Source organism: Neisseria macacae ATCC 33926 (assembly GCF_022749495.1).
GTDB classification, from domain to species: Bacteria; Pseudomonadota; Gammaproteobacteria; order Burkholderiales; family Neisseriaceae; genus Neisseria; species Neisseria macacae.
Map to the genome: position 1 here is coordinate 172,765 of NZ_CP094241.1, position 461,373 is coordinate 634,137.

402 protein-coding genes, 15 tRNA genes, 6 rRNA genes, 1 other RNA gene, 12 pseudogenes and 2 riboswitches (1 of these 438 only partly in view) are annotated in these 461,373 nt (G+C 51.1%); of the genes and pseudogenes, 261 read left to right on the forward strand and 175 right to left on the reverse strand.

The features are described 5' to 3' along the window. A protein-coding gene (gene proB, locus MON40_RS00840; RefSeq protein WP_003779949.1) for a glutamate 5-kinase crosses the window boundary here: on the reverse strand, positions 1-78 show its 5' end (the start). It extends 1,047 nt beyond the left edge of the window; only the first 78 of its 1,125 coding nucleotides appear in the window; it begins with the start codon at positions 76-78; the stop codon falls past the left edge of the window. A gap of 257 nt (positions 79-335) precedes the next feature. Here proB and MON40_RS00845 point away from each other — a divergent pair, with 257 nt between their 5' ends. Further along, positions 336-686, forward strand: a complete 351-nt coding sequence (locus MON40_RS00845; protein ID WP_003756620.1) for a helix-turn-helix domain-containing protein — start codon at positions 336-338, stop codon at positions 684-686. Then, positions 590-1,486, forward strand: coding sequence for an IS3 family transposase (locus MON40_RS00850; protein WP_242925846.1), 897 nt, complete (start codon positions 590-592; stop codon positions 1,484-1,486). Before MON40_RS00845 ends, MON40_RS00850 begins: the two co-directional genes overlap by 97 nt. Before the next feature lie 337 nt (positions 1,487-1,823). Here the strand turns inward: MON40_RS00850 and MON40_RS00855 are convergent, their stop codons facing one another. Beyond that, positions 1,824-2,414 (reverse strand): NAD(P)H-dependent oxidoreductase, encoded by a 591-nt coding sequence (locus tag MON40_RS00855; protein WP_003779953.1) that lies wholly within the window; start codon positions 2,412-2,414, stop codon positions 1,824-1,826. Between the two features lie 102 nt (positions 2,415-2,516). Here MON40_RS00855 and MON40_RS00860 point away from each other — a divergent pair, with 102 nt between their 5' ends. Beyond that, a complete protein-coding gene (locus tag MON40_RS00860) occupies positions 2,517-3,401 on the forward strand; it encodes a LysR family transcriptional regulator (RefSeq protein WP_003779955.1) in 885 nt (294 codons plus the stop codon). 108 nt (positions 3,402-3,509) lie between these two features. On the opposite strand, the gene miaB is transcribed toward MON40_RS00860, so the two are convergent. Next, on the reverse strand, positions 3,510-4,838 hold the full coding sequence (gene miaB, locus MON40_RS00865; RefSeq protein WP_003743791.1) for a tRNA (N6-isopentenyl adenosine(37)-C2)-methylthiotransferase MiaB: 1,329 nt from the start codon (positions 4,836-4,838) through the stop codon (positions 3,510-3,512). A 46-nt stretch (positions 4,839-4,884) separates the two neighbouring features. On the opposite strand from miaB, the gene MON40_RS00870 reads away from it, so the two are divergent. Continuing rightward, positions 4,885-5,025: a hypothetical protein gene (locus MON40_RS00870; protein WP_167317440.1), complete on the forward strand. Its 141-nt coding sequence runs from the start codon at positions 4,885-4,887 to the stop codon at positions 5,023-5,025. A gap of 17 nt (positions 5,026-5,042) precedes the next feature. Here MON40_RS00870 and MON40_RS00875 read toward each other — a convergent pair whose 3' ends face one another. Beyond that, positions 5,043-5,450, reverse strand: coding sequence for a hypothetical protein (locus MON40_RS00875; protein WP_003779957.1), 408 nt, complete (start codon positions 5,448-5,450; stop codon positions 5,043-5,045). A gap of 212 nt (positions 5,451-5,662) precedes the next feature. Here MON40_RS00875 and hemL point away from each other — a divergent pair, with 212 nt between their 5' ends. Next, a complete protein-coding gene (gene hemL / locus MON40_RS00880; RefSeq protein WP_039863245.1) occupies positions 5,663-6,961 on the forward strand; it encodes a glutamate-1-semialdehyde 2,1-aminomutase in 1,299 nt (432 codons plus the stop codon). A 229-nt stretch (positions 6,962-7,190) separates the two neighbouring features. Here the strand turns inward: hemL and waaA are convergent, their stop codons facing one another. Together waaA and MON40_RS00890 are read right to left on the reverse strand one after the other, a co-directional pair. Next, the gene (waaA, locus tag MON40_RS00885; protein WP_003779961.1) at positions 7,191-8,468 is read right to left on the reverse strand and encodes a lipid IV(A) 3-deoxy-D-manno-octulosonic acid transferase; all 1,278 of its coding nucleotides are present in this window, start codon (positions 8,466-8,468) and stop codon (positions 7,191-7,193) included. A gap of 232 nt (positions 8,469-8,700) precedes the next feature. After that, positions 8,701-9,915, reverse strand: coding sequence for an MFS transporter (locus MON40_RS00890; RefSeq protein ID WP_003779963.1), 1,215 nt, complete (start codon positions 9,913-9,915; stop codon positions 8,701-8,703). Between the two features lie 99 nt (positions 9,916-10,014). Between MON40_RS00890 and MON40_RS00895 the strand changes: the two genes are divergently transcribed. Both MON40_RS00895 and MON40_RS00900 read left to right on the forward strand, forming a co-directional pair. After that, complete coding sequence (locus tag MON40_RS00895) at positions 10,015-10,227, forward strand: hypothetical protein (protein WP_003779966.1); 213 nt, start codon at positions 10,015-10,017, stop codon at positions 10,225-10,227. A 141-nt stretch (positions 10,228-10,368) separates the two neighbouring features. Beyond that, positions 10,369-11,124: a class I SAM-dependent methyltransferase gene (locus MON40_RS00900; protein ID WP_003779967.1), complete on the forward strand. Its 756-nt coding sequence runs from the start codon at positions 10,369-10,371 to the stop codon at positions 11,122-11,124. Between the two features lie 169 nt (positions 11,125-11,293). Here the strand turns inward: MON40_RS00900 and MON40_RS00910 are convergent, their stop codons facing one another. From MON40_RS00910 to MON40_RS00925, 4 genes are all read right to left on the reverse strand, one after another. Further along, the gene (locus MON40_RS00910; protein WP_003779968.1) at positions 11,294-12,733 is read right to left on the reverse strand and encodes a surface lipoprotein assembly modifier; all 1,440 of its coding nucleotides are present in this window, start codon (positions 12,731-12,733) and stop codon (positions 11,294-11,296) included. 107 nt (positions 12,734-12,840) lie between these two features. Continuing rightward, entirely contained in the window at positions 12,841-13,581 is a 741-nt protein-coding gene (locus tag MON40_RS00915; RefSeq protein ID WP_003758881.1) for a Slam-dependent surface lipoprotein, read from the reverse strand. Positions 13,582-14,054: 473 nt separating this feature from the next. After that, complete coding sequence (locus MON40_RS00920) at positions 14,055-15,050, reverse strand: peptidylprolyl isomerase (RefSeq protein ID WP_003779969.1); 996 nt, start codon at positions 15,048-15,050, stop codon at positions 14,055-14,057. Then, positions 15,047-17,455: an LPS-assembly protein LptD gene (locus tag MON40_RS00925; RefSeq protein WP_003779970.1), complete on the reverse strand. Its 2,409-nt coding sequence runs from the start codon at positions 17,453-17,455 to the stop codon at positions 15,047-15,049. Before MON40_RS00925 ends, MON40_RS00920 begins: the two co-directional genes overlap by 4 nt. Before the next feature lie 69 nt (positions 17,456-17,524). On the opposite strand from MON40_RS00925, the gene amgK reads away from it, so the two are divergent. The 3 genes from amgK (at position 17,525) to MON40_RS00940 (ending at position 19,937) form a co-directional block, all read left to right on the forward strand. Further along, the gene (amgK, locus tag MON40_RS00930) at positions 17,525-18,529 is read left to right on the forward strand and encodes an N-acetylmuramate/N-acetylglucosamine kinase AmgK (protein WP_003779972.1); all 1,005 of its coding nucleotides are present in this window, start codon (positions 17,525-17,527) and stop codon (positions 18,527-18,529) included. 257 nt (positions 18,530-18,786) lie between these two features. Next, complete coding sequence (locus MON40_RS00935; protein WP_003745394.1) at positions 18,787-19,137, forward strand: helix-turn-helix domain-containing protein; 351 nt, start codon at positions 18,787-18,789, stop codon at positions 19,135-19,137. Next, positions 19,041-19,937, forward strand: coding sequence for an IS3 family transposase (locus MON40_RS00940; RefSeq protein ID WP_242925959.1), 897 nt, complete (start codon positions 19,041-19,043; stop codon positions 19,935-19,937). The genes MON40_RS00935 and MON40_RS00940 overlap by 97 nt, the downstream gene beginning before the upstream one ends. Before the next feature lie 88 nt (positions 19,938-20,025). Here the strand turns inward: MON40_RS00940 and pyrI are convergent, their stop codons facing one another. The 3 genes from pyrI to MON40_RS00955 form a co-directional block, all read right to left on the reverse strand. Continuing rightward, the gene (gene pyrI, locus MON40_RS00945; RefSeq protein ID WP_003758869.1) at positions 20,026-20,484 is read right to left on the reverse strand and encodes an aspartate carbamoyltransferase regulatory subunit; all 459 of its coding nucleotides are present in this window, start codon (positions 20,482-20,484) and stop codon (positions 20,026-20,028) included. Positions 20,485-20,493: 9 nt separating this feature from the next. After that, positions 20,494-21,414 (reverse strand): aspartate carbamoyltransferase, encoded by a 921-nt coding sequence (gene pyrB / locus MON40_RS00950; protein ID WP_003780394.1) that lies wholly within the window; start codon positions 21,412-21,414, stop codon positions 20,494-20,496. 241 nt (positions 21,415-21,655) lie between these two features. Beyond that, positions 21,656-22,039 carry a hypothetical protein gene (locus tag MON40_RS00955; protein WP_003780396.1) on the reverse strand — a complete coding sequence of 128 codons (384 nt, stop codon included), beginning with the start codon at positions 22,037-22,039 and terminating at the stop codon, positions 21,656-21,658. Between the two features lie 464 nt (positions 22,040-22,503). On the opposite strand from MON40_RS00955, the gene MON40_RS00960 reads away from it, so the two are divergent. The 3 genes from MON40_RS00960 to MON40_RS00970 all read left to right on the forward strand — a co-directional run bounded on the left by MON40_RS00960 (position 22,504) and on the right by MON40_RS00970 (position 25,724). Next, positions 22,504-23,511: an IS5 family transposase gene (locus MON40_RS00960; protein WP_242925842.1), complete on the forward strand. Its 1,008-nt coding sequence runs from the start codon at positions 22,504-22,506 to the stop codon at positions 23,509-23,511. Positions 23,512-23,790: 279 nt separating this feature from the next. Next, on the forward strand, positions 23,791-24,561 hold the full coding sequence (locus tag MON40_RS00965) for a DUF6796 family protein (RefSeq protein WP_003779977.1): 771 nt from the start codon (positions 23,791-23,793) through the stop codon (positions 24,559-24,561). A 326-nt stretch (positions 24,562-24,887) separates the two neighbouring features. After that, positions 24,888-25,724 carry a GNAT family N-acetyltransferase gene (locus tag MON40_RS00970; protein WP_003768500.1) on the forward strand — a complete coding sequence of 279 codons (837 nt, stop codon included), beginning with the start codon at positions 24,888-24,890 and terminating at the stop codon, positions 25,722-25,724. Positions 25,725-25,825: 101 nt separating this feature from the next. Here MON40_RS00970 and MON40_RS00975 read toward each other — a convergent pair whose 3' ends face one another. From MON40_RS00975 to MON40_RS01010, 9 genes and pseudogenes are all read right to left on the reverse strand, one after another. Then, entirely contained in the window at positions 25,826-26,281 is a 456-nt protein-coding gene (locus MON40_RS00975; RefSeq protein WP_242925960.1) for a hypothetical protein, read from the reverse strand. Between the two features lie 42 nt (positions 26,282-26,323). Next, entirely contained in the window at positions 26,324-26,911 is a 588-nt protein-coding gene (locus tag MON40_RS00980; RefSeq protein ID WP_242925961.1) for a hypothetical protein, read from the reverse strand. Between the two features lie 12 nt (positions 26,912-26,923). After that, positions 26,924-27,001 (reverse strand): annotated as a pseudogene (locus tag MON40_RS13440) (hypothetical protein); the annotation flags it as partial. Between the two features lie 5 nt (positions 27,002-27,006). Next, positions 27,007-27,303 carry a DUF6402 family protein gene (locus MON40_RS00985; RefSeq protein WP_147611995.1) on the reverse strand — a complete coding sequence of 99 codons (297 nt, stop codon included), beginning with the start codon at positions 27,301-27,303 and terminating at the stop codon, positions 27,007-27,009. A gap of 62 nt (positions 27,304-27,365) precedes the next feature. Further along, a complete protein-coding gene (locus MON40_RS00990; protein WP_009312651.1) occupies positions 27,366-27,719 on the reverse strand; it encodes a hypothetical protein in 354 nt (117 codons plus the stop codon). A gap of 23 nt (positions 27,720-27,742) precedes the next feature. Beyond that, a complete protein-coding gene (locus MON40_RS00995; protein ID WP_242925962.1) occupies positions 27,743-27,889 on the reverse strand; it encodes a hypothetical protein in 147 nt (48 codons plus the stop codon). A 131-nt stretch (positions 27,890-28,020) separates the two neighbouring features. Then, complete coding sequence (locus tag MON40_RS01000) at positions 28,021-28,455, reverse strand: hypothetical protein (RefSeq protein ID WP_242925963.1); 435 nt, start codon at positions 28,453-28,455, stop codon at positions 28,021-28,023. A 108-nt stretch (positions 28,456-28,563) separates the two neighbouring features. Continuing rightward, positions 28,564-29,163 (reverse strand): hypothetical protein, encoded by a 600-nt coding sequence (locus MON40_RS01005; RefSeq protein WP_182096160.1) that lies wholly within the window; start codon positions 29,161-29,163, stop codon positions 28,564-28,566. A 105-nt stretch (positions 29,164-29,268) separates the two neighbouring features. Then, the gene (locus MON40_RS01010; protein WP_003780491.1) at positions 29,269-29,763 is read right to left on the reverse strand and encodes a hypothetical protein; all 495 of its coding nucleotides are present in this window, start codon (positions 29,761-29,763) and stop codon (positions 29,269-29,271) included. 225 nt (positions 29,764-29,988) lie between these two features. Between MON40_RS01010 and MON40_RS01015 the strand changes: the two genes are divergently transcribed. Then, positions 29,989-30,129, forward strand: coding sequence for a hypothetical protein (locus MON40_RS01015; RefSeq protein WP_155814849.1), 141 nt, complete (start codon positions 29,989-29,991; stop codon positions 30,127-30,129). A 309-nt stretch (positions 30,130-30,438) separates the two neighbouring features. Here MON40_RS01015 and MON40_RS01020 read toward each other — a convergent pair whose 3' ends face one another. From MON40_RS01020 to MON40_RS01040, 5 genes are all read right to left on the reverse strand, one after another. Continuing rightward, a complete protein-coding gene (locus MON40_RS01020; protein WP_003779984.1) occupies positions 30,439-32,043 on the reverse strand; it encodes an ABC transporter ATP-binding protein in 1,605 nt (534 codons plus the stop codon). Between the two features lie 22 nt (positions 32,044-32,065). Continuing rightward, positions 32,066-32,974, reverse strand: coding sequence for an oligopeptide ABC transporter permease OppC (gene oppC / locus MON40_RS01025; RefSeq protein ID WP_003779985.1), 909 nt, complete (start codon positions 32,972-32,974; stop codon positions 32,066-32,068). A 72-nt stretch (positions 32,975-33,046) separates the two neighbouring features. After that, a complete protein-coding gene (oppB, locus tag MON40_RS01030; protein WP_003779986.1) occupies positions 33,047-33,967 on the reverse strand; it encodes an oligopeptide ABC transporter permease OppB in 921 nt (306 codons plus the stop codon). Positions 33,968-34,379: 412 nt separating this feature from the next. Then, positions 34,380-36,176 (reverse strand): aminopeptidase P family protein, encoded by a 1,797-nt coding sequence (locus tag MON40_RS01035; RefSeq protein WP_003779988.1) that lies wholly within the window; start codon positions 36,174-36,176, stop codon positions 34,380-34,382. A gap of 103 nt (positions 36,177-36,279) precedes the next feature. Continuing rightward, positions 36,280-37,905, reverse strand: coding sequence for a peptide ABC transporter substrate-binding protein (locus tag MON40_RS01040; RefSeq protein ID WP_003779989.1), 1,626 nt, complete (start codon positions 37,903-37,905; stop codon positions 36,280-36,282). A gap of 315 nt (positions 37,906-38,220) precedes the next feature. On the opposite strand from MON40_RS01040, the gene MON40_RS01045 reads away from it, so the two are divergent. Continuing rightward, positions 38,221-39,204: a porin gene (locus MON40_RS01045; protein ID WP_003779990.1), complete on the forward strand. Its 984-nt coding sequence runs from the start codon at positions 38,221-38,223 to the stop codon at positions 39,202-39,204. A 293-nt stretch (positions 39,205-39,497) separates the two neighbouring features. Here MON40_RS01045 and MON40_RS01050 read toward each other — a convergent pair whose 3' ends face one another. Further along, complete coding sequence (locus MON40_RS01050; protein WP_003779991.1) at positions 39,498-41,150, reverse strand: ArnT family glycosyltransferase; 1,653 nt, start codon at positions 41,148-41,150, stop codon at positions 39,498-39,500. A gap of 238 nt (positions 41,151-41,388) precedes the next feature. On the opposite strand from MON40_RS01050, the gene MON40_RS01055 reads away from it, so the two are divergent. Continuing rightward, the gene (locus tag MON40_RS01055) at positions 41,389-42,567 is read left to right on the forward strand and encodes a phosphoglycerate kinase (protein WP_003779993.1); all 1,179 of its coding nucleotides are present in this window, start codon (positions 41,389-41,391) and stop codon (positions 42,565-42,567) included. A gap of 103 nt (positions 42,568-42,670) precedes the next feature. On the opposite strand, the gene ruvA is transcribed toward MON40_RS01055, so the two are convergent. From ruvA to MON40_RS01070, 3 genes are all read right to left on the reverse strand, one after another. After that, positions 42,671-43,255: a Holliday junction branch migration protein RuvA gene (gene ruvA / locus MON40_RS01060; protein ID WP_003779996.1), complete on the reverse strand. Its 585-nt coding sequence runs from the start codon at positions 43,253-43,255 to the stop codon at positions 42,671-42,673. Positions 43,256-43,437: 182 nt separating this feature from the next. Beyond that, positions 43,438-43,513: transfer RNA gene (locus tag MON40_RS01065), tRNA-Lys, on the reverse strand. 127 nt (positions 43,514-43,640) lie between these two features. Further along, positions 43,641-45,347, reverse strand: coding sequence for a molecular chaperone HscC (locus MON40_RS01070; protein WP_003779997.1), 1,707 nt, complete (start codon positions 45,345-45,347; stop codon positions 43,641-43,643). Positions 45,348-45,820: 473 nt separating this feature from the next. Here MON40_RS01070 and zupT point away from each other — a divergent pair, with 473 nt between their 5' ends. The 3 genes from zupT (at position 45,821) to MON40_RS01085 (ending at position 47,895) form a co-directional block, all read left to right on the forward strand. Next, the gene (zupT, locus tag MON40_RS01075; RefSeq protein ID WP_003779999.1) at positions 45,821-46,630 is read left to right on the forward strand and encodes a zinc transporter ZupT; all 810 of its coding nucleotides are present in this window, start codon (positions 45,821-45,823) and stop codon (positions 46,628-46,630) included. Positions 46,631-46,934: 304 nt separating this feature from the next. Beyond that, the gene (locus MON40_RS01080) at positions 46,935-47,219 is read left to right on the forward strand and encodes a TM2 domain-containing protein (RefSeq protein ID WP_003780000.1); all 285 of its coding nucleotides are present in this window, start codon (positions 46,935-46,937) and stop codon (positions 47,217-47,219) included. A gap of 391 nt (positions 47,220-47,610) precedes the next feature. Beyond that, on the forward strand, positions 47,611-47,895 hold the full coding sequence (locus tag MON40_RS01085) for a TM2 domain-containing protein (RefSeq protein ID WP_003758795.1): 285 nt from the start codon (positions 47,611-47,613) through the stop codon (positions 47,893-47,895). Between the two features lie 150 nt (positions 47,896-48,045). Here MON40_RS01085 and MON40_RS01090 read toward each other — a convergent pair whose 3' ends face one another. Beyond that, complete coding sequence (locus tag MON40_RS01090; protein WP_003758793.1) at positions 48,046-49,359, reverse strand: NCS2 family permease; 1,314 nt, start codon at positions 49,357-49,359, stop codon at positions 48,046-48,048. A 142-nt stretch (positions 49,360-49,501) separates the two neighbouring features. After that, positions 49,502-49,684, reverse strand: coding sequence for a hypothetical protein (locus tag MON40_RS01095; RefSeq protein ID WP_003758790.1), 183 nt, complete (start codon positions 49,682-49,684; stop codon positions 49,502-49,504). On the opposite strand from MON40_RS01095, the gene MON40_RS01100 reads away from it, so the two are divergent. From MON40_RS01100 to MON40_RS01185, 18 genes are all read left to right on the forward strand, one after another. Next, on the forward strand, positions 49,683-50,615 hold the full coding sequence (locus tag MON40_RS01100) for an AEC family transporter (RefSeq protein ID WP_003780006.1): 933 nt from the start codon (positions 49,683-49,685) through the stop codon (positions 50,613-50,615). The two genes, MON40_RS01095 and MON40_RS01100, sit on opposite strands and share 2 nt — an antisense overlap. Further along, positions 50,564-52,657 (forward strand): PEP/pyruvate-binding domain-containing protein, encoded by a 2,094-nt coding sequence (locus tag MON40_RS01105; RefSeq protein WP_242925964.1) that lies wholly within the window; start codon positions 50,564-50,566, stop codon positions 52,655-52,657. Before MON40_RS01100 ends, MON40_RS01105 begins: the two co-directional genes overlap by 52 nt. A 76-nt stretch (positions 52,658-52,733) precedes the next feature. Further along, on the forward strand, positions 52,734-53,426 hold the full coding sequence (locus tag MON40_RS01110) for an SMI1/KNR4 family protein (RefSeq protein ID WP_003780009.1): 693 nt from the start codon (positions 52,734-52,736) through the stop codon (positions 53,424-53,426). 192 nt (positions 53,427-53,618) lie between these two features. Further along, positions 53,619-54,170 (forward strand): hypothetical protein, encoded by a 552-nt coding sequence (locus MON40_RS01115; protein WP_003780011.1) that lies wholly within the window; start codon positions 53,619-53,621, stop codon positions 54,168-54,170. Between the two features lie 172 nt (positions 54,171-54,342). Then, positions 54,343-56,982, forward strand: coding sequence for a type VI secretion system Vgr family protein (locus tag MON40_RS01120; protein ID WP_242925965.1), 2,640 nt, complete (start codon positions 54,343-54,345; stop codon positions 56,980-56,982). A gap of 70 nt (positions 56,983-57,052) precedes the next feature. After that, entirely contained in the window at positions 57,053-59,365 is a 2,313-nt protein-coding gene (locus tag MON40_RS01125) for a hypothetical protein (protein WP_003780016.1), read from the forward strand. A gap of 19 nt (positions 59,366-59,384) precedes the next feature. After that, complete coding sequence (locus MON40_RS01130) at positions 59,385-60,125, forward strand: hypothetical protein (protein WP_003780018.1); 741 nt, start codon at positions 59,385-59,387, stop codon at positions 60,123-60,125. Between the two features lie 148 nt (positions 60,126-60,273). After that, complete coding sequence (locus tag MON40_RS01135; RefSeq protein WP_147611996.1) at positions 60,274-60,597, forward strand: hypothetical protein; 324 nt, start codon at positions 60,274-60,276, stop codon at positions 60,595-60,597. Then, positions 60,575-61,096, forward strand: coding sequence for a hypothetical protein (locus MON40_RS01140; RefSeq protein ID WP_242925966.1), 522 nt, complete (start codon positions 60,575-60,577; stop codon positions 61,094-61,096). The genes MON40_RS01135 and MON40_RS01140 overlap by 23 nt, the downstream gene beginning before the upstream one ends. A gap of 200 nt (positions 61,097-61,296) precedes the next feature. Continuing rightward, a complete protein-coding gene (locus tag MON40_RS01145; RefSeq protein WP_003780030.1) occupies positions 61,297-62,826 on the forward strand; it encodes an ABC transporter permease in 1,530 nt (509 codons plus the stop codon). 268 nt (positions 62,827-63,094) lie between these two features. Further along, entirely contained in the window at positions 63,095-65,404 is a 2,310-nt protein-coding gene (gene parC / locus MON40_RS01150) for a DNA topoisomerase IV subunit A (protein ID WP_003780032.1), read from the forward strand. A gap of 164 nt (positions 65,405-65,568) precedes the next feature. After that, positions 65,569-67,158: a sensor histidine kinase gene (locus MON40_RS01155; protein WP_003765319.1), complete on the forward strand. Its 1,590-nt coding sequence runs from the start codon at positions 65,569-65,571 to the stop codon at positions 67,156-67,158. After that, the gene (locus MON40_RS01160; RefSeq protein ID WP_003780033.1) at positions 67,151-68,755 is read left to right on the forward strand and encodes a sigma-54-dependent transcriptional regulator; all 1,605 of its coding nucleotides are present in this window, start codon (positions 67,151-67,153) and stop codon (positions 68,753-68,755) included. The genes MON40_RS01155 and MON40_RS01160 overlap by 8 nt, the downstream gene beginning before the upstream one ends. A gap of 577 nt (positions 68,756-69,332) precedes the next feature. Next, positions 69,333-69,983 carry a cell division ATP-binding protein FtsE gene (ftsE, locus tag MON40_RS01165; RefSeq protein ID WP_003765335.1) on the forward strand — a complete coding sequence of 217 codons (651 nt, stop codon included), beginning with the start codon at positions 69,333-69,335 and terminating at the stop codon, positions 69,981-69,983. Beyond that, positions 69,980-70,897, forward strand: a complete 918-nt coding sequence (gene ftsX / locus MON40_RS01170) for a permease-like cell division protein FtsX (protein ID WP_003780037.1) — start codon at positions 69,980-69,982, stop codon at positions 70,895-70,897. Before ftsE ends, ftsX begins: the two co-directional genes overlap by 4 nt. Before the next feature lie 139 nt (positions 70,898-71,036). After that, positions 71,037-71,537 carry a hypothetical protein gene (locus MON40_RS01175; protein ID WP_242925967.1) on the forward strand — a complete coding sequence of 167 codons (501 nt, stop codon included), beginning with the start codon at positions 71,037-71,039 and terminating at the stop codon, positions 71,535-71,537. A 282-nt stretch (positions 71,538-71,819) separates the two neighbouring features. Next, on the forward strand, positions 71,820-72,359 hold the full coding sequence (locus MON40_RS01180; protein WP_242925968.1) for a hypothetical protein: 540 nt from the start codon (positions 71,820-71,822) through the stop codon (positions 72,357-72,359). Between the two features lie 248 nt (positions 72,360-72,607). Continuing rightward, positions 72,608-72,684 (forward strand) — tRNA-Met (locus MON40_RS01185). A gap of 261 nt (positions 72,685-72,945) precedes the next feature. On the opposite strand, the gene MON40_RS01190 is transcribed toward MON40_RS01185, so the two are convergent. From MON40_RS01190 to ppc, 4 genes are all read right to left on the reverse strand, one after another. Continuing rightward, positions 72,946-74,292 (reverse strand): chloride channel protein, encoded by a 1,347-nt coding sequence (locus tag MON40_RS01190; protein WP_003780045.1) that lies wholly within the window; start codon positions 74,290-74,292, stop codon positions 72,946-72,948. 37 nt (positions 74,293-74,329) lie between these two features. Then, positions 74,330-74,710 (reverse strand): hypothetical protein, encoded by a 381-nt coding sequence (locus MON40_RS01195; protein ID WP_003780046.1) that lies wholly within the window; start codon positions 74,708-74,710, stop codon positions 74,330-74,332. Between the two features lie 91 nt (positions 74,711-74,801). Continuing rightward, positions 74,802-75,170: a hypothetical protein gene (locus tag MON40_RS01200; protein ID WP_003780050.1), complete on the reverse strand. Its 369-nt coding sequence runs from the start codon at positions 75,168-75,170 to the stop codon at positions 74,802-74,804. 426 nt (positions 75,171-75,596) lie between these two features. Further along, the gene (gene ppc / locus MON40_RS01205; protein ID WP_003780052.1) at positions 75,597-78,299 is read right to left on the reverse strand and encodes a phosphoenolpyruvate carboxylase; all 2,703 of its coding nucleotides are present in this window, start codon (positions 78,297-78,299) and stop codon (positions 75,597-75,599) included. Between the two features lie 262 nt (positions 78,300-78,561). Here ppc and MON40_RS01210 point away from each other — a divergent pair, with 262 nt between their 5' ends. The 4 genes and pseudogenes from MON40_RS01210 to MON40_RS01220 all read left to right on the forward strand — a co-directional run bounded on the left by MON40_RS01210 (position 78,562) and on the right by MON40_RS01220 (position 80,912). After that, the gene (locus MON40_RS01210) at positions 78,562-79,038 is read left to right on the forward strand and encodes a cyclic pyranopterin monophosphate synthase MoaC (RefSeq protein WP_003780054.1); all 477 of its coding nucleotides are present in this window, start codon (positions 78,562-78,564) and stop codon (positions 79,036-79,038) included. Between the two features lie 70 nt (positions 79,039-79,108). Beyond that, a pseudogene (locus MON40_RS13445) lies at positions 79,109-79,290 on the forward strand (hypothetical protein); the annotation flags it as partial. A 55-nt stretch (positions 79,291-79,345) separates the two neighbouring features. Continuing rightward, positions 79,346-80,101 carry a HesA/MoeB/ThiF family protein gene (locus tag MON40_RS01215; RefSeq protein ID WP_003780058.1) on the forward strand — a complete coding sequence of 252 codons (756 nt, stop codon included), beginning with the start codon at positions 79,346-79,348 and terminating at the stop codon, positions 80,099-80,101. Positions 80,102-80,273: 172 nt separating this feature from the next. Then, on the forward strand, positions 80,274-80,912 hold the full coding sequence (locus tag MON40_RS01220; RefSeq protein WP_003780060.1) for a YcxB family protein: 639 nt from the start codon (positions 80,274-80,276) through the stop codon (positions 80,910-80,912). Positions 80,913-80,994: 82 nt separating this feature from the next. Here the strand turns inward: MON40_RS01220 and MON40_RS01225 are convergent, their stop codons facing one another. From MON40_RS01225 to MON40_RS01255, 7 genes are all read right to left on the reverse strand, one after another. Further along, complete coding sequence (locus MON40_RS01225) at positions 80,995-83,832, reverse strand: valine--tRNA ligase (protein ID WP_242925969.1); 2,838 nt, start codon at positions 83,830-83,832, stop codon at positions 80,995-80,997. Between the two features lie 135 nt (positions 83,833-83,967). Next, positions 83,968-84,261 carry a helix-turn-helix domain-containing protein gene (locus MON40_RS01230; protein ID WP_003744960.1) on the reverse strand — a complete coding sequence of 98 codons (294 nt, stop codon included), beginning with the start codon at positions 84,259-84,261 and terminating at the stop codon, positions 83,968-83,970. A 545-nt stretch (positions 84,262-84,806) separates the two neighbouring features. Further along, on the reverse strand, positions 84,807-85,586 hold the full coding sequence (map, locus tag MON40_RS01235) for a type I methionyl aminopeptidase (protein ID WP_003780066.1): 780 nt from the start codon (positions 85,584-85,586) through the stop codon (positions 84,807-84,809). Positions 85,587-85,763: 177 nt separating this feature from the next. Beyond that, positions 85,764-86,384 carry a hypothetical protein gene (locus MON40_RS01240; RefSeq protein ID WP_003780070.1) on the reverse strand — a complete coding sequence of 207 codons (621 nt, stop codon included), beginning with the start codon at positions 86,382-86,384 and terminating at the stop codon, positions 85,764-85,766. Between the two features lie 100 nt (positions 86,385-86,484). Continuing rightward, positions 86,485-87,096, reverse strand: a complete 612-nt coding sequence (locus tag MON40_RS01245) for a BON domain-containing protein (protein ID WP_003760455.1) — start codon at positions 87,094-87,096, stop codon at positions 86,485-86,487. A 72-nt stretch (positions 87,097-87,168) separates the two neighbouring features. Continuing rightward, on the reverse strand, positions 87,169-87,762 hold the full coding sequence (locus MON40_RS01250; protein WP_003780073.1) for a phosphoheptose isomerase: 594 nt from the start codon (positions 87,760-87,762) through the stop codon (positions 87,169-87,171). A gap of 4 nt (positions 87,763-87,766) precedes the next feature. Then, complete coding sequence (locus tag MON40_RS01255; RefSeq protein WP_003760451.1) at positions 87,767-88,114, reverse strand: YraN family protein; 348 nt, start codon at positions 88,112-88,114, stop codon at positions 87,767-87,769. Between the two features lie 55 nt (positions 88,115-88,169). Here MON40_RS01255 and rsmI point away from each other — a divergent pair, with 55 nt between their 5' ends. The 10 genes from rsmI (at position 88,170) to MON40_RS01305 (ending at position 96,376) form a co-directional block, all read left to right on the forward strand. Beyond that, positions 88,170-89,057 (forward strand): 16S rRNA (cytidine(1402)-2'-O)-methyltransferase, encoded by an 888-nt coding sequence (gene rsmI, locus MON40_RS01260; RefSeq protein ID WP_003780075.1) that lies wholly within the window; start codon positions 88,170-88,172, stop codon positions 89,055-89,057. A gap of 411 nt (positions 89,058-89,468) precedes the next feature. Continuing rightward, positions 89,469-89,822, forward strand: coding sequence for an ATP synthase subunit I (locus MON40_RS01265; RefSeq protein ID WP_039863268.1), 354 nt, complete (start codon positions 89,469-89,471; stop codon positions 89,820-89,822). Beyond that, positions 89,812-90,681, forward strand: a complete 870-nt coding sequence (gene atpB, locus MON40_RS01270) for a F0F1 ATP synthase subunit A (protein ID WP_003780077.1) — start codon at positions 89,812-89,814, stop codon at positions 90,679-90,681. Before MON40_RS01265 ends, atpB begins: the two co-directional genes overlap by 11 nt. A 51-nt stretch (positions 90,682-90,732) precedes the next feature. Then, positions 90,733-90,966, forward strand: a complete 234-nt coding sequence (gene atpE / locus MON40_RS01275; protein WP_003760443.1) for a F0F1 ATP synthase subunit C — start codon at positions 90,733-90,735, stop codon at positions 90,964-90,966. 71 nt (positions 90,967-91,037) lie between these two features. Then, positions 91,038-91,508, forward strand: a complete 471-nt coding sequence (locus MON40_RS01280; RefSeq protein ID WP_003760441.1) for a F0F1 ATP synthase subunit B — start codon at positions 91,038-91,040, stop codon at positions 91,506-91,508. A gap of 4 nt (positions 91,509-91,512) precedes the next feature. Continuing rightward, positions 91,513-92,046, forward strand: a complete 534-nt coding sequence (locus tag MON40_RS01285) for a F0F1 ATP synthase subunit delta (protein ID WP_242925970.1) — start codon at positions 91,513-91,515, stop codon at positions 92,044-92,046. Positions 92,047-92,056: 10 nt separating this feature from the next. Then, on the forward strand, positions 92,057-93,604 hold the full coding sequence (atpA, locus tag MON40_RS01290) for a F0F1 ATP synthase subunit alpha (protein WP_003760437.1): 1,548 nt from the start codon (positions 92,057-92,059) through the stop codon (positions 93,602-93,604). Positions 93,605-93,628: 24 nt separating this feature from the next. Then, on the forward strand, positions 93,629-94,504 hold the full coding sequence (gene atpG / locus MON40_RS01295; RefSeq protein WP_003780079.1) for a F0F1 ATP synthase subunit gamma: 876 nt from the start codon (positions 93,629-93,631) through the stop codon (positions 94,502-94,504). Positions 94,505-94,542: 38 nt separating this feature from the next. Then, the gene (gene atpD, locus MON40_RS01300) at positions 94,543-95,940 is read left to right on the forward strand and encodes a F0F1 ATP synthase subunit beta (RefSeq protein WP_003760432.1); all 1,398 of its coding nucleotides are present in this window, start codon (positions 94,543-94,545) and stop codon (positions 95,938-95,940) included. 10 nt (positions 95,941-95,950) lie between these two features. Continuing rightward, entirely contained in the window at positions 95,951-96,376 is a 426-nt protein-coding gene (locus MON40_RS01305; RefSeq protein WP_003741652.1) for a F0F1 ATP synthase subunit epsilon, read from the forward strand. Between the two features lie 222 nt (positions 96,377-96,598). Here MON40_RS01305 and MON40_RS01310 read toward each other — a convergent pair whose 3' ends face one another. Together MON40_RS01310 and MON40_RS01315 are read right to left on the reverse strand one after the other, a co-directional pair. Beyond that, complete coding sequence (locus MON40_RS01310; RefSeq protein WP_242925971.1) at positions 96,599-96,799, reverse strand: hypothetical protein; 201 nt, start codon at positions 96,797-96,799, stop codon at positions 96,599-96,601. An 82-nt stretch (positions 96,800-96,881) separates the two neighbouring features. Then, positions 96,882-97,916: a T6SS immunity protein Tli4 family protein gene (locus MON40_RS01315; protein WP_003780082.1), complete on the reverse strand. Its 1,035-nt coding sequence runs from the start codon at positions 97,914-97,916 to the stop codon at positions 96,882-96,884. A 417-nt stretch (positions 97,917-98,333) separates the two neighbouring features. On the opposite strand from MON40_RS01315, the pseudogene MON40_RS01320 reads away from it, so the two are divergent. Further along, positions 98,334-98,402, forward strand: a pseudogene (locus MON40_RS01320) (transposase); the annotation flags it as partial. 155 nt (positions 98,403-98,557) lie between these two features. Further along, positions 98,558-99,970 (forward strand): PepSY-associated TM helix domain-containing protein, encoded by a 1,413-nt coding sequence (locus MON40_RS01325; RefSeq protein ID WP_003780083.1) that lies wholly within the window; start codon positions 98,558-98,560, stop codon positions 99,968-99,970. A 321-nt stretch (positions 99,971-100,291) separates the two neighbouring features. On the opposite strand, the gene MON40_RS01330 is transcribed toward MON40_RS01325, so the two are convergent. Both MON40_RS01330 and glyQ read right to left on the reverse strand, forming a co-directional pair. Continuing rightward, positions 100,292-101,098, reverse strand: coding sequence for an RsiV family protein (locus MON40_RS01330; RefSeq protein WP_003780085.1), 807 nt, complete (start codon positions 101,096-101,098; stop codon positions 100,292-100,294). 11 nt (positions 101,099-101,109) lie between these two features. After that, positions 101,110-102,012, reverse strand: coding sequence for a glycine--tRNA ligase subunit alpha (glyQ, locus tag MON40_RS01335; protein WP_003780086.1), 903 nt, complete (start codon positions 102,010-102,012; stop codon positions 101,110-101,112). 188 nt (positions 102,013-102,200) lie between these two features. Here glyQ and MON40_RS01340 point away from each other — a divergent pair, with 188 nt between their 5' ends. Further along, complete coding sequence (locus MON40_RS01340; protein WP_003744040.1) at positions 102,201-102,995, forward strand: 3'-5' exonuclease; 795 nt, start codon at positions 102,201-102,203, stop codon at positions 102,993-102,995. A 376-nt stretch (positions 102,996-103,371) separates the two neighbouring features. Here the strand turns inward: MON40_RS01340 and MON40_RS01345 are convergent, their stop codons facing one another. Beyond that, positions 103,372-104,364 carry a L,D-transpeptidase gene (locus MON40_RS01345; protein WP_003780089.1) on the reverse strand — a complete coding sequence of 331 codons (993 nt, stop codon included), beginning with the start codon at positions 104,362-104,364 and terminating at the stop codon, positions 103,372-103,374. A gap of 165 nt (positions 104,365-104,529) precedes the next feature. Between MON40_RS01345 and rlmD the strand changes: the two genes are divergently transcribed. From rlmD to cysS, 13 genes are all read left to right on the forward strand, one after another. Continuing rightward, positions 104,530-105,861, forward strand: coding sequence for a 23S rRNA (uracil(1939)-C(5))-methyltransferase RlmD (gene rlmD / locus MON40_RS01350; protein WP_003780090.1), 1,332 nt, complete (start codon positions 104,530-104,532; stop codon positions 105,859-105,861). A gap of 157 nt (positions 105,862-106,018) precedes the next feature. Next, positions 106,019-107,476 carry a hypothetical protein gene (locus tag MON40_RS01355; RefSeq protein ID WP_003780091.1) on the forward strand — a complete coding sequence of 486 codons (1,458 nt, stop codon included), beginning with the start codon at positions 106,019-106,021 and terminating at the stop codon, positions 107,474-107,476. Positions 107,477-107,496: 20 nt separating this feature from the next. Then, complete coding sequence (locus MON40_RS01360; RefSeq protein WP_039863269.1) at positions 107,497-108,597, forward strand: alpha-glucan phosphorylase; 1,101 nt, start codon at positions 107,497-107,499, stop codon at positions 108,595-108,597. Between the two features lie 12 nt (positions 108,598-108,609). Further along, the gene (locus tag MON40_RS01365) at positions 108,610-109,146 is read left to right on the forward strand and encodes a GTP-binding protein (protein WP_003760398.1); all 537 of its coding nucleotides are present in this window, start codon (positions 108,610-108,612) and stop codon (positions 109,144-109,146) included. A 1-nt stretch (position 109,147) separates the two neighbouring features. Continuing rightward, complete coding sequence (locus MON40_RS01370) at positions 109,148-109,801, forward strand: hypothetical protein (protein WP_009313121.1); 654 nt, start codon at positions 109,148-109,150, stop codon at positions 109,799-109,801. A 30-nt stretch (positions 109,802-109,831) separates the two neighbouring features. After that, positions 109,832-110,191 carry a roadblock/LC7 domain-containing protein gene (locus MON40_RS01375; protein WP_003760395.1) on the forward strand — a complete coding sequence of 120 codons (360 nt, stop codon included), beginning with the start codon at positions 109,832-109,834 and terminating at the stop codon, positions 110,189-110,191. An 86-nt stretch (positions 110,192-110,277) separates the two neighbouring features. After that, positions 110,278-110,353, forward strand: a tRNA-Asn gene (locus MON40_RS01380). Between the two features lie 474 nt (positions 110,354-110,827). After that, positions 110,828-111,526: a thiol:disulfide interchange protein DsbA/DsbL gene (locus MON40_RS01385; protein WP_003780094.1), complete on the forward strand. Its 699-nt coding sequence runs from the start codon at positions 110,828-110,830 to the stop codon at positions 111,524-111,526. A gap of 193 nt (positions 111,527-111,719) precedes the next feature. Then, positions 111,720-112,874, forward strand: coding sequence for a GTPase ObgE (obgE, locus tag MON40_RS01390; RefSeq protein ID WP_039863259.1), 1,155 nt, complete (start codon positions 111,720-111,722; stop codon positions 112,872-112,874). A gap of 79 nt (positions 112,875-112,953) precedes the next feature. Next, positions 112,954-113,142, forward strand: a complete 189-nt coding sequence (locus MON40_RS01395; RefSeq protein WP_003763141.1) for a hypothetical protein — start codon at positions 112,954-112,956, stop codon at positions 113,140-113,142. Beyond that, entirely contained in the window at positions 113,123-113,737 is a 615-nt protein-coding gene (locus MON40_RS01400; RefSeq protein WP_003780098.1) for an ATPase, read from the forward strand. The genes MON40_RS01395 and MON40_RS01400 overlap by 20 nt, the downstream gene beginning before the upstream one ends. Before the next feature lie 98 nt (positions 113,738-113,835). Further along, positions 113,836-114,279: an SRA domain-containing endonuclease gene (locus MON40_RS01405; protein ID WP_003780099.1), complete on the forward strand. Its 444-nt coding sequence runs from the start codon at positions 113,836-113,838 to the stop codon at positions 114,277-114,279. 32 nt (positions 114,280-114,311) lie between these two features. After that, complete coding sequence (gene cysS / locus MON40_RS01410; protein WP_003780103.1) at positions 114,312-115,733, forward strand: cysteine--tRNA ligase; 1,422 nt, start codon at positions 114,312-114,314, stop codon at positions 115,731-115,733. 83 nt (positions 115,734-115,816) lie between these two features. Here the strand turns inward: cysS and MON40_RS01415 are convergent, their stop codons facing one another. Further along, entirely contained in the window at positions 115,817-116,350 is a 534-nt protein-coding gene (locus MON40_RS01415; protein WP_003780106.1) for an acyltransferase, read from the reverse strand. A gap of 434 nt (positions 116,351-116,784) precedes the next feature. Here MON40_RS01415 and rpmE point away from each other — a divergent pair, with 434 nt between their 5' ends. Then, complete coding sequence (rpmE, locus tag MON40_RS01420) at positions 116,785-117,000, forward strand: 50S ribosomal protein L31 (RefSeq protein ID WP_003760375.1); 216 nt, start codon at positions 116,785-116,787, stop codon at positions 116,998-117,000. 403 nt (positions 117,001-117,403) lie between these two features. Next, the gene (locus MON40_RS01425) at positions 117,404-120,043 is read left to right on the forward strand and encodes a YadA C-terminal domain-containing protein (RefSeq protein WP_242925972.1); all 2,640 of its coding nucleotides are present in this window, start codon (positions 117,404-117,406) and stop codon (positions 120,041-120,043) included. Between the two features lie 190 nt (positions 120,044-120,233). On the opposite strand, the gene ffh is transcribed toward MON40_RS01425, so the two are convergent. Further along, a complete protein-coding gene (gene ffh, locus MON40_RS01430; protein WP_003780112.1) occupies positions 120,234-121,604 on the reverse strand; it encodes a signal recognition particle protein in 1,371 nt (456 codons plus the stop codon). A gap of 116 nt (positions 121,605-121,720) precedes the next feature. Here ffh and MON40_RS01435 point away from each other — a divergent pair, with 116 nt between their 5' ends. The 7 genes from MON40_RS01435 to MON40_RS01465 all read left to right on the forward strand — a co-directional run bounded on the left by MON40_RS01435 (position 121,721) and on the right by MON40_RS01465 (position 128,963). Continuing rightward, a complete protein-coding gene (locus MON40_RS01435; RefSeq protein WP_039863271.1) occupies positions 121,721-122,527 on the forward strand; it encodes a cytochrome C assembly family protein in 807 nt (268 codons plus the stop codon). A 466-nt stretch (positions 122,528-122,993) separates the two neighbouring features. After that, positions 122,994-124,534: ribosomal RNA gene (locus tag MON40_RS01440) — 16S ribosomal RNA — on the forward strand. 101 nt (positions 124,535-124,635) lie between these two features. Then, positions 124,636-124,712: transfer RNA gene (locus MON40_RS01445), tRNA-Ile, on the forward strand. A 5-nt stretch (positions 124,713-124,717) separates the two neighbouring features. Beyond that, positions 124,718-124,793: transfer RNA gene (locus tag MON40_RS01450), tRNA-Ala, on the forward strand. A gap of 430 nt (positions 124,794-125,223) precedes the next feature. After that, positions 125,224-128,115: ribosomal RNA gene (locus MON40_RS01455) — 23S ribosomal RNA — on the forward strand. A 93-nt stretch (positions 128,116-128,208) separates the two neighbouring features. Beyond that, positions 128,209-128,322, forward strand: a 5S ribosomal RNA gene (rrf, locus tag MON40_RS01460). Together the 16S, 23S and 5S rRNA genes with 2 tRNA genes alongside form the textbook arrangement of a ribosomal RNA operon. 350 nt (positions 128,323-128,672) lie before the next feature. Further along, the gene (locus MON40_RS01465) at positions 128,673-128,963 is read left to right on the forward strand and encodes a ComEA family DNA-binding protein (RefSeq protein WP_009313167.1); all 291 of its coding nucleotides are present in this window, start codon (positions 128,673-128,675) and stop codon (positions 128,961-128,963) included. Positions 128,964-129,293: 330 nt separating this feature from the next. On the opposite strand, the gene hslO is transcribed toward MON40_RS01465, so the two are convergent. Further along, positions 129,294-130,199, reverse strand: a complete 906-nt coding sequence (gene hslO, locus MON40_RS01470; protein ID WP_003779708.1) for an Hsp33 family molecular chaperone HslO — start codon at positions 130,197-130,199, stop codon at positions 129,294-129,296. 113 nt (positions 130,200-130,312) lie between these two features. Here hslO and recC point away from each other — a divergent pair, with 113 nt between their 5' ends. Both recC and MON40_RS01480 read left to right on the forward strand, forming a co-directional pair. Next, positions 130,313-133,519 carry an exodeoxyribonuclease V subunit gamma gene (gene recC, locus MON40_RS01475; RefSeq protein ID WP_003779709.1) on the forward strand — a complete coding sequence of 1,069 codons (3,207 nt, stop codon included), beginning with the start codon at positions 130,313-130,315 and terminating at the stop codon, positions 133,517-133,519. A 69-nt stretch (positions 133,520-133,588) separates the two neighbouring features. Continuing rightward, positions 133,589-133,954 (forward strand): hypothetical protein, encoded by a 366-nt coding sequence (locus MON40_RS01480; protein ID WP_242925973.1) that lies wholly within the window; start codon positions 133,589-133,591, stop codon positions 133,952-133,954. A gap of 82 nt (positions 133,955-134,036) precedes the next feature. On the opposite strand, the gene pdxA is transcribed toward MON40_RS01480, so the two are convergent. Both pdxA and MON40_RS01490 read right to left on the reverse strand, forming a co-directional pair. After that, positions 134,037-135,035 (reverse strand): 4-hydroxythreonine-4-phosphate dehydrogenase PdxA, encoded by a 999-nt coding sequence (gene pdxA, locus MON40_RS01485; RefSeq protein WP_003779711.1) that lies wholly within the window; start codon positions 135,033-135,035, stop codon positions 134,037-134,039. A 97-nt stretch (positions 135,036-135,132) separates the two neighbouring features. Then, on the reverse strand, positions 135,133-136,908 hold the full coding sequence (locus tag MON40_RS01490) for a J domain-containing protein (RefSeq protein WP_003779712.1): 1,776 nt from the start codon (positions 136,906-136,908) through the stop codon (positions 135,133-135,135). A 358-nt stretch (positions 136,909-137,266) separates the two neighbouring features. On the opposite strand from MON40_RS01490, the gene MON40_RS13345 reads away from it, so the two are divergent. Further along, the gene (locus MON40_RS13345) at positions 137,267-137,398 is read left to right on the forward strand and encodes a hypothetical protein (RefSeq protein WP_276308314.1); all 132 of its coding nucleotides are present in this window, start codon (positions 137,267-137,269) and stop codon (positions 137,396-137,398) included. Between the two features lie 17 nt (positions 137,399-137,415). Here the strand turns inward: MON40_RS13345 and MON40_RS01495 are convergent, their stop codons facing one another. Further along, entirely contained in the window at positions 137,416-137,709 is a 294-nt protein-coding gene (locus MON40_RS01495) for a response regulator FrzS (RefSeq protein WP_242925974.1), read from the reverse strand. Between the two features lie 230 nt (positions 137,710-137,939). Between MON40_RS01495 and MON40_RS01500 the strand changes: the two genes are divergently transcribed. The 4 genes and pseudogenes from MON40_RS01500 (at position 137,940) to MON40_RS01515 (ending at position 142,247) form a co-directional block, all read left to right on the forward strand. Continuing rightward, complete coding sequence (locus MON40_RS01500) at positions 137,940-138,710, forward strand: ParA family protein (protein WP_003741993.1); 771 nt, start codon at positions 137,940-137,942, stop codon at positions 138,708-138,710. Between the two features lie 336 nt (positions 138,711-139,046). Beyond that, positions 139,047-140,266 (forward strand): annotated as a pseudogene (gene gltS / locus MON40_RS01505) (sodium/glutamate symporter). A gap of 127 nt (positions 140,267-140,393) precedes the next feature. Further along, positions 140,394-141,410: a lysozyme inhibitor LprI family protein gene (locus MON40_RS01510; protein ID WP_003761924.1), complete on the forward strand. Its 1,017-nt coding sequence runs from the start codon at positions 140,394-140,396 to the stop codon at positions 141,408-141,410. Between the two features lie 180 nt (positions 141,411-141,590). Beyond that, positions 141,591-142,247: a hypothetical protein gene (locus MON40_RS01515; protein ID WP_003779720.1), complete on the forward strand. Its 657-nt coding sequence runs from the start codon at positions 141,591-141,593 to the stop codon at positions 142,245-142,247. 266 nt (positions 142,248-142,513) lie between these two features. On the opposite strand, the gene fba is transcribed toward MON40_RS01515, so the two are convergent. Then, positions 142,514-143,578: a class II fructose-bisphosphate aldolase gene (gene fba, locus MON40_RS01520; protein WP_003761919.1), complete on the reverse strand. Its 1,065-nt coding sequence runs from the start codon at positions 143,576-143,578 to the stop codon at positions 142,514-142,516. A 211-nt stretch (positions 143,579-143,789) separates the two neighbouring features. On the opposite strand from fba, the gene MON40_RS01525 reads away from it, so the two are divergent. Together MON40_RS01525 and xerC are read left to right on the forward strand one after the other, a co-directional pair. Beyond that, positions 143,790-144,218, forward strand: a complete 429-nt coding sequence (locus tag MON40_RS01525) for an acyl-CoA thioesterase (protein ID WP_003779723.1) — start codon at positions 143,790-143,792, stop codon at positions 144,216-144,218. Positions 144,219-144,220: 2 nt separating this feature from the next. Further along, complete coding sequence (xerC, locus tag MON40_RS01530; protein WP_003779724.1) at positions 144,221-145,120, forward strand: tyrosine recombinase XerC; 900 nt, start codon at positions 144,221-144,223, stop codon at positions 145,118-145,120. Between the two features lie 103 nt (positions 145,121-145,223). Here the strand turns inward: xerC and MON40_RS01535 are convergent, their stop codons facing one another. The 3 genes from MON40_RS01535 to MON40_RS01545 form a co-directional block, all read right to left on the reverse strand. Continuing rightward, entirely contained in the window at positions 145,224-146,153 is a 930-nt protein-coding gene (locus MON40_RS01535; RefSeq protein ID WP_003779725.1) for a helix-turn-helix transcriptional regulator, read from the reverse strand. A gap of 227 nt (positions 146,154-146,380) precedes the next feature. After that, positions 146,381-147,037: an NAD(P)-dependent oxidoreductase gene (locus MON40_RS01540; protein ID WP_003779727.1), complete on the reverse strand. Its 657-nt coding sequence runs from the start codon at positions 147,035-147,037 to the stop codon at positions 146,381-146,383. A 164-nt stretch (positions 147,038-147,201) separates the two neighbouring features. After that, positions 147,202-148,194, reverse strand: coding sequence for a DUF7021 domain-containing protein (locus MON40_RS01545; RefSeq protein ID WP_003779730.1), 993 nt, complete (start codon positions 148,192-148,194; stop codon positions 147,202-147,204). Positions 148,195-148,380: 186 nt separating this feature from the next. Between MON40_RS01545 and MON40_RS01550 the strand changes: the two genes are divergently transcribed. The 3 genes from MON40_RS01550 (at position 148,381) to MON40_RS01560 (ending at position 150,518) form a co-directional block, all read left to right on the forward strand. After that, entirely contained in the window at positions 148,381-149,271 is an 891-nt protein-coding gene (locus MON40_RS01550; protein WP_039863225.1) for a LysR family transcriptional regulator, read from the forward strand. Next, a complete protein-coding gene (locus tag MON40_RS01555; protein ID WP_003779732.1) occupies positions 149,268-149,546 on the forward strand; it encodes a GIY-YIG nuclease family protein in 279 nt (92 codons plus the stop codon). Before MON40_RS01550 ends, MON40_RS01555 begins: the two co-directional genes overlap by 4 nt. Positions 149,547-149,687: 141 nt before the next feature. Further along, complete coding sequence (locus tag MON40_RS01560; RefSeq protein ID WP_003779733.1) at positions 149,688-150,518, forward strand: hypothetical protein; 831 nt, start codon at positions 149,688-149,690, stop codon at positions 150,516-150,518. A 13-nt stretch (positions 150,519-150,531) separates the two neighbouring features. Here the strand turns inward: MON40_RS01560 and MON40_RS01565 are convergent, their stop codons facing one another. From MON40_RS01565 to MON40_RS01600, 8 genes are all read right to left on the reverse strand, one after another. Next, positions 150,532-150,753 (reverse strand): hypothetical protein, encoded by a 222-nt coding sequence (locus MON40_RS01565; protein WP_003779735.1) that lies wholly within the window; start codon positions 150,751-150,753, stop codon positions 150,532-150,534. 289 nt (positions 150,754-151,042) lie between these two features. After that, positions 151,043-151,885 carry an MlaA family lipoprotein gene (locus MON40_RS01570; RefSeq protein WP_003779737.1) on the reverse strand — a complete coding sequence of 281 codons (843 nt, stop codon included), beginning with the start codon at positions 151,883-151,885 and terminating at the stop codon, positions 151,043-151,045. Next, entirely contained in the window at positions 151,882-152,160 is a 279-nt protein-coding gene (locus tag MON40_RS01575; RefSeq protein ID WP_003779739.1) for an STAS domain-containing protein, read from the reverse strand. Before MON40_RS01575 ends, MON40_RS01570 begins: the two co-directional genes overlap by 4 nt. A gap of 98 nt (positions 152,161-152,258) precedes the next feature. Next, positions 152,259-152,849 carry an MlaC/ttg2D family ABC transporter substrate-binding protein gene (locus MON40_RS01580; protein ID WP_003779741.1) on the reverse strand — a complete coding sequence of 197 codons (591 nt, stop codon included), beginning with the start codon at positions 152,847-152,849 and terminating at the stop codon, positions 152,259-152,261. Between the two features lie 36 nt (positions 152,850-152,885). Next, on the reverse strand, positions 152,886-153,383 hold the full coding sequence (gene mlaD / locus MON40_RS01585) for an outer membrane lipid asymmetry maintenance protein MlaD (RefSeq protein ID WP_003760568.1): 498 nt from the start codon (positions 153,381-153,383) through the stop codon (positions 152,886-152,888). A gap of 50 nt (positions 153,384-153,433) precedes the next feature. Next, the gene (gene mlaE / locus MON40_RS01590; protein ID WP_003760565.1) at positions 153,434-154,210 is read right to left on the reverse strand and encodes a lipid asymmetry maintenance ABC transporter permease subunit MlaE; all 777 of its coding nucleotides are present in this window, start codon (positions 154,208-154,210) and stop codon (positions 153,434-153,436) included. A 138-nt stretch (positions 154,211-154,348) separates the two neighbouring features. After that, on the reverse strand, positions 154,349-155,149 hold the full coding sequence (locus MON40_RS01595) for an ABC transporter ATP-binding protein (RefSeq protein WP_003779745.1): 801 nt from the start codon (positions 155,147-155,149) through the stop codon (positions 154,349-154,351). 413 nt (positions 155,150-155,562) lie between these two features. Continuing rightward, complete coding sequence (locus MON40_RS01600) at positions 155,563-156,018, reverse strand: four-helix bundle copper-binding protein (RefSeq protein ID WP_003779748.1); 456 nt, start codon at positions 156,016-156,018, stop codon at positions 155,563-155,565. 554 nt (positions 156,019-156,572) lie between these two features. On the opposite strand from MON40_RS01600, the gene MON40_RS01605 reads away from it, so the two are divergent. Then, positions 156,573-157,259 (forward strand): Bax inhibitor-1 family protein, encoded by a 687-nt coding sequence (locus tag MON40_RS01605; RefSeq protein ID WP_003760551.1) that lies wholly within the window; start codon positions 156,573-156,575, stop codon positions 157,257-157,259. Positions 157,260-157,977: 718 nt separating this feature from the next. On the opposite strand, the gene MON40_RS01610 is transcribed toward MON40_RS01605, so the two are convergent. After that, complete coding sequence (locus MON40_RS01610) at positions 157,978-159,258, reverse strand: LysM peptidoglycan-binding domain-containing protein (protein ID WP_003779750.1); 1,281 nt, start codon at positions 159,256-159,258, stop codon at positions 157,978-157,980. A gap of 279 nt (positions 159,259-159,537) precedes the next feature. Here MON40_RS01610 and def point away from each other — a divergent pair, with 279 nt between their 5' ends. The 3 genes from def to MON40_RS01625 all read left to right on the forward strand — a co-directional run bounded on the left by def (position 159,538) and on the right by MON40_RS01625 (position 161,921). Beyond that, positions 159,538-160,041, forward strand: coding sequence for a peptide deformylase (def, locus tag MON40_RS01615; protein ID WP_029609881.1), 504 nt, complete (start codon positions 159,538-159,540; stop codon positions 160,039-160,041). 297 nt (positions 160,042-160,338) lie between these two features. Further along, positions 160,339-161,265 (forward strand): methionyl-tRNA formyltransferase, encoded by a 927-nt coding sequence (gene fmt / locus MON40_RS01620; RefSeq protein ID WP_003779756.1) that lies wholly within the window; start codon positions 160,339-160,341, stop codon positions 161,263-161,265. 134 nt (positions 161,266-161,399) lie between these two features. Further along, complete coding sequence (locus tag MON40_RS01625) at positions 161,400-161,921, forward strand: O-acetyl-ADP-ribose deacetylase (protein WP_003779757.1); 522 nt, start codon at positions 161,400-161,402, stop codon at positions 161,919-161,921. Between the two features lie 131 nt (positions 161,922-162,052). Here the strand turns inward: MON40_RS01625 and MON40_RS01630 are convergent, their stop codons facing one another. After that, positions 162,053-162,337: a PepSY domain-containing protein gene (locus tag MON40_RS01630; RefSeq protein ID WP_003779759.1), complete on the reverse strand. Its 285-nt coding sequence runs from the start codon at positions 162,335-162,337 to the stop codon at positions 162,053-162,055. A gap of 172 nt (positions 162,338-162,509) precedes the next feature. Here MON40_RS01630 and rsmB point away from each other — a divergent pair, with 172 nt between their 5' ends. The 8 genes and pseudogenes from rsmB to topA all read left to right on the forward strand — a co-directional run bounded on the left by rsmB (position 162,510) and on the right by topA (position 172,202). Next, the gene (gene rsmB / locus MON40_RS01635; RefSeq protein ID WP_003779760.1) at positions 162,510-163,769 is read left to right on the forward strand and encodes a 16S rRNA (cytosine(967)-C(5))-methyltransferase RsmB; all 1,260 of its coding nucleotides are present in this window, start codon (positions 162,510-162,512) and stop codon (positions 163,767-163,769) included. Continuing rightward, the gene (locus MON40_RS01640; RefSeq protein WP_003779762.1) at positions 163,735-164,328 is read left to right on the forward strand and encodes a DUF4390 domain-containing protein; all 594 of its coding nucleotides are present in this window, start codon (positions 163,735-163,737) and stop codon (positions 164,326-164,328) included. Before rsmB ends, MON40_RS01640 begins: the two co-directional genes overlap by 35 nt. 3 nt (positions 164,329-164,331) lie before the next feature. Continuing rightward, positions 164,332-166,455, forward strand: a complete 2,124-nt coding sequence (locus MON40_RS01645) for a sensor histidine kinase (protein WP_003760528.1) — start codon at positions 164,332-164,334, stop codon at positions 166,453-166,455. Continuing rightward, on the forward strand, positions 166,448-167,731 hold the full coding sequence (locus MON40_RS01650) for a sigma-54-dependent transcriptional regulator (protein ID WP_003763191.1): 1,284 nt from the start codon (positions 166,448-166,450) through the stop codon (positions 167,729-167,731). The genes MON40_RS01645 and MON40_RS01650 overlap by 8 nt, the downstream gene beginning before the upstream one ends. A 377-nt stretch (positions 167,732-168,108) precedes the next feature. Continuing rightward, positions 168,109-169,039, forward strand: a pseudogene (dprA, locus tag MON40_RS01655) (DNA-processing protein DprA); the annotation flags it as partial. 134 nt (positions 169,040-169,173) lie between these two features. Continuing rightward, positions 169,174-169,329, forward strand: a pseudogene (locus MON40_RS13450) (DprA-like winged helix domain-containing protein); the annotation flags it as partial. A 26-nt stretch (positions 169,330-169,355) separates the two neighbouring features. After that, complete coding sequence (locus tag MON40_RS01660; RefSeq protein ID WP_003742632.1) at positions 169,356-169,811, forward strand: Smg family protein; 456 nt, start codon at positions 169,356-169,358, stop codon at positions 169,809-169,811. Between the two features lie 84 nt (positions 169,812-169,895). Then, the gene (gene topA, locus MON40_RS01665; protein WP_009312695.1) at positions 169,896-172,202 is read left to right on the forward strand and encodes a type I DNA topoisomerase; all 2,307 of its coding nucleotides are present in this window, start codon (positions 169,896-169,898) and stop codon (positions 172,200-172,202) included. 75 nt (positions 172,203-172,277) lie between these two features. Here topA and MON40_RS01670 read toward each other — a convergent pair whose 3' ends face one another. Beyond that, on the reverse strand, positions 172,278-172,499 hold the full coding sequence (locus MON40_RS01670; RefSeq protein ID WP_003760517.1) for a hypothetical protein: 222 nt from the start codon (positions 172,497-172,499) through the stop codon (positions 172,278-172,280). Between the two features lie 270 nt (positions 172,500-172,769). Here MON40_RS01670 and rsmD point away from each other — a divergent pair, with 270 nt between their 5' ends. From rsmD to rpsJ, 20 genes are all read left to right on the forward strand, one after another. Then, entirely contained in the window at positions 172,770-173,336 is a 567-nt protein-coding gene (rsmD, locus tag MON40_RS01675) for a 16S rRNA (guanine(966)-N(2))-methyltransferase RsmD (RefSeq protein ID WP_003779766.1), read from the forward strand. A gap of 121 nt (positions 173,337-173,457) precedes the next feature. Further along, positions 173,458-173,709, forward strand: a complete 252-nt coding sequence (locus tag MON40_RS01680) for a YfhL family 4Fe-4S dicluster ferredoxin (RefSeq protein ID WP_003679513.1) — start codon at positions 173,458-173,460, stop codon at positions 173,707-173,709. A gap of 99 nt (positions 173,710-173,808) precedes the next feature. Next, positions 173,809-173,892, forward strand: a tRNA-Tyr gene (locus tag MON40_RS01685). A gap of 36 nt (positions 173,893-173,928) precedes the next feature. Continuing rightward, positions 173,929-174,002, forward strand: a tRNA-Gly gene (locus tag MON40_RS01690). A gap of 11 nt (positions 174,003-174,013) precedes the next feature. After that, a tRNA-Thr gene (locus MON40_RS01695) sits at positions 174,014-174,088 on the forward strand. Positions 174,089-174,128: 40 nt separating this feature from the next. Then, positions 174,129-175,313, forward strand: a complete 1,185-nt coding sequence (tuf, locus tag MON40_RS01700) for an elongation factor Tu (RefSeq protein ID WP_003742643.1) — start codon at positions 174,129-174,131, stop codon at positions 175,311-175,313. 6 nt (positions 175,314-175,319) lie between these two features. Next, positions 175,320-175,395 (forward strand) — tRNA-Trp (locus tag MON40_RS01705). Positions 175,396-175,514: 119 nt separating this feature from the next. Beyond that, positions 175,515-175,787 (forward strand): preprotein translocase subunit SecE, encoded by a 273-nt coding sequence (gene secE, locus MON40_RS01710; RefSeq protein WP_003779769.1) that lies wholly within the window; start codon positions 175,515-175,517, stop codon positions 175,785-175,787. A 2-nt stretch (positions 175,788-175,789) separates the two neighbouring features. Then, positions 175,790-176,323: a transcription termination/antitermination protein NusG gene (nusG, locus tag MON40_RS01715; protein WP_003760509.1), complete on the forward strand. Its 534-nt coding sequence runs from the start codon at positions 175,790-175,792 to the stop codon at positions 176,321-176,323. 106 nt (positions 176,324-176,429) lie between these two features. Further along, positions 176,430-176,864 (forward strand): 50S ribosomal protein L11, encoded by a 435-nt coding sequence (gene rplK / locus MON40_RS01720; protein WP_002220151.1) that lies wholly within the window; start codon positions 176,430-176,432, stop codon positions 176,862-176,864. Next, positions 176,864-177,559, forward strand: coding sequence for a 50S ribosomal protein L1 (rplA, locus tag MON40_RS01725; RefSeq protein WP_003742647.1), 696 nt, complete (start codon positions 176,864-176,866; stop codon positions 177,557-177,559). Before rplK ends, rplA begins: the two co-directional genes overlap by 1 nt. A 227-nt stretch (positions 177,560-177,786) precedes the next feature. Further along, positions 177,787-178,287, forward strand: coding sequence for a 50S ribosomal protein L10 (gene rplJ, locus MON40_RS01730; RefSeq protein ID WP_003779772.1), 501 nt, complete (start codon positions 177,787-177,789; stop codon positions 178,285-178,287). 58 nt (positions 178,288-178,345) lie between these two features. Then, positions 178,346-178,717 (forward strand): 50S ribosomal protein L7/L12, encoded by a 372-nt coding sequence (gene rplL, locus MON40_RS01735; protein ID WP_003677916.1) that lies wholly within the window; start codon positions 178,346-178,348, stop codon positions 178,715-178,717. A 188-nt stretch (positions 178,718-178,905) separates the two neighbouring features. Continuing rightward, positions 178,906-183,084, forward strand: a complete 4,179-nt coding sequence (gene rpoB / locus MON40_RS01740; protein WP_003779773.1) for a DNA-directed RNA polymerase subunit beta — start codon at positions 178,906-178,908, stop codon at positions 183,082-183,084. Between the two features lie 165 nt (positions 183,085-183,249). After that, complete coding sequence (rpoC, locus tag MON40_RS01745; RefSeq protein WP_003760500.1) at positions 183,250-187,425, forward strand: DNA-directed RNA polymerase subunit beta'; 4,176 nt, start codon at positions 183,250-183,252, stop codon at positions 187,423-187,425. Between the two features lie 507 nt (positions 187,426-187,932). Further along, complete coding sequence (gene rpsL / locus MON40_RS01750; protein WP_002218431.1) at positions 187,933-188,304, forward strand: 30S ribosomal protein S12; 372 nt, start codon at positions 187,933-187,935, stop codon at positions 188,302-188,304. Between the two features lie 117 nt (positions 188,305-188,421). Then, entirely contained in the window at positions 188,422-188,892 is a 471-nt protein-coding gene (rpsG, locus tag MON40_RS01755; protein WP_003745196.1) for a 30S ribosomal protein S7, read from the forward strand. 18 nt (positions 188,893-188,910) lie between these two features. Beyond that, on the forward strand, positions 188,911-191,016 hold the full coding sequence (gene fusA / locus MON40_RS01760; RefSeq protein ID WP_003760496.1) for an elongation factor G: 2,106 nt from the start codon (positions 188,911-188,913) through the stop codon (positions 191,014-191,016). 88 nt (positions 191,017-191,104) lie between these two features. Then, the gene (gene tuf / locus MON40_RS01765) at positions 191,105-192,289 is read left to right on the forward strand and encodes an elongation factor Tu (protein WP_003742643.1); all 1,185 of its coding nucleotides are present in this window, start codon (positions 191,105-191,107) and stop codon (positions 192,287-192,289) included. Positions 192,290-192,306: 17 nt separating this feature from the next. Beyond that, positions 192,307-192,618, forward strand: a complete 312-nt coding sequence (gene rpsJ / locus MON40_RS01770; protein WP_002642322.1) for a 30S ribosomal protein S10 — start codon at positions 192,307-192,309, stop codon at positions 192,616-192,618. 946 nt (positions 192,619-193,564) lie between these two features. On the opposite strand, the gene MON40_RS01775 is transcribed toward rpsJ, so the two are convergent. The 3 genes from MON40_RS01775 to truC form a co-directional block, all read right to left on the reverse strand. Continuing rightward, complete coding sequence (locus tag MON40_RS01775) at positions 193,565-193,840, reverse strand: oxidative damage protection protein (RefSeq protein ID WP_003762149.1); 276 nt, start codon at positions 193,838-193,840, stop codon at positions 193,565-193,567. Between the two features lie 81 nt (positions 193,841-193,921). Continuing rightward, entirely contained in the window at positions 193,922-195,157 is a 1,236-nt protein-coding gene (locus tag MON40_RS01780; RefSeq protein ID WP_003779781.1) for a type VI immunity family protein, read from the reverse strand. Between the two features lie 446 nt (positions 195,158-195,603). Continuing rightward, positions 195,604-196,311 (reverse strand): tRNA pseudouridine(65) synthase TruC, encoded by a 708-nt coding sequence (truC, locus tag MON40_RS01785; RefSeq protein WP_039863234.1) that lies wholly within the window; start codon positions 196,309-196,311, stop codon positions 195,604-195,606. A 185-nt stretch (positions 196,312-196,496) separates the two neighbouring features. Here truC and MON40_RS01790 point away from each other — a divergent pair, with 185 nt between their 5' ends. The 4 genes from MON40_RS01790 (at position 196,497) to MON40_RS01805 (ending at position 199,555) form a co-directional block, all read left to right on the forward strand. Then, a complete protein-coding gene (locus MON40_RS01790; protein WP_039404238.1) occupies positions 196,497-197,225 on the forward strand; it encodes an LOG family protein in 729 nt (242 codons plus the stop codon). A 208-nt stretch (positions 197,226-197,433) separates the two neighbouring features. Next, positions 197,434-198,300 (forward strand): ribosome small subunit-dependent GTPase A, encoded by an 867-nt coding sequence (rsgA, locus tag MON40_RS01795; RefSeq protein WP_003779787.1) that lies wholly within the window; start codon positions 197,434-197,436, stop codon positions 198,298-198,300. 104 nt (positions 198,301-198,404) lie between these two features. After that, the gene (locus MON40_RS01800) at positions 198,405-198,755 is read left to right on the forward strand and encodes a helix-turn-helix domain-containing protein (RefSeq protein ID WP_003756620.1); all 351 of its coding nucleotides are present in this window, start codon (positions 198,405-198,407) and stop codon (positions 198,753-198,755) included. Further along, positions 198,659-199,555, forward strand: a complete 897-nt coding sequence (locus MON40_RS01805; protein ID WP_242925846.1) for an IS3 family transposase — start codon at positions 198,659-198,661, stop codon at positions 199,553-199,555. The genes MON40_RS01800 and MON40_RS01805 overlap by 97 nt, the downstream gene beginning before the upstream one ends. A 793-nt stretch (positions 199,556-200,348) precedes the next feature. On the opposite strand, the gene MON40_RS01810 is transcribed toward MON40_RS01805, so the two are convergent. From MON40_RS01810 to tsaB, 5 genes are all read right to left on the reverse strand, one after another. Continuing rightward, positions 200,349-201,017, reverse strand: coding sequence for an HAD-IA family hydrolase (locus MON40_RS01810; RefSeq protein ID WP_003779790.1), 669 nt, complete (start codon positions 201,015-201,017; stop codon positions 200,349-200,351). 239 nt (positions 201,018-201,256) lie between these two features. Beyond that, complete coding sequence (locus tag MON40_RS01815) at positions 201,257-201,751, reverse strand: hypothetical protein (RefSeq protein WP_003763765.1); 495 nt, start codon at positions 201,749-201,751, stop codon at positions 201,257-201,259. Between the two features lie 60 nt (positions 201,752-201,811). Continuing rightward, positions 201,812-202,606: a uracil-DNA glycosylase family protein gene (locus tag MON40_RS01820; protein WP_003779791.1), complete on the reverse strand. Its 795-nt coding sequence runs from the start codon at positions 202,604-202,606 to the stop codon at positions 201,812-201,814. After that, on the reverse strand, positions 202,600-203,043 hold the full coding sequence (gene rimI / locus MON40_RS01825) for a ribosomal protein S18-alanine N-acetyltransferase (protein WP_003779794.1): 444 nt from the start codon (positions 203,041-203,043) through the stop codon (positions 202,600-202,602). Before rimI ends, MON40_RS01820 begins: the two co-directional genes overlap by 7 nt. Then, positions 203,040-203,717, reverse strand: a complete 678-nt coding sequence (tsaB, locus tag MON40_RS01830; RefSeq protein ID WP_003779795.1) for a tRNA (adenosine(37)-N6)-threonylcarbamoyltransferase complex dimerization subunit type 1 TsaB — start codon at positions 203,715-203,717, stop codon at positions 203,040-203,042. The genes rimI and tsaB overlap by 4 nt, the downstream gene beginning before the upstream one ends. A gap of 286 nt (positions 203,718-204,003) precedes the next feature. Between tsaB and MON40_RS01835 the strand changes: the two genes are divergently transcribed. The 16 genes from MON40_RS01835 (at position 204,004) to acnD (ending at position 226,835) form a co-directional block, all read left to right on the forward strand. Continuing rightward, positions 204,004-204,570 carry an NADPH-dependent FMN reductase gene (locus MON40_RS01835; RefSeq protein ID WP_003779797.1) on the forward strand — a complete coding sequence of 189 codons (567 nt, stop codon included), beginning with the start codon at positions 204,004-204,006 and terminating at the stop codon, positions 204,568-204,570. A 307-nt stretch (positions 204,571-204,877) separates the two neighbouring features. Beyond that, positions 204,878-205,417: a DUF3304 domain-containing protein gene (locus tag MON40_RS01840; RefSeq protein ID WP_242925975.1), complete on the forward strand. Its 540-nt coding sequence runs from the start codon at positions 204,878-204,880 to the stop codon at positions 205,415-205,417. 153 nt (positions 205,418-205,570) lie between these two features. Then, positions 205,571-205,933, forward strand: a complete 363-nt coding sequence (locus tag MON40_RS01845) for a hypothetical protein (protein ID WP_003779804.1) — start codon at positions 205,571-205,573, stop codon at positions 205,931-205,933. Between the two features lie 357 nt (positions 205,934-206,290). Continuing rightward, positions 206,291-206,509 (forward strand): RHS repeat domain-containing protein, encoded by a 219-nt coding sequence (locus tag MON40_RS01850; protein WP_003779806.1) that lies wholly within the window; start codon positions 206,291-206,293, stop codon positions 206,507-206,509. 179 nt (positions 206,510-206,688) lie between these two features. Further along, positions 206,689-207,231 carry a hypothetical protein gene (locus MON40_RS01855; protein ID WP_242925976.1) on the forward strand — a complete coding sequence of 181 codons (543 nt, stop codon included), beginning with the start codon at positions 206,689-206,691 and terminating at the stop codon, positions 207,229-207,231. Positions 207,232-207,386: 155 nt separating this feature from the next. Next, positions 207,387-207,764 carry a hypothetical protein gene (locus MON40_RS01860; RefSeq protein ID WP_003780560.1) on the forward strand — a complete coding sequence of 126 codons (378 nt, stop codon included), beginning with the start codon at positions 207,387-207,389 and terminating at the stop codon, positions 207,762-207,764. Between the two features lie 194 nt (positions 207,765-207,958). Continuing rightward, entirely contained in the window at positions 207,959-210,778 is a 2,820-nt protein-coding gene (locus MON40_RS01865; protein ID WP_242925977.1) for a type VI secretion system Vgr family protein, read from the forward strand. A 10-nt stretch (positions 210,779-210,788) separates the two neighbouring features. Beyond that, positions 210,789-215,387, forward strand: a complete 4,599-nt coding sequence (locus tag MON40_RS01870) for an RHS repeat-associated core domain-containing protein (RefSeq protein ID WP_003779810.1) — start codon at positions 210,789-210,791, stop codon at positions 215,385-215,387. Positions 215,388-215,408: 21 nt separating this feature from the next. Next, on the forward strand, positions 215,409-215,942 hold the full coding sequence (locus MON40_RS01875) for an SMI1/KNR4 family protein (RefSeq protein ID WP_147611991.1): 534 nt from the start codon (positions 215,409-215,411) through the stop codon (positions 215,940-215,942). Positions 215,943-215,995: 53 nt separating this feature from the next. Next, positions 215,996-216,694, forward strand: a complete 699-nt coding sequence (locus MON40_RS01880) for an RHS repeat-associated core domain-containing protein (protein WP_003779812.1) — start codon at positions 215,996-215,998, stop codon at positions 216,692-216,694. 128 nt (positions 216,695-216,822) lie between these two features. After that, the gene (locus MON40_RS01885) at positions 216,823-217,620 is read left to right on the forward strand and encodes a hypothetical protein (RefSeq protein WP_242925978.1); all 798 of its coding nucleotides are present in this window, start codon (positions 216,823-216,825) and stop codon (positions 217,618-217,620) included. A 240-nt stretch (positions 217,621-217,860) separates the two neighbouring features. Continuing rightward, entirely contained in the window at positions 217,861-219,315 is a 1,455-nt protein-coding gene (gene mgtE / locus MON40_RS01890; protein WP_003779814.1) for a magnesium transporter, read from the forward strand. A 1,460-nt stretch (positions 219,316-220,775) separates the two neighbouring features. Then, positions 220,776-221,651, forward strand: coding sequence for a methylisocitrate lyase (prpB, locus tag MON40_RS01895; RefSeq protein WP_003779818.1), 876 nt, complete (start codon positions 220,776-220,778; stop codon positions 221,649-221,651). Between the two features lie 80 nt (positions 221,652-221,731). Beyond that, positions 221,732-222,886 carry a bifunctional 2-methylcitrate synthase/citrate synthase gene (prpC, locus tag MON40_RS01900; protein ID WP_039409160.1) on the forward strand — a complete coding sequence of 385 codons (1,155 nt, stop codon included), beginning with the start codon at positions 221,732-221,734 and terminating at the stop codon, positions 222,884-222,886. 335 nt (positions 222,887-223,221) lie between these two features. After that, positions 223,222-224,133, forward strand: coding sequence for a DMT family transporter (locus MON40_RS01905; protein ID WP_003764988.1), 912 nt, complete (start codon positions 223,222-223,224; stop codon positions 224,131-224,133). 92 nt (positions 224,134-224,225) lie between these two features. After that, positions 224,226-226,835, forward strand: coding sequence for a Fe/S-dependent 2-methylisocitrate dehydratase AcnD (gene acnD / locus MON40_RS01910; protein ID WP_003779822.1), 2,610 nt, complete (start codon positions 224,226-224,228; stop codon positions 226,833-226,835). A gap of 280 nt (positions 226,836-227,115) precedes the next feature. Here acnD and MON40_RS01915 read toward each other — a convergent pair whose 3' ends face one another. Next, on the reverse strand, positions 227,116-227,664 hold the full coding sequence (locus tag MON40_RS01915; RefSeq protein ID WP_039863229.1) for an REP-associated tyrosine transposase: 549 nt from the start codon (positions 227,662-227,664) through the stop codon (positions 227,116-227,118). 195 nt (positions 227,665-227,859) lie between these two features. Here MON40_RS01915 and prpF point away from each other — a divergent pair, with 195 nt between their 5' ends. Further along, entirely contained in the window at positions 227,860-229,029 is a 1,170-nt protein-coding gene (prpF, locus tag MON40_RS01920; protein WP_003779825.1) for a 2-methylaconitate cis-trans isomerase PrpF, read from the forward strand. Positions 229,030-229,155: 126 nt separating this feature from the next. Continuing rightward, positions 229,156-230,367 (forward strand): acetate kinase, encoded by a 1,212-nt coding sequence (locus tag MON40_RS01925; protein WP_003779826.1) that lies wholly within the window; start codon positions 229,156-229,158, stop codon positions 230,365-230,367. Positions 230,368-230,721: 354 nt separating this feature from the next. On the opposite strand, the gene MON40_RS01930 is transcribed toward MON40_RS01925, so the two are convergent. From MON40_RS01930 to MON40_RS01935, 3 genes and pseudogenes are all read right to left on the reverse strand, one after another. After that, positions 230,722-232,197 (reverse strand): surface lipoprotein assembly modifier, encoded by a 1,476-nt coding sequence (locus MON40_RS01930; protein WP_003779827.1) that lies wholly within the window; start codon positions 232,195-232,197, stop codon positions 230,722-230,724. A gap of 276 nt (positions 232,198-232,473) precedes the next feature. Then, positions 232,474-232,536 (reverse strand): annotated as a pseudogene (locus MON40_RS13455) (transposase); the annotation flags it as partial. A 77-nt stretch (positions 232,537-232,613) separates the two neighbouring features. Further along, complete coding sequence (locus MON40_RS01935) at positions 232,614-233,987, reverse strand: Slam-dependent surface lipoprotein (protein WP_242925979.1); 1,374 nt, start codon at positions 233,985-233,987, stop codon at positions 232,614-232,616. A gap of 359 nt (positions 233,988-234,346) precedes the next feature. Between MON40_RS01935 and MON40_RS01940 the strand changes: the two genes are divergently transcribed. Beyond that, positions 234,347-235,194, forward strand: a protein-coding gene (locus MON40_RS01940; protein ID WP_242925980.1) for an IS630 family transposase whose coding sequence is annotated in 2 segments (ribosomal slippage) — positions 234,347-234,662 and positions 234,662-235,194 — 849 coding nt in all. Because the reading frame shifts where the segments join, the coding sequence is not laid out codon by codon here. Between the two features lie 193 nt (positions 235,195-235,387). Here MON40_RS01940 and aspS read toward each other — a convergent pair. From aspS to rpsT, 5 genes are all read right to left on the reverse strand, one after another. Continuing rightward, positions 235,388-237,196: an aspartate--tRNA ligase gene (aspS, locus tag MON40_RS01945; RefSeq protein ID WP_003779830.1), complete on the reverse strand. Its 1,809-nt coding sequence runs from the start codon at positions 237,194-237,196 to the stop codon at positions 235,388-235,390. Positions 237,197-237,259: 63 nt separating this feature from the next. Then, on the reverse strand, positions 237,260-237,718 hold the full coding sequence (locus MON40_RS01950; protein WP_003761553.1) for an Ivy family c-type lysozyme inhibitor: 459 nt from the start codon (positions 237,716-237,718) through the stop codon (positions 237,260-237,262). Positions 237,719-237,901: 183 nt separating this feature from the next. After that, on the reverse strand, positions 237,902-238,582 hold the full coding sequence (locus MON40_RS01955) for a DUF502 domain-containing protein (RefSeq protein WP_039863231.1): 681 nt from the start codon (positions 238,580-238,582) through the stop codon (positions 237,902-237,904). Between the two features lie 158 nt (positions 238,583-238,740). Beyond that, positions 238,741-239,961: a phospholipase A gene (locus MON40_RS01960; protein ID WP_003779832.1), complete on the reverse strand. Its 1,221-nt coding sequence runs from the start codon at positions 239,959-239,961 to the stop codon at positions 238,741-238,743. Between the two features lie 240 nt (positions 239,962-240,201). Beyond that, the gene (rpsT, locus tag MON40_RS01965; protein WP_002212556.1) at positions 240,202-240,465 is read right to left on the reverse strand and encodes a 30S ribosomal protein S20; all 264 of its coding nucleotides are present in this window, start codon (positions 240,463-240,465) and stop codon (positions 240,202-240,204) included. Between the two features lie 303 nt (positions 240,466-240,768). Between rpsT and MON40_RS01970 the strand changes: the two genes are divergently transcribed. Beyond that, entirely contained in the window at positions 240,769-241,911 is a 1,143-nt protein-coding gene (locus MON40_RS01970; protein ID WP_003779835.1) for an extracellular solute-binding protein, read from the forward strand. 412 nt (positions 241,912-242,323) lie between these two features. On the opposite strand, the gene MON40_RS01980 is transcribed toward MON40_RS01970, so the two are convergent. From MON40_RS01980 to MON40_RS01990, 3 genes are all read right to left on the reverse strand, one after another. Beyond that, positions 242,324-242,398 (reverse strand) — tRNA-Glu (locus tag MON40_RS01980). Positions 242,399-242,411: 13 nt separating this feature from the next. Further along, a tRNA-Arg gene (locus MON40_RS01985) sits at positions 242,412-242,488 on the reverse strand. A 131-nt stretch (positions 242,489-242,619) separates the two neighbouring features. Next, complete coding sequence (locus MON40_RS01990) at positions 242,620-243,972, reverse strand: deoxyguanosinetriphosphate triphosphohydrolase (protein WP_003769256.1); 1,353 nt, start codon at positions 243,970-243,972, stop codon at positions 242,620-242,622. 183 nt (positions 243,973-244,155) lie between these two features. Here MON40_RS01990 and rsmA point away from each other — a divergent pair, with 183 nt between their 5' ends. The 32 genes and pseudogenes from rsmA (at position 244,156) to ftsZ (ending at position 276,295) form a co-directional block, all read left to right on the forward strand. Beyond that, positions 244,156-244,935, forward strand: a complete 780-nt coding sequence (rsmA, locus tag MON40_RS01995; protein WP_003779840.1) for a 16S rRNA (adenine(1518)-N(6)/adenine(1519)-N(6))-dimethyltransferase RsmA — start codon at positions 244,156-244,158, stop codon at positions 244,933-244,935. Between the two features lie 17 nt (positions 244,936-244,952). After that, positions 244,953-245,681, forward strand: a complete 729-nt coding sequence (locus tag MON40_RS02000) for an amino acid ABC transporter ATP-binding protein (RefSeq protein ID WP_003779842.1) — start codon at positions 244,953-244,955, stop codon at positions 245,679-245,681. 95 nt (positions 245,682-245,776) lie between these two features. Next, positions 245,777-246,268 carry a MepB family protein gene (locus tag MON40_RS02005; protein ID WP_070603316.1) on the forward strand — a complete coding sequence of 164 codons (492 nt, stop codon included), beginning with the start codon at positions 245,777-245,779 and terminating at the stop codon, positions 246,266-246,268. Then, positions 246,255-246,614 (forward strand): hypothetical protein, encoded by a 360-nt coding sequence (locus tag MON40_RS02010; RefSeq protein WP_003761526.1) that lies wholly within the window; start codon positions 246,255-246,257, stop codon positions 246,612-246,614. Before MON40_RS02005 ends, MON40_RS02010 begins: the two co-directional genes overlap by 14 nt. 4 nt (positions 246,615-246,618) lie before the next feature. Further along, positions 246,619-247,053: a protein YgfX gene (locus MON40_RS02015; RefSeq protein WP_003779850.1), complete on the forward strand. Its 435-nt coding sequence runs from the start codon at positions 246,619-246,621 to the stop codon at positions 247,051-247,053. A 134-nt stretch (positions 247,054-247,187) separates the two neighbouring features. Continuing rightward, the gene (folC, locus tag MON40_RS02020; protein ID WP_242925981.1) at positions 247,188-248,462 is read left to right on the forward strand and encodes a bifunctional tetrahydrofolate synthase/dihydrofolate synthase; all 1,275 of its coding nucleotides are present in this window, start codon (positions 247,188-247,190) and stop codon (positions 248,460-248,462) included. A 12-nt stretch (positions 248,463-248,474) separates the two neighbouring features. Then, entirely contained in the window at positions 248,475-249,695 is a 1,221-nt protein-coding gene (locus MON40_RS02025; RefSeq protein ID WP_003779857.1) for an SPOR domain-containing protein, read from the forward strand. Further along, complete coding sequence (locus MON40_RS02030; protein ID WP_003779858.1) at positions 249,688-250,194, forward strand: CvpA family protein; 507 nt, start codon at positions 249,688-249,690, stop codon at positions 250,192-250,194. Before MON40_RS02025 ends, MON40_RS02030 begins: the two co-directional genes overlap by 8 nt. A 346-nt stretch (positions 250,195-250,540) precedes the next feature. Next, complete coding sequence (gene purF, locus MON40_RS02035; RefSeq protein WP_003769279.1) at positions 250,541-252,085, forward strand: amidophosphoribosyltransferase; 1,545 nt, start codon at positions 250,541-250,543, stop codon at positions 252,083-252,085. Between the two features lie 64 nt (positions 252,086-252,149). Continuing rightward, positions 252,150-252,212, forward strand: a pseudogene (locus tag MON40_RS13460) (transposase); the annotation flags it as partial. Positions 252,213-252,326: 114 nt separating this feature from the next. Continuing rightward, positions 252,327-252,818 carry a transcription elongation factor GreB gene (greB, locus tag MON40_RS02040; protein ID WP_003779860.1) on the forward strand — a complete coding sequence of 164 codons (492 nt, stop codon included), beginning with the start codon at positions 252,327-252,329 and terminating at the stop codon, positions 252,816-252,818. A gap of 294 nt (positions 252,819-253,112) precedes the next feature. Continuing rightward, a complete protein-coding gene (locus tag MON40_RS02045; protein ID WP_003779864.1) occupies positions 253,113-253,904 on the forward strand; it encodes a formate/nitrite transporter family protein in 792 nt (263 codons plus the stop codon). Between the two features lie 233 nt (positions 253,905-254,137). Further along, entirely contained in the window at positions 254,138-255,142 is a 1,005-nt protein-coding gene (dusA, locus tag MON40_RS02055) for a tRNA dihydrouridine(20/20a) synthase DusA (protein ID WP_147611992.1), read from the forward strand. 336 nt (positions 255,143-255,478) lie between these two features. After that, positions 255,479-255,967: a group II truncated hemoglobin gene (locus MON40_RS02060; RefSeq protein WP_003779868.1), complete on the forward strand. Its 489-nt coding sequence runs from the start codon at positions 255,479-255,481 to the stop codon at positions 255,965-255,967. A gap of 254 nt (positions 255,968-256,221) precedes the next feature. Then, complete coding sequence (locus MON40_RS02065; protein ID WP_242925982.1) at positions 256,222-257,457, forward strand: SEL1-like repeat protein; 1,236 nt, start codon at positions 256,222-256,224, stop codon at positions 257,455-257,457. A 70-nt stretch (positions 257,458-257,527) separates the two neighbouring features. Continuing rightward, positions 257,528-258,574: a tetratricopeptide repeat protein gene (locus MON40_RS02070; RefSeq protein WP_003779875.1), complete on the forward strand. Its 1,047-nt coding sequence runs from the start codon at positions 257,528-257,530 to the stop codon at positions 258,572-258,574. Positions 258,575-258,644: 70 nt separating this feature from the next. Further along, positions 258,645-259,448 (forward strand): tetratricopeptide repeat protein, encoded by an 804-nt coding sequence (locus tag MON40_RS02075; RefSeq protein WP_003779877.1) that lies wholly within the window; start codon positions 258,645-258,647, stop codon positions 259,446-259,448. An 83-nt stretch (positions 259,449-259,531) separates the two neighbouring features. Then, positions 259,532-260,335 (forward strand): tetratricopeptide repeat protein, encoded by an 804-nt coding sequence (locus MON40_RS02080; protein WP_003779879.1) that lies wholly within the window; start codon positions 259,532-259,534, stop codon positions 260,333-260,335. Positions 260,336-260,418: 83 nt separating this feature from the next. After that, positions 260,419-261,234 carry a tetratricopeptide repeat protein gene (locus MON40_RS02085; RefSeq protein WP_003767349.1) on the forward strand — a complete coding sequence of 272 codons (816 nt, stop codon included), beginning with the start codon at positions 260,419-260,421 and terminating at the stop codon, positions 261,232-261,234. Positions 261,235-261,306: 72 nt separating this feature from the next. After that, entirely contained in the window at positions 261,307-261,906 is a 600-nt protein-coding gene (locus MON40_RS02090; RefSeq protein WP_003767328.1) for a tetratricopeptide repeat protein, read from the forward strand. Between the two features lie 45 nt (positions 261,907-261,951). Further along, entirely contained in the window at positions 261,952-263,289 is a 1,338-nt protein-coding gene (murD, locus tag MON40_RS02095) for a UDP-N-acetylmuramoyl-L-alanine--D-glutamate ligase (RefSeq protein WP_003779883.1), read from the forward strand. Between the two features lie 13 nt (positions 263,290-263,302). Beyond that, positions 263,303-263,887 carry a L,D-transpeptidase family protein gene (locus MON40_RS02100; protein ID WP_003779884.1) on the forward strand — a complete coding sequence of 195 codons (585 nt, stop codon included), beginning with the start codon at positions 263,303-263,305 and terminating at the stop codon, positions 263,885-263,887. 203 nt (positions 263,888-264,090) lie between these two features. After that, positions 264,091-265,587 (forward strand): amidase, encoded by a 1,497-nt coding sequence (locus MON40_RS02105; protein WP_003779885.1) that lies wholly within the window; start codon positions 264,091-264,093, stop codon positions 265,585-265,587. Between the two features lie 321 nt (positions 265,588-265,908). Next, positions 265,909-267,171 carry an FtsW/RodA/SpoVE family cell cycle protein gene (locus MON40_RS02110; RefSeq protein WP_009312758.1) on the forward strand — a complete coding sequence of 421 codons (1,263 nt, stop codon included), beginning with the start codon at positions 265,909-265,911 and terminating at the stop codon, positions 267,169-267,171. 3 nt (positions 267,172-267,174) lie between these two features. Further along, positions 267,175-268,242, forward strand: coding sequence for an undecaprenyldiphospho-muramoylpentapeptide beta-N-acetylglucosaminyltransferase (gene murG, locus MON40_RS02115; protein WP_003779887.1), 1,068 nt, complete (start codon positions 267,175-267,177; stop codon positions 268,240-268,242). A gap of 134 nt (positions 268,243-268,376) precedes the next feature. Next, positions 268,377-269,204, forward strand: coding sequence for a class I SAM-dependent methyltransferase (locus MON40_RS02120; protein WP_003779888.1), 828 nt, complete (start codon positions 268,377-268,379; stop codon positions 269,202-269,204). A 165-nt stretch (positions 269,205-269,369) separates the two neighbouring features. After that, positions 269,370-270,080: a DUF6348 family protein gene (locus MON40_RS02125; protein WP_003757241.1), complete on the forward strand. Its 711-nt coding sequence runs from the start codon at positions 269,370-269,372 to the stop codon at positions 270,078-270,080. Between the two features lie 287 nt (positions 270,081-270,367). Then, positions 270,368-271,777: a UDP-N-acetylmuramate--L-alanine ligase gene (murC, locus tag MON40_RS02130; protein WP_003764619.1), complete on the forward strand. Its 1,410-nt coding sequence runs from the start codon at positions 270,368-270,370 to the stop codon at positions 271,775-271,777. A gap of 149 nt (positions 271,778-271,926) precedes the next feature. Then, entirely contained in the window at positions 271,927-272,841 is a 915-nt protein-coding gene (locus MON40_RS02135; protein WP_003757235.1) for a D-alanine--D-alanine ligase, read from the forward strand. Next, complete coding sequence (locus tag MON40_RS02140) at positions 272,831-273,556, forward strand: cell division protein FtsQ/DivIB (protein ID WP_003779890.1); 726 nt, start codon at positions 272,831-272,833, stop codon at positions 273,554-273,556. Before MON40_RS02135 ends, MON40_RS02140 begins: the two co-directional genes overlap by 11 nt. Positions 273,557-273,636: 80 nt before the next feature. Continuing rightward, positions 273,637-274,881 (forward strand): cell division protein FtsA, encoded by a 1,245-nt coding sequence (gene ftsA, locus MON40_RS02145; RefSeq protein WP_003779891.1) that lies wholly within the window; start codon positions 273,637-273,639, stop codon positions 274,879-274,881. A gap of 223 nt (positions 274,882-275,104) precedes the next feature. Next, positions 275,105-276,295 (forward strand): cell division protein FtsZ, encoded by a 1,191-nt coding sequence (gene ftsZ / locus MON40_RS02150; RefSeq protein WP_003757229.1) that lies wholly within the window; start codon positions 275,105-275,107, stop codon positions 276,293-276,295. Between the two features lie 564 nt (positions 276,296-276,859). On the opposite strand, the gene ubiG is transcribed toward ftsZ, so the two are convergent. Beyond that, the gene (ubiG, locus tag MON40_RS02155; protein ID WP_003779893.1) at positions 276,860-277,579 is read right to left on the reverse strand and encodes a bifunctional 2-polyprenyl-6-hydroxyphenol methylase/3-demethylubiquinol 3-O-methyltransferase UbiG; all 720 of its coding nucleotides are present in this window, start codon (positions 277,577-277,579) and stop codon (positions 276,860-276,862) included. 251 nt (positions 277,580-277,830) lie between these two features. Between ubiG and MON40_RS02160 the strand changes: the two genes are divergently transcribed. From MON40_RS02160 to MON40_RS02180, 4 genes are all read left to right on the forward strand, one after another. Next, positions 277,831-278,760, forward strand: coding sequence for a hypothetical protein (locus MON40_RS02160; RefSeq protein WP_003779899.1), 930 nt, complete (start codon positions 277,831-277,833; stop codon positions 278,758-278,760). A gap of 1,065 nt (positions 278,761-279,825) precedes the next feature. Then, on the forward strand, positions 279,826-293,418 hold the full coding sequence (locus MON40_RS02170) for a YadA-like family protein (protein WP_242925983.1): 13,593 nt from the start codon (positions 279,826-279,828) through the stop codon (positions 293,416-293,418). A gap of 412 nt (positions 293,419-293,830) precedes the next feature. Then, positions 293,831-294,181, forward strand: a complete 351-nt coding sequence (locus tag MON40_RS02175; RefSeq protein ID WP_003756620.1) for a helix-turn-helix domain-containing protein — start codon at positions 293,831-293,833, stop codon at positions 294,179-294,181. Further along, positions 294,085-294,981: an IS3 family transposase gene (locus MON40_RS02180; RefSeq protein ID WP_242925846.1), complete on the forward strand. Its 897-nt coding sequence runs from the start codon at positions 294,085-294,087 to the stop codon at positions 294,979-294,981. Before MON40_RS02175 ends, MON40_RS02180 begins: the two co-directional genes overlap by 97 nt. 73 nt (positions 294,982-295,054) lie before the next feature. On the opposite strand, the gene MON40_RS02185 is transcribed toward MON40_RS02180, so the two are convergent. Next, a complete protein-coding gene (locus MON40_RS02185; RefSeq protein ID WP_003780303.1) occupies positions 295,055-296,311 on the reverse strand; it encodes an AmpG family muropeptide MFS transporter in 1,257 nt (418 codons plus the stop codon). A gap of 350 nt (positions 296,312-296,661) precedes the next feature. Here MON40_RS02185 and MON40_RS02190 point away from each other — a divergent pair, with 350 nt between their 5' ends. After that, positions 296,662-297,612 (forward strand): bile acid:sodium symporter family protein, encoded by a 951-nt coding sequence (locus MON40_RS02190; protein ID WP_003780301.1) that lies wholly within the window; start codon positions 296,662-296,664, stop codon positions 297,610-297,612. Positions 297,613-297,709: 97 nt separating this feature from the next. On the opposite strand, the gene dapB is transcribed toward MON40_RS02190, so the two are convergent. Both dapB and MON40_RS02200 read right to left on the reverse strand, forming a co-directional pair. After that, complete coding sequence (gene dapB / locus MON40_RS02195; RefSeq protein ID WP_003780299.1) at positions 297,710-298,519, reverse strand: 4-hydroxy-tetrahydrodipicolinate reductase; 810 nt, start codon at positions 298,517-298,519, stop codon at positions 297,710-297,712. Positions 298,520-298,535: 16 nt separating this feature from the next. Then, positions 298,536-298,919 carry an outer membrane protein assembly factor BamE gene (locus tag MON40_RS02200; RefSeq protein ID WP_003780297.1) on the reverse strand — a complete coding sequence of 128 codons (384 nt, stop codon included), beginning with the start codon at positions 298,917-298,919 and terminating at the stop codon, positions 298,536-298,538. 158 nt (positions 298,920-299,077) lie between these two features. Here MON40_RS02200 and fur point away from each other — a divergent pair, with 158 nt between their 5' ends. Together fur and aat are read left to right on the forward strand one after the other, a co-directional pair. After that, on the forward strand, positions 299,078-299,575 hold the full coding sequence (gene fur, locus MON40_RS02205; protein WP_003766333.1) for a ferric iron uptake transcriptional regulator: 498 nt from the start codon (positions 299,078-299,080) through the stop codon (positions 299,573-299,575). Between the two features lie 192 nt (positions 299,576-299,767). After that, entirely contained in the window at positions 299,768-300,493 is a 726-nt protein-coding gene (gene aat, locus MON40_RS02210) for a leucyl/phenylalanyl-tRNA--protein transferase (RefSeq protein ID WP_003780294.1), read from the forward strand. Positions 300,494-300,685: 192 nt separating this feature from the next. Here aat and xth read toward each other — a convergent pair whose 3' ends face one another. Beyond that, positions 300,686-301,456 (reverse strand): exodeoxyribonuclease III, encoded by a 771-nt coding sequence (gene xth, locus MON40_RS02220; protein WP_003780292.1) that lies wholly within the window; start codon positions 301,454-301,456, stop codon positions 300,686-300,688. A gap of 188 nt (positions 301,457-301,644) precedes the next feature. Next, complete coding sequence (locus tag MON40_RS02225) at positions 301,645-301,926, reverse strand: ArsR/SmtB family transcription factor (RefSeq protein ID WP_003766347.1); 282 nt, start codon at positions 301,924-301,926, stop codon at positions 301,645-301,647. A gap of 797 nt (positions 301,927-302,723) precedes the next feature. On the opposite strand from MON40_RS02225, the gene MON40_RS02230 reads away from it, so the two are divergent. After that, a complete protein-coding gene (locus MON40_RS02230) occupies positions 302,724-303,344 on the forward strand; it encodes a nuclease-related domain-containing protein (protein ID WP_003780289.1) in 621 nt (206 codons plus the stop codon). Positions 303,345-303,472: 128 nt separating this feature from the next. Here MON40_RS02230 and queA read toward each other — a convergent pair whose 3' ends face one another. Next, on the reverse strand, positions 303,473-304,504 hold the full coding sequence (queA, locus tag MON40_RS02235; protein WP_003780287.1) for a tRNA preQ1(34) S-adenosylmethionine ribosyltransferase-isomerase QueA: 1,032 nt from the start codon (positions 304,502-304,504) through the stop codon (positions 303,473-303,475). A 375-nt stretch (positions 304,505-304,879) separates the two neighbouring features. Here queA and accB point away from each other — a divergent pair, with 375 nt between their 5' ends. The 4 genes from accB to prmA all read left to right on the forward strand — a co-directional run bounded on the left by accB (position 304,880) and on the right by prmA (position 308,414). Then, entirely contained in the window at positions 304,880-305,341 is a 462-nt protein-coding gene (accB, locus tag MON40_RS02240) for an acetyl-CoA carboxylase biotin carboxyl carrier protein (protein ID WP_003757188.1), read from the forward strand. A gap of 70 nt (positions 305,342-305,411) precedes the next feature. Beyond that, positions 305,412-305,603, forward strand: coding sequence for a YqaE/Pmp3 family membrane protein (locus MON40_RS02245; protein ID WP_003780281.1), 192 nt, complete (start codon positions 305,412-305,414; stop codon positions 305,601-305,603). 35 nt (positions 305,604-305,638) lie between these two features. Beyond that, positions 305,639-307,000 (forward strand): acetyl-CoA carboxylase biotin carboxylase subunit, encoded by a 1,362-nt coding sequence (gene accC / locus MON40_RS02250; protein ID WP_003780279.1) that lies wholly within the window; start codon positions 305,639-305,641, stop codon positions 306,998-307,000. A gap of 526 nt (positions 307,001-307,526) precedes the next feature. After that, a complete protein-coding gene (prmA, locus tag MON40_RS02255) occupies positions 307,527-308,414 on the forward strand; it encodes a 50S ribosomal protein L11 methyltransferase (RefSeq protein WP_003780270.1) in 888 nt (295 codons plus the stop codon). A 76-nt stretch (positions 308,415-308,490) separates the two neighbouring features. On the opposite strand, the gene MON40_RS02260 is transcribed toward prmA, so the two are convergent. Continuing rightward, positions 308,491-308,832 (reverse strand): hypothetical protein, encoded by a 342-nt coding sequence (locus MON40_RS02260; protein ID WP_039863296.1) that lies wholly within the window; start codon positions 308,830-308,832, stop codon positions 308,491-308,493. Between the two features lie 159 nt (positions 308,833-308,991). Here MON40_RS02260 and MON40_RS02265 point away from each other — a divergent pair, with 159 nt between their 5' ends. Beyond that, on the forward strand, positions 308,992-309,291 hold the full coding sequence (locus MON40_RS02265) for a membrane protein (RefSeq protein WP_003766302.1): 300 nt from the start codon (positions 308,992-308,994) through the stop codon (positions 309,289-309,291). Positions 309,292-309,474: 183 nt separating this feature from the next. Here the strand turns inward: MON40_RS02265 and MON40_RS02270 are convergent, their stop codons facing one another. From MON40_RS02270 to MON40_RS02280, 3 genes are all read right to left on the reverse strand, one after another. Next, entirely contained in the window at positions 309,475-311,748 is a 2,274-nt protein-coding gene (locus tag MON40_RS02270; RefSeq protein WP_003780263.1) for a Tex family protein, read from the reverse strand. 113 nt (positions 311,749-311,861) lie between these two features. Continuing rightward, positions 311,862-312,383 carry a hypothetical protein gene (locus MON40_RS02275; protein WP_003780261.1) on the reverse strand — a complete coding sequence of 174 codons (522 nt, stop codon included), beginning with the start codon at positions 312,381-312,383 and terminating at the stop codon, positions 311,862-311,864. A gap of 155 nt (positions 312,384-312,538) precedes the next feature. Beyond that, a complete protein-coding gene (locus MON40_RS02280) occupies positions 312,539-313,243 on the reverse strand; it encodes an SMI1/KNR4 family protein (protein WP_003780258.1) in 705 nt (234 codons plus the stop codon). Positions 313,244-313,372: 129 nt separating this feature from the next. Between MON40_RS02280 and recG the strand changes: the two genes are divergently transcribed. Then, positions 313,373-315,415, forward strand: coding sequence for an ATP-dependent DNA helicase RecG (recG, locus tag MON40_RS02285; protein WP_147612000.1), 2,043 nt, complete (start codon positions 313,373-313,375; stop codon positions 315,413-315,415). A gap of 307 nt (positions 315,416-315,722) precedes the next feature. On the opposite strand, the gene MON40_RS02290 is transcribed toward recG, so the two are convergent. After that, the gene (locus MON40_RS02290; protein ID WP_003780255.1) at positions 315,723-317,138 is read right to left on the reverse strand and encodes a DEAD/DEAH box helicase; all 1,416 of its coding nucleotides are present in this window, start codon (positions 317,136-317,138) and stop codon (positions 315,723-315,725) included. 459 nt (positions 317,139-317,597) lie between these two features. On the opposite strand from MON40_RS02290, the gene MON40_RS02295 reads away from it, so the two are divergent. Then, the gene (locus MON40_RS02295; protein WP_003757173.1) at positions 317,598-317,846 is read left to right on the forward strand and encodes a hypothetical protein; all 249 of its coding nucleotides are present in this window, start codon (positions 317,598-317,600) and stop codon (positions 317,844-317,846) included. Positions 317,847-318,031: 185 nt separating this feature from the next. Here MON40_RS02295 and MON40_RS02300 read toward each other — a convergent pair whose 3' ends face one another. The 3 genes from MON40_RS02300 to MON40_RS02310 form a co-directional block, all read right to left on the reverse strand. After that, positions 318,032-318,673 (reverse strand): GrxB family glutaredoxin, encoded by a 642-nt coding sequence (locus MON40_RS02300; RefSeq protein ID WP_050797974.1) that lies wholly within the window; start codon positions 318,671-318,673, stop codon positions 318,032-318,034. A gap of 106 nt (positions 318,674-318,779) precedes the next feature. After that, on the reverse strand, positions 318,780-319,241 hold the full coding sequence (locus tag MON40_RS02305) for a hypothetical protein (RefSeq protein WP_003780247.1): 462 nt from the start codon (positions 319,239-319,241) through the stop codon (positions 318,780-318,782). Positions 319,242-319,255: 14 nt separating this feature from the next. After that, a complete protein-coding gene (locus MON40_RS02310) occupies positions 319,256-320,035 on the reverse strand; it encodes a hypothetical protein (RefSeq protein WP_147611999.1) in 780 nt (259 codons plus the stop codon). Positions 320,036-320,256: 221 nt separating this feature from the next. On the opposite strand from MON40_RS02310, the gene MON40_RS02315 reads away from it, so the two are divergent. After that, positions 320,257-322,470 (forward strand): RelA/SpoT family protein, encoded by a 2,214-nt coding sequence (locus tag MON40_RS02315; protein WP_242925984.1) that lies wholly within the window; start codon positions 320,257-320,259, stop codon positions 322,468-322,470. A 277-nt stretch (positions 322,471-322,747) separates the two neighbouring features. Here the strand turns inward: MON40_RS02315 and nqrM are convergent, their stop codons facing one another. Both nqrM and MON40_RS02325 read right to left on the reverse strand, forming a co-directional pair. Then, positions 322,748-322,969, reverse strand: a complete 222-nt coding sequence (gene nqrM / locus MON40_RS02320; RefSeq protein WP_003757168.1) for a (Na+)-NQR maturation NqrM — start codon at positions 322,967-322,969, stop codon at positions 322,748-322,750. Between the two features lie 39 nt (positions 322,970-323,008). Continuing rightward, a complete protein-coding gene (locus MON40_RS02325) occupies positions 323,009-324,058 on the reverse strand; it encodes an FAD:protein FMN transferase (protein WP_039863302.1) in 1,050 nt (349 codons plus the stop codon). Positions 324,059-324,150: 92 nt separating this feature from the next. Beyond that, positions 324,151-324,260: riboswitch (SAM-I-IV-variant riboswitch) on the forward strand. A gap of 191 nt (positions 324,261-324,451) precedes the next feature. Here MON40_RS02325 and metK point away from each other — a divergent pair. The 7 genes from metK to MON40_RS02360 all read left to right on the forward strand — a co-directional run bounded on the left by metK (position 324,452) and on the right by MON40_RS02360 (position 332,136). After that, positions 324,452-325,621 carry a methionine adenosyltransferase gene (gene metK / locus MON40_RS02330; RefSeq protein WP_039863293.1) on the forward strand — a complete coding sequence of 390 codons (1,170 nt, stop codon included), beginning with the start codon at positions 324,452-324,454 and terminating at the stop codon, positions 325,619-325,621. A gap of 177 nt (positions 325,622-325,798) precedes the next feature. Further along, positions 325,799-326,863 carry a DUF1176 domain-containing protein gene (locus tag MON40_RS02335; RefSeq protein ID WP_039863292.1) on the forward strand — a complete coding sequence of 355 codons (1,065 nt, stop codon included), beginning with the start codon at positions 325,799-325,801 and terminating at the stop codon, positions 326,861-326,863. 199 nt (positions 326,864-327,062) lie between these two features. Further along, the gene (locus tag MON40_RS02340; protein ID WP_003780238.1) at positions 327,063-327,383 is read left to right on the forward strand and encodes an accessory factor UbiK family protein; all 321 of its coding nucleotides are present in this window, start codon (positions 327,063-327,065) and stop codon (positions 327,381-327,383) included. A gap of 13 nt (positions 327,384-327,396) precedes the next feature. Beyond that, positions 327,397-328,893 (forward strand): YifB family Mg chelatase-like AAA ATPase, encoded by a 1,497-nt coding sequence (locus MON40_RS02345; RefSeq protein WP_003780235.1) that lies wholly within the window; start codon positions 327,397-327,399, stop codon positions 328,891-328,893. Between the two features lie 457 nt (positions 328,894-329,350). Further along, entirely contained in the window at positions 329,351-330,445 is a 1,095-nt protein-coding gene (locus MON40_RS02350) for an SPOR domain-containing protein (RefSeq protein WP_003780231.1), read from the forward strand. A 10-nt stretch (positions 330,446-330,455) separates the two neighbouring features. Next, positions 330,456-331,100 carry a thiol:disulfide interchange protein DsbA/DsbL gene (locus tag MON40_RS02355; protein ID WP_003780229.1) on the forward strand — a complete coding sequence of 215 codons (645 nt, stop codon included), beginning with the start codon at positions 330,456-330,458 and terminating at the stop codon, positions 331,098-331,100. 211 nt (positions 331,101-331,311) lie between these two features. Next, positions 331,312-332,136, forward strand: coding sequence for an undecaprenyl-diphosphate phosphatase (locus MON40_RS02360; RefSeq protein ID WP_003780226.1), 825 nt, complete (start codon positions 331,312-331,314; stop codon positions 332,134-332,136). A gap of 253 nt (positions 332,137-332,389) precedes the next feature. Here the strand turns inward: MON40_RS02360 and MON40_RS02365 are convergent, their stop codons facing one another. Both MON40_RS02365 and MON40_RS02370 read right to left on the reverse strand, forming a co-directional pair. Next, complete coding sequence (locus tag MON40_RS02365; protein ID WP_003780223.1) at positions 332,390-332,737, reverse strand: hypothetical protein; 348 nt, start codon at positions 332,735-332,737, stop codon at positions 332,390-332,392. Between the two features lie 6 nt (positions 332,738-332,743). After that, the gene (locus MON40_RS02370; protein ID WP_003763364.1) at positions 332,744-332,935 is read right to left on the reverse strand and encodes a zinc-finger domain-containing protein; all 192 of its coding nucleotides are present in this window, start codon (positions 332,933-332,935) and stop codon (positions 332,744-332,746) included. A gap of 164 nt (positions 332,936-333,099) precedes the next feature. On the opposite strand from MON40_RS02370, the gene MON40_RS02375 reads away from it, so the two are divergent. Further along, positions 333,100-333,594, forward strand: a complete 495-nt coding sequence (locus MON40_RS02375) for a DMP19 family protein (RefSeq protein WP_039863291.1) — start codon at positions 333,100-333,102, stop codon at positions 333,592-333,594. 106 nt (positions 333,595-333,700) lie between these two features. Here MON40_RS02375 and ileS read toward each other — a convergent pair whose 3' ends face one another. From ileS to MON40_RS02405, 6 genes are all read right to left on the reverse strand, one after another. Continuing rightward, positions 333,701-336,493, reverse strand: coding sequence for an isoleucine--tRNA ligase (gene ileS, locus MON40_RS02380; protein ID WP_003780219.1), 2,793 nt, complete (start codon positions 336,491-336,493; stop codon positions 333,701-333,703). Positions 336,494-336,720: 227 nt separating this feature from the next. After that, complete coding sequence (locus MON40_RS02385) at positions 336,721-337,239, reverse strand: gluconokinase, GntK/IdnK-type (RefSeq protein ID WP_003780217.1); 519 nt, start codon at positions 337,237-337,239, stop codon at positions 336,721-336,723. 79 nt (positions 337,240-337,318) lie between these two features. Then, entirely contained in the window at positions 337,319-338,704 is a 1,386-nt protein-coding gene (locus MON40_RS02390) for a GntP family permease (RefSeq protein ID WP_003780216.1), read from the reverse strand. A 312-nt stretch (positions 338,705-339,016) separates the two neighbouring features. Next, positions 339,017-341,053, reverse strand: coding sequence for a M3 family metallopeptidase (locus tag MON40_RS02395; protein WP_003780214.1), 2,037 nt, complete (start codon positions 341,051-341,053; stop codon positions 339,017-339,019). 244 nt (positions 341,054-341,297) lie between these two features. Beyond that, positions 341,298-342,164 (reverse strand): hypothetical protein, encoded by an 867-nt coding sequence (locus MON40_RS02400; protein WP_003757139.1) that lies wholly within the window; start codon positions 342,162-342,164, stop codon positions 341,298-341,300. Between the two features lie 32 nt (positions 342,165-342,196). Continuing rightward, a complete protein-coding gene (locus tag MON40_RS02405) occupies positions 342,197-343,048 on the reverse strand; it encodes a mechanosensitive ion channel family protein (RefSeq protein ID WP_003757138.1) in 852 nt (283 codons plus the stop codon). A 303-nt stretch (positions 343,049-343,351) separates the two neighbouring features. On the opposite strand from MON40_RS02405, the gene MON40_RS02410 reads away from it, so the two are divergent. Next, entirely contained in the window at positions 343,352-343,687 is a 336-nt protein-coding gene (locus tag MON40_RS02410) for a hypothetical protein (RefSeq protein ID WP_003757137.1), read from the forward strand. 202 nt (positions 343,688-343,889) lie between these two features. On the opposite strand, the gene yacG is transcribed toward MON40_RS02410, so the two are convergent. The 20 genes and pseudogenes from yacG to MON40_RS02510 form a co-directional block, all read right to left on the reverse strand. Beyond that, complete coding sequence (gene yacG, locus MON40_RS02415; protein WP_003763805.1) at positions 343,890-344,075, reverse strand: DNA gyrase inhibitor YacG; 186 nt, start codon at positions 344,073-344,075, stop codon at positions 343,890-343,892. A gap of 54 nt (positions 344,076-344,129) precedes the next feature. Then, positions 344,130-344,759, reverse strand: a complete 630-nt coding sequence (gene coaE, locus MON40_RS02420) for a dephospho-CoA kinase (protein ID WP_003780213.1) — start codon at positions 344,757-344,759, stop codon at positions 344,130-344,132. A 1-nt stretch (position 344,760) separates the two neighbouring features. Continuing rightward, a complete protein-coding gene (locus tag MON40_RS02425) occupies positions 344,761-345,624 on the reverse strand; it encodes a prepilin peptidase (RefSeq protein ID WP_003780212.1) in 864 nt (287 codons plus the stop codon). Position 345,625: 1 nt separating this feature from the next. After that, entirely contained in the window at positions 345,626-346,867 is a 1,242-nt protein-coding gene (locus MON40_RS02430) for a type II secretion system F family protein (protein WP_039863289.1), read from the reverse strand. Between the two features lie 71 nt (positions 346,868-346,938). Beyond that, positions 346,939-348,618: a type IV-A pilus assembly ATPase PilB gene (gene pilB, locus MON40_RS02435; RefSeq protein WP_003757129.1), complete on the reverse strand. Its 1,680-nt coding sequence runs from the start codon at positions 348,616-348,618 to the stop codon at positions 346,939-346,941. 524 nt (positions 348,619-349,142) lie between these two features. Further along, positions 349,143-349,616: an outer membrane protein assembly factor BamE gene (locus MON40_RS02440; protein WP_003757128.1), complete on the reverse strand. Its 474-nt coding sequence runs from the start codon at positions 349,614-349,616 to the stop codon at positions 349,143-349,145. Between the two features lie 64 nt (positions 349,617-349,680). Beyond that, entirely contained in the window at positions 349,681-350,940 is a 1,260-nt protein-coding gene (locus MON40_RS02445) for a YadA family autotransporter adhesin (RefSeq protein ID WP_003780206.1), read from the reverse strand. A gap of 728 nt (positions 350,941-351,668) precedes the next feature. Beyond that, positions 351,669-352,748: an iron-sulfur cluster carrier protein ApbC gene (gene apbC / locus MON40_RS02450; protein ID WP_003780202.1), complete on the reverse strand. Its 1,080-nt coding sequence runs from the start codon at positions 352,746-352,748 to the stop codon at positions 351,669-351,671. A 311-nt stretch (positions 352,749-353,059) separates the two neighbouring features. Further along, positions 353,060-353,758: an N-acetylmuramate alpha-1-phosphate uridylyltransferase MurU gene (murU, locus tag MON40_RS02455; protein WP_242925985.1), complete on the reverse strand. Its 699-nt coding sequence runs from the start codon at positions 353,756-353,758 to the stop codon at positions 353,060-353,062. A 334-nt stretch (positions 353,759-354,092) separates the two neighbouring features. Further along, positions 354,093-354,593 carry a 4-hydroxyphenylacetate 3-monooxygenase, reductase component gene (hpaC, locus tag MON40_RS02460; protein ID WP_003780192.1) on the reverse strand — a complete coding sequence of 167 codons (501 nt, stop codon included), beginning with the start codon at positions 354,591-354,593 and terminating at the stop codon, positions 354,093-354,095. 10 nt (positions 354,594-354,603) lie between these two features. Next, on the reverse strand, positions 354,604-355,041 hold the full coding sequence (gene hpaR / locus MON40_RS02465) for a homoprotocatechuate degradation operon regulator HpaR (RefSeq protein ID WP_003757119.1): 438 nt from the start codon (positions 355,039-355,041) through the stop codon (positions 354,604-354,606). Positions 355,042-355,376: 335 nt separating this feature from the next. Beyond that, a pseudogene (locus MON40_RS02470) lies at positions 355,377-355,493 on the reverse strand (iron ABC transporter); the annotation flags it as partial. 87 nt (positions 355,494-355,580) lie between these two features. After that, a complete protein-coding gene (locus MON40_RS02475) occupies positions 355,581-355,778 on the reverse strand; it encodes a DUF1737 domain-containing protein (protein WP_003767583.1) in 198 nt (65 codons plus the stop codon). 223 nt (positions 355,779-356,001) lie between these two features. Beyond that, positions 356,002-356,409, reverse strand: a pseudogene (locus tag MON40_RS02480) (ABC transporter substrate-binding protein); the annotation flags it as partial. 13 nt (positions 356,410-356,422) lie between these two features. Further along, positions 356,423-356,929 carry a protein disulfide oxidoreductase gene (locus MON40_RS02485; protein ID WP_003767580.1) on the reverse strand — a complete coding sequence of 169 codons (507 nt, stop codon included), beginning with the start codon at positions 356,927-356,929 and terminating at the stop codon, positions 356,423-356,425. 183 nt (positions 356,930-357,112) lie between these two features. Then, the gene (locus MON40_RS02490; RefSeq protein ID WP_003757105.1) at positions 357,113-357,361 is read right to left on the reverse strand and encodes a GlsB/YeaQ/YmgE family stress response membrane protein; all 249 of its coding nucleotides are present in this window, start codon (positions 357,359-357,361) and stop codon (positions 357,113-357,115) included. A gap of 316 nt (positions 357,362-357,677) precedes the next feature. Further along, complete coding sequence (locus tag MON40_RS02495) at positions 357,678-358,118, reverse strand: hypothetical protein (RefSeq protein WP_003780183.1); 441 nt, start codon at positions 358,116-358,118, stop codon at positions 357,678-357,680. A gap of 443 nt (positions 358,119-358,561) precedes the next feature. After that, positions 358,562-358,876, reverse strand: coding sequence for a ribosome hibernation-promoting factor, HPF/YfiA family (gene hpf, locus MON40_RS02500; RefSeq protein ID WP_003757098.1), 315 nt, complete (start codon positions 358,874-358,876; stop codon positions 358,562-358,564). 66 nt (positions 358,877-358,942) lie between these two features. Continuing rightward, positions 358,943-360,295: an RNA polymerase factor sigma-54 gene (gene rpoN, locus MON40_RS02505; protein WP_003780181.1), complete on the reverse strand. Its 1,353-nt coding sequence runs from the start codon at positions 360,293-360,295 to the stop codon at positions 358,943-358,945. 558 nt (positions 360,296-360,853) lie between these two features. After that, complete coding sequence (locus MON40_RS02510) at positions 360,854-362,038, reverse strand: cytochrome-c peroxidase (RefSeq protein WP_039863287.1); 1,185 nt, start codon at positions 362,036-362,038, stop codon at positions 360,854-360,856. 328 nt (positions 362,039-362,366) lie between these two features. Here MON40_RS02510 and MON40_RS02515 point away from each other — a divergent pair, with 328 nt between their 5' ends. The 8 genes from MON40_RS02515 to uvrD all read left to right on the forward strand — a co-directional run bounded on the left by MON40_RS02515 (position 362,367) and on the right by uvrD (position 369,201). Continuing rightward, positions 362,367-363,356, forward strand: coding sequence for an NAD(P)H-dependent glycerol-3-phosphate dehydrogenase (locus tag MON40_RS02515; RefSeq protein WP_003757087.1), 990 nt, complete (start codon positions 362,367-362,369; stop codon positions 363,354-363,356). A 141-nt stretch (positions 363,357-363,497) separates the two neighbouring features. Beyond that, entirely contained in the window at positions 363,498-363,821 is a 324-nt protein-coding gene (locus tag MON40_RS02520; protein WP_003766760.1) for a bZIP transcription factor domain protein, read from the forward strand. A 9-nt stretch (positions 363,822-363,830) separates the two neighbouring features. After that, the gene (locus MON40_RS02525; RefSeq protein ID WP_003744050.1) at positions 363,831-364,133 is read left to right on the forward strand and encodes a cell division protein ZapA; all 303 of its coding nucleotides are present in this window, start codon (positions 363,831-363,833) and stop codon (positions 364,131-364,133) included. Positions 364,134-364,140: 7 nt separating this feature from the next. Continuing rightward, positions 364,141-364,320: non-coding RNA, 6S RNA (gene ssrS, locus MON40_RS02530), on the forward strand. A 259-nt stretch (positions 364,321-364,579) separates the two neighbouring features. Continuing rightward, complete coding sequence (gene rplM / locus MON40_RS02535; protein ID WP_003744049.1) at positions 364,580-365,011, forward strand: 50S ribosomal protein L13; 432 nt, start codon at positions 364,580-364,582, stop codon at positions 365,009-365,011. 9 nt (positions 365,012-365,020) lie between these two features. Further along, a complete protein-coding gene (gene rpsI / locus MON40_RS02540; protein ID WP_003744048.1) occupies positions 365,021-365,413 on the forward strand; it encodes a 30S ribosomal protein S9 in 393 nt (130 codons plus the stop codon). 300 nt (positions 365,414-365,713) lie between these two features. Continuing rightward, positions 365,714-366,604, forward strand: a complete 891-nt coding sequence (gene rarD, locus MON40_RS02545) for an EamA family transporter RarD (RefSeq protein ID WP_039863301.1) — start codon at positions 365,714-365,716, stop codon at positions 366,602-366,604. 389 nt (positions 366,605-366,993) lie between these two features. After that, positions 366,994-369,201 carry a DNA helicase II gene (gene uvrD / locus MON40_RS02550; protein WP_003780170.1) on the forward strand — a complete coding sequence of 736 codons (2,208 nt, stop codon included), beginning with the start codon at positions 366,994-366,996 and terminating at the stop codon, positions 369,199-369,201. Positions 369,202-369,569: 368 nt separating this feature from the next. On the opposite strand, the gene MON40_RS02555 is transcribed toward uvrD, so the two are convergent. From MON40_RS02555 to tal, 4 genes are all read right to left on the reverse strand, one after another. Further along, positions 369,570-370,064 carry an REP-associated tyrosine transposase gene (locus tag MON40_RS02555; RefSeq protein ID WP_003780167.1) on the reverse strand — a complete coding sequence of 165 codons (495 nt, stop codon included), beginning with the start codon at positions 370,062-370,064 and terminating at the stop codon, positions 369,570-369,572. A 193-nt stretch (positions 370,065-370,257) separates the two neighbouring features. Beyond that, positions 370,258-370,698, reverse strand: a complete 441-nt coding sequence (locus tag MON40_RS02560; protein WP_039863283.1) for a pilin — start codon at positions 370,696-370,698, stop codon at positions 370,258-370,260. Between the two features lie 120 nt (positions 370,699-370,818). Beyond that, positions 370,819-371,280 (reverse strand): pilin, encoded by a 462-nt coding sequence (locus MON40_RS02565; protein ID WP_003780165.1) that lies wholly within the window; start codon positions 371,278-371,280, stop codon positions 370,819-370,821. A gap of 876 nt (positions 371,281-372,156) precedes the next feature. Then, positions 372,157-373,212, reverse strand: coding sequence for a transaldolase (gene tal, locus MON40_RS02570; RefSeq protein ID WP_003780164.1), 1,056 nt, complete (start codon positions 373,210-373,212; stop codon positions 372,157-372,159). Positions 373,213-373,287: 75 nt separating this feature from the next. Here tal and MON40_RS13465 point away from each other — a divergent pair. The 6 genes and pseudogenes from MON40_RS13465 to lptB all read left to right on the forward strand — a co-directional run. Next, positions 373,288-373,395: pseudogene (locus MON40_RS13465) on the forward strand (IS5/IS1182 family transposase); the annotation flags it as partial. 57 nt (positions 373,396-373,452) lie between these two features. After that, positions 373,453-374,427: a KpsF/GutQ family sugar-phosphate isomerase gene (locus MON40_RS02575; protein WP_003780163.1), complete on the forward strand. Its 975-nt coding sequence runs from the start codon at positions 373,453-373,455 to the stop codon at positions 374,425-374,427. 77 nt (positions 374,428-374,504) lie between these two features. Beyond that, complete coding sequence (locus tag MON40_RS02580) at positions 374,505-375,041, forward strand: KdsC family phosphatase (protein WP_003780162.1); 537 nt, start codon at positions 374,505-374,507, stop codon at positions 375,039-375,041. Beyond that, positions 375,038-375,619 (forward strand): LPS export ABC transporter periplasmic protein LptC, encoded by a 582-nt coding sequence (gene lptC, locus MON40_RS02585; RefSeq protein WP_003780161.1) that lies wholly within the window; start codon positions 375,038-375,040, stop codon positions 375,617-375,619. Before MON40_RS02580 ends, lptC begins: the two co-directional genes overlap by 4 nt. Next, positions 375,600-376,130, forward strand: coding sequence for a lipopolysaccharide transport periplasmic protein LptA (gene lptA, locus MON40_RS02590; protein ID WP_003766057.1), 531 nt, complete (start codon positions 375,600-375,602; stop codon positions 376,128-376,130). The genes lptC and lptA overlap by 20 nt, the downstream gene beginning before the upstream one ends. A 93-nt stretch (positions 376,131-376,223) precedes the next feature. Continuing rightward, a complete protein-coding gene (lptB, locus tag MON40_RS02595; RefSeq protein ID WP_003766063.1) occupies positions 376,224-376,958 on the forward strand; it encodes an LPS export ABC transporter ATP-binding protein in 735 nt (244 codons plus the stop codon). Between the two features lie 187 nt (positions 376,959-377,145). Here lptB and MON40_RS02600 read toward each other — a convergent pair whose 3' ends face one another. From MON40_RS02600 to rplU, 6 genes are all read right to left on the reverse strand, one after another. Next, complete coding sequence (locus tag MON40_RS02600; RefSeq protein WP_242925986.1) at positions 377,146-377,916, reverse strand: hypothetical protein; 771 nt, start codon at positions 377,914-377,916, stop codon at positions 377,146-377,148. Positions 377,917-378,360: 444 nt separating this feature from the next. Further along, positions 378,361-378,894, reverse strand: a complete 534-nt coding sequence (locus MON40_RS02605) for an SMI1/KNR4 family protein (protein WP_003780155.1) — start codon at positions 378,892-378,894, stop codon at positions 378,361-378,363. 313 nt (positions 378,895-379,207) lie between these two features. After that, a complete protein-coding gene (gene glnE, locus MON40_RS02610) occupies positions 379,208-381,898 on the reverse strand; it encodes a bifunctional [glutamate--ammonia ligase]-adenylyl-L-tyrosine phosphorylase/[glutamate--ammonia-ligase] adenylyltransferase (RefSeq protein ID WP_003780152.1) in 2,691 nt (896 codons plus the stop codon). Between the two features lie 352 nt (positions 381,899-382,250). After that, positions 382,251-383,435, reverse strand: coding sequence for a 5-demethoxyubiquinol-8 5-hydroxylase UbiM (ubiM, locus tag MON40_RS02615; RefSeq protein ID WP_003757044.1), 1,185 nt, complete (start codon positions 383,433-383,435; stop codon positions 382,251-382,253). Positions 383,436-384,085: 650 nt separating this feature from the next. Beyond that, positions 384,086-384,358, reverse strand: coding sequence for a 50S ribosomal protein L27 (gene rpmA, locus MON40_RS02620; RefSeq protein ID WP_002212328.1), 273 nt, complete (start codon positions 384,356-384,358; stop codon positions 384,086-384,088). Positions 384,359-384,383: 25 nt separating this feature from the next. Beyond that, the gene (rplU, locus tag MON40_RS02625) at positions 384,384-384,692 is read right to left on the reverse strand and encodes a 50S ribosomal protein L21 (RefSeq protein WP_003763980.1); all 309 of its coding nucleotides are present in this window, start codon (positions 384,690-384,692) and stop codon (positions 384,384-384,386) included. A gap of 262 nt (positions 384,693-384,954) precedes the next feature. Here rplU and MON40_RS02630 point away from each other — a divergent pair, with 262 nt between their 5' ends. From MON40_RS02630 to MON40_RS02640, 3 genes are all read left to right on the forward strand, one after another. Next, positions 384,955-385,929, forward strand: a complete 975-nt coding sequence (locus MON40_RS02630; protein ID WP_003780144.1) for a polyprenyl synthetase family protein — start codon at positions 384,955-384,957, stop codon at positions 385,927-385,929. A 5-nt stretch (positions 385,930-385,934) separates the two neighbouring features. After that, positions 385,935-386,381, forward strand: coding sequence for a DUF441 domain-containing protein (locus tag MON40_RS02635; protein ID WP_003780142.1), 447 nt, complete (start codon positions 385,935-385,937; stop codon positions 386,379-386,381). Between the two features lie 4 nt (positions 386,382-386,385). Then, positions 386,386-386,460 (forward strand) — tRNA-Arg (locus tag MON40_RS02640). A gap of 88 nt (positions 386,461-386,548) precedes the next feature. Here MON40_RS02640 and MON40_RS02645 read toward each other — a convergent pair. Further along, positions 386,549-387,232 (reverse strand): 7-cyano-7-deazaguanine/7-aminomethyl-7-deazaguanine transporter, encoded by a 684-nt coding sequence (locus MON40_RS02645; RefSeq protein ID WP_003780140.1) that lies wholly within the window; start codon positions 387,230-387,232, stop codon positions 386,549-386,551. A 76-nt stretch (positions 387,233-387,308) separates the two neighbouring features. After that, positions 387,309-387,782 carry a preQ(1) synthase gene (gene queF, locus MON40_RS02650; RefSeq protein WP_003780138.1) on the reverse strand — a complete coding sequence of 158 codons (474 nt, stop codon included), beginning with the start codon at positions 387,780-387,782 and terminating at the stop codon, positions 387,309-387,311. A gap of 4 nt (positions 387,783-387,786) precedes the next feature. Next, positions 387,787-387,831: riboswitch (PreQ1 riboswitch) on the reverse strand. A 754-nt stretch (positions 387,832-388,585) separates the two neighbouring features. Between queF and MON40_RS02655 the strand changes: the two genes are divergently transcribed. The 4 genes from MON40_RS02655 (at position 388,586) to MON40_RS02670 (ending at position 393,834) form a co-directional block, all read left to right on the forward strand. Beyond that, the gene (locus MON40_RS02655) at positions 388,586-389,080 is read left to right on the forward strand and encodes a MarR family transcriptional regulator (RefSeq protein ID WP_003757030.1); all 495 of its coding nucleotides are present in this window, start codon (positions 388,586-388,588) and stop codon (positions 389,078-389,080) included. A 52-nt stretch (positions 389,081-389,132) separates the two neighbouring features. Continuing rightward, positions 389,133-390,533, forward strand: a complete 1,401-nt coding sequence (locus MON40_RS02660; protein ID WP_003780134.1) for an efflux transporter outer membrane subunit — start codon at positions 389,133-389,135, stop codon at positions 390,531-390,533. Positions 390,534-390,881: 348 nt separating this feature from the next. Further along, a complete protein-coding gene (locus tag MON40_RS02665) occupies positions 390,882-392,072 on the forward strand; it encodes an HlyD/EmrA/EmrK family protein (protein ID WP_003757026.1) in 1,191 nt (396 codons plus the stop codon). Positions 392,073-392,307: 235 nt separating this feature from the next. Then, positions 392,308-393,834, forward strand: coding sequence for a DHA2 family efflux MFS transporter permease subunit (locus MON40_RS02670; protein ID WP_003763839.1), 1,527 nt, complete (start codon positions 392,308-392,310; stop codon positions 393,832-393,834). A gap of 75 nt (positions 393,835-393,909) precedes the next feature. Here the strand turns inward: MON40_RS02670 and coaBC are convergent, their stop codons facing one another. After that, positions 393,910-395,103: a bifunctional phosphopantothenoylcysteine decarboxylase/phosphopantothenate--cysteine ligase CoaBC gene (coaBC, locus tag MON40_RS02675; protein WP_242925987.1), complete on the reverse strand. Its 1,194-nt coding sequence runs from the start codon at positions 395,101-395,103 to the stop codon at positions 393,910-393,912. A 565-nt stretch (positions 395,104-395,668) separates the two neighbouring features. Here coaBC and MON40_RS02680 point away from each other — a divergent pair. The 10 genes from MON40_RS02680 to MON40_RS02725 all read left to right on the forward strand — a co-directional run bounded on the left by MON40_RS02680 (position 395,669) and on the right by MON40_RS02725 (position 405,268). Then, a 16S ribosomal RNA gene (locus tag MON40_RS02680) occupies positions 395,669-397,209 on the forward strand. A 101-nt stretch (positions 397,210-397,310) separates the two neighbouring features. After that, positions 397,311-397,387: transfer RNA gene (locus MON40_RS02685), tRNA-Ile, on the forward strand. A 5-nt stretch (positions 397,388-397,392) separates the two neighbouring features. Further along, positions 397,393-397,468, forward strand: a tRNA-Ala gene (locus MON40_RS02690). 430 nt (positions 397,469-397,898) lie between these two features. Then, a 23S ribosomal RNA gene (locus tag MON40_RS02695) occupies positions 397,899-400,790 on the forward strand. Between the two features lie 93 nt (positions 400,791-400,883). Continuing rightward, positions 400,884-400,997: ribosomal RNA gene (gene rrf, locus MON40_RS02700) — 5S ribosomal RNA — on the forward strand. A gap of 350 nt (positions 400,998-401,347) precedes the next feature. Beyond that, positions 401,348-401,638 (forward strand): ComEA family DNA-binding protein, encoded by a 291-nt coding sequence (locus tag MON40_RS02705; protein WP_009313167.1) that lies wholly within the window; start codon positions 401,348-401,350, stop codon positions 401,636-401,638. Positions 401,639-402,147: 509 nt separating this feature from the next. Next, on the forward strand, positions 402,148-403,125 hold the full coding sequence (locus MON40_RS02710) for a DNA polymerase III subunit delta' (protein ID WP_003776880.1): 978 nt from the start codon (positions 402,148-402,150) through the stop codon (positions 403,123-403,125). A gap of 19 nt (positions 403,126-403,144) precedes the next feature. Continuing rightward, on the forward strand, positions 403,145-403,501 hold the full coding sequence (locus tag MON40_RS02715; protein WP_003760734.1) for a PilZ domain-containing protein: 357 nt from the start codon (positions 403,145-403,147) through the stop codon (positions 403,499-403,501). 4 nt (positions 403,502-403,505) lie between these two features. Continuing rightward, on the forward strand, positions 403,506-404,282 hold the full coding sequence (locus MON40_RS02720) for a TatD family hydrolase (protein WP_003776882.1): 777 nt from the start codon (positions 403,506-403,508) through the stop codon (positions 404,280-404,282). Between the two features lie 320 nt (positions 404,283-404,602). Next, the gene (locus MON40_RS02725) at positions 404,603-405,268 is read left to right on the forward strand and encodes a sulfite exporter TauE/SafE family protein (protein ID WP_003776886.1); all 666 of its coding nucleotides are present in this window, start codon (positions 404,603-404,605) and stop codon (positions 405,266-405,268) included. Between the two features lie 279 nt (positions 405,269-405,547). Here MON40_RS02725 and dxs read toward each other — a convergent pair whose 3' ends face one another. Beyond that, the gene (gene dxs / locus MON40_RS02730; protein ID WP_003776888.1) at positions 405,548-407,461 is read right to left on the reverse strand and encodes a 1-deoxy-D-xylulose-5-phosphate synthase; all 1,914 of its coding nucleotides are present in this window, start codon (positions 407,459-407,461) and stop codon (positions 405,548-405,550) included. 211 nt (positions 407,462-407,672) lie between these two features. Between dxs and gmk the strand changes: the two genes are divergently transcribed. From gmk to MON40_RS02755, 5 genes are all read left to right on the forward strand, one after another. Beyond that, complete coding sequence (gmk, locus tag MON40_RS02735; RefSeq protein ID WP_039862844.1) at positions 407,673-408,290, forward strand: guanylate kinase; 618 nt, start codon at positions 407,673-407,675, stop codon at positions 408,288-408,290. Between the two features lie 59 nt (positions 408,291-408,349). Further along, positions 408,350-408,556, forward strand: coding sequence for a DNA-directed RNA polymerase subunit omega (rpoZ, locus tag MON40_RS02740; protein ID WP_003740638.1), 207 nt, complete (start codon positions 408,350-408,352; stop codon positions 408,554-408,556). Between the two features lie 110 nt (positions 408,557-408,666). Then, positions 408,667-410,823, forward strand: coding sequence for a RelA/SpoT family protein (locus MON40_RS02745; RefSeq protein ID WP_242925988.1), 2,157 nt, complete (start codon positions 408,667-408,669; stop codon positions 410,821-410,823). Between the two features lie 378 nt (positions 410,824-411,201). Continuing rightward, positions 411,202-411,414: a 30S ribosomal protein S21 gene (gene rpsU, locus MON40_RS02750; RefSeq protein WP_002214819.1), complete on the forward strand. Its 213-nt coding sequence runs from the start codon at positions 411,202-411,204 to the stop codon at positions 411,412-411,414. A 168-nt stretch (positions 411,415-411,582) separates the two neighbouring features. Continuing rightward, positions 411,583-412,029, forward strand: coding sequence for a GatB/YqeY domain-containing protein (locus MON40_RS02755; RefSeq protein ID WP_003744883.1), 447 nt, complete (start codon positions 411,583-411,585; stop codon positions 412,027-412,029). 95 nt (positions 412,030-412,124) lie between these two features. On the opposite strand, the gene MON40_RS02760 is transcribed toward MON40_RS02755, so the two are convergent. Genes MON40_RS02760 through MON40_RS02770 form a run of 3 tightly spaced genes read right to left on the reverse strand, consistent with a single transcriptional unit; the run spans position 412,125 to position 413,946 of the window. Beyond that, positions 412,125-413,447 carry an MFS transporter gene (locus MON40_RS02760; protein ID WP_003776895.1) on the reverse strand — a complete coding sequence of 441 codons (1,323 nt, stop codon included), beginning with the start codon at positions 413,445-413,447 and terminating at the stop codon, positions 412,125-412,127. Beyond that, complete coding sequence (ccoS, locus tag MON40_RS02765) at positions 413,444-413,641, reverse strand: cbb3-type cytochrome oxidase assembly protein CcoS (protein WP_003744897.1); 198 nt, start codon at positions 413,639-413,641, stop codon at positions 413,444-413,446. The genes MON40_RS02760 and ccoS overlap by 4 nt, the downstream gene beginning before the upstream one ends. Next, positions 413,641-413,946, reverse strand: a complete 306-nt coding sequence (locus MON40_RS02770) for an HLGFF motif protein (RefSeq protein ID WP_019270221.1) — start codon at positions 413,944-413,946, stop codon at positions 413,641-413,643. Before MON40_RS02770 ends, ccoS begins: the two co-directional genes overlap by 1 nt. A gap of 521 nt (positions 413,947-414,467) precedes the next feature. Between MON40_RS02770 and MON40_RS02775 the strand changes: the two genes are divergently transcribed. After that, positions 414,468-415,664, forward strand: a complete 1,197-nt coding sequence (locus MON40_RS02775) for an acetate kinase (RefSeq protein ID WP_003776902.1) — start codon at positions 414,468-414,470, stop codon at positions 415,662-415,664. 252 nt (positions 415,665-415,916) lie between these two features. Here the strand turns inward: MON40_RS02775 and MON40_RS02780 are convergent, their stop codons facing one another. Beyond that, a complete protein-coding gene (locus MON40_RS02780; protein ID WP_003776906.1) occupies positions 415,917-416,945 on the reverse strand; it encodes a T6SS immunity protein Tli4 family protein in 1,029 nt (342 codons plus the stop codon). A 202-nt stretch (positions 416,946-417,147) separates the two neighbouring features. On the opposite strand from MON40_RS02780, the gene MON40_RS02785 reads away from it, so the two are divergent. Both MON40_RS02785 and MON40_RS02790 read left to right on the forward strand, forming a co-directional pair. Beyond that, a complete protein-coding gene (locus MON40_RS02785) occupies positions 417,148-417,891 on the forward strand; it encodes a pseudouridine synthase (RefSeq protein WP_003776907.1) in 744 nt (247 codons plus the stop codon). Between the two features lie 75 nt (positions 417,892-417,966). Next, positions 417,967-418,425, forward strand: coding sequence for a methyltransferase family protein (locus tag MON40_RS02790; protein WP_039862777.1), 459 nt, complete (start codon positions 417,967-417,969; stop codon positions 418,423-418,425). A 175-nt stretch (positions 418,426-418,600) separates the two neighbouring features. Here the strand turns inward: MON40_RS02790 and adhP are convergent, their stop codons facing one another. Next, on the reverse strand, positions 418,601-419,644 hold the full coding sequence (gene adhP / locus MON40_RS02795; protein WP_003764565.1) for an alcohol dehydrogenase AdhP: 1,044 nt from the start codon (positions 419,642-419,644) through the stop codon (positions 418,601-418,603). Between the two features lie 433 nt (positions 419,645-420,077). Between adhP and MON40_RS02800 the strand changes: the two genes are divergently transcribed. Further along, positions 420,078-421,553 carry an aldehyde dehydrogenase family protein gene (locus tag MON40_RS02800; protein WP_003776913.1) on the forward strand — a complete coding sequence of 492 codons (1,476 nt, stop codon included), beginning with the start codon at positions 420,078-420,080 and terminating at the stop codon, positions 421,551-421,553. 222 nt (positions 421,554-421,775) lie between these two features. Here the strand turns inward: MON40_RS02800 and MON40_RS02805 are convergent, their stop codons facing one another. From MON40_RS02805 to secA, 3 genes are all read right to left on the reverse strand, one after another. Then, positions 421,776-422,585, reverse strand: a complete 810-nt coding sequence (locus MON40_RS02805; RefSeq protein ID WP_003767644.1) for a sulfite exporter TauE/SafE family protein — start codon at positions 422,583-422,585, stop codon at positions 421,776-421,778. 4 nt (positions 422,586-422,589) lie between these two features. Beyond that, positions 422,590-423,354 (reverse strand): CDP-diacylglycerol--serine O-phosphatidyltransferase, encoded by a 765-nt coding sequence (pssA, locus tag MON40_RS02810; RefSeq protein WP_003776916.1) that lies wholly within the window; start codon positions 423,352-423,354, stop codon positions 422,590-422,592. 175 nt (positions 423,355-423,529) lie between these two features. Further along, on the reverse strand, positions 423,530-426,283 hold the full coding sequence (gene secA, locus MON40_RS02815; RefSeq protein WP_003776917.1) for a preprotein translocase subunit SecA: 2,754 nt from the start codon (positions 426,281-426,283) through the stop codon (positions 423,530-423,532). 157 nt (positions 426,284-426,440) lie between these two features. Between secA and MON40_RS02820 the strand changes: the two genes are divergently transcribed. The 6 genes from MON40_RS02820 to MON40_RS02845 all read left to right on the forward strand — a co-directional run bounded on the left by MON40_RS02820 (position 426,441) and on the right by MON40_RS02845 (position 431,890). Continuing rightward, positions 426,441-426,863 carry a DciA family protein gene (locus tag MON40_RS02820; protein ID WP_003776918.1) on the forward strand — a complete coding sequence of 141 codons (423 nt, stop codon included), beginning with the start codon at positions 426,441-426,443 and terminating at the stop codon, positions 426,861-426,863. A gap of 293 nt (positions 426,864-427,156) precedes the next feature. Next, entirely contained in the window at positions 427,157-427,744 is a 588-nt protein-coding gene (gene azu / locus MON40_RS02825) for an azurin (protein ID WP_003776920.1), read from the forward strand. Between the two features lie 93 nt (positions 427,745-427,837). Continuing rightward, positions 427,838-428,347 carry a hemerythrin domain-containing protein gene (locus tag MON40_RS02830; protein ID WP_003776921.1) on the forward strand — a complete coding sequence of 170 codons (510 nt, stop codon included), beginning with the start codon at positions 427,838-427,840 and terminating at the stop codon, positions 428,345-428,347. A 120-nt stretch (positions 428,348-428,467) separates the two neighbouring features. After that, entirely contained in the window at positions 428,468-429,088 is a 621-nt protein-coding gene (locus tag MON40_RS02835; RefSeq protein ID WP_003776923.1) for an HI_0552 family protein, read from the forward strand. 112 nt (positions 429,089-429,200) lie between these two features. Continuing rightward, entirely contained in the window at positions 429,201-430,346 is a 1,146-nt protein-coding gene (gene dapE / locus MON40_RS02840) for a succinyl-diaminopimelate desuccinylase (protein WP_039862845.1), read from the forward strand. Positions 430,347-431,074: 728 nt separating this feature from the next. Then, on the forward strand, positions 431,075-431,890 hold the full coding sequence (locus MON40_RS02845) for a helix-turn-helix transcriptional regulator (RefSeq protein WP_174263543.1): 816 nt from the start codon (positions 431,075-431,077) through the stop codon (positions 431,888-431,890). Here MON40_RS02845 and MON40_RS02850 read toward each other — a convergent pair. Further along, a complete protein-coding gene (locus MON40_RS02850; protein ID WP_009173847.1) occupies positions 431,868-432,425 on the reverse strand; it encodes a YbhB/YbcL family Raf kinase inhibitor-like protein in 558 nt (185 codons plus the stop codon). The genes MON40_RS02845 and MON40_RS02850 overlap by 23 nt on opposite strands. 254 nt (positions 432,426-432,679) lie before the next feature. Here MON40_RS02850 and MON40_RS02855 point away from each other — a divergent pair, with 254 nt between their 5' ends. The 4 genes from MON40_RS02855 to MON40_RS02870 all read left to right on the forward strand — a co-directional run bounded on the left by MON40_RS02855 (position 432,680) and on the right by MON40_RS02870 (position 436,462). Further along, a complete protein-coding gene (locus MON40_RS02855; RefSeq protein ID WP_003776929.1) occupies positions 432,680-433,489 on the forward strand; it encodes a methylated-DNA--[protein]-cysteine S-methyltransferase in 810 nt (269 codons plus the stop codon). A gap of 115 nt (positions 433,490-433,604) precedes the next feature. Continuing rightward, entirely contained in the window at positions 433,605-434,600 is a 996-nt protein-coding gene (gene argF, locus MON40_RS02860; RefSeq protein WP_039862782.1) for an ornithine carbamoyltransferase, read from the forward strand. Between the two features lie 252 nt (positions 434,601-434,852). Next, positions 434,853-435,992 (forward strand): THUMP domain-containing class I SAM-dependent RNA methyltransferase, encoded by a 1,140-nt coding sequence (locus MON40_RS02865; protein ID WP_003776934.1) that lies wholly within the window; start codon positions 434,853-434,855, stop codon positions 435,990-435,992. Positions 435,993-436,222: 230 nt separating this feature from the next. Beyond that, positions 436,223-436,462 carry a putative hemolysin gene (locus tag MON40_RS02870; RefSeq protein ID WP_003776939.1) on the forward strand — a complete coding sequence of 80 codons (240 nt, stop codon included), beginning with the start codon at positions 436,223-436,225 and terminating at the stop codon, positions 436,460-436,462. 221 nt (positions 436,463-436,683) lie between these two features. Here the strand turns inward: MON40_RS02870 and serS are convergent, their stop codons facing one another. The 4 genes from serS to MON40_RS02890 form a co-directional block, all read right to left on the reverse strand. After that, positions 436,684-437,979 carry a serine--tRNA ligase gene (gene serS, locus MON40_RS02875; RefSeq protein WP_039862783.1) on the reverse strand — a complete coding sequence of 432 codons (1,296 nt, stop codon included), beginning with the start codon at positions 437,977-437,979 and terminating at the stop codon, positions 436,684-436,686. A gap of 238 nt (positions 437,980-438,217) precedes the next feature. Continuing rightward, on the reverse strand, positions 438,218-438,784 hold the full coding sequence (dcd, locus tag MON40_RS02880; protein WP_003741335.1) for a dCTP deaminase: 567 nt from the start codon (positions 438,782-438,784) through the stop codon (positions 438,218-438,220). A 71-nt stretch (positions 438,785-438,855) separates the two neighbouring features. Then, positions 438,856-439,272: an MORN repeat-containing protein gene (locus MON40_RS02885; RefSeq protein ID WP_003776943.1), complete on the reverse strand. Its 417-nt coding sequence runs from the start codon at positions 439,270-439,272 to the stop codon at positions 438,856-438,858. Positions 439,273-439,335: 63 nt separating this feature from the next. Beyond that, positions 439,336-440,235, reverse strand: a complete 900-nt coding sequence (locus MON40_RS02890) for a recombination-associated protein RdgC (RefSeq protein WP_003776947.1) — start codon at positions 440,233-440,235, stop codon at positions 439,336-439,338. Positions 440,236-440,390: 155 nt separating this feature from the next. Between MON40_RS02890 and MON40_RS02895 the strand changes: the two genes are divergently transcribed. Next, positions 440,391-440,466, forward strand: a tRNA-Glu gene (locus MON40_RS02895). A 210-nt stretch (positions 440,467-440,676) separates the two neighbouring features. On the opposite strand, the gene MON40_RS02900 is transcribed toward MON40_RS02895, so the two are convergent. The 5 genes and pseudogenes from MON40_RS02900 to MON40_RS02920 form a co-directional block, all read right to left on the reverse strand. Beyond that, positions 440,677-441,084: a hypothetical protein gene (locus tag MON40_RS02900; RefSeq protein WP_242925989.1), complete on the reverse strand. Its 408-nt coding sequence runs from the start codon at positions 441,082-441,084 to the stop codon at positions 440,677-440,679. A 449-nt stretch (positions 441,085-441,533) separates the two neighbouring features. Further along, a complete protein-coding gene (locus MON40_RS02905; protein ID WP_003776952.1) occupies positions 441,534-442,457 on the reverse strand; it encodes an Imm52 family immunity protein in 924 nt (307 codons plus the stop codon). 72 nt (positions 442,458-442,529) lie between these two features. Continuing rightward, a complete protein-coding gene (locus MON40_RS02910; RefSeq protein WP_003757921.1) occupies positions 442,530-442,934 on the reverse strand; it encodes a hypothetical protein in 405 nt (134 codons plus the stop codon). 68 nt (positions 442,935-443,002) lie between these two features. Then, positions 443,003-443,226: pseudogene (locus MON40_RS13475) on the reverse strand (hypothetical protein); the annotation flags it as partial. A gap of 169 nt (positions 443,227-443,395) precedes the next feature. Further along, positions 443,396-444,094, reverse strand: coding sequence for a murein hydrolase activator EnvC family protein (locus tag MON40_RS02920; RefSeq protein WP_003776960.1), 699 nt, complete (start codon positions 444,092-444,094; stop codon positions 443,396-443,398). A 249-nt stretch (positions 444,095-444,343) separates the two neighbouring features. On the opposite strand from MON40_RS02920, the gene MON40_RS02925 reads away from it, so the two are divergent. The 3 genes from MON40_RS02925 (at position 444,344) to MON40_RS02935 (ending at position 447,633) form a co-directional block, all read left to right on the forward strand. Continuing rightward, positions 444,344-444,706 carry a DUF2069 domain-containing protein gene (locus tag MON40_RS02925; protein ID WP_003768527.1) on the forward strand — a complete coding sequence of 121 codons (363 nt, stop codon included), beginning with the start codon at positions 444,344-444,346 and terminating at the stop codon, positions 444,704-444,706. Continuing rightward, on the forward strand, positions 444,706-446,538 hold the full coding sequence (locus MON40_RS02930; protein ID WP_003776966.1) for a PglL family O-oligosaccharyltransferase: 1,833 nt from the start codon (positions 444,706-444,708) through the stop codon (positions 446,536-446,538). The genes MON40_RS02925 and MON40_RS02930 overlap by 1 nt, the downstream gene beginning before the upstream one ends. Before the next feature lie 247 nt (positions 446,539-446,785). Then, positions 446,786-447,633 (forward strand): IS630 family transposase gene (locus MON40_RS02935; RefSeq protein WP_242925990.1). Its coding sequence is split into 2 segments (ribosomal slippage): positions 446,786-447,101 and positions 447,101-447,633, totalling 849 coding nucleotides; the frame shifts between segments, so codons are not numbered across the junction. On the opposite strand, the gene MON40_RS02940 is transcribed toward MON40_RS02935, so the two are convergent. The 3 genes from MON40_RS02940 to MON40_RS02950 all read right to left on the reverse strand — a co-directional run bounded on the left by MON40_RS02940 (position 447,626) and on the right by MON40_RS02950 (position 450,362). Further along, positions 447,626-448,852 (reverse strand): multidrug effflux MFS transporter, encoded by a 1,227-nt coding sequence (locus tag MON40_RS02940; RefSeq protein ID WP_242925991.1) that lies wholly within the window; start codon positions 448,850-448,852, stop codon positions 447,626-447,628. The genes MON40_RS02935 and MON40_RS02940 overlap by 8 nt on opposite strands. A gap of 342 nt (positions 448,853-449,194) precedes the next feature. Then, positions 449,195-450,037: a basic amino acid ABC transporter substrate-binding protein gene (locus MON40_RS02945; protein ID WP_003776971.1), complete on the reverse strand. Its 843-nt coding sequence runs from the start codon at positions 450,035-450,037 to the stop codon at positions 449,195-449,197. 73 nt (positions 450,038-450,110) lie between these two features. Next, on the reverse strand, positions 450,111-450,362 hold the full coding sequence (locus MON40_RS02950; protein WP_003768589.1) for an NGO1151 family protein: 252 nt from the start codon (positions 450,360-450,362) through the stop codon (positions 450,111-450,113). A gap of 102 nt (positions 450,363-450,464) precedes the next feature. On the opposite strand from MON40_RS02950, the gene MON40_RS02955 reads away from it, so the two are divergent. From MON40_RS02955 to imm47, 5 genes are all read left to right on the forward strand, one after another. Continuing rightward, the gene (locus MON40_RS02955; RefSeq protein ID WP_003776972.1) at positions 450,465-451,277 is read left to right on the forward strand and encodes a hypothetical protein; all 813 of its coding nucleotides are present in this window, start codon (positions 450,465-450,467) and stop codon (positions 451,275-451,277) included. A 105-nt stretch (positions 451,278-451,382) separates the two neighbouring features. After that, positions 451,383-451,973, forward strand: coding sequence for a DUF3465 domain-containing protein (locus MON40_RS02960; protein WP_003776973.1), 591 nt, complete (start codon positions 451,383-451,385; stop codon positions 451,971-451,973). A 429-nt stretch (positions 451,974-452,402) separates the two neighbouring features. Beyond that, a complete protein-coding gene (metZ, locus tag MON40_RS02965) occupies positions 452,403-453,572 on the forward strand; it encodes an O-succinylhomoserine sulfhydrylase (protein ID WP_003776974.1) in 1,170 nt (389 codons plus the stop codon). 117 nt (positions 453,573-453,689) lie between these two features. After that, entirely contained in the window at positions 453,690-453,893 is a 204-nt protein-coding gene (locus MON40_RS02970; protein WP_003768561.1) for a DUF2788 domain-containing protein, read from the forward strand. A 110-nt stretch (positions 453,894-454,003) separates the two neighbouring features. After that, positions 454,004-454,804: an Imm47 family immunity protein gene (gene imm47 / locus MON40_RS02975; protein ID WP_003776977.1), complete on the forward strand. Its 801-nt coding sequence runs from the start codon at positions 454,004-454,006 to the stop codon at positions 454,802-454,804. A 176-nt stretch (positions 454,805-454,980) separates the two neighbouring features. On the opposite strand, the gene pgi is transcribed toward imm47, so the two are convergent. Further along, positions 454,981-456,624 carry a glucose-6-phosphate isomerase gene (gene pgi, locus MON40_RS02980; RefSeq protein ID WP_003776981.1) on the reverse strand — a complete coding sequence of 548 codons (1,644 nt, stop codon included), beginning with the start codon at positions 456,622-456,624 and terminating at the stop codon, positions 454,981-454,983. Positions 456,625-456,748: 124 nt separating this feature from the next. On the opposite strand from pgi, the gene MON40_RS13480 reads away from it, so the two are divergent. Then, positions 456,749-456,922, forward strand: a complete 174-nt coding sequence (locus MON40_RS13480; RefSeq protein ID WP_167317430.1) for a hypothetical protein — start codon at positions 456,749-456,751, stop codon at positions 456,920-456,922. Between the two features lie 24 nt (positions 456,923-456,946). Here MON40_RS13480 and hexR read toward each other — a convergent pair whose 3' ends face one another. The 4 genes from hexR to zwf form a co-directional block, all read right to left on the reverse strand. After that, positions 456,947-457,795, reverse strand: a complete 849-nt coding sequence (gene hexR, locus MON40_RS02990; protein ID WP_003776986.1) for a DNA-binding transcriptional regulator HexR — start codon at positions 457,793-457,795, stop codon at positions 456,947-456,949. 49 nt (positions 457,796-457,844) lie between these two features. After that, positions 457,845-458,846 carry a glucokinase gene (locus tag MON40_RS02995; protein WP_003776988.1) on the reverse strand — a complete coding sequence of 334 codons (1,002 nt, stop codon included), beginning with the start codon at positions 458,844-458,846 and terminating at the stop codon, positions 457,845-457,847. Continuing rightward, complete coding sequence (pgl, locus tag MON40_RS03000) at positions 458,827-459,522, reverse strand: 6-phosphogluconolactonase (protein ID WP_003776989.1); 696 nt, start codon at positions 459,520-459,522, stop codon at positions 458,827-458,829. Before pgl ends, MON40_RS02995 begins: the two co-directional genes overlap by 20 nt. A gap of 216 nt (positions 459,523-459,738) precedes the next feature. Continuing rightward, entirely contained in the window at positions 459,739-461,184 is a 1,446-nt protein-coding gene (gene zwf, locus MON40_RS03005; protein ID WP_003776991.1) for a glucose-6-phosphate dehydrogenase, read from the reverse strand. Positions 461,185-461,373: the final 189 nt, after the last annotated feature.

The window sequence follows — 461,373 nt, forward strand, 5'->3', positions numbered from 1 at the left end:
TTTGCCGCCCGCGGTAACGAGGCTGGAGCCGACTTTGACGACGAGGGTGCGGATGTTGGAGAGGTTTTGCAGGGACATGGTTTTTCTCGCTGGGGATATGGGGCGGCTTCGGACGGGTTGTTAAACGTAAAAAGGTCGTCTGAAAGCGCGAAAACTGATTTTCAGACGACCCCTATGGGGCTGTCAATACGCGGTATCGTGAAATTGCTAAAAGACAGACGGGATTCGGTGAGCCGACTGTTGATGCCAATACGATACAAAAAGGTCGTCTGAAAACTGAACTGCACCCCAAAAGTTGGACACATCCCCTCCAACTCACAAGGTGCAGTTTTTTTATGAGCAAATATACATTACACTTCAAATACCAAGCCGTACTCCACTACCTGCATATACGCAGCCAACAACGTACCGCAGACCACTACGGCATTTCCCGAACCCACCTGAGACGATGGATACGCGCCTATCAAGAAGGCGGTATCGGCGCACTCGAACATCCCCAATCCAAAACCATGCCCCAACACCGCAAAAACCCCTTCATCGCAGATAAACCCGACCAAGAAAAAACACAGGCAGAGCTTATTGAAGAACTGTGCTATATGCGCGCAGAGGTCGCCTACCTAAAGGAGTTAAAAGCCCTCAGCCAAAAGCAGACCGCAAAGGACAAAGCCAAACCGTCCAAACACTGAGGGCGCAACACCCGCTCAAATACCTGCTGCACATCGCAAACCTGCCCAAAAGCAGCTTTTACTACCATCACCAAGACCGACCCGATCCCGAAGCAGCCGACAAAGCCCTCCTTGTCGAAACCTACCGGCGGCATAAAGGACGCTACGGACAAAGGCGCATTGCCGCAGCATTGGGTTGGAACCGCAAAAAAGTGGCGCGGTTGATGAAGCAGATGGAACTGAAAGCCCTCATACGGGCGAAAAAAGCCTACCGCCATCCCGCCATGGGCGAAATATCGGAACACCTCCTCAAACGCCGGTTCAAAGCCCGAAAGCCCAACGAAAAATGGCTGACCGACGTTACCGAACTCAAAGGGAAGGACGGCAAACTGTACCTCTCGCCAATCTTGGACTTGTTCAACCGCGAGATCGTCGCCTACGCCATGAGCCGCAGAGCCGACAGCGAAATGGTGAAGGAAATGCTCGAAAAAGCCGCCCCCCGTCTGACTGCTAAAGGAACGATGCTGCATTCGGACCAAGGCGTGCTGTACCGTACGTCGGGATATAGGGAATTGCTTGCGGAGTATTCCATGGTTCAAAGCATGTCGCGAAAGGCGAACTGTTGGGACAATGCGCCGATGGAAAGCTTCTTTGCGGTGTTAAAGACGGAGTGTTTCTATAACGCAGGTGAATTGACGGTAGATGAATTGATGAAGCAGATAGATGACTATATGGATTACTACAACCGGGAGCGTTGCAGTTTGAAATTGAAAAAGCTGAGTCCTGTCGCATACAGAACCCAGCTTGCACAGAGCGCCTGAATAGGCTTTTATGAGTGTCCAAGATTTGGGGGCCAGTTCAAACCACGATACGGGTTTTCAGACGACCTTTGATTTATTTGGCGTACACGAATATCAAATATAGTGGGTTAACTTTAAATCAGGACAAGGCGACGAAGCCGCAGACAGTACAGATAGTACGGAACCGATTCACTTGGTGCTTCAGCACCTTAGAGAATCGTTCTCTTTGAGCTAAGGCGAGGCAACGCCGTACTGGTTTAAAGTTAATCCACTATACTCTGCGTATAGCCAGCCTACCTACATCGATACGGCGGATAGCAGATACCGTATCGGCAACCAGTCGGGCCGGCCATCTCAACTATGCTTTACCGAACACCTTCTCCAAATGCGCCCGATAATCCGCCAAATACCGCTCCACCTGCGGATTCTTGATCACATCGTTGCAGATGAACGAGGGCAGGCGCGTGGTGCCGAGGAATTCGTTGGCCTTGTGGAAATGCAGGTACACGCCGTCCACGCCCGCGCCCTCAAAGAAATCGCCTTCGCGGGTAAACGCTTCAATCGGCGCGTTCCAAGTGGATGAAATCATGTGTTTTTTGCCATGCAGCAAGCCGCCCGTGCCGTAGCCTTCCGTCGGGTTTGCACGGTGGCGGCCGTCGTTGGCCACCAGCTTGTTTTCGCCCACGCCTGCGGTAAACACTTCATCGATATATTTTTTCACCGTCCACGGCTCGCCCATCCACCAGCCGGGCATCTGCCAGATGACCGCGTCCATCCACAGCCATTTTTCCACCTCGGCATCTTTGTCGTAGCCTGCTTCAATCACGGTTTCCTTCACCGCATGGCCGAGTGCGGTCAGCGTGTCGCGCGCGGTTTGGTGCAATGTGTGGTTCAGGCGGCCGGCGGAATGGCCGAAATGTTGGCCGCCGTCAATTAACAGAATATTCATGTTGGTCCCTCAAATATTTGCGTTGAAAAAGCATTATTGTACCCCGATGCTTTATAATGAAAACAGCAATAATTGCAAAACACTTTTCTAGGAAAAGCAACAATGAAAACCCATTCGGACGAACTGGCCGTGTTCGTGCAGGTGGTGGAAAGCGGCAGTTTCAGCCGCGCGGCAGAACGGCTCGGGCTGGCCAACTCCGCCGTCAGCCGTACCGTGAAGCGGCTGGAAGACAAACTCTCCGCCAACCTGCTCAACCGCACCACGCGCCAACTGCGGCTCACCGAAGAAGGCTGCCGCTTTTTCGAGCGCGCGCGGCAGATACTGCACGACATCGAAGCCGCCGAAGCCGAAATCCTCTCCGCAGGCGGCGCGCCGCAGGGCGTGCTTCGGGTGGATTCCGCCACGCCCACGCTGCTGCACCTCGTCGCTCCGCTGGTACGCCCGTTCTGCGAACGCTATCCGCAGGTGTCGCTGCTGCTCACTTCGTCCGAAGGCTACATCGACCTCATCGAGCGGCGCGTGGACATCGCCATCCGCGCAGGCAGCCTGCACGACTCTGCCTTGCGCGCCCGCCATCTGTTTGACAGTCGTCTGAAACTCGTTGCCGCGCCCGATTATCTCGCCCGTCATGGCACACCCCAAACCGTCGCCGACCTGTCGCGGCACACCCTTATCGGCTTCTCCGAGCCCAAAACCCTGAACAACTGGCCGTTTGCCGACACCGGCCACACGCCTTACGCCGCCGTGCTGCAACTGTCCGCCAACAGCGGCGAAACCATCCGTCGCCTGTGCCTGGAAGGCAACGGCATCACCTGTCTGTCGGATTTCACCGTCGCCGCCGATATCGCAGCGGGACACCTGCACGAACTCCTGCCCGACCGCGCCTTGAACGAAGCCAAACCGTTTTACGCCGTCTATTACGGCGACAATGCCGTCAGCCCGAAAATCCGGGCTTTTGTGGATTTTTTGGTAGAACAAGTCAATTAAAGTACGTTTTTAAACACTAAGTCTTTCCGAACTTGCCCAAGATACAAAAAGGTCGTCTGAAAACCAAGATACAGGTTTTCAGACGACCTTTGCTATGGCGGAACGGCTTTACGCTTCGACCGGTTTGCCGCGCAGGGAGAAGGTGTAGGCTTCGGTGATTTCCAAATCGATCATTTGGTTGATCATATCGGGCGTGCCGGTGAAGTTGACCACGCGGTTGTTGGCGGTACGGGCTTGGAGCTGGTCGGGGTCTTTTTTGGAGATGCCTTCGACCAGACAGCGTTGTACGGTACCTATCATGGTTTGGTTGATGCGGGCGGTTTCGGCTTCGATGACTTCGTTCAGGGCTTCGAGGCGGCGCACTTTTTCGGCGTGCGGGGTGTCGTCCGGCAGGTTGGCGGCAGGTGTGCCGGGGCGTGGGCTGTAAATGAAGACGAAGCTCAAATCGAAAGCGATGTCTTTGACCAGCTTCAGGGTCTGCTCGAACTCGCGCTCGGTTTCGCCGGGGAAGCCGACGATGAAGTCGCTGCTCAGGCACAAGTCGGGGCGGATGGCGCGCAGTTTGCGGATGATGGATTTGTATTCCAAGGCGGTGTAGCCGCGTTTCATCGCGCTCAATACGCGGTCGGAACCGCTTTGAATCGGCAGGTGCAGGTGCGACACCAGCTTGGGCAGGTCGCGGTAGCACTCGATAATCGAGTCGGTAAACTCGCGCGGGTGGCTGGTGGTGAAGCGCATACGCTCGATGCCGGGGATTTCGTGGACGATGCGCAGCAGGGTGGCGAAGTCGCAGATTTCGCCGTCTTCCATTTCGCCGCGATAGGCGTTGACGTTTTGTCCTAAGAGGTTGATTTCTTTAACGCCTTGTTGGGCGAGGTTGGCGATTTCGGTCAAAACGTCGTTCAACGGGCGGGAGAACTCTTCGCCGCGGGTGTAGGGGACGACGCAGAACGAGCAGTATTTGGAACAGCCTTCCATGATGGACACGAATGCTGCGCCGCCTTCGACGCGGGCGGGCGGCAGGTGGTCGAATTTTTCGATTTCGGGGAAGGAAATATCGACTTGCGACAGGCCGCTGGTTTCTTTATCCACAATCATTTTGGGCAGGCGGTGCAGCGTTTGCGGGCCGAAAACGACGTCCACATAAGGCGCGCGTTTGATGATGTTTTCGCCTTCTTGGGAGGCGACGCAGCCGGCAACGCCGATGATGAGGTCGGGATTTTTTTCTTTGAGCGGGCGCACGCGGCCTAAGTCGGAGAACACTTTTTCCTGCGCTTTTTCGCGCACGGAGCAGGTGTTGAAGAGGATGATGTCGGCTTCGTCGGCTTCGGTCACTTGTTCGATGCCGCCGTTTTCTTCGGCGAGTACGGCAAGCATTTTTTCGCTGTCGTATTCGTTCATTTGGCAGCCGAAGGTGCGGATAAATACTTTTTTCATGGTTTGTGTCTTTCTCAGGTAGCCCGTAATTGCGGGGCTGATTGTTATGGAAATCTCGGTTTCAGACGACCTTGGGGAGAGCGTGGGTAGGTCGTCTGAAACACTGATTCGTCAGGGCGCAAAAATGCGCGGTTGCGCTGCTGCGGCTGCAACAGCCAACCACGCGGTGTGTGTTTGGGTCGTCTGAAACGGGCAGGCGGCGGCTTATTGCGCGTCTTGCTTAATCTCGTCGCGGACTTCTTTTTGCGTGGTAAAACGGGAGGCTTCGTCGTCGGTCAAAACCCACACTTCGCGCACGAGGGCGTTGGTGTCGTTGTGTTTGAAGGCGATGGTTTTGCCGGTTTTGCTCGCCAGCCGCCCCATCGGGATGAAGCGGTCGTTTTCGTCGTGGATTTTGGTGAAACGGGTAATCTGCAGCTTGGCGGAATTGCCGTCGGCAAGGCCCAGCGTCAAGAGGCGCGTCCATGAGAAGCCGCCACGGCTCACTTTCAGATAAGGCAGTTCGACCTGTTTCAAAACCGCCGCGTCCATATCGCTCGGCAGCTTGCGCTGGGCGGCGTAGGAGACGGTGGAAACCAAAAGGGCAAGCATTAAAATGAATCCGCGTAACATGATGTTTTCTTTATGGTATAAATGGGTGCGGATTATAGCACAAACGCTTCAAATATGAACAGAGTGATTGTTTTTACAGAACAATTTTCATTTTCAGATACGGCGTTGCGCCGTGGCGGTTTGGGCTTTCGGGGTCGTCTGAAACGGCTGGCGCGGGCAATCTGATGATAAAATACCGCTTATTTTTCAGACGACCTCAGAAAGAACCCGCTATGAACCGTAACGAAATCCTGTTTGACCGCGCCAAAGCCATCATCCCCGGCGGCGTGAATTCCCCCGTCCGCGCATTCGGCAGCGTCGGCGGCGTGCCGCGCTTCATCAAAAAAGCCGAAGGCGCGTATGTTTGGGACGAAAACGGCACGCGCTACACCGATTACGTCGGTTCGTGGGGGCCTGCGATTGTCGGACATGCGCACCCCGAAGTCATCGAAGCCGTGCGCGAAGCCGCGTTGGGCGGTTTGTCGTTCGGCGCGCCCACCGAAGGCGAAATCGTCATCGCCGAAGAAATCGCCAAAATCATGCCGTCCGTCGAACGGCTGCGCCTCGTCAGCTCCGGCACCGAAGCGACCATGACCGCCATCCGCCTCGCACGCGGCTTTACCGGACGCGACAAAATCATCAAGTTCGAAGGCTGCTACCACGGCCATTCCGACAGCCTGCTGGTCAAAGCCGGCAGCGGCCTGCTCACCTTCGGCAACCCGTCTTCCGCAGGCGTTCCTGCCGACTTTACCAAACACACCTTAGTCCTCGAATACAACAACATTACCCAGCTTGAAGAAGCGTTCGCCCGCAACGGCGACGAAATCGCCTGCGTCATCCTCGAACCCTTCGTCGGCAATATGAACCTGGTCCGCCCGACCGAAGCCTTCGTGAAAGCCCTGCGCGAATTGACCGAAAAACACGGCGCCGTGTTGATTTACGACGAAGTGATGACCGGCTTCCGCGTCGCGCTCGGCGGCGCGCAGTCGCTGCACGGCATCACGCCCGACCTGACCACGATGGGCAAAGTCATCGGCGGCGGTATGCCGCTGGCGGCGTTCGGCGGACGCAAAGACATCATGGAATGTATTTCCCCGCTGGGCGGCGTGTATCAGGCAGGCACATTGTCGGGCAACCCGATTGCCGTCGCCGCCGGCTTGAAAACGCTTGAAATCATCCAGCGCGAAGGCTTCTACGAAAACCTGACCGCCCTGACCCGCCGCCTCGCCGACGGGCTTGCCGCCGCCGCCAAAGCGCACGGCATCGAGTTTACCGCCGACAGCGTGGGCGGTATGTTCGGCCTGTATTTCGCCGCCCATGCCCCGCAAAACTACGGCGACATGGCGCGTTCCAATATCGACGCCTTCAAACGCTTCTTCCACGGTATGCTCGACCGCAACACCGCCTTCGGCCCGTCCGCCTACGAAGCAGGCTTCGTCTCCGCCGCGCACACGCCCGAGCTGATTGACGAAACCATCGCCACCGCGCATCAAGTGTTCGCGGAAATGGCGAAATATAGTGGATTAAAATAAAAATGAGACAAGGCGGCAACGCCCGCCGTGTACGGTTAGTACATAAGGACGTTGGCAACGCCGTATCATTGCAATTTTAATCCACTATAAGGCGGAATGGCTTGCCGTCAGGGCAGTGCGGGCGACGCCGCCTGATTCGCAGCAATCCGTCCACAAGACAAAAAGGTCGTCTGAAAACCTAAATTCGGGTTTTCAGACGACCTTTCGTTTGGGGAAGGCAGGTTTGTCCTTACGCCTCTTTGCGCGTCAGATGGCGCACAGACGCGGCGATTTCGTCCGCCATCCGACGGCTGGCGCCTTGATGGCCGGCGACAAAGCGTGCCGCCTGTTGGGCGAAATGGCTGCGTTCGTTCGGGTTTTCCAAACAGGCTGAGACGAAGGTACGCCATTCGTCCGCATTCTGCACCTGCACCGCCGCTTGGGCTTCCAGCGCGCTGCGGCAGGCGGCGGCAAAGTTGTAGGTGGAAAAGCCGAACACGGTCGGAATGCCGCAGGCTATCGGCTCGATGATGTTTTGACAGCCGCTGTCCACGAGGCTGCCGCCGACAAAGGCGACATCCGAACTGAGGTAGTAGGCAAAGAGTTCGCCCATGCTGTCGCCCACCCAGACTTGGGTTTGTCGGGAAACCGGCAGGTTGTCGCTGCGTTTTTGAACGGTATAACCCAATGCCTGCGCCGTTTCAAAGGTCGTCTGAAAACGCTCCGGATGGCGCGGAACGACGACCAGCAAGGCATCGCCGGTATATTTTTTCCATGCTTCGAGCAAGAGCGCCGCTTCGTCTTGCTCTTTGTAAAAGCGGGTGCTGGCGCAGACGGCGACGGGGCGCGTGCCTATGCGTTCGCGGAAGGCCGCCGCCAGCGCGCGCATCCGTTCGGGCGGGGAAATATCGTATTTGGTGTTGCCGCAGACATGGACGTTGGACGCGCCGATCAAGTGCAGCCGCTCCGCGTCTTCGGCGGTTTGCGCGAAACAGCCGCTTAAGGTTTGCAGCGCAGGCTCGAACAGGTTGCGGATTTTCAAATAGCCGCGCTGCGATTTTTCAGACAGGCGGGCGTTGGCGAGAAACAGGGGGACGTGCGCGTCGGCGCAGGCGTGCATGAGGTTGGGCCAGATTTCCGTTTCCATCAGTACGCCGAACAGTGGGCGGTGTTCCTTCAGGAATTGGGCGACCCATTCGGGTTTGTCGTAAGGCAGGTAACGGCATTGCGCGTCGGGGAACAGTTCTTTCGCGGCGGCGCGTCCGGTCGGCGTCATTTGGGTCATGAGCAGCGGCGCGTCGGGGAAATGGCGGCGCAGCGCCTCCACCAAGGGCTGCGCGGCACGGGTTTCGCCAACCGATACGGCATGCACCCAAATCGGACGCTGCACAGGCCGGTCAAACGGTTCGCCGAAACGCTCGCCCCAATGGTAGAGATAGGCAGGCGATTTGACGGCGCGCTTTTTGAGATAGTGGCGGATAAGCGGCGGCGCGATGCGCCATAATTGCGTGTAAAACCAACGATTCATGTATTCCACTCGAAAACGGTACGGACGGGAAGGCGGACGGTGCGGATTCTAGGCGGTTGACGGTTTCAAGCTGCCTGTCGCCGAACCTCCGGTTTCCCGGACCTATTCTAGCCGATTTTGCCGCTTCGCCCACGCCTCTTTTGAGCTGACTTGATGTAACGGCGAAAAAAAGGTCGTCTGAAAACCCGAAATCCGATTTTCAGACGACCTGTCTTGGTTGCGTCGCAGCGGTTTACGCCGGTTTCTTTTCGCGTATCGGCAGGTTCAGCAAAGCCGCCGTCCCCGCCAACACCGCGTCGGCATACCACATCCAGCCGTAATCGTTAAACCGGTAAATCACGATGCCGCCGATATACGAGCCTAAAAAGCCGCCGATTTGGTGGCTCAACATCGTCAGCCCGAACAGCGTCGCCAGATAGCGCGTGCCGAACAGCTTGCCCGTAATCGCAGCGGTCGGGGCGACGGTGGCGAGCCAAGTGAAACCGAGCGCGGCGGCGAAAATGTAGAAATTGACGTCGGTTCTCGGAGCGGCAAGGTATATCAGCACCATCGCCACACGCGAGGCGTAGAGTCCGAACAAAACGTATTTGCCTAAAAACCGCCCCGTACACCAGCCCGAAAAAATGCAGCCCGCGATGTTCGCCAAACCGATAATCGCAATCGAAGTCGAAGCGACCGAAGCGGGCAGGCCGCAGAGCGCGATTTCGTTGGGCAGGTGGGTTACCAAAAACGCAATGTGGAAACCGCAGGTAAAAAAGCCCAAGTGCAGCAGGATGTAGCTTCGATCTTTAAACGCCGCTTTGACCGCCTGCCCCAGCGTTTGCCCGTTTTCAGACGACGTATGGTGCGTGGCGACAGCGTTTTTGCCGCCCGCCAGCCACCACGAAATCGGCAGGATTAAAAGCGCAATCCCGCCCCAAACATAAAACGTCCCCGTCCAGCCGACGGCGGGCAACACCAGCAAACCCTGCACCAGCGGCGCAAACAGAAACTGCCCCGCCGAACCGCCTGCGTTGACCAGACCCGAAGCCAAACCGCGTTTGTGCGGCGGCACTTTTGCCGCGACCTGCCCCATGATGATGGAGAAACCACCCGCGCCCGTTCCGAATGCAAAAAGCAGCCCGATTGCCAGCATCAGCCCCCAATAAGTCGGCATCTGCGGCACCATCAGGCAGGCACAGACCAACAGCAATGCGCCGCCGCCCAAAACCTTAAACGCGCCGAAGCGGTCGGCAAGCGCGCCGGAAAGCGGCTGGGACACGCCCCACATCAACTGGAAAACGGCAATAATCAGGCTGAACTCTTGGATACTCAGCTCGGTAGAGTCGACGACGGGGCGGACAAACAGTCCCATAGTCATGCGCATACCGATGGTAATCAGCAGGATGGCGGCGGCAGCGGCGGTCACCAGCCAAAGGTTGGGGGATTTTTGCTGTGTGTGGGTCATGGTTATTGTTTGTTTCTATTGGAAAATGCCGTTCAATCAAACGGCAGAATGACGGATTTTAACAAACGGGCTGACGCAGGCTAAATAACTCCTGATACTTTGGATATAGCCAAAACCTCTATCCGCGCTGCATTGACCGTTCCCCTTTATCCGCAAGGCAGGACATGGAACGCGGACGGAAATTCAGCGCGTAAAGAACGGCAAAGGTCGTCTGAAAACCCGAAATCCGATTTTCAGACGACCTTTGTCCCAAGAACGGATAAAATCCGTATTGATGAAGCCATATCGGCTTCAAGCGGATTCCCGATATAGTGGATTAAAATTGCAATAATACGGCATTACCAACGCCCTTATGTACTACCCGTACACGGCGGGCGTTGCCGCCTTGTCTCATTTTTATTTTAATCCACTATATAATCCGCCCTTTTCAGACGACCCCGACCCGCAACCGCCATGACGCCCATTTATCTCGACGACACCGCCACCGAACACGCCCGCCGTTTGGCGCGGCAATTTCAGCTTCCGATTTTGTCCGACCTGCCCGACAGCGGCGAATACCTGCTTGCCGATGCGGAGGGCGTCAGCTTGTGCCGCGCGGGGGAGAAGGGGCGCGTCCGCGTTGATTTCGGCGGCGGTGCAGCCCAATACCGGCGCACCAAAGGCGGCGGCGAGCTGATTGCCAAAGCGGTCAACCACACAACCAAACCGACCGTCTGGGATGGTACCGGCGGACTCGGGCGCGACAGTTTCGTCCTCGCCTCGCTTGGTTTGAACGTCCACACTTTCGAGCAGCATCCCGCCGTTGCCTGCCTGCTTGCCGACGGCCTCGAACGCGCGCTGCAAGAGCCTGAAATTCAAGACATCGCCCGCCGCATGACTTTCCATTATGGCAACGCCGTCGAGTTGATGCGCGAACTCGCCGCCCAATCGCGCCCCGACATCGTGTACCTCGACCCCATGTACCCCGAACGCCAAAAATCCGCCGCCGTCAAAAAAGAAATGGCGTATTTCCACAGCGTCGTCGGTGCCGCCCAAGAAGAAGCCGAGCTGCTTGCCGCCGCCCGCGCTGTCGCCAAAAAGCGCGTCGTCGTCAAACGCCCGCGCCTCGGCGAGTTTCTCAACGGCGAAAAACCCGCCTACCAATACACGGGCAAAAGCACCCGCTTTGATGTGTACTTGCCTGATTATCCGGTTAAAGACGGGGAATAATTTATAGTGGATTAACTTTAAACCAGTACGGCGTTACCTCGCCTTGCCGTACTATCTGTACTGTCTGCGGCTTCGTCGCCTTGTCCTGATTTAAATTTAATCCACTATAAAACGCAAAGGTCGTCTGAAAACTGATTTTCAGACGACCTTTGCGTTTCTGCGTCCTGCGTTAGAACGATTTGACCAGCGACAGACCGACTTCGTTTTGCTTATAGCTGTACAGCCAGTCGGTGTTGCCGTGGACGCGGCGGTGTTTGTAGCTGAGGACGGGCTTCATGCCGGCGAATTTCCAGCGGTCCGCGCCTATGCTGAGGCGGTAGGTCTGTTCTTTGTCGCGGCGGCGTTGTTCGAGTACGGCGTTTTCTTCGCGGTGGCTGCGGATGCCGAAGGTGGCGGAGGCGGAGGCGTCGAAACCGGCTTCAAACATTTTTGCCGCGCCCAGCCGTGCGGAGATGAGGCGGTAGCTGTCCACCGGCTCTTTGGCTTTGCGCTGCTGCCAGTCTATGCCGCCGTAGAGCATGAGGTCGTTGCGCGGGAAGTAGGACAGGGTGTTGTAAACGGAGAAGAGGCTGCCGTCGAGCAGGCGGGTTTTGTCGGAATAGGAGAGGTGTTTCCACTCGGCTTCGGTGTTCCACGTCCAACTGCCTTTGTCGAGGTTCCACTCGCTGCGCACGCCGTAGGCGCGGTTGAGGGTTTTGCCGCCGCTGCCGTTCCATTCGACGAGCGGGGCGAGGGCGAAGGTGTGGCGGTGGTTTTCAAACTGGTAGCCTGCGCTGAGGTTGAGCGTGTGTTCGTTGAAGTCTTTATGGTCGTGGTAGAAACGTCCGTAGCCGAGCGCGCGGGCGGCGATGCCGTGGTGTCCTTTAATCTGCCAGCGGCGGACGGCGGCGGCTTCGTATTTGATGCCGTTGGCGGAAATGGGTTGGTCGCCTGAAAATTCTTCCCAGCATTCGCCGTCGATTTCGGTTTTACACCACACTTTGCCGCTGGCTTCGTTGATGTTGCTGTTGTAGACGGCGCCGACGGAAAGGCTGCCCTGCCAGCTTTGGCGTTGGTTTAGAGAGTCGCGAAAATGGCCGATGTTTTCTTTGACGGCTTCGGGCAGGTCTTCGTTTTGCAGGCGCATAAATTCGGAAGTGGCTTCGCGGTTCAGACGACCTTCAAAGAGCAGGCGGGCGTAATCGAGCCGTCCGCGCGTGAAGTCGGGATGGCGTTGCAGCAGGGTTTCGTAGTCTTGTTTGGCGGCTTTCCATCTGCCTTCGCCGCGGGCGAGCGAGGCGCGGGCAAAGAGGGCGATGTCGGGGTCGTATTCGGTTTGCTGGGTATAACGCTCAAGCAGCGGGCGCACGGTTTGCCAGTCGCTGCGGTTGACGGCGTTAAACAGGGCTTCGCCTTGGTCGGCTTCGGGGTCGGTTTCGGCTGTCTGCCCGATGTGTTCGGCGGGAATGTCGAGGCGGTATTCGCGCACTTTTTGTTCCTGTTCCTGCATGGTTTGGCGGGTGTCCTGCCACAGACGTTGCGCGGTACGGTCGTCTGAAAAGTCAGAACGGGGCGCGGCAAGGACGGGGGCGGCAAGAAACAGGATAAGGCAGGCAGACGGTTTGTACATGGTGTCGGCTTTCCGGTCGGCGGTTTCAGACGACCTTGAGAAGGTTGGCGGGCTGGTGTTTAAAAAAGCCTGCGTGAAGCAGGCTTTATTTTACTTAACTACGGATTTTAGCGTTTCACACCGCCGAATGCCGTATCCAAGTTGCGGTCGGTTTTAAATTTGGCAACACCGGCCAGCGCGCTTGCGTTGTGACCGAAGAAGTGGCCTTCGGTTTTACCAAAGTGGCCGTTGGCGCGGGCGTAGCCTTCAAACGATGCGCTGGACGGTTTGATGCGGGAATGGATGTCCATCTGTACAGCGTTGTTTTTCATAGAACCTGCCAAGACGCGTTGACCGAAGTCTGCGCGCAAAGTACCGACCATCGGGTTGTTGCCGGTGTAGTTGTTGATACCTTTGACGGCGTAGTTGGCTACACCGGATACCGGCATAGAGGTGGCGCGTTTGTCGCCTGAGTAGAAAACACCGCGGTTGGTGCCTTTGGCGTATTCTTTACCGACCCACTCGCCGTAGTACACTTCAGAGCCGCCGCTCTTGATGGTGTTGAACGCATAGCGGCCGAGGTTTTGACGGGTGTATGCGTCGTTGACCTGTACGGTTTTCACGCCGTTGCGGTCTACATTGCCAGGCATGCGGTTGACGTTGGTGTAGTGTACGCCTGAACGGTAGGCAGCGTGTTTCATCACTTTTTCGCCTTCGGCTTCAGAGGCGGGTTTGCCCCATTTTTTGCCGTATTTGTGGTTTTGGTAACCGTAATCAAATGGATTGTAGGCATTGTTGGCAGCAAATACGCCTGCGCTGAACAAAACGGCTAAAACAGCAGCGGTGGTTTTTTGCAGATTCAGTTTCATGATACGCTCCTTAGGGGAAAAACGATGGTGGGAAAAATGATGTTCCGTCCGTGTCAGTGTGAGCAGACTATCGTTATGTGAGGAGACTTGTTTTTCTTTTTTCTGAACATCATTCTAGAGGGGGAGTGTTAGAGGAGAATTAGCGGATGTTTTAGGGAGTGTCTTAATGAGATAAGAATATTTATTTTTGGTTAAGATGTATATTGGGTTAACTTTAAACCAGTACGGCGTTGCCTCACTTTGCTACTATCTGTACTGTCTGCGGCTTCGTCGCCTTGTCCTGATTTAGTTAATCCACTATATTTGGAATCGGCGCGGACGGAATGATGCTGTCCGCCAAATTGTCCGTGGTTACGTTGTTTTGTCCCAATGGATATTCGATTTGCGATTAGGTTGGTGTGTCAGAGGGAAGTTGTCCTCAAACAAAAAAAGGTCGTCTGAAAAGTTTCAGACGACCTTTTTTCAACAACATCTTAGCGGATGTTGACGTACGCGCCCGAGTGCAGGTCGCGCAGCAGGTTTGCTGTGGCTTGTTGGGCTTTTTGTCCGGACATGTATTGGCGTACGGCGTTGCGTTGGCGCTCTTCGGGCGTACCGGCGTCACGGACGTCGTTCAGCTTGATGATGTGCCAGCCGAATTGCGTGCGTACGGGCGGGCTGACTTGGCCGGGTTTGAGCTTGTGGACGGCTTCTTCAAACGGCGCGACCATCATGCCGTCGGCGAACCAACCCAAATCACCGCCGCTGTTCGCGCTGCCGTCTTGCGAATATTGGCGCGCCAAACCGGCGAAATCCGCACCGCTGCGGGCTTGTGCATAGATTTTGCGGATGGTGCTTTCCGCGCCTGCCGCCGCGTTGTCGTTGTCGGCTTTAATCAGGATGTGCTGCGCGCTGTATTGGCGCATCGGTTCGCCTTCGGGCAGGGCGACACCTTGTTGGCGCGCTCGCTCGATGAAGCTGTTGACTTCTGCATCGCTGACGCGGCTGTTTTGCATCACGGCCTGCTGGCGCACTTTTTCCATAATGATGGTGTCGGCGATTTCGCGGCGGGTCTGTGCGGACGGATTTTTCAGCGACGGCGTTTGGGCGATGACGGCATCGATTTCGGCATCGGTCGCTTGAATGTTGCGGCGTTTGCCCGCTTGAACAATCAGGGATTGGTTGACCAGTTGCGCCAGGACCTGCTGGTGGAGTTCGTCTTCGCTGATTTGCGTGCCTTTAGGAAGGTGTTGGCGCGCTTCGGCAATGGCATGTGCCAGCTGGCGTTGGGTAATGACTTCGTTGTCGGCAATGGCGGCGATGCCGTCGGAAAGGCGTACGGCGCCCGAATCGGCAGGCGTGGCTGCCGCTGCCTGTTTTGCCGCTTTCTGCGTTTTGACCGGCTTGCCTTTGGATGCGGCTTTGGGCGCGGCGTGTGCGTTCAATGCCAGACCGAGTGCGGCGGCAAGAATCAGGGGTTTGACGTTCATGGGGTAACTACCTCGTTGGTTTTGCTGTAGCCGGGAATGGCCAAGCGCAGTTTTTCAAATGGGTTGTTGCCGAGATTGCTCAGGTCTTTGAGTTGGAGATTGAAGAATACGGCGTTTTTGCGGCTGTTTTCGCCGGTCACGTAGCGTTGTCCGACGAGGCTTGCGCTCCAGCAGCCGCAATCGCTTTTGTATTCCGCGCCAACCAAGATTTCAAGCGGTTTCTTGGCTTGGATTTCGTAGTTGTAACGTGCGACGGCGTAAAGGTTTTTACGGATGGGCCATTGCGCCGCCAAATCGATTTGGCGGATTTTATCGTAGAAATAGTTGCCGTCCGATTGTAGGTAAATGCGTTCGTTGCGGCCGTATTTGTAACGCGCGCTCAATACTTTGCCCGGCTCGGGATTGTAGCGGACGGTCGCGGCGTAGCTTTCGGCGCGGCTTTCGTTTTGGTTGTAGTGGATATCGAAGCCGGCATGGATGCTGTCGCTCAGTTTGCCGTGCGCGAAGCCGACCCAGTCGGATTGGCTGCGTTCATAACGGCCGACGCTGCCGTCCAGCAATACGTTGTCGTTTTTGAAATAAAACTTCTGTCCGATGCCGGCACGGAACAGCTCGGCACCGTTGTTCGGATTGAGGAATCGGGTTTGCGCGGCGGCGGTCAGGCTGTTGGCGGAGTTGATGCGATCGTTGCCGACGTACAGGTTTTCACGGAAAAGCTGGTTGTAAGAGAAGCTGTTTTCCGAGGTGTCGAAATTGGGTAAGTCGTTTTGGGACTTGGTCGGGATGTAGTTGTAGAACAGGCGCGGTTCGAGGGTTTGCAGATAGGCTTTGCCGAACACATTGGCGTTGCGCTCGAAGGTCATGCCGGTATCGACGTTGAATATCGGCAATACGCGGCTGACGCGGCGGCTGGATTGGTTGCCGAACGAGCCTAAGTCGTAATAAGTCGCGTGTACGCCGATTTTCGGACGGATATAGCCCCATTGGTTGTTGAAATCCCAACGGACGCTCGGATACAGCACGGTACGGCTGCCGTCTTGTTTGCTGTCGTGTACGAAACGGGTGAACTGGCTGAATACGTTGATATTCGCCTTGCCTATGGTTTTCTGCCAACGTCCGGTCAGGCGCGGCATGATGGCGTAGGGTTCGTCTTTGTAACCGTTTTGGTTGGCAAGGGTTTGGTATTTTTGTACGTTCAGCGCGCCGTCAAAAGAGCCGCCCCAGATATTGTCGCCGTAGTTCAGCCACAGTTGGCGGTTGAGGTTGACGTTGCTGGCAATGTCCTCGCGTCCGTAGAAGTCGCGGTAGTAATTGTCGTCTGAAACCTGATTGAAGCTGATGCCGCCGCTGAGTTTGTCGGTCAGTTGGTGGTTGTGGTCAAACTTGATTTGATAGCGGTTGTTTTCATGGCGTTTTTTATCGTGCGGCATCCAATCGCCGTCAATGACGCCGTTAAATTTCGGCTCGAGATAGCGGACCTGTCCGCCAAGTTGCACGCCGCGCGAACTGATGATGCCGGGGCGGAAGGTGGCGTCCAAGTTGGGGGCGAGGTTGAAATAATAGGGAAGGGCGAGTTCCAAACCGTCCGAACCGGTTGACAAGGTCGGCACCAACAGACCGCTCTTGCGATGGCCGTTGAGCGGGAAATCCGCCCAAGGCGTATAAAGTACGGGAACGCCGCCGAACACCAGCGACGCGTCTTTTGCCACGCCTATGCCCGTTTCCTGATCGGTTTCGATGCTTTTCGCTTTGATGAACCAACTCGCATCGCCGGGCGAGCAGGTATTGAATTTGGTATTGATGAGCTTGTACAGCCCTTTGCCTTTCATTTCCGCCTTTTCGCTGACGCTTTGGAGGCGGCGGCCGTCTTTTTCGGCATCGACGCGGACGTATTCGCTCGAGCCGGTATTGTCTTTCAGGTTGTACACCAAAGTATCGCCGCTGACGGTCGAACCGTCTTGATATAGCGTAAAGCGGTCGCCCGCCCTGACGGTATCGCTGGTTTGGTCGTAATCCGCCCAATCGGCGTTCAACACTTCCTGATTGCGCTCGATGATGACATCGCCTTCGGCGCGGACGGCGACTTTAGACTGTCCGGCAACCTTGTCCGCAATCACGCGGGTGTAATCCTGCGGCAGGGGGTCTTCGCCGCTGCGTTTGATTTCAGGCTGCTTGTTTGCTTCGGAAGCCTGATGCTGGCAAAACAGGCAGGTATCGCCCAAGGACAATTTGTCCTGATCGGCAGGACGACGGTTTTCCCCGCTTTGAACCGCAGGCGGGGTGGCCCTTGCCGGCTCGTAATCGGCAGGTTGCGGCAAAGATGCATTTTGCGCATATGCCCCTCCCGCACCGAAGCCGACGCTTAACGCCAAAACCAATGGTTTGAGTGAAAATAAACGAGCCAAAATCGCCCCTTAAATCGGTTTGCCAGTTAGAATAGCAGTTATTTTAACCTGAAAATCCGCGACACCGCTATGCAACGACAAACCGAATTACAAAATTGGCTGCACGCCGTCTATCCCGAACAAAACTTCGAATTGAGCTTCGCCGCCGCCGATGCCGACTTCCGACGCTACTTCCGCGCTGCTTTTGCCGACGGCAAGACCGTCATCTGCATGGACGCGCCGCCCGATAAAATGAGCGTCGCTCCTTACCTAAAAGTGCAAAAACTTTTCAATATGCTTAACGTTCCCCAAGTATTGCATGTGGACGAAGCGCAGGGATTTATGGTGCTCAACGACTTGGGCAGCACCACTTTCCTGACCGCCATGCAGCAAGAGCAAGGCACGGAGGCACACAAAGTCCTGCTGCTTGAAGCCATAGACGAACTGGTCGAGTTGCAAAAAGCCAGCCGCGCGAGCGAATTGCCCAATTACGACCGCGACATCATGCTGCGCGAAATCAACCTTTTCCCCGAATGGTTCGTTGCCAAAGAACTCGGACGCGAACTCAACTTCAAACAACGCCAGCTTTGGCAGCAAACCATAGACACCCTGCTGCCGCCGCTGCTTGCCCAGCCGCAGGTGTACGTCCACCGAGACTTCATCGTCCGCAACCTCATGCTCACCACCGGCCGACCCGGCGTACTCGATTTCCAAGACGCACTCTACGGCCCGATTTCCTACGACTTGGTTTCCCTCCTGCGCGATGCCTTCATCGAATGGGAAGAAGAATTCGTCTTGGATTTGGTTATCCGTTACTGGGAAAAAGCCCGCGCCGCCGGATTGCCCGTACCCGCCGCGTTTGACGAGTTTTACCGCTGGTTTGAATGGATGGGCGTACAGCGTCATCTGAAAGTCGCCGGCATCTTCGCCCGCCTGTACTACCGCGACGGCAAAGACAAATACCGCCCCGAAATCCCGCGCTTCCTCAACTACCTGCGCCGCACCTCCCGCCGCTACACCGAGCTTGCACCGCTTTACGCGCTGTTGGTCGAACTGGTCGGCGATGATGAATTGGAAACAGGGTTTACGTTTTAAAAGGCAGATGGCTTTGTGCCATTCTTGATGATGAAAGAGGTCGTCTGAAAATCCTGAAATGGGGTTTCAGACGACCTCTTTAAGTCTGCTCTCGTCTGTTGAGGATGTTGAGGATAGGATTTTGGATACATGGCATGAGAGTTCGCGTAGCTCATTTCTTTTTCACTATAAAAAGGTCGTCTGAAAACCTGATTTCAAGTTTGAACTGCACCCCAAAAGTTGGACATCCCCTCCAACTCACAAAGTGCAGTTTTTTTATGAGCAAATATACATTACACTTCAAATACCAAGCCGTACTCCACTACCTGCACATACGCAGCCAACAGCGTACCGCAGATCATTACGGCATCTCCCGAACCCACCTGCGACGATGGATACGCGCCTATCAAGAAGGCGGCATCGGCGCACTCGAACATCCCCAATCCAAAACCATGACCGACCACCGCAAAAACCCCTTCATCGTCGACAAACCCGACCACGAAAAAACACAGGCAGAGCTTATTGAAGAACTGTGCTATATGCGCGCAAAGGTTGCCTATCTAAAGGAGTTAAAAGCCCTCAGCCAAAAGCGGACCGCAAAGGACAAAGCCAAACCGTCCAAACACTGAGGGCGCAACACCCGCTCAAATACCTGCTGCACATCGCAAACCTGCCCCAAAGCAGCTTTTACTACCATCACCAAGACCGCCCCGACCCCGACGCAGCCGACAAAGCCCTTATCGCCGAAATCTACGAACGGCATAAAGGACGCTACGGGCAAAGGCGCATTGCCGCAGCATTGGATTGGAACCGCAAAAAAGTGGCGCGGCTGATGAAGCAGATGGAACTGAAAGCCCTCATACGGGCGAAAAAAGCCTACCGCCATCCCGCCATGGGCGAAATATCGGAACACCTCCTCAAACGCCGGTTCAAAGCCCGAAAGCCCAACGAAAAATGGCTGACCGACGTTACCGAACTCAAAGGGAAGGACGGCAAACTGTACCTCTCGCCAATCTTGGACTTGTTCAACCGCGAGATCGTCGCCTACGCCATGAGCCGCAGAGCCGACAGCGAAATGGTGAAGGAAATGCTCGAAAAAGCCGCCCCCCGTCTGACTGCTAAAGGAACGATGCTTCATTCGGACCAAGGTGTGCTGTACCGTACGGCGGGGTATAGGGAATTGCTTGCGGAGTATTCCATGGTTCAAAGCATGTCGCGAAAGGCGAACTGTTGGGACAATGCGCCGATGGAAAGCTTCTTTGCGGTGTTAAAGACGGAGTGTTTCTATAACGCAGGTGAATTGACGGTAGATGAATTGATGAAGCAGATAGATGACTATATGGATTACTACAACCGGGAGCGTTGCAGTTTGAAATTGAAAAAGCTGAGTCCTGTCGCATACAGAACCCAGCTTGCACAGAGCGCCTGAATAGGCTTTTATGAGTGTCCAAGATTTGGGGGCCAGTTCAGTTTTCAGACGACCTTTTGCATTCATGCCGGTCCAGCCTTAGCAAAAACTAAGCCTCCGCCACGGAATCGCGGCTGAAGGTTTTTTCGCAGTAGTGGCATTTGAGCTTGGTCTGCCCGCTTTGTTTGCGAACGTAGAAGCGGCTTTTCACCGGCTCGCCGTGGCTGGCACAGTTGGTGTTCGGGCAGCGGAACACTTCGGCGATTTCGTCGGGCAGGGTAAGCCGGCGTTTGTTGATGACTTTGAAGTGGTCGATGGTGTTGACGACGGCTTCGGGGGCGAAGAGGGCGAGGCGGTTGGCGGCGTTGTCGTCCAGCCAGACGCCGGTGATTTTGATGATGTCTTTGCTGCCTTGGGTTTTGCTGGGCAGGTTGAAGCCGACGGTGACGGCGCTGCCGTAGTGCAGTAGTTTGAATTGGCGCAGGATAATCAGGCCTTTGCCGGCGGGGATGTGGTCGATGACGGTGCCTTTTTCGATGGCTTCGACGCTGAGTTTTGGGGTTTCCATATTTGCTCCTTATACTTCTTCGTTCAACACCAGCGATAAAATCGCCATGCGGGCGTAAACGCCGTTGGTCGCCTGCTCGAAATAGTAGGCGTGCGGCGTGGCATCGACGTCGGGGTGGATTTCGTCAACGCGCGGCAGGGGGTGCAGCACGCGCAGGTTGGGGCGTGCGTTGGCGAGCATGGCGGCGTTGAGGTTGAATTTGCCTTGGATTTTGGCGAACTCTTGTTCGTCGAAGCGTTCGCGTTGGACACGGGTCATGTACAGGATGTCCGCCCATTCGACGGCGGTTTCGAGGTCGGGCAGGATTTGGTAGCGGCAGCCTGCGGCTTCGAGTTCTTCGGTGATGTATTCGGGCATGGCGAGGCTGGGCGGGGAGACGAAGGCAAATTCGCAGTCCCAGCGTTTGAGGGCTTGGCAGAGGGAATGGACGGTGCGGCCGTATTTGAGGTCGCCCGCCATGGCGATTTTGAGCTTGTTCAGACGACCTTGGGTTTCGTAAATGGTCACGAGGTCGAGCAGGGTTTGGCTGGGGTGTTGGTTGGTGCCGTCGCCGGCGTTGATGACGGGGACTTTGGAAAACTCGGCGGACACGCGTGCGGCGCCGTCTTTGGGGTGGCGTTGGATGATGGCGTCGGTGTAGCTGGAGATGATGCGGGCGGTGTCGGCGAGGGTTTCGCCTTTTTTCGCGCTGGTGTTGGCGCCGTCGGAGAAGCCGATGACTTTGCCGCCCAAGCGTTGTACGGCGGTTTCAAACGACAGGCGCGTGCGGGTGGAGGGTTCAAAAAAGCATGAGCCGATGAGTTTGCCTTCGAGCAGGTCGTCGCGCGGGTCGGTTTTGAGCTTGAGGGCGGTTTGCAGGAGCAGCTCGAGCTGTTCGGTCGTCAGGTCGGAAATGGAGATGACGTGTTGTCGGTAAAGCGGGTTGGGCATTCGGCTTCCTTTCTTCAATTCGGCAAAAACCCCGCTAAGGCGGGGTTTTACGAAACAACGACGGACGCGCCGCGGCGTGCGGTACGGGCAAAACGGGCGGGGCGGGCGTTGAGGCGCATGGGTCGTCTGAAATCGTTTTGAGGTGGCGGTATTATCGCATATTTGACGGGGTGGGGTTTCGGATTTTCGTGAAAAGGGGTCGTCTGAAAAATGGGGTTTCATCCTTTTCAGACGACCTGCTTTATTCGGTTTTGCCCGTCAGGGCTTTCATACAAAGCTGATATTCCGCCTTGCCCGTATCTCGGGCGAAGATGGCGTAGTCGGATTTGGGGACGGCGTTCAAAGCCGATTGCGGAAAGTGGTAGATTTCTTGCGCCACGCGCTCGGTTAGCCCTTGAATGAAGGAGCGGCTGTAATCGTTTTTGGCAACGACCATAAAGCGTTCGTTCATCTTCTCAACGGTTTGTCCGATGCCCGTACCGGACAAACGTTCGCCCATGGCGGTTTGAGCCATCAGTCCGACCAGGGCGCATTGGTCTTGGAAGGATGCTTCTTGCGGTTCGGCGTGTACAACAGAGAATGCGGCGGCGAGCAGGAGGGCTGCGGTATATTTTTGTCTGTTCATGGTGATTTCTTTGGAATAGAGGTTGTTGGAGCAGGCGGGAATTTACATGAAGTATTCTGTGGTGGCAACAATACGAAGCCGGCAGGATTTCAGGCGTGAAAAAGCGAGAAGGCGAAACCGTTTACCGTTTGGGCATTATCCGCGGGCGAAACGGCGACGAACATCAGACGCAGGTCGTCTGAATTTTACTACCGGAATGATTTAAGGCTATTTGAAATATAGTGGATTAGCTTTAAACCATTACGGCGTTGCCTCGCCTTAGCTCAAAGAGAACGATTCTCTAAGGTGCTGAAGCACCAAGTGAATCGGTTCCGTACTATCTGTACTGTCTGCGGCTTCGTCGCCTTGTCCTGATTTAAATTTAATCCACTATAGTTTCAGACAGTCTTATGTTATTCCCTGAGACCTTTGCAAAATTCCCCAAAATCCCCTAAATTCCCATCAAGACATTTAGGGGATTTCTTATGAGCACCTTCTTCCAACAAACCGCACAAGCCATGATCGCCAAACACATCGACCGCTTCCCATTATTGAAGTTGGATCAGGTGATTGATTGGCAGCCGATCGAACAATACCTGAACCGTCAAAGAACCCGTTATCTCCGAGACCACCGCGGCCGTCCCGCCTATCCCCTGTTGTCCATGTTCAAAGCCGTCCTGCTCGGACAATGGCACAGCCTCTCCGATCCCGAACTCGAACACAGCCTCATCACCCGCATCGACTTCAACCTGTTTTGCCGTTTTGACGAACTGAACATCCCCGATTACAGCACCTTATGCCGCTACCGCAACTGGCTGGCGCAAGATGACACCCTGTCCGAATTGCTCAAACTGATTAACTGCCAACTGGCCGAAAAAAACCTAAAAGTAGAGAAAGCATCCGCCGCCGTCGTTGACGCCACCATTATTCAGACCGCCGGCAGCAAACAGCGTCAGGCCATAGAAGTCGATGAAGAAGGACAAGTCAGCGGCCAAACCACACCGAGTAAAGACAAAGATGCCCGCTGGACAAAGAAAAACGGCCTCTACAAACTCGGTTACAAACAACATACCCGTACCGATGAGGAAGGCTATATCGAGAAACTGCACATCACCCCCGCCAATGTCCATGAGTGCAACCATCTGTCCCCTTTGTTGGAAGGTATTGCCGAAGGCACGACCGTCTATGCCGACAAAGGCTACGACAGTAAGGAAAACCGGCAACATCTGAAAGAGCATCAGTTGTTAGACGGCATTATGCGCAAAGCCTGCCGCAACCGTCCGCTGACGGAAGCGCAAACCAAACGTAACCGATATTTGTCGAAGACCCGTTATGTGGTCGAACAAAGCTTCGGTACGCTGCACCGTAAATTCCGCTACGCCCGGGCAGCCTATTTTGGTCTGCTCAAAGTGAGTGCGCAAAGCCATCTGAAGGCGATGTGTTTGAACCTGTTGAAAGCGGCTAACAGGCTAAGTGTGCCTGTTGCCGCCTAAAAGGCGGCCCGGATGCCTGATTATGGGGTATCCGGGGAGGATTAAGGGGGCATTTGGGTAGAATCAGTGGATATTTGAAACGAAAACAGCCGAAAACCTGTGTTTGGGGTTTCGGCTGTCGGGGGAGGAAGGAATTTTGCAAAGATCTCTCCCTATGAATTTAAGCAGTTGCCGGAAATTTTGTGAAAACATCATAGGACGTACCGATAATTTGAGAACTTATCTTCCTGTTTAATAGTCTATTTTATTGTCGAGAATACCCCGGCAGGATTCCATGATATGCAAAATCAAAATGAAGCATCCGTTAGGTGCGGGTCGTCTGAAACCGCTGTTTCCCGACTTTCTCTGCTGCTTTGGGCGGGAATTGCAGCGGCGGTGTGCTGGACTGTTGCCGATATGCTGCTGGTCGGATTCGTGCAGACGCCGGAACGTTATCCTTTGCTTTCGCAGACGCTGGCGCCGCAGTTGGGCGAGGCGGCGGATTTTGCCGTGCTGATGCAGGCCGGCTCGCCCGAGCGGCTGCTGTGGGGCGTGTTGCCGGCGACGTTTTCTGCGGCGCTGTATCTGGCGGCGGCATTCGGCGTTTACCGGCTGATGCGGCCCGGGCGCACGGCCAAGGTCGGTTTTGCAGTGCTGTTTTTCGGATATGCGCTGTCGCCTTTGGGACATGCCGGTTTTTATTTTACGGGCATGGTTGCCAAGGTGCTGCTGAATGCCGTGCCGGACGATTATCCGCCGCTACTGACGCTGTTCCGTCATTTTTACCGGATGCTGGAGGTGCACTGGATGGCTTCGGTCGGTTCGATTGCGGCGGGATGGCTGCTGTTGCTGGTACAGACGCTGCGCCGTAGGACGCTGCTTCCGCGCGCCGCCGCGTGGTGCAATCCGTTGCCGGTAGGAACGGTTATTGCGGTTTCGTGCAGCCTGTTTCCGCAATCGCCTGTTGCCGCCGCGCTTGGCGGGGCGACGTTTAATCTGGCGCAGTTGGTGTTTTTTGTTTGTGCGGCGGCGTGTGTCCGCAGGCGAGGAATGGGGATGCAGCCGGGCTAAAATAAAACGATGCCATCTTTGTCGGACGGCAATCATCCGCCTTGGCGCCGATGCTTGTAATACAGGTAATCCGCCGTTTCGTCCCAAACACATCATATTGCTGCTACGGCTCAAAGGTCGTCTGAAATTTAACGTTCCATTTTCAGACGACCCCTTGTCGTTTTTCAAAAAACAAAAAATCCGACTCCAGCCCCGAACGCCACGAAGCACGGACAGTAGGGTATAATTGCGAAATATATTCTTTTGTGAAATCAATAAAAAACAAAGACGAAAAGCAGTTTTTGAAAGGTTTCACCCTAATTTCAAACTCTACACAGGAAACCGCCATGTTAGTCTGCAACCCTTACGAAGTCGTGATTCACGGCACAACCAACAAAGGCAAGATTTTCCGTCCCAGCGACTGGGCAGAACGCCTGTGCGGCATATTGTCCTCATTCACCAAAGACAACCGGCTGTCCTACTCCAACTGGGTGCGCCCCATGCTGGTGGACAACGTCCGCTGCGTCGCCGTCGATAAGAAACTCGAAGAAGACAATCCGCAGATGTTCCGTTTCCTGATGGACTTTGCCGCCGACAACGACCTGCGCATCATCGACTGCAAAGAGCTTTTGAAAGAACAGGAAGCCAAAGCGCAAGGCGAACCTGCCGAACGCGTCCCGCTGGCACAAGCCATCGAAGAAAAACACGCCGCCGAAAAAGCGCCGGTCCAAGCCGCCGCTGCCGACTACGTTTTGCGCGAAATCCCGCCCGAAGATACATCCACCGCCTTCGCCGCCCTCAGCGTCCTGCGTTCTTCATTGACCGACATCAGCAAATTCACCGAACAAATCAACACCGTCCAACGCCCCGCCGGCTACCGCCTCTTGGGTATTTTCGAAGAAGGCAAACACAACGCCGTCGCCGTCTGCGGCTTCCGCGAATCCTGCAATCTTGCCAGTGGCCGCCATATCCACATCGACGACATCGTTACCCTGCCGCAAAGCCGCCGCAAAGGCTATGCCTCCCGCCTGTTGGCAGAAGTCCGCAAAATCGGCGCGGAAACGGGCGTGACCAAAATCCACCTCAACGTCCACGTCAATCACGACCGCGTCGATGCGCACCGCCTGTATTTCAAAAACGGCTTCGAAATCTGCGCATACCATTTCCGCTGCGATCCTAAATAAACAAAAAGGTCGTCTGAAAACCAAATACGGTTTCAGACGACCTTTATAAATTCAACCTGTACTTGCTTGAAACTTAGTCAAGGATTCAAATAATGAAGGATTTAACTCAATAATCGTCCTAAGCAAAATCCCTTAACTACTTCATCTTTAATTATCTCTCCACTATTCCCAATATAAATATGCCTCTCACAGAAATCGCCCGAGTCGCGATGAATTTCCATGAACTTCTGTTTTGGAGTTGGTACAGATTCATCTGTATAGAATACATCATCATTATCTGGCTGGAAAAAAGAAAAACCAAGATAGAGGGTTTCATTAATATTTTTTTTATTATATGAGAAGTAGATCGGGGAAGATTCGTTCTTCTCTAAATTGAAGTTCCAGTAATTTTCTATTGCTTCATCCTCAGTCTGATTGTCATACTTTCTATAAACGTTGACTTGCAGCCAATAAGGAGATGAATTATGGATGACGATTTGTCGTTTTTGTTCAGTAATGAAGTCGTGTATCACAAAGGGAAACACACAAAGCAATATTAGGAAAATTATTTTTTTCATGATAGGTTAGAAAACAAAAGGTTCAAAGAGGGCTCTTTCCGTTCAATAAAACAATTCAACCAGCCACTGTATAATTTTTGCATCTATCCGTTGAAGGAGGTTGGGGTGCAGTGGGGCAACAGGACCGCCGTCAGGTCCGCCACTCCAGCCGATATATTCGTCATCGATAGAGGGTCTTGCAAAATTTTCAGGAACCCATTCGGTGCCAAATGGGGATGTATCTCGATAATAGTAGAGCAAATTATCCTTTTCATCGGCAATAAAGATTGCTGTCCTAAAGCCATTCCATCCTGTACAGGCAAAGATTTTTCTATTTTGTAATGTCTTTTGATCTTGTAATAATTTATTTTTAAATCTAATTATCTCTTCAACTTTTTCTTTCTCTCTGCTATGTCTGGTTTCACAAAACTCATATTCCTTATCATCAGATAATCCTTTTGAGATTTTGTTTATAAAATAAAAGCCACAAGAATAATTGTTATATTCAATAAAATCATTATTCTGATAGCATTCGCTACTTATATCCAGCTTATTAATTTCCTTTCCAATGTCCTTGATTCGCCAATACTCAACTAATCCAAATATCAATATAAAGAAACCAAACCATTTCACTATTTTTTTCTTTTTCATAAACTTTGCCTATTATTTCAAAACTACTTCAATTGGAGGGTTACAACGATATTCTTTCAAAGATGAAAATATCAGCAGATCCCCGCCTAGTCTGTTTAAATTTCTCCATTTATTGAAATGGCTGTTCCTAACTGGGTAGAAAAGGTCTTCAGGTTTAGAATCGAAAAGAGAAGGGGGGCTGCTATATAGGCTGAGGCTGCTATAATCTCATTTTTCTTATCTGAAAGCTGATGGCTATAAAACACATCAAATCCTGTATGATTCCAATGCCCTAGGTATTGATCTCCGCCATTATCGTTAAGAAAATCAAATGTATCTCGGATATAGAGATAAACGCTTTCTACCATTAATTTATTTCCAGGCATGCGGTATTTTCCGATGGCAGCTGCCAAAGTACAGCCTGCGACAGTGGCGAAAAATTCGTCTTTCAATACACTTTACAAATATTGAATATCTACGGTTTAATACAAAGTCCATCATATTGTTTAACATCGGAAATTTTCTGATTTTCATCCAGGTAAATTTCCATGGTACAAAAGGTTATATCTTCTTTTAAAAAGATAGTTGTTTCATGTTTTGATATTAAAATAATACCATCTGGTTCAGATGACCAATCGAATGGAAAATAAAAAGTTACATTATTAGTAAAAAAAGGACGCAAGTATTCCTTACTACCATCACTCCTAATTAAGGTGATACTAGTGCGCTTACCTTCATTATAGTAAAAATATGTTACCTTAGGGTGGAGATTTTTATAAAAATAACATAATAAAAAGATACATAAAACCATTAAAATTTTTTTATTCATAATCTATAACTTATTTTTACTTTCTAAATAAGTATGCCTTTTTCTTGCATCTGGCAATTCACAGAGAGATTTTTTATCTCTTCTCCCATCCCCGTTATTCGCCAATACTCAACCAACCCAAATATCAATATAAAGAAACCAAACCATTTCACTATTTTTTTCTTTTTCATAAACTTTGCCTATTATTTTAAAACTACTTCAATTGGGGATTGAAACAATATTATTTAAGGATAAAAATACCGGCAGATTCCCACCCGGCTTTTAAATAATTGAATTATATAAAATAATATAGATTAAAATTTTATTTATGGCATAAATTATCAATAAATTTTGCTTCTATCCTATGGAAAATAGATGGGTTTATAGAAAAGGATTCTGTTTGAGCATATAGACCTAAATCGAATATACCTTCTTCATCTAAGTTCAAGTCTAATGGCATTCCTAGCCAAACTTCATTATGGAGATAATAAAAAGACAGTAATTTACCTTGGTCATCATATAAATAGATACCAGAGTTGAGGCCGTCTATGCTTAAAAAATTTCCTATACTATCAAGACAAACAACAATTTTTTTATTTTCACTTACGCTAAACCTTTCACATTGGTCCCCATCACTAGGAACTGGATAACTAGGTAAAGTCTTTTCTTTATAATGGCAATATGCGCTATATCTAAAATAAAAATAAGAAAAAATTATAGTTAACAAAATGGTTATTAGGGCAAATTTTTTAAACATGATTCCACTTGTCTATTTTAATTCCAATTCAAAAGAAGGTCGTCTGAAAAGTCTCAGACGACCTTTATAAATTCCGGGTTTCAACTCAATCTGTACTTGCTCAATGGATTAATTAAGAAGAGCTTTCTTCTTATTTAAATATTTTTTTATTTCTCTGATATTTTTTAATTTAAATTCTATTTTATGATCAGATATACCATTAAATCCTGATGCGTTCTCACCTAAGATATGATTTGAAAGTATTAGTTTTAACTCACCATTTTCTTTGTTTTGATAAATTTTATATAAATAAATCGTATAATCTTTGCCATCCAGTTGAGGATAGCAACAAAATTCCTCTGAAAATAGAATAATAAGCAATGGGGGATGGCGATTATCCTTATATACGCTCACTGCTTCTAAGTTGATTTTCCTACTTGGACTATTCTCTTTTCTAAAATTTTTTAATTCATATTTTTTTCCATTAACCACTATACTGTTATAGATTATTTCTTCTATTCCATCTATTCCGTTGATTTCGTCTATTTCTTCATGATGAATGGTGATACAGTGTGATGCCGAAAATAAAGCATCATTCGTTTTGAAGAGGCTTAATTTGTAATTCTGATCATCACATGATTTATCTTCATTTTTTATAGACTGAATTTCCTGGGCGATGCAAAAGCCGGATGAAAAAAATAGGATTATAGATATGATCAAAGATTTCATGATGTAACCTTTAAGAAAGAGGGTAAGTAAATGGATAAGTAAGTTGGGCGAGGCTCAATGACACCTTCAAATCGCTCAAAATATTGGGTTAAGCCTAATCTAGGCTTACAGTTCTTTTTTAAGCGTCCGTGTATCAAAGTCGATGACAAAAGGCTTGGATCGATAACCGCGATCCATTCCCTCGTAGAATGCAGCTACACATTTGAATGTATATCTTTTTTGTTTAAATTTTTCCTGTATGCATTCAGATGAATTATGGTATCTACACAAGCGAATACTTCCTGTCAAACTATCAGTCTGACTATTTTTTAGCTCACTATATTCTGGACCAAGAATAAATCCAAATAACTCTACTTTACTAAATAACTTTGCATCATGTGTTTTTTCAACACTTTCACAATTGGCATGATGTGTATATGCTTTTTGTAAATTATTTATCATTTCTTGTTTAGTATTAATAAAATCTATATCAAACATGATTTCATTAAAATCTTTGTTGATCACATAATTTTTAGGTTGTAACTCATAATCATTAAAAGAAACGATACATGAGGCCAGAAATAGAACTGCGATAAAAATTAAATATTTACCTTTCGACACTTTTTAACTCCTCTGGATAAGATGGTAAAAGCAGGTTTGTCTTTTTTCGAATAGTTTTTGCATAAACATCATGTTTATCATGGTTGCGGCTGTTGGTTGGGTAATGTTCTTGGGTGTTGGCGGTTTCGATGGCGGCGAAAGAACGGGGTAGGATTGGCAGTCAGCCATGAGGTTTATGATGAAAGTCTGAATATAAGTCAAAATGACAGGCAGGATAAACAACGGATGATAAGAGGTAGAGATGTCGTATGGGTGGTTTGGGAGGAAATGGGGATGAAAGGTCGTCTGAAAGTGGGTTTTCAGACGACCTTTTTGTATTTGTGGGGTTCGTGGGTGAAGCCCACGCTACGGGTTGTGTGGTTGTAGTTTGGGGGGAGTCCCGACGGGATATTTGTTTGCCGTCATTCCCGCGCAGGCGGGAATCCACTTTTGAATTTCGGCAACTGTTTTTGAATATCTGTTTCTTAGGGTTTCCGATGGATTCCCGCCTGCGCGGGAATGACGGCTGCTGGAGGTAATTATGGGTTGGATTGGCAGCGTTTGCGTTGAAAGTTGCGATGAAGTAGATGAGATTAGAAAGAAGGTCATCTGAAAGTTGGGTTTCAGACGACCTTTTGGTATTTGTGGAATTCGTGGGCGGAGCCCACGCTACGTTGGGTTTCAGACGACCTTGGGTCAGAGGTCGAAGGCGGCGTTGATGAGGCGTTTGGTGTAGTCTTTCTGCGGGTGGTGGAAGATTTGGTCTGCGCTGCCGTATTCGACGAGTTCTCCGTGCTGCATGACGGCGACGTTATCGCTGACGGCGCGGACGACGGAGAGGTCGTGGCTGATGAAGATGTAGGTCAGTCCGTATTTGGTTTGGAGTCCGCGCAGCAGTTCGACGACTTTGATTTGGACGGAGCGGTCGAGGGCGGAGGTGGGTTCGTCGAGGAGGATGAACTTGGGCCGCAGGATGAGGGCGCGGGCGATGGCGATGCGTTGGCGTTGTCCGCCTGAGAATTCGTGCGGGTAGCGGTTGAGGGCGTCGGCGGGCAGGGAGACTTCGTCCAGGACTTTGAGGACGAGTTCGGTGCGTTGGGCTTTGGTCATTTCGGGGCGGTGAACGGTGAGGCCTTCGCCTATGATTTCGCCGACGGTGAGGCGGGGGGAGAGTGAGCCGTAGGGGTCTTGGAAGACGATTTGGCGTTCGGCTTTGAGTTGGCGCGCGCGCTCGGGGGTGAGGGCGGCGAGGTCGCTGCCGTCGAAGTGTATGCTACCTTGGTAGGGGAGCATTTGCATGATGGCTTTGCCGAGTGTGGATTTGCCGGAACCGGATTCGCCGACGATGCCGAGGGTTTCGCCTTGGCGGATGGCGAGGCTGATGTTTTTGACGGCGTGGAAGGTTTTGAGGGGTTTGCCGAAGAAGTTGTGTTTGAGGGTGAAGTGGACGTCGATGCCGTCGGCACGGATGAGCTCGGGCGGGTTGCCTTCTACGGGGTCTTTCATGCCTTTGGGGACGGAGTGGATGAGTTGTGCGGTGTAGGGGTGGGTGGGGTTGGCGAAAACTTGTTTGATTTTGCCGCGCTCGACGATTTCGCCGTCTTTCATGACGCAGACGGTTTCGGAGTAGTGTTCGGCGAGTCCGAGGTCGTGGGTGATGAAGATTATCGCCATGCCCATTTGTTTTTGGAGGTCGTGGAGGAGGTCGAGGATTTCTGCCTGGATGGTGACGTCGAGGGCGGTGGTGGGTTCGTCGGCGATGAGCAGGGCGGGCTCGTTGAGCAGCGCCATGGCGATCATGATGCGCTGGAGCTGGCCGCCTGAGAATTCGTGGGGGTATTGTTTCAGACGACGTTCTGCTTCGCGGATGCCGACGCGGTTGAGGAGGTCGAGGATGCGTTCGCGGGCGGCTTTGCGGGTGATGGTTTTGTTGTGGACGCGCAGGGCTTCCATGAGCTGGGTGCCGATTTTCATGAAGGGGTTCAGCGAGGTCATGGGCTCTTGAAAGATGAAGCTGATGCGTCCGCCGCGCAGGCTGCGGAGGGTTTTTTCGTCTGCGTCGAGGATGGATGTGCCGTCGAAGGTGATGCGCGAGTCTTTTCCGTAGCAGGTGGTGTTTTCGGGCAGGAGGCGCATGAGGGACATGGCGGTAACGGATTTGCCGGAACCGGATTCGCCGACGAGGGCGAGGGTTTCGCCTTTGGCGACTTTGAAGCTGATGTTGCGCACGGCGTGGACGGTTTTTTCGTGGAGTTGGAAGCGGATGTCGAGGTTTTCGACGGTGAGTAACGGGGTGTTCATGGGTGTGTCCTCGTGGTGTGTGTCAGCGGTCTTTGGGGTCGAGTGCGTCGCGCAGGCCGTCGCCGATGAAGTTGAAGCAGAAGAGGGTGGCGACGAGGAAGAAGCAGGGGACGAGGAGCTGCCACGGGGCGGCTTCCATGGAGGCTGCGCCGTCTTGGAGCATGGAACCCCAACTGGTCATGGGTTCTTGTACGCCCAATCCGAGGAAGCTGAGGAAGGATTCGAACATGATCATGCCGGGGACGAGCAGGGAGGCGTAAACCATGACGACGCCGAGTACGTTGGGGATGATGTGGCGGGTAACGATGCGGCGGCGGGATACGCCTGTGATGCGGGCGGCTTCGACGAATTCTTTGTGTCTGAGGCTGAGGGTTTGGCCGCGGACGATGCGGGCGACGTCAAGCCATGAGACGAGTCCGATGGCGACGAAGATGAGGAAGAGGTTGCGCCCGAAGAAGGTGGTGAGGAGGATGACGAAGAACATGAAGGGGAAGGCGTTGAGGATTTCGAGCAGGCGCATCATGACGGAGTCGAGTTTGCCGCCGAAAAAGCCTGCGAGTGCGCCGTAGAGCGTGCCGATGACGACGGCGACGAGTGCGCCTGCGATACCGATGAGCAGGGAAATGCGCCCGCCGGCGGCGGCGCGGGTAAGGAGGTCGCGTCCGAGCAGGTCGGTGCCGAAGTAGTGGCGGGTGGCGAAGGAAGGCGGGATTTGCATGTTGTCCCAGTCGGTGTAGTCGTAGGTGTAGGCGCTGATCCAGGGGGCGGCGACAACGAAGAGGGTGATGGCGGCAAGGATGAAGACGCTGCACAGGGCGGCTTTGTTGTTGCTGAAACGCCGCCATGCGTCCTGCCACAGGCTGCGTCCGTGTACTTGTGCCTGTTCGGCTGCGTCTGCTATGGCGCGGGAATTTTTCTTGTTAAATAGCATGGTGTTCTCCGTTTTTTGTTCGGGGGTCGTCTGAAAACGGCAAAACCGGTTTTCAGACGACCTTTTTTGCTTTTAATAGCGGATTTTGGGGTCGATCAGGGCGTAGAGGATGTCGAGTATGGCGTTGAAGACGATGGTCAGTACGCCGACGAGGATGGTCAGTCCCAAGATCATGCCGTAGTCGCGGTTGAGCGCGCCGTTGACGAAGAGTTGTCCGATGCCGGGCAGTCCGAAGACGCTTTCGATGACGATGGCGCCGGTGATGATGCCGACGAAGGCGGGAACGAGATAGGAGAGGATGGGCAGCATGGCGGGACGCAGGGCATGGCGCAGGACGATGCTGTTCATGGACAGCCCTTTGGCGCGGGCGGTGCGGATGTAGGGGCTGTTCAACACTTCTATCATCGCGCCGCGCGTGATGCGGGCGAGGCCTGCGACATAGCCTATGGAGAGGGCGGCGACGGGCAGGATGAGGCTGGTCAGCGCGCCGTCGTTCCAGCCGCCGGCGGGCAGCCATTTGAGGGTGATGGCGAAGATGAAAATCATGATGGGGGCTTTGACGAAGCTGGGGACGACGATGCCGGTCATGGCGGCGGTCATGATGGTGTAGTCCGCCCATGTGTTGCGCCTGAGTGCAGCGATGGTGCCCATGAGTACGCCCAAGACGGTGGAGACGATGAAGGCGTACACGCCCAGTTCGACGGAGACGGGCAGGGCTTGGGCGAGCAGCTCGTTGACGTTGTAGTCTTTATATTTGAACGAGGGGCCGAGGTCGCCGTGGGCGAGTTGTTTGAGATAGTCGAAGTATTGCAGGTACATCGGGTCGTTCAGGTGGTATTTGGCCTCGATGTTGGCCAGTACGGCGGGCGGTACGTTTTTGTCGCCGGTGAAGGGGCTGCCGGGTGCGAGCCGCATCATGAAGAATGAGACGGTAATCAGGACCAGCATGGTGGGGATGGCGGAAAGTATGCGGCGGATGATGAATTTCAGCATATCGTACCTGCTCGGGGCTTGGTGGGGCGGAATATGCCTGAATACGGGAAGGTCGCCTGAACGGGGTTCGGACGCTTGGGGTGGTTTTCTCTTCTTTGTAGTCAGGCCCTTGGTTTTTGGGTGTGCGGGCTTTTGCTTTTATGGTCGTCTGAAACGGGATTTTGGGTTTCAGACGACCTTTGGGCTGATGCTTTTCGTGGGCAAAGCCCACGCTACGGCTTTTATGGTTGTCTGAACACTTTGGATGGGGTTTCGGACGGTTTTTTATTGCGGCAGTCGCGGGTGGCAGCCTGCGTTTTGTGTTTGTTTCGGAGGTCGTCTGAAACGGGATTTTCGGTTTCAGACGACCTTTTTGCTGGTGTTTTTCGTGGGCAAAGCCCACACTACGGCCGTTTTCAGACGACCTTTGCCGTCAGCGCGCCAGCGGTTCGGTGCGTTTGATCAGCCATGCTTTTGCCGCGCCTTCGGTCAGCGGCTCGAGGCGGCGGCGGACTTCGGCGTGGTAGCGGTTGACCCAGTCGATTTCGCCGTCGGTCATGAGGGCGGTGTCCATCAGGCGGGTGTCGATGGGGCAGAGGGTCAGGGTTTCGAAGTAGAGGAAGCTGCCGAACTCGGTTTCCTGCGGGTTGGCGACGGCTTGGTTGGCGGCGAGGTTCTCAATGCGGATGCCCCATTTGCCGGGACGGTAGAGTCCGGGTTCGATGGAGGTCACCATGCCTTTTTTCATGGCGTGCTGCGGACCGGGAACGGCAGCGCAGGCGATGACTTGCGGGCCTTCGTGGACGTTGAGGAAATAGCCTACGCCGTGGCCTGTGCCGTGGCCGTAGTCGCATTGCGCCTGCCACAGGGGTTTGCGGCAGATGGCGTCTATCATCGGCGAGAGGATGTTTTCGGGGAACACGGCTTCGGCAAGCGCGATATGGGCTTTGAGGACGAGGGTGTTGTCGCGTTTTTGTTCGGCACTCGGTGTGCCGACGGGGACGACGCGGGTGATGTCGGTCGTGCCGCCTTTGTATTGCGCGCCGGAGTCGATGAGCAGGAGGCCGTTGCCGCTGATGGTGCTGTGGCTTTCGGGCGTTGCGCTGTAATGCGGCAGGGCGGCGTTGGCGTTGAAGCCCGCGATGGTGTCGAAACTCAATGAAATGAAGCCCGGACGTGCGCTGCGGTAGCGGTGGAGCATGGTGTCCACGTCGATTTCGGTCAGGCTGCCGCCGTTGTCGATGATGTCTTCAAACTCGGCGAAGAAGCCGCACAACGCCGCGCCGTCTTGTTCCATCGCTTCGCGGATGTGGGCGATGTCGGCTTCGGATTTGACGGATTTGAAGAAGGTGGACGGGTTGATGCCTTCGATCAGGTGCACGCTTTCGGGCAGGCGCACGAGGGTGCTGACGGCGGTTTTGTTCGGCTCGATAAGCAGCGTGCCGCCGATTTGCGCGAGTTTGTCGGCAACTTGGGCGTAAGGTTCGACCGTGATGCCTGCGGTTTGCAGCGCGGCGGCGGCTTCGGCGTTCAGACGATCTTGGTCGGTAAACAGGACGGCATTGTCTTTGCCGATAAGCAGGAAGGATACGAAAACGGGGTTGAAAGGCACGTCGCTGCCGCGCAGGTTGGTCAGCCAAGCGATGTCGTCAAGCGAGGAAACCAAGTGGTAATCCGCGCCTTTTTCCGCCATGACGGCGCGCACGCGGGCGAGTTTTTCGGCGGCGGTTTCAGAGACGTAGGCGGGGTCGTGGATGAACACGGTTTCGGCGGGGATGGCGGGACGGCTGGTCCACACTTGGTCAAGCAGGTTGTCGGGGTGTTCGATGCGGATGTTTTTGGCGGCTAGGGATTGCGCCAAAGTGCGTTTGCCGGTGAGCGACACCATATCGGAAGGGATGCCGACGGCGGCGTTTTCGGGCAGGTTTGCCGCGAGCCATTCGTTATACGGCGGAACTTGCCCGCTTTTTTGCAACTCGATGCCGCTGCCTGCAAGCTGTTTGGTGGCTTGTTCCCAATAGCGGCTGTCCACCCACACGCCCGCTTCATCGGCGGTAACGACAAATGTGCCGACCGAGCCGGTAAAGCCCGACAACTCGCGGCGCGCCTGCCAGTGTGCGGGCAGGTATTCGGAAAGATGGGGGTCGGCGGAGGGGATGACGAGTGCGTCCAAACCTTGCGCCTTCATGGCTTCGCGCAATGCGGACAGATAATTCGATACGGTATTCATGAACGGATTCTCCAATAGGTTTCGCGGTTTCAGACGACCTTTTTATAGCGGATTAACTTGATGTACAGAGAGGTCGTCTGAAAAACGTGTCTATGTTATCAAATCACTTCTTGGGTGCAAACGACCAATTCTTGATGGTGTAGTTTTTCAGCGGGTCGCGGTCGGAGTAGCCTTGGATATCGGGTTTCACCAGATTGATGCTGACTTGGTGATACAGCGGGATAAAGGCGTCGTCGCGTTGCAGCATCGCCTCGGCGCTGACGTAGCGGCGGGCGCGCTCTTCGGCGGAAATGCCCGCTTCGAGCGTGCTGTTCATCAGCTTGTCAAACTCGGGATTCTTGTAATGGAAGGCGTTGTTCGGATTGTTGGATTTGAAAATATTGAGCATGCCCGCAGGGTCGTTGTAGTCGGAACACCAGCCCGCAAACGCCATGCTGAAGTTGCCTTGCAGGCGCTTGTCCAAAAAGGTTTTCCATTCTTCGTTCATCAGCGTGGGGCGCACAAACGGTACGGTCGCCTTCCAAATGGATTGCAGCGCGGTAATCTGTTTCTTGGCGGCCTCGCTGGTGGTATAGACGATTTGGAATTCGAGCGGTTTCTCTTCGCTGTAACCCGCTTCGCGCAAGAGTTTTTCCGCTTCGGCAATGCGCGCTTCGCGCTTGAGCGGCTTCCACGCGGGCGCAGACTCGCCGCCGCCCTGCATATTCGGCGGGGTAAGCTGGAACGCCTCCTTGTCGCCGCGTCCGGCAACTTTGGTAATGATGGCGCGGTCGGTCAGCAGGTTGAGCGCGCGGCGGACTTTGGGATTTTTAAATTCGGCGGATTCCAAGTTCGGCTCTAAAAACCAAGAACACAGCAAAGTCGCGCGCCGGACCTGCCCGGGAAATTCTTTCTCGGCAATCTTAATTTGATCGGAAGGGATGCCGTAGGTAACGTCCACTTCGTCGGCACGGTAGCGGTCGTATTCTTTGCCGATGGCGAGGAACACCGCCTGCGGGATGGATACTTTTTTGCTGTCGTAATAAGTAGGGTTTTTATCCATGGTGATGTGGCTGTTGACACGCCATTCTTTGAGGATGTATGCGCCGCTGGAAACATAATTGCCCGGCTGCGTCCATTTTTCGCCGAATTTCTCGACCGTGGCGCGGTGGACGGGGTAGGTGAACTGCTGAATCAGCATATCGGGGAAATACGGCACGGGCGCGGTGAGCGTAAATTGCAGCGTTTTCTTGTCCAAAGCCTTGACGCCCAAAGTATCCGGCTTCGCCTTGCCTTGCAGGATTTCCGCCGCACCCTGTATTTTCGCGTCTTCCAAATAGCTGCTGTTAGGCGCGGCGGTTGCGGGATCGGCGAGGCGGCGGAAGCTGTAAACGAAATCTTCGGCGGTAATCGGGTCGCCGTTGCTCCAATTTGCATCGCGCAGGTGGAACGTCCAAACGCGCCCTTCGTCTGACGGCTCCCATTTCAACGCCAAAGCGGGAATGGTTTTGCCTTCGGCATCTGTACTGACCAAGCCGTCCATCATCTGGCGGATAATCGCGCCTGCCGCCATATCCGAGCTTTTTTGCGGGTCGAGCGTACTCGGTTCGACCGCATTGCTGATGACGATTTTATTGTATTCGCTGCGCTTGAATTCGGGCGCGGGCTTGACTTCGCGATGACACGCCGACAGCGCAAGCACTATGGCAAGCGATAAAGCCGATATGGAATAAGGTTTGTTCGGCAGCACGTTTTTTCTCCTCTTCTCGCTATCTCTCCCTCCATCCTGCGTTTTGCAAAAAATAAAAAAACTACATATGACTATATGGTAGGGAAATATTCTGATTTTTGGCGGATAAAAAGATTTATTCTCTATGGATATTTGAAAAAATCCGCCTGTTTTGGAAATCGGTTTGCAAGATAACACAAAAAAACGCCGTAAAAAACATTTTTTGAAATAAAAGTTACAAGTGATTACAAAAATATTGATTTTTTTGCACGCCTCAAATAGTATAAAACCCTGTTTAAACGCAGCCTCAGAAAAACCAAGCAAAAGGAGAATAAAATGAAGAAGTTATTAATGATTGCGGTTGCCGTCCCGCTTGCCGTCCCCGCATTGGCATCCGATAACGAAGCCAAAATCGGCGGACGGATATTTACTTCTATCGAACACGAACGCAACGGCAAAGGGCAATCCGCTACCGATATATCCGACAACAACAGCCGCATCTGGATTATGGGCAGTGAAAAACTCGACAAAGACCTCAAGCTCATCTACGGCGTCAATTCATTCGTCGCCTTCGACTACAACGGCTGGAGTACGGACGACTCCTACATCGGTCTGCGCGGCGATTTCGGTACCGTCCGCGCCGGCTGGCTCAGTACCCCCATGCACTACCTGACCGGCGAACAAGACGCGTTCAACGGCAACAACCACACCCAAACCATGGGGCGCATGACCCGTTTCGGCGGCCGTGAAATCGCCCTGAACTACGAATCCAAAACCTTTGACAACGGCTTCAACTACCGCGTCCAAATCGCGCCCGGTGCCAACAAATATAAAGACAGAAAGCGCAACGGCGACTGGATGGCGGGCGTAGGCTTGCACTACAAACACCCGACCAACGGCTTCAACGCTCACTACGCCCTCGAATACGCCCGCAACGGCTCGCCTGACGATACCAAAGACAGACAGGTTCATTCCATGAAAGTCGGCTACGACAAAGACAATCTCTACCTCGCCGCCGGCATGATGTACGCCCGCAATGTTGCCGACAAATTCCACTGGGAAGACGAAACCAAAACCAATACCAACACCCGCGATTTCCAAGTGACCGCCGGCTACACCATGGGCAACATCACCCCCAAACTCGGCGTCGCCTACGGCCGCTCCGATACCGGCAAGAACTACAAACAGCTCGCGTTCAACACCGAATACAAATTCTCCAAACGCACGACCCTCTCGTTCAACTCCGGCGTAGTCAAAGAAAGCAAAGACCCCAAAACCGGCTGGGCGGCAGGCGTGTCATTGGAACACAGCCTGCAATAACACGGGATTTGAAGCATAAAAGGTCGTCTGAAAATCTAAATATGGGTTTTCAGACGACCTTTGTGTTTTATAGTGGATCAACTTTAAACCAGTACGGCGTTGCCTCGCCTTGTCGTACTATCTGTACTGTCTGCGGCTTCGTCGCCTTGCCCTGATTTTTGTTAATCCACTATATCAAATACCTGTCAGACGCATTCTTGCAAACAATGTTTCCGATACTCAAATTCTCATGAAAAAAACGTCGTCTGAAACTGATTTTCAGACGACGTTTGCCATTCACGCCCCTAGCGGATTCATTCCGCTTTCTCCAGCAAGGCGAAGCCTTCCACTTTGTTTCTCGGGCGCGCGCCCTGCCAGATTTTCGTCCAGCCCGGCGGCGCATCGGTATTTTTAGGCTGCTGCACCAGACGGTAGCGGCAGGCAGCATCGTCGATATGGAGTGTCAAGTCGCTGTATTGCGCCCAAGCGATACGGGCGCGGTGGTCTTCGTTGGCGATGCTGATACATTCGAGGTCGTCTGAAAGCCGTTGTTTCAGTTCGGGAGAGAGGGCGGCTTCCATTTGGAGGACGACGGGTGCATGGCTTTTGGCGGCGTCGAGCCACGGCAGGAACAGGGTCATCAGCAATGCCCACGCCAGCGTAACGCCTGCCGCCCAGTTGGTCACTGCCTGTCTGCCGCGGATGTTTTTGCGGGTAATCGCCCACAGCCACAGCGGGGTAAACAGCAGGGCGACCGCCATCGGTATCGGGTCGATGTCGGGCGTGTAATACGGGCTGAAATAGGCGGCGCGTTCGGCGAGTTTGGCAGGCCAGCCGTAGTTCATGGCGAAGAAGCCCGTCCACAGGAAAATGGCGAACAATCCGAACGCCATAACGCCGAACCAGTTGATAAACGCCGCCGCGCCGCGCCGCAGTCCGTCCAGTTGCGCCGCGCCAAGCAGGGCGAGCGGGGGCAGCAGCCAGACGAGGTTGTCTTGGAGGCGTTGCGGGCTGACGGCAAGAATGCTGAGGACGATGAGGAACCACGAAATGCACAATACGTTCCAGTTTTTTTCGCGTATGCGGGGGCGGCTTAACGTCCATGCGGCGAGCGGCCACGCGGGCAGGGTAAACCAGAGCAGGTTTTTCAGGTAATAGAACAGGCTGAAGGTCGTCTGAAAACCACCCAAACCGCCGAATGCGCCGAGCGAGTGGTGTTGCAGCCAGACGGAAAACAGTGCGGGCTGCGTTCTGGAGAAAATGAGCGGATAAACCGTCAAGAGCGGCAGTCCGATGGCGAACGCGCCGACCAGCGTCAGGTAATAGCGTTTGACGCGCCATTTCTCATCGAGCAGCAGGGCAGGTGCTAAAAACATCAGCGCGGCGGTCATCAGATAGCCCGATGAGAGCGACAGCAACGCCCAGCCGCCGCCCAGCAGCAGGGAGGAGGTAATGACGCGGCGTTGCGCCAACGAAAAGCCGCACAATATCATGCCCGACGCGGCAAAGGCGACGGAAGCGGGGTTGAGGAAGTGCGCGACCGAGAGCAGCCCGATGCTGCCGATCAGGATGAGGACGACGCTGCGCCCGTGGTGCCTGCCCAAAAAGTTGAATCCGGCAAAACCGCAGGCGGTCAGCCCGATAATCGTAAAGAAAACGCCCGCAAAACGCGCGGCATCATAAGCGTCCGCCGCCCAAGGCGACAACAGGTGTTTGAACGCCGCCGCCACCCACAAATAGATGGGCGGAATCTGAAAATCCGGCTGTCCCAACACATGGGCGACCAACGGCGTCGCGCCTGCGTCTAAGGCTTCGACGGCGGTAAAGACGGTCGGTTCGGCGGGGTTCCACAAGTCGTGCGAAAACACGCCCGGCCACAGCCAGGCAAATGCCATCAGCAGCAAAAGCCAGGGTTTTTCATGGGTTTTGGCAGGTTGTCGCGGATCGGGCGGGGTGTAAGTGAGCATAGCTTTGAGGATGTTGAACGTATTTTCGTGTAGTTTAGCAAAGATTCGGCGGGAGGTCGTCTGAAAGGAGGGATTTGGGTTTTTACTTCATTCAAACCACGTTTTCAGACGACCTTATATCGACGCTGCCGCTGACGCAAATCAAGCGCAGGCAAATCCCGCCTTTACCGATGCGCCCCGTTCGCGGATAATTGAGAACATTCCCATTTCCGTTTCCAACCTTCACAAAGGATACATCATGGCATTTCTGAAACTGACCGAACAAAACGTGCAGGGCAAAACCGTCCTCATCCGCGCCGATATGAACGTGCCGTTCAAAGACGGCAAAATCAGCGACGACACCCGTATCCGCGCCTCGCTCGCGTCCATCAAATACTGCCTGGACAACGGCGCGTCCGTTATCGTGATGACCCACTTGGGCCGACCGACCGAAGGCGAGTTCCACCCCGAAGACGACGTCGCGCCCGTTGCCGCGCACTTGGGCGGCCTGTTGGGCAAAGACGTGAAAGTATTGAACGACTGGCGTGAAAACAAACCCGCCCTGAACGCGGGCGATGTCGTCATGTTGCAAAACGTGCGCATCAACAAAGGCGAGAAGAAAAACGATTTGGAACTGGGCAAAGCCTATGCCGCCTTGTGCGACGTGTTCGTCAACGACGCGTTCGGCACCGCCCACCGCGCCCAAGCCTCGACCGAAGCCGTCGCCCAAGCTGCGCCCGTTGCCTGTGCCGGCGTATTGATGGCGGGCGAACTCGACGCTTTGGGCAAAGCCCTGAAACAGCCCGCGCGCCCGATGGTGGCGATTGTCGCCGGCAGCAAAGTGTCCACCAAACTGACCATCCTCGAATCGCTGGCGGACAAAGTCGACCAACTCATCGTCGGCGGCGGTATCGCCAACACCTTCCTGTTGGCGGAAGGCAAAGCCATCGGCAAATCTTTGGCGGAACATGATTTGGTGGAAGAATCCAAAAAAATCATGGCGAAAATGGCGGCCAAAGGCGGCTCCGTACCGCTGCCGACCGATGTCGTCGTTGCCAAAGCCTTTGCCGCCGATGCCGAAGCGGTTGTGAAAGACATTGCCGACGTTGCCGAAGACGATATGATTTTGGACATCGGCCCGAAATCCGCCGCCGCACTTGCCGAACTGCTCAAAGCCGCAGGCACTGTGGTGTGGAACGGTCCGGTCGGCGTGTTTGAGTTTGACCAGTTCGCAGGCGGCACGAAAGCCCTTGCCGAAGCCATCGCCCAAAGCAAAGCATTCTCGATTGCGGGCGGCGGCGACACGTTGGCGGCGATTGCCAAATTCGGCGTTACCGACCAAATCGGCTACATCTCCACCGGCGGCGGCGCGTTCCTCGAATTCTTGGAAGGCAAAGAGTTGCCTGCCGTAGCCGCTTTGGAAAAACGCGGCGCGTAAGCGGTTTGACGTAAAAAAGAGGTCGTCTGAGAACTCTAAAATAGGTTTTCAGACGACCTCTTTAGTATGGTTGCCGCGTTTTGACGGCAAGGCGGGGTATGTTTTATTTCAACAGGTTTTTCAAAGCCAAGCGCACGCCTTCGCCGACTTCCGTGCCTTTGGGGATGCCTTTGATGGCGGCTTTTGCCTCGCGTTCGTTGTAACCCAGCGCAATCAGGGTGTTTACGATGTCGTCCGTTTCGTCGGCGGCAGGAGCGGCGGCGAAAAGCTCGTCGGCAGCAGCATGGGAAACCAGTTTGCCGCGCAGTTCCAAAACCATGCGTTCGGCGGTTTTTTTGCCGATGCCCGGGGCGGAGGACAGGCGTTTGATGTCTTCGTCGGCAACCGCGCGGGCAAGTTCGTCGGCGGACATGGCGGAGAGTATGCCCAGTGCGGTTTTTGCGCCGATGCCGCTGACTTTGACCAACTGGCGGAACGTCGCCCGCTCGTCGGCAGTCGCGAAGCCGAACAACAAATGCGCATCTTCACGGACGACAAGCTGGGTGTAAAGCTGCACGGTTTCGCCCAAGGCGGGCAGGTTGTAGAAAGTCTGCATGGATACGTCGGCTTCGTAGCCGACGCCGTTGACGTCGATGACGATTTGCGGCGGGTTTTTCTCAATAAGCTTGCCGGTCAGTCTGCTGATCATGTGGATTCCGAGTGGCGTTGGCGGGGTCGTCTGAAAACGCGGTTTTGTATGATTGCGGCGTTTCAGATAACCTTGATTGTTTGGCGGGTTAGTTTTAAACCGGTACGGCGTTTCCGTATGGCTTTTGCGTGTATCTGAAAGATAATAAAAAAGCTGAGTTTTTCAACTCAGCTTTTTAAATTTGGTGGGTCGTGAGCGATTCGAACGCTCGACCAACGGATTAAAAGTCCGCTGCTCTACCGACTGAGCTAACGACCCGATAAGCCGTGCATTATATGGATGCGTCGGAAAGGTGTCAACTTATTTTTGCCAGTATTGCATAATTTTTTGTTTTCAATGGATTTTATCTTTCATTGTTCGGCGTGTCCGATGAAAAGCGAAGCGTTTACAGCAGCCAGCCGCCGTCGAAACGGTTTAAAAATTCGCTAAATTGCTGTTGCGCCCTATGGATAACGATTGGGTCCTGCGTTTCCAATACGGCTTCAAAACGCGCCACTTCTGCGGCGATGATGTGCCGGTTGTCACCGAGGAATTCTTCATACAGGCGTTTGGCTTTTTCCAACAGATAGATATTGTGCTGCTGATCGCGCGGATGGATTTTCAAGGCGGCGAGTTTGATCAGGGAAGCCTTGATTTCTTCAGGCGTCAGGCTTTGGCTGTTTTGACGGAAAACCTGATTGATGTGCAGATTCAGGTTTTTGTTGCTGATGTCGACTTCTAAAAGCCCGTTGACGTCGTAGCTGAAGCGGACGTCTATCGATACCTGTCCTTTCGGCTTGGGCGGGACGTTGACCGACAGTTCGCCCAGTTTCAGGTTTTCTTTGGCAAGCATGGACTCGCCCTGCAAAACATCGACCAAAATCACTTTCTGCCCGTCGTGGGAAGTGATGAAAGTTTCGACGCGCGAAACGGGAACGGGCATATTGCGTTCAATAATCGGGAAAAACCGTCCGGTAACGTATTGGTCGCCAATGTCCATGCCGGCTTCCGTGCCGAGCGAGAAGGGCATCACGTCGGTAAGGACGACTTCTTCCACGCTTTCGTTGCGCGCAATCAGCGCCGCCTGCACCGCCGCGCCGCGTGCGATGGCTTCGTCGGGATTGACCGAAACAAGCGGGATACGGCGGAACAGTTGGGCAATGGAATGCCGAATCATCGGCATCCGCGTCGCGCCGCCGACCAAGATGATGCCGTCGATTTGCGAAGGGTGCAGCTTGGCATCGCGCAATGCGCGTTCCAGCGGTTGGCGCAGGCGGCCCATTAATGGCGTGGCGGCTTCTTGGAATTCTTCGCGGCTGATGACGGCGGAGTGAACCGTGTCGCCGTAATGGAAACGGATTTCCGCCTGCATTTCTTCGCCGAGTTTGCGCTTGGCGGTTTCCAATACCTGCCACAATTCGCTGTTTTGCGCCAGTTTGTCGCTTTCAGACGACGTCAGCGTCGTGCATTTTTTCAGGAAACACTGGCGCAGCACGTTGACGAAATCTTCGCCGCCCAAATGGTTGTCGCCCGCGCTGGCGGATACTTGGACGACGCCGTCGAAATAATCGAGTACGGATACGTCAAACGTCCCGCCGCCCAAGTCGTAAATCAAAAAGCGCGTGTCGTCGGGTTTTTCCTGCAAACCGTAAGCAAGGCCGGCGGCAGTCGGTTCGTTGAGTAAACGCAAGACGTTCAAACCTGCCATCTGTGCCGCGTTTTTCGTTGCCTGACGTTGGATGGCGTTGAAATAGGCGGGAACGGTCAGAACGACATCGCATACCGGTTCTCCCAAAAAGGCTTCCGCATCTTCTTTCAGGCTTTTCAAAATCAGCGCGGACAACTCTTCGGCACGGAACGTGCGCTTGCCCAAATGGAAAGTTTTATCCGTTCCCATAAATCGCTTGAACGCCGAGGCGGTCAGCGTCGGGGCGGTGGAGAGGCGTTCGCGTGCGGCGATGCCGGTCAGGATGCTGCCGTCTTCGGCGACGCTGATGACCGACGGTGTCAGAAAATGGCCGTGTTGGTTGGGAATCAGGCGGGTTTCGCCGTTGTGGAACTGGGCAATCAGGCTGTTGGTCGTGCCTAAGTCGATACCGATTTGCAGGGTCATGAATGTCTCGTTTCGGAGGGGGTTGAATGTGTTTCAGACGACCTTTCACATCATCCGCACCGGGTCGTCTGAAAGAGGGAAGATTGCAAAATCATAACATTTCTTCCATTTATATGGAAAATCCGGCGGCGTTTCAGACTGGCGGATGGCGGGCTGCGTTGCCGTTTGGAGGAAGGGAAAAGGGGTTGGAATGGTTTTTATAGTGGATTAACTTTAAACCATTACGGCGTTGCCTCGCCTTAGCTCAAAGAGAACGATTCTCTAAGGTGCTGAAGCACCAAGTGAATCGGTTCCGTACTATCTGTACTGTCTGCGGCTTCGTCGCCTTGTCCTAATTTAAAGTTAATCCACTATATTTGCCGACGTTTCTAATCCGACATTGCTCTTGTCAATACAAATAAAAATAATAATTATTCTCTAATTAGGGAAAATATGTTAGGCTGATTTCTTTATTGTGTTAACGACTTAAGACGATGCCTGATATCAGCTCAACCAACCTCATCACCGCCTTCGGCATCGCCCTTGCCGCCGGATTGTTTACCGTATTGGGCAGCGGGTTGGTGATGTTTTCCAAAACGCCCAACCCGCGTGTCTTGTCGTTCGGATTGGCGTTTGCGGGCGGGGCGATGGTATATGTGTCGCTGACGGAGATTTTCAACAAATCCAGCGAAGCCTTCGGGCAGGTTTACGACAAAGACAAAGCCTTCGCCGCCGCGACGCTGGCTTTTCTGGCAGGCATGGGGGCGATTGCGCTGATTGACCGCCTTGTGCCGAACCCGCATGAAACGCTCGACCCGCACGACCCCGCCTTTCAGGAAAACAAACGCCGCCACATCGCCCGCGTCGGCATGATGGCGGCGTTTGCGATTACCGCGCACAACTTTCCCGAAGGTTTGGCAACGTTTTTCGCCACGCTGGAAAATCCCGCCGTCGGGATGCCGCTGGCGCTTGCGATTGCGATACACAATATTCCCGAAGGCATTTCCATTGCCGCGCCCGTTTATTTCGCCACCCGCAACCGCAAAAAAACCGTCCTCGCCTGCCTCGCTTCAGGGCTGGCCGAACCTTTGGGCGCGGTTTTGGGCTACACCATGCTCAAGCCGTTTTTATCGCCTTTCGTGTTCGGTGCAGTGTTCGGCGTGATTGCGGGTGTGATGGTGTTCCTCGCGTTGGACGAATTGCTGCCCGCCGCCAAGCGTTATTCCGACGGACACGAAACCGTTTACGGGTTGACGTCCGGCATGGCGGTGATTGCCCTGAGTTTGGTGTTGTTTCATTTTTAAATCTGAACTAGACAGGCGCGGCAGAGTCAAAAGCAGTGTCAAGGTCGTCTGAAACTTTAAGCGGGGCGGATTGGCTAAGAAATGCGGATAAATCGAAAAGATAAATAAAGGTAGTAAGTATAATATGCTAAAAATGTATAGGAAATCGCATATTTAAACTGCAAATTAGGCTTTTCGTAACATAAATTTACGAAATTTTATAGGTTTATTATTCAATAGAAATAGAATCTATGTGAAATTAATATCATTATTCTGCTATACTTAAAAACACTTTCTTAATTTTGACTATCCGTTTGGAGAAAAAATGTCCGAAAATTCACCTCTGCAATCCCTTCCTACTACCAACAAACGCATCATCGCCGCGGCTTTGGCGTTATTTTTAGGTTGCTTCGGAGCGCATAAATTCTATTTGGGCTTAAACAAAGCCGGTATCATCTATTTGGCGATTGGTGTGGTGGGTATGTTTTTTGTCTATCCTGCTTTGATAGTTGTTGTCGGTTTATCTCTCTTCGACATCTTTAAATACCTGACATCTACGCCGGAAGAATTTGAAAAAGTTTATGTTGTCGGTAAGAAAGAGTGGTTTTAAGCATTGGCTGATGCCTTTGAATTTTGAGCGGAACGATAGCGCGAAGTTTCAAATATTCAGTACATCTTAAAAACCAAAAAAAGGTCGTCTGAAAATTTTCAGACGACCTTTTTGTTATTGCGGGGAGACGAATATAAACGATTGTGGAATCAACTCTGGAAACGGCATCAGCCGCTGTAACGCAGCGCGGGGGCGGTGGCGAAGTTGGGGATACTCTGCACCGGCGGCGAGAAAATCAGACATGCCGCCATCGGCGACGATGGCGGTCGAGTTGGCAAACAGGATGCGTTTCAGGCGGGCAGTAAAAATAAAATCTGTGTGAAATTAATATCATTATTCTGCTATACTTAAAAACACTTTCTTAATATTGACTATCCGTTTGGAGAAAAAAATGTCCGAAAATACACCTCTGCAATCCTCTCGTATTACCGATGACAAACGACTTGTTGCCTCTGTTTTGGCGTTCTTTTTAGGTTGCTTCGGGGTGCATAAATTTTATTTGGGCGTAAACAAAGTCGGTATCATCTACCTGTTGATTTGTATTTTGGGTTCGTTTATTATCGTTGGCCCGATGATTGTTTTTGTTTTCTGTATCATCGACATCGTTAAATACCTGAAATGTACGCCGGAAGAATTTGAACAAGTTTATGTTGTCGGCAAGAAAGAGTGGTTTTAAGCATTGGCTGATGTCTTTGAATATTGAGCGGAACGATAGCGCGAAGTTTCAAATATTCATTTCATCTTAAAAACCAAAAAAGGTCGTCTGAAAATTTCCAGACGACCTTTTGCTATTGCGGGGAATGAAACGGCTAACCTGAAAACGGTATCAGCCGCCCATAAACCAGAATTTCAACGCCCACAATACGGCGACTATCCACACCATAGGCGGCACGTCTTTGATGCGGTTGCATAAAAGTTTAATCACGGCGTAGCTGATGAAGCCGAAGGCGATGCCGTCGGCAATCGAATAGGTGAACGGCATGAACACGATGGTCAGGAAAGCGGGGGCGGCTTCGGTCATGTCGTCCCAGTCGATTTCACGCGCGCTGCGCAGCATTTGTGCACCGACGTAGAGCAGCGCGGGCGCGGTGGCGAAGCCGGGGATGCTCTGCACCAGCGGCGAGAAAATCAGACACGCCAACATCAATACGCCGACGGTTACGGCGGTCAGACCGGTGCGGCCGCCTGCGGACACGCCCGCCGCGCTTTCGACATACGGCGTGGTTGAAGACGTACCCAGTGCGGCACCGGCGACAATCGCGGTCGAGTCGGCGAACAGGGCACGTTTCAGACGAGGCAGTTTGCCGTCTTCCAGCAGGCCCGCACGGTGGGAAACGCCGACCAGCGTGCCGGTGGAGTCAAACAAATCAACCAGGAAAAAGACGAAAATCACGCTGATCATGCTAATTTTAAAGAGACCGTTGAAATCCATCTGCATGAAAGTCGGCGCGATGCTCGGAATTTCGCCGACCACGCCTTTAAAATCGCTCAAGCCCAGCGGGGTGGAAATGGCTGTGATTGCCAGAATGGTCAGGATAATCGCCCCTTTGACGCGGAAATGCCCCAAAGCCACCACCATGGCGAAGCCCGCCAATACCAAGAGTGCGGCAGGTTGGTGGATGTCGCCTAGTTTCACCAAAGTCGCATCGCTGGCAACGATAATGCCGGAACCTTTGAGCGCAATCAGCGACAAAAACAGCCCGATACCGGCGGCAATCGACATTTTCAAACCCATAGGCAGCGCGTTCACCAGCATTTCACGCACTTTGAAAAAGCTGAATAAAATGAAAATGATGCCGGAAACGAATACCGCGCCCAAAGCCACCTGCCAGGGAACGCCCATGCCTTTGACGACGGCGAAAGTAAAGTAGGCGTTCAAACCCATGCCCGGAGCGAGCGCAATCGGATAGTTGCCGACGAAGCCCATCACGAAGCAGCCGATGGCGGAAGCGATACAGGTGGCGACGAATACCGCGCCCATATCCATGCCCGTTTCGCCGAGAATCAGCGGATTGACAATGATGATGTAACACATGGCGAGGAAGGTGGTCAGACCTGCCATCAGCTCAGTGCGCACATTCGTGCCGTTTGCGCTTAAATTGAATATGCGCTCCAGCACATTTTGATTTGAAGTAGTCATGATTTATGCTTTTCAAAAAAAAGGAAAATTTGCGGGCGGTATTATACTGAAAACGCCTTGTTGTCGGGTGAAAAATTGTCAACATTCCACTTGGGCAATGCGTTGCCATTCCCGCTGTGTCTGTGCGTATAGTGGATTAACTTTAAATGAGAACAGGGCAGAGCGTGAGGTCGTCTGAAAATCCGAGCGGCGTTTTCAGACGACCTTTGCCCTTTGAATACGGCGGCAAACACGGAAAGGTCGTCTGAAACCGTGTTCCGAATACATTGTCCGCACTGGCGCGCAAGCGTAAAATTTCCGTTTTCCCAAAATGTGCCACACTCATGGAAACCGCCCTGCTCCTCGCCGGCAAAATCACCGAGCTGACCCTGATTGTCCTGATGGGCATGGCGTTGGTGAAATCCAAGCTTCTGAATTCCGAACACAGCCGCACGCTCTCCGTCATCGCGCTCTACCTCATCAGCCCGTCGGTAATGATTCACGCCTTCCAAATCGAGAACACGCCCGACATCATTGACGGGCTGAAACTCTCGGTCGCCTTGGCGGTCGTGTTCCATATCCTGCTGATTGTGCTGGGCAGGCTTTTCAAAATCCTGTTCAAGCTCGACACGCTCGAACACGCCGCCACGGTTTACACCAATTCCGGCAACCTCATCATCCCGCTGGTGATGTCTATTTTCGGACCGCAATGGGTGATTTACACCAGCGGCTTCATCATCGTCCAAATGTTCCTTTTCTGGACGCACTTGCGCCTGCTGCTTTGCGGGCGCGGCAATCTTGCGTGGAAAACCGTACTCACCAACATCAACATCCTATCCATTTTTATCGGCGTGTTCATGTTTGCCTTTCAAATCAAACTGCCGCACATCATCGACAACACGCTTGCGACCGTCGGCGGCATGATAGGTCCGGTCGCCATGCTCGTTGCCGGAATGCTGATTGCCTCGCTGCCGCTTAAAGAAATCATCCTCTCCAAACGGATTTACCTCGTCGCCTTCCTGCGTCTGATGCTTATCCCGCTGATTCTGCTAGTGTTTGTCAAAATTTCGGGCATTGCCCATTTGGGCGGACACAGCGATACCGTCGTCCTCATCAGCTTCCTCGCCACCGTCAGCCCCGCCGCGTCCACCGTTACCCAAATGGCGATGGTTTATGGTCAGAACGCCTGTAAAGCCAGCGCGATTTACGGCATCACGACGCTGCTGTGCGTCATTACCATGCCGCTGATGATTGCGTTGTATCAAGCGATGGTTTGAAAGGGTTGGGTCAAGAAAAAGGTCGTCTGAAACACCTCGAACAGGGTTTTCAGACGACCTTTTCTTGCTACAATCCGTTTTTTTTTCTCGTTGCCATTATCATGAAAACCAGCGTCTGCCTCTCACTATTGCTCCTGCTCGCCGCCTGCCATCCCAATGCCGAAGTCGCCGATACCGCCGCGCCGACCGCGCGCAAGCCTTCTTATTTTGAGTCCGACAAACGCCAAGCCGCCACGCCGGTCAAAACGCAGACCCCCGCGCTGTCCGCCATCCGCAGCCGCGCCGATTTCGACCTGCTTTCGCGCGTTTACGAACAAGACAGCGAATACGAAATCCCGCACGTCCTCTTCCTTATCGACCGCGAAGACAACAACCGCACCGACTACATCAACACGCCGAAATACCGCCTGCACGAAACCTATCTCGCCGAGATTTTGAAGCCGATGCCGACGCGCAAAGAATTGTTCGAACAATACCGCAGCCCGAACCGCCGCTTCCTGTTCGGCACCATCAGTTGGCAGAACAGCACTCAAGAATACGTTTACGAATTTTGGGAAGGCGACAAAATCACGCCCGAATTGCTGAAATTGGCAGAAGGTCGTCTGAAAGACAGTTTCTTCGCCCCGCTGCGCTACAAAACCAATTCCCTGTGGCAGGAAACTGTTGCTGCGCAAAGCAAAGTCCCCTTTGTAACCCAAGAAAGCCTGATACAGAATTTTCCTTATTTGCCGTTGCACAGGGGGAAAGCGGTAGGCACATTGCGCGTCATCACTCAGGAAGACGACCTTTACGATGTCGGTGCGGACGACATCATCATCTTGAAAGAAGTGCCGCTGGTGTTGCCGCCCGTAGCAGGCATCATCAGCGAAAAACCGTCCACCGCGCTGTCGCATGTGAACGTCTTGGCGCGCGGCTGGGGCATTCCCAACATCTACCTCAAAGACGCGGAAAAAATCCTCGCCCCCTATATCGGCCGCCGTATCGAATTGGAGGCAGACGCAAAACAATACCGGGTCGCCCAAACCAACCGAAACACAGCCGCCAAAACCTTTTCAGACGACCTCTCCCTGCCGCAGCCCGACACTTCCGATTACAGCCTGAGGCCGCTTGCCAACTTGCGCCGTGAAGACAGCCGTTACTGCGGCAGCAAAGCCGCCAACCTCGGCCATATCCGCTCCCATATCGCAGACAGCAACGTCCCCGACGGATTCTGCATCCCCTTCGCCTACTACCGCGCCATGATGGACAAACTCGGCATCAACGCGGCAACACTGGCGCAAATCGAAACGCAAAGCGGCGGCGACAACCGCAAACGCCGCACCGCCCTGCTCGCCTTGCAGAAAAAAATCACCGATGCCGAAATCCCGCCCGAATGGAAACGCACATGGGCGGAACAATGGCGCAGCCAATTAAACAGCAAAGGCGTGTTCGTCCGCAGCTCGTCCAATTCCGAAGACCTACCGAATTTTAGCGGCGCAGGACTGTACACCACCGTGCCGAACGTAACCGGCGAAAACGCGCTGGCGGAAGCAGTGAAACAGTCTTGGGCTTCCGTCTTCAATTACAGCGCGTACGAAGCCCGCCGCATCGCCGGACTGCCGCACGACAGCGTGAAAATGAGCGTCTTCGTCCAACAAAGCATCAATGCCGACCTCTCCGGCGTACTCGTTACCGTCAATCCCTACGATACCGCGCAGAAAAACACTTCCTACATCGCCGCCAAACGCGGGCTGGGCATTCGCGTGGTCGAAGGAAAACGGGTGGCGGAACAAGCCGTTTACAACCGCCGCAACGACGCCGTACAACGCCTCAGCTCCTCCAACGAAACCACCGCGCTGCAACTGGATGAAAACGGCGGCGTCAGGGAAGTACCGATCACCGGCGGCAACGTCATGAATCACGACCAAATCCGCCGCCTCGACCAAGCAGGACAGCAAATCAAACAGCTTTTCGGCAACGGCGAACAAGACATCGAATGGGCTTTCGCAGACGGCAAACTCGTCATCCTTCAGGCAAGGCCTTATTTAAACGGCAGACGGTAAAATGAGAAAGGGAAGAGGTCGTCTGAAAACGCAGCTTCAATGAAGTTCAAAACCAAAATCTAGCAAAGGAAACATCATGAATTATCAGGATTTCATCAGCCAAACCGAAACACAATACGGCATCTCCCTGCCCAACCTATACAAACGCCTCGCTGCCGACGGTATGTTGGACTGGGGCGAATTGGGTAGCAAATGGTATAGCGAAACCTTTCCCAAGTTGCTCGAATATCCGCCTTTACTGCTGGTCGGCTCGGAATTTGAACTGCCTCACGCCGACGAATTGCAGGGAATCAACGAACAGCTATGCGACGACAGTGAATGGATGAGTTTGAAACCCGAATACCGTGGCAAACTCATCGCCTTTGCCGGAGCTGGCAATGGCGATTACTACGCATTCGATTACCGCCAAGAAGGCGAACCATGTATCACACGCCTGTATCACGACGACGACTTCAGCGTAGTAGAAGCCGCAAACTTAGCAGACTTCATCTTCCGCAGGCTGCTCCAAGCCCAAGCGGACTATTTCCCCGAAGAAGATACTTCTCCCGAAGACTACCGCAGGCAACTGTTTGCCCAATTGGAAAGCCACCAACCCTACCTCTCCGCCGAACAATATGAATTCCTCCGACAAACCTATCAAAAACCCTATCAAAAAGACCAATGGGGCGGATTGTTCATGTTGAGCGATGAAGAAACCAGCGCCGCCGAACAACGGTTCATCTCATGCGAACGGCTGGACGAAGAATTCGAACCTTTCGACTATGACTAGCGGGTATATTGGTTTAGGTTTAAATCAGGATAAAAATACTAAAGAAAAAAGATGTAAGAAAACACCGCATTATTTACATAACAGGCGTAGTTTGAAGTGGAAATCCAACTTTCACAAAGGTCGTCTGAAAATTTTCAGACGACCTTTGCTTCGTATTCGTTACAATAGCTGTTTTGCTTACTTGGAATTTCTATGTACATAAAACTATTTTCTGCATTGTCAATTTTGTTATTTACAGTTAATTGCAATGCTTTTTCCAAAGCCCCTAATGCAGATGGTGTAGTTAGCATCAGGATGATAGATAATAATCCTTGCCTTTATATTGAAAAAACCGGCTTGATTGGTGCGTATTTCATAGATATATCTCAAGTTTTTTCAGAAAGTATGGATAGCATGCTTTATGAGGCAACATTTGAAGAAAATTACCCGACTAAAGAAAAATGTATTATGTTGAATTCTTCAAACTTTCCAAATCTAAAATTAGAAGATAGGCAAGTTTATGCAATTAGGCTGCGTCCTGATCCAAATAAAAATGAACAATTAAGGATAGAGCCGAATTTCACTGGTTTTGGAGATACAATTTGCCTTAAAAAAGATCAAAATGGTCATTTTAGGGTTCAAGATTATATTAGAGGTGAATGTGTAGATAGAGTTTCTATCCAAACTGAACAGAAATCTTTAAAGGAAAATAAAGGAAGTTGGTTTGATCGGTTCATTGAGTGGCTAAAAAGCTTACTATCATGATTCTGTTATCTTAGATTATACAAGTATAGATTAGGCTAAAAACCAAGCATCTATCAAGGTCGTCTGAAAACCTCCATTCAGACGACCTTTCTACCGTTTATCCCATTTGCTTTACCGGCAATGACATTCAAGTTACCATACGAACCTCATTGTCATTTTTAAAATCAACGCCATGACTGCCCGCCAATCCTACCACCTTACCTTCGCCCGTTTCTCTCCGTCACTTTCAGTCCGCTCTTTCACCGCTTCCGAAGCCGCCAACACTGCCTACCGCGTCGAAATCACCGCCACCTCCACCGATTCCTCACTGCCGCTGTCTTCCTACCTCAACCAGCGCGCAGCGTTTGAAATCCGTCCGCAGGAGGCCGTATTGTCCGAAGTAGCCGCCGCTTTTTCAGCCGGTTCGGACGACGCTCCGGCGAAACAATGGCAGGGCATTGTGACTTCGTGTGAGAAGCTGTCCGTCTCCAAGGATGAAACCGTTTACCGCTTTGTTTTAGAGCCGCGTTTCGCGGCTTTAAAACATTTCCAATCCTCCCGACTGTTTCAAAACCAAACCGTCCCCGACATCGTTGCCGCCGTCTTCAAACACCACGGCTTCTCCGGTGTCGACTACCGTTTCCAAAAAAGCCGCAGCTACACCGTCCGCGAGTATGTGACCCAGTATCTCGAAAGCGACTTTGCCTTTATCAACCGTCTGTGTGAGGAAGAAGGCATTTGGTATGCCTTCGAACAGCATGAACAACATGGCGACGTAGTCGTCTTCGGCGACAGTCCCGAACACTACTTCCGCGACCCAAGCCTGCCCGTTTCCTACCGTCCCCATGCCGGACTGGAAAGCACCGGTACCGAAGCACTGTTCAACCTCAGCATCCGCCACAACCCCATCGTCGAAGGCATACGCAGTGCCGACTACAACTACCGCACTGCCGATACCGACCTCTTCGCCGAAACCGACAACAAACAATCCGAAGAATCTGCCGACAATACCGTCTTATTGGGCAAACAGCAAAACTGGGGCCTTCATCCCAAAACCCCCGACGAAGCCAAAGTTCAGACGACCCTGCTGAACGAAGCCGTCCTCTGCCGCCAAACCGTTGCCAACGGCAGCGGCAACGTCGTTTCCATGGCGCCGATGAAAGTGTTCCAAACCGATACCGCCTTCCCCGAAGCCCCCGACGGCTGGCTGGTACTCAGCATGGAACACAGCGGCAGCCGCGATACCGCCTATACCCATACCTTTACCGCCATACCCGCCCAACTCGCCTTCCGTCCCGAACGCACCACCCCGCGCCCCCATATCGCCGGCACACTGCCCGCACGGGTAACCGCGGCAGAGAACTGCACCTACGCCTACATCGACGACATGGGACGCTACCGCGTCAAACTGCCGTTTGATTTGGACGAATGGAGTCCCGGCGGAGAAAGCCGTCCCGTCCGACTCGCCAAACCCTATGCCGGTCCCGAATACGGCATCCACTTCCCCTTACACGAAGGCACCGAAGTCATGCTGTCCTTCGTCCAAGGCAACCCCGACCGTCCGTATATCTCCGGCGTCATGCACGACAGCGCCCATCCCGACCACATTCCTGCCGATTGGAACACAAGGAACGTCATCCGCACCTGGGCGAACAACAAACTCAGGATGGAAGACCAAAAAGGTCAGGAACACATCAAACTCGCCACCGACTACCAGAAATCCCAACTCAACCTCGGCCACATCGTCGACAGCGGTAGGGAGAAACGCGGAGAGAACGGCGAAGGCTTCGAACTCAGAACCGACGGCTGGGGCGCCGTACGGGCGGGTAAAGGCATACTCGTCAGCGCACAAAACCAAGACGCCAACGGCAAAGTGCTGGATATGGACGATGCCATCGCGCAGATTGAACAGGCACTCTCCCTCGCCAAAAGCCTGAACAAAGCCGCCCAAACCGCCAACAATCACCACACCGATGAAGAAACCCAAAGGGGTCGTCTGAAAGACGCCCTCAAAGACCTGAAAGAGGCCGGTTTGATCCAAACCGCCCCCGCCGGTATTGCTACCGCGACACAACAAAGCCAATTACACACCGCCAATGAAAACATCCACCTCGTCAGCGGCAGCCATACCGACATCACCGCCGGCCAAAGCCTGACCGCCCATGCGGCAGAGAGCCTCAACCTGTTTGCGCAAAGCAGCGGCATCAAGGTGCAGGCCAATCAGGGCAAAGTGGAAGTGCAGGCACAGAATGACGAGTTGCAGCTGAATGCGCTGAAGGATGCAACGTTAACCAGTAGCGCGGGGAAAATCACCATAGCGGCGAAGGAAGAGATTCTGATTACCTGCAAAGGGGCGTATATCAAACTGGCGAACGGGGAAGTGGAGATTGGGAGTCCGAAGCTGGTGCGAGTGAAGGCGCCGTTGGAGGTGACGGGGCCAAATGCTATAAATACACGAATGCCATTGCTTCCTCAGACTGGTTTGTTTAGTAGACGTTTTGATTTTAGTAGCATATTTACGCCAGATTTTTTAACTGCAGGCATCAGTTATCAAGTCATTAATAGAAGTCAGAATTCCGAGCGGATTGAAACGCTTGATGAAAAAGGTAGAACATCAAGATTTTATGGGGATTCGAAAGATGAAATCGAAATTTCTGTGATAGGTAAGCTGACCAAAGAGCAAAAATGGGCACTAATCCCAGATAATGAAACAGAACATGAAGATCACTGTTGTGCCTGTGATGAAGAAGATCATGATTGTGAAGAAATATCTGAGACAGAAGAAGTCGTCGAGGATAATTTATTGGAAGATTACAACCAATTCGGAAATTAATATACTTAAAAATACTGTTTTAGGAAAATATTAAATTTATTATTAAGAATGCTTATTTAGGAAATTAATTATGAGAAAAAATAAGGCTGTATCTAACATATCCTATCCTTCTGATAGAAAAGGTTTTATCTATGCGTTAGCCAGGCGCGAAAGTTCTGCTGATTTAAATCAGAATGATTTAGTAAACAGTAAATCTCTTCGAGTAAAGAATAAGCAAGGATATATTGGTTTGTTCCAGTATGGAGAAGGCGCTCTAATTGATATAGGTTATAAGACAAAAGAGGGAAACTGGACAGGGAAAAATGGAGCTGTATCACAAGAAGCATTTAGATCTTCTCGTGAAATCCAAATGGCAGCAATTAATTTATCTATTGACTTATGGTGCAAAAGATTACGGGCAGGTGGATTTAACGAATACTATGGGAAAATTGTTAAAGGGGTAGAAATTACCGAATCAGGCTGTATTGCCGGCTGTCACCTAGTTGGTTCTGGTGGTTTAGCATCTTTTTTAGATATGCCTGGAAATCACAAAATTAATAAAAAAACAGGAAAACGACACAGCGAGTTTGATGGTAACAAAACACATATCAGCGAATATCTCGATTTATTTGCTGGTTACGACTTGGAAACCTGTTGTAAACGTAAAATCCGGGTAAAACTGCAAGATGCTGATGGTCTCGTTCTAAAAGATAAGACGGTTAAAATTTTTTCTTCCTATAATGGAAAGCATTTAAATAGCAAATTTGAAGTTACCCATAAAACTGATAAAGATGGAGAGCTGCCCGTTATAGTCAGACATCCCGGCGCTGAAATTATTTTAGAAATTGATGGTCGTAAAAGTGAGACAATTTCTCAAAAAGCGGATCAGGTACAGCCATATAAGATCATAGCTTCAGATATGAAAGTTTCTGCACCATTGGCTGCAAAAGGCACTCCTGAGCCTAAAAAACAAGATGAAATGGAACAGCAGCCACAACAGCCGTCTTCAGATGCGGAAAATAATGCGTCTAAAGATGTCAACTTCCATCTCAGCCTTTTAGAAGGAGATACAAAAAAACCAATAAGTAATGTGAAATTCACTTTGGTGTACAAAGGAAAGCCCAAACAATACATTACGAATACACAAGGAATCAAAGAAAATATTATTGCGGAAATAGGACAAACTATTCAGGTTTGTATGGCAGGAGAAGGAAAACTGCAACCAATTACCTCTTTTACTGTTACAGAAAGTCTACGTGATACAGTAGTGAAGGTTTCGCTTCCTGTGCACACATTTACAATTACAGTTGTAGATACCAAAGGGAAAGCTGTTTCCAATACAGAATTCAGTATATTTTATAGGCAAAGAGAAAAAAGCAAAAAAACTGATCATGAAGGTCGTTTAAAAGTAAAGGCCTTAGTCGGTTTCGTATATGGGTTTGGAAATAAAGGTAAACCACTTTTACACTTACGATGTCTGCAATCTGTCTCGATTAGGCAGATTACTGTTAATCAGACAGCAATACAGAACGCACAGAGTGCTTTAGGAACAAATTCAATAACAGCTGTGGCAGAGATGGTAAAACAGGCTGCTTCGAGTGTTGTAGGGCAAGTATTGAAGCCAAAAAATAACACTGCACAAAACAAACCGCATAAGCAGCCATCCAAACAGACAGACAAACAGGCATCCAAGCAACCAGAAAAGCCCAGACAATCCGAACCGATCAAGCAGATGAATACTCATACTGAGAAGAACGGGAATCCATTGACTATGGTGGGAGAGGAGAGAAAATCTGAAGCTGATAAAACGCAAAGAAAGGGTCTATTACCAAGTGGGGTAGAATGGGTTAAAAAATTTCCGAACGATAATTCAATTGAGGCTTTAAGGGATCCATTTAAATCTAATCTCAAGGCATTTTTGGCGGCATTGAAAGAAGCTGGAGTTTCGGTTCACATTAATGCGGTCTATCGTCCACCACAACGGTCGTATCTTATGTATTATGCAAACTTTATTGCTGCTGGCGGAAACCCAAATACAGTGCCTTCTTTTAAGTCATATAAAGAGGCAAAAAATGCCGAAGATGTTAATATTGATTGGACGTGTGGTGGTAATATTCGGCTAGCCCGTGCCAATGCTCAAAAAATGAAAAATGCTTATGGGATAGGTGATAATCCTGTTGGAAGACCTTATCGCTCCAATCATAATAAAAGACAGGCAATAGATATGAAGCTATTCCCGCAATGGGGAATCGGTAAAACGGTTAAAAATGCTTCAGGTCAACCAGTAGTAATTAAATCAAAAAGAGACATCATCGAAGTCGGTAAAACCTACAAAGTTTTTCATTGGGACATCACGCCCAAAAAAAGAAGAGATAATCCTCATTGGTCTGCAACGGGTAACTGATATTTCTAAGAGATATATTATGAGAATTAAACAAATCACATTATCTTGTTGTTTTTTATTTTTTATTGCTTGTACTCAGACTGAACATGATGGGCAAAAGAACCGAGCGCAGGAGAAACGTACTGATACCGTTTTAGAAAACAGACAACAGATGCCTGATACTAATCTATTAATTCCAATCAATAAAGTAACAAAAAGTGAAAATATTCTTTCAGATTTTGCTCAGGATCGTATTCTAGACTTACTAAATGCTACGGATGCAGAGTGGATTGAATGTAAAGATGAAAAAGGTAAAAGAGTTAAAGATGTTACGTATCCTACAGATAGGACATCTATTCAATTCAGAAGTATATCTGATGGATATATACACGAACTGGAGTATTGGAAAGATACATACAAAGAAATTCAGCAGCTCATTAAGTCAAAAAATATGAATATTCAAGATTTGAAATCAGAATATCTAGTATTAAATGCATATTCATTAAGTAGTAAAAGTAAGAATCCTATCTCAATGAAAAAAGTTGGTGCAGTTTACGTTTCTTCTGATAATAAATTGTTTGAGATTAAATTATTAGATGGTTCTTCTGCCCATATTGAGGTATTTAAAAATATTCCAAATTACCTTTTTGAAAGCCCTAATCCAGAATATGAATTAGGTAATGCTCCAGATTATTCTCCCTATTATTTTCGTTTTTGGTTTGATGGAGATAAAGAAAAACAAACATGCCGTTTAGAATATAATAATGATGTTATTGATTAAATATCATCAGATTGTCTGAAACTCAACTTATCCTTTCCCTTTTGTTTGCAGGACTAGCAATCGTAGATTAGGTTGAAGCTCAACATCTATCAAGGTCGTCTGAAAGTTTTCAGACGACCTTTGCTTCGAATCAGTTAGAATAACTGTTTTGCTCACTTGGAATTTCTATGCACATAGTGATGGGCATAGTCCGAAACCAAGCAAAACTCATAGAAATGGAGAGGTCTGTGATTTGATATATTTAACTAAAGGATTAAAACCTAAGATTCATCAGAAAGTACATACGACAGACTCAATATTTGATTTGACAGCAAATACTAAATGGGTAGCAGTATTTAAAAGATTTGGATTTAGGACATTTTATACAGGTACTCGAGCGGTAGGTGGAGTCCCTGCAATTGCAGGGACAAGCTATATCCCTCATCATCATTTACATATTGGAAATCACAATGGAAAAATTCAAGATATTTAATAAAATTTTAATTTTATTACTAATTATGAATCTTTATGTCTATATTCCGACTAAAGATAATCTTGCATATTCACAACCAATTAAAGCTAATCAGGTTTTTTTTGATGGTTTGAAAGGTGAGAAAATTGGTAAAAAATTTGATGCTAAAATTTACATAAAAGATGAGCAAGATATTGAAGGTTGCTTTTATGCACATCGAAAAAATATTAATGGTGTATCGTATAAATTTATAGACAATACTCTAGTAGAAATAGAATTTAATAATAAGATATTCATATCTCCTCATGGTATCCATATTGGTGAAAATGCAAGTAAATTACGGAAATATCATAATAAAGGTAGGGTGGTTATAAAACATCCTTACGGAGGAAGTAAAGACACTGTTGAATTTTATTGGACTAGTAATTTAGGCGTGAAATACATCATTACTAATGGAAAAATAACGAGCTTCAGTGTTGGTAAAAAAGAAGAATTACCATATTTGGAAGGTTGCGCATAGTAATCATAGATTGGATATAAAACTAGGGTCGTCTGAATAATAAGATTTGAGTTTTCGGACGACCTTTTTTATGGCGGTTGCCTTGTTCAATTGCTTATACAGCATTTGCGAAGCGGCATGATGAATCATATTTGCCTTTTCAGACGACCTTTGCTTTGTATCCGTTACAATATCTGTTTTAAACCCTGCCTATCCGTTCCATGAAAACACTGTTTCGCTCATTTCCTGCCACTGTTTTGCTTGCGCTGTTGCCTTTGGGTTTCTTGGTGGTGATGGTGGTTGCGCCATTGGTGGCGATGGCGGCTTATGACGGGTCGGCTTGGTCGTTGGTATTGGCCGATGATTATATGCAGCATCGCTTGGTTTGGACGGTGGTTCAGGCGGCGGTCACTTGTGTGCTGGTTTTGCTGCTTGGGATTCCGGTGGGGTGGTCGTTGGCGAGGTTGTCGTTTCGCGGGCGTGAGGTGATTTTGCGGCTTTTGATGTTGCCGTTTGTGATGCCGACTTTGGTGGTCGGGGTCGGTGTGTTGGCTTTGTTCGGGGCAAACGGTGTGTTGTGGGCGGGCTGGCAGGATACGCCGTATTTGTTGCTTTACGGCAATGTTTTTTTCAACTTGCCTGTGTTGGTGCGCGCGGCGTATCAGGGATTTTTGCAGGTGCCGCAGGCGAGGCTGCAGTCGGCGCAGACGCTGGGTGCGGGGGCTTGGCAGCGGTTTTGTTTTGTGGAATGGCCGGTGTTGCGCCCTTGGTTGGCGGGCGGGGCTTGTTTGGTATTTTTGTATTGTTTTTCGGGTTTCGGACTGGCTTTGTTGCTGGGTGGTAGCCGTTATACGACGGTCGAGGTGGAGATTTATCAGTTGGTGATGTATGAGCTGGATATGACTCAGGCGTCGGTTTTGGTGTGGATGGTGTTGGGCGTGACGGCATTGGCGGGACTGCTGTATGCGTATTTGAGCCGGCAAACGGCTTCTGATAAGGCGGTTCGTGCGTTGCTGCCTCATCGCCCGCAATCTTTGGGCGAACGTGTTTTGCTGGGTTTTTCTTTAATGGTGTTGCTGCTGTGTTGTCTGTTGCCTTTGGTGGCGGTGGTTTTTCTGGCGGTATCTGCAGGCGGGTCTTGGGGCGTGTTGTTGGAACCGGAAACTTTGGCGGCGGGATGGAATACGCTGCGGTTTTCGGGGATGGCGGTTTTGACGGCGGTTGTATTGGGGGTGATGTATGCGGCAGTTGCGCGACGGGTGGCGTGGGTGCGCGGTTTGGTGTTTTTGCCGTTTATGGTTTCTCCTGTCTGCATTGCCGCCGGTATATTGCTGCTTTATCCGCAATGGACGGCATCGCTGCCTTTGTTGGTTGCCACTTATGCGCTGCTGGCGTATCCGTTTGTGGCAAAAGATGTGCTGGCGGCTTGGGACGATTTGCCTGAAGATTATGTGTCGGCTGCGCGCGGTATGGGGGCAAATGCTTTTCAGACGACCTTGTATGTGACAGCCCCTTTATTGAAACCTGCTTTGCGACGCGGTCTGACTTTGGCGGCGGCAACCTGTATCGGCGAATTTGCCGCCACGCTGTTTTTGTCGCGCCCGGAATGGCAGACGCTGACTACTTTGATTTATTCGTATCTGGGGAGGGCAGGGGAGGACAATTATGCGCGGGCAATGGTGTTGACGACGGTTTTGATGCTGCTGTCGCTGATGGTGTTTTTGCTGCTGGACGAACGTGAAAAGACTTGATGTCCGCTTTTGAAATGTAGCAAATTGTAGTTGGCAAATATGGCATCACTTTGTTTTGATTAAAAGTTAATCCACTATATAAGGGTTAACCTGCCATGATGCTCAGAGAGGTCGTCTGAAAACATTTCAGACGACCTCAAATCCATTTAGATTGTCAGCAATTCCATTCAAAAATAAAAAGATACGCGGCGAAACCATGCCCCGACATTTTTATTTTCATTCGCTATCCTTTACAATACCTTCCTTTATCTTTCATTCCAGCTTCCTTATGAACGAACACGTTTCCGTCCCATCCCCCGTCGGCGAAGACTACCTGCTATTAGGTCAGTACGCCGAACGCGCCTATCTCGAATACGCCATGAGCGTGGTCAAAGGCCGCGCGCTGCCTGAAGTTTCGGACGGCCAGAAGCCCGTACAGCGGCGTATTTTGTTTGCCATGCGCGATATGGGTTTGACGGCGGGGGCGAAGCCGGTGAAGTCGGCACGCGTGGTCGGCGAGATTTTGGGTAAATACCACCCGCACGGCGACAGTTCCGCCTATGAGGCGATGGTTCGCATGGCGCAGGATTTTACCTTGCGCTATCCCTTAATCGACGGCATCGGCAACTTCGGTTCGCGCGACGGCGATGGGGCGGCGGCGATGCGTTACACCGAAGCGCGGCTGACGCCGATTGCGGAATTACTGTTGTCCGAAATCAATCAGGGGACGGTGGATTTCGTGCCGAACTACGACGGTGCGTTTGACGAACCGCTGCATCTGCCCGCCCGCCTGCCTATGGTGCTGCTCAACGGCGCGTCGGGCATCGCAGTGGGCATGGCGACCGAAATTCCGTCGCACAATTTGAACGAAGTTACGCAGGCGGCGATTGCGCTGTTGAAGAAGCCGACGTTGGAAACCGCCGACCTGATGCAATACATCCCCGCGCCTGATTTTGCCGGCGGCGGTCAAATTATCACGCCGGCGGACGAATTGCGCCGTATTTACGAAACCGGAAAGGGCAGCGTGCGCGTGCGTGCGCGTTACGAAATTGAGAAGCTGGCGCGCGGGCAATGGAGGGTGATTGTGACCGAGCTGCCGCCGAACGCCAATTCCGCCAAAATCCTCGCCGAAATCGAAGAACAAACCAACCCGAAACCGAAAGCAGGTAAAAAACAGCTCAACCAAGACCAGCTCAACACCAAAAAGCTGATGCTGGATTTAATCGACCGCGTGCGCGACGAGTCCGACGGCGAGCATCCCGTGCGACTGGTGTTCGAGCCGAAATCCAGCCGCATCGATACCGATACCTTCATCAACACGCTGATGGCGCAGACTTCGCTGGAAGGCAATGTGTCCATGAACTTGGTGATGATGGGGCTGGACAACCGCCCCGCGCAGAAAAACCTGAAAACGATTTTGCAGGAATGGCTGGATTTCCGCGTCGTGACCGTAACACGTCGTCTGAAATTCCGTTTGAACCAAGTGGAAAAACGGCTGCACATCCTTGAAGGCCGTCTGAAAGTCTTTCTGCACATCGACGAAGTGATTAAAGTCATCCGCGAATCAGACGACCCGAAAACCGACCTGATGGCGGCGTTCGGGCTGACCGAAATTCAAGCCGAAGACATTTTGGAAATCCGCCTGCGCCAGTTGGCGCGTTTGGAAGGTTTCAAACTCGAAAAAGAATTGAACGAATTGAGTGAGGAACAGGGTCGTCTGAATATCCTTTTGGGCGACGAAAACGAAAAACGCAAGCTGATTATCAAAGAGATGCAGGCGGACATGAAGCAGTTCGGCGACGCGCGCCGCACGCTGGTGGAAGAAGCCGGACGCGCCGTGCTGACGCAGACCACCGCCGATGAACCCATTACGCTGATTCTGTCGGAAAAAGGCTGGATACGCAGCCGTGCCGGACACAACCTCGATTTGAGCCAAACCGCATTCAAAGAAGGCGACCGCCTCAAGCAAACCCTCGAAGGCCGTACCGTTTTGCCCGTCGTCATTCTCGATTCATTGGGTAGAACCTACACGCTCGATGCCGCCGAAATCCCCGGTGGGCGAGGCGATGGCGTGCCGGTTTCATCGTTAATCGAGCTGCAAAACGGCGCGAAGCCCGTCGCCATGCTCACCGGACAGCCCGAACAGCACTACCTGCTCTCAGGCAGCGGCGGTTACGGCTTCATCGCCAAACTGGGCGATATGGTCGGGCGCGTGAAAGCGGGTAAAGTGGTCATGACCGTGGACAGCAGCGAAACCGTCCTGCCGCCGATTGCGGTTTATGCCTCCTCGCTCATCAATCCTGATTGCAAAATCGTACTGGCCAGCAGTGACCACCGCCTCTTGGCGTTCTCGATCGGCGAACTCAAAGTCATGCCTAAAGGACGCGGTTTGCAGTTGATGTCGCTGACCGACGGTGCATCTTTGGAACACGTCCTCGTGACCACGGCTGCGGAATTCATCGTTGAAACCGTCGGCAAGCGTGGTGCGGTGCATCAGGAAAAATTGCGCATTTGCGACATCGAGGGCAAACGCGGCAAAAAAGGGAAGGTTTTGGACGTATCAGGTCGTCTGAAAACCTTATCCACAGCTTCCGAATAAGCAACAGAGGAAACGATAACACATTGAAAACCTAGAAAACACGGTCGTTTTATGTTATGCTGACAAAATTAAAAAAATATTTACGACCGTCTGCGGAAATATTGCAGAACGATTTCAAAAACAGGTACTAATAATGATAAAAATAAACAAAAAGGGTTGCGGATATGAGTAAGTCCGGCTTTCAGGAACTGGGAAACCTGAGCGAGCGGATACCCGGTTTAATCAATATTGCCCGCATTGCCATCGTGCTGCCGCTGTTGGTTATGCATGCTTTCGGCGTTTACAGTAATGGCACCCATATCGGCATGTCATTCCCTCCCGTCGAATTTTACAGCTGGGCAGCGCTCTATTCTTTCCTCATCTTGTTATCCGTCGCCCGTCCGGACTGGCAATGGCAGACTTTGGATTTGCCCAATGCCAGCGCAGTCGTCGATATTTCGATGATGATGATACTGGTGTATATCGCCGGCGGAGTCGATTCGGGCTTCGGCATCCTTGTCCTTCCTTTCGTCGCGACGTCCTGCCTCCTCAGCTACGGGCATTATCCCATGCTGTACGCAGGCTACGCGTCCATGCTGTTCTTCTTCAATCTGCTGCTCGACGGCAGCATCCGCCTGCATCCGTTTGATTGGGATACGCAGCCCCTGATTACTACGGTCCTGCTCTGTGGCGCGTGTTACCTCGTTGCCATGCTGACTTCGTTCGCCGCCCGCTATCTGGAGCAGGCGACTGAATCCGCCAGCCGCCATCAGCTTGCCTACCGCCGCATCAGCGGGTTGAACCGCCTCGTCCTCAACCGCGTGCAGGAAGCCGTTATCGTCATCGACAGTACCCAGCGCGTTTGGCTTTTCAACAAACAGGCAAAAACCTATTTCCCCGGTTTGGTGGTTGACCAGCAGGAAGTCGTGTTCGGCGAATTGGTTACACGCTGGCAATATCATCCCGACAAACCGTTTGAAACCGATATCCACATCTTCCAACACGCCATGCACGTCCGCGCCGTCCCGCTGATTCAGGAACAGACGGAACTGCTCATGCTGTATGTCCGTTCGCTGCGCGAAGTCGCGGCAGAGGCCATGTCCACCAAGCTCACTTCGCTCGGACAGCTTACCGCGAACCTCGCCCACGAAATCCGCAATCCGATGTCCGCCATCCGTCATGCCAGCGATTTGCTGCAAGAAAGTGATGACGATGCCGAACCCGATCCCGTTAAAGCCAAGCTTTGCGGCATCATCGACAGCAACATCCAGCGCATCGACAAAATGTTGGAAGACATCTCCCTGCTCAACAAACGCGACAACATCAGCCGCGAGCCGATCAACCTGATGAAATTCTGGCTCGACTTCAAACAAGAGTTCACGCTCAACAATTCCGAAGCCATCGGCTGCCTGCGCATGAACATGGACGGCAACAACCTTACCGTCCTCGCTGATGTGATGCACATCCAACAAATCATGTGGAACCTCTGCAATAACGCGTGGCGGCACAGCCGTCAGGACGAGAATGCGATTACCGTCCTGATCCGCCCCAGCGGCAGGATGCATATTTCCATCGTCGTTGCCGATAACGGCAAAGGCATTTCGCCCGAAGTCCGCAACCATCTCTTCGAGCCGTTCTACACCACTGAAAAACAAGGTACAGGATTGGGATTGTACGTTGCCCGCGAATTGGCGCACGCCAATATGGGCCAACTCCATTACCACCCCGAAATGAACGGATTCGAACTGATTTTACCGAGAGAACACAATGAGTAAGCTGCAAGACCCAGTATTGGTCGTCGACGACGAGGCCGACATCCGTGACTTGATGGAAATGACGCTGATGAAGATGGGACTGCGCGTGCAGACCGCCGTCGGCGTAGAAGATGCCAAAGACAAGCTCGACAACAACGACTATTCCCTCGTTTTGACCGATATGCGGATGCCCGACGGCTCAGGTCTCGAAGTCGTCCAATACATAGACGAACTCATGCTCGACACCCCTGTCGCCGTCATTACCGCTTTCGGTAATGCCGACCAAGCGGTTGAAGCGCTTAATGCGGGCGCGTTCGACTACCTGCAAAAGCCGATTACCCTTTCCCAACTTCGCTCGTTGGTTAAATCTGCCGTTTCTGTTTCCAACAGTACGGACGAAATTGCCCAGCCGCCAACCGAAAAACCGTCCGCGCCTGTCGCAGCCGCATTCAACAAGCCCAAAACCCCACCCAAGCCGCCCAAACGCGACTTGAGCGGTTCTGTCTCCGTACCCGAAAGCCTGCGTTCCATGAAAGAACGCTTTGCCACCGGCGAAATCGCCATGCGTGCGAACGAAGACGTGCCTGAATTGGGTGGCGAAGAAGATATGCCGCGGCTGCTCGGCAGTTCGCCCCAAATGGTCGAAGTCCGCCATCTGATCCGCCGCCTCGCCCGCAGCGGCGTGCCCGTTTATATTTCCGGCGAATCGGGTACTGGTAAAGAACAGGCGGCGCGTACCATCCACGAATTGTCCGATCGCGCTGACAAGCCCTTTATCGCCGTCAACTGCGGCGCGATTCCTGAAAATCTGATGGAAAGCGAGTTCTTCGGCTACAAAAAAGGCAGCTTTACCGGCGCCGACCAAGACCGTCTCGGCTTCTTCCAACACGCCGACGGCGGTACGCTGTTCCTCGACGAAGTTGCCGACTTGCCGCTAGCCATGCAAGTCAAACTCCTGCGCGCCATCCAAGAAAAAGCTGTGCGCCGCATCGGTGATGCCCGCGAAACTTTCGTCGATGTCCGCATCATCTGCGCCACCCACAAAAACCTCGAAGCCCTTGTTGACAGCGGTGCATTCCGTCAAGACTTATATTACCGCCTCAACGTCGTTACCCTGTATATGCCGCCCCTGCGCGAAATGCGCGAAGACTTGGGCGCGCTGATTCTGTACCTGCTCTACAAACACCGCCACGGTACGCAAACCTACAAACTCAGCCCCAAAGCGCAAGAAGCCCTGCTGCATTACAGCTATCCCGGCAACTTCCGCGAACTCGAAAACATCCTCGAACGCGCCGTCGCCCTGACTGTCGGACAAGTTATCCAGTTGGATGATTTGCAAATCCAAAACACGACGACGCCCAAAAACGACCATCCAAACCTCAGTCTTGACGACATCGCCGATTCCGAAACACGAAAAGGCGAAACTTTGGATCACCAGCCGCTTCCGCCGTTTGACCCGCGCACCATGCAGATTCAAGATTACCTTGACCAAATCGAGCGTGGCATTATCGAACAGGCGTTGCAGCAAACCCGTTACAACCGCACTCAAGCAGCCAAGCTTTTGGGCATCAGCTTCCGTTCCATGCGCTACCGTATGGAACGTTTGGACATCAATTAAGCTTGCACTTTGCATTGTCTGAACGGTTAGGAAGCAAGCCCCGAAGATGTGCTTCAAATCTCAAACCGCGTATCTGCCATTCAGTTGGATACGCGGTTTTTGGTGTTTATAGTGGATTAAAATTGCAATATACGGCGCTGCCAACGCCCTTATGTATAGTGGATTAACTTTAAACCAGTACGGCGTTGCCTCGCCTTGTCCTGATTTAAATTTAATCCACTATACTACCCGTACACGGCGGGCGTTGCCGCCTTGTCTCATTTTTATTTTAATCCACTATATTATGCGCAGAGGTCGTCTGAAAATTTTCAGACGACCTCTTTGTTCAGGGCGTTTTGTGGATAAATGCCGGTAAATAAAATGATGGCGACAATCACACTTGTAATATTGTGTTGTAAAGCCGTCAGTCCGACGCTTTGCCTACCGCCGTCCATATCTGAGCAAACTATCAAAAAAACGCCGAAATCTTTATAATTCGGCACATATCCTATTTTTCAGACGACCTATCTCCGATAGCGCATCCTTTTGTGGATTAACTGTGGATAAGTTTGTCCTGACCCCTTTCCAGGAATACCTTATGATCCGTTTCGAACAAGTTTCCAAAACCTATCCCGGCGGTTTTGAAGCCCTGAAAAACGTCAGCTTCCAAATCAAAAAAGGCGAAATGATATTTATCGCCGGCCACTCCGGCTCCGGCAAGTCCACCATCCTCAAGCTGATTTCCGGTATTACCAAACCCAGCAAAGGCAAAGTGTGGTTCAACAACCAAGACTTGGGCGAATTGAGCGACAACCAAATCGGCTTCATGCGCCAACATATCGGCATCGTGTTCCAAGACCACAAAATCCTCTATGACCGCAACGTCCTGCAAAACGTCATCCTGCCGCTGCGGATTATCGGTTATCAGCCGCGCAAAGCCGAAGAACGCGCCCGTATCGCCATTGAAAAAGTCGGCTTGAAAGGCCGCGAATTGGACGATCCCGTGACCCTCTCAGGCGGCGAACAGCAACGCTTGTGTATCGCCCGCGCCGTCGTCCACCAGCCCAGCCTCCTGATTGCCGACGAACCCTCCGCCAACCTCGACCGCGCCTACGCGCTCGACATCATGGAATTGTTCAAAACCTTCCACGAAGCAGGAACCACCGTCATCGTCGCCGCCCATGACGAAACCCTCATGGCAGACTACGGCCACCGCATCCTGCGCCTCTCGAAAGGACGACTCGCATGAGCATCATCCACTACGTCTCGCTGCACGTCGAATCCGCGCGCACTGCGCTCAAACAGCTCCTGCGCCAACCCGTCGGCACGCTGCTCACCCTCCTGATGCTCGCCGTTGCCATGACCCTGCCGCTTTTCATGTATTTGGGCATCCAAAGCGGACAAAGCGTTTTAGGCAAGCTCAACGAGTCGCCGCAAATCACGCTCTATATGGAAACCGACGCATCCAAAGCCGACAGCGATACCGTCCGCAACCTGTTGGAACGCGATGCCCGCCTCAACAAAATCCGTTTCATCAGCAAGCAGGAAGGCTTGGAAGAGCTGCAATCCAACCTCGATCAAAACCTCGTTTCCATGCTCGACGGCAACCCCTTGCCCGACGCATTTATCGTCACGCCCGATCCCGCTACACCGCCCGCACAAATGCAGGCGATTTATCAGGATATGGTCAAGCTGCCCATGGTCGAATCCGCCACCATGGACACCGAATGGGTGCAAACGCTGTATCAAATCAACGAGTTCATCCGTAAAATTTTATGGTTTCTTTCACTGACGCTGGGTATGGCGTTCGTCCTTGTCGCGCACAATACCATCCGTCTGCAAATCCTCAGCCGCAAAGAAGAAATTGAAATCACCAAGCTGCTCGGTGCGCCCGCATCGTTCATCCGCCGCCCCTTCCTCTATCAAGCCATGTGGCAGAGTATCTTCTCCGCCGCCGTCAGCTTGGGACTGTGCGGCTGGCTGCTCTCCGCCGTGCACCCGTTGGTTGATGCCATCTTCAAACCCTACGGGCTTAATATCGGCTGGCGTTTCTTCCATTTCAGCGAAGTTTCGCTGGTGTTCGGCTTCGTCATCGCCTTAGGCGTCTTCGGCGCATGGCTTGCCACCACGCAGCATCTGTTGGGTTTTAGGGCAAAGAAATAAAATCATTGGATTGAAGCAAAGGCAAAAGGTCGTCTGAAACTCTAAAACAAGGTTTCAGACGACCTTTGATTGCCCGTCATTTATCGTATAAGGAAATAATATGCAGGGAAATCTACTACCACTCGACTATGACCTAAGTTTGAGCAAATTATTGAGAAGGGTGGCGCAGATACTGTTCATCTTATCCTTGTGCTTGCCTGCCGTGAATGGAGCTATGGGTTTGCTAATTTGGTCGACAGGCTTATTTTTCTTGTGGCTTCCGTTGGGTTGGCCTACATTTGCCAATGTAATTTTTATTGTTTTATATATCAGATTGAATGATGAGAAAGAGATCTTGCCTTTGTTACCCTGTTTAATGTTAACCCTGATGATACCGGGGTCGATATTTGCGATTGATGGGATATTTGGCTGGGGATATGTGGTTTGGGTGATGTCGGGTATGCTTCTATGTGCAGATTGGTTATGTAGCCTTATGCCGCACAAACAGCGTCTGATTGTCAGGTTGGCAATCATGGTTTGTCTGATATGGGCTGTCGGCTTAATAGGGCTTGGGCAGTATCAGCAAAACTCAAACGATCAGGATATCTTTGAAGATCTCTATTTCAGTGTGTTTTACAATCCGTTAGGTATTATGAGATAAGTTTCGTATCAACAGTGAAAAGCCAAAAAACGGGGGCAACCATGTTTGAAGGCTTTTTGAGATTGAACGGTTTACGATGGAGTTCTGAATAACGCTGATTAGTCGATTTTTGATTTAAACTCTTTTTCGGCGCATGGCTTGCCACCACGCAGCATCTGTTGGGCTTTAGGGCAAAGAAATAAAAACATTTGATTGAAGCAAAGGCAAAAGGTCGTCTGAAACTCTAAAACAAGGTTTCAGACGACCTTTGATTGGCTGCCGTTTATCGTGTAAGGAAATAATATGCCGGATAATCTATTGCCACTCGATTATGACCTAGGTTTGAGAAAATCTTTAAGAAGGGTGGCGATCATACTGTTCATTTTATCCTTGTGTTTGCCCGCTGTAGGTGGAGCGATAGGTTTGGTAATTTGGATGACAGGTTTGACTGTTTTTTGGTATCCGGCGAGCTGGCCTACATTTGCCAATGTGATTTTTTTTGTTTTATATATCAGATTGAAGGATGATAAAGAAACCTTATATTTGTTCCCCTGTTTAATGTTAATCTTGATGATACCGGGGTCGATATTTGTGTTACCCGGTGTATTTGGTTGGGGATATGTGGTTTGGGTGATGTCAGGTATGCTTTTATGTGCAGATTGGTTATGTAGCCTTATGCCGCACAAACAGCGCCTGATTGTCAGGTTGGCAATCATGGTTTGTCTGATATGGGCTGTCGGCTTAATAGGGCTTGGGCAGTATCAGCAAAACTCAAACGATCAGGATATCTTTGAAGATCTCTATTTCAGTGTGTTTTACAATCCGTTAGGTATTATGAGATAAGTTTCGTATCAGCAGTGAAAAGACAAAAAACGGTTGCAACCATGTTTAAAGGCTTTTTGAGATTGGACGGTTTACGATGGGGTTTTGATTAACGCTGATGAGTAGAATTTTGGTTTAAACTATTTGAAATCATAAGGTTGTTGGAATTGATTTTACCGTTTTGAATTTGAATGGTTAATGAATTGCTCAAATTGGGCGACAAATAGCTTGACAGCGTTTTCAAGTGTCTGTATAGTTCCACTTTCTGACGCGGGATGGAGCAGCATGGTAGCTCGTCGGGCTCATAACCCGAAGGTCGTAGGTTCGAATCCTGCTCCCGCAACCAAATTTTCAAACCCTCGGTTCTACCGAGGGTTTTTTCTTGGCTTGATTGCCGGGGTAAGTGAATCCCTATACCTTAAGAAGGTCGTCTGAAAACTTACATCGGGTTTTCAGACGACCTTTTTGCGTCAATCATTTTCGTGGACAGAGTTCACTCTACGGCAATTGTGTTGTCAACAAACTTTGTAGCGTGGGCTTTGCCCGCGAATCGCTAAACATTTCAGACGATCTTTCCTACACCTTCCCGCATCGGCAATATCTGGCTTCACTTCTGTCCGCTTTGTTCCACCTGCCGTTTAAAGCGTGTGCCTGCGGCGTGGTAGAAGGGGCGGGGGGAGAATTGGCGGGAGACTTGTGAGGCGAAGATGCAGGCGATGAGCAGCCAGAAGAGGAGGTTTTGTCCGCCGGTCATTTCCATCACGACGACGGCGGAGGTGAGCGGCGATTGGGTGGCGCCGGCGAGGAAGGCTGCCATGCAGATGAGGACGAGGACGTGGGTGCCTTGGGCGAGTCCGGTGAGGATGGCGATGTGTTCGCCCAAGACTGCGCCTATGGTGAGGGAGGGGGTGAAGATGCCGCCGGGCGTGCCTGTCCAGTAGGTCAGGACGGTGGAGAACCATTTGGCGGCGGCGAGTCCGGCGGGGGCTTCGTGGATGCCGCGCAGGGCTTGGGCGGCTTCGTGGTAGCCTGTGCCGTAGGTTTTGCCTTGGTAAAGCGTGCCGATGGCGGCGAGCAGGATGCCGATGAGGGCGGCGGTAATCAGGGGATGACGGCGGATGTGTTCGCGCCATTTGGCGGGGGCGAAGGCAGTGGCGCCGAGATACAGGGTGCGTCCGAACAGTCCGCCGGCGATGCCGCACGTGAGTCCGCAGCCCAATACCCAGCCGAGCATATTGTCGAGCGCGCCGCCGTTGAAGCCTGAGAAATAGGGGTTGTTGCCTTGTATGGCGACTTGGATGAAACCGGCGGCGAGGACGCCGAGCAGGATTTGCCGCTCCCAACGCAGCATGACTTCGCGCCCGAGTTCTTCGATGGCGAAAATCACGCCTGCCAGCGGGGCGTTGAACGCGGCGGCAAGCCCGCCTGCCGCGCCTGCGGCGATAAGGTCGTTTTCCTGCATACCGCGAAAGGCGAAGCCGTGTTTTTTGCACCATGCGCCCCACGCGCTCATGACTGCCGCGCCGACTTGGACGGACGGTCCTTCACGCCCGACGGATGCGCCTGCAAACATGGCAAGGAAAGTCAGCGGGATTTTGATGAGGGTTTCGCTGAGGCGGATCAGGCGGGTTTTGTTGGCGCCGTAGGGCAGGGCGAGGCTGGCGAGCACTTGCGGGATGCCGCTGCCGGAGGTGTAGGGGGCGAAACGGCGGGTGATCCAGACGATGAGCGGCAGCCCTAAGGGCAGGGCGACCCAGGCAAACCAAGGATATTTTTGCACCAGCTCCGCATTCGTTTCCAACGCGAAATCCGCCATCCAAGCAAACAGGAGGGCGGTCAGCGCGACCAGCGCCGAACCTGCCAGCAGGAACAGAAAAGCAATGCTTTTACGCGAGATGCGGCGGGTTTGGCGGATTTTGTGCGTGATGTGGTAGGCGGGCGGTTTGGTCGGCATGGTATGCGGAAGTGTGGAAAAGGTCGTCTGAAAAGGGTTATTGCGGAAGGCGGTTTATCAATGCGCCAAGATAGCCTAAACCGAAAGACAGTAAAAATGCAGAAGCGATGCCGACACCCCAGTAAATAGATCGGTGCTGCGTAGGTTTGTCAGTGGTGGCACGCAGCAGTTTGAAATAGAGTGCGAACGTGGCGGATGAGATGGCGGCAGTCAGTAAACAGCCGAAGAGGGAGACAGATGAATAAGAGGCGTAGGCGATTATTGCAGGTTTCAGTGTGTAAAGTACGCCCGCGCCTACCGCCCATTTCCAGATGGGATAGAGCTTGTCGGGGAAATCCAGCGTCCCCACAGCTTGAAATCTGCCGAATGCCAATATCAAAGCAATGTCAAAAAAGATGGATGCAAAGAGTAACATCATAAAATAATTTCCTTGTGAGTAAGATGTTTTTGTTTTTCAGACGACCTCGGGGTCGTCTGAAAAAAGAGGGGGTAGCCTGTTGCCCCTCCAGTCAATGCATAATAAATAAGTTTGCCCAATAAAACAATTTTTCGGTCAGTAGGGTTAAGGCTATACCTGAAAGAATGCCCAGTCCCCAATAGATAAACCGGCGGCGTTTCGGGTTGGTCGTGGTACGCAACATTTTGAAATACAAAAGCAAGCAGCCGAACATGCAGATGGTTTGAAACAGGATGAGGGGGAGGCTGTCAATGGCTTTGGAAATCGAATCATGAACGATGATTGTCACTATGCATATGCATAAATAAATCAAAGCCGAGCCTGCCGCCGAATGCCAAAAGGGGACGGGCGAGTCGGATGAGTCGGTTGTCCTGTGGGGTTGAAGCCTGCCGAATAACAATATAAAGACAATGTCAGACATAATGATGGCTCCCTTGACGTAAGCTGTTTTTGTGTTTCAGACGACCTCGGGGTCGTCTGAAATGTTATGGTGCGGCGATATGGGGCAGTATAGTGAATTAACTTTAAACCAGTACGGCGTTACCTCGCCTTAGCTCAAAGAGAACGATTCTCTAAGGTGCTGAAGCACTAAGTGAATCGGTTCCGTACTATCTTGTACTGTCTGCGGCTTCGTCGCCTTGTCCTGATTTAAATTTAATCCACTATACCGCGCTAAGGCGTGTCAGTACGTTGATCATCCGCAACGCCGAAGCGGCTGCCATACCCCGGTAAACACAGTGATGCAGCAGAACAGTATGGGCTTTCTCAAATAAAGCCCGCGTTACGGTTTGCGCTTGGTCTAAAGGTCGTCTGAAACGGTTTTCAAACGACCTTTTTTCGTGCTGCCTTAACCTGTATTGCGCAAACCTTGTGCCACGCCGTTGATGGTCAGGTGCACCATCAGGAGGGTGTGCGGGTCGTGCGGGTCTTTGCGCAGGCGTTTGAGCATGGCGACTTGTAGGCCGTTGAGCGCATTCAGGTACGGAATCCGCAGGGCGAGCGAACGGGCGAGGCTGCGGTTGTCGCGCAAGAGTTCGTCGGTTTGCAAAAGGTCGAGCAGGGCTTTGCGGCTGCGTTGGTATTCTTCCTTAATCATGCCGAAGATGACGGCGGCTTTTTCGGGCGATTCGCTCAAGCCGGCGTAGTTTTCGGCGAGGGTGATGTCGGTTTTCGCCATGACTTGTTCCATATTGGAGAGCATGGCTTGGAAGAATGGGTTATGCTGCGCGTGTTCCTGCAGGGCGGCGAGGGTTTCGGGTTTGCCTTCGCACAGGCTTTCCACTGCGCTGCCGAAGCCGTACCACGCGGGCAGCATGAGGCGGTTTTGCATCCATGAGAACACCCACGGTATCGCGCGCAAATCCTGTATCCGCGCCAAGGTCTTGCGGCTGGCGGGACGGCTGCCGAGGTTGAGGGTAGCGATTTCCTGTATGGGGCTGGTTTGCAGGAAATAGTCGATGAAGTCGGGGTGGGTAATCAGCTCGCGGTAGTATTTGAACGATACGTCCGACAATGCCTGCATGAGTGCGGGTTCGGGGTCTTTTTGATCGGGCAGCAGGCTGGCTTCGAGCGTCGCGGCGACGAGGGTTTCGAGGTTGCGCACGGCGTTGCCGGGGTCGGCGTATTTGGCGGTGATGACTTCGCCTTGCTCGGTGATGCGGATTTGTCCGGCTACGCTGCCTGCGGGTTGGGCGAGGATGGCTTGGTAAGACGGGCCGCCGCCGCGTCCGACGCTGCCGCCGCGGCCGTGGAAGAGGCGCATACGGACATCGTATTTTTTGAAGAGTTCGACCAAGCCCAATTCCGCCTGATAGAGGCACCAAGAGCTGGTCACGTAGCCGCCGTCTTTGTTGGAATCGGAATAGCCGAGCATGATTTCCTGAATGTTGTCGCGGCTTTGCAGCAGGTCGCGGTACCATTTGCTGCTGAACATGGTTTCCATGACGGGGCAGGCGTTTTCGAGGGCTTCGATGGTTTCGAAGAGGGGGACGATGTTGATGCGGCTTTGCGGTTTGCCGTTTTCAACTGTCAACAGACCGCTTTCTTTAAGCAGCAGCGCGAGGGCGAGCAGGTCGCTGGGCTGTTCGCAGTTGGAGATGATGCTTTGGGTAACGGCGTTTTCACCGAATTCGTCTTTGATGTTGCGCGCTTCGTTGAAAATCGCCATTTCGCGGCGGGTGTGTTCGCTGTAAGTGATGAACGGGCTGGACAGCGGCCGCTGGTGTTTCAGCTCGCGCAGCAGGACGGTTTGTTTTTCCGTTTCGGAAAGGCTGGAGTAGTCTTCCAAACCGGCGTGTTTGAAGAGTTCGGCAACGACATCGGCGTGTTTTTCCGCGTGTTGGCGCAAGTCGAGCGGCATCATGTGGAAGCCGAACACGGACACGGAGCGGATCAGGTCGGCGAGTCTGCCTTCGCCCAAAAGCGCGCTGCCGTTGTCGCGCAGGGAGCGTTGCAGCTTGTGGAGGTCGTCTGAAAACTCTTGCGCGGAGGCGTAAGGCATCATAAAGCCGAATTTGCAGCCCATACCCAAGCCGAGCGAGCGGGCTTTGCCCATGACGCGCGCCATGATGTAGGCGATGGCGCGGCGGTACGGCTCTTCGGTGCGGGCGATTTCTTCGTCGGGCGATTCGTCGGACAACGCCATTACGTCGTCGTTGACTTTGACGCGGCGGACAGAAAGCGGCAGCTCGCGGTAGAGTTTGTCGAGTTCGCCGCGGTAAAAGCGGAACACCGCGTCGGCATGGCGACGGAAAGCGAAACGCAGGGTCTCGGCGGAGACAAACGGATTGCCGTCGCGGTCGCCGCCTATCCAGCCACCGATTTTTAAGATGTCGGGCACGTCAACATCAGGATAGGTCGTCTGAAACTCGCGTTCCATGCTGCGGTAGAGTTTGGGCAGCGCCTCGAAGAAACTCATCGGGAAGATGGATACGCCGTTGTTGATTTCATCGTTGACGCTGAGTTTGTGGTGGCGCGTTTCGCTGGTTTGCCACAAGCCCAATAAGATAGTGTCGATTTCGCGGCGCAATTCCGCCAGCGCATCGGCATGGGTGCAGCGTTCGCGGCGGGGCAGGAGGGCGCGGATGCGGCGGTTGAAGTTCAACACGGTTTGGCGTTGCACTTCGGTCGGGTGCGCGGTCAGAACGGCGGTAACATTGGTCGTATTTAATTGTTTTTGAACCGCCTTGCCGCCGATTTTTGCCGCTTTGAGTTTGCGTACCGTTTCCGCCAAGCTGCCTTCCGCGCCGCCGTGTCCCGCCTCTTCGTGGATTTGGCGGCGGCGTTCGTGGTGTACGTCTTCGGCGATGTTCAGAATTTGCGCGAACAAGCCGCAGGCAAGCGTCAGGTCGTGGGTTTGTTGTTCGTCCAGTTGCGGCAAAACCTTCTCAATCAAAGCCGCGCTGTCGTCCGAAGTGGACAACAGTTTGACCGTTTCCACTACCAACGGCGAGGCTTCTTCGTGCAGGAGTTTGTACAAAGATTGTTTCAAAAATTCCGCGTCTGCCGCCAGAGCCGCGTCTTTGGGATTGTTCAGGATATGCAGTTGCATGATTTTCTCTCTTTATTTATCTTAAAAACAAACGTAAAACATTGTATAGCAGGTCGTCTGAAACCGCCATCGGAAAAGGTGTTGCAAAACACCGAAACTTGATGTAACCCGCGTCCGCGCAAGCCAAGCCGTTAATTCCTTAACAAAGCCGTCCGTGCATTTCAGTCCGATTATTCTGCCGTTCGTATCCTCAGCATAGTCCGAAGTGTAGAAATCCCGTAAAATACTACGACATAAAATCCTATTTTCACGCAGGCACAGTATGTTCAACTTCAATTCCGTACGCGAAAACGACAAACGCCAACCCACCATCCGCACCGCCGTGGCAAGTGGCTCCATCAACATGAGTACCTCCGCCATCAAAGTTTTGGCGGAAAACGCCACCCAAAACGCAGGCATCCTCAACGTTGCCCGTATCGCCGCCGTCCAAGGCATCAAGCAGGTCGGACTGCTTGTTCCGCTTTACCAGCCCCTCCCCCTGCAACACGTCCGCGTCGATTTCGATGTCGATGTCGAACTCGCCTACGTCAAAGCCACCGTAACCGTTTCCTCTGAAGTCGGCAAAAGCATCACGACCGAAGCCGTCACCGGCGTCAATATCGCCCTCATATCCATTTACGACATGATGAAAGAAGTCGACCAGTCCATGATGATGACCCGCATCCACCTCGAATCCGAAAGCGGCGGCGAACGCGGCCCGTTCGTATTCGACGATGCCTACGAAAACATCGAATTCTGATTGAACAAAACAAGGTCGTCTGAAAGCCAGTTTGAGGTTTCAGACGACCTTTGGCATGAGGCATACGGATAAATATAGTGGATTAAATTTAAATCAGGACAAGGCGACGAAGCCGCAGACATTACAGATAGTACGGAACCGATTCACTTGGTGCTTCAGCGCCTTAGAGAATCGTTCTCTTTGAGCTAAGGCGAGGCAACGCCGTACTGGTTTAAAGTGAATCCACTATACAACAGGGGGCAAACATCGGGGCGGCGTTGCCCGTTTTGCCGATTCCATCCGCGATACAACATCCAGACGACCCATCATGAACGACCACCAACTGCTCCGTTACAGCCGCCACATCCTTCTCGACGAAATCGGTATCGAAGGGCAGGAAAAAATCCTTGCCGCCCGCGTCCTCGTCGTCGGCTGCGGCGGACTGGGTGCGGCAGCCCTCCCGTATCTTGCCGCATCAGGCGTCGGCAAACTCATCATCGCCGACCACGACACCATAGACGATACCAACCTCCAACGCCAAACCGCCTTCACCGAAGCCGACATCGGACAAGCCAAAGCGCAAGTGATGGCAGGTCGTCTGAAAGCCGTCAACAGCGCGTGCGACATTACCGCCCTGACCGAAAAGCTGGACGAAGCCCGCCTGACCGAACTCATGCGCGCCGCCGACATTGTCCTCGACTGCACCGACAACTATCCCGCCCGCCAAGCCATCAACCGCGCCGCCGTCGCTACCCGCACCCCGCTGGTTTCCGGCGCCGCCGTCCGCTTCGAAGGACAAATCGCCGTGTACCGCCCCGATTTGCCTGACAGCCCTTGCTACGCCTGCCTGTTTGACGGCGACACCGCCGACGACGGAGCCTGCGCCCTGTTCGGCGTGTTTTCCCCGCTGGTCGGCATCATCGGCGCCACCCAAGCCGCCGAAGCCCTCAAAATCCTGACCGGTGCAGGCGAACCGGCACACGGCAAACTGGCAACTTACAACGCGCTCACCGCCAAATGGCAGACATTCCGCGTCCACAAAAATCCCGATTGCGGCGTATGCGGCAAAGCGTATCGACCCTAGAGGGACAGTTCGTTAAAAGTGATAAAAGATAAGGAAACGGTGTTTCAGGCGACCTTTTCAAGAAGGTTTAAGCCGTAGGGAAGGTTGGTTTTTGCATTGATAAAACTGTCCCACGCGGCTTATTTCACATAAAATGGGGTTGCCTGAATAACCAGCAATCTTGGGATACGCTATGGACACAGACCTCCAGCAAACTGAACACCTGCAAATATCCTTCTCTCCTACCGATCAAGACAGACGCTATGCGGGAAAGCGGCTTTTGCGTTATATAGAGCCTGCTTGGCGGCGCAAATATTGGTTTGGTTCGGCTGCATTCCTGCTGGTGTGGGGCAGTCTATTCGTCTTTGCTTGTTGGTTGCTTAACGGCATCAACAATACCTATATTCAAAACTGCTATCTGTTTGCCGATTCGCAAACTGACAGTTTGGAGTACTGTCTGTATAAAGCTGGGGACGACGGCAGCTCCCTATGGATAATGGCGGGTCTCATCTACGCCACCACCATGGTAACGTATTTTGAGCAGCGTTGGATATATCGCAGCTTTACCCGCATAGTCAGCCATCCTCTGGATGGGCGACGTTTCTCCGTCATCCTTTCAGCCGAAGGCCTTACTCAGGAGGAGGCAGGGCGCAGCAGGCATTTCCATCATTGGGCAGGCGTGGAACGTATCATCGAAGACCAAGCATTCCTGTTGTTTTATATCGACCGTAACATCGTCTATTTTATTCCGATTGCCGCCTTTGCAGAGGCGGGAATGGATGTCCACGCGTTTTATACCCGAGCGATGGAGTTGAAGGCTGCAGCAGAGTAGGTAAAACCAAACGAAACAAAGGCTACCTGAAAGACCATTTTTGGTATTCAGGTAGCCTTTGTTCTTCAAATGCAGGGCTGATTTAGTCTTTCAACTTCGCCAACTGATTTTGAACTTTCGCCATTTTGTCTTCCAACTCCGCCAAATCGGCTTTATCTTTTTCCACCAGATGCGCGGGGGCTTTTTCGGTGTAGCCGGGTTTGGAGAGTTTGGCATTGAGTTTGTCCAAGGCTTTTTGCAGCTTCTCGGCTTCTTTGCTCAAACGGGCGGTTTCGGCGGCTTTGTCGATTTCGACTTTCAGCATCAGGCGCGCGCCGTTGCAGACGGCGACGGGGGCGTCTTCGCTTTCGGGCAGGGCGGCGACTTGCTGTGCTTCGGTCAGGCGGGTCATCATCGGCAGGTACTTAAGGTAGTCCGCCAAGTCGTCCGCGCTTTCGACAAACAGCGGGGCTTTCACGTTGGGCTGGATGCCCATTTCGCCGCGCAGGTTGCGGACGGCGCCAATCAAATCCTGCAACACGGTCATTTGCTCGAAGGTCGTCTGAACGATTTGTTCGCGGTCGGCTTCGGGGAAGCGGGCGAGCATGATACTGTCGGCGGTTTTGGCGTCGCACATGGGGGCGACGGTTTGCCATAGTTCTTCGGTGATGAACGGGATAATCGGGTGCAGCAGGCGCAGGGTGGCTTCGAGTACGCGCAATAAGGTATGGCGTGTGGCGCGTTGGCGGCTGGCGCAGCCGGTTTGGAGCTGTACTTTGGCGAGTTCCAAATACCAGTCGCAATAGTCGTTCCACACGAAGCTGTACAGGGTTTCCGCCGCCAAATCAAAGCGGTAGGTTTCGTAGGCTTGCGTTACTTGCTCGATGGTCTGATTCAGACGGCCTATGATCCACATATCGGGGAAGGAATAGCCGCGCGGCTCGGTAGCGGTTGCGCCGTAGCCGCAGTCTTGATTTTCGGTGTTCATCAAGACGAAGTTGGTGGCGTTCCAGATTTTGTTGCAGAAGTTGCGGTAACCTTCGGCGCGTTTGAAGTCGAAGTTGACCGAACGACCCAAGCTGGCATAGCTCGCCATGGTGAAGCGCAATGCGTCCGCGCCCATGCTGGGGATGCCTTCGGGGAAGAGTTTTTTCGTGGCTTCTTCCACTTTCGGCGCGGTTTCGGGTTTGCGCAGGCCGGTCGTGCGTTTCACCAGCAGTTTGTCCAAGTCGATGCCGTCAATCAAATCGACGGGGTCGATGACGTTGCCTTCGGATTTGGACATTTTTTTGCCTTCGTGGTCGCGCACGATGCCGTGGATGTACACGTCTTTAAACGGTACTTTGCCGGTGAAGTGGGTGGTCATCATAATCATGCGCGCCACCCAGAAGAAGATTATTTCGTAGCCGGTTACTAAGACATTGGACGGCAGGAAGGCTTTGAGTTCATCGGTTTCAGACGGCCAGCCGAGCGTGGAGAACGGCACAAGCGCGGAGGAGAACCATGTGTCCAATACGTCTTCTTCGCGGGTCAGGTCTGTTTTACCTGCTTGTTTTTCGGCTTCCGCCTGATTGCGGGCGACGTAAACATTGCCTGCTTCGTCGTACCACGCGGGGATTTGATGCCCCCACCACAGTTGGCGCGAGATGCACCAGTCTTGGATGTTGTTCATCCATTGGTTGTAGGTATTGACCCAGTTTTCGGGGATGAAGCGTACCGCGCCGCTGTCGACGGCTTTTTTGGCTTTTTCGGCGAGGCTCAAGCCTTTGTATTCGCTGTCAGGCTCGCCGCCGTTTGGCGTGGCGGACATGGCGACAAACCATTGGTTGGTCAGCATCGGCTCAATCACTGAGCCGGTACGGTCGCCTTTCGGCGTCATCAGCGTGTGCGCTTTGATTTCGACCAACAAGCCTTGTTCCTTCAAATCGGCAACCATTTGTTTGCGTGCGGCAAAGCGGTCTAAGCCTGCGTATTTTTTAGGCAGGGCAAAACCTTGTTGCGCTTCGCCTTTGAAGTTGAACACTTCGGCGTTTGCCAGCACTTTGGCTTCCAAGTCAAACACGTTAATCAGGCGTGTGTCGTGGCGTTTGCCGACTTCGTAGTCGTTGAAGTCGTGCGCAGGCGTGATTTTCACGCAGCCGGTACCGAAGTCTTTTTCAACGTATTCGTCGGCAATCACGGGAATGGTGCGGCCGGTCAGCGGCAGGATTAATTCCTTGCCAATCAAATGGGTATAACGTTCGTCTTCAGGATTGACGGCAACGGCAACGTCGCCCAGCAGCGTTTCAGGGCGGGTGGTCGCCACGATAACGGCTTCGGCAGGATTGTCCGCCAGCGGATAGCGGATGTGCCACATAGAGCCTTGTTCTTCCACGCTTTCCACTTCCAAATCCGATACCGCCGTACCCAATACCGGATCCCAGTTCACCAAGCGTTTGCCGCGGTAAATCAAGCCTTGCTCATATAGGCGCACGAACACTTCGGTTACGGTTTCGGCGCGCACATCGTCCATCGTGAAATACTCGCGCGTCCAGTCGGCGGAACAGCCCACGCGGCGCATCTGCTGCGTAATCGTGCCGCCGGAAACTTCTTTCCATTCCCACACTTTTTCCAAGAATTTTTCGCGCCCCAAGTCATGACGGGACACGTTTTGCGCGGCAAGCTGACGCTCGACCACGATTTGCGTGGCGATGCCCGCGTGGTCGGTGCCCGGAATCCAGGCGGTGTTGCAGCCTTTCATGCGGTAGTAGCGGGTCAGACCGTCCATAATGGTTTGGTTGAAGGCATGACCCATGTGCAGCGTACCGGTTACGTTGGGCGGCGGCAGTTGGATGGAAAAAGACGGTTTGGTCAAATCCATATCGGGCTGGAAATAACCTTGGGTTTCCCAGTTTTGATAGTGTTTGGATTCGATTTCGGCGGGATTGTATTTGTCTAACATGGTAAAAAATGCTGTCTGTAAAAGGGTTTGCGGGCAAACGTTTGTTTAAAAAATAATTGCGGATTATAGCGCAAAAAGGTCGTCTGAAACGGAATATCGTTTCAGACGACCTTTTTGAAACAAATCGAAACGGGCTTATTTGCCTTTGTCGGATTTGGCTTCTTTTTTCAAGGAAGCGTACAACTCAGGGTCGCGGTTTTTCAGCAGGGAGGCAATTGCCAAATCGTCGCGGTTTACTTTTGCCAAGTCAACGCGTTCGATGTGTACCAAGCGCAGCAGCTCGCGTACAGGTTTGGGCATATTGCGGCCGGATTCGTAACGTGAACCACCGGACTGAGTTACGCCGATACGGCTCCAAAAGTCCATTTGGTTCAAACCGAGTTTTTTGCGGATATCGCGGATGTTGTCAATTTTCTCAAACGACTTCATGAAAATTCCTTTTTCTTCTGTATTGTTTGTTGATAAGCAATTCTGCTTCTTCACATTGGGAAAGTGCAAATTAGTTTTCGGCAGCAAAGTTCCTTACAGGGGAAATCATTAATTGCGACATAGAAAACTATCTATACTGAATTGTTAGACAGTATATTCGAAAGAAGTTTTGTAGAATTCTTCATAAATTGGCTAAATATTTCCAAGTTAAATATTTTATAGAAGAAAAAACATTTAAAACAATAGGATAGTAATTGGGTGTCGGTAATATTTTACACAAATAAACAGTCGTTTCGGGAATGTTGCGTTTGACATTATTTATTATACATAATTGTTTTGCATGAAATTATGGAAAAAGTACAGTGGAGATGGGCAGATTTGTCTATATCTCAGCCCGATGTTTAGATCTGGATTGGGTGGTCGGGAATGGTTTTGATAGAGGCAATTTAAAAGGTCGTCTAAAAACGAGGTTTGTGGGTTTCGCCAACAACCTTGTTTATATTTCAGACGACCTTTTTGCTTTGAAAGCGGGATGGTTTGACAGATTAGGGTTTGCCGGTGGCAGGGCTGATGGTCAGGATTTCGTAGCCGGTTTCTGTCACTAAAACTTCATGTTCCCATTGGGCGGAGAGGGAGCGGTCTTTGGTCACGACCGTCCAGCCGTCGTTTAGGATGCGCAGGTGGCGTTTGCCTTGGTTGATCATCGGCTCGATGGTGAAAATCATGCCGGGCTTCAGGACGACGCCTTGTCCTTTCCGACCGTAGTGCAGGACTTGCGGGGCTTCGTGGAAACCGCGTCCGATGCCGTGGCCGCAAAATTCTTGTACGACGGAGTAGCCTGCGTTTTCGGCAACTTGTTGGCAGGCGTAGCCGATGTCGCCCAAGGTTGCGCCAGGTTTGACGGCAGCGATGCCCGCCATCATGGATTCGTGGGTAACGTCAATCAGGCGTTGGGCGATGGGGGAGACTTTGCCGACGGTAAACATGCGGCTGGAGTCGCCGTGGAAGCCGTCTTTTTTGATGGTCAGGTCGATGTTGATGATGTCGCCTTCTTTGAGCGGCTTGTCGTCGGGAATGCCGTGGCAGATGACGTGGTTGACGGAGGTGCAGCAGGATTTGGGGTAGGGTGGATTGCCGTAGTGCAGGGGGGCGGGATAGCCGCCTTGGACGTTGACGTGGTAGTCGTAAACGAGTTTGTCGATTTCGTTGGTGGTTACGCCGGGCTTGACGAATTGTCCGATGTAGTCGAGGGCTTCGGCGACGAGTTTGCCCAGTTCGCGCATTTTCTCGATTTCTTCGGGGGTTTTAATGATGATTTCGTTCATGTTGTTTCCTTGATGGTTTCAGACGACCTTGTTGCGGCACAAAGGTCGTCTGAAAGGGAAAGGGATGAGTCGGCAGCTTGTTTTTGGAACACTGCAACGAGGCGTGCGGACGTTTCGGCTTTTTTGGATTCGCGACTGATGCCTGAAGTTCAAATTAAAGCCGAATGCCAGTCCGCACTAGAATAGATTGTCGATGACTTCTTTAGATTTGGAAGGAGTCTTAGGTTTCGGCGTCGGCTTAGGTGCCGGTTTGGCTGATTCGGGTTGGCGTTGTTCGGGTTGGCGTTGTTCGGGTTTCGCCGCGGGTTTGGATTCGGTCGGCTGTTCCGGCGGCGTACGTCTGTTGCCTGTTGCGGCGGGTGTGCTGCGCGGCGTTTTTTCTTCGGTATCGGGCGTTTCGGTTACAGCAGGTTTGGCGTTTGCTTTGTTATTGGCGGGTTTGTCTTCTGAGGCTTCGTCCTCAGTCGGGGCGGTGTTGCTGTTTTTGCCGTTTGATTTGTTTTTAGGCGGGATGACGGGATTGCGGGAATCGGTTTTTTCGTCATCGTCAAGCTCGGCTTTGGCGGCAGGCTTGGTTCTGTCCTCTTCGGGAGCGCCGATGGGGCGCCAGACTTCGACAGGGGTGTCTTTGGGAACGGGTTTGTTTTTAATGGCTTCGCGTTCTTGGGAGTCGTGGCTTTTGATGGTGCTGATGACGCCGATGACCAAGGCGGCAACAGCAATGATGCAGACGCCGAAAAAGGCTCCGATTAGATGTTTGGGTTTGAGTTGGAATGAGGATTTAGGGGTTTTGGACATGATAAATCGGTAAAAATGAAATCAATCGGGCGGATTGTATCGTAATAGGTCGTCTGAAACAAAATCAGGTTTCAGACGACCTGTCAGTCAAGGGGCAATCCTATGGCTGTTGGGTGTAGTTTTGATACAGGGTAACGACTTTTTGTACGCCCACGGTGGTGCTGACGCGTTGGGTAACTTTTTCTTGTTCTTCAGGCGTCAGGATACCCATCACATAGGTCACGTTGCCGTAGGTCACGATTTTGACGCGCGCCTGCGTGGTGGGCTTGAGGCCCAAAAGGGCGGTGCGGACTTTGGATGTGCCCCATGTGTCGTTGGTTACGTCGCCGAAGGTGCGTCCTTGGGGGGCGACGGTGATGTAGTTGTACACGCCTTCGGCGGCTTGTTCGGCACGGGCGATTTGTTCGACGAATTGTTTTTCGCCTTCAGTGGCGACTTGTCCGAGCAGCAGCAGGTGGCGGTTGTAGCCGACGACGTTGAGTTTGGGGGTGTAACCCTGCGCTTGGTTGTTTTGGCGCAGGTAGGAGCGGGCGGTGGTTTCGACGCGCACTGCCATTACGTTGTCGTCGGTTTGCGCGCCTGTGGTGCGGCGGTCGACGGCGGATTTGGTGCCGACTGCCGCGCCGCCGAGGAGTACGCCGACACAGCCGCTGAGTGTCAGGCTGAGGAGGAGGGCGGTCAGAACGGGTGCGGTATGACGTTTGATGTTCATATTTTTTCCTTGATGATGGGTTCGGCGGATATGTTTCAGACGACCTTTAAAAGAGGTCGTCTGAAAAAAGGCTTACATTCCTTCAAGCAACATGGAGTCGATGCAGTCGCACATGGCATGTATCAGCAGGATATGGTTTTCCTGAATGCGGGCGGTGCGCGGGTAGGGGACGTTGAGCAGTACGTCGGTATCTTTGAGCATGGCGGCGATTTTGCCGCCGTTGCGGCCGGTCATGGCGATGACGTGCATATCGCGTTCGTGTGCCGCTTTGATGGCCTCGATAACGTTGGCGGAGTTGCCGGAGGTGGAAATGCCGACCAAAACGTCGCCGGCACGTCCGAGCGCCCGCACTTGTTTGCTGAACACATGGTCAAAGCCGTAGTCGTTGCCGATGGCGGTCAGCGCGGACGTGTCCGTCGTCAGCGCGACGGCGGCAAGTTCCATGCGCTCTTTTTCAAAGCGCCCGGTCATTTCGGCGGCGAAGTGCTGCGCGTCGGCAGCCGAACCGCCGTTGCCGCAGGCTAAAATTTTGCCGTCGTTCATCAGGCATTGCAGCATCAATTCTGCTGCTTGAGCAGTCGGCTCGACCAATACTTTTTCGGCTTCCTGCTTGGCATGGATGCTTTCGGCGAAATGGGCGGCAACGCGCTCTTGTAATGTCGTCATATCGTCAACCTGTAATATTCTTTATCCATTCGGGCGGGCGGTTTCCTTCTATCAGCACCGCATCGATGCGGCACGCGCTATCCGTCATGCCGTTTTGTTGCAGATAATACTCCGCAGACCGTTGCAGTTTCAATAACTTAGACGGCGAAATACTGTATGCGGCACCGCCGAAACCCTGATTTTTGCGGTATTTTACTTCAACAAACAGAATCATGTTACCGTTTTTGACAATCAAATCGATTTCGCCGTAAGCGCAGTGCCAGTTGCGCGCCACGAGTTTGCAGCCTTGCGAAAGAAGAAACGCCAGCGCGGCATCTTCGCCCGCCACCCCTTGTTTGTGGTTCAGACGCATGGAAGTTTACCCCGTATAATATCGTTATATTGTTTTCAGACGACCTGATAAAGCCATGTTTCAAAAACACCTTCAAAAAGCCGCCGACAGTATTGAAAAACGGACATTATACGTTGTCGCCACGCCCATCGGCAATTTGGCGGATATCACCCTGCGCGCACTCGCCGTCCTGCAAAAAGCCGACATTATCTGCGCCGAAGATACGCGCGTTACCGCACAGCTTCTGAGCGCATACGGCATACAGGGCAAACTCGTCAGCGTGCGCGAGCATAACGAACAGCAAATGGCGGACAAAATCATCAACCATCTTTCAGACGACCTCACTGTCGCACAAGTTTCCGACGCAGGTACGCCCGCCGTCTGCGATCCCGGTGCGAAACTCGCCCGCCGCGTGCGTGAGGCTGGGTTCAAGGTCGTCCCCGTTGTCGGCGCGAGCGCGGTCATGGGGGCATTGAGCGTCGCAGGCGTTACCGAACCCAATTTCTACTTCAACGGTTTCCTACCGCCGAAATCCGGCGAACGGCAGAAGCTGCTTGCCAAATGGGCGCAGGCTGATTTCCCCGTTGTGATGTTTGAAACCCCGCACCGCATCGAAGCCACCCTTGCCGACATGGCGGCCCTCTTCCCCGAACGCAGCCTGACCCTTGCCCGAGAAATCACCAAAACCTTTGAAACCTTCCTCAGCGGCACGGTTACTGAAATTCAGACGACCCTGAAAAACGACGGCAATCAGGTGCGCGGCGAAATGGTGCTCATCCTCCATCCTGCGCCCCGTGAAAAACACGATACCTTGCCCGATGCCGCCCAAAACGTTATGAAAATCCTCGCTGCCGAACTGCCTACCAAACAGGCAGCCGAACTTGCCGCCAAAATTACCGGCGAAGGTAAAAAAGCCTTGTACGATTTGGCATTGGAGTGGAAACGGGTTTCAGACGACGTTTGAAGGTGGAAGGTCGTCTGAAAAAGAGGGAAGGACGGTTGTTGAATGATGATGGTATTAACATGGGTTATGTCCTGAACCACAGAATATTCTGCGAAAAGAAAATCTGCCAAAGACTTGTCTGATTTATATCGTTTTATTTTAAACGAAATAAAACAGAAACCCTCATAAAGCCTGATGTCGAAGGTCGTCTGAAACGTTCAGACGACCTGCTTTTAAAATTTAAGATGAAAATATTGAAAATTCTGCAATCTAATGTCTGTAATTGTATGTAATGCGTGATATAATGCGAACTCTTTGCCTTACGTTAAGGCAAAGTCGGATATGAACTCACAAAGATTAACATATTGCTTGACGTTCATAGGCTTCTTGATTATATTTAGCCTCGCATTACTGTCGGGATTTCCCGTTTTTATGAAGCAGATTCTCATCTTACAAATTCTGGTTTTGACAGCGGTTGCGCTGATTAGCGCCACATTTTCAGGTTTGGCAGGATTTTGGTCTGCTGTCGCAGGCGGGTTTTCCTATCTTATTCCCTCCGCTTTCGCAGTTTTACTTTTAAAACTTTCCAAGTGTAACCCTTTGTATCATGGTAAAGCGTTCATTATTGGGGAAGTTTTAAAAGTAGTGCTGTCGCTGGTAATGATGCTTGCCGTATTCGCAGTTTGGCATCAGTCTTTGATATTCTTTCCGTTCTTGTTCGGATTGCTCGGTGTCAGCCATTTGGTTTTTTTAGTATTGTTGAGAGTGAAGCATTATGGCAGGTGACAAAATTACTGCTACTGATTACATCACGCACCACTTGCAAAGTTTGACCAGCCTTTCCGATGTCGCTAAAGGACAAGGCTTGGATAATATTGCTGATTTTTCTTTTATTAATATTGATGCAATATTTTTCTCTGTATTGTTGGGTGTAATCGGAAGTTTCCTACTTTTGCGTGGGGCTAGGAAGGCGACGGCGGGTGTGCCCGGACGTTTTCAGGCTGCCGTCGAGATTTTGTTTGAGTTTGTGGATGATATGTGTAAAAGCATTATTCACAACGAGCAATCTCGAAAAGCCATTGCCCCGTTAGGTTTGACGCTGTTTGTATGGATTTTCCTGATGAATGCCATGGATATGCTGCCGGTTGATTTGTTCCCGTGGCTGTGGCAAAACATTATTACCGGTAACCATCATGCATTGTTGCGTATTGTACCGACCGCAGATTTAAATACCACATTAGCGTTGGCTATCGGTGTCTTGGTGATTTGTATTTATTACAATATCAAAATCAAAGGTATCCGTGGTTGGATTCATGAGTTGTTCAGCGCTCCGTTCGGCGCCAAGCTTGCTCCCGCCAACTTCCTTTTGAATCTGGTTGAATTCCTCTCTAAAACAGTTTCTCACGGTATGCGGTTGTTCGGTAACATGTATGCCGGCGAGCTGGTGTTCCTTCTGATTGCTTTGCTGGGTGGCGCTTGGGCGACATCTGGAAGCGTTGAAGTGTTGGATCCGATTCTGTTTGGTTTCCACATCCTTGCCGGATTGGCATGGGCGATTTTCCATATTTTGGTGATTACCCTGCAGGCATTTATCTTTATGGCCTTGGCGTTTGTCTATATCGGACAAGCTCATGATGCACATTAATTTATTAGGTAGTTTTTCATTAACTTTCTTTGTTTTCTCAAGGAGTAAAAAATGGGTTTGGTAGCAATTGCATGTGGTTTGATCGTAGCATTGGGTGCATTGGGTGCCTCTATCGGTATCGCAATGGTCGGTTCCAAATATCTGGAGTCTTCTGCTCGTCAACCTGAATTGATTGGTCCGCTGCAAACTAAATTGTTCCTGATTGCTGGTCTGATTGATGCTGCATTCCTGATTGGTGTGGCTATTGCACTGTTGTTCGCCTTCGTTAAACCATTTGGTGCATAATCAAACGGCGTGATCCGTCTAGGTACAGACTTCGGTCTGTTTGATTAACACTAGTACGAAGGTTAACTAACGTGAATATTAATGCAACCTTATTCGCTCAAATCATCGTCTTTTTCGGTTTGGTTTGGTTTACCATGAAATTCGTGTGGCCGCCAATCGCAAAAGCATTGGATGAGCGTGCCGCAAAAATTGCCGAAGGCTTGGCTGCTGCCGAGCGCGGTAAGAGCGATTTTGAACAGGCAGAGAAGAAAGTTGCAGAACTCTTGGCTGAAGGGCGTAACCAAGTTTCCGAAATGGTAGCAAACGCCGAAAAACGTGCCGCCAAAATCGTAGAAGAAGCGAAAGAGCAAGCTACTGTCGAGGCAGTGCGGATTACAGCACAAGCTAAAGCTGATGCCCAGCAAGAAATGAATCGTGCACGCGAAGTTTTGCGTGAACAAGTTGCTGCGTTGGCGGTTAAAGGTGCAGAGTCTATTTTGCGCAGTGAAGTAGATACTTCAAAACATGCGCAGCTGCTCAGCGCTTTAAAACAGGAGCTGTAATCTTATGGCTGAGTTCGCAACGATTGCCAGACCTTATGCGAAAGCATTGTTTAATCTGGCGCAGGAAAAAAACCAAATTGAGTCTTGGTTGGGCGGACTGGAAGAATTAGCCGCGGTTGTTCAAAATCAGAAAGTAATTTCTTTTCTTGAGCAACCTGAAATCAATACTTCTGAAAAGGTAAATGTACTTGCCGAACTCGTTGAATTAAAAAGTGATGAATTGAGGAATTTCATTACTGTTCTGGCAGAGCAAAAACGTTTGCCTGTATTGCCTGAAGTCTATGCTCAATATCAAGCTTTAACCTTGTCATTCAATCATACTAAGTCTGCTGTAATTTACAGTGCTTATCCATTGACTGAAGATCAATTGGCTGAGTTGGCTGAAATATTGAAAAAACGCTTTGACAGTAAGTTGCAGATTACAACTGAAGTCGCGCCTGAATTAATTGGCGGTGTCAAAGTTGAAGTGGGTGACCAGGTCTTGGATTTGTCGGTGCGGGGTAAATTGAATGCCCTGTATGCGACTATGACAAATTAGGAGAGTTTTCATGCAGCTTAATCCTGCTGAAATTAGCGATTTGATTAAAGCTAAAATTGAAAATCTGTCTGGAAATACAGAAGTACGTACCCGTGGTACGGTTATTTCTGTAACAGACGGTATTGTTCGTATTCATGGCTTGTCAGACGCAATGCAAGGTGAGATGCTCGAATTCCCGGGTAACACTTTCGGTTTGGCGATGAACTTGGAGCGCGACTCCGTCGGCGCCGTAGTGTTGGGTGAATACGAACATATTAAAGAAGGCGACACAGTTACTTGTACCGGCCGTATTTTGGAAGTACCTGTCGGCCGTGAGTTGGTTGGTCGCGTTGTAGATGCGCTGGGTCGCCCGATTGATGGCAAAGGCCCGATCAACACATCTTCCACAGCACCAATCGAAAAAATTGCACCGGGTGTAATTGCCCGTAAATCAGTTGACCAGCCTATGCAAACCGGTCTGAAGGCCATTGACTCAATGGTTCCGATTGGTCGCGGTCAACGTGAGCTGATCATTGGTGACCGTCAAACAGGTAAAACAGCCGTAGCATTGGATGCTATTGTCAACCAAAAAGGTACGGGCGTTATCTGTATTTATGTTGCAATCGGTCAAAAAGCATCTTCTATTGCCAACGTAGTACGCAAATTGGAAGAGCATGGCGCAATGGAACACACTATTGTGGTTGCGGCGACTGCTTCTGAAGCTGCGGCTTTGCAATATATCGCACCTTATGCAGGTTGTACGATGGGCGAGTTTTTCCGCGACCGCGGTGAAGACGCATTGATTGTATATGATGACTTGTCCAAACAAGCTGTTGCTTACCGTCAAATTTCCCTGTTGCTGCGCCGTCCTCCCGGTCGTGAAGCATATCCTGGCGACGTTTTCTATCTGCACTCCCGCTTGTTGGAGCGTGCTGCCCGTGTAAATGAGCACGAAGTTGAAAAACTGACTAATGGTGAAGTGAAGGGCAAAACAGGCTCTCTGACTGCATTGCCGATTATTGAAACGCAAGCCGGCGACGTCTCTGCATTCGTACCGACAAACGTGATTTCGATTACCGACGGTCAGATTTTCTTGGAAACCGATTTGTTTAACGCCGGTATCCGTCCTGCGATTAATGCCGGTATTTCGGTATCGCGCGTAGGTGGTGCTGCGCAAACCAAAGTAATTAAAAAACTGGGTGGCGGTATCCGTTTGGCACTTGCCCAATATCGTGAGTTGGCAGCCTTCTCGCAATTTGCTTCCGATTTGGATGAGGCTACACGCAAACAGCTGCAACACGGTGAAGTGGTTACTGAATTGATGAAGCAAAAACAATTCAGCACTTTGGATACAGCCGAAATGGCTTTGACCTTGTGGGCCATTAATAATGGTTCTTACGAAGATGTACCGGTATCCAAGGCATTGGCTTTCGAAGCGGAATTTTTGAGCTTTGTACGCACTCAGCATCCTGGTGTTTTAGAAGCAATCAATGCATCAGGTGCGATGTCCGATGAAAGTGAAAAAGCATTGACCGAAGCCATGAATTCTTTCAAATCTTCTTATGCTTACCAAGCCTAAGAGCTGAAATGAAAGGAGTCTGAAATGGCAGTCGGAAAAGAGATTCTCACCAAAATCCGTAGTGTTCAAAATACTCAAAAGATCACTAAAGCGATGCAGATGGTGTCAACCTCTAAAATGCGGAAGACTCAGGAACGGATGCGCTTGGCGCGTCCGTATGCCGAAAAAGTACGGACAGTTATGAGTCATTTGGCGCGAACCCATGAAGATCACGGTATTAAATTATTGGCACCTCATCGTGAAACACGTCGGGTAGGTTTCATTTTAATCACCTCTGATAAAGGTCTTTGCGGTGGTTTGAACGCGAATGTTTTGAAGAAATTCTTAGCGCAAGTCCAAGAATACCAAGAACAAGGCATTGAAGTTGATGTCGTCTGTTTAGGTAGTAAAGGTTTGGCAGCTTGTCAAAACATCGGTTTGAACGTTATTGCCAGTGCGATTAATTTGGGTGATACCCCAAGAATGGAATTGCTGCTTGGTCCATTGACTGAAATCTTCCAACGTTACGAGAAGCATGAGTTAGATAAAATACATCTGGTGTATTCATGTTTTGTGAATACCATGCGTCAAGAACCACGATTGGAGGTTCTGCTGCCTATCGGCGAAAATGTGATAGAAGACGAGGAGAGTTATTCTTCATTCAGTTGGGAATACCGTTATGAGCCAAGTCCTGTCGCTGTGTTGGAATATCTGGTTCGCCGCTATTTAGAGTCTGTGGTTTACCAAGCATTGAGTGACAATATGGCATCTGAGCAAGCTGCGCGTATGGTGGCAATGAAAGCGGCCACCGACAATGCAGGCAATGCCATTAAAGAGTTGCGTTTGGTATATAACAAATCGCGTCAAGCTGCGATTACCACGGAATTGTCAGAAATTGTAGCAGGTGCGGCGGCAGTTTAATGTCGTCTGAAACCTGAACAGGAAATTAGGATACGATAATGAGCCAAGGCAAAATCGTACAAATTATTGGTGCGGTAGTTGACGTGGAGTTCCCGCGTGATGCCATTCCGCGTGTTTACGACGCCCTGAAATTGGATGCAAACGGCCTGACTTTGGAAGTGCAACAGCTTCTGGGTGACGGCGTAGTCCGTACTATTGCAATGGGTAGTTCGGATGGTTTGAAACGCGGCATGACTGTAAGCAATACAGGTGCGCCGATTACAGTGCCGGTAGGTAAAGGCACTTTGGGACGTATTGTCGATGTATTGGGTACGCCTGTTGACGAAGCAGGTCCGATTGATACCGACAAACACCGTGCCATCCATCAGACAGCTCCGAAATTTGATGAACTGTCTGCGACTACTGAGCTGTTGGAAACCGGCATCAAAGTGATTGACTTGCTGTGTCCGTTTGCCAAAGGCGGTAAAGTAGGTCTGTTCGGTGGTGCCGGTGTAGGCAAAACTGTCAACATGATGGAATTGATTAACAACATCGCCAAAGCACATAGCGGTTTGTCCGTGTTTGCAGGTGTGGGTGAGCGTACCCGTGAAGGTAATGACTTCTACCACGAGATGAAAGATTCCAATGTATTGGACAAAGTGGCGATGGTTTACGGCCAGATGAACGAACCTCCGGGTAACCGTCTGCGTGTAGCCTTGACCGGTTTGACGATGGCCGAATACTTCCGTGATGAAAAAGATGAAAGCGGCAAAGGTCGCGACGTATTGTTCTTCGTGGACAACATTTATCGTTACACTTTGGCCGGTACCGAAGTATCCGCATTGTTGGGCCGTATGCCTTCAGCAGTAGGTTACCAACCGACATTGGCTGAAGAAATGGGTCGTTTGCAAGAGCGTATTACCTCCACCCAAACAGGCTCCATTACTTCTATTCAAGCCGTATATGTACCTGCGGATGACTTGACTGACCCGTCTCCTGCAACGACATTTGCCCACTTGGACGCTACTGTCGTATTGAGCCGTGATATTGCCTCTTTGGGTATTTACCCCGCAGTTGACCCGCTCGATTCCACTTCACGTCAACTGGATCCGATGGTATTGGGTCAAGAGCACTATGACGTAGCCCGCGGCGTACAATCTACCCTGCAAAAATACAAAGAATTGCGCGATATTATTGCCATTCTGGGTATGGACGAATTGTCAGACGAAGATAAACTGACCGTGATGCGTGCGCGTAAGATCCAACGCTTCCTGTCGCAACCGTTCCACGTTGCCGAAGTATTTACCGGCTCTCCCGGCAAATATGTATCGCTGCGTGACACCATTGCCGGCTTTAAAGCTATCTTGAACGGTGAATACGACCATCTGCCTGAACAAGCTTTCTACATGGTAGGCGGTATCGAAGAAGCGGTCGAGAAAGCGAAAACCTTAAACTAAGGAGGTCGGCATGAGCATCATGCGAGTTGAAGTGGTAAGTAGCGAGCAGAACATCTATTCAGGCGAAGCCAGTTTTGTAGTGGTTCCGACTGTTCAAGGTGAGCTCGGTATTTATCCGCGACACGAGCCGATTATGAGTTTGGTACGTCCCGGTGCATTGCGTTTGACCGTGCCGGGCGAAGCCGAAGAAGTGCTTGTTGCCGTTTCCGGCGGAGTGCTGGAAGTGCAGCCCAACCAACTTACTGTGTTGGCGGATGTTGCCGTACGCAGTTCCGAGATGGATCGGGAGCGCGCGGAAGCTGCCAAGAAGGCGGCGGAAACCGGCATTTCTCAAGCCAAAGACGATAAATCGTTGGCTGAAGCACACAAAGCCTTGGCCGCAGCGATTGCCCAGCTCAAAACCTTGGATTATCTTCGTTCGCACAAAAACAAATAAGCAGATTTGCTTTACAAAAAGCACGGTTGATTACCGTGCTTTTTATTTTTTGGATTGACTGGAAAATATGAAAAATTTGCTGGAGTAAGTTCAAATAGGGAAGAACATTCTATAGTGGATTAACTTTAAATCAGGACAAGGCGACGAAGCCGCAGACAGTACAGATAGTACGGAACCGATTCACTTGGTGCTTCAGCACCTTAGAGAATCGTTCTCTTTGAGCTAAGGCGAGGCAACGCCGTACTGGTTTAAAGTTAATCCACTATAACAAGTCCAAATCAAAAGGTCGTCTGAAAAATCTTGTTTCAGGTTTTCAGACGACCTTTCGTTTGCCGGCTGCTTGGCATCATGCGGTTTGTGGAATAGTTTTGATACCGTTTGCGAGGGAAGGGCGGGTTGGATATTTTCCAGTCCGAATGGCAATGATTATGGTTGGAGGTCGTCTGAAAGCTATGTTCAAGGTTTAATACCATGGAAGCTGCGTTTTCAGACGACCTTTTCATCGCTATTGCTTCACAGGCTTCAAAGTCGGCAAAACCGTATCCCAAATCGCAAGGACTTCGGCTTCGCTGCGCTTCGTTCCGTCTTTTTTCTCAGCACCAAACTGCATCATGATGCGCGGGTCGCCACCGTCGCGTTCCCAAAAGAACATATATTTGTTACCGCCCCATTTCACCAATTTTTCCTCGCCCGACATACCGTTGATGGTGCGTTTGCCTTGGCGGATGGTGCGGGTTAGCGCTTTAACCATTGCGCCTTTCCCCAGATTTACCTTACGTTGCAGCAGCGTCGGCTCGCCTGCCTCCAGTACGTCGCCGTGCATGATTTCCAGACTCATATCGTGTTGTTTGTCAAATTCGACAGTGCTATGAACTTCAAACGGTTTTTTGCCATCGTCCGCGATAAAACCGCCTATCAGGCATATACCGTGTTTATTTGGCACTTCAAATTCCTGCCTGGTTTTCAATCCATTGAGGATTTCTTGGCGGAATTTTTTCTCCATGGTGTTTATTGCTTCTTTTTCTTGGGCTTTCCAGTTGGCAGGGGCTTTGCCGTTTTCGGCAGGGATATAGAAATAGCTGCGTACGATATAGGCGTCATCATTATCCAGCTTGAAATATAAATCAGCTTCGTAGGGCATTCCCTTCTCTTTAACTGTAATGCTGCGCTCCCAAGAAAAATCGCTGCGTGTTACCTGCATGATTGCCCGATCCGGAATCAGGGTGCGGGTATCGACGACAATATCGGTTCCATCATAACCATATTGTTTATTCTCATTGATGGTGCTTACGTTTCTTTTCCAGTCGTTAAACATGACCATCACACTCCAGCCGTTATACTTAAGCCATGTACTGCCGTGATGACGTTGGGACGGCAGGCGCAATTGATAGCGGCCGCTGCAATAGGGCTGTTCAGTCCAGTAGGCGGTATCGATGGCGGATTGGGTGACGGTCGGCGAGGTTTCTGCCGATGGAGAAACGGTGGGCGTGCAGGCTGTGGCGGCGAGAATAAGCGACAGCGTGGTCAGACGGATGGACATGGATAAGCTCCGTGATGAATAGGGGTCGTCTGAAAGTATAGTTTATTCAGACGACCTTTGTCATAAAACGGGCTTGGCGGTATTTATTGGATATGGATGGAAATTTGGCGTGTTTTTGAGCGGACTTGATGCTTGGAGATGATTTTTGCTGTGTGAAAGTCCGTTATAAGCTTGTCCTTATTTCAAACTATTTTTCTTCTCGATGGTCTCTTTCTAAGGTATTGTCTTTCACTACGGCTTTATTTTCAAAAATTGTTAATATCCGAAAAATTGATTATACTTATAAAGTATTAGTTCATCTGGTCTATTATTGTTGTCAGGTTCAATCTGATTCTGAATCTGCCAATATCCAAGTTAAGACCGTTATGCGAAAAATGGCGGCGATGCGTCTTTTCGATTGCTATTTTTCTCGGTGGATTGGAATATAGTGGATTAACTTTAAATCAGGACAAGGCGACGAAGCCGCAGACAGTACAGATAGTACGGAACCGATTCACTTGGTGCTTCAGCACCTTAGAGAATCGTTCTCTTTGAGCTAAGGCGAGGCAGCGCCGTACTGGTTTAAAGTTAATCCACTATAAAAATGCAAGGCAGGAACTTGGCGCTTTATCTCCATCCACTCAAAACAAAAGAGAGAATTTATGGACACAACCAAACCTACTCCCCATCCCGACCAACAGGCCAACCGCCGCTATCTGACCGTGTGGCGGTGGCATTTTTATTTCGGGCTATTGGTCGCGCCCTTTCTGACCCTGCTTGCCGTAACAGGTCTGGGCATGCTTCTATTCGCCAACATCACCGGCAAAGAGGGCGAGCGTATACACGTTACCCCGCAGGCGCAGGTGCAGCCTTTGTCGGCGCAGGCGGAAGCGGCGCGGCAGTCTGTGAACCCTGAAACCGCGTCGGTGGTGCAATATATCGCGCCGCGCGCCGACGATATGGTTGCCGTGTTCCGCGTGAACAACGACGACAAAGCGACCATGGTCGCCGTCGATCCTTACACGGCGAAAGTCGTCAGTTCCATGCCGCGCAATGAGGGCTGGTATCACACGATGGACGGAATCCACGGCGATATGATGCTCGGCACGGCGGGCGATTACCTGATAGAAACCGCCGCGTCGCTGACTATCTTGATGATGATTACGGGAATTTATCTTTGGTGGGCGAAACAGCGCAGCCTGAAATCCATGCTTGTGCCGCAAACGGGCAAAGGACGCTCGTGGTGGCGCAGCATGCACGGTGCGTTCGGCACTTGGGTTTCTTTGATTTTATTGTTGTTCTGCCTGTCTGGTGTTGCTTGGGCGGGCATTTGGGGCGGTAAGTTCGTTCAGTCTTGGAGCCAGTTCCCCGCCGGCAAATGGGGGGTCGAACCGAACCCCGTATCCGTCGTGCCGACCCACGGCGATGTGTTGAACGACGGCAAAACCAAAGAAGTACCGTGGATTCTGGAACTCACGCCCATGCCTGTTTCCGGTACGACGAAGGGCGAAAACGGCATCAATCCGAGCGAACCGATGACCTTGGAAACGGTTGACCGCTTCGCCCGCGAAATCGGTTTCAAAGGCCGCTACCAGCTCAACCTGCCCAAAGGCGAAACGGGCGTGTGGACGCTGTCGCAGGATTCGATGAGCTACGACATGGTCAGCCCGACCGCCGACCGCACGGTGCACATCGACCAATACAGCGGCAAAATCCTGGCCGACATCCGTTTCGACGATTACAACTTCTTCGGCAAATTCATGGCGGCCAGCATCGCGCTGCACATGGGGACGCTGGGCTGGTGGAGCGTGCTGGCGAACGTCTTGTTCTGCCTGGCGGTTATCTTCATCTGTGTCAGCGGCTGTGTGATGTGGTGGAAACGCCGCCCGTCCAAAGCGGGCGGACTGGTTCCTCCGGCGCAGAAAATCGAGCTGCCGGTATGGTGGGCAATGGCTGTGCCGCTTTTGATCGTGGCGGTATTGTTCCCGACCGCCATCGCCGCCATCGCCGTGATTTGGCTCTTGGATACGGCCTTGCTGTCGCGGATTCCGGCGTTGTCGCGGTGGTTTAAATAAACGCTTACGGCGTGTGGCAGACGATAAACCGTCAGGCTTGATTTGCCAAAGCTAAAAGGTCGTCTGAAAACCAAATTAGGTTTTCAGACGACCTTTTTTGACGATTAACTGCAAATATAGTGGATTAAATTTAAATCAGGACAAGGCGACGAAGCCGCAGACAGTACAGATAGTACGGAACCGATTCACTTGGTGCTTCAGCACCTTAGAGAATCGTTCTCTTTGAGCTAAGGCGAGGCAACGCCGTAATGGTTTAAAGTTAATCCACTATACTTGAATCGGTCAGAAGCTAAGGGGAGATAATCTACACCGGTTCCTTAATTATTTTTTAGGTTGTATGAAATGCTCCGCTTCCTTCAAGATTTCAGGTTTCACAATTCCCTGCAAATCCTTAGTGGGGATAGTAAACTCAGGTCTGCCTAAAACATATGCCCCGATTTCGTAACTTTGATACAGGAAAGTCAAGCCGTTTTTATCGAAACGCCAGTTTTCCGTAGCGGAAAATTTGTCACTATTGTATCCACTAATGTAATCACGTGCTTCTTCTTCGGTGTCACCACTATTTTCCTTCAGGTATTTGACATAGGCTTCTTCAAGCAGGTGTGTCAGTTTTCCTTCTTGATTGGGTAACAGGATGTCGTTCAATTTAAGCGGCTTCGGATTGGCAATGCCGCGCTTCAATACTGTTAGCGTGTGCACGCCGTATCCGTGCGGGCCACAATTGTATTCCCAGTCTTCTTGTCCGAAAACAGCATAATTGGGCGTATAGCCTTCCAGTTCCAACGTATCTATATAGTCCAAAGCACAAGGATACTCACCGGCTTTGCGGAGTTTTTGGTTTTCCTTATTGGTCTCCTTTACGTCTTTGTCGCGTATCAAGGTCGTCTGAACCGATTTCTGTGTAGGCAGTTTGCCGCCCATTTCTTTCCTGACCCAGTCATCCAAATGTTTATCGCCGGTAATCGGATAGCTGACGGTAAGTTGATGGCAAAGGGGTTTGCCTTCACTGTTTTTTCCGTCACAGGATTTGGCTTCCAAGGTTTTGGATTGAAACGATAAAGGGGCAGCCTGAACATTTGCAGAGAAAATGAGGAACAATGCGGCGGCGGCAAGCGTTTTGTGGAACATATCAACACCTATTAGGATTTTGATTTAATTAAAGGAAAGCCCAATGCTTCGCGGCTTTCGACGTATTTCTGCGCCACGGTGCGGCTCAGCGCGCGGATGCGGCCGATGTAGGTGGCGCGTTCGGTAACGGAAATGGCGCCGCGTGCGTCTAAGAGGTTGAAGGTGTGTCCGGCTTTGAGGACCAGCTCGTAGGCGGGCAGGGCGAGGCTGGCGTTTTCTTCGGCGAGCAGGCGTTTGGCTTGCGCTTCGTAGTCGTTGAATTGGCGCAGCAGCCAGTCGGCATCGCTGTATTCGAAGTTGTAGGTGGATTGTTCGACTTCGTTTTGGTGGTACACGTCGCCGTAGGTGACGGTGTTGCCGTCGAGCGTTTTTGCCCAAACGAGGTCATAGACGTTTTCCACGCCTTGCAGGTACATCGCCAAGCGTTCGATGCCGTAGGTGATTTCGCCGAGTACGGGGGTGCAGTCGATGCCGCCGACTTGTTGGAAGTAGGTGAACTGGGTCACTTCCATGCCGTTGAGCCAGACTTCCCAGCCCAAGCCCCATGCGCCGAGGGTGGGGTTTTCCCAGTCGTCTTCGACGAAGCGGATGTCGTGGACTTTGGGGTCGATGCCCAATTCGCGCAGGGAATCGAGATAGAGGTCTTGGATATTGGCGGGCGCGGGTTTGAGGGCGACTTGGAATTGGTAATAGTGTTGCAGGCGGTTGGGGTTGTCGCCGTAGCGGCCGTCTTTGGGGCGGCGGCTGGGTTGGACGTAGGCGGCAAACCAAGGCTCGGGACCGAGCGCGCGCAGGCAGGTGGCGGGGTGGGAAGTACCGGCGCCGACTTCCATGTCGAAAGGTTGGATGACGGTGCAGCCTTTGTCTGCCCAGAATGTTTGCAGTTTGAAGATGATTTGTTGGAAGGTGAGCATGGCTTATGTTTCGGATTGGGATAAAAGGGGGATTTTACTGTTTTGACGGTGTTTTGGGTAGGTGTACAGGCAGATGGAATGGTGGGGCGGCGGTGTGATTTGACTGTCAATAAATGCGGAAACATGCCACAATGCCGTTATCCTGTTATCTGTTTTAATCTGTTTTGATTGAATTTGAGGAGTCGCCCATGACCCCGATTTTGGCTTTCGATATTGAAACCGTGCCTGATGTGAACGGCATCCGCCTGTTGTACGACCTGCCTGCTTCTTTGCCGGACGACGAGGTGGTCTTGTTCGCCCAGCAGAAACGCCGCGCCCAAAACGGCTCTGACTTTATGCAGCACCACTTGCACCAAGTAGTCGCCATTTCCTGCTGTATGCGCTGGGGGCAGGACAAAATCCACGTCGGCACCATAGGCGAAATGCACGACAGCGAAGAGGAAATGATCGCCAAGTTTTTCGACCTTATCGAAAGCCATACGCCGCAATTGGTCAGTTGGAATGGCGGCGGCTTCGACCTGCCCGTCCTGCATTACCGAGCGCTGATACACGGCATCGCGGCGGCGCGTTATTGGGATATGGGCGAGGGCGATTTCGGCGACAGCCGCGATTTCAAGTGGAACAACTACATCAGCCGCTACCACAACCGCCATTGCGACCTGATGGACCTGCTCGCCCTGTACCAACCGCGTGCCAATGTGCCGCTGGACGATATGGCGAAACTTTGCGGTTTCCCCGGTAAACTGGGCATGGACGGCAGCAAAGTCTGGGAGGCGTTCCACGCAGGTCGTCTGAAAGACATCCGCGATTATTGCGAAACCGATGCGGCAAACACTTATTTAATGTTCCTGCGCTTCCGCCTGATGAGCGGCGCTTTGGATGCGGACGAGTATGAAGTGGAAGTCAAACGGCTGAAGCATTACCTGACCGGACAGGCCCAGGACAAGCAGCATTGGAATGAGTTTGTCGCCGCGTGGCGTTAACAACGCGGTGATTTTCTAAAGCCCTGACGATGGGCGGAAAGCCGCTAATTTATAGTGGATTAACTGTAAACCAGGACAAGGCAACGAAGCTGCAGACAGTACAGGTAGTACGGCAAGGCGAGACAACGCCGTACTGGTTTAAAGTTAATCCACTATACAATAGCGGTGTATCGGGCTGGATTGTTTTCCTGATACTGAAAAGCAGTTGGCATTTGGTTTGGTAAAGCGGTTATTGGGAAAAAAGGGAGCGCAGGCGGTTTGATTGTAAGGATGTGAACGATATTGGATGAAAAAGGTCGTCTGAAATTTGTCGGCTCCTATATTGTTAGGGAGCTGAATTTCAGACGACCTTTGCATTCGGAAAATTCCTTTGCTTTTAGAACAACACTCCTGTCGGCTCGCTGCCTTCCGGGATGTCATATTTCGGATAACTCGGCGTGCTGGCGGGGGTGTTGTACAGTTTTGCCGGATTTGCTTCAGGACGAACGCTTTGGTTTGGTGCGGAAGCGGGTGTATCGTCAGCTTCGACTTCGATTTCAGTACCTTTAGGCAGAACCACATCTTTGACCGGAGCAGGCTTAGGCGCAATTTTAGGTTTGCTGAAAGCGCTGGAGCCGCTCGTCCAGGCGAGTGATTTCAACGGGGTTTTGAGTTTGACGCCTTTGGTACAGGTCAGACAGTTGGCGGCACCGGTGCGGTTTTTTAAAATAGCGTCTACTTTAGCCGGATTAATGGTTTTACCGTGCGCTTTTGCCCAAGCGGCAATACTTTTCTTCAAGACGGCAGTATCCAGATTTTTTTTGCCGTATGGGTCTTGGTATGCAGCCAGCCAAAGGTTTTGGTTGGCATCTTCGTTGAGGCTGGCCATTTGGTAGATGACGGAGGCGGGAGCGCCGGAGGCGATTGTTTTAGCAAATTCCAGTGCATCCGGAGACTTCATGCGGACGCAGCCGTGACTGCGGACGCCCGGTACGCTGGCAGGGGCATTAGTGCCATGAATGCCTAAACCGAGTTTGGGATCACCGAGACGGACAAAAACAGGACCGAGCGGATTGTTAGGGCCTGCTGGTACGCTTTTGACGCCGTCACCACGTTCTTTTTGGATGGATTTAGGGATGTGCCAAGTCGGATTGAAGGCTTTTGCGCCGATTTTGTGTTCGCCCAATGTGGTTTGGGTCATGGCCTTGCCGACGGCGACAGGATAGATTTTGGTCAGTTTGCCGTCTGTATATAAGAATAGGCGTTGTTGCGGAATATTGATGACGACGTGCTGACCTTCGGAAACGGGAGAGACGTCCGGGATGGGTGTGTTGGCTGAAGCGGCGGTAACAAAGAAGGCAGCGGTCAGTCCGAAAATAGTTTTTTTCATGTGTCGTAATACTTGTAATAAATGAAAAGAAGATTTTGGGAAATCATACCTGAATCTGTATTTTTTTGTGCGAAAATATGCCCTTTCGGTTGCTTGCCGGTTTGAGTGGCAGGTATGGATTTGGGGTCATCTGAAAAGATAAACCGGGTGTCGAGTGGATAAGTGATGGCTGATACGAAATGTTTTGACGGCGTGGCTGATGTTTTTTCTCTGGATTATGAGGGGCGCGGCGTTGCCAGAGTACACGGCAAAACTGTCTTTATTAAAGGTGCGCTGCCTACTGAGAAAGTGTCGTTTCGGGTGCTGAGGGAGAAGAAACAGTTCAGTGAAGCAGAGACAGTAGAAGTATTAAAAGAGTCGGTTGAACGGGTCCGGCCTGCGTGTGGTTATTATGAGACATGTGGCGGCTGCTCGTTGCAACATGTGTCTCCAACCGCTCAAGTTGCATTGAAGCAACGTATTTTGGAAGAACAGCTTGAGCGTATCGGCAGAGTCAAACCGGAACAGATTCTTCCGCCTATTTATGGTTCGGCTTGGCATTATCGGGATAGGGCGCGGTTGAGTGTCTCAGTCGATAAGAAGGGTCGTCTGAAAATGGGTTTTCAGGCGAAAAAAACGAATGAAGTGGTTGATATTGAAACATGTCAGGTGTTGCCTAAACATATTTCAGATGTTTTACCTATGGTGAAATTGTTGTTGCAAACACTGTCTGATGGCGGGGCGGCAGTCCGATTTGTAGAGTTTTTTAATAGCCGTGCATTGGTTGTTTTGAACATTTGTTTCATAAAAAAACCGTCTGGCTACTCTTTGAAGCAAATTGAGACATGGTTTGATATGATATCAGGTGGGGTAAAGCAAGTTTGGCAGGTCTGGTTTCAATATGGGCGCGAGCCGTCAACTGTACTGTACCCTAAAGATTTGCCCGAATTGAAATACGGTTTGCCTGAATTTTCGGTAGAAATGCCTTATCAGCCGGGTGATTTTACGCAGATTAATGCGGACTTGAATGCTGTAATGATCAGCAGGGCTTTGCGCCTGTTGGATATACAGCCTAATGACAGGGTGGCAGATTTATTTTGCGGGTTGGGCAATTTCAGCCTTCCTATGGCAAAGAGCGGTGCGTCAGTAACGGGTATTGAAGGATTGGATTCCCTTGTTTTGCGTGCCAGGCAAAATGCTCTTCGAAACAGTTGTGTAAAATATGTGTCGTTTGAGGTAGCAGATTTGTTTGAGACAGATGAGCAGACGGTAGCCTCATGGGGGGTATTCGACAAAATGTTGCTCGATCCGCCCAGGAGTGGTGCTTATGCTGTTGTCAAATCGCTACATACACCATACCTGCCGAAAAAAATCGTATATGTTTCATGTAATCCTTCAACCTTTGCACGTGACGCGGAAGTATTGGTAAATAAGGGTTACAACTTCAAATCTGCAGGCATTATGAATATGTTTGCACAAACTTCTCATGTCGAATCCATCGGCGTGTTTGAGTTGTAAATCCGATAGTGGGAGTGTCTGACAAATGGTTTTTAATGTAATTATTGGTTGAATCATGTTATCATAATTCAATTGGGGAATAGATGATTCGGCTGTTTCCATAAATGCCGAACATCGAATATATGTAGTTTTATTTGCCGCACCACAGTATCGGGAGGTGTTCTTGAAAAATCCACTTTTAATCATATTGCTAGTGCTTTTGTTTATGGTGCTGCTGTTTATTTTTTATAAACAGAAGGGCACAGCTAAAACTAAAAAGACGACAAAAGCAGCTAAAGCATCATCCAAAAAAAACCATCACCCAAATCAAGAAAGTATTGAAGGGGGAAGTCCAGATTGGGTTGATCAGGTCAATCAATCCGTTTCCGATCCGGATCAACAAGATTGGGAATGGGGAGGCAGTGGTTCTGCCGGTTCAACTACGTCTGTATCTGCACAAGAAGTCGACCCACTGACGGAATATCAAGTATATAAGCAATTTGGTTATGAGAGTAAGGCTGCCGAATCTTTGGCGGGTTATTTAAATGGCCTAAACGATGGGGCTCCTGAAAAATTAGTACATGAGCTTGTCGGGCTGAGTCTGCGTGTTGGCAATATCGATATGCTGACAGACGCCTTGGAGCGTCATGGCTCTGTCTTGTCTGAAGAAAGTCTGGCTGAGTACGTTAAAGCCGGCTTGATGTCCGATCAGACGCATTTGCCGTTACGCGTATTGGCAGAAAACCGTTTGGGATGGAGCATGCAGGAAATCGAGCGCCAAATCGGAGAGCAACCTGATTTGGAAGAGGCTTCAACATCCGCTCCTGCGATGACTAATGACAATGCAGGCGCTAATCACGCCCCTGGCGTTTCCAAACGCGCTGCTATCGTATTGGGCAAGAAAGAGTTTACCGATATTACTCCGGAAGAAATGGGAGCCGTTATCGGATTTGTTAAACCTGAACAAAGTGCCAAAATCTTAAAAGACAAAGTAGGCTATGAAACTGCCGTTCAACAATATAACCGTGCCATTCAAAGCTCTTCTAAGCCGGCAAGCCTTATCATCGATGCATTAAAACTTGACTATCAGCATGAAGAAATCAGTCAGTTTGCTAAACACTTGTGGAAGTTGTACCACTCATTGGGTCAGTATGGCCGCCAAGTGAAAGAACGCATGCTGGGTTGGGGATATAGCCTTGGTTATCATGAAGTATTTGATGATTTGGAGAAAGGACCTAACGAAAATAAAATCAGAGAAATTGGTTTGGAAAGGGGTTATATCCGACCTACTTCTCTTCAAATGAAAGCTAAATATCGCGAACTGGTACAAAAAGATTCTTCTATCATTAGCGTCAACGCCTCTCCTGCAGATGAAGCACTGAAAGAAGTTGAATCTTTACTGATGTACGGTCAGTTGGATTTGGCCATAGGTACTTTGGAACAAGCTGTTTTACAGTACCCGCAAGAATCTCAATTGTATGTGATGTTGTTCGATCTTTACGAAAGAGTAGAGGACTGGGCACGTCTGGAACAATTCTTGCGCTTATTGCGTGAACGCGTTGTCAGCCTTCCGGAAGAAGTGGTATTGGCAATGAGCCGTTTGCTGCAACATGTAAATCAACATTCAAAAAAATAAAATAATTAGAGAGTACCATGATGGATAATCTGTTACCTAAAATCAAAACCATACGGATTATGCTGCGCGATATGAGCGAGCAGCAAGAAGCCGTTTTCCGTATGGCCTTTAAAATGCACAATACGACGAACTATCAGATTCTTGACTCAGATTCAGATGAAATACCAGATTTAGTATTGGTAGATACTGATACTGCTGAGGGTGTTGAAACGTGGAAAACGCTCAAAATCAAATACCCTGATATTCCTGTTGCGATGTTTTGTTCGCAAGAGCCATCTGTTACAACGCCGTATTTGGCTAAGCCGGTTAAATTCGATACCTTATTCCCGATTTTAAGAAGTTTGGCGCAGGGCGGGAATATTTTTGATGCTTCGGCTCAAAAGGCAGAAGTACAAGAAGGAGCGCAAAACGGTAACGAAAGTAGAAAGGCTACTATTCGTCGCTTTAATCCGAATAAAGGGTTACTTGGTGCTTTGAAGTTTGCCAGTCAAGGCCATCAGGATATTGCCGTTTTACATGAGGGTAAACCGGTATTAATCGTTTTCCCAAGTATTCAAAGGGTATTGCTGACAGTCAACGCCCATGAGTTAGAGGGGCTTTGTAAGAATGACAATTTATCTGTTGTATGCAAAGTCGTGCCGGATAATCCCCAGTGGAAAGAAAAAGCCAAAGTAACGATTATGTCTTGTTTGTGGCAGATGGCAATTTGGACTGCTCAGGGAAGATTGATTTATCCGATGACTCCTCAAACGATTTTCACTTTAAAGCGTTGGCCTAATTTGACCAGGCTTGCTCCGGTTCCAGAGTCTATGAGGTTATCTGCGTTTTTAACTAAAACATCAGTCAACTTAAATATCCTCTATAAAGTTATGCCTTTGGAAATGCCGGATATCTTGAATTATTTGGCGGCAACCTCTGTAACAGGCTTTTTGGCAACGGATAGCGAATATGCTCCGAATCAAGCTAATCAGCATGCCAATATTTCTGAACATGTTAGTGTTAATAGCGATGTGCCTGATAGTCAGATGGTTAAGGATGCAGAAAAAGTGGCAGGTCCTTCGCAAGAGCAGCCACGCGGTTTGTTACAGCGCTTAATGCGTAAATTATTGGGAAAACGCTAAAAAGGACATGTAATGAAAGAAAATAAAATTATCTTTACCGGTCCGGTTGGAGTAGGTAAAACAACAGCAATTTCTGCGTTATCAGATGAGCCGCCTGTACAAACAGATGCATCTGCATCAGATATGACGCTGGTTCGTAAGGGGTATACCACCGTAGCAATGGATTATGGTGTGATCCATTTGGATGAAGAAGTCAAAGTTCATTTATATGGTACACCGGGGCAAGAACGTTTTAACTTTATGTGGGAAATTCTAAGCCAGGGTAGTATGGGATTGGTATTGCTTTTGGATAATACACGAACAAACCCATTGAAGGATTTACAATTCTTCTTGGAAGCATTCCGAGAATTATTGAAAACAGCGCCATTAGTAGTAGGCGTTACTAAAATGGATATTCGTTCATTGCCAAGCGTTGATGTATATCAGAAATATTTAGCACAAAATAATTTTAATGTACCGGTTTTTGAGATTGATGCTCGTAGAGAAGATGATGTCAAACAATTGGTTAGCGCAATGTTGTTCTCAATTGATCCGGGTTTAGAGGTATAAAATGGAATCAACACTTTCTTTGCAATCAAATTTATATCCCAGAATTACACCTGCTGGTGCTTATTATGCAGTAACCAGCGATACACCAAGCGCAAGTAGAACATTGCTATATAGCTTATTGCGTGCAAACCCGTCAGAGGTCATTAGTAGCGAAAAAATTCTAGCTTGGGCCGATACCAGTGATATCAATACGGCTTTAAACTTGTTGTACCGTTTGCAACGTTTAGAGTTTTTATATGGTGATGAAAATATTAGTAACGAAGATATTCATTTGACAGACGAGCAGTTACCGGAATTGTTAGAGCAGTTGTCTAATTCAGGTAAAGCTTTGCTGGCTGATGAGAATGGCCTGTATTTTGCCAATGCTAATTTTCATCATGAAGCTGCCGAAGAGTTGGGCCTGTTGGCAAGCGAGGTGGCTAAGATGGAAGATGGTCATCGTCTGCTGATTCGTAACAATTTGCATATCAATAATAGTGCGTGGGGGATTTGTGATCCTTCTGGTCAGAGCGAGTTAACATTTTTCCCATTGTATATTGGGGAAACTAAGCTGATTCTAGTTATAGGTGGTATGCCTGACTTAAATAAAGAGGCGTTTGTGACACTGGTTAAAGTGTTGTACCACAGATATGGTAGCCGCCAGCAAACTATATAACTAAAGTTATAATTTGAGAATGGAATAAATATGCAACAATTATTAATCTCTGTGTTGAGTGATTTAAATAATACTTCTCCCGATATTACAGCTTCAGCTGTAATATCGACTGATGGTTTGCCAATTGCTACAATGCTTCCATCACATTTGAATGCGGACAGAGTTGGTGCTATGTCTGCAACATTGTTGGCATTGGGCAACCGTTCAGTGCATGAGCTGGCATGTGGTGAGTTGGATCAAGTGATGGTCAAAGGTAAAACAGGTTATATTCTGTTGAGTCAAGCAGGTGATAATGCAGTATTGGCACTGATGGCGAAGGAAAGCGGTAAGCTGGGTTTGATCTTGCTGGATGCTAAACGTGCTGCTAAACATATTGCAGAAATTTTATAAAACCGCGTATAAATCATATCATTAATGATAATAGGGGATTAATTCTTGACTTCTTGTTTTTTTTAAGATAGAATTCCCCTTCTAATTCCCCGATAGCTCAGTCGGTAGAGCGACGGACTGTTAATCCGCAGGTCCCTGGTTCGAGCCCAGGTCGGGGAGCCAAATATCAAAAGCCTGAACATCGAAAATATGTTCAGGCTTTTTTATAAGGTAGATTGTATTGATATTTTCTTTATTCAGTTGTTTCGTGGAATTGTTGTCATAAAAGCAAACCTGTTGCATCTTACAAATAGTAGCAATGCATGGACGGATTTTCAGACGACCTTGGATTCGAATTTGAAGTGCAACTTTCCATAACAGAAAAAGGTCAGTATGCGGCAAGTGTTGCACTTCAAATCCGAATCCACAGACCTCTTCAAACTATTCGCAGTTTGATACTTTTGATCAAGATTCTCAGTTTAAAAATACTGAAAGCCCGTACCTGCAGACGGTAAATTTGCACTAAATCCCTATTTTTCAAAGGTCGTCTGAAACCATCCTTTCTTTATATGAAACCGTCTTTTTCGCATCAAACCATATATCAAACTGTAAAAATACAATAAAATCCCATATTAGACTGAAAATCACGGAGTAAACATGAAACTGAAAACCCTTACCCTTGCTACTGCTCTGCTGGCCCTGACCGCCTGCGACAACAAAGTCCAAACCAGCGTCCCCGCCGACAGTGCGCCTGCGGCTTCAGCAGCCTCCGCTGCGCCTGTCGCTTTAGTTGAGGGGCTTAACTACACCACACTCAGCACCCCCATTCCTCAGCAGCAGGCAGGTAAAGTCGAAGTCCTCGAATTTTTCGGCTACTTCTGTCCGCACTGCGCCCACCTCGAACCCGTTTTGAGCAAACACGTCAAAACCTTTAAAGACGACACCTACCTTCGTACTGAACACGTTGTTTGGGGTGATGAGATGAAACCGTTGGCGCGCCTTGCTGCCGCCGTCGATATGGCGGTCGCAGACACCAAAGACATTGCAAACAGCCATATCTTTGATGCTATGGTTAATCAGAAAGTCAAACTGCAAGACCCTGAAACCCTCAAAAAATGGTTGGCCGAGCAAACCGCTTTTGACGGCAAAAAAGTCCTCGCCGCCTACGAATCCCCTGAAAGCCAAACCCGCGCAGACAAAATGGCAGAGCTGACCAATACCTACAAAATCGACGGCACGCCTACCGTCATTGTCGGCGGCAAATACAAAGTCGAATTTGCCGACTGGGAATCAGGTATGAAAACCATAGACCTGCTTGCAGACAAAGTACGCGAAGAACAAAAAACTGCCAAATAATCCCAAAAAGCAAACAGCCGTCCGAAACCGCGATTTCAGGACGGCTGTTTTCACAAAACATCAGGCAAAAAACCAAGTGGGACAGAGAAACGGGCGCACATCCCCCATATCCCTTATAATATCCCCCATTCCCATTTTTTCAGACGACCTCCGCACAAAAGGTCGTCTGAAACCCAAAATACAAGAGAACACCATGAAATTCATCGACGAAGCAAAAATCGAAGTCGCCGCAGGCAAAGGCGGTAATGGCGCAACCAGTTTCCGCCGCGAAAAATTCGTACCGCGCGGCGGTCCTGACGGCGGCGACGGTGGCAAAGGCGGCAGCGTCTGGGCAGAAGCCGACGAAAACACCAACACCCTCGTCGAATACCGCTTCGTCAAACGCTACCAAGCCAAAAACGGCGAAAAAGGCCACGGCTCCGACCGCTACGGCGCAGGTGCGGACGACATCGTCCTCAAAATGCCCGTCGGCACCCTTATCCGCGACCTCGACACCGACGAAATCGTCGCCGACCTCACCCACCACGGCCAGCGCGTCTGTCTCGCCAAAGGCGGCAAAGGCGGTTTGGGCAATATCCACTTCAAATCGTCCGTCAACCGCGCCCCCAAACAATCCACGCCCGGAGAAGAAGGAGAAACCCGTTCTCTGCAACTCGAACTCAAAGTCCTCGCCGATGTCGGCTTATTAGGCATGCCCAACGCCGGTAAATCCACCCTGATTACCGCCGTATCCGCCGCGCGCCCCAAAATCGCCAACTATCCCTTCACTACCCTGCATCCGAACTTAGGCGTCGTACGCATCGACGAAAACCACAGCTTCGTCATGGCAGACATCCCCGGCCTGATTGAAGGCGCGGCAGAAGGTGCAGGTCTCGGTCATCGTTTCCTCAAACACTTATCGCGCACCGGCCTGCTGCTGCACGTCGTCGATTTGGCGCCCTTCGACGAAACCGTCAACCCCGCCGAAGAAGCCCTTGCCATCATCAACGAATTGCGCAAATACGACGAAGAACTCTACGGCAAACCGCGCTGGCTCGTGCTGAACAAACTCGACATGCTCGATGAAGAAGAAGCCCAAACGCGCACCGCCGCCTTCCTCGAAGCCATCGGCTGGGATTACCCCAAACCAGATGACCGCTTCCAATTCGACATGGAAACCCCGCGCCTCTTCCAAATCAGCGCACTGACCCACCAAGGCACGCAGGAGTTGGTACACCAAATCAACCAATATCTGACTGAGAAAAAACGCATCGAAGCTGAAAAAGCCGATGCGGAACAGGCAGCGGCAAATGTTGAGATTGCCGAGCAACAGCCTAAAACGGATACAGGTGTGTTTAAGCCCGAGTAAGGAAATAAAAAGTTTTCAGACGACCTGTTTAATGTAATATAGGGCTGTTCGAATACAGGAACAAAAAGCAAGGAAGACCATGATTTCTGATAAACAACGTGTCGAATTGGCGAAAAAACAAGCTATGCTTAAAATTTTGTATCAGGCATGGCTAGCAGAAAAACGAAAATACGCCGTAATCACGGTAGTCGATAATGAAGGCAATCTGATCGAATATCATCCTTCCGGTAATCAAAGAACAGTAGGCCATGTTAAACAACCGGCCTAAAGCGATTTTTTACTGTGGTGCTAACGGTTCGGGCAAATCTACCCTGCGCCAATTCAATCAAGATCGTGTCTCGTTAGTGATTGATTCTGACCATATCGCAGCAGAAATTAACCCTGAAATGCCTCGCTTAGCTGATATGGAAGCGGGAAAAACTGCATTGCGCTTATTCCGTCAAGCGTTAGATAATCAAATTTCTTTTTCCATGGAATCGACCTTATCCGGCAAATCCGCCCTTACCCGCATTCAAACAGCTAATGCCGCTGGATTTTATGTCATACTCAATTATATCGGTCTTGCTACGCCCGAATTAAATATTCGACGCATGCAAGAGCGTGTCGCAAGCGGCGGGCATTGGATAGCCCCTGAATTAATTCTCAAACGCTACTATACAAGCCTGCAAAACCTTTATACTGCATTACCATTTGCCGACGAAAGTTTTATTTTTGATAACTCATCGGTTTATCCACAGCTACAAATATGGATAAATCAACATCAATATTTGAAAAACAAACATTTAGTCGATTGGGTACAGCCAATCGAGCAAACCATACTTTCAAATGGATTAATTTTTGATTCGTTCCTATCTCATGCATAACTCAAAATGGTGAGACTGCGTCTGAAATAGTAAAAGTAGAGAAGTAGTTATCGCAACCAATATTTTCAGGCAGCCTTTTTAATACAATGGAGAGCTAGATGTCTTCCAACCCTTTCTCTTTACAAGAAAACGATATTATTAAGCGTTCAGAATTGCATGACCAATATGGCGGCAATAGACAAAGTGGTATTGCTGCTTCGGCAAAAACACCCAATATCTTCCTTTTTACTCACCCAGAAAAAGGCGAAAACCACGGCTATTATGATCGCTGGGATGAGAAGGGAACTACCCTATTTTATTGTGGTGAAGGGCAACGTGGTGATCAGCGTATGATAAATGGGAATAAAGCTCTCTTGGATCATAAACAGACAGGAAAAGCCATCCGTGTCTTTGCCAATGACACACTAAATGCTCATGTCCGATACATTGGTGAATTTACATTAGATGATCATCAGCCTTATATAGTTAAAAAAGCACATGCAACTAATAATGGCCCAGAACGAAACGTATTTGAATTCTGCTTGCACAAAAAATCCAAATAATTTACCCCTGTTTATACAAGATTTAAAAAAACATGACCACAATCTACAACACCCTGACCCGTCAAAAAGAACCCTTCACCCCCATCGACCCTAAAAACGTGCGTATGTACGTTTGCGGCATGACCGTTTACGACTACTGCCATTTAGGCCATGCCCGCGTGATGGTTGTGTTCGACATGATTGCCCGCTGGCTGCGCGAGTACGGCTATCCGCTTACTTATGTACGCAACATCACCGACATCGACGACAAAATCATTGCCCGTGCGGCTGAAAACGGCGAAACCATCGGCGAACTGACCGCGCGCTTCATTCAGGCCATGCACGAAGATGCCGATGCTTTGGGCGTATTGCGTCCCGACATCGAGCCGAAGGCGACAGAAAACATTCCGCAAATGATTGCGATGATTGAAACCCTGATTCAAAACGGCAAGGCATACCCTGCCGCAAACGGCGACGTTTACTACGCCGTGCGCGAGTTTGCCGCTTACGGACAATTATCAGGTAAATCGTTGGACGACCTGCGCGCAGGCGAGCGCGTGGAAGTGGACGGTTTTAAACGTGATCCTCTTGATTTTGTCTTATGGAAAGCGGCGAAAGCAGGCGAGCCGGCATGGGAAAGCCCGTGGGGCAACGGACGTCCGGGCTGGCATATCGAATGCTCCGCCATGAGTGAAAACCTGTTCGGCGACACTTTCGACATCCACGGCGGCGGCGCGGATTTGCAATTCCCGCACCACGAAAACGAAATTGCTCAAAGTGTCGGCGCGACAGGCCATACCTGCGGCCACGACCACGCTCAAACCCACCACGGTCAAAGTATCGCCAGCCACGTCAAATACTGGCTGCACAACGGCTTTATCCGTGTGGACGGCGAAAAAATGTCCAAATCGCTGGGCAACTTCTTCACCATCCGCGAAGTGTTGAAACAATACGACCCCGAAGTCGTGCGCTTCTTCATCCTGCGCGCCCACTACCGCAGCCCGCTGAATTACTCCGACGCGCATTTGGACGACGCAAAAGGTGCGCTGACCCGTCTGTACACTACGTTGAAAAACACCCCTGCCGCCGCGTTCGAATTGTCCGAAAACGCCAATGACTACACCCGCCGCTTCTACGCCGCCATGAACGACGATTTCGGTACGGTCGAAGCCGTTGCCGTGTTGTTTGAACTGGCAGGCGAAGTGAACAAAACCAATGATGTACACCTCGCCGGCTGCCTGAAAGCCTTGGGTGGCATCATCGGTCTGCTGCAACGCGATCCGACCGAGTTCCTGCAAGGCGGCGCGGTTTCAGACGGCCTCTCCAACGAAGAAATCGAAGACTTAATCGCCCAGCGCAAACAAGCGCGCGCCGATAAAAACTGGGCAGAGTCCGACCGCATCCGCGACCTTCTGAACGAACACAAAATCATTCTGGAAGACAACGCCGGCGGTACGACTTGGCGGCGCGGCTAATTTGCTTTGATACGAAAAAAGGTCGTCTGAAAACATTTTCAGACGACCTTTATATATTTGATTGGAAACCGTGATGTGTGTACTTAATCTTCTAACAGGTTCTTCTTGATGACCGCAGGATTCCCAGCGGCGACGCAATACGGCGGCACATCTTTGGTTACCACAGCCCCTGCGCCGATGACTGCTCCTTTTCCTACTCGGACTCCGCCCATAATAATCGCGCGCCGTCCGATCCAAACATCATCCTCAATCACAATCGGATTGATTTCCGTATAGCCCTCATATTTCAAAGTCTCACGATTAAACTTGTGATTATTGGAATAAAACAAACATTCCGGCCCCATCATGACATTATTTCCTATCGTCAGACCGTAGCATATTTCGCAATTGACACCGACCCCCGAGTTATCGCCGATCACCGTATCCGGCATGACATACGCACCTTTTTCAATATTGACGTTTTTGCCGATATGCGAGGAAATTCCCGATGCAAGGAAAGATCTGATTTTTTGAGAAGGCGGTCCTATAACCCTCATATAAGACTGAGGCAACATTCCGCCCAGTCCGCGCAGCAGCCAAGAACACATTTTTATTTTAATACTCATCCGATTTTCCATTTTGAGGACAGGTTCACATGAGACACGCGTTGTAAGATGAAGTTTATGAAAAATGGTAAATTTCGGTATATGCATAATCTGATTCACAATCACAAGCTACATAATGCTGTTTGTAATGGATTTGTTAGAATGAGTATGGATTTGAATGAACAACGGCTTACTGCTTCAAAACCAATCTGCTGCCCGAATATACAGCCTGATAGCAGATAGCACTAAAAAACTTATTTACAACAAATATCGTCCGGTCAAACGCCTGACAACAATACGTTATTCCAGTAAATTCGCTTGCCATGCCGAAAAATAACGATATTTTAGGCCCCTAGCCAGAGTAAAAGTAATATCCTCTTGACAAAAAAACAAAAATTATCAATAATCGCCAGCTTGTTTGAAGCATAGGCACATCCCCTATGCCCGCTTAATCGAAAGGAAACAACATGAAACAAGGTATCCACCCTAATTACCACGAAATCAACGTTACCTGCTCCTGCGGTAACAAATTCGTCACCAAATCCGCTCTGGAAAAAGACAGCTTCAACATCGAGGTTTGCTCTTTGTGCCATCCGTTCTACACCGGTACTCAAAAAATCGTCGACACTACCGGTCGCGTGGATAAATTCAATAACAAATTCGGCAACCTGTTCAAACGCTAATCGCCGCTTTGTGACGAAAAAAGACTGCTTTACGCAGTCTTTTTTGTTTTCATGCCCTAAAAACAGTCAATTTGGAACTCAATGACATACTGCGTAGCGTAACAAACAACGGTTTATACGCCGATATGTTGCCATCATCAAGAATGGGTAAATGATTTATCTAAATTATTTGCTGAGTATTTGCCCGTCTTATGCAGATGATGTATTTGTGCAACATATTTTCACAATATGCAAAAAAGTTATGCAAAATACTTGCATTTAAATTTCATTTTTTTACAATTGCAGGTGCAACTTTCTTCAAGTGACTATCACCGTTAAGACCATGCGGTGTCCCTTTTTCAGTTTACGGGGAAAAGAGAAGCTTGAATAACGTCCTTACACCCACCACAAAAGGTAAAAAAACATGAAAAAATTTAACGTAAAAGCATTGAGTCTGGCTGTTGCGGCAGCCGTAGTGAGCGGCGCAGCGGCCGCTGAAGAAGTAAACTTCGCAAAAGCTGTTGGAGAGAAACCCGATCAAGGGCAAGCAGCATTTTTTACTGTCTTTGGCGAAGGTACAACATATGATAAAGGTACCGGTAAGCTGACTTTCAAAAAAGATAGCGATGCTCTGCTTTTGAAAACCTTAGAGTTAGAACAAACCATTAATGGTTTTGCGTCTGGTTCAAATTTCATCACGACTGATGCCAATGGTAACAAAACCGTCCGTGAAGCCACTAATGAAGATATCGAAGCCGACAGCCTGAAAGGTGTAGGCTTGGCAGGCGGCCTTACGGCCGTCAATGCTCGTGTGGACAACTTGGCAAAAGAAACATCGGCTGCTTTAGATGATCAAGACGAAACCATCGAACAACTGAAAACTGCCATTACCACCAATGGTACTCGTATTGCCGAAGTTGCTACGGGTGTGAACGATTTGAATAAATCAGTCACCAAAATGGGAGAAGACATTTCCTCCAAATTTGACGAAGTGGACAGTGAAATTTCCAAAGCTTCATCTGAGCTCTCCGAATCCATTGAAAAAGTAAGCGAAGACGTAACCGCAGTAAACACCCGTGTGGACAGCCTGGCGCAAGACGCAGCGGATGCCAAAGCCAACGCCAAAGCCGCCGAAGACAAAGTAACCGCGCTTTCTGCTAACGTTGACAGCAAAGTAAAAGAAGCTAAAGACGCTGCTGATAAAGCTAAAGATGCCTCTGATAAAGCAGTGGATGCTGCTTCTAAAATTGACGCAGTTGCCGATAAAGCCGACAAGGCAAGCAAAGGCGTAGCAGGTCTGACTGAAGCTTTGGAAAAAGTTGCAGAACAATCAGCACTTGCAGCAGCTGAAAATACTCAAGCTCTCAACGGCTTTGCAGAGGGCGATGAAATCGTCGTTACCGATGCTGATGGTATCAAATCTGTCAAAAAAGCTACCAAAGAAGATGTTGAACAAGATGAGTTTGGCGGACTGGGCTTGAAAGAAGTTGTTGCACAACATGACCAAAGTCTTGCTGATTTGACCGCTGAGACTGAACGAGCCAAAAAAGCCGCTGAGCAAGCCGCATTTGCAGCAATCGAAAATGCTCAAGAACTCAACGGTTTCAAAGAAAAAGATGAAATCATCGTTACCGATGATAATGGTGTTAAGTCTGTTAAAACAGCAACCAAAGAAGATGTTGAAGCCGATGAGTTTAAAGGTCTGGGCTTGAAAGAAGTTGTCGCAACGCACGATGAAGCGTTGGGTGACTTGACTGAAACCGTCAACGACAACAGCGAGGCATTAGTAAAAACCGCGGAAGTTGTTAACGCTATCAGCGCAGATGTGAATGCTAATAAAGCGGCAATCGAAACTAAAGCTGACAAAACTGATTTCGAAGAATTGGCAAAATACACTGCCGATATGGGCAAAAAAGTTAACGACATCGGTGACGAAGTTACCAGCCTGAGTGATGCGGCTACAACAGCTGTTGCCCGTATTGATGAAGACATCGTTAATTTGAAAAAAGCAGGCTTAACTGCAGCCGATGCTTTAGAAGCTAACCGTCAAGACATCGATGCCAATAAAGCAGCAATTGCTGAAAATACTGCTTCTCTGAAAGAGCAAGAGAAAGCTAACGAAGGCTTTAACAATGCGATTGCTAGCTTGGATGAAGATATCAGTACTTTGAAAAAAGTAGGTTTGGCTGCAGCTGATGCGTTAGAAGTTAACCGCCAAGACATTGATGCTAACAAAGCAGCAATTGATAAAAAAGCCGACAAAGCTGATTTCGAAGAATTGGCAAAATATACTGCCGATATGGGCAAAAAAGTTAACGACATCGGTGATGAAGTAACTGCCCTGAGTGATGCAACTAGCGCAGCTATCACTCGTCACGATAAAGACATCGTTGACTTGGCACAAGCAGGTCTGAAAGCAACTGAGGCTTTAGAAGCCAACCGTCAAGATATTGATGCCAACAAAGCAGCAATTGACAAAAAAGCTGATAAAGCTGATATCGAGATTGCTAAAAAAGCAGCTGTTGAAGCTGAAAAATCAGCTAAGTCTGTACAAGGTTCTGTTGAAGTTGCCCAAAAATCTGCTGAAACTGCTGAAGGCTATGCTAAAGCTGCACAAACATCCGCTGATGCTGCCAATAATGTAGCAAGTGCGGCGCAAACTGCTGCTGCTCAAGCTCAAGATGCCGTTAAAGCCAATGCAGCACAAGTTGCCGCTAACAAAGCCGATATTGCTACGCTGCAAACAGCAAGCAACCAACACGCTGCCGGTATTGCTAAAAACTCAGCGCGTATCGACAGCTTGGATAAAAACGTAGCTAATCTGCGCAAAGAGACCCGCCAAGGCCTGGCTGCACAAGCAGCCCTCAGCGGTCTGTTCCAACCTTACAGCGTTGGTAAGTTCAACGTTACCGCTGCTTTGGGTGGTTTCAAATCTGACACCGCAGTTGCAGTCGGTGCAGGCTACCGCTTCAATGAAAACTTTGCGGCTAAAGCCGGTCTTGCAGTGGGTACCTCTTCAGGCAGCTCCGCATCTTACAACGTAGGCGTGAACTACGAATGGTAATACCGGTTTAGTGTTAAATAGGTATCAAACCCGCAGCTATGCTGCGGGTTTTTTGTTTTGTCTGGCGGGTTTGCTCAAGCGTACATGAATCTCGAAGAAAAGGCTTAACTCCTGAAGCCTATACATAAAGTGAGGTCGTCTGAAAACCCAATTTCAGTTTTCAGACGACCTCACTTATATTTCCTGCCGATTACATTCCGGGGAACATTCCTTTCATACCCTTCATGCCTTTAGCCATACGCATCAGTTTGCCCAGTCCTTTTCCGCTAAACATTTTCATAACTTGTTGCGATTGTTCGAACTGTTTGAGCATTTTGTTGACTTCCTCCACGCTGGTTCCGGCGCCCGCGGCAATACGGCGTTTGCGGCTGGCTTTGAGCAGGGTTGGGTTGGCGCGTTCTTTCGGTGTCATGGAGTTGATGATGGCTTCGACTTTACCCATGGCTTTTTCTGCCGTGCCTTCGGGAATTTGTTTGGAAATCTGACCCAGTTCGCCCGGCATTTTTGACATCAGGCTTTCCAGCCCGCCCATATTGCGCATTTGCTGGATTTGTTCTTTAAAGTCATTGAGGTCGAAGCCTTTGCCTTTTTGCAGCTTTTTCGCCATTTTGGCGGCGGCTTCTTCGTCTATGCCTTTTTGGACGTCTTCAATCAGACTTAATACGTCGCCCATGCCGAGGATACGGCTGGCGATACGGTCTGGGTAGAAGGGTTCGAGTCCTGTGATTTTTTCACCGATACCGATAAATTTGATGGGTTTTCCGGTAACGTGGCGTACAGACAATGCCGCCCCACCGCGCGAATCGCCGTCCATTTTAGTCAGAATGACGCCAGTCAACGGCAAGGCTTCGTTAAATGCTTGTGCGGTGTTTACAGCGTCTTGGCCCAACATGGCATCGACGACGAATAAAGTTTCTACGGGATTGACGGCTGCGTGCAGCGCTTTGATTTCATTCATCATCTCTTCGTCAATCGCCAAGCGTCCGGCGGTATCGACCATCAAGACGTCGTAAAAGTGTTTTTTTGCATAATCAATCGCAGCAGTGGCAATTTCGACAGGTTTCTGATTGGAATCGGAAGGGAAGAAGTCAATGCCGACTTGCTCAGCCAAAAGGCGCAACTGTTCGATGGCGGCAGGGCGATACACGTCGGCTGAAACGACCAAGACTTTTTTCTTCTGTTCGTTTTTCAGTAGGCGGGCGAGTTTGCCGACGGTGGTGGTTTTACCCGCACCTTGCAGACCTGCCATTAAAACGACAGCAGGCGGTACAGCCGCCAAGTCCAAAGAGGAATTTTCCTTGCCCATCAATTCGATCAGGGCTTGGTTGACGACACCGATAAAGGCTTGGTCGGGAGTCAGGCTGCCGGCAACTTCCTGTCCAAGGGCTTTTTCTTTGACGTTGTTGACAAATTCTTTTACAACAGGCAGGGCTACGTCCGCTTCGAGCAGGGCAAGGCGGACTTCCCGCAGCGCCTCTTTGATGTTGTCTTCTGTCAGTTTTGCTTGACCGCGGATATTTTTGAAAACTTTACTAAAGCGGTTGGTTAAGTTGTCTAACATGCTTGTCCTTGGTAATGATAATAGCTGCCCTGTTCGGGGCATTCTTTGCTAAAATAAAATTGAGATTATTTTACACTATCGCGTGCGGTTATGTATGCGCGCCAAGAAAGTTTGTTATGCCGACTATCCTGATTTGCCTGATACTGGTGTATGCCGGATTGGGTATATTCGTTTGGTTCAATCACAAGACCCGAGAGATTAAAGATTATCCTCTAAAAGCCGAGTTGGCTGTTTTGGGTGCTGCGCTGACCATGCACGGTGCCGTATTACTTATGCCTGTCATTCAAGACAAGATTTTGATTATGGGCTTTGGGTATTCCATCAGTTTGATTGTATGGTTGATGCTGCTGGTGTATTTCGTTGGTAGTTTTTTCTATCGTCTGCGCGGATTGCAGCTGCTTTTATATCCATGTGCAGCGTTTACCTTGTTATTGGGTGCGCTGTTCCCTGGGAAATATGTCGGTTACCAAATCAATGATTTGCCGTTTATGTCGCACATTGGTACATCGCTGCTGGCATACGGTTTATTCGGTATTGTGACCTTGTTTGCCGTTTTGATTTTGCTGCTCAACCGTAACCTGCATAGACGACGTGTTTCCAGTTTGTCCAGTTTTCTACCGTCTTTACTGAGTTTGGAAAAGCTCATGTTCCAGGGGATGTGGGTAGGTTTTATCTTATTAACCTATTCGGTTGTCAGCGGGACATTTTTTGCAGAGGCTGTATTCGGAAAACCCGTTACATTTACCCATAAAACCGTATTCGGCATTCTCTCATGGATAATTTACGGTGCGTTGCTGCTTAAACACAGTATGACGGCATGGCGGGGCAAAAAAGCAGCCGTTTGGACAATCATCGGGTTTGTCAGCCTAATGTTCGCTTATGTAGGAAGCAAGTTTGTATTGGAAATCTTGCTGCAGCGTTAAGATGAGAGTTATTCAGGTAATAGTGTATTTGGATTAACAAAGGTCGTCTGAAAGGGATTTCAGACGACCTTTGTTGTTTGATGTTGATTGAGTTTGGTTTGAGAATATTTTGAAATAAAAGTCTTTGTATTTCAGGTTGTTGTTAGGTTTTTTGGAATTTTTTGCGGTTTAGGGATTGACGGTTTTCGAGGAGGGGGGTATAGTTCGGTTCTTCGCTGCTTCGGCGGTGACTGAACGAACAGGTAAGTATATCACAGTTGATCTGATTTTTCGAGGTTTTAAGAAAAGTTTTGATTGACAATGAGATGAAATGCTTTATAATTCGTTTTCGCTCTTTAACAAAACAGATTACCGATAAGTGTGAGTGCGACAGCCTCACACTGTTTGAAAGACAGACAAGATGATGTTTTAGACATTGTCCTGTTGGTTTCTTTGAAGCAGACCAGAAGTTAAAAAGTTAGAGATTGAACATAAGAGTTTGATCCTGGCTCAGATTGAACGCTGGCGGCATGCTTTACACATGCAAGTCGGACGGCAGCACAGAGAAGCTTGCTTCTTGGGTGGCGAGTGGCGAACGGGTGAGTAACATATCGGAACGTACCGAGCAGTGGGGGATAACTAATCGAAAGATTAGCTAATACCGCATATATTCTGAGGAAGAAAGCAGGGGACCATTTGGCCTTGCGCTGTTTGAGCGGCCGATATCTGATTAGCTAGTTGGTGGGGTAAAGGCCTACCAAGGCGACGATCAGTAGCGGGTCTGAGAGGATGATCCGCCACACTGGGACTGAGACACGGCCCAGACTCCTACGGGAGGCAGCAGTGGGGAATTTTGGACAATGGGCGCAAGCCTGATCCAGCCATGCCGCGTGTCTGAAGAAGGCCTTCGGGTTGTAAAGGACTTTTGTCAGGGAAGAAAAGGGCGGGGTTAATACCCCTGTCTGATGACGGTACCTGAAGAATAAGCACCGGCTAACTACGTGCCAGCAGCCGCGGTAATACGTAGGGTGCGAGCGTTAATCGGAATTACTGGGCGTAAAGCGGGCGCAGACGGTTACTTAAGCAGGATGTGAAATCCCCGGGCTCAACCTGGGAACTGCGTTCTGAACTGGGTGACTAGAGTGTGTCAGAGGGAGGTAGAATTCCACGTGTAGCAGTGAAATGCGTAGAGATGTGGAGGAATACCGATGGCGAAGGCAGCCTCCTGGGATAACACTGACGTTCATGCCCGAAAGCGTGGGTAGCAAACAGGATTAGATACCCTGGTAGTCCACGCCCTAAACGATGTCGATTAGCTGTTGGGCAGCATGACTGCTTAGTAGCGAAGCTAACGCGTGAAATCGACCGCCTGGGGAGTACGGTCGCAAGATTAAAACTCAAAGGAATTGACGGGGACCCGCACAAGCGGTGGATGATGTGGATTAATTCGATGCAACGCGAAGAACCTTACCTGGTCTTGACATGTACGGAACCCTCCAGAGACGGAGGGGTGCCTTCGGGAGCCGTAACACAGGTGCTGCATGGCTGTCGTCAGCTCGTGTCGTGAGATGTTGGGTTAAGTCCCGCAACGAGCGCAACCCTTGTCATTAGTTGCCATCATTAAGTTGGGCACTCTAATGAGACTGCCGGTGACAAGCCGGAGGAAGGTGGGGATGACGTCAAGTCCTCATGGCCCTTATGACCAGGGCTTCACACGTCATACAATGGTCGGTACAGAGGGTAGCCAAGCCGCGAGGTGGAGCCAATCTCACAAAACCGATCGTAGTCCGGATTGCACTCTGCAACTCGAGTGCATGAAGTCGGAATCGCTAGTAATCGCAGGTCAGCATACTGCGGTGAATACGTTCCCGGGTCTTGTACACACCGCCCGTCACACCATGGGAGTGGGGGATACCAGAAGTAGGTAGGGTAACCGCAAGGAGCCCGCTTACCACGGTATGCTTCATGACTGGGGTGAAGTCGTAACAAGGTAGCCGTAGGGGAACCTGCGGCTGGATCACCTCCTTTCTAGAGAAAGAAGAGGTTGTCGCATTCACACTTATCGGTAAACTGTAGAAGATGCGGAAAAATGCTTGAGTGAAGACAAGGTTCGCTTAAGAAGAGAATCCGGGTTTGTAGCTCAGCTGGTTAGAGCACACGCTTGATAAGCGTGGGGTCGGAGGTTCAAGTCCTCCCAGACCCACCAAGAACGGGGGCATAGCTCAGTTGGTAGAGCACCTGCTTTGCAAGCAGGGGGTCATCGGTTCGATCCCGTTTGCCTCCACCAATACTTTCCAAATCAAAGCGAGTTAAAAGGCAGTGTAACTGCTTTCTTTTTTTCTAAAGAGAAGTCTGCTGACGAATCAGTTTGACGGAAAAAGAAAGGCTGCTATAATAATCAGCTCATTTTGATTTGCGAAGTAAATAGCAATATTGAACGCATCGATCTTTAACAAATTGGAAAGCCGAAATCAACAAACAAAGACAATGTGTCTGTTTTTGATGATTGACCAATTGCAAACGGTCAGTTGTCTCCTGGATAGGAAAAGAAAAACAGGTACAGTATTTGGGTGATGATTGTATCGACTTAATTCCGAAAGACAAAAGGCGGGATTAAGACACAACAAGCAGTAAGCTTTATCAGAGTAGGAAATTCAAGTTTGATGTTCTAGTCAACGGAGTGTCAGGCAAAGTCAGAGAAGTTCTTGAAATGATAGAGTCAAGTGAATAAGTGCATCAGGTGGATGCCTTGGCGATGATAGGCGACGAAGGACGTGTAAGCCTGCGAAAAGCGTGGGGGAGCTGGCAATAAAGCTATGATCCCGCGATGTCCGAATGGGGAAACCCACTGCATTCTGTGCAGTATCCTAAGTTGAATACATAGACTTAGAGAAGCGAACCCGGAGAACTGAACCATCTAAGTACCCGGAGGAAAAGAAATCAACCGAGATTCCGCAAGTAGTGGCGAGCGAACGCGGAGGAGCCTGTACGTAATAACTGTCGAGATAGAAGAACAAGCTGGGAAGCTTGACCATAGTGGGTGATAGTCCCGTATTCGAAATCTCAACGGTGGTACTAAGCGTACGAAAAGTAGGGCGGGACACGTGAAATCCTGTCTGAATATGGGGGGACCATCCTCCAAGGCTAAATACTCATCATCGACCGATAGTGAACCAGTACCGTGAGGGAAAGGCGAAAAGAACCCCGGGAGGGGAGTGAAATAGAACCTGAAACCTGATGCATACAAACAGTGGGAGCACCCATGTGGTGTGACTGCGTACCTTTTGTATAATGGGTCAACGACTTACATTCAGTAGCGAGCTTAACCGAATAGGGGAGGCGTAGGGAAACCGAGTCTTAATAGGGCGAAGAGTTGCTGGGTGTAGACCCGAAACCGAGTGATCTATCCATGGCCAGGTTGAAGGTGCCGTAACAGGTACTGGAGGACCGAACCCACGCATGTTGCAAAATGCGGGGATGAGCTGTGGATAGGGGTGAAAGGCTAAACAAACTCGGAGATAGCTGGTTCTCCCCGAAAACTATTTAGGTAGTGCCTCGAGCAAGACACTGATGGGGGTAAAGCACTGTTATGGCTAGGGGGTTATTGCAACTTACCAACCCATGGCAAACTAAGAATACCATCAAGTGGTTCCTCGGGAGACAGACAGCGGGTGCTAACGTCCGTTGTCAAGAGGGAAACAACCCAGACCGCCAGCTAAGGTCCCAAATGATAGATTAAGTGGTAAACGAAGTGGGAAGGCCCAGACAGCCAGGATGTTGGCTTAGAAGCAGCCATCATTTAAAGAAAGCGTAATAGCTCACTGGTCGAGTCGTCCTGCGCGGAAGATGTAACGGGGCTCAAATCTATAACCGAAGCTGCGGATGCCAGTTTACTGGCATGGTAGGGGAGCGTTCTGTAGGCCGATGAAGGTGCATTGTAAAGTGTGCTGGAGGTATCAGAAGTGCGAATGTTGACATGAGTAGCGATAAAGCGGGTGAAAAGCCCGCTCGCCGAAAGCCCAAGGTTTCCTACGCAACGTTCATCGGCGTAGGGTGAGTCGGCCCCTAAGGTGAGGCAGAAATGCGTAGTCGATGGGAAACAGGTTAATATTCCTGTACTTGATTCAAATGCGATGTGGGGACGGAGAAGGTTAGGTTAGCAAGCTGTTGGAATAGCTTGTTTAAGCCGGTAGGTGGAAGACTTAGGCAAATCCGGGTCTTCTTAACACCGAGAAGTGACGACGAGTGTCTACGGACATGAAGTAACCGATACCACGCTTCCAGGAAAAGCCACTAAGCTTCAGTTTGAATCGAACCGTACCGCAAACCGACACAGGTGGGCAGGATGAGAATTCTAAGGCGCTTGAGAGAACTCGGGAGAAGGAACTCGGCAAATTGATACCGTAACTTCGGGAGAAGGTATGCCCTCTAAGGTTAAGGACTTGCTCCGTAAGCCTCGGAGGGTCGCAGAGAATAGGTGGCTGCGACTGTTTATTAAAAACACAGCACTCTGCTAACACGAAAGTGGACGTATAGGGTGTGACGCCTGCCCGGTGCTGGAAGGTTAATTGAAGATGTGAGAGCATCGGATCGAAGCCCCAGTAAACGGCGGCCGTAACTATAACGGTCCTAAGGTAGCGAAATTCCTTGTCGGGTAAGTTCCGACCCGCACGAATGGCGTAACGATGGCCACACTGTCTCCTCCCGAGACTCAGCGAAGTTGAAGTGGTTGTGAAGATGCAATCTACCCGCTGCTAGACGGAAAGACCCCGTGAACCTTTACTGTAGCTTTGCATTGGACTTTGAAGTCACTTGTGTAGGATAGGTGGGAGGCTTAGAAGCAGAGACGCCAGTCTCTGTGGAGCCGTCCTTGAAATACCACCCTGGTGTCTTTGAGGTTCTAACCCAGACCCGTAATCCGGGTCGGGGACCGTGCATGGTAGGCAGTTTGACTGGGGCGGTCTCCTCCCAAAGAGTAACGGAGGAGTTCGAAGGTTACCTAGGTCCGGTCGGAAATCGGACTGATAGTGCAATGGCAAAAGGTAGCTTAACTGCGAGACCGACAAGTCGAGCAGGTGCGAAAGCAGGACATAGTGATCCGGTGGTTCTGTATGGAAGGGCCATCGCTCAACGGATAAAAGGTACTCCGGGGATAACAGGCTGATTCCGCCCAAGAGTTCATATCGACGGCGGAGTTTGGCACCTCGATGTCGGCTCATCACATCCTGGGGCTGTAGTCGGTCCCAAGGGTATGGCTGTTCGCCATTTAAAGTGGTACGTGAGCTGGGTTTAAAACGTCGTGAGACAGTTTGGTCCCTATCTGCAGTGGGCGTTGGAAGTTTGACGGGGGCTGCTCCTAGTACGAGAGGACCGGAGTGGACGAACCTCTGGTGTACCGGTTGTAACGCCAGTTGCATAGCCGGGTAGCTAAGTTCGGAAGAGATAAGCGCTGAAAGCATCTAAGCGCGAAACTCGCCTGAAGATGAGACTTCCCTTGCGGTTTAACCGCACTAAAGAGTCGTTCGAGACCAGGACGTTGATAGGTGGGGTGTGGAAGCGCGGTAACGCGTGAAGCTAACCCATACTAATTGCTCGTGAGGCTTGACTCTATCATTTGAAGAACTTCAAATAAAAAGCTTACTGACTGATTCAGTCATCACCGAATATATTGATTAAGGCTTTGCCGATTTGTACAGTTTAAGTTTGGCGGCCATAGCGAGTTGGTCCCACGCCTTCCCATCCCGAACAGGACCGTGAAACGACTCAGCGCCGATGATAGTGTGGTTCTTCCATGCGAAAGTAGGTCACTGCCAAACACCTATTCTAAGCCCCTGACAGATGTCGGGGGCTTTTACTTTTACCTCATATTTTATTCATACCTTTACTTGAAACTCGTCAGTGCCGTTCCTTGCCTTCTTGCTATGGCTTACTTGCTCACGAGTGGAGATAGGCGGGTGCGACGATAGCGCAGCGGGTAAATGTGACGGATAGGGAGGGTGCGGGTAAAATAGGGATGTTGTAGAATCAATACATAAAGAGATAGTAAACTAAGAAATCTTCAGGTATCGTTTGAAAGGAAACGGTAAGACGGATATGATAGCCAACTATTTTACGGTGCCGCACACACAGGCATCATCCGCATTCACAAACTATGGAGTATCTTCTTATGAAAAAATTCCTCTTTGCCGCCCTCTCCCTGCTGACCGCTTCGCTGTCGCTGGCCGCCGTCAACATCAATACCGCTTCCCCGTCCGAGTTGGAAGCCCTGCCCGGTATCGGCCCTGCCAAAGCCAAAGCCATCGTGGACTACCGTCAACAACATGGTGCCTTCAAATCGGTCGAGGAGTTGAAAAACGTCAAAGGTATCGGTGAGGGCATCTTCTCCAAACTGAAGGCGGAAGCAACCGTCGCCCCGGCCGCTCAAAACAAAGCCGCCACCCCCGCCGCTAAAAAATAAACCCGAGTGCGCCCTCCCGAATAGGGAATGTGCGCAGCTGCAGACCCGGTAATGAAAAGGCCGTCCGAATCCAGTCCGGAGTCGGACGGCCTTCGTGTCGGGCGGGTAAGGCTGCCATGCCTGTCCCGCTTCATTCGGCCGTCAGATCAGGATGCATATGTGGAAAGGTCGTCTGAAAATATATAGTGGATTAAAATTGCAATGATACGGCGTTGCCAACGCCCTTATGTACTACCCGTACACTGCGGGCGTTGCCGCCTTGTCTCATTTTTATTTTAATCCACTATAGCGGGCTGCAATACTGCCTTAGTGTCGCAGTGAGAAGGTTCGTTATTGGAAACGACTGCCTTGCCGGCGCACTATGCCGACTACGTCCCCGCCAAATAGCGCGTTGACATCCGTTTCGTCAAATACGTATTTAGTGTGGCAAAAGTCGCAATCGATTTGGATACTGCCTTGTTCTGCAACAATACCGCCAACTTCTTCTCCGCCTAACATAAGCAGCATATCGCTGACTTTGCCGTGTGAGCAGGTGCAGGCAAATTCGATACTTTCGGGATCGAAAACCCGGGGAGGGGTTTCATGATAGAGCCGATAGAGAACGTGTTGTGCGTCTAGGGCAGTTAGCTCTTTCGGTGTCAGCGTTTGGGTCAGTGTGTTGATGAGTTCCCATGATTCGGTGTCTAGTTCTTCTTCGGGCAGACGTTGTACCAGCAATCCTCCGCTGACATGATCTGAAGCGGCGAGAACGATGTGGGTATCGAGTTGCTCGGAACGTTTGATATAGTTCATGAGCATTTGGGCGATATTGTCGCCTTCAAGCGGGACAACGCCTTGCCAAGGTTCGGCATCTTTGGGTTGATGTGTGAGTACGAAAACGCTGTTGCTGCCCAAAAGGTCGGTCAGGCTTTCGTCATCATGGATGTCGGCGGTTTCATCCCAGCGGGCGGTAGCGCGAACGGTGTTGTCTGATGTGGCTTCGACCACAAGCATTTTCAGACGACCTTGTCCCTGTACTTGGACAATGAGCGTGCCTTCGTTTTTAAGGTTGCTGGAGAGAAGCGCACCTGCAGCGAGGAGTTCGCCTAATGCCCGGCGGATGGCGGCAGGGTAGTGTTTTTGTCCGGCGATGTGTTCCCACACGTTTTCAAGGCGGACGTGCAGACCGCGCACAGGCATATCGTCAAAGATGAAACGCGTGCGGATATCAGCATGGTTGATGTCGGTTTGCGGCATAAATTCCTCTGTTTTTCTGAATGATGGGTTGACGGCTATATGGTTGCGCTTGCAGAGAAATCAAGGGACTTTATAATCTGTCTTGCGTTCTTAACCTCTTGCTTTTAATCGCCATGTTCTACCTCTACCAATCCAACCGCCTCGAATCGCTAGCCGCCCTGTTTGCCGGAATCCAAAGGGTCAGGCCGCTTGAGTCTGCTTTGGCGGCGGAACAGATTGTGGTGCAGAGTCAGGGGATGCGGCGTTATTTGAGCGTGTATCTGGCGCGCGAACTGGGGGTAGCGGCGAATTTGCAATTCAGCCTGCCGGCGGGTTTGACGTGGCAGTTGATGCAGAAGCTGATTCCCGATATTCCCGCGCTCAGTCCGTTTTCGCCGGAGGTGATGCGCTGGCGGCTTTTGGATTTGTTCCGCAGCGAGCGTTTTCAGACGACCTCTGAATTTGAAAACGTCCGCTCTGTCTTGCAAAGCTATTTGGGCAGCGGCGAGTCGGCGGATTATCAGTTGGCGGGGCAGTTGGCGGATATTTTCGACCAGTATCTGGTGTACCGGCCGCAGTGGATTGATGCCTGGCAGGAAGGCAAACTTCTGGGGCTGGGCGAGGACGAGGTCTGGCAGGCGCAGCTTTGGCGCTATTTGGACGACGGCAACCAATCTGCGCCGCATCGTGTGGAGCTGTGGGAAAAGCTGCTGTCGTCTTTGGATAAGGCGCACCTGCCCGAGCGGTTTTTCGTATTCGGCATTTCGACGATGGCGCCGATGTATTTGCAGCTTTTGCAGAAAATTTCGGAACATTGCGATGTGTTTGTGTTCGCGCTCAATCCGAGCGGGCAGTATTGGGGCAATGTGATTGAGGCGGCGCAGCTGTTGAAGGGCGGCGACGATGCGGATTTGTCGCAAACGGGGCATCCGCTGTTGGCATCGCTGGGCAAGCAGGGGCGTGATTTTTTTGATTTTCTGACGGAAATCGGCTTGGAGGAGCAGCCTGTGTTTGAAGAGGTTTCAGACGACACGCTGCTGCACTGCCTGCAAAACGATATTCAAAACCTGCGTATGCCGTCTGAACACAGCCGCACGGATTTGCTGGGCGACGGCTCCGTCCGTATCGTGTCGGCACACAGCCCCCTGCGAGAATTGCAGATTTTGAAGGACAAGCTGTTGCGGATTCTGCACGAACATCCCGACTGGCAGCCGCACGATATTGCCGTTTTGACGCCGAACATCGAACCGTACAGCCCGTTTATCGAGGCGGTGTTCGGGCAGGCGCAGGGCGGGGCGCAGGCTTTGCCGTATTCGGTGTCGGACGTAAAACTCAGCCGCCGCCAGCCGCTGCTTTACGCGCTGGAGCAGACGCTGGATTTGCTGGAAAGCCGGTTTGAAGTCGATAAAGTGCTGCCGCTGTTGGAAAGCGGTTTGGTGCTGCGCCGTTTCGGGCTGACGGCGGACGATTTGCCGCTGCTGCACGACACCATTGCCGAATTGAACGTGCATTGGGGGTTGGACGGAACAATGCGCGGCGCAGCGGACAATTTGTTTACTTGGCAGCAGGCGTTGGAACGCATCGTGTTGGGCTGGATGCTGCCCGACGACGGCAGCTCTCTCTGGCAAAACGTCAGCGCGTGGCACGGCGACGTCAACCGCCTTGATGTGTTCGGCCGCTTTGCCGCCTTTATCCGCACGCTGTCCCGCCTTGCCGCCGAGTGGCGCAAACCCGCAACGGCAGAGGAATGGACGGAACGCTGCCGCGATTTGGTGCAGTCATTATTCCTGCCCGACGCCGACGACCAATACGCCTTGCAGCAGTTTGAGCAGGCGTTGGCAAAATGGCAGGAAGAAACCGAGTTGGCAGGCTTTCGCGGCACTTTGCCGCAACACACCGTTATCCGCCACATCCGCCGCTTTTTGGGCAGCGAAAGCCAAGCGGGCTTCCTGCGCGGCGGCATCACCTTTTGCAGCATGGTGCCGATGAGGAGCCTGCCGTTTAAAGTCATCTGCCTCTTGGGTCTGAACGACGGCGATTTCCCGCGTAACACTAAAGCCGCCGTGTTCGACCTGATTGCCAAACACCCGCAAAAAGGCGACCGCGCCCGCCGCGACGACGACCGCTACCTCTTCCTCGAAGCCATCATCAGCGCGCGCGACATCCTTTATCTTTCCTACGTCGGCCGCAGCATCCGCAACGACGACGAACTCGCCCCGTCCGCCCTTGTCAGCGAACTCATCGACACCATCGCCGCCATGACCGGACGGCGCAGCAAAGAGCTGGCGGAACACTGGGTCGAACAACATCCCCTGCAACCGTTCTCACACCGCTATTTCATCGCAGACAAAATTTCAGACGACCTCTTCAGCACGCGGCAGGACTACGCCGAAGCCCTCAACCGCCCGCGCGAACAGGTGCGTCCGTTTTTCAGCGAAGCCCTCGAAGAAAACACCCCCGTCCCGACCGTCTGGCAGGACGACTTCATCCGCTTCTGGAAAAATCCCGTCAAAGCATGGCTGCAACAAACCTTGGGCTGGCGCGAACCCTACCGCGACGAAGCATGGGAATCCGCCGAACCCTTCGAGCCGCAACGCGCCGACAAAATCGCCGCCGCCTACCTCGATGCCCGCCGCCACAACCAAGACTTTCAAGAAACCGCCGTCCGCCTCGACGCCGAAAGCCTGTTACCCGCCGGTGAATTGGGTAAATTGTGGCAGCAGAATTTCCAAGCCGCCGCCAAACGCATCGACAGCGAATTGCTGCAAAGCCCCAAACTGCCGCCCTTTGCCTATGAAATCCAGTTCGACGGGCAAACCCTGCAAGGCAGCCTCGGCAACCTGTACCAATGCGGCCAAGTGTTCTACCTCGACCGAAAACCCAACGCCCCGCAACGCATCGCCCTCCTGCTCGAACATTTAATCTTTTGCGCAGTAGGGTCGTCTGAAACCGAAACCTACCAAACCTATATCGTTCAGCCCGAAGAAACGACGCTTTATCCCGCAATCCCTAGCAGCCACGCGCAACAAATGCTGCAAAAATGGCTGACGTTCTTCAACCTCGGACAAACGCGCCCGCTGCCTTTCTTCGCCAAAACCAGCCTCGCCGCCGCCGAAGCCTACGGCAAAAAACAGAGCTGGGAAGATGCCCTGAACAAAGCCAAGGAAAGCTATCACGGCAACAAAGTCAGCAAAGGCCAAAAAGACTATACCGAAGTTGCCTTAGTGTTCGGCAACGAAGACATTGAGCCGGTGGAAGGGGCGTTGTTTCAAGGATTGGTGGAAGAACTGCTGATACCGCTGCTGGACGCGGTAAATGAAGAATCGTCGGATGCGGCATAGAAGTCGGAAATCGGAAGAGGCCGTACCACAGGCAGGCTGCGCACTCTGAAAATGCAAAAGGAGCAAATGATGTTGAAACATTTTATTGCGATCGCTGTCGCCGTTTTATTGAGTCAAACGGCGTACAGCCAAGCCAAACCGAGAGCAACCATGTACACCGACTACACCGCCATCGTTGAAGATAAATGCGCCATCGCGGCAGACGGCGGCAGCATGATGCTGACCGTGCGCAACGCGGCAGGCAAGGAAACGGTTTTCTTTATCAACCGTGGTTTTGATGTCAAAAATACGCCTAAGTACAACCAAGTCCGTGATGACAAAGGGCATAAGCTGAGCAACGAGGAGAAAAAGCAGTTGTTTGCGCACTTGAAGACTTTAAAAACAAGGTGCAACAGCGAGGACTGCGCCGAGTTTGTGGATTCGTTTGTCAGGTAAACCGCATATCGTTTCGGCTGGCGTTGCTGGTTTTCAGACGACCTTGGGCTTCAAGAACTTATGTGATAAACGAAATCCGATTTCAGGAACGCGGGTCGATATGGCGCGCCATTTCCAATGCGGTAGCGACGGCGGTCATGAGGCTGCCTGAGTCTGCTTTGCCCGTTCCGGCAAGGTCGAGGGCGGTACCGTGATCGACCGAGGTGCGGATAAAGGGCAGCCCGAGCGTGATGTTGACGCCTTGCCCGAAGCTCGCGTATTTGAGCGTGGGCAGCCCTTGGTCGTGATACATCGCTAAAACGGTATCAGCGTCTTTGAGTAAAAAGGGCTGGAACACCGTATCGGCGGGATAGGGGCCGCGTGCGTCTATGCCTTCGCTTCGCAGCTGCTTGAGCGCGGGGATGATGATGTCGATTTCTTCATGGCCGAGATGGCCGTTTTCGCCTGCGTGCGGATTCAGTCCGGTCACTAGGATGCGGGGGCGGGCGATGCCGAATTTGTTGCGCAGGTCGGCGTGAAGGATGCGGGTCACGGACTCGACCAGCGGGCGGGTAATGGCGGCAGCGATGTCTTTGAGCGGAAGGTGGGTAGTAACGAGCGCCACTCGTAATCCGCCGCCCGCGAGCATCATGACGACTTGTTCGGTTTGGCTTTTTTCGGCGAGGTATTCGGTGTGGCCGCTGAAGAAATGGTCGCTGGCGTGTCCGTCGTTGATGACGCCTTTGTGCAGCGGCGCAGTAACCATGCCGTCGAAGAGGTCGTCTGAAATGCCTTGATAGGCAGTGTCCAGCAGTTTGAGGACGTAGGCGGCATTGGCGGGATGGAGTTTGCCCGCTTGGCAGGGCGCGTCTAAAGGAATGTGCAACACTTCCAATATGCCGCGTTCGGGCTTGCCGCCCTGCGGGTCGAAATCTTGCAGGGTGATGGTTTTGCCTAATTGTTCGGCACGGCTTTGCAGCAGATTTTTGTCGCCCAACACGATGCAGCGGCACGGCAAATCGGCAAACGCCAAATCCAAGCAGATATCGGGGCCGATGCCGGCAGGTTCGCCCGAAGTGACGGCTAAAACAGGTAAAGTCATGCGGATTCCTTATGGAATGATTCTGTTGCAGAAAAATGAAAACAGCGTTGTACGGTATAGTTGAGGTCGTCTGAAAACTTTTCAGACGACCTTTAGCTTATGCCCGCATCAGGCTGCGGTAGGCATTTTGTTTCAAAACGAGCACCAGCCAGCCGAGTACGAATGCGGTCGGGTAAAACCACAGCATCCGATTTCCGCCAAGCGGCAGGATAAGCGTCAGCATACATGCCAGTACGCCGAAACCCAAAGGCGTCCAAATATCATCCCGTTCGGCATAGTCGGCACACCGCTGCGGCAGCGTCAGCATCCAAACCAGTGCGGAGGCGAATGAAGCGGCTGCTCTGATAGGGAAGGATGCGTTGGGCGAACAAGGTGCCAGCAGGAATTGCGCCTGTTTTTTTGACAGATGGGGATGGAACGACCGCAGATACAGATTGGCGTTGAACCACAACAATATCATCAAAGCCGTCAGGATAAGCAATACCGAGTTGCCCGCCGTTTGCTCCAAATGTTTGTTTATCACATTGATTATCGGAAACATGGACATCAAGGACAGATTGACCGTCAGGCCGCCGACAATACTCCGTTCGCTTTTGATGTAGGAGAAAAAGGTACACCATGAATATATCCATGCGAGTACGGTCAGCAGGAAGAACATTACCGAACCGGTCGGGGTCAGGCACACGGCGGTCATCACGACAGGCAATACGAGCGCGCGCACAATCGCCGCTTTTTTAAACACAAAAGTCACCGTGAAGAGTTTGTAGAGAGACGGCAGCCATGTGAAAAATATGCTTCGGCAGACATTGACCAAGAAACACAAGAGCGCCAGCGTGAGGGTGGAGACGAGGGCCAACGAATAATACGCCTCGATATAGGCGGATAAAGCGTCATCGGCTGCCGCTGTAAACATGGCGACGAATATCGCCACAATCGGCAGCACAATCCGCATCTGCCGCCATGATTGCGCTTTCTGTAAAACAGACGTCAGTTTTGTCTTTCGCCTCATCAGCGCTGTGCGTACGGATGGCGATATTTCTTCCTGTAAAGTCGTATTCAGGAAAAACGCATTCACCGTTGCCCGCATATCGCGCCCTTGCTCAGTCAGACGGTTCAAGCTGTGCAGGAGCGGGAATTTGCCATTGGCGTTGTCAGACAAAACTTCCGCCGCATTGATGCAGTCATAAACCCACTCCAGCTCGTCCGTGTTCATACGGTGGAGGACTTCGCGGCTCTCGTGCCAGCGGAAATAAGACGCCCATTGCGCCCATACGATGATATTCGAAATATACCGATCGCGCAGAAAATCCAAAAATTCCCAAGCAATATATTCCGATTCGCCCAAAGGCAGCCGGTCCAATAAAGCGCGGATGTCGGGCCAGGAGCGTTCCAACGCCTCACTTTTCCCTTCATCTTGAATGCGTCCGATTTCCGCCAAAATATAATCCGCATCTACGCCATCGTATCCATGGTATGAATAAGCCTCGGCAGTTGCGCCGCTATATCCGTAGGGGTCGTCTGAAACATCAGTTTCTTCAATATGGTCTGTTTCTGCGTCTTTCCATGTATCGTGCGGATAGGCTTGGGTCGACTCATATGCCGCCGCCCCGTCAACATATTCGGTATGTCCATCAGGGTCGTCTGAAATATCTGCCTCATCGTTATCGGCATGATCCCAAGACCAATCGTCCGCGTCCTCTTCCTCATCGATGTAGGGCGCACGCGCCAAAGCCTCATCAAACGCCTCGCGCAGCCGCTGATATCCCTCCGCGTCATCGTCCGGACGTGTCGATTTCAACAGCTTCGCATAAGCGCGCCTGATGGCACGTTCGTCACCGGTAGGCGCAATGTGCAGAATTTCCCAGCAATCCATAGATTTCCTTGTTGTGGTATGAGTAGCGGCAAGTCATAAAGTATACAGCCTGGCTTGGTTCAAATTCAAAGGAAACGATACCGCTATCGGCATGACACAACGCCACTTGCCTTTAAAATATAGTGGATTAACTTTAAACCATTACGGCGTTGCCTCGCCTTAGCTCAAAGAGAACGATTCTCTAAGGTGCTGAAGCACCAAGTGAATCGGTTCCGTACTATCTGTACTGTCTGCGGCTTCGTCGCCTTGTCCTGATTTAAATTTAATCAACTATACCGTTAAAAAGGTCGTCTGAAACCCGATTCCGTTTCAGACGACCTTTGTGTTCAAACCCCGTTATTCGTATTTTTCGCAACGGATGGCAGAGTCTTCGCAGAACATCGCCGAAGTTTCCGCATTGCAGACAGTGCGGACGGCGCGGCGCGCTTCCCATTCGTTTTTCCCCGAAGCCTCAAACAACTTCTGGAACGGCTTGACGCTGCACACATAAACCCGATTCGGGTTGTACTATTTTGACTTGGCAAGGCGTTTTTCCAATTTACTGATACGGGCTTCCAAAGCCGCTATCCGCTCATTCTCTCCCATGCCGGAACGCGCCTCCTGTGCGGCAATAAAAGCCTCAATACGCGCCAGATCCGCAGCTAACCGCGCCAGTTCCGTTTCCATCTGAGCCTGTGCTGATTCCAACCGAGCCTGTTTGGCAGCCAAAGCCGAACTCTGCACATCCCGATCGGTAACAGAAGCCGCATTGGCAGCAGGCAAAACAGCGGCAAGCATCAGGGCAAAGAAAGATTTTTTCATGATATATCTCTAGGTCAGTTACAAAAACGGCATATTATATAGAAAACCCACATTGAATCAGCCGGCATTACCCCGCCTTGTCTGGATTTAAAGAGAATTTACCGAAACGCAGGCAGAAATGCGACAAAGATGCCTCTCTCCACCGAAGCTCCTTTTCAGACGACCTTATACCCATTTCAAGCAAAAAACGTTAAAATTCCGCCATTCACCTATCCGACAGCAGCAAAAACATGAGCGCACAAATCCTCGCCGTCGCCAACCAAAAAGGCGGCGTCGGCAAAACCACCACCACCGTCAACCTCGCGGCATCGCTCGCCTCCAAAGGCAAACGCGTCCTCGTCATCGACCTCGACCCGCAAGGCAACGCCACCACAGGCAGCGGCATAGACAAAGCCCGCCTCGAAGAAGGCGTGTACCAAGTCGTATTGGGCGATACCGACATCAAAACCGCCGTCGTCCGCAGCGGGGACGGCAGCTACGACGTACTCGGCGCAAACCGCGCGCTTGCCGGTGCCGAAATCGAGCTGGTGCAAGAAATCGCCCGCGAAATCCGCCTCAAAAACGCCCTGCAAACCGTCGAAAACGACTACGACTTCGTCCTCATCGACTGCCCCCCTTCGCTGACCCTGCTCACGCTCAACGGACTCGTCGCCGCCAACGGCGTCATCGTCCCCATGTTGTGCGAATACTATGCCCTCGAAGGCATCTCCGACCTCATCGCCACCGTGCGCAAAATCCGTCAGGCAATCAACCCGCGCCTCGACATCACCGGCATCGTCCGCACCCTCTACGACAGCCGCAGCCGCCTCGTCGTCGAAGTCAGCGAACAACTTTTCCAACATTTCGGCAACCTGATGTTCCAAACCGTCATCCCCCGCAACGTCCGCCTCGCCGAAGCCCCCAGCCACGGCATGCCCGCGCTCGCCTACGACGCCAATGCCAAAGGCACCAAAGCCTACCTCGCCTTGGCGGAAGAACTGTTGGAGCGGACTAAAGGTTGATTGAGTCTGGAAGATAAAAAGGTCGTCTGAAAACTTGATTTCCAAGTTTTCAGACGACCTTTTTCCATTATTAAGCCCATATTCTGGCGAAAAGAATTGTCAACAATAATATCATTCGGATTAAAAATATTTAATTAATAAACAAAAAGTAGCTTCATGTAATGCCATGATGCTTATAAATATTTTGATGATTTTAAAAATGCCATATGTAAAAAATTCAAAAAACAAAAGGCTATTCTTTGACAATCTTTAACCCATCCCCTAATATCCAACAGTTTGATTCCGCAAGGCGGATTTAAGAAAAACATTTTTGAGATTTTGAGAGGTAAAACGATTATGGAATGGGAATTTAACAGTTACTACACGTTGATTGCCGCCACATTGGTTTTGTTGATTGGTAAGGTTTTGGTAAACAAAGTCAAATTCCTGCGCGATTTCAACATTCCCGAGCCTGTGGCAGGCGGCTTGATTGCTGCGATTGTCCTGTTTGCACTGCATCAAGCCTACGGCGTGAGCTTCAAATTTGAAAAACCGCTGCAAGATGCATTCATGCTGATTTTCTTCACTTCTATCGGTTTGAGCGCGGACTTTTCCCGCCTGAAAGCGGGCGGTCTGCCGTTGGTGATTTTCACCGCCGTCGTAGGGGCATTTATCATCGTGCAGAACTTTGTCGGCGTCGGCTTGGCGAAGGTTTTAGGACTGGATCCGCTTATCGGTCTGATTACCGGCTCGATTACCCTGACCGCGGACACGGTACGGCAGGTGCATGGGGACCTGACTTTGAAAACAAATTCGGCTTGGTCGGTGCTACCGGGTTAGGTATGGCTTCCGCCACGTTCGGTTTGGTATTCGGCGGCCTGATCGGCGGTCCGGTTGCGCGCCGTCTGATCAACAAAATGGGACGCAAGCCCATCGAGCAAAGCGGACAAAAGGCAAATTCAGACGAACATGCCGACGACGTGTTCGAACAAGCGAAGCGCACCCGCCTGATTACCGCCGAATCCGCCGTCGAAACGCTTGCCATGTTTGCAGCGTGTTTGGCATTTGCCGAAATTGTGGACGGCTTCGACAAAGAATATCTGTATGACTTGCCGAAATTCGTATGGTGTCTGTTTGCCGGTGTCGTCATCCGCAACATTCTGACTTCTGCGTTTAAAGTCAATATGTTCGACCGCGCCATCGACGTATTCGGCAATGCCTCCCTGTCGCTTTTCCTTGCAATGGCGCTTTTGAACCTGAAATTGTGGGAACTGACCGGTCTGGCGGGTCCTGTAACCATCATTCTCGCCGTACAAACCGTCGTGATGATTCTGTACGCGACATTCGCCACCTACGTTTTTATGGGACGCGACTACGATGCGGCGGTTTTGGCGGCAGGACACTGCGGCTTCGGCTTGGGCGCAACGCCGACCGCCGTTGCCAATATGCAGTCCATCACTCAGACCTTCGGTCCTTCGCACAAAGCCTTCTTGATTGTGCCTATGGTCGGCGCGTTCTTCGTGGACTTGATTAACGCAGCAATCCTTTCCGGTTTTGTAAATGTCATTACCAAATAAGTAAGCATTTATAACGTTTCGTTGAAAAAGCACTTGCAACATTTACTTGTTGCAAGTGCTTTTGTTATGATGGTCGTCTGAACGACAAAACGATGCGGTTTCCGAGCCGTATCAAGGAGTATTATTTATGCACAAAAAACTGCTGGCTTTACCGCTTATCGCCCTGATGTTGGCGGCATGCGGCAAAGAAGAACCCAAGCAGGCTTTGGAGTGTGGCAATCCTGCCGCCATTCAAAGTATCCGCAACCAAATCCAAGAAACCATCAAGCGCGAGGCGCGTTCCTTTGTCCGTGCCGACAGCCGCCAATTTGTCGATGCCGATAAAATCATTGCCGCCGGCTCCGAGTTGAATATCGTCTTGGACAATCCGCAAGAAATTACGGAAGACAACAAATCCTTGTGCAGCGCCGATTTGAAAATCCAAATCCCTGCCGAAGTATTGCGTACCGCCGATGCCAACAGTCCGCTGATTTACAGCAATACCGGCTTGACCGAAATGCTTCAGCAGAAAATCATGGGCAGCAACCTGAGCTTTGAGAACAACACGTTCTCAACCAGCGTCCGCTATACGCCCGATCCGAAAGTCGGTACGGTTTCTTTGGAAGACAATACCGTCAACATGACTGCGCAAACCCTGTCTTCCTTACTGCTGCCTTACGGTGTCAAAAGCATCGTGATGATAGACGGTAAGGCAGTCAGCAAAGAAGAGGCAATCAAAATCCTGCAAAGTAAAGCCGCTGAAGAGCCGCCTGTCGCCAAAGCAGAAGATATTTTGGAAAACAACGCGGCGAGCCAAGCTTCGGGTGTACCGCCTGCCGCGGGCCTTGAAACCGAAATCCTGCGTCCTGACGGCGAAGAGAAGCAGGAGCAGCCGTCGTTCTCTCAAAGCGACTTAGATAATGCCCGTTCGCAAAACCATCAGGCAGAGGCGGAAATCAAAGGCGTATGGGACGGCATGGAGCGTACTGTCCAACAGGAAATGCTGGCAGAACAACGCGCTTGGATTCAAACCAAAAACCAAAACTGCCAACAGGCGGCAGCAAGGGCGGACAGTCCGGCGCAAAACGAATACCTCAAGCTCCAATGCGACACCCGCATGACGCGCGAGCGTACCCAATATCTGCGCGGCTATTCGATCAACTGACGCTGCAAAGCCGACGGCAGACGGGTGTTGATAAGCCTTCTGTCCGTTATTAAAAGGTCGTCTGAAATGCTGTTTGGCATTTCAGACGACCTTTGTATTGCGGTACAATCCACTATAAAAGCATCAGATGAAGCACCGAGTCAATCTCATTTTTTCCGTAAACCATAAGAAAGCACATTGATGAAAACCCTCGCATTCCTCCTGCTGACAAGCTTTTCCCTGCACGCTGCCGCACAAGATTATGTTCTGACGGAAGACCGTCTCAGCAGCGGCTCATTGGCACTCAACGGCAAACAAGTTTCTGTCGATACAGTCAACCCAAACGGCCATGTCTGTAATTATGAAGGCACAATCAAAAACCGTACCAGCAAAAACCGTAATGGTTGCGTCGTACATTTTTCCTTTACCAACAACAGCGTGAAGCTGAACATTCCGGATTCAGCCCGCGAAGCCTGCCAAGAATACTGCGGACATAATGCATCTTTCGAGGCGACCTATGAAAAATTGCCTGCCGCCTGTTCCGCAAAAGGCGCGGCAGCAATGGAAAAACGTTTTCAGGCCGCCTATCAGGGAAAACGCTACCGCGATGCTGTTGCTATCAAACAACGTTATCTCAACGAATGCGACAAGTTCCTCGATTTGACCGAATGGATGCGGACGCTGAACGACTTGTCCGTCAGCTATAAAAATGCCGGAGACAAAGCGGCATGCCGCAAGGCGCTTGCCCCGATGGATGAATGGCTGGAGGGTTACCAGCCGAGCTACCTCTACGAAGACGCATACAAACGAGAAGCCGCTGCCGCACAATTTAATTTGAAGCAATGCAGCGACAAATAATCGCCGCCCGTCATCGAATCCCACGCTAGTCAGGGAATAGGAAAAGTTCGCCTCTTCGGCAAACAAGGTCGTCTGAAAACAAACGCCGCTGGTTGTGTTCAACCTGAAGCCGTTTTCAGACGACCTTTTGTCTGGTTTGGAAAGTCGGCGTATTAAATTTAAATCAGAGCGGGCAGTGCAGTGCCGTACGGGTTTGCACTTGACCCATACCCCCTTCAAAACAAAACGGGCGGCTTGGATGGCCGCCCGTTTGATTGTCCCGTTGTTTATTTGATGATTTGGTTCAGCTCGCCTTTGGCGTAGCGGTTTGCCATTTTCTCAAGGGAAACGGGTTTGATTTTGCCTGCCTGACCTTCGCAACCGAATGCGAGGTAGCGGTCGAGACAGATTTGTTTCATGGCTTCGACGGTTTTGCTCAGGTATTTGCGCGGGTCGAATTCGGACGGGTTTTCTGCCATGAAGCGGCGGATGGCGCCGGTGGAGGCGAGGCGCAGGTCGGTGTCGATATTGACTTTACGCACGCCGTGTTTGATGCCTTCGACGATTTCTTCTACGGGTACGCCGTAGGTTTCGCCGATTTTGCCGCCGTATTCGTTGATGACTTTCAGCCATTCTTGCGGAACGGAGCTGGAGCCGTGCATAACGATGTGGGTGTTGGGCAGGGCTTGGTGGATTTCTTTGATGCGGTCGATGCGCAATACGTCGCCGGTGGGCGGACGGGTGAATTTGTATGCGCCGTGGCTGGTGCCGACGGCGATGGCGAGCGCGTCCACGCCGGTGTCTTTGACGAAGCGCACGGCATCTTCGACGCTGGTGAGCATTTGATCGTGCGAGAGTTTGCCTGCCGCACCTACGCCGTCTTCTTCGCCGGCTTCGCCGGTTTCGAGGTTGCCCAAGACGCCGATTTCGCCTTCGACGGATACGCCGCAGGCGTGGGAGAAGTTGACGACGGTACGGGTGGCGTTGACGTTGTATTCGTAGGTGGACGGGGTTTTGCCGTCTTCGAGCAGCGAGCCGTCCATCATGACGGAGGAGAAGCCCAGTTGGATGGAGCGTTGGCACACGTCGGGCGATGCGCCGTGGTCTTGGTGCATGACGACGGGGATGTGCGGGAATTCTTCGACGGCCGCCAAAATCAGGTGGCGTAAAAACGGCGCGCCTGCATATTTGCGCGCGCCGGCGGATGCTTGAACGATAACGGGGGCGTTGACTTGGTCTGCGGCTTCCATGATGGCGCGCATTTGTTCGAGGTTGTTGACGTTGAATGCGGGCAGGCCGTAGCTGTTTTCGGCGGCATGGTCGAGCAGTTGGCGCATGGATACGAGTGCCATTTAAATCTCCTTGGTGAGGTAGCGGGATGGTGATGTGGGAAATTATAATGTTTTTCTTATTAAAAAACTACACAGGGCTACATCAGTTTTATATATTAATGAGATTTTGGGCGGCTGCGGCGGGCAAACGGTGCGGTCGGCATTTATCTGACATGGTTTATAATAACGGTTTGTTTTCGGGGTCGTCTGAAACGGCGGCGGGAGGTGTGTGATGGCTAAGTTGGCAGTGGCGGATGTGGATGCGGTGTTGTTTCAGACGACCTTGCGCGTGCAGGTGGGCGATGTGAATTACGGCGGTCATCTGGCGAACGATGCCGTTTTGCGTTTGTGCCACGAGGTGCGGATGCGCTGGCTGGCAGGTTTGGGCTGGAGCGAAACGGACGCGGGCGGCGCGGGGCTGATTATGGCGGATGCGGCGGTGCAATATTTGGCACAAGGTTTTTACGGCGATGAAATGTCGGCGGAAATGGGCGTCGAGGACATCGGCAAGGGCGGGTTCGCGCTGCTGTTCCGCCTGACGCGCATCGCGGACGGCAAGGTGCTGGCGCGGGCGCGCACGGGCATGGTGTGTTTCGATTATGCGCGCCAAAAGGTTTGCCGGTTGCCGCAGGCTTTGAAAACCGTGTTGGAGGTCGTCTGAAAATGTTGGCGCGCGATTTCGGGCTGTCTTTGGACGGCTATTTGAAAATGTTGGGGCAACAGGGCAGGTCGGCGCACACGCTGTCTGCCTACGGGCGCGATTTGACCGAACTCGTGCGGCTTTTGACGGAAGGGTCGTCTGAAACGGCGCAGGATTTGAAACGGCGCGATTTTGTGGCAGCGTTGAAACGGTTGTCGCAACAAGGTTTGAGCGAACGGACGCTGGCGCGCAAATTGTCGGCGTGGCGGCAATATTGCGGCTGGCTCGTGCAGTCGGGCATGATGGACAACGATCCGACCTTCAACCTGAAAGCCCCGCGCCTGCCCGAACGCCTGCCCAAAGCCCTGCCGCAGGAAGAGTTGAACCATATGCTCGACAGCGCGCCTGCCGACGACAGTTTGGCGGTGCGCGACCATGCCTTGTTTGAACTGATGTACGGCAGCGGCCTGCGCCTGAGCGAGATACACGGCTTGGATTTGGGTGATGTGTTGCTGGACGAAGGCTGGGTGAGCGTAACCGGCAAAGGCAGGAAAGAGCGGCAAGTCCCGCTGTCGGGCAAAAGCGTCGAATCCTTGCGCGCCTACCTGTCCGAACGCGTGGCGGCAGACGGCGAAACCGCGCTCTTTACCGGCAAAAACGGCACGCGGCTCGGACAGCGGCAAATCCAAAAACGCCTTCAGGCATGGGCGGTACGGCAGGGCAGCGGGCAACACATTTCCCCGCACATGATGCGTCACAGCTACGCCAGCCACCTTTTGCAATCCTCGCGCGACATCCGCGCCGTGCAAGAGCTGTTGGGACACAGCAACCTTTCGACCACGCAGATTTACACCAAGCTGGATTTCGACCATCTGGCCAAGGTTTACGACGAGGGGCATCCGCGGGCGAAACGGAAAAAGTGAAGGGGGCAGTTTCAGAGGTTTCCATATCGAAGACTTGGCATGAACAAAGGTCGTCTGAAACCCTTTCAGACGACCTTTAAACCTCTAAACACCCCATCCGACATCAATCCTCCCGCTTGCGCACTTCCGCAGGCGTGCAGTCGAAATATTGCTTGAATGCCTGTGTGAAGCTGGATGTGTGTCCGTAGCCGCAGCGGTAGGCGATTTCGCTGATGCTCTCTTTGCCCGTCGTCAACGCATACAGCGCATATTGCATATGTTTGTGCCGCAGCCAGTCGCTGACGGTAATCCCGAAATAATCCCGCAGGCGGCGTTGCAGCGTCCGTTCGCTGACGTGCAGCGCGGCGGCGAGTTCCGCCACTTGGTGCGCGCCTTGGTCAAATGCCTGATTCAAACCATGCACAAACCCGTCTCCATCCGACGGGCGAACCGTCCCGCCTGATTTTTCAGGCGATGGCGACAACGGATAACGGCTGCAAAAATCGCGCCACAATCCCGCGAGCAACTGCAAAGCATCGGCTTCGCGCTGCAAAACATCGCCCAGACCGTCGCCTTGCGCCGACAGCATCAAACTGTTTTCCGCCAAAGCGCGCAATTCATCGCTCAAATGCCAATGCCGCACCGTCTCGCGGTAAACCGCTGGAAGCATCGCCGCGTATTGCGGTTGCGACAGCCATTGCTCTATGCCTTTCAACGTGATTTTCGCTGTTTTTTCCCCTTGGTAGAGATAACGGCTGAACAAAATCTCCTCCTCCGCAGCAATCAACACCACCCGTCCGCCGTCAGCCTCAATCTGATAGCGGTTTTGATTGATGGCGAAATCCAAACGCCCCTCCAGCAGCAGGATGAACGAAATATAAGGCTCGGCAAGCTGCGTGCTTTGGAAATCCTTTTGCGCGGTCACGCAGCCGCCATGCAGGGAAATGCCGCTGTGCAGCGTATCGAAACGGTAATTGCCGCTTAGATAATCGCTGCCGCCACCTTGTTGCACCAGTCGGACGAAATGTTGGCTGTTTAAAGAGTCTCTTTCCATAAATCATTTTATTTTCAACAGACTGCCAAACACAATAACACCGATTTCCCTTCAGGTAAACCGACACGAAGGTCGTCTGAAAACCAAGTCCGCGCCCTTGTTCCCCAAACGCTTCCGATAAAAAAGGGGAGGTCGGTTGTAGGGGGATGATGGAACGCGGATACAAAAAGGTCGTCTGAAAACCTGATTTACAAGGTTTTCAGACGACCTTTGCCCTAGAACGGCGGTTAAGCGGCGGCAACGGTAAAGCGTTCAAACAAATGCGCTTTGTTTTCCGCGTCGTCGGCGATGGCGACCGCCAAATCCGCCACGCTGATGCCTGCCGGAATTTCACCGTCCATCAGCAAATCGTCTTTGCCCAAGCGGTATTTGCCGGTTTTGTCTTCGCTGAAACCGCCGTCCGCGCCCAGTCGTGCCGGAGGGGAAACGAAAGACCAGTTCACATCGCGGCGCGGCAGGAGTGCCGTCAAAAGATGGCGTGCGGCATTGGCGCCGTCGTAAATGGCTTTGGGGAAGTCGGGCGTATCGACAACTTGCAAATCAGGTGCGACATACAGGCTGCCTGCGCCGCCGACGATTAAGAGATACGGTACTTGCGCCGCTTTTGCCGCTTCGACGATGCTGTTTGCGCCGCGTGTAAAATCCGCGCCGATATTGGGATTGGTCCAGCCGGGATTGAACGCGCTGACCACGGCGTCAAAGCCGGCCAGCTTGTCGGTGAAGTCCGCCGCGTTGACATCTACGGAGACGGCGGCAACATTTTGCGCTTGGAACACTTTGTCCGTGTTGCGCGCGAAAGCGGTCACTTCATGACCGCGACCCGCCAATTCTTGCACGACTGCGTTGCCGACATAACCTGTTGCGCCGATGACTGCGATTTTCATGTTTGACTCCTTGTTGGGATGTGATTAATTAGATGAACGCATTGTAAGGTCGTCTGAAACGCTTGATAATCCCTGTTTTACTGTTGTTATTATAAAGTTGAGCTAAATAATAGGATGAAAAAAGGTCGTCTGAAACGGGGTTTAAAGTTTCAGACGACCTGTTGTCAGTGGATGGATTCGATGCCGGTAATGTTCCCCTTGGGATCAAATGAGACATAGAAATAGTATTCGCCGTCAGGTACCAATGCATCGTCATCATTGTGAAACACGATATCGAAATCCTGATCGAAAAAATCCAATTTTTGCAGCTTTAAGTCTTGGAGGAAGCTTTCCGCCGTCGGATGCGGATTGGGAAAAAATCCGTCTTTGGTGCGGATGCCGTTGTGTTTGCGGATATGTTCGAGCAGGTAGGTGTTTAGGGAAGCATAGAGTTGCGTCTGTTGGGCAAATACTTCCGGCAAGCGTTTGAGCGTACCGCCCGCCGGTTTGTCGCCCTCTGCGTTCAAAGACAATTTCACAGGCAGCCCCGCCCATTCTGCCTTGGCTTCGAAATTTTCCATAAATGTGTTTAATCTGAATGTTGCCAGCGGATGGGTAAACAAAACGGGATTCAGATATTCGTGGCGTAGGTTTTCCAATTCTTGATTGTGGGCATCGCTTTCGAGTACCTCAACTAAAAGTATATGGCTCAACCACTCGCCTCCGAATGGCTCCCAATCCATGGCTAACTTACTTCGGATACGGTACACAGTCAGTGGCTTGAGCGTCTGAAATGAACAGTTTTTAAAAGGGTTGCTTGCATCGTCTTCTCCCCAGGTCAGCTTGTATACGGGCTGATCCATGAACGTACTGCTTTTAACATGGACATAGCCTAAAATTGGGCAGCTTTTGGCTTGGAATTGTTTTTTGCCGCCGCCTATGCCCGCATTAATCCTGAATATTCCTATTTCAGGGTCGAAATCGGAAGTCAAAACCAGCATTTCTTCCGGTTCGTTGGCGAATAAGTCGGCATAAACTGCCGTATTCAAATTCAAAGCCGCCAAACGCGCGCGCTCTTGTTCCTCTTCGGCAGAAGGGCCGATACCCAAAAAACGCAGCAGACGCGTCAGTATGCCTTCGCGTTTGACGCGGCCCGGTTCGTCGAAAGAAGCCATCATAAAATCCTTTTAAAATGTGAACATCAATTGGCGGTATACCTGAAAAAGGGTAGATATGCAAATGGCGATAAGCGAATATGGCTCAACCGCCCAATCAGTTCTGCGCCGATTTTTCATCCGCGCTATATAATCCGCAGTATTCCCAACAGGTCGTCTGAAAACGCCGATTCCAATCCGGTAAACACCATGCAAGACATCAAACCCCTGCTCGTTTTTGCCGCCGTCCTCAAACACGGCAGCATGAACGCCGCCGCTGCCGCGCTGGGCATGACCCCGTCTGCCGTCAGTCAGCACATCAACCGCCTCGAAACCCTGCACGGCATCAAGCTGTTAAACCGCAGCACGCGCAGCCTTTCGCCGACCGATGCCGGCCGCGCCTTGGGCGAATACTGCCGCCGCCTCGCCGCCACCCTTGCCGATACGCGTACCGTTATCGACAACCTCAAAACCGAACCCGTCGGCGAATTGCGTATCTCTCTGACTTCCAGCGTCATCAGTTCCCGCGCTTTTCAGACGGCGTTTTCCAGATTGCAAACCGAGTTTCCCAAAATCCGTCCCGTCCTCAATTTCAGCGATACCTTGGACGACCTGCAACACAATCAGACCGACATCGCCATACGCGGCGGCGACCGCGCTTTGGACGATCCCAATCTTATTGCGCGTCATCTCGTTACCTGGCCGTACACCATTTGCGCCGCACCCGATTACCTCGACCGCCATCAGCCCATCATCCATCCCTCGCAGCTTCATGCCCACCGCTGGCTGCACTTCCTGCCCGTCCGCACAACCTTACAACACGGCGGCGAAAGCTATTTTCTCGATATTGCCGACAGCATTGCCTGCACGCATCTTGCCGCCGTGCGCAGCCTGACCGAAAGCGGTTTCGGTTTATCTTTGCAAGTGGGCGGCGAAGTTCGGGAAAAAATCGCCCAAGGTCGTCTGAAAACCGTTTTGCCCGAATGGACGCTGCCGCCGGTCAGCCTTTATTTGGTGACGCCTTATCGCGTCCAGTCCGCCAAAACCGAAGCCGCCGTCCGCATCTTCACGGAAAGTTTCGCCAAGGAAGCAGACGCATGAACGCGGAAAATTGGTGCGTTTACCTGATTCTGTGTGAAAACGGCGCACTCTACTGCGGCATCAGCAACCGCCCGCAAGAGCGGTTTGCCGCCCACCTCGCCGGCAAAGGCGCGAAATACACGCGGCTGAACAAACCCGCGGCGATGCGTATCGTTTCAGACGGCCTCTCCAAAAGCGAGGCGCTGAAACGGGAAATCTCCATTAAAAAACTGACGGCAGAAAAGAAACGGGAATTGTGGGAAGCGGCGGCGGGAAATGCGGTTGCTTTAGAATAGCGGGTTTTGCCGCAAAATAGGCTTATGTCGGTAAGGGAAGAAACTTCTGCGGATGAGTAGGTAAAAATTCATATTGGATGTTATCATTCTTCATATCTTAAAGGGCTTGAGCCAAAATGATATGGATATTTAAGGAAAGATATGATTTTTTCTCAACTCAACCGCGCAATCTTATTCGTGTTTTCACTCACGGCTTTGGCGGCTTGCGGCGTCGGACCGGCAGCTTCCCAAGAAACACTTGCTGATCAAAACAGCAAAAAAGAGCCTGCCGTATCGTCCCAAAAAACCGACAAGGATAAGTGCTACATCAATTATCCTAAGGAACAGAAGCATTTGGCAGAGGCGGAATGTTTAACCTTGCCTATTTCATCTAAAACCTGGTTTCAATCCTACCCGAGACTGTCAAATGGCTTTCTGGATTTGAATAAGATTAAGGCACCAAAGGATGTTAAAGAATATATATATGCTGTTCCAACAAGTGTCCCCGAGCATGCAAAAGTTTTGGGTGTGATTCCCTATAATGATTCATTTGCATGGCTTGTTGTTGCCATTAATGGGGAATCGGAAGAATCTGAAGGAAATAGCATTGTTGAACAAAAATATGATATTTATCCGGTCAATAGAAAGGATGGAAGCATAGTTCAAGACCATACCGGTCTTCCAACTTTAGGCTCGATAGATGTGATATATGAATCATTCTATGACAATAAAAAATTGTTGCGTCCGCCCTTCAATTTTAAAAAAATAGATGGAATACTGAGTTACCATGTAGCAGATACCTTGTCCTTGAAGCCACAGGGAAAGTGTGTGATGGAATTTGAACTCAGCAAGGAGTTTATATTGAAAACAGATAGGGTCTGCTATGAATTTCATCAGGGTAAAAAATCCATATCTTCTAAGGATAAGACGATTTGGAAGCTAAATCCGGAAAGTATGAAATTTGAAGATCAAGAAATTTCTTCAGAAAATTAAAAGCCGTATCACATTAATATTTTGGATTGATTGGAATCTGCCTCAAAGCGGATAAGTTTTTAAGCCGCATGAAACTGAAAATACGCGGATGGCGGGTGTGCAGAGCCTGCGCCGCTGATTGACTTGGAATGATTGAACCACCCTGAGAGGTCGCCTGAAAACGGGTATCCAACGGATGGGAAATAGGAATTTCCGTTGAAGTCGATTTTTCAGACGACCTTTTTGTAACGGTCATTCTGATTTTATAGTGGATTAACTTTAAACCAGTACGGCGTTGCCTTACCTTAGCTCAAAGAGAACGATTCTCTAAGGTGCTGAAGCACCAAGTGAATCGGTTCCGTACTATCTGTACTGTCTGCGGCTTCGTCGCCTTGTCCTGATTTAAATTTAATCCAATATATGATGTGGCACAGGCTTGGTAGTGAGTCGCGCAAGCAGACTTATGATTCTCTAAAACGGCATAGAAAAAGGTCGTCTGAAACCCTGAAATGAGGTTTCAGACGACCTTTTGCATGTGAACCGGATTAATCGTTTGCTGCATCATCGACTGGTGCGCCGGTTTGGATAGGGGTGTATAAATAAAGGTCGGCAGTTTCGCCGGCAGAGGTATTGGAGGCATCTGCCCCGGCTTCGACAGGCAGATCGCTGTCCACCAATTCGTCGATGTCGATATTGTCATCCTCGCCTTGTGGTAATGTCCCGCCGGTTTGGCGGCTGCGCACTTTCATGTAGAGGTCGCGGGTGTAGCTGTATTTGTCGATGGCGGCATCTTCCAAACCGTCGGTCAGGTCAAGCAGGGCTTCGCGGGTGTTGACGATGTTCAAGCCGGTGGTGCTCCAGCGGCCTGCGGGGGTGTGGAACACGGCGCTTTTGACGGGATAGACGGTGGTAATGGCGTTGCCTGCGGTGTCGCGGACGGTGGAGGGGCCGAGCAGCGGGACAACGAAGTAGTTGCTGTTTTTCCAGCCCCATGTGGCGAAGGTGTCGCCGAGGGTGTTTTTGTTGTCGGGAACGCCGCCTGCGCCTGCGACGTCAATCAGGCCGCCGAGTCCGAAGGTGGTGTTGATGCCGACGCGGACGAGGTCTTCGCTGGCGCGTTTGACATCGAGGCGCAAGACGTTGCTGCCGAAGCTGACGACGTCGCGCAGGTTGTTGAAGAAGTTGCTTACGCCGGTACGGACGGGCTTAGGCGTTATTTTGCGGTAGCCGCGTGCGACGGGGGCGAGGACGTATTGGTCGGCCTTGTCGTTGAATTTGAAGACGGCGCGGTTGTAGCCTTCGTAGGGGTCGGCGGGGTTGTTCTCGGCAAATGCGGGGGTTGAGGTCAGGCCGATGAGGAATAGGAGTGAAGCGGTGGTTTTTTTCATGGGTTCAACCAGTCTTTGATTTCGTAAAGCTCGGACAGGGTGCGCACGGATTCGGGTATGCCTTGCAGGCTGATTTTTCCGTCCGGGCGGCGCAGTGCGTCAAGCAGCAGGGACACGCAGGTGGAATCGGCGCGCCCGACGCCGCTCAAATCGACCGCGCGGGTGTCTTTCAGACGACATTGCTGTCTGAAGCGGGTAAAGGCGGCGGCGGTCAGGGTTTTGACGGTTACGTCGCCACTGATGTGCAGCGTACCGTCGCGAAGTTCGGTTTGCATGGCTGTCTTGTCAACTTAATCTTGGATGATAAAACCTGAAGGTTATTGTGTGCGAAAGCCATGTCGTCTGAAAACGGACGGCATGGCTTGTCTTTGCATTATTTGCTGCCGTTTTTGGCTTTCAGCTCGGCAATCAGTCCGTCTATGCCTTTGGCTTTGATGGTTTCGCCGAATTGGTTGCGGTACACGGTTACCAGGCTCGCGCCTTCGATGGCGACGTTGTAGGCACGGTATTTGTTGCCGCTTTGGTAGGTGGTGAAGTCCATGTTGACGGGTTTTTGACCGGGTACGCTGACTTCGGCGCGGACGATGATTTCTTTGCCGCCTTTATTGACAATGGGGTTGTCTTTGACGTTGACGCTGGCGTTTTTGAATTTCAACATGGTGCCGGAGTAGGTGCGGATCAGCAGGGTTTGAAATTCTTTGGTCAACGCTTGTTTTTGCGCGTCAGACGCGGTACGCCAAGGATTGCCTACTGCCAGCGCGGTCATGCGTTGGAAATCGAAATAGGGAATCGCATAAGCCTCGGCTTTGTGGCGGGCGGTGTTGGCATCGCCGCTTTTTAAGATGCTCAATACTTGAGTGGCGTTTTGACGGATTTGGTTCACTGCGTCGGCAGGGGCGGCAACCGCCATGCTGATGCTCAAGATGCCGATGCTCAGTGCGCTGATGAAAGAGGTTTTTTTCATGATTAAGTGTCCTAGTATCAATATGATGGTGTACGTTTATTCGGTAGTTTTTGCTGCATCGTTGCCGCCTGCCGCGTTTTTCTCGGCGAAGCTGGTCATGAATTTACCGATCAGGTTTTCCAGAACCATGGCGGAGCTGGTAACGGAAATGGTATCGCCCGCGGCAAGGGGTTCCGTGTCGCCGCCTTGTTGCAGGCCGATATATTGTTCGCCCAACAGGCCGGAGGTCAGGATTTGCGCGGAAACGTCGCTGCTGAACTGATATTTGCTGTCCAAATCGAGGCGGACTTTCGCCTGATAGGATTTCGGGTCAAGCTCGATGGAGCCGACGCGTCCGACCAATACGCCCGCGGATTTGATCGGCGCGTTGGCTTTCAGGCCGCCGATGTCGCTGAAATCGGCATATACGGTATAAGTCTTGCCGGAATTGCCGAACGCCGCGCCGCCCGCCACGCGGAAAGCGAGAAAGCCGACCGCTGCCACGCCGAGCAGGACAAACAGTCCAACCCAAAATTCCAATACATTCTTTTTCATTAAAGTTCCTTGAATATCCAATGTGCTTTGTTTCGTTTTCAGACGACCTGTCAATCCGTAAACATCAATGCGGTCAACACAAAGTCAATCGCCAAAATCGTCAGGGCGGACGAAACCACCGTACGCGTGCTGGCGCGCAAAATGCCTTCCGAGGTCGGGACGCAGTGGAAGCCCTGATGCACGGCAATCAGCGTTACCGCCACGCCGAACGCGGCGGATTTGATCAGACCGTTGATTACATCGTAATGGATCGTGATGTTGTTCTGCATTTGCGACCAGAAAATGCCGCTGTCCAAGCCCAGCCAGGTTACGCCGACCAAATACGCGCCGTAAATCCCCGCCACGTTGAAAATCGAAGCCAAAAGCGGCATGGAAAACACGCCCGCCCAAAAGCGCGGCGCAACCACGCGGGCGACAGGGTTGACCGCCATCACGTTCATCGCTTCGAGCTGTTCGGTCGTTTTCATCAAACCGATTTCGCTGGTCATCGCACCGCCCGCGCTGCTGGCAAACAGAATCGCCGCCAACACCGGACCCAGTTCGCGCAACAGTGAAGCCGCGACCATATAGCCCAAAATATCGGCGGATTTGAATTTCGACAACTGCGTATAGCCCTGCAAACCCAAAACCATGCCGACGAACAGCCCTGAAACGGCAACAATCAATACCGACAGCACGCCGGCAAAATACACTTGGCGCACGCTCAGGCGCGGACGGACGAAAGCCGTACCGGATTTCGCCAGAATGTTCAGCAGAAACAGCGTAATACTGCCGAGAGATTGAATAAAGCCGAGGGTTTTCGCCCCGACGGAACGGATAAAATTCATAGGTTTCCATTACGGATTAACGGGTTTCAGACGACCTTGTAGGATGATGGTGATGGTCGTCTGAAAAATGATTTCGGCTTCAGGCAACAACGGTTCAAACGTTTCAGACGACGTCTGCAAACCGAGGTCGTCTGAAAACTACCCAAGCAAATCTTGTTGCAACGACGTTTGCGCGGGATAGCGGTATGCAACGGGGCCGTCTGCCAAGCCGCCGACAAACTGGCGCACCCAAGGCGAATCCAGTTCGCGCATTTCCTGCGGCGAGCCGGAGAACATAATTTCGCCGTGCGCCAAGAAAATCACTTGATCGACGATTTCCAAAGATTTTTCAATGTCGTGCGTTACCATAATGCTGGTCGAACGCAAAGCCTTGTTGACGCGGCTGATCAAGTGGGCAATCACGCCCAAGGAAATCGGGTCGAGGCCGGTAAACGGCTCGTCGTACAACATGATTTCAGGGTCGAGCGCGATCGTGCGGGCAAGCGCGACGCGGCGCGACATCCCGCCAGAGAGTTCGGACGGCATCAGGTTTTCCACGCCGCGCAGACCGACCGCGTTCAATTTCAACAAAACCAAATCGCGGATAACCGCTTCCGGCAGGCGCGTCAGTTCGCGCATCGGAAAAGCGATATTGTCGAACACCGACAAATCGGTAAACAGCGCGCCATGCTGGAACAACACGCCCATGCGGCGGCGGTGTTCGTACAATTCATCAGCCGAAAAACCCGCCAAATCACGTCCTTCAATCAAAACCTTACCCGACTGAGGATGAATCTGACCCGTAATCAGCCGCATCAGCGTGGTTTTGCCGCTGCCCGAACCGCCCATCACGGCGGCGAAGTTTCCTTGGGGAATGCTGAAATTAATATTGTTCAGAATCGGACGGTCGCCATACGCGAAGGCAACGTCTTTCATTTCGATGAAGGGTACGGAACTCATGAAAGGGAAGATAAGGCGGGATGTATTTTAATTACTTGCATTGTAAAGCTTATCAAGGTGTCGGGCAATTTTCAGACGACCTTATCAAGAAAACGTCTGTTAAGAAGCGTGAAAATCATGTGTTTGGCAGAAATTTTAAGACCATTGGAATGGTTAAGATTGAAGTCTTGCAACCTGTTGTCTTCATTTCAGAACGGGGCGCGTTACAGAACTTAATAATCCTAAACATACCGTTTTTCGCCGGCGCGTGAAGTTTTAAATTTATGGCAAAATTTTGTAGGCAAAGACACAACATTCTACAAACAAAACTTACATTTCAAATCAATTTGTGAAAGTCCTCCCATTTAAAACAAACCGGTCTGCCTGCAAAACAAAGTTTGTTTCACAGACAGACCGGTGATTGACTACGTCAATTAAGCAGCGATTTTTTCGCACTCTTTGATGCAGGCAAGGCAAGACTCATAGCATTGTTTGCATTCTGCGTGGTGGCCTGCGTGTTGTTTGCACGCTGCGGCACATTGTTTGCACGCTTCAATGCAGACTTTTGCCAAAGAAGGGGTCAGCGGAGAGTTTTGGGCGGCAAGGTTTTGCAGCGCGCCACACAATGCCAGCATTTGATTGACACCTGTTGCGCAATCTTTCATTGAAGTATCGCCTTGGCTCAGTAGTCGGATGCAGTGTGCCAAACAGATTTGACCTGCTTCAACACAGTGGGCAGCCGCTTTTCTGGCTGCCTCATAGGTTTTGGACGCAGCAGCAGGGGCAGCGTGGGAATGGCCTTTATGGTCATGATGTCCGTGGGCGCGGGCGAATGAAGCGGCAGCTGCCAAAGAAACGGCTGTACCACCCAAGAATTGACGACGGTTCATACTGTATTTCCTTATGTAATCATTGATATGAAGTGAAACATAACGAATCGCTAAAAATTTGGATACGGCAGTTTTCTATACATCATTGATGTCGTCTGAAATCAGCTGTTTATGAAATTTTGAGCGATTGCACTACACTTACCGCCGCAATCCTATCATTCAACGGTTCGACAGACAATAAATCGAAAGTTGATAAATAATCAATGAAGTTATTTTATTTCTTATGTTGTTTACACAGCCTGAAACCGGCTCTGTTCAAATTTGCTATGGCAAATCATTAAATTCCAAAATCCATTATCTTGCAGAAGTTTGTTGTATCCGGTTTTGAAGTGGTGAAAATCAAATCAAACGGTAAAAGGGGTGGGCAAAGATTCGACATCGGTTTCAGAAGCAGTCTTTTATGTAAATTTATGATTGCGGCACTTTAAAATGCTTTGAACGCTACCACTTATCCTCAAACGGCGACGTAGGCATATTTTTATGCCCAAGCCAATAATTTGCTGATAGAATCAGGACTCTTTTTGTTTTCACACATTTTTTCAGGAGCAAACGCCATGCGAAACGACGTTTACGACTATCCTCTTGCAGGACAAGTTTCCCAAAACATTGTCTTGCAAAAAACTTACCGCCTGCTGGGTTTGTCTTTCATTCCCGCTATTGCCGGCGCATTTGCCAGCAGCGCTTTGAACCTAAACCTGTACGCTATGTTCGGCGCACGCTGGATGGGTTTTGTAGCTGTATTGGCATTCTTCTACGGTATGATTTTCCTTATCGAGAAAAACCGTTACAGCAATACGGGCGTTGTCTTGTTGATGATTTTCACCTTCGGTATGGGTGTGTTGATCAGCCCGTTGCTGCAATATGCGCTTGCTATCCGTAATGGTACTCAAATCGTAGGTGTCGCCGCAGCCATGACCGCCGGCGTATTCTTTACGATGGCAGCGATGGCGCGCCGCACAACGATGAACATGAACTCGCTCGGACGCTTCTTGGCAATCGGCGGTGTGGTTCTGATGATTGCAGTGGTTGCTAACTTCATTCTGCAAATTCCGGCTCTGAGCCTGGCGATTTCCGGCGCGTTTGTTGTGTTCAGTTCGCTGGTTATTATGTGGCAGGTGCGTACCGTGATTGATGGTGGCGAAGACAGCCATATCAGCGCAGCCCTGACCATTTTCATCTCGATTTACAATATTTTCAGCAGCCTGTTGCGCATCTTGTTGGCATTCACCAGCGACGATTAATTGCTTAGGTTCTGATATCTAGGTCGTCTGAAATCTGAAAAGGTTTCAGACGACCTTTTTTATAGTGGATTAACTTTAAACCAGTACGGCGTTGCCTCGCCTTAGCTCAAAGAGAACGATTCTCTAAGGTGCTGAAGCACCAAGTGAATCGGTTCCGTACTATCTGTACTGTCTGCGGCTTCGTCGCCTTGTCCTGATTTAAATTTAATCCACTATATATGCGCGGCTTGGCTTGTTTGGATTCAATTTAAATCAGATGGGCAATCATGCGGCGGTTCGTTAGGAGGTAGAAAGCTGATTGGCTTGGTGTTTGGTGTGGGGCGAAACATTGCTGAGAGGCAAATTTGATGGACTGTATAGTGGATTAAAATAAAAATGAGACAAGGCGACAACGCCCGCCGTGTACGGGTAGTACATAAGGGCGTTGGCAACGCCGTATCATTGCAATTTTAATCCACTATATTTGGGAAAATTAAAGGTTTGGTTGGAACTTCTATGTTTGAAAAAATGTTTGTTTCAGACTTGTACAGCGTAATGCTGTATTGAGTTAGCTTGTTGAAGGTGCATCATTGGATTTTGCTCTTGTGAAAACGAAACGCGGTTTCCGTTGATGAGCAGTGTTTTATCATAAACGGCGTCGTTTTCAGACGACCTTTATGACCCATATAAAAAGCGTCGTCTGAAATTTTCAGACGACGCTTTTGCTGTCGGCAATCGATCAATATTTATTGATGTTGCTGTGGATATTGTATTGGTTGTGTTCCGTATCGTGGGAATCTTGCGGCTCGTTGCGGACGTGCGGTTTGTCGTCAGACATGTTGTCCAAGTCGCGGCCGGGTTCGGATACGGTGTCGCCGATGTTGATGCTGGTCAGGTTTTCCAAAATGATGGCGGACGAGAGATGTTCGCCGGTGCGGTATACCATGGCCAATGCGGTTTCTTCGGCAGGGATGGAAACATATTTAACGATGTTCTTACGGCCTTTTTTGCCTTCTTCCAAATCGACTTTCACTTGGCGGTCGCGTTTGTAAATGCTCAAGACCGTGCCTTTGTCCAAGCCGTCGGCGGAACCTTTGTTCAGGGTCACGGTTTGGAATTGTCCGGCTTCGTGTACGCCGTCGAGGATGGAGATGACTTTACCGTCGATGTGTTGCGTCGGCGCGTGCGGCATGATTTGGAAGGGCTCGGTTTCGCCGTCCATTTTCAGTAGGAAGTCGCCTTTGCGGATTTCGGAAACGGCTTCTTCCACAATCATAGGCTGCGCGGTTTGGGTCGGTACTTTCGCCAGCGGATGCAGGCGGGTGTAGTATTCGCCGTCTTTCAGGTATTTGCGGTCTTCGTCGGAAGCGGAGTCCAGTGCGCTGTTGGTGTAGGGCAGGGTGCTGACGATGCCGCTGAAGACGACTTCTTGTCCGAGGTATTTGCGGGTATCGGGATCGGTCAGGTCTTTGACGGCGCGGTAAACCAGATAGCGGCCGGGTTCGGTAACTCCGTAGGCGTACACGCGTTCGCCTTTGCTGTACATGATGCGGTTGTCAGGGCCGTCGATCAGGCGCGGTGCGTCTTGGGTCTTCATTTGGTCGATGAACTGCGGATGTTGCATGAACATGCGGTAGAAGTTCACGTTGACGGTTTGGATGCCGTAGCCTGAAGAGGTTTCGCGGACGCGCGGGCTGAGTTTGATGACCGGAATGCCGTCATTGCCTGCGGAGCCGTTTTCGAAGCCCAGTTGCGGGCGGCCGTTGACGTAGCGCAAAACCAACACCTGACCCGGATAAATCAGATGCGGATTGCGGATTTCGCCGCGGTTTGTGCCCCAAAGGCGGTTCCACTGCCACGGGCTGTACAGATATTTGCCGGAGATGCCCCAGAGTGTGTCGCCGTTTTTCACGACGTAGCGTTGCGGCGCATCGGGGCGCACTTTTAATGAAGCTGCTTGAGCGTGGGCGGAAATTGCCATGCCCGCGACACAAAGCAGGGTTATAATACGTTGTTGCATAACCGTTCCCCTTGAAATTGATTCGGTTTGTCTTTAAATGATAAACGGAGAAAATGAAATGGCCGGGAGTTTGCAAAAACCGCCGTCCCCCTTTAAAAAACGTCAATAGGCGTTTCGTGCGCATTGAACAGAAATTCATTGACGCATATTTTATCATTGAATGTTAGTGTCATCACGGGAATTGTGAAGACAGGCGCAAAATTTGTATGAAAACACACACAATCTGCTGCCGGACGCGTTGAATGCGCGTCCCAAGTATTGAAAAACGAAGAGAAAATTATGGCTTTACTGAATATCCTGCAATATCCCGACGAGCGTCTGCACACCGTGGCGAAGCCTGTCGAGCAAGTCGATGAGCGCATCCAAAAGCTGGTTGCCGATATGTTTGAAACCATGTACGAAGCGCGCGGCATCGGGCTGGCGGCGACGCAGGTCGATGTGCATGAGCGCGTCGTCGTGATGGATTTGACCGAAGACCGCAGCGAGCCGCGCGTGTTTATCAACCCCGTCATTGTTGAAAAAGACGGCGAAACCACTTACGAAGAAGGCTGTTTGTCCGTGCCGGGCATTTACGACACCGTTACCCGCGCCGAGCGCGTCAAGGTTGAGGCTTTGAACGAAAAAGGCGAGAAATTCACGCTGGAGGCGGACGGGCTGTTGGCGATTTGCGTGCAGCACGAGTTGGATCACCTGATGGGCATCGTTTTTGTCGAACGCCTGTCGCAGCTCAAGCAGGGTCGGATTAAGACCAAACTGAAAAAACGTCAGAAACACACCATCTAAAAGCCGAATGATACGGTCGAACAGGTCGTCTGAAAGAGGGGAAGCGGCAGAAAGCCGATGTTTTTCAAACTTTCAGACGACCTGTCGCAATGTTTGCCGTTGCGCTATATATAGTGGATTAACTAAATCAGGACAAGGCGACGAAGCCGCAGACAGTACAGATAGTACGGAACCGATTCACTTGGTGCTTCAGCACCTTAGAGAATCGTTCTCTTTGAGCTAAGGCGAGGCAACACCGTACTGGTTTAAAGTTAATCCACTATAGGTCGTCTGAAACCCATTTCCAAGGAGTTTCCCATGAAAGTCATCTTTGCCGGTACGCCCGATTTTGCCGCTGCCGCCTTAAAAGCCATAGCCGCCGCCGGTTTTGAAATCCCGCTGGTGTTGACCCAGCCCGACCGTCCCAAAGGACGCGGGATGCAGCTTGCCCCGTCTCCCGTGAAGCACGCCGCATTGGAATTGGGTTTACGCGTGGCGCAGCCCGAAAAACTGCGCAACAACGCCGAAGCCCTGCAAATGCTCAAAGAGGTCGAAGCCGATGTAATGGTCGTTGCCGCCTACGGACTGATTCTGCCGCAAGACGTGTTGGATACGCCGAAACACGGCTGCCTCAACATCCACGCCTCGCTGCTGCCCCGTTGGCGCGGCGCAGCGCCGATTCAGCGCGCGATTGAAGCGGGCGATGCCGAGACGGGCGTGTGCATCATGCAGATGGACATTGGTTTGGATACCGGCGATGTGGTCAGCGAACACCGTTACACCATCCAACCGACCGATACGGCGAATGAAGTACACGATGCGCTGATGAATCTCGGTGCGGCGGCGATTGTTGCTGATTTGCAACAATTAAAAACAGAAGGTCGTCTGAAAAGCGTCAAACAGCCAGAAAAAGGCGTGACTTATGCGCAAAAATTAAGCAAAGAAGAAGCGCGTATCGATTGGAACGAAAGCGCGGCAGTGATTGAACGCAAAATTCGCGCCTTCAACCCCGTCCCCGCTGCGTGGGTGGAATATCAGGGTAAACCGATGAAAATCTGGCGGGCTGAAGTAGTGGCACAACAAGGCAGGGCGGGCGAAGTGTTGTCTTGCTCGGCAGACGGTTTAATCGTTGCTTGCGGCGAGAACGCGCTGAAGATTACCGAATTGCAGCCTTCGGGCAGCAAACGGATGCCGATTGCGGCGTTTGCGGCAGGGCATAAGATTGAGGTTGGGACGGTTTTGTAGAAGCCGTTTGCAGACTGATTAATTTTCAGACGACCTTTCTTCGGATGGCTTAGAGGTCGTCTGAAAATATCGGGCAGGGAAACGTTTGGTTTTGTTGAACTGACGACAAGATTCCCCACGTTTAGGAGCAGATCATGGCAGTGTTTGAAGTAGTCGAAGGCGATATTACGAAACTTGAAGTCGATGCCATCGTGAACGCCGCCAATGCCTCGTTGTTGGGCGGCGGTGGCGTGGACGGCGCGATTCACCGCGCGGCGGGACGGGAGTTGTTGGAAGCGTGTAGAAAGTTGAACGGCTGCCGCACGGGCGAGGCGAAAATCACCCAAGGCTACCGGCTGCCGGCGAAATTTGTGATTCACACCGTCGGGCCGGTTTGGTTCGGCGGACACCGCAGCGAAGCGGTCAAGCTGGCGGAGGCGTATCAAAATTCCCTGCTGTTGGCGCAGGAACACGGCATCCGCAGCATCGCCTTCCCCTGTATTAGCACGGGCGTGTATCGTTTCCCCGCCTATTTAGCCGCCGAAACCGCTTTGGCGATTTTGAAAAAAACTTTGCCGCAGTGTCCGACTGTCGAAAAAATCGTTTTCTGTTGCTATTCGCCGCAGGACGCCGAACGCTATCGGGCATTGTTGGAACGTGACGGGGTGGTCGTCTGAAATTCCCGAATCAGGCAAAACGGCAGATTAAATGTTTTCAGACGACCTCGGGCAAGTTTGAGGTCGTCTGAAAACAGAAAAGCCGGACAGACAGTCCGGCTTCCTATAAGAATCCATTAATCAAGAATCGATTAATCGTCGCAGTGGTTGTCGGTGTCCACTTTGATGACGCGGCCGCTTTGTGAGGAAACGTCCACATCGTATTCGGTACAGCCTCTGCGGATTTCGATTTCCCAGCGTCCGTCGCTGTGGTCGATGTCGGTAACGCGGCCGCCGCCGACGCGTTTCTTGGCGATTTTGACGGCTTGCGCTTGGGAGATGGCGCGGGAATGTTTGTGCGGTGCCGCCGCGGCGGTCAGGCTGCCGGAAATGAGTGCGGCGGAAACGGCAAGCAGGGAAAGGGCGCGCAAAGTCATGATGAATCCTTATGTGTGTTGAAAAGAACGGACTATATGGATATTGTCATGAGCGGGCAATCGGATTAACACAATTTGAATCTTGCCCCGAACACCGCCCGAACCGCTTGTAAGGCGTTTACATTTTTAATGAACAAATCGAACCACAGCAGTCATTTAAGGAATTGAATTTATGAGTATGTCCCTCGCCCAAAAACTCGCCGCCGACAGCATTGCGGCGGTCGCTGAAGGGCGCAACCTTCAGGATGTGTTGGCGCAAATCCGCGCGGCGCATCCCGAGCTGACGGCGCAGGAAAACGGCGCGCTGCAGGATATTGCCTACGGCTGCCAGCGTTATTTGGGCAGCTTGAAACATATGCTCGCGCAGATGCTGAAAAAGCCGATTGACAATCCGCAGCTCGAAAGCCTGCTTTTGGCGGCGATGTACCAACTGCATTACACGCGCAACGCGCCTCATGCCGTGGTCAACGAGGCGGTCGAGAGTATCGCGAAAATCGGGCGTGGGCAGTACCGTTCGTTTGCCAACGCGATTTTGCGGCGTTTTTTGCGCGAACGCGACAAGCTTGCGGCTTCATGCAAAAAAGACGATGTGGCGAAACACAACCTGCCGCTGTGGTGGGTGGCATACCTGAAAAACCATTATCCGAAACATTGGCACAACATCACCACTGCGCTGCAATCGCATCCTCCGATGACGCTGCGGGTCAACCGACGCCACGGCAATGCCGAATCGTATTTGGAAAAGCTGGCGGCGGAAGGGATTGTGGCCAAGGCTTTGGACGAATATGCGGTAACGCTGGAAGAAGCCGTGCCGGTGAACCGCCTGCCCGGTTTTGCCGAAGGGCTGGTGTCGGTGCAGGATTTCGGCGCGCAGCAGGCGGCGTATCTGTTAAACCCTAAAGACGGCGAACGGATTTTGGACGCGTGCGCCGCGCCGGGCGGGAAGACGGGGCATATGTTGGAACTGGCGGATTGTCATGTTACCGCTTTGGATATAGACGAAGGTCGTCTGAAAAGGGTGAAGGACAATCTCGACCGTTTGGGGTTTCAGACGACCGCTCTAGCTTGCGCCGATGCGCAGGACTTGGCGGCGTGGTATGATGGAAAGCCTTTCGACGCCATCCTTGCCGACGTGCCGTGTACCGCCTCGGGTGTGGCGCGGCGCAATCCCGACGTGAAATGGCTGCGCCGTCCGACCGATGCCGCCAAAACCGCCCGTCAGCAGGAGGCATTGCTGGACGCGCTTTGGCAAACCCTGACGAAAAACGGCAGAATGCTGCTGGCCACCTGCTCGGTGTTCGTCGAAGAAAACGACGTTCAGTTGCAAAAATTCCTCAACCGCCACGCCGATGCCGAGCTGATCGAATCGCGTGTGCTTTTACCGAACAAACATCAAGATGGCTTTTATTACGCGCTTATCAAAAAGCAGTAAACGGCTGTTTGGAACGCTGTTGCTCGCCCTGTCGCTGAATGCGGCGGCGGAGAGCATCAGCGTAACCCGCTCCGAGGCGAAACTGACCGAAACCGGACAGCTTTCCGTCAGCAGCCGTTTCCGCACCGATTTGCCCGACCAGCTCAAACAGGCGCTCCGGCAGGGCGTGCCGTTGAATTTCACTTTGAGCTGGCAGCTTTCTGCGCCTTCCATGCCGTCTTACCGCTTCAAGTTTGACCAGCTGCTCAACAGCGATAACACCATCCACTACAAACTTTCCTTCCATCCGCTGACCAACCGCTACCGCATAACCGTCGGCACGTTTTCCACCGAATACGACACGCTCGATACCGCCTTGCGCGGCGTAGGGGCGGTCGCCAACTGGAAAGTGCTGTCCAAAGGCGCGTTAAGCGGCGTCGCAGCGAAAGACACACAAGCCGAAATCCGCCTGCTGCTCTCGACGGCGAAGCTGCCCAAACCCTTCCAAATCAACGCATTGACTTCTAAAAACTGGCACTTGGATTCCGGCTGGAAGTCTCTGACCATCTCTCAGGAGTAAACCATGCGCCGCTTTCTCCTGATTGCCGTGTTGGCGGCGGTGGGACTGCTCTACGGACTGACCATTGCAACGGGCAGCACCAGCCCGCTGGCGGAATATTTCTGGTGGATTATCGCCCTGTGTGCGCTGCTGATGCTGGTGTTGGCGTCGGTTTTGACGCGCTACGTCCTGCTCCTCATGCGCGACAAGAGCAAGGGCGTGTTCGGTTCGCAGATTGCGCGGCGGCTGTCGGGGATGTTTACGCTGGTGGCTGTATTGCCGGGTGTGTTCCTGTTTGGCATTTCCGCGCAGTTCATCAACGGCACGATTAATTCGTGGTTCGGAAACGATACCCACGAAGCCCTCGAACGCAGCCTGAACTTGAGCAAATCCGCGCTGAATCTGGCAGTGGACAACGCCGTCAGTAATGCTACGCCGGTGCAAATCGACCTGATCAGCACCGCGTCTGTGGACGGCGATTTGGGCAAGGCGCTGAAAAATGCCGCCAAATCGGGCGGCTTTACCCAGCTTTCGCTCTACGACGTCAAAACCCATAAAACCGAGAAAAGTGTCAATCCGCTGAAACTAAACCAACCCGAACTCGACAAAGAAGGATGGGAGAAGCTGGAGCAGACCGGCTCGATACGCAGTTTGGAAAACATAGAAAATGTCTTGTACGCGCAAGGCTGGATGCTGATCGGCGCGCACAACGGACGCGATTACGCCTTGTTTTTCCGCCAGCCCATCCCGCAGGATGTGGCGCAAGATGCGACGCTGATTGAAGCGGCGCGGGCGAAATACGCCGAATTGAGCTACACCAAACAAGGCCTGCAAACCTTCTTTTTGGCGACTTTGCTGGTTGCCGCGCTGTTGGCGATTTTCCTTGCCTTGGTGATGGCGCTGTATTTCGCCCGCCGCTTCGTCGAGCCGGTATTGTCGTTGGCAGAAGGTGCAAGGGCGGTGGCGCAGGGCGATTTCAGCCAGAAACGCCCCGTGTTCCGCAACGACGAATTCGGCAGGTTGACCCAGTTGTTCAACCACATGACCGAACAGCTTGCCATCGCCAAAGAAGCCGACGAGAACAACCGCCTGCGCGAAGAAGCGGCGCGCCACTATCTCGAATGCGTGTTGGAAAGCTTGACCACGGGCGTGATTACTTTGGATGCCGAAGGTCGTCTGAAAACCTTCAACAAAGCCGCCGAACGGATTTTGGGCATTGAATTGGTGCCGCTGTGGGGTAGCAACTGGCACGACTGGCGCGGACAATCGCCGCAGCAGACCCTGCTTGCCGAAGTGTTTGCCGCCATTGAAGAAACCGCCAATGCCGCCAAACCCGTCCAAGTCGAATACGCCGCCCCCGACGATGCGCGGATTCTTTTGGGTAAAGCCACCATCCTGCCCGACGACAACGACAATGGTGTGGTAATGGTGATCGACGACATCACCGTCCTCATCCGCGCCCAAAAAGAAGCCGCTTGGGGCGAAGTGGCGAAACGGTTGGCGCATGAAATCCGCAATCCGCTCACGCCTATCCAACTTTCCGCCGAGAGATTGGCATGGAAATTGCATGATAAATTGGACGAACAACACGCCCAAATCCTCAGCCGTTCGACCGATACCATTGTCAAACAGGTGGCGGCATTGAAAGAAATGGTCGAAGCCTTCCGCAATTACGCCCGCGCCCCGTCGCTGAATTTTGAAAAACACGATTTGAACCGTTTGGTCGAAGAAGTGTTGCTGCTGTACGAGGGCGGGGCGTGCCGCTTTGTTCCAAACTTGTCCGACAAGCCGCAGCCGATTTCCGCCGATACCACCGCCATGCGGCAGGTGTTGCACAATATTTTCAAAAACGCGGCAGAGGCGGCGGAAGAGGCAGAAGTTCCGCAAGTGAATGTCAGCGTCGGTGAAGATAACGACGGACAGGTTTTATTGACCGTTTGTAACAACGGCAAAGGTTTCAGCAAGGAAATGCTGCATAATGCTTTCGAGCCGTATGTTACCGACAAGCCGACAGGTACGGGTCTGGGATTGCCCGTTGTGAAGAAAATCATCGAAGAGCACGGCGGCCGCATCAGCCTGAGCAATCAGAACGAAGGCGGCGCGTGTGTGAAAATAGCCTTACCCCGATTGGTAGAAACTTATGCGTAGCAGTGATATTTTAATTGTAGATGACGAAGTAGGTATCCGCGACTTGCTCTCGGAAATCCTCCAAGACGAAGGTTATTCCGTGGCTTTGGCGGAGAACGCCGAAGAGGCGCGCCAACTGCGCCACCAGACCCGTCCCGCCATGGTGTTGTTGGACATATGGATGCCCGACTGCGACGGTATTACCCTGCTCAAAGAGTGGGCGAAAAACGGACAGCTCAACATGCCCGTGGTGATGATGAGCGGACACGCCAGCATCGACACCGCCGTCGAAGCCACCAAAATCGGCGCGCTCGATTTTTTGGAAAAACCGATTGCCCTGCAAAAGCTGCTCTCTACCGTCGACCGCGCCCTCAAACACGGCGAAATGCAGATGGCGGCGGGCTTGTCCTTCGACAAACTCGGCAACAGCCCCGCCATTCAAGAATTCAAGCAACAACTTGAGCCTGCCGTGAAAAAAAGCGGACCCGTGCTGCTCAGCGGCGAAACCGGTTCGCCGTTTGAAATCGTTGCCCGTTATTTCCACAAAAGCGGCACGCCTTGGGTCGGACTCAGCCGCGTCGAACTCATTGCCGATGCGCCATTGGAGCTGCTGCAAAAAGCATCGGGCGGCACGCTTTATCTCGGTGATGCCGCGCAGTACAGCAAAAACATCCAAAACGGCATCAGTTTCATCCTCGGCAAGGCAGACCGTTACAACGTGCGCGTTATCGTCGCCGGCAGCCACGCCGCCGATGAAAGCCCGGCAGACGCCATTGCCGATGCCAAGTTGTCCGAACTGCTTTCCGGCAACGTCATCAGTATCCCGCCGTTGCGCAGCCAATCCGAAGACATCGCTTTCTTGGTCAACCAAGTCATGACCGAATTGGCGGACAGCGAAAAAATCCAGCCCGTCAAATTCAGCAACGGCTCGCTGACTGTTCTCTGCCAATACAACTGGCCGGGCAATTTCGACCAGCTCCGCAGCGTCGTGAAAAACCTGATGCTGGAGGCGGACGGACAGGAAGTCCACGAGCAGGCGGTCGTTGCCGCATTGGGGCAAAAACGGGCGACAGTCGCCACTGAAATCGTCGGCGGTTTCAACTTCAATATGCCTTTGCGCGAACTGCGTGAAGAATTGGAGCGCCGCTATTTTGAGTACCACATCGCTCAAGAAGGGCAAAACATGAGCCGTGTCGCCCAAAAAGTCGGTCTGGAGCGCACACACCTCTACCGCAAACTCAAACAATTAGGCATCAGCGTTTCCCGCCGCAGCGCAGCGGAAAAAGCAGAAGAGTAGGGCGGTAGTAGGATAAGAGGTCGTCTGAAAGCATACGGTACGCCGCGGTATGTTTTCAGACGACCTTGTTTGCCATCAACACGCCCGTTTTTGTCGAATAACCAACTCACTTTTGAGGCAATGTGCGACAACCATTCAAATGACAGATTTTCTTGCCGTATCGTGTAGAATATAAAAATATTACAAAAGTTACTAACGGGCTGCCGGCTGTTTGGCAGCATCCGCATGACGGTGAACAGGTACGAAACCGGAATCAGGCGCGGGAACGCCGTATCGGTTTAAAGTTCGTCGGCTTTATCGTTAAATACTGACATTTATCCGTTTTCAGACGACCTCCCGAACAAAGGTCGTCTGAAAACAACAAGGGGACACAATTGATGACGGAAAACGACCGCCTTGCCTGGCTGCAACTGGCGTTTACGCCTTATGTCGGCGCGGAGGGCTTCTTGCTCCTGCTGCAACGTTTCGGCAGCGCGAAAGCCGCGCTGGATGCTCCTGTGGAGCAAATTGCCACGATAGTGCGCCACAAGCAGGCAGCCGAATCTTGGCGCAACGGCGAAAAACGGGCGTTGGCGCAAAAAGCTGCGGAAGCGGCATTGCAATGGGAAAAGCAGGACGGCTGCCGTTTGTTGCTGCTGCAAGATGATGATTTTCCCGAAATGCTGACGCAGGGCATTACCGCGCCGCCGGTTTTGTTTTTGCGCGGTAATGTGCAACTGCTGCACAAACCTTCCGCCGCCATTGTCGGCAGCCGCCATGCCACGCCGCAGGCGATGCGGATTGCCAAAGATTTCGGCAGAGCGTTGAGCGAAAAGGATATTCCCGTCGTGTCGGGTATGGCTTCAGGTATCGACACCGCCGCCCATCAAGGCGCGTTGCAGGCGGGCGGCGGCACCATCGCCGTATGGGGGACGGGCATAGACCGCATTTACCCGCCGTCCAATAAAAACCTTGCCTATGAAATCGCCGAAAAAGGATTGATTGTCAGCGAGTTTCCTTTGGATACGCGGCCGTTTGCGGGCAACTTTCCGCGCCGCAACCGCCTGATTGCCGCGTTGTCGCAGGTTACGCTGGTGGTTGAAGCCGCGTTGGAATCCGGTTCGCTGATTACCGCCAAGCTGGCGGCGGAGATGGGACGGGAGGTGATGGCGGTGCCCGGTTCGATAGACAATCCGCACAGCAAAGGCTGTCATAAGCTGATTAAAGACGGCGCGAAATTGGTGGAATGTTTGGACGACATCCTTCACGAATGTCCGGGGCTATTGCAAAATGCGGCAGTTCCATCATATTCTATAAATAAGAAAAACAAAAAAACGGAAAAACGCACTGCCGTCAGAGAGACGTCGTCTGAACCTGTTTTGCCGTTTTCAGACGACCTTCATGTCCGAAAACAGCCGGCGCAAGCCAATACGGTTGCCGCGCCGACAGCGGAAGACGGGCTGCTGGACGCCATGGGTTACGACCCCGTTCATCCCGATATATTGGCGCAGCAAACTGCATGGGCGGCGGCAGACGTTTACGCCCGACTGCTGGAATACGAACTCGACGGCATCGTCGCCGCCTTGCCGGGCGGACGCTATCAGCGCATAAAAGCATAATTCGATTCATTCATTAAGGAACCAGCATGACAGAAGTCATCGCCTATCTCATCGAACACTTCCAAGATTTCGACAATTGCCCGCCGCCGGAGGATTTGGGCCGCCTGTTGGAAGATGCGGGTTTTGACGTAACGGAAATCGGCAATACGCTGATGATGATGGAAGTGTTGTTCAACACGTCCGAATTCGCCGCCGCGCCGTTCGATAGCCATGCCCTGCGCGTGTATTGCAACGAAGAAGTGGAAAACCTGCCACAGGAAGTCATGGGGCTGATGCAGTATCTGGTTGCCGAACGCGCCATCACTTACGAGCAGCGCGAAATCGTCATCCACGCCCTGATGCACATCCCGCCCGAAGAAATCACGCTCGATACGGCGAAAGTGCTGGTGTTGCTCTTGTTGTGGGCGCACAAAAGCGAATTGCCCGTCTTAATCGGCGACGACCTGATGGGCGCGCTCAACGGCAAAGCGACCATGCATTAAACCTTTTCAGACGACCTTTTGACGCAGCTTGTTCAGAAAGGTCGTCTGAAACGCATCATCCAATACATTAAAAGAGAACAAACAATGGCGAAAAACCTCTTAATCGTCGAATCACCGTCCAAAGCCAAAACCCTGAAAAAATACCTTGGCGGCGATTTCGAAATTCTGGCCTCCTACGGCCACGTCCGCGACCTCGTCCCCAAAAACGGTGCCGTCGATCCCGAACACGACTTCGCCATGAAATACGAGCTGATCAAACGCAACGCCAAACACGTCGATGCGATTGTCGCCGGAGCCAAAGAAGCCGAAAACATCTACCTCGCAACCGACCCGGATAGGGAAGGCGAAGCGATTTCCTGGCATCTTTTTGAAATCCTCAAATCCAAACGCGGCCTGAAAAACATCAAGCCGCAGCGTGTCGTGTTCCACGAAATCACCAAAAATGCCGTGCTCGACGCCGTCGCCAACCCGCGCGAAATCGAAATGGACTTGGTTGATGCGCAACAAGCCCGCCGCGCTTTGGACTATCTGGTCGGTTTCAACCTCTCGCCATTGTTGTGGAAAAAAATCCGCCGCGGTTTGAGCGCGGGCCGTGTGCAAAGTCCCGCCCTGCGTTTGATTTGCGAACGCGAAAACGAAATCCGCGCGTTTGAAGCACAGGAATATTGGACGGTACATCTCGACAGCCACAAAGGCCGCAGCAAGTTCACCGCCAAACTCGCCCAATACAACGGCGCGAAACTCGAACAATTCGACCTGCCGAACGAAGCCGCGCAAGCCGACGTATTGAAAGAACTTGAAGGCAAAGAAGCCGTCGTTACCGCCATCGAAAAGAAAAAGCGCAGCCGCAATCCCGCCGCGCCGTTCACCACTTCTACCATGCAGCAGGATGCCGTGCGCAAACTCGGCTTCACCACCGACCGCACCATGCGTACCGCCCAGCAGCTTTACGAAGGTATAGACGTAGGGCAGGGCGCCATCGGTCTGATTACCTATATGCGTACCGACAGCGTGAATTTGGCCGATGAAGCGTTAACCGAAATCCGCCATTACATCGAAAACAAAATCGGCAAAGAATATCTGCCGAGTGCCGCCAAACAATACAAAACCAAATCCAAAAATGCCCAAGAAGCGCACGAAGCCATCCGTCCGACTTCCGTGTACCGCACGCCCGAAAGCGTCAAACCCTTCCTGAGTGCAGACCAGTTCAAACTCTATCAAATGATTTGGCAGCGCACCGTCGCCTGTCAGATGACGCCAGCCAAATTCGACCAAACCACCGTCGATATTACCGTCGGCAAAGGCGTATTCCGCGTCACCGGACAAGTGCAAACCTTCGCAGGCTTCCTCAGCGTTTACGAAGAAAGCAGCGACGATGAAGAAGGCGAAGACAGCAAAAAACTGCCCGAAATGAGCGAAGGCGATAAATTGCCTGTGGACAAACTCTACGGCGAGCAACACTTTACCACCCCGCCGCCGCGCTACAACGAAGCCACGCTGGTTAAAGCCCTCGAAGAATACGGCATCGGCCGCCCCTCGACTTACGCCAGCATCATCTCCACGCTCAAAGACCGCGAATACGTTACCCTTGAGCAAAAACGCTTCATGCCCACCGACACAGGCGACATCGTCAACAAATTTCTGACCGAACACTTCGCCCAATACGTCGACTACCACTTCACCGCGAAACTTGAAGACCAGCTCGACGAAATCGCCGACGGCAAACGCCGCTGGATTCCCGTGATGGACAAATTCTGGAAACCGTTCATCAAACAAGTGGAAGAAAAAGAAGGTATCGAACGCGCCAAATTCACCACGCAGGAACTCGACGAAACCTGCCCCAAATGCGGCGAACACAAACTGCAAATCAAGTTCGGCAAAATGGGCCGTTTCGTCGCCTGCGCCGGCTATCCCGAGTGCAGCTACACCCGCAACGTTAACGAAACCGCCGAAGAAGCCGCCGAGCGCATCGCCAAAGCCGAAGCCGAGCAAGCGGAACTCGATGGGCGCGAATGCCCTAAATGCGGCGGTCGCCTAGTGTACAAATACAGCCGTACTGGCAGCAAATTCATTGGTTGCGCCAACTACCCTAAATGCAAACACGTCGAGCCGCTGGAAAAACCGAAAGACACCGGCGTCCAATGCCCGCAATGCAAAAAAGGCAACCTCGTCGAGCGCAAATCCCGCTACGGCAAACTGTTTTACAGTTGCAGCACCTATCCCGACTGCAACTACGCCACTTGGAACCCGCCCGTCGCCGAAGAATGCCCGAACTGCCATTGGCCGGTTTTAACCATCAAAACCACCAAACGCTGGGGCGTAGAGAAAGTCTGCCCGCAAAAAGAATGCGGCTGGAAAGAACAGATTGAACCGCCTGCACCGAAAGAGTGAGATTAGGTTGGTTTAAAGAGAAAAGGTCGTCTGAAAAAATTTCAGACGACCTTTTCAGTTTCATTAAGAAGGGATTTAACGCCTTGCAAAAACCAACGTGGCAAGAAAGAACAAGCTGACTATCAAAGCAACGGTTTTGCCGATCAAGGGCAGGCAAAAGACGAACCAAAGCAGACCGCGCCCCAAGTTCGGAATCAATCCCAAGTGGCGGTAATATTCGTCAAAGAAATGGGCGTGGGCGGTGAAGGCAATCACGCCGCCGATATAAACACCCAAAAAAATTTTCCAAAGCGGCATTGTCAGCCATCCATATTTTCATTAAGTATTATGGTTAATAGACTGAAAAAACGGTGGGAAAGTTCTAATGGCGAACGTAAGCGACCTTTTTATTTGAGAAAATATTTTATAATTTATAAAATTTTGTAAGTTTACCATCATAAAAAATAAATTTTTGCGATGGGTAGATTTGTTTTCATGCGGCCTTAAATGAAAAAAACGCTGCTGTATAATCGCTGCTTTGTCATTCTTTAGAGGTCGTCTGAAACTGTCGGACGATCCGTTTTAATTATGAGTAAACACAGCAAACATTCAAATCAAGTCCGTATCATCGGCGGGCAATGCAGGGGACGGAAACTGGTTTTTGCAGATGCGGACGGTCTGCGTCCAACGCCTGACAGTGTCCGCGAAAAACTTTTTAATTGGCTGGGTCAGGATTTGACCGGTCTGAATACGTTGGATTTGTTTGCCGGAAGCGGCGCGTTGGGATTTGAGGCCGCGTCCCGTAACGCGAAGAGGGTGGTGCTGGCAGATAATAATCGCAAAACTGCCGATATGCTGCGGCAAAACGCCAGAGCATTGGGTTTGGATAAACTGGAAATCCTCAATACCGATGGCCTTGCGTATCTGCAGAGGTCGTCTGAAAAGTTTGATGTGGTCTTTTTGGATCCGCCGTTTGCGTGGCGGGATTGGGAAAATTTGTTTGCTTCTTTGAAAAACAGCTTGAAAAACGGGGCAATGGTCTATATTGAAGCAGGGGAGCTGCCCGATTTCCCCGAGTGGCTGGAGCCTTATCGCGAAGGACGGGCGGGTAAGAGCGGTTTTGTGCTCTTGCAGTTTGTCCAAGTAGCTGAATAGTAAGAGATTTGAGAATCATTACCAGGGTGTAAACATTCGCCTAAACGGATTGTTTTTGACGCGTTTGTGCTATAATCCGCGCCCAATCGGTTTTGATAATTTAAATGAAAAAGGAAAAGAAATGTCGCTCTTTATTACAGATGAGTGCATTAACTGTGACGTTTGCGAGCCGGAGTGCCCCAATGACGCCATCTCGCAAGGCGAGGAAATTTACGAAATCAACCCTAATTTGTGTACGCAGTGCGTAGGCCATTACGATGAGCCGCAATGTCAGCAGGTATGCCCCGTGGACTGCATCCTGATTGATGAAGAGCATCCGGAAACGCACGAAGAGCTGATGGCAAAATACGAAAAAATCATTCAGTTCAAATAAATTCTTTTTTAAAGCAATAAATTGAGTGATTTTAAGAAAACAAAATTAAAAAAGAACTTGACGAAAATCTGAGTCACGAATAAACTTGCGTTCTCTTTTGGTGGGATTCCCGAGCGGTCAAAGGGGGCAGACTGTAAATCTGTTGCGAGAGCTTCGAAGGTTCGAATCCTTCTCCCACCACCAAATTCCAATGTGTTGGAGCATTGATGCAGTAAGTCTGCGGGTGTAGCTCAATGGTAGAGCAGAAGCCTTCCAAGCTTACGGTGAGGGTTCGATTCCCTTCACCCGCTCCAATAGTCTATTGGCCCATGTAGCTCAGGGGTAGAGCACTCCCTTGGTAAGGGAGAGGCCGGCAGTTCAAATCTGCCCATGGGCACCAAATACCATTTTCTCAGTATTTTAAAGATAGGAAATTTGCCATGGCAAAGGAAAAATTTGAACGTAGCAAACCGCACGTAAACGTTGGCACCATCGGTCACGTTGACCATGGTAAAACCACTCTGACTGCTGCTTTGACTACTATTTTGGCTAAAAAATTCGGTGGTGCTGCAAAAGCTTACGACCAAATCGACAACGCTCCCGAAGAAAAAGCCCGCGGTATTACCATTAATACCTCACACGTAGAATATGAAACCGAAACCCGCCACTACGCACACGTAGACTGCCCGGGTCACGCCGACTACGTTAAAAACATGATTACCGGTGCCGCACAAATGGACGGCGCAATCTTGGTATGTTCCGCTGCCGACGGTCCTATGCCGCAAACCCGCGAACACATCCTGTTGGCCCGTCAAGTAGGCGTACCTTACATCATCGTGTTCATGAACAAATGCGACATGGTTGACGATGCCGAGCTGTTGGAACTGGTTGAAATGGAAATCCGTGACTTGCTGTCAAGCTACGACTTCCCGGGCGACGACTGCCCGATCGTACAAGGTTCTGCACTGAAAGCCTTGGAAGGCGACGCCGCTTACGAAGAAAAAATCTTCGAACTGGCTGCCGCATTGGACAGCTACATCCCGACTCCCGAGCGTGCAGTGGACAAACCGTTCCTGTTGCCTATCGAAGACGTATTCTCCATCTCCGGTCGTGGTACCGTAGTAACCGGCCGTGTAGAGCGCGGTGTTATCCACGTTGGTGACGAGATCGAAATCGTAGGTCTGAAAGAAACCCAAAAAACCACTTGTACCGGTGTTGAGATGTTCCGCAAACTGCTGGACGAAGGTCAAGCAGGTGACAACGTAGGCGTATTGCTGCGCGGTACCAAACGCGAAGAAGTGGAACGCGGTCAAGTATTGGCTAAACCGGGTACCATCACTCCGCACACCAAATTCAAAGCGGAAGTGTACGTATTGAGCAAAGAAGAGGGTGGCCGTCATACTCCGTTCTTCGCCAACTATCGTCCTCAATTCTACTTCCGTACTACCGACGTAACCGGCGCGGTTACTTTGGAAGAAGGTGTAGAAATGGTTATGCCTGGTGAGAACGTAGCCATCACTGTAGAACTGATTGCGCCTATCGCTATGGAAGAAGGTTTGCGCTTTGCGATTCGCGAAGGTGGCCGTACCGTAGGTGCAGGTGTGGTTTCTTCTATCATCGCTTAAGTTTAGAGGCCAATAGCTCAATTGGTAGAGTATCGGTCTCCAAAACCGAGGGTTGGGGGTTCGAGACCCTCTTGGCCTGCCAAATAAAAAATTAACCGGCCCTGTGCCGGTTAATTTTTTTGCATTTCTTTTTTAGTAATTAATTTAAACCATTGCATGAGTGAGATAGTGCGACTTTGATGCTGTGGTGAGTGAGTAAAGATGACTGAACATACATCTGAACATAAAGCAGAAAAGTCGGGTCAGCTTGTAACATCCGGCAATCATTCTACGCCGCCTAAGCGAGAAGGGCTGCTTTCCTATTTTAAAAACTCATGGTCTGAGTTTAAAAAAGTTGTTTGGCCTACGCGAGATGATGCAGTTAAGATGACGATCTTCGTTGTTATATTTGTTGCAATCTTGGCAGTATTTATTTACGCGGCAGACAGTGCTATTTCCTGGCTGTTTTTTGATGTGTTGTTGAAGAGGGGGTAAAAATGTCAAAACGTTGGTATGTTGTGCAGGCTTATTCCGGCTTTGAGAAAAATGTCCAGAAGACCCTAAAAGAGCGTATCGCTCGCGAAGGCATGGAAGGTTATTTCGGTCAGATTCTTGTTCCGGTTGAAGAAGTGGTCGATATTAAAAATGGTCGCAAAACCATTAGCGAGCGTAAGTTCTATCCGGGCTATGTTTTGGTCGAGATGGAAATGACCGATGACTCATGGCATTTGGTGAAAAGTACCCCTCGAGTTTCAGGCTTTATTGGTGGTACGGCAAATAAGCCTACTCCGATTTCTCAAAGAGAAGCTGATGCAATCTTGCAACAGGTTCGTTCTGGAGTTGAGAAGCCTAAACCTAAAGTTGAATTTGAAGTGGGGCAGCAAGTTCGTGTAAACGAAGGACCTTTTGCTGACTTCAACGGTATTGTAGATGAAGTGAATTATGAGCGTAATAAATTGAGGGTTTCAGTTCAGATTTTTGGTCGTGAAACCCCGGTTGAGCTGGAGTTTGGTCAAGTAGAAAAGATTTAAGTTTTTAAATCCCTTGAAAAAAAATCTCTAAGTAAATATAATGCTGAATTCTTTTTTGGGAAGCGGAAATGGTTCCGCGCTATACCCGTTTTTAGGAGTCCTATAAGTGGCAAAGAAAATTATCGGCTATATCAAACTGCAAATTCCTGCAGGTAAAGCCAATCCATCTCCCCCAGTTGGTCCTGCTTTGGGTCAACGTGGTCTGAATATTATGGAATTCTGTAAAGCATTTAATGCTGCAACTCAAGGCATGGAGCCTGGTTTGCCGATTCCAGTTGTGATTACTGCATTTGCGGATAAGTCATTCACTTTTGTGATGAAAACTCCTCCGGCCTCTATTCTGTTGAAAAAAGCCGCCGGTTTGCAAAAAGGTAGTTCTAATCCTCTGACAAACAAAGTGGGTAAATTGACCCGTGCTCAGTTGGAAGAAATTGCTAAAACTAAAGAACCTGATTTGACTGCTGCTGATTTGGATGCCGCTGTTCGCACTATTGCTGGTTCTGCTCGTTCAATGGGTTTAGATGTGGAGGGTGTTGTATAATGGCTAAAGTATCTAAACGCTTGAAAGCTTTGCGCTCTTCTGTTGAAGCTAATAAATTATATGCAATTGATGAAGCAATTGCTTTGGTAAAAAAAGCAGCGACTGCTAAATTTGACGAGTCTGTTGACGTATCTTTCAACTTGGGTGTTGATCCGCGTAAATCTGACCAAGTTATCCGTGGTTCAGTTGTTCTGCCTAAAGGTACCGGTAAAACAACCCGCGTAGCAGTATTCACTCAAGGTGCAAATGCTGATGCAGCTAAAGAAGCTGGTGCTGATGTTGTCGGCTTTGAAGATTTGGCTGCTGAAATCAAAGCAGGTAATCTGAACTTTGACGTTGTTATTGCTTCTCCTGATGCAATGCGCATCGTTGGTCAGTTGGGTACCATCTTGGGTCCACGTGGCTTGATGCCAAACCCTAAAGTGGGTACTGTTACTCCTAATGTGGCTGAAGCAGTTAAAAATGCAAAAGCTGGTCAGGTACAATATCGTACAGACAAAGCTGGTATCGTTCATGCAACTATCGGTCGTGCTTCGTTCGCTGAAGCCGATTTGAAAGAAAACTTTGATGCGTTGCTGGATGCTATCGTTAAAGCTAAACCTGCTGCTGCTAAAGGTCAGTACCTGAAAAAAGTTGCTGTATCCAGCACTATGGGTTTAGGTGTTCGCGTTGATACATCAAGCGTGAATAACTAATCTAAGAAATTTTCAAGCAACTCTATTTTTGAGTTGCTTGAATTTGGGCTACTTAGAATTAAGTAGATGTCCAAGACCGTAGGGATCGCAAGATTTAATCGTAACTGCCCTACGCAGACGGTAGTCCTGAAACACATTGCAAGATTGCTTGTAAGATGTCTTTTTAGGTTACCGCGCTGGTGGGATATCATTCCGATATCCTGTTTATAAACAGTGGGAGGTAGACCTTGAGTCTCAATATTGAAACCAAGAAAGTAGCCGTAGAGGAAATCAGCGCAGCAATTACTAACGCTCAGACTCTCGTGGTTGCTGAATATCGCGGTATCAGTGTTTCCAGTATGACTGAGCTTCGCGCTAACGCGCGTAAAGAAGGCGTTTACTTGCGCGTTCTGAAAAATACATTGGCTCGTCGTGCAGTAGAGGGTACTTCATTCGCAGCTTTGGCTGATCAAATGGTTGGTCCGTTGGTTTATGCTGCTTCTGAAGATGCTGTTGCTGCTGCTAAAGTGTTGCACCAATTCGCGAAAAAAGATGACAAGATTGTAGTTAAAGCCGGTTCTTACAATGGTGAAGTGATGAATGCTGCTCAGGTTGCTGAGTTGGCTTCTATTCCGAGCCGCGAAGAGCTGTTGTCCAAACTGTTGTTCGTTATGCAAGCTCCTGTATCAGGCTTTGCGCGCGGTTTGGCTGCTTTGGCAGAGAAAAAAGCAGGCGAAGAAGCCGCTTAATCAATTTTGTTTCTGTTGATCAATTATTTTTTAATACAATATTTGGAGTATAAATAGCATGGCTATTACTAAAGAAGACATTTTGGAAGCAGTTGGTTCTTTGACCGTAATGGAATTGAACGACTTGGTTAAAGCTTTTGAAGAAAAATTCGGTGTTTCTGCTGCTGCTGTTGCAGTTGCAGGTCCTGCTGGTGCTGGCGCTGCCGCGGCTGAAGAAAAAACTGAATTTGACGTAGTATTGGCTTCTGCCGGTGACCAAAAAGTTGGCGTGATTAAAGTAGTTCGCGCAATTACTGGTCTGGGTCTGAAAGAAGCTAAAGACATCGTTGATGGTGCACCTAAAACTCTTAAAGAAGGTGTTTCTAAAGCTGAAGCTGAAGACATCCAAAAACAATTGGAAGAAGCTGGCGCTAAAGTCGAAATCAAATAATTTGATGCTTCCTGTAAAGGCTGGCAGTTTTCTGCCAGCCTTATTTTGCTTATCGTTATTAGGTTAATTTTTTATTTACATTTATTTGCAATTTAGTCGCAAGTTAAGTTTAAATAAATGTAAATAACACAAACAATAGGCGTTATTTCAGTCGACCTCTTTCTTTAAAATTGCTTTTCGGAGTGTATATGAACTATTCGTTTACCGAGAAAAAACGTATCCGTAAGAGTTTTGCAAAACGAGAGAACGTATTGGACGTTCCCTTTTTGTTGGCAACACAAATTGATTCTTATGCGAAATTTCTGCAATTAGAAAATGCTTTTGATCAGCGTACTGACGATGGTCTGCAGGCTGCATTTAATTCTATTTTCCCTATCGTAAGCCACAATGGTTATGCGCGTCTGGAGTTTGTGCATTACACGTTGGGTGAGCCTTTGTTCGATATTCCTGAATGTCAATTGCGCGGAATCACTTATGCCGCCCCCCTGCGCGCGCGTATCCGACTGGTTATTTTAGACAAGGAAGCGTCTAAACCGACAGTCAAAGAAGTCCGTGAAAATGAAGTGTATATGGGCGAAATCCCATTGATGACTCCAAGCGGTTCGTTTGTCATTAACGGTACCGAACGTGTGATTGTTTCTCAGTTGCACCGTTCTCCTGGTGTGTTCTTTGAGCATGACCGCGGTAAAACTCATTCCTCCGGTAAATTGTTGTTCTCTGCTCGAATCATTCCTTACCGTGGTTCGTGGTTGGATTTCGAATTTGACCCGAAAGATTTGCTGTATTTCCGTATCGACCGTCGCCGCAAAATGCCAGTTACGATTTTGTTGAAGGCTTTGGGCTACAACAATGAACAGATCTTGGATATTTTCTACGATAAAGAAACGTTCTATCTGTCTGAAAATGGTGTTCAAACCGATTTGGTTGTAGGTCGTCTGAAAGGTGAAACTGCCAAAGTTGATATCTTGGATAAAGAAGGCAACGTATTGGTTGCTAAAGGTAAACGCATTACCGCAAAAAATATCCGTGATATTAGCAATGCAGGATTGACTCGTTTGGATGTGGAGCCGGAAAGCCTGATTGGCAAAGCTTTGGCCGCGGATTTGATTGACCCTGAAACGGGTGAAGTATTGGCTGTAGCCAACGATGAAATCACTGAAGAATTGTTGGCAAAATTTGATATCCACGGTGTAAAACAGCTTACTACGCTTTACATTAATGAATTGGATCAGGGTGGCTATATTTCCAATACTCTGCGCACTGATGAGACTGCTGATCAGCAAGCAGCGCGTGTTGCGATTTACCGCATGATGCGCCCAGGCGAACCGCCTACCGAGGAAGCAGTCGAGCAGCTGTTTAACCGCTTGTTCTTCAGTGAAGACAGCTACGATTTGTCTCGCGTAGGCCGTATGAAATTCAATACGCGGACTTATGAACAGAAATTGTCTGAGGTACAACAGCAGTCTTGGTATGGCCGTTTGTTGAATGAAACTTTTGCAGGGGCTGCCGAAAAAGGCGGTTATGTCCTGAGTGTTGAAGATATTGTTGCCTCAATTGCTACTTTGGTTGAATTGCGTAACGGTCATGGCGAAGTGGACGATATTGACCACTTGGGTAACCGTCGCGTGCGTTCGGTAGGTGAGTTAACTGAAAACCAATTCCGCAGTGGTTTGGCTCGTGTGGAACGTGCCGTAAAAGAACGCCTGAATCAAGCGGAATCAGAAAACTTAATGCCGCATGATTTGATTAATGCGAAACCTGTTTCTGCCGCCATCAAAGAATTCTTCGGCTCAAGCCAATTGAGTCAGTTTATGGATCAGACCAACCCCTTGTCTGAAGTAACCCATAAACGCCGCGTATCTGCGTTGGGCCCGGGTGGTTTGACCCGTGAACGTGCCGGTTTCGAGGTGCGAGACGTGCATCCGACTCACTATGGCCGCGTATGTCCGATTGAAACGCCTGAAGGTCCGAACATCGGTTTGATTAACTCATTGTCCGTTTATGCACGTACCAATGATTATGGTTTCTTGGAAACTCCTTATCGCCGCGTTATCGACGGCAAAGTAACCGAGGAAATCGATTACTTGTCTGCTATCGAAGAAGGTCGTTATGTGATTGCACAGGCGAATGCTGATTTGGACAAAGACGGTAATTTGATTGGTGATCTGGTAACTTGTCGTGAAAAAGGCGAAACCATTATGGCAACGCCTGACCGTGTGCAATATATGGACGTGGCAACCGGTCAAGTGGTATCCGTAGCGGCATCTCTGATTCCGTTCTTGGAGCACGATGATGCGAACCGTGCATTGATGGGTGCCAACATGCAACGTCAGGCCGTACCGTGCCTGCGTCCTGAAAAACCGATGGTTGGTACCGGTATTGAGCGTTCTGTTGCTGTTGACTCTGCTACTGCAATCGTTGCCCGTCGTGGCGGTGTGGTTGAGTATGTCGATGCCAACCGTGTTGTGATTCGTGTTCATGACGATGAAGCGACTGCCGGTGAAGTGGGTGTCGATATTTACAACTTGGTTAAATTCACTCGTTCTAACCAATCTACCAATATCAACCAACGTCCTGCCGTCAAAGCCGGCGACGTTTTGCAACGCGGCGATTTGATTGCTGACGGTGCATCTACCGATTTGGGCGAATTGGCTTTGGGTCAAAATATGACTATCGCCTTCATGCCGTGGAACGGTTATAACTATGAAGACTCGATTCTGATTTCCGAAAAAGTAGCTGCAGACGACCGCTATACTTCGATTCACATTGAGGAATTGAATGTCGTTGCCCGCGATACCAAGCTGGGTGCGGAAGATATCACCCGCGATATTCCGAACTTGTCCGAGCGTATGCAAAACCGTTTGGATGAATCCGGTATCGTTTACATCGGTGCAGAAGTGGAAGCAGGCGATGTATTGGTTGGTAAAGTAACGCCTAAAGGCGAAACCCAACTGACTCCGGAAGAAAAACTGTTGCGCGCCATCTTCGGCGAAAAAGCATCCGACGTAAAAGACACCTCTTTGCGTATGCCTACCGGTATGAGCGGTACGGTTATCGACGTTCAAGTCTTTACCCGCGAAGGTATCCAACGCGACAAACGTGCTCAATCCATTATCGATTCTGAGCTGAAACGTTACCGTCAAGACTTGGGCGACCAGTTGCGTATTTTTGATAACGATGCATTCGACCGTATTGAGCGCATGATCGTCGGTCAAAAAGCCAACGGCGGTCCGATGAAGCTGGCTAAAGGCAGTGAAATCACTACCGAATATCTGGCGGGTTTGCCTAGCAAACACGATTGGTTCGATATCCGTTTGTCTGATGAAGATTTGGCCAAACAATTAGAACTGATTAAATTGAGTCTGCAACAAAAACGCGAAGAAGCGGACGAGTTGTACGAAATCAAGAAGAAAAAACTGACCCAAGGTGACGAACTGCAGCCTGGTGTACAAAAAATGGTGAAAGTCTTTATCGCCATCAAACGCCGTCTGCAAGCCGGTGACAAAATGGCGGGCCGCCACGGTAATAAAGGTGTGGTATCGCGCATTCTGCCTGTAGAAGACATGCCTTACATGGCGGACGGTCGTCCTGTGGACATCGTACTGAACCCGTTGGGCGTACCTTCCCGTATGAACATCGGTCAGATTTTGGAAGTTCACTTGGGTTGGGCGGCAAAAGGTATCGGCGAGCGTATCGACCGTATGCTGAAAGAGCAACGCAAAGCCAGCGAGTTGCGCGAGTTCTTGAACAAACTCTACAACGGCAGCGGTAAGAAAGAAGATTTGGATGCCCTGACTGATGAAGAAATCATCGAACTTGCTTCCAATCTGCGTAAAGGCGCATCTTTCGCATCGCCGGTGTTTGACGGTGCGAAAGAATCTGAAATCCGCGAAATGCTAAATTTGGCTTATCCGAGCGATGATCCTGAAGTCGAAAAACTGGGCTTTAACGACAGCAAAACCCAAATCACACTGTATGACGGACGCTCTGGCGAACCGTTTGACCGCAAGGTAACAGTAGGTGTGATGCACTATCTGAAACTGCACCACTTGGTTGACGAAAAAATGCACGCGCGTTCTACCGGTCCGTACAGTCTGGTTACTCAGCAGCCTTTGGGCGGTAAAGCTCAGTTCGGTGGCCAACGTTTCGGTGAGATGGAGGTTTGGGCACTGGAAGCATACGGCGCAGCCTACACACTGCAAGAGATGTTGACCGTGAAGTCCGACGACGTAACAGGCCGTACCAAAATGTACGAGAACATCGTCAAAGGCGAACATAAAATCGATGCCGGTATGCCTGAGTCCTTCAACGTATTGGTTAAAGAGATTCGCTCACTGGGCTTGGATATCGATTTGGAACGTTACTAAACAGAAGTTTTCAGACGGCCTCTCTAGGTCGTCTGAAAAAGCGGTTGCAGAATAAGAATGAATTAATCGAAATCTGAAAATATCAGGTCGTCTGAAACCGTAACGTACCGTTTCCAATATCGAAAATCCGCCATGCGGTAAAAATACTTCCTTCAAGGAGCAAAAATGAATTTGTTGAACTTATTTAATCCGTTGCAAACTGCCGGCATGGAAGAAGAGTTTGATGCCATCAAAATCGGCATTGCTTCTCCCGAAACCATCCGTTCATGGTCTTACGGCGAAGTTAAAAAGCCTGAAACCATCAACTATCGTACGTTCAAGCCTGAGCGTGACGGTCTGTTCTGCGCCAAAATCTTTGGTCCGGTCAAAGACTACGAATGCTTGTGCGGAAAATATAAACGCTTGAAATTTAAAGGTGTAACCTGTGAAAAATGTGGCGTGGAAGTGACTTTGTCCAAAGTACGCCGCGAACGCATGGGTCATATCGAATTGGCCGCGCCTGTTGCACACATTTGGTTCTTGAAATCCCTGCCTTCTCGTTTGGGCATGGTGTTGGACATGACTTTGCGCGACATCGAGCGCGTATTGTACTTTGAAGCATTTGTTGTGACCGACCCCGGCATGACTCCGCTGCAACGCCGTCAATTGCTGACTGAAGACGACTACTACAACAAACTGGACGAATACGGCGACGATTTCGATGCCAAAATGGGTGCGGAAGGTATTCGCGAATTGTTGCGCACCTTGGATGTAGCAGGCGAAATCGAAATCCTGCGCCAAGAGCTTGAGTCGACCGGTTCTGATACCAAAATCAAAAAAATCGCAAAACGTTTGAAAGTATTGGAAGCCTTCCATCGTTCCGGTATGAAACTGGAATGGATGATTATGGACGTGCTGCCGGTATTGCCGCCTGATTTGCGTCCTCTGGTTCCGTTGGATGGTGGTCGTTTCGCCACTTCCGATTTGAACGATTTATATCGTCGCGTCATCAACCGTAACAACCGTCTGAAACGCCTGCTGGAACTGCACGCTCCTGACATCATTGTTCGCAATGAAAAACGTATGTTGCAAGAAGCGGTTGACTCGCTGTTGGATAACGGTCGTCGCGGTAAAGCCATGACCGGTGCCAACAAACGTCCGCTGAAATCGTTGGCCGACATGATTAAAGGTAAGGGCGGTCGTTTCCGTCAAAACCTGCTGGGTAAACGTGTGGACTACTCCGGTCGTTCCGTGATTACCGTAGGTCCATACCTGCGTCTGCACCAATGCGGTCTGCCGAAAAAAATGGCTTTGGAACTGTTCAAACCGTTCATTTTCCATAAACTGGAAAAACAAGGTCTGGCCTCTACCGTTAAAGCAGCGAAAAAATTGGTAGAACAAGAAGTACCAGAAGTATGGGACATCTTGGAAGAAGTCATCCGCGAACATCCGATTATGCTGAACCGTGCGCCGACCCTGCACCGTTTGGGTATTCAAGCGTTTGAACCCATCCTGATTGAAGGTAAAGCCATTCAGCTGCATCCGTTGGTATGTGCCGCGTTTAACGCCGACTTTGACGGTGACCAAATGGCGGTACACGTTCCATTGAGCCTGGAAGCACAAATGGAAGCGCGCACCCTGATGCTGGCTTCAAACAACGTATTGTCTCCTGCAAACGGTGAACCGATTATCGTACCTTCCCAAGACATCGTATTGGGTCTGTACTACATGACCCGCGACCGCATCAATGCCAAAGGTGAGGGCAGTCTGTTTGCTGATGTGAAAGAAGTGCATCGTGCATACCATACCAAACAGGTTGAGCTGGGTACGAAAATCACCGTACGTCTGCGCGAATGGGTGAAAAACGAAGCCGGCGAATTCGAACCAGTCGTTACCCGTTACGAAACGACTGTCGGTCGTGCATTGTTGAGCGAAATCCTGCCTAAAGGCCTGCCGTTCGAATACATCAACAAAGCGCTGAAGAAAAAAGAAATTTCCAAGCTGATTAATGCATCGTTCCGTCTGTGCGGCTTGCGCGATACGGTTATCTTCGCCGACCACTTGATGTATACCGGTTTCGGATTCGCAGCCAAAGGCGGTATTTCCATTGCTGTTGACGACATGGAGATTCCGAAAGAAAAAGCGGCCTTGTTGGCTGAAGCCAATGCCGAGGTTAAAGAAATCGAAGACCAATACCGTCAAGGTTTGGTAACCAACGGCGAACGCTACAACAAAGTGGTGGATATTTGGGGTCGTGCTGGCGATAAAATCGCTAAAGCGATGATGGATAACTTGTCCAAACAAAAAGTTATCGACCGTGACGGCAACGAAGTCGATCAAGAGTCATTCAACTCCATCTATATGATGGCCGACTCCGGTGCTCGTGGTTCTGCGGCTCAGATTAAACAGTTGTCCGGTATGCGTGGCTTGATGGCAAAACCAGACGGCTCGATTATTGAAACGCCGATTACCTCAAACTTCCGCGAAGGTCTGACCGTATTGCAATACTTTATTGCGACCCACGGTGCGCGTAAGGGTTTGGCGGATACCGCATTGAAAACCGCGAACTCCGGTTACCTGACCCGTCGTCTGGTAGACGTAACTCAAGACTTGGTCGTTGTTGAAGACGATTGTGGTACTTCAGACGGCTTTGTCATGAAGGCAGTCGTACAAGGTGGTGATGTGATTGAAGCATTGCGCGATCGTATTTTGGGTCGTGTTACCGCGTCTGACGTTGTCGATCCGTCAAGTGGTGAGACCTTGGTTGAAGCCGGTACGTTGTTGACTGAAAAACTGGTCGATATGATTGACCAATCTGGTGTCGATGAAGTCAAAGTCCGTACTCCGATTACTTGTAAAACCCGCCATGGCTTGTGTGCGCACTGTTACGGTCGCGACTTGGCACGCGGCAAATTGGTCAATGCCGGTGAAGCAGTCGGCGTGATTGCGGCTCAGTCTATCGGTGAACCAGGTACCCAGTTGACCATGCGTACGTTCCACATCGGTGGTGCAGCATCCCGTGCGGCAGCAGCTAGCCAAGTTGAGGCCAAATCCAACGGTACGGCACGATTCAGCAGCCAAATGCGTTATGTTGCCAACAACAAAGGCGAATTGGTTGTCATCGGTCGCTCTTGCGAAGTCGTTATTCATGATGACATCGGTCGTGAACGCGAACGTCACAAAGTGCCTTACGGTGCTATCTTGATGGTTCAAGATGGTGAAGCCATTAAAGCCGGTCAAACGTTGGCAACCTGGGATCCGCATACCCGTCCGATGATTACCGAACACGCAGGTTGGGTGAAATTCGAAAACGTGGAAGAGGGCGTAACCGTTGCCAAACAAACTGACGATGTAACCGGTTTGTCCACTTTGGTGGTCATCGACGGCAAGCGCCGCTCCGGCAGCGCATCCAAACTGCTGCGTCCTACTGTAAAACTGTTGGATGAAAACGGTCTGGAAATCTGCATTCCAGGTACCTCCACCCCGGTATCTATGGCATTCCCTGTGGGTGCAGTGATTACCGTGCGCGAAGGTCAGGAAGTTGGTAAAGGCGACGTATTGGCGCGTATCCCGCAAGCCTCTTCCAAAACCCGCGACATTACCGGTGGTCTGCCGCGCGTTGCCGAGTTGTTTGAAGCACGCGTGCCGAAAGATGCAGGTATGTTGGCAGAAATCACCGGTACCGTTTCATTCGGTAAAGAGACCAAAGGCAAACAGCGTCTGATTATCACTGACGTAGACGGCGTAGCATACGAGACTTTGATTTCCAAAGAGAAACAAATTCTGGTGCACGACGGTCAAGTGGTAAACCGCGGTGAAACCATCGTAGACGGAGCGGTTGATCCGCATGATATTCTGCGTTTACAAGGTATCGAAGCACTGGCGCGTTATATCGTTCAAGAAGTGCAAGAGGTTTACCGTCTGCAAGGTGTGAAGATTTCCGATAAACACATCGAAGTCATCATCCGTCAGATGCTGCGCCGTGTGAATATTGTCGATTCAGGTGAAACCGAATTCATTACCGGTGAGCAAGTCGAACGCGGCGATGTCATGACAGCCAATGAAAAAGCTTTGGAAGAAGGCAAAGAACCGGCACGTTACGAAAACGTATTGTTGGGTATTACCAAAGCCTCTTTGTCAACCGACAGCTTCATTTCTGCCGCATCGTTCCAAGAGACGACCCGCGTTCTGACTGAAGCCGCCATTATGGGCAAACAAGACGAGTTGCGCGGTCTGAAAGAGAACGTAATCGTAGGTCGTCTGATTCCTGCCGGTACCGGTTTGACCTACCACCGCAGCCGTCGCCAGCAATGGCAGGAAGCGGAGCAAGAAGCTTCCGAAATCGAAGCAACAGATGAATAATCCGTAGGATGTTTGTTTGAAAGAAAACCGCAAGGCAATATCACTTGCGGTTTTCTTTTTCAGACGACCTGTGTGGATTATAGTGGCTTAACTTTAAACCAGTACGGCGTTGCCTCGCCTTAGCTCAAAGAGAACGATTCTCTAAGGTGCTGAAGCACCAAGTGAATCAGTTCCGTACTATCTGTACTGTCTGCGGCTTCGTCGCCTTGTCCTGATTTAAATTTAATCCACTATATCAATGCCGTTGTGAAAAGTACGGTAGGAAGGGCGGCTCTAATGGAGTTGCGAACCGACTTATTTTTGATAAAGGTCGTCTGAAATAGGGAGTGCAGAGTTTGAGAACTCTTTATCCATTTCAGACGACCTCAGTTGCTAAATAGTTCTTAGTAAATACAAAATACCAACTTTTCTCTACCGTTTGCTTGACTAAACTCTTGCAATAAAAATATAATTCCACTCTTGCCGACATGGTGTCGGCAAGTATTTAACTCAACAGGACGAGAAAATATGCCAACTATCAACCAATTGGTACGCAAAGGCCGTCAAAAGCCCGTGTACGTAAACAAAGTGCCTGCACTGGAAGCCTGCCCGCAAAAACGCGGCGTGTGCACCCGTGTATACACGACTACCCCTAAAAAACCTAACTCTGCATTGCGTAAAGTATGTAAAGTTCGCCTGACCAACGGTTTTGAAGTCATTTCATACATCGGTGGTGAAGGCCACAACCTGCAAGAGCACAGCGTCGTACTGATTCGCGGCGGTCGTGTAAAAGACTTGCCGGGTGTGCGTTACCACACTGTACGCGGTTCTTTGGATACCGCAGGTGTTAAAGACCGTAAACAAGCCCGTTCTAAATACGGTGCTAAGCGTCCTAAATAATTACAGGGACTTAAATAGGCACGTCGGCCGCCTAAGCTGAACAACGGCCGAGTAAGTGAATGCTCTTTTGGGTATTCGTGGGAATTGACCCGACTGAATAGATTAAAGGAAATTAAAATGCCAAGACGTAGAGAAGTCCCCAAGCGCGATGTATTGCCTGATCCTAAATTTGGCAGCGTCGAGCTGACTAAATTCATGAACGTATTGATGATTGACGGTAAAAAATCTGTTGCCGAGCGTATCGTTTACGGTGCATTGGAGCAAATCGAGAAAAAAACCGGCAAAGCAGCAATCGAAGTATTCAACGAAGCCATTGCAAATGCCAAACCTATCGTGGAAGTGAAAAGTCGCCGTGTAGGTGGTGCAAACTACCAAGTTCCTGTTGAGGTTCGTCCTTCACGCCGTCTGGCTCTTGCAATGCGCTGGGTTCGCGATGCGGCCCGCAAACGTGGTGAGAAATCCATGGACCTGCGTTTGGCAGGCGAATTGATTGATGCGTCCGAAGGTCGCGGCGGTGCGTTGAAAAAACGTGAAGAAGTACACCGCATGGCTGAAGCCAACAAAGCATTCTCTCACTTCCGTTTCTAATTTTGAAAGGCTAATAAAATGGCTCGTAAGACCCCGATCAGCCTGTACCGCAACATCGGTATTTCCGCCCATATTGACGCGGGTAAAACCACTACTACAGAACGTATTTTGTTCTATACCGGTTTGACCCACAAATTGGGCGAGGTACATGATGGTGCGGCTACTACCGACTACATGGAACAAGAGCAAGAGCGTGGTATTACCATTACCTCCGCTGCCGTTACTTCCTACTGGTCCGGTATGGCGAAACAATTCCCAGAACACCGCTTCAACATTATCGACACTCCGGGACACGTTGACTTTACCGTAGAGGTAGAGCGTTCTATGCGTGTATTGGATGGCGCGGTAATGGTTTACTGCGCGGTGGGTGGTGTTCAACCGCAATCTGAAACCGTATGGCGTCAAGCCAACAAATACCAAGTTCCACGCTTGGCGTTTGTAAATAAAATGGACCGTCAAGGTGCCAACTTCTTCCGCGTTGTCGAGCAAATGAAAACCCGTTTGCGCGCAAACCCAGTACCTATCGTTATTCCGGTAGGCGCAGAAGACAGTTTCACCGGTGTTGTTGACCTGCTGAAAATGAAATCCATCATCTGGAATGAAGCCGATAAAGGTACAACCTTTACCTATGGCGACATTCCCGCTGAATTGGTTGAAACTGCTGAAGAATGGCGTCAAAACATGATTGAAGCCGCAGCTGAAGCCAGCGAAGAATTGATGGACAAATACTTGGGCGGCGACGAGCTGACCGAGGAAGAAATCGTAGGTGCATTGCGTCAACGTACTTTGGCAGGCGAAATTCAGCCGATGTTGTGCGGTTCTGCATTTAAAAACAAAGGTGTTCAACGGATGTTGGACGCAGTTGTAGAATTGCTGCCTGCTCCTACCGATATTCCTCCGGTTCAAGGTGTTAACCCTAACACTGAAGAAGCCGACAGCCGCCAAGCCAGCGATGAAGAGAAATTCTCTGCATTAGCGTTCAAAATGTTGAACGACAAATACGTTGGTCAGCTGACTTTCATCCGCGTTTACTCCGGTGTCGTGAAATCCGGTGATACCGTATTGAACTCTGTAAAAGGTACTCGTGAACGTATCGGTCGTTTGGTACAAATGACTGCTGCAGACCGTACTGAAATCGAGGAAGTACGTGCTGGCGACATCGCAGCCGCTATCGGTCTGAAAGACGTTACTACCGGTGAAACCTTGTGTGCAGAAAGCGCGCCGATCATCTTGGAACGTATGGAATTCCCTGAGCCGGTAATCCATATTGCCGTTGAGCCGAAAACCAAAGCCGACCAAGAGAAAATGGGTATCGCCCTGAACCGTCTGGCTAAAGAAGACCCTTCTTTCCGTGTCCGTACAGACGAGGAATCCGGTCAAACCATTATTTCCGGTATGGGTGAGCTGCACTTGGAGATTATTGTTGACCGTATGAAACGCGAATTCGGCGTGGAAGCGAATATCGGTGCGCCTCAAGTGGCTTACCGCGAAACCATCCGCAAAGAAGTCGAAGCCGAATACAAACACGCCAAACAATCCGGTGGTAAAGGTCAATACGGTCACGTTGTGATCAAAATGGAACCTATGGAACCGGGTGGTGCAGGTTACGAATTTATCGACGAAATTAAAGGTGGTGTGATTCCTCGCGAATTCATTCCGTCTGTCGATAAAGGTATCCGCGATACCCTGCCTAACGGTATTGTTGCAGGCTACCCAGTAGTTGACGTACGCGTACGTTTGATCTTCGGTTCTTCACACGACGTCGACTCTTCTCAACTGGCCTTTGAATTGGCTGCTTCCCAAGCCTTCAAAGAAGGTATGCGTAAAGCCAATCCTGCTCTGCTTGAGCCAATCATGGCAGTTGAAGTGGAAACTCCTGAAGAATACATGGGTGACGTAATGGGCGACTTGAACCGTCGTCGCGGCGTCGTATTGGGTATGGATGATGACGGTATCGGCGGTAAAAAAGTCCGTGCCGAAGTACCTCTTGCAGAAATGTTCGGTTATTCGACCGACCTGCGTTCTGCAACCCAAGGCCGCGCTACTTACTCTATGGAGTTCAAGAAATATTCTGAAGCTCCTGCCCACATAGCTGCTGCTGTAACTGAAGCCCGTAAAGGCTAATCAGGCAAATAGGTCGTCTGAAAGGCTGAAATGATTTTTCAGACGGCCTCTGTTCTTTAATCGATCTTTAATGTAAAGGAATTAGCTCATGGCTAAGGAAAAATTTGAACGTAGCAAACCGCACGTAAACGTTGGCACCATCGGTCACGTTGACCATGGTAAAACCACCCTGACTGCTGCTTTGACTACTATTTTGGCTAAAAAATTCGGCGGTGCTGCAAAAGCTTACGACCAAATCGATAACGCTCCTGAAGAAAAAGCCCGCGGTATTACCATCAATACCTCACACGTAGAATACGAAACCGAAACCCGCCACTACGCACACGTAGACTGCCCGGGCCACGCCGACTACGTTAAAAACATGATTACCGGTGCCGCACAAATGGACGGCGCAATCTTGGTATGTTCCGCTGCCGACGGTCCTATGCCGCAAACCCGCGAACACATTCTGTTGGCCCGCCAAGTAGGCGTACCTTACATCATCGTGTTCATGAACAAATGCGACATGGTTGACGATGCCGAGCTGTTGGAACTGGTTGAAATGGAAATCCGTGACTTGCTGTCAAGCTACGACTTCCCAGGCGACGACTGCCCGATCGTACAAGGTTCTGCACTGAAAGCCTTGGAAGGCGACGCCGCTTACGAAGAAAAAATCTTCGAACTGGCTGCCGCATTGGACAGCTACATCCCGACTCCCGAGCGTGCAGTGGACAAACCGTTCCTGTTGCCTATCGAAGACGTATTCTCCATCTCCGGTCGCGGTACCGTAGTAACCGGCCGTGTAGAGCGCGGTGTTATCCACGTTGGTGACGAGATCGAAATCGTAGGTCTGAAAGAAACCCAAAAAACCACTTGTACCGGTGTTGAGATGTTCCGCAAACTGCTGGACGAAGGTCAAGCAGGTGACAACGTAGGCGTATTGCTGCGCGGTACCAAACGCGAAGAAGTGGAACGCGGTCAAGTATTGGCTAAACCGGGTACCATCACTCCGCACACCAAATTCAAAGCGGAAGTGTACGTATTGAGCAAAGAAGAGGGTGGCCGTCATACTCCGTTCTTCGCCAACTATCGTCCTCAATTCTACTTCCGTACTACCGACGTAACCGGCGCGGTTACTTTGGAAGAAGGTGTAGAAATGGTTATGCCTGGTGAGAACGTAGCTATTACTGTAGAACTGATTGCACCTATCGCTATGGAAGAAGGTCTGCGCTTTGCGATTCGCGAAGGTGGCCGTACCGTAGGTGCGGGTGTGGTTTCTTCTATCATCGCTTAATTGAAGGATATCGATAAATGGCAAACCAAAAAATCCGTATCCGCCTGAAAGCTTATGATTACAGCCTGATCGACCGTTCTGCTCAAGAAATCGTTGAAACTGCAAAACGTACCGGTGCCGTTGTAAAAGGTCCGATTCCGTTGCCGACTAAAATCGAGCGTTTCAACATTCTGCGTTCTCCACACGTGAACAAAACTTCTCGTGAACAATTGGAAATCCGCACCCACTTGCGCCTGATGGACATCGTGGACTGGACTGACAAAACTACCGATGCACTGATGAAACTGGACTTGCCAGCCGGTGTTGATGTAGAAATTAAAGTTCAATAATCGTTGCTTTTGATAGAAAGCCGAATGGTTTATCCGTTCGGCTTTTTATTTTTTAACCCATTGAAGCATTTATGGTGGATTCAAATAGAAATAGGGCATTCTGTTGATTGGTGTTTTGCACAATCGAGACTTTATGGATGGAATTGAGTTTTTGAATTTTATAGTGGATTAAAATTGCAATGATACGGCGTTGCCAACGCCCTTATGTACTACCCGTACACGGCGGGCGTTGCCGCCTTGTCTCATTTTTATTTTAATCCACTATATTAGGTCTTGCTTACTGTTAAAGATCGATATGTGCATCATTGGAAATCGGTTTGTATTTGTATGGGGAGCCGGTGTTCCGGTGTGAGATAAATAATTCTTTGAACACTTTCCGTGGGTAAAGCCTACGCGACGTTTTCTCCCTTTATTCAGGACAAAGGTCGTCTGAAAGCATAGATGCAGCAGGTCAAAGAAACCATGTTGAGGTCGTCTGAAAACAAATGATTGGCGAAATTCATTTGAGCTTTTGCGAAAACCAGTCTTGAAGAGCGGCAAATTTTGATGGGTTATTGCGATTCGGCCAACTCTTGTCCAAAGGATGCAATAAGCTGGTGGTAAATTTGATAAGCTGATAAACGGTTGCGATTTTGGTATTTCTCATCCTCTTTTGTGGCGGGAGAGGAATAGGGAAAATACGGAAATAGCGGAAATATAGTGGATTAACTTTAAACCAGTACGGCGTTGCCTCGCCTTAGCTCAAAGAGAACGATTCTCTAAGGTGCTGAAGCACCAAGTGAATCGGTTCCGTACTATCTGTACTGTCTGCGGCTTCGTCGCCTTGTCCTGATTTAAAGTTAATCCACTATAAAATGAAACGGCTTTGCAGCAAGTTTATTGATACAAAAAGGTCGTCTGAAATCCGATTTTCGTTTTCAGACGACCTTTTGAGCAAATGATGGCGTTATTTTGGCTCTTGCGGCACATAACCTTGAACGGCATCTGCGCCGTCGCCGAAGAAATACTGTTCCATTTGTTGTGCCAGATATTCGCGTGCGCGCGGGTCGGCGAGGCTCAAACGGTTTTCGTTAATCAGCATGGTTTGGTGGCGTGTCCACGCATTCCAAGCTTCTTGGGATACATTTTCAAAAATGCGCTTGCCCAATTCGTTGGGCAGCGGTGGGAATTTCATACCTTCGGCTTCTTTGCCGAGTTTGACGCAGTGAACCATACGGGTCATGGCGGTTTTCCTTCAAAAACGGGGTTTCAGACGAGGCATATTTTAACGTATCGGCTGACGTTCGGAAAGGCGGGGAGGGGCTTACCACATTGCCTTTCTGCGCAAAGGTTCGTTATGGTCGCCTTTGACAAGTTCCCAAATGGTCAGGCCCATTTGGGGACCGAGTAGCACATCTTGTGTCCGCACTCCTTCTCCTTCAGGGAAAATTTCGCCTTTATTGAAATGGCGGGTTTCACCGTCAAAGCTGGTGATTTTCCACATGCCCGAAATCGGGACAGGCTCTTCCTCGACGCCGATGATTTCCTGCGGCGCTTGGGTATAGATCTTCTTGCCGTCTTTTTCTTCCACCTCCCAGCCGTCCCATCTTCTCGACCAATAATACATCTGTTCGCGGGTAATGCCGCCCATATTTTCGCGCGGATATTTTTCGCGTATCGGTTCTAAAGCTCGGTTTAGCGCAATGTAGCCCAAGGGTAAATCTTCGCGGATATCCCCTGTTTCGGGCAGGCTGCCGATTTTAAAAACCTTGATACCGGCAAAGTCGCGCAGAGTAATATCGGGATGATTTGCCAAAACAGACTCTATCCTGCCTGCCGGAAGCTGTCGGTAAAGTTCCCTACCGACCAGTGTGTACCAACTGATACTGCGTATGTTGTATCTATAAAACGTTGACAGATAATCGGTCGTGACCGGAATCAGCCCCAAATTTTCGCGGCAAACCCCGTATTCATACGGCGCACCGTCGTAATAATTATGCGGTGGAATTGCTGCCAGTCCGATATAACCGTGGAAAACATCCAGCTTCTCTGAAATCTTACCGACAAACTCATCCAGTTTTGCCAAATCTTGGGGAGAAGACAAAATTTCCAGTGGCAGATTAAAAAGCAGGGTGCCTAACGGCATATACGGCTCATTTGCCAAACCTGCAGCAATAGAGGTGATATTGAAATAATAGGATGCACTGGTATTTGCATGCTCGCTTTGCATTCCCCACTCGATGTTGGGCGGATTTTTCTCCCGACTATCCAGCCAACGGTAGATTTTATCGCGTTCTTTCAGATATGATTTTTCGGTCAGTTTGACTTCCTTAATATCCCTATGACCTTTTTCGTGCCAAGCTATTGTCAGCTTGTCTTTCGCCCATTCGTAATAGAAATCCATCAAACCGGTTAAGGCATCGGCGACATCCTCGCGGGTATTGAAATAGACCACGCCGCGTATGCCCAGTTGCAACAGGGTAAAGCCATGTTCGTTGTAACGTTTGGTGCGGTCGGCGGTGTAGCGGATGGCGGCGAGTTGCTTTTCGATGTCGCTCATGGAATGTCCTTATGTTGGTATGACAAACGTCGTCTGAAAGAGTGTAGCGTTTTCAGACGACCTTTACCGCAAAGTAGGATTATTCGGCATGAATGTGGGTTGAACGGACTGAGATGGCAGGGATGAGGTCGTCTGAAACCCGTGTCCGGCTTCGCAGCATCACCAGCCCGCCTGTTGACGCGACTTTGCGCTTACGCCTCAAACGTATCCAGCTAAATCCACTAGCTCTCGTCGGTATCGGCACAACAAACCGTAGCGCGGGTTCTACCCGCGAAGCAGATGTCAGCATAAATACCCGAATCAGACTGACGGACGGCAAATCCCGCGGGCAAAGCCCACGCTACGGGGTCCGGTTATCTCAAGCGTGTTTTGATGAATAAAGGTCGTCTGAAACCCGTGTCCGGCTTTGCAGTATAACCAAATCGCCTGTTGACGCGACTTTTCACTTACGCTTCAAACGTATCCAGCCAAATCCGCCAGCTCTCGTCGGTATCGGCGCAGACGGTCAGGGTTTCGCCGTTTTCGATGCTTTGGAATGACAGGTTGCGGGCGTGGAGCATGAGGCGGGTGGGGCCGAGGTGGGCGGCGGTGGCGTGGTTTTGGCGCAGGTCGCCGTAGTTGGTGTCGCCGACGATGGGGTGGAAGATGTGTTTCATGTGGCGGCGGAGTTGGTGTTTGCGGCCTGTGTGCGGGATGAGTTCTGCCCACGAGTAGCGCGAGGTCGGGTAGCGGGCGGCGGATTGGAAGGGCAATTCGGTGCGTGCAAGGCAGCGGTATCGGGTTTGGGCTTCTTGGAGGGTGACTTCGGTTTGGGATTCGGCGATTTTGTCGGGCTGATATTTGAGGGGGTAGTCGATGAGTCCGTCGTCGGGCAAATATCCGCGCACGATTGCCCAGTAGGTTTTGTGTGTGGTTTTTTGTTCGAACTGCTGCGTCAGCAGGCGGGCGGCTTCGGGGTCAAGGGCAAACAGGAGGACGCCGGATGTGGGGCGGTCGAGGCGGTGGGCGGGATAGACGTGTTGTCCGATTTGGTCGCGCAGGGTTTGCATGACGAACTGTGTTTCGTGGCGGTCGAGCCAGCTTCGGTGGACAAGCATTCCGGCGGGTTTGTTGACGGCGATGGTGCGGCTGTCGCGGTAGAGGATGTCGAGCATGGCGGGATGTGGGCGGAAATGGGGGATTGTAACGCAAGCGGTCGCGGCTGCAACGGCAATCTTGAGGCAGAAACGCATAATTCGTTCAAATAAGGAACACTTGCTGCCGTTCATGTTTGCGTTTTCAGACGACCTCGGGTTCTGTCGGTTACAATGTGGGGGTTCAACAAGATGAAGGAAAAACCGTGAGCCTGCTCAAAAAACTGCCCAAGCCTATGCTGACCGATGAGGCGCGCCGCGAGATTCAGGCGCGGGAGTCGTATCATGTTTTGAAGATTATTTCGGAATTTGTCGAGGCGGGCGAGGAGCTGCGGGCGATTCAGCCTGCGGTCAGCATTTACGGCAGCGCGCGCACGCCGGAAAACCATCCCGATTATGAATTTACGCTGCGGCTGGCGCGCAAGCTCTCGGATGCCGGTTTTTCCGTCATTTCGGGCGGCGGGCCGGGGATTATGGAAGCGGCGAACAAGGGCGCGTTTGCGGGCGCAAGCCCTGCGGTGGGGCTGAATATCGTGTTGCCGCACGAGCAAAAAGCCAATCCGTATCAGGATTTGTCCATCAAGTTCCAACATTTCTTCCCGCGCAAAGTGATGTTTGTGAAACACGCGGTCGCGTATGTCGTCATGCCCGGCGGCTTCGGTACGCTGGACGAACTGTTTGAAAGCCTGACGTTGGTTCAGACGGGCAAAACGCCCGACCGTCCGATTATCTTGGTGGGCAAGGATTTCTGGTCGGGCTTGTTGGACTGGATACGCAAAGAGCTGCTCGGGCGCGGGCTGATTTCGGAAGCCGATATGGATTTAATCCGACTGATTGATGGTGAAGACGAAATCATCGAAGAAATCTTCGCGCACTACGAAAACCGCTTGGAAGATTTTTCCGAAGGCGTCAACGCGTGGTCGCTTGGATTGTGACGGGCTGAGAGGTCGTCTGAAAACATTCCGAATCTCGCGGGTGAGTTGAAATCAAGACAAGGCGGCAACGCCGTATCGGTTTCCAGTTAATCCACTATAGAATCGTTTCAGACGACCCCTGCCTATTTCGGTACAATACCTTTTCGCCGCAAGGCTGCCACGCCGCTGCGAACATTCCCTTTATCCAATCCACCCGACCCAACCGTTCATGACCGATACCGCCCAAATCATTACCAGCTACGGCCGCCGCTACATCGTGCGCACACCCGACGGCAAAACCTACGAAGCCAGCACGCGCAAAAAGCGGGTGGACTTCGCCTGCGGTGACCGCGTGCATATCCAAACCGTCAACGCCGAACAAGCCGTCATCGAAGACTACCTGCCGCGCGAAAGCCTGCTCTACCGCCAAGACGCTTGGAAAACCAAGCTCATCGCCGCCAATGTCAGCCAGCTCCTTATCGTTACCGCCGCCGTTCCCTCGCCCAGCGAAGCCCTGCTGCAACGCGCCCTCCTAGCCGCCGAAGCCGCGGGCATCCAAGCCGTCATCATCCTGAACAAAGCCGACCTGCCCGAAACCGCCTTCTGGCGCGAAAAACTCAAATTCTACGAAACGCTCGGTTATCCCGTCATCGAAACCCGCGCATTGGAAAACGCCGACATCCTGCGCCCCGTCCTGCAAGGGCATACCAACATCCTGCTCGGACAAAGCGGCATGGGCAAATCCACCCTGACCAACGCCCTCTTGGGCAACCAAACCGCCCGCACCGGCGACATCTCCACCGCGCTCGACTCCGGCAAACACACCACCACCCACGCCCAGCTTTACGATTTAAACGAAGCAACCCAATTAATCGACTCCCCCGGTTTGCAAGAATTCGGGCTGCACCACCTAGAAGCCGCCGACCTGCTGCAATACTTTCCCGACCTGAACCACCTCGTCGGGCAATGCCGTTTCCACAACTGCACCCACCGCGCCGAACCCGGCTGCGCCGTCAAAGCCGCCGCCGAAGCAGGCGAAGCCAAACCCGAACGCATCGAATTTTTGCAACGGATAACGGATGAGTTGTTGAGATAGGGAGAAGCGGTTGGTTTTAGTGAAATAAAAAACGTCGTCTGAAAACTGAACTGCACCCCAAAAGTTGGACACATCCCCTCCAACTCACAAGGTGCAGTTTTTTTATGAGCAAATATACATTACACTTCAAATACCAAGCCGTACTCCACTACCTGCATATACGCAGCCAACAACGTACCGCAGACCACTACGGCATTTCCCGAACCCACCTGAGACGATGGATACGCGCCTATCAAGAAGGCGGTATCGGCGCACTCGAACATCCCCAATCCAAAACCATGCCCCAACACCGCAAAAACCCCTTCATCGCAGATAAACCCGACCAAGAAAAAACACAGGCAGAGCTTATTGAAGAACTGTGCTATATGCGCGCAGAGGTCGCCTACCTAAAGGAGTTAAAAGCCCTCAGCCAAAAGCAGACCGCAAAGGACAAAGCCAAACCGTCCAAACACTGAGGGCGCAACACCCGCTCAAATACCTGCTGCACATCGCAAACCTGCCCAAAAGCAGCTTTTACTACCATCACCAAGACCGACCCGATCCCGAAGCAGCCGACAAAGCCCTCCTTGTCGAAACCTACCGGCGGCATAAAGGACGCTACGGACAAAGGCGCATTGCCGCAGCATTGGGTTGGAACCGCAAAAAAGTGGCGCGGTTGATGAAGCAGATGGAACTGAAAGCCCTCATACGGGCGAAAAAAGCCTACCGCCATCCCGCCATGGGCGAAATATCGGAACACCTCCTCAAACGCCGGTTCAAAGCCCGAAAGCCCAACGAAAAATGGCTGACCGACGTTACCGAACTCAAAGGGAAGGACGGCAAACTGTACCTCTCGCCAATCTTGGACTTGTTCAACCGCGAGATCGTCGCCTACGCCATGAGCCGCAGAGCCGACAGCGAAATGGTGAAGGAAATGCTCGAAAAAGCCGCCCCCCGTCTGACTGCTAAAGGAACGATGCTGCATTCGGACCAAGGCGTGCTGTACCGTACGTCGGGATATAGGGAATTGCTTGCGGAGTATTCCATGGTTCAAAGCATGTCGCGAAAGGCGAACTGTTGGGACAATGCGCCGATGGAAAGCTTCTTTGCGGTGTTAAAGACGGAGTGTTTCTATAACGCAGGTGAATTGACGGTAGATGAATTGATGAAGCAGATAGATGACTATATGGATTACTACAACCGGGAGCGTTGCAGTTTGAAATTGAAAAAGCTGAGTCCTGTCGCATACAGAACCCAGCTTGCACAGAGCGCCTGAATAGGCTTTTATGAGTGTCCAAGATTTGGGGGCCAGTTCAAACTTGAGGGGTAGGTTTTCAGACGACCTTTTTTATTATGGAGAGGGTTTGGGATGGAGAAGCGATTGACTTATTCGATACAGGGCTTTTCTGAATAGGTACGCGCTTAGCCCGATGGTCGGCAGCACGCCATAACGCTTCGGGAAAAGTGTAGCGTGGGCTCTGCCCGCGATATTTGCCAACCGGTTTCCGAATCAGAAATCAGTCAATCGGTTTCTAAATCGGATCATAAACCGAGTTTTTCGCGGGCAAAGCCCACGCTACGGTGGTAGGTCTTCGTTGAGTGGATTTGGGATGGGGAAGCGATTGACTCGTTCAACGCGGAGGTTTTCTCCGAATAGGTACGCATAGCCCGATGATTGGCAGTACGCCATAACGCTTCGAGAAAAGCGTAGCGTGGGCTTTGCCCGCGATATTTGCCAATCGATTTCTGAATCAAACCATAAATCGAGTTTTTTCGTGGGCGAAGCCCACGCTACGGCGGTATGTCTATGTTAAGTAGGAAAGGGAAGGGATTGACTCATTTGATACGTGGGCTTTCTCCGAAAAGGTACGCCTAGCCCGATGGTTGGCAGCACGCCGTAATGCTTCGGGAAAAGTGTAGCGTGGGCTTTGCCCACGGGACCTGCCAATCGGTTTCCGAATCAGAAATCAGCCAATCGGTTTCTAAATCGGATCATAAACCGAGTTTTCGCGGGCGAAGCCCACGCTACGGTTTGGCTGTCTGCAACGTTAAAGGGTTTGTGCTTTGCGTTAAACCTTGCCCGTCCAATCAAACGTTTCTAAGAAATCAGGCAGCTCGGAGAGGTTGTCGAGTATGGCAAGATGCGGGGCGGTGTGCAACATGGCGGCGGAGTGCGCGCCTGTGGTGAGGGCGACGGCGGGGGCTTTGGCGTTGGCGGCCATTTCCAAGTCGTGGGTCGTATCGCCGACAACCAAAGTTTCCTGCGGCGTCAGCCCCAGTTCGTCGCATAGTTTGAAAACCATGTCGGGTGCGGGTTTGGAGGCTTGTTCGCTGGCGCAGGTCGTCGCCATCCAAAAATCGGTCGTACCGGTTTGCGCGATAGAGCGGTCGAGTCCTATCCTGCCTTTGCCTGTGGCGACGGCGAGCCAGTAGCCTTGGTTTTGCAGGGTGTGCAGACAGGGCAGGGCTTCGGGGAAGAGCGTCATGTTTTGGTTGTTGGGATTGAGATAGTGTGCGGCGTAGGTTTCCGTCAATTCTTCGCGCATGTGTTCGCCGGCATGCGGAGCGAGGCGGCGGATGATTTCCGGCAGGCTGTAACCGATGAGGGCGCGGACGGCATCGTCATCGGGAACGGGCATGCCGCAGTCGGCAAAACTTTGTTGGAAGGTGCGGATAATCGGGCGCGTCGTGTCTGCCAGCGTTCCGTCCCAGTCGAAGATAATCAGTTTAGGTTTCATCGTGCGCTTTCTTTCAGACGACCTTAGGGCAAGATAGAAAAATCATAGCAGAAAATCCGATGCCTGCCTGCCTGCTTGCGGATTGATGCAAACGTTAAAAAATCCTAACTGAATTCAAACGCTAAGGACGTATGAATTTAGGTAAAAGGGTCGTCTGAAAAGTTTCAGACGACCCCTTGTTTATGGTTTCTTGCCGGAGAACATGAAGGAAGACGTTGCTCTGACTCCCTGCTGCAGGCTTATCTTTTCATTTTGTGGAAGATGATGGGCTGCTCCGGCGCGCGGGTCAGTTGGCGCGGCAGCGTCAGCATTGCCAATATCCAGACGCTCAATGCGTAAAGAAATATCCCGCCTTGCCGCATGCCGCCCAATGCCGCGCTGCCCAGTAATGATTCCAAGATAATCACGACCAAAGCAGCCGCACACGCCGCCGCGCCGCTTAAAAACAGGGCGTAGTGGAAATGGCGGCGCATCATTTTTTTGTAGGCGAGTTTGGTCAGTCCGCCCGCGATAATCAGGTTGAAAAAGCCGAATACGCCGCAGATAAACCAAACGATGGCGTCATCCCAGCCCGCTACTTGCCGCAACTGCCCGTTTTGGAAGGTCAGCAGCAGTCCGGAATGGCGGAACAGCCCGACTGTGATGATTTCGTGCAGCAGCAATGCCAGAGGCAGAGTCAGGAAAATCAGGGCAATCAGCAGCGGGCGGTAGGGTTTTTCTTGGGTGAGGTACATGATGGATAGGGAAGGGGGTGGATGAGGTGCGGCGTCTGTGTGGGATGCTGTCGGCGTGCCTTAATTCAGTATCTGCCGCACTTGTTTCAAAACCTGCCAGGCTTTTGCTTTGAGCTGCGGTTGGCGCAGCAGGCGGGCAGGGTGGGGAAGGATGAAGCGGGGGGTGTTGCCGCAGAGTGTGTCTATCAATGCGGAAAGCTCGGGTTTTTCAAATATTTGCCCCACCAATAACACGGCTTTCGCCTGCGTATCGGCCAGCTCTCGGGCAAGCTGGGGCAGCTCGGCTTGGATTTGTTCGTCAGTAGGGTGCGGGCTGAAAACGGGCGCCGCTTTGACCCAACTGGTTTTGTAGGCTTGTTGGGGTGTCAGGCGGATGGCGGCAAGCATATTGTCGAGCAGGACGCCGACCGCGCCGTGAAAGAGTTGTCCGTGCAGGCTGTCTTCGGTTGCGGGACAGATGCTGATGATGATGACTTCGGACGGACGCGCTTCGGTTTGCAGGCGTGGGAGGTCGTCTGAAACGGTTGCGGCGGGAGCTTGGCCGGTGTTTTCGGGTGCAGAATGTGTCCGCGCGGACGGGGAAGGCGCGTCAACTGGCGCGGCAGACGGCGGGATGGGTGGCGTTGTTGCGGAGGTGGTTTTTTCGTGTTGAACCGCCGCCATCGCCGCCATGCGGGCATGATGTGCCGATGCGGAAATCGTGCGGACGGCTTCGGCAACTTGGGCGGCAGCAGGTTTTTGAGGCGGCGTAACGGGCGCATCGCCCGCAGACGGGATGACTTTGGCGTGACGGTTCAGCCACATCGGGCCTAAGCCTAATGCCTGATGCAAGTGGAGATAGCGGCTGCTTAACATGGTTTTTCCATTAATACGGCGTCTTCATGCCCGCCTTCGGGCAGGGAATAGTAATGTTTGCGGATGCCGACCGCGGTAAAGCCGTATTTGAAATACAGCGATTGGGCGGCGGCATTGCCGGCGCGGACTTCCAACAGCAGGCGCGTGATACCGGCGGTTTGGGCGTGGCGGAACCAATGTTCCAAAAGTGCGGCGGCAATGCCTTGGCGGCGGTATTCGGGAGCGGTGGCAATTAAATGCAGCTCGGATTCATCTAATATATCCTGCCACACGATAAAGCCGCCGATGACGCTGTCGGTCTCGCAGACCCACAGTTTATCCGTACTCTGCGCCAATGCGGAGGCAAATTGTTTCACAGACCAAGGCGACGGGTTGCCGACCGCATCAATTGCGGCAAGGGCAGGGCAGTCGTCTGAAAAAGCGGGGCGGATATTCATGCCTGCGCTTTCCGTTCTGCCTGCTCTTTGGCGGTCAGGGCGACTTTGTTGCGGACATAAAGCAATTCGGCGTGCGCGGCATCGGAAGCGGGATAACGCCCGCTGAGTGCTAGCTTGAGATAGTCGGAAGCGGCAGGCATTTTCGGCGTGCCGGCAAAGGGCGGCGCATCGGTCAGCGCAAACGCATTGCCTATGCCGCCGGTAAACGCACGGCCTTCGGGTTCGACAATTTCAGCCGCTTTGCCGACCTGATAATCGCCGAGCCGCCGGTGCGCGCCCGTGTCGAACCATGCGTAAAACACTTCGCCCATGCGCGCGTCGGTCGCCGCCAGTACGCAGCTTTGTCCGGGCAGCAGATACGCCGCCGCATCCAGACAGGGGATGCCGATAAGGGGCGTATCAAACGGCGTCGCCAAACCTTGCGCCACGCCTGTTCCGATACGCAAACCGGTAAACGCGCCGGGGCCTTGTGCATAGACGATCACACCCAAATCCGCCGCCGCAATACCCGCTTGTTCAAACAAAACACGAATCTGCGGCAGAATCAAATCGGATTGTTTCGTGCCGACATCTTCATGAAACGAAACAATCTGCCCATCGGTTTGCAACGCGAGGGACAGGTAGGAAGTGCTGGTGTCGATGGCAAGGACAGGTCGTCTGAAATCGGCTTGCATGGCGTGTTCTTCAAGATAAAAATTTTAGGATGGATTATAGCATTGTCGTCTTGATTCATGCCCGATAGGGTTTTCAGACGACCTCAATGACGTTTCAACACTTTAGAAAAAATTGTCTCGAAACTTGAGCAGGGCAGGCAAGCCGCTACCAAACTGATTCTCCAAATCAGGCCTGACTTGTCCAGCAATGGTCAATTTGTTCCCAACAGGATTGACGACAATCAACCGGCGGCTTTAAAATGAATTCAAGAATCGTTATTATTTTTACATCATCAGGAGAAAATTCATGGCAAAAAAAGTCAGCATTTTAGTAGGCAGCCTGCGTAAAGGCTCGTTCGCCCGCAAAGTGGCGCAAAACGTCATCCCCATGTTCCCCGAAGGCTACGATGCCCAAATCGTCGAAATCGGCCATTTGCCGCTCTACAATTTCGACTACGACGACCCCGCCGAAACCGACTTCCCCACGCCCGAAAGCTATACCGCCTTCCGCGAAACCATCAAAGCTTCCGACGGCGTATTGTTCGTTACCCCCGAAAACAACCGCACCGTCCCCGCCTGCCTGAAAAACGCGGTAGACATCGGCTCCAAACCCAACGCCGACGTCGCCTGGAAAAACACGCCCGCAGGCATCATCAGCCATTCTGTCGGTAAAATGGGCGGTTACAGTTCGCAAAAAAACCTGCGCCTTGCCTTGTCCTACTTCAATATGCCGCTGACCGGACAGCCCGAAGTCTTCCTCGGCAACTCACCCACCTTGTTTGACGACAACGGCAAACTCATCGAATCCGCGCGCAGCTTCGTCCAAGGCTATATCGACCAACTCGTCGCCCTCATCGAGAAGAACCCCAAATAAACACAGCAGAAAGCTGTCAACTTTAGAAAATAGCTAATTTTCTAAACATCGAAGGTTTAATGCAGAAAGGTCGTCTGAAATCTAAGGTTTCAGACGACCTTTCTTTTAAATCAATAGCATCAGAGAAAACACACATCAAAAGCTCGTCTGAAAAAAGCAAATCCAACGGGTCTGCAACCATTCAGACGACCCATCAGCCGGTTATCCCATTCGCTTTACCCATTACATCGTTCAAGCTACTATACGAACTACGTTGTCATTTAAAAATGCGCCGCACTGAGCATTGCGGCGGGCAAAAAGGAAAAAAATGAAAAAATTATTTAGGTTTTTAGGCTTGGTAGTTTTAGTTGCCGCTCTTCCGGTTTTATCTATCTATGCCTCTTCGGTAAAAGAAATCTTCAATCAAAAGGATGATTTTTTTGTGGATACCGATAAGGAACGCTCGTTTGCATTTATGCTAAGCAACTATTCTGACCAAGGTGTAATGATAACTTATCACAAGATTGGAGAGACATGGGCTTTAAACGATATAGGGCCTTATTCAGAGGGTGGAGGTGGACAATGTTGCGTTTCCATCCCCCGCTGGCATGAAGGGATGACGCTGCCACTGACCTTGACGATAAGCACGGATACAAATGAATTTGAAGAGCGTAACGTTAATGCTAAGGTAGATAAATTTACCGATGAAGACAATGGATTATTGCAGTTTCACATTTTGCCGGATTATTCGGTGCGTGTATTAATTTCAAGTTACGGTAGGCAGAGGCCGGAAAATCCCATGCATCAACTTCATGAAACTTTGAAAAAAGATAATGAAGCATACCGTAAGGAAAATCCGGATTTTTAAATTAAGATGGGCGGAACGATGAGCAAAGCTGAATAATGATTTTCGCAAAACTGTTTATATAGATAGGGTACTCTACCAGCTATTTCCTATGAGTTATTGGGTGATCGGAATGACTTATGTTGCCAGCCCGAATATTTACTGTCGAAAGAAAATATGAATTTAGAGATCAGACGCGATAGTATGTATTGGCATGTAAAAAGAAATGATTTAAAAGAAATAATTTCTTCATTACAAAGAGAAGGGAATTATTGGGAAGGGCAGGTTTTTTTAACAAAGCGCAAGAAAGAATACAAGCTTTCTTTTAGAGTTTTTCTGAATTCAAATGATGAAGATGAGTTTGATATAGCTGACGGTCAGTTTACTCTTTCAATATCCGATGATACCTTTTCCTTGTTGGAAGAATATAGTGTTATGGTCGGTAAATATGGCACGCCTTTTTTACATGAATTGAATGATCTATATTTCATCTCATTAAAAAAATGGTTGAGTTGCTATATTTATGTAGAAAGTTATTAGGATGTCTTTATCCATTTCTACAATATGTACGGGATATATGTGTAAACAGGTTGCCCAAAAATAGGTCGTCTGAAAAGCAAAAAATCTTTTTCAGACGACCTTTTGTACAATACATAACGGACAAAATAATCAAAGGCGCAAACCATCTGTGGTCTGTCTGAATCTGACACTTTTGAACTGCTGGCACAATTTCAGACGACTTCTCCGATAGGCATAGAGCGGGAAGACAAACACGCCGAGCCGTACGACTACGACCCTGAAACAGATCCGCTGCTGAAATCCCATCCGAACACCAAGAGCAGTTCGAAGCGTAGCCTGACTTGGTTTATTATCAACTCGACCATCTCGACACGCCGATTGCCACATAATGCAAAAGGCGAAGCCGTATGGACGGCCAAATACGAAGCATGGGGTAGAATCCGTAACGGAACCGTTTCAGACGACCCCAAAGTCAACATCCCGTCCCGCTTCCAAGGTCAGTATTACGATAGAGAAAGCGGGCTGCACTACAACCGTTTCCGTCATGACGATACCGAAATCAGGCGATGTATGAGTCAGGATATGATTAGGTCATAGGGTGGGGATAATTTATATACTTATGCAGATACTCCAACGGGCTGGATTGATCCATGGGATTTGCGATCCACTAATAGCGGTAGAATACCAAGTAATAAAATAATACCTCCTGAACAAGGCCATCAGCGTTAACATATTATTCTATGGATTTATCGTAAGAAAAATTAGGATCAGATGATATGCAACTCTATACAATTTTTCCTCCCAAAAGCAGCAATGTTGACTTTTCTTTTAATTTAAAAGGTAATAATAAGGATAGTATTTTAGACTATTTTAAATTTAATATTGATGATAACTTCCTAAAAAAACCTCGTATAAATCTGACATATGATGATGAATTTGAATTTCACTTTTCTGAAATTTTGGATGCGGATTTTTATTTCTCATCTTCAGGAATTTTATTGTTTTCAAAAAAATTTCTTGAAATTTCACAGGATAAATTGAAAGAGGAAGCCCTATTTTTTCCATGTCTAATCAACAATACTCCATATGATATATATGCTTTGTATATAAAAAATAGTATTGATTTTCTAGATAATAAATCCCTAGATTGTTATAAAGATATTTCTTATAAATACATATTTAGAGACAAGCTGAGACCTTATATATATGGGGTTACGGATGAATTTAAAAAGATGGTCATAGAGAATAATTTAAAAATGCAATTCCTAGGATTATACGATATAGATAATACTGGAATTTTTTGCTTTACTTTAGAATAGCATAGAGAAATAAGAGTAAGTTGGGTTGAAAATCTAACCGTTACAGAGGAAAAGTTTTCTCTTTAAAAACTCAAATCCATAACTTAATCTCTAGGTTCTAGAGCCAGGAAGGAAAGAATCATTACAATATTTTAACAATTTAAGGTTTTCTGAAGATGGTTTATGAAAAACAATTGGTTTTCCTAAAAAAATCAAAGAATCTCTATGTTTACATTTATGAGTGGATTGATCTATTAGATTTTTGCAAAGTTAGCAATTTAAATCCACAGGATGAAGAGTATCAAATTATTACTACAGCTTTTAGGCATGCCGGTTGGAAAGGGGATGGTGTTTTAACAGAAATTTGGATTCCTCCTTTTGCTGTTGGAGCCATTTTAGAAGAACCTATCAATTACTCTGATGAGCTATGGAAGTCATGGCAGAATGGATTAATTTTATGGCATGTGAAACAGAGGGAGGATGGTTTATCTTTCATCGGTTCACCTAAAAAATTATTAATCCCTGATGTTGGGATAGATAAAGTTACTGTTTGATTATTATAAAGTGAGTTAATATTTAGAGAGATTGAAATTTTTGAGAAATTAGGTGCATTCTCTTTATAAGTTGTTAAAAGGTCGTCTGAAAACCTCCATTCAGACGACCTTTCTACCGTTTATCCCATTTGCTTTACCGTTGATGACGTTCAAGTTACCATACGAACCTCATTGTCATCTTTAAATTCAACGCCATGACTGCCCGCCAATCCTACCATCTCACCTTCGCCCGTTTCTCCCCGTCACTCTCTGTTCGTTCTTTCACCGCCTCCGAAGCCGCCAACACCGCCTACCGCGTCGAAATCACCGCCACTTCCACCGATTCCTCCTTGCCGCTCTCTTCCTATCTCAACCAGCGCGCAGCGTTTGAAATCCGTCCGCAGGAGGCCGTATTGTCCGAAGTCGCCGCCGCCTTTTCAGCCGGTTCGGACGAGTCTCCGGCGAAACAATGGCAGGGCATCGTGACTTCGTGTGAGAAGCTGTCCGTCTCCAAGGATGAAACCGTTTACCGCTTTGTTTTAGAGCCGCGCTTCGCGGCTTTAAAACATTTCCAATCCTCCCGACTGTTTCAAAACCAAACCGTCCCCGACATCGTTGCCGCCGTCTTCAAACACCACGGCTTCTCCGGTGTCGACTACCGTTTCCAAAAAAGCCGCAGCTACACCGTCCGCGAGTATGTGACCCAGTATCTCGAAAGCGACTTTGCCTTTATCAACCGTCTGTGTGAAGAAGAAGGCATTTGGTATGCCTTCGAACAGCATGAACAACATGGCGACGTAGTCGTCTTTGGCGACAGTTCCGAACACTACTTCCGCGACCAAAGCCTGCCCGTTTCTTACCGCCCCCATGCCGGACTGGAAAGCGTCGGTACCGAAGCACTGTTCAACCTCAGCATCCGCCACAACCCCATCGTCGAAGGCATACGCAGTGCCGACTACAACTACCGCACCGCCGATACCGACCTCTTTGCCGAAACCGACAACAAACAGTCCGAAGAATCTGCCGACAACACCGTCTTATTGGGCAAACAGCAAAACTGGGGCCTCCATCCCAAAACCCCCGACGAAGCCAAAGTTCAGACGACCCTGTTGAACGAAGCCGTCCTCTGCCGCCAAACCGTCGCCAACGGCAGCGGCAACGTCGTCTCCATGGCGCCGATGAAAGTGTTCCAAACCGATACCGCCTTCCCCGAAGCACCCGACGGCTGGCTGGTACTCAGTATGGAACACAGCGGCAGCCGCGATACCGCCTATACCCATACCTTTACCGCCATACCCGCCCAACACGCCTTCCGTCCCGAACGCACCACCCCGCGTCCGCATATCGCCGGCACACTGCCCGCACGGGTGACCGCAGCAGAGAACTGTACCTACGCCTACATCGACGACATGGGACGCTACCGCGTCAAACTGCCGTTTGATTTGGACGAATGGAGCCCCGGCGGCGAAAGCCGTCCCGTCCGACTCGCTAAACCCTATGCCGGTCCCGAATACGGCATCCACTTCCCATTACACGAAGGCACCGAAGTCATGCTGTCCTTCGTCCAAGGCAACCCCGACCGTCCGTATATCTCCGGCGTCATGCACGACAGCGCCCATCCCGACCACATTCCTGCCGATTGGAACACAAGGAACGTCATCCGTACCTGGGCGAACAACAAACTCAGGATGGAAGACCAAAAAGGTCAGGAACACATCAAACTCGCCACCGACTACCAAAAATCCCAACTCAACCTCGGCCACATCGTCGACTCAAGTCGGGAAAAACGTGGAGAAAACGGCGAAGGCTTCGAACTCAGAACCGACGGCTGGGGCGCGGTACGGGCGGGTAAAGGCATATTGATCAGCGCAGATGCTCAGGGTAAAGCAGATGGAAATGTCTTGGATATGGAGGCTGCAATCAAGCAGTTGAAAGAAGCCCTAGACATGGCGCAAGGATTGGCAAAAGCAGCCAAACGAGCGGAGATTCCCTTGGGAGATCAAGAATCGTCTGGTTCCAGTAAAAATCTGATGGAGCAAGGAGAAAATTATGGTAATGGAGTCTCAGTAGACCTGGATGCTGATGGTTTGAAAAGTGCAGGTTTAATTGCCAGTGCTCCTGCTGGAATCGTATTGAGTACCCCAAAGGATGTGCAAGCCAGTGCCACTGAAAACATTATGCATACAGCAGGTAATAACATTCATAATAGTGCATTTAAAAAATTCACTGTTGCTGCCGGCGAGGTAATTCGAATGTTCGCGCAGACGCTGGGTATCAAAATGGTTGCATCCAAAGGAGATGTAGTGTTGCAGGCGCAGCAGGACAATATCACTGCTGCTGCGGCTAAAGATGTCCGAATCGAAAGTGTCAATGGCGAAGTAATTATTTCTGCAGCTAAAAAGCTTACTTTAGTTTGTGATGGTTCATACATCACAATTGGAGGAGGACAGGTTGAAATTGGAACACCTGGGCAGATTATCAACAAATCATCCGCTTGGCAGAAAGTCGGTCCTGCCAGTCAATCCATCCAAAGCTCTATGCCCAAAGCAGCCAAAGGGCAGTTGGAATTGCATCATTTTTATAATATGGAACATCAACCAGGTGTCAAAGGTGGTAAATTTACCGTTACCGATAGTAGTGGTCAAGTTCGTACTGGTCTATTGGATGACATAGGTCGTGCTATTGTCAGTGGGCTGGCAGAGGGGGCTGCAAAGGTAGTTTATCATCCAGACCCAAGGAATGGGCATGAAGAAGCTGATATTAATAAGGAAGCTTTTGAAATTAACTCTTTCATTGAGCAAGAGAAGGTCAGCAACATAAAGGAACAGATCAATCAGTTTAAGCAGGCTGCAGAATCTGTTTCTTCCCTAGTTAACAGTGCAAAAGACATCAATCCGTCACAAGCATTAAAACAACTCAGTAGTCAGGTTAAGACAGAGGCAGTTAAACAGGTACGTCAACATCTGGAAAAAAGTCTTAAAAATACCGTAACGCAGTCTTTATCTGAAACAGTCAAACACACATTTAAGAAATAAGGAGTTCCTCATGTCAACACCACAAACAAGATCAGCAGTTGGCCCAGCATCCGCTTTCAAAGGTGACGCCACTAGAGGAGTGAACAGATTTGATAAATGGTTAAGAGATATCTCAAGCGGGGTAGTTACTCTGGATAAATTGGCCGTTGTTGCTGGAGCTGTGCCAGTAATTGGTAATGCGATGGCAGTTGTTGATACGGTTTTTTCTATTAAAGAAATAGTAGAAAAACCTAAAGCCGATATGGTTGATTGGATTAATCTGGCTATTAATATTATTGGCATCATTCCTGGTGGAAATACAGCCAGAACTGCAGCAAATGTAACCGTTCGTCCAATGCTGAAATATGCTAAACCTATATTAAATCAAAGTGGTGCAGTTCTTTCTGAAGCAGCTATTAGTGCCATAATTAATCATATTTCTGCTGGTCACAAGGGTGATATAGAAAAATTTTTAGAGACTTATAAAAGTGGGCTGTCTAAATTGCTGCAAACGATTGGCAGTCATGCACAGAACACACTAAACAAAACGGCTACCGCATTTGAAACAATTGCATCAGGGAAAATATTCGATACAGCACAGCTGCATCGAAGAGCCTCACAAGCATTTAATAATGGAACTGTTTTTACTCCAGAGGGACGAAACCTCTACCTACTTTCAGCCAGTTATAAAGGGGAAGCTGTTGTTAAAGATAAAATCAATGCGGCAGTGGCTTCGATGGTTCCTGACAAGATTAAAAGTAAGCTTAAAATAATTGCACAGTCATTAAGAGCAAACGGTCTTAGGGTCAATAATTATATCGTTGGAACAGCAGCCTCTTTGTTTAAGCTGTTTGAGTTGATACTGGCGGCTGTTAGGAAGCGGAAGGCGAAGAGGTTATCTACCAGTGTGCCAGGTAAAAATAAGCATCACAAAGATAATAAACGCATGGAGTCAGCAGACAAGCAGGAACATGGTAAAAATAAATCGGCTCCTAGCAAAAATTGTTGTGGTACTCTCGGCTCATCTAGGAAGTCCATCGATTTTGCTACCGGACAGGAAACCTTTACCCATACTGACTTTACCTTGCCCGGCATTATGCCGATAAGCTGGAGCCGCACTTACTGCTCCGGTCTTATTACCTATGAAAAAGGTGAATTAGGCGCGCGTTGGATTACCCCTTATACTTCCCGGATTGGTATTCGTAAAAACGAGCTGCTATACCATACTACGGACGGTAGGGCAGTTTCCTTTCCGCTGTTGGAAGTTGGTAGAGCCTGGCATCACCCCATAGAAGATTTTACCCTTGCGCGTATAGACAAAGACCTGCTGACCCTTAATGTTGGCAAAGATTTGTTGGAAATCTATGAACGTGACGGCAATAGTTTCCGCTTGAGTGCAATCAAAGACCGCAACGGCAATGCACTGGGCTTCCATTACAGCGGTAGCCGTCTGATTGCTGTCAACGACAGCAATGGTCATACTATCGGCATCAGTTACAACGAGCAAGGTAAAATCAGCCGTATCGAACTCTTAGGAGAGAATCCGCGCCTACTCGCCGCATATGAATACAGCGCCGAAGGCGATCTTGTCCACGCCACCGACGAGGCTGGAGATGTGCGCGAATATACCTACCGTCAACATCTGGTTACTCGTTACAGCGACCGCACCGGGCGTGGGGTCAATCTTGAATGGAGCGGCCGCCGCCACAGGGCTAAATGTATACGCGAATATAACGATGACGGCAGCGAAGAACTCAAGCTCGAATGGAGTAAAGACATTCGGGAAACCACTGTAACCGATGCTTACGGTCATTCCACCATTTACTACTATGACTATGAAGGTTACACCTACCGCATCATTTACCCTGATTCCACCGAAGAATGGTTCTACCGTGATGACCGTAAAAACATCTTCTGTCATATTCACCCTGATGGCAGTGAAGACCAATATGAATATGACGAAAGGGATAATATACTTGAGCACATCAGAGCCGATGGTAGTGTTGTTTCTTTTGAATACGATGCCGACAATAATTTGACAGCCGTTACCGATCCTGAGGGACACCGCTGGTTGCGTCAATATGATGTCAAGGGCAACATGATTCTCGAAATAGACCCCGAAGAGAACGAAACCCGCTATCGCTACAATGATGCAGGCTTACCGATAGAAATCACCGACGCACTTGGTGGCATTAAAACCCTGACTTGGACGAAGGATGGACAAATCTCGAGTCATACCGACTGCTCCGGCTATACCAGCCGCTGGCAATATGATGACAGAGGCCGTCTGCAAACCCAAACCGATGCCGAAGGCAACAGCACACACTATAGCTATGATTCAAGGGGCAATCCCGAGGCTGTGATCCAAGCAGACGGCACGAGGGAATCCTACCTGCATGATGCGGAAGGCAGATTGCTTGAGCATACCGATCCGCTCAAGCAAAGCACCCGCTATACCTACGACAAAGGCGGCCGTCTCTTCATCCGTACCGATGCGCTCGGACAACAAGTCCAATACCGATACGATCTAAACAGCCACTTGGTTGGGCTGCTGAACCAAAACGGCGATCTTTACGGATTACGCTACAATAGCGTCGGTGCGCTGACCGAAGAAAAAGGCTTTGACGGTAAAATCACCCGCTACCATTACACCCAAGGAAGCGGCGTACTCGAACGCATAGACGAAGCCGGTACCATCACTAAGCTGGACTACGACCCCGCCGGCCGTATCGAAAGCCGCAGCATCCTTGTGACCGATGAAAACGGCGAGACACACGAAACCGACAAAGAAAACTACGCCTATGACTCAAGCGGCAGGCTGGCAGGAACCCAAAACGCCCACAGCCGCCACCAATACTTCTACGACAAGCTCGGCAACCTTATCAGGGAATACCGCCACGACAGCTTGGACGGCACAGCCCGAAGCCACGTCTGGCATCACCGCTACGACGCATTGGGCAACCGTACCGAAACCATCCGTCCCGACGGACAGCGTATCGGTTACCTCCACTATGGCAGCGGCCACCTGCACGGCATTACCCTCAACCGTAATGAAATAGCCGCCTTTGAACGCGACAAACTACACCGCGAAACCGAACGCACCTTTGGCAAACATATCCGCCAAGAAACACAATACGACCCAATGGGCAGAATCCTGCAGCAAATCCACAACCGCAGCCGGCGCGAATACGGCTATGATGCCGCCGGACAACTGACCCATATCCAAAGCAGAGGAGGTCAAACCCAATACCGCTACGATCCCATCGGCAGGCTGATCGCCGCCGTCACTCCCGACTTTAGCGAAACCTTCGCCTTTGACCCCGCCGACAACCGTCTCGACCTAAGCGGCAACAAACAAGACCATACAGGCCAAACAAACAGCCAAGAAAAACCGTCCTTAAACAAAGTCTGGGGCAACCTGCTTAAAGAGTACGCAGGTGTACACTACGACTACGACCAACGCGGCAACCTGATCCGCAAAACCCGCAACGGCGAAACCACAGACTACCATTGGAACGGCTACAACCAACTCATTAAAATAAAAAACCGCAACGGCAGCACCGAATACCGCTACGACCCCTTGGGCAGGCGTACCGCTAAAATCCGCAACGGAGAAACCACCGTCTACCACTGGCAGGAAGACACCCTTGCCATCGAAAGCACAAACGGACAAAATACCCATTACCTGTTCGAGCCCGGTACATTCGAACCGTTGGCGCAATTTCAGACGACCTCGCCGATAGGCATAGAAAGGGAAGATAAACCCGCCGAGCCGTACAGCTACGATCCCGAAACCGATCCGCTGCTGAAAATCCCGCCCGAACCCCAAGAGCAGTCCGAAGTGCAGCCCGATTTGGTTTATTACCAACTCGACCATCTCGGTACGCCGATTGCAGCACACAATGCAAAAGGCGAAGCCGTATGGACGGCGGAATACGAAGCATGGGGTAGAATCCGTAACGAAACCGTTTCAGACGACCTCAAAGCCAACATCCCGTTCCGCTTCCAAGGTCAGTATTACGACGAAGAAAGCGGGCAGCACTACAACCGTTTCCGCTATTACGACCCTGAAATCGGGCGGTTTGTAAGTCAGGATCCGATTGGGTTGATGGGTGGGATAAATGTTTATATTTATGCTTCTAATCCAATAGAATGGGTTGATCCATTTGGATTGGCATCAAAATCTAGTTTTGCAGTTCGACATGGTCCTAGTGCTCCACAAAAAATAAATGGTAAATTTCCTATAAATTCATGTTTTGCAGGTAAAACTATGACCATGAAAGATGTTAATCAAAATATTTTAAAAAAATACCCAGGATTATCATCAAAATATCAACATGGGGTTCCTTTTAATATGATGGGATTCCCAGATTTTTCCAGATATGCAATAAGAACAGTTAATTTACCCGGAGGGTTTATTTCAGATAGTAAAGATTTTAGTCAAGCAAATAGAATAGCATTTGGCAATAGTAATAATTATAAGGATAAAGGAAATATGATAATAGATGGCAAGAAATACATTTGGCATCATACAGAAAAAAATGGAAAAATTCAGTTGATTCCATATGATCTTCATGATGCAATTAAACATACTGGTGGTGCTGCGATATGTGGAACAAGAAAACGTTAATATTAATTTATGGAGTATAAAATGGTTGAAATTTTAAAATTTGGTAAGTCAGAAGAAGAAATTAAAGATTTAGAGAGCAATGAAGGTCAGTTAAGTAAGAAAGCTATCAAAAGGTATCTATTTTTAAATGCCCATCAAACAGCTTCATGTGATGATATTTTAAAATTTGAAAATGAGCATAATTTATTATTACCAGATGAATATAAGGAATTTTTAGAAAAACATAATGGAGGAATACCAAATAATAGTTGTTTTTTAGATGGTAGGGTTTTAAATTTCTTTTTTGGATTGTTTAATAATCCTAAATTAGAAGAATCTATTGAGTGGCATTTAAATATGTACAATGATAGATATCCATCATCCATGTTACCTATTGCATCTGCAGGAGGTGGGGATTTAATTTTAATTGGCATAAAAGACGAGTATATATCTAAAATATTTTACTGGTCTCATGATTTTGAGGCAGAGGAAAGTGGAATTCAATATTTTGAAAATATTGAATGCGTTTCAAATAATTTAAACGATTTTTTGAGTATGCTTACATCTGAATGCTAATTGTTTTCTTAATATAAGAATACTAAAATTCTTTCATTGATATTTGGAATGGCTTGAATCAACTCATTAAAATAGAAAACCGCAACGGCAGTACCGAATACCGCTACGATCCGTTGGGCAGGCGTACCGCCAAAATCCGCAACGGAGAAATCACCGTCTACCACTGGCAGGAAGACACCCTTGCCATCGAAAGCACAAACGGACAAAACACCCATTACCTGTTCGAACCCGGTACATTCGAACCGCTGGCGCAATTTCAGACGACCTCGCCGATAGGCATAGAAAGGGAAGACAAACCTGCCGAACCCTACAGCTACGACCCCGAAACCGATCCGCTGCTGAAAATCCCGCCCGAACCCCAAGGGCAGTCCGAAGTGCAGCCCGAATTGGTTTATTACCAACTCGACCATCTCGGCACACCGATTGCCGCGCACAATGCAAAAGGCGAAGCCGTATGGACGGTCGAATACGAAGCATGGGGCAGAATCCGTAACGAAACCGTTTCAGACGACCTCAAAGCCAACATCCCGTTCCGCTTCCAAGGTCAGTATTACGACGAAGAAAGCGGGCTGCACTACAACCGTTTCCGGTATTACGACCCTGAAATCGGGCGGTTTGTAAGTCAAGATCCGATTTGGTTGAAAGGCGGGGGAAATTTGTATGCCTATGTTGTCAACCCGACTTTATGGATTGATCCATTGGGATTGGATCATAGAAGTGTTTTCTGGAAAGCTGAGACTTTTGCAAAATAGACAATACAAAATATGGAAATAACATTATTCATGGTAAAATTGTTTGGAAAAATTTTTAGATAACCTTCCATCTTTTATAGTTATTCACGCTGCCAGTATTCAGATGATGTTTTTTTAAAAGGAATTTTATGAAAAAATTATTGATTGTTTTATTTGTTGCAGGCGCATTGAGTGCCTGCTCGGCAATTAAGGATAATTCGGCGGAAAGTTTTGCATCGCATCATCAAACTAGCGTATACAAAACAGGCAAAACTGCGCTTCCTATTCCTGCCAGTGCGCAAGATTGGGAAAAATATTCCGTCGCTAAAACATCCAAACTAATTGATGTTCCGTTACGAGAGAAGAAAGTCTATTACTTTACGCCCAAATTCAAACTGGCAAAACGTCCTGCTAAAGGAGGTTTTTATCGCGAGATTTTGGGTAAGACCGCTGATGGAAACTTAGTGATTCAGGATTTTTATCAGGATAGTGGAACTAAACAAATCGACCCGGCTGTGGTCTCGGTTAAAAATGAGAAAAACTCTGATTCTTCAGCAGTTGAGAACGGTATCTTAACTTTCTACTCAGAAGATGGGAAGGTATCCAGTTTCAAACAAACAGATGTTGCGCGCAATGAAGTTGTCTATGGCAATTATGTGGATGGCACACTGGTCATGACGATTGAAACCGATCTTAAAGAGGAAAATGTACTCACTACGTTTTTTTATCCTAATGGTAAGAAAATGATTCAAGTTCATGGATCCGTTTTTGGTGGAGAGGAAGAATATTTTGATGATGACGGGAAATTGTTATTTAGCCAATTAACCAACGAGTTTCCCAAAGAAATAATGGAGTCGGAAGAGAAATATAATAAACTGATCGAGAAACTAAGTGCGTTAGATCTTAAAAAAGTTGAAATTCTTGAAAAATTAGGTGTTTTACCTTAATAAGGTGTTGAAAGGTCGTCTGAAATTTATAAATTTCAGACGACCTTTTCAGTTAAAAATAGTAAACCGCCTCGAAACGCGGTAAAATACGCTCCGTTTCCAACACGACGCCTGAATCAGCAGGCTTTTATTATGGACCTTCCCAGTTCGTTTTTACTGAACTTCCCTTCCGGTTTATCCCGAAATACACGATAACCATCCCGCCGAAATGCTTTCCCGCATCCGGCGGGCGGAGCATTTATGAGCATCGAACAAACCCCTCCGAACCTTGAAAACGACGGTATCGAAAGCGACGTAGAGCGCGTTTCCGCCGATTTCGACCGTATCCACGCGCTGTGCGAAATCCTCTCGCCTGCCTTCCCGCAAATTGAGGAAGGTGTGCCGATTGAGGACGAGGCGTTGCGCGAGAAATTTACCGAGCTGACCGTCCTTTTGAACGAGCTGCACCCTGCCGACGTGGCGGCGGTGTTGGAATCGTTGCCGCCGCGCGAGCGTAATATCGTCTGGCTTCTGGTTACGCCTGAAGACGACGGCGAAGTGTTGCTGGAAGTCTCCGACGCGGTGCGCGAAACGCTGATCGAGTCGATGGACAAAGACGAGCTGTTGGCGGCAGTCGATGACTTGGACGCGGACGAACTGGCGGAGCTGGCGGGCGATTTGCCGCACCAAGTGGTCTATGAAGCCTTGCAGACGCGCGACGAGGAAGAGCGCGCCCAAGTCAAGGCGGCGATGTCGTATGAAGACAACCAAGTCGGCGCGATTATGGACTTCGAGTTGGTCAGCATCCGCGCAGACGTTGCCTGCGAAGTGGTGCTACGTTACCTGCGCCGTTTCGAGAGCCTGCCCGACCATACCGACAAGATTTTTGTGGTCGATGAAAACGACATCCTGCAAGGCGTGCTGCCCATCCGCAAACTTTTGGTTGCCGATCCCGAAGACTTGGTGGCAGACGTGATGGCGACCGAAGTCGTGCGCTTCCGTCCCGAAGACGATGTGGAAGAGGCGGCGCAGGCGTTCGAACGTTATGACTTGGTCACCGCGCCCGTGGTCGATGAAAACAAAAAGCTCATCGGCAGGATTACCATCGACGAGATGGTGGACGTTATCCGCGAAGAATCGGAAGCGGATATGTTGAACATGGCGGGTTTGCAGGAAGAGGAAGATTTGTTTGCGCCTGTCTGGGATTCGGTGAAAAACCGCTGGATGTGGCTTGCCGTCAACCTCTGCACCGCCTTTCTCGCCAGCCGCGTTATCGGCGCGTTTGAAGGCAGTATCGAAAAAATCGTCGCACTCGCCGCGCTGATGCCCATCGTTGCCGGTATCGGCGGCAACTCCGGCAACCAAACCATCACCATGATTGTCCGCGCGATGGCGATGGGGCAGTTGACAGGGATGCAGGCGGGACGCTTGTTGAAAAAAGAAGTCGGCGTCGCTCTGGTCAACGGCATCATCTGGGGAACGGTCATGGGCGTGGTGTCATGGCTGCTGTACGGCAGCATCGGCATCGGCTTGGTGATGGTCGCCGCGATGACACTGAACCTCTTGCTCGCCGCCTCGGTCGGCGTACTCATCCCCGTCATCATGGATAAATTCGGACGCGACCCTGCCTTGGGCAGCTCGGTACTGATTACGGCGGTAACGGATTCCGGCGGTTTTCTGATTTTCTTAGGGCTGGCGACGATATTCTTGTTGTAAGGTCGTCTGAAAAGCGGATGGGAAAGATAAAAGGTCGTCTGAAACCATGTGATTACGGGTTTCAGACGACCTTATTTGTGTTTTATGGTGGATGAACGTGAGTCCGAGATAAGCAAACAATTTCCCTTTAAATACAAAAAATTTTCTTGATAAGTAAATTCAACGGGCGACGGGTAGGGCGTGGCAATGCCTGCCGCGGATTGTAGCGTGGGCTTTGCCCACGGGATTGATAGCTTGGTTTTCGAGTCGGGCGATAAACCGTGTTGTTTTTTTCGTGGGCGGAGCCCACGCTACGGCTGGGTCGGGGTCGTCTGAAATCGTGGGGTGATGGATTTCAGACGACCTTTTTATGCTTTATGGTGGATGAACGTGAGCCCGAGATAAGCAAACAATTTCCCTTTAAATACAAAAAATTTTCTTGATAAGTAAATTCAACGGGCGACGGGTAGGGTGTGGCAATGCCTGCCGCGGATTGTAGCGTGGGCTTTGCCCACGGGATTGATAGCTTGGTTTCCGAGTCGGGAGATATATGGCGTTTTTTTCGTGGGCGGAGCCCACTACGGCTGGGGCGAGGTCGTCTGAAATCATAGGGTTACGATTTTCAGACGACCTTTATATTTAAAACTACATATGACTACATTTTTAAATATTATAGTTTTAATTGTAAATCATGATGTTATTTTAGTTCTGGTCGTCTGAAAAGGGAGTAGGTGGAAAATAGGGCGGTTTGGGCGGTGTGGATACCTATTTTCGCACTTGAACAAAAATTCCTGATAAATGAATTAATTATATTTGTTTTTGAGATGGATTGTTTAAAAACGTTCTGATTGGTTGATGGCGATGTAGGCTTTTTCAGATAAGGATTCGAGGTGTTTTGAGGCGAGGATTTTGGGTTTATTTATGAAGTATTGTTCATTAATGATTGAATTTTTTAAAAATATTTTAGAAAAAGTATTTGACAGCCTGAAAATTATTTTTTAAATTTGCCCTTACCAATAAAAACTACATTGCACTACAAAGGAACCCTATCATGAATCTGTACCAAACTTCTCCGTCTTGTTATAGATCGTCTTCTATCTCTGCCGCATCCGTCGTCGTCTGCTTTTGGGCAGTCGCGGCGGTCTGACGGCTCTTCGCCCGAATCGGGGTTTCTGCATTTCTGCGGACGGTTTGGGTTTTGAAAATTCTGTCTTTCCAACTGTATTTCCTTTCCGAATTTAAAAATTATTAAAAATTTCATATACCTCCGCTTCAGCCGAATTATTTGTATTGAATTTGTTAACTAATTGTTTTTATTGATTTTGATTTTTCAGATGACCCGATGGGTTTGGGTTTTGAAAGGTCGTCTGAAAACGGTTTTGAAACCATTGTTTCTTTTTGAACGGTTCGTTTCGGGTTTCGCGGAAACCGGGCCGCTGAGTCGATACTGAAAAAAATCTAATCTACAAAGGAGAAATATCATGAGCCAACTTTCTGCCGGCACCCGTTTCCGCCAAGCTGTGAAGGAGTCGAATCCCCTTGCCGTGGTCGGCTGTGTAAACGCTTATTTTGCGCGGCTGGCGACGCAGAGCGGGTTTAAGGCGGTGTATCTGTCGGGCGGCGGCGTGGCGGCCTGTTCGTGCGGGATTCCGGATTTGGGCATCACCACGATGGAAGATGTGCTGATTGATGCGCGGCGGATTACGGACAATGTGGATACGCCTTTGCTGGTGGACATCGATGTCGGCTGGGGCGGGGCGTTCAATATCGCGCGCACGATTCGCAACTTCGAGCGTGCGGGCGTGGCAGCGGTGCATATCGAAGACCAGGTGGCGCAGAAGCGTTGCGGGCATCGTCCGAACAAGGCCATTGTTTCTAAAGATGAAATGGTAGACCGCATTAAAGCCGCCGTCGATGCGCGCGTGGATGAGAATTTTGTGATTATGGCGCGGACGGACGCGCTGGCGGTGGAAGGTTTGGATGCCGCCATCGAGCGGGCGCAGGCTTGCGTGGAAGCGGGCGCGGACATGATTTTCCCCGAAGCGATGACGGATTTGGCGATGTACCGGCAGTTTGCGGATGCGGTGAAAGTGCCCGTGTTGGCGAACATTACCGAATTCGGCGCGACGCCGCTTTATACGCAGCGCGAGCTGGCGGACAACGGCGTGTCGCTGGTGCTGTATCCGCTATCGTCTTTCCGCGCCGCGAGCAAGGCCGCGCTGAATGTTTATGAGGCGATTATGCGCGACGGCACGCAGGCGGCGGTGGTCGATACCATGCAGACCCGCGCCGAGCTTTACGAGCATTTGAATTATCACGACTTCGAGCAGAAGCTGGATAAATTGTTTCAGAAGTAAAAACCGTTTTCAGACGACCTCCAACCTTGAATAGGTCGTCTGAAAACACAAAACCCATAAAAACACAAAGGAGAAATACCATGACTGCAACCACCGAAACCCCGACCTTCAAACCGAAAAAATCCGTAGCACTTTCCGGCGTGGCGGCGGGCAATACCGCGCTGTGTACGGTCGGCCGCACGGGCAACGATTTGAGCTACCGCGGTTACGACATTCTCGATCTGGCGCAGAAATGCGAGTTCGAAGAAGTCGCCTACCTGCTGATTCACGGTCATCTGCCCAACAAATTCGAACTCGCCGCCTACAAAGCCAAACTCAAATCCATGCGCGGCCTGCCTATCCGCGTGATTAAAGTGTTGGAAAGCTTGCCCGCGCACACGCATCCGATGGACGTCATGCGTACCGGCGTGTCCATGCTTGGCTGCGTTCATCCCGAACGCGAAAGCCACCCCGAAAGCGAAGCGCGCGACATTGCGGACAAACTCATCGCCAGCCTCGGCAGCATCCTGCTCTACTGGTATCAATATTCGCACAACGGCAAACGCATCGACGTTGAAAGCAAAGAAGACACCATCGGCGGCCACTTCCTGCACCTGTTGCACGGCAAACGCCCGACCGAATCGCAGGTGAAAGCCATGCACGTTTCGCTGATTCTGTATGCGGAACACGAGTTCAACGCCTCCACCTTCACCGCCCGCGTGATTGCCGGTACGGGTTCGGACATGTATTCCTGCATCACCGGCGCCATCGGCGCGCTTAAAGGTCCGAAACACGGCGGCGCGAACGAAGTTGCCTACGACATCCAAAAACGCTACCGCAACGCCGACGAAGCCGAAGCCGACATCCGCGAACGCATCGCCCGCAAGGAAATCGTTATCGGGTTCGGCCATCCGGTTTACACCATTTCCGACCCGCGCAACGTCGTGATTAAAGAAGTGGCGCGCGGTTTGAGCCGGGAAGCGGGCGACATGCGCCTCTTCGACATCGCCGAGCGCTTGGAGAGCGTGATGTGGGAAGAGAAAAAAATGTTCCCGAACTTGGACTGGTTCTCCGCCGTGTCCTACCAAAAACTCGGCGTCCCGACCGCCATGTTCACGCCGCTGTTTGTGATTTCGCGCTCCACCGGCTGGGCGGCACACGTCCTCGAACAGCGCAAAGACGGCAAAATCATCCGTCCGAGCGCGAACTATACCGGCCCTGAAGATTTGGCGTTTGTGGAGATTGAAGAACGCTGAGACGGACCACAACCGTAGGAGACGCCAATCGGATTTCAGACGACGTGTAGCGCGGGCGTTGCCCGTGGAAAACTGAGATCCGCCTACGGTTAAGCTTTTCAGACGACCTGTTGAAATATGCGAGAGAGAAGGTCGTCTGAAAAACCAGCCGCAACGTCTGCCGTCATTCCCGCCCCCGCCTAAGCGAGGACAGGCCGCGGCGGGAATGGCGGAGGCAGCGCGGCAACTTTTTGAAATAAAGGCGTTTGATTATCAAGAGGTAAATAAAGATTTTGGAGGGATTTTCTTTTCGAAAAACAATAATGCACCTATGTGCAAAGTATTATGGAGTAAATATGAAGCTGCCTGATTTACTGATGGGAATATTTTTGGCAGTTTCTGCAGCCCTTCTGAATGCAACTATCGGTATATTCAGTAAGGTATTAATGGAGCAGGGCCTGTCTGTTCAGCATATTGCATTTTTGAAAACTTTGACAGGTTTTGTGTTTATCAGCATTTTGCTTTGCCGTACTGGTTTTACCAGACAGATTGCGGATATTTCAAAAAAGAAAGAGGCAATCTTGCCGTTGTTGTTTAAAGTCGCAATTTGTGCTTTTTTCGGAATTTACACTTTGTTTTTCTTTGAAACCACCGCTTATCAATACGGTAATGCTGCGAATGTAGTAGTTGTATTAATGGCATCGGCTGCCGTATCTGCCTTGATATTGGACAGCATACTATTAAACGAACGTATTTATATTTCTTCAGTCGTCGGTGTGGGTTTGGCAGTATCGGGGATCGCGGTGATTTCTTGGACTGGAGAAGGAAATTTAGGGTTGATTCTGAATGCCGCACTGGCGGGCTCGGGTTACGGTTGTTTTTCCGTTTTGATTAAAAAATTCGGCTTAAACGGCGGTATTTATTTGACACGGATCTTGATGTTTTTTGGAAGTATTTTTTTGTTTATCCCTTCATTGGAAGGTCTTGAGGATATACATTGGCAATGGTCTTTTATTCCGCCACTCTTGGCACTGTCTTTATTGCCGACGATTTTAGGATTTTATTGTACAACTAAAGCATTGGATTATTTGAGTGCCGCGAAGGTGCAGGTAACTGAATTGGCCGAGCCATTATTTGCCGCCGTACTGGCTTGGATGTTTTTGAATGAAATACCGGAAGGACGCTTCTTTGTCGGCGCTATTCTGATTATTGCCGGTATTGTGTCTATCAATGGATTGTATAGACCATTGTTGAAGCGAGTTGAATAGTTTTTATTTCCCAAGATTTCAGACGACCCCTTCAACAAACGTCGTCTGAAACCCCAAACCACAAGAAAAATAGATCCACAGGAGAACTGAACATGGCTGCCAACCAACGTTACCGCAAACCGCTGCCCGGTACGGATTTGGAATACTACGACGCGCGTGCGGCGTGTGAGGACATTCAAGCCGGCTCTTACGACAAGCTGCCTTACACGAGCCGCATTTTGGCGGAGAACTTGGTCAACCGCGCGGACAAGGTCGATTTGCCGACGCTGCAAAGCTGGCTGGGCCAGCTGATAGAAGGCAAGCAGGAAATCGATTTTCCGTGGTATCCCGCGCGGGTGGTGTGCCATGATATTTTGGGGCAGACCGCGCTGGTGGATTTGGCGGGCTTGCGCGATGCGATTGCAGAGAAGGGCGGCGATCCTGCCAAAGTGAATCCGGTGGTGCAGACGCAGCTCATCGTCGATCATTCGCTGGCGGTGGAATGCGGCGGCTACGACCCCGATGCGTTCCGCAAAAACCGTGAAATCGAAGACCGCCGCAACGAAGACCGTTTCCACTTTATCAACTGGACGAAAACCGCTTTTGAAAATGTGGACGTGATTCCGGCGGGCAACGGCATCATGCACCAAATCAATCTGGAAAAAATGTCGCCCGTCGTCCAAGTTAAAAACGGCGTGGCGTTCCCCGATACCTGCGTCGGTACGGATTCGCACACGCCGCACGTTGACGCGCTGGGCGTGATTTCCGTGGGCGTGGGCGGTTTGGAAGCGGAAACCGTGATGCTGGGACGCGCGTCCATGATGCGCCTGCCCGATATTGTCGGCGTGGAGCTGACGGGCAAACGGCAGGCGGGCATTACGGCGACGGATATTGTGTTGGCGCTGACCGAGTTTCTGCGCAAAGAGCGCGTGGTCGGGGCGTTTGTCGAATTTTTCGGCGAGGGCGCAAGCAGCCTGTCCATCGGCGACCGTGCGACCATTTCCAACATGACGCCGGAGTTCGGCGCGACTGCCGCCATGTTCGCCATCGACGCGCAAACCATTGATTATTTGAAACTGACCGGACGCGACGATGCGCAGGTGAAATTGGTGGAAACCTACGCCAAAACCGCAGGGCTGTGGGCGGACGACCTGAAAACCGCCGTTTATCCGCGCGTGTTGCAGTTTGACTTGAGCAGCGTAACGCGCAACATGGCAGGCCCGAGCAACCCGCACGCGCGTTTTGCCACCGCCGATTTGGCGGCGAAAGGGCTGGCGAAGCCTTACGAAGAGCCTTCAGACGGCCTCATGCCCGACGGCGCGGTCATCATCGCCGCGATTACCAGTTGCACCAACACTTCCAACCCGCGCAACGTCGTTGCCGCCGCACTCTTGGCGCGCAACGCCAACCGCTTCGGGCTGAAACGCAAACCGTGGGTCAAAACCTCGTTCGCCCCCGGCTCGAAAGTGGCGGAAATCTATTTGAAAGAAGCAGGCCTACTGCCCGAAATGGAAAAACTCGGCTTCGGCATCGTCGCCTTCGCCTGCACCACCTGCAACGGCATGAGCGGCGCGCTCGACCCGAAAATCCAGCAGGAAATCATAGACCGCGATTTGTACGCCACCGCCGTACTGTCCGGCAACCGCAACTTCGACGGCCGCATCCACCCGTATGCGAAACAGGCTTTCCTCGCTTCGCCCCCGCTGGTGGTGGCATACGCCGTCGCGGGCAGCATCCGTTTCGATATTGAAAACGACGTACTCGGCGTTTCAGACGACGGCAAAGAAATCCGCCTGAAAGACATCTGGCCGACCGACGAAGAAATCGATGCCGTCGTTGGCGAATATGTGAAACCGCAGCAGTTCCGCGACGTGTATATCCCGATGTTCGACACCGGCAAAGCGCAAAAAGCCCCGAGTCCGCTGTACGACTGGCGTCCGATGTCCACCTACATCCGCCGTCCGCCCTATTGGGAAGGCGCGCTGGCAGGCGAACGCACGTTGACCGGTATGCGTCCGCTGGCGATTTTGCCCGACAACATCACCACCGACCACCTCTCGCCATCCAATGCGATTCTGGCAAGCAGCGCGGCAGGCGAATATCTGGCGAAAATGGGTTTGCCCGAAGAAGACTTCAATTCCTACGCCACCCACCGCGGCGACCACCTCACCGCCCAACGCGCCACCTTCGCCAATCCGAAATTGTTTAACGAAATGGTGAAAAACGAAGACGGCAGCGTGCGCCAAGGCTCGCTCGCCCGCGTCGAACCCGAAGGCGAAACCATGCGTATGTGGGAAGCCATCGAAACCTATATGAACCGCAAACAGCCGCTCATCATCATAGCCGGCGCGGACTACGGACAAGGCTCCAGCCGCGACTGGGCGGCGAAGGGCGTAAGGCTGGCGGGCGTGGAAGCCATCGCCGCCGAAGGTTTCGAGCGCATCCACCGCACCAACCTCATCGGCATGGGCGTATTGCCGCTGCAATTCAAACCCGGCACCAACCGCCACACCCTGCAACTGGACGGCACGGAAACCTACGATGTGGTCGGCGAACGCAAACCGCGCGGCGACCTGACCCTCGTCATCCACCGCAAAAACGGCGAAACCGTCGAAGTCCCCGTTACCTGCCGCCTCGATACTGCAGAGGAAGTGCTGGTGTACGAAGCCGGCGGCGTGCTGCAACGGTTTGCACAGGACTTTTTGGAAGGGAACGCGGCTTAGAGGTCGTCTGAAAAGCAGAAGTAGCGTGGGCTCTGCCCACGAAACAGGGAGGATAGTTGCAATCAAGAATTTTCGCGGACGAAGTCCACGCTACATACAGGTCGTCTGAAAACAAGACGTAGCGTGGGCTCTGCCCACGAAACAGGATAGATAGTTGCAATCAGGAATCTTCGCGGACGAAGTCCACGCTACATGCAGGCCGTCTGAAAAGCAAAACGTAGCGTGGGCTCTGCCCACGAAATAAAACGAAACAACCCGCGAAATTTAAATAGGAAACAGATTAAGGCTCACCGAAATCCATGTCCTGATTATCGGCATCGGCAACACCTCCCCAATCGGCAGGATACATACCATTCCGAACATGGCGGTGGAAGGTGGAATACTGCCAATCCGAGACAGATGCGGTCAAACCGTGCTTAACGGGGTTGAAATGAATGTAATCCATATGTTTTTGGTAATCCGATTCGTCGCGGATGCAGTGTTCCCAAAAACGCCGCTGCCAAATAAACGATTCGTTTCGCCGTTTTTGAACCTCTGCCGCATGATGCCAAGGATATAGGAAACCGCAGTCTTGCGAGACCTTGCGTTTAATTAAAGCCCAACGCCGGCTGTAATCGCAATCGCCTTCGGGAAGCGTCCAAATCGCGTGCATATGGTCGGGCAGCAAAACCCATGCGTCGATGTTGAAATCAAAATCCTGCCGGACATCCAATACGGCCTGCCGTAAGGATCGCTTGACAGGCGGATCGCACAATATGGGACGGCGGCGATAGGAAACTACGGTAAAGAAATAACATTGTCCGTCGTGTACGCGGCGGAAATCAGCCATAACAATCCTTGATGAAATAATTAATCGGTATATTTTAACAAGGTGGTACAGATTTTGCTTGTAAGAAATCCGAATTTTGAAGGTAAATGGTTCCGAGGGCAGTTGGTGTAGTGGTCTTTGCCCACGAGATAAAGGCTGAATTGATACGGTAAAAAATCGTGGGCAGAGCCCACGCTACATGAGGAGAATCTTAAAATGCCGCAAATCAAAATCCCCGCCGTTTACTACCGCGGCGGCACATCAAAAGGCGTGTTTTTCAAACGTTCCGACCTGCCCGAGGCGGCGCGGGAAGCGGGCAGCGCACGCGACAAAATCCTGTTGCGCGTACTCGGCAGCCCCGACCCCTACGGCAAACAGATAGACGGTTTGGGCAACGCCAGCTCGTCGACCAGCAAGGCGGTGATTTTGGACAAGTCCGAACGCGCCGACCACGACGTCGATTACCTTTTCGGGCAAGTTTCCATCGACAAGCCTTTCGTCGATTGGAGCGGCAACTGCGGCAACCTCACCGCCGCCGTGGGCGCGTTCGCCATCGAGCAGGGCTTGGTCGATAAAGGCAAAATCCCTTCAGACGGCATCTGCACGGTCAAAATCTGGCAGAAAAACATTGGCAAAACCATCATCGCCCACGTTCCGATGCAAAACGGCGCAGTCTTGGAAACGGGTGATTTCGAGCTGGATGGCGTTACCTTTCCCGCCGCCGAAGTGCAAATCGAATTCCTCGACCCCGCCGACGGCGAAGGCAGCATGTTCCCGACCGGCAATCTGGTGGATGAGCTGGACGTTCCGGACATAGGTCGTCTGAAAGCCACGCTCATCAACGCGGGCATTCCGACCGTTTTCCTGAACGCCGCCGACTTGGGCTACACGGGCAAAGAGTTGCAGGACGACATCAACAACGATGCCGCCGCGCTGGAAAAATTCGAGAAAATCCGCGCTTACGGTGCGCTGAAAATGGGCTTGATTAACGACGTGTCCGAAGCCGCCGCCCGCGCGCACACGCCGAAAGTTGCTTTTGTCGCGCCTGCCGCCGATTACACCGCCTCCAGCGGCAAAACCGTGAAAGCCGCCGACATCGATTTGCTGGTACGCGCCCTGAGCATGGGCAAACTGCACCACGCGATGATGGGCACCGCCTCGGTCGCCATCGCCGCTGCTGCTGCCGTCCCCGGCACGCTGGTCAACCTCGCCGCAGGCGGCGGAACGCGCAACGAAGTGCGCTTCGGCCATCCTTCCGGCACATTGCGCGTCGGCGCGTCGGCAGAATGTTCGGACGGTATTTGGGCGGTGAAAAAAGCCGTCATGAGCCGTAGCGCGCGCGTGATTATGGAAGGGCGGGTGCGCGTTCCCGATGATTGTTTTTAAATCGATGTAGCGCGGGCTTTGCCCGCGAGCCATAAAAAGGCCGTCTGAAACACACCCCGCCCAACGCCCATCCTTTTTCAGACGACCCCACCAAAAAAACAACCACAAACTACAAGGAGAAACATCATGTCCGACCAACTCATCCTCGTCCTGAACTGCGGCAGCTCCTCGCTCAAAGGCGCCGTTATCGACCGCAAAAGCGGCAGCGTCGTCCTAAGCTGCCTCGGCGAACGCCTGACCACGCCCGAAGCCGTCATCACCTTCAACAAAGACGGCAACAAACGCCAAGTTCCCCTGACCGGCCGCAACTGCCACGCCGGCGCGGTGGGTATGCTGTTGAACGAACTGGAAAAACACGGCCTGCACGACCGCATCAAAGCCATCGGCCACCGCATCGCCCACGGCGGCGAAAAATATCACGAGTCCGTCCTCATCGACCAAGACGTCCTCGACGAACTGAAAGCCTGCATCCCGCTCGCCCCGCTGCACAACCCCGCCAACATCAGCGGCATCCTCGCCGCGCAGGAACACTTCCCCGGCCTGCCCAACGTCGGCGTGATGGACACCTCGTTTCACCAAACCATGCCCGAACGCGCCTATACCTACGCCGTGCCGCGCGAATTGCGCAAAAAATACGCCTTCCGCCGCTACGGCTTCCACGGCACCAGCATGCGCTACGTCGCCCCCGAAGCCGCGCGGATTCTAGGCAAACCGCTGGAAGACCTGCGCATGATCGTCGCCCACCTCGGCAACGGCGCGTCCATCACCGCCATCCGAAACGGCAAATCCGTCGATACCAGCATGGGCTTCACCCCCATCGAAGGTCTCGTCATGGGCACCCGCTGCGGCGACATCGACCCCGGCGTGTACAGCTACCTGACCGCCCATGCCGGCATGAATATCGAGCAAGTCGATGAAATGCTGAACAAAAAATCAGGATTGCTCGGCATCTCTGAACTCTCCAACGACTGCCGCACCCTCGAAATCGCCGCCGACGAAGGCCACGAAGGCGCACGCCTCTCCCTCGAAGTCATGACCTACCGCCTCGCCAAATACATCGCCTCGATGTCGGTCGCCTGCGGCGGCATAGACGCCCTCGTCTTCACCGGCGGCATCGGTGAAAACTCCCGCAACATCCGCGCCAAAACCGTCGCCTACCTCGACTATTTGGGTCTGCACATCGACACCAAAGCCAATATGGAAAAACGCTATGGCAACTCAGGCATCATCAGCCCGACAGGTTCCATGCCCGCCGTTTTGGTCGTACCGACCAACGAAGAACTGATGATCGCCCTCGACACCGCCGCACTGGCAGGCTTTTTGCAAGAAGCAGGCTAGGGGTTAGGGCAGAGCATTTTTGAAAGAGAAAAGAGGTCGTCTGAAAGATGGGTTTCAGACGACCTCTTTGCCGTATCAGCAATTCTGTTCCTTCCCCCCCCGTCCGGCGGGAGAAGGTTAGGATGGGGGTGGCTTTGTGGCTTGGGAAAAATTAAATTCGTGCAGCACATAGAGCTACCCTCTCCCCAGCCTTCTCCCGCCAGACGGGAGAGGGGGCAGGTTGCGGTAGATGGGGAAAAGTATGGGGTGGGGTGTTTGCTGTTATTAAAACTTATTGAATGAGGTCGTCTGAAATTCATAAATCCTTATTTTCAGACGACCTCTTTATTTTCCTATCCATCCTAATAAAACGCTTCAAAACTGTTTCTTCACGCCCAACATGATTTCGTTTTGGCGGTAGCGGTAGAACACGGAATTGCTTTTGACGGTGGTGTGTTTGAAGCGCAGTTCGGGGTAGAAGCCGCCGATGTGCCATTGTCTGAAGCCTGCGGCGGCGAGCCAGACGGTTTGGCGGTCGCTGCGTCTTTGTCCGTCTGCGGCGATGCCTGCGCGGTCGTAGAGGTTGCGCCGTTTCATGACGAGGGCGTTGAGGTAGGTGCCGTTGTCAAACAGGGTGTATAAGCCTGTGCGGAGGGTGTATTCGCGGTGGTCGGATGTGCCGCCGTTGTATGTGCGGCGGGTGTAGTCGGAGCCTGCGAACACGCCGGTTTTCGGGGTCAGGGCGTATTCTGCGCCTAAGCCTGTGCGGTATTCGGTGTAGTCGGCGGCGTAGGTTTTCGCGGTGCCGCTGTGGCGGTAGCGTTTGCCCGACCAGTCGGCGTTGACCTGCCATTTTGGGTTGATGGTATGCGTCCACGAGGCTTCGGCGCCGTAGGCGTTGTAGTAGGTGTGGCGGTTGCGCCGTTCGTGTTCGTAAACGGGCATCAGCGATAGGCGGCTTTGGGCGTCGGCGTATTCGTAACCGGCAGACAGTGTGCCGGTTTGGCTGCCGTAGTCGGACAAGGCGGCGTCTGTGTCTTTGCGGCGGTAGTGCGTGCCGTAGGCGAGGAGGTTGGTTTTGAGGCTGTGGTGTCCTTTGACGGGGGTGATTTTGCCTGCGCTCAGGCTGTAATTCCATACGGGGGAACGGATGGGGTCGGGCAGGTTTTGGTAGGCGAGGCATTGGCCGTCAAGCGGCAGGATGCAGCGGACGGAGCCGTCGGATTGGTTGATGTTGCTGTTGTAGCCGTAAGCGATGCCGATTTGTCCGTGCCAGCGGCTGCGTTTGTCGATTTCGCCGAGGTATTGTCCGATCAGGGCGCGGGTTTCTTCGGGAATGTCGGCGGTTTGGGCGCGGACGAATGCGCTTCGGGCTTCGCGGTTTTGGTTGTCTTCGGTATAAAGGCGCGCGGTTTCGAGCAGGATGCGCGGGTTGGCGGGGTCGAGTGCTTCTGCTGCTTGCAGGTTCCGTAAGGCTTCGGCGAGGCGTCCTTCGGCGCGTTGTTTCAAACCGAGTACCAATTTGGGCAGGGCGGGATTGTGGCCGGGCAGGGCGGCGTAGCGCGTGGCGAAGCGTTCAGCCTTTTTCCATTGATGTTCGTTAATGGCATGATAAATCGCGCTTTCCAGCTCTTCGGTATTGTTGCCTACGGTGTAAATCTGACCGCCGATGCGGATGTATGCGTCGTCGTTTTCGATATCGCCTGCGGGTGTGCCGTCGTCCAGCCAGCCGCTTTCCCGATATTGCTGCTGCACGCGCCCGTTTTCTTCAGACAGGCGGCGCAAGTCGTCGCTGTCTGCGTGGGCGGACAGGGGCAGCAGGGCGAGCAGGAGGAGGCAGGATTTGTTCATTCGTTTTCTTTCGGGCTGGTGTGTGGTGGGCAAATTTCGGACGAGGCGGGTTTGCGGCGAAGCGGAGCGGTCGTCTGAAAAGATGCGATTTTGAATATTGCTTTGTTTTTAATCTGTTTCCGTTTTCAGACGACCCTTGAGGTAATGGGAAGCACAAAAGGTCGTCTGAAAACGGAAGCCGCTATAGTGGATTAACTTTAAACCAGAACGGCGTTGCCTCTCCTTAGCTCAAAGAGAACGATTCTCTAAGGTGCTGAAGCACCAAGTGAATCGGTTCCGTACTATCTGTACTGTCTGCGGCTTCGTCGCCTTGTCCTGATTTAAATTTAATCTACTATACTATTCGTCTGCAGCTTGCCATAAAACGGGGAAAGCACGGCAATCTGCGCCTTCCCCGTTATGGTTCTATCGATGGTTTATTGTTTTACGCCGCCGAAAGAGATGTCATCGGCGCGGCTTTCCGTACCACGGGTCGCAATACCCGCCAATGCGGCGGCATTTTGACCGTAGAACTGACCTTTGATGCCTTCGCGGTTGCGGGCGGCATCAGAGGCGAAAGTACCGTTGAGGTTGTCGATTTTCACGCCGGCAAAGTCCAGAGTGTCGGTATGGCGCGCCAGTTTGCCGGTCATGCTGCCGCTGTCGCCCGAACCAAAATAGGCTTTGACGGTACCGGTATAGATATCGCGTTCGCCGGCTTTATGACCGTTGACACCGACTACGTTGTAAGTCGCTGTTGCCAAGCCTTTGGTGCTGCCGGTCGGGTTTTTGCCATAGAACCAGGCAGGATGCGCGTTGCCTTTGACATGCGCAGTAGCGGCGGCTTCTGAAGCAGGCGCCCATTCGCCGAAGAACACATTGCCCGAAGCGGTCGGGATTTTGCCGACGGTCAGCAAGCCTTTTCCTTTGCCGTCTTCAGTGTTCAGGCTGAACAGCTCGATCTGATTGATGCGGCGTTCGCGGATGACGCGCTCGCCCTTGCCTTCGATTCTGTCGATAACAAACAGGATTTCTTTGTTTTTCAGGTTGTCGGCATCAGCAACGCGGACGGAATTTTTGACTGTGTATTGAGGTTTTGCCACTGCGTTGTTTGGATTGTAGGCAGGCGGTACGTCAGCTGTGGTCATGACGCCAACAGGTGTTGTCGAAGTACGTTTGCCATAAATTGGCTCAGAGTAAGGGAAGTTACCATTGTTGACGACGGGTTTAGACGGAGGAGGCGCAATCGGTTTGCCGATAGGGCGGGCAGGAGGTTGGGAGGCTGTGCTCATCACGCCGCTGTCCGGTATCGAAACATTGCCGCCGATTGGCATGGAGTAAGGAAAGTCGCCATTGTTGCCGACAGGTTTGGATGGAGGAGGCGCAGTCGGTTTGACCGGGCGTGCAGGAGGCAGGGTCGCGCCCGCCAGCGTCATCACGTCGTCGTGTGCTTTCAAATAAGGTTTGCCGTCATTGGCTGCGTTGGGGTTGATTGGCATGGAGTAAGGGAAATCTTGGTTAGCCAATGGCGCACGTTGTGGGGGAGGTGCAGTCGGTTTGACCGGACGTGCAGGAGGCAGGGTTGCGCCCGCCAATGTCATCACGTCGTCGTGTGCTTTCAAATAAGGTTTGCCGTCGCGCGCTGCGTTAGGATTAATCGGCATGGAATAGGGGAAATTGTGATTGTCCAAAGTGCTGCGTGCGGGAGCAGAGGTGGGGCGGGAAGCGTCATATGCAAACGCAGAATGCGCTGTGATAACCGCCGTCGCTGCAAAACAGGTTTTTAGAATAGAGGAAGTTATTTTTTTCATAGCAATACTCTTGTCGATAATTAATTAGGATATTTTCTGTATGCGTGCAACAATAAACTGCTTGATGAAACAAGCTGATACATACAGGGGAGGCGAGGATAGCATGACAAGGGGGAAATGTAAAAAATTACTGTGGGATTATGAATATAAACTGATATTACTCAATTGGATTAAATTTAATAGGGCGATTTGCCCATGACTTGATGAATGTCGGAGGATTAAAATAGAAAATGCCCGCTTACTGACATTCAGTATAGTGGATTAACTTTAAATCAGGACAAGGCGACGAAGCCGCAGACAGTACAGATATAGTCAATTAAAAACAAAATAGTACAATACTCAACTTTGAAGGTCTAACCATGGCATACTCTGCGGACTTAAGGAACAAAGCTTTAAACTATTACGAACAATGCAAAAACATCAGCCAAACCGCAGCAACGTTTAACTTGTCAAGAAACACGCTTTACCTGTGGATTCGCCTTAAAAAACAAACAGGCAGCCTAAAACATCAAGTTACCGGTCTAAATGCCGTCAAATTGGATAGGCAAAAACTGGCTCAATATGTTGAGCAACACCAGGATGCCTATCTGCATGAAATCGCCAAACATTTTGATTGTACGCCAGCCGCCGTTTGCTATGCACTCAAACAGATGGGGATGACGCGCAAAAAAAGACCACCACTTACAAAGAACAAGACCCGGCCAAAGTAACGCATTATTTGACACAGCTGGCCGAATTTTCCGACTACCAACGCGTTTATTTGGATGAAACAGGATTTGACCGCTACCTGTTCCGTCCCTATGCCCGCAGCCTGAGAGGGCAAATAGTGAAAGCGCAGATAAGTGGAAAAAGATACCGACGCTTATCTCTGGTGTCCGCACAAGTCGGCAACCGGCTGATTGCTCCGATGGTTTATCAAAATACGATGACCGGAGTTTTTTTTGAAGCGTGGTTTCAGCAATGCCTACTGCCCGCATTGACTCAAAAATCGGTGATTATTTTAGATAATGCGCGATTTCACCGTATGGGTGTCTTACGGGAAATGGCGGAAAAATGGGGACATAAGGTATTGCCTCTTGCACCTTATTCACCTGAGCTCAACCCGATTGAGAAGGTGTGGGCGAATATTAAGCGGTATCTGCGAACCGTATTGTCTGATTACGCCCGATTTGACGATGCGCTACTGTCCTATTTTGATTTTAATTGACTATAGTACGGAACCGATTCACTTGGTGCTTCAGCACCTTAGAGAATCGTTCTCTTTGAGCTAAGAGAGGCAACGTCGTACTGGTTTAAAGTTAATCCTATACATTCGTGATGAAAAAGGTCGTCTGAAACCTGTGTAATTAGGTTTCAGACGACCTTTTGACTGTCAGGTGTTGCCCACCTGCTTTTAAAAATTACGCTTCTTTATTTTCGGTCGCTTTTTGACGCAGGCGCAAGCTCAATTCGCGCAGTTGTTTGTCGTCCACCGCATTCGGCGCGTTGGTCAGCAGACATTGGGCGCGTTGGGTTTTCGGGAAGGCAATCACGTCGCGGATGGACTCGGCGCCGGTCATCAGTGTTACCAGACGGTCGAGACCGAATGCCAAACCGCCGTGCGGAGGCGCACCGAATTTCAGGTTGTCCAAGAGGAAGCCGAATTTTTCTTGTTGCTCTTCGGGGCTGATTTTCAGCGCGGCGAACACTTTTTCCTGCACGTCGGCACGGTGGATACGGATAGAACCGCCGCCGATTTCCCAGCCGTTCAACACCATATCGTAGGCGCGGGCCAGGCAGTTTTCAGGATCGGACGCCATCAGGTCTTCATGGCCTGGCTTGGGCGAGGTGAACGGATGGTGCATGGCCGCCCAGCGGTCGCCGTCTTCGTCGTATTCGAACATCGGAAAATCGACAACCCACAAAGGTTTCCATTCGTCCACGAAGTAGCCGTTGTCTTTGCCGTGTTCCAAACCGACTTTGATACGCAGCGCGCCGATGGCTTCGTTCACGACTTTGGCTTTGTCTGCGCCGAAGAAGATGATGTCGCCGTTTTGCGCGCCGGTACGCGCAATGATTTCTTTCAGGGCGTTTTCAGACAGGAATTTCACGATTGGAGATTGCAGGCCGCTGTCTTCGCCGTTGGAGAGGTTGCTGACGTCGTTCACTTTGATGTACGCCAAACCTTTTGCGCCGTAGATGCCGACAAATTTGGTGTATTCGTCGATTTCTTTGCGGCTGAATTTCGCGCCGTTCGGTACGCGCAGGGCAACCACGCGGCCGCCCTTCATGTCGGCTGCGCCACGGAAAACTTTGAATTCTTCCGTTTTCATCAGGTCGGTCAACTCGGTAAATTTCAGGCTGATGCGCATATCGGGTTTGTCGGAGCCGTAGTAGAACATGGCTTCGGCGTAAGGCATACGCGGGAAATCGCCCAAGTCCACACCCAGCGCGTCTTGGAAGACTTGTTTTGCCATGCCTTCGGTGATGTCCATGATTTCATCCTCGTTCAAGAACGAGGTTTCCAAGTCGATTTGGGTGAATTCAGGCTGGCGGTCGGCACGCAGGTCTTCGTCACGGAAGCACTTAGTGATTTGGTAGTAACGGTCGAAACCCGCCACCATCAACAGTTGTTTGAACAATTGCGGCGATTGCGGCAGCGCGAAAAACTCGCCCGGATGAACGCGGCTCGGCACGAGGTAGTCGCGCGCGCCTTCGGGCGTGGAGCGGGTCAGCATCGGGGTTTCGATGTCGATGAAGCCTTGCGCGTCCAGATAACGGCGAACGCCCATAGCGACTTGATAACGCAGGCGCAGGTTGCGCTGCATCACCGGACGGCGCAGGTCGATAACGCGGTTGGTCAGGCGCACGTTTTCGCTGATGTTTTCGTCGTCAATTTGGAACGGTGGCGTAGCGGCGGCGTTCAAGACTTCGATTTCTTTGGCAAGGATTTCGATTTTGCCGGAAATCATTTTGTCATTGGTCGTGCCTTCGGGACGGTTGCGTACGCGGCCGGTAATGCTCAAAACGTATTCGTTGCGGGCGGAATCGGCAGTGGCAAACGCTTCGGGCGTATCGGGGTCAATCACGACTTGGACGATGCCTTCACGGTCGCGCAGGTCGATAAAAATCACACCGCCGTGGTCGCGCCGGCGGTGTACCCAGCCTTTGACGGTTACGGTTTGGTCTAAGTATTGCTCGCTGATCAGGCCGCAATAGTTGGTACGCATAAAATCACCTTTTTATATTGTTCAATTTGAAAAGAAGGAAAAGGTCGTCTGAAAAAAGACACCTTAATTGTTTTGTTCTTTACGCCATTCTGCCTTCAGAAAATTTAATTCTGCTTCCGTGGGCTTACCGTAAATGTAGATTTGATCCGGATTGTCTGCAGAAAAGGAGTCATCATTTTTATAAACAACATGATAAGCAGCGATATGTTGCTTGTCAGTCAGAATATACATGTTGTTGCCTCCGCAGTTATGCGGTTGGCACATGGTGGTGTAGTAGTAGGTCTTGCCGCCGATTTTCACACTTTCCAGCGGCGGCATCGGACCTGCCATTTTACGCACCCAATTGTGCATGGGGGCTTTGGGTGCATGTTTGCCGACTTGTTCGTGCCAAAGCTTTTTGAAAGCGGGTTGTTTGTGCCAATCAAATAGAAATACCTCTTCGCCTTTACTGTTGGTTACAGGTGCGGAGACGGCTAGATTGGGCAGAAACAAGGCAAGCAGTAAAGCAGATAAATATTTCATGTTTATATTTTGAGGTTGAATAAACTTTCAGGCTGTTGGTTTATGCGTTCAGCTCGTCTGAAAATTTCAGTCATCACGATTTTCCCAATGCCAAAGTACAACAACTAAAAACAACAATGACAATGTAAATAGCCATGAATCAAGGCCAAAAGGACCATGTGTCATGTGTTTGCCATCTCTAGTTTATTTGTCTAAACATCGTATTTCGGCTTGGGGCTTGGGCGGCAAGTCATCCGGCATCACCATACCCAGCGAAATCACATATTTCAATGCTTCGTCCACGCTCATATCGAGTTCGCGCACGTCGCTTTTTTTCACCATGATGTAATAGCCGCCGGTCGGGTTGGGCGTGGTCGGCACATAGACGGAAAGATAGTCGTCATCGTGCGGCAGGCTGCCTTTGAGTTTGTCGGGAATATGTCCTGAAACAAAGGCAATCGTCCAAATATTGGGTTGCGGGAATGGAACCAGCACGGGCGTTCTGAACGAGCGGCTGCTGTCGGAAAGCAGGGACTCGGATACTTTTTTGACGCTGGAATAGATGGACTTGACGACGGGAATCCGTCCCAACAGGCTGTCCCATGCGGCGAGGATTTGACGCCCCAAAACGTTGGCGGCGAACACGCCGGTCAGAAATAAGACGACGATGGCGGCAATAATGCCCAGGCCGGGAATATTGAATCCCCAGAAATATTGTGGCTGCCATTGCTCGGGCAGCAGGCTGATCAGCCGGTCGGCGGCTGATATGATATAGCTGACCGCCCAAATGGTTACGGCTATCGGCAGCCACACCAGCATGCCTGTAATCAGATATTTTTTTAATGCCTTGGCAACTTTTCCGCCTTCGGCCGTTTGTTCTGTCATCTTCTGTGTCATTCCGACAAATATCGCCCAAACGTTGCATTATACGCGTTTGGGCGATAGGAAACGAGTGTTTTTAATATGGGAAGGGTGTTTGTTTTGCTTTCAGACGACCTGTGTGCAACATGATGTAAAAGGTCGTCTGAAAACGAGGTTGGGCGTCAAATTCCGTCCCAGTCGTTAAACATCAGGCCGATGCCGATGCCGTTTTGTTTGTGGTTGTAATCAATCAGGCTTTCGCCGTAGCCGTGAAAGCCGCGCACGACGCCTTTGAGTTTGCCTTTAATCGGGAAGGTATAGGCGGCTTCAACCGCGCCGTGTCCGGTTTTGGGATTGTAGCGCAGCAGGGACGAAATATTCTGTTTGTCGTTCAGGCGGTATTGCAGCTTCAAATCGCCATAACCCATATAGTCGGTAATGTCGGGATTGTCGTTGTTTTCACCGGTCTGATCGAATGCGTGCATCCACACGCGCGGGATAACGGTCAGTTTGCCCCATTCCATCCCCGCCAATGCGTAAACGCGGTTCCATGAGCGGGATTCGGGACGGCTTTGTCCGTTGGATTGGTGGACGAAGCCTGCGCCGACCATCCGCAGTTTGCCGCCGAACGGCAAATCTGCCTTCACGGGCTGAGTCAGGAAAATTTCGGGTTCATAATCGGTGTTGCGGAACGGTGCGGATTTTCTGCCTTGGTTGTAAATCTGCCAATCGGATTTTTGGGTGTAGCCGAACCACAAATCCGCGCGGGTTTTAAACAAATCTTCGGCGATTTTGCTTTTGAACGAAACTTGCAGTTTGGTTTCTATGTGTTTCTGTTCGCTGAATTTTTCCTGATTGGTCGTGCCGCGCGAAGGGGAATGGGGATGCAGGTTGGGCGAGCTGTTGTACCATGCGGGCATCAGGTACATGGGATTGTGCTCACGCACGCTCAACAAGCCGCGCGAATCGTTTTTGTCCAAATCGTACATCAGGCTCAGCGGCGTGTAGGCATCGGCTGCGGTGCGGAGATTGTCTTCTGAAAGGGTGGATTGTTCTTTATTTTCGTCAAACACAATCGTCGCCGCTTTTTTCTCGCGGCTGGTGCTGATGGTTTTGGGCAAATCGACCGGCGCTTTGGCGGCTTCTTCGCGAATGACGGGCAGCGGTGCTTGCGGCGGCAGTTGTGCCGAGTAAATGCTGTCGTAACACGCCAAACGGGTGGCATTGTCTTGAATGGAGGTGCATTGCAAAGCCGTGTCGGCATAGGCGACAGGGGCGGCGGCTCCGCCAACAAGGATAAGCATCAAGGCGCGCCGGCATTTGGATAATGACGGTTTTTTGTTCTTTAGGGCATCGCTTTGCGCCAAATTGTGTTTCAACATCTTGTTCATCATTTCATTCATGGGATTGCCGATTGGATGTTTTCAGACGACCTTTTGCCTGAAAATCGGGGTTAATCGTTTGAAAAACAGATTAAACCGCATTTTACCGCCTTGCGCCGGTGTTACGGCAGGTCGTCTGAAAAGTTTACATCAACTTGCACCACATACGGCAATGCCCCTGAAAGGTTAAGACCTCAGGGGCATCGTTATCTGCTTGCCTGTCCCGACGCGGTAACACGCCAAGGCGATGGGCGAAAAAGATTAAGCCAATGCTTTTACTTTGGCAGACAGACGGCTCTTATGGCGGGCTGCTTTGTTTTTGTGGAATACGCCTTTGTCAGCGATACGGTCGATGACTTTAACGGACTCTTGGTAAACTGCTTGAGCAGCAGCTTTGTCGCCGGCTTCAACTGCTTTCAACACTTTTTTCACCGCGGTACGGAATGCAGTACGCAGGCTGGCGTTGTGGGCGCGTTGTTTAACCGATTGGCGGGCACGTTTGCGGGCTTGTGCGCTGTTTGCCATATTGAATATCTCCTGAAAAAATAAATTCTGTAAACGCGCAATTTTAAAGACAGATTCCTCTATATGCAAGTATTTTCTCTGTTCGCGCGCGCAAATCGCCCGTATTTTGCCCAAAAACGACATCTTGTGCAACGCCGTTTTCCCGAGCCTAAGAAATCGTGCCTTATTTCAATAAAAATCAGTCAGATATTGCTTTGAGTTCTCACCCACTTCCATTACAATAGCCCCGCTTTGCGCCGGGGTATTGATGGGGTGCAGAGTGTTCATTTTCTGTTAACAATCTTTCATCAGGAATCTGCCCGTATGAAAAAATCCGTATTAGCCGTATTGGCGGCATTATCGCTGGCCGCTTGCGGCGGTGGCGAGAAAAAAAACGAGCAACCTCAAGCAGGCAGCGCGCCTGCTGCCAATGCCGAAGCAGCCGCCACCGATACTTTGAATATCTACAACTGGTCGAACTACGTTGACGAGAGTACCGTTGAAGACTTCAAAAAAGCCAATAAGCTGAAGCTGACCTACGACCTTTACGAAAACAACGAAACCCTCGAAGCCAAAATGCTGACCGGCAAATCCGGCTATGACTTGGTCGTTCCCGGCATCGCCTTCCTGCCCCGCCAAATCGAAGCAGGTGCTTATCAAAAAATCAATAAAGACTTGATTCCCAATTATAAAAACATCGATCCTGAGTTGTTGAAAATGCTGGAAACTGCCGACCCGGGCAACCAGTATGCCGTTCCTTATTTCTCCGGCGTCAACACTTTGGCAATTACGGCGAAGGGCAAAGAACTGTTGGGCGGCAAGCTGCCTGAAAACGGTTGGGATTTGCTGTTCAAGCCTGAATACACCAACAAGCTGAAATCATGCGGTATCGCTTTGTGGGATACGCCGAGCGAAATGTTCCCGATTTTGCTGAACTATTTGGGTAAAGACCCCAAAGGCACAAATCCTGACGATTTGAAAGCGGCGGCGGAAGTGCTGAAAGCCATCCGTCCTGATGTAAAACGTTTCAGCCCTTCTATCATTGACGAATTGGCGCGCGGCGACATCTGTCTCGCAGCGGGTAACGGCGGCGACTTGAACTTGGCGAAAGCCCGTTCCGAAGAAGTGAAAAACAACGTCGGCATTGAAGTTTTGACGCCGAAGGGTATGGGCTTCTGGATTGAATCTTGGCTGATTCCCGCCGATGCGAAAAACATCGCCAATGCCCATAAATACATCAACTACACGCTTGATCCCGAAGTGGCTGCGAAAAACGGCATTGCCGTTACCTTCGCGCCCGCAAGCAAACCGGCACGCGAGAAAATGCCTGCCGAATTGGTTAACACCCGCTCCATCTTCCCGAATGCTCAGGATATGAAAGACGGTTTTGTGATGCCGCAAATGAGTTCGGATGCGAAGAAGCTGTCGGTTAATCTGTGGCAGAAGATTAAAGTTGGTTCGAACTGATGGTTTGATGTTTTAAAGTGAAAGGTCGTCTGAAAACCTTGAATTGGGTTTTCAGACGACCTTTGCTTATGTTGGTTTCGTGGTGGGGCGGTTGTATAGTGGATTAACTTTAAATCAGTACGGCGTTGCCTCGCCTTAGCTCAAAGAGAACGATTCTCTAAGGTGCTGAAGCACCAAGTGAATCGGTTCCGTACTGTCTGTACTGTCTGCGGCTTCGTCGCCTTGTCCTGATTTAAAGTTAATCCACTATATATGGATTTGGCTTTAATGTGATGTTCTTTTGTTTTATTTTGCGGCGGTATTTGCTGTGATTTGTTTGTCTTGTATTGATTTTAAAGTGGGTTCACTTTGTTTGTGATGAATTGAGTGACAAAGAAAAAGCACAGTTTAATCAAACTGTGCTTTCGGAATTTGGCACGCCCACGGGGAATCGAACCCCGGTTACCGCCGTGAAAGGGCGATGTCCTAACCGCTAGACGATGGGCGCGGATAAGTTTTGTTGGCGCACCCGGAGCGATTCGAACGCCCGACCCTCTGGTTCGTAGCCAGATACTCTATCCAACTGAGCTACGGGTGCATTTTCATCACTTCGCGACTGCGTCGTGAATCAAGAAGACCGAATAATATACAAGCTGTCGGCGGCTGTCCAGTATTTTCTGGATAAAAATATTTATAATAAAATAACAATATGAAAATAAAGGATATTAATTATCGTAAAATGCCCACTCCCGATAAATCTTGCGCCATTTTTGCGGCGGCGTTGTCTGTCATACCGCCAACGAAATCTAAGATTTTCATGTAGGCACGATACAGGCTGTCAGTTTCTTGGATGGGGTCGTGGTTTTTTAACAGATCAAGCGCGAGGGATTGGCGCACATCGACCTGTTTTTGCGCAATCATGGCGTATGCGGCGGGAACCAATAAATCCAAAATGGAACCGAGACACGGGAAAGTGGCGATTTCGGTCATGAGTTTGGTACGGTGGCGGAAAATGCGCGTGCGGGCAAGTTCTTTCGCTTTTTCCAAGGTATTTTGAACCTGCGGGCTGCACAACGCCAACAGGTCTTTGCCTTTGAAGTTGCCGTTTAGCAGGTCGGATTGGTGCATCATGAAGGTTTGGGCAACGTCTTCTATCGCTTTGCCGATGGCGATGCCGCGCAACATGGCGCAACGCTGGCGGCTGGATTGCGCGTGCCAAGTGCTTTCTTCAAACGTGAGTTCGGATAATACGCTTTCGATTTCAGCGTCGCTCAGCAAATCCAGTTCGACCGCGTCTTCCAAGTCTAAGAGGGCGTAGCAGATGTCATCGGCTGCCTCCATCAGGTAGGACAGGGGATGGCGTACCCAGCAGTCTTTGCCTGATTCAATCAGCCCCAATTCGTCTGCAACGCGACGGATGAAGGGTAATTCGGTTTGGTAAATATTGAATTTTTTTCTTCCGTTGGGGTGTTGCGTGGTCCAAGGGTATTTCAGCAGTGCGCCTATGGCGGCGGACGTCAGGCGCATGCCGCCTGCGTCGGGATACATTTCCAAACTTGCCGTGATGCGCAGGCTGTGGGCATTGCCTTCATAGGTTTGGATGTCGTTGCGTTCGGCGTCGTTTAATGTCTGTAAAAACGGCTGGTTTTTAGGATTGCGGAACCAGTCGCGCAATGCGTCTTCTCCGGTGTGTCCGAACGGCGGGTTGCCTAGGTCGTGCGCAAGGCAGGCGACTTGGACGACGGCGCCGATATCGCTCGGCGTATTGTTTTCCGGTAAAAAGCCGCCTGCCTGCAGCATCACGCCTACGCGGTTGCCGATACTGCGCCCGACGCTGGCGACTTCGACGCTGTGTGTGAGGCGGTTGTGGGTCAGGTCGTGTTCGGCTAGAGGGTGAACTTGGGTTTTACGTCCCAATCTGCGAAATGCGCCGGAGAACACGACGCGGTCGTAGTCGATATGGAAGTCGGTGCGCAAAGCATCGGCACCTTCTTGGGTGGAAGGCGTGACGGTCGGGATGATTTCGCCGTTTTTCGTGCGGAAACGTTGTGTGGAGAGTAGATTTTTCCAATTCATCTGCATGAAATTGCTCCTTGCGGGTTTTCAGACGAGCTGTGTAGGATGGACGGGATATTACTGCATTGCGGGACGGTTTGAAATCCCGATTGGCGTAGGGCGGCTGCTTGGGTCACGGGTCTGAACAGGACTTTGTTTTTCAGTTACAATACGCACTTATTATAATGATCGACAGTTTGAAGAGACGCGATGAAAGAACATAAGGCCCGGAAACGCTTCGGGCAGAATTTTTTGCAGGATACGCGGATTATTGCCGACATTGTCAACGCCGTGCGTCCGCAGGCGGATGATGTGGTGATTGAGATCGGTCCGGGCTTGGCGGCGATTACCGAGCCTTTGGCGAAAAAGCTGAACCGCCTGCACGTTATCGAAATCGACCGCGACATCGTACGTCGTCTGAAAACGCTGCCGTTTGCGGATAAGCTCGTGATTCATGAAGGCGATGTATTGCAGTTTGATTTCAACAGCATCGCGGGCAAAAAGAAAATCGTCGGCAATCTGCCGTACAACATTTCCACGCCGCTTTTGTTCAAGCTGGCGGAAGTGGCGGACGATGTCGTCGATATGCACTTTATGCTGCAAAAAGAAGTGGTCGAACGCATGGTTGCCGAGCCGAAAAGCAACGACTACGGCCGCTTGGGCGTGATGCTGCAATATTTTTTCGATATGGAACTGCTGATTGACGTGCCGCCCGAATCGTTCGACCCAGCGCCGAAAGTGGATTCGGCGGTGGTGCGCATGATTCCGGTGAAACACCGCATCGGCAAGGCGGACGATTTCGAGCATTTCGCCAAACTGGTGAAACTCGCCTTCCACCAACGCCGCAAAACCATACGCAACAATCTGAAAGAGCTTGCCGGCGACGAAGATTTGCAGGCAGTCGGTATCAGCCCGCAAGACCGCGCCGAACATATCGCGCCGGAGAAATATGTGGAACTGAGCAATTATCTCGTCCGTAAGGTCGTCTGAAAACATCTGGAAACAACATGATTAAATTCAAAAACGTACATAAACATTTCAAAGACCTGCACGTCATCAACGGCGTCAATCTGGAAGTGAAGCAGGGTGAGGTGGTGGTGGTTTGCGGACCTTCGGGCAGCGGCAAATCGACGCTCATCCGTACCGTCAACCAGCTTGAAAGCATTGAGAGCGGCGAGATTTGGGTGGACGGTATCAATGTTGCCGATCTGCAGACGGATTTGAACAAGGTGCGTGAGGAAGTGGGTTTTGTGTTCCAAGGCTTCAATCTGTATCCGCATCTGACCGTATTGGAAAACATCATCCTTTCGCCGATGAAGGTGAAAAAACAAAGCCGCGAACAGGCTGAGGAAAAGGCGATGGAGCTGTTGGAACGCGTAGGCTTGGCGCATAAAAAAGATGCTTTCCCCAGCCAGCTTTCCGGCGGACAGCAGCAGCGCGTGGCGATTGCGCGCGGGCTGGCGATGGAGCCGCGTGTGATGTTGTTTGACGAACCGACTTCCGCGCTCGACCCGGAAATGGTCGGCGAGGTGTTGAAAGTGATGCAGGACTTGGCGGAAAGCGGCATGACCATGATGTGTGTCACGCATGAAATGGGCTTTGCGCGCGAAGTGGCAGACCGCATTATTTTCGTGGATAAAGGGCAGATTTTGGAAAACGAAACGCCTGAAGAGTTTTTTACCAATCCGAAACACGAACGCGCCAAACAGTTCTTGCAGCAAGTGATGACGCATTAACAGCTTGTCAAAAGGTCGTCTGAAAGACAGATTTGGGCTTTCAGACGACCTTTGGCGAATGCAACCGACATCTCTAAAGACAAGAGAATAAAACAATGAAAATGACAGACATTCTTCATAGGTATTATGGTGATTTTGATCTGATAAAGGAAAAATGGAATGAAGACTATGAAAGCATTTTGATTAAGACAAAGTATGATCAAAAATATAAAAGATGTCGTTTGGCAAAGAAAACACCCAAAAAAGAAGGCTACTTTACAGTCTTTTGGAAAAAAGACCAAGAGAACAAAAATATCCCTTATACCGATGAGGACTTGGGCGATGAACTGATTATTGTCGTGATAGACGGCTGTCATTGCGGTTTATTTATAATTCCCAAAGAGGTGGCTATCAGTAAAAAAATTCTCTCTACAAAGGATTGTAAAGGAAAGATGTCCATGCGATTTTATCCACCCTGGTGCACAAATTTAAATAAAACAGCCCAGAAAACACAAAAATGGCAAATGGATTATTTTAGAATAGATATAGACGGCAAAGAGGTCATTTCTCATTTTGCCGTAGCAAAGGAAAACCATGTATTTTGTTGACCGTACCGCCGTCGTGCTTAAGCCGACCGCCCGTTTTTTGGAATGGCTGAAATCCGCCGATGAAAATATGCCCGACCTGACCATCGAGCAAATCCGTGCCAACTGCTCCGTATTTCTCGTGCCGCAGTTTGACGAGCCGGAAGCCGTGATTGCCTATTTTGACGAACGCTACCAACAGATTTTCGAGGCGGAGTTGGCAGGCTGGGACATCGATAAAAGCAAGTGGCCGCAAGACATGAGCCTGAAGGCGTTTTGGGAATTTTTCGATACCGAAATCCACGATATGGTTTTGGACATGGAAGAAGCGGAATTGAGCATTACGCCCGTGTTTGACAATATGATGTAGGGCGATGCGCGCTTTTCAGACGACCTTGAAGCCGTCCCGTTCTTTAAAAGCCTTGTCCGTCTTGTTGCATTTGTCCGCAGTTGCCGTGTGCCTGATATGGTTTTACGGCTGGATGATGTGGTTCGGGCTGGCGGCGTTGGCGGGCAGTTTTGTCCACGCTTGGCGCGTGGTGAATTTGCGGACGGCGGGTGCGGTAAAGAAAATCGCCATTGACCGCCATGCGCGCGCTTGTGTATTTTGCGGAGATGGAGAAGGGCAGGGCGCGGTGTTGGACGGTGCGACCATGCTGACTCCTTACGCTTTGTTTTTGCAGTGGAATGCCGACGGCAAAACGATACGGCAATGCGTTACGCCCGATATGGCGGATAAGGAATCTTACCGTCGTCTGAAAGTTTGGGCGCGCTGGTGTCAGGTTCAGGATGCCGGGCATCCGCTTTAATTCGGTAAAGCGGTTTTCCGCCTTGTCCTTGTCAAATTAAACCCAATATAAAAATAGTCCACACAAGCAGCAGTAACCGTCCCCATTATTCCGAAACGACGGTTTCAGACGACCTTTTGAAAAACGAAACACACATGAAAACATTACAAGACTGGCTCTCGCATTTGGAAACCGCCCACAGCGGCGGCTTAATCGACATGGGCTTGGAACGCACGGGCGAAGTGAAAAAACGCATGAAGCTCGAGCCGCAATGCCCTGTCGTCGTTGTTGCGGGAACAAACGGTAAAGGTTCGGTCTGCGCCTACCTGACACAGATTTACAAACAGGCAGGCTTCAAAGTCGGTACGCTGACCAGCCCGCATTTATTGCGTTACAACGAACGCATCGCCGTCAACGCCGAGCCGGTTTCAGACGACCTCATCACCGCTTCCTTCGAGCGCATCGAAGCGGCGCGCGGCGAAATATCGCTGACTTATTTTGAATTCAATGCCTTGGCGGCGGTCGATATCTTCATACGCGAACAAGTCGATGTAATGATATTGGAAGTCGGTTTGGGCGGACGTTTGGACGCGGTCAATGTGTTCGACTGCGATTGCGCGGTGGTTACCAGCGTGGATTTGGACCATCAGGCGTTTTTGGGCGATACGGTCGAACAGGTCGGCTTTGAAAAAGCAGGCGTGTTCCGCAGCGGCAAACCCGCAATCTGCGGGCAAAACCCCGCGCCCGAATCGTTGGTCGCACACGCCGAAGCCATAGGCGCGAAACTGCTGATGGTGCAGCGCGATTTCGATTTTTCCTCATTGGAAAACATCCAATGGAACTACCGCTTTCATCCGCAGCATTCAGACGACCCCGCGCGCAACCGAAATTCCCTGCCGTTCCCCGCATTGCGCGGCGCATACCAGCTTTCCAACGCAGCCTGCGCGTTGACCGTGTTGGAATGTTTGAACGAAAAATTGCCGGTGGACATCGGCGCCATCAAACGCGGATTGCTGCTGGTTGAAAATCCCGGACGCTTCCAAGTCCTGCCCGGCCGCCCGCTGACCGTTTTGGATGTCGGACACAACCCCCACGCCGCCCGCGCCCTGCGCCGCAGCCTGATTAATTTGGCGTTTGCGCAAAAACGCACCGCCGTGTTCAGCATGCTGTCCGACAAAGACATAGACGGCGTGTTGGAAATCGTTAAAGACCAGTTTGACGAGTGGTATATCGCACCTTTGGACGTGCCGCGCGGCATGACCGCGGAAGCCTTGCAGGCGAAACTGGAAGCACAAAATATCGAAAATATACAAACTTTTACCTCCGTTCGCGAGGCGTACCGCACAGCTTTGGCTAAGGCGGGCGAAAATGATAGAATCGTTGTTTTCGGCTCATTTCATACCGTTGCCGACGTGATGGCGGCGTTGTAAAAGGAAATCTCCATGTCTGACAATAAGCAAAATGAAGTTCTGACCGGTTACGAACAGCTCAAACGCCGCAACCGACGCCGCTTGGTTATGGCATCGGGGTTGGTGGCGGCATCGACCGTTTTATTGGGCGTCGCCCTGTCAACCGGACCGGAAAACAAGCCAGAAGAAAACGCCCAAACTACAACCATCCAACAGAATAATGCCAACGCAGAACCTGCCAACCTGGCGGATGCGACCGTGTTGGAACCCTCTACCAAAGAAGATTTGGAAGCAGCGGCGGAAGCGGCCAAAAATGCCGATGCCGAAGTAGCGGACAAACCGCAGGAAACCGCCGCGCCGGAGCAAACTGCGCAAGCCGAGCCGCAACCTGATGCGCCGCCAGCCGCGCCCGAAGATGTAGGCCCGCCTTTGGTGCTGATTAACGATACGCTGTCAGACAGCGACATCAAAGGTTTGGAAGAATCCGAGAAAATCCAAAAAGCAGAAGCCGCCAAACGCGAAGCAGCCGAGCGCCGCGCGGAAGAGCGCCGTCGTAATCGTGAAGAGCAGCGTAAAGCGCAGCAGCTCCAAGCACAAGAAGCAGCGGAGCGCGAAGCCAATGCCGCAGCGCGTAAACGTGCGCTTCAAGCTGCCAAAGCCGAGAAGGCCGAGCGTGCCGCCGCAGCCGAGCGCAACAAGCTGGCACAGTTGGAAAAAGCCGAGAAAGCCGTTGCCGAACGTAAGGCATTAAAAGCCAAAGAAGAAGCGGCGGCGAAACACAAAGCGGCAGCGGAAAAAGCCAAAGAAACCGTCACAGCATCCGCATCCGAACCTAAAGAAAGAATTCGGGTAGATGCTTCCAAATATGAAAAAATTGAAACGGCCAACAAAAAAGCTTCCGCGGTAAGGGAAGCCGAAGCGAAAGTTGCCAAAGCCAAAACTGAGCAGACGGCCAAGGCAGAGAAAACTGCTACTGCCGAAAGGTCGTCTGAAAAGGCAAAAACCAAAACCGCCGAAGTCAAATCAGGTAAAAAAGCCGCCATTCAGGCTGGTTATGCTGAAAAAGAACGCGCCTTGAGCCTGCAACGCAAAATGAAAGCGGCAGGTATCGACTCAACCATTACCGAAGTGATGACGGATAAAGGCAAGGTTTACCGTGTCAAATCAGGCGCATACAAAAACGCCTACGACGCCGAACGCGACTTGAACAAACTGCGCGTACACGGCATTGCCGGACAGGTAACCAATGAATGATATTCCGTTAGCCGACATACTCGCCTTCGGCGTGATCGCGGCGTGTATTGTGATGTCGATGATACGCGGCGTCATTGCCGAAGCGGGTTCGCTGTTTGCGTGGGTGATTTCCTTTTTGTTGGCTAAAACGTTTGCCGTGCCGTTTTCGGAAGTGGTGTTTAAATCGATTCAACCGCGCGCCTTGGGCGTTGCTATTTCGTTTGTCGTGATTTTCTTTTTGGCGCGTTTTTTACAGCAGTTTTTGCGCACCATACTGACCAACGCAGCGTCATCGATGGGCTTGGGCAGCGTCAACAGAGTATTGGGCGGCGTGTTCGGCGCAGCCAAAGGCGTGTTGCTGGTCACTTTGGCGGTCATGGTCTGCGCCCACACCGATTTGCCGGAAACGGAAGATTGGCAAAGCTCGTACAGCATCCCTTATTTCCAATCATTGTCTGAAGTCATCATGCCTTACCTGCCCGGTCAGAAGGACAAGGCGGAAGATAAGGCGGAATCGTAAATCCCCCGGTTTCAGACGACCCCGATTACATCGAAGGTCGTCTGAAACCGGTTTTTTCATGAGTTAAAAGTTCGGCAGCTTTATTTGCCGAACGCGCTGCTGATAGTCTGAATCTCCGATAGAAGTATGGGCGGGGTGATGATAAGGCGATGAAATAGAAGCATTTATAGTGAAGTTGGATTTAATTTTCGATGCTTCGTATTATCGGACTGATTCATCAATCAGTCATGGTCCGTATCTGATTTCAAACTGAACGGGCGAATGATTGTCAACAATTTGGGCAACTTTGTCCGATTTATTCTATAATTCTGTTTTCCAAGTTAACCTCGAATTCGGAGAAGACGATATGTGCGGTGTATTAGGTTTGGTCAGCCATGAGCCGGTAAACCAGCTTCTGTACGACGGTTTGCAGATGTTGCAGCACAGGGGGCAGGATGCGGCGGGCATTGTGACGGCGGAAGGCAGCACGTTCCATATGCACAAAGGCAAAGGCATGGTGCGCGAAGTGTTCCGCACACGCAATATGCGCGATTTGATCGGCAACGCGGGCATCGCCCATGTCCGTTACCCTACGGCGGGCAACGCGGGCAGCAGCGCGGAGGCGCAGCCTTTCTACGTCAGCTCGCCTTTCGGCATCGTTTTGGCGCACAACGGCAACCTCACCAATACCGCCGAACTGTATGAAAACGTGTGCAACAAACACCTGCGCCACGTCAACACCAGCTCCGATTCCGAAGTCTTGCTCAACGTATTCGCGCACGAATTGCGCCGCGAAGTCTCTAAAAACGCCAATCCCCACCGGCTCAATATCGACAATATTTTCAACGCCGTTGCCGAAGTCCACCGCCTGGTGCGCGGCGCATACGGCGTGGTTGCCATGATTGCGGGCTACGGCATGCTCGCTTTCCGCGATCCTTACGGCATCCGCCCGCTGGTGTTGGGTTCGCAAACCGACGAGGCAGGCAGAAAATCCTATGCCGTTGCCTCCGAATCTGTCGCCTTCAATGCGCTTGCCTACGATTTGGAACGCGATATCCAGCCGGGCGAAGCAGTATTCGTTGGCTTTGACGGCACACTGATTGCCCGTCAATGCAGTGACCGCGCCAAACTCAGCCCCTGCCTCTTCGAATACGTCTATTTTGCCCGTCCCGACTCCGTAATCGACGGCGTATCGGTTTACCAATCGCGTTTGGATATGGGCGTGTCCTTAGCGGAAAAAATCAAACGCGAGCTGCCCGTGGACGACATCGACGTTGTGATGCCCATTCCCGACACCAGCCGCCCCAGTGCGATGGAACTTGCCGTCCACCTCAAAAAGCCTTACCGCGAAGGTTTGATTAAAAACCGCTATATCGGCCGCACCTTTATCATGCCCGGTCAGGCGACGCGCAAAAAATCCGTGCGCCAGAAACTCAGCCCGATGGAAACCGAGTTTGAAGGCAAAAGCGTATTGCTGGTGGACGACTCCATCGTGCGCGGGACGACCAGCCGCGAAATCGTCGAAATGGTACGCGCAGCGGGCGCGCGCAAAGTCTATATCGCTTCCGCCGCACCCGAAGTGCGCTATCCCAATGTGTACGGCATCGACATGCCCACGCGCGAAGAATTGATTGCCAACGGGCGCAGCGCGGCGGAAATTGCCGCCGAAATCGGCGCGGACGGCATCGTTTTCCAAAATTTGAGCGATTTGGAAGCCGTCGTCAAAGCACTCAATCCGCAAATCGAATCCTTCGATTCGTCCTGTTTCAACGGCATCTATCAAACCGGCGACATCGACCAAGCCTACCTCGACCGCCTGTCCGCCGAGAAATCCGGCTGCGGCGGCTTGAAAGTCCACCCGAGCAGGATGGAACACAGCATCAGCATCAGCGATACGGGTGACGAAGAATAAAACCGGTTTGAACGATTAAGGCAAAAGGTCGTCTGAAACGGGGTCATGTTTCAGACGACCTTTGTATAGTGGGTTAACTTTAAATCAGGACAAGGCGACGAAGCCGCAGACAGTACAGATAGTACGGAACCGATTCACTTGGTGCTTCAGCACCTTAGAGAATCGTTCTCTTTGAGCTAAGGCGAGTCAACGCCGTACCGGTTTAAAGTTAATTCACTATATTATTTTTAACGGCAAGATTATGAGTACCGAAACCAAAAACTACATCACGCCCGTCGGTTGGCAGGCGTTGAAAGACGAGCTGTATCAACTGGTCAATAAAGAGCGTCCCGAAATCGTCCAAATCGTCAACTGGGCGGCAAGCAACGGCGACCGCAGCGAAAACGGCGACTATCTTTACGGCAAACGCCGTATGCGCGAAATCGACCGCCGCATCCGTTTCCTGACCAAGCGTTTGGAAGCCGCCGTTGTCGTCGATCCCGAATTGCGCGAAGCGACCGACCAAGTGTTTTTCGGCGCAACCGTCGGATTATTACGCGGCGACGGGCGTGAGCAAACCGTCAAAATCGTCGGCGTCGATGAAATCGATACCGCGCAAAACAAAATTTCTTGGATTTCCCCGTTGGCGCGTTGTCTGATTAAAGCGAGGGAAGGGGACGAAGTCGTCTTGAACACACCGGAAGGGCGCGAAGAGATTGAAATTTTGTCGGTGGAATACATACGGATTGATTGAGCGGCAGTCGGATTATGCCGTATTTGTCGAGATGAAAAGGTCGTCTGAAAACATCAGGGTTTTCAGACGACCTTTTGTTTGAAGCCGCCGCTTCGCAAACTGACCTGTCCGCTGGATGTAATAATCTTTCTTTTGAGCCAAAGCAAGGCGGCGCGACCGCATTTTAGGTTTAATACACTATTGTTTTTTATCCGATAAGACCGTACACCGGCATCCCCCGACACTGCCCTACCGCGACAGTTTTGCCGTCTTTCAAAAGCGGCGTTCCCACCTCAATCCACTTTAAGGAAAATCATGGCTTCGCGCGATTTATACCCACAGGAAATTTTACAGGTCGTCCTCGATAAAAGCTGTGCCAAGGCACAATCCAGCGTTTCCACGCTGGCGGTTTTGAGCGTTTTGGCAGGCGGATACATCGGCTTCGGTTATCTGGCTTATTTGAAAGTGGTCAGCGGCATCCCGCACGAATGGGGCGGCTTGGCGACTTTGCTCGGTGCGGCAATGTTCCCCATCGCCTTGATCTGCATCCTGCTCGGCGGCGGCGAGCTAGTGACGAGCAATATGATGATTATGTCTTTGGGGCGTTTGGCAGGGCGGATTTCCACAAAAATGCTGTTGCGCAACTGGGTCGTCGTGTGTCTGGGCAATTTGGCGGGAACGCTGGCGATGGCGTTTTTCCTCGGACACTACGTCGGGATGACCGAAGGCAGCGTGGCGGAAAAAACGATTGCGGTGGCGGAAGCCAAAGTCCATATGGATTTTGGCAGGGCTTTCGTCTCGGCGGTCGCGTGTAACTGGATGGTGTGTATGGGCGCATGGCTGCACTTTGCCGCCAAGCATACGGCGGGGCGGATGTTGGCGATTTGGTTTCCCGTCATGATTTTCGTGTTAAACGGCTTCCAACACCTTGTCGCCAATATGTTCATCATCCCCGCCGGTATTTTGGCGGGCGCAGACATCACATGGGGGCAGTTTTTCTTCAACATGATTCCTGTGTTTTTAGGCAATGTCTTAGGCGGCGCATCGTTTGTCGGCGCGTCGTACCTTTATACTTATAAAGATACGCTGAAAGATTGTGCCGAATAATCTATAGTGGATTAAATTTAAATCAGGACAAGGCGACGAAGCCGCAGACAGTACAGATAGTACGGCAAGGCGAGGCAACGCCGTACTGGTTTAAAGTTAATTCACTATACATTTGAGCATACAAAACCTGCTTTAAAAAGCAGGTTTTGCCGTTTCAGACGACCTCCAAGCCGATTTTTGACTCAGTCCGTCTGATATAATGCCGCCTCAAAATAATCAGATACATGAAACACATGACTCAAGCCTCCCTCCCGCCCCGCCGCCTTTCCGTCGCCCCCATGCTCGACTGGACGGACCGCCACTACCGCTACCTCGCCCGCCAGATTACCCGCAACACATGGCTTTACAGCGAAATGGTCAATTCCGGCGCCATCGTCTATGGCGACAAAGACCGCTTTTTGATGTTCAACGAAGGCGAGCAGCCCGTCGCCCTGCAACTGGGCGGCAGCGATCCGTCCGATTTGGCGAAGGCGGCCAAAGCCGCCGAAGAATACGGCTACAACGAAGTCAACCTCAACTGCGGCTGCCCCAGCCCGCGCGTGCAAAAAGGCTCGTTCGGCGCGTGTCTGATGAACGAAGTCATGTTGGTTGCCGACTGCCTCAACGCCATGCAGGACGCAGTAGGCATCCCCGTTACCGTTAAACACCGCATCGGCGTCGACAGGCAGACTGAATACCAAACCGTCGCCGATTTCGTCGGCACGCTGCGCGACAAAACCGCCTGCAAAACCTTCATCGTCCACGCCCGCAACGCATGGCTGGACGGACTCTCCCCCAAAGAAAACCGCGACGTTCCGCCGTTGAAATACGATTACGTTTACCGCCTCAAGCAAGAGTTTCCCGAGCTGGAAATCATCATCAACGGCGGCATCACCACCAACGAAGCAATCGCCGGACACCTGCAACACGTTGACGGCGTAATGGTCGGACGCGAGGCGTATCACAACCCGATGGTCATGCACGAATGGGACAGGCTGTTTTACGGCGATACCCGCAGCCCGATTGAATACGCCGATTTGGTGCAGCGCCTCTACACATACAGCCAAGCCCAAATCCAAGCCGGACGCGGCACAATCTTGCGCCACATTGTCCGCCACAGCCTCGGGCTGATGCACGGCCTGAAAAACGCCCGCACTTGGCGGCGTATGCTTTCCGACGCGACGCTGTTGAAAGACAACGACGGCAGCCTGATTCTCGACGCGTGGAAAGAGGTCGAGAGGGCGAACGTATGGGAATAGCGCGGGAAAGTTGACTTTCAATTGCCGCTCTCCGGCAGCTGCAAATCGCCTCTTCTCCGCAAAAATGAGAGGTCGTCTGAAAACAGAACAGGTTTTCAGAAGACCTCTATTTATCCCATATGACACAATCGGCCCAGTCTATTATAGTGGATTAACTTTAAATCAGGACAAGGCGACGAAGCCGCAGGCAGTACAGATAGTACGGAACCGATTCACTTGGTGCTTCAGCACCTTAGAGAATCGTTCTCTTTGAGCTAAGGCGAGGCAACGCCGTACCGGTTTAAAGTTAATCCACTATAAAATCCCCGTTTCAGACGACCTTTAAGAAAGAACATTATGTATCACGCATTCGGCGGCGCGGCAGGCGTACGCAACCTGACCGACCGCTTTTACGACCTGATGGAACTCGAGCCGCAATACCGCGCCCTGCGCCAGATGCACGGCGAAGACATGACGCTGATTCGCGAAAAACTCTACGAATTTTTCAGCGGCTGGCTCGGCGGCCCGCCCTTGTTCGAGCAGAAATACGGCCATCCCATGCTGCGGGCGCGGCACATGCCCTTTGCCGTGAATATGCAAGTGCGCGACGAATGGATCGCCTGCTTCGCCCAAGCCATGAACGAACTGGAAATTAGCAAAGACCTCGCCGAGCCCGTCCTTATCCGCATTTTTGCGATGGCGGACTGGATGCGCAACCAAAACGAAGAAGGCGTAGAACCGCCCATGCCGCCGATGGCGGTCGATCCCACAATCCGCATTCCCGAGCTGAAAAACGTCTTAAAGCAATACGGCGTGGACGGTTATTTCCCAACCTTCCCGGCTTGAGGTCGTCTGAAAAAGACGAACCCCTTCCCGTTTTCCCTGTTTGATAAAAGGACTGCTGCTGTAAAGTGGCAGCCGTTTGCACTCAATCAATGGCGGAGAATCCCAATACGATATTTCTGCTGGTAACAGTCAGCTAAATTAGCAAAATAGCATTTTAAATACAGTAAGGATAGAATCACGGCATTTTCAGACGACCTCGACCGTCGTCTGAAAATGTCGTGATTTTTATGGAACATACATCAGGGAAGTTTGAAATGAACGCATGGTTGAAAAAAATGATGGTTGCCTTGCTGGCTTTGGGTATAGGGCAGGCAGCTTGGGCGGATGAAGTACCGAATTTAAAGAAAATAGTGCAAAGAGCGGAAGCGGGAGAGTCAGATGTTCAAGTTATTTTGGGTTCGATGTATTTGAGAGGGATAGGCGTTCGTCAGAGTGATCAAGAGGCGGTGCGATGGTATCGCAAAGCGGCAGAACAGGGACAGGCAGAAGCCCAATATAATTTGTGTATGATGTATTACGTAGGACAAGGTGTTAATCAAGACCATGAACAGGCGATGGAATGGTGCCGCTCTGCAGCAGATAAAGGGTATCTCCCAGCCCAAAATAATCTGGGCATGATGTATGGTGTTCTTCAAAACTACGTAGAAGCAACGAAGTGGCTTCAGAAGGCGGCAGAGCAGGGGAGTGTAAATGCTCAATATAATTTGGGATTGAGGTATGAGCAAGGGCAAGGCGTCCGTCAAAACGATGAAGAGGCGGTGCGATGGTATCGTAAGGCGGCAGAACAGGGACTTGCGACAGCCCAATATCATTTGGGTGTGATGTATGCCAATGGACGGGGCGTCCGTCAAAACGATGAAGAGGCGGTGCGATGGTATCGTAAGGCGGCAGAACAGGGACTTGCGACAGCCCAATATCATTTGGGTGTGATGTATGCCAATAGACGGGGCGTCCGTCAAAACTATGAAGAGGCGGCGCAATGGTATCGCAAGGCAGCGGAACAGGGTGATGTAGACGCTCAAAATAATTTGGGCGCGCTGTATGACGAAGGACAGGGCGTTCGCCAAGACTCTGCAGAGGCAGTGCGGTGGTATCGCAAGGCAGCAGAACGGGGGTATGTAGTTGCCCAAAATAATTTGGGTGTGGCATATAGTGAAGGGCAAGGTGTTCGCCAAGACTATCCAGAGGCGTTGCGGTGGTATCGCAAGGCAGCAGAACATGGGTTTGCAGCAGCCCAACATAATTTGGGTGAGATGTATTATGAAGGAAAAGGCGTACACCAAAACTATCCAGAGGCGTTGCAATGGTATCTCAAGGCAGCAGAACAGGGGTTCTCACCGGCTCAAAATAGGTTGGGTGAGATGTATGAAGAAGGGCAAGGCGTCCCCAAAAATCGAAAAGTTGCCAAAGAATGGCACAAGAAGGCTTGTGATAATGGATTCCAAGATGGTTGCAATGACTACCGAAAGTTGAATAACGAAGGACATTAAACCTTTCTCAAAGGTCGTCTGAAACACATAGATAAACCAAGAAACCTTCTGAATAAAAACAGGATTTGAGATGAACACCTTATTGAAAAACATGATGCTTGCCTTATTGTCGTTGGGCATAGGGCAAGCAGCTTGGGCGGATGATACGCTGAATGTAGGAGGGGTGGCGCAAAAGGAAATGCTGCAACTGGCGGAAGCTGGCGATGCGGAGCTTCAACTTGCTTTAGGTGTGATGTACGAACAAGGAAAAGGTGTTCGCCAAGATTATGCAGAGGCAGCGGGGTGGTTTCGCAAGGCCGCGGAGTTGGGGCTTGCAGCAGCCCAATATAATTTAGCTGTAATGTATACCGAAGGACGAGGCGTTCGCCAAGACTATGAAGAGGCGGTACGATGGTATCGGAAGGCCGCCGATCAAGGGTTTGCGGAAGCCCAAAATAATTTAGGTGCGATGTACAAGGACGGGAAAGGTATACGTCAAGATGACAATCAGGCTGTACAGTGGTATCGCAAAGCGGTAGAACAAGGGGTTGCTGCAGCCCAATATAATTTGGGCTTGATGTATTACGAAGGACGAGGTGTACGTCAAGACTATAAACAGGCATTGCAGTGGTATCGCAAAGCAGCGGGGCAGGGATATAAGGATGCGCAAAATAATTTAGGCGTAATGTACAAGGATGGGAAAGGTGTACGTAAAGATTACGTTCAGGCGGTGAAGTGGTATCGTAAAGCAGCAGAGCAGGGGAATGCAGAAGCCCAATATAATTTGGGTGTGATGTATACCGAAGGGCAAGGTGTTCGGCAAGATGACGCTCAGGCGGTACAGTGGTTTCGCAGAGCGGTAGAACAAGGTGATGCAAATGCTCAATATAATTTGGGTGTGATGTATGCCAAAGGACGAGGTGTCCGCCAAGATTATGTTCAAACATTGCAGTTATGGCATAAAGCTGCACGGCACGGAGTTGCCGAGGCACAAAGTGGTCTAGGTTGGATGTATTACACGGGTAGAGGCGTTCGCCAAAATTCGGTAATAGCCAAAGAGTGGTACAAGAAGGCCTGTGATAATGGATTCCAAGATGGTTGCAATGACTATCGAAAGTTGAATAACGAAGGACATTAAACCTTTCCCAAAGGTCGTCTGAAACACATAGACAAACCAAAAAACATTCTGAATAAAATAGGATTTTGAGATGAACACCTTATTGAAAAAAATGATGTTCGCCTTGCTGGCTTTAGGCATAAGGCAAGCAGCTTGGGCGGATGATATTCCTGATTTTAGGGGAACCCTTCAAGCGGCGGAACGGGGAAATGTGAAAGCTCAAAATAATTTGGGTGTAATGTATGAAAAAGGGCTGGGTGTCCATCAAGACTATACACAGGCAATGAAGTGGTATCGTAAGGCGGCAGAACAAGGGGCTGCCGCAGCCCAATATAATTTGGGATTGCTGTATGCCAACGATTCCAGTAATCATCAAGACTACGCACAGGCGGCAGAATGGTATCGCAAGGCTGCGGAACAAGGGCATCCCTCTGCTCAAAATAATTTGGGTGCAATGTATGCCAATGGGCAAGGAGTCCGTCAAGATTACTTACAGGCAATGGAGTGGTATCACAAGTCGGCAAAACAAGGGTATGCTCCGGCCCAAAATAATTTGGGTGTAATGTATGAAAAAGGACAAGGTGTTCGTCAAGACTATGCACGGGCAGTAGAATGGTTTCTCAAAGCAGCGGAACAAGGGACGGCTACCGCCCAATTTAATTTGGGTTTGATGTATGAAACAGGACGAGGCGTCCGCCAAGACTATGCACAGGCAGCGGGGTGGTTTCGCAAGGCTGCGGAACAAGGGGATGCCTATGCCCAACATAATTTGGCGCTTATGTACGCGTTTGGTCGAGGCGTCCCCCAAAATTATACAATTGCCAAAGAATGGCTTGGCAAGGCTTGTACCAATGGAGATCAGCAAAGTTGTGATAATTACCGTACATTGGATTAAGTAGGATAATGAAGCCTTTTCCCAAGGTCGTCTGAAACACATAGGCAACCCCAAAAACATTCTGAGTAAAAAAGGATTTTGAGATGAACACCTTACTGAAAAAAATGATGGTTGCTTTGCTGGCTTTAGGCATAGGGCAAGCAGCTTGGGCAGATGATGTTCCTGACTTACAGAAAACCTTGCAATCGGCGAAACAGGGAAATGCCGATGCCCAATTTAATTTGGGTCTGATGTATGACAGTGGGCGAGGAGTCCGTCAAGACTATACAAAGGCAGTGCAGTGGTATCGCAAGGCAGCAGAACAAGGGGTTGCAGAAGCCCAATTTAATTTGGGTGTGGCGTATGCAGAAGGGAAAGGCGTTCGTCAAGACTATGCACAAGCAGTGCAGTGGTATCGGAAGGTGGCAGAACAAGGATATTCTGAAGCTCAATTGAATTTGGGTATGATGTATGACAAAGGGCAAGGAGTTCGTCAAGATCATGCACAGGCAGCTCAGTGGTATCGTAAGGCGGCAGAACAAGGGCATGCCGTTGCCCAATATAATTTGGGTGTGGCGTATAAAAAAGGTGAAGGAGTTCGTCAAGATGATAAGCAGGCAGTGCAGTGGTATCGTAAAGCGGCAGAACAAGGGCTTGCTCAAGCTCAGTCTAATTTGGGTGTGATGTATGGAAAAGGGCAAGGCGTGCGCCAAGACTATGCAAAGGCAGTGAGTTGGTATCGCAAGGCAGCAGAACAGGGACAGGCAGAAGCCCAATATAACTTGGGTGTGATGTATGAAGAAGGGCAAGGTGTATCCAAAAATCGAAAAGTTGCCAAAGAGTGGTACAAGAAGGCTTGTGATAACGGACTACAACAAAGTTGTGATGCTTACCGTACATTGGATTAAGTAGGATAATGAAACCTTTCCCAAAGGTCGTCTGAAGTACATAGACAAACCCAAAAACATTCTAAATAAAAAAGGATTTTGAGATGAACACCGTATTGAAAAAAATGATGGTTGCTTTGCTGGCTTTGGGCATAGGGCAAGCAGCTTGGGCTGATAATGTGCCGGATTTTAAGAAAACGCTTCAAGCTGCAGAACAAGGATTTGCAGCTGCCCAATATAATTTGGGTGTGATGTACGACAATGGGCAAGGAGTCCGTCAAGACGATGCACAGGCAGTGCAGTGGTATCGCAAGGCTGCAGAACAAGGGCATGCTAAAGCCCAATATAATTTGGGTGTGGCGTATATCAACGGACAGGGAGTCCGTCAAGACGATGCACAGGCGGTGCAGTGGTTTGGCAAGGCTGCAGAACAAGGATATGCTAAAGCCCAATATAATTTGGGTGTGATGTATGACAAAGGTGAAGGAGTTCGTCAAGATCATGCACAGGCGGTGCAGTGGTATCGCAAGGCTGCAGAACAAGGGGATGCTCCAGCCCAATATAATTTGGGTGTGATGTATGCCAACGGACAGGGAGTCCGTCAGGACGATGCACAGGCAGTGCAGTGGTATCGCAAGGCGGCGGGACAAGGTCATGCCAAAGCCCAATATAATTTGGGTGGGATGTATGCCAATGGGAAAGGAGTCCTTCAAAACCTTGTACAGGCAGAGCAGTGGTATCGTAAGGCTGCAGAACAAGGGATTGCGGAAGCCCAATATAATTTGGGTGTGATGTACGACAATGGGCAAGGTGTTCGTCAGAACTATAAGATTGCCAAAGAGTGGTTTGGTAAGGCTTGTGATAATGGAATACAGCTAGGTTGCGATGCTTACCGAGAATTGAATCAGGCAGGATATTGAATCTTTATCCCAAGGTCGTCTGAAATACATATACAAACCCAAAAACCTTCTGAATAAAAACAGGATTTTGAGATGAACACCTTATTGAAAAACATGATGCTTGCCTTGCTGTCTTTGGGCATAGTGCAAGCAGTTTGGGCGGATGATGTTCCTGACTTGCAGAAAACCTTGCAATCGGCGAGACAGGGGAATGCCGCTGCCCAATTCAATTTGGGTTTAATGTATGATAAAGGGCAGGGCGGCGTTCGCCAAGACCATGCCGAAGCGTTCAAATGGTATAGCCAAGCGGCGAAACAGGGATTTGTCCTGGCCCAATACAATTTGGGTGTGATGTATGATAGGGGGCTGGGCGTGCGTAAAGATTACGCACAGGCAGTCAAATGGTACCGCCAAGCGGCACAACAGGGATTTGCCCAAGCCCAATATAATTTAGGTGTGATGTATTACGACGGGCTGGGCGTACGCAAAGATTATTCACAGGCGGCCAAATGGATGCGCCAAACGGCACAACAGGGCAATGCCAGAGCCCAATACAATTTGGGTGTGATGTATGCCGAAGGGCAGGGGGTTCGCCAAAATCTGAAAGTTGCCAAAGAGTGGTTCGGTATGGCATGTAATAACGGCAATCAGTCAGGCTGTGAAAATTACCGCCGTTTGCAATCGGGTTATTGAACGGTTTATGAAATACCGTCTGAAAAAACTTAGGACAAAACCAAAATGACTTTCCAAAACAAAAAAATCCTCGTCGCCGGACTCGGCGGTACGGGTATTTCCATGATTGCCTATCTGCGCAAAAACGGCGCGGAGGTGGCTGCTTATGATGCGGAGTTAAAACCGGAGCGCGTGTCGCAAATCGGTAAGATGTTTGACGGGCTGGTGTTTTACACGGGGCGTCTGAAAGATGCGTTGGACAACGGTTTCGATATTCTGGCGCTCAGTCCCGGCATCAGCGAGCGTCAGCCGGATATCGAGGCGTTCAAGCAAAACGGTGGGCGCGTGTTGGGCGACATCGAATTGTTGGCGGACATTGTGAACCGCCGCGGCGACAAGGTGATTGCGATTACCGGCAGTAACGGCAAAACCACGGTAACGAGCCTGGTCGGCTATCTCTGCATCAAGTGCGGGCTGGATACCGTTATCGCGGGCAATATCGGTACGCCGGTTTTGGAGGCGGAATTGCAGCGCGAAGGCAAAAAGGCGGACGTGTGGGTGTTGGAGCTTTCCAGTTTCCAACTGGAAAACACCGAAAGCTTGCGCCCAACCGCGGCGACGGTGCTGAACATTTCCGAAGACCATCTCGACCGCTACGACGATTTGCTCGACTATGCGCATACCAAAGCCAAGATTTTCCGTGGCGATGGCGTGCAGGTTTTAAATTCAGACGACGTGTTCTGCCGCGCCATGAAGCGTGCCGGGCGCGAGGTGAAATGGTTTTCGTTGGAACACGAAGCCGATTTTTGGTTGGAACGCGAAACGGGTCGTCTGAAACAAGGTAATGAAGATTTGATTGCCACACAAGACATCCCGCTGCAAGGTCTGCACAACGCCGCCAACGTCATGGCTGCCGTCGCCTTGTGCGAAGCCGTCGGTTTGCCGCGTGAAGCATTGCTCGAACACGTCAAAACCTTCCAAGGTCTGCCGCACCGCGTGGAAAAAATCGGCGAGAAAAACGGCGTGGTATTCATCGACGATAGTAAAGGCACGAACGTCGGCGCGACTGCCGCCGCGATTGCCGGTTTGCAAAACCCGCTCTTCGTGATTTTGGGCGGTATGGGCAAAGGGCAGGACTTCACGCCCCTGCGCGACGCGCTTGCCGGCAAGGCAAAAGGTGTGTTCTTGATTGGTGTCGATGCGCCGCAAATCCGCCGCGATTTGGACGGCTGCGGTCTGAATATGACCGACTGCGCCACTTTGGAAGAAGCGGTTCAGACGGCATACGCCCAAGCCGAAGCGGGCGATATCGTGCTGCTCAGCCCCGCCTGCGCGAGCTTCGATATGTTTAAAGGCTATGCACACCGTTCGGAAGTGTTTATCGAAGCGTTTAAGGCTTTGTGAGGTCGTCTGAAACATGAAAAGAGGGTTGAAAATCAGTTTGGCGGCGGTTTTGCTTTTGGCAGTCGCTGCCGGAGTGGTTTGGTATTCCATGCCCATCCGTTCCGAGCAGACCGTTGCGACATCGGGCGAGTTGACCGTTGCCGAGCCAAGCGAAACGCCACTTCCCGAAAATGCCGTTATTGATAGATTGGTCGTACATAAAAGCAAGCGCACCATGTCGGCGTACTCGAAAGGCAAGTTGCTGAAAACCTATCCCATTGCGCTGGGCAAGCAGCCCGTCGGGCATAAACACTTTGAAGGCGACGGCAAAACGCCCGAAGGAAAATACCGCATCAACGAGCGCAATCCCAACAGCGCATACCATAAAAACCTCGGCGTTTCCTATCCCAACGAAGCCGACAAAGCCTATGCGGCGGCACAAGGTAAAAGTCCGGGCGGGCTGATTAAAATCCACGGCATCAAAAACGGCTGGGGTTCTATCGGCAAAAGGCATCTGCAAAGAGACTGGACCGACGGCTGCATCGCGGTAACGGACGAGGAAATCGACGAACTCTACCGCAGCGTGAAGCACAATGCGGAAATTGAGATTTTGCCGTAAACCTTGTGTGCCATCGCCTCAAAGGTCGTCTGAAAACGTCAAGGCGGTTTCAGACGACCTTTTTGCAGTAGCGGCAAACTTGTTCCTTTCCTTTATCCGGTGTGACTGTTTCTTAAAAATTGCCTATGCGGGCAAACGGCGAGGCGGCGGGCAGCCATGCCTGACCGAAAAAACGTGTGTTCATCAATCCGAAAGGAAAACCCATGAATTTTCAAGACTACATCCGTTACGATGCCGTCGGTTTGGCAGAGCTGATCCGCAAAAAAGAAGTGTCCGCCGATGAAGTGTTGCAGGCTGCTTTAAACCGCTTGGACGAAGTCAATCCCAAGCTCAATCTGTTGGCGCACGATTTGCGCGAACGCGCGGCGGCGTGGCAGGGGTCGTCTGAAAATGCCGATACGCCGCTGGCGGGCGTGCCGTTTTTGCTCAAAGACCTGCTGGCGGATTGGGAAGGCGCGCCGACATGGTCGGGTTCGCGCATGATGCAGCATTACATTGCCAAGCAAAACAGCGATTTGACCCAAGCCTATCTCGATGCGGGGCTGCGCGTGTTCGGCAAAACCACCACGCCCGAATGGGGCGCGTATCCCGTTACTGAAACCGAAATTTACGGCATCACGCGCAATCCGTGGCATTTGGATTACACCGCGGGCGGCAGCAGCGGCGGCGCGGCTGCGGCAGTGGCTTCGGGCGTCGTACCCGCAGCACACGGCAGCGACGGCGGCGGTTCCATCCGCTTACCCGCGCACAACTGCGGCGTGTTCGGGCTGAAACCCACGCGCGGCCGCAGCAGTTACGCGCCGAACGCATCGGAGGCATGGCAAGGCTTGGTATGTGACCATGTGTTGACCCGCAGTGTACGCGACAGCGCGGTTTTGCTGGACATCGCCGCCCAAACCCAAGAGCGCGCCCTGTATGCCTGCCCGCCGCCGCCCGAAAACGGTTTTGCAGACAGCCTGAAACAAGAAACAGGTCGTCTGAAAATCGCTTTTTGGAAACAGACATGGTTTGGCGGCAGCAACGACGAAGGCACGGAAGCCGCGTTCGCCCATAGTTTGAAACTGATGCAAGACGCGGGACACGAATTGGAAGAAGCCACGCCCGATTTTGCACCGCCCGAACAGCTCAACCGAGCCGCCCGCGTCATCGTCATGGGCGAAACGGCAAAACTGTTCTACCAATATCAATACGAAACCGGACAAAAACTGCCGCACCGCCTGCTTGAGCCGACAACGTGGGCAATGATTGTGCAGGGGCGGCAAATCAGCGCAGGCGAAATGGCATGGGCGCGCGACGTGATGCTGGCGCAGGAACGTGCCGCCAAAGCATTTTTCACGCGCTACGACGTGTTGATGACGCCCGTTTGCCCGCGCACCACGCCGAAAATCGGCGAGATGATGCCGCCGCCCGCCGCACAAAAAGCCATGCGCCTGCTGTTCGGCACGCTGCGCTTGGGTTTCCTGTTGAAAAACAACCCGTTTTTGGAAAAAGAAGCCGCCGCCGCGCTGCAATACGTCGGCTATACGTCGCCGCTGAACATGAGCGGCAACCCCGCCATGAGTGTGCCGCTTTACCGGCATAACGGGCTGCCCGTCGGCACCCAGTTTGCCGCCGCACACGGACGCGAAGATACGCTGCTCCGCCTTGCCGTGCAGTTGGAACAGATACAGCCGTGGGCGGAAATACCGCAGTTGGTTTAGGGTTTGCGTTGGATAAAAAGCGGTCTGTTTGCCCGAAGAAAAGATTGAGATAAGGTCGTCTGAAAACATAAAAACGTTTCAGACGACCTTTTTTGCGTGTGTGATGGGTAGGGGAGGGCGCACAAAACGCCGGAATCCGACTGTCTTTAAAGAATCTGAATTGTTGCTTTGGCAAGAAACCTTTAGAATGACGTTTTTCTGATTCACGCTATTTTTTCAGACGACCTTCGATGTCCCGATTAGGCGGAGGGTCGTCTGAAACGCTTTGTTCTGGTTGTTTCGGGGCGGATTTGTCCGTCTGCCCCCATACGGATGTTTTTCATGATTAGTCTTTCCAAACTTCTCGACCGCCCGATTTCTTTGGACGGTCGGAAATTCGATGTGTCACTGTTGTGGATGGTCGTTTTGATGACCGCCTTCAGCCTGGTGATGATTTATTCTGCGTCGATTGCCTATGCCGCGTCCGAAGGCGGCAATCAGTTTTCTTTTGTCAGCAAGCAGGCGATGTTTGTCGGCGCGAGCGTATTGGGCTGCCTCGGGCTGTCGCTGTTGAGCATGAGCTTTTGGCGGAAAATCATTCCGTTTTATTTTGCTTTTTCCGCGATTTTGCTGGTGGTCGTGTTGTTTGTCGGCCGTGAAATCAACGGGGCGACGCGTTGGATACATATCGGACCGCTCAATCTTCAGCCGACCGAGTTGTTCAAGCTGGCGACGGTTCTGTATTTGTCCAGCCTGTTCACGCGACGCGAGGAAGTTTTGCGCAGTATGGACTCTTTGGGTTTGAAGCCGCTGTTTGTCGGTTTGTTCAATGCTTTTATGTGCCCGTTCAGCAAGGAAGCGCGTCAGAAAACTTGGCAGAAGCTGAAGAAGTTTAAAAACATCCTGCTGCCTATCGTGATGATTGCGCTGGGTTTGGTTTTTGTCATGGCGCAACCTGACTTCGGTTCGTTTGTCGTGATTGTGTCGATTACGATGGGTATGCTGTTTTTGGCGGGTTTTCCGTGGAAATATTTTGCCGTCTTGGTACTGAGCGTACTGGGGGGGATGGGCGTGATGATTTTGGCGGCACCCTACCGTATGGCGCGCGTGTCGGCATTCTTGGACCCTTGGGGCGACCCTTTGGGCAAAGGTTATCAGTTGACGCATTCGTTGATGGCGATTGCGCGTGGCGAATGGTTCGGTCAGGGCTTGGGCGCGAGTTTGGAAAAACGCTTCTACCTGCCCGAAGCGCATACCGACTTTATCTTTGCCGTCATCGGTGAAGAATTCGGGTTTGTGGGGATGTGTATTTTGGTGTTCTGCTACGGCTGGCTGGTGATGCGCGCATTCTCCATCGGCAAGCAGGCGCGTGATTCCGGGCTGACGTTCAGCGCGTATGTCGCCAACGGCATCGGTATTTGGATAGGGATTCAGAGTTTCTTCAATATCGGCGTCAACATCGGTATCCTGCCCACCAAAGGCCTGACTTTGCCGTTGATGTCTTACGGCGGTTCGGCGGTGGCCGTTATGCTGGTGTGCGTTACCTTATTGTTGCGCGTCGATTATGAAAACCGCAAAAAAATGCGCGGTTACCAAGTGGAGTAAATCATGGGTGGTAAAACTTTCATGCTGATGGCGGGCGGTACCGGCGGCCATATTTTTCCTGCGCTGGCGGTGGCGGACTCATTGCGCGCGCGCGGCCATCATGTGATTTGGCTGGGCAGCGAAGGCTCGATGGAAGAACGCATCGTGCCGCAATACGACATCCTGCTCGAAACGCTGGCGATTAAAGGCGTGCGCGGCAACGGCATCAAACGCAAGCTGATGTTGCCGTTCACTTTGTATAAAACCGTCCGCGAAGCGCAGCGGATTATCCGCAAACACCGCGTTGAGTGCGTCATCGGTTTCGGCGGCTTCGTTACCTTCCCCGGCGGTTTGGCAGCGAAGCTGTTGGGCGTGCCGATTGTGATTCACGAACAAAACGCTGTGGCAGGGTTGTCCAACCGCCAACTGTCGCGTTGGGCGAAGCGGGTGTTGTACGCCTTCCCGAAAGCGTTCAGCCACGAAGGCGGCCTGGTCGGTAACCCCGTCCGCGCCGATATTGCCAACCTGCCTGTGCCTGCCGAACGCTTCCAAGGGCGTGAAGGTCGTCTGAAAATCTTGGTGGTCGGCGGCAGTTTGGGCGCAGACGTTTTGAACAAAACCGTACCGCAGGCATTGGCTTTGCTGCCTGACGATGCGCGCCCGCAGATGTACCACCAATCGGGTCGGGGCAAGCTGGGCAGCTTGCAGGCGGATTACGACGCGCTGGGCGTGAAAGCCGAATGCGTGGAATTTATTACTGACATGGTGTCCGCCTACCGCGATGCCGACTTGGTGATTTGCCGTGCCGGCGCGCTGACGATTGCCGAGTTGACGGCGGCGGGGCTGGGTGCGCTGCTGGTGCCGTATCCTTACGCCGTCGATGACCATCAAACCGCCAATGCGCGTTTTATGGTGCAGGCAGAAGCAGGATTGTTGTTGCCGCAAACCCAGCTGACAGCGGAAAAACTCGCCGAAATCCTCGGCGGCTTAAACCGCGAAAAATGCCTCAAATGGGCGGAAAACGCCCGCACATTGGCACTGCCGCACAGCGCGGACGATGTGGCGGAAGCCGCCATCGCGTGTACGGCATGATGACATAATGCGATGAACGAAACAGAGGTCGTCTGAAAACCAAGAAACGGGTTTCAGACGACCTTTTTGCAACTTGGCAGCCGTATTGTTCGGGAGTATGATGTAAATAGGAATTTCTCTCATTGGAGGCTGCCATGTCCGAAAAAATCTCTCCCGAAACCGTTTCCGTCCTGTCCAGTACCATGCTGATTCCCCTGTGGGCGAAGGCCGTAGAGCAGGGTAGGGCGCAGCCGCTTTTGCGCGATGACGAAGCCGTGCGGATGTTGGACAAGATAGACTACGACTTCAGCAAGTTTGCCAAAGTCAAAGCATCGCAGGTCGGCTGTTGCGGGCGGGCGAAGCTGTTGGACGATATGACCCGGCATTTTATCGCCGAACATCCCGATGCCGTCGTCGTGCAAATCGGCGCGGGGCTGGATGCGCGTTACGAACGTCTGGGCAGGCCGCGCATTACCGCTTGGTATGATTTGGATTTGCCGGAAGTGATTGAAGTGCGGCGTATGCTGCTGCCCGAGTCGGACAATCATTATCTGGGCGCGTCCATGTTCGACGAAGCGTGGATGAACACCGTTGCCGCGCACGGAAAACCCGTGTTGCTCGTGATCGAAGGTGTGTTGATGTATTTTGAAGAAGCGCAGGTGCAGGACTTTTTCAAACAGGTTGCCCGCCGTCTGCCGCACGCCCAACTTGCCTTCGACACTATCCCCAAGGCCTACATCGGACAAAGCAAACGCCACGACGCACTCGGTAAAATGGACAAACCGCCCGAGTTCCGCTGGGCGATAAGCGGCACGGACGACATCCGACGCCTGATATCGGGTGTGGAAATCATCGAAGAAGCGGGTTTGAGCAGCGTCTGCAAACCGCGTTATCCGTGGCTCTTGCGCCTTGTGTATGCGACCGCGTGGGGGCGGCGCAAACTGGATATGCGCTTGATGAGGATACAAGTGCCGTCAAGTTGATAAACGAGAGGTCGTCTGAAAACCGGTTTCAGACGACCTTCAGGCTTTGATGGTAAATTTATATCGTCATTCCTGTATAGGCGGGAGTGACGAAGCGAACTTGCATAACCTCATAATCATATAGAAAATTTCGATTTTGAATTTCCAACTTTCCGAGAAACCATCATGGAACCCCAGGAACTCGACACCCTAGACCTCAACGAAGCCCTTGCCGAAATCCTGCAAGCCCACGGCTATGCCTGCCAAATGCAGGGCGAAAAAATCCTGCCCAATTTCGCCGTACCCGTACAACTTGAAACTTGGGCGTTTCCGCGCGAACACGCCAACGGCGCAGTGGTAAGCCGTTTCGATGTCGGCATTACCCTGCCCGACGGGCGCGAACTCTACGAATGCTGCGGCGACATCGGCGAAAATCTGGAAGAAGCCCTTTCACGCAACCTGCAAAGCTTCTGCACCAACAGCCTGCACGTTTTACTGGATACATTCAATCCCAACGAAAACCATTGCCCGCACGAAATCTGGACGGCACGCAATGGAAACCGTTTCCAAGCGATTTTGGGGGACTGGGTAACGAAAAATTTGGTCGAAGACACTGACGGCGGTGATATGGAAACAATCGGCAACATCATCCCCGAAGCACTGGAAAGCACGCTGCAAACCATCATCTGCCATCAAAACCTCAAAGCACAATATCATTTAATCCGCTTTTTCTACGCCCAATCCGACAATGTTACGATGAACGTGGAATTTATGGTTGACAACCAAGAAGATGCCGCTGAAGAAGAAAAACAGCTTGCCGGTCTCCCTTGGTTGCGCAGGGAAGCCTATTACAGCGTACGCCGTTGCATCATGCTCAAGCCCTTGGATTCGGTATAAGGCTATTGAAACCGTCAAAATCAACCCGTCTGCAAGATTTTAGGTCGTCTGAAAACGGTTTTCAGACGACCTTATGTTTTGTTTTTGCTGGTATTTTGGTAGCTGAAGTCGAGTTTAAAAATGGGTAATTTGCCGCTGAACTCAACTTCATTTTTACCCATATTGCCACCAATGTGAAATCCTGTATGCCGAAACATCTTTAATTTACAAGAAAACTATGGCGCAGAAGCGGATAGCCCTTTAAAATAACGCCTTTACGCATCGAAAATCCACCGGAACGCAACATCATGATGAAAAATCGAGTCACCAACATCCATTTTGTCGGTATCGGCGGCGTCGGCATGAGCGGTATCGCCGAAGTCTTACACAATTTGGGCTTTAAAGTTTCCGGTTCGGATCAGGCGCGAAATGCGGTCACCGAGCATTTGAGCAGCTTGGGTATTCAAGTTTATCCCGGTCATACCGCCGAACACGTCAACGGCGCGGACGTTGTCGTTACTTCTACTGCCGTCAAAAAAGACAATCCCGAAGTCGTCGCTGCGCTGGAGCAGCAAATTCCCGTCATTCCGCGTGCCCTGATGTTGGCGGAGTTGATGCGCTTCCGCGACGGCATCGCCATTGCCGGTACGCACGGCAAAACCACGACCACCAGCCTGACCGCCTCTATCCTCGGCGCGGCAGGTCTCGACCCCACTTTCGTTATCGGCGGCAAACTCAATGCCGCAGGTACCAACGCCCGCTTGGGCAAAGGCGAATATATCGTCGCCGAAGCCGACGAGTCCGATGCGTCCTTCCTGCATCTGACTCCGATTATGTCCGTCGTCACCAATATCGACGAAGACCACATGGACACCTACGGACACAGCGTCGAAAAACTGCATCAGGCGTTTGTCGATTTTATCCACCGTATGCCGTTCTACGGCAAAGCGTTTTTGTGTATCGACAGCGAACACGTCCGCGCGATTTTACCCAAAGTGAGCAAACCCTACGCCACTTACGGCTTGGACGATACCGCCGATATTTACGCGACCGACATCGAAAGCGTCGGTGCGCAAATGAAGTTTACCGTTCATGTCCAAATGAAAGGACATGAGCAGGCGCCGTTTGAAGTCGTGTTGAACATGCCCGGCAGACACAACGTCCTCAATGCTTTGGCAGCCATCGGCGTGGCGCTGGAAGTCGGCGCATCCGTCGAAGCGATTCAGCGCGGCTTGCTCGGTTTCGAAGGCGTCGGCCGCCGCTTCCAAAAATACGGCGACATCAAGCTGCCCAATGGTGGAACCGCGCTTTTGGTGGACGATTACGGACACCATCCTGTCGAAATGGCAGCGACCCTATCCGCCGCACGCGGCGCGTATCCGGAAAAACGTTTGGTGCTCGCCTTCCAGCCGCACCGATATACCCGCACACGCGATTTGTTCGAAGACTTCACCAAAGTCCTCAATACCGTTGACGCGCTGGTGTTGACCGAAGTTTATGCCGCCGGTGAAGAGCCTATTGCTGCCGCCGACTCCCGCGCCCTTGCCCGCGCCATCCGCGTATTGGGCAAACTCGAGCCGATTTACTGCGAAAACGTCGCCGACTTGCCTGAAATGCTGTTGAACGTTTTACAGGACGGCGACATCGTGTTGAATATGGGTGCGGGCAGCATCAACCGTGTTCCTGCCGCGATGCTGGAGTTGTCGAAAAAAGCCTGAGGCGGAAATTTTATCGTGATGCCGTGATAGCCGCCCGATGAAGCGATGTTCCATCGGGTGGGCAAGCAAGATTAAGGTCGTCTGAAAACCCGATTCGTTTTCAGACGACCTGTATCAAAAAATGAAGTAATCAAGAAAGAACAAAAACAATGCAGAATTTTGGCAAAGTAGCCGTATTGATGGGTGGCTTTTCCAGCGAACGCGAAATTTCGCTGGATAGCGGTGCCGCCATTTTGAATGCCTTAAAAAGCAAAGGCATAGACGCACACGCCTTCGATCCTAAAGAAACGCCCTTGGCGGAATTGAAAACCCAAGGTTTCCAAACTGCTTTCAATATCCTCCACGGTACTTACGGCGAAGACGGTGCCGTTCAGGGTGCGTTGGAATTGTTGGGCATTCCTTATACCGGCAGCGGTGTCGCCGCTTCAGCCATCGGCATGGACAAATACCGCTGCAAACTGATTTGGCAAGCTTTGGGGCTGCCCGTTCCAGAGTTTGCCGTTTTGCACGAAGATTCCGATTTCGATGCCGTCGAACAGCAACTCGGCTTGCCCATGTTCGTTAAACCGGCAGCCGAAGGCAGCAGCGTCGGTGTTGTGAAAGTCAAAGAAAAAGGTCGTCTGAAAAGCGTTTACGAAGAATTGAAACACCTTCAAGGCGAAATCATTGCCGAACGGTTCATCGGTGGCGGCGAATATTCCTGCCCCGTCTTGAACGGCAAAGGCCTGCCCAGCATACACATCATCCCCGCGACCGAGTTCTACGATTACGAAGCCAAATACAACCGCGACGACACTGTTTATCAATGTCCGTCCGAAGACTTGAGCGAGGCTGAAGAAAACCTGATGCGTTCCCTGGCCGTCCGCGGGGCGCAGGCAATCGGGGCAGAAGGTTGTGTGCGCGTCGATTTCCTCAAGGATACCGACGGTAAACTTTACCTCTTGGAAATCAACACGCTGCCCGGCATGACGAGCCACAGTTTAGTACCGAAATCCGCCGCCCATACCGGCGTGGATTTTGCCGATTTATGCATTGAAATTCTGAAAACCGCACATGTGGGATGACGCAAGCGCACTGGGTCGGCTGACCCGCTGGCTGTTGCTGCTGATGGCATTGCTGCTCATCGGCACCTGCATAGCCTGGCTATACAACTCCAATCATTTTCCCGTCAAACAAGTGTCCATACAGGGCAAGCTGACCTATTCGGACGGGAAAGCACTTCAGCGCGCCGCTCAACAGCACACGCACAGCAATATTTTCCGTGCCGATTTGGACGGTATTCAGGCAGCCTTTCAAAAGCTGCCGTGGGTGGATTCCGCCATGGTGCGCCGCCGCTTTCCCGATACCGTCGAAATCCATTTGACTGAGCGCGTGCCTGTCGCCCATTGGCGCAGCGGCGGTTTGGTCGATTCCAAAGGCAATGTGTTTGACGCCCAGCTCAAAGCCAAGCTGCCAATCTTTGAAGGACAGCCGGGTACGGGCAAAGACATGGTCAAACATTACGAAGAATTTTCCGGCATCCTCCGCCGGCAAAATCTGGCGATTAAAGAACTGATTTATACGCCGCGCTCCGCCTGGTTGGTGGTCTTGGACAACGGGGTTACCGTCAGACTGGGAAGGGAAAACGAAATCAAACGCTTACAACTTTTCGCCGAAATTTGGCCGACGCTGTTGCGTAAAAATCAAAATCGGTTATCCTACGTTGATATGCGGTATAAAGACGGATTTTCCGTGCGTTACACATCAGAGATGCCGTCTGAAAGTGTTTCAGACGACTAAAGCCAAGCAAACGGCGTGAAGCAAACTATTGCCAATACAGACAAATAGTTATAACTCCAGCGAAATAACGAGCAAATATAATGGAACAACAAGGTAAATATATCAGTGCCCTCGATATCGGCACATCCAAAGTCATCGCCCTGATTGGCGAAGTACAAGACGACAACGAAATCCACATCGTCGGACTCGGACAGGCACCGTCTCGCGGCCTTAAAGCAGGCATGGTAACCAACATTGACGCGACGGCCCAAGCCATTCAGCAGGCAGTCAATGAAGCCGAATTGATGGCGGACACCAAAATCAGCCACGTTACGACCGGTATCGCGGGTAACCATATCCGCAGCTTGAATTCGCAAGGGGTTGTCAAAATCAAAGACGGTGAAGTTTCGCAAGCCGACATCGACCGCGCCATCGAAACCGCCAAAGCCATCAACATCCCGCCGGATCACAATATCCTGCATACCGTGGTGCAAGAATACATCATCGACAACCAGCCCGGCGTCAAAGAGCCTATCGGTATGAGCGGCGTCCGTCTCGATACCCGCGTACATATCATTACCGGTGCCAATACCGCCCTGCAAAACATCCAAAAATGTATCCATCGTTGCGGTTTGCAGATGGACCAAATCATGCTTCAGCCTTTGGCGAGCGGTCAGGCTGTTTTGACTGAAGACGAAAAAGATTTGGGCGTATGCGTCATCGACATCGGCGGCGGTACGACCGATATTGCCGTTTATACCAACGGCGCCATCCGCCATACTGCCGTGATTCCCGTGGCGGGCGATTTGATTACCAAAGACTTGGCACAAGCACTGCGCACCCCGCACAGCGCTGCCGAATACATCAAAATCCACTACGGCGTAGCGATTCCCGATATGGACGGCTTGGACGAAATGGTCGAAGTTCCCAGCGTCGGCGACCGCCAACCCCGCCAGATTTCCCGCCGCGTTTTGGCAAGCGTCATCGGTCCTCGCGTCGAAGAAATCCTAGAGTTGACCCTTAACGAATTGCGCCGTTCCGGCTTCCCTGAAGAAGTCCTCACATCAGGTATCGTTCTGACTGGCGGCGCATCTATGCTGACCGGCATCGTTGAGCTTGCCGAAGAAGTATTCGCCTTACCTGCACGCATCGGCGTACCTCAAGAAATGGGCGGCGTATCCGAACGCATCCGCAATCCGCGCTATTCGACCGCCATCGGTCTTTTGCAGGCGGCAAGGGGAGAAGAAGACGGCGCGCCGGTGACCGGCGCTATCGTAGTTCATGATCAGGCTGAAAAAATCAGTCTGTGGGCAAGATTGATGAAATTTGTTAAAGACAATTTCTGATTGTTCCGTTACTTGCTTACAGGGAAAATGAATTGCCGTCGGAATAGTTCCAATCGCAATAATTAAAAACTTGTGTGCTTTCGTTAAAAAATGTAGTAAAAAAATAACGGTAATGGTGAATGAATAAGAAGTATTTTGCCAGCGTCGGAATACTTCTTATATAATACGGGTAATATCTAAATTTTTGGACCGTCCTCGATGCAGGGCGCGCAGGAGTATTTGAATGGAATTTGTTTACGACGTAGCTGAATCAGCCGCAAGCCCTGCGGTCATCAAAGTAATCGGCTTGGGTGGCGGCGGTTGCAACGCTATTAACAACATGATTGCCAACACCATCCAAGGTGTTGAATTTATTAGTGCCAATACTGATGCACAATCTTTGGGTAAAAATAACGCAGCCAAGCGCATCCAATTGGGTACTAATCTGACCCGTGGTTTGGGTGCAGGTGCCAATCCTGAAATCGGCCGTGCTGCGGCACAAGAAGATCGCGAAGCCATCGAAGATGCTATTCGCGGCGCGAATATGTTGTTCATCACCACCGGTATGGGTGGCGGTACCGGTACCGGTGCGGCTCCTGTGGTTGCCGAGATTGCCAAAGAAATGGGTATCCTGACCGTTGCAGTCGTTACCCGTCCGTTCGGCTACGAAGGCAAACGCGTACACATTGCCCAAGAAGGTTTGGAGCAGCTTAAAGGTCAAGTCGATTCATTGATTATCATCCCGAACGACAAACTGATGACCGCATTGGGTGAAGACGTGACCATGCGTGAAGCGTTCCGTGCGGCGGACAACGTCCTACGTGATGCCGTAGCCGGTATTTCCGAAGTAGTTACCCGTCCCGGTTTCATCAACCTTGACTTCGCCGACGTTAAAAACGTAATGGGCATCAAAGGTATCGCCATGATGGGTTCCGGTTTTTCCCAAGGCATCGACCGCGCCCGTTTGGCAACCGAACAAGCGATTTCCAGCCCGTTGCTGGATAATGTGACTCTGGATGGCGCGCGCGGCGTATTGGTCAATATCACTACCGCTCCGGATTGCCTGAAAATGTCCGAATATCGTGAAATCATGAAAGTGGTTAACGAGAATGCGCATCCTGAAGCAGAATGCAAATACGGTACTGCCGAAGATGACAACATGGGCGAAGATGCTATCCGCGTAACCATTATTGCGACCGGTTTGAAAGAAAACGGCAGCGAAAACCAAATGCGTGCGGCTGTCCGCGCACAAAAACTGGTTAGCGGAGTCGATGATTCCCATGTTCAACAACCGGGTAGTGTAGAAAGCCTGGTAAGAACCAACCGCGGTATTCGCTCCATGAATCTGACTGCGGCAGATTTCGGCAATCAGTCTGTTTTAGATGATTTTGAAATTCCTGCGATTTTGCGCCGTCAGCACAATCCTGATAAATAATCGATAAAAAGCCTGCTTTAAGCAGGCTTTTTTGTATCTCTGTATTTGTATCTCTGTATTTGTATCTCTGTATTTGTATCTCTGTATTTGTATCTGTGCAATGTAGAGATAGGATGTAATTTTAGAGGGAATCAAAGAGAGAGTGGATTGGTATCCTTTGATATTATTCTTATGTGAATAAAAATCTATTGTTAAGACTCAGCTTTGGGTTTTATAGTGGATTAACTTTAAACCGGTACGGTGTTGCCTCGCCTTAGCTCAAAGAGAACGATTCTCTAAGGTGCTGAAGCACCAAGTGAATCGGTTCCGTACTATCTGTACTGTCTGCGGCTTCGTCGCCTGTCCTGATTTAAATTTAATCCACTATATTAGTGAGTTCCCGTTTTAAAGCTGGATTTCTGTTTGTTTGGAAACGGCGGTCTTTGTCTGCGGGAAGTTTGCTTCAAGAAATTGAAATAAGAGAGGCGGGCAAGTTGCATTGGTGAGAAGTTGATAAGAGGTCGTCTGAAACGTTCTTAAACGTAAGTTTCAGACGACCTCTTCTCATGATTCGGATAGGCAGATTTAAACCGGGCGGCAGGCAATCATATAATTCACTTCTGTCGAGTCGCATAAAGAATAGCGGCGGGTCAAAAGATTGTAGGTCATGCCCTTGGTGTCGATAACGTCCAAACCTGCCTGTCTGCACATCCGCGCCAGCTCGGCGGGCGTGATGAATTTTTGCCAATCGTGCGTCCCTTTGGGAACAAAGTTCAACACATATTCCGCGCCGACAATCAGATGAAGATAAGATTTAGGGTTGCGGTTGATGGTGGAGAAAAACACCATGCCGTCAGGCTTCACCAGCTCCGAACAGGCTTTGACGATGGCGGCGGGATCGGGAACGTGTTCCATCATTTCCATACAGGTTACAACATCGAAACTGTGCGGCTGTTCGGCGGCAAGGTCTTCGACGCGGATGCAGCGGTAATCGATATTGTCCACTCCTTCGGCAGCGGCATGGGCTTGGGCGGTTTGCAGCGATTTTTCCGCCATATCGATACCGGTAACGTGCGCCGCGCCGCGTTTTGCCATGCTTTCCGACAAAATCCCGCCGCCGCAGCCGACATCCAAAACACGTTTGCCCGCCAACTGCGCGAACGAGTCTATATAGCCCAAGCGCAGCGGATTGATGTCGTGCAAAGGTTTGAACTCGCCGTTTTTATCCCACCATTTATCCGCAATTTGGCTGAATTTAGCGATTTCGTCCGCATCGACGTTGTGTTGTCCGGCTGCTTCCATCATGATTTTCCTGATTTGGATTTCGGGTTGAAGAGGGTTTCGATTTTATAGCAAAGCGGCAGGATGGAACAGAGACAAACCGCCGCCAGCCGCCAAAAGGTCGTCTGAAAACGCCGCTTACCCTTTTCAGACGACCTTTGACTTGTTTTTACCCCTTCCGCCTTGTTTGCCTCGACCTTTCCCATTAATTTATATCAAGCACTCCTCGCATTGCCGAAACAGCAAGCCCCGACCTTCACCAAAAAGAAAACCCAATGAAACCATTTATCCGCGCCGCATCCCTACTCTTCCTTGCCGCCGCCTCCGCACTTGTCTCAGGCAAAGACTTTATCATTTACGACCGCATGGACTACGTCGGCAAACCCGACCTGACCGCCGACAAACTGTCCAAAGTATTTCTGATTTACGAATCCGAGCTGGTCATGCCCGATCCTGCCGGTAAGCGCAAACACGGCGTATTGAACGAAAAACGCATCCGCGAATTGGCGCGCCAGTCCTATCGCGAAGGCTACCGCACCATCTCCACCGACATCGAAACCTGGTTTGCCGAAAAAGATGGACAAATCCTCACGCCTCAGGAACTTAAAACCGATTTTGCCCGTATGTACCGGATTTTCAAAGAAGAAAATCCCCGCGCCTACATCAGCAACTACGGCTTACCCGACGAACACTTACACGCCATCCGCTACTACCAAACTCAGGCGGACAACGAGGCAGTGTTGGCAAAATGGCGGCAGTTCAGCAAACGCCGTCAGATGAGCGCAGCCATCAGCGACTATGCCAATCCCGTGTTCTACATCACCACGCCCGATTTGGCGCAATGGGAAAAAGACGTCCAAACCACCGTTGCCGAGATTAGAAAGCGCTATCCCGACAAAAAAATCATCGGCTACCTCTGGCCGCAATATTATTCCGCGAGCAACAGCCCGTATTTCAAACAATTTATCGATGCCGAACGCTGGCAGAAAATGCTCGAAATCAGCAGCAAATATATGGATGGCGTGATTATCTGGTCGGACAAGCGTGATGAAAACCATCAAATCGTCCGCTGGAACGACCCGCGCATACAGGCAATCATGCGCGCGACCAAATCCTTTATCGCGGCACACCCCAAAGACATCGCCGTCGAAGCATTGCAGCCGCCGACATCATCCAAATCATTGAAAAACAGCAAATTGAAATAACGCAACACATTTCCAGCCGCCAATTCAACAGCGGAAAAAATGACGGCGATTGGATAAATCCGCCAAGCAAAAAGGTCGTCTGAAACCCAAAATTTAGGTTTCAGACGACCTTTTTGTCGCAATGGCGGCTTTGTTGCTTATTAATCCAATCGGAAAATGGGCGGTTGTGATACAGCGTGAAATATAGTGGATTAAATTTAAATCATGACAAGGCGACGAAGCCGCAGACAGTACAGATAGTACGGAACCGATTCACTTGGTGCTTCAGCACCTTAGAGAATCGTTCTCTTTGAGCTAAGGCGAGGCAACGCCGTACTGGTTTAAAGTTAATCCACTATAAAGAGGACGGTTCCAACCCCTCCCGTTGTCCTGCGCAGGCGGGTATCTACTTTTCATCAAGTGCGTTCAACAGAAACCCGCAAACCAAACCTTACCCGTAGGATTTCAACCGACTCGGAAATCACGGCAAAAAATCTTGTCCCATTTAAATCCGCAAAATGTCGCCAAAGAAGCGGACAGAAGCAGAAAGAGTGTATCGAGTACGCTCTTTTTTATGGAGAACAGAGGGCGCGATGTCCATGATCTTGTTGCAGTTTATTTTCAGACGACCTTTTTTCAAAATTCGCTTACGGCATTTTTTCATTTTAGTATAAATGCTTTATGGAAGTCTGAAAGCATGAATCAGATATGTCATCTTTGGCATGGTAATTGCAGGGTAAAAGTCATAGTTCTATATTTTTTGGTAAATAAGTGTTAATTTTAAAAGCAAAGTTACGGATTATCGGGGATTTTTTTAAACAAACGGTAAGGTTAATTAGCTTAAAACACTATTTCCTCAGATATAGATATGTTCTAAAAATTGTATCTAAGTGACAATTAACGTCAGCTTGATTAGTTTTCAATAATATATAAACAAAATAAATGAATGCCTGCCTCATAAAATCCGTGTGTGCCTGAAGAAGAAGATCCGACGGCGGGGCAGTGCGGGGAGTGCGTCTTGTTTTGATTGTATATGTTTGAATCCAATCTGATATTTTTTAATAAATCCAACCAAGAGAGATTGTTATGAATAAGATTTTCAAAGTTGTATGGAACCGTACCATCGGCTCTTTCGTCGTTACTTCCGAATTGGCGAAGGGACGTGTCAAATCAAGCAGCGAAGGTGCTGAAGGGGATGTGCGCGCCTCAGAGGAAGGTCGTCTGAAAACCTTATTCAGACTGACGGCGTTGAGCGCGGCATTATTGGGATTTTCCGAAGGGGCTTGGGCAGTGATTCCGGAAGGGTCGGTAACGGGTGGGGCAATACTTTCTATTGGTACAGGATCGACTTCCGCAAGCGGAGCAGGTTCCATGTCTATCGGTCATAATGCTCAAGCTAAAATCAATGGTGGTTTGGCAATTGCTCCCAATTCGACTCATACAACAATTTCTAACGGCAATAATGCTATTGCCATCGGTGTCAATCTCCGTGCGGATGGAACGAAGGCAATAGGGATTGGTGCGGATACTACTGTTAATGGAATAGGCGCCATTGCGATTGGTAACAATGATTCGAGCAGAATGGCGAATCAAGGTGTTCAAGGTAATGGTGCCATCGGTGTGGGTAGTAACTTAACAGTGCGAGGTAACAATGCAATTGCTGTGGGTACGGAAGCACAAGCGAAGGCAAACCATGCGATTGCTATCGGTGCTGGTACGCAAGCAGTGGGAGAAGATTCTATTGCCATTGGTAGGTCTGAAGGTACTAAATTGACGCAAGCAGCCACTAAACAAAGCCTTGCCATCGGTTGGACTGCAAGAGCAATAGGTGCTACCCAGGCAGTTGCCATCGGTCCGGATACTATTGCTTCAGGTACGCAATCAACTTCCATTGGTAACAATACCCGTGCAGAAGGGGATTCATCTATTGCTATCGGTGGCGACGATTGGAATATAGTCAGAGATAAATTGGTTACCACTTCTGGACATAATAACCGAAAAGTAAGCGATATTTATAAATCGCTGACGGGCAAAGAAATGGTATTTGATACTAACTCTACCTTTAAGGGTACGACTTCCAATCATGCCGCCGTTGCAGTCGGTGTAAAAGCCTATGCGGATGGGGTGCTTTCTACTGCCTTTGGTTCTGGTACGACTGCCACAGGTCTTGGTGCAGCAGCGTTTGGTGCGGGCGCAACTGCCAGTCAGGATAAATCTGTCGCCATCGGTGCGGGTTCGCACACCAATACCGATGCAACGGCTGTAACGACTGCGACAGTCAACGGTATTACTTACGGCGGTTTTGCGGGAACGACACATATTACCTCAGGTTCTCAAGTTTCTTTCGGTTCGGAGGGCTATGAGCGTCAACTTAAACATGTCGCACCAGGTGAAATCACTGCAACTTCTACCGATGCGATTAACGGCAGCCAGCTTTACGCGCTTCATGCTGGCTCGGGCAATATCGCCAAAGCGGTTGCCAATGCATTGGGCGGCGGCGCGGCTGTGGGCATTGATCCTACAAACAATCAAGGTACGGTAACGCTGCCGTCTTATGATGTATTCAAAGGTAATGCGACACCGAATACAGCGGGCAGCAGTACAACCAAATTCAATACGGCAGCCGCAACCAGTGTGGGCGGCGCGCTGACCAATCTCAATACTTACGTCAACCAAGGCTTTGCCGTCAAAGATAATTCGGGCGCGGCGAAGGGCATTGTTACGCCCGGCGAAAGCGTGCAGTTTGCCGACGGCAATGCAACTACCGTTACTGTTGAGACTGAAGCAGATGGTAATACTAAAGTCAAATACGACGTCCAAGTGGACGGAGAAACTGTCAAAATCGAAAACGGCAAACTGACTGCCGCATCGCAAACTCATTTTTATAGTGTAAATAGCACAGATAAAACAAAAGCCAACTACAACAATGACGGCGCGACAGGAGAAAACGCGATTGCCGCCGGTCCAGAAGCCAAAGCGGCTGCAAACAATGCGGTTGTAATGGGTAATAAGGCTACCGTTGAGGCGGCAGCAGGCTCTGATCCTGATGTTAATGGTGAGACTACGGGTGAAAGTTCAGTCGCCGTTGGTTCTGAAAGTACAGCCAGTGGTAAGAATGCAGTTGCTATCGGTCAACAAGCAAATGCTTATGGCGAAAACACGTTTGCGGGCGGTCAAGGTGCTAAAGCCTTGGGTAAATCCAGCGTAGCTGTAGGCGAGGGCGCAAAGGCCAACGAAAGAAATACTATTGCTATCGGCTCTGGCAATAATGCGTGGAAAATTGATTCTATCGCGTTAGGACGTGCTGCCAATGCAGACGGTGCGGCTTCTTTGGCGCTTGGTTTGAGCAGCCATACCCGCGAAGCCAATGCCATAGCTTTGGGTAACAACGCCAACGCGGACGATACCAATTCCATTGCTATCGGTACAAACAGCAAAGCTGCTCAAGCTGCAGCAGTTGCTATCGGTAATAATGCAACAGCCCTGAAATACAGTGCGGTTGTTATCGGTGAAGATGCGCGATCCAATAACTCGCGCTCTGTCGTCATCGGCTATAACGCTTCTGCAACCAATCCGGCAATGTCCGCATCCAATCAAGATACCAATCAAACTGTTGCTATCGGTGCATATGCCAATGCATGGGGTGATCAATCTACTGCCATCGGTAACAATGTAGATGCAAAAGGCAATTCTTCTATCGCCATCGGTGCAGACGACTGGGATACCGTTGCAGTGAAAACTGTAGACGGTACGGGGGGTAAAACGGTTAAAGAGGTTTATCAAGACTATACCGGTGATGTGATGGTAACCGGCAGTTATACTCATACGACTTCAAGCGAAGCTGCGGTAGCCATTGGTACTAAATCACAGGCAATAGGCCAATTATCCACAGCCTTTGGTACGGGTACGATCGCTGAAGGCGTCGCCTCTGCCGCATTCGGTATGGGCGCGAAAGCCACCAAAGGTAACTCTGTCGCAATCGGTGCGGGCAGTACGACTGCAACCGATGCAACCAGCGTCAACGAAGCTACTGTCAACAATCTGAAATACTCAGGTTTTGCAGGCGGTAACCATATTACCTCCGGCGACCAAGTGTCTTTCGGTTCGGCAGGCTACGAACGTCAACTGAAAAACGTTGCTCCGGGCGAAATCTCTAACACTTCTACTGATGCCATCAACGGCAGCCAGCTGTACGCGGTACAAAACGTTTTGGGTAATACTGCCAAAACTGTTAAAAATGTATTGGGTGGAGATGCCGCAGTCGGCGAAGATGGCGGCTTTACAATGAGCAACATCGGCGGTACAGGTCAAAATACCATCGATGCGGCTATCCGTGAGCTGAATACTAATGCGTACAAACCATTCAAACTGACGATAGCGCAGACTGGTGGTACCAACGGCGTATCGGAAAACCATACACTGCAAGACGTTACCAGCGGTTCAACCATTACGCTGGAAGCGGGCAAAAATATTGCCCTGCGTCAGAGCGGTGCGACTGTCAGCATCAATACCGTTGATGCGCCTGAATTCACAGGCAAAGTTACCGCTAAGGGCGGCTTGGACATGAATGGCAACAAGATTACCAATGTTGCCAAAGGCGATACTGCCAGCGACGCGGTTAATCTGGGTCAGTTGCAAGATGCGATGGCAAACCTGCGCGTCAGCACGCTGACGACCGTCAATAATGATGCGCCGTTCTCTTATGTGGGTACAGACGGCAGAATTCTGAGACGTGAAGTAACTGTCGCTCCGGGTACGGGCGTGAAAACCGTATCGTTCAAACATGTTGACGACAATACGGAATACACAGACGATGTAACCATTGCCGCATTGAATCCGACCGATCCGCAAACTACTACTCCGACCACGGTCGGCAATGTGAAGGATGGCGCAAAAGCCAATGATGCAGTCAATGTTTCCCAGTTGAACAAAATCGCCGAAGCCATCGGTACGAAAGTGAATCCGGACGGCACGATTACTGCACCGACTTACAACGTTATTTCAGGCGACCCTTCGACTGCAAGCGTAGCTAATTACAACAAAGTGGGTGATGCGCTCACTGCTTTGAGTAAGGCTGTACGTACGCCTTTATATTTTGAAGGTGATTCAGGTGAGAAAATCGACCGCTTGTTAGGCAGCACCGTAGCCGTTAAAGGCGGACAAAACAATGCGGACAAACTGTCTGAAAACAATATCGGCGTCGTTGCGGACAAAAACAGCGGCACATTGAACGTCAAACTGGCAAAAGAATTGACCGGACTGACTTCTGCGGCTTTCAGCGGCGATGTAACTGCTGCTGGCACGACCGTTAACGGCTCCGGTGTAACCATCGGTTCCGGCAGCAACCCTGTGAGCCTGACTGCGGGTGGACTCTCCAACGGCGGCAACAAGGTTACCAACATTGCCGACGGCGTGGCAGATAATGACGCAGCAAGCTATAAACAAGTCAAAGCCGCGAAAACCGAGGTTCAAGCAGGTACGAATGTTGCCGAAGTGAAGAAAACCGACGGCGCGGACGGTCAGGCGATTTATACCGTCAATGCCAAAGGTGCGGCTGTCTCTGCGGAAGGCGCAGACAACGGTCTGAAACTGACGTCGTCTGAAAATCCAACTACTAATGTCACTACCTACAATCTGGATTTGTCAGACAAAACCAAAGCCTCTTTGACAAAAGCCGACAGCGCATTGCAAAACATCGGCGTACAAGTCAACGGCACAGATGCTAAAACCTTGACTAAAGACGATTCAACGCTGAACTTCGTTAATGGCACAGGTACGACTGCCGAAAACAAAGGGGGCACCGTCGCGTTCAATGTCAATAAATCTACGTTGACAGCAGGTACTGGCGGCGTAATCAGTGCGGATACAGCAGGCGATGCATTTGCTACCGCAACTGATGTTGCCAATGCCATCAATAAAGCCGTTGCCGACAGCGAGAAAATCAGCATCGTAGCGGCAGGCGATAATACCCATGTTGCTTCTCAAGTTACTGGTAATCAGACACTTTATACCGTTCATGCCGATAAAACGACTGTGAGCGTAAAATCTGACGGTAAGCTGGCATTGAATCCGACTGAATCGACAAACAGTAACCAAACCAAAACCACCAACTACGAACTTGATCTTACAGATGCCGCCAAAGCCGAGATTCAAAAAGGCGTGGATGCAAAAACAGCCGTCGACACCAAAGGTATTACCTTTAACGGCGATAGCGGCTCTCCCGTAACCAAAAAACTGGATGAAACGCTGGCAATTAAAGGCGACAACAAAAATGTGGTTACCGAAGCGGGTACAGACGGCATTAAAGTCAAACTGAAAGACGACATTACGTTGAACAGTGTAACTGCCGAGACTTTGAAGGCAGGCGACAGCGTACTGACCACTACCGGACTGACCACGCCTAAAGTTACCGCAGGTGACAGCGTACTGACGACTGACGGTCTGAAGATCGGTGCAGATGGCTCTTCTAACCAAGTGTCTCTGACCAAGTCTGGACTGAACAACGGCGGCAACAAGATTGCCAACGTAGCCAAAGGTACGGAAGACACCGACGGAGTGAATGTCAGCCAAATCAAACCGTTGGCAACAGCGCTGAATACGACTGTTGGTGCGGATGGTTCTATCGCAGAGCCCAACTTTACCGTCAATCATGCTGACGGTACAGCGGGTACACCTGTACACACCGTTCAAGACGCATTGAACGAGGTTGGTAAAGAGTTGAACAAAGGTCTGAACATCGTTGCGGACAACGGGTCGTCTGAAAAAGTGAACTTGGGCGACACCGTTACCTACACAAGCAAAGACAAGAACATCGTTACCACAAGCGGCACAGGCAAAGCGATCGACTTCAGCCTGGCCGAGAAAGTCACCATCGGCAAAGACGCAGCGAACGGCGGCAAACCGGTCGTGATTGACGGTAAAGAAGGCATTGTCAGCGGACTGACCAACACCACATTGGGCAGCGCCCCATTGGCCGGATCGAACAAAGCCGCGACCGAAGCGCAGCTGGATGCTACCCAAGTGAACCTGGCAACCATCTTGGGCGGCAACGCAGCCAACAACAACGGCAACGTAACGACCAACAACATTGGTGGTACAGGTAAAGACAACGTCCACGAAGCCATTGCCGCAGTTAAAGAAACTGCTGACAAAGGCTGGAACCTGAAAGCGAACGACGAGACCGAGAGCGAGAAAATCGCTGCGGGCGACACCGTGACCGTGAAACAAGGTAAGAACATCCGAGTGAAACGCAGCGGTAAAGAGCTGACGGTTGAGACTGAAGACGATGTTGAGTTTACTCATATCAAAGCTGATTCCGTAGAAGCTGCCAGTGTGGTTGCCGACAGCGTCATCGCAGGCAACAGCGTCTTGACTACCGAAGGTTTGAAGATCGGTGCAGACGGTTCTCCGAACCAAGTGTCCCTGACTACGTCCGGTCTGAACAACGGCGGCAACAAAATCGCCAACGTAGCCAAAGGTACGGAAGACACCGACGGAGTGAATGTCAGCCAAATCAAACCGTTGGCAACAGCGCTGAATACGACTGTTGGTGCGGATGGTTCTATCGCAGAGCCCAACTTTACCGTCAATCATGCTGACGGTACAGCGGGTACACCTGTACACACCGTTCAAGACGCATTGAACGAGGTTGGTAAAGAGTTGAACAAAGGTCTGAACATCGTTGCGGACAACGGGTCGTCTGAAAAAGTGAACTTGGGCGACACCGTTACCTACACAAGTAAAGACAAGAACATCGTTACCACAAGCGGTACAGGCAAAGCGATCGACTTCAGCCTGGCTGAGAAAGTCACCATCGGCAAAGACGCAGCGAACGGCGGCAAACCGGTCGTGATTGACGGTAAAGAAGGCATTGTCAGCGGACTGACCAACACCACATTGGGCAGTGCCCCATTGGCCGGATCGAACAAAGCCGCGACCGAAGCGCAGCTGGATGCTACCCAAGTGAACCTGGCAACCATCTTGGGCGGCAACGCAGCCAACAACAACGGCAACGTAACGACCAACAACATCGGTGGTACAGGTAAAGACAACGTCCACGAAGCCATTGCCGCAGTTAAAGAAACTGCTGACAAAGGCTGGAACCTGAAAGCGAACGACGAGACCGACAGCGAGAAAATCGCTGCGGGCGACACCGTGACCGTGAAACAAGGTAAGAACATCCGAGTGAAACGCAGCGGTAAAGAGCTGACGGTTGAGACTGAAGACGATGTTGCATTCAACAAAGTGACAGTCGGCAACAGCGAACTGACCACTACCGGACTGACTACGCCTAAAGTTACCGCAGGCGACAGCGTACTGACGACTGATGGTCTGACCATTGCCAATGGAGCCAATCCCGTATCTCTGACCAAGTCTGGACTGAACAACGGCGGCAACAAGATTGCCAACGTAGCCAAAGGTACGGAAGACACCGACGGAGTGAATGTCAGCCAAATCAAACCGTTGGCAACAGCGCTGAATACGACTGTTGGTGCGGATGGTTCTATCGCAGAGCCCAACTTTACCGTCAATCATGCTGACGGTACAGCGGGTACACCTGTACACACCGTTCAAGACGCATTGAACGAGGTTGGTAAAGAGTTGAACAAAGGTCTGAACATCGTTGCGGACAACGGGTCGTCTGAAAAAGTGAACTTGGGCGACACCGTTACCTACACAAGCAAAGACAAGAACATCGTTACCACAAGCGGTACAGGCAAAGCGATCGACTTCAGCCTGGCTGAGAAAGTCACCATCGGCAAAGACGCAGCGAACGGCGGCAAACCGGTCGTGATTGACGGTAAAGAAGGCATTGTCAGCGGACTGACCAACACCACATTGGGCAGCGCCCCATTGGCCGGATCGGACAAAGCCGCGACCGAAGCCCAGCTGGATGCTACCCAAGTGAACCTGGCAACCATCTTGGGCGGCAACGCAGCCAACAACAACGGCAACGTTACGACCAACAACATTGGTGGTACAGGTAAAGACAACGTCCACGAAGCCATTGCCGCAGTTAAAGAAACTGCTGACAAAGGCTGGAACTTGAAAGCGAACGACGAGACCGACAGCGAGAAAATCGCTGCGGGCGACACCGTGACCGTGAAACAAGGTAAGAACATCCGAGTGAAACGCAGCGGTAAAGAGCTGACGGTTGAGACTGAAGACGATGTTGCATTCAACAAAGTGACAGTCGGCAACAGCGAACTGACCACTACCGGACTGACTACGCCTAAAGTTACCGCAGGCGACAGCGTACTGACGACTGATGGTCTGACCATTGCCAATGGAGCCAATCCCGTATCCCTGACCAAGTCCGGACTGAACAACGGCGGCAACAAGATTGCCAACGTAGCCAAAGGTACGGAAGACACCGACGGAGTGAATGTCAGCCAAATCAAACCGTTGGCAACAGCGCTAAATACGACTGTTGGTGCGGATGGTTCTATCGCAGAGCCCAACTTTACCGTCAATCATGCCGACGGTACGGCGGGTACCCCTGTACACACCGTTCAAGACGCATTGAACGAGGTTGGTAAAGAGTTGAACAAAGGTCTGAACATCGTTGCGGACAACGGGTCGTCTGAAAAAGTGAACTTGGGCGATACCGTTACCTACACGAGCAAAGACCAGAACATCGTGACGACCGTAGCGAACAACGAAATCGACTTCAGCCTGGCTGACAAGATTACCGTTGGCAAAGCAGGTCAAAAACCGGTTGTGATTGACGGTACGACCGGTACAGTGAGCGGACTGACCAACAAAACGTTGGGCGGTGCGGACTTTGCCACCAAAGGTCAAGCTGCGACCGAAGAGCAGCTGAACGAAACCCAAGCGAACCTGAAGACCATCTTGGGTGGTGAGGCAGCCAACAACAACGGCAACGTTACGATCAACAACATCGGCGAGACTGGAGCGAACAACGTTCACGACGCGATCAAATCAGTGAAAGAGACTGCCGAGAAAGGCTGGAAGCTGAAAGCGAACGACGAAGCCGACAGCGACAGCGAAAAAATCGCCGCAGGCGACACCGTGACCGTGAAACAAGGTAAGAACATCCGAGTGAAACGCAGCGGCAAAGATCTGACGGTTGAAACTTCAGACGACGTTGAGTTTGATCATGTCAAAGCTGATTCAGTGGCAGCGACCAGCGTGGTTGCCGAAAGTGTTATCGCAGGCAACAGCGTCTTGACTACCGACGGTCTGAAGATTGGTGCAGACGGCTCTCCGAGCCAAGTGTCTCTGACTACTTCCGGTCTGAACAATGGCGGCAACAAAATCGCCAACGTAGCCAAAGGTGTGGCAGACACTGATGCGGTTAACGTCAGCCAGCTGAACCCGATTGCCAAAGCGTTGAATAGCAGCATCAACCCGATTACTGGTGCGATTGAAGCTCCTGTCTTTACTGTAACTAAAGCAGACGGTACGAAACATGATGCTGTTGGTACAGTTCAAGACGCTTTGGACAAAGTGGGCGAAGAAGTCAGCAAAGGTCTGAACATCGTTGCGGACAACGGGTCGTCTGAAAAAGTGAACTTGGGCGACACCGTTACCTACACAAGCAAAGACAAGAACATCGTTACCACAAGCGGTACAGGCAAAGAAATCGACTTCAGCCTGGCCGAGAAAGTGACCATCGGCAAAGACGCAGCGAACGGCGGTAAACCGGTAGTGATTGACGGTAAAGAAGGCATTGTCAGCGGACTGACCAACCAAGCGTTGGGCGGTGCGGACTTCGCTACTAAAGGTCAAGCTGCAACTGAAGAACAGTTGAACGAAACTCAAGCCAACCTGGCGAAACTCCTTGGTGGTAACGCGGCCAACGACAAAGGCAACGTAGCTACTAACGACATCGGCGGTACAGGCAAAGACAATGTTCACGACGCGATTGCAACAGTTAAAGAGATCGTAGGTAAAGGCTGGAACTTGAAAGCCAACGACGAAGCTGAGAGCGACAGTGAAAACATCGCCGCAGGCGACACCGTGACCGTGAAACAAGGTAAGAACATCCGAGTGAAACGCAGCGGTAAAGAACTGACGGTTGAGACTTCAGACGACGTTGAATTCGGTACGGTTTCCGCTACTACCGTACTGGCCGACAGCTTCATCTCCGGCAACAGCGTACTGAGCGGAGAAGGTCTGAAGATCGGTGCGGACGGTTCGCCAAGCCAAGTGTCTCTGACCAATGCCGGTCTGAACAACGGCGGCAACAAGATTGCCAACGTAGCCAAAGGTACGGCAGACACCGACGCCGTCAACGTCGCCCAGTTGAACGAACAACTCGCCGCCACTGAAAAAACCACCACCGTCGTTGCCGGCAAGAACGTTACCGTCAGCGAAAAAGTGGACGGCAACAACACCGAGTACACCGTTAACGCCGACAAGACCACTCTCAGCCAAGCGGCGGGCGGTGCGGTTAAAGTCAACGAAGGTGCGAAAGACGCCGACGGTGTTACCGATTACGCCCTCGACCTGACCGACGAAGCCAAAGCCGACATCGCCAAAGGCGTCGCGGCGAAAGACGCGGTGGACAACAAAGGCCTGACCTTTGCCGCCGACAACGGCACGACCGGTGCGAAGAAACTGGGTGACAGCCTGAGCGTCAAAGGCGACGGCAACATCCTGACCCGCGCCGACGAAAACGGCATCGGCTTCTCGCTGGCCGACAAGATTACCGTCGGCAAAGCAGGCAACGGCAACAAACCGCTCGTAATCGACGGTACCGCCGGTCTGATTTCCGGTCTGAGCAACACCACTCTGGGCGGTGCGGACTTTGCCACTAAAGGCCAAGCCGCAAGCGAAGAGCAGCTGAACGCAGCCCAAGCCAACCTGGCGAACCTGCTCGGCGGTAACGCGGCCAACGACAAAGGCAACGTGACCACCACCGACATCGGCGGTACCGGCAAAGACAACGTTCACGACGCCATTGCCGCAGTGAAAGAAACTGCCGACAAAGGCTGGAACCTGAACGCCAACGACGAAACCTCGTCTGAAAAAATTGCCGCAGGCGACACCGTAACCTTCAAAGAAGGCAAAAACGTCAAAGTCAGCCGCGACGGTAAGAACATCACCGTAGCGACTTCAGACGACGTCTCCTTCGACAAAGTGACCGTAGGCGGCAGCGTACTGACCGACAACGGACTGACTGTGGGCAACGGCAAAGCAGGCAAGCCCGTCAGCCTGACCAAAGACGGTCTGAACAACGGCGGCAACAAAGTCACCGACATCGCCGCAGGCGAAGCCGACACCGACGCAGTGAACGTTGCACAGCTTAAAGCAGCCGCAGCGAAAGCCACGTCCAAAGTGGACAGCGGCAACGACAACATCGTCGTCACACCAGAGCAAAATGCCGACGGCAGCACCACTTACAAAGTGGCGACCGCACCTAACCTCAAAGCCGACAGCTTCAGCGCAGGCGATACCGTTGTGAACAACGACGGCGTCAAAGTCGGCGACAAAGTGGCACTGGGCAAAGACGGTCTGAAAGCAGGCGATGTCAACATCACTGCCGACGGTATCAATGCAGGCAACAAAGCCATCAGTAACGTTGCTGAAGGCAAGAAAGATACTGATGCAGTAAATGTTGGACAGTTGAACCGTCTGACCGCTGCTGCTAAGACAGAAGTCGAAGCCGGTACCAACATCGCCAGCGTGAGCAGCAAACAAGGTGCGAACGGTCAAACCGTTTACACCGTGAACGCAGACGGCGCGAGCGTCTCCGCAGGTTCCGACAATATCGTCGTGACTAAAGGCAACAAAGACGCCAACAACGTAACCGACTACGCGGTTGACCTGTCTAAAGCCGTCAAAGCCGACATCGCCAAAGGCGTAGCGGCGAAAGACGCAGTAGACAACAAAGGCATCAGCTTCGCAGGCGACAGCGGTACGACCGTTGCCAACAAACTGGGCGATACCGTTGCGGTTAAAGGCGATGCCAACATCACCACCACCGCAGGCGCGAACGGCATTCAGGTCGGTCTCAACAAAGACCTGAAAGTAGACAGCGTCAAAGCAGGAGATACGGTTGTGAACAACAACGGCGTCAACGTCGGCGACAAAGTGGCGCTGGGTAAAGACGGTCTGAAAGCAGGCGATGTCAACATCACTGCCGACGGTATCAACGCAGGCGGTAAGAAAGTGACCGGCGTCGCCGCAGGCACCGTCGCCGCAGGCAGCACCGATGCCGTCAACGGCGGACAACTGCACCAGGTTTACGAACTGATCGGCAGCAACGGCGGCAACGTCAACACCGCACCGCCGTCAGTCGAAGCAGACGGCAAAGCAGGCTTGGGTAATATCAAAAACATTACCCTGGTGGACAACAGCAACAATCCGAACGTGACCAACGTTACGAACGAGACCAAGATCGCCCAGTCCAACGGTTACAGCCTCGTGACCTACAACGTCGAAGACCAAGGCATGTACGTGACCAACAACGTCATCGAAGCCGTAGGCCGTATGAACGAACAAGGTATCAAGTTCTTCCATACCAACGACGGCGAAGTGAACCCCGACGTACAGGCCTATAACAGCGAAGACTCCAGCGCGAGCGGCGCATACGCCACGGCAGTCGGCTACCAAGCCGCTTCCAAAGGCACCAACGCCATCGCTATTGGTAAAGGCGCCCAAGCCAACGCCGAGAACACCATCGCCATCGGTACCGGCAACATCGTCAGCGGCAAAAACTCCGGCGCCATCGGTGACCCGACCGTAGTAAGCGGCAACAGCGCTTACTCCATCGGTAACAACAACAACGTATCCGCCGACAACGCCTACGCACTGGGCAGCGACATCAAAGCCACGGTTAAAGACTCCGTCTACCTCGGCGACCGCGCCCAAACCCAAGGCATCCATACGGCTGATGCGGCCAAAGGCGAAGCCTACACCTACGGCGGCCTGAACGACAAAGCCGTGGCAGGCAAAGCAGGTTCGGCTGCCGCCGCGAACAAAGTCGCCGGTGTCGTCACCGTCGGCAACGGTACGGACGAGACCCGTCAGGTACAAGGTGTGGCGGCAGGTGTGGTATCTGCGGATTCGACCGATGCGATCAACGGCAGCCAGTTGTATTACACCAATCAGGCGATTGCCAATGTAGCGACACAAGCGACGGCGGCGAAAACCGAAGTTACCGCAGGTAAGAATGTCGTCGTTAACCAAACGACCGGCAACAGCGGACAGACCGTGTACAACGTTGCTACTGCCGATAAACTCGACGTAGCCAGCGTAACCGCAGGCGGTGTAACCGTTAACGCGCAAGGTGTCAGCATCGCTGCACCGACCGCCCATAATCCGGCGAATACTGTCAGCCTCAGCCCGATCGGTCTGAACAACGGCGGACAACGCATCACCAACGTCGCTCCGGCGAAAGAAGGTACCGATGCGGTCAACCTGAACCAGCTCGCCGGCGTGGGTAACGCCCTGCAAAACAACATCGAACGCGTCGGCAAAAAAGCCTATGCAGGCGTGGCAGGTGCGATTGCACAAGGCTCGATTCCGCAAGTAACCCGTCCGGGTGCAACCGGTATCGGCGTGGGTAGCGGCTACTACGGTGGTCAATCCGCCATGGCAATCGGCGTGTCTGCGATGAGCGACGGCGGTAACTGGGTTGTTAAAGGCAACTTCTCTGCCAACACAGACGGCCACGTCGGTGTCGGAGCAGGTGCGTTGTACCAGTGGTAAGCTAACGGCTCTTAGCTGAAGCAAAGCAAAGGTCGTCTGAAATCCAAAACAGGGTTTCAGACGACCTTTTTTTATGTGAACAAGGAGAGTGCGAAGGAAGAAATTGCGAAGAGAGAGGATTTATATGGTGGATTAAATTTAAATCAGGACAAGGCGACGAAGCCGCAGACAGTACAGATAGTACGGAACCGATTCACTTGGTGCTTCAGCACCTTAGAGAATCGTTCTCTTTGAGCTAAGGCGAGGCAACGCCGTACCGGTTTAAAGTTAATCCACTATATTTGCTTGACTGTTTTCTCTATTCTTGATTTGCATTGTTGTAAAAAAGGTCGTCTGAAACCGGATACATTGGTTTGAACTGCACCCCAAAAGTTGGACACATCCCCTCCAACTCACAAGGTGCAGTTTTTTTATGAGCAAATATACATTACACTTCAAATACCAAGCCGTACTCCACTACCTGCATATACGCAGCCAACAACGTACCGCAGACCACTACGGCATTTCCCGAACCCACCTGAGACGATGGATACGCGCCTATCAAGAAGGCGGTATCGGCGCACTCGAACATCCCCAATCCAAAACCATGCCCCAACACCGCAAAAACCCCTTCATCGCAGATAAACCCGACCAAGAAAAAACACAGGCAGAGCTTATTGAAGAACTGTGCTATATGCGCGCAGAGGTCGCCTACCTAAAGGAGTTAAAAGCCCTCAGCCAAAAGCAGACCGCAAAGGACAAAGCCAAACCGTCCAAACACTGAGGGCGCAACACCCGCTCAAATACCTGCTGCACATCGCAAACCTGCCCAAAAGCAGCTTTTACTACCATCACCAAGACCGACCCGATCCCGAAGCAGCCGACAAAGCCCTCCTTGTCGAAACCTACCGGCGGCATAAAGGACGCTACGGACAAAGGCGCATTGCCGCAGCATTGGGTTGGAACCGCAAAAAAGTGGCGCGGTTGATGAAGCAGATGGAACTGAAAGCCCTCATACGGGCGAAAAAAGCCTACCGCCATCCCGCCATGGGCGAAATATCGGAACACCTCCTCAAACGCCGGTTCAAAGCCCGAAAGCCCAACGAAAAATGGCTGACCGACGTTACCGAACTCAAAGGGAAGGACGGCAAACTGTACCTCTCGCCAATCTTGGACTTGTTCAACCGCGAGATCGTCGCCTACGCCATGAGCCGCAGAGCCGACAGCGAAATGGTGAAGGAAATGCTCGAAAAAGCCGCCCCCCGTCTGACTGCTAAAGGAACGATGCTGCATTCGGACCAAGGCGTGCTGTACCGTACGTCGGGATATAGGGAATTGCTTGCGGAGTATTCCATGGTTCAAAGCATGTCGCGAAAGGCGAACTGTTGGGACAATGCGCCGATGGAAAGCTTCTTTGCGGTGTTAAAGACGGAGTGTTTCTATAACGCAGGTGAATTGACGGTAGATGAATTGATGAAGCAGATAGATGACTATATGGATTACTACAACCGGGAGCGTTGCAGTTTGAAATTGAAAAAGCTGAGTCCTGTCGCATACAGAACCCAGCTTGCACAGAGCGCCTGAATAGGCTTTTATGAGTGTCCAAGATTTGGGGGCCAGTTCAGTTTTCAGACGACCTTTAAATTTGGTGGCATATTTAAGCAGATTGTTCTTTTTTATCTCCGTTCCAAGGCGCAACTTTAAATAGCAGCAACATCCCAGGAATCCCCAATATAAAACACAGCCAAAAGAAATTGACATAGCCCATCTTTTCAATCAGAAAACCTGCTGACGCGTTCATAAACGTGCGCGGTACGGCGGATAGGCTGGTAAACAGGGCAAGTTGGGTGGCGGTAAAGGCTGGATTGGTTTCGCGCGCCATGTAGGCTACAAAGGCGGCAGTACCCAATCCGACACCGAATGCCTCCGCGCTGATAACGCCTGCGAGCATTGTTTTTTCGGTCAGGGTAATGATACTGAATTTGCCGAAGCCGGCCAGCCAGGCAAAGCCCAGGATAGTAACGATTTGTACGACGCCGAAGAGCCACAGGGCTTTGTTGACGCCGAGTTTCAGCATCCAGATACCGCCGAGTATGCCGGCGATAACGGCGGGCCAGAGACCGGCGTTTTTGGCAATCAGACCGATGTCGGTTTTGCTGAAACCCATGTCGAGATAAAACGGAGTAGCCAGTGCAGTGGCCATGCTGTCACCGAGTTTGTACAGGAAGATGAATAACAGCACCAAGATGGCTTGTTTTGTGCCTTTGCGAGAGAAAAATTCTTGAAACGGTTCAACTACGGTTTGAGTCAGCGTTCGCGGTGCAGTGGGCGGCATGTTTGGTTCTTGGGCAAGAAGCAGCGTCATCAATAGACCGGGCAGCATGAATAGGGAGGTAATGAGGAAGACGCTGTTCCACGGCATAATGTCGGCCAAAATCAGGCTCAACGAGCCGGGAACGAGGGCGGCGACGCGGTAGGCATTGACATGGATGGAGTTGCCTAGACCCAGTTCTTTGTCCGATAGGATTTCTCGGCGGAAGGCGTCCAGTACGATATCCTGACTGGCGGAAAAAAAAGCAACGGCAACGGAGAGGCCGACGATGATGGGCAGGTGTTGGTGCGGATTGAGGAATGCGTAAGCAGCAAGGGTCAGCAGCAGACCGATTTGCGTAACCAGCATCCAACCGCGTCGGCGGCCAAGAAAGGGCGGGCGCACGGCATCCATTACGGGCGACCAGATAAATTTCCAAGTAAACGGCAGACCGATTAAAGACATCAGACCGATGGTTTTCAGGTCGATGTTTTCGGTGCGCAGCCAAGCAGGAATCAGGTTAATCAGGAAATAAAGCGGCAGCCCCGATGTGAAGCCCGTAAAAATACAAATCAGCATATTGCGCGAAAAAATCCGCTGCATAGTGCTTGGTTGGGAATCAGTCATAATGGATGAGCAGTACAAAAAGAAAGGCACATTGTAACAAATCCTGCGTAGCAGGGCGGGATTGCCTACTGTAATGGTTTAAAAACAAATGAGAGGGCGTGAATTGCCGCAATATGTGTCAAAGAGCTGCTTGGTATCTGGATGGGGTCGTCTGAAAATTTAGATTCTGTCAGTAAGAGACAAGCAGCAATATAGTGCTGACTATTCATTTATTTATTCAATTGCCGATTGTTTCCGCTATCGTTGCCAGAGTTGCATAGAAAAGTTAATATCCGTTAAATTATGGCAATCGCTGTCATACATAACAACCTACAAAGGAGCAAACTATGAACTTTCTGACCGCCGTCAGCCGGCAAATGACCCGATTTACCGCCCTGATTATCGTCCTTGCTTCTATCGTCGCCTTTATCGAGCCCGCGACTTTTTCATGGGTAAAAGGCGATACGCAAGTCGTCGTACTCGGCATCATTATGCTCGGCATGGGCATGACTCTAGGCAAAGAAGACTATCAAATTTTGGCTAAACGCCCGCTCGATATTTTCATCGGCGCAGTCGCCCAATACACCATTATGCCGCTGCTCGCCATCGGTATTGCCAAAGTCTTCAACCTATCTCCCGGATTGACGCTGGGTTTGGTTTTGGTCGGTACTTGCCCGGGCGGGGTTTCGTCCAACATCATGAGTTTCCTTGCCAAAGGCGATGTTGCCTTCTCAGTCGGCATGACCACCGTCTCTACCGTCCTCGCCCCCGTTATGACGCCGCTGTGGATGACTTACCTCGTGGGACAAACCGTCGAAATGGACGGCTGGGGCATGTTCAAGTTTATGTTGCTCGTTACCCTGTTGCCTGTCGTTATCGGCTCTGCCGCCAATATGTTGCTGCACAAAAAACACTGGTTTGAAGATGTTCGCGCCATTATGCCTGCCGTTGCCGTTGCCGCCTTTGCCTGCATTGTCGGCGGTGTTGCCGCCGTCCACGGCCACCGCTTTGCCGAATCTGCCTTAGTTATGGTGCTCGCCATTGCCGCACACAATATCGGCGGCTACATCCTCGGCTATTACAGCGGCGCACTGACCGGTATGAATACCGCCAAAAAACGTACCATCGCTATCGAAGTCGGCGTACAAAACGCCGGTCTCGCCACGGGTCTGAGCGCCAAATTCTTCCCGGGTAACGCTGAGTCCGCCGTCGCTACTGCCGTCGCCTGCGTCTGGCACTCCGTATCGGGAACCGTCTTGGGCAACTTATTCGCTTGGTGGGATAAGCGTAAGCAATAAGCTGCGGTGGTCGGTTCAGTCTTCAATCAATAATCAAAAAGTCGTCTGAAAAACATTTTTCAGACGACCTCTTTGTGTCATGCGGATGAAAACCGCTTTAGCGGTTTTTCAATCCCAAAACGTCCTGCATATCGTATAAACCTGTTTTGCCGTTGACCCAAACTGCGGCGCGGACGGCTCCGGCGGCGAAGGTCATGCGGCTGCTGGCTTTGTGGGTGATTTCGACGCGTTCGCCGTTGGTGGCGAAGAGGGCGGTGTGGTCGCCGACGATGTCGCCTGCGCGGACGGTGGCAAAGCCGATGGTGGACGGATCGCGCGGGCCGGTGTGGCCTTCGCGGCCGTAAACGGCGCATTGTTTGAGGTCGCGGCCGAGTGCGTCGGCGATGACTTCGCCCATGCGCAGGGCGGTGCCGCTGGGGGCGTCGACTTTGTGGCGGTGGTGGCCTTCGATGATTTCGATGTCGTAGCCTTCGTTGAGGACGCGGGCGACGGTGTCGAGGATGTGGAAGGTGAGGTTGACGCCGACGCTGAAGTTGGCGGCGAAGACGACGCCTGTTTTTTCGCCTGCGGCTCGGATGACGGCTTTGCCTGCGTCGTCGAAACCGGTGGTGCCGATGATGATGTTGACGCCTTTTTCAACGCATTTTTGCAGGTGTTTGAGGGTCGGCTCGGGGCGGGTGAAGTCGATGAGTACGTCGCTTTGGGCGAGGACGGCGTCAACGTCGTCTGAAATGGCGATGCCGGTTTTGATGCCGGAGGCGAAACCTGCGTCCAAGCCTAAGACTTCAGAGCCTGAATGTTCGAGTGCGCCAGAGAGGACGGTGTCGGGATGGTTGTTGACGGCTTCAACCAGTACGCGCCCCATGCGACCGTTGACGCCGGCGATGGCGATTTTCAATGCGCTCATGCGGTTTCCTTAATGATTATTGTGCAGTTTGGGCTGCTTTTTGTTCGGCTTGGAGGGTTTCGATGGATTTTTGGATGGCATCGCCTTCTGCGCGGACAAGGACGTCGTTTTCAAAATAAACGGTGAGGTTGCTGCGGTCTTTGATGATGCCGTTGCGGCTGGTATTGAAGGTGTAGTCCCAGCGGTCGGCATGGAATGCGTCGCGCAGCAGCGGGGTGCCGAGCAGGAGTTGGACTTGGTCGCGGCTCATGCCTGCTTGGAGGGAGACGACGGCGCGGGGATCAAGTTCGTTGCCTTGGATGACTTTGAGTTTGTAGGAGGGGAACAGGGAAACGCGTTCGGCGCTGCATGCGGAAAGTCCGATGAGGGCGACGAGGGCAAGACAGAGGGGTTTGTTCACGGATATGCCTTTCTGTTCGAATTCGGGTGGAAGGGTATCATTGCTTGAATTTTTTGAAAAAGCAAACGATAATCATCTCTTTGATTATAATTTCAGCCGGCTATCGTTTGTATGCAAACAAAACTTGTGGTTTTATTGCAAACCGCTATGGCGTAATAGTGGGCAAGCGGGCTGAAATTGCGTATTATAACGTCTATTACTTCACAGGGATATTGAATATTATGGAAAAATTCAGCAATATTGCGCAATTGAAAGACAGCGGTTTGAAGGTTACCGGTCCGCGTTTGAAAATCTTGGATTTGTTCGAGTCGCATGCTGAAGAGCATTTGAGTGCCGAAGATGTGTACCGTATTTTGCTGGAAGAGGGTGTGGAAATCGGCGTAGCGACGATTTACCGCGTGTTGACCCAGTTCGAGCAGGCAGGCATTTTGCAGCGCCACCATTTTGAAACCGGCAAGGCGGTTTACGAATTGGACAAAGGCGACCACCACGACCATATCGTCTGCGTGAAATGCGGCGAGGTAACGGAATTTCACAATCCCGAAATCGAAGCCTTGCAAGACAAAATCGCGGAAGAAAACGGCTACCGCATCGTTGACCACGCGCTTTATATGTACGGCGTGTGCGGCGAATGCCAAGCGAAGAGCAAACGCTGATTCCCGTTTTAAAAGATGTTTGATGTTCAGACGACCTCGGATGAGAATTTGGGGTCGTCTGAAATTTTTTGCGGAACATGAACATCATGCCGCTGTAAATCAGAATAATATAGTGGATTAACTTTAAATCAGGACAAGGCGAGGTAACGTCGTACCGGTTTAAAGTGAATCCACTATACCTTAGGATTTTTAATGAGTATCCCCTTGCTTTACCCTAATGATTACACTTTCCCCGATCCGTTTTCCGCGCTGGAAGAATGCGACGGCGTGGTCGGTATCAGCCGCGATTTGGATACGGGACGGCTGCTGTCGGCGTATCGGCAGGGGATTTTCCCGTGGTTCAGCGAAGACGGCTGGTTTTTTTGGCATACCATAGATCCGCGTGCCGTCATCGTGCCTGAAAATCTGCATATCGGGCGTTCGTTGGCGAAAACCTTGCGCAACAAACCCTATCGGGTAACGGTCAACCAATGTTTCGAAGCCGTCATTGCGCATTGCGCCGCCTTTCCGCGCCCCGGTCAGGACGGCACATGGATTGTTCCCGAATTCCAAGCCGCTTATACCGAGCTGCACCGCTTGGGGCACGCGCATTCGTTTGAATGTTTCTATCCCGATGAAACAGGTCGTCTGAAACTGGCGGGCGGCTTTTACGGCGTACAAATCGGACGGGTGTTTTACGGAGAATCCATGTTCGCCCTTGAGCCGGATGCCTCCAAAATCGCCTTCGCGCGAGCCGTCCCGTTTCTTGCCGGATTGGGCATCGAGTTGATTGACTGTCAGCAAGATACCCTGCATATGCATCGTTTCGGTTCGGAACCGATACCGTTCGCCGAATTTCAGACGACCTTGCAACGCTTGAACGCTTTGCCTTTGAAGGAAGCGTTGGGCGCGCGGGTAGTGGGTGGAACGTTGGAATAGCGGCAAGATATATAGTGGATTAACTTTAAACCAGTACGGCGTTGCTATCTGTACTGTCTGCGGATTCGTCGCCTTGTCCTGATTTAAAGTTAATCCACTATAGAGTCGGCTTCGAGTCAGAAGCGAATAGCAAAAGGTCGTCTGAAAACCCAAAAATGAAGTTTTCAGACGACCTTTTTTAAAGATTGCGCCTTACAAATCAAATTCAGCCACGACCGGCGCATGGTCGCTGGGGCGTTCTTGCGCGCGCGCGTCCAAATCGACATAAACGTCTTTCAACACGGCAGACAGGGCGGGGCTGATGAGCTGGTGGTCGATGCGCAGTCCGAGTTTGCGTTGGAACATCGCGCCGCGATAGTCAAACCAAGTGTAAAACGCGCCTTCGGGGTGGATTTGGCGCAGGCTGTCGGTCAAGCCCAAATCCAGCAGATTTTTGAACCACTGTCTCTCGATGGATGAGCAGTGGATTTTTTCATGCCATTTTTCAGGATCGTAGCAGTCGGCATCGGCGGGCGCGATATTGAAGTCGCCGAGCAAGACCAGTTTTTCGTGGCGGGTCATTTCGTCGCGGACAAATTCGGTCAAAGCGGCAAACCATTGTTCTTTATATTGGAATTTCGGGCTGTCGAGGGCTTCGCCGTTGACGCAATAGACATTGATGACGCGCACGCCGTTGACGGTTGCGGCGATGACGCGGCGTTGCGGGTCGTCGGGCAGGGTAGGCAGGCCGACGTGTACGTCTTGCGGTTCGCTGCGGCTGATGATGGCGACGCCGTTGTAGGTTTTTTGCCCGCTCCAAACGCTGTGCCAGCCCATCATCTGCAGGGCGGCGGCGGGAAATTTGTCTTGGTCAAGCTTGAGTTCTTGCAAAACAAGGACATCGGGCTGATGGTCGGCAAGCCAGTTTTGCACCTGCGGCAGGCGCACGTTGAGGGAATTGACGTTCCAAGTGGTGATTTTCATGCGGATTCCGTGTGTGAGGGTCGTCTGAAAAGCGTTTCGGGCTTTTCGGGCAAAATAAGGACAAAACAAAAGCGGTTCATGAAAACCGCTTTGTTGGGTAAACGGGACGCTATTGTATCATCAAGGGATTGGGGCGGCTGCCGGTTTTGAAACAAAAATCCGTTTGAGAAAACAAGGCTCAACAGCCTTTAGGCGGCTTTACGGTTTTCCAAATTGCGCAACGTATCGAGGATGACGGCAGCTTCTTCGGATACCAGACGGTATTCGATGATGCGGTGGTAGCGGGTGAAATCGATCAGACCTTCGGAGCGCAGGCGCGCGAGATGGTTGGAAACGGCGGTCGCAGGCTGTCCGAGCGCTTCGGATAATTCGGCGATGCTGCGTTCGCTGTCCATCAGCATGAACAAAATGGTCATGCGGTCGGGGTTGGCGATGAGTTTGAGAAGGGAAGAGAGACGTTTGGTTTCCATAGTGAGGCTTTCTTTATCAATAAGATTGGTTTTTAGGGGCTGAAACGGTAGGGCAAAATGAGTTTGATTCTTTTTGCGTTTATCCGTAAATTCAACTGTTTATATCGGGTAAGTATAAAGCAAGCAGCGTGAAAAAGGAGTATGTCCGTTAAAATTTATCGTAAATAATTGTTGTTTCGCCGGCTTTTGAGACAGTAAACGAATCGGGTAAATATGTTTTTGGAATGTGGGTAAAGGTTCTCATTTTATTTTTGTGTTTATAAAAACTAAAGAAACTATTTCTATACAAAGCGTTATCAGCGGTGTCGTATTTGGGAACTGTGTCGGGAGGTTGGAAATATTATTGGGGTCGTCTGAAAACAGAGGCAGGGAAGGGCTGTCGGGGAGTGTGATATTTTGCCGACACTTAAAGAGGTGTGGCGGATTGATGTCACAGATTATTTTTGTAGCGGGATTGGGTTTTTGGAGATTTGCGCGTCGGTTTTAGATTAATTTATGATGAATGCTTGAGATTGAATAATCAGGAGATTTTTGGGATTTGGAAAGTGAAGGGATGGAAACGGTCAGGCAATGTCAGTCTGAAGAATGACTGATTCAAAAAATGATAAGCGGTGTAAATTTTATACAAATGGTATTTTTTATTGTAAATAATATAAATTGCGTTATAATCATAAAAAATTACATTAGCATTATAAATAAGCTAATACATTATAAAAAATAACATTTTTGCCGTCTGTATGGGGTATGGGGAGTGCTGTTCATGCAGGAGCGGCAGTATTTGCGGGAAAATATCATTTATGGATACCGACTTTCTGTCTTCGGGCGGTCTTGTGCTGACGGGCTGTGCAGCGGCATTTGTGCTGGCAACCTGCCTGTCTAAAAATACGCCTGTCAAACAATTTATCAGCCGTTTCGCCGTCAATGTCCGTGCGGATTGCAGCTTGGACGAATCTGTCTATCATGAGTTTCGCGGCTTGGATATTTATCGGGACGGGCAGCATGAACAGATTGATTATGTTTATGTGTCCTGTTTCGGGATTTTCGTGGTTGCCACGCCGAATTATCAGGGCAGGATTTGGGGCGACGACGGCAATGGGATGTGGACGCAGAAGTTTCACAAAAGCAAGACGCTGTTCCCCAACCCTTTGTTGAAAAACCAGCAATACATTCGGATTTTGTCTGAGAAGCTCCACCTGCCGACGCGGGCGTTTTCTTCGGTGGTGGTTTTTCCGGGTAATTGCCAATTTCAAACCATGATGCCGGACAATGTTACGGAAGACTCTGATTTTGCCGAATATATTTCACAATATACAGAAGTCGTGCTGATGCCCGAAGAAGTCAAGCAAATCAGGGAAGTGCTGGAAGGCTATGAATTTGATTTGGTTTTCAACCGGCAGAGGTTTGAATCGCATGTATGAACAGGGTGGGGCGGATTGGGCATAATCGGTTTTTATGTATTGCAGATTACCTACTTCATCAACCTTCCCCCTAAAAGAACAAAACGTCGTCTGAATCGTTTTCAGACGACGTTTTTCTTCAGAGATTTTTAAGGTTCCGAGCGTCCTAAAACCATTGCGTCTCCATAGCTGAAAAAACAGTATTCATGTTCGACCGCATGGCGGTACACCGCGCGGATGTGTTCCATGCCCGAAAACGCGCTGACGAGCATCAGAAGCGTGGATTTGGGCAGGTGGAAATTGGTAATCAGGCGGTCGATGACGCGGAAGCGGTAGCCTGGCGTGATGAAAATATCGGTGTCGCCCTGTCCCGCTTTCAGACGACCTGTCTCGCGCGCGGCGGATTCGAGGGCGCGCATGGAAGTGGTGCCGACTGCCCAAACTTTGTTTCCGCGCGCATGGGCGGCTTCGATGGCGGCGACGGTTTCGGGCGGTACGTCAAACCATTCGCTGTGCATTTTGTGTTCTTCGATTTTGTCCACGCGCACGGGCTGGAACGTTCCCGCGCCGACGTGCAGGGTGACTTCCGCCGTTTCCACGCCTTTGGCTTTCAGACGACCTAAAAGCTCGTCCGTAAAATGCAAACCTGCCGTCGGCGCCGCGACCGCGCCCTGATGTTTGGCATAGACGGTTTGATAGCGCGTGTCGTCATCTGCTCCGGCGGCACGTTCGATATACGGCGGCAGCGGCAAATGGCCGTTTTGCTCCAGCAGCTCGTAAACGGTTTGCCCGCCTTCAAAACGCAGGCAGAACAGTTCGTCCGCACGCTCAACCATGACGGCACAAATATCGCCTTCAAAAATCAGCTTCGTGCCGGTTTTGGGCGATTTGGACGAGCGGATGTGCGCCAGCGCGGTATGGTTGTCCAAAACGCGCTCTATCAAGGCTTCGATTTTGCCGCCGCTCTCTTTTTGCCCGAACAGCCGCGCTTTCATGACTTTGGTGTTGTTGAACACCAAAACGTCGCCCGCCTCAATATAATCAGGCAAATCGCCGAACACGCGGTCTTGCAGTGATATATCGGGCAGCGCGACCAAAAGACGGCTGCTGCCGCGCACTTCGGGCGGATGCTGGGCAATTAATCGGTCGGGCAGGGTAAAATCGAAATCGGAAATGTCCATAATCTTATTTTGATGCTTACAAATTTTGTCAGGCGGTCATTATACGCACTTTGGCTTTTTTCAGACGACCTTTTCCCTTCATAAACCAACAAATTAGAATAAACACTCGTTGAAAAAATACGCATTCGGACGAATTCTCCGAATCTGCCCGTTTTGTTCAAAAACCGCCTTTTTTCGAGATTTTGCTAGACATTTGTCGGCAAGTTCGGGAAAATAGTCAAATTCATTTACGGGGTTTCTGCACATGCGAATGCCCTTTATGCAACCCAATACCGTCCGGCTTGCGCCGTTGCCGCAGGCCGGTTGTTTTCTGAAATATCACGCAACAAACACGGCCGCTTCACGACATTTGGGCCGTATCGTAAAGGAACGAAAATGGATTTGCGCAAATTAAAAAAACTGATTGATTTAGTAGAAGAATCAGGTATCGCCGAAATCGAAGTGACCGAAGGCGAGGAAAAAGTCCGTATTACCCGCGCCACCGCCGCTCCGGCTCCCGTTTATGCCGCGCCCGCCCAAGTAGCGGTGCCTGCCCCTGCACCCGCCGCCGCGCCTGCCGCCGCAGCAGCTCCCGCTCCCGCAGCCCCAGCCGCCCGCGACCTGTCCAATGCGCAAAAATCGCCTATGGTCGGTACGTTCTACCGCGCGCCCGGCCCGAATGCCGCCGCCTTCGTCGAAGTCGGTCAGCAAGTCAAAGCCGGCGATACATTGTGTATCATCGAAGCGATGAAGTTGATGAACGAAATCGAAGCCGAGAAATCCGGCACGGTTAAAGAAATTCTGGTGGAAAACGGTACGCCTGTGGAATTTGGCGAGCCGCTCTTCATCATCGAATAATTCGTTTTCAGACGACCTTCCGGATTGCGGACAGGTCGTCTGAAATGCTTTCCAACTCAGGATTTCCACCATGCGCCTGCTGTTAGCCATCTTCCTGCCCTTTGCCGTATTCTTCACTATCGGCCGTCCGATTGCGGGCATCATCTGCCTGATTCTCCAAATCACCTTAATCGGCTGGATTCCTGCCGCCATGTGGGCGGTGTACGCGTTGAGCCAATACAAGACCGATGAAAAAATCCGCAATGCGTTGGACAAAAGGTAACAAGCAGGTCGTCTGAAACCACAGGAAAGGTCATCATGCTGAAAAAAGTATTAATCGCCAACCGAGGCGAAATCGCGCTGCGCGTCCTGCGAGCCTGCCGTGAAATGGGCATCGCCACCGTCGCCGTGCATTCCGAAGCCGACAAAGACAGTCTGCACGTCAAACTTGCCGACGAATCCGTGTGCATCGGCCCTGCCGCTTCCGCACAAAGCTATCTCAATATTCCTGCCATCATCGCCGCCGCAGAGGTAACCGGCGCGGATGCCATCCACCCGGGCTACGGCTTCCTTGCCGAAAACGCCAATTTTGCCGAACAAGTCGAACAATCCGGCTTCATCTTCATCGGCCCACGCGCCGAAACCATCCGCCTGATGGGCGACAAAGTTTCCGCGAAACACGCGATGATTGAAGCGGGCGTACCTTGCGTTCCCGGTTCGGACGGCGCTCTGTCCGACGATCCCGCCGAGATTCTCAAAACCGCCGATAAAGTCGGTTATCCCGTGATTATCAAAGCATCGGGCGGCGGCGGCGGTCGCGGTATGCGCGTGGTCGAGAAGAAAGAAGACCTCATCAAGTCGGTTGAAATGACCAAAGCCGAAGCAGGCGCGGCGTTCGGCAACCCGATGGTCTATATGGAACGCTACCTGCAACGCCCGCGCCACGTCGAAATCCAAGTGCTTGCCGACGAACACGGCAACGCCATCTACCTTGCCGAGCGCGATTGCTCCATGCAGCGCCGCCACCAAAAAGTCATTGAAGAAGCCCCTGCGCCCTTCATCGACGAAAAAGCCCGCGAAAAAATCGGTAAAGCCTGTACCGACGCCTGCAAACGCATCGGCTACCGTGGCGCAGGTACGTTTGAATTCCTGTATGAAAACGGCGAGTTCTTCTTTATCGAAATGAACACCCGCGTCCAAGTCGAACACCCCGTTACCGAGCTGATTACCGGCGTGGACATCGTACAGGAACAAATCCGCATTGCCGGCGGCCTGCCTTTGCAATACAAGCAAAAAGACATCCACATCGAAGGCCATGCTTTCGAGTGCCGCATCAATGCCGAAGACCCGTACAACTTCATCCCCAGCCCAGGCCTGATTGAAAGCTGCCACCTGCCCGGCGGCTTCGGCATCCGCGTGGACAGCCATATTTACCAAGGCTACCGCATCCCGCCATACTACGACAGCCTGATCGGCAAAGTCTGCGTCATCGGTAAAACCCGCGAGCAGGCAATGGCAAAAATGCGCGTCGCCCTCGCCGAACTTGCCGTAACCGGCATCAAAACCAATACACCGCTGCACCGCGATTTGTTCAGCGACCCCGGTTTTGAAAAAGGCGGCGTCAGCATCCACTATCTGGAACACTGGCTGGAAGAACGCAAAGCCAAACAGGACAAATAAAACCGTCCCGCTTGGATAGTTGAAGGTCGTCTGAAAAACCGTATGGCTTTCAGACGACCTTTTTTCAGACAAATTGAAACCTGATTTCGGGTGTACATCCGCGATTGCCGGCAAGCCTAGAATATAGCTAAATGACTTTATTTTCGATACGCAACTTACCGATTGCCGTCATTCCCACCCCCGCCTACGCGAGGACAGGCTACGGCAGGAATCCATTTTTGAAATTCAGAAACTGTTTTTCAAATCAAGGTTTCTCAAGTTTTACGATGGATTCCCGCCTGCGCGGGAATGACGGAATTTGATGACATGCTGTGTTTAAAGTTAAGTATGTTTGCTATATGATTGAATCAACCTATCTGCCGCCATTTCGGTGCAATAAAGAATCCGTGTTCAGGCAGAAAAACGATTCAATCCGAAGTAAGTGGTCCGCTGTTACACCCATAGTCCAAACATACCGCAACCGACCAACATCGCGTATTTGACCGCCATTTCCTAATTTCAGACGACCCCACCGAGAAAGCCCACCATGTCCTATCAACAAATCACCATCAACGTCAACGACGCCGTCGCCGAACGCCTCGCCGACGCCCTGATGGAACACGGCGCACTCTCCGCCGCCATCGAAGACGCCTATGCAGGCACAGAAAACGAACAAGCCATCTTCGGCGAACCCGGTATGCCGACCGAACAAATCTGGCAGCAAAGCAAAGTTATCGCCTTGTTCGGTGAAAACGACGATGCCGCAGCCATGATTCAAGCCGCCAGCCAAGCATGCGGACTGAAAGACTTGGCATACACCAGCGAAATTCTCGCCGACCAAGACTGGGTGCGCCTGACCCAAGCGCAGTTCGACCCCATCCAAATTTCCGAACGCCTGTGGATTACCCCCTCTTGGCACGAAGTGCCCAACAGCAACGCCGTCAACCTCCAGCTCGACCCCGGCCTTGCCTTCGGTACCGGCAGCCATCCGACCACCCGCCTCTGCCTCAAGTGGCTGGACACACGGCTCAAAGGCGGCGAAAGCGTCCTCGACTACGGCTGCGGCTCCGGCATCCTGACCATCGCCGCCCTCAAGCTCGGCGCAGGTTCTGCCGTCGGCGTCGATATTGACGAACAAGCCATCCGCGCCAGCAAGGACAACGCCGCACAAAACAACGTCGATGCACAGTTCTACCTGCCTGACGGTTTGCCGCAAGGGCAATTCGACATCGTCGTCGCCAACATTCTCGCCAACCCCCTTCGCATGCTCGGCGAAATGCTCGCCGCCCGCACCAAACAAGGCGGCCGCATCGTGTTGTCCGGTTTGCTGGACGAACAAGTCGAAGAACTCAGCGGCATTTACCGTCAATGGTTCGACATCGAACCCGCCGAAATCGACGAAGGCTGGGCAAGGCTCAGCGGAGTCAAACGCTGATAACGATGCGCTCAAACAAAAGGTCGTCTGAAAACCGATTCAGGTTTCAGACGACCTTTTTCATGCCAATCCTGTATTAATAATTGGTTGAACAGAACTGTTCACGCTTGTCCGCATCGGCGGCATAACACGTCAAGCCCATGCCCGCCACGTTGCTGTTGCTTGCCTTCGCTCCCGGTTTTTTGTTCACCAAAACCTTGCCATTTTTCCCGATTTCCACGGTTACGCCTTTACCGTTTTTCAGCTTCCACTTCAATACCTGCGCATCGGCATTCTGACACTTGTTGACCGAACAGCCGCCTTCAGCCGCGACATTACCGTTTTTATAAATCACACACTGCTGCTGGCTGTCGGTACAGGCCGCATAGGCAGCAACGGAAAAACAGGAAATCAGCGCGGCAAATAAAACAGGTTTCATGGTTTGGACTCCTTGGATGGTGATGATGGGTTTGCAATATCTCAAACTATACGCCTGTTTATATCGGCAAGCCATCGGTTATGACGGCTGGTTGCAATTGCATTACCATTAAAGCATAATGTCATAATCGACACTGTTGTATGATAAAAGGAATAATAAATGAAGAAGTTGTTTTTGGCTGCCCTTGTCTCCGTCACATTGGCAGGCTGTTTCGGTAATAATTTCAGCTGGACCAATGCCCGACAAATCAGGCAGGGCATGAGTGAAAGAGAAGTGATTGCATTGATGGGCAAACCGACCAGAATCCAACCCTCTCCGATAGGGCTGGTCTATATATGGGGACACCTCAATGCCGTCACCGGCTCCGTCAAGACGACATCAGTCATTGTCAATGATGGCATTGTGGCTGCTGATCCTATCATTCTGGGTGATCGCAGCCTACCGCTCAATATTTATTGATGGTTTAAAAAATAACGATATGAACCGCCTGCTTGGGGCGGTTTTTGCATTTTCAGGTCGTCTGAATCGGTGTTTCTCTTTGGCAGAAGGGTTTGAACTTTGGGCATGTTCATCAAATGAATAGGTGAATTCGATTTAAAAAAAGAGCCGCAAATCATTTTGCAGCTCTTTTTGATACCCGCCTTACCGCTTCAACTTCGCAAACGCATCCGCCATTGCCGAATTGGCCGGGGCGCGGTCGTTGCGTTGGGGTTTGCGGTCGCGGCGTTCTTGAGGCCGGGTTTCAGACGACCTGTTGCCTTTGGCTGTGCCGCCCGCTTCGTCATCCAGCCGCATGGTCAGCGCGATGCGTTTTCTGGCGGCATCGACTTCCAGCACTTTCACTTTCACCACGTCGCCGGCTTTTACCACTTCGCGCGGGTCTTGGACGAATTTATTGGATAAGGCAGAGATGTGCACCAAGCCGTCCTGATGGACGCCGATGTCCACGAACGCGCCGAAGTTGGCAACGTTGGAGACCACGCCTTCGAGTATCATGCCGACTTGCAAGTCGCTGATTTCGTGGATGCCTTCGGCGAATGAGGCCGTCTGAAACTCGCCGCGCGGGTCGCGGCCGGGTTTTTCCAGCTCGGACAGGATGTCCAGAATGGTCGGCAGGCCGAAGCGTTCGTCGGTGAAGTCGGACGCTTTGATTTGCTTCACGCGCTCGCGGTTGCCGATGAGTTCGGCAGCGGTAATGCCTTGTTGCGCCAGCATTTTGGCGACGACGGGATAGGCTTCGGGGTGGACGGCGCTCGCGTCCAGCGGCTCTTTGCCGCCGTTAATCCGTAAAAAGCCCGCCGCCTGCTCGAAGGTTTTTTCGCCCAAACGCGGTACTTTCAGCAATTTTTTGCGGCTGTCGAACGCGCCGTTTTCATCGCGGTAGGCGACGATGTTTTGGGCAAGGATTTGATTTAAACCGGAAATCCGCGCCAAGAGTGGGGCGGAGGCGGTGTTTACGTCCACGCCGACGGCGTTCACGCAGTCTTCGACCACTGCGTCCAACGATTTGGCGAGCTGGCTTTGGTTCACGTCGTGCTGATACTGGCCCACGCCGATGGATTTGGGGTCGATTTTGACCAGCTCGGCGAGCGGGTCTTGCAGCCTGCGGGCGATGGACACCGCGCCGCGCAGGGAAACATCCAAGCCGGGGAACTCGCGCGCCGCCAGTTCGGACGCGGAATAAATCGATGCGCCGGCTTCGGAAACGACGATTTTGTGCAGCCCCATTTCCGGCATTCCGCGCACCAGTTCGCCCGCGATTTTGTCGGTTTCGCGGCTGGCGGTGCCGTTGCCGATGGCGATGAGCTTCACGCCGTGTTGTTTAATCAGGCGCGACAGCGTTGCTAACATATTGTTTTCTTGATGCAAATAGACGATGACGGTATCCAGCAGCTTGCCCGTGTCGTCCACCACGGCGCATTTCACGCCGTTGCGGTAGCCGGGGTCGAGACCCAAAGTCGTCAGCCGTCCGGCGGGCGCGGCGAGCAGCAAGTCTTTGAGATTACGGGCAAACACGGTAATCGCGTCGGTATCGGCGGCTTCTTTCAGACGACCCAAGGCTTCGAGTTCCAGCGATAAAAAGATTTTCGCGCGCCAAGTCAGGCGCACGGTGTCGCGCAGCCATTTGTGGCCGTCTGAAACCTTGAAGCGGCGGGCGATGATTTGCTCGTATTCGCTTTGCTGGGTAATCGGCGTGTCGTCGGGCTGGTATTTGAGCGCGATGTTCAACACGCCTTCGTTGCGGCCGCGCAAAACCGCCAGCGCGCGGTGGCTGGGCATGGCGCGGACGGGTTCGCGGTGGTCGAAATAATCGCTGAATTTTTCGCCTTCGGTTTCTTTGCCTTCAACGACTTGCGTGTGGATTTCGGCTTCGTTCCACAGCTTGTCGCGCAGCGTGCCGATGAGTTCCGCGTCTTCGGCAAACTGCTCCATCAGAATCGCGCGCGCGCCGTCCAGCGCGGCTTTGGCGTCGGGGACGTTTTCGTTCAGGTAGCCCTGCGCGGCGGCTTCCACGTCTTGCGGCTGCTCGGCAAGCAACATATCAGCCAGCGGCTGCAAACCGTGTTCGCGCGCGATTTGCGCCTTAGTGCGGCGTTTGGGCTTGTAGGGCAGATACAGGTCTTCCAGCGCGGTTTTGTTGTCGGCGGCTTCGATTTGTGCCCTGAGGTCGTCTGAAAGCTTGCCTTGCTCTTCAATGCTTTTTAAAACAACGGCTTTGCGCTCTTCTAACTCGCGCAGGTATTGCAGCCGCTCGGCAAGCTGACGCAGCTGCGTATCGTCCAGCCCGCCCGTGGCCTCCTTGCGGTAGCGGGCGATAAAGGGCACGGTCGCGCCGTCGTCCAAAAGCTCGATGGCGGCGGTGATTTGGGCGGCGGTGGCGGAGAGTTCTTGAGAGAGGATTTGGGTGATGTTCATGGGGGTCCTTTGGATGGGTACGGGCTGCCTGAAAGGCAAATACGATATATTGAGCAATGAATGTTTTGTTTGGAAATAGGGAAGTCTGATTCAAAAATCCAGCCTCACTTTGGCTACTCCATTTTTTCCATTATGGAAGACAGCCTATATTTTGCTGTTCTAATATGTTCATTGATTTTGTTGGCTATGGTTACAAGTTCATTCATTTTGCTTTGCTGTAGTTCTTGGTCGGCTTGTATTTCCAGAAAGTAGAGATAGCTTTTAAAAGTCCCCCAAAACATATTCATTTCCCCATATATCTGATTCATATCACGAGATAAATCTGGAAAAAATAAATCACAATATGCACTGATTAAATCACAGGATGTGCATATTTCTGAATACGTTGCATCGTATTGTTCTGCAGTTATTTGTGCTTCCCTTTTTATATTGATGCCTGTTAAAGAAAACTCACGGGAAATTTTACTTAATAATTGATGAATTTCCAGCAACATTCTTTTTTGTTCTGTTAATTTCTTTTCAATTTGTGCTCTTTGATATTTTTGATGCTCCATTTCTAATTGAAAATCTTGATTAGACTTAGTTACTTTATTGGTGATAAACGCATTGATAACTGTGCCAATTATTGTACCCACTGCCGCTACCTCCTAAAAAGGTAAGAATTTCATTACTCATAATGTTTTAAAAATATTGATTTTCAGCTACTTAAAATTACCAGTTCAACGCTTCTAGCTCAGACATGGTTTTCTTTAGTTAACATGGTAAAGGTCGTCTGAAAAATATTGCCGGTTTATTCCTCATCACATTCTTCGTCATCTTCTTCGTCATAAGAAGTGTAGAGCCAACTGTCCCAGCCGAACAGTTCGAGCAGCGTGTCAAAGCGGTCTTGGTCGGCAGTGCCGATGAATACGCCGCTTGCGTTGCCGTTTTCGGCGAAGCAAAGCAGGATGATTTCGTGAAAGCCGTCGGTGTAGAAGCGTTGGTTTTCTTGGCGGAGTTCTATGATTTCGGTGCGGTTTTGTTGGATAAACTGTACGGCTTGGACATCTGTCGATTCATCGTCCATGATGTTGGCGCAGTAGTGCAGACCGCCCATGGCGGCGTTGGTATAAGCCAATTCCAGCAGTAGGGTGCGGGTGTCGGGCAGGTGCGGCTGCCATTTGTAGCTTTCGGTTTCATCAGTGTAAAAGCCGATATGGACAGGCGGGTTGTCTTGCGCCAAATCGGCTTTAGCAATGCCGCACAGAAATACGCCTTGGTTTTCTTCCATCAGCACCAGATAATCGCCGTCAAAATCTATCTTTTCCAATGGCAACAATCGGTTAAACGATTGATTGACCGCCTCTTTGCCGCCCAATGCACGCAGATATTCGCGCAACATGGCGGGGAAGCGGATGCCTAGGCGTTGTTCGGCAGCGGTGATTTCGGCTTCGGGCAGACCGCAGGGTAGGGGGTCAAGTTGATAGAGGGTGGCGATATTTTGCAGATAATTCATGGAGTAATCTGGTGCAGGGGTCGTCTGAAAAACACGCTATTATAAAGGATTAACTTGGTGCCGAACGTCCTTTCAGACGACCCCTTCCTACATTTTCAGCTAAAATACGCGCCATTAAAGGACAAAGCCATGATGACGCCCGAAACCCAGAAACAGCTCAAAATTACCGACGTTTCCGCCAAGAAGCTCGACAAACTCAACCTCAACACCGCATGGGATTTGGTGTTGCATCTGCCGCTGCGTTACGAGGACGAGACGCACATCATGCCGATTAAGGATGCGCCGATCGGCGTGCCGTGTCAGGTCGAGGGTGAAGTTATCCATCAGGAAGTAACGTTCAAACCGCGCAAGCAGCTGATTGTCCAAATCGCCGACGGTTCCGGCAGCGTCCTTTTTCTGCGTTTCATACACTTTTACGCCAGCCATCAGAAGCAGATGGCGGTCGGCAAACGCATCCGCGCCGTGGGCGAAATCAAACACGGGTTTTACGGCGACGAGATGATTCATCCTAAAATCCGCGATGCCGAGAGCAGCGGTTTGGCGGAAAGCCTCACGCCCGTCTATCCGACTGTAAACGGCTTGAACCAGCCCACTTTGCGCCGCATCATCCAGACGGCGTTGGATGTTACGCCGCTGCACGACACGCTGCCCGATGCCTTATTGGGCCGTCTGAAACTGCCGCACCTCGCCGAAAGCCTGCGCCTTTTGCATTCGCCGCCGCCGAGTTTCACCATCCACCAGCTTTCCGACGGCGCGCTGCCTGCATGGCAGCGGCTCAAATTCGACGAACTTTTGGCGCAACAGCTTTCCATGCGGCTGGCGCGGCAGAAGCGCGTCAGCGGCACGGCGGCGGCATTGGGCGGCGACGGCACGTTGACCCAAGCCCTGCGCCACGCCCTGCCGTTTGCCCTGACCGATGCGCAAGAAAGGGTCGTGTCCGAAATCCGCCGCGACATGGCGCAAACCCACCCCATGCACCGCCTGCTGCAAGGCGATGTTGGCAGCGGCAAAACCATCGTCGCCGCCTTGTCCGCGCTGACCGCCATCGAATCCGGCGCGCAGGCGGCCGTGATGGCGCCGACCGAAATCCTTGCCGAACAGCATTTCATCAAGTTCAAACAATGGCTCGAACCTTTAGGACTCGAAGTCGTCTGGCTCTCCGGCAGCCAGCGCAAAAAAGCCAAAGACGAAGCCAAAGCCAAACTCGCCGACGGCACCGTCAAAATCGCCGTCGGCACGCACGCCCTGTTTTCAGACGACGTCGAGTTTCAAAATCTGGGCTTGGTGATTGTGGACGAACAACACCGCTTCGGCGTCGCCCAACGCCTCGCCCTCAAAAACAAAGGGCGCGACGTCCATCAGTTAATGATGTCCGCCACGCCCATCCCGCGCACGCTCGCCATGAGTTTTTTCGCCGACTTGGACGTGTCCGTCATCGACGAATTGCCGCCCGGGCGCACCCCGATTAAAACCCGCCTCGTCAACAATATCCGCCGCACCGAAGTCGAAGGCTTCGTCCTCAACATCTGCCGCAAAGGGCAGCAGGCATACTGGGTCTGCCCGCTGATTGAAGAAAGCGAAACCCTGCAACTGCAAACAGCTACCGAAACCCTCGAGCAGCTTCAGGCGGCATTGCCCGAACTCAACATCGGCTTGGTACACGGGCGCATGAAAGCCGCCGAAAAAGCCGAAGTCATGGCGGAGTTTGCCGCAGGCCGTCTGAACGTCTTGGTTGCCACCACCGTCATCGAAGTCGGCGTAGATGTGCCCAATGCCGCCCTGATGGTGATCGAACACTCCGAACGCATGGGCTTGGCGCAGCTTCACCAATTACGCGGGCGGGTAGGGCGCGGCGCGGCAGAAAGCGTGTGCGTCCTCCTGTTTGCCGAACCTTTGAGCGAACTCGCTAAAGCTCGGCTGAAAGTCATCTACGAACACACCGACGGCTTCGAAATCGCCCGCCAAGACCTCAACATACGCGGCCCCGGCGAATTTCTCGGTGCGCGCCAAAGCGGCGTCCCCATGCTGCGCTTCGCCAATCTTGAAGAAGACCTACACCTCTTGGAACAAGCGCGCGAAATCGCCCCAATGCTGATTGAACAAAACCCCGAAATCGTCGAAGCGCATCTGGCAAGGTGGCTTGTCAGCAGGGAAGGATATTTGGGCGTGTGAGGTCGTCTGAAAAGGCTTTGCCTGCGGATATAGTGGATTAACTTTAAACCAGAACGGCGTTACCTCGCCTTAGCTCAAAGAGAACGATTTTCTAAGGTGCTGAAGCACCAAGTGAATCGGTTCCGTACTATCTGTACTGTCTGCGGCTTCGTCGCCTTGTCCTGATTTTTGTTAATCCACTATAATGAACAAGGGATGCATGATCGCGCCCCTTGTTGTGCGTTTGAAGGAAAGGGAGATGGTTCCACACAAAAAGGTCGTCTGAAAACTTTTTCAGACGACCTTTTAGACTTTATAGAGAACAGATTTATTTCGTGCCGTAATTGGGTTGCAGCAGGGCGCAGGGTTGGCGTTCCCTGCGGCTGCGGCGGCTTCGTCCGGCGATGGTGCCGCAGGCGGCGCCGGGATCAGCTTTGTCCGCTTGGGGGGATTTGTCGCCGCGGTCATTACGCTCGTTACGTTCATTGCGTTCGCTGCGGTTGTTCCGTTCGGAACGGTTTCTGTCGCTGCCGCGGCTGCGTGTTGGGGCGGCTTGGGTGTCTGCGGCGGCATCGCCGTCGGCGTCCGCGCCCCACCAGTTCGGCTCGAAGCCTTCGATGCGTTCGACTGCCAAGTCGTTGCCGGTCAGCTCTTTGATGGCTTCAAACATTTTCTGTTCGGTTTTATCCATCAGGGAAATGGCGACGCCGTCCGCGCCTGCTCTGCCGGTGCGTCCGATGCGGTGGACGTAGTCTTCGGGCTGGGTCGGCAGTTCGTAGTTGATGACGAAGGGCAGCTCGGCGATGTCCAGTCCGCGTGCAGCGACGTCGGTGGCAACAAGAACGCGCAGGCTGCCTTCTTTGAAGGCGTTGAGGGTTTCGAGACGGCTTTGCTGGGATTTGTCGCCGTGGATGGATTGGGCGGCGAGGTTGCGGCGCATGAGGTCGCGGGTCACTTGGTCGACGCTTTGTTTGGTTTTGCAGAATACGATGACTTGGTTCATCTGCAAATCGACAATCAGCCGCTCTAAAAGATTGCGTTTTTTGAGTGCGTCAACGGCGATGATGTGCTGCTCGACATTGGCGCTGGTGGTGTTTTGCGCGGCGACTTCGACGATTTCGGGCGCATTCATGAAGTCTTTGGCGAGTTTGCGGATGGGCGGGGCAAACGTTGCGGAAAAGAGTAGGGTTTGGCGTGGCTTGGGCAGCATCTGCATGATTTTGCGGATGTCGTCGATGAAACCCATATCCAACATACGGTCGGCTTCGTCGAGGACGACGATTTCGACTTTATTTAGGTTGATGTTTTTCTGTTTGACGTGGTCAAGCAGCCGGCCGACGGTGGCGACGACGATTTCGCAGCCGGCGCGCAGGTCGGCGGTTTGTTTGTCCATGTTGACGCCGCCGAAAAGGACGGTGTGCCGCAACGGCAGGTTTTTGATGTAACCCTGCACGTTTTGGTCGATTTGGTCGGCAAGTTCGCGCGTTGGGGTCAATACGAGCATACGCACGGGGTGCATCGCGGGCGAGGTACTGGAAGTGGCGTAGCGTTTGAGGCGTTCCAGGCTGGGCAGCATAAAGGCGGCGGTTTTTCCTGTGCCGGTTTGGGCGGCGGCGAGCAAGTCGTGGCCGGCGAGTGCTTTGGGGATGGCGGCGGCTTGGATGGGCGTCGGGTTTTCATAACCTTGTTCGGTCAGCGCGGAAACGATTTCGCTGCCAAGCCCGAGTGAGGCGAATGGATTCATGGCGGTATCTTTCTGTCCGGACGGGATGCGGAATACCGCATGGGGTCGTCTGAAACGGGAGGATGTTTTGATTGTGTGTTCGGTAGGATGCCGCCGGCAAAGTGTGCGGCCGGTTTACGGCAAACCGCAGAAGTGGGGATGTGGTCTCTGCGGTATGGAAAGGTAAGCGGGATTATGCCATAAAACCCTTGCGCCGCCCAACGGCAGGCGGTCGGGGCATGGTTGTTCGACTGCGTTGCCGAGTCGGTAAGGGGATTTTTTACATTGTCATGCCGGCGGCGTTTATGTCCCTTAAATTTTTGAAACCGCTTATCATTTCCTGACGGCATTTACTGTCATAGTTCAAACTTATCGAAAACTTTCATATGTAAATGAAACTAAATCGTACTGATGGGACTCTGTTTTGAGACAGACGCAAATTTGCGCTGTAAACCATCAATCACAATAGGAATATACGACATGAAAACTTTATTGATCGCCGTTGCCGCTGCAAGCCTGATGCTGGGTGCCTGCTCTAGCAGCAAAACTACTGAAGAAGCTAAAACCCCTAGCGTAAGCGTTGAAGAGGCAATCGCTCAATGTCAACAAGCTTCCGGTGCAAACCAAGACCGCGCCGTGTTCGATGCCTGTATGAAAGACAAAGGCTACCAACGCAGCGCCGCTGAAGGCGCAGCCGCTGCCGCTGCTTCTGCACCTGCCGCACAATAAGCACAGCTAGGAATTATTGATGTATCACCCGATCTGTTCGGGGTCATACATCAACAATTTCTCGCCATGCTTGTTCCGCCTGATTCCATTCACTCCCGGAAGGTAGGGCGGGCGCAAACGGAAAGGTCGTCTGAAAACAGTTTTCAGACGACCTTTCCGTTTGTTTTATCCGGCGGATTCGGTTATTACAAGGCGCGGTCGAAATACAGTGGCACACCCGATGCTTCGCTCATGCGCAGCAGGTAGTCCATAACCTTCTGCGGCCACTCGACGCCGCGCACAACGGTCAGGTTGCGCAATATCGGGAACACCAACACGTCTTCCATACCGGCTTCACCGTTCAAGCCTGCGCCGCCTTCGGTCATCAGCGTTTCCAGTTCCGCCAAATCCTCGTGCAGCCGTTCCACATATTGACCGGTTTTGTCCAAATTGGTGGCAAAGCTGCCGATGTTTTTCTCTTTTTTGTCCGTGAAATATTTCACCGCTTCCGGCGTTTCAAATTCGGGCAAACCGATTTTCACGACGCGCGGATGGACGAGTTTGGTGTTGTAGCCGCCCACGTTGTCAAACCACGCCTGTATTTCCGGGCGGATTTCATTTTTCAGACGACCCTCGCGGTCAAGATAGCGGACAACGTCCAAACTCTCGCCCATAAACGAACCGTCTTCTTTTTGCAGGATAGGCACTTGTTTTGCGCCAATCATGCCGATGGGCGTCGCCTCGTCGTCATTTGCCAGCACGACTTCTTCAACGTCCGCGCCCAACAGCCCCGCCGCCATCCGCGCCCGCACGCAATAGGGGCAATGGTCGTAGTAATACAGTTTCATTAAAAATCCTCCGAAAATGGGTTTGATTGGGCAAAGGCCGTCTGAATGCCTCACGCAAAAGGATTATCCTGCCAAATATCTTTGGAAGCCATATCTGATAACGTGTTTATACGGCCGGGATATATGCAGTATTTTCTCCGGGCAGTATAACCGATGTTGAAATTTCCGTCGGATACACGACATCAGCGGCTGTCTCTGCTGAAATTTCACCTGCCAACTCATTGTAAATTCCTTTGTCGTTTTGGAAATCAATATCGGCAACCTTGCGCCTTTCCCCGTTTTCCAAAACCACTTCTGATTCAAATAATATTTTATTATCGGCTTCATCTTTCAGATTGATTTCTGCAAAATCCAAAGAGATCGACTGGATATCCCAGTCGGACAATAGAGAAAGCTCTCCTTCCTCCGTTTTCCCGTTACTGTTTTCGTCATGCCAGATTCTTAGCTCGCCCCACAATTCATCATATTGATTAATGATATTATTATTGTCGCTGTCCAAATCTTTCAAAGCTTCTACGCCGTTTTCTGCGCGCTTGCCGTCAGACATAACTGTTGCCTCACCAAACATCTCCGTTCCGTCGTTTACTTGGTGATAAAATAATTTTTTTTATATTGAATATAAGATATTTCCTTGCTACATCTCATATTTTCTTGGTTATCATGCATAAAGTATAGAGATACACTATCATGAATAGACAATCTTGCATGAAAATTCTTAATATGACCGTTGTTGTCAATAGCCTCTAATGATTTTTCTAAGTTGTCAATATCCTTTAATGATTTTCCAAAACTTACAGCAGAATCAGAACAAAATATCGGTCTAAACATTGGATGCCAACCAATGCTTGGCAGGGGCAAATCCTCGGGATAACGGTTGTCAGGAAACAGCGAACGGTAATGCTTTAAATAATCAGGCGTTGCTTCGATTTCTAAAAAAGTACTGCCGTTGTAGTTGGTCTGATGCACTACCGTAAAGCCGTCGGTCGGCCGTTTTAGCTTACGCCGCCTGTGTTTGAGCCATTTTTGCCGCTCTGCCTTGTCTTTCCATCTGAGTACCGCCTGTTTTTCTCCGTCAGGCCGCAAACGGCCGGAAAGCCGCAGATAGCGCCGGTACACGGGAATCTGCCACTTTTTCGCTAAATCTTCAGGCGGCATATCAAGCAAACAGGCACTATGCACCGTGCCTGCCATCTGCCTGAACAAACTCTCGAAGCTATTTACAGGATAAAGCTGCCCGCAGCCCGTTGCGTCATCCGCATATGCTTGAGAAACAGAGACCGTCTGAATGCCGCTATCGGCATGAGACAAAATGGGCAGCAACATGGCCGGCCACAACAAAGCAGCTAAAAATTTCACACTCATCTCCTTCTTCATAAAAATTATTACTTGCATTGATATTATTTCCAATATTTTTTCACTGCAAGCACATTTACACGCTAATTGTTTGTTTTATTTTGATGTTTATATGTTATTGCAAGTTGGGTAGCCCAGGCCGTCTGAAACATGCTTTGTCGCAAAATACGGGCAAGCTGCTACAATACAGCCGCTATGTCGAAACAAAACAAACGGAGAAACGGCACGCCATGAGCAACACACGACAAACACCGGAAATCCCCGCCGCACCGCTGCAAGAATCCCGCGCGTGGTTTGACGCGCACACCGCCGGTTTGCCCGAACCTGCGCAAAAGCTGCTTCAGACGGCCTTGTCGCTGGCCGAGACGCATTATCCTGCCGATGCGGCCACGCCTGCGGGCGAGCCGCTTTTGGCGCACCTTTTGGGTGCGGCGCGTATGGTGAACGAATTGGATTTGCTGCCCGATGCGGTGGCCGCCACGCTTTTGGCCGACATCGTGCGTTTTGTGCCCGACTGGCGCGAGCTGCTCACGGAACGCTGCAACAGCACCGTCGCCGAGCTGGTCAAAGGTGTGGACGAAGTGCAGAAGCTCACCCACTTTGCCCGTGTGGACAGCCTTGCCACGCCTGAAGAGCGCGCCCAACAGGCGGAAACCATGCGTAAAATGCTGCTGGCGATGGTAACTGACATCCGCGTCGTGTTGATCAAGCTCGCCATGCGTACCCGCACCATGCAGTTTCTCAGCAATATCCCCGACAGCCCCGAAAAACGCGCCGTCGCCAAAGAAACCCTCGACATCTTCGCCCCGCTCGCCAACCGTCTGGGCGTGTGGCAGCTCAAATGGCAGCTCGAAGACCTCGGCTTCCGCCATCAAGAACCCGAAAAATACCGCGAAATCGCGCTGCTTTTGGACGAAAAACGCACCGAACGCCTCGAATACATCGAAAACTTCCTCAACATCCTGCGCGGCGAGCTCAAAAAATACAACGTCCATTTTGAAGTCGCCGGTCGTCCGAAACACATCTACTCCATTTACAAAAAAATGGTGAAGAAAAAACTCAGCTTTGACGGGTTGTTCGACATCCGCGCCGTGCGGATTTTGGTCGATACCGTTCCCGAGTGTTACACCACGCTGGGTATCGTCCACAGCCTTTGGCAGCCCATTCCCGGCGAGTTCGACGACTACATCGCCAACCCCAAAGGCAACGGCTATAAAAGTTTGCACACCGTCATCGTCGGCCCGGAAGACAAAGGCGTGGAAGTGCAAATCCGCACCTTCGATATGCACCAATTCAACGAATTCGGTGTCGCCGCCCACTGGCGTTACAAAGAGGGCGGCAAGGGCGATTCCGCCTACGAGCAGAAAATCGCCTGGTTGCGCCAACTCTTGGACTGGCGCGAAAACATGGCGGAAAGCGGCAAGGAAGACCTCGCCGCCGCCTTCAAAACCGAGCTTTTCAACGACACGATTTACGTCCTGACCCCGCACGGCAAAGTCCTCTCCCTGCCCACCGGCGCCACCCCCATCGACTTCGCCTACGCCTTACACAGCAGCATTAGCGACCGCTGCCGCGGCGCGAAAGTCGAAGGGCAAATCGTGCCGCTGTCCACCCCGCTCGAAAACGGACAGCGCGTCGAAATCATCACCGCTAAAGAAGGGCATCCTTCCGTCAACTGGCTCTACGAAGGCTGGGTCAAATCCAGCAAGGCAATCAGCAAAATCCGCGCCTACATCCGCCAGCAAAACGCCGACACCGTGCGCGAAGAAGGCCGCGTCCAACTCGACAAACAGCTTACCAAACTCACGCCCAAACCCAACCTGCAAGAACTTGCCGAAAACCTCGGCTACAAAAAACTCGACGACCTCTACACCGCCGTCGGACAGGGCGAAATTTCCAACCGCGCCATCCAGAAAGCCTGCGGCACGCTGAACGAACCGCCGCCCGTACCCGTCAGCGAAACCACCATCGTCAAACAGTCCAAAATCAAAAAAGGCGGCAAAACAGGTGTACTCATCGATGGCGAAGACGGTTTGATGACCACGCTTGCCAAATGCTGCAAACCCGCACCACCCGACGATATTGTCGGCTTCGTTACCCGCGAACGCGGCATTTCCGTCCACCGCAAAACCTGCCCCTCTTTCCAACACCTCGCCGAACAAGCGCCTGAAAAAGTGTTGGACGCAAGCTGGGCGGCGTTGCAGGAAGGACAAGTGTTCGCCGTCGATGTCGAAATCCGCGCTCAGGACCGCTCAGGCCTTTTACGCGACGTATCCGACGCACTCGCCCGCCACAAACTCAACGTTACCGCCGTGCAAACCCAGTCCCGCGACTTGGAAGCCAGCATGAGGTTCACGCTCGAAGTCAAACAGGTCAACGACCTCCCGCGCGTCCTCGCCAGCCTCGGCGATGTCAAAGGCGTGTTGAGCGTCACGCGCTTGTAAGGAGGAGCAAAAGGTCGTCTGAAAAACGGGTTTCAGGTTTTTCAGACGACCTTTTTGGCGAGTTTGGTATCGTAATCGACATTGGAAATATCTGTCCTGTCCTTCCTGCTTGTACGGAAATGACGGCAATTTGAGCAGCTTCGATAAATCGCTGTCTGCCTTTTAAAAACAGCCAAGCTTGTAAATCAAAGGTCGTCTGAAAACTGCAATATGCGGTTTCAGACGACCTTTTGTGTTGCCAAGTTCAAAGCAAGGCTGAACCTAATTTGGGCGAGAATCAGTGATCGACGGTGATGCCTTTGCTTTCCTGCTGTTTCTGTTCGTCCAGTTTCTTTTGCAGCGTGTCGCACGGGGTGTCGCAGTCGCAGACTTTTTTCATGCCCAGCGAGGAGATGCCGCCGCAGCTGCCTTTGATGGTGCGTTTGGAGAAAATATAGCCGACCGCCATGCCGAGGATGACGAGGAGGAAGAGGCCGAAGGTGAGGAGTAGGGTTTTCATGATGGTGTTCCTGTGGGGATGGATATGAGTCTGTAGATATTAATGGAGTAGTTTTTTAAACGCGCCGGACATTTCGGTATGGTAGCCGTTTTGGTCGCGGATAATCAGGAAAACGGCGAGGTTTTGCTGTTCGGCGAGTTTGAGGGCTTCGGTTTCGCCGAGTACGAAAAGTCCGGTGGACAGGCCGTCGGCGGTGGTGGCGTTGTCGGCGACGACGCTGATGGAGGCGAGGCGGTGCGACAGCGGGCGGCGGGTTTTGGGGTCGATGATGTGGGACAGCCGCCTGCCTTGCGGGTCAACGTGGAAAATGCGGTAGTCGCCGGAGGTGGCGAGGGAGCGGTTGTCGAGGGGGACGACGATTTGGGTATTGCCGCCTTGGACGATGTTGGGCTGTTCGATGCCGATGCGCCAAGGTTCGCCTTTGGCATTGCAGCCTTTGCCGTGCAGTTCGCCGCCGATTTCGACAAGGTAGTTTTGGATGCCGAGTTTTTCAAGTTCGCCTGCCACTTTGTCCACGCCGAAGCCTTTGGCGATGGAGGAGAGGTCGAGATAGGTTTCGGGCCGGGTTTTGGCGAGGGTGGCTTGTTTGCCGTTTTGCGTGAGGATGATTTTGTCCGTACCGGTTTGGGCGGCGGCTTTGTCGATTTCGGCCTGGGTGGGTTCGCGGGTGATTTCTTTGTTCGGTCCGAAGCCCCAAAGGTTGACGAGCGGGCCGACGGTTACGTCGAGCGCGCCTTGTGTGAGGCGGTTGAGGCGTAAGGCTTCGGCGGTTACGGCGGCGAAATCGGCGGAAACGGGCATGGGTTTGCGGGTCTCGCGCATTTGGTTGAAGCGGCTGATTTCGGAGTCTTCGCGGTAGGTGGACATTTGGCGGTTGACTTCTTCGAGTGCGCCGTCAATCTGCTTTTTTACGGCTTCAGGCGCGGGCGGGTTGGGAAGGTCGTCTGAAAGGTATTTGACGGTATAGGTCGTGCCCATCGTTTCGCCCTGAAGCACGGTTTGTTCGGATGTTTTTTTGCTGCACGCGCCCAAGGGCAGGGTAAAGATGAGGGCGGCGGCAAGGGCGGGAATGGCGGAGGGCAGGTGCATGATAGGGTGTTCGGGTGTTTTCAGACGACGTATTGTAACGTAAAACGCAAGGGCGCGCGGCTTGCGGGGGCGGGGCTTTTCTGCTAACATCCGCGCTGCATTAAGAGTTGGGAATTCCATGCCAACCTGCTTTTCAGACGGAAAGGTAAGGTGGACGGCTGCAAAGCCGATGTGGTCCGAGAGGGCAATTCAAATCCCCCCGCTTGATGCGGGAATTTTTTTGTCCGTATGTTCTGTACGGGCAGGATTCCGAACCGTTTTATCCAAGTAGGAATATTTATCATTTGGATGGAGCGCAGGTGGAAATTTTGTTATGATTTCCGTTGTGGGACGTATGATGAAACAACAGGTCGTCTGAAAGCAGACGGCTTGTTTTTGAAGGAAAATATTGAAATGAGCGAATATCTGTTTACTTCCGAATCGGTTTCCGAAGGCCATCCGGACAAAGTAGCCGACCAAGTGTCCGATGCGATTTTGGATGCGGTTTTGGCGCAAGACCCCAAAGCGCGCGTCGCGGCGGAAACTCTGGTAAACACCGGTTTGTGCGTGTTGGCGGGTGAAATCACCACCACCGCCCATGTGGACTACATCAAAGTCGCACGCGAAACCATCAAACGCATCGGCTACAACTCGTCCGAGCTGGGCTTTGATGCCAACGGCTGCGCGGTCGGCGTGTACTACGACCAGCAATCCCCCGACATCGCCCAAGGCGTGAACGAAGGCGAAGGCATCGACCTGAACCAAGGCGCGGGCGACCAAGGCCTGATGTTCGGCTACGCCTGCGACGAAACCCCGACCCTGATGCCGTTTGCCATCTATTACAGCCACCGCCTGATGCAGCGTCAAAGCGAATTGCGCAAAGACGGCCGCCTGCCGTGGCTGCGTCCCGACGCAAAAGCGCAGTTGACCGTGGTTTACGACAGCGAAACCGGCAAAGTAAAACGCATCGACACCGTCGTCCTGTCCACCCAGCACGACCCTGCCATCAGCCATGAAGAACTGAGCAACGCCGTGATTGAGCAGATTATCAAGCCTGTTCTGCCGCCCGAAATGCTGACTGCCGAAACCAAATACCTGATCAACCCGACCGGCCGCTTCGTCATCGGCGGCCCGCAAGGCGACTGCGGTCTGACCGGCCGCAAAATCATCGTCGATACCTACGGCGGCGCAGCTCCGCACGGCGGCGGCGCATTCTCCGGCAAAGACCCGTCCAAAGTGGACCGTTCCGCCGCTTACGCCTGCCGTTATGTCGCGAAAAACATCGTTGCCGCAGGTTTGGCAACCCAATGTCAGATTCAGGTTTCCTACGCCATCGGCGTTGCCGAACCGACTTCGATTTCCATCGACACTTTCGGCACAGGCAAAATCAGCGAAGACAAACTGATTGCCTTGGTTCGCGAACATTTCGACCTGCGCCCCAAAGGCATCGTCCAAATGCTCGACCTCTTGCGCCCAATTTACAGTAAATCCGCCGCCTACGGCCATTTCGGCCGCGAAGAGCCTGAGTTTACTTGGGAGCGCACTGACAAAGCTGCCGCATTGAAAGCAGCCGCAGGCGTCTAAAAAAGCATAAAGGTCGTCTGAAAGGGAGTTTCAGACGACCTTTGCCGTCCCGAGTCAAAAACTTTTTGGCAAACGAAGTATCATAATGTTTTACAAAAAAAGCAGCGCGGCACTGTGTTTCCTTGCTGCGCCGTCTTTTACCCGTCCACCAATAAAATAAAACTGAAGGAATACATCATGAAAAAATGGCTGCTGGCTGTTTTGCCCGTCACCGCACTGGCCGCTCCGCCCCAAGGCTTTTATCAAAATTACCAAGACTGGGACATCGCTTGCGACAATACCGGCACATGCCGTCTTGCTGGATATCAGGCGGACGAAACAGAAACGCCGGTTTCCATCTTGTTTACCCGAAAAGCGGGGGCGAGCGCCGCCGTTGCCGGCGAAGTTTCCCTGCTGCCGTTTAACGACGATGATAGGCAGCTCGCCCGTGTGGCAGCCCGCAGTGAATTGATGCTGAACGGCAAATCACTGGGCAAATTGGTGTTGAACAAAAAAGGCACAGGCAAATTGAGCAGCGCGCAAACCAACGCCTTGCTCGAAGCATTGAAAAAAGAAAGCAAAATCAGCATCCGCGCGGGAAAATATGAATGGCACTTGTCCGACAAAGGCGCGGCGGCGGCAATGTTGAAAGCGGACGAATTCCAAGGTCGTCTGAATACGCCTTCCGCGCTGATACGCAAAGGCAACAGCAGTCAGGCAGTCCTCAGCCCGCAGCCCAAACCCGTCATCCGCGCCGTTGCCGTACCGAAAACAGCAGGCGATATACTGGAGCAAGACACACCGCGCCACAGCGCCGTCATGAAGCTGCTGCGCAACAGCAACCGCGTTTCCGAAGGCGACGATAATTACTGTCCTGCCCTGCATAATAAAGAGCAAATGGGTTGGAACCGCAGCCTGTATGTCCATCCGCTCAACGATCGTCAGGTTTTGATTTCGGCCATCTGTATCGGCGGTGCTTATCAAACCAGCGGCTACTATGCCATTGCCGATAAAGAGTTGACCAAAATCGAACAAGTGCTGCCGCCGATGGTATACGGCGGGCACGGCGGATTCGACGAGAAAACAGCCACCCTCAGCGGCAGCTTCAAAGGCCGCGGCATAGGCGACTGCTGGACAAGCAATACGGCGGTATGGGACGGCAAGAGCTTCGTCCGCAGCGAGGAACACACTACCGGCTCGTGCAAAGGCTTTACCGGCGGTGCGTGGTGGTTGCCGATTTTTGATGCCCGCGTCGAGCGTTAAAATACGCCGAATATCGAAACAGACGGCAAAAGCCGTTTCAAAAATGCCCGCAAGATTGAGCGATTTTGCGGGCATTTGCTACACGCGGGCGATGTTTGGAAGGGAAAAGGCGCGGCAGCAGAATGCCCGTTTTCAGACGACCTTTTTCCTTATACAATACGCTTGGATTTTATATATTCTGATATAAAGGATACGGATTATGTTCGGCAAACAACTCTTTGAAGAAGTCAGCGCAAAAATCAGCGAAACCATCGCCAACAGCCCCGCCAAAGACATGGAGAAAAACGTCAAAGCCATGCTCGGCAGTGCGTTCAACCGTATGGATTTGGTTACGCGCGAAGAATTCGACATCCAGCAGCAGGTTTTGATTAAAACCCGCACCAAATTGGTCGAGCTGGAAGAGCGTCTGGCAAAACTCGAAGCCGCGCAAGAGCCTGAGCAGACTGCATTGGAAGCTGCCGAAGCCGCAGCCGAAGAAGCCGTCGAAGAAATCAAACAGCAAACCGAAGCCGGCGAATAAGGTCGTCTGAAACATGTCGCTTGCCTTGGTTTACAGCCGCGCCTTGAGCGGCATGAATGCGCCGTTGGTCGAAGTGGAAGCCCACCTTGCCAACGGCCTGCCTCATTTCAATATCGTCGGATTGCCCGACACCGAAGTCAAAGAAAGCCGCGACCGTGTGCGCGCCGCCATCATCCAAAGCGGTTTCGACTTCCCCGCCAAAAAAATCACCGTCAACCTCGCCCCCGCCGACCTACCCAAAGAATCGGGGCGTTTCGACCTGCCGATTGCGCTGGGCATCCTCGCCGCATCCGGGCAAATCGCACCCGAAAAGCTCGCGCAATACGAGTTTGCCGGCGAACTGGCGCTTTCCGGCATGTTGCGCCCCGTGCGCGGCGCGTTGGCGATGGCATGGCAGGGTATGCAGGCGGGACGTTCTTTCGTCTTGCCGCAGGAAAACGCAGAGCAAGCCGCCGTGATGCGCGGCATTACCGTTTACGGTGCGCGTTCGTTAGGTGAAGTCGCCGCCCATTTGAACGGCATCGAACCTTTGGCGCAAACCGCCTGCCAAGTCCCGCAGAGGTCGTCTGAAAACGCCAAACTGCCCGACCTCATTGATGTCAAGGGTCAACATACTGCCCGCCTTGCTTTGGAAATCGCTGCTGCGGGCGGACACAGCCTCTTGATGATGGGCCCGCCGGGAACGGGCAAATCCATGCTTTCCCAACGGCTGCCCGGCATTCTGCCGCCTTTGACCGAAGACGAATTGGTCGAAGTGTGGGCGTTGCGTTCGCTCCTGCCCAATCATCAGCAACAACTCGACAGCCACCGTCCTTTCCGCAGCCCGCACCACAGCGCCAGCTCGGCAGCCATGGTCGGCGGCGGTTCCGACCCGCGTCCGGGCGAAATTTCATTGGCGCATCACGGTGTTTTATTTTTGGACGAGCTGCCCGAGTTTGACCGCAAAGTTTTAGAAGTTTTGCGCGAACCTTTGGAAAACGGCGAAATCCACATTTCCCGTGCGGCGCGCCAAGCCGTCTATCCCGCCAAATTCCAGCTTGTCGCCGCCATGAACCCGTGTCCTTGCGGTTATCTCGGGCATCCCGTCAAACCCTGCCGCTGCACGCCCGAAAGCGTCGCGCGTTACCGCAGTAAAATTTCCGGCCCGCTGCTCGACCGCATCGATTTGACCATCGAAGTCCCCAGCCTGTCCGCCGCCGAACTGATGCAGCAGGAAGCGGGGGAAAGCAGCGCCGTCGTGTTGGCGCGCGTGATCGCCGCCCGCGACAAGCAATACGCGCGGCAGGGCAAAGTCAATGCCGCCTTGAGCGTCAGTGAACTCGACACGTCCGCCCGCATCCAAAAAGAAGCGCAGGAAGCCTTGGGCAGCCTGTTGGAAAAACTCTCCCTCTCCGCCCGCAGCTTCCACCGCATCATGCGCGTGGCGCGTACACTGGCAGATTTGGCGGGCGATGAAGAAGTCGGCAGAAGCCATGTTTTGAAAGCCGTCAGCTTCCGCCGCGCGTTGTAAGGTTTTTCAGACGACCTTGGGTACTGAAAACGGAAGATTCAAAGTATAGTGGATTAACTTTAAACCAGTACGGCGTTGCCTCGCCTTAGCTCAAAGAGAACGATTCTCTAAGGTGCTGAAGCACCAAGTGAATCGGTTCCGTACTATCTGTACTGTCTGCGGCTTCGTCGCCTTGTCCTGATTTAAATTTAATCCACTATAAAAGTTTAGACAGATCGGGTATCTTGCTGGTGTGTCCAATGCGGAGTATTCTGTTTGGGCAAAAGAAGCCCGTCGTCGGTCAATTGTCAGCGCGTCCTAACATCACGGCGGTTTTCGTAAAAACCATGTAAACAAACGGCGCATTTTTGCCCAATATAAAGGATATTGATAAAATGACCCGTCCCTGCCGATGGCAGCAGCAGATTCCTCTGCCGCCAAAAGGTCGTCTGAACGGCATCATCAATATAGGTATCTCATGAATAAGAACACTCAATACGGCAAAGGCCTTTTCGGCTTTTTCTTCGGCCTCATCCTCGCCACCGGCGTGATCGGGGGCATCCTGTATTTTCTGAATCAAGACACCCCGAACGCCTTCAAGGGCGCGACCGAGCCTCAAAAACAGCAAACCGAGCCTGAAATCCTCAAGCCGCAGGAAAAATCCAAACCTGAATCCAAGCCTGAGGCTGAAGAGCAGCCTGTCGTCGTTCCCGTAGAGAAAGAGCGTCCGGCAGAAGAAGCCAAGCCCGAACAGAAACGCAGCGAAGCCGACGACGATGCGGCAGCCAAAGAAAAAGAGCGCGCAGACAAAGAAGCGAAAGAAAAGGCAGATAAAGCCAAAGCCGAGAAAGAACGCGCGGACAAAGAAAAAGCGGAAAAAGAGCGTGCCGTCCATGAAGCGGAAGACGAAGCCCGCGAAGCAGAAAAAGCCCTGCGCGAAGCTGAAAAAGAAGACAAAGAATCTGCCGAACGCGAGTTGAGACAAAAACTTGCCGAGAAAAAGGCAGAGCTTGCGAAAAAACGCGCAGAAAAAGAAAAAGCCGACAAAGAAGCCGTCGATAAAGCCAAAAAGGCAGCCGAGTTGACGGACAAACAAAAAGCGCGCGCCGAGCGCAAACTTGCCGAGAAAAAAGCGGCTGAGAAGAAAGCCGCCGAAGCCAAGAAAACCGAAACGGCCAAAACCAACAAACCGACCCCCGAGCAAATCCTGAACAGCGGCAGCATCGAAAAAGCCCGTCAGGAAGCAAATAAAGGCGCGGCGAAAGAAGCGAAGAAAGCCGAGGCGGACAAACAAACCGCCAAAGCCGACAACGCCAAAGCCGAAGCCAAAACAGCGGAAGGCGGTAAAAAAATCATCCTGCAAATGGGTTCGTACGCCGACCGCAACAGCGCCGACGCGCAACGTGCCAAACTCGCCATGCTGGGCATTTCGTCCAAAGTGGTCGAGCGCACCAACGGCGACAAAACCGTTTACCGCGTACAAAGCAACAGCATGTCGTCTGAAGCCGCAAAAAACGTTCAGAAAGACTTGCAAAAACACAATATCAACAGCCTGGTGCGTTCGGCACAATAAGGAGGCGGCAATGAAACGGACAACCAAACCGGCAGCCGTCCTCCTCAGCCTCGCGCTTGCCTTTTCCGCAAGCGCGCAGGCTGCGGTCGAAGGCGTGGATTACACGGTTTTGAACAAACCGATTCCGCAACGAGACGCATCCAAAATCGAAGTTTTGGAATTTTTCGGCTATTTCTGCATACATTGCCAAAACTTTGATCCCGTCTTGCTGTCATACAGCAAAACTTTCCCGAAAGACGTTTACCTGCGTACCGAACACGTCGTCTGGATGCCTGAAATGCTGGGCTTGGCGCGGGTTGCCGCGGCGGTTAACGCTTCGGGTTTGAAGTATCAGGCAAACCCCGCTATTTTCAAAGCCGTACACGAACAGAAAATCAATTTGGCGGATACCGCCACTTTCAAAAGCTGGGCGGCGGCACAAAAAAGCTTTGACAGCAAAAAACTGATTGCCGCATACGACGCACCCGCCAGCCTCGCAGCCGCTAAAAAAATGCAAAGCCTGACCGAGACTTACCGTATCGACGGCACGCCGGACGTCATCGTCGGAGGCAAATATCGGGTCATATTCAGCAGCGATTGGGCGAATGGGCAGAAAATCATAGGCGAGCTGATTAACAAAGTCCGCCAAGAGCATCCCGGCAAAGCCGCGCGCTGACGGAATTTAGCCAGACAGTTTCGGAATGACCGTAAAGATAAGGCGGTTTCCGAACTGTCTGTTTGTTTTGGGCGGCGTAAAATTCATAAAAACGATACTGCTGAGGGATGGGGTAAATACAGTCATACCGCAGCAGTTTTCCGATTCTGATACCGCTTCATCCTGAAATCCAGACGGGCAAACGTCGTCTGAAAACCAAAAAGAAAGCAATATGGACATTTTGACTCTATTAAAAGCCCTGCTTATGGGCATTGTGGAAGGCTTGACGGAATTTCTGCCGATTTCAAGTACCGGCCACTTGATTGTATTGGGCGACTTGCTCAATTTCCACAGCAACGGCAAAGTCTTTGAAATCGCCATCCAACTGGGCGCGGTGCTTGCCGTGATTTTTGAATACCGTCAACGTTTCACCTCCGTTTTGTCCGGACTGGGCAAAGACCGTACCGCCAACCGCTTCGTGTTGAACCTTGCCATCGCATTCGTGCCTGCCGCTTTGATGGGATTTCTGTTTAGAAAACAAATTAAATTATATCTATTTAACCCAAAAACCGTGGCTATCATGCTGGTGTTGGGTGGACTCTTTATTCTGTGGGTCGAAAGACGCCAAAGCAAAGTCAAACCTAAAGTCAAAAGCGTGGATGAAATGCGTCCAATTGACGCGCTTGTGGTCGGCTGCGCCCAAGTGTGCGCGCTGGTGCCGGGGACTTCGCGTTCGGGCAGTACGATTATGGGCGGTATGCTGTGGGGCATCGAGCGAAAAGCCGCGACCGAATTTTCTTTCTTCCTCGCCGTGCCGATGATGATTGCCGCCACCGGCTATGACGTATTTAAACACTATGAACTCTTCACGTTGCAGGATATCGGGCTGATTGCCGTCGGTTTTATCGCCGCCTTCTTGGCAGGTTTCTTAGCGATTAAATCGCTGTTGAAATTCGTGTCCAGTAAAAACTACGTTCCGTTTGCCTATTACCGCATCGTCTTCGGCGGATTGATTCTGCTGACTTCGCATATGGGCTGGGTCAAATGGACTGCATGATGTTGAAGTAGGAATAACCTGCCCATGATAAAAGGTCGTCTGAAAACCTCGAAAACAAGGTTTTCAGACGACCTTTGATTTGTTCGGATACACCATATCGCAATATGGTTCAAGCAGCGCCGTAGGGGATTTTTCCTGTCAAATCCAGATGCAGGAATGAAAGTTCCAGATTGTCGGTTTAACGCAGGGGTCGTCTGAAAAACCATCGTTTAAGGTTTTTCAGACGACCTTTTGATAAGAACTTCAGACAGGATTATTCGATGATTTCGGTGAAAACGACGGTTTTGCCACCGCGGGTAAGCGTGGCGAAGCCGTCCTGAAGCTGCCATATTGTGCTTGCGTTGCGGTATTCCGTGGTTTTGGTCATCGAATGGGTTTGCGTTAGTTTTTCGACCGTACTCCCCTGACGCAGTTCGACCGTCATCGGGCTGTTGCTGTTGACGTAGATGGCGGAGATGCGGCTGCCGTCGGCGGCTTGGTAGCGGATGGCGTTGTTTTGCGCTTCGGCGACGATGGCGAGAGGGGCATCGGGGCGGACGGCTTTATACGAACCGCAGGCGGTACACAGTCCGAGCAACAGCAGGAGGGCGTATCTCTTCATAGCGTCTCAATAATGGTGGTGGGGAATGTGGCCTTCGAGATGGTAACGCGTTCCGCAGTAGGGGCATTCGATGTCGCTGTCGGACTGAATCGGGAGGAAGACGCGCGGATGACCGTTCCAAGTTTCGTGGTTGGGACCGGAGCAGTGCAGCGGCAGGTCTTTGGGGTAGATAATGACGGTTTCGGTGTTTGCGTTCATGATTTTTCCTTGGTAAGTCCGACCTTATTGTACGATATATCGCCTGCTTGTGCAGCGCAAAAGGTCGTCTGACAATGGGTTTTGGTTTGATAATGCTTTGGTTATAATGCGGTTTTTATGATGAATCAGCTTTAAATCCACTTTATTTTCAAATGGACTTTAACATGACGACACTTTTCCGGCAGGACGATTTGAACCCTCAAGACGCCGCAGAATTTCTCTACACATTGAGCGCGGCGTATTTGGATTATACAGATGCGGCAGGCGATGAGGAAATGCGGTGTTTGAACGACGAACAGCACACGCTGACGGCTTACTGCTATTTGGACAGCCAAGTGCAGGAGGGCGGTTTTGTGCAACTGATTGCGGCGGGTTACGGCGAATATGTGTTCCATAACCCCGTCGCCGACAGCCTGCGCCGCTGGCGGATTAAACCGACACCTAAGATTTTGGATAAGGCGAAGGCTTTATACGAGCGGGACGGCGCAAAAATCGAGGAAATGGCGGACAGCGGGGCGTCTTTGGATGAGATTCGTGCCGAGTTTCCCGATTTTGAGGAATTGGACGGCGAATATTACGAAATCGCGGACGACGATATGGCGGCGGCTGTGGCATATGTATTGGCAAATTGGGAGAAGTTTACGGAGATCGCGGATTGAGTGAACGTTAAGAAATATTGAACGGATTTCCCTGTTTGGGCGATTGATAGCAAAAGGTCGTCTGAAAACCTGATTCGGTTTTCAGACGACCTTTTTTCAGACGACCTTAAGCGTAATGCCGCTCTTCGCCTTTGCCGTCCACATTCTCGGCGCAGCGTTTGCAGATGGTTTCATGGCCTGCGACTGTGCCGATGTCGTGGGTGTAGTGCCAGCAGCGTTCGCATTTTTCGCCGTCGCTGGCTTTGGCGGTAACGGCAAGTTCGCTGCCGGTTTTGACTTCGACTTTGGACACCAAGAGGGCAAAGCGCAATTCTTCGCCCAGGGCGTTCAGGTAGTCGGCGGTGGCTTCCGGCGCGGTGATTTCGGCTTCTGCCTGCAAGGACGAACCGACGGTTTTGTCGGCGCGCAAAGGTTCGATGGCGGCGGTTACGGCTTCGCGGGCTTCGCGGACTGCCGTCCATTTTTTCACCAGTTCGGCTTCGGCTTTTTCGTTGATGGGCGGGAACTCGTGCCAGGTGTGGAAGAGGACGCTGTCTTCTTCGCCGCCGCCGATGATGTCCCACGCTTCTTCGCCGGTGAAACACAAAATCGGTGCAATCAAGAGAACCAGGCTGCGCGTGATGTGATACAGGGCGGTTTGCGCGCTGCGGCGGGCGTGGCTGTCGGCTTTGGTGGTGTAGAGGCGGTCTTTCAGGATGTCGAGGTAGAACGCGCCCAAGTCTTCCGAGCAGAAGGCGACGATGTCTTTCACGGCGAAGTGGAAGGCATAGCGCGGATAGAAGTCGCCTGCCAGACGCTCTTGCAGCTGACGCGCCAACACTAAGGCGTAGCGGTCGATTTCGACCATGTCTGCCTGCGGTACGGTGTGTTCGAACGGGTCGAAATCGCTCAGGTTGGCAAACAGGAAGCTCAAGGTGTTGCGGATGCGGCGGTAGCTTTCGGTAACGCGTTTGAGGATTTCTTTGGAAATCGCCAATTCGCCGCTGTAATCGGTGGATGCTGCCCACAGACGCAGGATGTCGGCGCCGAACTCGTTATAGACTTCTTGCGGCGCGACGACGTTGCCGATGGATTTCGACATTTTGCGGCCGTTTTGGTCAACCACGAAACCGTGGGTCAAAAGCTGTTTGTACGGGGCGCGTCCCATTGAAGAGGCGCAGCCGGTCAGCATGGAGGATTGGAACCAGCCGCGGTGTTGGTCGCTGCCTTCGAGGTAGAGGTCGGCGGGCCAGTCCAATTCTTCGCGCTGTTTCAAGACGGAATAATGGGTCGAGCCGGAGTCGAACCATACGTCCATCGTGTCGGAAAGTTTGTCGTAGTTTTCGCAATCTTCCGCGCTCAATAATTCGCTTTTATCGAGTGAGAACCATGCCTCGATGCCTTTTTCTTCGATTTTCAGGGCGATTTTTTCCAAAAGCTCGGCGGAGTTCGGATGCAGCTCGCCCGTTTCTTTGTGGATGAAGAAGGTCATCGGCGTGCCCCAATAGCGTTGGCGCGAAACGACCCAGTCGGGGCGGCCTTCGATCATGGCTTCCAGGCGCGCACGACCCCAAGACGGGAAGAATTCGGTGTCGTCCACGGCTTTGATGGCTTTGTCGCGCAGGGTTTTGCCGTCGCTTCCCGCTTTGTCCATGCCGATAAACCATTGGCCTGTCGCGCGGTAAATCAGCGGGGTTTTATGGCGCCAGCAGTGGGCGTAGCTGTGTTCGATTTTGCTGCTTGCCAAGAGGTTGCCGGTTTCTTCCAGCCATTGCAGGATGACGGGATTCGCCTCCCAAACGCTCATGCCTGCGACGCGCGGCGTTTCGCTGATGTATTTGCCTTCGGCGTTGACGGGGTTGTAAAGCTCGATGCCGTATTTGTTGCAGACGGCGTAGTCTTCCAAACCGTGCGCGGGGGCGGTGTGCACCAAGCCCGTACCGGCGTCGGTGGTAACGTGTTCGCCGTTGAGCATGAGAATATCGCGTTCGAGGAACGGATGATTCATGTGCAGGTTTTCCAGCTTGTCGCCGGTGGTTTCAGCGAGGACGTTGAGGTCGTCTGAAGCAAAACCGTAGCGTTTGAGCGCGTCTTCCGCCAAATCTTTCGCGAGCACCAATTTGCCTTTGGGCGTATCAATCAGTTGATACACCACGTCCGCACCCGCAGACACGGCTTGGCTTGCGGGCAACGTCCAAGGCGTGGTCGTCCAGATGATGGCAAACGCTTTGCCTTCGATGCCTGCCAAACCGAATGCGGCGGCAAGCGCGGCGGTGTCTTTAAACGGATAGCCAACGTCAATCGCAGGTGATATTTTGTCTTTGTATTCCACTTCCGCTTCCGCCAGCGAAGAACCGCAGTCCAAGCAGAACTGAACCGGTTTCGCGCCGCGGTAGAGATAGCCCGATTTGTAGATTTCGCCGAGCATGCGCACGGTATCCGCCTCGGTTTTGAAATCCATGGTCAGGTAGGGGTTGTCCCAGTCGCCCAACACGCCCAGACGGATGAAGTCTTTTTTCTGGCGGGCAACCTGTTCGGCGGCATATTCGCGGCACAATTCGCGGAAACGCGCTTTGGGCATGTCTTTGCCGTGCAGCTTTTCCACCATCACTTCGATGGGCAGGCCGTGGCAGTCCCAGCCCGGCACATAAGGCGCGTCGAAACCGGCTTGGGTTTTGCTGCGGATAATGATGTCTTTGAGGATTTTGTTGACGGCATGACCGATGTGGATGTCGCCGTTGGCATACGGCGGGCCGTCGTGCAGGATGAATTTCGGACGGCCTTTGGCGATTTCGCGCAGTTTTTGATAGCGTTTGTGCTCGTACCAGCTTTTCAGCCACGCAGGCTCGCGCTTGGCAAGGTTGCCGCGCATCGGAAACGGGCTTTCGAGCAGGTTTACGGTTTTGCTGTAATCGGTCATATTGTGATTCTCTATGGTTTCGGTATTTCGGTTTCAGACGACGTTTCGCTAAGGTCGTCTGAAAAAATGCAAAGGGCTATTGTAGCCGAATTGTATTGTTTTTATAAGGGGTTTGGGTATGCGGGATGGCGGCGGACAAAGAGAAAGGTCGTCTGAAAACTTGTTTTGTCGAAATGTGACCTATCTGTTTTCAGACGACCTTCCTGACAACTATTTACACACTTTCTTCACAACAAACCTTCCGCTTTGACCCACGCCAAAATATCGGCTTCTACGGCTTCGGGCGAACCGGGATTGTCGATTTTGACGCCGTATTCGTCCGCGCCGAGTTCTTCCAGGATTTCCAGTTGCGAATCCAGCATCCCCGCCTTCATGTAATGCCCTTGGCGCGCCATCATGCGTTCGAGGTTGATGGCTTGCGGTGGTGTCAGGTGGATGAAGGCGGTTTTGCCTTGTGCGCCGCGCAGGATGTCGCGGTATTGGCGTTTCAAGGCGGAGCAGGTAACGATGGTGTACGCCGCGCCGCTTTGCGCCTGTTCCGTCATCCAGTCGCGCAGGTTGCAGAGCCACGGATAGCGGTCTTCGTCGGTCAGCGGGATGCCCGCGCCCATTTTGTCGCGGTTGGCTTGGGAGTGGAAATCGTCGCCTTCGGCGTAGGGGCATTGGTTGAGGTGTTTTTGCAGGGATAGGGCGGCGGTGGTCTTGCCGCAGCCGCAAACGCCCATCATCACAAAATGCGTCGTCATGTTCTCTTCCTTTGTTGGATTTGAAAAATATAAGGTCGGGCAGACGGTTTCAGCGTCTCAAAACCGTTTTCAGACGACCTCAAACCACGGCAAACAGCAGCGCCGACACTGAAAAACCGATGGCGGCAATCAGCGTTTGGTTGACCGTCCATGTTTTGAGTGTGGTCGGTACGTCCATATCCAAAAGGCGGCCGACCAGCCAGAAGCCCGAGTCGTTGAAGTGGCTGCAACCGACCGAGCCTGCCGCGGTTGCCAAAACGACGCAGGCGAGTTGCCAGTCGTTGAAGCCTGCGGCGGCAACGGCGGGCGCCATCAATGCGGCGGCGGTGGTCAGCGCGACGGTTGCTGAACCTTGCGCGATACGCAGCGCCAATGCCACCAAGAAGCAGCCCAACAATACGGGTATACCCAAATCCGCCATGCTGTCCGCCAACGCCTGACCGATGCCCGACGCGCGCAACACGCCGCCGAACATGCCGCCCGCGCCGGTAATCAAGATGACCGAACAAACGGGGGCGAGTGCGCCGTCCACCGTTTTCTCCAGCGCGCTTGCCTTTTCGCCGCGTTTTCTGCCCAAAACATAGAGCGCCACCAAAACCGAAATCAGCAGCGCGACAGGGGTCGAACCGATCATGCGCGCCACCTGCACCCAATGTTCGTCCGCGCTGACGACTTTTTCACTGATTAAGGTAGACAGCCCCGTGTTCATAAAAATCAACAGCATAGGAATCAGCATAATGCCGACCACGGTCGAAGCCTTGGCAGGCGTTTGCGGCCGGTCGTTGTCCACCGCGCCGCCGCTGAGCAAATCGGGAACGGGAACGCGGATGGTGCGTCCCAAAACCTTCCCAAGCAGATAACCGCTGACATACCAAGTGAACATGGCGACGGGCAATCCCAAAATCAGTACCTGCCCAATGTTCGCCGAATAAAATTCCGAAGCCGCAATCGGACCGGGGTGGGGCGGCAGGAAAACGTGCATCACCGAAAACGCGCCGATAGACGCCAGAGCATAAGGCAATACGTCCTGCTTCATGCGCCGCGCCGTCGCGAAGACAATCGGCAGCATCACCACCAATCCCGCATCAAAGAAAATCGGGAAACCGAAAATCAGCGACGCCACGCCCAAAGCAAACGGCGCGCGTTTTTCGCCGAACATCCGAATCAGCGCATCCGCCAACGACTGCGCCCCGCCCGAAGTTTCTACCAGCCGCCCGAGCATCGCACCCAAACCGACCAGCAAAGCCACGCTGCCGAGCGTGCCGCCGAAGTTTTTCAACAGAACGTCGTTCACAATCTTATCCATCGGCAGCCCCGTCGCCACCGCCGTCAGCAGGCTCACCGACACCAGCGTCAACAGCGCGTGGACACGCAGTTTCACAATCAACAGCAAAATCAGCACAATCGCCATCGCCGCAATACTCAGCAGCCAGCCCGCGCTCAAAGTCTGAGTCCAACCATCCATTTTGAAGCCTTTCTTTGTAATCAGAATACAAGGTGGTTAAGGTTTTTCAAACGTATCCAATAGACCATAGCACGATTTGCAACGGGGTGGTATGGCGGATTTTTGATGCCGTAATCGTTTAATTATTTGATGAATTTTAATGATGAATGAGAAGTGAAATAGAGGGCGGAAAAGACAAGGTCGGATGAGGTGTCCGATAAGGCGGAGAGGTCGTCTGAAAGTTTCTTTATCGGGTGTCGAACATGAAATATTATGCAAAAAAGGTCGTCTGAAAACTTTTCAGACGACCTTTTCATTACCTCAACCTTACTATCAAGCCGCGTTGTCGAAGCCGCTGTGGCGCAGCAGTGCGTCTATGCTCGGTTCGCGTCCGCGGAAGGCTTTGAAGGATTCCGCTGCGCTGCGGGAGCCGCCGACAGCGAGGATTTCCTGCCAGAAGCGTTTGCCTGTGGCGGCGACGTCGTTGCTTTCTTCAAAGGCGGCGTAGGCATCGGCGCTGAGGACTTCGGCCCATGCGTAGCTGTAATAGCCTGCGGAGTAGCCGCCGGCGAAGATGTGGCCGAAGCTGTTGGCGAAGCGGTTGTATTCGGGCGGTTGGATGACGGCGACTTCTTTGCGCACGCTGTCTAAAACCTGCGGCCAGTTTTTCAGACGGCCTTCGTCGTCTTCGCTGTAAATGGTCATGTCGAAGAGGGCGAACTCCATCTGGCGGACGAGGAACATGCCGCGTTGGAAGTTTTTGGCGGCAAGCATTTTGTCGAAGAGTTCTTTCGGCAGGGGCTCGCCGGTTTCTTCGTGGGCGGACATTTGTGCCAAGACGTCGTATTCCCAGACGAAGTTTTCCATAAACTGGCTGGGCAGCTCGACTGCGTCCCACTCGACGCCGTTGATGCCGGATACGCCCAGTTCGTCCACTTGGGTGAGCAGGTGGTGCAGGCCGTGGCCGGTTTCGTGGAAGAGGGTGAGGATTTCGTCATGGCTCAGGCGGGCTTCTTTGCCGCCGACGGGCGGGGTGAAGTTGCAGACGAGGTAGGCGGTGGGCAGTTGCAGCGTGCCGTCGGCGAAGCGGCGGCGGCCTTTGTAGTCGTTCATCCACGCGCCGCCGCGTTTGCCTTCGCGGGCGTAGAGGTCCATATAGACGCCGCCTATGGTTTTGCCGTTTTGTTCCAGCTCGAAGTAGCGCACGTCTTTGTGCCAGACGGGAACGGTTTTTTCGGCGAATCCGATGCCGTAGAGTTTTTTGATTTGGGCGAACAGGCCCGCCAGAACTTTGCTGACGGGGAAGTATTTTTTGACTTCGGTTTCGCTGAATGCGTATTTGGCTTCGCGCAGTTTTTCGCTGGCGTAGCTCAAATCCCACGGCTGCGGGTCGGCGAGGTTCAGGCGATCGCGGGCGAAGGCTTTGACTTCGGCGAGGTCTTTTTCGGCGTAGGGTTTGGCGCGGCGGGCGAGGTCGTGCAGGAAGGTGAGGACTTGTTCGGGGGTGTCCGCCATTTTGGTTGCCAATGATAGCTCGGCGTAGTTTTTGAAGCCGAGCAATTTGGCGGTTTGCAGGGCGTTTTCGAGGGTGCGGTCGATGTTGGCAGTGTTGTCGAATTTGCCGTCGTCTGAAAGTTCGCTGGCGCGGGTAACGTAGGCGCGGTAGATTTGTTCGCGCAATTCTCGGTTGTCGGCATATTGGATGACGGCGAGGTAGTGCGGAATCTGCAAGCCGATTTTGTAGCCTGTTTTGCCTTCGCTTTGCGCGGCAGCGGCAAACATGGCGAGCGAGTCTTCGGGGATGCCGGCAAGCGGTGCGGCGTCGTCGAAGTAGAGGGCGAAGGCGTCGGTTGCGTCTAGGACGTTTTGCGAGAATTTGGCGGAGAGTTGCGCGCCTTCGGTTTGCAGTTTCGCCAGTTCTGCCTGCTGTTCGGGCGGCAATTCCGCGCCGCTGAGGACGAAATCGCGCAGGTCGTGGTTGAGCTTGGTTTTTTGTGCAGGGGAGAGGGTGGCGAATTCGGGGGAATTTTTGATGGTTTTGAAGCGGTTGTACAGTTCGATGTCTTGTCCGATTTCGGTGAAGAAGATGGTGATTTCGGGCATCAGTTCGTTATAGACGGCGCGCAGTTCGGGTGTGTCGACCACAGAGTTGAGGTGCGACACGACGCCCCAAATCCTGCCGACGCGTTCGGTAATGTCGGTCAGACGCTCGACGGTGTTCGCCCAGTCGGTGTGCGTTTGGGCTTTGACTTCGGCAATCTGTGCGCGCGCCTCGGCGATGGCGGTTTGCAGTGCGGGTTTGATGTCGGCGGTTTGGATGGCGTCGAAACGGGGTTCTTCGCCCAAATGGAGCAGTACGTTGTCGGTCATGGATGGGATTCCTTTGTGTGGGTGGCGGGTTCGGACGGAGGTCGTCTGAAAAATGGCTGCCGCCTGAGTCAATGGGAAAATGGGGATAATGTGTGTCTGGGTTTTAGGTTTGCCGTTCGGGCGAACCGATTGTGTTTTCAGACGACCTGTTTGGATTCGGGGTCGTCTGAAAACGATGGGGCAAACGATAGGGGAGATATAGTGCCATCTTGTCGGGCTTAAAGCGTCTTTCCCTGTTTTTACGCTATTCTGCGCCGCGCGGGTTGGATTTGAGCGGGGCGGCGAGGTCGAGGCTCATCGGTGTGCCGGCGGGGGCGAACACGGCTTGTGCGATATTGGTTTGCAACGAATCGGCAAACGCGCCGCGGTAGATTTTCGCGCCTTGGTGGGTTAGGTTGGATTGGACGTCGACATAGACTTCGCCGCCGATTTGCTGCCACAGGCGGCAGAACGTGTAGTCTTCGGAAAGGTAGCGTTTGCTTTCGGGATCGACCATGCAGTCGAAGAAGCGGTAGTGCAGCCCTTTGTCTTCGCGTTTGTAGTCGCTGTCGGAGATGTAGTTCAGCTCGGGGTAGGCGGCCATCATTTTTTCGAACACGCTGCGTTTGATGACCATGAATCCGGTCGGCGCGTCATCGACTTTCATAAAGCCTTCTTCATCGACGCGCAGGACGATTTCGCCGTTTTCGTTTTTATCGCCTGTGTTGACGGTGTAGGCGGTGTACATCCGCTCGAAATCCGCCTGCGTCGTGCCGGCAGGAACGCCTTCGTCAGGCCAGTTTTCGCGTTTCAACGGATAAATGCCGGCAACGACGTCTTTGTCTGCCAAAAGCAGACGGTAGAACGCTTCGGCGGAAAAACCGATGTCGGAGTCTATCCAGAAGAGGTGCGTCCATTCTTTGTTTTCCAAGAAGGTCGCCACGCAATTATTGCGCGCGCGGGTAATCAGGCTCTCGCCGCGCTGCATCATTACTTGCAGCGGCCAGCCGTTTTGCGCGCTGGTGTGGACGATATTGAGCAGCGAAAGGACGTAATTGTGGAAATATTTCCCGTCGTGGCTGGGGGTCATGATGACGGGGTACATTTGCGTAAGGGCGGATTCGGGCAACATAGTATTTTCCTGATTGTTAATAGATTATGGGGTTAAGCTTGAGGGTTTAGCAGGCGGTATTGTACGCGCAAAAATTCATCCAACACTGCTTGCTGGATTTCTAAACGCTTCGCCACGGGCGAGGCATAGCGCACGATGATAAGGTACACCTTGTCGTCATGCGGCACGCGGGTTACGCGCGGCTGGGCGGCAGGGGTGATGAACAGCTTCTCCGCCTGCACGTTTTCCAAATGCCGCTGGATGGCGGGTACATAAGGTTGGCACAAAGGCTCCAATACGGCTTTCAGACGACCTACAATCACATCCGAATCCAAATGAATCGGCACGGGAATTTCCACCGTATGAATCACATAATCGCCCAAAATATTGTCGCGGCGGACGGAATGGTTCAAAAGCAGGCTGTTCGGGAACGACAGCGTTTTACCCGAAAGCTGCCCGACCAGCGGGTTCGGACCGATCTGCATCATCAGCGTATTCAAAAGATTAATATCGACCACACGCCCGCGCAGGCCGTTCACTTCAATATAGTCGCCGACCGAATATTGTTTCGTTACCGAGCGCAAGATGCTGCCCGACAAACACATAATCAGTTCCTTCGTCGCCACCACAATCGCCGCCGCTACGGCAAACATCGACAGCGCCAGCGTCTGGATTTGTGTCGCCCAAATTACCGCCAGCCCGAAAATCGTCAAAATCAGCGTCAGATTGCGGCTGAGTACCAAGGAGCGGCGTTTTTCCTCGATGCTGTAATGCGGATGACGGCGCAGATACAGTTTCAGCAAAACGCCCCGCAAAACCAGCAGCGCCATGACCATCAGCACCGATTCCACCACTTCCTCGCGTACTGGCAGAGTATGCAGCCATTGCCGTACTGTGTCCCACATAGTGTAAAAATCCTATATTTATCTTGATATTGTTTTCAGACGACCTATACGCACCATCGGCACGGATTGCCGGGCCGCCTAAGAAATGACATTATAAATGATAACGAATGGGGAGGTCGTCTGAAACATCCGTAAGAGGCATATCATCGAAATGGCGCGTTCAGACGACCTTTAAAGCCTATGATGATATACTGTAACACTATGTTAATAAAGAGGAAATTGTTTACTAGGTTGCCAAAAAAGGATAACATGTAGTCCGTAACCTAAAGGGTTTGAATTAACCACCGATAACGAGGAATCAAAATGACTTGCAAAATCCACGATCATCACGACCATACCCATGGCACCGGTTGCGGCCATACCGCCATCAAACACGGCGACCACACCGACTATCTGCACGACGGTCATCTGCACCACGAACACAACGGCCATTACGACGAACACAGCTTAAGCGTCAATGAAACCAATCCTGACGGCTGCCATCCTGTCGATACCTGCAAAGGCCACGTTCACGGCGAAGGTTGCGGCCATGAAGCCGTACCGCACGGCGATCACACCGACTACATCGTCAACGGCCGCCTGCACCACCAACACGGCGACCACTGCGACGATCACGGTCCGGTTGAGATTGTGAAGTAAGCGCAATAGAAGCGGTTTCTTCTGAAATAAGCGTTAAGAACAAAAGGTCGTCTGAAAATGCTGCTTCCGTAAGATAAAACGGAATGGTGTTTTCAGACGACCTTTTTGTGTTTTCCATCTCATTGAGAAGGAGGGGGAGGGGTAAATGGCTTTATTTTTTGTTTGTTAAACCAGGTTCTATTAGATAGTTATGTTCTATCGTTTATAATTTTAATAAGTCCGATAAACTATCATCTTCTTCTGTTGCAACCGTATATTTCTCTTGCGCCCATTCGCCTAAGTCAATCAATCGGCAGCGTTGACTGCAAAAAGGCCGGTATTTGCTCTCTTCATTCCATATCACCGGCTTTTGACAGGTCGGACATTTCACAGTCGTTACTTCAGTCATTATTTGTTCCTTACAAATCATTTATGCTTTGTCTGTTGATTGAAATATTTCACGTTAGGGCAATGATGTACCAAATTTCGAGTTGCCGGAATATCCCAGATAAAACCTATGCAAGCCCTGAATTTTTTCGGTCAATTCAGATAAAGTCCCTTCATTTTCTAAAACATCATCTGCATAGAGCAGCCGCGTCTTGCGGTTGGCCTGAGTGTTCATAATGCGCTTGATCTCTTCTGTATTCAAACCGCTTCTTTGCTGAACGCGAAGAATTTGGGTTGCTTCAGAAACGTCAATAACCAATACTCTATCGACAGCCGCTAAAAATTCCGGATTTTCAATCAGCAAAGGTACATCGATAATGCCGTATGCTGCGTTAGGATAGCGGGTTTTTGCCGATTTGATTTCATTTAAAATCAAAGGCAGCAACACCTCCTCCAATTCTTTTTTGGCTTGAGGTCGTCTGAAAACAAGATCCCTCAAAGCAGCACGGTTCAGACTGTTTTGGGTATGAAAAACCTTGTCGCCAAAAAGACGGCGGATAGCCGGTAATGCTATACCGTTATCCGCCGTCAGGTTTCGACTCAGGGCGTCGGCATCAATGTGCGGGACACCCAAATCAGAAAAGATTTTTGCTGCTTGAGATTTCCCGCTGCCGATACCACCCGTCAAACCTATCCATAAAGTCATATTAAAACCCTGATTTGGTCAGCCACCAAGTGACGGCACGATGTACCGGCTCGTTAGCTACCAAAATAATCCAGCCGGCAATAGCCAAACTCGGACCGAAAGCAAAATATTGTCCTTTGGCAACCCGTCCGATAATCGCACCAATCAGACCAATTAACGCTGCCATAAAGACTAATACAGGTAAAATGCCGACCCCAAGCCATGCACCTAGTGCAGCCAGCAATTTAAAATCGCCGTTACCCATACCGATTTTTCCAGTCAAAAGCTTATAGATAAAACACAACAGCCATAAGCTCATATAGCCGAAAACTGCACCTAAAACGGCGGATTTCAACGGCACGAATGTGCCATTCAAATTAAACAGCAAACCTAACCATATCAACGGCAGGGTCAGGCTGTCGGGTAAATATTGAGTATCCGCATCGATAAAGGTCAATGCAATCAATAGCGCAGTCAATATCAAACCGCCAAATGCAGCCATCGTCCAGCCATATTGCCACGCCACTACGCCAAACAATATACCGGTCAATAATTCGATTAAGGGATAACGGATGCTGATGGGCGTTTTACACGCACCACATTTACCGCCAAGCATCAGATAACTGACAATCGGAATATTTTGCCAAGCCTTTACCGGAGCATGACACTTAGGGCAGCGTGAATCCGGTTTCATCAAATTGAATGGTTGCTGCTCTTCTTCCGTTAATTCAAGTTGCAAATGCTCTTTCGCAAACTGGGTCCAGCCGCGTTCCATCATGACAGGAACGCGATAAATGACAACATTAAGGAAACTTCCGATCAACAAACCAACAACGACAGATAATGGAATAGCAAATGGTGCTAATGTATCCAAAGACTCCAACATATTAACCTACTACGTTACCGAGGTTAAACAGCGGCAGATACATTGCTACCAACAATGTTCCGATGATGGAGCCTAAAACTACCATAATGATGGGCTCCATCAGTGAGGATAATTGTGCTACAGAGTTATCAACTTCATCCTCGTAAAACTCTGCAGCTTTATTCAGCATATCATCAAGGGAACCGGATTCTTCACCAATAGCGGCCATTTGAATAACCATATTGGGGAACATATCCGTACTTTGCATACTCGAAGTCAAAGAAAGACCTTGAGTAACTTTCGCACGAATGTCCTGTGTTGCCTCCTCATAAAGGATATTACCGGCTGCACCTGCTACTGAATCTAAAACTTCTACCAAAGGTACGCCTGCTGCAAACAAGGTGGAAGTGGTACGAGCCCAGCGAGCAATAGTTGCTTTACGGACAATTTGACCAAAAATTGGTAAACGTAAAACCATCGCATCTATACGTTTCTGGAAATTTGGTGATTTTTCATGTAGTTTATAAACACCAAAACAAATGGCAATAACCATAACAATCATCAGCCACCCATATTCCACGAATATTTTGGAAATATCCATAACAATTTTGGTTAAACCAGGCAATTCAGCACCCATTCCAGCATAAACTTTACCAAATTCAGGTAATACCCAACGCATCATTACGAAGATCAATGCTATTGCAACAACAACAATAGAAATTGGGTACGTCAGCGCAGTTTTCACTTTTTTCTTAATGGCTTGCGTTTTCTCTTTATATACAGCAAGTTTATCCAACAGGCTTTCCAAAACACCGCCAGCTTCGCCGGCCGCAATCAGATTGCAATAAAAACGGTCGAAATATTTTGGGTATTTGGCAAATGATTTACCTAATGCACTACCTTGTTCCACATCTGCACGGACTTGCATCAACATTTCAGTCATGGATGGGTTGGAGTGTCCGCGTGCGACAATTTCAAAAGCCTGCATTAAAGGCAGACCTGCTTTCATCATGGTGGCAAGTTGACGGGTAAAGACAGTAATGTCTTCCTGAGTAATACGACGCTTTTTAGTTGCCTTTACTTTACTGATACGTAAAGGGCGTATCCCGCGACGTTGGAGCTTTTTACGCGCTTCTTCTTCGTCTTTGGCGACTACTTCGCCTCGGACTAATTGATCCGTATTGGTATTTTTACCTTCAAACGTAAAACGTTTGCCTTTATTTTTTTGAGCGAATAAGCCTCTTTTTTGCTCTGCTTGAGCCATTTTGTTACCCCTTGGTTTAATGTTTAAGAATGAAGAAAACAAAAGTCCCCGTGTTTCTTCGATTCAATGGTTTAATCGTTAGTGTGAGCAATCACTTCTTCTAATGAAGTCAACCCTTGCATAACTTTTAATAAGCCTGCACGGCGTAAATCGACCATGCCTTCTTTATAGGCCATGTTCATAATATCAACTTCCGTACCATTATTCATAATGACACGTTGCATTTCCTCGGTAATCGGCATTACTTCGTAGACACCGACACGGCCTTTAAAGCCTTTACCACGACAACTATCGCAACCGACAGGACGGTAGAGTTTCCAATCCTTTGCTAAATCCTCATCTGTAAATCCTGCTTTTTTTAATGCGGGAACTGGAGGACGTTCAACCTCACGCTTACAGCTCGAACACAGACGACGCAATAGTCGTTGCGCCATAATTAAGCTGACGGAACTGGCAATGTTGAATGGGGCAACCCCCATGTTCAACATACGGGATAGGGTCGCAGGCGCGTTATTGGTATGCAACGTTGAAAACACCATATGTCCGGTTTGTGCCGCTTTGATGGCAATATCCGCGGTTTCCAAGTCCCGAATCTCACCTACCATGATAATGTCAGGGTCTTGTCGCAAGAAAGATTTCAACGCCGCAGCAAAAGTCAAACCTTGTTTATCATTGACGTTGACTTGGTTGATGCCGGGCAAATTAATCTCGGCCGGGTCTTCTGCGGTGGAAATATTGACGTCTTCTGTATTTAAAATATTCAAGCAAGTATAAAGTGATACGGTTTTACCGGAGCCTGTCGGACCTGTTACCAATACCATGCCATAAGGCCGATGAATAGCCTCAAGCAGCATTTCTTTTTGGAAAGGCTCAAATCCCAGTTGGTCAATATTTAAAGTTGCTGCATCAGAATTCAGAATACGCATTACCACTTTTTCGCCAAAAAGCGTAGGTAACGTACTTACACGAAAATCAATGGGGCGACCGTGTTTATGGAAAGCAATCTGAATACGACCATCTTGCGGTACGCGTTTTTCCGAAATGTCCAAACGCGCCATTACTTTGATACGTGAAGCCAGCTGTCCGCGTACAGCAACAGGGGGTTGAACCACTTCCCTTAGCTGTCCATCTACACGAAAACGGACACGAGCCATTTGTTCATAAAATTCGAAATGTATATCGGATGCGCCTGCATTTAGTGCATCTGATAAAGTTTTGTGAATAAAGCGTGGAATAGGCCCATCTTCAGCCTCTTCATTGTCAATATAAAGCGCCTGAGAGGGCTGGGCAGCTTCTTGTTCTTCACTAATTTCTTTTAAGATGGTGGTAGAACGTTGTCCTAACCATTCTAAAAGAGAGCTTAACTGGTCGTCAGGTACGACAACTAAATCTATCGTCACACCTGAAGAAAAAGTGATTTTTTGGAAGTTTTGGATTTGTGTCGGGTCTGATACGGCCAGATAAACTTTACGGCCGCGACGAAATATGGGTATGCATCGATTTTGAACCATCTGTTCTTCGCTTAAAACATCAGTTATGACATTGCTGCGAGGATAATGATGCAAATCCAATAAGGGGTAGCTGAATACTCGTGCAACTAATTCTCCTAAACTTCTAGGAGAGATGATGCCGTCCGCAAAAAGCATGGGTAAGATTTCTTTCCCTGATTTCAAGGCATTGCCGTAATGTTCAGCTTGTGCATTTGTAATGGTCTGGCTTTGAAGCAGTACGCGTAATAGTCCGATACTCATTATTCAATTATCCATTTCTTGTATAACCTTTTATACAGTAAATATTTTCAGGCGTAATGCCGATGAAATATCTTACAAAAAGGAGACCCCCATTGGTTACTTGATATTTTGTATTCAACTGTATTAAAAGGAAATTTTATTTTAAGTGTTTTTATTTATTGTTAAGGAATAATATGATATTCCGATGGTATGTGCAATCCCTTATTTATGCAGAATATTATAGGGAGGGTAGTTTGGAAATTTTTAGGGAGTCGCTATTATAAGGCAAACAATACAGTTGCAACACTTCTCGTCGGAACTTTGTATGAGACTCTCTTGGAGTGATTGCTTTGGATGCTGTTTCTAGCGGGATAATTTGGTGGTATTTAAGAGACAGTATGGTGGGGATAGACCACATGTAGGTCGTCTGAAAACTAAAAATGCGAAAAGCCGAATCATGTTTGAGTACATGATTCGGCTTTGATTTGATATGAGCGACTATTTCAGTAAATTAAAAATAGGAACTCAGTTCATTAGTCGATAATTTATTGGCGAATACGAGTTTGTGCGGGAGCAGGTGCAACTTCGCGAATAATGACTTCACGAACAACTTGAGGTTCTGCTTTTTTCGGACCGCAGCCTTCAGGCATCCAATAGAATGATTGGGCATTTTTGTCTTTATCAAACAGAATTTTGAATTGGCAAGTTTTGTGTTCGCCATTCTCACGGTAGTTGAACAAGTAGTCCCACTCGCGCACGCCATAAAGACCTTCTTGGAAGTGAGGACGTCCAATCAGTTCATAGATTTGGTCTTTATTCATGCCGGCTTCAATTTGACGGACATTATCCCAGTTTGGCCAAGAACCATGTTGAGTACCATCGTGACGCAGGGTGGTTTTTGCTGCATCAGGCCATACGGGATTGTCAGTAGTGCCTTCTTTGCTAACTTTGCTCAGATTACCACAGGCTGCCAAGGAGAGTGCTGCAATCGCAGGCAATACAAATTTCGATAATTTCATGTTTTTTCCTTTTATATCAAATCTTTGATAGATGGAGATGATTTTAAACCATCCCCTCTAGGTCTTACCATTGGTAGCCGACGCTTCCGCCCCAGTTGACATCTTTGCGGGTGTTCACGCTTACGCCGGTTTTGATAGACCATTTGTTGTTATCGGAATTATGTGCATAACCAACAGCAATTGCTTGTTGACCACGATAGCCACCTACAGCTGCAGAAACGATACTTTTACCTGCTTCGTTCGGACGTTGCAGGAAGCCGATTGCAGTAGCACCAGCGATACCTGCACGCAGGTCTTTGTTCATATCGTTGATACGGTCTTGGAGGTTATTGATAACGATGGTGTTGCCGTTTGTTTGTGCGGCTACTTGGTACAGTTGGCTGCCGTTGATGGCATCTGTGCTGGTAGGTGTGATACGACCGGCTGCAACATTGGTGATTGTACGTTCGTTACCTGCTGAGCCTACACTTACTGTAGATGTAGGATTAGTACCGGCAAAACCACTGTAAGTTACACCGTTTACAGTAGCGCTGTTAGTGCCTACTGCAGCAGAAGTAGTAGAATTTGCGCCTAAAGCAACAGAGTATTCATCACTTGCAATCGCTCCGCGACCGATAGCGACAGAAGAGCCGCCTTTAGCTTGGGCCTGCAGACCAGAAGCGACGCTGGCGTTTCCAGTAGCTTGGGAAGCAGGGCCTGTTGCAACAGAGTAGTTGCCGCTGGCAACGGAAGAAGAACCTACTGCAGCTGCAGAAGTACCGCTGGCTTGAGCTTTTTGACCTACTGCAACGGTGTAAGCGCCGGTTGCTTGAGTACCTTGTCCGACAGCGGTGGAGGCAGGAGCTGTAGCATTAGAGCCGGAGCCAAATGCGGTAGAAGACAAGCCTTCAGCGACAGAGGAAGAACCTACTGCAGTGCTGCTGTTGCCTTTTGCGGCAGCTTGGCGACCGATAGCGGTAGCTGCATTAGCAGTTGCATTGGCGCCTTGACCGAAAGCTGCAGCGGCAGTGCCTTCAGCTTTGGAGAGTGTGCCAACTGCAGTGGCAGATTCATGTTCAGCAGTGGTTTCAGTACCAATTGCAACGGTGCTGTGGCTTTTTGCGCTGGCGTTAACGCCTACAGCCACGCCGTAACGGCCAGTTGCGCCCTTGCTGTCATAGTTGCCGCGGGCGGGTTCGCCGTTATCGTGAATGCTTACATATGAAGCATTTGTCAGCGCCGCTGCAAATGCGGGCGAAGCAGAAACAAGACCTGCGGCTGCCAATGACAAAGCCATTGTTTTGTTGAGCGCGGTAAAACGATTCATGTGTGTTTTGTGTTTCATAATTATCTCCCTGATAAAAACACATAAATAATAATATGGATGAATCTATATATTTTGCATATTTTAATTGACAAATATATGCCGTTTATCTAATATGCATACCACTGGTCATCGAGCAGTAGTAAAATACATAAAATTTTATTTCTAAAAAATAAAATTGATTCAGAAAACAAATGGTTCGAAGCACGATTTGCTACTTCGTACATGATCACCATTATATGAAGTTCCTTATTTTGTATTTATTATTTTTTTTTATCAAATATTAACTTCATTATAAAAAAACAATCGATTTCCTCATTATCTATATGTAATATATAACAAAAAAAATAATAACACATATAATATATTTATGTATTTTGATTTATTTTGGTTTTAAATTGCGTTTTTTGCTTTTTAGTTAATTAAAAATATCTTATTTGTTCGGTTTGGTCATTGTTGAAATCAAGCGTTGCATTTTATATATTTAATATGGTAGGAAATTTTATATGAAGATATATTTTTTCCACTGGAAATGATATTTTTCTTTTTTGTCTCTCTGTTAATTATTCCATAGATTTGTGTTGTATTTTCGATACTTGTGCCATGGTGTGGATAAGAGGTGTTTTTGTTTGGATGGTATATATTGGGATAAGCTGAGATTTGTAAAGACAATCTGAGTTTTCAGACGACCTTTTAGTCAAAAATAAAGCCCGATTATTGCAATCGGGCTTTATTGGTTTGTGGTTGTATCATTCAATCACGATTTTCGGGAAGCGGCTGCTGAAATCTTTGCCTTTGTCTGCAATGGTCAGGGCGATTTGGAAGGCTGCGTCGGTATAGATTTTGGCAATGGTGGGATGTTCATCAAGCAATTGTTTCGCCGCGCCGCCATCCATTGCTTCGCGTACGGGCAGGCTTAACGGAAGCTGTCCGAGCAGAGGGACATTCAGACGACCTGCCAGGTTTTTGCCGCCTTCAGAACCGAAAATAGCTTCGGCGTGGCCGCAGTTGGAGCAGATATGTACCGACATGTTTTCCAGTACGCCGAAAATCGGGATGTTGACTTTTTGGAACATATCGACCGCCTTGCGTGCATCAATCAGGGCAATGTCTTGCGGCGTGGTAACGACGACTGAACCGGTTACAGGGATTTTTTGCGACAGGGTGAGTTGGATGTCGCCAGTACCTGGCGGCAGGTCGATGAAGAGGTAGTCCACTTCGTCCCACTCGCTTTGGAACATCAACTGCTGCAAGGCTTGGCTGACCATCGGGCCGCGCCAAACGACGGCTTGGTCGGTATCGACCAGAAAGCCGATGGACATCACTTGAATGCCGCTATCCGCTTCGACGGGAATCAGTTTTTTGTTTTGTTGGTCAGGTTTGCGGTCTTGCACGCCCAACATGGTCGGTTGGCTGGGGCCGTAGAGGTCGGCATCCAGTACGCCCACTCGCGCGCCCATGCGTGCCATGGCGGTGGCAAGATTGGCGGTGGTGGTGGATTTGCCGACACCGCCTTTGCCGGATGCAACGGCGATAATGTTTTTGACGCCTTTGATGGTGGCAACGCCGGGCTGTACTTTGTGCGTTGTGATTTCCGTGTCGATGCTGAGGTGGATATGCGCATCGCCCGTGATGCCGATGACGGCTTCTTGCAGGCTGTTGGCGATGTCGGCGGCGATGTGGCCGACGGGGAATCCGAATTTCAGTCCGATATGGAGGCCGTCGGAGCGTTCTTCCAACAGTTGGACGGCTTTTTCACTGCCGAGCGTGCGTTCGGTGCCGGGGATTTTTACTGCTTCCAGTGCAGTTTGAATGGCTGTGATATTCATGGCGTATCTCTGGTTGATAGGGGACGATAATTGAATGAAGGATGATTCATGTTTGGTGTGTTAAATACAGGAAATACGGTAGGTATGGTATGAAAGATACGGATCCATATTTCAGGAAAAATGCGTAAGTGCTGTAATAAATTTTCTTACAATAAAAACTGTATCTAAAGTCATCAAAATTAATTTAAATATTATTAAAATATAGAGTTTTTATACAATGAATTATCAGGTTGGTCATGATATTTTATGTAATTATATTTCTGAACTTTATATTATGTTTTAATGAATATAAATGAGCTGAGTGGTGAATGTTAATCCCAATTTGCGGCAAGTTCATTTGCTATTTTGAGTCGTTCTGTAGTGCCGACATCCAGCCATAATCCATTGTGTTGCTCGCCGGTAACGCGGTGTTGGTTCATGGCTTCCCGCAATAGAGGCGCGAGTTTGGCGATTTGGTTGGGTGGTGTATTTTGGAAAAGGTCGGGGTGGTATATGCCTATGCCGCTGAAGGTTAGTGCGATTCCTTCGGTTTTATTGGAGTGTACCTGTCCATCGGGAGAAATGGAAAAATCGCCCTCCAGATTGTGCGGGGGGTTGGGAACTAACCAAATATGTGCCAGTAGGTTGGATGTTTGTAGGGATGCGGCAGCCTGTCGGGCGGCGTTGAAGTCGATATCGGTCAAAACATCTCCGTTGATGACAAGGAAAGGGGCGTCGCCCAGTAAGGGTAGGGCGGTAGCGATTCCTCCGGCAGTCTCCAGTCCGCCTGTCGATTCGGGAGAGTAGGCTATGCTGACTCCGTATTGTGCGCCGTTACCAAGTGTGGCTTCGATTTGTTCGCCTAGCCATGCGTGATTGATGACGATTTCGGTGAAACCTGCGTTTTTCAGACGACGTATATGCCAGCCGATGAGTGGTTCGCTGCCGACTTTTAGAAGTGGTTTGGGTGTGTGGTCGGTCAGGGGGCGCATCCTTTCTCCGCGTCCTGCTGCCAGTATCATTGCTTTCATGGCTGTCCTTGTTTGGGATGGGATTATATAGTGGATTAACTTTAAACCAGTACGGCGTTGCCTCGCCTTAGCTCAAAGAGAACGATTCTCTAAGGTGCTGAAGCACCAAGTGAATCGGTTCCGTACTATCTGTACTGTCTGCAGCTTCGTCGCCTTGTCCTGATTTAAAGTTAATCCACTATAGTCATTTGATGTGAAAGTATACAGTGTTGTGCCGTCAGGATTCAAAGGGAATGATACTTTGGTTGTCGGTGTATTGATTGGTCGTTGATGAGGGGATACGGAATCAATAGGTCGTCTGAAAACGAAGATGGGTTTTCAGACGACCTTGTGTTCAGGCCAATGATTTGAATTGTCGGCGGAAATACAGTAGCGCCGGGTTGTCGGTGTGGGTAGTGGTGATTTCATCGATGCGGACATAAAAGATGAAATGTGTGCCGATTTCGTGTTGATCGATAATGTGACCGTGTAAATGGGCCAGTGCGCCTTCAACTTCGAGTTGGCCGGTTTGCCCTCTATGCCAAATGTGGTATTCGAAGCGTTCTTCGGGGGAAAGGTTGGTGAGTCCTGCGAAGTGTTCGGCGACGTCTTGCTGATTTTCTGACAGGGTGTTGATACAGAGGTTTCGGTTTGCCTGCAATATGGGAATGATGCCTGCCTGCCGGTTGATACATAACATAACGGTAGGCGGCTCGTCGGTAATCGGCGCTACGGCTGTCATGGTAATGCCGTAACGTCCGGACTGTCCGTCTGTGGTAATAACATGGACGCCTGCGGCACAGGATGCCATAGCATCGCGGAATGGACTCTTGAGTGTGTGTGCGGAATCTGTCATTCAGTTTCTTTTATTTTAGTGCCTGCTCAATTTGCGCGAGCTGGCGCAAAAGCTCTTTCAATTCGAGCATTTTTTCTTTGGATAAGATTTTTTCGATGGCGTCATAGCGTTCATCCACTTGTGCGCCTATGGTTTCGTACAGTTTTTCGCCTTCTTGGGTCAGCTTCAGGTAAACGCGGCGCTGGTCGTTAGAGGGTTTCAGGCGTACCGCCAAGCCTGCTTTTTCCAGTCGGGTCAGGATGCCGGTCAGGCTGGGACGTAAGATGCAGGCTTGGTTGGCGAGATCTTGGAAGTCTAATGTGCCGTTTTCTGCCAGAAGGCGGATGATACGCCATTGCTGGTCGGTAATATTGGCTTGGTTCAAAATAGGGCGGAATTGTGTCATCAACGCTTCTCGGGCTTGAATCAGTCCAATATTGATAGATGCATGTTTAGATTGGTTGGGCATTATAAGTCTCCATTGTTATCAAAAATCAAACCGTTGAAGCGCGAGGCGGGTATGCAAAAAGCGTTTTTTCATTATAAGCCGCTATTGAAGCGGCAAGGATATATGGGAACAAAAGCATCATTGTTTGGGTATGTTGGGAATACGCTAAACAGTTTGTTTTGATAATAATGTTCCCAAGTTTTCTTATAATCCTATCTTAGTCTATTTTCTGCGCAATCTCAACAAAATCATCAAGTACGGATTTTTGGGATAATTCATTTCTTTAAAAAACGAATATATTTTGAAGCGATGGATATGCCGTATGGTGTTTGAGTTCTTTATATTTTAAGGATTTTAAGCGAGAGGACGTGCTGCCAGCTGAAATCGGCAACGCCGACGGAGAGGCTGACGATAAAGAGTACCGCCAGCGCCAGCAGGTTCGACAGGTTGAAAGAAGAAGGTTTCGGAGGCATAGGTTCGGTGGGGACGGGTTTCAGACGGCCTCAAACCGTCATCGGGGCCGTCTGAAAAACAAAAACGAAAACCGGCGGCGCGTCCGGTCAGTATTCCGACAGCGGTTTTTCCGGGTCGTAGCCGCCGTCGCTTTCCTTAACGACGGCCTGCCCGCAGATAATGTGTTCGCCGTCGAACGTGAGGGTGGGGTTGCCGTACAGCTCCCAGCCGTTTTGCAGTGCTTCGGTAACGCGGCGGCAGAACGAGGCGTCGTCCGGTCCGGTGAGGTAGCGGTAGAGTTTCATGAGCGGTTTCTCCAGTGTGAAAACATTTTCAGACGGCCTCAAAAGCAGGACGGGGCCGTCTGAAACAGTATAGTGAAATATCTAAAAAACAGTAACGGCCATATTCGGTAATCTACTCTTTCCAAGCGGCGGGAAAGGGGGCGGAAAAGGGACAAGATTGCCGTTGCGGCGCACAGGCCGTCTGAAATCCCACTGCCGCCATGCCAGATTCCGCGCTGTCGGTTTATTTGGCGGCGTTAAACGCTTCCGTTACCTGTTTGGACGCATTCAGCAATTCCTGGGCGCCGCCTGCGGCAAGGTAGGTTTCCGGCGGCAGGTAGACCACCTGTCCCTTTTTCCAAGTCGTCGTTTCGGCCACCAGCGGATTGTCCAAAACGTCTTTGGCCGCCTTGCCTTCCTCGCCGATGGCGGCAGAACGGTCCAGCACAAACAACCAGTCGGGATTGGTTTTTTTAATGTATTCGAACGTAACGGGCTGGCCGTGGTTGCCTTTTTCCTTGATGGAGGAGTCGGCGGCCTTGGCCGCTTCAAACGAAGCGTTGATTTCCGCTTTCAATTTGTCCGCCTCCGCCTGTTTGCCGAAAATCTGAGCCAGCGCGTCGATGCGCTCTTTCGCACTGTCTTTCAGGTGCATAGGGGTTTGGTCAGTAGAAGAGGTTCATCAGCCAGATTCTGCTGCGCAATCCCCAATAGCTGCTCAACCCTGAGGTGTGATGTATCATTTTTCCGTTTTTAATCAAAATGATGGTCGGGGTGACGGCAATTTTCCAGTTGGCTGCCAATTGGTCGTCTGAATCGTTGACTGTCGGGAATTGCAGTTGATGTTCCTTCATATAGGATTGAATCTCTGTATCGGAGCCGGAATGTACGGCGACACCGAGCGTAGGAATACCGTTTTGATGTAGGCGATCGATTGTCGGGGATGTGTATGAACAGATATGGCACCATGTTCCCCAAAAATAGACAACGGCAACACGTTCTTTGCTGAGTGTTTCGAGCGAAGTGCTGCTTCCATTGATAACACGGAGGGAATCTGATGAGGCTTGCATCGGTTGATTGGGTTTGCGCCACCAGTCAACGGCTACGGAAATCAGAATAAAGAGGAGGAGGGCTTGGATAAGGGATTTTAGATAAGGTAAGAGTCGTTTCATGTGGTATCTGCATAAAACAGGCTGAATAGAAAGGAATCTGCATGTACGGCTACAAGGTTGGCTTGCGGGCGTCGTCTGCGGCTTGCCGCCTTGCATCGGCAGATGAGGCATTCCTTAATAAACAGCCTGTCTGTATTTGAATCGTTGAGCTACGATATCAAAGTTTATCACTTATTATGAGGTTTAACGGCTTTTAATCTGGCGCGTATAAATGGCTAAAATAATGACGGCAAATACGGTGGAGGCAATCCATCCTGCCGGTTCGCCGACGCGATACCAGCCTACTTGTTGTCCGACAAAACCGGCCAACGCGGAGCCGCCTATGCCTAGCAGGGTGGTCATGATGAAGCCCAAGTTTTCTTTGCCCGGGTGCAGGAATTTCGCCAATACGCCGATTACAAATCCAATAATGATGGTGCTGATCCAACCCATATCTCTTGTCTCCTTGTGTGTTGTGAGGAATGTATGTGTGAAAATGCAGTATACAAGCTTGTTTTGTCCCGCTGTGCCATCTTTACAGTTTATAGCGTTGTCCCGTATGGGTAGGACGGGCGGCGGTATTATAGTGGACTAAATTTAAATCAGGACAAGGCGACGAAGCCGCAGACAGTACAGATAGTACGGCAAGGCGAGGCAACGCCGTACTGGTTTAAAGTTAATCCACTATATTAGTCAGTATTGATTCATGCTAAAAGGTCGTCTGAAATCTGTTTCAGACGACCTTTTGACTTGCCGGGGTAAATTCTGATTATTGGGCAGATTCAGCGTTTTCGGGAACTTCTTCAGAAACTTCTGAGGCAGCTTCGTTTTCTTGTTCCGACATGTCGTCGGCAGATGTTTCTTGCTCGGGGAGGCTGTTGGCATCAAATTTTTCAGAAGGCATGTTGTTCATTGGTGCTTCATATGCAGGCTGCCCAAAATTTTGTTGCTGCATTACTGCGGCAGGAAGGCGTGTCATTACAAAAAATACTAGCGGAATCATGATAATGAAACAAACCAGCATAAGCCACAAATAAGCTTGCATGAAGTGTTTGCGGTTTTTGTTACCGTCCCCAAATGCCCAGACAAATATCATGACAAGGCCTACGATAGGAATGGCGAGTATCAGGAATGTGATGAGCCAATCCTTGACGGTCATGACTGCAGTGTCGTTGGGTACATTAGGGTGTGGAGTGTTATTTTGATCCATGAATAAACTACCTGAATGAAAGTAAATGAATAGGTCGGCAGTGGGCGGTTTTAATTTCTAATGTTTTAAAATGTGCTGAATGTTAAAGCGGTGACGCTGTGTGGAATCATTTTGCACTTTTACCCGACTGCCCGGCGATTGCAACATATATTTTATCCCAGCTGCAAGGAGGGGAATGTTATCTTTCATTCCGTTTTCATGCAAGTGGGCGGGTGGCGGGATAAGGTATCGAGGTAGGATGTGTTGGATTTTGGGTCATATGTGGATGGGTTTTAATGGAATGGGGCGGCTTTGCCGTGTTCTATTAAATTCAATCCACTACGGGTAAGAAACTCAGAAGCGAGTTGATGAGATGGGGAGATGTGCGGGTTGGTACCGCAAAAGGAAATTTAATGTAAAGGTCGTCTGAAAATAGGTTTTCAGACGACCTTTAGGATTGTGAACTATTCTGCGGCAGGTTTTACCGTGTTGCGGACATCGCCACTTTTTTCTTTATGTTTCAGCACCGCGCGGTCGAGCTTGTCCATCAGAACATCAATGGCGGCGTACATATCTTGTTCAACGGCCTCGACGTGGAGGTCTTTACCCGCCAGATGGATGTCTGCTTCAGCCTGTTGATTGAGTTTTTCCACGGAAAGGGTAATGGTAACGGAAATGGCGTTGGCTGCATGGCGGTTGATGCGTTCCAATTTTTCGGAAACGTAGTTTTTGATGGCCTCGGTAACGTCGAAATTCAGACCGGTGATTTTCAGATTCATAATACAGCTCCTTCGGTGGGGTTCAGTCCGTCAGAAACGGAACGGGAAAACTGCGGTTTAAAACTGTCATTCGGTAAGTTTGCGTTTGTGTGCCGGCGGGATGTCGAGCGATTCCCTGTATTTGGCGACGGTGCGGCGGGCGATGTCTATGCCCTGTTGTTTGAGGAGGCGGACAAGGGTTTCGTCGGAATGGGGTTTGCTGCTGTCTTCGTTTTCGATAATCTGCCCCAAAACGGCTTTAATCGCGCCTTGGCTCAGGCCTTCTTTGTCGCCTTCGGAATTGACTGCCTGTGTGAAGAAATAGCGTAACGCAAATAGTCCGCGCGGGCAAGACAAATATTTTTGGTTGGCGGCGCGCGAAATGGTGCTTTCGGCAAGCCCCAATTCGGCGGCTGCGTCTTTCATGAGCATGGGTGCGAGTCCGATTTCGCCGAAGATGAAGAAGTCTTCCTGATTTTTGACGATGTATTCGGCAAGGCGGATGACGGTGCTTTTGCGCAGTTCGAGAGAGTCGATGCGCTGCTTGGCTTCGTTGATTTTTTCTTTCCACTCGGGTGCGCCGTCTTCTGCGGATTTCATCAGTTCGCAGTATTCGCGGTTGAGTTGCAGTTTGGGCCAGGCGGCTTCGTTGCCGATGACTTTCCAGCCGTCTTTGCCTTCTTTGACCCAAACGTCGGGCTGGATGTAGGCGGTCGGTTCGGAGGAGGCGAAACCGTAGGCGGGGTAGGGGTTGAGCGTGGCGATGATGTCGAGTGCGGCTTCTATGGTTTCGCTGTCGATTTCGGGAAAGAGTTTGCGGAAGCGGATGATGTTTTGTTTGCGGTTTTTGCCCAAATCGTGCAGCGAACTTTGGATGAGGTGGGCGGCCGCCTGACGCGCAGGGCTGGCGGGCAGGCGCATGAGTTGGAGCATCAGGGATTCGGTCAGGTCGGCGGCGGCAACGCCGGGCGGGTCGAAGGTCTGCAAAAGGTCGAGGGCGTTTTGCAGCTCGTCTTCGTCCAGCATCCATTCCAAGGGCGTGTTGTCGATAACGTCTTGGATGCTGTCGGTGAAATAGCCTTGGTCGTCCAGGAAGTCGATAAGGATGTGGACGTAGGCGGCTTCTTTGTCGGAAAGGGGGTGTTCGCACACTTGGGCGTGCAGGTATTGGTTGAAATCTTGTTCTTTGGCGATGTTGAGCCACGCATCTTCGGCATCGTCGCCGCCGAGGTGGTTGCTGCGCGGCATGGTGGTGCCGTGATTGAACTCTGCGTCGGCAAATTCGTCGGCTTCGGGACGTTCGAGCAGGGGATTGTCCTGCAACCAGTCTTCGACCTCGCGTTCGAGTTCGATGCCGGACATTTGCAGGATGCGCAGGGATTGTTGCAGACGTTGGTTGAGTTGTTGGGTCTGCCTGAGTTTGAGGCCGAGTAAGGTCATGGTGCAATGTATGTTGATTGGTTTTATGGTGGATTGGATTTGAAGCGGCGCGGCTTGGCTTACATTACGCTGTCAACTGCTTCTTGTTCATCCACTATGTGATTTCAGACGACGTTTGGTTTGGTAAGGAGGCGAAGAAAGGGTCGTCTGAACGGATTTTGCAGTGTGTTTATAGGCGTTTGGTCAACGCTTTTTATTTTTTATCCTAGATGTGTATTTCAACATTTTGCCTTGCCGCCGTCAACTGACGAGGCATGTTTGAAGATGGGTATCCGGATATTGATGATGTGGGTTGGAGGTTCGTTTGTTGATGGTTTTTATAAAAATTTAAATAAATCATATGGTTGATTTTATTCAGGATGTAATTGTTTGAACGGTGCGCGTTTTATTTTACATGGAGCCGATTTTTGTCCGACGTGTCATTTGCGGGAAAAGGGATGCGGACATCGAATGATTTGGGATCATGAAACGGCATTAAAGGTCGTCTGAAATCCTGTTCTCTAAAGCTTTGGGCTTTGTTGAACCTGAATTTTCAGACGACCTTCATTCATTTACTGCTTATTTGTTGTTCGGATGGGATTCCGTCGGTGCAGACAAAGGCAGTTCGGGCATGGTGCGGGCAGTGTCGGAAACATTGCCGGACAGGGTTTTTAGGAAGGCAACGATGTTGTCGGTGTCTTCTTTAGATAAGTCTTTACCCAGTTGCGCTTTACCCATGATGGTAACGGCTTTGTCCAATTCCCAAACGCTGCCGTTGTGGAAATATGGATAAGTTTTGGCGACGTTACGCAAGCCCGGGACACGGAAGAAGAATTCGTCTTCGGCTTTTTTGGTTACGTCGGCACGGCCTTTGTCGTGTTTCGGATCTTCGATGAATTTCCAGTACGGGCCTTCAACCAAACCGAATTTTTGGAAGGTTGCGCCGCCAAGGTTGACGCCGCTGTGGCAGGCGATACAGCCGTTGTCCATAAAGGCGCGCACGCCTTTGCGCTCTTGTTCGTTCAGGGCGTTGACGTTGCCTTTGAGGTAGTCATCCCATTTGGTCGGCGTCAGCAGAGTACGTTCGAATGCGCCCAGTGCGGTGGTGATGTTTTTGAAGGAAACTGCGCCGTCTTCGGGGAAGGCGGTTTTAAACAGTTCTTGATATTCGGGGATTTTGGCAATTTTGGCAGCGGCTGCTTCTTGCGAGTCGTTTGCCATTTCCACAGGGTTCACCAACGGTCCGCCGGCTTGTTCTTCAACGTCAGCCGCGCGTCCGTCCCAGAACTGCATGCCGAGCAGGGCGGCGTTTAAAGCGGTCGGGGAGTTTCGTCCGCCGAACTGTCCTTTATGGCCTTGGCTGGTCGGCAGGTTGTCCACGCCTGCGGTGGCGAGGTTGTGGCAGGAGTTGCAGCTTACGGTGTTGCCTTTGGAGAGGCGCGGCTCATACCATAATTGATGGCCGAGTTTGACCTGTTCTTCGGTAAACGGGCGCAGTTTCTGCATTTCTTCGGCGCTTGGCAGCGGTTTGAAGATGCCTTGTGCGCGTTTGAGCAGCTCTTGATCTTCAGGAGAAGCGTTGCTGTCAACGGCGGCTTGGGACGCTGCTGAGGCGGTTGAAGCAGCTTCAGGGGGCGTCTGAACGGCAGAGGCTTCGGCCGGTGCGGAAGCAGGTTTTTGTTCCTTGCTTTCCTGTCCGCCACAGGCGGCCAATGCGGATAAAACAGCAAGCGACAGGAGCAGTCGGGTGTTGCGGTGGTTCATGGCGTGTTCCTTTTTGTAGTGGATATTATTATGAGTAAGCACCGTTTCCGTTGATTGCCGTGATGAATGGCGGGCGAAAATAGGGAATGGCATTCCGCTTTGTTTGCGTCCGTTTGATATGTCCGGCTTTTTTTGTCCGCGAAGTATAAACAGCGGGCGGGGTTTGCCCTTTTCGGTAAATCAATATTGGATTTTCAATAGAGATAAGCAATATATGTGATAGCTTCTGCATTTTCATGCGGTTTTCATGTCGAATAGGCCTCTATCGCTTGCACTGCCAAGCCGATTGGTTTAAATTAAACGACAATCTACCGTTGGAAGACACACAATGAAAATCACCGTCATCGGCGCAGGTTCTTGGGGTACAGCCCTTGCCCTGCACTTTGCCAGCCACGGCAACGAAGTCGCCCTTTGGACACGCAATCCCGAACAAGTCCGTACATTGCAGGCAGAACGTGAAAACAAACGCGGTCTGCCCGGTTTCCCTTTCCCTGAATCTTTAACCGTTTATGCCGATTTGGGTGATGCGCTCAAAGACAGCGGGCTCGTTCTTGTCGTAACTTCTGTCGCAGGTTTGAGAAGCAGCGCAGAACTCCTCAAACAACACAATGCCGACCATATCCCCGTCCTTGCTGCCTGCAAAGGCTTTGAACAAGATACAGGGCTGTTGACCTTCCAAGTATTGAAAGAAGTATTGCCTGAGAACAAAAAAATCGGCGTGCTGTCAGGTCCGAGCTTTGCCCAAGAACTCGCCAAACAACTGCCTTGCGCCGTGGTTGTCGCCTCAGAAAATCAGGAATGGATCGAGGAATTGGTGCCGCAACTCAACACCAACGTAATGCGCCTTTACGGCAGCACGGACGTTATCGGCGTGGCTGTCGGCGGTGCCGTCAAAAACGTTATGGCAATCGCCACCGGTCTTTCCGACGGTCTCGAATACGGGCTCAATGCGCGTGCGGCGCTGGTGACGCGCGGTCTCGCCGAAATCACCCGTCTTGCCATGGCTATGGGTGCGCAGCCCAAAACCATGATGGGGCTTGCCGGCATCGGCGACCTTATCCTGACCTGTACCGGCGCACTTTCGCGCAACCGCCGTGTCGGTTTGGGTTTGGCAGAAGGCAAAGAACTGCATCAAGTGTTGGTGGAAATCGGCCATGTTTCCGAGGGCGTCAGCACCATCGAAGAAGTGTTTAACACCGCTGTGAAATACCAAATCGATATGCCCATTACCCAAACCCTGCTGCAACTCATCCGCAAGGAAATGACCCCGCAGCAAGTTGCAGAAAGACTCATGGAGCGCAGCGCGCGCTTTGAGTAAGACCGAACGGCAAAGGTCGTCTGAAAACATCAAGCCAAAAAGTTTCAGACGACCTCAACATTCGGTAGCGATTGACATCCCTGCATCATCATCCTAATATCCTGACCGCCTGCCACCATGCGGCAATACGGAAGCCTATACATGAATCAATCACTCGACACCTTGGAAGTCAGCGTTTACCAGCTGGCCCAAAAATTTGAAACCCTTGTTGGTGAAAACCGCCGCCTTAACGAAGAAATCGACCGCCTCAAGCTCGAGCATGAACAACAAAAGCGCGAACACGAAGCTGCCGTTGACGAATTGAGCGAAGCGCTGCTCGTACAAGTCGGCAAACTCAAAGAAGACCTACAAGGCAAAATCGACAACCTTACCGCCGAAAAAGAACAATACCGCAGCGCATTAGAGCAGACTGCAGAAAAAATCCGCCGGCTCATTGCCCGCCTGCCGCAAGAAACGCAATCATAAGGACACGCCATGAGTATCGAACAAGTCAGCCTCGACATCATGAATGTCAATTTCACCATCAACACCCCGAGCGAAGAAAAAGATACCCTGCTCCAAGCTGTTGATATGCTCAACAAAAAAAGTGCCGCCATCAAAGAGAGCGGACGCATTGTCGGCAGCGATAAAATCGCCATTATGACCGCGCTCAACGTCGTCCACGACCTCCTTAAAATCACACTCAAAGACGATTTGGCAATAGGTGAATTTGAGCGTAAAATAACCGACATGAACAACGCTTGCCAAAAAGCTTTGGCGCGGTTGGAACAAAACTGATTTTTCTTTTTCCCTGCGGTGTCCGCGAAGGCATATATTCCTTTGAACCAATAAGTTCGCTTAAGGTTGCCGGGAGTTGCAGTGGGCGCGAGCGTCTATCCTTAGATGCACCCGAAACTGCCCGAGGTGACCGCCTTGTCAACAAGGTTCAAGCGGATTCAGCCAAAACGGCTCTCGCGGGGATTCCCATATCAAGCCATGCCCGATTGCGGCATGGCTTTCATTTATCATCGGCTTCGACGTCGTCTGAAAAACCAAGCATCAAATTGAAAACGCATCCCGATATTTTGAATTATCAGTAATGTTTTCCAGCTTAAAAACAACATTTCCCAATGCATAAAAACGCCATCATAGAAAAAACACTTTCAGACGACCCCAATCCGATTGACAAAAGCCAATCCCATCTTTAAAATTCACAACTTTCTATATCTATCTGGATTTCCACTATGAAAACCTTTTCAGCGAAACCCCACGAGGTGAAGCGCGAATGGTTCGTTATCGACGCCCAAGATAAAGTTCTGGGTCGCGTTGCAGCCGAAGTCGCACACCGTCTGCGTGGCAAGCACAAACCTGAATACACCCCCCACGTTGACACCGGCGACTACATCATCGTCATCAACGCGGACAAACTGCGTGTAACCGGTGCCAAATTCGAAGACAAAAAATACTTCCGTCACTCCGGTTTCCCCGGCGGTATCTACGAGCGTACTTTCCGTGAAATGCAAGAGCAATTCCCGGGCCGCGCTTTGGAACAAGCCGTAAAAGGCATGTTGCCTAAAGGCCCATTGGGTTACGCTATGATCAAAAAACTGAAAGTGTACGCTGGTGCAGAACACGCCCATGCCGCACAACAACCCAAAGTTTTGGAATTGAAATAAGGACACGACATGAACGGTAAATACTATTACGGCACAGGCCGCCGCAAAAGTTCAGTGGCTCGTGTATTCCTGACTAAAGGTACCGGCCAAATCATCGTAAACGGTCGTCCCGTTGACGAATTCTTCGCCCGCGAAACCAGCCGCATGGTTGTTCGCCAACCTTTGGTCCTGACTGAAAACGCTGAAGCGTTTGACATCAAAGTCAACGTTATCGGCGGCGGTGAAACCGGTCAATCCGGCGCTATCCGCCACGGCATTACCCGCGCCCTGATCGACTTCGACGCTGCGCTGAAACCTGCCTTGTCTCAAGCCGGTTTCGTGACTCGCGATGCTCGTGAAGTTGAACGTAAAAAACCAGGTCTGCGCAAAGCACGCCGCGCAAAACAATTCTCCAAACGTTAATTCGTTTTTGGAATCTCAAAAAGCCCTGCAAAGCAGGGCTTTTTTTATTTGTTGCATCTCTTGGATTGCCTATGCATTTTTGAGACTGGTTGAGAGAGGGCGGACGGCTGAGAGATATAGTGGATTAAATTTAAATCAGGACAAGGCGACGAGCCGCAGATAGTACAGATAGTACGAAACCGATTCACTTGGTGCTTCAGCACCTTAGAGAATCGTTCTCTTTGAGCTAAGGCGAGGCAACGCCGTACTGGTTTAAAGTTAATCCACTATACAATGAGGTTTTTGCAGGGTTGTCTAAACATGACGGATTTCTCAAAGGGACTTGTGGCGGCGTTGGCTTCCAATTTATTGTTTTCCATGCTGTTTCTGTACGGAACTTGGATGTATCCGATGACCGGGACGGAAGTTTTTGCTTGGCGCATGGTTGCAATGTTGGCGGCCATATGCGTATTGATGGGCATGAGCGATGGCTGGAAGGCGGCAGGGCAGTTTGTTCGTGAAACGGGCAGGGATTGGAAACGTTGGTTTTTGATTATGTTGCCCACGCCTGTTTTCGCAAGTCAGCTTTGGCTGTTTGTATGGTCGCCGGTCAATGGTGAAGGCGTGAATGTAGCAATGGGCTATTTCCTGTTCCCATTGGCGATGCTGGCGTGCGGCAGGATTTGGTTTAAGGAAACGCTTAACCGTCTGCAAATAGTAGCGGTCGTATCGGCATGTTTGGGCGTGGTATGGGAGTTGGTACGATCCGGCGCATTTTCATGGGCGACGGTATGGGTATTCGGGACGTACCCCATCTATTATTTGGCGCGCCGCAAACTGGGCGTGCCGGCATTGATAGGGCTGACGTTTGATTTGCTCGTGATTGCGCCTTGTGCCTTGTCTTGTATTCTGACGCAAACCGATACCATTAATTTGATTGCGTCGACCCCAAAACTTATCGGCTTTATCGTTCTGCTGGGTATCAATAGCGCGGTCGCCATGCATTTGAATTTAAAAGCAAGCCAATTATTACCCATTGCCGTATTCGGTATGTTGAGCTATTTGGAGCCGGTCTTGCTGTTTATCATTTCGATTGCGTGGCTGGGCGAACCTTTGGAGAGCGGGTCATTAATCAGCTATGGATTTATCTGGTTGGGGTTGAGTCTGATGATGGTAAACGGATGGCTGGCAATGAAGAGAAGGGTCGTCTGAAGCCGCTGTTTTATATAGTGGATTAACTTTAAATCAGTACGGTGTTGCCTCGCCTTAGCTCAAAGAGAACGATTCTCTAAGGTGCTGAAGCACCAAGTGAATCGGTTCCGTACTATCTGTACTGTCTGCGGCTTCGTCGCCTTGTCCTGATTTAAATTTAATCCACTATAAATTTCAGACGACCTTGCTCCGTCAAAATCGCATTTCCCGCTTTCCGTCCTAAAGTTTCAATTTCTAAATCAATGTCGTCAGCAGGCTGTCTCGGCTTGTCAAACTTTTGCCTGATAGACAGCATTCGATATCGAAAGGTCGTCTGAAACATCTTTTCAGACGACCTTTGCCGTTTCCATTAAAATACCGTATTCACATTTTTCAGACGGCCTCTTCCCATGTTTCCCGACCAATCCGCCCCCAATCTGCTGCAAGGCTTGAATCCCGAACAACTCTCCGCCGTAACCTGGCCGCCGCAATCTGCCCTTGTGCTGGCGGGCGCGGGCAGCGGCAAAACCCGCGTGCTGACCACGCGCATCGCATGGCTTTTGCAAACCGGTCAGGCAAGTGTACACAGCATTATGGCGGTAACGTTTACCAACAAAGCCGCCAAAGAAATGCAAACCCGACTCGGCGCGATGATTCCCATCAACGTCCGCGCCATGTGGCTCGGCACGTTCCACGGTCTCTGCCACCGCTTTCTACGGCTGCACCACCGCGACGCAGGCCTGCCGTCTTCCTTTCAAATCCTCGACAGCGGCGACCAGCTTTCCCTGATTAAACGCCTGCTCAAAAGCCTCAACATCGCCGAAGAAATCATCGCGCCGCGTTCGCTGCAAGGCTTTATCAACGCGCAAAAAGAATCCGGTTTGCGCGCTTCCGTGTTGAGCGCACCAGACCCGCACACAAGCCGCATGATTGAATGCTACGCCGAATACGACAAAATCTGCCAACGCGAAGGCGTAGTCGATTTTGCCGAACTCATGCTCCGCAGCTACGAAATGCTGCAAAGCAACGAAATCCTGCGCCAACACTACCAAAACCGCTTCAATCACATTCTGGTCGACGAGTTCCAAGACACCAACAAACTGCAATACGCCTGGCTGAAACTCATGGCGGGCGGCAACGCGGCAGTGTTTGCCGTCGGCGACGACGACCAAAGCATCTACCGATTCCGCGGCGCGCACGTCGGCAACATGACCGCGCTGATGGAAGAATTCCACATCGACGCGCCCGTCAAACTCGAACAAAACTACCGCTCCGTCGGCAACATCCTCGCCGCCGCCAACGCCGTCATCGAAAACAACGACGAACGCCTCGGCAAAAACCTGCGCACCGACGCCGAAGCAGGCGACAAAATCCGCTACTACTCCGCCTTTACCGACCTCGAAGAAGCCCAGTTCATTGTTGACGAAACCAAAGCCCTCGAACGCGAAGGCTGGGATTTGGACGAAATCGCCGTCCTCTACCGCAGCAACGCCCAATCCCGCGTCATCGAACAAAGCCTGTTCCGCAGCGGCATTCCCTACAAAATCTACGGCGGATTGCGCTTTTACGAACGCCAAGAAATCAAACACGCGCTCGCCTACCTGCGCCTCGCCGTCAATCCCGACGACGACAACGCCCTCTTGCGCGTCATCAACTTCCCGCCGCGCGGCATCGGCGCACGCACCATCGAAAACCTTCAGACGGCCTCAATCGAACAAGGCATTACCCTCTGGCAGGCAGCCTGCAATGCCGGCGCAAAAGCCGCCAAAGTCGCCGCCTTCGTCCGCCTGATTGAAGCACTGCGCAACCAAGTCGGACAAATGCCCTTGCCCGAAATCATCGTCGGCATCCTCAAAGACAGTGGCCTGACCGAACACTACCGAACCCAAAAAGGCGACAACCAAGACCGCCTCGATAACCTCGACGAACTTGTCAACGCCGCCATCGAGTTCAAACCCGAAGACAGCAACTTCGAAATTCTGCCCGACAACATTTCAGACGACCCCGCCTTCCCCATCCTCGCCTTCCTAAGCAACGCCGCCCTCGAGTCCGGCGAAAACCAAGCAGGCGCGGGCGAAAAAGCCGTCCAACTCATGACCGTCCACGCCGCCAAAGGCTTGGAATTCAACGCCGTCTTCCTCACCGGCATGGAAGAAGGCCGCTTCCCCAGCGAAATGAGCCTTGCCGAACGCGGCGGCCTCGAAGAAGAACGCCGCCTCATGTACGTCGCCATCACCCGCGCCCGCAAACGCCTCTACATCACCATGGCGCAACAAAGGATGCTGCACGGGCAAACCCAATTCGGCATCGTCTCCCGCTTCGTCGAAGAAATCCCACCCGAAGTATTGCACTACCTGTCCGTCAAAAAGACCGCCTACGACAGCTACGGCAGCCCGCGCCAAACCGCCGCGCCCAAAGACAAAATCATCGACGACTACAAACAGCCCCAAACCTACGCAGGCTTCCGCATCGGACAAAACGTCCGCCACGCCAAATTCGGCACCGGCGTCATCATCGATGCCGTGGACAAAGGCGAATCCGCCCGACTGACCATCAACTTCGGCAAACAGGGCGTGAAAGAGCTGGATACCAAATTTGCGAAATTGGAAGAGATGTAAATTTAAAATGTAGGTCGGATACTTGTATCCGACAAAAACATTTGACGCGTCTGTCGTTTCCGAAAAACCGCTGTTGGAAATGTCGGATTTGAGAATCCGACCTATGGGCAAAAAACGTAGCAGGAGAATAGAAACCCGTAGCGTGGGCTTTGCCCACGAATCAAGCCCAAAATTTCAGACGGCCTCTTTTACCCGCCATTTTCGTGGGCAAAGCCCACGCTACAATGTACACCGATGAGGCAAAAGGTCGTCTGAAAAGCGTTTTTCAGTACATGTAGGTCGGATTCTTGAATCCGACATTTTCAAACATTTCCGCCATAATCAAAAGCGGTAAAACATAAAACGTTTGTCAAATATGAGTATCCGACTTACCCATCATATTTAATGCTGAAATCCACATTGCTTCCACCCCAGTGCTTTGGGTAAATCCCCTGTTTCACATAACGGTGAAAAGTAGAAAACGGCCAATCGGAAACCTGACCGACATAGCCATGCTTTACGGGATTAAAATGTAGATAATTGAAATGATGGATAAAGTCCGTTTCATCACGAATGGTATGTTCCCAAAACCTTTTTTGCCAAAGCCGACATTCCCCTCCAATCAAATATTGGCTGTACCGTTTAATTTGCCGCCAACGTTCCGAATAAGCGGCATCATTTTCAGGAAGACGCCAAATCGTATGCAGATGGTCGGGCATCAGCACCCATGCTTCAATTTCAAACGGATACCGCTCCCGAACCGTCATTACCGCCTGCCGCAAGGCCGAACGCACCGTTTCATCAGTCAGGATTTTTTGTCGTTTGTCAGCAACCACCGTAAAAAAGTAAGTACCGCCCGTTTGATAAAAGCGTCGGTATCGCATGAATTCCCTTTTTTAAATTAAATTTTTGTTTTTCGGAAAGATTTTTGTCGGATACAAGTATCCGACCTACATCGAAACCGAACAATCCATGTAGGTCGGATTCTCGAATCCGACATTCCAATCATTCCCGAATTTTCTCAAGGTGTGGACATCGTTTTTTTGTCGGATACAAGTATCCGACCTACGCCTTTAATTACAGCGACAGCAGGTCGCCTTGGCATGAAGCGGTGCGTAATTCTTTGTCTACATTCGTACCGCATTCCCATACCCCAGTTCCTACGGTATAGCGGATATTAATTTTTTTATTGGTGATTTTGTCGTTTACGCCACTGCTTTTGAAAGTAACGGTCAGCAGGCATTGGGTTTCAGTCTTTTTCAGAGCAACGTCGTTGACGAAGTTGCCCGTATGTACGCTGGAGGTAAACCAAGGTTTAGTGGCATCGCAAGCATTGATGCCCTCGGTAGAAATAGCCTCGACCAACGGGCTTTTCAGACCGGCAAGGATTTCATGCCCTTCAGTTGCCTGCGCCTTAGCGGTATAGTTGCCGAACAACGGCAGGGCAATGGCGGCAAGTATGCCGAGAATGGCGACGACAATCATCAGTTCGGTAATGGTAAAACCTTGTTGTTTCATACGACGACCTTTAATGAAGTGAGTAGAAAAGGAATCGGTTTGCCCGATTTGCTTGAATAGATGGTAGAAAAGCCCGCCAGAGCGAGCTTTGTTATTCACTATTTATGGAATTTGTCGTTGTTATTTTTTAGCAGCACGGCAAGCAGCAGGTGCTACGTTGTCAGCCAGGTTTGTAGTACAAGCCCAAGCACCAGTTGCAGGAGTCAGTGTCATGGTAATTGTTTTAGTAGCTACTTTATCATTGACACCTTCGGTTGCTGCTTTGAAGGTAGCAGTCAAAGCACAAGTCGCAGCATCACCAGTACCAGCAGCGGCAGGTACAACACCACTTACATATTTACCTGTGCGCACAGAAGAGGTGTACCAAGCAGCATCATTTTTACATGCATTAGCGTTACTGCTTGCAGCCACTGCCTCAACCAAAGGCGTTTTCATACCGCCCAAGAGTTCGTAGCCTTCAGTCGCTTGTGCGCGGGCAGTGTAGTCGCCGTACATAGGCAGGGCGATAGCGGCCAGGATACCGATAATTGCTACGACGATCATCAATTCGATCAGGGTGAAACCTTTTTGGATTGCTTTCATTTAATAAACTCCAGTTTAAAAAGTGTTGTGAATAAAAAAAATGTTTGTTGTTAAAAAATCCGTAATGTGTTTGGCTCTGCTTGTTTATGAGTAAAACCATCAAGTAGAAGGAATATACAGCTTCCCGGTTCGGGCTTCGTTGCTTCGTTTCCCTTGCCGGACGTAATGTATCAAGCAGGGGATGTGCCAAGCTTGGATTTTTTTGGATTTTTTATGAAAATATTTTGTAATTTTATGTTTTTAATAGGTTTAAATTTGTTTTGAAGGATTTTTCGGGCAGATTTGGGTTTTTTTATGACGTGGGATTGTTTCTGCGATATGACGTGTTTTGTCATTTTTTGATTTTTTTGGGGGAGGTGAAGAAGACGTTTTGTGTCACGTGCCGTGTTTCGTCACTTTTGAAAGCCGTTTTTAATAATATTTGAATATTTTGACAAACGGTATGATTATTTAGATAAGCGGTGTTCTTGAAATTTAGATATTTTTAATAAATTGATTTATATAATATTTTTAATATGATATTTTGATATTCGGTATTTATTTAGGATAGACGGTAATTCATAATAGAAATTTATGGAAATTAATTTAATTTTGAATGATTGTTTTAAGCGTTCGAAGCCTCTTTTAAAAAGGGGATAATCGATAGGGATACCCGCCCTGCCTTTTTTCGATTTTGCACATTATTTTTGGCAGATTCTGCCAGTATTGAAATAATCACTGTGATGATATTTGGCATTTATTTGAATCTATATAGATGATGGAAACGGCAAAAGGTCGTCTGAAATCCCGAATTGAGGTTTTCAGACGACCTTTTGGGTTTGTTTTATCGGTGAAGCTTAGAAACCGGGTTGCTAAGGCTGGCTTGGGTTTTGACCATCAAGCCAGCGGGGCGAGCAGTTTGTCGAAGGCTTCTTCAAACTGTTTCAAACCGTCTTCCTGTAAGCGGTTGGCGAGTGTTTCTACGTCTATGCCGAGCGCGGCGGTTTCGGCAAGCTGCGCTTGTGCTTCTTCCACGCCTTCGGTCAGCGTGGCTTTGGCTGTGCCGTGGTCGATGAAGGCTTTGAGGGTAGCGTCGGGAACGGTGTTGACGGTGTGCGCGCCGATCAGGCTGTCAACGTAGAGCGTGTCGGGATAGGCGGGGTTTTTGACGCCTGTGGATGCCCATAAGAGTTGCACGCGGTTTGCGCCTTTTGCCTCCAGCGCGGCAAATTCGGTGCTGCCGAAGTATTGCGCCCAGTCTTGGTAGGCGGCTTTGGCAAGGGCGATGGCGATTTTGCCTTTGAGGTGGTCGGGCAGCGTTGCGTCAAGCGCGCCGTCCACGCGGGAGATGAAGAAGCTGGCGACGGCTTGGATATGGGCAACGCTTTGTCCTGATTCCAAGCGTTTGGCGATGCCGCGCGCGTAGGCTGCGTAGGCTTTGAGGGTTTGGGCGCGTGAGAACAGCAGGGTCAGGTTCACGCTGATGCCCTCGGCGATGAGGGTTTCGAGTGCTTCGATACCTGCGTCGGTGGCGGGAACTTTAATCATGGCGTTTTTACGCGCGATGGCGGCATGGAGGCGGCGGGCTTCTTCTACTGTGCCTTGTGCGTCTTTGGCAAGCTCTGGGGAAACTTCGAGGCTGACGAAACCGGTTTTGCCGCCGGTGGATTCGTGTTCGGCAAGGCAAACGTCGCAGGCTGCCTGTACATCGGCAATCGCCATGGTTTCGTAGCGTTGTTTGGGGCTGAGGTCTTGCTGCTTGAGGGCGGCGACTTCATCGGCGTAAAGCGCGTCGCCGGCGAAGGCTTTTTGGAAGATGGCGGGATTGGAAGTGACGCCGCACACGCCTTGTTTCAGCATTTGCGCCAATTCGCCGCTTTGTACGAGTGAGCGGGAAAGGTTGTCCAGCCAGATTTGTTGTCCTAATGCTTTAACGTCCGATAAAATAGTCATCTCTGATTCCTTTAAATATAGGTTATTTGCGAAGCAGGCGGTAATGCTACCCCTATTCGGAAAATTTGGATAGATTATAGTGGATTAAATTTAAATCAGGACAAGGCGACGAAGCCGCAGACAGTACAGATAGTACGGCAAGGCGAGGCAACGCCGTACTGGTTTAAAGTTAAACCACTATATTAGGGCATTTAATGATGTCCAAAACGATATAAAACGAACACAAAAAGGCATGAAATTATGGCAGGAAACGGTCAATATCTCGATTGGGCGCGCGAAGTGTTGCACACCGAAGCGGAAGGCTTGCGCGAAATTGCGGCGGAATTGGACGAAAACTTTGTCCTTGCGGCAGACGCGCTGCTGCACTGCACAGGCAGGGTCGTCATCACAGGCATGGGCAAGTCGGGACATATCGGGCGCAAAATAGCGGCGACCATGGCTTCGACCGGCACACCCGCGTTTTTCGTCCATCCTGCGGAAGCGGCACACGGCGATTTGGGCATGATTGTGGACAACGACGTCGTCGTCGCAATTTCCAATTCCGGCGAAAGCGACGAAATTGCCGCCATCATCCCTGCGCTCAAACGCAAAAACATTACCCTCATCTGCATTACCGCCCGCCCCGATTCGACCATGGCGAGCCATGCCGACATTCACATCACCGCGTCAGTTTCCAAAGAAGCCTGCCCGCTGGGACTTGCCCCGACCACCAGCACCACCGCCGTCATGGCTTTGGGTGACGCATTGGCAGTTGTCCTTTTGCGCGCACGCGCGTTTACGCCCGACGATTTCGCCTTGAGCCACCCCGCCGGCAGCCTCGGCAAACGCCTGCTTTTACGCGTGGCAGACATTATGCACAAAGACGACGCCCTGCCCGCCGTCCGACTCGGCACGCCCTTAAAAGAGGCCATCGTCAGTATGAGCGAAAAAGGCTTGGGTATGCTGGCGGTAACGGACGAACAAGGTCGTCTGAAAGGCGTGTTCACCGACGGCGATTTGCGCCGCCTGTTCCAACAGCGCGACCGCTTTGACGGACTGACCGTCGATGAAATCATGCATCCTTCCCCCAAAACCATCCCCGCCGAACGCCTCGCCACCGAAGCCCTGAAAGTCATGCAGGCAAACCATGTGAACGGGCTTTTGGTAACCGATGCCGACGGCGTGTTGACCGGCGCGCTGAATATGCACGATTTACTGATGGCGCGGATTGTGTAAAGGCGGGCTAACCTTTTTCAGACGACCTTTATGTTAGAATAGGTCGTCTGAAACCTAGCAATCCGCAAGGAAACACTATGCAAACCTTAGACCCCGAGCTGCAACAGCGCGCGGCGCATATCAAGCTGCTGATATTGGATGTGGACGGCGTTTTGACCGACGGCCGCATCTTTATCCGCGACAACGGCGAAGAAATCAAATCGTTCCACACATTGGACGGACACGGCTTGAAGATGCTTCAGGCAAGCGGCGTGCAGACTGCGATTATCACAGGTCGGGACGCGCCCTCCGTCGGCATCCGCGTCAAACAGTTGGGCATAAATTACTACTTCAAAGGCATTTCGGACAAGCGCGCCGCCTATGAAGAATTGTGTGCGCAGGCGGGCGTAGAAGAAGGCGAGTGCGCCTTTGTCGGCGACGACGTGGTCGATTTGCCGGTGATGGTGCGCTGCGGATTGCCGGTTGCCGTCCCCAACGCGCATTGGTTTACGCTGCAACACGCCGCCTATATTACGAAACACGCGGGCGGCGCAGGCGCGGTGCGTGAAGTGTGCGACCTGATTATGCGCGCGAAAGGTACGCTGGGCGCGGCTTTGAACGAGTACATCAAATGAAAGTAAGATGGCGGTACGGAATCGCATTCCCTTTGGTGCTGGCGGTCGCGCTCGGCGGATTGTCGGCATGGCTGGGGCGCATCAGCGAAATCGACATCGAAGAAGTCAAACTCAACCCCAACCAGCCGCAATACACGATGGACGGCATAGACGGGCGGCGGTTTGACGAACAAGGTCGTCTGAAAGAGCATCTGAGCGCAAAAGGGGCGAAACAGTTTCCCGAAAGCAACGACGTCCATTTCGAGCTGCCGCACCTCGTCTTCTTCCAAGAAGGCAGCCGGCTTTACGACGTCGGCAGCGACGAAGCCGTGTACAACACCCAAACCAAACAACTCCTGTTCAAACACAACGTCGTCCTGACCAAAGCCGCCGATGCCAAGCGGCAGGCGGGCGTCGTCAAAACCGATCTTCTGCACGTCGACACCGAATCGCAATACGCCCAAACCGACACGCCCGTTACCTTCCAATACGGCGAATCGAGCGGCAACGCCGAAGGTCTGACGTATGACCACAAAAAAGGTTTGTTGAACTTCCCATCCAGAGTGAAAGCCACGATTTATGATACAAAAAATATGTAAGGCATGTGTTTTAACCGCATTTTTCGCCACCGCCCCCGCTTACGCCCTGCAAAGCGACAGCAAGCAGCCGATACAGATTGAAGCCGACCAAGGCTCGCTCGACCAAAACAACCAAAGCACCACCTTCACCGGCAACGTCATCATCAAACAAGGCACGCTCAACATCCGCGCCGGCAGCGTCAACGTCTCCCGCAACGACAAAGGCGAACAGTTTATGAAAGCCAGCGGCTCGCCCGTCCGCTTCAGCCAGACACTCGACGACAACAAAGGCACGGTTAACGGACAAGCCAACAACGTAACCTACTCCTCCGCCATCAACCTCGTTACCCTGACCGGCAACGCCAAAGTCCAACGCGGCGGCGACGTTGCCGAAGGCGCAGTCATCACCTACAACACCAAAACCGAAGTCTATACCATCAACGGCAGCTCCAAATCAGGTGCCAAATCCGCCGCCAAATCCGGCAGGGTCAGCGTCGTCATCCAACCGTCCAGCACCCAAAAAACCAAATAACCCGCATCTGACAACACCAAAGGTCGTCTGAAAACCAACATAGCAAGTTCCCCAAGCCACATTTTCAGACGACCTCCGAACCAAGAGTCATTTATGAGCGAAAACACCAGCCGCCTCGTCGTTCAAAACCTGCAAAAAAGTTTCAAAAAACGCCAAGTCGTCAAAAGCTTCTCCCTCGAAATCGAAAGCGGCGAAGTCATCGGCCTGCTCGGCCCCAACGGCGCAGGCAAAACCACCAGCTTTTACATGATCGTCGGACTCATCGCCGCCGACGCAGGCAGCGTTACCCTCGACGGACAAGAACTGCGCCACCTGCCCATACACGAACGCGCCCGCTTAGGCGTCGGCTACCTGCCCCAAGAAGCCTCGATTTTCCGCAAAATGACCGTCGAACAAAACATCCGCGCCATTTTAGAAATCAGCACCAAAGACAAAAGCCGCATCGATGGCGAAGTCGAAAAACTGCTTGCCGACCTCAACATCGGCCACCTGCGCCACAACCCTGCCCCCTCCCTGTCCGGCGGCGAACGCCGACGCGTCGAAATCGCCCGCGTACTCGCCATGCAGCCGCGCTTCATCCTCCTGGACGAACCCTTCGCCGGCGTCGACCCCATCGCCGTCATCGACATCCAAAAAATCATCGACTTCCTCAAATCGCGCGGCATCGGCGTACTCATTACCGACCACAACGTACGCGAAACCCTCAGCATCTGCGACAGAGCCTACATCATCAGCGACGGCACCGTCCTCGCCTCCGGCAAGCCGGACGACTTGGTCAACAACGAACAAGTCCGCTCCGTCTATCTCGGCGAAAACTTCAAATACTGATTTCAAATACTGACCATGACAAACCGCACAATCAATTGTGCGGTTTTAAAATAACAAAGCGTCAGAAAGGTCGTCTGAAAACGTTTTCAGACGACCTTTCGGGTAGGTTGGGTTGAAAACCCAACATTGCAGAAGATTCAACAGCTTTTGTTGGATCTAGACCCAACCTACGCGTATTACAGCCTTATTAATGGAATTTTTTGCCGTCTTTATATCGATAGATTTGCAACATCGTTACCCTACCACCTCCGAACGAGTTGATTTCATAAGTAATCCCATCATATACGGCACGCGTACTGATCAGCTCTTTATTAAGCGGTTGTTTCTGTTTAAAGGTTTCGATATTTTGGATATGTTTGTCCAGCAGGTCTTGAAACAGATTATCCGGTTTGTTTTTATGGTTGATGGTAGAGATGATTAATTTGGGGATGGTGATATCTTTAAAGATCCAACCATTATATCCCAATGGAACCTCTACACCATTTACTTTCCCATTGGAATATTTCAGTCTAATTTCATAGTTGCAATCAGGTTTAACAAAATCTTTAAATATTAAATATATGGAGTAGATGGAGCCATCAATAACAGTAGTGCTATACAGGTTTTTCCCGTCAAAGCTTTCTTGGCTAACCTCTTGAAATCCTAAGTTCTGCAACTTAGAAATGATTAATCCAGTATTCATGGGAATAGTCAGACGACGCGAACGGTTGAAAGGCGCATTATTTATCTGCTCATCTGCCAGCATTACTCCAATAGCATTTTCTGGAACACTAGGAATCGGGGGAAGAGTATTAAACTTATATTCAGAAGAATGACATTCAAAATGAAGATTACTTTGTAGTTTAGGATTTCTAATATCATTAGCAATATTCTTTTTATACGGTGAATGGGGCTGATTGCCACATGAAACTACAAAAAAACACATAAATAAAGTAATAATTTTTTTATTTAATTCCATTTTTAAGACCTCTTCAAACCTTTATTATTTCGCATAACATTCCAAGGTGCTTATGAGAAACCCCTTAAATGTCTGGGTTGGACTTTAAGGGGGGTAGGGAATTTTGCAAAGATTTCCATTTTTCTCATTACTTTCAAGTCAGCCGTAGGTCGGATTCTCGAATCCGACATTTCTAACAGCGGTTTTTCGGAAACGACAGACGCGTCAAATGTTTTTGTCGGATACAAGTATCCGACCTACATCTGGATTCCCGCATGCGCGGGAATGACGGCGGAGGTTTCGGCAAAGCTCGTTGCTCTCGTTTTCAGACGACTATTTGCCTCGTCGGTGTACATTGTAACGTGGGCCTTGCCCACGATAATGACGGCTAAAAGAGGTCGTCTGAAATTTTGGGCAAAGCCCACGCTACGGATTTCAGACGACTTACCCTTTTCAATTTTGTATTTACTTATCTGAAAACTCATCTTCATGTCGCAAGCTGCGGATAAAGGTTTCGAAATCGGGGGCAAGTTCGACTATTTCAAAATCCCATTCTTGTTCGACAAGCACCACTTTCGGCTCTCCGTCTTTTCCACACTCTCGATAGTCCAAGGCAAACATGGCATGCCCTGCTGACGGGTCGTTGGCAAAATACACGCCGATAGGCGGATACTCCCATTCTTTCAGCCAAAGTTTTTGCCCCATCTCGCCGCACAGACTCCCTTCTTTTTCAAAACCGATTCCCGATACCTCGCAAATTTGCACATGATCTTTTGCCCACGAATTTCTCTGCGTGGTTGGAAAGCAGTTTTTGACAAATATCCCGCCGTTTTGTACTGCCATCAATTCAATAAAACTTTGCGGCAATTTATAGCCTAGCTCACTTTCTACGGCAGCCAAAATTTCAGGGGTAAACGGAGCTTCTTTGTAGTTTTCATCTGCCCAACTATTAGCTTCCCATACGGAGGACAAATCAAAATCTTTAAAAACTTGGGACATAATGTTCTTCCTTATTGATTTCAGCCCGTAGGTCGGATTCCCGAATCCGACATTTCCAACAGCGGTATTTCGGAAACGATAGACGCATCAAATGTTTTTGTCGGATACAAGTATCCGACCTACATCTCTATTTGCCCCGTGTGTGTACATTGTAGCGTGGGCTTTGCCCACGATAATGTTGGGTAAAAGAGGCCGTCTGAAATTTTGGGTTTGATTCGTGGGCAAAGCCCACGCTACGGGTTTGCGGTGATTTTTAGGTAGTAGAACCCACGCTATGCAGCTAATGACTTAATCCCTCTTCGTAACATCCGCTTTATCCGAGTTTCGCCTCCTCCCCGAACACTTCCCGCCACAATTTCCTGACATTGCCGTAATGTGCCAGCAATTCGTCGGTTACTTCGGTTTTTTCCGCGTCGCGCAGTTTGGTGTTGTGTTGCTGCTGGCGGTAGAAGCGGTAGGCGGTGCGGCTTTGTTCGGCGAGGGTTTTGCCGATGAGGCCGCAGTCGGCGGCGATGTTCAAGAGGGCGATGTTGCCGTAGTTGTCGAGGAGTTGCGGATATCGGCGGGCATGGGCAAGGATGAGGTATTGGACGATAAATTCGACGTCGACCACGCCGCCGCGTGCGTATTTGACGTTGCTGTCAATCGGCGGATGGGTGGGGAACATTTTTTCGCGCATTTCGATGATTTTGCCTGCCAAGGCGGTTTGGTCGCGCTCGGCGGTGAGGATTTCGGTGCGGATGCGGTCGAAGGCCGTCTGAATTTCGGGTGTGCCGCAGATGAAGCGGGCGCGGGTGAGGGATTGGTGTTCCCACGTCCATGCGTTTTCGTGCTGGTATTTTTCGAAGGCGGCGATGCTGTGGGCGAGGAAGCCGGCGTCGCCGTTTGGGCGCAGGCGCAGGTCGGTTTCGTAGAGGCTGCCTGCGCCGGTGGCGGCGGAAAGCCAGTTGGTCAGGCGGCGGGCGAGGCGGCTGTATACGTCGCCTGCGTCGGGATGGGGATCGTCGTAGAGATAAACGAGGTCGAGGTCGGAGGCGTAGCCGAGTTCTTTGCCGCCGAGTTTGCCGTAGCCGACGATGGCGAATTGCGGGGTGTCGCGGTGTTTTTTGGGCATGTCCGCCCACGCGCATGGCAGGGCGGCGGCGAGGATGGTGTCGGCGAGGGCGGAGAGTTGGTCGGAGAGGGATTCTACCGTCCACAGTCCGGCGAGGTCTTGGACGGCGAGGCGGAAGACTTGGGCGTGCTGGAAGCGGCGCAGGGTGTCCATTTGCGCTTCGGTGTCGCCGCCGCAGGCTTTGAGGTCGTCTGAAAGGGCGGCGGCGAGGGCTTGCCAGTCGAACGCGGTATCCAAAAGCTGCGCGCTGATGAGTTCGTCCAGCAGAATCGGATATTTGCTCAGATACGCCGCCACCCATGAGCTTTGGCTCATAATCTGCGCCAGTTGCGCCAAGGTTTGCGGATGCTCGTTGAGAAAGGCGAGATAGGCGGAGCGGCGGCTGATGTTTTCGAGGAAGTCAAACAGCCGCATCAGCGTATCGGTCGGGTTGTTTTGCTCGGCCGCTGCCTGTACCAACAGCGGTACAATGGCGTCGAAACGCGGCTGGGCGTGGGCGGAAAGGTGGCGGTATTTATGACCGTTGCGGATTTGGTCGAGCCTTGCGGCGATGGTTTCGACATCGAACCCGTGTTCTTTCAGACGGCCTTGCCGCTCTTCTTCGTCGGGTTTGTCCTGCCATGCCCATTGCCATTCGCTATTGTCTTGCGTTTGCTCTTCGGGTTCGCTCAAAATTTCGTTGAACAACTGATTGACCTTGGTGCGGTGGGCGTTGAGGTCGTCTGAAAAGGCGGCGTAGCTGTCGAAACCCATGCTTTCGGCGAGCAGTTGTTGCTGTTTGGGCGAGGCGGGCAGGGTTTGGGTTTGTTGGTCGTCCCAGTATTGCAGGCGGTGTTCGACGTCGCGCAGGAAGCGGTAGGCGGCAAGCAGGGTTTCAACGTTTTCAGACGGCATGGTGCCCAGCTCGGCAAGTTTCTTCAGCGTTTCCTGCGTGCCTTTCAGTTGCAGCGCGCGCATTTGTCCGCCGCGTATCATTTGGAAAATTTGGGCGATAAATTCGACTTCGCGGATGCCGCCCGCGCCGAGTTTGATGTTGTCCGCCATGCCTTTTTTGCTGACTTCGCTGCGGATTTGGCGGTGCAGGTTCCGCATCGCCTCATACGCGCTGTAATCCAGATATTTGCGGAACACGAAGGGGCGCACCAGCGATTTGATGTCGTTCGGATACGGCGTGACCACGCGGCCTTTGCACCACGCATAGCGTTCCCATTCGCGCCCCTGCGTAATCAGGTATTGCTCCAGCGCGGTTTCGCTCAATACCAGCGCGCCCGAATCGCCGTCCGGCCGCAGCCGCATATCGACGCGGAACACCTGCCCGTCGGCGGTGATGTCGTTCAGCAGCGCAATCAGTTTCTGCCCGACTTTGGTGAAAAATTCCTGGTTGCCCCGTTCGCGCCTGCCGTCGGTGTCGCCCGATTCGGGATAGACGAAAATCAAATCAATGTCGGAAGACACGTTCAACTCATAGCCGCCCGCCTTGCCCATCGCCACCACGCTCAAATGCTGCGGCGATTTGGTATAACGCCCGATCGGCGTGCCGTACATGTCCCGATAATAGGCGTAGGCAAAGTCCAGCGCGGTATTGACGGCAAAATCGGCAAACAGCGTAATCGTGTGGGTTACTTCGTTCAAATCGCTGATGCGGTTTACATCGCGCACGATAATCTGCGACACCACATAACGGCGCAACTCGCGCAACTGCCGCGCCAATTCTTCCTCGTTTTCTTCCGCGCGGATTTTGTCCCAGTCGGCAAAGGCTTGGAAATCCGCTTCAGTCAACACTTTGTCCAGCATGGGCAGGAAAATTTCAGGCTTGAGTTTGCCGTTGTCGAGCTGGCGGGCGAGGAACAGGGAATGACGGCGGGCGGTGTCGAGGCGGTTGTCGGACATTTGGGATTCCGTTTGGAAGGATGATAGGAGTGGGATAGTGGATTCACTTTAAATCAGGAAAAAGCGAGGCAATGCCGTACCAGTTTAAAGTCAAGCCACTATATCATAGCAATCTTGGAGGTCGTCTGAAACTGCAGAACTCAGGCGTATGAACGGGTGTGTTTTACGGCATGGGAAGTTTGTTATAGTGGATTAACTTTAAACCGGTACGGTGTTGCCTTGCCGTACTATCTGTACTGTCTGCGGCTTCGTCGCCTTGTCCTGATTTAAATTTAATCCACTATATTTGATTGGATAGTTAAAAGGTCGTCTGAAAAACATTTCAGACGACCTTTTGATGTGTTTAAACGGATTAGCCGGTGAGTTGTTTGGTAATCAGTTTTTTCAGTGGCGGGAAGTTGTTGCTGGCACGCAATACCAAGCCGCGCAAGATTTTGGCGGGCGCGGTTTCATTGGTAAAGAGTTTGAGCAGCATATTGGTGCCGTGGTAAATCGGCTGGGCATGGAGCATATGCTTGGTGCTGTATTTTTCCAGCAGGCTGGCGGCGCCGATGTCTTGACCGCGTTGTTCCGCTTCGAGAACCAGTTTTGCCAAGAGGTCCGCGCTGGATAAACCCAAGTTGAAACCGTGTGCGGTAACAGGGTGCATGCCTACGGCGGCGTCGCCGATTAAGGCGCTGCGTTTGCCATAGAAGCGTTGGGCAATCATGCCGACCAAGGGGTAGTTGTGAATAGTGCTGACCAATTCCATGTCGCCCAAACGGCCTTTGAGCTGCTCTTTGACGCTGGCTGCCAATTCTTCGGGAGACATTTTTTTGATGGTGTCTGCTTTGTCGCTATCGACGGTAATGACTGTGTTGGTCAGGTGCTCTTCCAAAGGCAGCAGGGCGATGGTGCGGCCGTAGTGGAAGCATTCGTAAGCGGTATGCTGGTTGGACAGGGTATGCTTCATGCGGCAGACAAACATGGTGCGGCTGTAATCGTGCATATCGGAGGAAATGCCCAGTTGTCGGCGGGTTTGGGAAAAGCGGCTGTCTGCTGCCAAGAGTAGGCGGCCGCTCAAAACTTCGCCGTTTTCCAAGATGACTTGGGCTTCGTCTTCGGAGGTTTTGACTTCTTTGACGCCCGTACCGGTCAGGATGGTAACGTTTTCCAGTTTGGATACGACTTCATAAGCAGCTTTGCGGATATTGTGGTTTGAAATCAGATAGCCTAAGCAGTCGGCAGGTTCACCGCGCGCTTGGGTCGGTTGCGGGAAGTGGAGTTGGTAATCGGACTGCCCGTTCAAGACTTTTGCATCGCGCAAGGGGTAAATTTCGTCTTTCGGAATCAAATCCCACATGCCCAAGCGTTGCATAATTTCGCGGGACAGGTGGGTCAATGCGATTTCACGCCCGTCATAAGGAGGGTTTTGTAAAATTTCTAAAGGGCTTTTTTCAATCAGGGTGATTTTCAAACCGCTGCCGGCCAGTTCTGCGGCAAAACTCAACCCGGCAGGTCCTGCGCCGACGACAAGAATATCGCTGTGTAAGCTCATGAGGCATCCTTTTTGTTAAAGGGGGACGGATAATTTCAGACGACCTTAAGTTTACTGTGTTTGAATGAGATAAGGGTAATCTGCATTGAGTAATTGATTATAGCAAAAGTATCGATTGAGTAATTCAAGTATTTATATCGTGAATGATTTTTTACGCTGAGCTTAATGTAAGTCAATGGCGGCAATGTGTTGCGTATCATGCCATGTTTTAAAAACAATAAGTAGCGGCTATATGGGTTTGCTTTTTTCTTACGCCAGAGTATGGGAAGGATAAGATTATCATGAGGGCGAGGGGGTCGTCTGAAATTTTGTAGTAGCTTGGCTTTTAAGCAGTACAGTGTATAGTGGATCAACTTTAAACCAGTACGGCGTTGCCTCGCCTTAGCTCAAAGAGAACGATTCTCTAAGGTGCTGAAGCACCAAGTGAATCGGTTCCGTACTATCTGTACTGTCTGCGGCTTCGTCGCCTTGTCCTGATTTAAAGTTAATCCACTATAGTTTCCTATCGTGTCTGTTGTATCGTGTGTTGCTTTGTTGTTTGCGCTGTTTAAGATTGAATCGGCGATGGCAAAATCATTGCCAACCCATACAAACAAAAAAGCCGTATTCCCTAAGAAATACGGCTTTCTCAATATCACGATAAACTTGGATTATTCTTCAGAACCGGTGTAAGGACGGATGCTGACCGTTTTACGGTTCAGCGCGCCTTTGGTTTTGAATTCAACATAACCGTCAACTTTGGCGAACAAAGTGTGGTCTTTGCCCATGCCTACGTTGTCGCCGGCATGGAATTTGGTACCGCGTTGGCGGACGATGATGGAACCTGCCGGAATCAGCTCGTTGCCGTAGGCTTTTACGCCCAAGCGTTTGGCTTCTGAATCGCGACCGTTGCGGGTGCTACCGCCTGCTTTTTTACTTGCCATTTGTAATACTCCTAAGTTTCAAAAATTAGGCGATTGCCACGATTTCGATTTGGGTGAAATTTTGGCGATGGCCTTGGCGTTTTTGGTAGTGTTTACGGCGGCGCATTTTGAAAATGCGTACTTTCTCGCCGCGACCATGGGCTACTACTTTAGCTGTTACTTTTGCGCCTTCAATGAAAGGAGCGCCAACTTTTACAGATTCGCCGTCAGCAATCATCAAAACTTCGGTCAGTTCGATTTGGCTGTCGAGTTCGGCTGGTATCTGTTCTACTTTCAATTTTTCGCCAACGGCAACTTTATATTGTTTGCCGCCGGTTTTTACGACCGCGTACATACTCAACTCCATGAGAATTATGGTTAATATCCCGCACACCATTGTGCGAAACACGAGATTCTATTGCTATTTGCCTGTTTTGTCAAAGTTTATTTCGTTTGTGGGGGCAGGGTCGTCTGAAAGATGTGTCAAACGGGCTTTGCTGCTATAATCGCGCGTTGGATTGCCGATATTTTTTATGCGGCAATATTATTTCCGCCTTATACCCAACCCATTTATTTATACGGCAAGCCTGCTTCATTTTGCCGACTGAGAATGTGTTATGCTCGAAAACCTGCCTTATTTCCAACGCCATCTGCCTGAAGACCTTTCACGGGTCAATGAGGTGATCAACCAAGCGGTTCAGTCTGATGTTGCGCTGATTTCGCAAATCGGTACTTATATTATCAGTGCCGGCGGTAAGCGTCTGCGTCCAATTATGACGATTTTGGCAGGTAAGTCGGTCGGTTATGATGGAGATAAGCTGTATGCTTTGGCGGCAATGGTGGAATTTATCCACACTTCAACCCTGCTGCATGACGATGTTGTCGATGAAAGCGATTTGCGCCGCGGACGCGAAACGGCGAATAATCTGTTCGGCAACGCGGCGGCGGTGTTGGTCGGCGACTTTTTGTATACGCGCGCTTTCCAATTGATGGTTGATTCCGGCAGTATGCGCATTTTGGAAGTCATGGCGGATGCAACTAATATTATTGCTGAAGGCGAGGTCATGCAGCTGATGAACATCGGCAATACCGATATTACCGAAGCGCAATATGTTCAAGTGATTCAATATAAAACGGCCAAATTGTTTGAAGCAGCTGCTCAGGTTGGTGCGATTTTGGGCAATGCCGCCCCCGAGCATGAGCAGGCGTTGAAAGATTACGGTATGTATGTCGGTACGGCGTTCCAAATTATTGATGATGTTTTGGATTATTCGGGCGAAACCGAAGAAATCGGTAAAAACGTCGGCGACGATTTGGCAGAAGGCAAACCGACTTTGCCGCTGATTTATCTGATGCGCAACGGTTCGAAACAAGTGGCTGACGATGTGCGCCACGCTTTGGAAAATGCGGATCGCGGCAGTTTCCAAAAAATCCATGATTATGTTGTCCATTCCGACGCGTTGACTTATTCGATTTCCGAAGCACGAAAAGCCGTTGAGCAAGCCGTGGCTTCTTTGGCAGTATTGCCTGATAGCGAAGTCAAGCAGGCGATGATTCAGTTGGCTGAGGAATCATTGGCACGGGTTTCTTAAATCCGATGAATTTCAATTTCGTCCCGATGTTTTTGGTGACGCTGATTTTTCTCGGCGTCGTCAGCAACAACAACTCGATTACGATTTCCGCAGCAATTTTGCTGTTAATGCAACAGACTGCTTTGTCGCAATATATTCCTTTCATGGAAAAACACGGCTTGCATTTTGGGATTATTTTGCTGACAATCGGGGTCTTAAGCCCGCTGGTTTCAGGGAAGGTTCAAATTCCGCCGCTGTCGGAGTTTGTCAATTTTAAAATGATTGCCGCCGTATTAATCGGCATCCTTGTCGCCTGGCTGGCAGGGCGCGGCGTACCGCTGATGAGCGAACAACCTGTTTTGGTAACAGGTCTTTTGATCGGTACGGTTATCGGTGTGGCGTTTATGGGCAGCATTCCGGTCGGTCCGCTGATTGCCGCAGGATTATTATCGTTTATTGCAGGAAAAGTTTAACACGCTCGCCATAGTTCAACGGATAGAACGTATGCCTCCTAAGCGTAAAATACAGGTTCGATTCCTGTTGGCGAGGCCATAAAACACAAAGAGGTCGTCTGAAATTTTCAGACGACCTCTTTGTATTTTCTATGAACGGGAATCGTAAATCGTTCTGTCGAACTTCATCAAGATTCTTGTGCCGGCTGCATCTGCTTTTGAGGATGTTGGGTGTGCAGTGTCGTCAGCTTCTTCGTCAAGATATTCAAAATCACGCCGTAGGCTGGCAGGAAGAAGAGGGTGCAGATGGTGAGTTTGAACAGATAATCGACAAAAGCGATGCCCTGCCAGTTTGCCGCCATAAATTCATCGCTGCTGGCGTAGAAGGCAATGGCGAAAAATACCAACGTATCCAATGCGTTGCCGATGACGGTTGATGCGGTCGGGGCAATCCACCACGCTTTCAGACGACGTAATTTGTTGAACACAAAAATATCAAGGATTTGTCCGAGTGCGTAAGCGGCAAAGCTGGCTAAGGCGATGCGTCCGACAAAGGTGTTGAATTCGGACAGCGCGCCTAAGCCTGTCCAGCTGCCGTCGTGGAACAAAACGGAAAAGATGTAGGAAAGCAAAAGAGCGGGGAACATGACCCAAAAGATAATCCGCCGTGCCAAGTGCGAACCGAAAATGCGGACGGTCAGGTCGGTGGCAAGGAAAATGAAGGGAAAGGAAAACGCGCCCCAAGTGGTGTGGATGCCGAAAATTTGGAAGGGGAACTGCACCAGATAGTTGCTGGCGGCAATGATGAGGATATGGAAAAGCACCAGCCAGAAGAGCGCCTTCTGTTGTTGCGCTGTTGTAAATTCGTACATGGAAATCTTTCGGAAAGGCTTTCAGACGACCTTCTCGTGAAAAAGGTCGTCTGAAAATGCTTAAAAAGGGGATGGATTATTGGCTGTCGTGTTCGAACAGGCGTTTGCGTGCCAGTGTTTCAAACTCGGTACCTGCTTTGCCGTAATTGGCAAAAGGATGAATGGCGATGCCGCCGCGCGGTGTGAATTCGCCGAAAACTTCGATGTATTTCGGATCCATCAGGGCAATCAGGTCTTTCATGATGATGTTGACGCAGTCTTCATGGAAATCACCGTGGTTGCGGAAGCTGAAGAGATAGAGTTTCAGGGACTTGCTTTCCACCATTTTGATGTGCGGGATGTAGCGGATGTAGATGGTGGCAAAGTCAGGCTGCCCGGTCATGGGGCAGAGACTGGTGAATTCGGGACAGACGAACTTGACGAAATAGTCGTTGTCGGGATGTTTGTTGTCGAATGCTTCAAGAATTTCGGGAGCGTAGCCGGTCGGATATTGGGTTTTTTGATTGCCCAAAAGAGAGATGCCTTGCAGCTCTTCGGTATTGCGGGACATGAGGATTTCCTTAGTTTTTTAATGTGGGAGGTTTTCGAACCACGAAAGGCGGATTGTAATATAAGGGGAACTATGTTTGTGATTTTTTTGATAATTATAGTGGATTAACTTTAAACCAGTACGGCGTTACCTCGCCTTGGCTCAAAGAGAACGATTCTCTAAGGTGCTGAAGCACCAAGTGAATCGGTTCCGTACTATCTGTACTGTCTGCGGCTTCGTCGCCTTGTCCTGATTTAAATTTAATCCACTATATTTAGCGGTTGAACGCTGGGATGGAAATGCAAAAAATGATAGGTGGGTGCGGATGTTTTGATGTGGCGGTAATGCCTTTGCAAAGTAATGCGGATTGAATTTAAACTGATTTTTAAATTTATGATTTTTCTAGTTAATTTTTCCGCATTAATCGTAAAAGTTAAAATTTTTTTGAAGTGTTTTCAGTAGTATCTCAAAAGTCATGTTTTGAGTTATAGAACTAAGGAGAAGCGCCATCTCTCTAATAAATTATGGGGTTTTCAATATAAACAATAAATTAAGTTGTCGGTAACCACAAATCTATCCTTTCTGAATACTGATTTTGTAGAGTAAGAATTCGGAATTACATACAAATTAGATGACTTATGCATAAAAAACGCCACTTGTTATCTTCTTGGACCGATTGTCAGATTTTCATTCGGAAAATAATCAGTTGAATTAGTATAGCGGCATTGAATAAGTATTTGGTATTTTGAAGCAAATGAGATTGTCATTATTTGTTCTGATTTGCAGCATATACAGCCAATAAATTTAAGAAGAGGATATTTATAATGAGTTTTTCACAAACCGACTTGGTCAACGCGCTGCGCCAACTTTCCGACCGCCTGCCTGAGTTTTCAGAACAACAGGTAAGAACAGGGCGTCTGTTACGGGTAACAACCGAACGTCTAAGCAGTCATCTTAATGAAAATTTGAAAACTTTCGGTATCAACGAGAATTTATGGTTCGCTTTGATGGCGGTTTACGTCAGCCCTAAAAGCGAAATCCTTCCTTCGCGTTTGAGCGACTTGATGGATTTGACACGTACCAGTGCGACCCGTCTTTCCGATGAGATGGTAGAACGGGGATGGGTAGGTCGTCATATCAACCAGCAAGACCGCCGCCAGATTGTGTTAAAATTGACACAGGAAGGTGAGTCTTTTATCCAACAAGTATGGCCGCAGATTTCCAGTAAGAGCGGTGAAGCTTGGGAAGATTTTACCAATGAGGATTATACCCAGTTGCAAAATCTGTTGGGCAAGCTGTTGAACCGTTTGGACAGCTGATCTGATGCAGTAAGAATTGTGGCAGGGATAAAAGTAAAAAACGGAGTCTGCCATGAAATCAAATATTGCCAAACGGGGCATCTGTATTATCGCAGTATCTGTACTTGCAGCTTGTGCGCAGTTTGGTAAACAAGTACCGTTGGAAGAACCAACGGTGTATTCTTTGCCCGATGGTAAGTCGGCATCCCTCATTCAAGACGGATGGTGGTTGCAATTAAAAGATAACAAACTGAATCAACTGGTTGTACAAGCTATCCAGACATCAACGGATTTGCGTATTGCCAAGGCGCGTTTCGAGCAAGCACAAGCGCAGCTGGGAATAACCGAAGCCGCCGGCAAAACGCAAATCGGTATGTCCGCGCGCGGGGTTGGAATGTATGTTGCACCCAAGCCCGCATCTTCCCGTATCGATACCGACCATACATTATTGTTGGCAAACGCGGCAGTACAGGGAAGTTGGACATTCGACTTTTGGGGAAAAAACCGTGAGCAGATTGCAGCGGTTTTGGGACGCCGTCAGGCAATTCTGTATGAAGCCCATCAGGCACGGATTGAGCTGGCGAACGCGGTAGCCAAGCAATATTTTATTTGGCAGGCTTTGAGCGAGCGACAAGCTCTTGTGCAGGAACGTATCAATCTGTCAGAGAAAATGCAGCAATTGGTCTCACGCAGAGTCCATGCAAACCTGATGCCCGCACAATCATTGTACCCGCTTGAATTGGCAAGTCAGCAACTTCAGTTGGAAAAAACGTCATTGGAACAACAGATTGCCAAAGTCCGACATGCCTTGGCAGTATTGAGCGGTAATGTGCCGGGAGCGCTTTCCGAACAAGAGCCCGGTAGGATGGGGGCGGTTCCTGTTGTGCCTGTGAATAGAATCCATGCGGATTTGTTAGCAGCCCGACCGGATATCGCGGTACAAAAATCATTATTGGAATCTAAGCTGCATACGGTTAAATCCACCGAAGCAGAGTTTTATCCCAATATTGAGTTAAAAGCCTTGGCGGGTCTTGGACATATTGATGCGTTCAATGTGGTAAGGGGTAAAACATCAGGCATGCTGGGTATTGTTCCTGCTATCAATCTTCCTATTTTTACGTCTGGGGCATTACAGTCAAAATTGGCAGGCAAACGCGCAGAATATAATGAGCAGGTGGCCGTGTACGATCAAACGGTTTTGAATGCGATGCGTTCTGCTGCGGATGCTGTTGTAGATTACCAAAGCCTGCAAAGCAAACAGTCTACTTGGGATAAAATGCTGAAAATATCCGAGAAGTCGGTTAAAAATGCTCAGGGTAGAGTGAGGGCGGGATTGGATAATGGTCTTAGCGCATTACAAAAACAAGATGATATGTTGCAAGTGAAAATGCAATTGGTGCAGTATCAATCTGAACGGTTGATTGCATGGAGCAATCTGAATGCCCAGTTGGGCGGTGGGTTTAAAACGCAATAGAAGGTTTTCAGACGACCCCTTTCCTTTTAATCAAGTCAATTGGCGATATTTTGGATATGCATTTAACGTTTAAATGTATGTATTCAGAATGTCGCCAATTGCTTTTTGGTTGTCAGGAATCGGTATTGCTTGGATGACTTTGAAATGATTGTTTGCGCCTAATGGTAAAAGGGGATATCCAAATGGTTTTTAAATATGATTGTTACTTGATTGAGTAACGATGCGGCTATAGAATGCACCTCTGTATGTATTTTTCAGTATTGTCTATTCTATTAAAATCAATGAGATATTAGTGGGATGGGGTGCATAAGGAAAATAGTCTGTAATTACCCAGGTTAAAATGAAATCATGGATGCGAATCTAGAAAATAATGAACAATTACGCAATTCAGGGACAAAAAGTTCAAGGGTGGGGCGTAAACGCGGGCGTAATCTGGCAGTTATTACACTGCTTTTTATTTTGATTGCAGTCGGTGTGGCTCTTGCGTATTTCTTATTCTGGCAATACGAGGAAGAGACAGAAGATGCCTATGTTGCGGGTCATCTGGTGCAAATTACCCCTCAGGTCACCGGTACGGTAAGGAAGGTGATGTATGACGATACTGATGTGGTCAAAAAAGGGGATGTCTTGGTTGCGTTGGATGACAGCGACTTCCAACTGGCTTACGAGCGTGCTCAAAATGAATTGATTCAGGCAATTCGTCAGAATAAACAACAAACTGCGGTTAACTCAAAAGCAAAAGCGCAAGTTCTTTTACGAAAAGCCGAATTGGCAAAGGCTCAGGCAGATTTGCGCCGACGTGAAGCTTTATCGGGAACGGATGCGATTTCAGGTGAAGAGTTGAGTCATGCCCGTGCTGCGGTGGTTCAGGCGCAAGCGGCTTTGAAGGCAGTGGAAGCGGAAGAGACTTCTGCACAAGCAGTTTTAGGTAATAATATCCCTCTGCGGCAACAACCTGCGGTGCAAACAGCCATCAGCCATATTAAGGATGCATGGCTGAATCTGCAACGCACCCAAATTCGCGCACCGATGAATGGACAGATTGCCAAACGAAATGTTCAAGTTGGGCAGCGTATTGCCCAAGGTTCCCCAATGATGGCTGTGGTTCCTTTGAGTAATCTTTGGGTGGATGCTAACTTTAAAGAATCGCAACTGCGTCAAATGAAAATTGGTCAACCTGTTGAAATGACTGCTGATTTATATGGAAATAAAGTGGTCTATCATGGCAGGGTGATGGGTTTGTCAGCGGGTACGGGCAGTGCATTCTCTCTTTTGCCGCCGCAAAATGCGACGGGGAACTGGATTAAGGTTGTGCAACGTGTTCCGGTCCGCATCAGTTTGGATGCGAAAGAGTTGCAGGCTAATCCGCTTCGTGTCGGTTTATCTATGAAGGTAAAGGTTGATATTTCAGGTGCCGGCTCAGGAAAAAACATGACGGCTGCAGCTGATAAAAATGTAGCATCCCCGGAAACTGAAGGCGTAGATTGGGCTGCCGCCGATGCGTTGATCGATAAGATTTTTGAGAAATACGCTAAGTAAAAATGTTTTCAGACGACCTTTCATGCGTTGAATTGCTGAGAATGTGGGTATTTGATAGCGAATAGATATCGAAGCGCATGAGGAAGCAAAGTTGTGATGGATTAAATAATGCAGAGCAGAACTTTGTTTTTAGCTTGCGATGATGTGAACATTCATCAAAGAGGTCGTCTGAAAAGGGGTGTGTATCTAAGCGCAATCACTGTGCAATATATTGAATGAATAATAGCGAAGAAATATGAATTATCCGCCATTGCAGGGTGTTAGGCTGGTGCTGGTTACGTTGGCGCTCAGCCTTGCCGTTTTTATGGAAGTCTTGGATACCACGATTGCCAACGTTGCAGTACCGGTAATTGCCGGGGACTTGGGGGCGGCGACTACTCAGGGTACTTGGGTTATTACGTCATTTGCCGTGGCTAATGCGATTTCAGTGCCGCTAACCGGATTTATGGCAAAACGGTTTGGCGAAGTAAAACTGTTTATCGCCTCCGTAGTGGGATTTGTTTTGCTGTCGTGGTTGTGCGGCATTGCACCCAATCTTCAGGCTTTGGTGATCTTCAGGGTGTTACAAGGCTTTGTAGCCGGACCGTTGATTCCGCTGTCGCAAAGTTTGCTCATGGCGTCGTATCCTCCTGAAAAACGAACATTGGCTTTGGCATTGTGGGCAATGACCGTTGTCGTCGCGCCTGTTTTAGGTCCTATTCTCGGCGGTTGGATTTCGGATAATTGGCATTGGGGTTGGATTTTCTTCATCAACATCCCTATCGGTATTATTTCTGCACTTATTGTGTGGCAGCAATTGAGGGATAGGGAAACGGAAGTGGTTAAGACGCCGATAGATTACATCGGTTTGGTCTTGATGGTGGTTGGCGTCGGTGCGCTGCAAATGATGCTTGATAGAGGTAAAGAGTTGGACTGGTTTGCCTCTGGAGAGATTATTGTATTAGGTATCGTCGCATTGGTATGTCTGACGTATTTTGTGGTTTGGGAGCTTGGCGAGAAATACCCGATTGTCGATTTTTCTTTGTTTAGCAACAGAAATTTTACGATAGGCGTACTGGCAACTTCATTGGGCTTTATGGTTTACATGGGTACGCTCACGCTGTTGCCGCTGGTGTTGCAGTCTAATCTTGGCTATACCGCAACATGGGCGGGCTTGGCGGCTGCACCGGTGGGCTTTCTTCCTATCTTGTTGTCCCCGATTATAGGTAGATTCGGCAACCGCATTGATATGCGTCTTCTTGTTACCGCAAGTTTCTTGACGTTTGCTTTTACTTTCTATTGGCGCACTGATTTTTATGCCGGAATGAATATGAGCAATGTTGTTTGGCCCCAATTCTGGCAAGGCTTGGGTGTGTCCATGTTTTTCCTTCCGTTGACCAGCATTACATTGTCCCATATTAAATCCGATCAGATTGCATCAGCAAGTAGCCTGTCTAATTTCTTGCGCGTCTTCATGGGTGGTGTGGGTGTATCCATAGTCAGTACCATGTGGGAGCGGAGAGAAGCTTTGCATCATACGCAACTGAGTGAACAGATTAATCCATATTCGAGTTTGACTGTTCAAACAGTTCATGAAATGACGAATCGGGGGCTGAGTGAACAGCAGGTTTTGAAAAATATTTCCGATGCCATTACGCAGCAAGGCTTCATTATGGGATCAAACGAGATTTTTCTGGCTGGCAGTATCTTGTTCATCGTCATGATTTCCATAATTTGGTTTGCTAAGCCGCCGTTTAATGGGAGTTCATCAGCAGGGCATTAAATATCACAAAGGTCGTCTGAAAATTTTCAGACGACCTTTGCTGTTGTAGAAGATAGTTAAGGTTAACCTGATTACTTACAGGTTTAGTTTGTCCAGATGGCGAGCAAGAGATTGAACAATTTCTTCTGCTACCTGTAATTTCTCTTTCTCAGGGAAAGATAGTTCCTCTTCATCCGTAATAATAGTAATCTGATTGGTAGATTTTCCCATTGCCTGAGAAACGTCATTGGCAATCAGCATCGGAATGCCTTTGCGTAAACGTTTTGCTCGAGCATATTCCAAAACTTTTTCACTTTCTGCTGCAAATCCAATACAAAAAGGAGGTTTGGGTAAGGCTGCTACAGATGCCAAAATATCAGGATTGGCTTCCAATTCAAGGGTCGGGGTATCTTTTGAATTTTCTTTTTTCAATTTGTGCGGGCTGCTGTTTTTTACCTTATAGTCAGCCACAGCGGCTACGGAAATAAAAACATCCTGATCTTCAATATATTTATGAACAGCATCGTACATTTCTTGGGCGCTAATAGCCCGTTCCATATGATAGAGACCGGTCGGCAGGGGAGTTTGTAACTGTCCATAAATCAACGTAACTTGTGCTCCGGCCATTCTGCATACGCGGGCTAGGGCAATGCCCATCTGGCCGCTGGAAATATTCGTAATTCCACGGACCGGGTCAATCATTTCCAAGGTCGCGCCGGCAGTGATTAAGATTTTTTTGCCGGCAAGTATTTTCGGCGTCCATAAATCATGAATCAAATCGGCAAGTTCAACAGCTTCAGGCATTCTCCCTATCCCGATTTCACCGCAAGCCTGTTCGCCATAGGATGGCTGGAAAACTGTGATGTCGTCTGAAATCAGTTGTTGGATATTCCTTTGATTGGCAGGATTGTTCCACATCTCCACATTCATCGCCGGAGCGACTGCCATGGGGCATTTTCGTGCTGCTGCCAAATTGGTCAGCAGATTATCAGCAATACCGTTGGCGATCTTGGCAACAGTATTGGCAGTAGCGGGAGCAATCAAAAAAACATCCGCTTCTCGGGTTAAATCAATATGACTCATTCCTCTAGTCGAGTTACCATCGTGCGTATCAACTAGAACAGGATTTCCGCTTAATGCTTGAAACGTAAGGGGGGTAATAAATTCAGTGGCTGCACGGCTCATTGCCACCGTTACAGAATATCCTTGTTTTTTTAGTAATCGGACCAACTCACATGATTTATAAGCCGCAATACCACCGCTTATCCCTAAAAGAAAGTGTTTACTCATTACAGCAACTCAATCCAATTTGAATCAAATAAGTCATAATACTAACGGATACTGTTCAAAAAAGTAACAGGGACTTATGGGTGGATGGCTTTAAGTTGTGAGTTGAAGCTCGGTATGTTTGAAATTGTTTCGGATATTTATGATAAAGGTCGTCTGAAAGAGGTTTCAGAAGACTTTTACTGTTGATTGAGTTTGGTTTGAGAATATTTTGAAATAAAAGTCTTTGTATTTCAGGTTGTTGTTAGGTTTTTTGGAATTTTTTGCGGTTTAGGGATTGACGGTTTTCGAGGAGGGGGGTATAGTTCGGTTCTTCGCTGCTTTGGCGGTGATTGAACGAACAGGTAAGTATATCACAGTTGGTCTGATTTTTCGAGGTTTTAAGAAAAGTTTTGATTGACAATGAGATGAAATGCTTTATAATTCGTTTTCGCTCTTTAACAAAACAGATTACCGATAAGTGTGAGTGCGACAGCCTCACACTGTTTGAAAGACAGACAAGATGATGTTTTAGACATTGTCCTGTTGGTTTCTTTGAAGCAGACCAGAAGTTAAAAAGTTAGAGATTGAACATAAGAGTTTGATCCTGGCTCAGATTGAACGCTGGCGGCATGCTTTACACATGCAAGTCGGACGGCAGCACAGAGAAGCTTGCTTCTTGGGTGGCGAGTGGCGAACGGGTGAGTAACATATCGGAACGTACCGAGCAGTGGGGGATAACTAATCGAAAGATTAGCTAATACCGCATATATTCTGAGGAAGAAAGCAGGGGACCATTTGGCCTTGCGCTGTTTGAGCGGCCGATATCTGATTAGCTAGTTGGTGGGGTAAAGGCCTACCAAGGCGACGATCAGTAGCGGGTCTGAGAGGATGATCCGCCACACTGGGACTGAGACACGGCCCAGACTCCTACGGGAGGCAGCAGTGGGGAATTTTGGACAATGGGCGCAAGCCTGATCCAGCCATGCCGCGTGTCTGAAGAAGGCCTTCGGGTTGTAAAGGACTTTTGTCAGGGAAGAAAAGGGCGGGGTTAATACCCCTGTCTGATGACGGTACCTGAAGAATAAGCACCGGCTAACTACGTGCCAGCAGCCGCGGTAATACGTAGGGTGCGAGCGTTAATCGGAATTACTGGGCGTAAAGCGGGCGCAGACGGTTACTTAAGCAGGATGTGAAATCCCCGGGCTCAACCTGGGAACTGCGTTCTGAACTGGGTGACTAGAGTGTGTCAGAGGGAGGTAGAATTCCACGTGTAGCAGTGAAATGCGTAGAGATGTGGAGGAATACCGATGGCGAAGGCAGCCTCCTGGGATAACACTGACGTTCATGCCCGAAAGCGTGGGTAGCAAACAGGATTAGATACCCTGGTAGTCCACGCCCTAAACGATGTCGATTAGCTGTTGGGCAGCATGACTGCTTAGTAGCGAAGCTAACGCGTGAAATCGACCGCCTGGGGAGTACGGTCGCAAGATTAAAACTCAAAGGAATTGACGGGGACCCGCACAAGCGGTGGATGATGTGGATTAATTCGATGCAACGCGAAGAACCTTACCTGGTCTTGACATGTACGGAACCCTCCAGAGACGGAGGGGTGCCTTCGGGAGCCGTAACACAGGTGCTGCATGGCTGTCGTCAGCTCGTGTCGTGAGATGTTGGGTTAAGTCCCGCAACGAGCGCAACCCTTGTCATTAGTTGCCATCATTAAGTTGGGCACTCTAATGAGACTGCCGGTGACAAGCCGGAGGAAGGTGGGGATGACGTCAAGTCCTCATGGCCCTTATGACCAGGGCTTCACACGTCATACAATGGTCGGTACAGAGGGTAGCCAAGCCGCGAGGTGGAGCCAATCTCACAAAACCGATCGTAGTCCGGATTGCACTCTGCAACTCGAGTGCATGAAGTCGGAATCGCTAGTAATCGCAGGTCAGCATACTGCGGTGAATACGTTCCCGGGTCTTGTACACACCGCCCGTCACACCATGGGAGTGGGGGATACCAGAAGTAGGTAGGGTAACCGCAAGGAGCCCGCTTACCACGGTATGCTTCATGACTGGGGTGAAGTCGTAACAAGGTAGCCGTAGGGGAACCTGCGGCTGGATCACCTCCTTTCTAGAGAAAGAAGAGGTTGTCGCATTCACACTTATCGGTAAACTGTAGAAGATGCGGAAAAATGCTTGAGTGAAGACAAGGTTCGCTTAAGAAGAGAATCCGGGTTTGTAGCTCAGCTGGTTAGAGCACACGCTTGATAAGCGTGGGGTCGGAGGTTCAAGTCCTCCCAGACCCACCAAGAACGGGGGCATAGCTCAGTTGGTAGAGCACCTGCTTTGCAAGCAGGGGGTCATCGGTTCGATCCCGTTTGCCTCCACCAATACTTTCCAAATCAAAGCGAGTTAAAAGGCAGTGTAACTGCTTTCTTTTTTTCTAAAGAGAAGTCTGCTGACGAATCAGTTTGACGGAAAAAGAAAGGCTGCTATAATAATCAGCTCATTTTGATTTGCGAAGTAAATAGCAATATTGAACGCATCGATCTTTAACAAATTGGAAAGCCGAAATCAACAAACAAAGACAATGTGTCTGTTTTTGATGATTGACCAATTGCAAACGGTCAGTTGTCTCCTGGATAGGAAAAGAAAAACAGGTACAGTATTTGGGTGATGATTGTATCGACTTAATTCCGAAAGACAAAAGGCGGGATTAAGACACAACAAGCAGTAAGCTTTATCAGAGTAGGAAATTCAAGTTTGATGTTCTAGTCAACGGAGTGTCAGGCAAAGTCAGAGAAGTTCTTGAAATGATAGAGTCAAGTGAATAAGTGCATCAGGTGGATGCCTTGGCGATGATAGGCGACGAAGGACGTGTAAGCCTGCGAAAAGCGTGGGGGAGCTGGCAATAAAGCTATGATCCCGCGATGTCCGAATGGGGAAACCCACTGCATTCTGTGCAGTATCCTAAGTTGAATACATAGACTTAGAGAAGCGAACCCGGAGAACTGAACCATCTAAGTACCCGGAGGAAAAGAAATCAACCGAGATTCCGCAAGTAGTGGCGAGCGAACGCGGAGGAGCCTGTACGTAATAACTGTCGAGATAGAAGAACAAGCTGGGAAGCTTGACCATAGTGGGTGATAGTCCCGTATTCGAAATCTCAACGGTGGTACTAAGCGTACGAAAAGTAGGGCGGGACACGTGAAATCCTGTCTGAATATGGGGGGACCATCCTCCAAGGCTAAATACTCATCATCGACCGATAGTGAACCAGTACCGTGAGGGAAAGGCGAAAAGAACCCCGGGAGGGGAGTGAAATAGAACCTGAAACCTGATGCATACAAACAGTGGGAGCACCCATGTGGTGTGACTGCGTACCTTTTGTATAATGGGTCAACGACTTACATTCAGTAGCGAGCTTAACCGAATAGGGGAGGCGTAGGGAAACCGAGTCTTAATAGGGCGAAGAGTTGCTGGGTGTAGACCCGAAACCGAGTGATCTATCCATGGCCAGGTTGAAGGTGCCGTAACAGGTACTGGAGGACCGAACCCACGCATGTTGCAAAATGCGGGGATGAGCTGTGGATAGGGGTGAAAGGCTAAACAAACTCGGAGATAGCTGGTTCTCCCCGAAAACTATTTAGGTAGTGCCTCGAGCAAGACACTGATGGGGGTAAAGCACTGTTATGGCTAGGGGGTTATTGCAACTTACCAACCCATGGCAAACTAAGAATACCATCAAGTGGTTCCTCGGGAGACAGACAGCGGGTGCTAACGTCCGTTGTCAAGAGGGAAACAACCCAGACCGCCAGCTAAGGTCCCAAATGATAGATTAAGTGGTAAACGAAGTGGGAAGGCCCAGACAGCCAGGATGTTGGCTTAGAAGCAGCCATCATTTAAAGAAAGCGTAATAGCTCACTGGTCGAGTCGTCCTGCGCGGAAGATGTAACGGGGCTCAAATCTATAACCGAAGCTGCGGATGCCAGTTTACTGGCATGGTAGGGGAGCGTTCTGTAGGCCGATGAAGGTGCATTGTAAAGTGTGCTGGAGGTATCAGAAGTGCGAATGTTGACATGAGTAGCGATAAAGCGGGTGAAAAGCCCGCTCGCCGAAAGCCCAAGGTTTCCTACGCAACGTTCATCGGCGTAGGGTGAGTCGGCCCCTAAGGTGAGGCAGAAATGCGTAGTCGATGGGAAACAGGTTAATATTCCTGTACTTGATTCAAATGCGATGTGGGGACGGAGAAGGTTAGGTTAGCAAGCTGTTGGAATAGCTTGTTTAAGCCGGTAGGTGGAAGACTTAGGCAAATCCGGGTCTTCTTAACACCGAGAAGTGACGACGAGTGTCTACGGACATGAAGTAACCGATACCACGCTTCCAGGAAAAGCCACTAAGCTTCAGTTTGAATCGAACCGTACCGCAAACCGACACAGGTGGGCAGGATGAGAATTCTAAGGCGCTTGAGAGAACTCGGGAGAAGGAACTCGGCAAATTGATACCGTAACTTCGGGAGAAGGTATGCCCTCTAAGGTTAAGGACTTGCTCCGTAAGCCTCGGAGGGTCGCAGAGAATAGGTGGCTGCGACTGTTTATTAAAAACACAGCACTCTGCTAACACGAAAGTGGACGTATAGGGTGTGACGCCTGCCCGGTGCTGGAAGGTTAATTGAAGATGTGAGAGCATCGGATCGAAGCCCCAGTAAACGGCGGCCGTAACTATAACGGTCCTAAGGTAGCGAAATTCCTTGTCGGGTAAGTTCCGACCCGCACGAATGGCGTAACGATGGCCACACTGTCTCCTCCCGAGACTCAGCGAAGTTGAAGTGGTTGTGAAGATGCAATCTACCCGCTGCTAGACGGAAAGACCCCGTGAACCTTTACTGTAGCTTTGCATTGGACTTTGAAGTCACTTGTGTAGGATAGGTGGGAGGCTTAGAAGCAGAGACGCCAGTCTCTGTGGAGCCGTCCTTGAAATACCACCCTGGTGTCTTTGAGGTTCTAACCCAGACCCGTAATCCGGGTCGGGGACCGTGCATGGTAGGCAGTTTGACTGGGGCGGTCTCCTCCCAAAGAGTAACGGAGGAGTTCGAAGGTTACCTAGGTCCGGTCGGAAATCGGACTGATAGTGCAATGGCAAAAGGTAGCTTAACTGCGAGACCGACAAGTCGAGCAGGTGCGAAAGCAGGACATAGTGATCCGGTGGTTCTGTATGGAAGGGCCATCGCTCAACGGATAAAAGGTACTCCGGGGATAACAGGCTGATTCCGCCCAAGAGTTCATATCGACGGCGGAGTTTGGCACCTCGATGTCGGCTCATCACATCCTGGGGCTGTAGTCGGTCCCAAGGGTATGGCTGTTCGCCATTTAAAGTGGTACGTGAGCTGGGTTTAAAACGTCGTGAGACAGTTTGGTCCCTATCTGCAGTGGGCGTTGGAAGTTTGACGGGGGCTGCTCCTAGTACGAGAGGACCGGAGTGGACGAACCTCTGGTGTACCGGTTGTAACGCCAGTTGCATAGCCGGGTAGCTAAGTTCGGAAGAGATAAGCGCTGAAAGCATCTAAGCGCGAAACTCGCCTGAAGATGAGACTTCCCTTGCGGTTTAACCGCACTAAAGAGTCGTTCGAGACCAGGACGTTGATAGGTGGGGTGTGGAAGCGCGGTAACGCGTGAAGCTAACCCATACTAATTGCTCGTGAGGCTTGACTCTATCATTTGAAGAACTTCAAATAAAAAGCTTACTGACTGATTCAGTCATCACCGAATATATTGATTAAGGCTTTGCCGATTTGTACAGTTTAAGTTTGGCGGCCATAGCGAGTTGGTCCCACGCCTTCCCATCCCGAACAGGACCGTGAAACGACTCAGCGCCGATGATAGTGTGGTTCTTCCATGCGAAAGTAGGTCACTGCCAAACACCTATTCTAAGCCCCTGACAGATGTCGGGGGCTTTTACTTTTACCTCATATTTTATTCATACCTTTACTTGAAACTCGTCAGTGCCGTTCCTTGCCTTCTTGCTATGGCTTACTTGCTCACGAGTGGAGATAGGCGGGTGCGACGATAGCGCAGCGGGTAAATGTGACGGATAGGGAGGGTGCGGGTAAAATAGGGATGTTGTAGAATCAATACATAAAGAGATAGTAAACTAAGAAATCTTCAGGTATCGTTTGAAAGGAAACGGTAAGACGGATATGATAGCCAACTATTTTACGGTGCCGCACACACAGGCATCATCCGCATTCACAAACTATGGAGTATCTTCTTATGAAAAAATTCCTCTTTGCCGCCCTCTCCCTGCTGACCGCTTCGCTGTCGCTGGCCGCCGTCAACATCAATACCGCTTCCCCGTCCGAGTTGGAAGCCCTGCCCGGTATCGGCCCTGCCAAAGCCAAAGCCATCGTGGACTACCGTCAACAACATGGTGCCTTCAAATCGGTCGAGGAGTTGAAAAACGTCAAAGGTATCGGTGAGGGCATCTTCTCCAAACTGAAGGCGGAAGCAACCGTCGCCCCGGCCGCTCAAAACAAAGCCGCCACCCCCGCCGCTAAAAAATAAACCCGAGTGCGCCCTCCCGAATAGGGAATGTGCGCAGCTGCAGACCCGGTAATGAAAAGGCCGTCCGAATCCAGTCCGGAGTCGGACGGCCTTCGTGTCGGGCGGGTAAGGCTGCCATGCCTGTCCCGCTTCATTCAGCCGTCAGATCAGGATGCATGGGGAAACCTATGTGGAAAGGTCGTCTGAAAAGGTAGCGGGCGGCAATACTGCCTTAGTGTGCACAGTAAGAAAGTAAGAAGGCTCGCTATTGGAAACGACTGCCTTGCCGGCGCACTATGCCGACTACGTCCCCACCAAATAGCGCGTTCACATCCGTTGCGGTAGATGACGCTAGGGGAATAGGGGCAGGGAACCTTTTGAGAAGAAGGGAGAGCCAAAAAGGCTGAGAAGAGGCGGAAAGAGGATAGAAACGATGTTATAACCGTTTCGAATTGTATTCTCGGTTTCAGACGACCTCTAACATTTCCCTGTATAATCACGCTTTTGTTCAAACGCTTGTACTTTCTAATATGATTTATCCGTGGCATCAAAACCAGTGGCGGCAGCTTACCGACCATTGGGAAAACCGTCCGAACGCTTGGCTGTTTACCGGCAAGGAAAACACCGGCAAAACGGCGTTTGCGCGGTTTGTGGCGCAGGCTTTGCTTTGCGAATCGCCTCGGGAAGATCATCAGCCTTGCGGCGTATGCGCTTCGTGTCATTTGTTTTTGCAAAACAGCCATCCCGATTTTTACGAACTCACTCCTGAAATTCCCGAAGACGGTGCGGTCGGGCGAAAATTGTTGCAGATTAAAATAGATGCCGTGCGCGATATTGTGGAGAACATTTATCTGACTGCTGTGCGCGGCGGGTTGCGGGTGGTATTGGTACATCCCGCTGAAAGTATGAACGTGCAGGCGGCAAACGGATTGCTCAAAGCTTTGGAAGAATCGCCGCAACATGTTGTTTTTTTGATGGTTACGCATGCGCGTGATAAGCTTCTTCCGACCATTAAAAGCCGTTGCCGCCAGATGGTTTTGCCCGCACCTTCGCGCGATGAAGCTTTGGCGTATCTTCGGAAAGAGGGTGTGGATGATGCGGAATCTCTGCTGGCTTTCCACAGCGGCGCGCCGTTGTTTGCCCGTACGCCCGAAATGGATGACTTGCGCGAAGAGCTGCTCACTTTACTTGCTGCGCCGCGCCTGTTGACGATACTCGACTACGCCGCTGCGTTTGACAAACACAAACAGCCGTTGGCAGTCTTCATCGATTGGATGCAGAAATGGCTGTTGGATGTCGGCTTGGCGCAACAACAAATGCCGCCGCTTTATTATCCCAATTACGCGCAGGCATTGTCGCAGACGGCTTCCAAAACCGATCCGCGCCGCCTGTTTGCGCTGACGGGTCGTCTGAACGCACTCAGCCCTTACGGATACCACACCTTGAGTGTTAAAATGCAGCTTGAGTATCTGCTGACTGAATATCTCGAATTTTGGCAAAACAAATAATCAGATAAGGTAAAACAAAATGGTAAACAACAATAAAGACATTCCGGCGAAAATGATGGCGTTGCAGCTTAAAGACCCGACCCTGCTCTACAACTGCTATATGCCGTTCCTCGAACACGGCGGACTTTTTGTTCCGACCGAAGACGTATTTTCATTGGGCGAAGACATCCTGCTCGCCGTTGAAATCGCCGATTACCCCAAACGCTTCCTGCCTACCAAAGTCGTCTGGATCAATCCCGCCCGTACTTCGGCACACCGTCCCAAAGGCGTCGGGCTGGCATTTTCCGAACACGAAAGCTGCCTTCAGGCGAAAACCCTGATTGAAGGCGAGCTGGGACCGAAACTGCGCAGCGACCGCGTTACCTTTACGCTTTAAAATCATGCATTTAATCGATTCACACTGCCACCTCAATTTTGAAGGCTTAAGCAACCGCCTGCCTGAAGTGTTCGCCAACATGGAAGAACAAAGCGTCAAGCAGGCGCTTGCCATCAGCGTGAGCAAACAGAGTTTCGCCGAAGTCTTCGACATTGCCCAAGCCAATGAACAGATTTACTGCACCATAGGCGTCCACCCCGACAGCCAAGAAGCCGAAGAATTTACCGTCGCTGAAATGGTCGAAGCGGCAAAACACCCGAAAGTCGTCGGCATAGGCGAAACGGGCTTGGATTATTACTGGTGCAAAGGCGATTTGGCATGGCAGCACCGCCGCTTCGCCGAACACATCCAAGCCGCCAACGAAAGCGGTTTGCCCGTGATTGTCCACACCCGCGATGCCGCCGCCGATACTTTGGCGATTCTGAAAGAAGGTCAAACCAATTCCGGCGTTATCCACTGCTTCACCGAAGATACCGCTTTTGCCAAAGCTGCTTTGGATTTGGGGCTGTATATTTCCTTCTCCGGCATTGTTACCTTCAAAAATGCCCCGCAAATTCAAGAAGCTGCCAAATACGTCCCTGCGGATCGAATGCTGGTCGAAACCGACTCCCCCTTCCTCGCCCCTGTTCCCAAACGCGGTAAGCCTAACGAACCTTCCTATGTCCGTTATACCGCCGAGTTTGTGGCGAAACTGCGCGGCGAACCCGTAGAAACGCTTGCCGCTTACACTAGCGACAATTTCTATCGTTTGTTCAATAAAGTACCCGACATCCGTGTTTGATTCGAATGGAAAAAGGTCGTCTGAAAATGCTTTATCTAGCGCTTCAGACGACCTTTTGAAATTTGGAATTTTTTATATAAGTGGACAGTCAGACTGGGTAATTTTGTTGGGCAGAAAATGGAAGATGGCGGAAGTCATCGATAAAATCAGTATCACAAGAAAGCCAGTGCAAAAGCGGACAGATAGTCATGGATGGGTTTAAAATCAACGCGAAAATCAAGATGGCAACTTCTTGAAAATATTTAAAGATTGGCTTTCATCATATCGTTTTCCGTTTTTCTGACAAATCATACTTCTATCGACACATCGCCTTTCCAATAATGAATTACGACATCACCTTTTTCACTCTGTTTTTACTCGGCTTTTTTGGCGGTACGCATTGTGTCGGAATGTGCGGCGGGTTGAGTAGTGCGTTTGCGTTGCAGCTTCCGCCGCATCTTAATCGGCTGGGACTGATTGTCCTATTGAATTTGGGACGCCTCAGCAGCTATGTGTTGATAGGTTTGATTGTCGGGCTGGTCGGGCAAATTGGTATTTCTTTGGATGATACGCGCTGGCTGCAAAACGGCCTGTATGTTGCAGCGAATGTGTTGCTGTTGCTGTTGGGCCTGTATCTGGCGGGTCTTTCTACGGCGGCTACGCAGATTGAGCGCATAGGCAGACCGATATGGAAACGTTTGAATCCGATTTTGAACCGACTGCTGCCGATTAAATCCGTTCCGGCTTGTTTCGGCGTAGGCATGTTGTGGGGCTGGCTGCCTTGCGGTTTAGTATACAGCGCCTCATTGTATGCTTTGGGCAGCGGCAATGCGGTGCAGGGCGGGCTGTATATGTTGGCTTTTGCACTGGGAACGTTGCCGAATTTGTTGGCAATGGGGATTTTTGCAGCACAATTGAAAACACTTTTACAACGCAGAGCCATCCGTCTGTGCGCCGGACTATTGGTCGCGGGCTGGGCGGTTTTCCGTTTGGCGGTAATGCTTTGAATTAAACAATGAAACGCCTTTTAAAAGGGTAGGGTTCATACATTGAAGGTCGTCTGAAAATCCGTTTTCAGACGACCTTTATTCATTGCTTGCAACGGCGGCGTTATTTATAGTGGATTAACTTTAAACCAGTACGGCGTTGCCTCGCCTTAGCTCAAAGAGAACGATTCTCTAAGGTGCTGAAGCACCAAGTGAATCGGTTCCGTACTATCTGTACTGTCTGCGGCTTCGTCGCCTTGTCCTGATTTAAATTTAAGCCACTATAATCGCAGCTTCAGTTCAAACCGCCGGCAGCCATCCGCGTATGCGTTTTTCCATTGCGTCGGCACTCAAGCCCAAATCGTCCAAAAGTTTTTTCGGATCGCCGTGTTCGGTCACGGTGTCGGCTACGCCCAAAAGTAAAACGGGTTTGCAGATGCCGTGTTTCGCCAACACTTCCAGCACTGCGCTGCCTGCGCCGCCTTGTTCGGCGTTTTCTTCGGCGGTAATGATGTAGTCGTGGCTTTGGGCGAGGCGGACGATGAGTTCCTCATCTATCGGTTTGACAAAGCGCATATCGGCGACGGTGGCGTTCAGTTTTTCGGCAACCGCCAATGCGGGGGCGACCATGCTGCCGAAGGCAATGAATGCGGTTTTCTCACCTTGGCGGCGGATGACGCCTTTGCCGATGGCTACGGTTTCAAGGTCGTCTGAAACGGGAGCGCCTGTTCCCGTACCGCGCGGATAACGGACGGCGGCAGGGGCGTCTGCCTGATAGCAGGTCGAAAGCAGCAGGCGGCATTCGTTTTCATCGCTCGGTGCGGCAATAATCATGTTCGGCACGCAGCGCAAGAAGCTCAAATCGTACAAACCGGCATGGGTAGGACCGTCCGCGCCGACGATGCCCGCACGGTCGACGGCAAACAAAACGGGCAGGTTTTGCAGGGCGATGTCGTGCACCAGTTGGTCGTAGCCGCGTTGGAGGAAGGTGGAATAAATGGCGACGACGGGCTTCATGCCTTCGCAAGCCAAACCGCCGGCAAAGGTAACGGCGTGCTGCTCGGCGATGCCGACGTCGAAATAACGGTCGGGAAATTGTTGTTCGAATTCGACCAGTCCGCTGCCCTCGCGCATAGCGGGGGTAATCGCCGCCAATCGGGAATCTGCCGCCGCCTGGTCGCACAGCCATTTGCCGAACACTTGCGTATAGGTCGGTTTGGCGGCAGGTTTGTTTTCTTTTTCAGACGACGTTGCGGTTTTGAGGTCGTCTGAAACGTCTTTGGGCAGGTTGGCGACGGCGTGGTATTTAACGGGGTCGTTTTCGGCGAGTTTGTAGCCGTTGCCCTTTTTGGTGATGACGTGCAGCAGTTGCGGGCCTTTGCGTCCGCGCAAATCTTTCAATACGTCAACCAGATGCTCGACGTTGTGGCCGTCCACGGGACCGGTGTAGCGGAAACCGAAGTTTTCAAACAAAGACAGCGATTGCTTGGCGTGTTCGGCTTCGCCCGCCAGCGTTTTGATTTTGTGTTCGACTTTTTGGGCAAGCTCCATCGCGCCGGGCAGCTTGTCCAAAACCTTGCTCGATTGCGCCTTGATTGTGCTCAACACGCCGCGCATATCGCGCACGACGTTGCTGGCGAGGTATTTCGGCAGCGCACCGACGTTGGGGGAAATCGACATTTCGTTGTCGTTGAGGATGACCAGCAGGTTCACGTCCATATCGCCTGCGCAGTTCAAGGCTTCAAACGCCTGCCCCGCCGTCATCGCGCCGTCGCCGATAATGGCGACGCTGCGGCGGTCGTTGCCCAAGAGCTTGTCTGCCGCCGCCATGCCCAACGCCGCGCCGATGGAGGTAGAGGAATGACCCACGCCGAAAGCGTCGTATTCGGATTCGCTGCGCTTGGGGAAACCCGCTAAGCCGCCATAACGGCGCATGGTGTGCATCTGGTCTTTGCGACCGGTGAGGATTTTGTGCGGATAACTTTGATGGCCGACGTCCCAAACTAACTTGTCTTCAGGCGTGTGATAAACATAGTGCAGAGCCACGGTAAGCTCGACCGCGCCTAAATTGCTGGCGAAATGACCGCCGGTTTTGCCTATTGAATCCAGCAGAAACTCCCGCAGCTCGGCGGCGACTTGGGGCAACTGTTTTTTATCCAGACGGCGCAAATCTTGCGGGCTGCCGACGGTATCGAGTAGCGGAGTGTGGCTCATGGTGTGTCTTTGCAGGCTTATTTGTGTATAGCGGGCAATTATAGCAAGAGTTTAGAAAGACGTGGGTTTCCTGCCGGAGGTCGGGTATCGCCGTTAAGCGGTTGCTTGCCGATGGAAGCGGCGTTTGGGGATGCATGTAAAGGTCGTCTGAACATGAAATTACACGCCCCGTATGCTACAATCAACAGATAATTCCATCGGTACCAACATCATGAAACCCCATAAAAAAGGCAATATTTTCATCATCTCCGCCGCTTCCGGTACGGGCAAGACTACGCTGGTTTCCCGTCTTTTGAAAAACAACGGCGATTTGCGCGTCTCCGTATCGCACACCACCCGCCAGCCGCGCGAAGGCGAGCAGCATGGCGTGCATTATCATTTTGTTCCCAAAGAAGAATTTGAATCCTTAATTGAACAAAAAGCCTTCCTCGAACACGCAAACGTTTTCGGTAATTATTACGGAACCAGCATCGCGGGGGTCAATTCCCTTAGCGAAGAGGGTTACGATGTGATTTTGGAAATCGACGTGCAAGGTGCGGCGCAAGTGCGCAAATCCCTGCCCGAAGCCAGCAGCATCTTCATCCTGCCGCCTTCGTTCGAAGTCCTTGCCGAACGCCTTAACGGGCGCGGCACCGACAGCGAGGAAGTTATCCAAACCCGCCTCTCCAAAGCGCGTCACGAAATCGAACAATCCGTCCTATTTGACTATATCGTCGTCAACGATGATTTAGACAGGGCGGAAGCCGATTTGCTTCACATCATCAAAGCAGGTCGTCTGAAAAAATCTTCCCAGCAAGGATTTATCTCAAACCTGTTGGAAAATTCCTGAAAAACAGCGAAAATACGCATTTACATTCCATCACAAATTAATAGAAAGAAAGCAAACAAATGGCCCGTATCACCACTGAAGACTGCACAGGCAAAATCCCCAATCATTTCGACCTGACCCTCGTCGCCGCCCGCCGCGCACGCCAGCTTGAAAACGGCAACGCCCCTATGGTTGACGACATCCGCAACAACAAACCGACCGTTACCGCCCTGCGCGAAATCGCCGCCGGTCAAATCGGTACCGAACTGCTGACCCGCAACAAATAATACCGGCAGGCAAAATCTGCTCAACCGCCGCGCGGATTGTATCGGCGCGACACATCCGACCGATACAGTCTGACGGCTCAAAACAAAACACACACCGAAGGCCGTCTGAAATGCCCGCCCCCCAGCCCACTGCCCCCTACGACGCGCTGACTGCCGAAGCCCGCGAACTCTTGTTCCGCACCGCCTCCTATCTCAGCCCATCCGAACAGGCCGAGCTTGAAAAAGCCGTCGCCTACGCCTTTCACGCCCATGACGGACAAACCCGTAAAAGCGGCGAACCCTACATTACCCACCCCCTTGCCGTCGCCACGCAGCTTGCGTTGTGGCACATGGACATACAAGGCTTGTGCGCGGGCGTGATGCACGACGTACTCGAAGACACGGGCGTATCCAAAATCGAAATGGCGGCAGAGTTCGGCGAAACCATCTCCGAGATGGTGGACGGGCTTTTCAAACTCGAAAAACTCAAATTTGAAGATCACGCCGAGCATCAGGCGGAAAGCTTCCGCAAGCTTATTCTCGCCATGACCAAAGACGTACGCGTGATCGTCGTCAAACTCGCCGACCGCCTGCACAATATGCGCACGCTCGGCTCCATGCGCCCTGACAAACGCCGCCGCATTGCCAAAGAAACCCTCGAAATCTACGCCCAAATCGCCAACCGCCTAGGTTTGAACAACGCCTACCAAGAGCTTCAGGATTTATCGTTTCAAAACCTCCACCCGAGCCGCTACGAAACTCTCAAAAAAGCGATGGACAACAGCCGCAAAAACCGCCGCGACGTCGTCGGCAAAGTTTTGCGCGCCTTCAGTCAGCGTTTGGTCGGCGCGAACATCGAAGCCAAAATCAAAGGCAGGGAAAAAAACCTGTACAGCATCCATCAAAAAATGTTGGCGAAAAAATTGCGCTTTGCCGAAGTCATGGACATTTACGGATTCCGCGTCATCGTCAACAGCATTCCCGCGTGTTACGCCGCACTGGGCGCGCTGCACAATCTCTATCAGCCCAAACCCGGCCGCTTCAAAGACTATATCGCCATCCCGAAAAGCAACGGCTACCAAAGCCTGCACACGACCTTAGTCGGTCCTTACGGCTTGCCCATTGAAGTCCAAATCCGCACGCGCGAAATGGATGCCGTAGCCGAAGGCGGCATCGCAGGACACTGGATATACAAATCCGGCGAAAATACCGTCGATCAAGCCGTCCTCCATACCAACCAATGGCTCAAAAACATCCTCGATTTGCAAGCCAGCAGCGCGAACGCCATCGAATTCCTCGAACACGTCAAAGTCGACCTGTTCCCCAACGAAGTCTACATCCTGACACCTAAAGGCAAAATCCTCACCCTGCCTAAAGGATCGACGCCCATAGACTTCGCCTACGCCGTTCACACCGACATCGGCCACAAAACCGTTGCTGCCCGCATCAACAACACCATGATGCCCCTGCGCACCAAACTCAAAACCGGCGATTCCGTTGAAATCATCACATCCGAACACGCCAAGCCCAATCCGGCATGGCTGAATTTCACCGTTTCCAGCCGTGCGCGCAGCGCCATCCGCCAATACGTCAAAAACCTCAACCGTCACGACGCCATCATCCTCGGCGAAAACCTCCTGCAAAAAGCCCTGTCCAGCCTGTTGCCCAAAGACGTATTGCTTTCAGACGACCTCAAAGAAAAATACCTTGCCGACCTCAACGACAAACAAACCTCGTTTGAAGAAGTCCTCTACAACGTCGGTATGGGGCATACCCTGCCCGTGTACGTCGCCATGCACATCGCCGAACTGGCAGGGCAGCACTTCGGCAGCGAAGTCAAACTCAGCCCCATCAAAGTCAACGACCAAGAAACCGGCCGCATCAATTTTGCCGAATGTTGTCACCCCGTCCCGGGCGATTCCGTCCGCGCCCTTTTGGTCAAAGACAAAGGCATGATTATCCACCGCGATACCTGTCCGACCCTGCTCAAATCCGACCCCGAACAGCAGCTTGACGCGAACTGGGAAGGCATAGGCAGCCATACCTACCGCACCGGACTCAGCATCCAGTCCGAAGATGCCCACGGCCTGCTCGCCCTTATGGCGCAAGCTATCTCCAACTCCGGCGCAGACATCGAATCCGTCGAAACCCCCAACAAAGCGCTGGCAGGTACGGAAGGCTTTGTCGAATTCAAGTTCATCATCAAAGTGAAGGACTTGGCGCAAATCAACCAAATTATTCACAACCTGCACGCCATTCCCCAAGTGCGTAAAGTGGTCAGAAGCTAGCGGAAGAAGGGCGGTAAAGCCGATGTCGTTTTGCCGCCTGATAGGGTTTAAGTTTTCTTAAAATCAAAAACAAAATCAGCAAGACGCGCGAAATACCACAAAGTTCGTCTGAAAACCGATATTCAAGGTTTTCAGACGACCTTCAAACTTGACAGAAACGACGCAATCAAAGATAATCCCGCAATTCATTTGCAGCCGCATTGACGGCATATCCGGCTCAAAGCCGACTTGTTAGGAGGTGATGTTTACATCACGGCGCGTATCCCGCCGGTCGCAAGACACCCGAGATACAGACAACCACTTTATTTACAAACCGCCCATTTTTACCTTTATCCCTTTCGGCGGTTTGAAACCAGAATTCAATTTAAAGGAAATAAAATGCCTGCAATCCGCGTTAAAGAGAACGAACCTTTCGAAGTAGCCATGCGCCGTTTCAAACGTGCCGTAGAAAAAACCGGTCTGTTGACCGAGCTGCGCGCCCGTGAAGCTTACGAAAAACCGACTACCGAGCGCAAACGCAAAAAAGCCGCAGCCGTAAAACGCCTGCAAAAACGCCTGCGCAGCCAACAACTGCCTCCTAAAATGTACTAAACATCAATTGCAGGTCTGCCCTGTGATGCCGAAACACACCGCAAGGCTTGACCTGCGGTGTGTTTTGTTTTTCAGACGACCTGCAAGGCAAGGGGTCGTCTGAAAAATAGAGAATCCCTAAGGCAGTATGTGCAATACCATCTTCCATCTTTTCCCGAAAGTCATCCCATGAGCCTGAAAGCACAATTAACCGAAGACATGAAAACCGCGATGCGTGCCAAAGATCAAACTGCTTTAAGCACCATCCGCCTCATCAATGCCGCCATCAAACAATTTGAAGTGGACGAGCGCACCGAAGCCGATGACGGCAAAGTGATTGCCATCATTACCAAAATGGTCAAACAGCGCAAAGACAGCGCCAACATCTACGCCGAAGCAGGTCGTCAGGACTTGGCGGACAAAGAAAATGCCGAAATCGAAATCCTGCACCGCTACCTGCCGCAAATGATGTCTGCCGAAGAAATCCGCACTGCCGTGGAAACCGTGATCGCCATGACCGGGGCTTCCGGAATGGCTGACATGGGCAAAGCCATGGGCGTGTTGAAAACCCAGTTGGCGGGCAAAGCCGATATGGGCGAAGTCAACAAAATCCTTAAAGCTGCGCTGACTTCATAATTGAATACCGACCGCTTTAGGCGGATTCAAGAACAACAAAAAGGTCGTCTGAAAATGGAATTTCCGTTTTCAGACGACCTTTTTTAAGCTTAGGCTTACCGTTTGCCGATATTGTGAAATATCTTGCCCATATCGTTTAAGAAACGGGGTTCGCGCTGGATCAGGTAAACAATCAAGGGGATATTGCCGATGGCGACGATCAGGTAAAGCAGGGAAATGCTGTCGAACAGCATCAAGAGTACCGCGCTTAAAATGGCAGCCGATACCATGAACACGCCATTGATAATGTTGTTGGCGGCGACGGCGTGGGCGCGGAAGGATTCGCTGCTGGCGGTTTGCAGCCAAGTGTAGAGCGGGACGGAGAAGAAGCCGCCGAAGAAGCCGATCAGCGTCATGACGAGCATGACGGGATACGCCATGCCTTGCGACAGGAACCAGGTGATGCCGTTGAGTTCGGTAAAGCGTTGCCCTTGGGTCAGCCATACCAAAATCAAGCCGAATACGGTCAAACCGGTCGTGCCGACGGTTACCAAGCCCAAGAGCAGGCGTTCGTGGCTGAGTTTGGCGCACAACACCGAGCCGGCGGCGATGCCGATGGAGAATAGGGCGAGCATGAGGTTGAAGACGTTGTCGTTGCCGCCCAAATGGATTTGCGTGAAAGTCGGCAGTTGGGTGGTGTACACCGAGCCGATAAACCAAAACCATGAAATGCCGATGATGGATGTGAAGACGGAATCATATTGCGCGGTTTCGCGCAGGAGCGCGTGCGTGCCTTTGACGATGTTCCATTCGATTTTGGTGTTGGGGGCTTTGGCGGGGACGTTAGGCATGAAGAAGCTGGTCAACGTGCCGCCGATGGCGACGAGCAAGACTAAGATGCCGACGACGGAGGGCGGCAAGCCTGCGACGGACGTGCCTAAAATCTGACCGAACAAAATGGCGATGAACGTTCCCGATTCGATCAGGCTGTTGCCCATAATCAGCTCTTTGTCGTTGAGGTAATCGGGCAGGATGGCGTATTTCAGCGGGCCGAACAGCGTCGATTGCGCGCCCATGCAAAACAGACAGACCAAGAGTAGCGGGGCGGACTGGATATAGAAACCGAACGCCGCCACCGCCATGATGATGATTTCCAATACTTTGATCCATCGCGCCAAGACGGCTTTGTCGAATTTGGTGCTCAGTTGTCCCGACAGCGCGGAAAACAGGAAATACGGCAGGATAAACAGCAGCGCGCCCAAGTTCAGCATTTGGCTGGCGGGCAGGAAGCTGTTTTTGCCCAAACCGTAGAAGCTGATCATCACAAACAGCGCGGTTTTGAACATATTGTCGTTGAACGCGCCCAGAAACTGCGTGCCGAATAATGGGGCGAAACGGCGGCTGGTCGGGAAATTCAGATTGTCTTTTTTGAGGCTCATTTTTCGGATTCTTGTTCTTCTTTTTCTATTTCGTTTTCAAGCAGCTTGTCGGTGGAATCGTCGTCCATCAGGATGCGGTGTGCCGGTCCTTCGAGATCGTCAAACTGTCCGTTTTTGCCCGACCACCAGAAAAAATAGCCGATGGCAAACGCCAAAATAATGCTGATGGGCACTAAGATAAACATACTTTCCATCACATCGCTCCGGTCAAATCGGTTAAGACAAAAGTCTGTCCCGATACGGTCAGATATTCGTTGCGCAGCGAGCCGACGGGGGCGTCGTCAAAAAACAGCTCGATACGGTCTTTCACGACGCGCCAATATTGCGGAATCTCGGTTTGCCCGAAAGGCGCCAAAACCTCCGCCGCCACGCCTTCTTCACTTTGCAGCTTGACGGCGAAACGCCCGCTCTGCGGCTGAGTTTCGGATTCATCATCCGGCAGCATGATGAAAAAGCCCACATGGGCGCCTTGTTGCGTATGGATACTGAAATAGTGCATATCAAAGAATCTTAAAAGGCTGCCGCTGTTTTCAGACGACATAGTGAATACAAAAACTTTCTAAATGTAACAGTTTGACACGCCCCTGCAAAGGGCTTTACGCCCCCGCGTTCGACAGGTCGTCTGAAAACCAACCGTTTCCCTTTAAACATCAATATCTTCCTTTATCGCTTTCCGCCTGCTCCAAGTCAAACATTAAGCCAAGCAGCCGCCCCCGTTTTTTGCTAGAATAGCGCGGTTTACATTCATCAACCGATTTCAGACGACCCCGTCCAACCGGCGGCGGCAGAAACCACACGGAAAGCAATATTCATAAAGTTGCCCCATTCCGAATGTAGCAATCATTTTTCTTTCATAGATTTTACGCCACCAACCGATACGGCCTGCCGCGCAGATGCCCGGCTCGAACCTCAACGCATCCATTATGCCTGCGGGAGATGTTTGGCGGTATATCCACGACAAAGAACAGATTGCCGATACTGTCCGCACAGGTCGTCTGAAACATCCAGGAGCCACAACAAATGACCCAAAAACTCATCTTAGTTTTGAACTGCGGCAGCTCATCCCTCAAAGGCGCCGTGCTGGATAACGACAGCGGCGAAGTCCTGCTCAGCTGCCTTGCCGAAAAACTCAACCTGCCCGACGCTTACATCACGTTCAAAGTAAACGGCGAAAAACACAAAGTCGACCTGTCCGCCAAGCCCGACCACACCGGCGCAGTTGAAGCCCTGATGGAGGAACTCAAAGCCCACGGCCTCGACAGCCGCATCGGCGCCATCGGCCACCGCGTCGTCAGCGGCGGCGAACTGTACAGCGAATCCATCCTCGTTGACGACGAAGTCATCGCCGGCATCGAAAAATGTATCCCGCTCGCCCCGCTGCACAACCCCGCGCACCTCTTGGGTCTGCGTGCCGCACAAAGCATTTTCAAAGGCCTGCCCAACGTCGTCGTTTTCGACACCGCCTTCCACCAAACCATGCCGGAACACGCCTACACATACGCGATTCCGCATGAACTGTATGAAAAATACGGCTTGCGCCGCTACGGCGCACACGGTACCAGCTACCGCTACGTTTCTGATGAAACCGCCCGTTTCCTCGGCAAAGATAAAAAAGACCTGCGCATGGTGATTGCCCACTTGGGTAACGGCGCGTCCATTACCGCCGTCGCCAACGGCGAATCACGCGATACCAGCATGGGCCTGACCCCGCTGGAAGGCCTCGTGATGGGTACGCGCAGCGGCGACATCGATCCCGCAGTCTTCGGCTTCCTCGCTGAAAACGCCAACATGACCATCACCCAAATCACCGACATGTTGAACAAAAAATCCGGCCTGCTCGGCTTGTCCGGCCTGTCCAACGACTGCCGTACCATCGAAGAAGAATCCGGCAAAGGCCATCCCGGCGCGAAACTCGCCCTGGACGTCTTCATCTACCGCCTCGCCAAATACATCGGCAGCATGGCTGTGGCAGCCGGCGGTCTGGACGTACTCGTCTTCACCGGCGGTATCGGCGAAAACTCCGACATCATCCGCGAGCGCGTACTCGGCTACTTGGGCTTCCTCGGTCTGAAAGCCGACCACGACGCCAACCTGAAAGCCCGCTTCGGTAACGCAGGCGTGATTACGACTGCCGACAGCGCAGCCGTCGCCGTTGTTATCCCGACCAACGAAGAATTGATGATTGCACACGATACCGCCCGTCTGAGCGGCCTGTAATACAGTAGTCATCCGATAAAAAACCTGCCGAAAACGGCAGGTTTTTTGTTGGCACGGCAAAAAGCATGATTTGTCTGCATGACCCACTTCGGGATTTTCTCTCCTCCTTCAAACGAAAGGAGAGGGTGTAGGTTTTTCTGCTTCGTATCCACTATATTCATCCCGATTTCCTCCCTTTCGGCAAGAGCCGCGATAAGTTGCTTTTCAGTAAAAAGGTCGTCTGAAAACCATTTTCAGACGACCTTTTCATCGCTATGGCTTCACAGGCTTCAAAGTCGGCAAAACCGTATCCCAAATCGCAAGGACTTCGGCTTCGCTGCGCTTCGTTCCGTCTTTTTTCTCAGTGCCAAACTGCATCATGATGCGCGGGTCGCCGCCGTCGCGTTCCCAAAAGAACATATATTTGTTGCCGCCCCATTTCACCAATTTTTCCTCACCCGACATACCGTTGATGGTGCGTTTGCCTTGGCGGATGGTGCGGGTTAGCGCTTTAACCATTGCGCCTTTCCCCAGATTTACCTTACGTTGCAGCAACGTTGCTTCGCCCGCTTTCAACACATCGCCGTGCATGATTTCCAGACTCATATCGTGTTGCTTGGCAAATTCGACGGTGCTATGAACTTCAAACGGTTTTTTGCCGTCGTCCGCGATAAAACCGCCTATCAGACAGATGCCGTGTTTATTTGGCACTTCAAATTCCTGCCTGGTTTTCAATCCATTGAGGATTTCTTGGCGGAATTTTTTCTCCATGGTGTTTATTGCTTCTTTTTCTTGGGTTTTCCAGTTGGCAGGGGCTTTGCCATGATCAGAAGGAATGCGGAAATAACTACGCACAATATAAGCATCATCATTATCCAGCTTGAAATATAAATCGGCTTCATAGGGCATACCGCGATCTCGGATAATATGCTCCCATTCAAAATCCCTACGCGTTACCTGCATCATTGCCCGATCCGGAATCAGAGTACGGGTATCAACAACAATTTTTGTTCCTGCTCTACCATTTTGCTTAAACTCGTTGATATTCCTAACGTTTCTCTTCCAGTCATTGAACATAACCATCACGCTCCAGCCGTTGTAATCAAGGTGCGTACTGCCGTGACGGCGTTGGGATGGCAGGCGCAATTGATAGCGGCCGCTGCAATAGGGTTGCTCGGTCCAGTAGGCGGTATCGATGGCGGATTTGGTGATGGTCGGCGAGGTTTCTGCCGATGGGGAAACGGTGGGCGTGCAGGCTGCGACGGCAAGTATTAGAGACAGCGTAGTCAGACGGATGGACATGGATAAGCTCCGTGATGAATAGGGGTCGTCTGAAAGTATAGTTTATTCAGACGACCTTTGTCATAAAACGAGCTTGGCGGTATTTATCCGACATGGGCGGGTGTTTCGCGCGTCCGTAAGATGGGCGGTATGTCGATAATGTCGGTAGGGAAAATGACGGTTTGGCTTTATAATCTGATTCATTCTTTTCAGGCAAACCATTATGGAACACGATTCAAACGAAACCATGCGCCTTTCCAAGCGTATGGCGCAATTGGGCTTATGCTCGCGCCGCGAGGCGGACAGCTACATCGAGCAAGGCTGGGTCAAGGTTAACGGGCAAACCGCCGTACTCGGTCAGAAAGTAACCGAACGCGATCGCATCGACCTCAACCGGCAGGCGCATGAAAAACAGGCGGAGCGCGTTACCATCCTGCTCAACAAGCCCATCGGCTACGTCAGCGCGCAGGCGGAAAAAGGCTACAAATCCGCCGCCGAGCTGATTACCGCCGACAACCGTTGGGAAGGCGACGACAGCCGCATTCCGTTCAGCGAAAAACACAAATTCGGCTTGGCGCCCGCCGGCCGGCTGGACATCGATTCCGTCGGATTGCTGGTGTTGACGCAGGACGGCCGCATCGCCAAGCAGCTTATCGGCGAAAACAGCGGCAGCGAAAAAGAATATCTCGTGCGCGTGCGCGGCAAATTAGACGAAAAAGGACTTGCCTTGCTCAACCACGGATTAAGTCTGGACGGCGAGAAATTGCGCCCCGCCAAAGTAGAATGGCAAAACGAAGACCAGTTGCGTTTCGTGTTGAAACAAGGCAAAAAGCGGCAAATCCGCCGTATGTGCGAACTTGTCGGTTTGCGCGTTGTCGGGCTGAAGCGGATTCGGATGGGTAAAGTCAAACTGGGCAAACTGCCGCCCGGTAAATGGCGTTATCTGCGGGCGGATGAGTCGTTTTGATTGGATTTGAACTTGGGGATGACGGCAAGAGGTCGTCTGAAAACGTCACAGTATCTATTTTATAAAGACAATAATATGAATTTAGAAACCAAAATCCCGCCGCCGGCGGTATGTTTTATCTGCGCATTGCTGATGTATGCCTCTGCGCAAGTATCCTCGCTGGCAGGCATACTGCCGCGCTTTCCGATATTGCTGTCAGTTGTTTTGATAGCGTTTGGGACAGCGTTGGGCGTGTTAGGTGTGTGGGCGTTTCGCCGTGTGCGCACGACCGTCAGCCCGTTCAACCCCGAACAAACCGAGCATTTCGTTTCAGACGGCGTGTACCGGTTCAGCCGCAACCCGATGTATGCGGGCATGGGCTGCTGGCTGGCGGCATGGGCGGGACACTTGGCGCATCCGTTGCCGTGGCTGTTTTTGGCGGTATTTGCCGCCTATATGACGCGGTTTCAAATCATGCCTGAAGAACGCGTTTTGGCGCAGAAATTCGGTGCTGAGTATGAAGCGTACTGCCGCCGCGTCCGCCGTTGGTTATAAAAGCGGCAACGCCAAATCAGATTCGCTATCCTGCGCCTTTGCGGCATGAAATGATTCGGCTGCGCCGATTGACTCAGATTGTGTGAATCCGCGATGGTTCGAATCAAACAAAAGGTCGTCTGAAACCCAAAAACAAGGTTTCAGACGACCTTTTCATTCAACTGCCTGCATCAAATTAATGATGACCGCAGCCGCATTCTTTTTTCATGTCGATAACCATGCGGCCGGTGATTTTGCCTTCGCGCATTTCTTGGAAAATCGCCGGAGCTTCGTCCAAAGCACGCAGTTGGACTTTCGGTACGACCAAGCCTTCCGCGCCGAATTGGAAGGCTTCTTCCAAGTCTTTGCGCGTACCGACCAACGAGCCGACCACTTCGATGCCGTCCAAGACGAGACGCGGGATGGACAGGTCCATAGATTCGGGCGGCAGGCCGATGGCAACGACGCGACCGCCCGCGCGGACGCAGTCCACGGCGGAGTTGAACGCGGCGGCGGATACGGCGGTAACAACGGCTGCGTGTGCGCCGCCGGTTTTTTCCTGAATCACTTTGGCTGCGTCTTCTTTGGCAGCGTTGATGACTAAATCTGCGCCGCTTTCTTTAGCGAATGCTAGTTTTTCATCATTGATGTCGATGGCGACAACGTGTGCGCCGAATACTTTTTTCGCGTATTGGACACCCAAGTTGCCCAAACCGCCCGCGCCGTAAACGGCAATCCATTGTCCCGGACGCACGCCGGAAACTTTCACGCCTTTGTAAGTGGTTACGCCGGCGCAGGTGATGCTGGAGGCTTGCGCGGGGTCGAGGCCGTCGGGCACTTTGACGGCGTAGTCTGCATCGACGATACAGTGGGTCGCCATGCCGCCGTCGGCGGTGTAGCCTGCGTTCAATACGGAGCGGCACAAGGTTTCGCGGCCGGTATTACAGTATTCGCACGAACCGCAGCTTTGGAACAACCATGCGATGCTGACGCGGTCGCCGACTTTCAGGGCGTTCGCGCCCGGAGCGACTTCTTTGACGATGCCGATGCCTTCGTGACCCAACACGCGGCCCGGTTTTTCGCCGTAGTCGCCTGCCGCAACGTGCAAGTCGGTATGGCACACGCCGCAATATTCGACTTCAACCAACGCCTCGCCGTATTCCAACGGGCGCAGTTCGCGTTCTACAACTTCTACATCGCCTGCTACATTTTGATTCACAACAACTGCTTGCATCTTCATGGTGTTCTCCTTGGCATTCGTAAGAAATCCGTAAACGGTTGGGCGGGATAACGCCTTTCCTGTAAATGAGAATACTCCCCTTCATTTCGCCGTGTCAACACCCTATCTTTTTGAAAAATAAGAAATAAAATGTTATACCATAACATTTTATCTGCGTAAAAATATACCTGTTAAAGCACTGAAAAATTCTTACACATATCATGTAAAAAAGGTCGTCTGAAAACTTTAAATATATTAACAAACGCGCTTCGTTTCCATACGGGGTCAAGCCTTACCGGTTTAAATTTCCTATTTTAGAAAATTACATATTTGGAATTTCGAGAACGTTATCATTTTTAGTGCTTGAACTGAAAGAGAAAAAATACTATCCTGTTTTCAGACGACGTTTGAGGAACGTCCAAAACCTAAGAAAGACAACCAAGGAGACAGCATCATGGCAAAAGATTTAAATGTGTTTGATAAAGAGTACGGCCTCTTGATTAACGGCGTGTGGACGAAACCCGGCGCGCTTTTGGATTCATACAATCCTGCCAACGGCGAAGTATTGGCGAAATTCACCGACGCGACCGATGCCGATGTGGATGCCGCCGTCGCCGCCGCGCAGGAAGCGTTCAAAACATGGCGCAAAACCACCACCACCGAACGCGCCGCCATACTCAACAAAATCGCCGATGTGATTGACGACAACTTGGAATTGTTCGCCTTGCAGGAAACGCTGGACAACGGCAAACCCATCCGCGAAACCCGCGCCGCCGACATCCCGCTGGCTTCCGACCATTTCCGTTATTTCGCCAGCGTCATCCGCGGCGAAGAAGGCACCGCAACCCAGCTTGACTCCGAAGACCTGTCTATCGTCCTGCGCGAACCCATCGGCGTAGTCGGTCAGATTATTCCGTGGAACTTCCCTTTCCTGATGGCGGCTTGGAAAATCGCCCCCGCGCTCGCCGCAGGCTGTACCATCGTTATCCACCCGTCTTCCAGCACTTCGCTGAGCCTGTTGTCGTTCGCCCAAAAAATCAACCACTTGCTGCCTAAAGGCGTGTTGAACATCATCACCGGACGCGGTTCCAAATCCGGCGAATACATGCTGCACCACAAAGGCTTCAACAAGCTCGCCTTTACCGGTTCGACCGAAATCGGTCGCCACATCGGCATCGCCGCCGCCGAAATGCTGATTCCCGCCACCTTGGAGCTGGGCGGCAAATCTGCCAACATCTTCTTTGACGACATGCCGTTCGACAAAGCCCTCGAAGGCGCGCAAAAAGGTATTTTGTTCAACCAAGGCCAAGTGTGCTGCGCCGGTTCGCGCATCTTCGTTCAGGAAGGCATTTACGACAAATTCGTCAACGCCTTGGCGGAAGAGTTCAAAAAAATCAAAGTCGGCCTGCCTTGGGAAGACGATACCCAAATGGGTTCGCAAGTCAACGCCGGTCAGCTCGAAACCATTTTGAAATACGTCAAAATCGGCGAGCAGGAAGGCTGCCGCATCATCACCGGCGGTAAGAAAATCGAAGGCGAGTTGGGCAAAGGCGAATTTGTCGAGCCGACCTTGATTGAAGCCGGCAGCAACAGCGCCCGCGTCGCCCAAGAAGAAATCTTCGGCCCGGTTGCTACCGTGATTAAATTCAAAACCGAAGAAGAAGTCATCAAAATGGCCAACGACAGCGAATACGGCTTGGGCGGCGCAGTGTGGAGTACCGACATCAACCGCTGCCTGCGCGTTTCCAACGCGCTGGAAACCGGCCGCGTTTGGGTGAACTGCTACAACCGCCTGCCCGCAGGCGCACCGTTCGGCGGCTACAAAACTTCAGGCATCGGTCGCGAAACCCACAAAATGATGCTCGCCGCCTACACGCAGGTGAAAAACATCTACATTTCCACCCGCGAGGAACGCGAAGGCTTCTATTGATTGCCTGCTGAACATCGTTTATTGATGTAGAAAAAAGGTCGTCTGAAAATCCGGATTCGGGTTTCAGACGACCTTTTGTGTTGAGTGGCATTCTGATGAATGTTTGCCGTTACAGGCGAATAAACGGTCAGAGGCTTGCCTTTGGGAAAGATTAAACGGTTTTTAGAAGCTTCATGATGCCAAAGGGGGGGTAATTTTGTTATACGGTATTTGCCAGCATGGTTAACGCATAAGGTTCCAAGCCATTTTGACGGCAATCAGCAGCAGCATGATGCCGAAGGAGATTTTGAGCTGGCGGGCGGGGAGTTTGTGCGCGGTTTTGACGCCGATAGGGGCGAAAATCATGGTGGCGATGCTAAGGATGGCGACGGCGGGCAGATAGAGAAAGCCGCCGGAGCCGTGGGGCAGGTCGGGAACGTTCCAGCCGGTAACGAGATAGCCGATTGTGCCGGCGAGCGCAATCGGCCAGGCAAGGCCGGAAGATGTGCCGATGGCGCGGTGGGCAGGAAAGTTGCAATACATCAGGAAGGGTACGGACAGCGAGCCGCCGCCGATGCCGACCCAGCTTGAAGCTGCGCCGAACAATGTACCGACTGCGCTCAGACCAGGCAGGGCGGGCAGGTGGCGCGAGGCTTTGGGTTTGGAGTCGGTCAGGGTTTTGAGGGCGATAAGGGTTAGGAATGAGATGAAGAAGATTTGCAGGGCGCGGGTAGGCATATATTTGGCAGTTACCGCGCCGATCAGTACGCCGAATATCATGGAAGGGGTCATACGGCGGACAGTCTGCCAGTCGATGGCGCTTTTTTTGTGCTGCGCGTACATGCTGGAGAAAGTGGTGAACACCATTACGGCGAAGGATGTGCCGATGGCGAGATGTTGGGCGTAGGGGTGGCTGCTGATGCCTTGCAGTTGCAATGTCCACAAGACGACGGGGACGACCAGCGTACCGCCGCCTACGCCGAACAATCCTGCAATAAAGCCCGCCGCGCTTCCGACGGCGAGCAGGGCGAGGATAATATCCCAAGTCCACATTTTTTCAGACGACCTTTTTGTTCCTGCGGCGTTTTTTCAGCCAACGCCGTGCCGCCATAATGTAGCCGGAGAGACTGTACCCCAAGAAGAAGAGGAATAAGACGAGGGCAGGCTTCCATGTGATTAAGAGGAGGATCAACACGGCGATTACCATGCCCATAAACGGGACTTGGCGGCGAATGTTGATTTCTTTAAAGCTCCAAAACGGGATTTGGACAATCATGGAAATGCCGGCGAAAAGCGTGATGCCCAAAGCCCACCAATGTACGCCGGGGAAGCGTTCGACGCTGTGGTTGACCCAAATCAGGCCGACAATCAACGCGGCGGCGGTCGGACTGGGGACGCCGATAAACCAGCGTTTATCGACTTTGCCGATAAGCGTGTTGAAGAGGGCGAGGCGCAGGGCGGCGCAGGCGCAGTAGATGAAGGCGACGGAATAACCGATTTTGCCGAACTGCGAAAGTTGCCATTTGTAAATAATCAATGCAGGTGCAACGCCGAAACTGACCATGTCGGCAAGGCTGTCGAGCTGTTCGCCGAATGCGCTTTGGCTGTTGGTCAGCCGTGCCACGCGCCCGTCCATCCCATCAAGCAGCATGGAGAGGAATACTGCGATCGCCGCTATTTCAAAGTGCTTGTGCATGGATTGGGTGATGGCGAAGAAGGCGCAGAACAGGGCGGCGATGGTGAAGGAGTTGGGCAGCAGGTAGATACTGTTGCGGCGCAATGAATTGCGTTGCAGGTTTTGAGGGTTTTGCGTATTGTCCATAAGCGTTCGATGATGCTGTACGAAGCAGATTTAGGGATTATACCGTATCGTGACCGCCTGACAATTTAATAACGATGGTATTTTTTTATGGCGGCGCGGTTCTGTAACTTGGGTGATGAAAAAGGTCGTCTGAAAACCTTTCGAGGTTTCAGACGACCTTTTGTTTAAGCTGTCATCAGCTCAGTTTGCCATGGCATTGTTTGTATTTCAGGCCGCTTCCGCAAGGGCAGGGGTCGTTGCGGTGGACGACTTGGCCTTGGGCGGCAAGTGCCTCGGGGCTGAAATCCGTTCCGTCGGGATCGAACGCTTCGGTAACCAAATTGGTTTGGGATTGTCCGAGCAGTTCTTCCATGTCGGGCGCTTCGGAGTGGATGGTTTGGATGCCGACGGGTGCGGGTTCGGCAATTTCTTCTACATCGGTGTTGCGCTCGATTTGGACGGAGGTCAAGAGGGAAGCGGTTTGATGCTTGATACCGCGCCACAGGTTTTCAAACATGGCGAAGGCTTCGCGTTTGTATTCCTGTTTCGGATTTTTCTGTGCATAGCTGCGCAGGTGGATGCCTTGGCGCAGATAGTCCATAGCGGCAAGGTGTTCGCGCCATTGCAGGTCGATGACTTGCAGCATGACGTTGCGTTCGAAATCCGCCATCGGTTTTTTACCGACCAGCTCGACTTTGGCCGCGTATTCTTCTTCCACGCGTTTAATCAGACGCTCTTTGATGTCCTGATTGTCCAAAGTGGTGTCTGCTTTGAGCCATGCTTGGATGTCTTCGTGCAGGCGGAATTCGGCGGCAAGCTGGCTTTCGAGTGCGGGGATGTCCCATTGCTCTTCCATGCTGTCGGGCGGTATGTACAAATCGACCAAGTCGCTGATGACTTCTTCGCGGATACTTTTAGTCAGGTCGCTGACGTCTTTGCTGTTGAGGATTTCGTTGCGTTGGTGGTAGATGACTTTACGTTGGTCGTTGGCAACGTCGTCGTATTCCAATACTTGTTTGCGCATGTCGAAGTTGCGGCCTTCGACTTTGCGTTGCGCGCCTTCGATTTGGCGGGTCAGCATACCATGTTCGATGGCGATACCGCGTTCGGGAGCGAGGCGGTTAAGGATGGCGGCGGCGCGGTCGAGCGCGAAGAGGCGCAGCAGCGGGTCTTCAAACGAGAGGTAGAAGCGGCTGGAGCCGGGGTCGCCCTGACGGCCTGCGCGTCCGCGCAATTGGTTGTCGATGCGACGGCTTTCGTGGCGTTCGGTGCCGATGATGTGCAGGCCGCCTGCCGCGACCACTTGGTCGTGTTCTGCCTGCCAGCCGTTTTCAAGGGCGGCGATTTGTGCGGCTTTTTCCTCGTCGCTCAGGTTTTCGTTGGACTGGATGGCTTCGATTTGGTGCTTGAGGTTGCCGCCGAGGACGATGTCGGTACCGCGGCCCGCCATGTTGGTGGCGACGGTAATGGCGCCGACTTTACCGGCTTGGGCGACAATCAGGGCTTCGCGTTCGTGTTCTTTGGCGTTGAGGACGTTGTGCGGCAGTCCGGCTTTTTGCAGAAGACGGGAAACCAGCTCGGAGTTTTCGATGCTGGTGGTACCGACGAGGACGGGCTGCCCGCGTTTGTGGCATTCTTCGATGTCTTTGACGACGGCTTCGAATTTTTCTTCGGCAGAACGGAAAATCTGGTCGTTGAAGTCTTTACGCTGTACGGGGCGGTTGGTCGGGATGATGACGGTTTCGAGGTTGTAGATGCTTTGGAACTCGAAAGCCTCGGTATCGGCGGTACCGGTCATGCCGGAGAGTTTGGTGTACAGGCGGAAGTAGTTTTGGAAGGTGATGGAGGCGAGGGTTTGGTTTTCGCGTTTGATTTCCACGCCTTCTTTGGCTTCGACGGCTTGGTGCAGGCCTTCGGACCAGCGGCGGCCGGACATCAGACGGCCTGTAAATTCGTCCACGATGACAATTTCGCCGTCTTGGATGACGTAGTGTTGGTCTTTATGGAATAACGTATGCGCGCGCAATGCTGCCATGAGGTGGTGCATCAGGGCGATGTTGGCGGCGGAGTAGAGGGAGGCGTTTTCTTGCAGCAAACCCATTTGAATCAGGATTTGTTCGGCGTGTTCGTGACCCGCTTCGCTCAAGATGACTTGGTGTGCTTTTTCATCGACCCAGTAATCGCCTTCGCCTTCTTCGGTTTCTTGGCGGATGAGGTGCGCGGGAAGGCTGTTCATGATTTGGTACAGCTGGATGTTGTCATCCGCCTGACCGGAGATAATCAGCGGGGTGCGCGCTTCGTCAATCAGAATGGAGTCCACTTCGTCCACTACGGCAAAATTCAATTCGCGCTGAACTTTGTCGTATTGGTCGGTCACCATGTTGTCGCGCAGGTAGTCGAAGCCGAATTCGTTGTTGGTACCGTAGGTAATGTCGGAGCCGTAGGCGTTTTGACGGTCAAACGGCTGCATATCGGCGACGATGACGCCGACGGTTAAGCCGAGGAAGTTGTAGAGCGGTTCCATAATGCCTGCGTCTCGGGCAGCAAGGTAGTCGTTGACGGTAACGACGTGCACGCCTTTGCCGGACAGGGCGTTGAGATAGACGGCAAGGGTGGCGACCAAGGTTTTACCTTCACCGGTACGCATTTCGGCGATTTTGCCGTCGTGCAGCACCATACCGCCGATAAGCTGTACGTCGAAGTGGCGCATACCGAGTACGCGGCGGGACGCTTCGCGGCAGACGGCGAAGGCTTCGACCAAGATGTCGTCCAAAGTCTGACCGTTGGCAAGACGTTGTTTGAATTCGGCTGTTTTAGCCTGTAAATCCGCATCGCTCAAGGCTTTCATTTGTTCTTCGAGTGCGTTGATTTTGGCAACGGATTTACGGTATTGTTTGAGCAGCCGGTCATTGCGGCTGCCGAAGATTTTCTTAGCAATGTTTGTCAGCATGAAATAGTTCCTGCGCCTGATATAAAATAATGGCGAAACGGGGATTTTAACACAAGCCTCGCGGCAAGGCAGTCATGCCGTTTGAAATAAAGGCAGTTTTACCGGATTTCAATCTTGATAATACAACCGTACACTTTGAAAAGGTCGTCTGAAACATATGAATTTGGAACAATTGGGCAAGCGGGATGCGCGGTTGGCCGGTTTGTTGCAGCAGTCGCAACAATGGCGCAGGCTGGATGCGGCAGTCAAACGCATCCTGCCGGCAAACCTGCACCCGCACTTTCAAACCGCCTGCATCGAAGAGGGCAGGCTGGTGTTGCTTGCGGCAAACGGTATGGCGGCTTCGCGCCTGAAAATGATATTGCCCGCGCTTGTGCCGCAGCTTCAGGATTTGAACGCGGGGATTCGGGATGTGGCGGTCAAAGTCGTGCCGAAGCCGCCGGCACAACCCAAAGTCAACAGCCTGCATTTGAGCGGGGCGGCATTGGAGAGTTTTGATGCGGCGGCGGCAAAATTGGAAGATAAGCATCCTGAATTGGCTGCCGCGCTGGCGGAGTTGGTACGCAAACACAGCCGTTGAGTTTGAAATGGTTGTGTTGTTTGTTAATTAAAGTTAAAGAGTATTTCGTCTGACCGATAAAATCTAATACTAAAGAAATACGACATTAATAGTAGCCATTCTCATTTGTGTAAACTGAGGTAAAACAGCCGTTGAATTTTGGATTTGTTCGATTTGTTGTAGCAGAATATAGCTTCATTTTCATCCTTCTTTCGCTTGCGGATATGAAATCTGAAATTAGGTTTATTAATATATATTCGCAAGTTTTATTTTGTAGAACTTAACATATTCTCACCTATCATTAGGAGATACACATGAAAGCTTATTTGGCTCTGATTTCCGCTGCCGTTATCGGCTTGTCCGCTTGTTCACAAGAAGCTTCAAAACCTGCCGAAGCCTCTGCTCCGACTGCATCTGCTGCTTCTGAAGCTGCACCTGCTCCTGCAGAAAGCGCACCTCCTGCCGATGCTCCTGCTTCCGGCGCGGCTTCAGCCAACTCTGCCGCAGCACCTGCCGCCGGCAACTGCGCGACTACTGTCGAAGCCAACGACGCTATGCAATTCAACACTAAAGAAATCCAAGTCAGCAAAGCTTGTAAAGAATTCACCGTTACCCTGAAACACACCGGTACCCAACCTAAAGAAAGCATGGGTCACAACATCGTCATCGGTAAAGCCGAAGACATGGACGGTATTTTCAAAGACGGTGCCGGCGCTGCTGCAACCGACTATGTGAAAGCTGACGATGCACGCGTTGTTGCCCACACCAAACTGGTCGGCGGCGGCGAAGAAGCTTCCCTGACTCTGGATCCTGCCAAACTGGCGGGCGGCGAATACAAATTTGCCTGCACCTTCCCAGGACACGGTGCTTTGATGAACGGCAAAGTGACTTTGGTTGACTAATCCGTCCAAGCTTCAAAATACAGACAGCCTGCTTTATGCAGGCTGTTTTGTTATAAAATGGTCGTCTGAAAAGTACCCATTGAGAACACAAACATGAATCCGTTTGAAACCAAAAGCGTTACCTTTGCCGAACCGATTGAAATGCTGTATGCCTGCCACGGCAAAGTGCGCCGTTTCTGCGGCCAGGTCGCCATGTTGTCGGACTATATCGCCGAAAACGGCTGCAATCAGATTGTTTTGCAAACCATCCGCCAAATCGCCCAGTATTTCAACATTGCCGCCCCGCTGCACCATGAAGACGAAGAGGAAAACTTCTTCCCGCTCCTGCTGCAATACGCGCCGCAGGCAAAGGAAAGCGTGGATGAGCTTTTGCGCCAGCATGTGAGCCTGCATGGCAACTGGGATGCCGTGGCTGCCGAATTTGCCAAACTCGAAGCAGACAACGCCTATATCCCCGATGCGGAAGCGTTCAAACGCTTTGTGGCAGGTTACGATGTGCATCTGGCGATTGAGGAACCCTTGTTCGACATGGGCAAAACGTTTATCCCCAAAGAGAAACTGACCGAAATCGGCGAAATCATGGCAGCGCGCCGACGCAGATAAGGCCGTTTACAGATTGCCGTTTCTTTAAATAAAGGTCGTCTGAAAACTTGAAAACAGAGTTTCAGACGACCCCAGTATCTCCCTGCAAACCAACCACGTCGTCTGAAAAGGAAGCAAACCATGCTGACGCCAAAAAGCTGCGATTTGTTCAATATCCCGTTTTTCCAGTTTGCCCAACTCAAAAAATATCAGCCCGAAAGCATTCCGCAAATCAAAGCCGACTACAAGGAAAACTGGCAGATATGGCAGCAGTTGATACAGCAGGTCGCCGCAGATTTGGGCGAACCTTTCGCCCCGCCGCATATCGAACGCTGGTGTAACGGCTGGCAGGTTCGCGCCCATTTCTTCGCCTACTTCAAATACGCCCAATACAAAAATTCCGCCGCGATTTTATCGATTTTATTGAACCGCCGCCGCCTAAGCGTCAGCTTGGACTGGCATTGCTACAAAGCCGACGTGTCGCCGATTGCGCTGCCAGAATACAACCGCTGGCTGGATGATTTCGATACCGAAAAATACGCCGCATTCGATATGTGGCACGGCGCGGAAAGCGAATATGACGACTACCGCACCGTCGCACAACAAAGCGAATCCGACCGAAGGTTGCAAAACGACGAAGACTTTTTCTGCATCGGCAAACACATCGAACGCGACGATTTGGGCAAACAGGATGTAGCAAAATGGATAGTCGAAACAGTGGAAGATTTGCTGCCGCTTTACGAAGCCTGTCATGGCAAATGATTCAGAAAACGGACGGGTACGAATGCCCGCCCCGCATACCAACCCAACCCAAAGGTCGTCTGAAAATCAGATTGAGAACATTTCAGACGACCTGATTTCCAAAGTGAACAAAATGACTGAAACCCAATCCCTAGAACTCGCCAAAGAATTGATTTCCCGCCCGTCCGTTACCCCCGACGACCGAGATTGCCAAAAACTGCTTGCCGAACGCCTACACAAAATCGGTTTTGCGGCCGAAGAACTCCATTTCGGCGACACCAAAAACATCTGGTTGCGACGCGGCACGAAAGCTCCCGTCGTCTGTTTTGCAGGGCATACCGACGTTGTGCCGACAGGCCCTGTTGAAAAATGGGATTCGCCCCCGTTCGAACCGACCGAGCGCGACGGAAGATTATACGGGCGCGGCGCGGCGGACATGAAAACCAGTATCGCCTGTTTCGTTACCGCCTGCGAACGCTTCGTTGCCGAACATCCCGATCACCAAGGTAGCATTGCGCTTCTGATTACTTCCGACGAAGAGGGCGACGCGTTGGACGGTACGACCAAAGTCGTTGATGTATTGAAAGCGCGCGACGAGCTTATCGACTACTGCATCGTCGGCGAACCGACCGCCGTGGACAAATTGGGCGATATGATTAAAAACGGCCGGCGCGGCTCGCTGTCGGGCAACCTGACCGTCAAAGGCAAGCAAGGACATATTGCCTATCCGCATTTGGCAATCAATCCCGTGCATACTTTTGCCCCGGCGCTGCAAGAGCTGACGCAGGAAGTCTGGGACGAAGGCAACGAATACTTCCCGCCGACCAGCTTTCAAATTTCCAATATCAACGGCGGCACAGGCGCGACCAACGTCATTCCGGGCGAGCTGAACGTCAAATTCAATTTCCGCTTCTCCACCGAGTCCACCGAAGCAGGGCTGAAGCAACGCGTTCACGCCATTTTGGACAAACACGGCGTGCAATACGATTTGCAATGGTCATGTTCGGGGCAGCCCTTCCTCACCCACGCGGGCAAACTGACCGACGTGGCGCGCGCCGCCATTGCCGAAACCTGCGGCGTAGAGACCGAATTGTCCACCACCGGCGGCACTTCGGACGGACGCTTCATTAAAGCCATTGCGAAAGAACTCATCGAATTAGGCCCGTCCAATGCCACCATCCACCAAATCAACGAAAACGTGCGGCTGGACGATATTCCGAAGCTGTCGGCGGTGTATGAGGGGATATTGGCGCGGTTGTTGGTTGAAAAGGCCGTCTGAAAAGCAGATGGGCTGTCGGATACGGATGTCCGACAATTTGATTAGACCTAACGTGAGTTTGAGATAACGCATTGATTTTTATGTAGAACGATTTATTTGAACGGCAATCCATTCCCTCTCCCGTGGGAGAGGGTTAGGGAGAAGGCATTAGGACGGCAACGGAAATATTGTCTGTATCTGCCCCGTTTTACCCTCTCCCCGACCCTCCCCCACAGGGGAGGGAGCCAAGTTGCAGGCACGCCAACGGAATTTCGCTTTGCATCAACTGCCTTATTTCGAACGCACGTCAAACTTAAATTTGTAAGGCCGTCTGAAAAGCAGATTGCTTGTCGGATATGGATGTCTGACAATTTGATTAGACCTAACGTGAGTTTGAGATAACGCATTGATTTTTATGTGGAGCGATTTATTTGAACGGCAATCCATTCCCTCTCCCGTGGGAGAGGGTTAGGGAGAGGGCATTGGGTCGGCAACGGAAATATTGTCTGTATCTCCCGTTTTACCCTCTCCCCAACCCTCCCCCACAGGGGAGGGAGCCAAGTTGCAGGCACGCCGACGGAATATGGTTGAAACCCAGCCTTTCAGGGCAGTAGAATTTTGGTTTATTTTTTGGGAAGTAACCCCTTCCAAATCAGGGTAAACAGGGCTGCGCCTTATGTGCAGCCCTGTGTGTTGAAACATTGAGGAATATAACCGTGCCGTCAAATTACTTTCATACGCGTGAACGATTGGGTGCTTTAGGCGGCATCGTGCAACATCATACCGCCTTGTACCGCAGCGTGGCGGTACATGAACCGACCGTGGTTATCGTGCGGCGCGGATGTAAGAAGTTGCGGTGGGCTGGGCGCGAATTGAGGATTGCGGCGGGTGAGGCTGTCGCATTGGCAGGCGGGCAGACGTTTGACGTCATCAATATTCCCGATTCAGACGACCTCTATCAGGCGCAATGGATTGCTTTCGAACAGGAAGCCATAGAAAGGTTTGCCGCACAATACGGGACGGCGCAGGCAGTGTGCGATGCGGTGAAGCTGCCGCACCCCGGGCGGATGAACGCGGCGTTTGATTATGCGGCTGCGACGCTGGCGGATGAAGAAGTGCCGCACAATGCGGCGGAGGCCGCGCTTTGCGGCGTGTTGGCGTGGTTGCAGCATGACGGCATCGGTTTTACCGTGTACGAAGGCGTCAACCTGATGCGGCAAATCCGCAAACTGATTACCGCCGATATGGCTGCAGACTGGTCGTCGGCGATGCTGGCGCAGCGGCTTAATTGCAGCGAGGCTGCGTTGCGGCGGCGGTTGGCGCGGCAGGACACGAATTTCCGTACGCTGCTGACGGATGTACGCATGATGCGCGCGCTGACGCTGTTGCAGGTTACGCAATGGCCGGTGGCGCAGATTGCCGGCGCGGTCGGCTATGACTGTCCGTCCCGTTTCAGCGCGCGCTTCAAAGAGCGGTTCGGTTGCGTGCCGTCGGTGGTTCGCTCGGAAGCGGAGCCGGCGGCATATCGGCGCACGGGGCAGGTCAGCGTCGGTGTTCGACCGTGAATTTCGCTTCGCCCAAGCTGTTTGCCTTAGTGAAGAAGCCGACCAGTGCTGGTGTGGATTCGGCGGTGATGTTCGGCAGCTTGGCGACTTTCAGCGCGGTGAGTGTGAATTCGTAGCGGTGTTTCCTGCCTTCGGGGGGACATGCGCCGCCGTAGCCCGGAGTGCCGAAGTCTGTGCGGGTTTGCAGCGCGCCTTTGGGCAGCCTGCCGCCTTGCGCGGTAATGCCTGCGGGTAGGCGGCGGACATCGGCGGGGATGTCGGCGACCACCCAATGCATCCAGCCCAGGCCGGTTGGCGCGTCTTTATCGTAAACAGTCAGGACGAAACTTTTTGTCCCTGCGGGCGGATTTTTCCACGACAGCGCGGGCGAAGCATTGCCGCCCGAACAGCCAAAGCCGTAAGGCGCGCTCAAAAGCTGGTTTTGCGTGAAGCCGCCGTCTTTGGACGGGTTGTCGAATTGCAGCGTGAATGCGCCCTCGGCAAAGGCGGCGGTTGAAAAAGCCAGCAGTACGGCGGAGAGGATGCGGGTTTGCATAGATGATTCCTTTGCTTGATGAATAAGTGGATTCATTATAGGCTGTCAATGGCGGCAGGAATGTGCCGAAACGGTTGGATGATGTGCCGAAATGCGCAAATGCAAAAATCCGTGGTTTCAGACGACCCTTTGCAGGTCGTCTGAAATCTTTAATTCCTTTCCCTGAGGCTTTGGAAATATCGAATATTTAGGAATTGCCGCAACCTGACCCTCAAGATTTACGTCATAGCCCGTTCCTGCATCGGCGTGCGGGAATGACGAGAATTGGGGATTTTGCCGCCAAATCCATGATAGAGATATGGAGCAAACGAATGATTACCCTGCCTTCCTTAAACAACCTACCGTCAAAATGGGATGAAATCCGCCATTGGCTCGAAACCCAAGTTTTTGAGTGTGAAGTCATGCTGTATCCCAATCTGACGGAACACGAAGCCAAGCAGTTCGAGCAGGATTTTATCGACTGTATCGGCTGCGCGCCTGAAGAATATGTCCGTATCCGCCGCGCCATCCGTTTGTTGGAAGCGCATTATCCTGACAGCTCAAACGAATTAACCGCCGCCGCCATTGCCACGCCTTTGGGCGAGATGCTGGCGGTGTTCGGTGGCAAAGGGTTGTGTTTGCTGGAATTTGTCGGGCAGAAGCATATGGAACAGGAAATTACCGCCGTCCAAAAAGCCTTGCGCGGACGGTTTGTGTTTCGGGAGGATGAGCGAACGCAACTTCTGCGGCAGGAATTGGACTTATACTTCAAGGGTCGTCTGAAAACCTTTGCCACGCCCTTGGAGCAGATTGGTACCGAATTTCAAAAGCAGGCATGGGATGCGCTCTTGGCGATTCCTTACGGCGAAACGCGCAGCTACAAGGAGCAGGCGCAGTGTTTGGGCAATCCCAAAGCCGTCCGCGCCGTTGCCGCCGCCAACGGGCAGAACAAAGTGTCCATCCTGATTCCCTGCCACCGCGTCATCGGCAGCGACGGCAAGCTGACCGGCTACGCGGGCGGCCTGAACCGCAAACAGTCGCTGCTTGCTTTGGAACGCGGCGAAGTTCAGACGACCTTGTTTTGATTTCGGAGCAGGTTTCGCACTCTGAAAAACGGTCGGCAATGATGCCTGACAAAATCCGCATACAAAACAATATCGGGCATCAATGCCCGACCTGCCGGAAAGGAGAAATACGAATATGAACCTGAAAAACCGCCATTTCCTGAAACTTTTGGACTTCACGCCCGAAGAAATCACCGCCTACCTCGACCTTGCCGCCGAGTTGAAAGCCGCCAAAAAGGCAGGGCACGAAGTGCAGCGGATGAAAGGGAAGAACATCGCCTTGATTTTTGAAAAAACATCGACCCGTACCCGCTGCGCGTTTGAAGTCGCCGCACGCGACCAAGGGGCGGGTGTCACTTATCTGGAGCCGTCCGCCAGCCAAATCGGGCATAAGGAAAGCATCAAAGACACTGCCCGCGTGTTGGGCAGGATGTACGACGGCATCGAATATCGCGGCTTCGGGCAGGACGTGGTCGAAGAATTGGCAAAATACGCCGGCGTGCCCGTGTTCAACGGTCTGACCAACGAGTTCCACCCCACCCAAATGCTCGCCGACGCGCTGACCATGCGCGAACACAGCGGCAAACCTTTGAACCAAACTGCGTTTGCCTACGTCGGCGACGCGCGTTACAACATGGCAAATTCGCTGCTGGTGTTGGGCGCGAAGCTCGGCATGGACGTGCGTATCGGCGCACCGAAAACCTTGTGGCCGTCTGAAAACATCGTCGCCCGCGCCCGCGCCGTCGCTGAAGAAACCGGCGGAAAGATTTTGCTCACCGAAAGCGTGGAAGAGGCCGTCAAAGGCGTAGATTTTATCCATACCGACGTGTGGGTCAGCATGGGTGAGCCGAAAGAAGCATGGCAGGAACGCATTGATTTGTTGAAAGATTACCGCGTTACCCCCGAGCTGATGGCGGCATCGGGCAACTTGCAGGTTAAATTCATGCACTGCCTGCCCGCCTTCCACAACCGCGAAACCAAAGTCGGCGAATGGATTTACGAAACCTTCGGCTTAAACGGCGTGGAAGTGACGGAAGAAGTATTCGAAAGCCCCGCCAGCATCGTGTTCGACCAAGCGGAAAACCGGATGCACACGATTAAGGCGGTGATGGTGGCGGCGTTGGGGGATTGACGGCGTTTCTGTTTGAATCCATTAAAAAGGTCGTCTGAAAATCAATATAACGGGTTTTCAGACGACCTTTTGCCTTTATATCCTTTATAATCACGTCCATCACATTTTTATCCGTGCGCCATCCAAGCGGCGACGGAGCAATACGCGGCAGAGGCATGGCGGGTTCAGTTTAAACGGGTTTGGCATGGCTCCGCCTGTCCAGATTGAAGCTTAATCCGCCATCCGAATACGCCGCCCATCCGAAAGGTTCGCATGACCACTTATTCCCTCTTCGTTACCTGCCCGCGCGGTCTCGAAGCCCCTTTATCCCAAGAACTCGACCAACTCAAATGCCAAGACATCCGCGCTGTTGACGGCGGCGTTGCGTGCAAAGGCGGTATGGAGCAGGTGTACCGCATCAACCTGCATTCGCGCACCGCCAGCCGCGTGTTGCTGCGCCTGACCAAAAGCGGCTACCGCAGCGAGCAAGACATTTATAAAGCCGCGAAAAATATCCGCTGGACGGATTGGTTCGACTTAGAACAAACCTTCAAAGTCAAAGTAGAAGGCAAACGCGCCCAAGTCAAAAGTTTGGATTTCGTCGGGCTGAAAATCAAAGACGCCGTGTGCGACGTGTTCCGTGACGCTTGCAGCGCGCGCCCCAGCGTCGGCAAAATCCGCCCCGACATCCGCATCCATGCCTTTATCGACGAGCGCGACATTCAAATTTTCATCGACACATCCGGCGAAGCCTTGTTCAAACGCGGCTACCGCCAAGACACGGGCGAAGCGCCGATGCGCGAAAACTTGGCGGCGGGCTTGCTGCTGCTGGCGGGCTATGACGGTACGCAGCCTTTCCAAGACCCGTTTTGCGGCAGCGGCACCATCGTCATCGAAGCCGCGTGGATTGCCACCCGCCGCGCGCCCGGTTTGATGCGCCGTTTCGGGTTTGAGAAGCTGAAAAACTTCGATGCCGCCCTTTGGAAAAAGCTGCAACACGAAGCCGAAACGCAAATCCGCCCCGCGCCTGCCCCGATTTCGGGCAGCGACAACGACCGCTATATAATCCGCGCCGCCGTTGCCAACGCCCAAGCTGCCGAAGTGGACACGTTTGTCCGTTTTGAAGTCAAAGACGCGCAGGATACCCGTCCGAACGGGGAAGGCGGCATTTTGATTTCCAATCCGCCTTACGGCGTCCGTCTTGCCGAAGTCCAAGCCCTGCAAGCCCTTTATCCGCAGTTGGGTGCGTGGCTGAAGCAGCATTACGCGGGCTGGTTGGCGGGAATGTTTACCGGCGACCGCGATATGCCGAAATTCATGCGCCTTTCACCCAAACGCAAAATCCCGCTCTACAACGGCAACTTAGACTGCCGCCTGTTTTTGATGGATATGGTCAAAGGGTCGAACCGATAAATACGGTTGAAGGTCGTCTGAAAAGCGGCGGCAACGCTGTTTCCGTTTTCAGACGACCTTTTTGTTTGGAAGAAATATAGTGGATTAACTTTAAATCAGGACAAGGCGACAAAGCCGCAGACAGTACAGATAGTACGGAACCGATTCACTTGGTGCTTCAGCACCTTAGAGAATCGTTCTCTGAAATTCGGGCTGAGGTCGTCTGAATCACGATATCGAAAGGAAATAATATGATGAAACCTGTTGTTTTGAGCATTGCCGCCGCTACGGTTTTGGCGGCCTGCAATACGTCCGCCCAACAAGAAGCGCCGACAGTCGACGCGGCAAATCCGGCTTCTGAGTTTTGCGTGAAGCAGGGCGGGAAATTGGAAATGAAAAAAGACAAAGACGGCGGCGAATATGCGCTTTGCCATCTGCCGGACGGTACGGTCGTTGAAGAATGGGCATATTTCCGCCAGCACAATCAGTAATATAGTAGATTAAATTTAAACCAGGACAAGGCGAGGTAACGCCGTACCGGTTTAAAGTTAATCCACTATAACGCATTGAGCCGTCGCGCTTCGGACGCTTAGGCTCGATATGGTTGCTTTGATTTCGGCAGCGGCAGCTATAACGAAAAGGTCGTCTGAAACCTTGTTTAAGGGTTTCAGACGACCTTTTGATATGTTAGCGATGGAATCAGCTACACGGTTTATCGGGCTTCCAGTTTGGTCACGCCGCCCATATAAGGCTGCAAAGCGGCAGGAATATTGATGCTGCCGTCGGCGTTTTGATGGTTTTCCAAAACCGCAACCAAAGTGCGGCCTACTGCCAAGCCGGAGCCGTTCAAAGTATGTACCAAGCGGTTTTTGCCGTTTTCGTCTTTGAAACGCGCCTTCATGCGGCGGGCTTGGAAATCTTCGCAGTTGGAGCAGCTTGAGATTTCGCGGTAGGTGTTTTGTGCGGGAACCCAGACTTCCAAGTCGTAGGTTTTGGTCGCGCCGAAGCCCATGTCGCCGGTACACAGCGTAATCACGCGGTAGGGCAGTTCCAAAGCCTTCAGGATGTTTTCGGCATGACCGACCATTTCTTCCAGCGCTTCGTATGATTTTTCGGGATGAACGATTTGCACCATTTCCACTTTGTCGAATTGGTGTTGGCGAATCAGACCGCGCACGTCTTTGCCGTATGCGCCCGCTTCGGAGCGGAAACATGGGGAATGGGCGGTCAGCTTCAGCGGCAAATCGCTGCCTGCCACGATGCTGTCGGCAACGGTATTGGTCAGCGTCACTTCGGCGGTCGGAATCAGATATTGCGTTTTTTTGCTCTCGTCACCGCCGCGGGTAACATGGAACAAATCTTCTGCAAATTTAGGCAGTTGGCCTGTGCCTTGCAGGGTGGTGTCGTCCACGATGTAGGGCGTGTAATGCTCGGTGTAGCCGTGTTTCAGCGTGTGCGTATCGAGCATGAATTGCGCCAGCGCGCGGTGCAGGCGGGCGATTTGACCTTTCATGACGGTAAAGCGCGCGCCGGACAGTTTCGCGCCTCCTTCGAAATCCAAGCCCAAAGGTTCGCCCAAATCGACATGGTCTTTGATTTCAAAGTCAAATTCGCGCGGGGTGCCGACTTTGCGGACTTCGACGTTTTCGGTTTCGTCTTTGCCGACAGGCACGCTTTCGTGCGGCAGGTTGGGTATGCTCAACAACCATGCGTCCAATTCTTTCTGAACGGCATCCAAATCGGCGGCGGCCTGCTCCAAATCGGTTTTGATTTGGGCGACTTGATCCATGGCTGCCTGCGCCTCTTCGTGTTTGCCCTGTCCTTTCAATGCGCCGATTTGTTTGGAAATGCTGTTGCGCGAGGCTTGCAGTTCTTCGGTTTTCACTTGGACGGCTTTGCGCTGCTCTTCCAAGGCATTGAAACGTGCGGTATCAAACTCGTAACCGCGCTGCGCCAAACGTTCGGCGACGGCTGCGGTGTGGTTGCGGAGCTGTTGGATGTCTAACATTTTGTTCTCTCGATAAGATTTGGAAATGGCATCATTGTAAACCAAATTAAGGATATTTTCACAATGGAAGCGTTGGGCGGCGGGCTTTGCGGCGGATATGAAAAGGGTCGCCTGAAACGCCGGATTTAAGTTTTCAGACGACCTCGGACGGATTCGGATACGCTAAACCCGATACCGTCAGATGTATTTTTCCTAATGTCCGCAATGTCTGTAAAACACGGGCGGCGGCTTGCCATCATCAGGTTTTCGGCAGGGTGACGCCGGTTTGTCCCATGTATTTGCCGTTGCGGTCTTTGTAGGAAGTTTCGCAGATTTCGTCGCTCTCGAAGAAGAGGACTTGCGCCACGCCTTCGCCGGCGTAGATTTTGGCGGGCAGGGGGGTGGTGTTGGAAAACTCGAGGGTCACGTAGCCTTCCCATTCCGGTTCGAACGGGGTCACGTTGACGATAATGCCGCAGCGGGCGTAGGTGGATTTGCCCAAGCAGACGGTCAGGACGTTGCGCGGGATGCGGAAGTATTCGACCGTACGCGCCAGCGCGAAGGAATTAGGGGGGATGATGCAGCAGTCGTCTTCGACGGTGACGAAGTTTTTCGGGTCGAAGTTTTTGGGATCGACGATGGTGCTGTTGATGTTGGTGAAAATTTTAAATTCGTTGGCGCAGCGGATGTCGTAGCCGTAGCTGGACGTGCCGTAGGAGATGATGCGCTGTCCGTTGGCTTCTTTGATTTGGTTCGGCTCGAAGGGGTCGATCATGCCGAACTCTTCGCTCATGCGGCGTATCCATTTGTCGGACTTGATGCTCATAATGTTTTCCTTGTTTCTTGCGGTTTTCAGACGACGTCTGCGGAGAGGTCGTCTGAAAATGCGGGACGGGGTTATTTGGTTTTGGGCAGTTTCACTTCTTTAATCATGCCGTTTTCGCATTTCATGATGAAGACGGTTTCGCCGTTTTGCGAGGCGGTGAATTTGCCGTGCGCGAGGCCTTTTTTGAACGTGCCCGACAGTACCATGTTGCGGAACTTGGTGCTGTTGGAATTGAACGGTTCGATGAAGGTTTCGCGGTTGGCGGAGACGGTGTAAACGCCTTGTCCGTCGAATTTGCCGTTTTTAAATGCGCCGGTGTAGCTGCGACCGTCTTGGCAGCGCCATGTGCCTTTGCCGGCGGGTTTGCCGTCTTTGCCGACATCGCCGTCGTAGGTGCAGCCCGGTTCCTGATAGGAAGTCAGGACGGCGGCCGAGGCGGGGAGGGCAAGCATAATGGCGAGCGGCAGGAATGCGAGGTGTTTAAACATAAAGGTTGTCCATCGGATGTAGGTTTCAGACGACCTTTTATCGTGTAAAGGTCGTCTGAAAAATTAGTCTTGCCAGCCGCCCAAATAGGAAACCAGCTCTTCCAACATGGTGCTGACGGATTCCGCCATCAGGATTTGCGAGGCGAAGGCAAGGCTGGCGGCATCGTCGCCGTTGCTCTCGGCTTCTTCCTGCAATACGTCGAGGTATTGGATGCGCTTGAGCGTGAAGTCTTGCGTGAGGATGAAGGCGATTTGCTCGCGCCACACCAAGCCGAGCTGGGTTACGGTTTTGCCGTTTTTGACGTGTTGGACCACTTCATCGGCGGTCAAATCTTGTTTGGACACTTTGACGACGGGAACAACATCGCCCACGCCTTTGAGTTCGCAATCGCTGTCCAATTCAAAACCGCCTTCGCAATGCCCTTGCAACAGCCACTCGGTCATCAGGGAAGAGGGCGATTGCTTGGTATTCGGCAGCGAGGCTTCCAAACCGCCCAAAGCTTCACGCAGCTTGGTCAGGATGTTTTCCGCTTTAGCGGAAGCCGCGTTGTTGACGAGCAGATAGCCGTGGCGGGTGTTGAACACCGCTTCAGTACGGCTGCTGCGGGTAAACGCGCGGGGCAGCAGGTCGTCTGTAATTTGTTCTTTAAGCTCTTGTTTTTCCTTGCGGCCGACATTGCGGGCTTCATTGTTTTGGATTTCCGCCACCTTCTCTTCCAAAATATCGCGGATGACGCCGGCTGGCAGGACTTTTTCTTCTTTTTTCAGGGCGACGCGCAAAGTAAAGTCGGCAGGAAAAACGAGTTCGGGAGAGAACGAAACCGGTGCGGCAAAGCCCTCGCTGGACCAGTCCAAACCTTGGCAGCGGGTAAATTCAGCCTCTGCAAGTTTGTCGGTAAGTACGTCCGCTTCGGGCAGCTTTTCTTTGTTGAGCGGATAAAAACTGATCTGCTTGAACCACATGGTTTGTTTTCCTTTTCATTAAAAGCGGCATTATACAGGCAAAGCGGATACAAAGATAAGGCGCAGAAGGGTCGTCTGAAACCAATTTGACCATAAAAAATGCCCGACCCGTTGACAGCGTTTTGACGCTTATGTATAGTTCGCAACTCGGTTACGCGCCCATCGTCTAGAGGCCTAGGACACTGCCCTTTCACGGCGGCAACCGGGGTTCGAATCCCCGTGGGCGTGCCAGATTTTCAATAAACCCTTACTGGAGAACAGTAAGGGTTTATTTTTTTGTCTTTGGGAATGGATGGGACTGGGTATTGGCTGTTTTCATGCAGCCATTAAAGAATTTCGGCTTTTTTGAAAAACTGATTGCAATGAATGGCATAAAAAATCTTAAGCCCAAATCCATGCCTTGTGCGCAAATTCAGATATTATACGTGTTAGGGTTCTTTTTCAGATTAAACCAATTAACTCTCCCATAGGTTCGCATTCTATTGAATTTTCTAAATATCCAGGCTGCCAAATTTTTTCATAACAAAATACTATAAATTTAGGAAATTCAAGTAATTCTTCAAAGATACTTAACCAAGTATAGATAAAATCATCCGTATCCAGTATCCAAGGTTGATGTGATGGAGAGTAGTAAATTACCACGTTCTTCCCTTGGCAAGCTTTAAATCTTTTAAAAGTATCATAATGAATTGATGCTGTCGTTATTTCTCCAAATAAGGAAATGCGCAGCTTCTCGCCTTTAATCTTATCCCAATCCATGCTCGATCCAGCCCAAGGCAGTTGATTTAAAGCTGAATCGATTCTCTCAGCATCGGTAATAGATAAAAAATTCTTAATTTTTAATGGCATAATCCAGTTGTTTTCGTGATGTGGCTGTGTGTTACTTTAAAATCAGGTTTCAGACGACCTTCTTTGGATAGATGAACATAAATCCGGACATCCCTGTATTCGCAAATTATAGTGGATTAACTTTAAACCAGTACGGCGTTGCCTCGCCTTAGCTCAAAGAGAACGATTCTCTAAGGTGCTGAAGCACCAAGTGAATCGGTTCCGTACTATCTGTACTGTCTGCGGCTTCGTCGCCTTGTCCTGATTTAAATTTAATCCACTATATCAGGTTTAAATCTCAAAATCTTTCTTTCTCTGTATTTATCCAAGGAAAAGAGGAGTAGCGTCCCATATTCTCCATATTCGGTGTGGTTACCATTCTATGCTGCGGTAAACCGTGTAATACCGCATCTAGTAGTTAGTAGCCTGAAAACAAAAGTGCGGGCAATAGGTTCCCGCATTTTCTTTGCCTACACGCCGTTTCCCCGACTCATGTCTTTCAGACGCTGCTCACGACTGATAAAGGGTAAATCGCTAATTTGAGGAATGCTAAAATGATCCACAAGAGGCAGCAATCCTAAATGGTGCAGCTCTTGTTCGATAGCGGCAGTCACCTTACGCATTTCAGGATTCTCAAAGTCGTAGGGCTGCTCGGTGCTAATAATGATGCTGCCACAATTCGGAAGATAGATAACCTCGTTTGCGCTGGGTACTTCCTCAGGCAGGATTTCGGCGGGTAGAAAGGAAAACCATTCTAAAGCCATACGTTTTTTGTAAAGGGAAAATGGCCGGACTCTCGAAGGGTAAAAACGGTTTATTCCTTGAAACCGGCAATGCGGCAGATATTTATCCAAATAAAAGAATATCCATTTTTTTATCAAGGTTTTATCAATGTCGGATTCATTCATCAAAAAATAATGACCAAACGCAACAGAAGAAGAACCATCGGCACTTGGGGCTAAACCTAGTTTAAACAAACCGTGTTGTTTTTCTATCGGATAACGTTCCCCGCGATATTTATACCATTCCTTATAGGGCACATTCAGCCAGTTAAGGTCGAACATTTCGGGCTCATGCTGTACTTCTTCCGAAGTCAGTGCAAAATCCTTCATCAGCGCAAGATCAGCGAGAGGCAGAGGAAATTCGACATATTTGTCTTTATAGTTGTGATTGTAGTTTTTACTGGTCTTGATTACCGGATAGCTTTTGTCTTTAAAGTTGACCATGCCGTTTTTGATATTTCTACGTTCTGTCAGCAGGTCTACTGTAACCGTATCGTTGCGTGCAAATAGCTCTTGGAGGTATTCTGTTTGAAAGGTCAGCATATCCTTGAATACTCGATCGAGGGACTGCTGCACAGCAGAAAAATGCATAGTAAAATCGATTTTTTTCATTTAGTTTCCTATATTCATTTTTTTGACGCATCTGGGATTCGCTGCAATTTCTTGTCCGCCTATCGGATACTGCTAGAGTTCAATATTATTAAAAAAATTCTCCCGATTCATGGCGTCGAAGGTTTCCATATCTAAATGCGCCCATTTATATTCACTGACAAAATCCCGCAGCATTTGGCTTTTTGACACGGTTCTGCCCCAGGCGTCATAAATGGTTTTCCCCAGATATTCTTTAAGCGCGCCGGTTACCTCGTCTGGTGCTGAGGCAGAAATAATGATGTAGTCGTTGACTGCACTTTTTTTCAATCCTGCTGCAACGGCTTCGTCATACAACGATGAGAATTTTGAAAAATCGTTCAATAAAGATTTAATTTCCTCTTCTTTTTCAAACCTGTGTAAAGTTTTAAAAATCCACTGCTTTTCGGCTTCGTGATCTATATCGTCATCGTCTAAGTAGCTGCACGTTAAATCAAACATGGTATGTATCCTTTCTAAAAGTAATTGTTGTGTTTGGGTGGCGAACCGAAAAAGTCATGTTTTGAAATGCTTTCAGAATATCTGAAATGTTTCCTTCTAGCAAAATATAGTGGATTAACTTTAAACCAGTACGGTGTTGCCTCGTCTTAGCTCAAAGAGAACGATTCTCTAAGGTGCTGAAGCACCAAGTGAATCGGTTTCGTACTATCTGTACTGTCTGCGGCTTCGTCGCCTTGTCCTGATTTAAAGTTAATCCACTATATGCTGCAGATAAAAGCGCATTGTCAAATTTACATATGAGGGAAAGTGGGCAAGGGCACATCAGCATCTCCTCGAGAATACCAAATTGTAAAAAACGCTTCTGTCTCTTAAAACAGAAGCGTTTTTTTCATTTCAGACGACCTGTAATCCGTTTGTCGGAATCGGGCTGCGGCTTGGTTTGGGTTCTATTAAGCTGTGGATCAGCCGGGCAGGTACTGCATGGGGTCGACGGCTTTGCCGTTCATGCGGACTTCGAAATGCAGTTTGACGCCGTCTGTGTCGCTATTGCCCATGGTGGCAATCGGCTGGCCTGCTGCGACTTTTTGGTCTTTTTGAACCAGAATGGTGTCGTTGTGTGCGTAGGCGGTGATGGAGAAGTCGCTGTGGCTGATGAGAATCAGTTTGCCGTAGCCGCGCACTTCTTCGCCGACGTAGAGGACGGTTCCGGCGGCTGCGGATTTGACGCTTTGTCCGAGTGTGCCGCCGATATCGATGCCTTTGTTGGTTGCGTTGTCGTAGCCGCGGATGATGGAATTTTTGCCGTTGTCGACCGGCCATTGCAGGGTCAGGCGGTTGACGGGGGCGACGGTTCTGGCGCTGCTGATGTCGGTACTGCCGGAACGGGGGCGGTTGGCGACGTTTTTACGGACGCGCAAGACTTGTCCGACTTCGATTTGTGAGGCGTTGTTCAGATTGTTCCATGATGCCAAGGTGTTGACGTTTTGTCCGTAGCGTTTGGCGATTTGGCTGAGGGTGTCGCCTGGTTTGACGCGGTAGTAGCCGTCGGGTACGGGGCCGGTGGATGGGCCGCCGGCACACGCGGCAAGTGTGAATGCCAAGCCTAATGCGGACAAACGGAGAATTGCGGTTTTGAAAGATAGGGTATGGTTTGTTTTCATAGAGAACCAAAAGAATAAATCAATAGGATTATGGGCAGGCGTGAAGGTTCAACCTGTTTGGGGATTTTTTCGGGATGCCCGGCTGCCTGACGGGATATCTTTTTGATTCGTCGGACAGTTTGAAAAGTAATACGACGGATGCTGACGGTAGCCCGGGGTCGTCTGAAACGGTCGGGCTGCAACGGCTGTTTCGGTTTTCGGTATAATCCTGCATTTTACACTCGGCGCGATGCCTGTTGAACTTTATCCGTGAATACTTCTTCTCATAAATCTTCGTTGCCTTATCTGGCTGCTTGCGGCAGCTTGATTTTTTTGATTGTCCTTTCTTTATCGTGGGAACTGTGGATTGCGCCTTTGCGCAGCGGCGGTTCGTGGCTGGCGCTGAAGGCTTTGCCTTTGTGCCTGCCGTTGTCGGGTATTTTGAAGGGTAAAGTTTATACTTACCAGTATAGTTCTATGTTGATTTTGATTTATTTTGCCGAGGCGGTGATGCGTTTGTTTAATGCGGGTGCTGCCGAGGTGGTGTGTGCCGCTTTATCGTTGACGGCGTGTTTGGTGTTTTTTGTTGCATGCCTGGCTTTTGTGAAGCAGCAGAGAAAGGCGGGAAAATAATGTTTATGCGTTTTTCAGACGACCTTAAGAGTGAATGGGACAGACGTTTGTTGCCGTTGTGGTGCTGTTTCTTGTGGATATGCGCCGCGCCGTTTTTGTCCTTCTACCGCGTGGGTCCGTTGTCGAGTTTTTATCTGGAAGCGGCTTCGCTTCTGGGCGCGCTGATGCTGGTGTTGGTGACGGCGTATAAGGGTTTGTTGAGCGTTCGTCTGCCGAAGGCGGCCGTCGGTTTGCTGGTTTTGGCGGCATTTTGGTGGCTGCAGGCGCGGATGATGGATTTGATTTACGTCGGCATGAACGATATGGTGATGTGGACGTTTATCATTCTGGCTTTGGCGGTATGGGCTTGCCGCGGCTGGGTGGCGGCCTACGGGCAGGAACGCATTGTGACGGTGTTTGCGTGGTCGCTGCTGTTTGGTACGTTGCTGCAGGCTGCGATTGCGTTTATACAGTTTAAGGGCTGGTACGATCTTGGGTTCCTGCGCAACATGATTGTGTATAGCGGAAAAGAGGTTAGTGGTCAGCTTGGGCAGCGCAACCACCTCGGGCATTATTTGATGTGGGGTGTTTTGGCGGCGGCTTATTTGTGGTCAACCCGCAAAATGCCGGGCTGGCTGGGATTTTTGTTGGTCTTCCTGATGACGGCTGTCTTGGGCTTGGTCAACTCGCGCACGATTCTGGGCTATGTGGCCGGCGTGGCGTTGATTTTGCCTGTGTGGCGTTGGCGTGCGGGACGGGATTCTGCGAGGCTGGTGCGGATATTTTTCCTGACGGTCGCGTTGGTGGCGGTATTTCAATTTGCGATGGGTTCGATTTTAGAACTGCTGGGCAACGGTCAATATGAAACGGCGGTCGAACGCGCCGGAAACAGCGGTTTTGAAGGATCGATGCGTCAGATTGAATGGCGTAAAGCCTGGACTGCCTTTTTGTCCGCACCTTGGTTCGGACACGGCTGGAACAGCTTTGCTCAACAGACTTTCTGGATTAATGCGGAGCAGCAGTATTTCCCGAATAATATCTTAGGCGTTTTGTTTACCCATTCGCACAATATTGTTTTACAACTGCTCTCCGAAGTCGGGCTGGTCGGTACGGTATTGGTTGCCCTGACGATGCTTGCGGGGCTGTGGCGGATGCTGGTGCGTCCTTACCATCCGGCTTCGCTGCTGCTGCTGTCTATGGTTGCTGTCAGTATGTGCCACAGTATGCTGGAGTACCCATTGTGGTATATCTATTTCCTGACGCCGTTTGTGTTGATGTTCGCACTCGCGCCGGCACGTTATGAAGACGTTTCAGACGACCTCGCTTGGATGCGCGGCCGCAATTGGGCGGGCGGGCTTGCTACGTTGCTGATTATCGGCGGGCTGCTGCATATGGGCTGGACGTATACCGATTTGGTCGATTACAGCCGGATTCCGAAAAATGAAAGTACGGAGATGGCGGGGCGGAAGATTAACGGTTTGCGCCATATTTCCGAAACCAGCCCGATGCTGGCTTATTATGCCGACCTCAGCCTGACCCGCCGTGCCGAGCCGACCGATATGCAGGTCAAACCTTGGGCGGAGAAGGCGGCGATCGATTCCTTGTCTTACCGCCCGTATTCCAACGCATATCAGGTGGCGCTGTATCTCTACCGGCAAGGCAAGAAGGAAGAGGGCGCGAAATGGATGCAGGCGATGCAGTATTATTATCCGTACATGATGTCGTTTTACGCGGGCAAGCTGCGCAGCCATCCCGTGTTCCAACCGCTTTTGCCCAAGCTGCTGGCGGACTGCAAAGATTTCGTCAATGCGCCTAAGCACGAAAAAGCGAAGTCTTGCGATGTTGTGCAATAAGCAATAGGCTGATGTAAAAAGGTCGTCTGAAACCCGATTTCAAGGTTTCAGACGACCTTTTGTTATTTATTATAGTGGATTAAATTTAAATCAGGACAAGGCGACGAAGCCGCAGACAGTACAGATAGTACGGCAAGGCGAGGCAACGCCGTACTGGTTTAAAGTTAATCCACTATATTCACACATATTCGCTTTTATAGTCAATTAAAAACAAAATGGTACAATACTCAATTTTTAAGGTCTAACCATGGCATACTTTGCGGACTTAAGAAACAAAGCTTTAAACTATTACGAACAATGCAAAAACATCAGCCAAACCGCAGCAACGTTTAACTTGTCAAGAAACACGCTTTACCTGTGGATTCGCCTTAAAAAACAAACAGGCAGCCTAAAACATCAAGTTACCGGTCTAAATGCCGTCAAATTGGATAGGCAAAAACTGGCTCAATATGTTGGGCAACACCCGGATGCCTATCTGCATGAAATCGCCAAACATTTTGATTGTACGCCAGCCGCCGTTTGCTATGCACTCAAACAGATGGGGATGACGCGCAAAAAAAGACCACCACTTACAAAGAACAAGACCCGGCCAAAGTAACGCATTATTTGACACAGCTGGCCGAATTTTCCGACTACCAACGCGTTTATTTGGATGAAACAGGATTTGACCGCTACCTGTTCCGTCCCTATGCCCGCAGCCTGAGAGGGCAAATAGTGAAAGCGCAGATAAGTGGAAAAAGATACCGACGCTTATCTCTGGTGTCCGCACAAGTCGGCAACCGGCTGATTGCTCCGATGGTTTATCAAAATACGATGACCGGAGTTTTTTTTGAAGCGTGGTTTCAGCAATGCCTACTGCCCGCATTGACTCAAAAATCGGTGATTATTTTAGATAATGCGCGATTTCACCGTATGGGTGTCTTACGGGAAATGGCGGAAAAATGGGGACATAAGGTATTGCCTCTTGCACCTTATTCACCTGAGCTCAACCCGATTGAGAAGGTGTGGGCGAATATTAAGCGGTATCTGCGAACCGTATTGTCTGATTACGCCCGATTTGACGATGCGCTACTGTCCTATTTTGATTTTAATTGACTATATCGTTTTCCTTCCAAGCCTGATGCGAGCAGAGCCACAGCAACACAATCCCGCATACCGTCGAAGCCAGCATCATGCCCGCCATCACCAACGCAGAACCATTGTGCAGCCGCGTTGCCAACAGCCCTACGCTTGCGCCGATGATGGATTGGAACGCGCCCAATACCCCATTTGCGCTGGCGCTTTCCTGCTTGAAATAAGCCATAAAGCAAGCCTGCGTGTTTGCGCCGACCAAGCCTTGCGTGCCTACCGAAAACATTACGCATGGCACCAAAGCCCACATCGGCGGCAGCCCCATCGATACGACCAACAGCACCATCGTCAGGTTCGCCACAAACTGCACGATAATGCCCCATTTCAAAATACTTTGCGGGTGCGCCCCCGTTTTCAGCCGCCATGCCGTGATGCGGTTAAACGAAGCCATCGTGAGGATGTTCAGCGCAAACACCCAAGCGTATTGGCGCGGCGTAACATGGTACAGCTTTTGGTAAACAAAAGACGATTCCGTCAAAAATGCAAACATCGAGGCAAAGCTGAATGCCTGAAAAAACAGATAGCCCATCGCCGCCCGCGTCTTCAGCACTCTGGCGAACCTGCCTGCCACCAATCCGAAAATGTCCATCCCGATTTTGCCCGTCTGCTTCGGACGCGGCAGGAAAGCAAACACCAAGATGAACAAAACAAACGAATACGCCGCCAAAAAACCGAAAATAAAACGCCAGCCGCCCAATTCCTGCAACAGAGAGCCGAACATAGGTGCAATCAGCGGCACGACCATCAGGATAATGCCGATTAAGGCAAACATCTGCGCCGCCTGCCTGCCCGAATAATAATCGCGCACCATCGCTCCGACGATGACCACCGTCATCCCCGCCCCGAACGCCTGTACCGCGCGCAGGTTCAACAGCCCGTCCACCGACTGCACCATCGTCAGCGCGACAACGGCCGCAAAATAAATGCTCAAACCGACCAAAGCCACCGGTCTGCGTCCCTTGATGTCCGAAACCGCGCCGCCGGCAATCTGCCCGAACGCCACGCCGAACATAAACAAAACCAAACTCTGCTCAATGCGGTGGATATCCGTACTCAACGACTGCGCCATTTCCGGAATGGCGGGCAGGTAGGCATCGACCGAAAACGGCATCAGGGCAACCAACATAGCCATCAAAACCGCCATTTGCTTTTCGCCCAGCGGGGCGGGTGTGGATTGGGACATAAGGGACTTTCTGTATGTTTGAATTTCTGCGGCGGCTTGGTTCGGAAAGACTTGGCTATCGGATAACGAGGGTAGGGCCAAGCCGCCCAATACTGCCTTCGGAACGGAATCCGGCATATAGTGGATTAACTAAATCAGGACAAGGCGACGAAGCCGCAGACAGTACAGATAGTACGGAACCGATTCACTTGGTGCTTCAGCACCTTAGAGAATCGTTCTCTTTGAGCTAAGGCGAGGCAACGCCGTACTGGTTTAAATTGAATCCACTATAAAAGGTCGTCTGAAACCCGCGATACAGGCTTTCAGACGACCTTTCTTATTGCTTAAGAACGTTGAAACAGATTATTTGGCTGCTTCAGGTTGGCTGGCTGCTTGGCTGGCGGCTGCCGCTTTATCGCCTTCTTTGGCGAAGTATTTGGCGTGGATTTTGTCGTATTCGCCGCTGTCGCGTACTTTTTTCAGCGCTTCGTTCAGCATTTTGACGGTCGCTTCGTCGCCTTTGCGTGCGGCTATGCCGTAGTTTTCAATCGTGAAATCAGGCAGGGTGATGAAGTCCATGCTTTTGGTCGGGTTGTTTTTCACATAGTTGGCGATGACCGCACTGTCGCTGACCACGGCATCCACGCCGCCGTTTTCCAGCTCTTTGATGACCAAAGGAACGCTCTCGAAGCGGGCGATTTTAGGATTGTCGTTGCCCAAGAGTTTGGAAACGGAGAAGTCGCCGGTTTGTCCGGTAACGACACCGACTTTCGCCATGTTTTTGAGGTCGTCTGAAGAGGCGACTTTTTTACCTTTGGGAACGAGGACGACTTGGGTAATTTCAAAATAAGGGTCGGTGAAATCCATGGACTGCTTGCGCTCGTCGGTAATGGTTACGCCGGAGATGACGATATCTGTATCACCGTTTTTGAGCGCGGGGAAGAGGCTGTCCCAAGGCTGGTGTTTGAATTCGACTTTGAATCCGCCGGCTTTTGCCATCGCGTTCATCAAATCGACGTCAAAACCTTCAACGTTGCTGGCGGAATCCAATGATTCGAAAGGGGCGAATTCGGCGTTGGCGGCGACGCGGTACACTTTGTCGGCTTTAGGGGCTGACGAGGAAGCGTCTTTGCTTTGGCCGCCGCAGGCGGAGAGTGCCAGCGCGGAGCAGGCGAGGGCGGCTGCAATCCATTTTTTCATGTTCATGGGGAGGTTCCTTCTTTACGGATATTAATAAATAAACGGATAGTTTAACACGGTTTGGGGAAGTCGCTACGCGTCAGTGGTCTTTTTCGCGGAAAAAAGCGTAGGTTACGTCATGGAAGAGGTCGGTATGCGGGCTGTCTTCGTAGTTCAATTCGGCGAGTGCGTCTTCAAAGGCAAGCTGGATGGACTCGACGGCTTCGTTTGCCATGTCGGACGGCAGCGAACGGATCAGGCCTTTGAGGGCGGTGGCGAGGACGTGGTTCTGCATACGCAAAACGTCGTTGGCTTCTTCCAAATATTCGAGGCGTTGTTCGATGCTGCTCATGATGTGTTCCTGGGAATCTGTTAAAATACCGCATTATAGCAAATCACGGCATTCGCTATGCGCGTGAAATGAAATGACACAACGGAAGAACGAAAGCTAAAAATGGATACGAATCGTCCCGATACGCCACAACAAACGGATGAAAGCCTGGATTGGGAAAGCCGCTTGGAAAAGCTGCGGCAAACCCGCCAATTGAACGCACCTTACACACACGCGCCTTTGGTGCGCGAATCTCAAGAGCCTGCCTTCGAGCAGAAGCCCAAAACCAAGTCGGTCAAGCTCGACGATGCCAACCGCGATGCCGTGTTGACGGAATATCTGCGCAAATGGCAGGAGGAACACAACGCCATGCTGGAGGAAGAAGCCGCTGAAACGGCGGAGACCGATGCGATGGTGATTTTGCAGGAAAACTGGCTGAACGCGCAGTCTTCGCTGCAAATGAGCGCGTCCGACAGGCAAATCGAGTCCACGCGCACGGTTTGGCTGAACCCGAAACGTAAAACAGTCGAATTTGATGCGCCTGCAAAAGAAGCGCCAACGTCGTCTGAAAACGAAAATCCGCAGGCGCAAGAGCAGGTTTCAGACGACCCCAAAGAAGAAACGCCGCCGATTACCGTCCATATCAACGTGTTGAACCCGCAGGTTATCAACCGCAGGGAAGTGTTCTGCATTTCCGAGCAAGACCTGAGCGAGCGTTTAATCAAACGCCTGCGCCCGCACGTCGCCGACGCCGTCAACGGCATGATACGCACCGCCGTGCAGAAACAAATGGCGCTGTTTACCTACCAGCTCCAACAAACCCTCAGCGAACAGGCGCCCGATTTGGTAGAACAGCTTTTGGATTACAACGTGAAAAAAATCCTGAACGACATCAAATACGAAATGAAATACAGTCAGGGGAACAAAAAAGCGTGATCACGCCGCTGCTTCAGGTATCGGACTGAAAATGCTGATTTTTCCGCCGGTTTTGTATATAATGGCGACTCACGTTATCGTGATTTAACTCCTTTCAAATAATTTATGCCCGATGAACCGTCGGGCATTTTTTTGGGCGTGGATTTTATGAACAAAAACAAATGGATTTGGATACTGATTGTTGCCGCCGTGGTAGTCGGTTATCAAAAAATGCAGCAGGGGCGGCAAGGTCAGGCAGCGGATACCGTACCAACCCAAACGCAGCCCCAAACCCAAGCAGAAAAACGCCAATCCGAGCAGTCCGAATCCAAAAAATCGCAACCGAAGCAGCCGAAGTCCAACCGCCAAGCAGGGCATGGCAGCGCGGAACAAATATTGCAGCAAGCCTTTGAAAACCAAGAGAGCGATATTCAAGTGAAAGGCGAAGGTGCCGTTCTCAAAACGCTGCCAGACGACAACCAAGGCACGCGCCATCAGCGTTTTATCTTGAAACTGTCCAGCGGGCAAACGCTTTTAGTGGCGCACAACATCGACCTCGCCGACAAAATCAAAGGCTTGAAAAAAGGCGATAAAGTCGGCTTCTACGGCGAATACGAATGGTCGGAACAGGGCGGCGTCCTCCATTGGACGCACCACGACCCCGCAGGCCGCCATGCCGACGGCTGGCTGGAACACGACGGGCGGATTTATCAATAAAGCTTGGAACGATTGCAAAAGGTCGTCTGAAAAACGTTTTCAGACGACCTTTTGCCATTCGCCGCCAAACTTGAAAGACGGCGCAAATAAGCGCAAAATGTTAACAAGTTAACCTATGGCTTCTCTTATTTATAGTGGATTAACTAAATCAGGACAAGGCGACGAAGCCGCAGACAGTACAGATATAGTGGATTAAAATAAAAATGAGACAAGGCGGCAACGCCCGCCGTGTACGGATAGTACATAAGGGCGTTGGCAACGCCGTATCATTGCAATTTTAATCCACTATAGTACGGAACCGATTCACTTGGTGCTTCAGCACCTTAGAGAATCGTTCTCTTTGAGCTAAGGCGAGGCAACGCCGTACTGGTTTAAAGTTAATCCACTATAAGACATCAAACAAACCTGCTGAACAAGATTGGAAAACAAATGAGTAAAAAACTCCACCCGCAGACGCTCGCCATACGCGGCGGCAAAGAGCAAACCGAATACCGCGAACACAATCAGGCATTGTTCCTCACCAGCAGCTTCATGTGGGACAGCGCCCAACATGCCGCCGATTTGTTTTCCAAAAAAATCAAAGGGTTCACTTATACCCGTACTGCCAACCCGACCACAGCCGCCTTTGAAAAACGCATCGCTGCCTTAGAAGGCGCGGAACGCGCGGTCGCCACTTCGACCGGTATGTCCGCGATTCAGGCGGCATTTTTCACCTTCCTGCAGGCGGGCGACCATGTGATTTCCAGCCGCAGCCTGTTCGGCACGACCGTCGGCTTTATCAATAACATCGTCACCAAATTCGGTATCGAAGTGAGCCATGTGTCGCCGACCGATGTGGACGAATGGAAAGCTGCCGTCAAAGCCAACACCAAACTACTGTTTTTGGAAACACCGTCCAACCCCTTGGGCGAAGTGGCCGACTTGGAAGCCTTGGCAGAATTGGCGCACAGCATCGGCGCGCTTTTGGTGGTGGACAACAGCCTGCTGTCGCCTGTCGGCTCGCAGCCTTTGAAACACGGCGCGGATATTTCCGTTTCCTCCGCAACCAAAGCCATCGACGGACACGGACGCGTGATGGGCGGCGTGTTGGCGGGTTCGGAAGAACTGATGACGCAGGTCGCCGTTTACTGCAACTCTTGCGGGCTGGCGATGTCGCCGTTTAACGCATGGCAGTTGTTGAGCGGCGTGGAAACCCTGTCGCTGCGTATGGAAAAACAGTTCGATAATGCCCTGAAAATCGCCCAATGGCTGCAAGCGCAGCCGCAGGTTCAAGCCGTTTACTACACCGGATTGCCCGACCATCCGCAGGCGGAGCTTATCCGCAAACAGCAAAACGGCGGCGGCATCGTCATCGGCTTTGAAGTCGCCGACACTGACGCCGCGTGGAAAGTCGTGGACGGCGTCGAACTCTTCTCCCGTACCGCCAACCTCGGTGACGTGCGCTCGACCATTACCCACCCGTGGACAACCACACACGGCAGAATGCAGCCCGAAGAAAAACTCGCCGCCAATATCCGCCCCGGACTGGTGCGCCTGTCTGTCGGCTTGGAATACGTCGATGATTTGATTGACGATTTGAAACAGGCGTTGGCGCGTTAAGCCAAACGCCCGACGGACGGCATTTGCTGAACCATTACATTTCAGACGACCTCTTGGCGTTTCAAAGGTCGTCTGAAAACATTAAAATACACACAACATCAAATAAGGAAATCGATTATGAGTGAAGCGGAATTTTCCGATTGGGCGATGAAAATCTGTCTGACCGGACTGGTTATTTTCTTGGGCTTTATCGTCTGGAACTTGGGCAAAGAATCCAAGGCGGGCAAATTCGGCATCGCGATTTTGTTCCTGGTATTGGGCTTGGGCGTGTTCGGCTTTATTTTCAAAGAAGTGCTGATTAAATTCATCGCCCTGCCTTGAGGCGGCAAACTAAGAAGAATAAGGGAAAGGTCGTCTGAAAACCCCGGATACGGGCTTTTTCAGACGACCTTTGCATTTTGACAGCAAAGTTTAAGATAGGAGCTTGGTACATGATTGAAGTATTACTGCCCGGAATTTGGTATGGCAAAGTCAATCAGATGAGTTTGGATGAACTAAAGGGCAGCTTGCTTTCGGTTCAGGAAGAGCGCGAACGCATATTGCTCATTGTCGAAATCATGAAAAAAGGAGACTTTTCCGTCAAAAACCTTTTAGTCGACCTGATGAACCAAACAAAAGATAAAACGGTATTAAATTTGTGTATTAGGCTGTTTTGTTCGGTGTGTACACACGATGATTTGCAAAACATTGGGAATTTGCGTTTTTTGGATTCCGCATCGTCATTTGGTGCCTTTACCTTCGTTGTCGGCGCAACGGCAACAATGTCATACCAAGTCATTCCATACCTTTTAGCGTTGTGGGGGCAATGGGATGGCTTTGACAGTAATTTAGAAATAGCGATAAAAGATGCGTTGGATATTTTCCTCAACTATCGTTCAACATTATCGGAAAACGCAACCTTGGATGATGTAGGAAATTTATATCTGGATAAGATAAAAACCATAGATTCAGATTGTTATTACTATAAGTCCTCTCCCGCCTTCCCCGGTTTATTGACGCAAGAAATTATGACTGCTCTATATGTTGCCGCACAAAAGAGGGAAAAATATAATCTCTATGTCCAATCTTCTCTTTTATCTATCTTTACGGGCGAAAAAATTCCGGTTGAGACTGATGCGGTCATCTCGAGAAATGAGCTTGATTTGATGATTGGCTATATCGATCGGTTAGCCGAAAAAAACTGGATAGAGGGTATGAAGTATTTTTATGGACACCCCGTTGAAAATTTATAAAACGGAAGGAATGTTGCTATCCATAAATGCATGGCAGCTTCAATGGCAAACCGCCATGCTGCCGTTATTCCTTATTTGAATTCCTGCTATATTTATCAACTCTTTCAGACAAAAAGGTCGTCTGAAAACCTTGAATCTGGGTTTTCAGACGACCTTTTGTCCTGATGGGGCTGTCTTTATTTGTTGGCGTTCAGATAAAGGTTGATCAGGCGGGTGGTGGAGCTGTCGTGTTTTTGTATGCCGGTTTCGCCAGTCAGCTCGGCGAGGATGGTTTTGGCGAGCTGTTTGCCGAGTTCGACACCCCATTGGTCGAAGCTGTTGATGCCCCAGATGATGCCTTGGACGAAGGTTTTGTGTTCGTACATGGCGATCAGGCTACCCATGTTGCGGGGGTTGATTTTGTCCATGAGGATGAGGTTGGTCGGGCGGTTGCCTGAGAAGGTTTTGTGCGGAACCAGCTCTTCGATGCGCTCTGCTTCCATGCCTTGAGCTTTGAGTTCGGCGCGGACTTCGTCGGGGGTTTTGCCGCGCATGAAGGCTTCGGCTTGGGCGAAGACGTTGGCGAGTAGGATTTCATGGTGGCCGCGCAGGTTGCTGCGTTTTTCAAGCGAGGCGATGAGGTCGATCGGGGTGATGTGGGTGCCTTGGTGCAGCAGTTGGAAGAAGGCGTGCTGACCGTTGATGCCGGTTTCGCCCCAGATGATGGGGGAGGTTTCGTAGCCGACTGCTTTGCCGTCGAGGGTAACTTGTTTGCCGTTGCTCTCCATGTCGAGCTGCTGGATGAATTTGGGCAGGCGGTGGAGGTGTTGGTCGTAAGGCGCGATGACGTGGCTGCCACCGCCGTAGTAGTTGATGTACCAGATGCCGATGAGGGCAAGGATGACGGGCATGTTGCGCTCGAGCGGGGTGTTGATGAAGTGTTGGTCCATCAGGTGCGCGCCGTTGAGCATTTCGATGAAGTTTTCTTCGCCCAAATAGAGCATGATGGGCAGGCCGATGGCTGACCAGAGGCTGTATCGTCCGCCGACCCAGTCCCAAAATTCGAACATGTTGGCGGTGTCGATGCCGAACTCGGCGACGGCTTTTTGGTTGGTGGAGACGGCGACGAAGTGTTTGGCGACGGCGGCTTCGTCGCCTGCGTGGTCAAGGAACCATTTGCGCGCGGTCAGGGCGTTGGTGAGGGTTTCTTGGGTGGTGAAGGTTTTGGAGGCGATGATGAAGAGGGTGGTCTCGGGGTGGACTTTGGACAATACGTCGCGCAGTTGGGAGCCATCCACGTTGGAGACGAAGTGCATGTTGAGGCGGGGGTGTCCGAAGGGTTTGAGCGCGGTACACATCATCAGCGGGCCGAGGTCGGAGCCGCCGATGCCGATGTTGACGATGTCGGTGATGACTTGGTTGGTGTAGCCTAACCAGCTGCCGCTGCGGACTTCATGTGCGAATTCGCCCATGCGTTGGAGGACGTGGTTGACTTTGGGCATGACGTCTTCGCCGTCAACGACGATGGGGGAGTTGGTGCGGTTGCGCAGGGCGACGTGGAGGACGGCGCGGTTTTCGGTGGTGTTGATTTTTTCGCCGCGGAACATCTGCTGCATGCGTTTGGGTACGCCGGCTTCACGGGCAAGCTCGAACAACAGTGCCATGGTTTCGTCGTTGATGCGGTTTTTGGAGTAATCCAGCGTTAGTCCGCCGACTTGCAGCCAGTAGCGTTCGGCACGCTGCGGGTCTTGATCGAACATTTCGCGCATGTGTTGTTCTTTGGTTTCGTCAAAATGTATCCATAATTTTGACCAAGCCGGTAAGTCGTGAAGGTGTTTCATCGGATGCTCCTGAGGTTGGACGGTTTTGTGGGAAAACGGCCGCGAGGTCGTCTGAAACGGGAACGGGTGGGTTTCCGTTTTTAGGGTTGGGTGTGAATGCGGGGTCTGCCGTTATTGGGGTTGGGTGGCAACATTGAAGAAAAACGGCGGCACTGATTTTTTGGTCGGTATTTTCAGACGACCTTGGGATATGTCGGGTCGTCTGAAAATGTATAGTGGCTTAACTTTAAACCAGTACGGCGTTGCCTCGTCTTGTCGTACTATCTGTACTGTCTGCGGCTTCGTCGCCTTGTCCTGATTTAAATTTAATCCACTATATTGTTTAGTCTTTGTCGTAATCGATGTGTTTGTTGTGTATGCTTTTTTTGCTTTTTTGCAGTTGCAGGCTGGCGGCATCGCCCAGGCGCAGGGCGAGTCCGATGGCGAGGATGTCGATGACGGCGAGTTGCAGCAGGCGGGACACCATGGGGGTGTAGAGTTCGGCGTTTTCCTGCGTGGCGATGCTCAATACGCAGTCGGCAAGCTGTGCCAGCGGGGAGTCGTTGCGGGTCAGGGCGATGACGGACGCGCCGTTTTCTTTGGCGATGCTGACGGCGTCTAAAAGCTCGATGGACGAGCCGGTGTTGGAAATGGCGACGACGACGTCTTGGTCGGACAGGACGGAGGCTGCCATCAGTTGGGTGTGGGTATCGACGTAGGCGACGGTGGAAATGCCGAAGCGGAAGAATTTGTGTTGCGCATCTTGGGCGACGATGCCGGAGTTGCCGACGCCGTAAAACTCGACACGGCGCGCGTGCATCAGGGTGGCGATGGCGTTTTCCAGTTCGGACTCTTTCAGGAAGCGGCGTTCGCCCAAAATGGAGGCGGCGGCGTTGCCCAATACTTTTTCGACAACGATGCTCATGTCGTCGTCGGCGTTGAGCTCTTCATGGACGTAGGGCATACCTTCGTGGCCTATGCTGGCGGACAGGGCGAGTTTGAACTCGGGCAGTCCTTTGTAGCCCAGGCTGCGGCAAAAACGGATGACGGTCGGCTGGCTGACGGATGCGCGCTCGGCGATTTCGGCGACGGCGGCATGGACAAACCATTTGGGTTCCGCCAAGGCGCATTCGGCGACTTTGCGTTCCGCGCCCGACAGGTTTGACAGTGATTCGCTGATTTTGCTTAACATAAATATGCCCTTCGGTGTGTGCCGCCCCTTGTCGGGGCGGCTTGTGTGATTAAACGTTTTTCAAGTGGTTGTCGAGTGCCGCCGCTGCGCCGGTGATGCCCGGAAATTCGCTTAAGACGACATAGACGGGAATCGCGGCGAGATAGGCTTCGAAACGGCCTTTGTTTTCAAAGCGGCTGCGGAAAGGTGAGGTTTTAAAATATTCCAAAACGCGGGGGATGATGCCGCCGCACAAATACACGCCGCCGCGCGCGCCCAGCGTCAGGGCGAGGTTGGAGGCGACCGTGCCGAGCATGGCGCAGAAGATGTCCAAAGTCTGACGGCAGAGCGGGGATGTGCCGCTTAAGGCTTTTTCGGTGATTTCGGACGGTTTGAGGCGGTAGTTTTTCAGTTTGTCGCGTTTGGCGAGTGCTTCGTAAATCAGGCTCAAACCTGCGCCGCTGAGGAAGCGTTCGGCGGAGACATGACCGTATTTGTTTTTCGCATACTGCCAAATCAAAACTTCCATGTCGTCAAACGGCGGGAAACTGGAATGGCCGCCTTCGCCGGCAAGCGTGACCCAGCCTGCGGGGCTGTGCACCAGTCCGCTCACGCCCAAACCGGTTCCCGGCCCGATGACGGCTTTGGGGGCGAATTCGATGGGTTTATGCCCGCCTACCTGCATCAGGTCTTTGCTTGAAGTCTGCGTTACCGCCAATGCCTGCGCGGTAAAGTCGTTCAAGAGGATGAGGGTGTCCAGCTCCAATGCCTGACGGGTGGTTTCGATGGAAAACGCCCAATGGTGGTTGGTCATTTGCACCCAGTCGCCCAAAATCGGGTTGGCGATGGCGAATGCGGCGTGCCGGACTTCGGCTCCGCCTGCCTGTTCCAAATAGGCTTTGGCGGCATCGACGATGGTGTCGTAGTCTTTGCACGGCAAGACTTGGGCTTTTTCAATCTGCTGCGGGGCGGTTTCGAGCGCGAAGCGGGCGTTGGTGCCGCCGATATCGGCAACCAGGCGCGGATAGTTTTTGCCGACGGGTTGTTGAATATCAGTTTGAGTAGAAGACATGGCAGTTTACTCCTTGATGGTTCAATACCAGGCTGGTCGGATATTCCAAATCGGCGCGCGCGGCGGCTTTGTCGAACACGGCTTTTTTCTCCGCACCCTGAATCGCCAAAAAGACGTTTTCCGTTTTGGCGATGGCGCCCAAGGTCATGCTGACGCGCTCGTGCGGCGCGGTAACGGGCGTGGTGTGGATGAGGGTCGGGTCGTCTGATTCGTTGATGGCTGCCTTCAGCTGCGGCGCTTGCGGGAAAAGGGAGGCGGTATGTCCGTCGCCGCCCATGCCCAAAATCAGTACGTCAGGTTGTTTGTAATGTTTCAGCGCGTAGGTAACGACGCTGTCGGGTTGTAATTCAGTTTCAGTTTTGCCCGCTTCGACAACGGGAATCCAGGTCGCTGCGGCGGCTTTGTTTTGCAGCAGGTATTCGTGTGCCAGGGCGGTGTTGCTGTCGACGTGGGTTGTCGGCACGATGCGCTCGTCAACCAAAGTGATGCCGACTTTTTGCCAGTCCAAATCTTTTTGCGACAAGGCTTGGAAGAAGGGAATCGGCGAGCGGCCGCCGGAAACCGCCAACACTGCGCTGCCTTTGTTATCCAGCGCGTTTTGCAGCGCGGCGGCGACTGCGTCTGCCAAAGCCTCTGAAGCGGCTGCTGCGTTTTCGTATTCATGCCAAACGAACATAAAAGTGTCCTTTCTCTGTTTTCAGACGACCCTTTTGTTAAAAAGGGGGCAGGAGGTCGTCTGAAAGGCAGTGTTTGTGAGCGGAAAAGTAAGTGAGAGCCTGTATTGTCGATGGCGGCGAGAATGTCGGCGGAAACGCCTAATCTGCCGCCTTATGGTTTTCAGACGACCTTTTTGAACCGATAACGCTTCAAGCAAAGGTCGTCTGAAAAGGCTTTACTGGTCTTCGTGCCACTTGTGTCCGTCGCGCGCCAACAGTTCGCGGGCGGCTTCCGGACCCCATGAATGCGCGTCGTAGCCGTGCGGCGGGGTGGTGTTGCTCGCCCAGTTTTCCAGAATCGGCATCACATATTCCCAGGCGGCTTCGAGTTCGTCGCGGCGGTTGAAGAGGGCGAGCTTGCCGTTGATGACATCCAGCAGCAGGCGTTCGTAAGCTTCGGCGCGGCGGCCTTCGAGGGCTTTTTCCAAGTCGGTTGCCAGCGGCACGATTTCCACTTTGTTGCCTGCGCCCGGCGTTTTCATCTGTGTATAGAGGCGCACGGATTCGGTCGGCTGCAATTCGATAACCAAACGGTTTGGCGCGGCTTGGCTGTTTTCAAAAATATGGTTTTGCAGCGGACGGAAGTTCAATACGATTTCCGCCACTTTGCCCGCCATGCGTTTGCCGGTACGCAGGTAGAAAGGAACGCCTTTCCAACGGTCGTTTTCGATTTCGGCTTTGATGGCGACGTAGGTTTCGGTGAAGCTGTCTTGCGGAACGTTGATTTCTTGCAGATAGCCGTTCATGCCTTTGGCGGCGGTGTATTGTCCGCGCACGACGTTTTCGTTGACGGATTCGATGGTCAGCGGTTTCAACGACTTGATGACTTTGACTTTTTCATCGCGTACCGCGTCGGCATCCAAGCTGGCGGGTGCTTCCATCGCAGTCATGCACAGCATTTGCATCAGGTGGTTTTGCACCATGTCGCGCAGCGCGCCGGTAATGTCGTAGAACTCGCCGCGCTCTTCCACACCGAGCTGTTCGGCGATGGTCAGTTGTACGCTTTCGATGTATTTGTTGTTCCACAACGGCTCGAACATCACGTTGGCAAAACGCAGCGCCAGCAGGTTTTGCAGGCTTTCTTTGCCTAAGTAGTGGTCGATGCGGTAGATTTGGCTCTCTTTGAAGTAGCGGGCGACATCGGTATTGATTTGTTGGGAAGAGGCGAGGTCGGTACCCAGCGGTTTTTCCAAAACGACGCGCGCGTTGTCGGCGTTCAGTCCGACTTTGGCAAGGTTTTCGCAGGCTTGCGCGAAGAATTTCGGCGCGGTGGAAAGATAGATGATGACGTTGTCGGTCTCTTTGCGGGCTTTGACTTTTTCGCCCAAAGCGGCAAAATCGGCTTCTTGGGTAACGTCGACTTTCAAATATTCGATGCGTTTGACGAACGATGCCCAAGCGTCGTCTGAAAAGTTTTGTTTGACATGGATTTTGGAGTTGGTTTCCACTTTTGCCAAAAAGCCCGCCGTATCCAAATCGCTGCGGCTGACACCTAAAATACGACCCTGAGGATTGAGCAACCCTGCAACGTGCGCCTGATACAGACAAGGCAGCAGCTTACGCATTGCCAAATCGCCGGTCGCGCCGAACAACACCAAATCAAAATTTGTTTGTGTACTCATCGTTTTATCTCTCGTTGAGGAAGGCCTTGTGCCGGCGCCGCCGGATGCCGTGAAAGACGGGCGGTTTCGGCAGAAAAGCAATGGAAACCAATCGCCTGCATCAAAATTTCAAAACAGGCGGGCTAATGAGTAGTAATACTACACATGGCTACACATTTTGTCTATTCTCATTTTTACAAATTATTTGAC

What these genes read in the sequence shown, in the direction of transcription:
- MON40_RS02760 (WP_003776895.1), bottom strand. Translation starts at nt 413,447, where the DNA reads ATGAGCCTCAAAAAAGACAATCTGAATTTCCCGACCAGCCGCCGTTTC.
- MON40_RS00980 (WP_242925961.1), bottom strand. Translation starts at nt 26,911, where the DNA reads ATGAAAAAGAAAAAAATAGTGAAATGGTTTGGTTTCTTTATATTGATA.
- MON40_RS02190 (WP_003780301.1), top strand. Translation starts at nt 296,662, where the DNA reads ATGAACTTTCTGACCGCCGTCAGCCGGCAAATGACCCGATTTACCGCC.
- MON40_RS01180 (WP_242925968.1), top strand. Translation starts at nt 71,820, where the DNA reads ATGCCGGATAATCTATTGCCACTCGATTATGACCTAGGTTTGAGAAAA.
- MON40_RS02260 (WP_039863296.1), bottom strand. Translation starts at nt 308,832, where the DNA reads ATGAAACCTGTTTTATTTGCCGCGCTGATTTCCTGTTTTTCCGTTGCT.
- rpsL (WP_002218431.1), top strand. Translation starts at nt 187,933, where the DNA reads ATGCCAACTATCAACCAATTGGTACGCAAAGGCCGTCAAAAGCCCGTG.
- purF (WP_003769279.1), top strand. Translation starts at nt 250,541, where the DNA reads ATGTGCGGTGTATTAGGTTTGGTCAGCCATGAGCCGGTAAACCAGCTT.
- MON40_RS02930 (WP_003776966.1), top strand. Translation starts at nt 444,706, where the DNA reads ATGTTTATGCGTTTTTCAGACGACCTTAAGAGTGAATGGGACAGACGT.
- MON40_RS01400 (WP_003780098.1), top strand. Translation starts at nt 113,123, where the DNA reads ATGTTAAACAACCGGCCTAAAGCGATTTTTTACTGTGGTGCTAACGGT.
- MON40_RS02010 (WP_003761526.1), top strand. Translation starts at nt 246,255, where the DNA reads ATGTATTTTGTTGACCGTACCGCCGTCGTGCTTAAGCCGACCGCCCGT.
- MON40_RS02515 (WP_003757087.1), top strand. Translation starts at nt 362,367, where the DNA reads ATGAAAATCACCGTCATCGGCGCAGGTTCTTGGGGTACAGCCCTTGCC.
- pyrI (WP_003758869.1), bottom strand. Translation starts at nt 20,484, where the DNA reads ATGGAAACCCCAAAACTCAGCGTCGAAGCCATCGAAAAAGGCACCGTC.
- MON40_RS00875 (WP_003779957.1), bottom strand. Translation starts at nt 5,450, where the DNA reads ATGTTACGCGGATTCATTTTAATGCTTGCCCTTTTGGTTTCCACCGTC.
- MON40_RS02580 (WP_003780162.1), top strand. Translation starts at nt 374,505, where the DNA reads ATGCAAACCTTAGACCCCGAGCTGCAACAGCGCGCGGCGCATATCAAG.
- MON40_RS01145 (WP_003780030.1), top strand. Translation starts at nt 61,297, where the DNA reads ATGAAAACACTGTTTCGCTCATTTCCTGCCACTGTTTTGCTTGCGCTG.
- hpf (WP_003757098.1), bottom strand. Translation starts at nt 358,876, where the DNA reads ATGAATCTGAAAATCACCGGTCTGAATTTCGACGTTACCGAGGCCATC.
- MON40_RS02870 (WP_003776939.1), top strand. Translation starts at nt 436,223, where the DNA reads ATGATGAAACCTGTTGTTTTGAGCATTGCCGCCGCTACGGTTTTGGCG.
- ftsZ (WP_003757229.1), top strand. Translation starts at nt 275,105, where the DNA reads ATGGAATTTGTTTACGACGTAGCTGAATCAGCCGCAAGCCCTGCGGTC.
- MON40_RS02560 (WP_039863283.1), bottom strand. Translation starts at nt 370,698, where the DNA reads ATGAAACAACAAGGTTTTACCATTACCGAACTGATGATTGTCGTCGCC.
- MON40_RS02390 (WP_003780216.1), bottom strand. Translation starts at nt 338,704, where the DNA reads ATGGATGGTTGGACTCAGACTTTGAGCGCGGGCTGGCTGCTGAGTATT.
- MON40_RS01535 (WP_003779725.1), bottom strand. Translation starts at nt 146,153, where the DNA reads ATGGAAAGAGACTCTTTAAACAGCCAACATTTCGTCCGACTGGTGCAA.
- MON40_RS02830 (WP_003776921.1), top strand. Translation starts at nt 427,838, where the DNA reads ATGAATCCGTTTGAAACCAAAAGCGTTACCTTTGCCGAACCGATTGAA.
- MON40_RS01110 (WP_003780009.1), top strand. Translation starts at nt 52,734, where the DNA reads ATGAATTATCAGGATTTCATCAGCCAAACCGAAACACAATACGGCATC.
- nusG (WP_003760509.1), top strand. Translation starts at nt 175,790, where the DNA reads ATGTCAAAACGTTGGTATGTTGTGCAGGCTTATTCCGGCTTTGAGAAA.
- pyrB (WP_003780394.1), bottom strand. Translation starts at nt 21,414, where the DNA reads ATGCCCAACCCGCTTTACCGACAACACGTCATCTCCATTTCCGACCTG.
- MON40_RS02385 (WP_003780217.1), bottom strand. Translation starts at nt 337,239, where the DNA reads ATGACGACGCATTTTGTGATGATGGGCGTTTGCGGCTGCGGCAAGACC.
- tuf (WP_003742643.1), top strand. Translation starts at nt 174,129, where the DNA reads ATGGCAAAGGAAAAATTTGAACGTAGCAAACCGCACGTAAACGTTGGC.
- accB (WP_003757188.1), top strand. Translation starts at nt 304,880, where the DNA reads ATGGATTTGCGCAAATTAAAAAAACTGATTGATTTAGTAGAAGAATCA.
- MON40_RS02175 (WP_003756620.1), top strand. Translation starts at nt 293,831, where the DNA reads ATGAGCAAATATACATTACACTTCAAATACCAAGCCGTACTCCACTAC.
- MON40_RS02410 (WP_003757137.1), top strand. Translation starts at nt 343,352, where the DNA reads ATGACTTGCAAAATCCACGATCATCACGACCATACCCATGGCACCGGT.
- MON40_RS01925 (WP_003779826.1), top strand. Translation starts at nt 229,156, where the DNA reads ATGTCCGACCAACTCATCCTCGTCCTGAACTGCGGCAGCTCCTCGCTC.
- MON40_RS00920 (WP_003779969.1), bottom strand. Translation starts at nt 15,050, where the DNA reads ATGAACGTCAAACCCCTGATTCTTGCCGCCGCACTCGGTCTGGCATTG.
- MON40_RS02890 (WP_003776947.1), bottom strand. Translation starts at nt 440,235, where the DNA reads ATGTGGTTCAAGCAGATCAGTTTTTATCCGCTCAACAAAGAAAAGCTG.
- MON40_RS01220 (WP_003780060.1), top strand. Translation starts at nt 80,274, where the DNA reads ATGGACACAGACCTCCAGCAAACTGAACACCTGCAAATATCCTTCTCT.
- MON40_RS01200 (WP_003780050.1), bottom strand. Translation starts at nt 75,170, where the DNA reads ATGTCTGACATTGTCTTTATATTGTTATTCGGCAGGCTTCAACCCCAC.
- MON40_RS01215 (WP_003780058.1), top strand. Translation starts at nt 79,346, where the DNA reads ATGAACGACCACCAACTGCTCCGTTACAGCCGCCACATCCTTCTCGAC.
- MON40_RS02290 (WP_003780255.1), bottom strand. Translation starts at nt 317,138, where the DNA reads ATGAATCCATTCGCCTCACTCGGGCTTGGCAGCGAAATCGTTTCCGCG.
- atpG (WP_003780079.1), top strand. Translation starts at nt 93,629, where the DNA reads ATGGCAGTCGGAAAAGAGATTCTCACCAAAATCCGTAGTGTTCAAAAT.
- MON40_RS02270 (WP_003780263.1), bottom strand. Translation starts at nt 311,748, where the DNA reads ATGAACATCACCCAAATCCTCTCTCAAGAACTCTCCGCCACCGCCGCC.
- MON40_RS01495 (WP_242925974.1), bottom strand. Translation starts at nt 137,709, where the DNA reads ATGAAAAAATCTTTCTTTGCCCTGATGCTTGCCGCTGTTTTGCCTGCT.
- tuf (WP_003742643.1), top strand. Translation starts at nt 191,105, where the DNA reads ATGGCTAAGGAAAAATTTGAACGTAGCAAACCGCACGTAAACGTTGGC.
- MON40_RS01775 (WP_003762149.1), bottom strand. Translation starts at nt 193,840, where the DNA reads ATGACCCGTATGGTTCACTGCGTCAAACTCGGCAAAGAAGCCGAAGGT.
- mlaE (WP_003760565.1), bottom strand. Translation starts at nt 154,210, where the DNA reads ATGAATTTTATCCGTTCCGTCGGGGCGAAAACCCTCGGCTTTATTCAA.
- MON40_RS02960 (WP_003776973.1), top strand. Translation starts at nt 451,383, where the DNA reads ATGCCCGATGAACCGTCGGGCATTTTTTTGGGCGTGGATTTTATGAAC.
- MON40_RS01630 (WP_003779759.1), bottom strand. Translation starts at nt 162,337, where the DNA reads ATGACTTTGCGCGCCCTTTCCCTGCTTGCCGTTTCCGCCGCACTCATT.
- MON40_RS02400 (WP_003757139.1), bottom strand. Translation starts at nt 342,164, where the DNA reads ATGTTGCCCGAATCCGCCCTTACGCAAATGTACCCCGTCATCATGACC.
- MON40_RS02075 (WP_003779877.1), top strand. Translation starts at nt 258,645, where the DNA reads ATGAACACCTTATTGAAAAAAATGATGTTCGCCTTGCTGGCTTTAGGC.
- MON40_RS02170 (WP_242925983.1), top strand. Translation starts at nt 279,826, where the DNA reads ATGAATAAGATTTTCAAAGTTGTATGGAACCGTACCATCGGCTCTTTC.
- MON40_RS02345 (WP_003780235.1), top strand. Translation starts at nt 327,397, where the DNA reads ATGTCGCTTGCCTTGGTTTACAGCCGCGCCTTGAGCGGCATGAATGCG.
- MON40_RS01930 (WP_003779827.1), bottom strand. Translation starts at nt 232,197, where the DNA reads ATGAACAAATCCTGCCTCCTCCTGCTCGCCCTGCTGCCCCTGTCCGCC.
- greB (WP_003779860.1), top strand. Translation starts at nt 252,327, where the DNA reads ATGAGTACCGAAACCAAAAACTACATCACGCCCGTCGGTTGGCAGGCG.
- MON40_RS01115 (WP_003780011.1), top strand. Translation starts at nt 53,619, where the DNA reads ATGTACATAAAACTATTTTCTGCATTGTCAATTTTGTTATTTACAGTT.
- MON40_RS01160 (WP_003780033.1), top strand. Translation starts at nt 67,151, where the DNA reads ATGAGTAAGCTGCAAGACCCAGTATTGGTCGTCGACGACGAGGCCGAC.
- rpsU (WP_002214819.1), top strand. Translation starts at nt 411,202, where the DNA reads ATGCCTGCAATCCGCGTTAAAGAGAACGAACCTTTCGAAGTAGCCATG.
- MON40_RS01365 (WP_003760398.1), top strand. Translation starts at nt 108,610, where the DNA reads ATGAAAGAAAATAAAATTATCTTTACCGGTCCGGTTGGAGTAGGTAAA.
- MON40_RS01315 (WP_003780082.1), bottom strand. Translation starts at nt 97,916, where the DNA reads ATGTCCATCCGTCTGACCACGCTGTCGCTTATTCTCGCCGCCACAGCC.
- MON40_RS01555 (WP_003779732.1), top strand. Translation starts at nt 149,268, where the DNA reads ATGAACGCGGAAAATTGGTGCGTTTACCTGATTCTGTGTGAAAACGGC.
- MON40_RS02425 (WP_003780212.1), bottom strand. Translation starts at nt 345,624, where the DNA reads ATGTTGGAGTCTTTGGATACATTAGCACCATTTGCTATTCCATTATCT.
- ccoS (WP_003744897.1), bottom strand. Translation starts at nt 413,641, where the DNA reads ATGGAAAGTATGTTTATCTTAGTGCCCATCAGCATTATTTTGGCGTTT.
- MON40_RS01465 (WP_009313167.1), top strand. Translation starts at nt 128,673, where the DNA reads ATGAAAAAATTCCTCTTTGCCGCCCTCTCCCTGCTGACCGCTTCGCTG.
- fba (WP_003761919.1), bottom strand. Translation starts at nt 143,578, where the DNA reads ATGGCACTCGTATCCATGCGCCAACTGCTCGACCATGCCGCCGAAAAC.
- MON40_RS02645 (WP_003780140.1), bottom strand. Translation starts at nt 387,232, where the DNA reads ATGTACGAATTTACAACAGCGCAACAACAGAAGGCGCTCTTCTGGCTG.
- yacG (WP_003763805.1), bottom strand. Translation starts at nt 344,075, where the DNA reads ATGACTGAAGTAACGACTGTGAAATGTCCGACCTGTCAAAAGCCGGTG.
- metK (WP_039863293.1), top strand. Translation starts at nt 324,452, where the DNA reads ATGAGCGAATATCTGTTTACTTCCGAATCGGTTTCCGAAGGCCATCCG.
- gmk (WP_039862844.1), top strand. Translation starts at nt 407,673, where the DNA reads ATGAAACCCCATAAAAAAGGCAATATTTTCATCATCTCCGCCGCTTCC.
- MON40_RS02335 (WP_039863292.1), top strand. Translation starts at nt 325,799, where the DNA reads ATGAAAAAATGGCTGCTGGCTGTTTTGCCCGTCACCGCACTGGCCGCT.
- MON40_RS02835 (WP_003776923.1), top strand. Translation starts at nt 428,468, where the DNA reads ATGCTGACGCCAAAAAGCTGCGATTTGTTCAATATCCCGTTTTTCCAG.
- dusA (WP_147611992.1), top strand. Translation starts at nt 254,138, where the DNA reads ATGACTCAAGCCTCCCTCCCGCCCCGCCGCCTTTCCGTCGCCCCCATG.
- secE (WP_003779769.1), top strand. Translation starts at nt 175,515, where the DNA reads ATGACTGAACATACATCTGAACATAAAGCAGAAAAGTCGGGTCAGCTT.
- accC (WP_003780279.1), top strand. Translation starts at nt 305,639, where the DNA reads ATGCTGAAAAAAGTATTAATCGCCAACCGAGGCGAAATCGCGCTGCGC.
- MON40_RS01045 (WP_003779990.1), top strand. Translation starts at nt 38,221, where the DNA reads ATGAAGAAGTTATTAATGATTGCGGTTGCCGTCCCGCTTGCCGTCCCC.
- MON40_RS00970 (WP_003768500.1), top strand. Translation starts at nt 24,888, where the DNA reads ATGTTAGTCTGCAACCCTTACGAAGTCGTGATTCACGGCACAACCAAC.
- glyQ (WP_003780086.1), bottom strand. Translation starts at nt 102,012, where the DNA reads ATGCTCACCTTCCAACAAATCATCTTCAAACTGCAAACATTCTGGGCA.
- MON40_RS02630 (WP_003780144.1), top strand. Translation starts at nt 384,955, where the DNA reads ATGCTCGAAAACCTGCCTTATTTCCAACGCCATCTGCCTGAAGACCTT.
- MON40_RS01885 (WP_242925978.1), top strand. Translation starts at nt 216,823, where the DNA reads ATGAAAAAATTATTGATTGTTTTATTTGTTGCAGGCGCATTGAGTGCC.
- murG (WP_003779887.1), top strand. Translation starts at nt 267,175, where the DNA reads ATGGGTGGTAAAACTTTCATGCTGATGGCGGGCGGTACCGGCGGCCAT.
- MON40_RS01140 (WP_242925966.1), top strand. Translation starts at nt 60,575, where the DNA reads ATGGAAAAATTCAAGATATTTAATAAAATTTTAATTTTATTACTAATT.
- tsaB (WP_003779795.1), bottom strand. Translation starts at nt 203,717, where the DNA reads ATGCAAGCCGATTTCAGACGACCTGTCCTTGCCATCGACACCAGCACT.
- MON40_RS01510 (WP_003761924.1), top strand. Translation starts at nt 140,394, where the DNA reads ATGCACAAAAAACTGCTGGCTTTACCGCTTATCGCCCTGATGTTGGCG.
- azu (WP_003776920.1), top strand. Translation starts at nt 427,157, where the DNA reads ATGAAAGCTTATTTGGCTCTGATTTCCGCTGCCGTTATCGGCTTGTCC.
- MON40_RS01325 (WP_003780083.1), top strand. Translation starts at nt 98,558, where the DNA reads ATGGACACAACCAAACCTACTCCCCATCCCGACCAACAGGCCAACCGC.
- MON40_RS00955 (WP_003780396.1), bottom strand. Translation starts at nt 22,039, where the DNA reads ATGAACAGACAAAAATATACCGCAGCCCTCCTGCTCGCCGCCGCATTC.
- secA (WP_003776917.1), bottom strand. Translation starts at nt 426,283, where the DNA reads ATGCTGACAAACATTGCTAAGAAAATCTTCGGCAGCCGCAATGACCGG.
- parC (WP_003780032.1), top strand. Translation starts at nt 63,095, where the DNA reads ATGAACGAACACGTTTCCGTCCCATCCCCCGTCGGCGAAGACTACCTG.
- uvrD (WP_003780170.1), top strand. Translation starts at nt 366,994, where the DNA reads ATGTTTCCCGACCAATCCGCCCCCAATCTGCTGCAAGGCTTGAATCCC.
- MON40_RS02910 (WP_003757921.1), bottom strand. Translation starts at nt 442,934, where the DNA reads ATGTTTGATTTAACGTGCAGCTACTTAGACGATGACGATATAGATCAC.
- MON40_RS01055 (WP_003779993.1), top strand. Translation starts at nt 41,389, where the DNA reads ATGGCATTTCTGAAACTGACCGAACAAAACGTGCAGGGCAAAACCGTC.
- MON40_RS01435 (WP_039863271.1), top strand. Translation starts at nt 121,721, where the DNA reads ATGCCGACTATCCTGATTTGCCTGATACTGGTGTATGCCGGATTGGGT.
- MON40_RS02950 (WP_003768589.1), bottom strand. Translation starts at nt 450,362, where the DNA reads ATGAGCAGCATCGAACAACGCCTCGAATATTTGGAAGAAGCCAACGAC.
- rsgA (WP_003779787.1), top strand. Translation starts at nt 197,434, where the DNA reads ATGACCGATACCGCCCAAATCATTACCAGCTACGGCCGCCGCTACATC.
- hexR (WP_003776986.1), bottom strand. Translation starts at nt 457,795, where the DNA reads ATGTTAAGCAAAATCAGCGAATCACTGTCAAACCTGTCGGGCGCGGAA.
- MON40_RS02315 (WP_242925984.1), top strand. Translation starts at nt 320,257, where the DNA reads ATGAGCAACACACGACAAACACCGGAAATCCCCGCCGCACCGCTGCAA.
- MON40_RS01425 (WP_242925972.1), top strand. Translation starts at nt 117,404, where the DNA reads ATGAAAAAATTTAACGTAAAAGCATTGAGTCTGGCTGTTGCGGCAGCC.
- prpC (WP_039409160.1), top strand. Translation starts at nt 221,732, where the DNA reads ATGACTGCAACCACCGAAACCCCGACCTTCAAACCGAAAAAATCCGTA.
- MON40_RS02510 (WP_039863287.1), bottom strand. Translation starts at nt 362,038, where the DNA reads ATGAACCACCGCAACACCCGACTGCTCCTGTCGCTTGCTGTTTTATCC.
- rlmD (WP_003780090.1), top strand. Translation starts at nt 104,530, where the DNA reads ATGGCTGATACGAAATGTTTTGACGGCGTGGCTGATGTTTTTTCTCTG.
- MON40_RS01385 (WP_003780094.1), top strand. Translation starts at nt 110,828, where the DNA reads ATGAAACTGAAAACCCTTACCCTTGCTACTGCTCTGCTGGCCCTGACC.
- MON40_RS02350 (WP_003780231.1), top strand. Translation starts at nt 329,351, where the DNA reads ATGAATAAGAACACTCAATACGGCAAAGGCCTTTTCGGCTTTTTCTTC.
- folC (WP_242925981.1), top strand. Translation starts at nt 247,188, where the DNA reads ATGAAAACATTACAAGACTGGCTCTCGCATTTGGAAACCGCCCACAGC.
- dapE (WP_039862845.1), top strand. Translation starts at nt 429,201, where the DNA reads ATGACTGAAACCCAATCCCTAGAACTCGCCAAAGAATTGATTTCCCGC.
- hpaR (WP_003757119.1), bottom strand. Translation starts at nt 355,041, where the DNA reads ATGCCCAACCAATCTAAACATGCATCTATCAATATTGGACTGATTCAA.
- MON40_RS02005 (WP_070603316.1), top strand. Translation starts at nt 245,777, where the DNA reads ATGAAAATGACAGACATTCTTCATAGGTATTATGGTGATTTTGATCTG.
- MON40_RS01050 (WP_003779991.1), bottom strand. Translation starts at nt 41,150, where the DNA reads ATGCTCACTTACACCCCGCCCGATCCGCGACAACCTGCCAAAACCCAT.
- MON40_RS00890 (WP_003779963.1), bottom strand. Translation starts at nt 9,915, where the DNA reads ATGACCCACACACAGCAAAAATCCCCCAACCTTTGGCTGGTGACCGCC.
- MON40_RS01855 (WP_242925976.1), top strand. Translation starts at nt 206,689, where the DNA reads ATGCAACTCTATACAATTTTTCCTCCCAAAAGCAGCAATGTTGACTTT.
- MON40_RS01835 (WP_003779797.1), top strand. Translation starts at nt 204,004, where the DNA reads ATGGCAAAAAAAGTCAGCATTTTAGTAGGCAGCCTGCGTAAAGGCTCG.
- MON40_RS01005 (WP_182096160.1), bottom strand. Translation starts at nt 29,163, where the DNA reads ATGAAATCTTTGATCATATCTATAATCCTATTTTTTTCATCCGGCTTT.
- MON40_RS02110 (WP_009312758.1), top strand. Translation starts at nt 265,909, where the DNA reads ATGATTAGTCTTTCCAAACTTCTCGACCGCCCGATTTCTTTGGACGGT.
- MON40_RS01605 (WP_003760551.1), top strand. Translation starts at nt 156,573, where the DNA reads ATGCGAAACGACGTTTACGACTATCCTCTTGCAGGACAAGTTTCCCAA.
- MON40_RS01245 (WP_003760455.1), bottom strand. Translation starts at nt 87,096, where the DNA reads ATGAACATCAAACGTCATACCGCACCCGTTCTGACCGCCCTCCTCCTC.
- ffh (WP_003780112.1), bottom strand. Translation starts at nt 121,604, where the DNA reads ATGTTAGACAACTTAACCAACCGCTTTAGTAAAGTTTTCAAAAATATC.
- rarD (WP_039863301.1), top strand. Translation starts at nt 365,714, where the DNA reads ATGACGGATTTCTCAAAGGGACTTGTGGCGGCGTTGGCTTCCAATTTA.
- MON40_RS01670 (WP_003760517.1), bottom strand. Translation starts at nt 172,499, where the DNA reads ATGCCGCTTTGGAAAATTTTTTTGGGTGTTTATATCGGCGGCGTGATT.
- tal (WP_003780164.1), bottom strand. Translation starts at nt 373,212, where the DNA reads ATGACTATTTTATCGGACGTTAAAGCATTAGGACAACAAATCTGGCTG.
- MON40_RS02745 (WP_242925988.1), top strand. Translation starts at nt 408,667, where the DNA reads ATGCCCGCCCCCCAGCCCACTGCCCCCTACGACGCGCTGACTGCCGAA.
- MON40_RS02440 (WP_003757128.1), bottom strand. Translation starts at nt 349,616, where the DNA reads ATGAAATTATCGAAATTTGTATTGCCTGCGATTGCAGCACTCTCCTTG.
- rpsI (WP_003744048.1), top strand. Translation starts at nt 365,021, where the DNA reads ATGAACGGTAAATACTATTACGGCACAGGCCGCCGCAAAAGTTCAGTG.
- MON40_RS01600 (WP_003779748.1), bottom strand. Translation starts at nt 156,018, where the DNA reads ATGAACCGTCGTCAATTCTTGGGTGGTACAGCCGTTTCTTTGGCAGCT.
- rsmA (WP_003779840.1), top strand. Translation starts at nt 244,156, where the DNA reads ATGAAAGAACATAAGGCCCGGAAACGCTTCGGGCAGAATTTTTTGCAG.
- MON40_RS01155 (WP_003765319.1), top strand. Translation starts at nt 65,569, where the DNA reads ATGAGTAAGTCCGGCTTTCAGGAACTGGGAAACCTGAGCGAGCGGATA.
- MON40_RS02295 (WP_003757173.1), top strand. Translation starts at nt 317,598, where the DNA reads ATGAAAACTTTATTGATCGCCGTTGCCGCTGCAAGCCTGATGCTGGGT.
- lptA (WP_003766057.1), top strand. Translation starts at nt 375,600, where the DNA reads ATGATACAAAAAATATGTAAGGCATGTGTTTTAACCGCATTTTTCGCC.
- MON40_RS01000 (WP_242925963.1), bottom strand. Translation starts at nt 28,455, where the DNA reads ATGTTTAAAAAATTTGCCCTAATAACCATTTTGTTAACTATAATTTTT.
- coaE (WP_003780213.1), bottom strand. Translation starts at nt 344,759, where the DNA reads ATGACTTTATGGATAGGTTTGACGGGTGGTATCGGCAGCGGGAAATCT.
- dapB (WP_003780299.1), bottom strand. Translation starts at nt 298,519, where the DNA reads ATGAGCGCATTGAAAATCGCCATCGCCGGCGTCAACGGTCGCATGGGG.
- pdxA (WP_003779711.1), bottom strand. Translation starts at nt 135,035, where the DNA reads ATGACTTTACCTGTTTTAGCCGTCACTTCGGGCGAACCTGCCGGCATC.
- murC (WP_003764619.1), top strand. Translation starts at nt 270,368, where the DNA reads ATGATGAAAAATCGAGTCACCAACATCCATTTTGTCGGTATCGGCGGC.
- MON40_RS01490 (WP_003779712.1), bottom strand. Translation starts at nt 136,908, where the DNA reads ATGGATTGCTGGGAAATTCTGCACATTGCGCCTACCGGTGACGAACGT.
- mlaD (WP_003760568.1), bottom strand. Translation starts at nt 153,383, where the DNA reads ATGAAAAAGAATGTATTGGAATTTTGGGTTGGACTGTTTGTCCTGCTC.
- MON40_RS02670 (WP_003763839.1), top strand. Translation starts at nt 392,308, where the DNA reads ATGAATTATCCGCCATTGCAGGGTGTTAGGCTGGTGCTGGTTACGTTG.
- MON40_RS01130 (WP_003780018.1), top strand. Translation starts at nt 59,385, where the DNA reads ATGAGAATTAAACAAATCACATTATCTTGTTGTTTTTTATTTTTTATT.
- MON40_RS02360 (WP_003780226.1), top strand. Translation starts at nt 331,312, where the DNA reads ATGGACATTTTGACTCTATTAAAAGCCCTGCTTATGGGCATTGTGGAA.
- aat (WP_003780294.1), top strand. Translation starts at nt 299,768, where the DNA reads ATGAGTATCCCCTTGCTTTACCCTAATGATTACACTTTCCCCGATCCG.
- MON40_RS01870 (WP_003779810.1), top strand. Translation starts at nt 210,789, where the DNA reads ATGTCAACACCACAAACAAGATCAGCAGTTGGCCCAGCATCCGCTTTC.
- nqrM (WP_003757168.1), bottom strand. Translation starts at nt 322,969, where the DNA reads ATGAAAACCCTACTCCTCACCTTCGGCCTCTTCCTCCTCGTCATCCTC.
- MON40_RS01545 (WP_003779730.1), bottom strand. Translation starts at nt 148,194, where the DNA reads ATGATGGCTTCTTTCGACGAACCGGGCCGCGTCAAACGCGAAGGCATA.
- MON40_RS01080 (WP_003780000.1), top strand. Translation starts at nt 46,935, where the DNA reads ATGTCCGAAAATTCACCTCTGCAATCCCTTCCTACTACCAACAAACGC.
- MON40_RS01240 (WP_003780070.1), bottom strand. Translation starts at nt 86,384, where the DNA reads ATGTCCAAAACCCCTAAATCCTCATTCCAACTCAAACCCAAACATCTA.
- MON40_RS02225 (WP_003766347.1), bottom strand. Translation starts at nt 301,926, where the DNA reads ATGGAAACCAAACGTCTCTCTTCCCTTCTCAAACTCATCGCCAACCCC.
- MON40_RS02445 (WP_003780206.1), bottom strand. Translation starts at nt 350,940, where the DNA reads ATGAAACACAAAACACACATGAATCGTTTTACCGCGCTCAACAAAACA.
- MON40_RS00915 (WP_003758881.1), bottom strand. Translation starts at nt 13,581, where the DNA reads ATGAAACTGAATCTGCAAAAAACCACCGCTGCTGTTTTAGCCGTTTTG.
- MON40_RS02000 (WP_003779842.1), top strand. Translation starts at nt 244,953, where the DNA reads ATGATTAAATTCAAAAACGTACATAAACATTTCAAAGACCTGCACGTC.
- MON40_RS02525 (WP_003744050.1), top strand. Translation starts at nt 363,831, where the DNA reads ATGAGTATCGAACAAGTCAGCCTCGACATCATGAATGTCAATTTCACC.
- MON40_RS01525 (WP_003779723.1), top strand. Translation starts at nt 143,790, where the DNA reads ATGGCTAAGTTGGCAGTGGCGGATGTGGATGCGGTGTTGTTTCAGACG.
- MON40_RS02325 (WP_039863302.1), bottom strand. Translation starts at nt 324,058, where the DNA reads ATGCACCTGCCCTCCGCCATTCCCGCCCTTGCCGCCGCCCTCATCTTT.
- MON40_RS00860 (WP_003779955.1), top strand. Translation starts at nt 2,517, where the DNA reads ATGAAAACCCATTCGGACGAACTGGCCGTGTTCGTGCAGGTGGTGGAA.
- MON40_RS02085 (WP_003767349.1), top strand. Translation starts at nt 260,419, where the DNA reads ATGAACACCGTATTGAAAAAAATGATGGTTGCTTTGCTGGCTTTGGGC.
- MON40_RS02805 (WP_003767644.1), bottom strand. Translation starts at nt 422,585, where the DNA reads ATGTGGACTTGGGATATTATCCTCGCCCTGCTCGCCGTCGGAAGCGCG.
- MON40_RS02280 (WP_003780258.1), bottom strand. Translation starts at nt 313,243, where the DNA reads ATGAATTATCTGCAAAATATCGCCACCCTCTATCAACTTGACCCCCTA.
- apbC (WP_003780202.1), bottom strand. Translation starts at nt 352,748, where the DNA reads ATGAATATCACAGCCATTCAAACTGCACTGGAAGCAGTAAAAATCCCC.
- MON40_RS01225 (WP_242925969.1), bottom strand. Translation starts at nt 83,832, where the DNA reads ATGTTAGACAAATACAATCCCGCCGAAATCGAATCCAAACACTATCAA.
- MON40_RS01610 (WP_003779750.1), bottom strand. Translation starts at nt 159,258, where the DNA reads ATGCAACAACGTATTATAACCCTGCTTTGTGTCGCGGGCATGGCAATT.
- ileS (WP_003780219.1), bottom strand. Translation starts at nt 336,493, where the DNA reads ATGACCGATTACAGCAAAACCGTAAACCTGCTCGAAAGCCCGTTTCCG.
- MON40_RS02045 (WP_003779864.1), top strand. Translation starts at nt 253,113, where the DNA reads ATGGCTTCGCGCGATTTATACCCACAGGAAATTTTACAGGTCGTCCTC.
- MON40_RS02340 (WP_003780238.1), top strand. Translation starts at nt 327,063, where the DNA reads ATGTTCGGCAAACAACTCTTTGAAGAAGTCAGCGCAAAAATCAGCGAA.
- MON40_RS02770 (WP_019270221.1), bottom strand. Translation starts at nt 413,946, where the DNA reads ATGCACTATTTCAGTATCCATACGCAACAAGGCGCCCATGTGGGCTTT.
- MON40_RS01100 (WP_003780006.1), top strand. Translation starts at nt 49,683, where the DNA reads ATGGAAACCGCCCTGCTCCTCGCCGGCAAAATCACCGAGCTGACCCTG.
- argF (WP_039862782.1), top strand. Translation starts at nt 433,605, where the DNA reads ATGAACCTGAAAAACCGCCATTTCCTGAAACTTTTGGACTTCACGCCC.
- MON40_RS02780 (WP_003776906.1), bottom strand. Translation starts at nt 416,945, where the DNA reads ATGTCCATCCGTCTGACTACGCTGTCTCTAATACTTGCCGTCGCAGCC.
- MON40_RS00975 (WP_242925960.1), bottom strand. Translation starts at nt 26,281, where the DNA reads ATGAAAAAAATAATTTTCCTAATATTGCTTTGTGTGTTTCCCTTTGTG.
- MON40_RS02395 (WP_003780214.1), bottom strand. Translation starts at nt 341,053, where the DNA reads ATGACCGACAACGTACTGCTCCATTTGGGCGAAGAACCCCGTTTCGAC.
- ruvA (WP_003779996.1), bottom strand. Translation starts at nt 43,255, where the DNA reads ATGATCAGCAGACTGACCGGCAAGCTTATTGAGAAAAACCCGCCGCAA.
- rsmD (WP_003779766.1), top strand. Translation starts at nt 172,770, where the DNA reads ATGAGTAAACACAGCAAACATTCAAATCAAGTCCGTATCATCGGCGGG.
- MON40_RS01330 (WP_003780085.1), bottom strand. Translation starts at nt 101,098, where the DNA reads ATGTTCCACAAAACGCTTGCCGCCGCCGCATTGTTCCTCATTTTCTCT.
- MON40_RS00960 (WP_242925842.1), top strand. Translation starts at nt 22,504, where the DNA reads ATGAGCACCTTCTTCCAACAAACCGCACAAGCCATGATCGCCAAACAC.
- MON40_RS01090 (WP_003758793.1), bottom strand. Translation starts at nt 49,359, where the DNA reads ATGACTACTTCAAATCAAAATGTGCTGGAGCGCATATTCAATTTAAGC.
- MON40_RS01580 (WP_003779741.1), bottom strand. Translation starts at nt 152,849, where the DNA reads ATGAAAAAAACCTCTTTCATCAGCGCACTGAGCATCGGCATCTTGAGC.
- murU (WP_242925985.1), bottom strand. Translation starts at nt 353,758, where the DNA reads ATGAAAGCAATGATACTGGCAGCAGGACGCGGAGAAAGGATGCGCCCC.
- MON40_RS00965 (WP_003779977.1), top strand. Translation starts at nt 23,791, where the DNA reads ATGCAAAATCAAAATGAAGCATCCGTTAGGTGCGGGTCGTCTGAAACC.
- MON40_RS01250 (WP_003780073.1), bottom strand. Translation starts at nt 87,762, where the DNA reads ATGACGACATTACAAGAGCGCGTTGCCGCCCATTTCGCCGAAAGCATC.
- MON40_RS02555 (WP_003780167.1), bottom strand. Translation starts at nt 370,064, where the DNA reads ATGCGATACCGACGCTTTTATCAAACGGGCGGTACTTACTTTTTTACG.
- MON40_RS01860 (WP_003780560.1), top strand. Translation starts at nt 207,387, where the DNA reads ATGGTTTATGAAAAACAATTGGTTTTCCTAAAAAAATCAAAGAATCTC.
- MON40_RS02715 (WP_003760734.1), top strand. Translation starts at nt 403,145, where the DNA reads ATGGTAAACAACAATAAAGACATTCCGGCGAAAATGATGGCGTTGCAG.
- imm47 (WP_003776977.1), top strand. Translation starts at nt 454,004, where the DNA reads ATGATTGAAGTATTACTGCCCGGAATTTGGTATGGCAAAGTCAATCAG.
- MON40_RS01070 (WP_003779997.1), bottom strand. Translation starts at nt 45,347, where the DNA reads ATGACCCTGCAAATCGGTATCGACTTAGGCACGACCAACAGCCTGATT.
- MON40_RS01020 (WP_003779984.1), bottom strand. Translation starts at nt 32,043, where the DNA reads ATGAACACCCCGTTACTCACCGTCGAAAACCTCGACATCCGCTTCCAA.
- recC (WP_003779709.1), top strand. Translation starts at nt 130,313, where the DNA reads ATGTTCTACCTCTACCAATCCAACCGCCTCGAATCGCTAGCCGCCCTG.
- MON40_RS02265 (WP_003766302.1), top strand. Translation starts at nt 308,992, where the DNA reads ATGAAGAAGTTGTTTTTGGCTGCCCTTGTCTCCGTCACATTGGCAGGC.
- cysS (WP_003780103.1), top strand. Translation starts at nt 114,312, where the DNA reads ATGACCACAATCTACAACACCCTGACCCGTCAAAAAGAACCCTTCACC.
- MON40_RS02475 (WP_003767583.1), bottom strand. Translation starts at nt 355,778, where the DNA reads ATGAAACTCTACCGCTACCTCACCGGACCGGACGACGCCTCGTTCTGC.
- coaBC (WP_242925987.1), bottom strand. Translation starts at nt 395,103, where the DNA reads ATGAGTAAACACTTTCTTTTAGGGATAAGCGGTGGTATTGCGGCTTAT.
- MON40_RS01645 (WP_003760528.1), top strand. Translation starts at nt 164,332, where the DNA reads ATGCGCCGCTTTCTCCTGATTGCCGTGTTGGCGGCGGTGGGACTGCTC.
- pilB (WP_003757129.1), bottom strand. Translation starts at nt 348,618, where the DNA reads ATGAGTATCGGACTATTACGCGTACTGCTTCAAAGCCAGACCATTACA.
- MON40_RS01875 (WP_147611991.1), top strand. Translation starts at nt 215,409, where the DNA reads ATGGTTGAAATTTTAAAATTTGGTAAGTCAGAAGAAGAAATTAAAGAT.
- MON40_RS02140 (WP_003779890.1), top strand. Translation starts at nt 272,831, where the DNA reads ATGTGGGATGACGCAAGCGCACTGGGTCGGCTGACCCGCTGGCTGTTG.
- MON40_RS01230 (WP_003744960.1), bottom strand. Translation starts at nt 84,261, where the DNA reads ATGAAGTCGTTTGAGAAAATTGACAACATCCGCGATATCCGCAAAAAA.
- rpoB (WP_003779773.1), top strand. Translation starts at nt 178,906, where the DNA reads ATGAACTATTCGTTTACCGAGAAAAAACGTATCCGTAAGAGTTTTGCA.
- MON40_RS01340 (WP_003744040.1), top strand. Translation starts at nt 102,201, where the DNA reads ATGACCCCGATTTTGGCTTTCGATATTGAAACCGTGCCTGATGTGAAC.
- ftsX (WP_003780037.1), top strand. Translation starts at nt 69,980, where the DNA reads ATGAGCATCATCCACTACGTCTCGCTGCACGTCGAATCCGCGCGCACT.
- MON40_RS02905 (WP_003776952.1), bottom strand. Translation starts at nt 442,457, where the DNA reads ATGAAAAAAATCGATTTTACTATGCATTTTTCTGCTGTGCAGCAGTCC.
- MON40_RS01780 (WP_003779781.1), bottom strand. Translation starts at nt 195,157, where the DNA reads ATGAGCGACATCGAAAAGCAACTCGCCGCCATCCGCTACACCGCCGAC.
- atpD (WP_003760432.1), top strand. Translation starts at nt 94,543, where the DNA reads ATGAGCCAAGGCAAAATCGTACAAATTATTGGTGCGGTAGTTGACGTG.
- MON40_RS01810 (WP_003779790.1), bottom strand. Translation starts at nt 201,017, where the DNA reads ATGAAACCTAAACTGATTATCTTCGACTGGGACGGAACGCTGGCAGAC.
- MON40_RS01650 (WP_003763191.1), top strand. Translation starts at nt 166,448, where the DNA reads ATGCGTAGCAGTGATATTTTAATTGTAGATGACGAAGTAGGTATCCGC.
- queA (WP_003780287.1), bottom strand. Translation starts at nt 304,504, where the DNA reads ATGGACATTTCCGATTTCGATTTTACCCTGCCCGACCGATTAATTGCC.
- MON40_RS02100 (WP_003779884.1), top strand. Translation starts at nt 263,303, where the DNA reads ATGAAAAGAGGGTTGAAAATCAGTTTGGCGGCGGTTTTGCTTTTGGCA.
- MON40_RS02635 (WP_003780142.1), top strand. Translation starts at nt 385,935, where the DNA reads ATGAATTTCAATTTCGTCCCGATGTTTTTGGTGACGCTGATTTTTCTC.
- acnD (WP_003779822.1), top strand. Translation starts at nt 224,226, where the DNA reads ATGGCTGCCAACCAACGTTACCGCAAACCGCTGCCCGGTACGGATTTG.
- MON40_RS02120 (WP_003779888.1), top strand. Translation starts at nt 268,377, where the DNA reads ATGTCCGAAAAAATCTCTCCCGAAACCGTTTCCGTCCTGTCCAGTACC.
- MON40_RS01195 (WP_003780046.1), bottom strand. Translation starts at nt 74,710, where the DNA reads ATGATGTTACTCTTTGCATCCATCTTTTTTGACATTGCTTTGATATTG.
- MON40_RS02955 (WP_003776972.1), top strand. Translation starts at nt 450,465, where the DNA reads ATGGATACGAATCGTCCCGATACGCCACAACAAACGGATGAAAGCCTG.
- MON40_RS02490 (WP_003757105.1), bottom strand. Translation starts at nt 357,361, where the DNA reads ATGGGTTGGATCAGCACCATCATTATTGGATTTGTAATCGGCGTATTG.
- MON40_RS02655 (WP_003757030.1), top strand. Translation starts at nt 388,586, where the DNA reads ATGAGTTTTTCACAAACCGACTTGGTCAACGCGCTGCGCCAACTTTCC.
- MON40_RS02755 (WP_003744883.1), top strand. Translation starts at nt 411,583, where the DNA reads ATGAGCCTGAAAGCACAATTAACCGAAGACATGAAAACCGCGATGCGT.
- MON40_RS01190 (WP_003780045.1), bottom strand. Translation starts at nt 74,292, where the DNA reads ATGCCGACCAAACCGCCCGCCTACCACATCACGCACAAAATCCGCCAA.
- rpoZ (WP_003740638.1), top strand. Translation starts at nt 408,350, where the DNA reads ATGGCCCGTATCACCACTGAAGACTGCACAGGCAAAATCCCCAATCAT.
- rpsJ (WP_002642322.1), top strand. Translation starts at nt 192,307, where the DNA reads ATGGCAAACCAAAAAATCCGTATCCGCCTGAAAGCTTATGATTACAGC.
- MON40_RS02370 (WP_003763364.1), bottom strand. Translation starts at nt 332,935, where the DNA reads ATGAACGCAAACACCGAAACCGTCATTATCTACCCCAAAGACCTGCCG.
- MON40_RS02430 (WP_039863289.1), bottom strand. Translation starts at nt 346,867, where the DNA reads ATGGCTCAAGCAGAGCAAAAAAGAGGCTTATTCGCTCAAAAAAATAAA.
- MON40_RS01035 (WP_003779988.1), bottom strand. Translation starts at nt 36,176, where the DNA reads ATGAATACCGTATCGAATTATCTGTCCGCATTGCGCGAAGCCATGAAG.
- MON40_RS01095 (WP_003758790.1), bottom strand. Translation starts at nt 49,684, where the DNA reads ATGAGTGTGGCACATTTTGGGAAAACGGAAATTTTACGCTTGCGCGCC.
- MON40_RS01845 (WP_003779804.1), top strand. Translation starts at nt 205,571, where the DNA reads ATGAATTTAGAGATCAGACGCGATAGTATGTATTGGCATGTAAAAAGA.
- MON40_RS02790 (WP_039862777.1), top strand. Translation starts at nt 417,967, where the DNA reads ATGAATTTAGAAACCAAAATCCCGCCGCCGGCGGTATGTTTTATCTGC.
- MON40_RS02785 (WP_003776907.1), top strand. Translation starts at nt 417,148, where the DNA reads ATGGAACACGATTCAAACGAAACCATGCGCCTTTCCAAGCGTATGGCG.
- MON40_RS01375 (WP_003760395.1), top strand. Translation starts at nt 109,832, where the DNA reads ATGCAACAATTATTAATCTCTGTGTTGAGTGATTTAAATAATACTTCT.
- MON40_RS01640 (WP_003779762.1), top strand. Translation starts at nt 163,735, where the DNA reads ATGGCTTTTATTACGCGCTTATCAAAAAGCAGTAAACGGCTGTTTGGA.
- map (WP_003780066.1), bottom strand. Translation starts at nt 85,586, where the DNA reads ATGAACGAAATCATCATTAAAACCCCCGAAGAAATCGAGAAAATGCGC.
- MON40_RS01915 (WP_039863229.1), bottom strand. Translation starts at nt 227,664, where the DNA reads ATGGCTGATTTCCGCCGCGTACACGACGGACAATGTTATTTCTTTACC.
- prpF (WP_003779825.1), top strand. Translation starts at nt 227,860, where the DNA reads ATGCCGCAAATCAAAATCCCCGCCGTTTACTACCGCGGCGGCACATCA.
- hslO (WP_003779708.1), bottom strand. Translation starts at nt 130,199, where the DNA reads ATGCCGCAAACCGACATCAACCATGCTGATATCCGCACGCGTTTCATC.
- atpB (WP_003780077.1), top strand. Translation starts at nt 89,812, where the DNA reads ATGGCAGGTGACAAAATTACTGCTACTGATTACATCACGCACCACTTG.
- recG (WP_147612000.1), top strand. Translation starts at nt 313,373, where the DNA reads ATGATGACGCCCGAAACCCAGAAACAGCTCAAAATTACCGACGTTTCC.
- MON40_RS02375 (WP_039863291.1), top strand. Translation starts at nt 333,100, where the DNA reads ATGACGACACTTTTCCGGCAGGACGATTTGAACCCTCAAGACGCCGCA.
- MON40_RS00990 (WP_009312651.1), bottom strand. Translation starts at nt 27,719, where the DNA reads ATGAATAAAAAAATTTTAATGGTTTTATGTATCTTTTTATTATGTTAT.
- MON40_RS02900 (WP_242925989.1), bottom strand. Translation starts at nt 441,084, where the DNA reads ATGCCATTAAAAATTAAGAATTTTTTATCTATTACCGATGCTGAGAGA.
- def (WP_029609881.1), top strand. Translation starts at nt 159,538, where the DNA reads ATGGCTTTACTGAATATCCTGCAATATCCCGACGAGCGTCTGCACACC.
- MON40_RS02705 (WP_009313167.1), top strand. Translation starts at nt 401,348, where the DNA reads ATGAAAAAATTCCTCTTTGCCGCCCTCTCCCTGCTGACCGCTTCGCTG.
- MON40_RS01360 (WP_039863269.1), top strand. Translation starts at nt 107,497, where the DNA reads ATGGATAATCTGTTACCTAAAATCAAAACCATACGGATTATGCTGCGC.
- MON40_RS01950 (WP_003761553.1), bottom strand. Translation starts at nt 237,718, where the DNA reads ATGAAATATTTATCTGCTTTACTGCTTGCCTTGTTTCTGCCCAATCTA.
- MON40_RS02245 (WP_003780281.1), top strand. Translation starts at nt 305,412, where the DNA reads ATGCGCCTGCTGTTAGCCATCTTCCTGCCCTTTGCCGTATTCTTCACT.
- MON40_RS02300 (WP_050797974.1), bottom strand. Translation starts at nt 318,673, where the DNA reads ATGAAACTGTATTACTACGACCATTGCCCCTATTGCGTGCGGGCGCGG.
- MON40_RS02800 (WP_003776913.1), top strand. Translation starts at nt 420,078, where the DNA reads ATGGCAAAAGATTTAAATGTGTTTGATAAAGAGTACGGCCTCTTGATT.
- rpmE (WP_003760375.1), top strand. Translation starts at nt 116,785, where the DNA reads ATGAAACAAGGTATCCACCCTAATTACCACGAAATCAACGTTACCTGC.
- MON40_RS01265 (WP_039863268.1), top strand. Translation starts at nt 89,469, where the DNA reads ATGAAGCAGATTCTCATCTTACAAATTCTGGTTTTGACAGCGGTTGCG.
- MON40_RS01370 (WP_009313121.1), top strand. Translation starts at nt 109,148, where the DNA reads ATGGAATCAACACTTTCTTTGCAATCAAATTTATATCCCAGAATTACA.
- MON40_RS02665 (WP_003757026.1), top strand. Translation starts at nt 390,882, where the DNA reads ATGGATGCGAATCTAGAAAATAATGAACAATTACGCAATTCAGGGACA.
- truC (WP_039863234.1), bottom strand. Translation starts at nt 196,311, where the DNA reads ATGCTCGACATCCTCTACCGCGACAGCCGCACCATCGCCGTCAACAAA.
- rplL (WP_003677916.1), top strand. Translation starts at nt 178,346, where the DNA reads ATGGCTATTACTAAAGAAGACATTTTGGAAGCAGTTGGTTCTTTGACC.
- MON40_RS00995 (WP_242925962.1), bottom strand. Translation starts at nt 27,889, where the DNA reads ATGAAAAAGAAAAAAATAGTGAAATGGTTTGGTTTCTTTATATTGATA.
- MON40_RS02230 (WP_003780289.1), top strand. Translation starts at nt 302,724, where the DNA reads ATGGATACCGACTTTCTGTCTTCGGGCGGTCTTGTGCTGACGGGCTGT.
- metZ (WP_003776974.1), top strand. Translation starts at nt 452,403, where the DNA reads ATGAGTAAAAAACTCCACCCGCAGACGCTCGCCATACGCGGCGGCAAA.
- MON40_RS02970 (WP_003768561.1), top strand. Translation starts at nt 453,690, where the DNA reads ATGAGTGAAGCGGAATTTTCCGATTGGGCGATGAAAATCTGTCTGACC.
- MON40_RS01480 (WP_242925973.1), top strand. Translation starts at nt 133,589, where the DNA reads ATGTTGAAACATTTTATTGCGATCGCTGTCGCCGTTTTATTGAGTCAA.
- obgE (WP_039863259.1), top strand. Translation starts at nt 111,720, where the DNA reads ATGAAATTCATCGACGAAGCAAAAATCGAAGTCGCCGCAGGCAAAGGC.
- prpB (WP_003779818.1), top strand. Translation starts at nt 220,776, where the DNA reads ATGAGCCAACTTTCTGCCGGCACCCGTTTCCGCCAAGCTGTGAAGGAG.
- MON40_RS01550 (WP_039863225.1), top strand. Translation starts at nt 148,381, where the DNA reads ATGCAAGACATCAAACCCCTGCTCGTTTTTGCCGCCGTCCTCAAACAC.
- prmA (WP_003780270.1), top strand. Translation starts at nt 307,527, where the DNA reads ATGTCCTATCAACAAATCACCATCAACGTCAACGACGCCGTCGCCGAA.
- MON40_RS02850 (WP_009173847.1), bottom strand. Translation starts at nt 432,425, where the DNA reads ATGCAAACCCGCATCCTCTCCGCCGTACTGCTGGCTTTTTCAACCGCC.
- MON40_RS01255 (WP_003760451.1), bottom strand. Translation starts at nt 88,114, where the DNA reads ATGCGTCTGAACCACAAACAAGGGGTGGCGGGCGAAGATGCCGCGCTG.
- MON40_RS01625 (WP_003779757.1), top strand. Translation starts at nt 161,400, where the DNA reads ATGGCAGTGTTTGAAGTAGTCGAAGGCGATATTACGAAACTTGAAGTC.
- MON40_RS01125 (WP_003780016.1), top strand. Translation starts at nt 57,053, where the DNA reads ATGAGAAAAAATAAGGCTGTATCTAACATATCCTATCCTTCTGATAGA.
- mgtE (WP_003779814.1), top strand. Translation starts at nt 217,861, where the DNA reads ATGAGCATCGAACAAACCCCTCCGAACCTTGAAAACGACGGTATCGAA.
- miaB (WP_003743791.1), bottom strand. Translation starts at nt 4,838, where the DNA reads ATGAAAAAAGTATTTATCCGCACCTTCGGCTGCCAAATGAACGAATAC.
- MON40_RS02125 (WP_003757241.1), top strand. Translation starts at nt 269,370, where the DNA reads ATGGAACCCCAGGAACTCGACACCCTAGACCTCAACGAAGCCCTTGCC.
- MON40_RS02725 (WP_003776886.1), top strand. Translation starts at nt 404,603, where the DNA reads ATGAATTACGACATCACCTTTTTCACTCTGTTTTTACTCGGCTTTTTT.
- MON40_RS00910 (WP_003779968.1), bottom strand. Translation starts at nt 12,733, where the DNA reads ATGTACAAACCGTCTGCCTGCCTTATCCTGTTTCTTGCCGCCCCCGTC.
- MON40_RS02065 (WP_242925982.1), top strand. Translation starts at nt 256,222, where the DNA reads ATGAACGCATGGTTGAAAAAAATGATGGTTGCCTTGCTGGCTTTGGGT.
- MON40_RS01990 (WP_003769256.1), bottom strand. Translation starts at nt 243,972, where the DNA reads ATGCAGATGAATTGGAAAAATCTACTCTCCACACAACGTTTCCGCACG.
- xth (WP_003780292.1), bottom strand. Translation starts at nt 301,456, where the DNA reads ATGAAAATCACCACTTGGAACGTCAATTCCCTCAACGTGCGCCTGCCG.
- MON40_RS01570 (WP_003779737.1), bottom strand. Translation starts at nt 151,885, where the DNA reads ATGAAAAAAACCACCGCTTCACTCCTATTCCTCATCGGCCTGACCTCA.
- MON40_RS02070 (WP_003779875.1), top strand. Translation starts at nt 257,528, where the DNA reads ATGAACACCTTATTGAAAAACATGATGCTTGCCTTATTGTCGTTGGGC.
- MON40_RS01015 (WP_155814849.1), top strand. Translation starts at nt 29,989, where the DNA reads ATGATAAGAGGTAGAGATGTCGTATGGGTGGTTTGGGAGGAAATGGGG.
- adhP (WP_003764565.1), bottom strand. Translation starts at nt 419,644, where the DNA reads ATGAAGATGCAAGCAGTTGTTGTGAATCAAAATGTAGCAGGCGATGTA.
- MON40_RS01575 (WP_003779739.1), bottom strand. Translation starts at nt 152,160, where the DNA reads ATGCAAACCGAACTTCGCGACGGTACGCTGCACATCAGTGGCGACGTA.
- MON40_RS01120 (WP_242925965.1), top strand. Translation starts at nt 54,343, where the DNA reads ATGACTGCCCGCCAATCCTACCACCTTACCTTCGCCCGTTTCTCTCCG.
- atpA (WP_003760437.1), top strand. Translation starts at nt 92,057, where the DNA reads ATGCAGCTTAATCCTGCTGAAATTAGCGATTTGATTAAAGCTAAAATT.
- MON40_RS01395 (WP_003763141.1), top strand. Translation starts at nt 112,954, where the DNA reads ATGATTTCTGATAAACAACGTGTCGAATTGGCGAAAAAACAAGCTATG.
- pssA (WP_003776916.1), bottom strand. Translation starts at nt 423,354, where the DNA reads ATGGACAATACGCAAAACCCTCAAAACCTGCAACGCAATTCATTGCGC.
- dxs (WP_003776888.1), bottom strand. Translation starts at nt 407,461, where the DNA reads ATGAGCCACACTCCGCTACTCGATACCGTCGGCAGCCCGCAAGATTTG.
- fusA (WP_003760496.1), top strand. Translation starts at nt 188,911, where the DNA reads ATGGCTCGTAAGACCCCGATCAGCCTGTACCGCAACATCGGTATTTCC.
- MON40_RS02060 (WP_003779868.1), top strand. Translation starts at nt 255,479, where the DNA reads ATGTATCACGCATTCGGCGGCGCGGCAGGCGTACGCAACCTGACCGAC.
- hpaC (WP_003780192.1), bottom strand. Translation starts at nt 354,593, where the DNA reads ATGACAGATTCCGCACACACACTCAAGAGTCCATTCCGCGATGCTATG.
- hemL (WP_039863245.1), top strand. Translation starts at nt 5,663, where the DNA reads ATGAACCGTAACGAAATCCTGTTTGACCGCGCCAAAGCCATCATCCCC.
- MON40_RS02105 (WP_003779885.1), top strand. Translation starts at nt 264,091, where the DNA reads ATGAATTTTCAAGACTACATCCGTTACGATGCCGTCGGTTTGGCAGAG.
- MON40_RS01815 (WP_003763765.1), bottom strand. Translation starts at nt 201,751, where the DNA reads ATGTACCTCACCCAAGAAAAACCCTACCGCCCGCTGCTGATTGCCCTG.
- oppC (WP_003779985.1), bottom strand. Translation starts at nt 32,974, where the DNA reads ATGCTATTTAACAAGAAAAATTCCCGCGCCATAGCAGACGCAGCCGAA.
- MON40_RS01345 (WP_003780089.1), bottom strand. Translation starts at nt 104,364, where the DNA reads ATGAAAAAAACTATTTTCGGACTGACCGCTGCCTTCTTTGTTACCGCC.
- MON40_RS01305 (WP_003741652.1), top strand. Translation starts at nt 95,951, where the DNA reads ATGAGCATCATGCGAGTTGAAGTGGTAAGTAGCGAGCAGAACATCTAT.
- MON40_RS02920 (WP_003776960.1), bottom strand. Translation starts at nt 444,094, where the DNA reads ATGAAAACAAACCATACCCTATCTTTCAAAACCGCAATTCTCCGTTTG.
- MON40_RS02090 (WP_003767328.1), top strand. Translation starts at nt 261,307, where the DNA reads ATGAACACCTTATTGAAAAACATGATGCTTGCCTTGCTGTCTTTGGGC.
- MON40_RS01285 (WP_242925970.1), top strand. Translation starts at nt 91,513, where the DNA reads ATGGCTGAGTTCGCAACGATTGCCAGACCTTATGCGAAAGCATTGTTT.
- MON40_RS02305 (WP_003780247.1), bottom strand. Translation starts at nt 319,241, where the DNA reads ATGTTTGGTGAGGCAACAGTTATGTCTGACGGCAAGCGCGCAGAAAAC.
- MON40_RS02605 (WP_003780155.1), bottom strand. Translation starts at nt 378,894, where the DNA reads ATGTCCCAAGTTTTTAAAGATTTTGATTTGTCCTCCGTATGGGAAGCT.
- MON40_RS02710 (WP_003776880.1), top strand. Translation starts at nt 402,148, where the DNA reads ATGATTTATCCGTGGCATCAAAACCAGTGGCGGCAGCTTACCGACCAT.
- MON40_RS02885 (WP_003776943.1), bottom strand. Translation starts at nt 439,272, where the DNA reads ATGTTTAAACACCTCGCATTCCTGCCGCTCGCCATTATGCTTGCCCTC.
- serS (WP_039862783.1), bottom strand. Translation starts at nt 437,979, where the DNA reads ATGTTAGACATCCAACAGCTCCGCAACCACACCGCAGCCGTCGCCGAA.
- MON40_RS01210 (WP_003780054.1), top strand. Translation starts at nt 78,562, where the DNA reads ATGTTCAACTTCAATTCCGTACGCGAAAACGACAAACGCCAACCCACC.
- MON40_RS01970 (WP_003779835.1), top strand. Translation starts at nt 240,769, where the DNA reads ATGAAAAAATCCGTATTAGCCGTATTGGCGGCATTATCGCTGGCCGCT.
- MON40_RS01515 (WP_003779720.1), top strand. Translation starts at nt 141,591, where the DNA reads ATGAAAACCCTCGCATTCCTCCTGCTGACAAGCTTTTCCCTGCACGCT.
- MON40_RS02520 (WP_003766760.1), top strand. Translation starts at nt 363,498, where the DNA reads ATGAATCAATCACTCGACACCTTGGAAGTCAGCGTTTACCAGCTGGCC.
- MON40_RS02495 (WP_003780183.1), bottom strand. Translation starts at nt 358,118, where the DNA reads ATGGATCAAAATAACACTCCACACCCTAATGTACCCAACGACACTGCA.
- MON40_RS01415 (WP_003780106.1), bottom strand. Translation starts at nt 116,350, where the DNA reads ATGGAAAATCGGATGAGTATTAAAATAAAAATGTGTTCTTGGCTGCTG.
- fmt (WP_003779756.1), top strand. Translation starts at nt 160,339, where the DNA reads ATGAAAGTCATCTTTGCCGGTACGCCCGATTTTGCCGCTGCCGCCTTA.
- MON40_RS00845 (WP_003756620.1), top strand. Translation starts at nt 336, where the DNA reads ATGAGCAAATATACATTACACTTCAAATACCAAGCCGTACTCCACTAC.
- MON40_RS02355 (WP_003780229.1), top strand. Translation starts at nt 330,456, where the DNA reads ATGAAACGGACAACCAAACCGGCAGCCGTCCTCCTCAGCCTCGCGCTT.
- MON40_RS02030 (WP_003779858.1), top strand. Translation starts at nt 249,688, where the DNA reads ATGAATGATATTCCGTTAGCCGACATACTCGCCTTCGGCGTGATCGCG.
- ubiM (WP_003757044.1), bottom strand. Translation starts at nt 383,435, where the DNA reads ATGAGCTTACACAGCGATATTCTTGTCGTCGGCGCAGGACCTGCCGGG.
- rplM (WP_003744049.1), top strand. Translation starts at nt 364,580, where the DNA reads ATGAAAACCTTTTCAGCGAAACCCCACGAGGTGAAGCGCGAATGGTTC.
- MON40_RS00900 (WP_003779967.1), top strand. Translation starts at nt 10,369, where the DNA reads ATGACGCCCATTTATCTCGACGACACCGCCACCGAACACGCCCGCCGT.
- MON40_RS01500 (WP_003741993.1), top strand. Translation starts at nt 137,940, where the DNA reads ATGAGCGCACAAATCCTCGCCGTCGCCAACCAAAAAGGCGGCGTCGGC.
- MON40_RS02025 (WP_003779857.1), top strand. Translation starts at nt 248,475, where the DNA reads ATGTCTGACAATAAGCAAAATGAAGTTCTGACCGGTTACGAACAGCTC.
- MON40_RS01820 (WP_003779791.1), bottom strand. Translation starts at nt 202,606, where the DNA reads ATGTTAAGCAGCCGCTATCTCCACTTGCATCAGGCATTAGGCTTAGGC.
- MON40_RS01560 (WP_003779733.1), top strand. Translation starts at nt 149,688, where the DNA reads ATGATTTTTTCTCAACTCAACCGCGCAATCTTATTCGTGTTTTCACTC.
- MON40_RS02600 (WP_242925986.1), bottom strand. Translation starts at nt 377,916, where the DNA reads ATGGAATTAAATAAAAAAATTATTACTTTATTTATGTGTTTTTTTGTA.
- MON40_RS01800 (WP_003756620.1), top strand. Translation starts at nt 198,405, where the DNA reads ATGAGCAAATATACATTACACTTCAAATACCAAGCCGTACTCCACTAC.
- MON40_RS02365 (WP_003780223.1), bottom strand. Translation starts at nt 332,737, where the DNA reads ATGAAGAGATACGCCCTCCTGCTGTTGCTCGGACTGTGTACCGCCTGC.
- MON40_RS02080 (WP_003779879.1), top strand. Translation starts at nt 259,532, where the DNA reads ATGAACACCTTACTGAAAAAAATGATGGTTGCTTTGCTGGCTTTAGGC.
- MON40_RS02855 (WP_003776929.1), top strand. Translation starts at nt 432,680, where the DNA reads ATGACGAGAATTGGGGATTTTGCCGCCAAATCCATGATAGAGATATGG.
- MON40_RS02945 (WP_003776971.1), bottom strand. Translation starts at nt 450,037, where the DNA reads ATGAACATGAAAAAATGGATTGCAGCCGCCCTCGCCTGCTCCGCGCTG.
- topA (WP_009312695.1), top strand. Translation starts at nt 169,896, where the DNA reads ATGGCGAAAAACCTCTTAATCGTCGAATCACCGTCCAAAGCCAAAACC.
- MON40_RS02995 (WP_003776988.1), bottom strand. Translation starts at nt 458,846, where the DNA reads ATGTCTTCTACTCAAACTGATATTCAACAACCCGTCGGCAAAAACTAT.
- MON40_RS01085 (WP_003758795.1), top strand. Translation starts at nt 47,611, where the DNA reads ATGTCCGAAAATACACCTCTGCAATCCTCTCGTATTACCGATGACAAA.
- rplU (WP_003763980.1), bottom strand. Translation starts at nt 384,692, where the DNA reads ATGTACGCGGTCGTAAAAACCGGCGGCAAACAATATAAAGTTGCCGTT.
- MON40_RS01865 (WP_242925977.1), top strand. Translation starts at nt 207,959, where the DNA reads ATGACTGCCCGCCAATCCTACCATCTCACCTTCGCCCGTTTCTCCCCG.
- MON40_RS01660 (WP_003742632.1), top strand. Translation starts at nt 169,356, where the DNA reads ATGACAGAAGTCATCGCCTATCTCATCGAACACTTCCAAGATTTCGAC.
- MON40_RS13345 (WP_276308314.1), top strand. Translation starts at nt 137,267, where the DNA reads ATGGCAGAGTCTTCGCAGAACATCGCCGAAGTTTCCGCATTGCAGACA.
- MON40_RS00855 (WP_003779953.1), bottom strand. Translation starts at nt 2,414, where the DNA reads ATGAATATTCTGTTAATTGACGGCGGCCAACATTTCGGCCATTCCGCC.
- pgi (WP_003776981.1), bottom strand. Translation starts at nt 456,624, where the DNA reads ATGAAACACCTTCACGACTTACCGGCTTGGTCAAAATTATGGATACAT.
- rpsT (WP_002212556.1), bottom strand. Translation starts at nt 240,465, where the DNA reads ATGGCAAACAGCGCACAAGCCCGCAAACGTGCCCGCCAATCGGTTAAA.
- MON40_RS01905 (WP_003764988.1), top strand. Translation starts at nt 223,222, where the DNA reads ATGAAGCTGCCTGATTTACTGATGGGAATATTTTTGGCAGTTTCTGCA.
- MON40_RS01595 (WP_003779745.1), bottom strand. Translation starts at nt 155,149, where the DNA reads ATGAGTTCCGTACCCTTCATCGAAATGAAAGACGTTGCCTTCGCGTAT.
- MON40_RS02135 (WP_003757235.1), top strand. Translation starts at nt 271,927, where the DNA reads ATGCAGAATTTTGGCAAAGTAGCCGTATTGATGGGTGGCTTTTCCAGC.
- rpoC (WP_003760500.1), top strand. Translation starts at nt 183,250, where the DNA reads ATGAATTTGTTGAACTTATTTAATCCGTTGCAAACTGCCGGCATGGAA.
- rpmA (WP_002212328.1), bottom strand. Translation starts at nt 384,358, where the DNA reads ATGGCAAGTAAAAAAGCAGGCGGTAGCACCCGCAACGGTCGCGATTCA.
- MON40_RS02310 (WP_147611999.1), bottom strand. Translation starts at nt 320,035, where the DNA reads ATGAGTGTGAAATTTTTAGCTGCTTTGTTGTGGCCGGCCATGTTGCTG.
- aspS (WP_003779830.1), bottom strand. Translation starts at nt 237,196, where the DNA reads ATGCGTACCAACTATTGCGGCCTGATCAGCGAGCAATACTTAGACCAA.
- ftsE (WP_003765335.1), top strand. Translation starts at nt 69,333, where the DNA reads ATGATCCGTTTCGAACAAGTTTCCAAAACCTATCCCGGCGGTTTTGAA.
- MON40_RS02775 (WP_003776902.1), top strand. Translation starts at nt 414,468, where the DNA reads ATGACCCAAAAACTCATCTTAGTTTTGAACTGCGGCAGCTCATCCCTC.
- rimI (WP_003779794.1), bottom strand. Translation starts at nt 203,043, where the DNA reads ATGAATATCCGCCCCGCTTTTTCAGACGACTGCCCTGCCCTTGCCGCA.
- MON40_RS02820 (WP_003776918.1), top strand. Translation starts at nt 426,441, where the DNA reads ATGAATTTGGAACAATTGGGCAAGCGGGATGCGCGGTTGGCCGGTTTG.
- MON40_RS01540 (WP_003779727.1), bottom strand. Translation starts at nt 147,037, where the DNA reads ATGAAAATCGCAGTCATCGGCGCAACAGGTTATGTCGGCAACGCAGTC.
- MON40_RS02940 (WP_242925991.1), bottom strand. Translation starts at nt 448,852, where the DNA reads ATGTCCCAATCCACACCCGCCCCGCTGGGCGAAAAGCAAATGGCGGTT.
- MON40_RS02015 (WP_003779850.1), top strand. Translation starts at nt 246,619, where the DNA reads ATGCGCGCTTTTCAGACGACCTTGAAGCCGTCCCGTTCTTTAAAAGCC.
- ppc (WP_003780052.1), bottom strand. Translation starts at nt 78,299, where the DNA reads ATGCAACTGCATATCCTGAACAATCCCAAAGACGCGGCTCTGGCGGCA.
- lptB (WP_003766063.1), top strand. Translation starts at nt 376,224, where the DNA reads ATGAGCGAAAACACCAGCCGCCTCGTCGTTCAAAACCTGCAAAAAAGT.
- MON40_RS02185 (WP_003780303.1), bottom strand. Translation starts at nt 296,311, where the DNA reads ATGCAGCGGATTTTTTCGCGCAATATGCTGATTTGTATTTTTACGGGC.
- zupT (WP_003779999.1), top strand. Translation starts at nt 45,821, where the DNA reads ATGCCTGATATCAGCTCAACCAACCTCATCACCGCCTTCGGCATCGCC.
- amgK (WP_003779972.1), top strand. Translation starts at nt 17,525, where the DNA reads ATGCAACGACAAACCGAATTACAAAATTGGCTGCACGCCGTCTATCCC.
- murD (WP_003779883.1), top strand. Translation starts at nt 261,952, where the DNA reads ATGACTTTCCAAAACAAAAAAATCCTCGTCGCCGGACTCGGCGGTACG.
- rpoN (WP_003780181.1), bottom strand. Translation starts at nt 360,295, where the DNA reads ATGACCTTACTCGGCCTCAAACTCAGGCAGACCCAACAACTCAACCAA.
- oppB (WP_003779986.1), bottom strand. Translation starts at nt 33,967, where the DNA reads ATGCTGAAATTCATCATCCGCCGCATACTTTCCGCCATCCCCACCATG.
- MON40_RS01405 (WP_003780099.1), top strand. Translation starts at nt 113,836, where the DNA reads ATGTCTTCCAACCCTTTCTCTTTACAAGAAAACGATATTATTAAGCGT.
- MON40_RS02720 (WP_003776882.1), top strand. Translation starts at nt 403,506, where the DNA reads ATGCATTTAATCGATTCACACTGCCACCTCAATTTTGAAGGCTTAAGC.
- MON40_RS01955 (WP_039863231.1), bottom strand. Translation starts at nt 238,582, where the DNA reads ATGACAGAACAAACGGCCGAAGGCGGAAAAGTTGCCAAGGCATTAAAA.
- MON40_RS02575 (WP_003780163.1), top strand. Translation starts at nt 373,453, where the DNA reads ATGGCAGGAAACGGTCAATATCTCGATTGGGCGCGCGAAGTGTTGCAC.
- ftsA (WP_003779891.1), top strand. Translation starts at nt 273,637, where the DNA reads ATGGAACAACAAGGTAAATATATCAGTGCCCTCGATATCGGCACATCC.
- MON40_RS01840 (WP_242925975.1), top strand. Translation starts at nt 204,878, where the DNA reads ATGAAAAAATTATTTAGGTTTTTAGGCTTGGTAGTTTTAGTTGCCGCT.
- atpE (WP_003760443.1), top strand. Translation starts at nt 90,733, where the DNA reads ATGGGTTTGGTAGCAATTGCATGTGGTTTGATCGTAGCATTGGGTGCA.
- rplA (WP_003742647.1), top strand. Translation starts at nt 176,864, where the DNA reads ATGGCTAAAGTATCTAAACGCTTGAAAGCTTTGCGCTCTTCTGTTGAA.
- MON40_RS01935 (WP_242925979.1), bottom strand. Translation starts at nt 233,987, where the DNA reads ATGAAAAAAATAACTTCCTCTATTCTAAAAACCTGTTTTGCAGCGACG.
- MON40_RS01680 (WP_003679513.1), top strand. Translation starts at nt 173,458, where the DNA reads ATGTCGCTCTTTATTACAGATGAGTGCATTAACTGTGACGTTTGCGAG.
- glnE (WP_003780152.1), bottom strand. Translation starts at nt 381,898, where the DNA reads ATGTCCGACAACCGCCTCGACACCGCCCGCCGTCATTCCCTGTTCCTC.
- ubiG (WP_003779893.1), bottom strand. Translation starts at nt 277,579, where the DNA reads ATGATGGAAGCAGCCGGACAACACAACGTCGATGCGGACGAAATCGCT.
- MON40_RS02865 (WP_003776934.1), top strand. Translation starts at nt 434,853, where the DNA reads ATGACCACTTATTCCCTCTTCGTTACCTGCCCGCGCGGTCTCGAAGCC.
- queF (WP_003780138.1), bottom strand. Translation starts at nt 387,782, where the DNA reads ATGTCCCGCAATACCGAAGAGCTGCAAGGCATCTCTCTTTTGGGCAAT.
- MON40_RS00935 (WP_003745394.1), top strand. Translation starts at nt 18,787, where the DNA reads ATGAGCAAATATACATTACACTTCAAATACCAAGCCGTACTCCACTAC.
- zwf (WP_003776991.1), bottom strand. Translation starts at nt 461,184, where the DNA reads ATGAGTACACAAACAAATTTTGATTTGGTGTTGTTCGGCGCGACCGGC.
- MON40_RS01565 (WP_003779735.1), bottom strand. Translation starts at nt 150,753, where the DNA reads ATGACCGTTACAAAAAGGTCGTCTGAAAAATCGACTTCAACGGAAATT.
- MON40_RS02405 (WP_003757138.1), bottom strand. Translation starts at nt 343,048, where the DNA reads ATGTGGGACACAGTACGGCAATGGCTGCATACTCTGCCAGTACGCGAG.
- MON40_RS02660 (WP_003780134.1), top strand. Translation starts at nt 389,133, where the DNA reads ATGAAATCAAATATTGCCAAACGGGGCATCTGTATTATCGCAGTATCT.
- MON40_RS01960 (WP_003779832.1), bottom strand. Translation starts at nt 239,961, where the DNA reads ATGAATGAAATGATGAACAAGATGTTGAAACACAATTTGGCGCAAAGC.
- waaA (WP_003779961.1), bottom strand. Translation starts at nt 8,468, where the DNA reads ATGAATCGTTGGTTTTACACGCAATTATGGCGCATCGCGCCGCCGCTT.
- xerC (WP_003779724.1), top strand. Translation starts at nt 144,221, where the DNA reads ATGTTGGCGCGCGATTTCGGGCTGTCTTTGGACGGCTATTTGAAAATG.
- rsmI (WP_003780075.1), top strand. Translation starts at nt 88,170, where the DNA reads ATGTTTCAAAAACACCTTCAAAAAGCCGCCGACAGTATTGAAAAACGG.
- MON40_RS02160 (WP_003779899.1), top strand. Translation starts at nt 277,831, where the DNA reads ATGAAACCATTTATCCGCGCCGCATCCCTACTCTTCCTTGCCGCCGCC.
- pgl (WP_003776989.1), bottom strand. Translation starts at nt 459,522, where the DNA reads ATGTTCGTTTGGCATGAATACGAAAACGCAGCAGCCGCTTCAGAGGCT.
- dcd (WP_003741335.1), bottom strand. Translation starts at nt 438,784, where the DNA reads ATGAGCATCAAGTCCGACAAATGGATACGCCGCATGAGCGAAGAGTTC.
- MON40_RS00870 (WP_167317440.1), top strand. Translation starts at nt 4,885, where the DNA reads ATGGAAATCTCGGTTTCAGACGACCTTGGGGAGAGCGTGGGTAGGTCG.
- rsmB (WP_003779760.1), top strand. Translation starts at nt 162,510, where the DNA reads ATGAGTATGTCCCTCGCCCAAAAACTCGCCGCCGACAGCATTGCGGCG.
- rpsG (WP_003745196.1), top strand. Translation starts at nt 188,422, where the DNA reads ATGCCAAGACGTAGAGAAGTCCCCAAGCGCGATGTATTGCCTGATCCT.
- lptC (WP_003780161.1), top strand. Translation starts at nt 375,038, where the DNA reads ATGAAAGTAAGATGGCGGTACGGAATCGCATTCCCTTTGGTGCTGGCG.
- MON40_RS02485 (WP_003767580.1), bottom strand. Translation starts at nt 356,929, where the DNA reads ATGAAACGACTCTTACCTTATCTAAAATCCCTTATCCAAGCCCTCCTC.
- MON40_RS02565 (WP_003780165.1), bottom strand. Translation starts at nt 371,280, where the DNA reads ATGAAAGCAATCCAAAAAGGTTTCACCCTGATCGAATTGATGATCGTC.